This window comes from Amycolatopsis sp. NBC_00438, assembly GCF_036026695.1.
Lineage (GTDB): Bacteria > Actinomycetota > Actinomycetes > Mycobacteriales > Pseudonocardiaceae > Amycolatopsis.
The window spans coordinates 5,864,580-6,317,595 of the sequence record NZ_CP107923.1; the positions used below are offsets into that span (position 1 = coordinate 5,864,580).

At 71.5% G+C, this 453,016-nt stretch carries 434 protein-coding genes, 4 tRNA genes, 7 pseudogenes and 1 riboswitch (2 of these 446 only partly in view); of the genes and pseudogenes, 187 read left to right on the forward strand and 258 right to left on the reverse strand.

Annotation, left to right across the window (positions count from 1 at the left end; translation table 11 throughout):
* From OG494_RS25955 to OG494_RS25970, 4 genes are all read right to left on the reverse strand, one after another.
* Positions 1–501, reverse strand: partial view of a hypothetical protein gene (locus OG494_RS25955; protein ID WP_328443116.1) — the 5' portion only. Its footprint begins 246 nt before the window's first position; only the first 501 of its 747 coding nucleotides appear in the window; its start codon is at positions 499–501; its stop codon lies off the left edge, out of view.
* A 55-nt stretch (positions 502–556) separates the two neighbouring features.
* A tRNA-Val gene (locus tag OG494_RS25960) sits at positions 557–628 on the reverse strand.
* A 42-nt stretch (positions 629–670) separates the two neighbouring features.
* Positions 671–1,132, reverse strand: a complete 462-nt coding sequence (locus OG494_RS25965; RefSeq protein WP_247062586.1) for a peroxiredoxin — start codon at positions 1,130–1,132, stop codon at positions 671–673.
* A gap of 72 nt (positions 1,133–1,204) precedes the next feature.
* Positions 1,205–1,636: a DUF3052 domain-containing protein gene (locus OG494_RS25970; protein WP_328443117.1), complete on the reverse strand. Its 432-nt coding sequence runs from the start codon at positions 1,634–1,636 to the stop codon at positions 1,205–1,207.
* A gap of 418 nt (positions 1,637–2,054) precedes the next feature.
* Between OG494_RS25970 and aceE the strand changes: the two genes are divergently transcribed.
* Together aceE and OG494_RS25980 are read left to right on the forward strand one after the other, a co-directional pair.
* Positions 2,055–4,850: a pyruvate dehydrogenase (acetyl-transferring), homodimeric type gene (gene aceE / locus OG494_RS25975; RefSeq protein ID WP_328443118.1), complete on the forward strand. Its 2,796-nt coding sequence runs from the start codon at positions 2,055–2,057 to the stop codon at positions 4,848–4,850.
* 85 nt (positions 4,851–4,935) lie between these two features.
* Positions 4,936–6,147 (forward strand): alpha-hydroxy acid oxidase, encoded by a 1,212-nt coding sequence (locus OG494_RS25980; RefSeq protein ID WP_328443119.1) that lies wholly within the window; start codon positions 4,936–4,938, stop codon positions 6,145–6,147.
* 4 nt (positions 6,148–6,151) lie between these two features.
* Here OG494_RS25980 and OG494_RS25985 read toward each other — a convergent pair whose 3' ends face one another.
* Positions 6,152–6,901, reverse strand: a complete 750-nt coding sequence (locus OG494_RS25985) for an SDR family NAD(P)-dependent oxidoreductase (RefSeq protein ID WP_328443120.1) — start codon at positions 6,899–6,901, stop codon at positions 6,152–6,154.
* Between the two features lie 87 nt (positions 6,902–6,988).
* Between OG494_RS25985 and OG494_RS25990 the strand changes: the two genes are divergently transcribed.
* Together OG494_RS25990 and OG494_RS25995 are read left to right on the forward strand one after the other, a co-directional pair.
* The gene (locus tag OG494_RS25990; RefSeq protein WP_328443121.1) at positions 6,989–7,579 is read left to right on the forward strand and encodes a TetR/AcrR family transcriptional regulator; all 591 of its coding nucleotides are present in this window, start codon (positions 6,989–6,991) and stop codon (positions 7,577–7,579) included.
* A 182-nt stretch (positions 7,580–7,761) separates the two neighbouring features.
* Positions 7,762–9,378: an L-lactate permease gene (locus OG494_RS25995; protein WP_328459026.1), complete on the forward strand. Its 1,617-nt coding sequence runs from the start codon at positions 7,762–7,764 to the stop codon at positions 9,376–9,378.
* On the opposite strand, the gene OG494_RS26000 is transcribed toward OG494_RS25995, so the two are convergent.
* The 5 genes from OG494_RS26000 to OG494_RS26020 all read right to left on the reverse strand — a co-directional run bounded on the left by OG494_RS26000 (position 9,359) and on the right by OG494_RS26020 (position 14,063).
* On the reverse strand, positions 9,359–10,003 hold the full coding sequence (locus OG494_RS26000; protein WP_328443122.1) for a nicotinamide mononucleotide transporter family protein: 645 nt from the start codon (positions 10,001–10,003) through the stop codon (positions 9,359–9,361). The two genes, OG494_RS25995 and OG494_RS26000, sit on opposite strands and share 20 nt — an antisense overlap.
* Before the next feature lie 55 nt (positions 10,004–10,058).
* Entirely contained in the window at positions 10,059–10,772 is a 714-nt protein-coding gene (locus tag OG494_RS26005; RefSeq protein ID WP_328443123.1) for an MOSC domain-containing protein, read from the reverse strand.
* Positions 10,773–10,838: 66 nt separating this feature from the next.
* Positions 10,839–11,615, reverse strand: coding sequence for a mechanosensitive ion channel family protein (locus tag OG494_RS26010; protein WP_328443124.1), 777 nt, complete (start codon positions 11,613–11,615; stop codon positions 10,839–10,841).
* Between the two features lie 322 nt (positions 11,616–11,937).
* Complete coding sequence (locus OG494_RS26015; RefSeq protein ID WP_328443125.1) at positions 11,938–13,158, reverse strand: ABC transporter permease; 1,221 nt, start codon at positions 13,156–13,158, stop codon at positions 11,938–11,940.
* Positions 13,155–14,063, reverse strand: coding sequence for an ABC transporter ATP-binding protein (locus OG494_RS26020; protein WP_328443126.1), 909 nt, complete (start codon positions 14,061–14,063; stop codon positions 13,155–13,157). Before OG494_RS26020 ends, OG494_RS26015 begins: the two co-directional genes overlap by 4 nt.
* A gap of 120 nt (positions 14,064–14,183) precedes the next feature.
* Here OG494_RS26020 and OG494_RS26025 point away from each other — a divergent pair, with 120 nt between their 5' ends.
* From OG494_RS26025 to OG494_RS26045, 5 genes are all read left to right on the forward strand, one after another.
* Positions 14,184–15,395 (forward strand): PucR family transcriptional regulator, encoded by a 1,212-nt coding sequence (locus OG494_RS26025; RefSeq protein ID WP_328443127.1) that lies wholly within the window; start codon positions 14,184–14,186, stop codon positions 15,393–15,395.
* A 376-nt stretch (positions 15,396–15,771) separates the two neighbouring features.
* Entirely contained in the window at positions 15,772–16,695 is a 924-nt protein-coding gene (locus OG494_RS26030) for an ACP S-malonyltransferase (protein WP_328443128.1), read from the forward strand.
* Positions 16,692–17,675 carry a beta-ketoacyl-ACP synthase III gene (locus OG494_RS26035; protein ID WP_328443129.1) on the forward strand — a complete coding sequence of 328 codons (984 nt, stop codon included), beginning with the start codon at positions 16,692–16,694 and terminating at the stop codon, positions 17,673–17,675. The genes OG494_RS26030 and OG494_RS26035 overlap by 4 nt, the downstream gene beginning before the upstream one ends.
* A 79-nt stretch (positions 17,676–17,754) precedes the next feature.
* The gene (locus tag OG494_RS26040) at positions 17,755–18,000 is read left to right on the forward strand and encodes an acyl carrier protein (protein WP_004559006.1); all 246 of its coding nucleotides are present in this window, start codon (positions 17,755–17,757) and stop codon (positions 17,998–18,000) included.
* A gap of 28 nt (positions 18,001–18,028) precedes the next feature.
* The gene (locus tag OG494_RS26045) at positions 18,029–19,279 is read left to right on the forward strand and encodes a beta-ketoacyl-[acyl-carrier-protein] synthase family protein (protein WP_328443130.1); all 1,251 of its coding nucleotides are present in this window, start codon (positions 18,029–18,031) and stop codon (positions 19,277–19,279) included.
* 51 nt (positions 19,280–19,330) lie between these two features.
* Here the strand turns inward: OG494_RS26045 and OG494_RS26050 are convergent, their stop codons facing one another.
* Together OG494_RS26050 and OG494_RS26055 are read right to left on the reverse strand one after the other, a co-directional pair.
* Positions 19,331–19,924, reverse strand: a complete 594-nt coding sequence (locus tag OG494_RS26050; protein WP_328443131.1) for a hypothetical protein — start codon at positions 19,922–19,924, stop codon at positions 19,331–19,333.
* A 52-nt stretch (positions 19,925–19,976) separates the two neighbouring features.
* On the reverse strand, positions 19,977–20,480 hold the full coding sequence (locus tag OG494_RS26055) for a DUF3145 domain-containing protein (protein WP_247062565.1): 504 nt from the start codon (positions 20,478–20,480) through the stop codon (positions 19,977–19,979).
* A 265-nt stretch (positions 20,481–20,745) separates the two neighbouring features.
* Between OG494_RS26055 and OG494_RS26060 the strand changes: the two genes are divergently transcribed.
* Positions 20,746–23,526 carry a hypothetical protein gene (locus OG494_RS26060; RefSeq protein WP_328443132.1) on the forward strand — a complete coding sequence of 927 codons (2,781 nt, stop codon included), beginning with the start codon at positions 20,746–20,748 and terminating at the stop codon, positions 23,524–23,526.
* Position 23,527: 1 nt separating this feature from the next.
* On the opposite strand, the gene OG494_RS26065 is transcribed toward OG494_RS26060, so the two are convergent.
* Positions 23,528–24,922, reverse strand: coding sequence for a dihydrolipoyl dehydrogenase family protein (locus OG494_RS26065; protein ID WP_328443133.1), 1,395 nt, complete (start codon positions 24,920–24,922; stop codon positions 23,528–23,530).
* Positions 24,923–25,061: 139 nt separating this feature from the next.
* On the opposite strand from OG494_RS26065, the gene OG494_RS26070 reads away from it, so the two are divergent.
* Positions 25,062–25,613, forward strand: a complete 552-nt coding sequence (locus OG494_RS26070) for an Lsr2 dimerization domain-containing protein (protein WP_328443134.1) — start codon at positions 25,062–25,064, stop codon at positions 25,611–25,613.
* 81 nt (positions 25,614–25,694) lie between these two features.
* On the opposite strand, the gene OG494_RS26075 is transcribed toward OG494_RS26070, so the two are convergent.
* The 5 genes from OG494_RS26075 to OG494_RS26095 all read right to left on the reverse strand — a co-directional run bounded on the left by OG494_RS26075 (position 25,695) and on the right by OG494_RS26095 (position 30,018).
* Positions 25,695–26,474 (reverse strand): lipoate--protein ligase family protein, encoded by a 780-nt coding sequence (locus tag OG494_RS26075; RefSeq protein WP_328443135.1) that lies wholly within the window; start codon positions 26,472–26,474, stop codon positions 25,695–25,697.
* Complete coding sequence (locus OG494_RS26080; RefSeq protein ID WP_328443136.1) at positions 26,471–27,859, reverse strand: NAD(P)(+) transhydrogenase (Re/Si-specific) subunit beta; 1,389 nt, start codon at positions 27,857–27,859, stop codon at positions 26,471–26,473. The genes OG494_RS26075 and OG494_RS26080 overlap by 4 nt, the downstream gene beginning before the upstream one ends.
* Positions 27,856–28,170 carry an NAD(P) transhydrogenase subunit alpha gene (locus OG494_RS26085; RefSeq protein WP_328443137.1) on the reverse strand — a complete coding sequence of 105 codons (315 nt, stop codon included), beginning with the start codon at positions 28,168–28,170 and terminating at the stop codon, positions 27,856–27,858. Before OG494_RS26085 ends, OG494_RS26080 begins: the two co-directional genes overlap by 4 nt.
* Entirely contained in the window at positions 28,167–29,279 is a 1,113-nt protein-coding gene (locus OG494_RS26090; protein WP_328443138.1) for a Re/Si-specific NAD(P)(+) transhydrogenase subunit alpha, read from the reverse strand. Before OG494_RS26090 ends, OG494_RS26085 begins: the two co-directional genes overlap by 4 nt.
* A gap of 121 nt (positions 29,280–29,400) precedes the next feature.
* Positions 29,401–30,018, reverse strand: coding sequence for a TetR family transcriptional regulator (locus OG494_RS26095; protein WP_328443139.1), 618 nt, complete (start codon positions 30,016–30,018; stop codon positions 29,401–29,403).
* A 193-nt stretch (positions 30,019–30,211) separates the two neighbouring features.
* On the opposite strand from OG494_RS26095, the gene OG494_RS26100 reads away from it, so the two are divergent.
* The 5 genes from OG494_RS26100 to OG494_RS26120 all read left to right on the forward strand — a co-directional run bounded on the left by OG494_RS26100 (position 30,212) and on the right by OG494_RS26120 (position 35,056).
* Complete coding sequence (locus OG494_RS26100) at positions 30,212–31,282, forward strand: ferredoxin reductase (RefSeq protein WP_328443140.1); 1,071 nt, start codon at positions 30,212–30,214, stop codon at positions 31,280–31,282.
* Positions 31,283–31,293: 11 nt separating this feature from the next.
* Positions 31,294–32,409: a fatty acid desaturase family protein gene (locus OG494_RS26105; RefSeq protein ID WP_328443141.1), complete on the forward strand. Its 1,116-nt coding sequence runs from the start codon at positions 31,294–31,296 to the stop codon at positions 32,407–32,409.
* 13 nt (positions 32,410–32,422) lie between these two features.
* The gene (locus OG494_RS26110) at positions 32,423–32,632 is read left to right on the forward strand and encodes a hypothetical protein (RefSeq protein ID WP_328443142.1); all 210 of its coding nucleotides are present in this window, start codon (positions 32,423–32,425) and stop codon (positions 32,630–32,632) included.
* 201 nt (positions 32,633–32,833) lie between these two features.
* Complete coding sequence (locus tag OG494_RS26115) at positions 32,834–34,144, forward strand: sensor histidine kinase (RefSeq protein WP_328443143.1); 1,311 nt, start codon at positions 32,834–32,836, stop codon at positions 34,142–34,144.
* 267 nt (positions 34,145–34,411) lie between these two features.
* The gene (locus tag OG494_RS26120; RefSeq protein ID WP_328443144.1) at positions 34,412–35,056 is read left to right on the forward strand and encodes a response regulator transcription factor; all 645 of its coding nucleotides are present in this window, start codon (positions 34,412–34,414) and stop codon (positions 35,054–35,056) included.
* Here OG494_RS26120 and OG494_RS26125 read toward each other — a convergent pair.
* Positions 35,041–35,691 carry a TetR/AcrR family transcriptional regulator gene (locus OG494_RS26125; protein ID WP_328443145.1) on the reverse strand — a complete coding sequence of 217 codons (651 nt, stop codon included), beginning with the start codon at positions 35,689–35,691 and terminating at the stop codon, positions 35,041–35,043. The two genes, OG494_RS26120 and OG494_RS26125, sit on opposite strands and share 16 nt — an antisense overlap.
* A gap of 53 nt (positions 35,692–35,744) precedes the next feature.
* Between OG494_RS26125 and OG494_RS26130 the strand changes: the two genes are divergently transcribed.
* Genes OG494_RS26130 through OG494_RS26140 form a run of 3 tightly spaced genes read left to right on the forward strand, consistent with a single transcriptional unit; the run spans position 35,745 to position 37,775 of the window.
* Positions 35,745–36,137 carry a cupin domain-containing protein gene (locus OG494_RS26130; RefSeq protein WP_328443146.1) on the forward strand — a complete coding sequence of 131 codons (393 nt, stop codon included), beginning with the start codon at positions 35,745–35,747 and terminating at the stop codon, positions 36,135–36,137.
* Positions 36,134–37,354, forward strand: a complete 1,221-nt coding sequence (locus OG494_RS26135; protein WP_328443147.1) for an MFS transporter — start codon at positions 36,134–36,136, stop codon at positions 37,352–37,354. The genes OG494_RS26130 and OG494_RS26135 overlap by 4 nt, the downstream gene beginning before the upstream one ends.
* A 10-nt stretch (positions 37,355–37,364) precedes the next feature.
* Complete coding sequence (locus tag OG494_RS26140; protein WP_328443148.1) at positions 37,365–37,775, forward strand: secondary thiamine-phosphate synthase enzyme YjbQ; 411 nt, start codon at positions 37,365–37,367, stop codon at positions 37,773–37,775.
* Here the strand turns inward: OG494_RS26140 and OG494_RS26145 are convergent.
* Entirely contained in the window at positions 37,713–38,717 is a 1,005-nt protein-coding gene (locus tag OG494_RS26145) for an ABC transporter permease (RefSeq protein WP_328443149.1), read from the reverse strand. The genes OG494_RS26140 and OG494_RS26145 overlap by 63 nt on opposite strands.
* A gap of 104 nt (positions 38,718–38,821) precedes the next feature.
* On the opposite strand from OG494_RS26145, the gene OG494_RS26150 reads away from it, so the two are divergent.
* Both OG494_RS26150 and OG494_RS26155 read left to right on the forward strand, forming a co-directional pair.
* On the forward strand, positions 38,822–39,517 hold the full coding sequence (locus OG494_RS26150; RefSeq protein WP_328443150.1) for a haloacid dehalogenase-like hydrolase: 696 nt from the start codon (positions 38,822–38,824) through the stop codon (positions 39,515–39,517).
* Positions 39,518–39,640: 123 nt separating this feature from the next.
* Positions 39,641–41,767: a bifunctional lysylphosphatidylglycerol flippase/synthetase MprF gene (locus tag OG494_RS26155; RefSeq protein ID WP_328443151.1), complete on the forward strand. Its 2,127-nt coding sequence runs from the start codon at positions 39,641–39,643 to the stop codon at positions 41,765–41,767.
* Here the strand turns inward: OG494_RS26155 and OG494_RS26160 are convergent.
* From OG494_RS26160 to OG494_RS26170, 3 genes are read right to left on the reverse strand one after another with little or no spacing between them, the layout of a single operon-like run.
* A complete protein-coding gene (locus OG494_RS26160; protein ID WP_328443152.1) occupies positions 41,745–42,407 on the reverse strand; it encodes a hypothetical protein in 663 nt (220 codons plus the stop codon). The two genes, OG494_RS26155 and OG494_RS26160, sit on opposite strands and share 23 nt — an antisense overlap.
* A 26-nt stretch (positions 42,408–42,433) precedes the next feature.
* Positions 42,434–43,396 carry a hypothetical protein gene (locus OG494_RS26165; protein ID WP_328443153.1) on the reverse strand — a complete coding sequence of 321 codons (963 nt, stop codon included), beginning with the start codon at positions 43,394–43,396 and terminating at the stop codon, positions 42,434–42,436.
* Complete coding sequence (locus OG494_RS26170; protein WP_328443154.1) at positions 43,396–45,144, reverse strand: proline--tRNA ligase; 1,749 nt, start codon at positions 45,142–45,144, stop codon at positions 43,396–43,398. Before OG494_RS26170 ends, OG494_RS26165 begins: the two co-directional genes overlap by 1 nt.
* 124 nt (positions 45,145–45,268) lie before the next feature.
* On the opposite strand from OG494_RS26170, the gene OG494_RS26175 reads away from it, so the two are divergent.
* The gene (locus OG494_RS26175; RefSeq protein WP_328443155.1) at positions 45,269–45,625 is read left to right on the forward strand and encodes a VOC family protein; all 357 of its coding nucleotides are present in this window, start codon (positions 45,269–45,271) and stop codon (positions 45,623–45,625) included.
* Positions 45,626–45,680: 55 nt separating this feature from the next.
* Positions 45,681–46,586: a 2-hydroxyacid dehydrogenase gene (locus OG494_RS26180; protein ID WP_328443156.1), complete on the forward strand. Its 906-nt coding sequence runs from the start codon at positions 45,681–45,683 to the stop codon at positions 46,584–46,586.
* A gap of 3 nt (positions 46,587–46,589) precedes the next feature.
* Here OG494_RS26180 and OG494_RS26185 read toward each other — a convergent pair whose 3' ends face one another.
* Positions 46,590–47,540 (reverse strand): GNAT family N-acetyltransferase, encoded by a 951-nt coding sequence (locus OG494_RS26185; RefSeq protein ID WP_328443157.1) that lies wholly within the window; start codon positions 47,538–47,540, stop codon positions 46,590–46,592.
* Between the two features lie 55 nt (positions 47,541–47,595).
* Here OG494_RS26185 and yaaA point away from each other — a divergent pair, with 55 nt between their 5' ends.
* Positions 47,596–48,342, forward strand: coding sequence for a peroxide stress protein YaaA (yaaA, locus tag OG494_RS26190; protein ID WP_328443158.1), 747 nt, complete (start codon positions 47,596–47,598; stop codon positions 48,340–48,342).
* A 39-nt stretch (positions 48,343–48,381) separates the two neighbouring features.
* On the opposite strand, the gene OG494_RS26195 is transcribed toward yaaA, so the two are convergent.
* Both OG494_RS26195 and OG494_RS26200 read right to left on the reverse strand, forming a co-directional pair.
* On the reverse strand, positions 48,382–49,128 hold the full coding sequence (locus tag OG494_RS26195) for a GNAT family N-acetyltransferase (RefSeq protein WP_328443159.1): 747 nt from the start codon (positions 49,126–49,128) through the stop codon (positions 48,382–48,384).
* 631 nt (positions 49,129–49,759) lie between these two features.
* Positions 49,760–50,842 carry an NAD(P)/FAD-dependent oxidoreductase gene (locus tag OG494_RS26200; protein ID WP_328443160.1) on the reverse strand — a complete coding sequence of 361 codons (1,083 nt, stop codon included), beginning with the start codon at positions 50,840–50,842 and terminating at the stop codon, positions 49,760–49,762.
* 84 nt (positions 50,843–50,926) lie between these two features.
* On the opposite strand from OG494_RS26200, the gene OG494_RS26205 reads away from it, so the two are divergent.
* Positions 50,927–51,481: a suppressor of fused domain protein gene (locus OG494_RS26205; RefSeq protein WP_328443161.1), complete on the forward strand. Its 555-nt coding sequence runs from the start codon at positions 50,927–50,929 to the stop codon at positions 51,479–51,481.
* Between the two features lie 24 nt (positions 51,482–51,505).
* Here the strand turns inward: OG494_RS26205 and OG494_RS26210 are convergent, their stop codons facing one another.
* Positions 51,506–53,041: a phytoene desaturase family protein gene (locus OG494_RS26210; protein ID WP_328443162.1), complete on the reverse strand. Its 1,536-nt coding sequence runs from the start codon at positions 53,039–53,041 to the stop codon at positions 51,506–51,508.
* Positions 53,042–53,735: 694 nt separating this feature from the next.
* On the opposite strand from OG494_RS26210, the pseudogene OG494_RS26215 reads away from it, so the two are divergent.
* The 3 genes and pseudogenes from OG494_RS26215 to OG494_RS26225 all read left to right on the forward strand — a co-directional run.
* Positions 53,736–54,638: pseudogene (locus tag OG494_RS26215) on the forward strand (serine protein kinase RIO); the annotation flags it as partial.
* 328 nt (positions 54,639–54,966) lie between these two features.
* Complete coding sequence (locus tag OG494_RS26220; RefSeq protein WP_328443163.1) at positions 54,967–56,577, forward strand: DEAD/DEAH box helicase; 1,611 nt, start codon at positions 54,967–54,969, stop codon at positions 56,575–56,577.
* Positions 56,578–56,680: 103 nt separating this feature from the next.
* A complete protein-coding gene (locus OG494_RS26225; protein WP_328443164.1) occupies positions 56,681–57,856 on the forward strand; it encodes an 8-amino-7-oxononanoate synthase in 1,176 nt (391 codons plus the stop codon).
* Between the two features lie 90 nt (positions 57,857–57,946).
* Here OG494_RS26225 and OG494_RS26230 read toward each other — a convergent pair whose 3' ends face one another.
* Positions 57,947–58,378, reverse strand: coding sequence for a GNAT family N-acetyltransferase (locus OG494_RS26230; protein ID WP_328443165.1), 432 nt, complete (start codon positions 58,376–58,378; stop codon positions 57,947–57,949).
* Between the two features lie 17 nt (positions 58,379–58,395).
* Positions 58,396–59,211, reverse strand: coding sequence for a S1 family peptidase (locus tag OG494_RS26235; RefSeq protein WP_328443166.1), 816 nt, complete (start codon positions 59,209–59,211; stop codon positions 58,396–58,398).
* A 167-nt stretch (positions 59,212–59,378) separates the two neighbouring features.
* On the opposite strand from OG494_RS26235, the gene OG494_RS26240 reads away from it, so the two are divergent.
* The gene (locus OG494_RS26240; protein ID WP_328443167.1) at positions 59,379–60,251 is read left to right on the forward strand and encodes a M15 family metallopeptidase; all 873 of its coding nucleotides are present in this window, start codon (positions 59,379–59,381) and stop codon (positions 60,249–60,251) included.
* Between the two features lie 105 nt (positions 60,252–60,356).
* Positions 60,357–61,751, forward strand: coding sequence for a mycothione reductase (locus tag OG494_RS26245; RefSeq protein ID WP_328443168.1), 1,395 nt, complete (start codon positions 60,357–60,359; stop codon positions 61,749–61,751).
* Between the two features lie 45 nt (positions 61,752–61,796).
* On the opposite strand, the gene OG494_RS26250 is transcribed toward OG494_RS26245, so the two are convergent.
* The 3 genes from OG494_RS26250 to OG494_RS26260 form a co-directional block, all read right to left on the reverse strand.
* Positions 61,797–63,620, reverse strand: coding sequence for a proprotein convertase P-domain-containing protein (locus tag OG494_RS26250; protein WP_328443169.1), 1,824 nt, complete (start codon positions 63,618–63,620; stop codon positions 61,797–61,799).
* An 83-nt stretch (positions 63,621–63,703) separates the two neighbouring features.
* The gene (locus OG494_RS26255; RefSeq protein ID WP_328443170.1) at positions 63,704–64,612 is read right to left on the reverse strand and encodes an XRE family transcriptional regulator; all 909 of its coding nucleotides are present in this window, start codon (positions 64,610–64,612) and stop codon (positions 63,704–63,706) included.
* Between the two features lie 51 nt (positions 64,613–64,663).
* On the reverse strand, positions 64,664–65,893 hold the full coding sequence (locus tag OG494_RS26260) for a CynX/NimT family MFS transporter (RefSeq protein WP_328443171.1): 1,230 nt from the start codon (positions 65,891–65,893) through the stop codon (positions 64,664–64,666).
* A 49-nt stretch (positions 65,894–65,942) separates the two neighbouring features.
* Between OG494_RS26260 and OG494_RS26265 the strand changes: the two genes are divergently transcribed.
* From OG494_RS26265 to OG494_RS26285, 5 genes are all read left to right on the forward strand, one after another.
* The gene (locus OG494_RS26265; RefSeq protein WP_328443172.1) at positions 65,943–66,626 is read left to right on the forward strand and encodes a FadR/GntR family transcriptional regulator; all 684 of its coding nucleotides are present in this window, start codon (positions 65,943–65,945) and stop codon (positions 66,624–66,626) included.
* Between the two features lie 92 nt (positions 66,627–66,718).
* Entirely contained in the window at positions 66,719–67,213 is a 495-nt protein-coding gene (locus OG494_RS26270) for a hypothetical protein (protein WP_328443173.1), read from the forward strand.
* A gap of 69 nt (positions 67,214–67,282) precedes the next feature.
* Positions 67,283–68,125: a DUF4097 family beta strand repeat-containing protein gene (locus tag OG494_RS26275; RefSeq protein ID WP_328443174.1), complete on the forward strand. Its 843-nt coding sequence runs from the start codon at positions 67,283–67,285 to the stop codon at positions 68,123–68,125.
* Between the two features lie 26 nt (positions 68,126–68,151).
* Positions 68,152–69,108, forward strand: a complete 957-nt coding sequence (locus OG494_RS26280) for an ATP-binding cassette domain-containing protein (RefSeq protein ID WP_328443175.1) — start codon at positions 68,152–68,154, stop codon at positions 69,106–69,108.
* Positions 69,108–69,911, forward strand: coding sequence for an ABC transporter permease (locus OG494_RS26285; RefSeq protein ID WP_328443176.1), 804 nt, complete (start codon positions 69,108–69,110; stop codon positions 69,909–69,911). Before OG494_RS26280 ends, OG494_RS26285 begins: the two co-directional genes overlap by 1 nt.
* A gap of 55 nt (positions 69,912–69,966) precedes the next feature.
* On the opposite strand, the gene map is transcribed toward OG494_RS26285, so the two are convergent.
* From map to OG494_RS26300, 3 genes are all read right to left on the reverse strand, one after another.
* Positions 69,967–70,824, reverse strand: a complete 858-nt coding sequence (gene map, locus OG494_RS26290) for a type I methionyl aminopeptidase (RefSeq protein WP_328443177.1) — start codon at positions 70,822–70,824, stop codon at positions 69,967–69,969.
* 23 nt (positions 70,825–70,847) lie between these two features.
* Complete coding sequence (locus tag OG494_RS26295) at positions 70,848–72,644, reverse strand: penicillin-binding transpeptidase domain-containing protein (RefSeq protein WP_328443178.1); 1,797 nt, start codon at positions 72,642–72,644, stop codon at positions 70,848–70,850.
* A gap of 61 nt (positions 72,645–72,705) precedes the next feature.
* The gene (locus OG494_RS26300; RefSeq protein WP_328443179.1) at positions 72,706–73,560 is read right to left on the reverse strand and encodes a GNAT family N-acetyltransferase; all 855 of its coding nucleotides are present in this window, start codon (positions 73,558–73,560) and stop codon (positions 72,706–72,708) included.
* A 100-nt stretch (positions 73,561–73,660) separates the two neighbouring features.
* On the opposite strand from OG494_RS26300, the gene OG494_RS26305 reads away from it, so the two are divergent.
* On the forward strand, positions 73,661–73,867 hold the full coding sequence (locus OG494_RS26305) for a DUF4177 domain-containing protein (protein WP_247062471.1): 207 nt from the start codon (positions 73,661–73,663) through the stop codon (positions 73,865–73,867).
* Positions 73,868–74,681: 814 nt separating this feature from the next.
* Here the strand turns inward: OG494_RS26305 and OG494_RS26310 are convergent.
* Positions 74,682–75,074, reverse strand: a complete 393-nt coding sequence (locus tag OG494_RS26310) for a VOC family protein (protein ID WP_328443180.1) — start codon at positions 75,072–75,074, stop codon at positions 74,682–74,684.
* Positions 75,071–75,877, reverse strand: coding sequence for a helix-turn-helix domain-containing protein (locus OG494_RS26315; RefSeq protein WP_328443181.1), 807 nt, complete (start codon positions 75,875–75,877; stop codon positions 75,071–75,073). Before OG494_RS26315 ends, OG494_RS26310 begins: the two co-directional genes overlap by 4 nt.
* A gap of 83 nt (positions 75,878–75,960) precedes the next feature.
* Here OG494_RS26315 and OG494_RS26320 point away from each other — a divergent pair, with 83 nt between their 5' ends.
* Positions 75,961–76,215 (forward strand): hypothetical protein, encoded by a 255-nt coding sequence (locus tag OG494_RS26320; RefSeq protein WP_328443182.1) that lies wholly within the window; start codon positions 75,961–75,963, stop codon positions 76,213–76,215.
* Between the two features lie 6 nt (positions 76,216–76,221).
* Here the strand turns inward: OG494_RS26320 and ispG are convergent, their stop codons facing one another.
* The 3 genes from ispG to dxr all read right to left on the reverse strand — a co-directional run bounded on the left by ispG (position 76,222) and on the right by dxr (position 79,912).
* Positions 76,222–77,373 (reverse strand): flavodoxin-dependent (E)-4-hydroxy-3-methylbut-2-enyl-diphosphate synthase, encoded by a 1,152-nt coding sequence (ispG, locus tag OG494_RS26325; protein ID WP_328443183.1) that lies wholly within the window; start codon positions 77,371–77,373, stop codon positions 76,222–76,224.
* A 118-nt stretch (positions 77,374–77,491) separates the two neighbouring features.
* Positions 77,492–78,706 (reverse strand): M50 family metallopeptidase, encoded by a 1,215-nt coding sequence (locus OG494_RS26330; RefSeq protein WP_328443184.1) that lies wholly within the window; start codon positions 78,704–78,706, stop codon positions 77,492–77,494.
* Between the two features lie 3 nt (positions 78,707–78,709).
* Positions 78,710–79,912, reverse strand: coding sequence for a 1-deoxy-D-xylulose-5-phosphate reductoisomerase (dxr, locus tag OG494_RS26335; protein WP_328443185.1), 1,203 nt, complete (start codon positions 79,910–79,912; stop codon positions 78,710–78,712).
* A 196-nt stretch (positions 79,913–80,108) separates the two neighbouring features.
* Here dxr and OG494_RS26340 point away from each other — a divergent pair, with 196 nt between their 5' ends.
* On the forward strand, positions 80,109–80,363 hold the full coding sequence (locus OG494_RS26340; protein WP_247062457.1) for a DUF2631 domain-containing protein: 255 nt from the start codon (positions 80,109–80,111) through the stop codon (positions 80,361–80,363).
* Positions 80,364–80,389: 26 nt separating this feature from the next.
* On the forward strand, positions 80,390–81,052 hold the full coding sequence (locus tag OG494_RS26345; protein ID WP_328443186.1) for a peptidylprolyl isomerase: 663 nt from the start codon (positions 80,390–80,392) through the stop codon (positions 81,050–81,052).
* A 1-nt stretch (position 81,053) separates the two neighbouring features.
* Here the strand turns inward: OG494_RS26345 and OG494_RS26350 are convergent, their stop codons facing one another.
* Genes OG494_RS26350 through OG494_RS26360 form a run of 3 tightly spaced genes read right to left on the reverse strand, consistent with a single transcriptional unit; the run spans position 81,054 to position 82,906 of the window.
* The gene (locus tag OG494_RS26350) at positions 81,054–81,500 is read right to left on the reverse strand and encodes an SUKH-3 domain-containing protein (RefSeq protein WP_328459027.1); all 447 of its coding nucleotides are present in this window, start codon (positions 81,498–81,500) and stop codon (positions 81,054–81,056) included.
* Position 81,501: 1 nt separating this feature from the next.
* The gene (locus OG494_RS26355; protein ID WP_328443187.1) at positions 81,502–81,897 is read right to left on the reverse strand and encodes a YwqJ-related putative deaminase; all 396 of its coding nucleotides are present in this window, start codon (positions 81,895–81,897) and stop codon (positions 81,502–81,504) included.
* A gap of 16 nt (positions 81,898–81,913) precedes the next feature.
* Complete coding sequence (locus OG494_RS26360) at positions 81,914–82,906, reverse strand: hypothetical protein (protein ID WP_328443188.1); 993 nt, start codon at positions 82,904–82,906, stop codon at positions 81,914–81,916.
* 445 nt (positions 82,907–83,351) lie between these two features.
* Between OG494_RS26360 and OG494_RS26365 the strand changes: the two genes are divergently transcribed.
* Positions 83,352–84,452, forward strand: a complete 1,101-nt coding sequence (locus OG494_RS26365) for an acyltransferase family protein (RefSeq protein ID WP_328443189.1) — start codon at positions 83,352–83,354, stop codon at positions 84,450–84,452.
* Between the two features lies 1 nt (position 84,453).
* On the opposite strand, the gene OG494_RS26370 is transcribed toward OG494_RS26365, so the two are convergent.
* From OG494_RS26370 to pdxR (OG494_RS26380), 3 genes are all read right to left on the reverse strand, one after another.
* Positions 84,454–84,861, reverse strand: coding sequence for an SUKH-3 domain-containing protein (locus OG494_RS26370; protein ID WP_328443190.1), 408 nt, complete (start codon positions 84,859–84,861; stop codon positions 84,454–84,456).
* A gap of 2 nt (positions 84,862–84,863) precedes the next feature.
* Positions 84,864–86,633 (reverse strand): MFS transporter, encoded by a 1,770-nt coding sequence (locus OG494_RS26375; protein WP_328443191.1) that lies wholly within the window; start codon positions 86,631–86,633, stop codon positions 84,864–84,866.
* Positions 86,634–86,800: 167 nt separating this feature from the next.
* Positions 86,801–88,261, reverse strand: a complete 1,461-nt coding sequence (pdxR, locus tag OG494_RS26380; RefSeq protein ID WP_328443192.1) for a MocR-like pyridoxine biosynthesis transcription factor PdxR — start codon at positions 88,259–88,261, stop codon at positions 86,801–86,803.
* A 28-nt stretch (positions 88,262–88,289) separates the two neighbouring features.
* Between pdxR (OG494_RS26380) and OG494_RS26385 the strand changes: the two genes are divergently transcribed.
* Both OG494_RS26385 and OG494_RS26390 read left to right on the forward strand, forming a co-directional pair.
* Positions 88,290–89,090, forward strand: a complete 801-nt coding sequence (locus OG494_RS26385) for a methyltransferase (protein ID WP_328443193.1) — start codon at positions 88,290–88,292, stop codon at positions 89,088–89,090.
* Positions 89,087–89,314 (forward strand): hypothetical protein, encoded by a 228-nt coding sequence (locus tag OG494_RS26390; RefSeq protein ID WP_328443194.1) that lies wholly within the window; start codon positions 89,087–89,089, stop codon positions 89,312–89,314. Before OG494_RS26385 ends, OG494_RS26390 begins: the two co-directional genes overlap by 4 nt.
* Here the strand turns inward: OG494_RS26390 and OG494_RS26395 are convergent.
* Together OG494_RS26395 and OG494_RS26400 are read right to left on the reverse strand one after the other, a co-directional pair.
* Positions 89,248–92,517: a tetratricopeptide repeat protein gene (locus OG494_RS26395; RefSeq protein ID WP_328443195.1), complete on the reverse strand. Its 3,270-nt coding sequence runs from the start codon at positions 92,515–92,517 to the stop codon at positions 89,248–89,250. The genes OG494_RS26390 and OG494_RS26395 overlap by 67 nt on opposite strands.
* A gap of 253 nt (positions 92,518–92,770) precedes the next feature.
* A complete protein-coding gene (locus OG494_RS26400) occupies positions 92,771–93,499 on the reverse strand; it encodes an alpha/beta fold hydrolase (RefSeq protein WP_328443196.1) in 729 nt (242 codons plus the stop codon).
* 46 nt (positions 93,500–93,545) lie between these two features.
* On the opposite strand from OG494_RS26400, the gene OG494_RS26405 reads away from it, so the two are divergent.
* Positions 93,546–94,805: a cytochrome P450 gene (locus OG494_RS26405; RefSeq protein WP_328443197.1), complete on the forward strand. Its 1,260-nt coding sequence runs from the start codon at positions 93,546–93,548 to the stop codon at positions 94,803–94,805.
* Here OG494_RS26405 and OG494_RS26410 read toward each other — a convergent pair.
* Positions 94,798–95,583: a DUF1295 domain-containing protein gene (locus OG494_RS26410; RefSeq protein WP_328443198.1), complete on the reverse strand. Its 786-nt coding sequence runs from the start codon at positions 95,581–95,583 to the stop codon at positions 94,798–94,800. The genes OG494_RS26405 and OG494_RS26410 overlap by 8 nt on opposite strands.
* Before the next feature lie 30 nt (positions 95,584–95,613).
* Between OG494_RS26410 and OG494_RS26415 the strand changes: the two genes are divergently transcribed.
* Positions 95,614–96,105 carry an EXPERA domain-containing protein gene (locus tag OG494_RS26415; RefSeq protein WP_328443199.1) on the forward strand — a complete coding sequence of 164 codons (492 nt, stop codon included), beginning with the start codon at positions 95,614–95,616 and terminating at the stop codon, positions 96,103–96,105.
* Positions 96,106–96,121: 16 nt separating this feature from the next.
* Positions 96,122–97,333, forward strand: coding sequence for a threonine synthase (locus OG494_RS26420; RefSeq protein ID WP_328443200.1), 1,212 nt, complete (start codon positions 96,122–96,124; stop codon positions 97,331–97,333).
* Here OG494_RS26420 and OG494_RS26425 read toward each other — a convergent pair.
* Entirely contained in the window at positions 97,330–97,683 is a 354-nt protein-coding gene (locus tag OG494_RS26425; protein WP_328443201.1) for an arsenate reductase family protein, read from the reverse strand. The genes OG494_RS26420 and OG494_RS26425 overlap by 4 nt on opposite strands.
* A 53-nt stretch (positions 97,684–97,736) precedes the next feature.
* On the opposite strand from OG494_RS26425, the gene OG494_RS26430 reads away from it, so the two are divergent.
* Both OG494_RS26430 and OG494_RS26435 read left to right on the forward strand, forming a co-directional pair.
* Positions 97,737–98,330 carry a TetR/AcrR family transcriptional regulator gene (locus OG494_RS26430; protein WP_328443202.1) on the forward strand — a complete coding sequence of 198 codons (594 nt, stop codon included), beginning with the start codon at positions 97,737–97,739 and terminating at the stop codon, positions 98,328–98,330.
* Complete coding sequence (locus tag OG494_RS26435; protein ID WP_328443203.1) at positions 98,327–98,944, forward strand: enoyl-CoA hydratase/isomerase family protein; 618 nt, start codon at positions 98,327–98,329, stop codon at positions 98,942–98,944. Before OG494_RS26430 ends, OG494_RS26435 begins: the two co-directional genes overlap by 4 nt.
* 115 nt (positions 98,945–99,059) lie before the next feature.
* Here OG494_RS26435 and OG494_RS26440 read toward each other — a convergent pair whose 3' ends face one another.
* Positions 99,060–100,268 (reverse strand): RNA polymerase sigma factor, encoded by a 1,209-nt coding sequence (locus tag OG494_RS26440; protein ID WP_328443204.1) that lies wholly within the window; start codon positions 100,266–100,268, stop codon positions 99,060–99,062.
* 101 nt (positions 100,269–100,369) lie between these two features.
* Entirely contained in the window at positions 100,370–100,720 is a 351-nt protein-coding gene (locus tag OG494_RS26445; protein WP_328443205.1) for a YciI family protein, read from the reverse strand.
* 85 nt (positions 100,721–100,805) lie between these two features.
* Here OG494_RS26445 and OG494_RS26450 point away from each other — a divergent pair, with 85 nt between their 5' ends.
* The 3 genes from OG494_RS26450 to OG494_RS26460 are packed head-to-tail and all read left to right on the forward strand — an operon-like array spanning position 100,806 to position 102,444.
* Entirely contained in the window at positions 100,806–101,276 is a 471-nt protein-coding gene (locus tag OG494_RS26450; RefSeq protein ID WP_442874279.1) for a hypothetical protein, read from the forward strand.
* A complete protein-coding gene (locus tag OG494_RS26455; RefSeq protein ID WP_328443207.1) occupies positions 101,270–101,494 on the forward strand; it encodes a helix-turn-helix transcriptional regulator in 225 nt (74 codons plus the stop codon). The genes OG494_RS26450 and OG494_RS26455 overlap by 7 nt, the downstream gene beginning before the upstream one ends.
* Positions 101,491–102,444 carry an NAD(P)-dependent alcohol dehydrogenase gene (locus tag OG494_RS26460; RefSeq protein ID WP_328443208.1) on the forward strand — a complete coding sequence of 318 codons (954 nt, stop codon included), beginning with the start codon at positions 101,491–101,493 and terminating at the stop codon, positions 102,442–102,444. The genes OG494_RS26455 and OG494_RS26460 overlap by 4 nt, the downstream gene beginning before the upstream one ends.
* Here the strand turns inward: OG494_RS26460 and OG494_RS26465 are convergent.
* The 3 genes from OG494_RS26465 to OG494_RS26475 all read right to left on the reverse strand — a co-directional run bounded on the left by OG494_RS26465 (position 102,434) and on the right by OG494_RS26475 (position 105,276).
* Positions 102,434–103,315, reverse strand: a complete 882-nt coding sequence (locus tag OG494_RS26465; protein WP_328443209.1) for a M48 family metalloprotease — start codon at positions 103,313–103,315, stop codon at positions 102,434–102,436. The genes OG494_RS26460 and OG494_RS26465 overlap by 11 nt on opposite strands.
* A gap of 131 nt (positions 103,316–103,446) precedes the next feature.
* Positions 103,447–103,812 (reverse strand): YciI family protein, encoded by a 366-nt coding sequence (locus tag OG494_RS26470; RefSeq protein ID WP_328443210.1) that lies wholly within the window; start codon positions 103,810–103,812, stop codon positions 103,447–103,449.
* A 60-nt stretch (positions 103,813–103,872) separates the two neighbouring features.
* Positions 103,873–105,276: an MFS transporter gene (locus tag OG494_RS26475; protein ID WP_328443211.1), complete on the reverse strand. Its 1,404-nt coding sequence runs from the start codon at positions 105,274–105,276 to the stop codon at positions 103,873–103,875.
* A gap of 25 nt (positions 105,277–105,301) precedes the next feature.
* Between OG494_RS26475 and OG494_RS26480 the strand changes: the two genes are divergently transcribed.
* Complete coding sequence (locus OG494_RS26480) at positions 105,302–105,733, forward strand: MerR family transcriptional regulator (protein WP_328443212.1); 432 nt, start codon at positions 105,302–105,304, stop codon at positions 105,731–105,733.
* A gap of 54 nt (positions 105,734–105,787) precedes the next feature.
* On the opposite strand, the gene OG494_RS26485 is transcribed toward OG494_RS26480, so the two are convergent.
* Positions 105,788–106,561 carry a hypothetical protein gene (locus tag OG494_RS26485; RefSeq protein ID WP_328443213.1) on the reverse strand — a complete coding sequence of 258 codons (774 nt, stop codon included), beginning with the start codon at positions 106,559–106,561 and terminating at the stop codon, positions 105,788–105,790.
* Here OG494_RS26485 and OG494_RS26490 point away from each other — a divergent pair.
* A complete protein-coding gene (locus tag OG494_RS26490) occupies positions 106,551–107,462 on the forward strand; it encodes a hypothetical protein (protein ID WP_328443214.1) in 912 nt (303 codons plus the stop codon). The genes OG494_RS26485 and OG494_RS26490 overlap by 11 nt on opposite strands.
* Positions 107,463–107,561: 99 nt before the next feature.
* Positions 107,562–108,779: a GNAT family N-acetyltransferase gene (locus OG494_RS26495; RefSeq protein ID WP_442874280.1), complete on the forward strand. Its 1,218-nt coding sequence runs from the start codon at positions 107,562–107,564 to the stop codon at positions 108,777–108,779.
* Positions 108,780–108,852: 73 nt separating this feature from the next.
* Here OG494_RS26495 and OG494_RS26500 read toward each other — a convergent pair.
* The 3 genes and pseudogenes from OG494_RS26500 to OG494_RS26510 all read right to left on the reverse strand — a co-directional run.
* A pseudogene (locus OG494_RS26500) lies at positions 108,853–109,186 on the reverse strand (hypothetical protein); the annotation flags it as partial.
* Between the two features lie 170 nt (positions 109,187–109,356).
* Positions 109,357–109,539: pseudogene (locus OG494_RS26505) on the reverse strand (23S rRNA (adenine(2503)-C(2))-methyltransferase RlmN); the annotation flags it as partial.
* The gene (locus OG494_RS26510; RefSeq protein ID WP_328443215.1) at positions 109,478–109,729 is read right to left on the reverse strand and encodes a hypothetical protein; all 252 of its coding nucleotides are present in this window, start codon (positions 109,727–109,729) and stop codon (positions 109,478–109,480) included. The pseudogene OG494_RS26505 and the gene OG494_RS26510, both read right to left, overlap by 62 nt.
* A gap of 206 nt (positions 109,730–109,935) precedes the next feature.
* Between OG494_RS26510 and OG494_RS26515 the strand changes: the two genes are divergently transcribed.
* Positions 109,936–110,727, forward strand: coding sequence for a hypothetical protein (locus tag OG494_RS26515; protein ID WP_328443216.1), 792 nt, complete (start codon positions 109,936–109,938; stop codon positions 110,725–110,727).
* A 133-nt stretch (positions 110,728–110,860) separates the two neighbouring features.
* Here the strand turns inward: OG494_RS26515 and OG494_RS26520 are convergent, their stop codons facing one another.
* Both OG494_RS26520 and rlmN read right to left on the reverse strand, forming a co-directional pair.
* Complete coding sequence (locus OG494_RS26520; protein ID WP_328459029.1) at positions 110,861–111,133, reverse strand: hypothetical protein; 273 nt, start codon at positions 111,131–111,133, stop codon at positions 110,861–110,863.
* A gap of 31 nt (positions 111,134–111,164) precedes the next feature.
* Positions 111,165–112,271, reverse strand: coding sequence for a 23S rRNA (adenine(2503)-C(2))-methyltransferase RlmN (gene rlmN / locus OG494_RS26525; RefSeq protein ID WP_328459030.1), 1,107 nt, complete (start codon positions 112,269–112,271; stop codon positions 111,165–111,167).
* A 122-nt stretch (positions 112,272–112,393) separates the two neighbouring features.
* Between rlmN and OG494_RS26530 the strand changes: the two genes are divergently transcribed.
* Together OG494_RS26530 and OG494_RS26535 are read left to right on the forward strand one after the other, a co-directional pair.
* On the forward strand, positions 112,394–113,587 hold the full coding sequence (locus OG494_RS26530; RefSeq protein WP_328443217.1) for a nucleotide disphospho-sugar-binding domain-containing protein: 1,194 nt from the start codon (positions 112,394–112,396) through the stop codon (positions 113,585–113,587).
* A 107-nt stretch (positions 113,588–113,694) separates the two neighbouring features.
* Positions 113,695–114,306: a hypothetical protein gene (locus OG494_RS26535; protein ID WP_328443218.1), complete on the forward strand. Its 612-nt coding sequence runs from the start codon at positions 113,695–113,697 to the stop codon at positions 114,304–114,306.
* Here the strand turns inward: OG494_RS26535 and OG494_RS26540 are convergent.
* Positions 114,303–116,612 (reverse strand): transketolase-like TK C-terminal-containing protein, encoded by a 2,310-nt coding sequence (locus OG494_RS26540; RefSeq protein WP_328443219.1) that lies wholly within the window; start codon positions 116,610–116,612, stop codon positions 114,303–114,305. The genes OG494_RS26535 and OG494_RS26540 overlap by 4 nt on opposite strands.
* Before the next feature lie 106 nt (positions 116,613–116,718).
* Positions 116,719–117,204: an Lrp/AsnC family transcriptional regulator gene (locus OG494_RS26545; RefSeq protein WP_328443220.1), complete on the reverse strand. Its 486-nt coding sequence runs from the start codon at positions 117,202–117,204 to the stop codon at positions 116,719–116,721.
* 111 nt (positions 117,205–117,315) lie between these two features.
* Between OG494_RS26545 and OG494_RS26550 the strand changes: the two genes are divergently transcribed.
* Positions 117,316–117,951: a PadR family transcriptional regulator gene (locus OG494_RS26550; RefSeq protein WP_328443221.1), complete on the forward strand. Its 636-nt coding sequence runs from the start codon at positions 117,316–117,318 to the stop codon at positions 117,949–117,951.
* Here the strand turns inward: OG494_RS26550 and OG494_RS26555 are convergent.
* A complete protein-coding gene (locus OG494_RS26555; RefSeq protein ID WP_328443222.1) occupies positions 117,888–118,700 on the reverse strand; it encodes a class I SAM-dependent methyltransferase in 813 nt (270 codons plus the stop codon). The two genes, OG494_RS26550 and OG494_RS26555, sit on opposite strands and share 64 nt — an antisense overlap.
* Positions 118,701–118,812: 112 nt before the next feature.
* Here OG494_RS26555 and OG494_RS26560 point away from each other — a divergent pair, with 112 nt between their 5' ends.
* A complete protein-coding gene (locus tag OG494_RS26560) occupies positions 118,813–119,658 on the forward strand; it encodes a VOC family protein (protein ID WP_328443223.1) in 846 nt (281 codons plus the stop codon).
* Here the strand turns inward: OG494_RS26560 and OG494_RS26565 are convergent.
* Positions 119,646–120,971 (reverse strand): MFS transporter, encoded by a 1,326-nt coding sequence (locus OG494_RS26565; RefSeq protein WP_328443224.1) that lies wholly within the window; start codon positions 120,969–120,971, stop codon positions 119,646–119,648. The two genes, OG494_RS26560 and OG494_RS26565, sit on opposite strands and share 13 nt — an antisense overlap.
* Before the next feature lie 94 nt (positions 120,972–121,065).
* Here OG494_RS26565 and OG494_RS26570 point away from each other — a divergent pair, with 94 nt between their 5' ends.
* Positions 121,066–122,031 carry a LysR family transcriptional regulator gene (locus OG494_RS26570; RefSeq protein WP_328443225.1) on the forward strand — a complete coding sequence of 322 codons (966 nt, stop codon included), beginning with the start codon at positions 121,066–121,068 and terminating at the stop codon, positions 122,029–122,031.
* Here the strand turns inward: OG494_RS26570 and OG494_RS26575 are convergent.
* From OG494_RS26575 to rpsB, 5 genes are all read right to left on the reverse strand, one after another.
* Positions 121,981–122,967, reverse strand: coding sequence for a phosphatidate cytidylyltransferase (locus OG494_RS26575; protein WP_442874281.1), 987 nt, complete (start codon positions 122,965–122,967; stop codon positions 121,981–121,983). The genes OG494_RS26570 and OG494_RS26575 overlap by 51 nt on opposite strands.
* A gap of 458 nt (positions 122,968–123,425) precedes the next feature.
* A complete protein-coding gene (gene frr, locus OG494_RS26580) occupies positions 123,426–123,983 on the reverse strand; it encodes a ribosome recycling factor (RefSeq protein WP_247062391.1) in 558 nt (185 codons plus the stop codon).
* Positions 123,984–124,033: 50 nt separating this feature from the next.
* A complete protein-coding gene (pyrH, locus tag OG494_RS26585) occupies positions 124,034–124,777 on the reverse strand; it encodes a UMP kinase (protein ID WP_247062389.1) in 744 nt (247 codons plus the stop codon).
* 118 nt (positions 124,778–124,895) lie between these two features.
* Positions 124,896–125,711, reverse strand: coding sequence for a translation elongation factor Ts (gene tsf / locus OG494_RS26590; RefSeq protein ID WP_328443226.1), 816 nt, complete (start codon positions 125,709–125,711; stop codon positions 124,896–124,898).
* Between the two features lie 100 nt (positions 125,712–125,811).
* Positions 125,812–126,702 (reverse strand): 30S ribosomal protein S2, encoded by an 891-nt coding sequence (gene rpsB, locus OG494_RS26595; protein ID WP_326947179.1) that lies wholly within the window; start codon positions 126,700–126,702, stop codon positions 125,812–125,814.
* Between the two features lie 1,329 nt (positions 126,703–128,031).
* On the opposite strand from rpsB, the gene OG494_RS26600 reads away from it, so the two are divergent.
* On the forward strand, positions 128,032–128,505 hold the full coding sequence (locus tag OG494_RS26600; RefSeq protein ID WP_328443227.1) for a M23 family metallopeptidase: 474 nt from the start codon (positions 128,032–128,034) through the stop codon (positions 128,503–128,505).
* Here OG494_RS26600 and OG494_RS26605 read toward each other — a convergent pair whose 3' ends face one another.
* The 17 genes from OG494_RS26605 to ffh form a co-directional block, all read right to left on the reverse strand.
* A complete protein-coding gene (locus OG494_RS26605) occupies positions 128,506–129,354 on the reverse strand; it encodes a FliA/WhiG family RNA polymerase sigma factor (protein WP_328443228.1) in 849 nt (282 codons plus the stop codon).
* A gap of 109 nt (positions 129,355–129,463) precedes the next feature.
* Complete coding sequence (locus OG494_RS26610; RefSeq protein WP_328459031.1) at positions 129,464–130,438, reverse strand: tyrosine recombinase XerC; 975 nt, start codon at positions 130,436–130,438, stop codon at positions 129,464–129,466.
* A 103-nt stretch (positions 130,439–130,541) separates the two neighbouring features.
* Positions 130,542–131,669, reverse strand: coding sequence for a DNA-processing protein DprA (dprA, locus tag OG494_RS26615; RefSeq protein ID WP_328459032.1), 1,128 nt, complete (start codon positions 131,667–131,669; stop codon positions 130,542–130,544).
* 101 nt (positions 131,670–131,770) lie between these two features.
* Positions 131,771–133,282 carry a YifB family Mg chelatase-like AAA ATPase gene (locus OG494_RS26620; RefSeq protein WP_328443229.1) on the reverse strand — a complete coding sequence of 504 codons (1,512 nt, stop codon included), beginning with the start codon at positions 133,280–133,282 and terminating at the stop codon, positions 131,771–131,773.
* Complete coding sequence (locus OG494_RS26625; RefSeq protein WP_328443230.1) at positions 133,282–133,659, reverse strand: YraN family protein; 378 nt, start codon at positions 133,657–133,659, stop codon at positions 133,282–133,284. Before OG494_RS26625 ends, OG494_RS26620 begins: the two co-directional genes overlap by 1 nt.
* Positions 133,660–133,943: 284 nt before the next feature.
* The gene (locus tag OG494_RS26630; RefSeq protein WP_003096226.1) at positions 133,944–134,267 is read right to left on the reverse strand and encodes a DUF2469 domain-containing protein; all 324 of its coding nucleotides are present in this window, start codon (positions 134,265–134,267) and stop codon (positions 133,944–133,946) included.
* Positions 134,264–135,106 (reverse strand): ribonuclease HII, encoded by an 843-nt coding sequence (locus tag OG494_RS26635; protein WP_328459033.1) that lies wholly within the window; start codon positions 135,104–135,106, stop codon positions 134,264–134,266. The genes OG494_RS26630 and OG494_RS26635 overlap by 4 nt, the downstream gene beginning before the upstream one ends.
* A gap of 90 nt (positions 135,107–135,196) precedes the next feature.
* Positions 135,197–136,135 (reverse strand): signal peptidase I, encoded by a 939-nt coding sequence (lepB, locus tag OG494_RS26640; RefSeq protein ID WP_328443231.1) that lies wholly within the window; start codon positions 136,133–136,135, stop codon positions 135,197–135,199.
* Between the two features lie 31 nt (positions 136,136–136,166).
* The gene (rplS, locus tag OG494_RS26645; protein WP_328443232.1) at positions 136,167–136,535 is read right to left on the reverse strand and encodes a 50S ribosomal protein L19; all 369 of its coding nucleotides are present in this window, start codon (positions 136,533–136,535) and stop codon (positions 136,167–136,169) included.
* A gap of 164 nt (positions 136,536–136,699) precedes the next feature.
* Entirely contained in the window at positions 136,700–137,446 is a 747-nt protein-coding gene (gene trmD, locus OG494_RS26650) for a tRNA (guanosine(37)-N1)-methyltransferase TrmD (protein ID WP_328443233.1), read from the reverse strand.
* 1 nt (position 137,447) lies between these two features.
* The gene (gene rimM / locus OG494_RS26655) at positions 137,448–137,960 is read right to left on the reverse strand and encodes a ribosome maturation factor RimM (protein ID WP_328443234.1); all 513 of its coding nucleotides are present in this window, start codon (positions 137,958–137,960) and stop codon (positions 137,448–137,450) included.
* A 22-nt stretch (positions 137,961–137,982) separates the two neighbouring features.
* Entirely contained in the window at positions 137,983–138,222 is a 240-nt protein-coding gene (locus OG494_RS26660) for an RNA-binding protein (RefSeq protein ID WP_003103110.1), read from the reverse strand.
* Positions 138,219–138,662, reverse strand: a complete 444-nt coding sequence (gene rpsP, locus OG494_RS26665) for a 30S ribosomal protein S16 (RefSeq protein WP_247062372.1) — start codon at positions 138,660–138,662, stop codon at positions 138,219–138,221. The genes OG494_RS26660 and rpsP overlap by 4 nt, the downstream gene beginning before the upstream one ends.
* Positions 138,663–138,858: 196 nt before the next feature.
* Complete coding sequence (locus tag OG494_RS26670) at positions 138,859–139,665, reverse strand: CPBP family intramembrane glutamic endopeptidase (RefSeq protein ID WP_328443235.1); 807 nt, start codon at positions 139,663–139,665, stop codon at positions 138,859–138,861.
* 100 nt (positions 139,666–139,765) lie between these two features.
* The gene (locus OG494_RS26675; RefSeq protein WP_328443236.1) at positions 139,766–140,491 is read right to left on the reverse strand and encodes a CPBP family intramembrane glutamic endopeptidase; all 726 of its coding nucleotides are present in this window, start codon (positions 140,489–140,491) and stop codon (positions 139,766–139,768) included.
* 46 nt (positions 140,492–140,537) lie between these two features.
* The gene (locus OG494_RS26680) at positions 140,538–141,614 is read right to left on the reverse strand and encodes an amidohydrolase family protein (RefSeq protein ID WP_328443237.1); all 1,077 of its coding nucleotides are present in this window, start codon (positions 141,612–141,614) and stop codon (positions 140,538–140,540) included.
* Entirely contained in the window at positions 141,611–143,149 is a 1,539-nt protein-coding gene (gene ffh / locus OG494_RS26685) for a signal recognition particle protein (RefSeq protein WP_328443238.1), read from the reverse strand. Before ffh ends, OG494_RS26680 begins: the two co-directional genes overlap by 4 nt.
* A gap of 217 nt (positions 143,150–143,366) precedes the next feature.
* Here ffh and OG494_RS26690 point away from each other — a divergent pair, with 217 nt between their 5' ends.
* Both OG494_RS26690 and OG494_RS26695 read left to right on the forward strand, forming a co-directional pair.
* Positions 143,367–145,157, forward strand: coding sequence for an ABC transporter ATP-binding protein (locus OG494_RS26690; protein ID WP_328443239.1), 1,791 nt, complete (start codon positions 143,367–143,369; stop codon positions 145,155–145,157).
* A gap of 10 nt (positions 145,158–145,167) precedes the next feature.
* The gene (locus OG494_RS26695) at positions 145,168–145,632 is read left to right on the forward strand and encodes a MarR family winged helix-turn-helix transcriptional regulator (RefSeq protein WP_328443240.1); all 465 of its coding nucleotides are present in this window, start codon (positions 145,168–145,170) and stop codon (positions 145,630–145,632) included.
* A 270-nt stretch (positions 145,633–145,902) separates the two neighbouring features.
* On the opposite strand, the gene ku is transcribed toward OG494_RS26695, so the two are convergent.
* A complete protein-coding gene (gene ku / locus OG494_RS26700; protein WP_328443241.1) occupies positions 145,903–146,775 on the reverse strand; it encodes a non-homologous end joining protein Ku in 873 nt (290 codons plus the stop codon).
* Positions 146,776–146,827: 52 nt separating this feature from the next.
* A complete protein-coding gene (locus OG494_RS26705; protein WP_328459034.1) occupies positions 146,828–147,196 on the reverse strand; it encodes a hypothetical protein in 369 nt (122 codons plus the stop codon).
* A 121-nt stretch (positions 147,197–147,317) separates the two neighbouring features.
* On the opposite strand from OG494_RS26705, the gene OG494_RS26710 reads away from it, so the two are divergent.
* The 6 genes from OG494_RS26710 to OG494_RS26735 all read left to right on the forward strand — a co-directional run bounded on the left by OG494_RS26710 (position 147,318) and on the right by OG494_RS26735 (position 153,197).
* Complete coding sequence (locus tag OG494_RS26710) at positions 147,318–147,905, forward strand: TetR/AcrR family transcriptional regulator (protein ID WP_328443242.1); 588 nt, start codon at positions 147,318–147,320, stop codon at positions 147,903–147,905.
* Positions 147,906–147,927: 22 nt separating this feature from the next.
* Complete coding sequence (locus OG494_RS26715) at positions 147,928–148,680, forward strand: SDR family NAD(P)-dependent oxidoreductase (RefSeq protein ID WP_328443243.1); 753 nt, start codon at positions 147,928–147,930, stop codon at positions 148,678–148,680.
* A 544-nt stretch (positions 148,681–149,224) separates the two neighbouring features.
* Complete coding sequence (locus OG494_RS26720; RefSeq protein WP_328443244.1) at positions 149,225–150,529, forward strand: GGDEF domain-containing protein; 1,305 nt, start codon at positions 149,225–149,227, stop codon at positions 150,527–150,529.
* A gap of 70 nt (positions 150,530–150,599) precedes the next feature.
* Positions 150,600–151,202 (forward strand): TetR/AcrR family transcriptional regulator, encoded by a 603-nt coding sequence (locus tag OG494_RS26725; protein ID WP_328443245.1) that lies wholly within the window; start codon positions 150,600–150,602, stop codon positions 151,200–151,202.
* Complete coding sequence (locus tag OG494_RS26730) at positions 151,199–151,861, forward strand: VC0807 family protein (RefSeq protein WP_328443246.1); 663 nt, start codon at positions 151,199–151,201, stop codon at positions 151,859–151,861. The genes OG494_RS26725 and OG494_RS26730 overlap by 4 nt, the downstream gene beginning before the upstream one ends.
* On the forward strand, positions 151,854–153,197 hold the full coding sequence (locus OG494_RS26735) for an FAD-dependent oxidoreductase (RefSeq protein ID WP_328443247.1): 1,344 nt from the start codon (positions 151,854–151,856) through the stop codon (positions 153,195–153,197). Before OG494_RS26730 ends, OG494_RS26735 begins: the two co-directional genes overlap by 8 nt.
* 41 nt (positions 153,198–153,238) lie before the next feature.
* Here the strand turns inward: OG494_RS26735 and OG494_RS26740 are convergent, their stop codons facing one another.
* Genes OG494_RS26740 through OG494_RS26750 form a run of 3 tightly spaced genes read right to left on the reverse strand, consistent with a single transcriptional unit; the run spans position 153,239 to position 157,281 of the window.
* Positions 153,239–155,554 (reverse strand): [protein-PII] uridylyltransferase, encoded by a 2,316-nt coding sequence (locus OG494_RS26740; RefSeq protein WP_328443248.1) that lies wholly within the window; start codon positions 155,552–155,554, stop codon positions 153,239–153,241.
* Between the two features lie 9 nt (positions 155,555–155,563).
* On the reverse strand, positions 155,564–155,902 hold the full coding sequence (locus OG494_RS26745) for a P-II family nitrogen regulator (protein ID WP_003103060.1): 339 nt from the start codon (positions 155,900–155,902) through the stop codon (positions 155,564–155,566).
* Positions 155,899–157,281: an ammonium transporter gene (locus OG494_RS26750; RefSeq protein WP_328443249.1), complete on the reverse strand. Its 1,383-nt coding sequence runs from the start codon at positions 157,279–157,281 to the stop codon at positions 155,899–155,901. The genes OG494_RS26745 and OG494_RS26750 overlap by 4 nt, the downstream gene beginning before the upstream one ends.
* Positions 157,282–157,453: 172 nt before the next feature.
* Here OG494_RS26750 and OG494_RS26755 point away from each other — a divergent pair, with 172 nt between their 5' ends.
* Both OG494_RS26755 and OG494_RS26760 read left to right on the forward strand, forming a co-directional pair.
* Positions 157,454–158,305, forward strand: coding sequence for a putative RNA methyltransferase (locus OG494_RS26755; protein WP_328443250.1), 852 nt, complete (start codon positions 157,454–157,456; stop codon positions 158,303–158,305).
* A gap of 644 nt (positions 158,306–158,949) precedes the next feature.
* On the forward strand, positions 158,950–159,576 hold the full coding sequence (locus OG494_RS26760) for a (2Fe-2S)-binding protein (RefSeq protein WP_328443251.1): 627 nt from the start codon (positions 158,950–158,952) through the stop codon (positions 159,574–159,576).
* A gap of 5 nt (positions 159,577–159,581) precedes the next feature.
* Here OG494_RS26760 and OG494_RS26765 read toward each other — a convergent pair whose 3' ends face one another.
* Together OG494_RS26765 and OG494_RS26770 are read right to left on the reverse strand one after the other, a co-directional pair.
* Positions 159,582–160,439: a sigma-70 family RNA polymerase sigma factor gene (locus OG494_RS26765; protein ID WP_328443252.1), complete on the reverse strand. Its 858-nt coding sequence runs from the start codon at positions 160,437–160,439 to the stop codon at positions 159,582–159,584.
* Between the two features lie 90 nt (positions 160,440–160,529).
* Complete coding sequence (locus OG494_RS26770; RefSeq protein ID WP_328459035.1) at positions 160,530–161,489, reverse strand: LysR family transcriptional regulator; 960 nt, start codon at positions 161,487–161,489, stop codon at positions 160,530–160,532.
* A gap of 70 nt (positions 161,490–161,559) precedes the next feature.
* On the opposite strand from OG494_RS26770, the gene OG494_RS26775 reads away from it, so the two are divergent.
* The gene (locus OG494_RS26775) at positions 161,560–162,420 is read left to right on the forward strand and encodes an SDR family NAD(P)-dependent oxidoreductase (RefSeq protein WP_328443253.1); all 861 of its coding nucleotides are present in this window, start codon (positions 161,560–161,562) and stop codon (positions 162,418–162,420) included.
* A gap of 76 nt (positions 162,421–162,496) precedes the next feature.
* On the opposite strand, the gene OG494_RS26780 is transcribed toward OG494_RS26775, so the two are convergent.
* The 3 genes from OG494_RS26780 to OG494_RS26790 are packed head-to-tail and all read right to left on the reverse strand — an operon-like array spanning position 162,497 to position 164,782.
* Complete coding sequence (locus OG494_RS26780; RefSeq protein ID WP_328443254.1) at positions 162,497–162,934, reverse strand: VOC family protein; 438 nt, start codon at positions 162,932–162,934, stop codon at positions 162,497–162,499.
* Complete coding sequence (locus OG494_RS26785) at positions 162,931–164,229, reverse strand: serine hydrolase (RefSeq protein WP_328443255.1); 1,299 nt, start codon at positions 164,227–164,229, stop codon at positions 162,931–162,933. The genes OG494_RS26780 and OG494_RS26785 overlap by 4 nt, the downstream gene beginning before the upstream one ends.
* Before the next feature lie 22 nt (positions 164,230–164,251).
* A complete protein-coding gene (locus OG494_RS26790; protein ID WP_328443256.1) occupies positions 164,252–164,782 on the reverse strand; it encodes a DUF3887 domain-containing protein in 531 nt (176 codons plus the stop codon).
* A 278-nt stretch (positions 164,783–165,060) separates the two neighbouring features.
* On the opposite strand from OG494_RS26790, the gene OG494_RS26795 reads away from it, so the two are divergent.
* The 4 genes from OG494_RS26795 to OG494_RS26810 all read left to right on the forward strand — a co-directional run bounded on the left by OG494_RS26795 (position 165,061) and on the right by OG494_RS26810 (position 167,808).
* Positions 165,061–166,347 (forward strand): O-acetylhomoserine aminocarboxypropyltransferase/cysteine synthase family protein, encoded by a 1,287-nt coding sequence (locus OG494_RS26795; RefSeq protein WP_328443257.1) that lies wholly within the window; start codon positions 165,061–165,063, stop codon positions 166,345–166,347.
* Positions 166,344–166,820, forward strand: coding sequence for a CoA-binding protein (locus OG494_RS26800; protein WP_328443258.1), 477 nt, complete (start codon positions 166,344–166,346; stop codon positions 166,818–166,820). The genes OG494_RS26795 and OG494_RS26800 overlap by 4 nt, the downstream gene beginning before the upstream one ends.
* A gap of 35 nt (positions 166,821–166,855) precedes the next feature.
* Positions 166,856–167,425 (forward strand): MBL fold metallo-hydrolase, encoded by a 570-nt coding sequence (locus OG494_RS26805; protein ID WP_328443259.1) that lies wholly within the window; start codon positions 166,856–166,858, stop codon positions 167,423–167,425.
* Between the two features lie 209 nt (positions 167,426–167,634).
* A complete protein-coding gene (locus OG494_RS26810; protein ID WP_328443260.1) occupies positions 167,635–167,808 on the forward strand; it encodes a hypothetical protein in 174 nt (57 codons plus the stop codon).
* Positions 167,809–168,134: 326 nt separating this feature from the next.
* Here the strand turns inward: OG494_RS26810 and alc are convergent, their stop codons facing one another.
* Complete coding sequence (gene alc, locus OG494_RS26815) at positions 168,135–169,148, reverse strand: allantoicase (protein WP_328443261.1); 1,014 nt, start codon at positions 169,146–169,148, stop codon at positions 168,135–168,137.
* A gap of 1 nt (position 169,149) precedes the next feature.
* On the reverse strand, positions 169,150–170,478 hold the full coding sequence (gene allB, locus OG494_RS26820) for an allantoinase AllB (RefSeq protein ID WP_328443262.1): 1,329 nt from the start codon (positions 170,476–170,478) through the stop codon (positions 169,150–169,152).
* A 130-nt stretch (positions 170,479–170,608) separates the two neighbouring features.
* Between allB and OG494_RS26825 the strand changes: the two are divergent.
* The 7 genes and pseudogenes from OG494_RS26825 to OG494_RS26855 form a co-directional block, all read left to right on the forward strand.
* Positions 170,609–170,863 (forward strand): annotated as a pseudogene (locus tag OG494_RS26825) (helix-turn-helix domain-containing protein); the annotation flags it as partial.
* Positions 170,864–171,244: 381 nt separating this feature from the next.
* Positions 171,245–171,484 (forward strand): annotated as a pseudogene (locus OG494_RS26830) (helix-turn-helix domain-containing protein); the annotation flags it as partial.
* A gap of 79 nt (positions 171,485–171,563) precedes the next feature.
* Positions 171,564–172,043, forward strand: a complete 480-nt coding sequence (gene uraD, locus OG494_RS26835; protein WP_328443263.1) for a 2-oxo-4-hydroxy-4-carboxy-5-ureidoimidazoline decarboxylase — start codon at positions 171,564–171,566, stop codon at positions 172,041–172,043.
* Complete coding sequence (uraH, locus tag OG494_RS26840; RefSeq protein ID WP_328443264.1) at positions 172,040–172,357, forward strand: hydroxyisourate hydrolase; 318 nt, start codon at positions 172,040–172,042, stop codon at positions 172,355–172,357. The genes uraD and uraH overlap by 4 nt, the downstream gene beginning before the upstream one ends.
* Before the next feature lie 3 nt (positions 172,358–172,360).
* The gene (pucL, locus tag OG494_RS26845) at positions 172,361–173,242 is read left to right on the forward strand and encodes a factor-independent urate hydroxylase (protein WP_328443265.1); all 882 of its coding nucleotides are present in this window, start codon (positions 172,361–172,363) and stop codon (positions 173,240–173,242) included.
* Between the two features lie 690 nt (positions 173,243–173,932).
* On the forward strand, positions 173,933–174,511 hold the full coding sequence (locus OG494_RS26850; protein ID WP_442874282.1) for a TetR/AcrR family transcriptional regulator: 579 nt from the start codon (positions 173,933–173,935) through the stop codon (positions 174,509–174,511).
* 127 nt (positions 174,512–174,638) lie between these two features.
* Positions 174,639–176,219 (forward strand): glycoside hydrolase family 27 protein, encoded by a 1,581-nt coding sequence (locus OG494_RS26855; RefSeq protein ID WP_328443266.1) that lies wholly within the window; start codon positions 174,639–174,641, stop codon positions 176,217–176,219.
* Between the two features lies 1 nt (position 176,220).
* Here OG494_RS26855 and pucD read toward each other — a convergent pair whose 3' ends face one another.
* From pucD to OG494_RS26875, 4 genes are read right to left on the reverse strand one after another with little or no spacing between them, the layout of a single operon-like run.
* The gene (gene pucD, locus OG494_RS26860) at positions 176,221–178,476 is read right to left on the reverse strand and encodes a xanthine dehydrogenase subunit D (protein ID WP_328443267.1); all 2,256 of its coding nucleotides are present in this window, start codon (positions 178,474–178,476) and stop codon (positions 176,221–176,223) included.
* A complete protein-coding gene (locus OG494_RS26865; protein WP_328443268.1) occupies positions 178,473–179,813 on the reverse strand; it encodes an 8-oxoguanine deaminase in 1,341 nt (446 codons plus the stop codon). Before OG494_RS26865 ends, pucD begins: the two co-directional genes overlap by 4 nt.
* On the reverse strand, positions 179,810–180,277 hold the full coding sequence (locus tag OG494_RS26870) for a (2Fe-2S)-binding protein (RefSeq protein WP_328443269.1): 468 nt from the start codon (positions 180,275–180,277) through the stop codon (positions 179,810–179,812). The genes OG494_RS26865 and OG494_RS26870 overlap by 4 nt, the downstream gene beginning before the upstream one ends.
* A complete protein-coding gene (locus OG494_RS26875) occupies positions 180,268–181,131 on the reverse strand; it encodes an FAD binding domain-containing protein (protein ID WP_328443270.1) in 864 nt (287 codons plus the stop codon). Before OG494_RS26875 ends, OG494_RS26870 begins: the two co-directional genes overlap by 10 nt.
* Positions 181,132–181,256: 125 nt before the next feature.
* Here OG494_RS26875 and OG494_RS26880 point away from each other — a divergent pair, with 125 nt between their 5' ends.
* From OG494_RS26880 to OG494_RS26890, 3 genes are read left to right on the forward strand one after another with little or no spacing between them, the layout of a single operon-like run.
* Positions 181,257–182,600: a PucR family transcriptional regulator gene (locus OG494_RS26880; protein ID WP_328443271.1), complete on the forward strand. Its 1,344-nt coding sequence runs from the start codon at positions 181,257–181,259 to the stop codon at positions 182,598–182,600.
* Positions 182,597–183,085 carry a MarR family winged helix-turn-helix transcriptional regulator gene (locus tag OG494_RS26885; RefSeq protein ID WP_328443272.1) on the forward strand — a complete coding sequence of 163 codons (489 nt, stop codon included), beginning with the start codon at positions 182,597–182,599 and terminating at the stop codon, positions 183,083–183,085. Before OG494_RS26880 ends, OG494_RS26885 begins: the two co-directional genes overlap by 4 nt.
* 24 nt (positions 183,086–183,109) lie before the next feature.
* Positions 183,110–184,318: a DUF2786 domain-containing protein gene (locus tag OG494_RS26890; RefSeq protein ID WP_328443273.1), complete on the forward strand. Its 1,209-nt coding sequence runs from the start codon at positions 183,110–183,112 to the stop codon at positions 184,316–184,318.
* Between the two features lie 41 nt (positions 184,319–184,359).
* On the opposite strand, the gene OG494_RS26895 is transcribed toward OG494_RS26890, so the two are convergent.
* The gene (locus OG494_RS26895) at positions 184,360–185,547 is read right to left on the reverse strand and encodes a DUF6986 family protein (RefSeq protein WP_328443274.1); all 1,188 of its coding nucleotides are present in this window, start codon (positions 185,545–185,547) and stop codon (positions 184,360–184,362) included.
* Complete coding sequence (gene aceB, locus OG494_RS26900) at positions 185,547–187,136, reverse strand: malate synthase A (RefSeq protein ID WP_328443275.1); 1,590 nt, start codon at positions 187,134–187,136, stop codon at positions 185,547–185,549. The genes OG494_RS26895 and aceB overlap by 1 nt, the downstream gene beginning before the upstream one ends.
* Before the next feature lie 112 nt (positions 187,137–187,248).
* Here aceB and OG494_RS26905 point away from each other — a divergent pair, with 112 nt between their 5' ends.
* Complete coding sequence (locus OG494_RS26905; RefSeq protein WP_328443276.1) at positions 187,249–188,025, forward strand: IclR family transcriptional regulator; 777 nt, start codon at positions 187,249–187,251, stop codon at positions 188,023–188,025.
* Here the strand turns inward: OG494_RS26905 and OG494_RS26910 are convergent.
* On the reverse strand, positions 188,015–188,518 hold the full coding sequence (locus tag OG494_RS26910; protein ID WP_328443277.1) for a GNAT family N-acetyltransferase: 504 nt from the start codon (positions 188,516–188,518) through the stop codon (positions 188,015–188,017). The genes OG494_RS26905 and OG494_RS26910 overlap by 11 nt on opposite strands.
* A gap of 144 nt (positions 188,519–188,662) precedes the next feature.
* Here OG494_RS26910 and OG494_RS26915 point away from each other — a divergent pair, with 144 nt between their 5' ends.
* Positions 188,663–189,169, forward strand: coding sequence for a hypothetical protein (locus OG494_RS26915; protein WP_328443278.1), 507 nt, complete (start codon positions 188,663–188,665; stop codon positions 189,167–189,169).
* A 169-nt stretch (positions 189,170–189,338) separates the two neighbouring features.
* Here the strand turns inward: OG494_RS26915 and ftsY are convergent, their stop codons facing one another.
* Positions 189,339–190,664, reverse strand: a complete 1,326-nt coding sequence (ftsY, locus tag OG494_RS26920; protein WP_328443279.1) for a signal recognition particle-docking protein FtsY — start codon at positions 190,662–190,664, stop codon at positions 189,339–189,341.
* Positions 190,665–190,803: 139 nt separating this feature from the next.
* Here ftsY and OG494_RS26925 point away from each other — a divergent pair, with 139 nt between their 5' ends.
* From OG494_RS26925 to OG494_RS26940, 4 genes are all read left to right on the forward strand, one after another.
* Positions 190,804–192,012, forward strand: coding sequence for an anhydro-N-acetylmuramic acid kinase (locus OG494_RS26925; RefSeq protein ID WP_328443280.1), 1,209 nt, complete (start codon positions 190,804–190,806; stop codon positions 192,010–192,012).
* 16 nt (positions 192,013–192,028) lie between these two features.
* On the forward strand, positions 192,029–193,597 hold the full coding sequence (locus OG494_RS26930) for a sodium:solute symporter (RefSeq protein WP_328443281.1): 1,569 nt from the start codon (positions 192,029–192,031) through the stop codon (positions 193,595–193,597).
* 84 nt (positions 193,598–193,681) lie between these two features.
* Positions 193,682–194,182: a DUF3455 domain-containing protein gene (locus OG494_RS26935; RefSeq protein WP_328443282.1), complete on the forward strand. Its 501-nt coding sequence runs from the start codon at positions 193,682–193,684 to the stop codon at positions 194,180–194,182.
* Positions 194,183–194,243: 61 nt separating this feature from the next.
* Positions 194,244–194,471: a hypothetical protein gene (locus OG494_RS26940; protein WP_328443283.1), complete on the forward strand. Its 228-nt coding sequence runs from the start codon at positions 194,244–194,246 to the stop codon at positions 194,469–194,471.
* 3 nt (positions 194,472–194,474) lie between these two features.
* Here OG494_RS26940 and smc read toward each other — a convergent pair whose 3' ends face one another.
* The gene (gene smc, locus OG494_RS26945) at positions 194,475–198,077 is read right to left on the reverse strand and encodes a chromosome segregation protein SMC (RefSeq protein ID WP_328443284.1); all 3,603 of its coding nucleotides are present in this window, start codon (positions 198,075–198,077) and stop codon (positions 194,475–194,477) included.
* Between the two features lie 169 nt (positions 198,078–198,246).
* Complete coding sequence (locus OG494_RS26950; RefSeq protein WP_328443285.1) at positions 198,247–198,507, reverse strand: acylphosphatase; 261 nt, start codon at positions 198,505–198,507, stop codon at positions 198,247–198,249.
* Between the two features lie 221 nt (positions 198,508–198,728).
* Between OG494_RS26950 and OG494_RS26955 the strand changes: the two genes are divergently transcribed.
* Positions 198,729–199,343 carry a hypothetical protein gene (locus OG494_RS26955; protein WP_328443286.1) on the forward strand — a complete coding sequence of 205 codons (615 nt, stop codon included), beginning with the start codon at positions 198,729–198,731 and terminating at the stop codon, positions 199,341–199,343.
* A gap of 123 nt (positions 199,344–199,466) precedes the next feature.
* Here OG494_RS26955 and OG494_RS26960 read toward each other — a convergent pair whose 3' ends face one another.
* The 6 genes from OG494_RS26960 to kdpF are packed head-to-tail and all read right to left on the reverse strand — an operon-like array spanning position 199,467 to position 207,112.
* Positions 199,467–200,165, reverse strand: a complete 699-nt coding sequence (locus tag OG494_RS26960; RefSeq protein ID WP_328443287.1) for a response regulator — start codon at positions 200,163–200,165, stop codon at positions 199,467–199,469.
* Positions 200,162–202,744 (reverse strand): DUF4118 domain-containing protein, encoded by a 2,583-nt coding sequence (locus tag OG494_RS26965; RefSeq protein ID WP_442874283.1) that lies wholly within the window; start codon positions 202,742–202,744, stop codon positions 200,162–200,164. Before OG494_RS26965 ends, OG494_RS26960 begins: the two co-directional genes overlap by 4 nt.
* On the reverse strand, positions 202,692–203,303 hold the full coding sequence (locus OG494_RS26970) for a potassium-transporting ATPase subunit C (protein ID WP_328443289.1): 612 nt from the start codon (positions 203,301–203,303) through the stop codon (positions 202,692–202,694). The genes OG494_RS26965 and OG494_RS26970 overlap by 53 nt, the downstream gene beginning before the upstream one ends.
* A 4-nt stretch (positions 203,304–203,307) precedes the next feature.
* Positions 203,308–205,353 carry a potassium-transporting ATPase subunit KdpB gene (gene kdpB / locus OG494_RS26975; protein WP_328443290.1) on the reverse strand — a complete coding sequence of 682 codons (2,046 nt, stop codon included), beginning with the start codon at positions 205,351–205,353 and terminating at the stop codon, positions 203,308–203,310.
* Positions 205,350–207,011 carry a potassium-transporting ATPase subunit KdpA gene (kdpA, locus tag OG494_RS26980; RefSeq protein ID WP_328443291.1) on the reverse strand — a complete coding sequence of 554 codons (1,662 nt, stop codon included), beginning with the start codon at positions 207,009–207,011 and terminating at the stop codon, positions 205,350–205,352. Before kdpA ends, kdpB begins: the two co-directional genes overlap by 4 nt.
* Positions 207,011–207,112: a K(+)-transporting ATPase subunit F gene (gene kdpF / locus OG494_RS26985; protein ID WP_328443292.1), complete on the reverse strand. Its 102-nt coding sequence runs from the start codon at positions 207,110–207,112 to the stop codon at positions 207,011–207,013. The genes kdpA and kdpF overlap by 1 nt, the downstream gene beginning before the upstream one ends.
* A gap of 403 nt (positions 207,113–207,515) precedes the next feature.
* On the opposite strand from kdpF, the gene asnB reads away from it, so the two are divergent.
* Entirely contained in the window at positions 207,516–209,357 is a 1,842-nt protein-coding gene (gene asnB / locus OG494_RS26990; protein ID WP_328443293.1) for an asparagine synthase (glutamine-hydrolyzing), read from the forward strand.
* A gap of 42 nt (positions 209,358–209,399) precedes the next feature.
* Positions 209,400–209,702 (forward strand): hypothetical protein, encoded by a 303-nt coding sequence (locus OG494_RS26995; RefSeq protein WP_328443294.1) that lies wholly within the window; start codon positions 209,400–209,402, stop codon positions 209,700–209,702.
* Between the two features lie 432 nt (positions 209,703–210,134).
* Here OG494_RS26995 and OG494_RS27000 read toward each other — a convergent pair whose 3' ends face one another.
* Positions 210,135–210,605, reverse strand: coding sequence for a GNAT family N-acetyltransferase (locus tag OG494_RS27000; protein ID WP_328443295.1), 471 nt, complete (start codon positions 210,603–210,605; stop codon positions 210,135–210,137).
* A gap of 106 nt (positions 210,606–210,711) precedes the next feature.
* On the opposite strand from OG494_RS27000, the gene OG494_RS27005 reads away from it, so the two are divergent.
* Positions 210,712–212,166 (forward strand): alpha/beta hydrolase, encoded by a 1,455-nt coding sequence (locus OG494_RS27005; protein WP_328459037.1) that lies wholly within the window; start codon positions 210,712–210,714, stop codon positions 212,164–212,166.
* A gap of 120 nt (positions 212,167–212,286) precedes the next feature.
* Here OG494_RS27005 and OG494_RS27010 read toward each other — a convergent pair whose 3' ends face one another.
* A complete protein-coding gene (locus OG494_RS27010; protein ID WP_328443296.1) occupies positions 212,287–212,673 on the reverse strand; it encodes a hypothetical protein in 387 nt (128 codons plus the stop codon).
* Positions 212,674–212,735: 62 nt separating this feature from the next.
* Here OG494_RS27010 and OG494_RS27015 point away from each other — a divergent pair, with 62 nt between their 5' ends.
* The gene (locus OG494_RS27015) at positions 212,736–213,317 is read left to right on the forward strand and encodes a TetR/AcrR family transcriptional regulator (RefSeq protein WP_328443297.1); all 582 of its coding nucleotides are present in this window, start codon (positions 212,736–212,738) and stop codon (positions 213,315–213,317) included.
* Positions 213,318–213,432: 115 nt separating this feature from the next.
* Here OG494_RS27015 and OG494_RS27020 read toward each other — a convergent pair whose 3' ends face one another.
* Genes OG494_RS27020 through OG494_RS27030 form a run of 3 tightly spaced genes read right to left on the reverse strand, consistent with a single transcriptional unit; the run spans position 213,433 to position 216,957 of the window.
* Positions 213,433–214,434 (reverse strand): Gfo/Idh/MocA family protein, encoded by a 1,002-nt coding sequence (locus OG494_RS27020; RefSeq protein WP_328443298.1) that lies wholly within the window; start codon positions 214,432–214,434, stop codon positions 213,433–213,435.
* Positions 214,435–214,462: 28 nt separating this feature from the next.
* Positions 214,463–215,950, reverse strand: coding sequence for a CoA-acylating methylmalonate-semialdehyde dehydrogenase (locus OG494_RS27025; RefSeq protein WP_328443299.1), 1,488 nt, complete (start codon positions 215,948–215,950; stop codon positions 214,463–214,465).
* 8 nt (positions 215,951–215,958) lie between these two features.
* Entirely contained in the window at positions 215,959–216,957 is a 999-nt protein-coding gene (locus tag OG494_RS27030; protein ID WP_328443300.1) for a LacI family DNA-binding transcriptional regulator, read from the reverse strand.
* 125 nt (positions 216,958–217,082) lie between these two features.
* Between OG494_RS27030 and OG494_RS27035 the strand changes: the two genes are divergently transcribed.
* From OG494_RS27035 to iolD, 8 genes are read left to right on the forward strand one after another with little or no spacing between them, the layout of a single operon-like run.
* A complete protein-coding gene (locus OG494_RS27035) occupies positions 217,083–217,961 on the forward strand; it encodes a TIM barrel protein (protein ID WP_328443301.1) in 879 nt (292 codons plus the stop codon).
* Positions 217,962–217,981: 20 nt separating this feature from the next.
* Complete coding sequence (locus OG494_RS27040) at positions 217,982–218,986, forward strand: sugar ABC transporter substrate-binding protein (RefSeq protein ID WP_328443302.1); 1,005 nt, start codon at positions 217,982–217,984, stop codon at positions 218,984–218,986.
* A 10-nt stretch (positions 218,987–218,996) separates the two neighbouring features.
* On the forward strand, positions 218,997–220,040 hold the full coding sequence (locus tag OG494_RS27045) for an ABC transporter permease (protein WP_328443303.1): 1,044 nt from the start codon (positions 218,997–218,999) through the stop codon (positions 220,038–220,040).
* On the forward strand, positions 220,037–220,822 hold the full coding sequence (locus tag OG494_RS27050; RefSeq protein WP_328443304.1) for an ATP-binding cassette domain-containing protein: 786 nt from the start codon (positions 220,037–220,039) through the stop codon (positions 220,820–220,822). The genes OG494_RS27045 and OG494_RS27050 overlap by 4 nt, the downstream gene beginning before the upstream one ends.
* Positions 220,819–221,748: a 5-dehydro-2-deoxygluconokinase gene (gene iolC / locus OG494_RS27055; protein WP_328443305.1), complete on the forward strand. Its 930-nt coding sequence runs from the start codon at positions 220,819–220,821 to the stop codon at positions 221,746–221,748. The genes OG494_RS27050 and iolC overlap by 4 nt, the downstream gene beginning before the upstream one ends.
* The gene (locus tag OG494_RS27060) at positions 221,745–222,641 is read left to right on the forward strand and encodes a Cgl0159 family (beta/alpha)8-fold protein (RefSeq protein ID WP_328443306.1); all 897 of its coding nucleotides are present in this window, start codon (positions 221,745–221,747) and stop codon (positions 222,639–222,641) included. Before iolC ends, OG494_RS27060 begins: the two co-directional genes overlap by 4 nt.
* Positions 222,638–223,528, forward strand: a complete 891-nt coding sequence (gene iolB / locus OG494_RS27065; RefSeq protein ID WP_328443307.1) for a 5-deoxy-glucuronate isomerase — start codon at positions 222,638–222,640, stop codon at positions 223,526–223,528. Before OG494_RS27060 ends, iolB begins: the two co-directional genes overlap by 4 nt.
* On the forward strand, positions 223,525–225,360 hold the full coding sequence (gene iolD, locus OG494_RS27070) for a 3D-(3,5/4)-trihydroxycyclohexane-1,2-dione acylhydrolase (decyclizing) (protein ID WP_328443308.1): 1,836 nt from the start codon (positions 223,525–223,527) through the stop codon (positions 225,358–225,360). The genes iolB and iolD overlap by 4 nt, the downstream gene beginning before the upstream one ends.
* Here iolD and OG494_RS27075 read toward each other — a convergent pair.
* The gene (locus OG494_RS27075; RefSeq protein ID WP_328443309.1) at positions 225,357–226,739 is read right to left on the reverse strand and encodes a cytochrome P450; all 1,383 of its coding nucleotides are present in this window, start codon (positions 226,737–226,739) and stop codon (positions 225,357–225,359) included. The genes iolD and OG494_RS27075 overlap by 4 nt on opposite strands.
* Before the next feature lie 76 nt (positions 226,740–226,815).
* On the opposite strand from OG494_RS27075, the gene OG494_RS27080 reads away from it, so the two are divergent.
* Positions 226,816–227,388, forward strand: coding sequence for a TetR/AcrR family transcriptional regulator (locus OG494_RS27080; protein ID WP_328443310.1), 573 nt, complete (start codon positions 226,816–226,818; stop codon positions 227,386–227,388).
* Here OG494_RS27080 and OG494_RS27085 read toward each other — a convergent pair.
* The 12 genes from OG494_RS27085 to OG494_RS27140 form a co-directional block, all read right to left on the reverse strand.
* Positions 227,378–228,319, reverse strand: a complete 942-nt coding sequence (locus OG494_RS27085; protein ID WP_328443311.1) for a hypothetical protein — start codon at positions 228,317–228,319, stop codon at positions 227,378–227,380. The genes OG494_RS27080 and OG494_RS27085 overlap by 11 nt on opposite strands.
* Positions 228,316–229,545: an MFS transporter gene (locus OG494_RS27090; protein ID WP_328443312.1), complete on the reverse strand. Its 1,230-nt coding sequence runs from the start codon at positions 229,543–229,545 to the stop codon at positions 228,316–228,318. Before OG494_RS27090 ends, OG494_RS27085 begins: the two co-directional genes overlap by 4 nt.
* 13 nt (positions 229,546–229,558) lie before the next feature.
* Entirely contained in the window at positions 229,559–231,157 is a 1,599-nt protein-coding gene (locus OG494_RS27095) for a discoidin domain-containing protein (protein ID WP_328443313.1), read from the reverse strand.
* A 483-nt stretch (positions 231,158–231,640) separates the two neighbouring features.
* Positions 231,641–232,708 carry an NAD(P)-binding domain-containing protein gene (locus OG494_RS27100; RefSeq protein WP_328443314.1) on the reverse strand — a complete coding sequence of 356 codons (1,068 nt, stop codon included), beginning with the start codon at positions 232,706–232,708 and terminating at the stop codon, positions 231,641–231,643.
* A gap of 44 nt (positions 232,709–232,752) precedes the next feature.
* Complete coding sequence (locus OG494_RS27105; RefSeq protein ID WP_442874501.1) at positions 232,753–233,976, reverse strand: diguanylate cyclase; 1,224 nt, start codon at positions 233,974–233,976, stop codon at positions 232,753–232,755.
* 754 nt (positions 233,977–234,730) lie between these two features.
* Positions 234,731–235,690 (reverse strand): SRPBCC family protein, encoded by a 960-nt coding sequence (locus OG494_RS27110; protein WP_328443316.1) that lies wholly within the window; start codon positions 235,688–235,690, stop codon positions 234,731–234,733.
* 115 nt (positions 235,691–235,805) lie between these two features.
* Positions 235,806–236,660: an FAD binding domain-containing protein gene (locus OG494_RS27115; RefSeq protein WP_328443317.1), complete on the reverse strand. Its 855-nt coding sequence runs from the start codon at positions 236,658–236,660 to the stop codon at positions 235,806–235,808.
* Positions 236,657–239,095, reverse strand: a complete 2,439-nt coding sequence (locus OG494_RS27120) for a xanthine dehydrogenase family protein molybdopterin-binding subunit (RefSeq protein ID WP_328443318.1) — start codon at positions 239,093–239,095, stop codon at positions 236,657–236,659. The genes OG494_RS27115 and OG494_RS27120 overlap by 4 nt, the downstream gene beginning before the upstream one ends.
* Positions 239,095–239,619: a (2Fe-2S)-binding protein gene (locus OG494_RS27125; RefSeq protein ID WP_328443319.1), complete on the reverse strand. Its 525-nt coding sequence runs from the start codon at positions 239,617–239,619 to the stop codon at positions 239,095–239,097. The genes OG494_RS27120 and OG494_RS27125 overlap by 1 nt, the downstream gene beginning before the upstream one ends.
* A gap of 204 nt (positions 239,620–239,823) precedes the next feature.
* Positions 239,824–240,936 carry an XdhC/CoxI family protein gene (locus OG494_RS27130; RefSeq protein WP_328443320.1) on the reverse strand — a complete coding sequence of 371 codons (1,113 nt, stop codon included), beginning with the start codon at positions 240,934–240,936 and terminating at the stop codon, positions 239,824–239,826.
* Positions 240,929–242,041, reverse strand: coding sequence for a vWA domain-containing protein (locus OG494_RS27135; protein WP_328443321.1), 1,113 nt, complete (start codon positions 242,039–242,041; stop codon positions 240,929–240,931). Before OG494_RS27135 ends, OG494_RS27130 begins: the two co-directional genes overlap by 8 nt.
* A 22-nt stretch (positions 242,042–242,063) precedes the next feature.
* Positions 242,064–242,137 (reverse strand) — tRNA-Arg (locus OG494_RS27140).
* A 278-nt stretch (positions 242,138–242,415) separates the two neighbouring features.
* Here OG494_RS27140 and OG494_RS27145 point away from each other — a divergent pair.
* The gene (locus OG494_RS27145; RefSeq protein WP_328443322.1) at positions 242,416–242,775 is read left to right on the forward strand and encodes a hypothetical protein; all 360 of its coding nucleotides are present in this window, start codon (positions 242,416–242,418) and stop codon (positions 242,773–242,775) included.
* Positions 242,776–242,881: 106 nt separating this feature from the next.
* Here the strand turns inward: OG494_RS27145 and OG494_RS27150 are convergent, their stop codons facing one another.
* The 11 genes from OG494_RS27150 to OG494_RS27200 all read right to left on the reverse strand — a co-directional run bounded on the left by OG494_RS27150 (position 242,882) and on the right by OG494_RS27200 (position 253,228).
* On the reverse strand, positions 242,882–244,648 hold the full coding sequence (locus OG494_RS27150) for a hypothetical protein (protein WP_328443323.1): 1,767 nt from the start codon (positions 244,646–244,648) through the stop codon (positions 242,882–242,884).
* 46 nt (positions 244,649–244,694) lie between these two features.
* Positions 244,695–245,567 (reverse strand): AAA family ATPase, encoded by an 873-nt coding sequence (locus OG494_RS27155; RefSeq protein WP_328443324.1) that lies wholly within the window; start codon positions 245,565–245,567, stop codon positions 244,695–244,697.
* Positions 245,568–246,144: 577 nt separating this feature from the next.
* The gene (locus OG494_RS27160; RefSeq protein ID WP_328443325.1) at positions 246,145–246,720 is read right to left on the reverse strand and encodes a nucleotidyltransferase family protein; all 576 of its coding nucleotides are present in this window, start codon (positions 246,718–246,720) and stop codon (positions 246,145–246,147) included.
* On the reverse strand, positions 246,713–247,546 hold the full coding sequence (locus tag OG494_RS27165) for an IclR family transcriptional regulator domain-containing protein (RefSeq protein WP_328443326.1): 834 nt from the start codon (positions 247,544–247,546) through the stop codon (positions 246,713–246,715). Before OG494_RS27165 ends, OG494_RS27160 begins: the two co-directional genes overlap by 8 nt.
* 9 nt (positions 247,547–247,555) lie before the next feature.
* The gene (gene pcaC / locus OG494_RS27170) at positions 247,556–247,957 is read right to left on the reverse strand and encodes a 4-carboxymuconolactone decarboxylase (protein ID WP_328443327.1); all 402 of its coding nucleotides are present in this window, start codon (positions 247,955–247,957) and stop codon (positions 247,556–247,558) included.
* On the reverse strand, positions 247,954–248,730 hold the full coding sequence (gene pcaD / locus OG494_RS27175; RefSeq protein WP_328443328.1) for a 3-oxoadipate enol-lactonase: 777 nt from the start codon (positions 248,728–248,730) through the stop codon (positions 247,954–247,956). Before pcaD ends, pcaC begins: the two co-directional genes overlap by 4 nt.
* 14 nt (positions 248,731–248,744) lie before the next feature.
* Positions 248,745–249,299 carry a protocatechuate 3,4-dioxygenase subunit alpha gene (gene pcaG, locus OG494_RS27180; RefSeq protein ID WP_328443329.1) on the reverse strand — a complete coding sequence of 185 codons (555 nt, stop codon included), beginning with the start codon at positions 249,297–249,299 and terminating at the stop codon, positions 248,745–248,747.
* Positions 249,299–250,036: a protocatechuate 3,4-dioxygenase subunit beta gene (gene pcaH, locus OG494_RS27185; RefSeq protein WP_328443330.1), complete on the reverse strand. Its 738-nt coding sequence runs from the start codon at positions 250,034–250,036 to the stop codon at positions 249,299–249,301. The genes pcaG and pcaH overlap by 1 nt, the downstream gene beginning before the upstream one ends.
* A 10-nt stretch (positions 250,037–250,046) precedes the next feature.
* Complete coding sequence (locus OG494_RS27190; protein WP_328443332.1) at positions 250,047–251,228, reverse strand: thiolase family protein; 1,182 nt, start codon at positions 251,226–251,228, stop codon at positions 250,047–250,049.
* Between the two features lie 16 nt (positions 251,229–251,244).
* Positions 251,245–252,003: a CoA-transferase subunit beta gene (locus OG494_RS27195; protein ID WP_328443334.1), complete on the reverse strand. Its 759-nt coding sequence runs from the start codon at positions 252,001–252,003 to the stop codon at positions 251,245–251,247.
* A gap of 415 nt (positions 252,004–252,418) precedes the next feature.
* Positions 252,419–253,228: a CoA transferase subunit A gene (locus tag OG494_RS27200; protein ID WP_328443336.1), complete on the reverse strand. Its 810-nt coding sequence runs from the start codon at positions 253,226–253,228 to the stop codon at positions 252,419–252,421.
* A gap of 151 nt (positions 253,229–253,379) precedes the next feature.
* Between OG494_RS27200 and OG494_RS27205 the strand changes: the two are divergent.
* The 4 genes and pseudogenes from OG494_RS27205 to OG494_RS27220 all read left to right on the forward strand — a co-directional run.
* Positions 253,380–254,654, forward strand: a pseudogene (locus OG494_RS27205) (alpha-galactosidase); the annotation flags it as partial.
* Between the two features lie 109 nt (positions 254,655–254,763).
* Entirely contained in the window at positions 254,764–255,651 is an 888-nt protein-coding gene (locus OG494_RS27210) for an SGNH/GDSL hydrolase family protein (protein ID WP_328443338.1), read from the forward strand.
* Between the two features lie 9 nt (positions 255,652–255,660).
* Positions 255,661–256,599, forward strand: a complete 939-nt coding sequence (locus OG494_RS27215; RefSeq protein WP_328443340.1) for a 2-hydroxyacid dehydrogenase — start codon at positions 255,661–255,663, stop codon at positions 256,597–256,599.
* Positions 256,596–257,720 (forward strand): glycerate kinase, encoded by a 1,125-nt coding sequence (locus OG494_RS27220; RefSeq protein ID WP_328443342.1) that lies wholly within the window; start codon positions 256,596–256,598, stop codon positions 257,718–257,720. The genes OG494_RS27215 and OG494_RS27220 overlap by 4 nt, the downstream gene beginning before the upstream one ends.
* A 51-nt stretch (positions 257,721–257,771) precedes the next feature.
* Here the strand turns inward: OG494_RS27220 and OG494_RS27225 are convergent, their stop codons facing one another.
* Positions 257,772–258,065: an iron-sulfur cluster biosynthesis family protein gene (locus OG494_RS27225; protein ID WP_328443344.1), complete on the reverse strand. Its 294-nt coding sequence runs from the start codon at positions 258,063–258,065 to the stop codon at positions 257,772–257,774.
* Between the two features lie 81 nt (positions 258,066–258,146).
* Entirely contained in the window at positions 258,147–258,557 is a 411-nt protein-coding gene (locus tag OG494_RS27230; RefSeq protein WP_328443346.1) for a hypothetical protein, read from the reverse strand.
* Between the two features lie 148 nt (positions 258,558–258,705).
* Between OG494_RS27230 and OG494_RS27235 the strand changes: the two genes are divergently transcribed.
* From OG494_RS27235 to shbA, 4 genes are all read left to right on the forward strand, one after another.
* Positions 258,706–259,185, forward strand: coding sequence for a GtrA family protein (locus tag OG494_RS27235; RefSeq protein WP_328443348.1), 480 nt, complete (start codon positions 258,706–258,708; stop codon positions 259,183–259,185).
* A gap of 11 nt (positions 259,186–259,196) precedes the next feature.
* The gene (locus tag OG494_RS27240) at positions 259,197–259,553 is read left to right on the forward strand and encodes a YidH family protein (protein WP_328443350.1); all 357 of its coding nucleotides are present in this window, start codon (positions 259,197–259,199) and stop codon (positions 259,551–259,553) included.
* Between the two features lie 154 nt (positions 259,554–259,707).
* The gene (locus OG494_RS27245; protein WP_328443352.1) at positions 259,708–260,004 is read left to right on the forward strand and encodes a hypothetical protein; all 297 of its coding nucleotides are present in this window, start codon (positions 259,708–259,710) and stop codon (positions 260,002–260,004) included.
* A 253-nt stretch (positions 260,005–260,257) separates the two neighbouring features.
* Positions 260,258–260,911, forward strand: a complete 654-nt coding sequence (gene shbA / locus OG494_RS27250; protein ID WP_328443354.1) for an RNA polymerase sigma factor ShbA — start codon at positions 260,258–260,260, stop codon at positions 260,909–260,911.
* Positions 260,912–260,981: 70 nt separating this feature from the next.
* Here shbA and OG494_RS27255 read toward each other — a convergent pair whose 3' ends face one another.
* The 3 genes from OG494_RS27255 to OG494_RS27265 are packed head-to-tail and all read right to left on the reverse strand — an operon-like array spanning position 260,982 to position 263,120.
* Positions 260,982–261,812 carry an amidohydrolase family protein gene (locus OG494_RS27255; RefSeq protein WP_328443356.1) on the reverse strand — a complete coding sequence of 277 codons (831 nt, stop codon included), beginning with the start codon at positions 261,810–261,812 and terminating at the stop codon, positions 260,982–260,984.
* A complete protein-coding gene (locus OG494_RS27260; RefSeq protein ID WP_328443358.1) occupies positions 261,809–262,777 on the reverse strand; it encodes an aldo/keto reductase in 969 nt (322 codons plus the stop codon). Before OG494_RS27260 ends, OG494_RS27255 begins: the two co-directional genes overlap by 4 nt.
* Positions 262,778–262,781: 4 nt before the next feature.
* A complete protein-coding gene (locus tag OG494_RS27265; protein ID WP_328443360.1) occupies positions 262,782–263,120 on the reverse strand; it encodes an L-rhamnose mutarotase in 339 nt (112 codons plus the stop codon).
* Positions 263,121–263,201: 81 nt separating this feature from the next.
* Between OG494_RS27265 and OG494_RS27270 the strand changes: the two genes are divergently transcribed.
* The gene (locus OG494_RS27270) at positions 263,202–263,942 is read left to right on the forward strand and encodes a FadR/GntR family transcriptional regulator (RefSeq protein WP_328443362.1); all 741 of its coding nucleotides are present in this window, start codon (positions 263,202–263,204) and stop codon (positions 263,940–263,942) included.
* Positions 263,943–264,062: 120 nt separating this feature from the next.
* Here the strand turns inward: OG494_RS27270 and OG494_RS27275 are convergent, their stop codons facing one another.
* Genes OG494_RS27275 through OG494_RS27300 form a run of 6 tightly spaced genes read right to left on the reverse strand, consistent with a single transcriptional unit; the run spans position 264,063 to position 270,558 of the window.
* Positions 264,063–265,076, reverse strand: coding sequence for an ABC transporter permease (locus OG494_RS27275; protein ID WP_328443364.1), 1,014 nt, complete (start codon positions 265,074–265,076; stop codon positions 264,063–264,065).
* Positions 265,073–266,584: a sugar ABC transporter ATP-binding protein gene (locus OG494_RS27280; RefSeq protein ID WP_328443366.1), complete on the reverse strand. Its 1,512-nt coding sequence runs from the start codon at positions 266,582–266,584 to the stop codon at positions 265,073–265,075. The genes OG494_RS27275 and OG494_RS27280 overlap by 4 nt, the downstream gene beginning before the upstream one ends.
* The gene (locus OG494_RS27285; protein WP_328459038.1) at positions 266,581–267,615 is read right to left on the reverse strand and encodes a sugar ABC transporter substrate-binding protein; all 1,035 of its coding nucleotides are present in this window, start codon (positions 267,613–267,615) and stop codon (positions 266,581–266,583) included. The genes OG494_RS27280 and OG494_RS27285 overlap by 4 nt, the downstream gene beginning before the upstream one ends.
* 45 nt (positions 267,616–267,660) lie before the next feature.
* Positions 267,661–268,407, reverse strand: a complete 747-nt coding sequence (locus OG494_RS27290) for an SDR family NAD(P)-dependent oxidoreductase (protein WP_328443368.1) — start codon at positions 268,405–268,407, stop codon at positions 267,661–267,663.
* Positions 268,400–269,704 carry an enolase C-terminal domain-like protein gene (locus OG494_RS27295; RefSeq protein ID WP_328443370.1) on the reverse strand — a complete coding sequence of 435 codons (1,305 nt, stop codon included), beginning with the start codon at positions 269,702–269,704 and terminating at the stop codon, positions 268,400–268,402. The genes OG494_RS27290 and OG494_RS27295 overlap by 8 nt, the downstream gene beginning before the upstream one ends.
* A gap of 2 nt (positions 269,705–269,706) precedes the next feature.
* Positions 269,707–270,558, reverse strand: a complete 852-nt coding sequence (locus OG494_RS27300; RefSeq protein WP_328443372.1) for a fumarylacetoacetate hydrolase family protein — start codon at positions 270,556–270,558, stop codon at positions 269,707–269,709.
* A 200-nt stretch (positions 270,559–270,758) separates the two neighbouring features.
* Here OG494_RS27300 and OG494_RS27305 point away from each other — a divergent pair, with 200 nt between their 5' ends.
* Entirely contained in the window at positions 270,759–271,982 is a 1,224-nt protein-coding gene (locus OG494_RS27305; RefSeq protein ID WP_328443374.1) for a multidrug effflux MFS transporter, read from the forward strand.
* 24 nt (positions 271,983–272,006) lie between these two features.
* Here OG494_RS27305 and OG494_RS27310 read toward each other — a convergent pair whose 3' ends face one another.
* Positions 272,007–272,270: a hypothetical protein gene (locus OG494_RS27310; protein WP_328443376.1), complete on the reverse strand. Its 264-nt coding sequence runs from the start codon at positions 272,268–272,270 to the stop codon at positions 272,007–272,009.
* Positions 272,271–272,324: 54 nt separating this feature from the next.
* Here OG494_RS27310 and OG494_RS27315 point away from each other — a divergent pair, with 54 nt between their 5' ends.
* The gene (locus tag OG494_RS27315) at positions 272,325–273,053 is read left to right on the forward strand and encodes a MerR family transcriptional regulator (RefSeq protein ID WP_328443378.1); all 729 of its coding nucleotides are present in this window, start codon (positions 272,325–272,327) and stop codon (positions 273,051–273,053) included.
* Here OG494_RS27315 and OG494_RS27320 read toward each other — a convergent pair.
* Positions 273,046–274,269, reverse strand: a complete 1,224-nt coding sequence (locus tag OG494_RS27320) for an NAD(P)/FAD-dependent oxidoreductase (RefSeq protein ID WP_328443380.1) — start codon at positions 274,267–274,269, stop codon at positions 273,046–273,048. The two genes, OG494_RS27315 and OG494_RS27320, sit on opposite strands and share 8 nt — an antisense overlap.
* A gap of 204 nt (positions 274,270–274,473) precedes the next feature.
* Between OG494_RS27320 and OG494_RS27325 the strand changes: the two genes are divergently transcribed.
* From OG494_RS27325 to OG494_RS27335, 3 genes are all read left to right on the forward strand, one after another.
* Positions 274,474–274,677, forward strand: coding sequence for a hypothetical protein (locus OG494_RS27325; RefSeq protein WP_247062208.1), 204 nt, complete (start codon positions 274,474–274,476; stop codon positions 274,675–274,677).
* A gap of 66 nt (positions 274,678–274,743) precedes the next feature.
* Complete coding sequence (locus tag OG494_RS27330; protein ID WP_328443386.1) at positions 274,744–276,723, forward strand: SDR family oxidoreductase; 1,980 nt, start codon at positions 274,744–274,746, stop codon at positions 276,721–276,723.
* Between the two features lie 370 nt (positions 276,724–277,093).
* Positions 277,094–278,890, forward strand: coding sequence for a hypothetical protein (locus OG494_RS27335; protein ID WP_328443388.1), 1,797 nt, complete (start codon positions 277,094–277,096; stop codon positions 278,888–278,890).
* Here OG494_RS27335 and OG494_RS27340 read toward each other — a convergent pair whose 3' ends face one another.
* Positions 278,891–279,577, reverse strand: a complete 687-nt coding sequence (locus OG494_RS27340) for a S1 family peptidase (RefSeq protein ID WP_328443390.1) — start codon at positions 279,575–279,577, stop codon at positions 278,891–278,893.
* Between the two features lie 226 nt (positions 279,578–279,803).
* On the reverse strand, positions 279,804–281,132 hold the full coding sequence (locus tag OG494_RS27345; RefSeq protein ID WP_328459039.1) for an aminotransferase-like domain-containing protein: 1,329 nt from the start codon (positions 281,130–281,132) through the stop codon (positions 279,804–279,806).
* 67 nt (positions 281,133–281,199) lie between these two features.
* Here OG494_RS27345 and OG494_RS27350 point away from each other — a divergent pair, with 67 nt between their 5' ends.
* Positions 281,200–281,856 (forward strand): O-methyltransferase, encoded by a 657-nt coding sequence (locus OG494_RS27350; protein ID WP_328443392.1) that lies wholly within the window; start codon positions 281,200–281,202, stop codon positions 281,854–281,856.
* Between the two features lie 4 nt (positions 281,857–281,860).
* Here OG494_RS27350 and OG494_RS27355 read toward each other — a convergent pair whose 3' ends face one another.
* A complete protein-coding gene (locus OG494_RS27355) occupies positions 281,861–283,816 on the reverse strand; it encodes a transglycosylase domain-containing protein (protein WP_328443394.1) in 1,956 nt (651 codons plus the stop codon).
* A gap of 80 nt (positions 283,817–283,896) precedes the next feature.
* Positions 283,897–284,625, reverse strand: a complete 729-nt coding sequence (locus OG494_RS27360) for a FadR/GntR family transcriptional regulator (protein WP_328443396.1) — start codon at positions 284,623–284,625, stop codon at positions 283,897–283,899.
* A gap of 200 nt (positions 284,626–284,825) precedes the next feature.
* On the opposite strand from OG494_RS27360, the gene OG494_RS27365 reads away from it, so the two are divergent.
* Positions 284,826–285,032 (forward strand): hypothetical protein, encoded by a 207-nt coding sequence (locus OG494_RS27365; protein ID WP_328443398.1) that lies wholly within the window; start codon positions 284,826–284,828, stop codon positions 285,030–285,032.
* An 83-nt stretch (positions 285,033–285,115) separates the two neighbouring features.
* Here OG494_RS27365 and OG494_RS27370 read toward each other — a convergent pair whose 3' ends face one another.
* The 7 genes from OG494_RS27370 to OG494_RS27400 all read right to left on the reverse strand — a co-directional run bounded on the left by OG494_RS27370 (position 285,116) and on the right by OG494_RS27400 (position 294,733).
* Positions 285,116–286,483: an L-serine ammonia-lyase gene (locus OG494_RS27370; RefSeq protein WP_328443400.1), complete on the reverse strand. Its 1,368-nt coding sequence runs from the start codon at positions 286,481–286,483 to the stop codon at positions 285,116–285,118.
* Positions 286,484–286,496: 13 nt separating this feature from the next.
* Complete coding sequence (gene lipA / locus OG494_RS27375; protein WP_328443404.1) at positions 286,497–287,498, reverse strand: lipoyl synthase; 1,002 nt, start codon at positions 287,496–287,498, stop codon at positions 286,497–286,499.
* On the reverse strand, positions 287,495–288,769 hold the full coding sequence (glyA, locus tag OG494_RS27380) for a serine hydroxymethyltransferase (protein ID WP_328443406.1): 1,275 nt from the start codon (positions 288,767–288,769) through the stop codon (positions 287,495–287,497). The genes lipA and glyA overlap by 4 nt, the downstream gene beginning before the upstream one ends.
* Complete coding sequence (gene gcvH / locus OG494_RS27385) at positions 288,769–289,146, reverse strand: glycine cleavage system protein GcvH (RefSeq protein WP_328443408.1); 378 nt, start codon at positions 289,144–289,146, stop codon at positions 288,769–288,771. Before gcvH ends, glyA begins: the two co-directional genes overlap by 1 nt.
* Positions 289,147–289,160: 14 nt before the next feature.
* Positions 289,161–290,264 (reverse strand): glycine cleavage system aminomethyltransferase GcvT, encoded by a 1,104-nt coding sequence (gene gcvT, locus OG494_RS27390; RefSeq protein ID WP_328443410.1) that lies wholly within the window; start codon positions 290,262–290,264, stop codon positions 289,161–289,163.
* 8 nt (positions 290,265–290,272) lie between these two features.
* Positions 290,273–293,104 carry an aminomethyl-transferring glycine dehydrogenase gene (gene gcvP / locus OG494_RS27395; protein WP_328459040.1) on the reverse strand — a complete coding sequence of 944 codons (2,832 nt, stop codon included), beginning with the start codon at positions 293,102–293,104 and terminating at the stop codon, positions 290,273–290,275.
* A 140-nt stretch (positions 293,105–293,244) separates the two neighbouring features.
* Positions 293,245–293,338: riboswitch (glycine riboswitch) on the reverse strand.
* A gap of 54 nt (positions 293,339–293,392) precedes the next feature.
* Entirely contained in the window at positions 293,393–294,733 is a 1,341-nt protein-coding gene (locus OG494_RS27400; RefSeq protein ID WP_328443412.1) for a helix-turn-helix domain-containing protein, read from the reverse strand.
* Between the two features lie 72 nt (positions 294,734–294,805).
* Here OG494_RS27400 and OG494_RS27405 point away from each other — a divergent pair, with 72 nt between their 5' ends.
* A complete protein-coding gene (locus OG494_RS27405) occupies positions 294,806–295,003 on the forward strand; it encodes a hypothetical protein (protein WP_328443414.1) in 198 nt (65 codons plus the stop codon).
* On the opposite strand, the gene OG494_RS27410 is transcribed toward OG494_RS27405, so the two are convergent.
* Genes OG494_RS27410 through OG494_RS27425 form a run of 4 tightly spaced genes read right to left on the reverse strand, consistent with a single transcriptional unit; the run spans position 295,000 to position 299,186 of the window.
* Entirely contained in the window at positions 295,000–295,767 is a 768-nt protein-coding gene (locus tag OG494_RS27410) for a 3-oxoacyl-ACP reductase (protein ID WP_328443417.1), read from the reverse strand. The two genes, OG494_RS27405 and OG494_RS27410, sit on opposite strands and share 4 nt — an antisense overlap.
* Positions 295,767–297,131: an aldehyde dehydrogenase family protein gene (locus OG494_RS27415; RefSeq protein ID WP_328443419.1), complete on the reverse strand. Its 1,365-nt coding sequence runs from the start codon at positions 297,129–297,131 to the stop codon at positions 295,767–295,769. Before OG494_RS27415 ends, OG494_RS27410 begins: the two co-directional genes overlap by 1 nt.
* Positions 297,128–297,841 carry a gamma-glutamyl-gamma-aminobutyrate hydrolase family protein gene (locus tag OG494_RS27420; RefSeq protein ID WP_328443421.1) on the reverse strand — a complete coding sequence of 238 codons (714 nt, stop codon included), beginning with the start codon at positions 297,839–297,841 and terminating at the stop codon, positions 297,128–297,130. The genes OG494_RS27415 and OG494_RS27420 overlap by 4 nt, the downstream gene beginning before the upstream one ends.
* Positions 297,822–299,186 (reverse strand): glutamine synthetase family protein, encoded by a 1,365-nt coding sequence (locus OG494_RS27425; RefSeq protein ID WP_442874284.1) that lies wholly within the window; start codon positions 299,184–299,186, stop codon positions 297,822–297,824. The genes OG494_RS27420 and OG494_RS27425 overlap by 20 nt, the downstream gene beginning before the upstream one ends.
* A 225-nt stretch (positions 299,187–299,411) precedes the next feature.
* On the opposite strand from OG494_RS27425, the gene OG494_RS27430 reads away from it, so the two are divergent.
* The gene (locus OG494_RS27430; RefSeq protein WP_328443423.1) at positions 299,412–299,936 is read left to right on the forward strand and encodes a general stress protein; all 525 of its coding nucleotides are present in this window, start codon (positions 299,412–299,414) and stop codon (positions 299,934–299,936) included.
* 495 nt (positions 299,937–300,431) lie between these two features.
* Here OG494_RS27430 and OG494_RS27435 read toward each other — a convergent pair whose 3' ends face one another.
* The 4 genes from OG494_RS27435 to OG494_RS27450 all read right to left on the reverse strand — a co-directional run bounded on the left by OG494_RS27435 (position 300,432) and on the right by OG494_RS27450 (position 303,602).
* The gene (locus OG494_RS27435) at positions 300,432–301,367 is read right to left on the reverse strand and encodes an alpha/beta fold hydrolase (RefSeq protein WP_328443425.1); all 936 of its coding nucleotides are present in this window, start codon (positions 301,365–301,367) and stop codon (positions 300,432–300,434) included.
* A 155-nt stretch (positions 301,368–301,522) separates the two neighbouring features.
* Positions 301,523–302,749: an HAAS signaling domain-containing protein gene (locus OG494_RS27440; protein WP_328443427.1), complete on the reverse strand. Its 1,227-nt coding sequence runs from the start codon at positions 302,747–302,749 to the stop codon at positions 301,523–301,525.
* Entirely contained in the window at positions 302,746–303,069 is a 324-nt protein-coding gene (locus OG494_RS27445; protein ID WP_328443429.1) for a PadR family transcriptional regulator, read from the reverse strand. The genes OG494_RS27440 and OG494_RS27445 overlap by 4 nt, the downstream gene beginning before the upstream one ends.
* Positions 303,070–303,158: 89 nt before the next feature.
* Positions 303,159–303,602 carry an Lrp/AsnC family transcriptional regulator gene (locus OG494_RS27450; RefSeq protein WP_328443432.1) on the reverse strand — a complete coding sequence of 148 codons (444 nt, stop codon included), beginning with the start codon at positions 303,600–303,602 and terminating at the stop codon, positions 303,159–303,161.
* Positions 303,603–303,671: 69 nt separating this feature from the next.
* On the opposite strand from OG494_RS27450, the gene OG494_RS27455 reads away from it, so the two are divergent.
* Positions 303,672–304,595: an SMP-30/gluconolactonase/LRE family protein gene (locus OG494_RS27455; protein WP_328443437.1), complete on the forward strand. Its 924-nt coding sequence runs from the start codon at positions 303,672–303,674 to the stop codon at positions 304,593–304,595.
* Between the two features lie 1,007 nt (positions 304,596–305,602).
* Here the strand turns inward: OG494_RS27455 and OG494_RS27460 are convergent.
* From OG494_RS27460 to rsmD, 13 genes are all read right to left on the reverse strand, one after another.
* Positions 305,603–306,781, reverse strand: a complete 1,179-nt coding sequence (locus OG494_RS27460; RefSeq protein ID WP_328443439.1) for an MAB_1171c family putative transporter — start codon at positions 306,779–306,781, stop codon at positions 305,603–305,605.
* Positions 306,778–307,275 (reverse strand): hypothetical protein, encoded by a 498-nt coding sequence (locus OG494_RS27465; protein WP_328459042.1) that lies wholly within the window; start codon positions 307,273–307,275, stop codon positions 306,778–306,780. Before OG494_RS27465 ends, OG494_RS27460 begins: the two co-directional genes overlap by 4 nt.
* Positions 307,276–307,875: 600 nt before the next feature.
* On the reverse strand, positions 307,876–308,307 hold the full coding sequence (locus OG494_RS27470; RefSeq protein WP_328443441.1) for a helix-turn-helix domain-containing protein: 432 nt from the start codon (positions 308,305–308,307) through the stop codon (positions 307,876–307,878).
* A 58-nt stretch (positions 308,308–308,365) separates the two neighbouring features.
* Complete coding sequence (gene mutM / locus OG494_RS27475) at positions 308,366–309,235, reverse strand: bifunctional DNA-formamidopyrimidine glycosylase/DNA-(apurinic or apyrimidinic site) lyase (protein ID WP_328443443.1); 870 nt, start codon at positions 309,233–309,235, stop codon at positions 308,366–308,368.
* Positions 309,236–309,441: 206 nt separating this feature from the next.
* Positions 309,442–310,203, reverse strand: a complete 762-nt coding sequence (gene rnc / locus OG494_RS27480) for a ribonuclease III (RefSeq protein WP_328443445.1) — start codon at positions 310,201–310,203, stop codon at positions 309,442–309,444.
* A 13-nt stretch (positions 310,204–310,216) separates the two neighbouring features.
* Positions 310,217–310,399, reverse strand: a complete 183-nt coding sequence (rpmF, locus tag OG494_RS27485) for a 50S ribosomal protein L32 (RefSeq protein ID WP_247062158.1) — start codon at positions 310,397–310,399, stop codon at positions 310,217–310,219.
* A gap of 70 nt (positions 310,400–310,469) precedes the next feature.
* Positions 310,470–311,078, reverse strand: coding sequence for a YceD family protein (locus tag OG494_RS27490; RefSeq protein WP_328443448.1), 609 nt, complete (start codon positions 311,076–311,078; stop codon positions 310,470–310,472).
* Between the two features lie 77 nt (positions 311,079–311,155).
* Positions 311,156–311,884 carry a DivIVA domain-containing protein gene (locus OG494_RS27495; protein ID WP_328443450.1) on the reverse strand — a complete coding sequence of 243 codons (729 nt, stop codon included), beginning with the start codon at positions 311,882–311,884 and terminating at the stop codon, positions 311,156–311,158.
* Between the two features lie 89 nt (positions 311,885–311,973).
* Complete coding sequence (locus tag OG494_RS27500) at positions 311,974–312,651, reverse strand: hypothetical protein (RefSeq protein WP_328443452.1); 678 nt, start codon at positions 312,649–312,651, stop codon at positions 311,974–311,976.
* Positions 312,651–313,151, reverse strand: a complete 501-nt coding sequence (locus OG494_RS27505) for a SigE family RNA polymerase sigma factor (protein ID WP_328443454.1) — start codon at positions 313,149–313,151, stop codon at positions 312,651–312,653. The genes OG494_RS27500 and OG494_RS27505 overlap by 1 nt, the downstream gene beginning before the upstream one ends.
* Positions 313,152–313,218: 67 nt before the next feature.
* Positions 313,219–313,923, reverse strand: a complete 705-nt coding sequence (locus OG494_RS27510; protein ID WP_328443456.1) for a ribonuclease domain-containing protein — start codon at positions 313,921–313,923, stop codon at positions 313,219–313,221.
* Positions 313,924–314,059: 136 nt separating this feature from the next.
* Entirely contained in the window at positions 314,060–314,545 is a 486-nt protein-coding gene (gene coaD, locus OG494_RS27515) for a pantetheine-phosphate adenylyltransferase (protein WP_328443458.1), read from the reverse strand.
* Positions 314,546–314,598: 53 nt separating this feature from the next.
* Entirely contained in the window at positions 314,599–315,159 is a 561-nt protein-coding gene (gene rsmD / locus OG494_RS27520) for a 16S rRNA (guanine(966)-N(2))-methyltransferase RsmD (RefSeq protein WP_328443460.1), read from the reverse strand.
* 123 nt (positions 315,160–315,282) lie between these two features.
* Here rsmD and OG494_RS27525 point away from each other — a divergent pair, with 123 nt between their 5' ends.
* Positions 315,283–317,400 carry a HelD family protein gene (locus OG494_RS27525; protein ID WP_328443462.1) on the forward strand — a complete coding sequence of 706 codons (2,118 nt, stop codon included), beginning with the start codon at positions 315,283–315,285 and terminating at the stop codon, positions 317,398–317,400.
* A gap of 194 nt (positions 317,401–317,594) precedes the next feature.
* Here OG494_RS27525 and OG494_RS27530 read toward each other — a convergent pair whose 3' ends face one another.
* From OG494_RS27530 to OG494_RS27540, 3 genes are all read right to left on the reverse strand, one after another.
* Positions 317,595–321,350: an nSTAND1 domain-containing NTPase gene (locus OG494_RS27530; RefSeq protein WP_442874285.1), complete on the reverse strand. Its 3,756-nt coding sequence runs from the start codon at positions 321,348–321,350 to the stop codon at positions 317,595–317,597.
* Positions 321,351–321,422: 72 nt separating this feature from the next.
* Positions 321,423–321,863 (reverse strand): Clp protease N-terminal domain-containing protein, encoded by a 441-nt coding sequence (locus OG494_RS27535; RefSeq protein WP_328443464.1) that lies wholly within the window; start codon positions 321,861–321,863, stop codon positions 321,423–321,425.
* Positions 321,864–321,870: 7 nt separating this feature from the next.
* Positions 321,871–322,074: a hypothetical protein gene (locus OG494_RS27540; RefSeq protein WP_328443466.1), complete on the reverse strand. Its 204-nt coding sequence runs from the start codon at positions 322,072–322,074 to the stop codon at positions 321,871–321,873.
* 183 nt (positions 322,075–322,257) lie between these two features.
* Between OG494_RS27540 and OG494_RS27545 the strand changes: the two genes are divergently transcribed.
* The 13 genes from OG494_RS27545 (at position 322,258) to OG494_RS27605 (ending at position 335,347) form a co-directional block, all read left to right on the forward strand.
* The gene (locus OG494_RS27545; RefSeq protein ID WP_328443468.1) at positions 322,258–323,646 is read left to right on the forward strand and encodes an FAD-dependent monooxygenase; all 1,389 of its coding nucleotides are present in this window, start codon (positions 322,258–322,260) and stop codon (positions 323,644–323,646) included.
* A gap of 8 nt (positions 323,647–323,654) precedes the next feature.
* On the forward strand, positions 323,655–324,647 hold the full coding sequence (locus OG494_RS27550) for an LLM class flavin-dependent oxidoreductase (RefSeq protein WP_328443470.1): 993 nt from the start codon (positions 323,655–323,657) through the stop codon (positions 324,645–324,647).
* 528 nt (positions 324,648–325,175) lie between these two features.
* The gene (locus OG494_RS27555; RefSeq protein WP_328443472.1) at positions 325,176–325,970 is read left to right on the forward strand and encodes an MlaE family ABC transporter permease; all 795 of its coding nucleotides are present in this window, start codon (positions 325,176–325,178) and stop codon (positions 325,968–325,970) included.
* A 2-nt stretch (positions 325,971–325,972) separates the two neighbouring features.
* Positions 325,973–326,824 carry an MlaE family ABC transporter permease gene (locus OG494_RS27560; RefSeq protein ID WP_328443474.1) on the forward strand — a complete coding sequence of 284 codons (852 nt, stop codon included), beginning with the start codon at positions 325,973–325,975 and terminating at the stop codon, positions 326,822–326,824.
* On the forward strand, positions 326,821–328,095 hold the full coding sequence (locus OG494_RS27565; protein WP_328443476.1) for an MCE family protein: 1,275 nt from the start codon (positions 326,821–326,823) through the stop codon (positions 328,093–328,095). The genes OG494_RS27560 and OG494_RS27565 overlap by 4 nt, the downstream gene beginning before the upstream one ends.
* Complete coding sequence (locus tag OG494_RS27570; protein ID WP_328443478.1) at positions 328,092–329,096, forward strand: MCE family protein; 1,005 nt, start codon at positions 328,092–328,094, stop codon at positions 329,094–329,096. The genes OG494_RS27565 and OG494_RS27570 overlap by 4 nt, the downstream gene beginning before the upstream one ends.
* Positions 329,093–330,085, forward strand: a complete 993-nt coding sequence (locus tag OG494_RS27575) for an MCE family protein (protein ID WP_328443480.1) — start codon at positions 329,093–329,095, stop codon at positions 330,083–330,085. The genes OG494_RS27570 and OG494_RS27575 overlap by 4 nt, the downstream gene beginning before the upstream one ends.
* Positions 330,082–331,116: an MCE family protein gene (locus OG494_RS27580; protein WP_328443481.1), complete on the forward strand. Its 1,035-nt coding sequence runs from the start codon at positions 330,082–330,084 to the stop codon at positions 331,114–331,116. Before OG494_RS27575 ends, OG494_RS27580 begins: the two co-directional genes overlap by 4 nt.
* A complete protein-coding gene (locus OG494_RS27585; RefSeq protein ID WP_328443483.1) occupies positions 331,113–332,192 on the forward strand; it encodes an MCE family protein in 1,080 nt (359 codons plus the stop codon). Before OG494_RS27580 ends, OG494_RS27585 begins: the two co-directional genes overlap by 4 nt.
* Positions 332,192–333,400, forward strand: coding sequence for an MlaD family protein (locus OG494_RS27590; RefSeq protein WP_328443485.1), 1,209 nt, complete (start codon positions 332,192–332,194; stop codon positions 333,398–333,400). The genes OG494_RS27585 and OG494_RS27590 overlap by 1 nt, the downstream gene beginning before the upstream one ends.
* Positions 333,388–333,888 carry a hypothetical protein gene (locus OG494_RS27595; RefSeq protein WP_328443487.1) on the forward strand — a complete coding sequence of 167 codons (501 nt, stop codon included), beginning with the start codon at positions 333,388–333,390 and terminating at the stop codon, positions 333,886–333,888. Before OG494_RS27590 ends, OG494_RS27595 begins: the two co-directional genes overlap by 13 nt.
* Complete coding sequence (locus tag OG494_RS27600; RefSeq protein WP_328443489.1) at positions 333,888–334,622, forward strand: hypothetical protein; 735 nt, start codon at positions 333,888–333,890, stop codon at positions 334,620–334,622. Before OG494_RS27595 ends, OG494_RS27600 begins: the two co-directional genes overlap by 1 nt.
* 80 nt (positions 334,623–334,702) lie before the next feature.
* Positions 334,703–335,347, forward strand: a complete 645-nt coding sequence (locus OG494_RS27605) for a hypothetical protein (RefSeq protein ID WP_328443491.1) — start codon at positions 334,703–334,705, stop codon at positions 335,345–335,347.
* A gap of 43 nt (positions 335,348–335,390) precedes the next feature.
* On the opposite strand, the gene OG494_RS27610 is transcribed toward OG494_RS27605, so the two are convergent.
* Positions 335,391–336,275, reverse strand: a complete 885-nt coding sequence (locus OG494_RS27610; RefSeq protein WP_328443493.1) for an RCC1 domain-containing protein — start codon at positions 336,273–336,275, stop codon at positions 335,391–335,393.
* 426 nt (positions 336,276–336,701) lie between these two features.
* Between OG494_RS27610 and OG494_RS27615 the strand changes: the two genes are divergently transcribed.
* From OG494_RS27615 to OG494_RS27630, 4 genes are all read left to right on the forward strand, one after another.
* Positions 336,702–337,340: a DUF6801 domain-containing protein gene (locus OG494_RS27615; protein ID WP_328443495.1), complete on the forward strand. Its 639-nt coding sequence runs from the start codon at positions 336,702–336,704 to the stop codon at positions 337,338–337,340.
* Between the two features lie 81 nt (positions 337,341–337,421).
* A complete protein-coding gene (locus OG494_RS27620) occupies positions 337,422–338,873 on the forward strand; it encodes a DUF6801 domain-containing protein (RefSeq protein WP_328443497.1) in 1,452 nt (483 codons plus the stop codon).
* 10 nt (positions 338,874–338,883) lie between these two features.
* Positions 338,884–339,447: a hypothetical protein gene (locus tag OG494_RS27625; RefSeq protein ID WP_328443499.1), complete on the forward strand. Its 564-nt coding sequence runs from the start codon at positions 338,884–338,886 to the stop codon at positions 339,445–339,447.
* Between the two features lie 9 nt (positions 339,448–339,456).
* On the forward strand, positions 339,457–339,924 hold the full coding sequence (locus OG494_RS27630; protein ID WP_328443501.1) for a DUF6801 domain-containing protein: 468 nt from the start codon (positions 339,457–339,459) through the stop codon (positions 339,922–339,924).
* Here the strand turns inward: OG494_RS27630 and OG494_RS27635 are convergent.
* The gene (locus OG494_RS27635) at positions 339,921–341,198 is read right to left on the reverse strand and encodes a PucR family transcriptional regulator (protein ID WP_328443503.1); all 1,278 of its coding nucleotides are present in this window, start codon (positions 341,196–341,198) and stop codon (positions 339,921–339,923) included. The two genes, OG494_RS27630 and OG494_RS27635, sit on opposite strands and share 4 nt — an antisense overlap.
* Positions 341,199–341,493: 295 nt before the next feature.
* Between OG494_RS27635 and OG494_RS27640 the strand changes: the two genes are divergently transcribed.
* A complete protein-coding gene (locus OG494_RS27640; protein WP_328443505.1) occupies positions 341,494–342,192 on the forward strand; it encodes a hypothetical protein in 699 nt (232 codons plus the stop codon).
* Complete coding sequence (locus OG494_RS27645; protein WP_328443507.1) at positions 342,189–342,569, forward strand: GntR family transcriptional regulator; 381 nt, start codon at positions 342,189–342,191, stop codon at positions 342,567–342,569. Before OG494_RS27640 ends, OG494_RS27645 begins: the two co-directional genes overlap by 4 nt.
* A gap of 48 nt (positions 342,570–342,617) precedes the next feature.
* Here the strand turns inward: OG494_RS27645 and OG494_RS27650 are convergent, their stop codons facing one another.
* The 3 genes from OG494_RS27650 to OG494_RS27660 form a co-directional block, all read right to left on the reverse strand.
* Positions 342,618–343,409, reverse strand: coding sequence for an arginase family protein (locus tag OG494_RS27650; RefSeq protein WP_328443509.1), 792 nt, complete (start codon positions 343,407–343,409; stop codon positions 342,618–342,620).
* Positions 343,406–346,783 (reverse strand): pyruvate carboxylase, encoded by a 3,378-nt coding sequence (locus OG494_RS27655; RefSeq protein ID WP_328443511.1) that lies wholly within the window; start codon positions 346,781–346,783, stop codon positions 343,406–343,408. The genes OG494_RS27650 and OG494_RS27655 overlap by 4 nt, the downstream gene beginning before the upstream one ends.
* Before the next feature lie 142 nt (positions 346,784–346,925).
* The gene (locus OG494_RS27660; RefSeq protein ID WP_328443513.1) at positions 346,926–347,837 is read right to left on the reverse strand and encodes a S8 family peptidase; all 912 of its coding nucleotides are present in this window, start codon (positions 347,835–347,837) and stop codon (positions 346,926–346,928) included.
* 98 nt (positions 347,838–347,935) lie between these two features.
* Here OG494_RS27660 and OG494_RS27665 point away from each other — a divergent pair, with 98 nt between their 5' ends.
* The gene (locus OG494_RS27665) at positions 347,936–348,547 is read left to right on the forward strand and encodes a TetR/AcrR family transcriptional regulator (protein ID WP_328443515.1); all 612 of its coding nucleotides are present in this window, start codon (positions 347,936–347,938) and stop codon (positions 348,545–348,547) included.
* Here OG494_RS27665 and OG494_RS27670 read toward each other — a convergent pair.
* Genes OG494_RS27670 through OG494_RS27680 form a run of 3 tightly spaced genes read right to left on the reverse strand, consistent with a single transcriptional unit; the run spans position 348,528 to position 352,755 of the window.
* A complete protein-coding gene (locus OG494_RS27670) occupies positions 348,528–349,028 on the reverse strand; it encodes a GNAT family N-acetyltransferase (RefSeq protein WP_328443517.1) in 501 nt (166 codons plus the stop codon). The genes OG494_RS27665 and OG494_RS27670 overlap by 20 nt on opposite strands.
* Positions 349,025–351,178 carry an ATP-dependent DNA helicase RecG gene (recG, locus tag OG494_RS27675; protein ID WP_328443519.1) on the reverse strand — a complete coding sequence of 718 codons (2,154 nt, stop codon included), beginning with the start codon at positions 351,176–351,178 and terminating at the stop codon, positions 349,025–349,027. Before recG ends, OG494_RS27670 begins: the two co-directional genes overlap by 4 nt.
* 2 nt (positions 351,179–351,180) lie before the next feature.
* A complete protein-coding gene (locus OG494_RS27680) occupies positions 351,181–352,755 on the reverse strand; it encodes a DAK2 domain-containing protein (RefSeq protein ID WP_328443521.1) in 1,575 nt (524 codons plus the stop codon).
* 134 nt (positions 352,756–352,889) lie between these two features.
* Here OG494_RS27680 and rpmB point away from each other — a divergent pair, with 134 nt between their 5' ends.
* Complete coding sequence (rpmB, locus tag OG494_RS27685; RefSeq protein ID WP_247062089.1) at positions 352,890–353,081, forward strand: 50S ribosomal protein L28; 192 nt, start codon at positions 352,890–352,892, stop codon at positions 353,079–353,081.
* A gap of 141 nt (positions 353,082–353,222) precedes the next feature.
* Here the strand turns inward: rpmB and OG494_RS27690 are convergent, their stop codons facing one another.
* Genes OG494_RS27690 through OG494_RS27700 form a run of 3 tightly spaced genes read right to left on the reverse strand, consistent with a single transcriptional unit; the run spans position 353,223 to position 355,289 of the window.
* Entirely contained in the window at positions 353,223–353,993 is a 771-nt protein-coding gene (locus OG494_RS27690; RefSeq protein WP_328443523.1) for an alpha/beta fold hydrolase, read from the reverse strand.
* A gap of 57 nt (positions 353,994–354,050) precedes the next feature.
* On the reverse strand, positions 354,051–354,728 hold the full coding sequence (locus OG494_RS27695; RefSeq protein ID WP_328443525.1) for a uracil-DNA glycosylase: 678 nt from the start codon (positions 354,726–354,728) through the stop codon (positions 354,051–354,053).
* Positions 354,729–354,758: 30 nt separating this feature from the next.
* Positions 354,759–355,289 (reverse strand): gamma carbonic anhydrase family protein, encoded by a 531-nt coding sequence (locus OG494_RS27700; RefSeq protein WP_328443527.1) that lies wholly within the window; start codon positions 355,287–355,289, stop codon positions 354,759–354,761.
* A gap of 92 nt (positions 355,290–355,381) precedes the next feature.
* On the opposite strand from OG494_RS27700, the gene OG494_RS27705 reads away from it, so the two are divergent.
* Entirely contained in the window at positions 355,382–356,539 is a 1,158-nt protein-coding gene (locus tag OG494_RS27705) for a glycoside hydrolase family 27 protein (RefSeq protein ID WP_328443529.1), read from the forward strand.
* Here the strand turns inward: OG494_RS27705 and OG494_RS27710 are convergent.
* Positions 356,526–357,005 (reverse strand): GNAT family N-acetyltransferase, encoded by a 480-nt coding sequence (locus OG494_RS27710; RefSeq protein ID WP_328443531.1) that lies wholly within the window; start codon positions 357,003–357,005, stop codon positions 356,526–356,528. The two genes, OG494_RS27705 and OG494_RS27710, sit on opposite strands and share 14 nt — an antisense overlap.
* 16 nt (positions 357,006–357,021) lie before the next feature.
* Positions 357,022–357,978, reverse strand: a complete 957-nt coding sequence (locus OG494_RS27715; protein WP_328443533.1) for a thiamine-phosphate kinase — start codon at positions 357,976–357,978, stop codon at positions 357,022–357,024.
* Between the two features lie 152 nt (positions 357,979–358,130).
* On the opposite strand from OG494_RS27715, the gene OG494_RS27720 reads away from it, so the two are divergent.
* Together OG494_RS27720 and OG494_RS27725 are read left to right on the forward strand one after the other, a co-directional pair.
* Positions 358,131–358,364 (forward strand): Lrp/AsnC family transcriptional regulator, encoded by a 234-nt coding sequence (locus OG494_RS27720; RefSeq protein WP_125306405.1) that lies wholly within the window; start codon positions 358,131–358,133, stop codon positions 358,362–358,364.
* 68 nt (positions 358,365–358,432) lie between these two features.
* Entirely contained in the window at positions 358,433–358,969 is a 537-nt protein-coding gene (locus OG494_RS27725; RefSeq protein ID WP_328443542.1) for a DUF3515 domain-containing protein, read from the forward strand.
* 63 nt (positions 358,970–359,032) lie between these two features.
* Here OG494_RS27725 and OG494_RS27730 read toward each other — a convergent pair whose 3' ends face one another.
* Both OG494_RS27730 and pdxR (OG494_RS27735) read right to left on the reverse strand, forming a co-directional pair.
* The gene (locus tag OG494_RS27730; RefSeq protein WP_328443544.1) at positions 359,033–360,127 is read right to left on the reverse strand and encodes a D-alanine--D-alanine ligase family protein; all 1,095 of its coding nucleotides are present in this window, start codon (positions 360,125–360,127) and stop codon (positions 359,033–359,035) included.
* A 121-nt stretch (positions 360,128–360,248) separates the two neighbouring features.
* Positions 360,249–361,619, reverse strand: coding sequence for a MocR-like pyridoxine biosynthesis transcription factor PdxR (gene pdxR, locus OG494_RS27735; protein ID WP_328443546.1), 1,371 nt, complete (start codon positions 361,617–361,619; stop codon positions 360,249–360,251).
* 80 nt (positions 361,620–361,699) lie between these two features.
* On the opposite strand from pdxR (OG494_RS27735), the gene OG494_RS27740 reads away from it, so the two are divergent.
* On the forward strand, positions 361,700–362,344 hold the full coding sequence (locus OG494_RS27740) for a pyridoxamine 5'-phosphate oxidase family protein (RefSeq protein WP_328443548.1): 645 nt from the start codon (positions 361,700–361,702) through the stop codon (positions 362,342–362,344).
* Between the two features lie 69 nt (positions 362,345–362,413).
* Positions 362,414–363,007, forward strand: a complete 594-nt coding sequence (locus OG494_RS27745) for a dihydrofolate reductase family protein (RefSeq protein WP_328443550.1) — start codon at positions 362,414–362,416, stop codon at positions 363,005–363,007.
* A 32-nt stretch (positions 363,008–363,039) separates the two neighbouring features.
* Here the strand turns inward: OG494_RS27745 and OG494_RS27750 are convergent, their stop codons facing one another.
* Together OG494_RS27750 and OG494_RS27755 are read right to left on the reverse strand one after the other, a co-directional pair.
* A complete protein-coding gene (locus tag OG494_RS27750) occupies positions 363,040–364,467 on the reverse strand; it encodes a sensor histidine kinase (RefSeq protein WP_328443552.1) in 1,428 nt (475 codons plus the stop codon).
* A complete protein-coding gene (locus OG494_RS27755; protein WP_328443554.1) occupies positions 364,464–365,180 on the reverse strand; it encodes a response regulator transcription factor in 717 nt (238 codons plus the stop codon). Before OG494_RS27755 ends, OG494_RS27750 begins: the two co-directional genes overlap by 4 nt.
* Before the next feature lie 147 nt (positions 365,181–365,327).
* Here OG494_RS27755 and OG494_RS27760 point away from each other — a divergent pair, with 147 nt between their 5' ends.
* The 6 genes from OG494_RS27760 to OG494_RS27785 are packed head-to-tail and all read left to right on the forward strand — an operon-like array spanning position 365,328 to position 370,151.
* Entirely contained in the window at positions 365,328–366,674 is a 1,347-nt protein-coding gene (locus OG494_RS27760; protein WP_328459044.1) for a ferredoxin reductase family protein, read from the forward strand.
* Between the two features lie 12 nt (positions 366,675–366,686).
* Complete coding sequence (locus OG494_RS27765; protein WP_328443556.1) at positions 366,687–367,190, forward strand: FMN-binding protein; 504 nt, start codon at positions 366,687–366,689, stop codon at positions 367,188–367,190.
* The gene (locus OG494_RS27770; protein ID WP_328443558.1) at positions 367,187–367,927 is read left to right on the forward strand and encodes an FAD:protein FMN transferase; all 741 of its coding nucleotides are present in this window, start codon (positions 367,187–367,189) and stop codon (positions 367,925–367,927) included. The genes OG494_RS27765 and OG494_RS27770 overlap by 4 nt, the downstream gene beginning before the upstream one ends.
* Before the next feature lie 54 nt (positions 367,928–367,981).
* Positions 367,982–368,362 carry a VOC family protein gene (locus OG494_RS27775; RefSeq protein ID WP_328443560.1) on the forward strand — a complete coding sequence of 127 codons (381 nt, stop codon included), beginning with the start codon at positions 367,982–367,984 and terminating at the stop codon, positions 368,360–368,362.
* Entirely contained in the window at positions 368,359–369,177 is an 819-nt protein-coding gene (locus tag OG494_RS27780) for a class I SAM-dependent methyltransferase (protein WP_328443562.1), read from the forward strand. The genes OG494_RS27775 and OG494_RS27780 overlap by 4 nt, the downstream gene beginning before the upstream one ends.
* The gene (locus tag OG494_RS27785; RefSeq protein WP_328443564.1) at positions 369,174–370,151 is read left to right on the forward strand and encodes an asparaginase; all 978 of its coding nucleotides are present in this window, start codon (positions 369,174–369,176) and stop codon (positions 370,149–370,151) included. Before OG494_RS27780 ends, OG494_RS27785 begins: the two co-directional genes overlap by 4 nt.
* A 68-nt stretch (positions 370,152–370,219) precedes the next feature.
* On the opposite strand, the gene OG494_RS27790 is transcribed toward OG494_RS27785, so the two are convergent.
* The 3 genes from OG494_RS27790 to OG494_RS27800 all read right to left on the reverse strand — a co-directional run bounded on the left by OG494_RS27790 (position 370,220) and on the right by OG494_RS27800 (position 372,626).
* Positions 370,220–370,699, reverse strand: coding sequence for a cysteine dioxygenase (locus OG494_RS27790; RefSeq protein WP_328443566.1), 480 nt, complete (start codon positions 370,697–370,699; stop codon positions 370,220–370,222).
* 206 nt (positions 370,700–370,905) lie between these two features.
* Entirely contained in the window at positions 370,906–371,922 is a 1,017-nt protein-coding gene (locus OG494_RS27795; RefSeq protein WP_328443568.1) for an NAD(P)H-dependent glycerol-3-phosphate dehydrogenase, read from the reverse strand.
* Positions 371,922–372,626 (reverse strand): lysophospholipid acyltransferase family protein, encoded by a 705-nt coding sequence (locus OG494_RS27800; RefSeq protein ID WP_328443570.1) that lies wholly within the window; start codon positions 372,624–372,626, stop codon positions 371,922–371,924. Before OG494_RS27800 ends, OG494_RS27795 begins: the two co-directional genes overlap by 1 nt.
* 915 nt (positions 372,627–373,541) lie before the next feature.
* Between OG494_RS27800 and cofC the strand changes: the two genes are divergently transcribed.
* Genes cofC through OG494_RS27815 form a run of 3 tightly spaced genes read left to right on the forward strand, consistent with a single transcriptional unit; the run spans position 373,542 to position 377,594 of the window.
* On the forward strand, positions 373,542–374,192 hold the full coding sequence (gene cofC / locus OG494_RS27805; protein WP_328443572.1) for a 2-phospho-L-lactate guanylyltransferase: 651 nt from the start codon (positions 373,542–373,544) through the stop codon (positions 374,190–374,192).
* A 55-nt stretch (positions 374,193–374,247) separates the two neighbouring features.
* A complete protein-coding gene (locus OG494_RS27810; protein ID WP_328443573.1) occupies positions 374,248–376,644 on the forward strand; it encodes an RNA degradosome polyphosphate kinase in 2,397 nt (798 codons plus the stop codon).
* On the forward strand, positions 376,641–377,594 hold the full coding sequence (locus OG494_RS27815) for an NUDIX hydrolase (RefSeq protein ID WP_328443575.1): 954 nt from the start codon (positions 376,641–376,643) through the stop codon (positions 377,592–377,594). Before OG494_RS27810 ends, OG494_RS27815 begins: the two co-directional genes overlap by 4 nt.
* A gap of 127 nt (positions 377,595–377,721) precedes the next feature.
* On the opposite strand, the gene OG494_RS27820 is transcribed toward OG494_RS27815, so the two are convergent.
* The 4 genes from OG494_RS27820 to leuC all read right to left on the reverse strand — a co-directional run bounded on the left by OG494_RS27820 (position 377,722) and on the right by leuC (position 384,316).
* Complete coding sequence (locus OG494_RS27820; protein ID WP_328443577.1) at positions 377,722–380,460, reverse strand: AfsR/SARP family transcriptional regulator; 2,739 nt, start codon at positions 380,458–380,460, stop codon at positions 377,722–377,724.
* Positions 380,461–381,262: 802 nt separating this feature from the next.
* On the reverse strand, positions 381,263–382,030 hold the full coding sequence (locus OG494_RS27825) for an HU family DNA-binding protein (protein WP_328443579.1): 768 nt from the start codon (positions 382,028–382,030) through the stop codon (positions 381,263–381,265).
* Between the two features lie 217 nt (positions 382,031–382,247).
* On the reverse strand, positions 382,248–382,850 hold the full coding sequence (gene leuD, locus OG494_RS27830; RefSeq protein WP_328443581.1) for a 3-isopropylmalate dehydratase small subunit: 603 nt from the start codon (positions 382,848–382,850) through the stop codon (positions 382,248–382,250).
* 32 nt (positions 382,851–382,882) lie between these two features.
* The gene (gene leuC / locus OG494_RS27835) at positions 382,883–384,316 is read right to left on the reverse strand and encodes a 3-isopropylmalate dehydratase large subunit (protein ID WP_328443583.1); all 1,434 of its coding nucleotides are present in this window, start codon (positions 384,314–384,316) and stop codon (positions 382,883–382,885) included.
* A gap of 146 nt (positions 384,317–384,462) precedes the next feature.
* Here leuC and OG494_RS27840 point away from each other — a divergent pair, with 146 nt between their 5' ends.
* Positions 384,463–385,164 (forward strand): IclR family transcriptional regulator, encoded by a 702-nt coding sequence (locus OG494_RS27840; protein ID WP_163046815.1) that lies wholly within the window; start codon positions 384,463–384,465, stop codon positions 385,162–385,164.
* A 119-nt stretch (positions 385,165–385,283) separates the two neighbouring features.
* On the opposite strand, the gene OG494_RS27845 is transcribed toward OG494_RS27840, so the two are convergent.
* Positions 385,284–385,598: a nuclear transport factor 2 family protein gene (locus OG494_RS27845; protein WP_328443591.1), complete on the reverse strand. Its 315-nt coding sequence runs from the start codon at positions 385,596–385,598 to the stop codon at positions 385,284–385,286.
* 120 nt (positions 385,599–385,718) lie between these two features.
* Here OG494_RS27845 and OG494_RS27850 point away from each other — a divergent pair, with 120 nt between their 5' ends.
* Together OG494_RS27850 and OG494_RS27855 are read left to right on the forward strand one after the other, a co-directional pair.
* Entirely contained in the window at positions 385,719–385,976 is a 258-nt protein-coding gene (locus OG494_RS27850; RefSeq protein WP_328443593.1) for a hypothetical protein, read from the forward strand.
* A 61-nt stretch (positions 385,977–386,037) separates the two neighbouring features.
* Positions 386,038–386,613 (forward strand): hypothetical protein, encoded by a 576-nt coding sequence (locus OG494_RS27855; RefSeq protein WP_328443595.1) that lies wholly within the window; start codon positions 386,038–386,040, stop codon positions 386,611–386,613.
* Positions 386,614–386,644: 31 nt separating this feature from the next.
* Here the strand turns inward: OG494_RS27855 and OG494_RS27860 are convergent, their stop codons facing one another.
* The gene (locus OG494_RS27860; protein WP_328443597.1) at positions 386,645–388,696 is read right to left on the reverse strand and encodes a glycoside hydrolase family 3 C-terminal domain-containing protein; all 2,052 of its coding nucleotides are present in this window, start codon (positions 388,694–388,696) and stop codon (positions 386,645–386,647) included.
* 166 nt (positions 388,697–388,862) lie between these two features.
* On the opposite strand from OG494_RS27860, the gene OG494_RS27865 reads away from it, so the two are divergent.
* A complete protein-coding gene (locus OG494_RS27865) occupies positions 388,863–389,354 on the forward strand; it encodes a hypothetical protein (protein WP_328443599.1) in 492 nt (163 codons plus the stop codon).
* Positions 389,355–389,410: 56 nt separating this feature from the next.
* On the opposite strand, the gene OG494_RS27870 is transcribed toward OG494_RS27865, so the two are convergent.
* From OG494_RS27870 to OG494_RS27885, 4 genes are read right to left on the reverse strand one after another with little or no spacing between them, the layout of a single operon-like run.
* A complete protein-coding gene (locus OG494_RS27870) occupies positions 389,411–390,391 on the reverse strand; it encodes a hypothetical protein (RefSeq protein ID WP_328443602.1) in 981 nt (326 codons plus the stop codon).
* Positions 390,388–393,789 (reverse strand): SMC family ATPase, encoded by a 3,402-nt coding sequence (locus OG494_RS27875; protein ID WP_328443604.1) that lies wholly within the window; start codon positions 393,787–393,789, stop codon positions 390,388–390,390. The genes OG494_RS27870 and OG494_RS27875 overlap by 4 nt, the downstream gene beginning before the upstream one ends.
* Position 393,790: 1 nt before the next feature.
* Complete coding sequence (locus tag OG494_RS27880; RefSeq protein WP_328443606.1) at positions 393,791–394,951, reverse strand: exonuclease SbcCD subunit D; 1,161 nt, start codon at positions 394,949–394,951, stop codon at positions 393,791–393,793.
* 37 nt (positions 394,952–394,988) lie between these two features.
* A complete protein-coding gene (locus OG494_RS27885) occupies positions 394,989–396,740 on the reverse strand; it encodes an ATP-binding protein (protein WP_328443608.1) in 1,752 nt (583 codons plus the stop codon).
* A 717-nt stretch (positions 396,741–397,457) separates the two neighbouring features.
* On the opposite strand from OG494_RS27885, the gene OG494_RS27890 reads away from it, so the two are divergent.
* Positions 397,458–398,141 (forward strand): HU family DNA-binding protein, encoded by a 684-nt coding sequence (locus tag OG494_RS27890; RefSeq protein WP_328443610.1) that lies wholly within the window; start codon positions 397,458–397,460, stop codon positions 398,139–398,141.
* 431 nt (positions 398,142–398,572) lie between these two features.
* On the opposite strand, the gene OG494_RS27895 is transcribed toward OG494_RS27890, so the two are convergent.
* On the reverse strand, positions 398,573–398,869 hold the full coding sequence (locus OG494_RS27895; protein ID WP_328443612.1) for a putative quinol monooxygenase: 297 nt from the start codon (positions 398,867–398,869) through the stop codon (positions 398,573–398,575).
* A gap of 63 nt (positions 398,870–398,932) precedes the next feature.
* Positions 398,933–399,112: a hypothetical protein gene (locus OG494_RS27900; protein WP_328443614.1), complete on the reverse strand. Its 180-nt coding sequence runs from the start codon at positions 399,110–399,112 to the stop codon at positions 398,933–398,935.
* A gap of 136 nt (positions 399,113–399,248) precedes the next feature.
* Between OG494_RS27900 and OG494_RS27905 the strand changes: the two genes are divergently transcribed.
* Positions 399,249–399,896, forward strand: coding sequence for an iron chelate uptake ABC transporter family permease subunit (locus OG494_RS27905; RefSeq protein ID WP_328443616.1), 648 nt, complete (start codon positions 399,249–399,251; stop codon positions 399,894–399,896).
* Positions 399,842–400,024 (forward strand): iron chelate uptake ABC transporter family permease subunit, encoded by a 183-nt coding sequence (locus tag OG494_RS27910; protein WP_328459045.1) that lies wholly within the window; start codon positions 399,842–399,844, stop codon positions 400,022–400,024. Before OG494_RS27905 ends, OG494_RS27910 begins: the two co-directional genes overlap by 55 nt.
* 143 nt (positions 400,025–400,167) lie before the next feature.
* On the opposite strand, the gene OG494_RS27915 is transcribed toward OG494_RS27910, so the two are convergent.
* Entirely contained in the window at positions 400,168–400,449 is a 282-nt protein-coding gene (locus OG494_RS27915) for a hypothetical protein (RefSeq protein ID WP_328443618.1), read from the reverse strand.
* Positions 400,446–400,604 carry a hypothetical protein gene (locus tag OG494_RS27920; RefSeq protein WP_328443620.1) on the reverse strand — a complete coding sequence of 53 codons (159 nt, stop codon included), beginning with the start codon at positions 400,602–400,604 and terminating at the stop codon, positions 400,446–400,448. The genes OG494_RS27915 and OG494_RS27920 overlap by 4 nt, the downstream gene beginning before the upstream one ends.
* A gap of 142 nt (positions 400,605–400,746) precedes the next feature.
* Between OG494_RS27920 and OG494_RS27925 the strand changes: the two genes are divergently transcribed.
* Both OG494_RS27925 and pdxR (OG494_RS27930) read left to right on the forward strand, forming a co-directional pair.
* Positions 400,747–401,787 (forward strand): glycoside hydrolase family 43 protein, encoded by a 1,041-nt coding sequence (locus OG494_RS27925; protein ID WP_328443622.1) that lies wholly within the window; start codon positions 400,747–400,749, stop codon positions 401,785–401,787.
* A 256-nt stretch (positions 401,788–402,043) separates the two neighbouring features.
* Complete coding sequence (gene pdxR, locus OG494_RS27930) at positions 402,044–403,393, forward strand: MocR-like pyridoxine biosynthesis transcription factor PdxR (RefSeq protein WP_328443624.1); 1,350 nt, start codon at positions 402,044–402,046, stop codon at positions 403,391–403,393.
* On the opposite strand, the gene OG494_RS27935 is transcribed toward pdxR (OG494_RS27930), so the two are convergent.
* The 3 genes from OG494_RS27935 to OG494_RS27945 all read right to left on the reverse strand — a co-directional run bounded on the left by OG494_RS27935 (position 403,380) and on the right by OG494_RS27945 (position 406,120).
* Positions 403,380–404,222 carry an NAD-dependent epimerase/dehydratase family protein gene (locus OG494_RS27935; RefSeq protein ID WP_328443626.1) on the reverse strand — a complete coding sequence of 281 codons (843 nt, stop codon included), beginning with the start codon at positions 404,220–404,222 and terminating at the stop codon, positions 403,380–403,382. The two genes, pdxR (OG494_RS27930) and OG494_RS27935, sit on opposite strands and share 14 nt — an antisense overlap.
* Entirely contained in the window at positions 404,219–404,602 is a 384-nt protein-coding gene (locus tag OG494_RS27940) for a cupin domain-containing protein (RefSeq protein WP_328443628.1), read from the reverse strand. Before OG494_RS27940 ends, OG494_RS27935 begins: the two co-directional genes overlap by 4 nt.
* A gap of 564 nt (positions 404,603–405,166) precedes the next feature.
* Positions 405,167–406,120, reverse strand: coding sequence for a GlxA family transcriptional regulator (locus tag OG494_RS27945; protein ID WP_328443630.1), 954 nt, complete (start codon positions 406,118–406,120; stop codon positions 405,167–405,169).
* Between the two features lie 71 nt (positions 406,121–406,191).
* On the opposite strand from OG494_RS27945, the gene OG494_RS27950 reads away from it, so the two are divergent.
* The gene (locus OG494_RS27950) at positions 406,192–406,911 is read left to right on the forward strand and encodes an alpha/beta fold hydrolase (RefSeq protein WP_328443632.1); all 720 of its coding nucleotides are present in this window, start codon (positions 406,192–406,194) and stop codon (positions 406,909–406,911) included.
* Here OG494_RS27950 and OG494_RS27955 read toward each other — a convergent pair.
* Positions 406,889–407,728: an oxidoreductase gene (locus OG494_RS27955; RefSeq protein WP_328443634.1), complete on the reverse strand. Its 840-nt coding sequence runs from the start codon at positions 407,726–407,728 to the stop codon at positions 406,889–406,891. The genes OG494_RS27950 and OG494_RS27955 overlap by 23 nt on opposite strands.
* 103 nt (positions 407,729–407,831) lie before the next feature.
* Between OG494_RS27955 and OG494_RS27960 the strand changes: the two genes are divergently transcribed.
* Positions 407,832–408,671: a helix-turn-helix transcriptional regulator gene (locus OG494_RS27960; RefSeq protein WP_328443636.1), complete on the forward strand. Its 840-nt coding sequence runs from the start codon at positions 407,832–407,834 to the stop codon at positions 408,669–408,671.
* A gap of 68 nt (positions 408,672–408,739) precedes the next feature.
* Here OG494_RS27960 and OG494_RS27965 read toward each other — a convergent pair whose 3' ends face one another.
* Genes OG494_RS27965 through OG494_RS27975 form a run of 3 tightly spaced genes read right to left on the reverse strand, consistent with a single transcriptional unit; the run spans position 408,740 to position 411,026 of the window.
* Positions 408,740–409,585: a polysaccharide deacetylase family protein gene (locus tag OG494_RS27965; RefSeq protein ID WP_328443638.1), complete on the reverse strand. Its 846-nt coding sequence runs from the start codon at positions 409,583–409,585 to the stop codon at positions 408,740–408,742.
* Positions 409,586–409,590: 5 nt separating this feature from the next.
* Complete coding sequence (locus tag OG494_RS27970) at positions 409,591–410,205, reverse strand: NAD(P)-dependent oxidoreductase (protein WP_328443640.1); 615 nt, start codon at positions 410,203–410,205, stop codon at positions 409,591–409,593.
* An 11-nt stretch (positions 410,206–410,216) separates the two neighbouring features.
* Positions 410,217–411,026 (reverse strand): inositol monophosphatase family protein, encoded by an 810-nt coding sequence (locus tag OG494_RS27975; RefSeq protein ID WP_328443642.1) that lies wholly within the window; start codon positions 411,024–411,026, stop codon positions 410,217–410,219.
* Between the two features lie 164 nt (positions 411,027–411,190).
* Between OG494_RS27975 and OG494_RS27980 the strand changes: the two genes are divergently transcribed.
* Together OG494_RS27980 and OG494_RS27985 are read left to right on the forward strand one after the other, a co-directional pair.
* Entirely contained in the window at positions 411,191–411,604 is a 414-nt protein-coding gene (locus OG494_RS27980; RefSeq protein WP_328443644.1) for a GtrA family protein, read from the forward strand.
* A gap of 20 nt (positions 411,605–411,624) precedes the next feature.
* Positions 411,625–412,521 carry a LysR family transcriptional regulator gene (locus OG494_RS27985; RefSeq protein ID WP_328443646.1) on the forward strand — a complete coding sequence of 299 codons (897 nt, stop codon included), beginning with the start codon at positions 411,625–411,627 and terminating at the stop codon, positions 412,519–412,521.
* An 83-nt stretch (positions 412,522–412,604) separates the two neighbouring features.
* On the opposite strand, the gene OG494_RS27990 is transcribed toward OG494_RS27985, so the two are convergent.
* Complete coding sequence (locus OG494_RS27990; RefSeq protein ID WP_328443648.1) at positions 412,605–412,955, reverse strand: HIT family protein; 351 nt, start codon at positions 412,953–412,955, stop codon at positions 412,605–412,607.
* Between the two features lie 113 nt (positions 412,956–413,068).
* Here OG494_RS27990 and OG494_RS27995 point away from each other — a divergent pair, with 113 nt between their 5' ends.
* The gene (locus tag OG494_RS27995) at positions 413,069–414,724 is read left to right on the forward strand and encodes an alpha/beta fold hydrolase (protein ID WP_328443650.1); all 1,656 of its coding nucleotides are present in this window, start codon (positions 413,069–413,071) and stop codon (positions 414,722–414,724) included.
* A gap of 43 nt (positions 414,725–414,767) precedes the next feature.
* On the opposite strand, the gene OG494_RS28000 is transcribed toward OG494_RS27995, so the two are convergent.
* The 4 genes from OG494_RS28000 to OG494_RS28015 form a co-directional block, all read right to left on the reverse strand.
* The gene (locus OG494_RS28000; protein WP_328443652.1) at positions 414,768–415,508 is read right to left on the reverse strand and encodes an SDR family oxidoreductase; all 741 of its coding nucleotides are present in this window, start codon (positions 415,506–415,508) and stop codon (positions 414,768–414,770) included.
* A gap of 218 nt (positions 415,509–415,726) precedes the next feature.
* Complete coding sequence (locus OG494_RS28005; RefSeq protein ID WP_328443654.1) at positions 415,727–416,521, reverse strand: helix-turn-helix domain-containing protein; 795 nt, start codon at positions 416,519–416,521, stop codon at positions 415,727–415,729.
* Entirely contained in the window at positions 416,514–417,083 is a 570-nt protein-coding gene (locus OG494_RS28010) for a carboxymuconolactone decarboxylase family protein (protein ID WP_328443656.1), read from the reverse strand. The genes OG494_RS28005 and OG494_RS28010 overlap by 8 nt, the downstream gene beginning before the upstream one ends.
* 71 nt (positions 417,084–417,154) lie before the next feature.
* Entirely contained in the window at positions 417,155–417,772 is a 618-nt protein-coding gene (locus tag OG494_RS28015) for a TetR/AcrR family transcriptional regulator (protein WP_328443658.1), read from the reverse strand.
* A 126-nt stretch (positions 417,773–417,898) separates the two neighbouring features.
* On the opposite strand from OG494_RS28015, the gene OG494_RS28020 reads away from it, so the two are divergent.
* Genes OG494_RS28020 through OG494_RS28030 form a run of 3 tightly spaced genes read left to right on the forward strand, consistent with a single transcriptional unit; the run spans position 417,899 to position 421,224 of the window.
* On the forward strand, positions 417,899–419,428 hold the full coding sequence (locus OG494_RS28020) for an acyl-CoA synthetase (RefSeq protein ID WP_328443660.1): 1,530 nt from the start codon (positions 417,899–417,901) through the stop codon (positions 419,426–419,428).
* Positions 419,429–419,463: 35 nt separating this feature from the next.
* A complete protein-coding gene (locus tag OG494_RS28025) occupies positions 419,464–420,456 on the forward strand; it encodes an LLM class flavin-dependent oxidoreductase (RefSeq protein ID WP_328443663.1) in 993 nt (330 codons plus the stop codon).
* Between the two features lie 12 nt (positions 420,457–420,468).
* On the forward strand, positions 420,469–421,224 hold the full coding sequence (locus OG494_RS28030) for an SDR family NAD(P)-dependent oxidoreductase (protein ID WP_328443665.1): 756 nt from the start codon (positions 420,469–420,471) through the stop codon (positions 421,222–421,224).
* A 112-nt stretch (positions 421,225–421,336) separates the two neighbouring features.
* On the opposite strand, the gene OG494_RS28035 is transcribed toward OG494_RS28030, so the two are convergent.
* The 5 genes from OG494_RS28035 to OG494_RS28055 all read right to left on the reverse strand — a co-directional run bounded on the left by OG494_RS28035 (position 421,337) and on the right by OG494_RS28055 (position 425,707).
* Positions 421,337–422,509: an Ig-like domain-containing protein gene (locus OG494_RS28035; RefSeq protein WP_442874503.1), complete on the reverse strand. Its 1,173-nt coding sequence runs from the start codon at positions 422,507–422,509 to the stop codon at positions 421,337–421,339.
* A 493-nt stretch (positions 422,510–423,002) separates the two neighbouring features.
* On the reverse strand, positions 423,003–423,758 hold the full coding sequence (locus OG494_RS28040; RefSeq protein ID WP_328443667.1) for an HU family DNA-binding protein: 756 nt from the start codon (positions 423,756–423,758) through the stop codon (positions 423,003–423,005).
* A 392-nt stretch (positions 423,759–424,150) separates the two neighbouring features.
* A complete protein-coding gene (locus OG494_RS28045; RefSeq protein WP_247054254.1) occupies positions 424,151–424,630 on the reverse strand; it encodes a pyridoxamine 5'-phosphate oxidase family protein in 480 nt (159 codons plus the stop codon).
* A gap of 36 nt (positions 424,631–424,666) precedes the next feature.
* Entirely contained in the window at positions 424,667–424,876 is a 210-nt protein-coding gene (locus tag OG494_RS28050) for a DUF2945 domain-containing protein (RefSeq protein WP_328443671.1), read from the reverse strand.
* A 483-nt stretch (positions 424,877–425,359) separates the two neighbouring features.
* Positions 425,360–425,707 (reverse strand): helix-turn-helix domain-containing protein, encoded by a 348-nt coding sequence (locus OG494_RS28055; RefSeq protein ID WP_328443673.1) that lies wholly within the window; start codon positions 425,705–425,707, stop codon positions 425,360–425,362.
* An 809-nt stretch (positions 425,708–426,516) separates the two neighbouring features.
* Here OG494_RS28055 and OG494_RS28060 point away from each other — a divergent pair.
* Both OG494_RS28060 and OG494_RS28065 read left to right on the forward strand, forming a co-directional pair.
* Complete coding sequence (locus OG494_RS28060; RefSeq protein WP_328443675.1) at positions 426,517–426,945, forward strand: hypothetical protein; 429 nt, start codon at positions 426,517–426,519, stop codon at positions 426,943–426,945.
* A gap of 230 nt (positions 426,946–427,175) precedes the next feature.
* A complete protein-coding gene (locus OG494_RS28065) occupies positions 427,176–428,306 on the forward strand; it encodes a PP2C family protein-serine/threonine phosphatase (protein WP_442874504.1) in 1,131 nt (376 codons plus the stop codon).
* A gap of 491 nt (positions 428,307–428,797) precedes the next feature.
* Here the strand turns inward: OG494_RS28065 and OG494_RS28070 are convergent.
* The 4 genes from OG494_RS28070 to gltX form a co-directional block, all read right to left on the reverse strand.
* Positions 428,798–428,873, reverse strand: a tRNA-Glu gene (locus OG494_RS28070).
* Between the two features lie 101 nt (positions 428,874–428,974).
* Positions 428,975–429,046, reverse strand: a tRNA-Gln gene (locus OG494_RS28075).
* Between the two features lie 50 nt (positions 429,047–429,096).
* Positions 429,097–429,831: an HAD family hydrolase gene (locus OG494_RS28080; protein ID WP_328459047.1), complete on the reverse strand. Its 735-nt coding sequence runs from the start codon at positions 429,829–429,831 to the stop codon at positions 429,097–429,099.
* A gap of 202 nt (positions 429,832–430,033) precedes the next feature.
* Positions 430,034–431,512: a glutamate--tRNA ligase gene (gltX, locus tag OG494_RS28085; RefSeq protein WP_328443679.1), complete on the reverse strand. Its 1,479-nt coding sequence runs from the start codon at positions 431,510–431,512 to the stop codon at positions 430,034–430,036.
* A gap of 95 nt (positions 431,513–431,607) precedes the next feature.
* On the opposite strand from gltX, the gene OG494_RS28090 reads away from it, so the two are divergent.
* Positions 431,608–432,855, forward strand: coding sequence for an FAD-dependent oxidoreductase (locus tag OG494_RS28090; RefSeq protein ID WP_328443681.1), 1,248 nt, complete (start codon positions 431,608–431,610; stop codon positions 432,853–432,855).
* 66 nt (positions 432,856–432,921) lie between these two features.
* Here OG494_RS28090 and OG494_RS28095 read toward each other — a convergent pair whose 3' ends face one another.
* From OG494_RS28095 to OG494_RS28125, 7 genes and pseudogenes are all read right to left on the reverse strand, one after another.
* Complete coding sequence (locus tag OG494_RS28095) at positions 432,922–433,692, reverse strand: fumarylacetoacetate hydrolase family protein (protein ID WP_328443683.1); 771 nt, start codon at positions 433,690–433,692, stop codon at positions 432,922–432,924.
* 5 nt (positions 433,693–433,697) lie between these two features.
* A complete protein-coding gene (gene cimA / locus OG494_RS28100) occupies positions 433,698–435,329 on the reverse strand; it encodes a citramalate synthase (RefSeq protein WP_328443685.1) in 1,632 nt (543 codons plus the stop codon).
* A gap of 734 nt (positions 435,330–436,063) precedes the next feature.
* Positions 436,064–436,189 (reverse strand): annotated as a pseudogene (locus tag OG494_RS48455) (Lrp/AsnC family transcriptional regulator); the annotation flags it as partial.
* Between the two features lie 236 nt (positions 436,190–436,425).
* Positions 436,426–437,463 (reverse strand): 3-isopropylmalate dehydrogenase, encoded by a 1,038-nt coding sequence (locus OG494_RS28110; RefSeq protein WP_328443687.1) that lies wholly within the window; start codon positions 437,461–437,463, stop codon positions 436,426–436,428.
* A gap of 228 nt (positions 437,464–437,691) precedes the next feature.
* On the reverse strand, positions 437,692–441,054 hold the full coding sequence (locus tag OG494_RS28115; protein WP_328443689.1) for a S8 family peptidase: 3,363 nt from the start codon (positions 441,052–441,054) through the stop codon (positions 437,692–437,694).
* Positions 441,055–441,302: 248 nt separating this feature from the next.
* Complete coding sequence (gene serA, locus OG494_RS28120) at positions 441,303–442,907, reverse strand: phosphoglycerate dehydrogenase (RefSeq protein ID WP_328443691.1); 1,605 nt, start codon at positions 442,905–442,907, stop codon at positions 441,303–441,305.
* A 128-nt stretch (positions 442,908–443,035) separates the two neighbouring features.
* Positions 443,036–443,599: a TetR/AcrR family transcriptional regulator gene (locus OG494_RS28125; RefSeq protein WP_328443693.1), complete on the reverse strand. Its 564-nt coding sequence runs from the start codon at positions 443,597–443,599 to the stop codon at positions 443,036–443,038.
* Between the two features lie 86 nt (positions 443,600–443,685).
* Between OG494_RS28125 and OG494_RS28130 the strand changes: the two genes are divergently transcribed.
* The 4 genes from OG494_RS28130 to OG494_RS28145 all read left to right on the forward strand — a co-directional run bounded on the left by OG494_RS28130 (position 443,686) and on the right by OG494_RS28145 (position 447,937).
* Positions 443,686–444,585: a TIGR03620 family F420-dependent LLM class oxidoreductase gene (locus OG494_RS28130; RefSeq protein WP_328443695.1), complete on the forward strand. Its 900-nt coding sequence runs from the start codon at positions 443,686–443,688 to the stop codon at positions 444,583–444,585.
* Positions 444,582–445,394, forward strand: a complete 813-nt coding sequence (locus tag OG494_RS28135) for a TIGR03620 family F420-dependent LLM class oxidoreductase (RefSeq protein ID WP_328443698.1) — start codon at positions 444,582–444,584, stop codon at positions 445,392–445,394. Before OG494_RS28130 ends, OG494_RS28135 begins: the two co-directional genes overlap by 4 nt.
* A gap of 267 nt (positions 445,395–445,661) precedes the next feature.
* On the forward strand, positions 445,662–446,999 hold the full coding sequence (locus tag OG494_RS28140; RefSeq protein ID WP_328443700.1) for an ankyrin repeat domain-containing protein: 1,338 nt from the start codon (positions 445,662–445,664) through the stop codon (positions 446,997–446,999).
* Between the two features lie 68 nt (positions 447,000–447,067).
* Positions 447,068–447,937 (forward strand): nuclear transport factor 2 family protein, encoded by an 870-nt coding sequence (locus OG494_RS28145; RefSeq protein ID WP_328443702.1) that lies wholly within the window; start codon positions 447,068–447,070, stop codon positions 447,935–447,937.
* On the opposite strand, the gene OG494_RS28150 is transcribed toward OG494_RS28145, so the two are convergent.
* The 4 genes from OG494_RS28150 to OG494_RS28165 form a co-directional block, all read right to left on the reverse strand.
* Positions 447,934–448,200: a DUF397 domain-containing protein gene (locus OG494_RS28150; RefSeq protein WP_328443704.1), complete on the reverse strand. Its 267-nt coding sequence runs from the start codon at positions 448,198–448,200 to the stop codon at positions 447,934–447,936. The genes OG494_RS28145 and OG494_RS28150 overlap by 4 nt on opposite strands.
* A gap of 131 nt (positions 448,201–448,331) precedes the next feature.
* Positions 448,332–449,345 carry a ketol-acid reductoisomerase gene (gene ilvC, locus OG494_RS28155; RefSeq protein WP_328443706.1) on the reverse strand — a complete coding sequence of 338 codons (1,014 nt, stop codon included), beginning with the start codon at positions 449,343–449,345 and terminating at the stop codon, positions 448,332–448,334.
* Positions 449,346–449,378: 33 nt separating this feature from the next.
* Positions 449,379–449,885, reverse strand: coding sequence for an acetolactate synthase small subunit (gene ilvN / locus OG494_RS28160; RefSeq protein WP_003080760.1), 507 nt, complete (start codon positions 449,883–449,885; stop codon positions 449,379–449,381).
* A gap of 1 nt (position 449,886) precedes the next feature.
* On the reverse strand, positions 449,887–451,683 hold the full coding sequence (locus tag OG494_RS28165; RefSeq protein ID WP_247064031.1) for an acetolactate synthase large subunit: 1,797 nt from the start codon (positions 451,681–451,683) through the stop codon (positions 449,887–449,889).
* Positions 451,684–452,108: 425 nt separating this feature from the next.
* Here OG494_RS28165 and OG494_RS28170 point away from each other — a divergent pair, with 425 nt between their 5' ends.
* Positions 452,109–452,558 (forward strand): PH domain-containing protein, encoded by a 450-nt coding sequence (locus OG494_RS28170; RefSeq protein WP_328443718.1) that lies wholly within the window; start codon positions 452,109–452,111, stop codon positions 452,556–452,558.
* Between the two features lie 103 nt (positions 452,559–452,661).
* On the forward strand, positions 452,662–453,016 hold the 5' portion of the coding sequence (ilvD, locus tag OG494_RS28175; RefSeq protein WP_328443720.1) for a dihydroxy-acid dehydratase. 1,490 nt of this gene lie beyond the right edge of the window; only the first 355 of its 1,845 coding nucleotides appear in the window; its start codon is at positions 452,662–452,664; its stop codon lies beyond the right edge, outside the window.

The following is a 453,016-nucleotide window of genomic DNA, read 5'->3' on the forward strand; positions in this document are numbered from 1 at the left end:
CCGCTCGTCGACGACGTCGCCTTCGATCTCGCGGGCTCGCCGTCCGAAGCGCAGGCGTCCCGCCGCGATCCCCGCGGACAACGCCCCGAACAGGGTGAACACCCAGGCCACGAGCAGGTAGGACGCGGTGACGTCGCCGGCCAGGCCCAGCTGCCCGGCGGCCAGGCCGAAGGCCACCAGCAGCACCCCGCGCACGACGAAGGCCGCGGGCAGCGCGGTCCGGGGCGTCGGCAGCAACCGCACCCGGCCGCTGCCGGCCGGTCCGCACCGCACGACGTCGTCCACCAGCACGGGCACGGGGGTGCGCAGCAGTTCGCGTTCCCCGCCGATCAGCTCGTCGACGACGGTGCCGGCCACGAGGGAAACCCGCAGGCCCGACGGCCGCGGGCGCACCGCCGTCACGCGGTACGGGCGCAGCCCACGCGCGAACCACCACCGGAACGACGACCAGGCCACGCCCGCGATCGCCTCGATCGAGCCGGCCACCAGGAAGACCCACACCGCCGCACCGTGCACGCGTTCAGCCGGGTCCCTTCACGGAGATGGGCGATTCAGGTGGGCGCAGCAGGGTTCGAACCTGCGACCGCTCGGGTGTAAACCGAGTGCTCTTCCGCTGAGCTATGCGCCCGGACGGCGGCGGCCCCCGAAAGGGGACCGCCGCCGGGAAGCCTCACGCCAGTTCGGCGACGGCCTTCTTCCAGCCCTGCTGGTCGCGCGCCTCGCCCGGGGCGTTCACCTCGGCGAAGCGGACCACGCCTTCCTTGTCGACCAGGAAGGTGCCGCGGACCGCGAGACCCGCCTGCTCGTTGAAGACGCCGTACGCGCGAGCCACGTCACCGTGCGGCCAGAAGTCGGACAGCAGCGGGAACTGGTAGCCCTCCTTCTCGGCCCACGCCTTCAGCGAGAACGGCGTGTCGACCGAGACGCCCAGGACCTGGACACCCTTGTTGTCGTAGTCGGCGAACTCGTCGCGGAGCTGGCAGAGCTCGCCCGTGCAGATGCCGCTGAACGCGAACGGGTAGAAGACCACCAGCACCGGCTTGTCGCCCCGGAAGGACGACAGCTGCACCGGCTGCTTGTTGTAGTCGTTGAGCGTGAAGTCAGGGGCCTCAGAACCGACCTCGACGGTCATACCGCGTTTCCTCTCCCGTACGGACACGTGCCTGCGACGACAACCCTATCGTGTCAGCCGGGCGGGGCCGGTTCAGCGCTGTTTCGACTTCGACTTGGGGGACACCAGCCTCGTGCCGAGCCAGTTCGCGCCGACGCTGATGTTGGCGGTCTGGGCCAGGCCCACCACCGGCACCGCTTCGGCGATTTCACTCGGCTCGACGTGCCCGGGCTGTCCCGTCTTCGGGGTCAGGACCCAGATCACGCCGGTTTCTTCCAGGGGGCCCCTGGCGTCGATGAGCGCGTCGCCGAGGTCGCCGTCGTCCTGGCGCCACCACAGCAGCACCACGTCGATGACCTCGTCGGCTTCCTCGTCGAGGATGTCCCCGCCGATCTGCTCCTCGATCGCCGCACGGAGGGCGTCGTCGACGTCCTCGTCCCAGCCGATCTCCTGGACCACCATCTCGGGCTTGATGCCGAGCCTCTCGGCGACGCCGGTCTGATCAGCGTCTCCCGCGGCGACCACTGCTTTCACTCCTCCAACTACGACGGAGCGTGGCGCTCTAGCACCCTCGTGGAGGGTACGGCTGCGCCACACTCGGCTACCCGGTTGCCGATAGCGAACACTGGTGCGGCTCTGCGCGCAACCGTCCACACCGGATCTGTGACAACTCGTGTCGCAGGATACGGGCCGCCGGGCCCCCGCCGCGACGGCGTTTCGGGTGCCTCGGGGACCGGTCTGCCACCCCGCCGGAGGACGTCCCCTAGGGTGATGAGGAAGAAAACGCGCGCGCGGTTACACCGCGCGCGGGGAGCGACTCGATCGGGTCGGCTGATGTTACCGCCTAGTAGCAGTGCGGAAGCCGGGAGGGAAGACGACGATGGAGAGTCGTACACCCCCGAGTACGAGCACCACCGGCTACAACTTTTCGCAAGGAGACCCCTTGGCCCCGCAGAACGACGGCGCCTCCGGCAAGGAGACCCCGGCACGCGTACGCGTAATCCGAGACGGATTGGCTGCGCACCTGCCCGACATCGACCCGGAGGAGACCGCCGAGTGGCTGGACTCCTTCGACGAGGCGCTGGCCAGGGGAGGCCAGCAGCGGGCCCGGTACCTGATGCTGCGCATCCTGGAGCGCGCCCGGGAACGCAACGTCGGTGTGCCCGCGCTGACCTCGACGGACTACGTCAACACCATCCCCACCGAGAACGAACCGTGGTTCCCCGGTGACGAGGAGATCGAGCGGCGCTACCGGGCCTACATCCGGTGGAACGCCGCGATCATGGTGCACCGGGCGCAGCGCCCCGGCGTGGGCGTCGGCGGCCACATCTCGACCTACGCCTCCTCCGCCGCGCTCTACGAAGTCGGGTTCAACCACTTCTTCCGCGGCAAGGACCACTCCGGCGGCGGCGACCAGATCTACATCCAGGGGCACGCCTCCCCCGGCATCTACGCCCGCGCGTTCCTCGAGGGCCGGCTGTCCGAGCAGCAGCTCGACGGCTTCCGCCAGGAGTACTCGCACGCCGGTGAGGGCGGCGGCCTGCCGTCGTACCCGCACCCGCGGCTGATGCCCGAGTTCTGGGAGAACCCGACGGTGTCGATGGGCCTCGGCCCGATGAACGCCATCTACCAGGCGCGGTTCAACCGCTACCTGCGCGATCGCGGCATCAAGGACACCAACGACCAGCACGTCTGGGCGTTCCTCGGCGACGGCGAGATGGACGAGGCGGAGTCGCGCGGCCTGATCCACATCGCGGCCGGCGAAGGCCTCGACAATCTGACCTTCGTGATCAACTGCAACCTGCAGCGGCTCGACGGCCCGGTGCGCGGCAACGGCAAGATCATCCAGGAGCTGGAGTCGTACTTCCGCGGCGCCGGCTGGAACGTCATCAAGGTCATCTGGGGCCGCGAGTGGGACTCGCTGCTGCACGCCGACCGCGACGGCGCCCTGGTCAACCTGATGAACGTGACGCCGGACGGCGACTACCAGACGTACAAGGCCAACGACGGCGCCTTCGTCCGGGAGCACTTCTTCGGCCGCGACCCGCGGACGAAGGACCTGGTCAAGGACCTCTCCGACGCCGACATCTGGAACCTCAAGCGCGGCGGCCACGACTACCGCAAGGTGTACGCGGCGTACAAGTCGGCGCTGGAGCACCACGGCCAGCCGACGGTGATCCTGGCCCACACGATCAAGGGCTACGGCCTGGGCCCGGCGTTCGAGGGCCGCAACGCCACGCACCAGATGAAGAAGCTCACCCTCGACGACCTCAAGCTGTTCCGCGACTCGCAGCGGATCCCGATCAGCGACGAGGAGCTCGAGCGCGACCCGAAGCTGCCGCCGTACTACCACCCGGGCAAGGACTCGACGGAGATCGAGTACCTGATCGGCCGGCGCAAGGCGCTCGGCGGCTTCCTGCCGGAACGCCGCCCGAAGTCGGCGAAGGCGCTCGTGCTGCCCGGCGACAAGGTCTACGAAGGCGTCCGGAAGGGCTCCGGCAAGCAGGAAGTCGCCACGACGATGGCGTTCGTCCGGCTGGTCCGCGAGCTGGCGAAGGACTCCGAGATCGGCAAGCGCGTCGTCCCGATCATCCCGGACGAGGCCCGCACCTTCGGCCTCGACTCGATGTTCCCGACGGCCAAGATCTACAACCCGCACGGCCAGACGTACACGTCGGTCGACGCGAGCCTGATGCTGGCCTACAAGGAGTCCGAGAAGGGCCAGCTGCTGCACGAGGGCATCAACGAGGCGGGCTCGACCGCGTCGTTCACCGCCGTCGGCACGTCGTACGCGACGCACGGCGAGCCGATGATCCCGATCTACATCTTCTATTCGATGTTCGGGTTCCAGCGGACCGGTGACGGCCTGTACGCCGCCGCCGACCAGATGGCCCGCGGGTTCGTCATCGGCGCCACCGCCGGGCGCACCACGCTGACCGGTGAGGGCCTGCAGCACGCCGACGGGCACTCGCTGCTGCTGGCGTCGACCAACCCGGCGGCCGTGGCGTACGACCCGTCGTGGTCGTTCGAGATCGCGCACATCGTCAAGGACGGCCTCCGCCGGATGTACGGCGAGACCGGCCCGGACGGCAACGGCGAGAACGTCTTCTACTACATGACGATCTACAACGAGCCGTACCAGCAGCCCGCCGAGCCGGAGAACCTCGACGTCAACGGCCTGCTGAAGGGTCTGTACAAGTACGCCGACGCCCCCGAGGGCGACGGCGCCGAGGTGCAGATCCTCGTCTCGGGCGTCACGATGCCGGACGCGCTGAAGGCGCAGAAGCTCCTCGCCGAGGAGTGGGGCGTGCGGGCGGCCGTGTGGTCGGCGACGTCGTGGACCGAGCTGCGGCGCGAGGCCGTGGAGATCGACCACGACAACCTGCTCTACCCGGGCAGCGAGCCGCGCGTGCCGTACGTGACCGAGGCGCTTTCGGGCACGAACGGCCCGGTCGTGGCGGTGTCGGACTGGATGCGCGCGGTGCCGGACCTGATCCGCCCGTACGTGCCGACCGACATGCTGACGCTCGGCACCGACGGGTTCGGGTTCTCCGACACCCGGCCGGCGGCGCGGCGGAAGTTCCTGGTCGACGCCGAGTCGATCACCGTCGGCGCGCTGTCGATCCTGGCCAAGCGCGGCGAGGTCGACCAGGCGAAGGTCCTCGAAGCGGCCACGAAGTACCGGCTCGACGACATCGCGGCCGCCGGGCCGCAGACGTCGGATTCCGGCAGCGCGTGACCTGGTGCTAGAGACGCAGTGCTAGAAAGGGACCCGGCAGACATCAGATGTCTGCCGGGTCCCGCTTGCTAGGGAGTTGATGAAGGTGACGAAGCGCCGACTGCCCAAGCCGGACGAGCTGAAGCAGCTCCTGCGGCCCAAGCCGATCGTGCTGAACCCGACCGACCGGCGCCTCGGCAACGCCCACACCATCGCCGACCTGCGGATGATCGCGCGCAAGCGGACCCCGCGGGCGGCCTTCGACTACACCGACGGCGCGGCCGAGCTGGAAGACAGCCTGCTGCGCGCCCGCCAGGCCTACCGGCGGGTCGAGTTCCACCCGAACGTACTGCGCGGAGTGTCCGATGTGGACACCACGCGCGAGATCCTCGGCAAGACGTCGGCCCTGCCGTTCGCCTTCGCCCCCACCGGTTTCACCCGGATGATGCAGCACGAGGGCGAGCGCGCGGTGGCCCGCGTCGCCGAACGCAACGGCATCCCGGTGGGCCTCTCGACGATGGCGACGACGTCGATCGAGGATCTCGCCGCCGCCGCGCCCGAGGCCCGCAAGTGGTTCCAGCTCTATGTCTGGCGCGACCACGGCGCCGGCGAAGATCTGATGAATCGCGCGTGGGCGGCGGGCTACGACACGCTCATGCTGACCGTCGACACCCCGGTCGGCGGGGCCCGGCTGCGCGACGTCCGCAACGGCCTGACCATCCCGCCGGCGCTCACGCTCAAGACGTTCCTCGACGGCGCGACGCACCCCGCGTGGTGGTTCAACCTGCTCACCACCGAGCCGCTGCAGTTCGCGTCGCTCAACCACTTCGGCGGCACGGTCGCCGAGCTGCTCAACAAGCTCTTCGACCCGACGCTGAACTACGACGACCTCGACTGGGTGCGCCGCACCTGGCCCGGGAAGCTCGTGGTCAAGGGCGTGCAGAACGTCCAGGACGCGCGCGACGTCGTCAAGCACGGCGCCGACGCGGTGCTGATCTCCAACCACGGCGGCCGCCAGCTGGACCGCGCGCCGACGCCGCTGGAGCTGCTCCCGGCGGTGCTCGACGAGATCCAGGGCGGCGCCGAGGTCTGGATCGACACCGGCATCCTCTCCGGCGGCGACATCGTCGCGGCGATCGCCCGCGGCGCCGACGCCGTGCTGGTCGGCCGCGCGTTCCTCTACGGCCTGATGGCCGGCGGCGAGCGCGGGGTCCAGCGCTGCGTGGACATCCTCCGCACGGAGATGGTCCGCACGATGCAGCTGCTGGGCGTCCGCACCCTCGCCGACCTCACGCCGTCGCACGCCACCCTGCGGTAGCCGCTCAGACCTGTGCCTGGCCGCCGTCGACGAAGAACTCGACGCCGTTGACGAAGCTCGCGTCGGCCGACGCGAGGAACAGCGCCGCGCCGGCGATCTCGGAGGGGGCGCCGACGCGGCCGAGCGGCACGGCGGCCGCCATCCCGTCCAGCAGGTCCTGCTCCGAGCCGGGGTCGGCCAGGCCCAGCAGGCCCGGCGTGTGCGTCGGTCCCGGGCTCAGCACGTTCACCCGGACGCTCTTGCCGGCCAGGTCGAGGGCCCAGGTGCGGGCGAAGTTGCGGACGGCGGCCTTGGTCGCGGCGTAGACGCTCATGCCCGGCGCCACGCGAGTGGACGTCGTCGAGCCGGTGATGATGATCGACGCGTTGTCGTTGAGCAGCGGCAGGGCCTTCTGCACGGTGAAGACGACCCCCTTGACGTTCGTGGCGAACGTGGCGTCGAGCTGCTCCTCGGTGATCTCGCCCAGCAGCTGGTTCACGCCGCCGCCGGAGTTGGCGACGACGACGTCGAGCCCCTTCCCGCGCTCTTCGACGGCCCGGTAGAGCGCGTCGAGGTCGGCGGGCTTCGAGGAGTCGGCGCGGATCGCCTGCACGCTGCCACCGATCTCGGCGACGGCGTCGTCGAGGACCTCCTTGCGGCGTCCGGTGATGAACACGTGCGCGCCTTCGGCGGCGAACCGCTTCGCGATGGCGAGCCCGATGCCGGTGCCGGCGCCGGTCACGACGGCCGTCTTGTCCTTCAGTGTGCTGGTCACGATGCTCCCCTGATTGAGTTCTTGACTGTCTCGTCCAGAACTTACGCCGTTATGGACGAGACAGTCAAGAATGGGTACGCTTGAGCCATGGCACGACCTCGGAGCTTCGACCAGGACGCGGTGCTGCGCGCCGCCAGGGACCAGTTCTGGGCGACCGGCTACGCGGGCACGAAGATCGACGACATCGCCGCCGCGACCGGCCTCGGCAAGGGCAGCCTGTACGGCGCCTTCGGCGACAAACACGCGCTGTTCCTGCGCGTCTTCGACGACTACTGCACCGAGTCCGCCGAGTCGACGCGCCGCGCGCTGGAAGGCCCCGACAGCGGCGCCCTCCGGCGGATCCGCGAGTACGTCGCCGGGATCGCCGAATCCACGGCGGCGGACCGGGACCGCCGGGGCTGCCTGCTCGCGAAGGGCGCGGCGGAGTGCGCGGAGCACGACGAAGCCGTCGCGGCCCGCGCCCAGCGCGTCTTCCACGACCTGCGGGAACAGCTCACGGCGAGCGTCGCGGCAGCCCAGCGCGCGGGCGACATCGCCGGCGACCAGGACCCGGCCCACCTCGCGAGCCTGCTGCTGGCCGTCACCCGCGGCATCGAGGCGCTCGGCAAGGGCGGCTCAAGCCCCGCCGAACTCCGCACGGTCGCCGAAACCGCTCTGGCCGTCCTCCCCAAGCCGTAACCCACGTGATCAGAACGCCGACTCGCGTGATGACCTTTGGATCACGTGAGGGCCTGACTCGTTGGGCCGTGTGGCGTCAAGTTCTTGACGGACCGCCCGGTTTGTGAGGAGGATCACGGGCACTCGCCGAAAGGCCGTTTTCGCATCGTGGAAAACGGAGGTCGCCCGTGTTCGTACAGGCCGTGTTCGTGCAAGACGTGACTCCCCTCGGCTCGCTGGGCCTGTCGGCGCTCGTCGCCGTGCTGCCGCTGGCCACCGTCCTCGTCCTCCTCGGCGTCGTCCGGATGCGGGCGCACCACGCCGCCCTCATCGGGCTGCTCGTCGCGCTCGTCGTCGGGATCGCCGCGTTCGGCATGCCGATCGTGCAGGCCGTCTCCGGCGCGCTGTCGGGCGCCGCGTTCGGGCTGTGGCCGATCATGTGGATCGTCGTCAACGCCCTGTGGATCTACCGGCTCACCGTGCGGACCGGGCACTTCGACGTCCTGCGCCGCTCGTTCGGCCGGATCTCCGACGACCCCCGCATCCAGGCCCTGATCATCGCCTTCTGCTTCGGGGCGCTGATGGAGGCGCTGGCCGGGTTCGGCGCGCCGGTCGCGATCAGTGCCGTGATGCTGGTGGCCGTCGGCTTCCACCCGGTGAAGGCCGCCGTCGTCGCGCTGGTCGCGAACACCGCGCCGGTCGCGTTCGGCGCCATGGGCACGCCGGTCGTGACGCTCGCCCAGGTCACCGGCCTGCCGCTGGAGCAGGTCTCCTCGATCGTCGGGCGCCAGACACCGTTGCTCGCCCTGGTCGTGCCGCTGCTGCTGGTGATCATCGTCGACGGCAAGCGCGGCCTGAAGGACACCTGGCTGCCCGCGCTGGTCTGCGGGGTCGCGTTCGGGGTGGTGCAGTTTCTCGCGTCCAACTACGTCTCACCGCAATTGGCGGACATCGGTGCCGCGCTCGCCGGCGCGGCCGCCCTGGTGGCGCTGCCGCAGACCCGCCGCGCGGTGCCCGAAGCCGTCCGCGTCGGGATGGGCGGCACCGCGACCGCCGAAGCCGAAGCCCCGCCCGAGGACTCACGCCGCGACGTCGTCAAGGCCTACCTGCCGTACGCGCTGATCATCGTGATCTTCTCCCTCGCCGTGCTGCCGCCGATCAAGAAGCTGCTCGACAAGGCGACCTGGAAGTTCCACTGGCCCGGGCTGAACGTCGCCGGGCCGAACGGGAAACCGGTGTCCGGCAACACGTTCTCGCTGCCGTTCCTCAACACCGGCGGCACGCTCGTGCTGATCGCCGGGATCATCACGGCGGTGGTGCTGGCGGTACGCGCGAGCGGCGCGGCGAGCGAATGGCTCGCCACGGTCAAGGAACTGCGGTTCGCGATCCTCACCGTCACCAGCGTGCTCGCGCTGGCCTACGTGATGAACCTGTCCGGCCAGACCAGCACCATCGGCACGTTCATCGCGGCCGCCGGCGCCGCGCTCGCGTTCCTGTCGCCGGTGCTCGGCTGGTTCGGTGTCGCCGTCTCGGGGTCCGACACGTCGGCGAACGCGCTGTTCGGCGCCCTGCAGGTGACGGCGGCCCACCAGACCGGCCTGCCCGCGGACCTGCTCGCGGCGGCCAACAGTTCCGGCGGGGTGCTCGGCAAGATGGTCTCGCCGCAGAACCTCACCATCGCCTGCGTGGCCGCGAACCTGCCCGGTGAAGAAGGCAAGCTGCTGCGCAAGGTCCTGCCGTGGAGTGTGGGGCTGCTGCTGGTGATGTGCCTGATCGTGTGGGGTCAGAGCACGCCGGTGCTCAGCTGGATGCTGCCATGACGCCGTGGTCGCGGGCCGCGACGCGCTGCTTGGCCGAGCGGTTCCACGTCCACCAGCCGTGCACGACCAGCCCGGCGAACACGATGTAGATCGCGGCCGAGAAGTACAGCCCCGAGGAGATCTGCAGCGGCACACCGATCGCGTCGACGACCAGCCAGACCAGCCAGAACTCGACTAACCCCGCGCCCTGCGCGCCGAAGGCGACGAGAGTGCCGACGAAGATCGCGGCGTCCGGCCACGGCGCCCACGACGCTTGCAGCGCGTCCAGGACCAGCGCCATCACGGTCGTGCCGGCGACGAACGTGCCGAGCATGACGAGCCGTTCGGTGAGCCGGCCTTGGCGCACGACAACGCCGAACACCGGGTCCTTGCGACGCGTCCAGGCCCACCAGCCGTAGACGGAGATGGCGAGGATGGCGACCTGCCGGGCGGCGAGCCCGCCGAGGTGCGCGGAAGCGTAGACGGCGAACAGCAGCACGGTGGCGCCGACCTGCACCGGCCACGTCCACAAGGTGCGACGTTGCGCGAGGAACACCACGGCCAGCGCGAACACCTGCCCGGCGAACTCGGCGATGGAGATCCACTGTCCGAGCACCCGGAAGCCGTGTTCCAGCAGGTAGTTCACGTGACGCCCCTTTCGTCCTACCGCTGACCAACATGCTCCGGGAGGGGCGCATTCCCTAGGGACTGTGAGGCGCGGAACATCCCACCTCGTGGACGTCGCCGACGCGGATCGTGCCGCCGCGGACGACGCGGGCGTGCACGCCGAGCGTCAGGTCGTTGGTGTCGGCGATCGTCTTCAGCAGACCGGGCGCGGCCGCGAGGCCGTCCCACGGCAGGCCGACCATCACGCAGCGCACGGCCCGGCGCAGGATCTCCAGCTCGACCCCGCCGATCCGGACCCGCTCCCCCAGCCAGGCCTCCTCGGCCAGCTCCGGCGCCGGACCGGTGTCGAGCAGCAGGTTCGGCCGCAGCCGCCGCGCGTCGACCTCGACGCCGGGAGCACGCTCGGCCAGCCAGGCCAGCGACGACGTCGTCACCAGGTGGACGGCGGCCTCGTCGTGGTGCGGGATCCCGGCCTCCCGGACCAGCCGGACACCCCCGCGGCCCAGCGCGGTGGCGATCTCCTCGTGGGCCGCGTCGCCGCGGACCGTGCGCCCGTCCGGGAGCGTCACCACCGGGACGTCACCGTCGTAGCGTGCGGCGAACTCGTGCAGGCCCGCCATCCGGCGGAACCGGCGGGTGCTCTTGCCGCTGCCGAACTTGCCGTCCGGGTCGCGGACCGCGTACAGCCGGTCGCCGTCGAGGCCGCGCTCGCCGAACTCCCCCTCGGCCAGCCGCTCCCCGCGCATCGACTTCACCGGATAGCGCCACAGCGCCGTCACGACCCCCATGCCCCCAGCGTAGAGACGGGCCCGGCAGCTTCCTCGTCTGCCGGGCCCGTCTCGTCACTCCCCTGCTCAGATCTGGGGGCGCGGGGTCCCGACCGGCGGGGTCGGGGTGTTGTCGGCGCCCACGGTGGCGCGCGGCGCCTCGCTGCGGCCCATCTCGCCGGTCCGCTGCTGCGGCGTCTCGGCCATCTGCTGCTGCATGTTCGCCATCCAGCCGCGCCAGCGGTCCTGCGCCGGCTTGATCAGGCCGCCGCCGAAGCCGACGACGATGACGCCGCCGATGGTGGCCAGCACGGCGATCAGGACCGGGCCGGTGATCGCGGTCGCGATGTTGACCTGGCCGAGCGCGGCGATGATGCCGAACGCCATGATCAGCCAGTAGGCGCCGGTGGCCAGGTACCGGCCGGCCGGGCGGCCCGACATCGCCGACGAGACGACGTCACGCACGACCTTCGCGATGGCCGCGGCGACCACGATCAGCACCAGCGCGACCACGATCCGCGGCAGGAACGCGATGATGTCGTTGAGCAGCTGGCTGACCGGGTTGGTCGGCCCGAACACGCCGAACGCCAGCTGCAGCGCGATCAGCAGGACGAAGTAGTAGACCAGTTTCACGAGGATCCCGGCCGCGTCGATCTTCTGCTGGCCGATGCTGGCGGAAAGGCCCGTCTTCTCGATCAGCTTGCCGAAGCCGACCTTTCCGAGGACGAGGCTCAGGCCTTTCGCGATGGCCTTCGCGATCAGCCAGCCGATCAGCAGGATGATCAGGAAACCGACGAGTTTCGGGACGAACGTGGCCACGAGGTTCCACGCCTGTCCCAGTCCGTCCTTGAGTTGCTGGCCCATGCCGACTCCCTCTTGATGTTTCGCACCGAATCGCGCCGCGATTCGGGTGGTGCCGCTGTTGTGCACCGGATCGTTGATCAGGTACCCACCGGCGGCAACTCGTGCGCCCCACGATCGAGTGAGACGACTGGCGCGCAAAGATCGTTGGTGGCCATACTGGTTCTACCGGTGGGGACCGGGGAGACGAGGCCGTCCGGCGCAGCGTAAACCGCAAGCGCCGGGCGGCCTCGAGCATTCGGGGGAACCGGGTGTCGCGGGCCGTGAACAAACCGGCCCCCGGACGCCGAAGCGGTCCGAGGGCCGGATGAACAACCGGGAAACGTCAGGCGGCGCGCAGGGCGTCCCGCAGTTTCACCTTCGCGCCACTGCGCATGACGGCATTGCGGTAGATCCGCGCGGCGAGCCAGATCAGCACCGGGATCATCAGCACCACCAGCCCCACCGACACCACGGCTTCCCACACCGGCACCCCGCCCATCGCCAGCCGCATCGGCATCAGCGTCGGCGCGAAAACCGGAATCACGGAAAGCACTTCGGCGAACGTGTTGCCCGGATCCGACGGCAGCACGGAAATACCCACCACGTATCCGGCGATCACGAACATCAGCGCCGGCATCACCGCGCCGCCGACGTCCTCCTGCCGGGAAACGAGCGCGCCCAGCGCGGCGAACACGATCGAGTACATGAAGAACCCGAGCAGGTACCAGACGATCAGCCAGACGACCGTGCCGATGGCCGCGGAAACGGAAATGGTGAGCACCCCCGTGGCCAGTCCGGCGATCACCCCGCCGGCGCCGATCACGACCATCTGGATCAGCCCGACCACCCCGATGCCGAGCACCTTCCCGGCCATCAGCTGCCACGGCTTGATCGTCGACAGCAGCAGTTCGACGACCCGTGACGTCTTCTCCTCGACGACGCCCTGGGCGACGCTCTGGCCGTTGATCATCAGCGAGAGGTAGATCAGGATGCCGGCGATGATGCCGAGCACCAGCTGCTGGCCGTTGTAGTCGTAGGGCTGCTCCAGCGGCGGGTCCTCGGCGAACGTCGCGGTGGCGACCGCGGCTTCGAACTGTGCCGGGTTGCCGCCCAGCGCGGTGATCTGCTGATCGAGCGCGACCTGGCGCGACAGCAGCTGCAGCACGTTCGCGAGCTTGCTGTCGAGGTCCTTCTTCACCTGGACGTGCACGCTCTTGCCGTCGCCGGTGAGCAGCGCGTCGATCGAGCCGTCGGCCAGCTTCGCGCGCCCGGCGGCTTCGTCGGTCACCTGGGTGACGTCGATGCTTTCGTCGACCGACTTGCCGGCGGACTGCAGCGGCGCGGTGAGCCCGGCCGTGGCCGGGGTGAAGCCGACCGTCGCGTCGGCGCCCCCGCCGCCCGAGATCAGCTTGATCACGACGATGCCGACGACGATCAGCAGCAACATGACGACCGTGGTGACGCGGTACGCCTTGGACCGCACGCGGGTGCCGATCTCGCGCGAGGCGACCAGGCCGACCGCGCTCAGCGGGGTCATCCGGACGTCCGGGACCGGAGTGCTCATGCGGGGACCTCCTCGGTCGTCACGACGGTGCGGAACAGGTCGGCCAGGGTCGGCTGCTCGCGGGCGAACTCGCGTACCGGCCCGGTGGCCAGCGCGGCCTTGAGGACGTCCTGGTCGTCGGCGTCGTCGGCCAGCTCGAGCTCGGTCACGGTGCCCTTCCGGCCGAGGACCTTCACCCCGGCGAGGCCCTCGGCCCAGCCGTCACCGGCCCCGGGGACGTCGACGCGCAGCCGCACCGCGCCGCCGGAGCGCAGCTCTTCGACCGTGCCGACCTCCACCATCTGTCCACTCCGGACGATGCCGACCCGGTCGCACAGCCGCTCCACCAGGTCGAGCTGGTGGCTGGAGAACACGACCGGCACGCCTTCGCCGGCCTTCTCCTTGAGCACCTGGCTCATCACGTCGACCGCGACCGGGTCGAGGCCGGAGAACGGCTCGTCGAGCACCAGGATCCGCGGCTCGTGCACCAGCGCCGCGGCCAGCTGGACGCGCTGCTGGTTGCCGAGGCTGAGCTTCTGCACCTCGTCGTCGCGGCGCGCGGCGACCCCGAGCCGCTCGGTCCACTTCACCGCGGACGCCTTGGCGTCGGACGCGGACATCCCGTGCAGCCGGGCCAGGTAGGTCAGCTGCTCCCCCACCTTCATCTTCGGGTACAGCCCGCGTTCTTCGGGCATGTAACCGATGTGACGCCGCGTTTCGTGCGTCACGGGTTCGCCCGCGTAGCGCACCTGGCCGGCGTCGGCGGAAAGAACGCCCAGCGCGATGCGCATGGTCGTCGTCTTCCCGGCGCCGTTGCTGCCGACGAAGCCGAACAATTCGCCCGGCCGGACGTCGAACGTCATTTCGCGCAGAGCGACCACGTCGCCGTAGCGTTTGGAGATCGCGTCGATCTCTAGACCGGTCATCCCGGTGCCCCCATTTCCTCCGCTTGGCTGCGATCGTAGGCAGGGGGTACACGCGCCGCATAGCGACCCGCGTTGCCATCGCGGGCTACGAAAGTTGCGGCCACGTAGGATCGCGTCGAAATGGCCGAACCCACCACACGGCGTGTGCCGAAGCACCACGGACTGTCCGCGAAGACGCTCCGGCGGCTGGAGCACGCGTCCGGCAGCCTGGCGAGCGCCAGCATCGCCGTCATGGAACAGCGGCTGTCGTGGTTCGCCCGGCTGCCCGCCGACCAGCGCGCGAGCGTCCTGCTGATCACCCAGGCCGGCGCCGCCGGTTTTGTCGGCTGGCTGCGGGACTCCAAGGAAGCCCTGAAGCTCACGACCGAGGCGTTCCGCGACGCGCCGGCCGAGCTGTCGCGGTGGGTCAGCCTGCGCCAGGCCGTCGGCATGGTCCGGCTCGCCATCGAGGTTTTCGAAGAACAGCTGCCGGAGTTCGCGGCGAACGAGGCCGAGCGGGCCGCGCTGATCGAGGGAATCCTCCGCTACGGCAGGGAAATCGCCTTCGCCGCGGCCAACTCCTACGCCGCCGCGGCCGAGGCGCGCGGCGCCTGGGACGCCCGGCTGGAGGCGCTCGTCGTCGACGGCATCGTCCGCGGCGACGCGGAAGAGTCCGTGCTGTCGCGCGCGACAGCACTGGGCTGGGACCCGACCGCCGCGGCGACGGTGCTGGTGGGCAACCCGCCGTCGGAGGACCCGCCGACGGTGGTGTTCGAGGTCCGCAGCCGCGCCGCCCGGGTAGGACGTCCGGTGCTGCTGTCGGTGCAGGGCTCGCGACTGGTGGTCGTCGTCGGCGGCGCGACCGAAGGCGGCGTGAAGGAACGCGAAATCCTCGGCCGGATGTCGGTGGCCTTCGCCGACGGCCCGGTGGTGGCCGGCCCCACGGTCCCGACCCTGGCGGAAGCGCACCACAGCGCGACCGAGGCGTTGTCGGGCCTGCGGGCGGTGGTCGGCTGGCCGGGCGCGCCCCGCCCGGTGCGCTCGGCGGACCTCCTCCCGGAGCGCGCCCTTTCCGGCGACGCCGAAGCCGAGCGGCTGCTGGTCGACACGATCGCCCGCCCGCTGGAGGAAGCCGGCCCCACGCTGCAGCGCACGGTGGAGGCCTACCTCGAGAGCGGCGGCGTGCTGGAGACGTGCGCGAAGACGCTGTTCGTCCACCCGAACACGGTCCGCTACCGCCTGCGCAAGGCGGCGGACCTCACCGGCTGCCAGCCGACGGACCCCCGGGACGCGCTGGTGCTGCGGATCGCGCTGGCGGTGGGCCGGCTGGCCCGCGCCCGCGGCCTCTGGTGACCCTGGGCCAGAGCGCAGCTCCAGCACGGCTTGCCGGTAGGGCTCAATGCCCGCCGGCCGCGACGGGTACCGCGGTTCTGGCCTCGGATCGGAGAGGCGTGCGACGAACACAGCGCCCGGCGAGCCGAGCGAAGCCAGGAGGCCGCAGTGGCCGGGCGGGTGCGCCCGGGCATGCCCGCCTTGCTCCGGTGAGCCCCTTCACGAGAGCCCCGTCACGTGATGGACTTAACAGCGAAAGGTGGTTGAACCCGACAAGGCATCCGGGTTACGTGCGAGGTTGCTCGGCGCTTCTTTGGAGGTTTCCGACAAAGACTCCGGGCAGACACTGTGAGCGTCGGCATCCCGCGGAAGTGCCGTCGCCGTGTTGTCTTAGAGGGTGACAGCAGCAGTGCTCGCTCCCGGTCAGGGATCCCAGGCCCCCGGCATGTTCACGCCCTGGCTCGACCTCGACGGCGCCCGCGAGCGCGTCGCCCAGTGGTCCGAGCGCGCGGGGCTCGATCTGCTTCGCCTCGGCACGGAAGCCGGCGCCGAAGAGATCCAGGACACCGCGATCGCGCAGCCGCTGATCGTCGCGTTGTCGCTGCTCACCTTCGAGCACCTCCAGGCCACTGCGCCGGTCCCCGCCGACGCGCCCGTCGCCGGGCACTCGGTCGGCGAACTGGCCGCCGCCGCGATCGCCGGGGTGCTCGAGCCGGCCGACGCCATCGCGCTCGCCGCCGTCCGCGGCGCCGAGATGGCCAAGGCCTGCGCGATGGAACCGACGTCGATGGCCGCGGTGATGCTCGGCGACCCCGAGCAGGTCGTCGCGTGGCTGGGCGAGCAGGGACTGACCGCGGCGAACCGCAACGGAGCGGGGCAGATCGTCGCCTCCGGCGCCGCCGACGCGATCGCGAAGATCGTCGCCGAACCCCTGGAAGGCACGAAGATCCGCGCCCTCAAGGTCGCCGGCGCCTTCCACACGCACTACATGGCGCCCGCCGAAGAGGCGTTGCGCGCCCACGCCGCCGAACTGACGCCGGCCGACCCGACCCGCCCGCTGCTGTCCAACGCGGACGGCGCCGTCGTCACCAGCGGGGCCGAGTACCTGGAGCGGCTCGTCGCGCAGGTCACCCGGTCGGTCCGCTGGGACCTGACGATGGACGGCCTGGTCTCGCTCGGCGTCACCCGCACCGTCGAACTCGCGCCCGCGGGCACGCTGACCGGCCTGGTCAAGCGGCAGCTCAAGGGCGTCGTCACCACTACCACCGCGCTGAAGACGCCGGCCGAACTGGCCGCGCTGCGCCAGGAGGACGCCTCGTGACCGACCGACCGGCCCTGAGCCTCAACCCGGGCTCCCGCGGCAGCCGCGTGCTGGGTATCGGCAGCGCGCAGCCGGAGAGGATCGTCACCAACGACGATCTCTCGAAGATCATGGAGACCAACGACGAGTGGATCCAGACGCGCGTCGGCATCATCGAGCGCCGCTTCGCCGAGAAGGGTGAGCTGCTCACCGACTTCGCCGTCGCCGCCGGCACCGCCGCGCTGGCCGACGCCGGGGTCGAGCCGTCCGAAGTGGACACGGTCATCCTGCCGAACTGCACGATGCCGACGCAGATCCCGAACGCCGCCGCGCAGGTCGCCGCCCGGATCGGCATCCCGAACCCGGGCGCGTTCGACCTCAACGCCGCGTGCGCCGGGTTCTGCTACGGCCTGGGTGTCGCGTCGGACCTGATCCGCGGCGGCTCGGCCAAGAAGGTCCTCGTGATCGGTGCCGAGAAGCTCACCGACTGGGTGAACCCGACCGACCGCGCGAACGCGATCATCTTCGCCGACGGCGCGGGCGCCGCGGTCGTCGGCGCGTCCGACGAGCCGCAGATCGGCCCGGTCTCCTGGGGCAGTGCCGGCGACCTCGTCGACCTGATCGGGATGACCGAGGAGAAGTTCATCTTCCAGGAGGGCCAGTCGGTCTTCCGGTGGGCGACCACCCGGATCGCGCCGATCGCGCTGCGCGCGCTGGACGTCGCCGGGCTGAAGCCGTCCGATGTGGACGTGCTGATCCCGCACCAGGCGAACCTGCGCATCGTCGAGGCGATCGCGAAGAAGCTGCGGGCCAACGGGGCCCGTGACGACATGGTCGTCGCCGACGACATCAAGTACTCCGGCAACACCTCGTCGGCGTCCATCCCCCTCGCGCTGGACCACATGCGCAAGGCCGGGACGGCGAAGTCCGGTGACGTGGTGCTGGCGGTCGGGTTCGGCGCGGGCCTGTCCTACGCCGGGCAGGCGTTCGTCTGCCCCTGATCATCCCGTTACGCTCCCCGCGGGCACTCGCCCACGGGTACCAAGAACCCCCCAGTAAGACCGAGAAGGGAACTACCCCATGGCTGACAACGCTGAGATCCTCGCCGGCCTCGCCGAGATCGTCGAAGAGGTGGCCGGTGTGGCTCAGGACGACGTCACCGCCGAGAAGTCGTTCGTGGACGACCTGGACATCGACTCGCTGTCGATGGTCGAGATCGCCGTGCAGGCCGAGGACAAGTTCGGCGTCAAGATCCCGGACGACGAGCTCGCCAACCTGAAGACCGTGGGCGACGCCGTCAACTACGTGTCGGCCAACTCGAAGTAAGTCCTCTTCCCTCCTTGAGGAGACACCCATGAGCAACATCGACGTCGTGATCACCGGTCTCGGCGCCACCACACCGCTCGGCGGGGACGTGACGTCCACCTGGGACGGTCTGCTGGCCGGACGGAGCGGGGTCCGGACGATCGAGGCCGACTGGGTCGAGGAGCTGCAGCTGCCGGTCAAGATCGGCGGCATGCTGGCCGTCGATCCCTCGGAAGTCCTGCCGCGGGTCCAGGCCCGCCGGATGGACCGCTGCGAGCAGGTCGCGATGATCGCCGCCCGTCAGGCGTGGGCCGACGCCGGCTTCACCGAACCGACGGACGAGCACACCGACGTCGACCCCGACCGCCTCGGCGTGTCGATCGGTACCGGCGTCGGCGGCCCGGTCACCCTGCTCACCCAGAACGATCTGTTGCACCAGCAGGGTCTCCGCAAGGTGTCGCCGCTGACCGTGCCGATGCTGATGCCGAACGGCCCGGCCGCGCACGTGGGCATCGACCTGAAGGCGCGGGCCGGGGTGCACTCCCCGGCCTCGGCCTGCGCCTCGGGCGCCGAGGGCATCGCGAGCGGGGTCGAGATGATCCGCTCCGGGCGCGCCGACGTCGTGGTCGCCGGGGGTGCCGAAGCGTGCATCCACCCGATCACGCTCGCCGGGTTCGCCCAGGCCCGCACGGTGTCCACGCGCAACGACGACCCGGGTGCCGCGTCGCGGCCGTTCGACGCGAACCGGGACGGCTTCGTCCTCGGCGAGGGTTCGGGCGTGGTCATCCTGGAGCGCGCGGACCTGGCGAAGGCCCGCGGGGCGCGGATCTACGCGACGATCGCCGGGCACGGCATCACCTCGGACGCCTACCACATCACCGGCAACCACCCCGAGGGCATCGGCCAGATCGCCGCGATGCGCGCGGCGATGAAGATGGCCGGCGTCACCGCGGCGGACGTCGGGCACGTGAACGCGCACGCGACGTCCACTGTGGTCGGTGACATCGGCGAGGCGGCCGCGATCCGCAAGGCGGTCGGCGACCACGCGATCGTCACGGCGCCGAAGGGTTCGATGGGTCACCTGGTCGGCGGGGCCGGCGCGGTCGAGGGGATCATCACGATCCTCTCGCTGTACCACGGCATCGTCCCGGCCACGATGAACCTGACCGACCTCGACCCGCGGGTGCAGCTGGACGTCGTGTCGGGCGAGCCGCGCAAGGTCGAGCTGACCGCGGCGATCAGCAACTCGTTCGGGTTCGGCGGGCACAACACCGCTCTGCTGTTCACCCCGGCGGCCTGAGCACGCTGACCGACGAGAACGGGCCCGGCTTCGGCCGGGCCCGTTCTCGTTTCAGCACTTCTGGTGTTCGGGGGGCGGGCCGCTGTCCACGGCGGCGATCCTCAGCGCGGACTTCTCGACGACCATCGGCAGCACGAGCCGCCACTGGATGCACGGCTCGGGGAACCACGTCGGAGCGTCTTCGACCGCCTGCTCGCTCCGGAAGCCGACCAGGACCCGCAGCGACGTGCCGGAGCCGCGCTCGATCCGGTAGACGACGGCTTCGCTGTCCTTTGTGGTCTTGATGCCGGCCTTCCACGCGCCGGGCGGCTGCTGCGCCGCCCGCTCCGAGGTGACCACGGACGTCCACTGCGAGTACTGCTGGGCGTTGATGGCCGAGAAGTACGTCTCCAGCACCTTGCGCACCTCGTCGGCACGCGGGTGCGACTGCGCGTCCGGTGTCATCCCGACGACGTCCGGCTCGGTCGGCTGGCGACCGGTCGCCGACTGGGGCACCGTCACCGGCGCCGAGGCGTCGCCGGCGGGCTGGTCGGGACGGCGGTAGAGCTCGCGCGCGAGCAGGCCGCCGCCCACGGTCACGGACAGCACCACGACCACGACGGGCACCAGCCAGCGCTGGCGGGGGCTGGAGGCGGGGGTCGTCACGCGGAAGAGCGTACCGGCCCCGCCACCGGTCCCGTGCCGCCGGAGTCCCGTGCTAGCCGACCTGGTGCAGCCAGGTCACCGGAGCACCGTCACCGGCGTGACGGTACGGCTCGAGCGCTTCGTCCCAGCTCGCGGCCAGGAGTTCGTCGAGCTTGTGCGCCAGCGACTCGCCGCCGCGGGTCATGCTCACGAGTGCGCGCAGCTGGTCCTCGCCCACCACGATGTCGCCGTTGGCGCTGGTCCGTCCGTGCCACAGGCCGAGCCCGGGCGCGAAGCAGAACCGTTCGCCGTCGACGCCCGCGCTGGGCTCTTCGGTGACTTCGAACCGAATCATCGGCCACGCCTTGAGGGCCGCCGCCAATCTGGCGCCGGTGCCCGCGGGCGCGCGCCATCCGCATTCGGCGCGAAGCTGACCCGGACTGGCCGGCTGCGCCGTCCACTTCAGGTCGACTCGGGCGTTGAGGGTGCCCGAAATAGCCCACTCGACGTGCGGACACACCGCAGACGGCGACGAGTGGACGTACACCACACCTCGGGTGCTGCCACGGGTGCTCACTGCTACCTCCGCTTGCTCGACGAGGGACGTCTTCCCCTACGCCCTGAAATCGAGCTGCGCGGCGTCAGTGCGGCTCCCGAATACCGCCTCCGATGCGTTGTAGCACATTCTGCACCCCAACCGTGCTGTTTGGCCACATGAACACCACAAGTCACCCGCAGCACCACTTTCGGTGGGACGCGGCCGCGTCGTCCCCGTGTCGCGCCTCGGATACGACCGGGCGCGCTAGCGTGATGCTCCGGAACGACGAGCAGGGAGGGTTTCGGTGCGACTGGTGCGCCTCGAGCGGCAGCAGTCCCGGGTGGCGGACGACATCCGGGCGGCGCTGGCGTCCCTGGGCCGCGGCAGCACCGTCGTCGGCGGGATCGCCCTGATCGGCGTCGGCACGGTGACGGATCGCCCGATCGAGGCGGTGGTTCTGCTGCCCCACGGCGTGATCGTCGTCATCGGCGTCGACCTGCCGGACCCGGCGCTGCGGCTGGAAGCCCCGCTGGGAGCGGAATGGCGAGCCGACGGCTGGCCCCTGGTGGCCGACGACGACGCGATCAACCCGGCGACGGAGGCCCTGGACCTGTCCCAGGTCTGCGAAAGCCGCATCGTGGAACTGGTCCCGGGCACGGCGCCGGTGGGCACGATCGTGGCGGTCGGCCCGTACGTCGAAACGGTCGACCAGCCCGCGAGCGACCTGGCGGGCCCGGTGAGGGTCCTGCACCCGACCCCCACGACCATGCTGGCGGCGGCGGTCTCCTTGGCGACGGCCCACCGCCCCCGGTCGGTCGACCAGGTCCGCGCCCTGATCCGCGGCCTGGCCCCCGACGCGCCCGAGTTTTCCGACGAAATCCTTCTGCGTGAGGGATTCAGCCGGTTCAGTGACGACACGCCGCCGGAGTCCCTTTGGGACACCACGCCCCGCTCGGCCGGAACGACCACAGTGGCCGCCCGCCCGGCCGCGGGCTGGCGAACCGAGACACCGGTGGCGGCGAGCGCTTCGAGCACGCCGAGCGCCGTGAGTGCTCTGAGTGCGCCGAGTGCGCCGAGTGCGCCGAGTGCGCCGAGTGCCGTGAGTGCGCTGAATGCGCTGAGTGCAAGCGGCCAAACGCAACTCGCCGATCCGCCTGCCGCGCTGGTCGGGGCGGGTTCCGCCCTCGATCACGCGAGTTCCGGGGTGGATCACGCAAATTCCGCGCTTGATCACGCAAGTTCCGATGCGGGGCAAGCGAGTGTGGAACTGGAGCCCGCGAGTTCCGCCCCGGATCACGCGGGTGACGAGTCAGAGCAGCCAGGTTCCGGCCAGGACCACGCGAGCGTGGGTCTCGAGCCCGCGAGTTCCGGCCAAGACCACGCGAGCGTGGGTCTCGAGCCCACGAGTTCCGCCTCAGATCACGCGAGTGTCGAGTCGGAGCCCGCGAGTTCTGCTCCGGATCATGCGGATGTCGGGTCAGAGCACGCGAGTTCCGGCCAAGATCACGCGCCGAGCCCCGGTCGTGCACCGACCGACGAGCCCGGCACGGTCGCCGGCCCTTCCGCGGCCGAAGGCCTTGCCGCGGTTGGCATCCCAAAGCCCGCCGAGCTCAGCGTGTCCACGGATTCCGCTCCGGCGAAGGCTTCCACGACGGTGCCGGACTCGGCCGCCGCACCCGGCACCACGAAATCCGTCGCCGAGACCGGCGCTGCGGCGGGCTCCCTCCCCGTGCAGGCCCTTGCCGTGGCTCCGAACACAGCCACGGCGACCAGCACCTCGGCGGCTCCCGCGCCGGCCCCCGCGATGGTCGCGAACCCCGGTGTCACGAAATCCGTCGCGCCCGGTGATTCCAGCCTGACGCGAACCCCCGCGATCACTCCGGACACGGCCGATACCTCAGGTACTTCCGCCCCCGCGCGGACGGTGCCCCCGAGCGCGACCGCCAAACCCGGCAACTCCGCCGAGCCCGCCGAGTCCGGCAACTCCGCCGAATCCGCCGAACCCAGCAACTCCGCCGAATCCGCCGAACCCAGCAACTCCGCCGAGCCCGCTGAACCCGGCAACTCCGCCGATTCCGCCGAGTCCGCCGAGTCCGCCGAGGACAGTGCCTCCACGGTTTCCCTGCCTGCACCAACCCCGGCGACGATTTCGACCACCGCACCCCGGTCCGGCGCCACGAATTCCGCCGAACCCGAGACCTCTTCGGATTTTGCGGACACCGAACGCACCGAAACCCTCGCCAAACCCGCCACGGCCCGGCCCGTCTTCCCCGGGGCCGAGCAGATTCCGCCCTACCGGCCGGCCGCGGACCCCGGACGGACCGAATCCCTCGCTCCGCCCGCCGGCACCGAATCCGCCGCCCCGCCCGAACGCACCGAGACCCTCGCGCACCCGACGGCCGCTCCGCCTCCCCCGCCGGAGTCCTACCCCCACTCCCGGCCGGGTCCCGTTCCCCGGCGGAAGTCCGCGGCGCCCACTTCGCGGACCGTGCGGTGGCTGCCGCTCGGGGCGATCGGGTTGCTGGTCGCCTTGGTCGTCGCCGCGGTGGTCGTCGCCACCGGTGGGGATGACACTCCCGCCGCGCCTGTCGCGCAGTCGCCGGCGCCCTCCAGCCGGCCGCCCGCCTCGGCGCCCGCCAGTGTCGCGCCCGCCGAGAGCCTGCAGTTCTCGCTGCGCGCCGCCGACGAGGATCAGCGGTGCGCGTCGCACGCTTTCGGGGACGCGCAGGCCAGCCTGCAGCAGACCAGCTGCTCGGGCGTGCGGCGGGCGAGTTACGCCACGACCGTCGACGGCCGGGCCGGCGCGGTGACCGTCGGCATCGTCGCCTTCCCCGACGCCGCGCAGGCGGCCGCCTTCAAGGCCGTCGTCGACACTCCGGGCGGCGGCGGGATCCTCGACCTCGCCGCCGAGACCGGCAAGTGGGGCACGCCGGCGCCGCGGTTCGAGAACGCCGCCTACACCAGCCGGGTGGAGGGCACCTCCGTCCGGGTGGTGCAGGCGGTGTGGGTGCCGGGACCGTCCACTGCGGACGATCCCGGCCTGGCCCGGGCGGCGAAGGCCGCCCTGGACCTGCCCGCGCGGTAACTCAGAGCCCGTAGGCCTCGAGCAGCCGCAGCCACACCTCGCTGATCGTCGGGAACGACGGCACCGCGTGCCACAACCGGTCGAGCGGCACCTCACCGACGATCGCGATCGTCGCCGAGTGCAGCAGCTCCGAGACGTCCTGGCCGACGAACGTCACGCCGAGCAGTACGTTCCGCTCGGTGTCGACGACCATCCGCGCCTTGCCCTGGTACCCGTCCGCGTGCAACGACGAGCCCGCCACCGCGATGTCGATGTCGACGACGCGGTCGTTCGAGCCCTCACGCGCGTCCGACAGACCGACGGAGGCGACCTCCGGGTCGGTGAACACCACCTGCGGCACGGCGTGGTGGTCGGCGGTCGCGGTGAACGGGCTCCACGGCGAGGTGTCGACCTTCTCGCCCTTCGCCAGCGCGGCCACCGTGTCGCCCGCCGCGCGAGCGCCGTACTTGCCCTGGTGGGTCAGCGGCGCGCGGCCGGTGACGTCGCCGGCGGCGAACAGCCACGCACCGTCCACTGCGGACACCTGGCCGGTGTCGTCGACGGTGAGCGGGCCGCCGGCCTCGACGCCGAACTCCTCCAGGCCGAGCCCGGCCGTGCCGGGACGCCGTCCGGTCGCCACCAGGAACTCGTCGACGACGAGCACCTCGCCGTCCTTCAGCGTCAGCTCGGTGCCGTTCTCGCCCGCGGCGACCCGCTCGACACCCGACATCGTGTGGACGAACACGCCCACCTCCCGCAGGCCCGCCAGCACGAGGTCGCCGACGAAGTCCGCGTTGCGCGGCAGCGGGCGCTCGCCGGTGATCACCAGGTGCACCTCCGCGCCGAGAGTCGCCCAGGCCTGCGCCATCTCGACACCGACCACGCCGCCGCCGAGGACGCCGAGCCGGGCAGGCACGGCCGAGGCCGACGTCGCCTCGCGCGAACCCCACGGCCGGATCGTGTCGATCCCCGGGATCTTCGGGGTGTTCGGGACGCTGCCGGTGCACACGATCACCGCGTGCCGCGCGGTCAGGACGCGGTCGCCGTCCACGGTGACCTCGCGCTCACCGGTGAGGACGCCGTGCCCGCGGACCGGCTCGATGCCCGCGCCGCGGGCCCACTCGACCTGGCCCGAGTCGTCGCCCTTGCCGGTGAACCAGTCCCGGCGGGCGAACACCTGGCCCGGGTCGAGCGCGTCGCCGACGGGCACCCCCGGGATCCGTTTCGCCGCGGCGAGGAGATTTCCCGGCCGCAGCAAGGCCTTGCTCGGGATGCAGGCCCAGTAGGAGCACTCGCCCCCGAAGCGTTCGTGCTCGACGAGCGCGACCTTCAGGCCGCCGCGAGCCGCTCGCTCGGCGGCCACTTCGCCCACCGGGCCCGCGCCGATCACCACTACGTCAAAAGTCTGTCCGGACATGGCATCAGCGCACACCACCACGCGGGATCACGCAAGCCAACGGCTATCCTCGTCAGGAAGCTGCAAGCTGTCGGCGGCCCCGGGGTGTCGCCGAACCCGGGTGCCCGCGCATCACACGTTCGAGCACGGGAGGTTTGTCGTGGCCAGGAACACGGCTGTGCGGGTGCTGGATGATCTGACCGGCGACGCCGCCGGGGAGACCGTCGGGTTCGCGCTGGACGGCATCGACTACGACATCGACCTCTCCTTCGCCAACGCCGAGACGCTGCGAGCCCTGCTTCGGCGCTACGCCGACGCCGGCCGCCGCACCGGTGGCCGCAAGCGGCAGCCGCGGATCGTCCCGGGCGCGAAGAAGCCCCGTGCGAAGGCCGCCCCGAAGGCGAAGGCCGCGAAGCCGGTAGCCGGCCGTCGTACCGCGGTCGCCGCCAAGGCCGCGCCCGCCCCGGCCAAGGCCCGGGCCACCAAAGCGGCGCCGAAAGCCGCCGCGCCGGCCAAGACGAGGACCGCCAAGGCCGCGGCCACGAAGGCCACCCCGGTGAAGCCGACAACCCGCGCGAAGACCACCACCACGGCGAAGGCCGAACCCGTGAAGCCGGCTCGCACCCGGAAGGCGGCGGAGCCGCCGAAGACGACCCGCGCGTCGGCCCGCAAGGTGCCCACGGTCACCTTCTCGGCGGCCGAGAACCGCTAGGTCCACAGTAGACAGACGTGCCGTGAGGGGCACCCTTATGGCTCTTACGGCCATGAGGGTGCCCCTCACGACATCGGCGGGTCATTGCGCGCGCTGGGCGCCGTCCGCGTGCCAGGACGGGTACCGGTAGCGGGTGTGCAGCAGCGCCCGCTGCCGGGTCAGCTCGGCCGCGGACGGCGGGCGCGGCACGAGCGTTCCGAGGATCTGCGACGCCGCCGCGCGCACCGCGGCTTCGACCGCCGGGAAGCCGGGCCGCAGGCCGTGTTCGGCCAGCGACGCGACGGGGCTGCGGTGGGAGTCGAGCGGACGCGGGTCCGGCGGCGCGCTCGTCAGATAGCGGCCGACGAGGGCGGCGGACGTCTCGACCAGCAGCGTCGAGTGGGCCAGCAGGCCGTCCTTGGTGCGGAAGACGGCGAAGCCGCACAGCTTCGCGTCTTCGACGAACAGCCCGCGGTCGCCGATCCGCGGCACCAGCCCGAGCTGGTCCACGGCGGCGCTCATCACCTTGCCGAGCGCTTCGAGCGGCCGGTCGGCCGGGCCGGGCTGGGACATTCGGGCCGGGGGCTCCGCCACCCGGCCCCCCGAAAGCGGCAGCACCAGCGTGACGTTGAGGTTGCCCGGGTCGTGGAACACGGTGCCGCCGCCGCTCGCGCGCCGCAGCACCGGGACGCCGTCACGCTCGCACGCCTCGACGTGCACTTCGCGTGCGATCCGCTGGCCGCGCCCGACCACGACGCACACCGGGTTGCGCCAGAGCCACACGACCGGTGACCCGGGCGCAACCCGGAGGAGTGCTTCGTCGAACGCGAGGTTCTCGGCGGGGTCGGTGAACGCCGCACGCACATCCGACCCGCTCGTCATAACGCCTTGAGTTCCTCCACGATCTCGCCCACCGACGTCTTGGCGTCGCCGAAGAGCATGCTGGTCTTCGGATCGTAGAACAGGTCGTTGTCGATCCCGGCGAAGCCCGAGCTCATGCCGCGTTTCAAGACGATCACGGACCGGCTCTCGTTGACCTTGAGGATCGGCATCCCGTAGATCGGCGAGGTCGGATCGGTCTGCGCGGCCGGGTTGGTGACGTCGTTCGCGCCGATCACCAGCGCGACGTCGGTCTGGGCGAACTCGGAGTTGATCTCGTCCATCTCCTTGAGCTGCTCGTACGGCACGTCGGCCTCGGCCAGCAGCACGTTCATGTGCCCGGGCATCCGGCCGGCGACCGGGTGGATCGCGTACTCGACCGTGATGCCCTTCTTCTCCAGCAGCTTCGCCATCTCCCGGACGGTGTGCTGCGCCTGCGCCACGGCCATGCCGTAACCCGGCACCACGACGACCTTGCTGGCGTACGCCATCTGGATCGCCGTGTCGGCCGCACTCGTCGAGCGCACCGGGCGCTCTTCCTTCGCTCCTCCGCCGGACGCGACCGCCGGGCCGCCGCCGAAGCCGCCCGCGATGATCGCCGGGATGGACCGGTTCATCGCCTTGGCCATCAGGTTGGTCAGGATCGAGCCGGACGCGCCGACGATCATCCCGGCCACGATCAGCGCGGTGTTGTCCAGCGCCAGGCCCATCGCCGCGGCCGACAGCCCGGTGAACGCGTTGAGCAGCGAGATCACCACCGGCATGTCCGCGCCGCCGATCGGCAGCACCACGGTGAGGCCGAGGATGCCCGCCGCGACGAGCAGCCCGACGATCAGCAGCCAGGAGTCGCCGCCGGCGACGATGACCACCGCGCAGCCCAGCGCGATCAGCAGCAGCAGCGCGTTGATCGGCTGCTGCAGCTTGCCCATGCTGATCGGGCGGCCGCTGATCAGCTCCTGCAGCTTGCCGAACGCGATGTTCGAGCCCCAGAAGGAGATCGACCCGATGATCGCGGCGAACAGCGACGCGATCGCGATGTACATGGGTTCGTGCGCGTAACCATCCGTGGAGTTGAACTCGACCCACGCGATGAGCGCGACCGCGCCGCCGCCGACGCCGTTGAACAGCGCCACCATCTGCGGCATCGCGGTCATCTTGACCTTGCGCGCGGACGGCACGCCGACCAGCGCGCCGATCGCGACGCCGAGGACGATCAGCAGCCAGTTGCCCATGCCCGGGGTGAGCAGGGTGGCGAGCACCGCGACGCCCATGCCGACCGCGGCGATCCAGTTGCCGCGGACCGCGGTGCGCGGGCCGGTGAGGCCCATCAGGCCGTAGATGAAGAGGGCGAACGCGATGATGTAGAGGATCGCGACGAAGTCGATCACTTCTCGTCCTCCTCATCGGCGGCCGGTGCTTTTTTGGCCTTGAACATCGACAGCATCCGGTCGGTGACCAGGAACCCGCCGACGACGTTGATCGTGCCGAAGGCGATCGCGATCACCAGCAGGATCTTGTTGAAGACGCCGTCGACGCCGAGGCCGAGCACGACCAGCCCGCCCAGCAGCACGATCCCGTGGATCGCGTTGGTGCCGGACATCAGCGGCGTGTGCAGGGTGTTGGGCACCTTCGAGATGACGGCGAAGCCGACGAACCCGGCGAGCACGAGCACCGCCAGGTTCTGCACGAGTGGGCTCACGCGACGCTCCCTTCGCGCCCGGCCACGCAGGCCCCGGCGACGATCTCGTCCTCGAAGTCCAGCTTCAGCTCGCCTTCCTTCGTCACGAGCAGCTCCAGCAGCTCGGTGACGTTGCGGGCGTAGAGCTCACTGGCGTGCGAAGGCATTTCGGCCGGCAGGTTCAGCGGGGACGAGATGGTGACGTCGTGCTCCACGACGTCCTCCCCCGGTTTGGTCAGCTCGCAGTTGCCGCCGCTTTCGCCGGCCAGGTCGACCACGACCGAACCGGCCGGCATGCCCTTGACGGCGTCCGCGGTGACCAGGGTCGGCGCCTTGCGCCCGGGCACCAGCGCCGTGGTGATCACGACGTCGAACCGCGTGATCGCCTCGGTGAGCCGGCGCTGCTGCTCTTCGCGCTCCTCCGCCGTCAGCTCGCGGGCGTAGCCGCCTTCGCCGACCGCTTCGATGCCGAGGTCGAGGAACTGCGCGCCGAGCGACTTGACCTGCTCGCCGACCTCGGGCCGGACGTCGTAGCCGGTGGTCTGCGCGCCGAGGCGCTTCGCCGTGGCCAGCGCCTGCAGCCCGGCGACGCCGGCGCCGAGCACCAGCACCTTCGCCGGGGGCACGGTGCCGGCCGCGGTGGTGAGCATCGGGAAGAACCGCGGGAGTTTCTGGGCCGCGAGCAGCACCGCGCGGTAGCCGCCGATGCTGGCCTGGGACGACAGCGCGTCCATCGCCTGGGCGCGGGAGATCCGCGGGACGGCCTCCATCGCGAACGCCCGGAGGCCGGCCTCTTCGAGCTTCGCGAGCCCTTCCGGGTTGCCGCGCGGGTCGAGGAAGCCGATGAGCACGGTGCCCCGGCCCAGCTTCGCGACCTCGTCGGCCGTGGGTGGGTTCACCTTGACGACGACGGGCGCTTTCCAGGCGTCGCCGAGTTCGGCGCCCGCCTGGGTGTACGCGTCGTCGCTGAGGTGCGCACCGGCCCCGGCACCCGGCTCGACGAGCACCCGCAGACCGCGTTGCGCGAGCCTCCCGACGAGTTTCGGCACCATGGCCACCCGGCGCTCTCCGGGGCGTGACTCGGTCACCACACCCACGGTGAGCTGCTGATGCTGTTCGCTGTCCGCCACACGACCTCCTCATCGGCGAGGAACGATCCGTGGGTTGTACCACGCCGGACCGACAGTCCCCACTGACCTGAGTCGGAAGTCTCGCAGTTGTCCGGTAATCCGGGCGTTGTGCGGAAAATGTTCAGCGAGTCTTCCAGTGTGGAACGCCGAGCAAGATCAACCGCAGCCGTTTTTCCGCCATTCCGGTGATTTTCGGATCTTCACCGGGCCGTGCTTCCAGCAGTTCGACAATCGTCGCCAGCATCACGGAAACGATCAAGTCGGCCAGCATGTGCAGGTCGTCGGTCGTCCACGAGCGCAGCGTCGCGAACCGGGCGAGGTCGATCGCCAGATCACCGGAGAACATCCGCAGCTCGACGCCGATGGCCCGGGCCAGCGGGCCGCCGCCGTACCGCTCGCGCGTCAGGAACCGGAAATGGTCCTCGTGCGCGCGCACGAATTGGTGCAGCGTGGCCACCGAGGCGCTGATCATCCCGTGGTAGGTGTCCGGGTCGGTGCGCGCGGACCGGATCATGCCGCGCAGCGTGCGCGTCGCCTCTTCGACGAGCGCGACGCCGAGTTCTTCCATCGACGCGAAGTGGCGGTAGAAGGCCGTCGGCACCAGGCCCGCGCCTTTCGCGACCTCGCGCAGCGAGAGGCTGGCGAACGGCCGGTCGGCGAGCAGCTCCAGCGCCGCGTCCAGCAACGCCTGGCGCGTGCGCTGCTTGCGCTCCTGACGGCTTACCGGCTCTTCGGACACAGGGTCCAGCGTACGGACTTCTTTTGGGGGTGCAGGGGGCCTGCCCCCTGCCGGGGCTCGGGGCGGAGCCCCGCTAGACACAGCGTCCACCGCGTTGCTCACGTCACATCCTCCGCCTCTCGCGTTGACAGGTCGTCCACTCATGCCGTGCACTGTTGAGTGTACAGTCGTTCACTGTAATCGAGGAGGTCCGATGACGGCGCTCTTGCCCAAGCGGGTCCGCCGGCTCGCCTCGCTCGCCGAGGCGCTGCTCACGCCCCACGGAATGGACCGGTATCTCGAGCTCGTCGACCCGATGCTGGTCCGCCGGGAGGTCCGCGGGCTGGTCACGGCCGTGCGGAAGCAGACACCCGACAGCGTCACGCTCACCGTGCGGCCCAGCCGCGCGTGGCCCGGCTTCACCGCCGGGCAGTACGTCCGGCTGCAGGTGTCGATCGACGGCGTCCGGCGCACCCGCTGCTATTCGCCGTGCGGTTCGCAGTACGCCGGCGAACTCGAGTTCACGGTCAAGGAGCAGGGCCTGGTCTCCGGGCACCTGAACCGCGAGCTCGGCGTCGGTTCGGTGGTCGGACTGTCCACACCGGACGGCACGTTCACGCTGCCCGCCACCCGGCCGGAGCGGGTGCTGCTGATCAGCGGCGGCAGCGGGGTCACCCCGGTGCTCGCCATGGCGCGCACCCTCGTCGACGAGGGTCACCGCGGCGAGATCGTGTTCCTGCACTACTCGAACGGCCCGTCCGACGTGCTCTACCGCACCGAGCTGGCCGAGCTCGCCGCCCGGCACCCCGGGCTGCGGGTCGTGCACGCGTACACCCACGCGAAGACCGGCGGCGACCTGCGCGGGTTCTTCGCGCCGGAGCACCTCGAAGAGGCCGCTCCCTGGTACCGCGACGCCGAAACGTTCGTCTGCGGCCCGAAGCCGCTCATGGACGCCGTGCGCGAGCAGCTCGGTGAACGGGTGCACACCGAAGAGTTCACGCCGCCCGCGTTGACCTTCGACACCGCGAACGCGGAGGGCCAGGTGCGCTTCAAGCGCAGCGGCCGCGAGTGCGCGAACTCCGGGAAGCCGTTGCTGGAGCAGGCCGAAGAAGCCGGGCTCTCGCCGGAGCACGGCTGCCGGATGGGCATCTGCTTCTCCTGCACCCAGCTCAAGACGGCCGGCCGCGTCCGCAACGCCAAGACGGGCGAGATCTCCGGCGAAGAAGACGAAGAAATCCAGCTCTGCATCTCCGTCCCCGTCGGGGACGTCGAGATCGACGCTTAAGGAGTACCGCCATGACCGGTCTGCAGGACCGACTCACCCCGGCCCAGGTCGAGGAGTTCGGCCGCGAGCTCGACGCGCTGCGGCAGCGGATCGTCGACGACCTCGGCCAGGAGGACGTCGACTACATCCACAACGTCATCAAGACCCAGCGCGGTCTCGAGGTCGCCGGCCGGGCGCTGCTGTTCGCCGGGTTCTTCCCGCCCGCGTGGCTCGCCGGCGTCGGCGCGCTGTCGCTGGCGAAGGTGCTCGACAACATGGAGATCGGCCACAACGTCATGCACGGCCAGTACGACTGGACGCGCGACCCGGCGCTGAGCTCGCAGCGCTTCGAGTGGGACAACGTGGCGCCGGCCGAGAACTGGCGGCACTCGCACAACTACATCCACCACACCTACACCAACATCCTCGACAAGGACCGCGACATCGGTTACGGCGTCCTGCGGATGGACCCGGCCCAGCGGTGGCACCCGTACTACCTGGGCAACCCGGCGTACGCGGCGCTGCTGGCGGTGTTCTTCCAGTGGGGCGTGATGCTGCACGACCTGGAGTTCGACCGGATCGTCAAGGGCGAGCGCAAGTGGTCGGACACCACCGAGGTCGTCCGGAAGATGGTCAAGAAGGCGTCCCGGCAGGTCGGCAAGGACTACGTGCTGTTCCCCCTGCTGACCGGCCCGCTGGCGCCGCTGACCTTCGCCGGCAACGCGACCGCGAACCTGGTCCGCAACCTCTGGTCGTTCTCGATCATCTTCTGCGGGCACTTCCCCGCCGACGTCGAGAGCTTCACCGAGGAGGAGACCGAGAACGAGTCGCGCGGGCAGTGGTACCTGCGCCAGATCCTCGGCTCGGCCAACATCACCGGCGGTCCGCTGTTCCACATCATGAGCGGGAACCTGTCGCACCAGATCGAGCACCACCTGTTCCCGGACATCCCGGCCCGCAGGTACCCGGAGATCGCCGGCGAGGTGCGCGCGCTCTGCGAGAAGTACGGCCTGCCCTACCACACGGGCCCGCTGCACAAGCAGCTCTGGTCGGTGGCGAAGAAGCTCACGAAGCTCGCGTTGCCGTGGAACGGCGCTCCGCGCGCACGCGCTACGGTAGAGCGCGACCAGGAACTCCGCGCGGCATAGAAGGACGATGCTCATGGTCGGGCAGTTCGAGAGCGGCAAGGACACGGTCCAGGTGATCACCGAGTCGGCCGCGACCCACATCGGCAACATCGCGACCATCATCACCGGCGCGGTGCGCGACATCGCCCGCGAAACCGGTGACTGGCTCACCGACGTCATCGAGATGCGCGAAGCGGCGCAGAAGGCACGCGAAGACCGCGACGAGCCGGAACTCGACGACTGAGAGTTTCCGCGAAAGCCGCTTTGAGGACTGCAGGATCCTCGAAGCGGCTTTCGCGCGCTTCCGGCAAAGCCGTGAAGGGCACCTTCAGGGACATAGCGTCCCTGAAGGTGCCCTTCACGGCTTTCCGGCAACCGGAACCGTCGGTGCCGGCCGGTAGCGTGGAATTCGGGGGCGCCCCCGCCGGGCATGGGGGAAATCCGGATGGGCAGCGCGGCGCGGACCGGTGAGACTGGAGCCGTGACCAGCCTTGATCTGCCCCGTCCCCACCTGCTGCGGCGGGTGTTCGGGCCGCTGGCCGCGCGGGACTTCTGGGCCGAGTACGCGTGGCTGTGGCTCTCCGGCCCGCTGACGCTGTTCTCCCTGCTCAGCCTGCTCGTCGTGCTCGCGCTCGGCCTGTGGCTGACGCCCGTGCTCATCGGGTTCCTCGTGCTCGCCGGCGCCCTGCTCTACGCCCGCGGCCTCGGCGCCGCCCACCGCGGGCTGGCGCGGGCGCTGCTCGGCGTGAGCGTGCCCGCCCCGCGCCGTCCCGAGCTGAAACCCGGCCTGTGGAGCTGGGTGAAGGCGCGCGTCGGCGACCCGGCGGGCTGGCGGACGGCGGGCTACCTGCTGCTGCGGCTCCCGCTGACCTTCGCCGGCCTGCTCACGGCGTTCTCCGCGACGTTCTTCGGCCTGGCCGCGACCAGCTACGCCTTCCTCTGGTTCCCGCTCGGCGAGCAGCACCTGCCCGTCTTCGGCATCCGCGCCGAGGGCTGGGCGGGCGCGCTCGCCTGGTCGGCGTCCGGGCTGCTGGTGCTGGTGGCGCTGCCGTGGGTGGTGCACGCCTTCGTCGCGCTCGACCGGCTGCTCGTGGTCGGGCTGCTCGGCGAGCGCGTGCTGTCCGAGCGGGTCCGCGACCTGGAGGCGAGCCGGGCGACGGCGGTCGAGGACTCGGCGTTGCGGCTGCGGCGGATCGAGCGCGACCTGCACGACGGCGCCCAGGCCCAGCTGGTGGCGCTGGCCATGAAACTGGGGCTGGCCAAGGACGAGCTGAAAGCCGACGACCTCGACGTCGCCCAGGTCCGGCAGCTGGTCACCGCCGCGCACGCCAACGCGAAGCAGGCGCTGACCGAGCTGCGGGACCTCGCCCGCGGCATCCACCCGGCGGCCTTGGACGCCGGCCTCGACGTGGCACTGGCCACGCTCGTCGCGACGTCCGGCATGGACGCGCGGGTCACCGTCGAACTCCCCCGGCGGCCACCGCCGTCACTGGAGACGATCGTCTACTTCAGCGCCGCCGAGCTGCTGACGAACGCCGCGAAACACGGCGGCGCGACGCTGGTCGAGATCCGCGAGGACCGGGATGTGCTGTGGCTGCTCGTGCGCGACAGCGGCCGGGGCGGGGCCCGGATCGTGCCCGGCGGCGGGCTCGCCGGGGTCGCCGAACGGCTGCGGACGGTCGACGGCGGACTGGCCGTGACCAGCCCGCCGGGCGGTCCGACCGAAGTGACCGCGCGGGTGCCGCTGCCCCGATGAGGCTGCGCGGAGTGCACCACGGTGGAACCGCGTGTGTACGGCGAGTCGATCGCTTCGCAAGCCGTCGACGCGGAGACTCCGCCGGCGCGAGCGACTTGGCGTCAGCACTCCTTGCCGGCCAACGCACTACGTCGCCGGGCGAGGCGAAGCGACGTCACCCGCGCCGGGCGGCGCCGGCGGTCGAACCGGCTCGAAGAGCCGGATCCGGCCGGCTGACTCCGACGAACACACGACCGGCCGGCTTCCCGAACCGCTAGGGTCGGCGGCATGCGGATCGTCATCGCGGAGGACTCCACCATCCTGCGCCAGGGCCTGGTGGAGCTGCTGAACTTCCGCGGCCACGAGGTCGTCGCCGCGGTGAAGGACGCCGACGCCCTGCGCGCCGCGGTGACCGAGCACGCGCCCGACGTGTCCATTGTGGACATCCGGATGCCGCCGTCGCACACCGACGAGGGCCTGCGGGCGGCGATCGCGTTGCGCGGCGAGCTGCCCGGCTGCGCGATCCTGCTGTTCTCCCAGTACGTCGAGACGGAGTACGCGGCGCAGCTGCTGGCCGACCGCGCGGGCGGCGTCGGTTACCTGCTGAAGGACCGCGTCGCCGAGGTGTCGGACTTCCTGGACGCGCTGCGCCGGGTCGCGGACGGCGAAACGGTCCTCGACCCCGAAGTCGTCCGCCAGCTGTTCTCGGCGACCCGCCGGACGGACGCGCTGAGCGGGCTCACCCCGCGCGAACGCGAGGTGCTGGGCCTGATGGCCGAAGGCCGGTCGAACTCCGCGATCGCGGCGGAGCTGTTCCTCTCGGCCGGCTCGGTCGAGAAGTACGTGACGTCGATCTTCGGCAAGCTGGGGCTGCCACCGTCCGAAGGGGACAATCGCCGGGTGCTGGCCGTGTTGCGCTACTTGGATTCCTGAGCGAGCATCCCGTCGACGAACGCCCGCAGGCCGCGGGCGAAGGTGTCGCGTTCGGCCAGCTCCGGCCAGCGCTCCCCGATCGCCGCGAGACTGGGGAACCGGGTTTCGTCCAGCTTCTCGAAGACGGCGTCGCGGTAGCGCGGCCGGCCCATCGCGGCGCGCCGCGCGGCGCGCACGCGGACCAGGATCTCCCCGGCCGTGTAGTACCAGATGTTCCGGTAGAGCTCGACGGCCTCGTCCTGGGTCCGGCCGCAGCCGATCGCCCCGCCGACGATGGCGTCGACCATCCAGAGGGCCGACTCGCCGAGCAGGTCGTCGGCCGTCAGGACCTCCACCGCCTCCGGCCAGGCGGCCAGCGCGTCGTGCATCACAGTCGCCGCGACGACGATCCGCTCGCGCGGGTCCTCCGGCAGCTCGGGCCGCTTCAGCCGGGAGGCGTAGTAGTCGAGCAGCTGGATCATCAGGTCGTCCTTGTCGCGGACGTGGTGGTAGAGCGTCGTCGTGCCGACGCCCAGCTCCGTGGCCAGCCGCCGGACCGTCAGCTTGTGCCAGCCCTCGCCGTCGAGGATCACCCGCGCCGCTTCGAGGATCTGCGGGCGTGAAGTCGTCGGCGGCCGGCCGATGGGTCGTGGCATGCCTTCCATCATGCCGGTCGACGCCCGTCCGGCGCGCGTGCTACTTTCGGAACATGTTCGAAAACTACGACCTGTTCAAGACCATGATCCACTTACGGCCGGGGGGCGTCGCCGAGGCATCCGGCCCAGGCGACCGCCGCGAGGCACTGACCGGGGACGCCGCGAGCCTGTGGAGCCTCGGCGCGTTCCACGCCGAGAGCGACACCGCCGTGCACGCCGACCACTGGGAGCGGCACCCGAACGGGCACGAGGTGCTCTTCGTGTTCTCCGGCGCGCTGCGCGTCTACTTGAGAGACGAAGGGCCGGAGCCGGTGACCACACTGAAGGCCGGGCAGTCGTTCATCGTCCCGCCCGGCCGGTGGCACCGGCTGGCCGTCGAAGAGCCCGCCGACCTGCTGTCCATCACGCCGCGGTCGGGCACCGAGCACGAAAGAGCCGCGGCGTGAGCGCGGATCGGCGAGGCATCCTGGTGGTGTGCCTGGCCGTGTTCGGGCTGATGGCGGGGCAGCAGATGCTGAACCCGATCCTCCCGCCGCTGGCCCGGGAGTTCGGGTTCAGCGAACTGGCGCTGGGCGCCGTGTGGGCGGTCGGCGGCGCGGGTGTGGTGCTGGCGAGCCCGTTCTGGGGGCGCCGCGGCGCGTCGTGGGGCCACCGGCCGGTCCTGCTGATCTCCCTGGCCGGCGCGATGATCGCGCTCCTGGCGTTCGCGCTCGCCGCCCGGCTCGGGCTCGGCGGCACCCTGGCGGTACCGGTGCTGTTCACGCTGGTGCTGCTCACCCGCGGAGTCGTGTTCGGGCTCGCGTGGGCCGCGACGCCGGTGACAGCGCAGTCGTACATCGCCGACCTGACGTCGGGGCCCGCCGAGCGGGTGCGGGGGATGTCGATGTTCGGTGCCGCACAAGGGCTCGCGCTCGCGGTCGGGCCGGCGCTCGGCGGCGTGCTGAGCCTCGCCGGGCTGATCGTGCCGATCTACGTCGCGCCGGTCATCCTGGCCGTGATCGCCGTGCTGGTCGCGATCGGCCTGCCGAAGCCGCCGCCGCGGGAAGTGCGGGCTCCCCTGGTGAAGGTCAGCCCGGCCGACCGGCGGATGTGGCCGTTCCTGCTCATCGGGTTCGGCCTGTACCTCGCGCTCGCGATCGTGCTCATGACCGTCGGCTTCCTGGTGCAGGACCGGCTGGGCCTGGCCACGCGGGACACGAGCCGGGTGACCGGCCTGATCATGCTGGCCGGCGCCGGGCTGATCATCCTCGTCCAGGTGCTGGCCGTGCCGCGGCTGAAGTGGACACCGGTGCGGCTCATCCGGGTGGGCGCGGTCGTCATGACCGGCGGCATGCTGCTCGTGGCTTTCACGTCGAGCGCGCTCCTGCTCGGCGTCGGTGTCGCCGTCCTCGGGGCGGGGATGGGGTTCGCCACGCCGGGCTTCATGTCCGCGCCGACGCTGCTCGCCACGCGGGAGGAGCAGGGCGCCGTCGCCGGGCTGGTCGGTTCGGCCAGCGCGCTGGCGTTCATGGGCGGCCCGTTGCTGGGCACCGGCCTGTACGAGATCTCCCCCACCGTCCCGTACGCCACCGGCGCGGTGCTGCTGGCGGGGCTGGCCGTCTTCGCCTTCACCCGGCTCGGCACCTCGACCCGGCAACCCGCGGAACCGGTGGCCGCTCCTTAGGCTGGAGTCCATGTACTCCACCGAGATCGAGGTCCGCACCGGTTCCGACGCCGTCGTCCACGACCTCACGCACGAGGCCGAGTCGTTCCTGCGCGACGCGGACGCACACGACGGGCTGCTGCACGTCTGGGTCCCGCACGCCACCGCGGGCCTGGCGATCCTCGAGACGGGCGCGGGCAGCGACGAAGACCTGCTGACCGCGCTCGACGAGATCCTCCCCCGCGACGGCCGCTGGCGGCACCGGCACGGGAGCCCCGGTCACGGCCGTGACCACGTGCTTCCCGCGCTGGTGCCGCCCTACGCGTCGGTCCCGGTGCTCGGCGGCGTGCTCGCGCTGGGCACCTGGCAGTCGATCTGCCTAGTGGACACCAACCTCGACAACCCGGTCCGCCGCGTGCGGTTCAGCTTCCTCGCGGGCTGACCGGCCCGGCCAAAGCGCGACCGCCAGCCCGGCGGCCAGCAGCGCGCCGAGCACCCAGCCGCCGGTCGTGACGTCGGGCGCGTCCGGTACACCCTGCAGCAGGCTGCGCAGGCCTTCGGCGGAGAAACGGAACGGCGTCCACGACCAGAGCAGCGTGCGGTAGGCCGGGTTCAGCAGCTCCGGCACCTGCCCGGCGACGGCGGGCGCGACCAGGTAGAGCGGGCCGAGCACGGCCATCGCGCGCAGCCCGAGCAGGCGCAGCAGGCCGGCCTGCACGGCGGCGAACGCCGTCGCGGCGAGGAACACGAAGCCGAGGACGTCCGCGGTCAGCGGCAACGCGGCGTCCCACAGCGCGAAGAACCCGGCCACCACGGCCGTGACCAGCACCCCGACCCCGATCACCTGCAGGAACCGGGCGCCCGCGCCGAGTGCGCGTCCGGTGCGCTTCGCCGGCTGCGTCAACGCGAGCCCGGCGACGAGAGCGCCGATCCAGGCCAGGGCGCTGGCGGCCAGCGGCGCGGTCCGCCCGGCGAGGCTCACCGGGTGCAGCACCTCCTGCTTCGGCGCAGCGGCCAGCGCGCTCGCGGCGCCGGTCAGCGCCTGCTGCGCGACTTGGGTGCCCGCCGGGTTGACCGCGCCCGAGGTGACGACCGTCGCGGACGGTCCCGGCCCGAGTTCGAGCACGCCGTAGACCTTCTTGTCCTCCAACAGCTTCCGCGCGTCGGCCGGGGTCGCGATGGTCCACGCGAGCTGGCCGCCGCCGTGCGCGGCGATGCGTTGCGCGACTTCCGGCGGTGCGGCGACCGCGACCGGGACGCCGTCCGGCGCGACGGTGGCCTGCGCGCCGAAGGTGAGGAACCCGAGCGCCACCGCCACCAGCGCGCCGGCCAGGGCGGCGACCAGGGCGAGAGCCCCGGCGGGGCGCCGGACAGGACCGGTCATGACAGCCTCCATTTATTCTTCGTGCGTTGAATTAATCTCACGGTAAGAGCCGTCGCCGAAGAAGTCAACACGTGTTGAATAGTGCCGCCGGTAACCTCGGACCCGTGACGAAGACGCGGCTGGTGCTCTGGGACATCGACCACACGCTGGTGGACTACACCGGCCTCGGCGCCGCTTGGTACACCGCGGCGCTGGCCGCGACGACCGGCGCCGAACTGAAGACCTACCCCGACTTCGGGGGCCGCACCGAGCGGGCGATCAGCACCGACCTGCTCATCGCGCACGGCATCGAGCCGACTGAGGAGCTGCTCCAGGCGCTCTGGAAGGCGCTGATCGCGGAGTCCGAGCGGGCCGTCGAGCACCTGCCGACCAGCGGCCGGGCCCTGCCGGGCGCCGCGGCGGCGTTGACCGCGTTCGCCGGGCACGACGAAGTCGTCCAGTCCCTGGTCACCGGCAACCTGCCGGAGATCTCGCGGCACAAGCTCGCCGCGTTCGGTCTGGACGAGCACCTCGACCTGGCGATCGGCGGTTACGGCACGCTCTCGGCGCACCGCCCGGACCTGGTCCCGCACGCCGTCGCGCAGGCCGTGGCCAAGCATGGGACGCCGTTCGCCGCCGACGCCGTGGTCGTCATCGGCGACACCCCGAGCGACGTCGAAGCCGCGCTGGCCCACGGCGCGATCGCGGTCGCCGTCGCGACCGGGCACTACCCCGCGGCGGAACTGCGGGCGGCGGGCGCGCACACGGTGCTGCCGGATCTGGCCGACACGGACGCCGTCCGGAGCGCCGTTCTCGGCTGACAACCCCGAGGGTCGTCGTCCTTCGGACCGGGATGACCCTCACTCCGAGGGAGGACTCCCCTAAGGGAAATCTCGCTCTGCCGTCGGATGTCCGGAACGGCCGCACTCGCCAGACTTCCCTTCATGACTGAAACAGCGTCGGCGGGCCTGCCCGCCGGAGGGGGACGCATCCGCGGCACGGTCGCGGTACTGAGGCAGCGGCTGCCGTTCACCAGCAGTGTCGTCCTCGCCATGCTCCTGCTGGCCGTCGCGACCGGGGCGCTCTGGAGCGCCGCCGAAGACCGCGCGGCCTACCCGTTCGTCGCCTACGGACTGCCGTCGCTGGAGGCGGGCCGGTGGTGGACGATGCTCACCGGGCCCTTCTTCGCCGTCATCCCCTGGTATTACCTCCCGATGGTCGGCAGCTTCGCGCTCTTCGCGGGCTTCGCCGAGTGGCAGCTGGGGACGCGCCGCGCGCTGGCCGTGACGATCGGCGGTCAGTTCGTCTCGGTGCTCGTCGCCACCCAGTTCCTCGCGCTGTCCCGCAACTCCGGCTGGCTGTGGGCCGAGCGGATGGCGGGCAGCCTCGACGTCGGGTTCTCCGGCGGCGCGCTCGCCGCCGTCGCGGTCGCCAGCGCGACGCTGCGGCCGCCGTGGCGCCTGCGGCTGCGGGCCGGGCTCTGCGTGTACGCCGGCGTCGCGATCATCTACGTCGGCACGCTCGCCGACCTCGTGCACTTCTTCGCGCTGGTGCTGGCCATCCCGCTCGGGAAGCGGCTCGTCGGCCCGCGCGGCACGACCGACACCGCGGGGCCGAACGTGCGGGAGTGGCGGCTGCTGATCGTCGCCGGCCTGCTCCTGCTCACCGTCGCCGAAGTCGTGATGTTCCTGGTGCCCGGCGACGGCCCGTTCGGCTCCGCGGAAGGCGTTTCGCTGACGGCGCCGGAGCTGGCGATCCTCGTCCTGCTGGTGGTGCCGATGCTCAACGGCCTGCGCAAGGGCGGCCGCGTCGCGTGGCGCTGGGCCGTCGCGCTCTCGGTGTTCGTGACGCTGCAGGGCCTCGCGGCCGCCACCCTGATCGGGCTGGCCGACGTCTTCGGCGGCGACTACGACACCGCGGGCCTGCCGCTGTTCTTCGTGGACAATCTCTTGTGGACGGTCGAGCTGATCGTCCTGATCGCCGGACGTCACGCCTTCCGGGTGCCGTCGCGACGCCGGCTGCGGCGCCACGCCCAGGGGCCGGGGGTGGCGCTGGCCCGCACGCTGCTCGGGCGGCACGGCGGCAGCACGCTGTCGTGGATGACGACGTGGCCGCGCAACACGTACTTCGTCCGCGAAGACGGCCGTTCCTACCTCGCCTACCGCCGTCACGCGGGCGTCGCGGTCGCGCTCGGCGACCCGATCGCGCCGGACGGCACCGCGGCGGCGACGGTCACCGAGTTCGCGACCATGTGCGAGAACTCCGGCCTGGTGCCGTGCGTGTTCTCGGCGACCGAAGCCACCGTCGCGGCGACGCGTGAGCTGGGCTGGCAGCACGTCCAGGTGGCCGAGGACAACGTGCTCGACCTCGACGGCCTCGAGTTCCGCGGCAAGGCGTGGCAGGACGTCCGCTCCGCGCTGAACAAGGCCGCCAAGCAGCACATCGACTTCCGGCTGGTCCGCTTGGCCGACCAGCCGGAACCCATCCTCGCCCAGGTCCGGGCGTTGTCGGAGGAGTGGATGTCGGACAAGGCCATGCCGGAGATGGGCTTCACCCTCGGCGGCCTCGACGAGGCGATGGACCCGGCGACCCGCGTCGGCCTCGCGGTGGACGCGGAGGGCGTCGTCCACGGCGTGACGTCCTGGCTCCCGGTCTACACGGGCGCGGGCAAGGTCGGCGGCTGGACGCTGGACGTCATGCGCCGCAGCGCCCACGGTTTCCGGCCGGTGATGGAGTTCCTGATCGCGTCGGCCTGCCTGGCCTTCCGCGAAGAGGGTGCCCGGTTCGTTTCCCTGTCCGGCGCTCCGCTGGCCCGCAGCGCCGACGGGGCGCCGACGCGCACGATCGACCGGACGCTGGAGTCGCTGGGCCGAGTGATGGAGCCGTACTACGGGTTCCGTTCGCTGCACGCGTTCAAGGCGAAGTTCCAGCCGCGCCACGTCCCGCTGTACCTGGCGTTCCGCGACGAGGCCGACCTGCCGCGGATCGGCCTGGCGCTGAGCCGCGCGTACCTGCCGGACGTCCGGCTGCGCGAACTGGCGAAGCTGGTCAGTAGCTCTCGGGGACGCTGATCCGCTGCGGGAATGGGATTTTCCGGCGGCTGACGACGTTCTGGTCCTTCGCGATCAGGGCGCCGTCGGTCAGCCGGAGCCAGTGCCCGTTGTGCGAGTCACTGAACGCGACCATCACCCCGGGCGTCAGATCCGTGTCGAGCCGGGCTTCGGGCACCGCCATGCGCCACTTTCCCGGCGGCAGCACGGCGTAGAGGTACTCGTCGTCTTCGATCTCCGGCCCGCGGTGCAGGGTGGAGCCGGTCATCGGCAGGCTCCGCACGAGGTCGAACGAGACGACGACGTGGTTGATCGCCTCGGCATTGGCGTTGGCCACGACCATGCACGTGCGGGGCCCGGCCCGCTCGATCCACGCGGTGACCTTCGCGGCCTGCTCCTGCCGCTCACGCACGTCCCGCTGCCGCCGGTCGGCGCGCGCCTGCCGCCCGTCCCGGATGGCGATCCACAGCGCGACGGCCACGGCGGCGACGGTCCCGACGGCCCCCGCCCACTGCCCGGCCGCGCCCCACCACTCCGGACTGCGGCTGCGCGTCGTCCAGCCCCAGGCCTTGGCCAGCAGCGGTCCGAAGAGGAGCAGGAACCCGGCGACGCCCAGGACACCGAACGCGCCGGCGCGGAGCCGTGCGAGCCGCTTGTCCATGGGCCCAGCCTGCCGGACCCCGGCGCTCAGCGGTAGGTCGTCGGCGGCGGCGTGATCGTGCCGCGGTCCGCCGCCGGGACGAACCGGTAGCTCTTGAGGATCCCCATCAGGTCCTCGCGGATCGTGGGTCCGGAACGGTCGGCATCCGCGTACGCCACCACGACGCCGGACGTCACGGCGTCGACGCCGGTGAAGCCCATGGCCGCGACCACCGCGTGCTTCGCCGCGCACTCCCCCGGGTCCGTCGGGATCACGTCCGCGACGACGATCCGGGCGGGTGCCTTGGTGCCGTCGGCCTTCGTGACCTGGGCGTCCGTGCCCGCGTCCGGCGTCACCGTGGCCAGGGGCCCGTTGTCCGGGCTGTACGCGCTGACGCCGAGGTCGGTCACGGCCTTGCGCGCCGCGGCGCCGGGGTCACCCAGGGGTTCGGTCCTGACGCCCGCGCCGCCGAGGTCGTTCTTCCGGCAGAAGTTCCGGCCCAGGAACGCACTCGTGACGAGCGTGATGCCCGGGACCGCGCCGGTCTTCTCCCAGCCGTGCACGGTGGTGGGTTCGGGTTCCCAATTCGGCGGCACGTCGTAGGCGTACGAGCCGTCCTTGCCCGCGACGGACCGCCAGCCGCTCACCGCGGCGGGCACGGTCACCCGCGGCGACGGTGTCACGACCAGCGGCGGCAGCGGCGCCGGCGTCGACGACGGCCGGTGCGACTTGCCGACGCCGAAAGCGTTCAGCACCCCGGCGATCAGCGCGATGAGCACCAGCCCGACCCACGGCGCCCGCGACGAGCGTCGCCACTTCGGCGGCTTCGCCGCAGGGCGGATCCGCTTCGGCTCCGCACGCGGTGGCTCGACGGTCTCGGGGGTTTCGAAGCCACCGCCCGACGGGAAGCGCGGCGCGTCCGCGGGCTCGTAACCACCGAACCCGCGAAGCGCCGCGTTGTCCTCGTACCCCGGCTTCGCGTCGTCGCGACGCCGGGAAAACCTGCTCATTACGACCGGACGAGCTTGACCAGGTGCTCGACGACGGCTTCGACCGCGATCTCCTCGCGCTCACCCGAGCGCCGGTCCTTGACCTCGACGACACCGTTGGCCAGGCCGCGCCCGACCACCAGGATGGTCGGCACGCCGACCAGCTCGGCGTCGGCGAACTTGACGCCGGGGGTGGCCTTGCGGTCGTCGAGGATGATCTCGAGGCCGGCCGTGTCGAGCTCGGCGGCGAGCTTCTCGGCGCCGGCGCGCACGGCGTCGTCCTTGCCCGCGATGACGATGTGCACGTCGAACGGCGACACCTCGCGCGGCCAGATGATGCCGAGGTCGTCGTGGTTCTGCTCGGCGAGCACGCCGACCAGCCGCGAGACGCCCACGCCGTAGGAGCCCATCGTGATCCGGATCGGCTTCGAGTCGGGGCCCAGGGCGTCCAGCTCGAAGGCGTCGGCGTACTTGCGGCCGAGCTGGAAGATGTGCCCGATTTCGATGCCGCGCGCGGCGACCAGGGTGCCGTGGCCGTCCGGCGACGCGTCGCCCTCGCGGACCTCGGCGGCCTCGATGGTGCCGTCCGGGGTGAAGTCACGGCCGGCCAGCAGGTCGACGACGTGGTGGTCGGCCTTGTCGGCCCCGGTGACCCAGGCGGTGCCGGGCGCGATCCGCGGGTCGGCGAGGTAGCGCACGCCGTTGTCCTGCAGCGCCTTCGGGCCGATGTACCCCTTGACCAGGAACGGGTTCGCCTTGAAGTCGGCCTCGTCGAGCAGCTCGACCTCGGCGGGCTCGAGCGACGCTTCGAGGCGCTTCATGTCCACTTCGCGGTCACCGGGGAGCGCGACGCAGACCAGCTCCCACTCCTTCGCACCCGGCTGACGCGTCTTGAGCATGACGTTCTTGAGGGTGTCGGCGGCGGTGAACTCGCGGCCGAGCCCGGCCGCGTTGAGGAAGTTCACCAGCGACTCGATGGTCGGCGTGTTCGGCGTGTGGTGCACCTGCGCCTCGGGGCGGCCTTCGATCGGCTGCGCGGCCGGCGCGGGCGTCACGACGGCTTCGACGTTCGCCGCGTAACCCGACTCGGTGCTGCGGACGTAGGTGTCCTCGCCGGTCTCGGCGACCGCGAGGAACTCCTCCGACGCCGAGCCGCCCATCGCGCCCGACGTCGCCTTGACCACGACGTACTCGAGGCCGAGGCGGTCGAACAGCTTCGTGTAGGCGGCGCGGTGCGCCTGGTAGGAGCGCTCGAGGCCCTCGTCGTCGAGGTCGAAGGAGTACGAGTCCTTCATGACGAACTCGCGGCCGCGCAGGATGCCGGCGCGGGGACGCGCTTCGTCGCGGTACTTCGTCTGGATCTGGTACAGCGTGACCGGGTAGTCGCGGTAGGAGCTGTACTCGCCCTTGACCGTCAGCGTGAAGAGCTCTTCGTGCGTCGGGCCGAGCAGGTAGTCGGCGCCCTTGCGGTCCTTGAGGCGGAAGAGGCCGTCGCCGTACTCGGTCCAGCGGCCGGTCGCCTCGTAGGGCTCCTTCGGCAGCAGCGCGGGGAACTGGATCTCCTGCGCGCCGATGGCGTTCATCTCGTCGCGCACGACGGCCTCGACGCGGCGCAGCACGCGCAGGCCCAGGGGCAGCCACGAGTACCCGCCCGGGGCGACCCGGCGGACGTAGCCGGCGCGTACCAGGAGCCGGTGGCTCGGTACCTCGGCGTCCGCCGGATCCTCGCGCAACGTGCGAAGGAACAACGACGAAGTCCTGGTGATCACTGCGGGGCTCCCTGCGCCAAGCGGGTGTGAAAGTCCCGCTCAGGGTAGTCACTCCCCCCGTCATGACTCCAACGGGTTACTCGACGGGCCGTTTTTGTCGGTGGTGGTCGCTAGCGTGCGGGTCATGAAACTTCGCATGGCCATGATCACGATCGACTGCGCGGATCCGCGCGGGCTGGCGGAGTTCTGGACAGCGGCGCTCGGCACGACCGTCGCCCAGGACTTCGAGGGCGAGTTCCTGTTCCTCGCCCCACCGGAGGGCGGGCTGACGCTGGGGCTCCAGCGGGTGCCCGAACCACGCGCGGGCAAGAACAGGGTCCACATCGACTTCGGTGCCGAAGACCGGGAAGCGGAGGTGAAACGGCTGGTGGCGCTGGGCGCGACCGAGCAGGCGCAGCACGAGGTACCGGGCTTCGCGTGGACGGTGCTCTCGGATCCCGAGGGCAACGAGTTCTGCGTGTCCGGCTCGCACGCCGGGTAGTTCCCGGCTGCCGGTCCACTCCGCGTCGCCGCGGCGGCGCGGGTAGAACTGGCGCATGAGCGCTCGCGTACTGCTGCCGTGGACCGACATCGAAGTGCCGGAGGGGATCGAGGCCGCGTATTACGACGGCCTTGGCGCGCCTCCGCCGGCCCTCGACGATGTCGAGTTCTACGTGCTGCCGTACGACCGCGGGCCGGAGCCACCGCGGCTGATCAAGGACCTGCCCTCGTTGCGCGTGGTGCAGGCCCTGTCGGCCGGGGTGGAGGCCCTGGTGCCACTGCTGCCCGCCGGCGTCCGCCTGGCCAACGGACGCGGCCTGCACGACCTGAGCGTCGCCGAGCACACCCTGGCGCTGATCCACGCGAGCCAGCGGGACCTGCCCCGCTGGCTCGCCCAGCAGGAGCGCCGGGAGTGGGTGCGCGAGCACACGCGGTCGCTCGCGGACAGCCGGGTGCTCCTGGTCGGCTACGGCTCGATCGGGCAGGCGATCGAGCGGCAGCTCCTGGCGGCCGAAGCGGTGGTGACGCGGGTGGCGAGCCGGGCGCGTCCGGACGCGGACGTGCACGGCGTCGCCGAGCTGCCTTCGCTGCTGCCCGAGGCCGACATCGTGGTGCTCGTCCTGCCGGACACCCCGGCGACGCGCGGCCTGCTCGGAGCCCCCGAGCTGGCCGCGCTCCCCGGCGACGCCCTGGTGGTCAACGTCGGCCGCGGCACGGCGATCGACACGGAGGCCCTGCTCGCCGAGACACGAGCCGGGCGGCTCCGTGCCGCCCTCGACGTGGTGGCCCCCGAACCACTGCCCGCGGACCATCCACTGTGGACGGTGCCGGGCGTCGTCCTGACACCCCACATCGCGGGCGGCTCGGCGTCGTTCTACCCGCGCGCCAAGAAGCTGGCCGGAGACCAGCTGCGGCGGTACGTGCGGGGCGAGGAGCCGCTCAACCTCGTGCCGCTGGACTGACAGCTACCCGACGTACACGTGCCATTCGTCGTCGACGCGGTATCCGCACCGCTCGTAGACCCCGAGCGCGCGGTGCGCGTTGTCGACGTCGACGTTCAGCGCCGACCGGTCGAACCCGGCCGCCTTCGCGGCCTGGAGCGTGTGGCCGAGCAGCCCGGACGCGACGCCGCGGCCGCGCAGCGCGTCCCGGGTGCCCACCCAGGTCGCGTAGTGCTCGCGGATGCCGGTCACCTCGGCTTCGGACGCGTAGAAGTGGCTGAGCACGAAGGCCAGGACCTTGTCGTCGTCGAGGACGAGGAACGACAGGTCCGGCCGGAAGTCCTTGGAGCCGGTGACCAGGTGGCGCCAGGCGCCGGGCTCGTAGGCGGTGCTGCCCCAGTGGTCGCCGAAGGTGTCGTTGCGGGCGTCGAGCGTCGCGAGGTCGTACCCGAAATCGAACGGCACCGGCTCGACGCCGTCCGGCAGCGGTGGCTGCGGCGGCAGCTCGGCGAGGCCGACGCGCATGTTCACCATCGTCCGCCGGTGCTCGTAGCCGGCCGCGGCGAGCACCCCGGCGATCCAGCGCTCGTTCTGGTGGTTGCCGTGGTGCAGTTCGAGCGGCGCGCCCGGGAAGGCACGCTCGTGGACCTCGCGACTCGTCCGGGTGAACCAGTCGACCAGGTGCGCGCCGACGGCGTCGTCGCGGTGCTCCGGGTGCACGACCGACTGGAGCCGGATCATGTGCACCGGGTTCGCGGCGTCGCGGCGGCGGACGAGGCCGTAGCCGACGAGCCGGTCGCCCGCCCAGGCGCCGGTGGTGGCCCTGGCCAGGTCGATGTTGGGCCCTTCGAGCTCCTCGCGGAGGTCTTCGGTGCTGAGGTGCTCACCCGTGCGGTCGACCGCTTCGGCGGCGGCGTAGAGCCGGGCGAGGGCCGCGTCGTCGTCGAGCGTGAGAGGCCGCCAGGTCAGGTCCATGCGCCGAGGCTAGGCCGGGCGGCACCGGCCACGCATCCCGATTTACGCTCAGTACGTGCTGGTGCTCCTCCCCCCTTCCGAGACCAAGGCCGACGGCGGCCGCGGCGCCCCGCTGGACCACGCCGCCCTGTCGTTCCCCGAGCTGAACCCGACCCGCGCGAAGCTGGCCGACGCGCTCGTCGAGCTGGCGGGCGACGTCCCGGCCAGCATCGCGGTCCTGGGCATCACCGAGCGCCAGGTCGGCGAGGTCACGCGCAACGCGCGGCTGTGGACGTCCCCGACGATGCCGGCCCTGCGCCGCTACACAGGGGTGCTGTACGACGCGCTCGACGTGAAGAGCTTCACGAGGGCCGGGCTGGCGAAGGCCCAGCGCCGGCTGGCGGTGACGTCCTCGCTGTTCGGCGTGGTCTCGGCCACCGACCCGATCCCGGCGTACCGTCTTTCCGGCGGCAACTCCCTGCCCGCGCTCGGCACGATCCGCGCCATGTGGAAGCCGGTGCTGGAGCCGGTCCTGCAGAGCATCGACGACCTGGTGGTCGACCTCCGCTCCGGCACGTACTCGGCGTTCGCCAACCTCCGCCCGGACGCCGTGACGGTCCGCGTGGTCACCGAGAACGCCGCCGGCGAGCGCGTGACGGTCAGCCACTTCAACAAGGCGTACAAGGGCCGCCTCGCCCACGTGCTGGCCGTCACCCGCGCCGAACCGTCCACTGTGGACCAGCTGGCCAAGGTCATCCGGAAGGCGGGCCTGACGGTGGAACGCACCGGCGACCACGCCCTGGACCTGGTCACCGAAGGCTGACGTCGGCGCCCGCCCTCTGCAACGGGCCGCCCCCGCGCGTTACCGGGAACAACCGGCGACGGGACGCTGGAACAACGCACCCGAGCCGCGCCCGGGAACATCGGCGATCCGCACCGGGCGGAAGCCGTGCCGGAGGTAGTAGGCGTGCAGCCGGGTGTTGGTCTTCCAGGCGTCCAGGCGCAGCCAGACCTTGCCCCGCCGCACGGCCTCGCGCTCCGCTTCGTCGAGCAGCCAGGTCCCGACACCCCGTCCGGCGAAGCGCCGGTCCACGGCGAGGTGACTGAGGTACAACGCGGCCGACGGATCATCTTCAGCAAGCCAGAAACCCTCCGGCGGCTCGTCGTGCAGGGTCATGGTCGCGACCGCCTGCGCAGCCCCAGGCGTTTCCGCCACACCGAGCCGCGCCGACTCACGTTCTTCCGCCACAACCGGCCGCGCCCACTCGAGCGCTTCCGCCACGACGGCCCGCGCCGACCCGGGCCCTTCCGCCACGACCCGCCGCGCCGTCTCGGGCTCTTCCGCCACAACGGGCTGCGCCCGCCCGGCCGTATCCGCCGCGACCGGCTCCGCCGACTCAAGCCCTTCCGCCACAACCGGCTGCACCCGCCCGACCCTTTCCATCGCAACAGGCTGCGCCTGCCCGACCCCCTCCGCCGCGCCCGGTTGCGCCGACTCGAGCACCTCCGTCGCAACCGGCCGCACCCGCCCGGCCGTGTCCACCGCGACCGGCTCCGCCGACTCAAGCGCTTCCGCCACAACCGGCTGCACCCGCCCGACCCTTTCCATCGCAACAGGCTGCGCCTGCCCGACCCCCGCCGCCGCGCCCGGGCTGCGCCGACTCGAGCACCTCCGTCGCAACCGGCCGCACCCGCCCGGCCGTATCCGCCGCAACAGCCCGCGCCGTCTCGAGCGCTTCCGCCACAACCGGCTGCACCCGCCCGACCCTTTCCATCGCAACAGGCTGCGCCTGCCCGACCCCCGCCGCCGCGCCCGGGCTGCGCCGACTCGAGCACCTCCGTCGCAACCGGCCGCACCCGCCCGGCCGTATCCGCCGCAACAGCCCGCGCCGTCTCGAGCGCTTCCGCCACAACCGGCTGCACCCGCCCGACCCTTTCCATCGCAACAGGCTGCGCCTGCCCGACCCCCGCCGCCGCGCCGGGCTGCGCCGACTCGAGCACCTCCGTCGCAACCGGCTGCGCCCGCCCGGCCGTGTCCGCCGCAACAGCCCGCGCCGTCTCGAGCGCTTCCGCCACGAAGAGCGCACCCGCCTGCATGGCCGGCCGCAGCTCGGCTGGGCGCCACGGTGAGCCCTCCCACTGGTCAAGTCCCTTGCCGGCTAGCCAGGTCCTGGCCGCGTCGAGAATCGTGACCAAGGCGTCCAGGTCCGTCTCGGTCGCTCGGCGGAGGTTCAGGGCGCTCAGAAGCGGTCCAACGAGAAGGGGGGCAGGTCGAAGCCCGGGTCCTCGTCCAACGCGACCGCGGCCACCAGCTTCCCGGCGAACGGGGCGTTCGTCAGGCCGCCCGCGCCGAAGCCCGTCGAGATCGTCAGGCCCGGGCGGATGCGGCCCAGCACCGGGAGGCCGTCGGGCGTGCCCGGCCGGAAGCCCACCCGGGTTTCGGCGAGTGTCGCGTCTGCCAGGCCGGGCGCGATCGTCAGGGCGTTGTCCAGCACCTCACGTTGACCGGCGGCGGTCACCCGGTAGTCGAACCCGGACTCCGTCTCACGTGTCGCGCCGGCGACCACCCGGCCGCCGCCGAAGGCCAGCAGGTAGTGGCTCGTGCGCAGGAGGACCACCGGCCAGGCCGCTGTGTCGGTGCCCGGCAGGTCGAAGTGGCTGATCTGGCCTCGGTGGGGCGTCACCGGCACGTCGACGCCCAGCGGCGCCAGCAGCTCGCGGCTCCACGCGCCGGCCGCCACCACCACGCTGTCCGCTTCGAGCGGGCCCGCCTCGCTCGCCACCGTGCCGTCGGCGCGGAAGGCGACCTCACCCTCGACGAACGTCACGCCCTTCCGCTCGGCGGCGGCCAGCAGGGCCCGGCGCAGCCGGTGCCCGTCGACACGGCCGGCGCCGGACAGGTGCACCGCGCCCAGCTCCGGCGCCAGTGCCGGGAACAGCTCCCGCGCCTGCGCCGGGTCGAGCCGGCGGACCTCGCCGATCTCCGGCGCGTCCGCCGCCCGCGCGGCCAGCCGCTCCTGGGCCGCGACCAGCTCGGACTCCTCGGCCGACACGATCATCCCGCCGACGACCTCGAACGACGACTCCTCGCCCAGCTCGGCCAGCTCCGCCGTGAACTCCCGGTAGTACCGGCCCGCGGCCGCCGCGAACGGGTACAGCGCGTCCTCCCAGCGGGACGTCCACGGGCTGACGATCCCCGCGCCGGCCTCCGTGGCCGTCCCGGGACGCGCCGCGTCCGCCACGATCACTTCCGCGCCCCGGCCCGCCAGGTGGTAGGCCGTGGCGGCGCCGCCGATTCCGCTTCCGATCACGAGCACTCGCATACGTCCCACCCTGCCCGACCGTGCCGCGCCCGGGCGACCCGGATTCCCCCGCGCGGGCACCCGGTCCGCCGTATGCTGCGCGCCATGCCGAGCCGTGCCGAGCGGTATGTCGCCCATCTCGACACCCTGGCCGGGAGCACCGCGCCCCGGCTGCAGCCGATCCCGTCCACCCACGCCGGGCTCGACGACGTCATCTCGTTCGTCTACGCCGACGAACCGGAGCCCCGCTATCTGACGGGCGCGACCTACGGCCTCTCCCTCGCCGACCACACCGAGTGGCACGGCGCGAAGCCGGAGCTGTGGATCAGCGTCCGCTCCGACGACCCGGTCTGGGCCCTGGCCATCGGTTACCTGGCCGAGCACCTGCGCGGCACCTGCCCGTTCGTCTACGGCGACACCATCGACTTCGGCGAGCCGATCGCACCGGACTCCGCCATGACCGCGTTCGCCGTCTCGGCGCCCGCCGGCCTGGACGCGGACCAGTACACCCTGCTCGACTGCGGCGGCGCGCCCATCAGCATCGCCGGCTGCTTCCCGGTGCACGACATTGAGCGCGAGTACATCCGCGAGCACGGCATCGATGCGTTCTGGCAGCTGGACTGGGACCTCTACGACGTCCGCCGCCCGCCGGTGGTCTAGCGCGCCGACCGGTGCGGGTCGCGGTCAGGAACCCTTGCCCAGCACGGCCATCGCCGCGTTGTGGCCGGGGATGCCGCTGACACCACCTCCTCGCACCGCTCCCGCGCCGCACAGCAGCACGCGCTCGTGCGCTGTCTCGACGCCCCAGCGGCCGGCCTGCGCCGGGTCCGCCGCGAACGGCCACGCCAGGTCCCGGTGGAAGATGTGCCCGGCCGGGAGCCCGAGCTCGGCCTCCAGGTCCAACGGGGTCTTCGCCTCCACACAGGGTTTTCCGTCGGGCCCGGTCAGGAGGCAGTCCTCGATGGGCTCGGCCAGCACGCTGTTCAGCGAAGCCAGCGTCGCGCGCAACGCCTCTTCGCGCGCTTCGTCGTTGCGTCCTTCGAACAGCCGCGCGGGCATGTGCAGGCCGAACAACGTCAACGTCTGGACGCCGGCCGCCCGCTCCGCCGGCCCCAGGATCGACGGGTCGGTCAGCGAGTGGCAGTAGATCTCGCACGGCGGCAGTGCGGGGATCTTCCCCGCTGCCGCCTCGCGGTACGCCGTCTCCAGCTGGGTGAAGGTCTCGTTGACGTGGAACGTGCCGCCGAACGCCTCGGCCGGGTCGACGCCCGGGTCCCGCAGCTCCGGCAGCCGGGACAGCACCATGTTCACCTTCAGCTGCGCGCCTTCCGGCCGGTCCGCCGCCTTCTCGCCCAGCAGCCGCGCCAGCGTGGGTGGCGCGACGTTCGCCAGGACGTGCCCGCCGCGCACGACGTGCTCGGCGTCGCCGTGCCGGTAGCGCAACGCGCCGCCCGGGTCGATCGCCAGCACCTCGGCGCCGGTGACGAGCTTCGCCCCGGCCGCGGAAGCCACCGCGGCCAGTGAGCCGGTGACCGCGCCCATGCCGCCGACCGGTACGTCCCAGTCACCCGTCCCGTTGCCGATCACGTGGTACAGCAGGCAGCGGTTCTGCCGGAGGTCCTCGGCGCCCGCGGCGGCGAACGTGCCGATCAGCGCGTCGGTCAGGACCACTCCGCGCACGGTGTCGTCACCGAACCACGAGGTGAGCGCCTCGCCGATCGGCCGCTCGAACAGCATCGACCACGCTTCGGCGTCGCCGACCCGGGCCCGGAAGTCCACTTCGGACAGCAGCGGCTCGGTGAGCGTGCCGAAGGTGCGTTCGGCGACCTGCCCGGTCAGTTCGTAGAACCGGCGCCACGCCGCGAAGTCCGCGCCGGCCCCGGTCAGCGCGCGGAACGACGCGGCGGTCCGGGCGTCGTCGCCCGTGTCGACAAGGAGACCCGAGCCGCCCGACGGGGTGTACGACGACATCCGGCGCCGCCGCAGCGCCACGTCGAGGCCGAGGTCCGCGATGATCTTCTTGGGCAGCAGGCTGACCAGGTACGAGTAGCGCGACAGCCGGACGTCGACGCCCTCGAACGCGCGGAACGACACCGCGGCACCGCCGGTCTCGCCGCGCCGCTCCAGCACGAGGACCGACCGGCCGGCCCGCGCCAGGTACGCCGCCGCGACCAGCCCGTTGTGCCCGCCACCGGCGACCACGACGTCGTACGAATCCATCCGCTCCTCCTCGATCGGCCTGCCCGTCAATCGTGACCACGGCGGCGGGCGGAATTCAAGGAAAGGGCACGAACGGGCCGTTCGCGCAATTCGCTTGCGCGGCGGCGGACCGGCCCGGCAAGCTTGGGGGACGTCCGGCAAGGAGCCGGTGTGCGAGAGAGCGGGGAGGTGCCTGTGGTGATGACTGTGCGGGCCCGTCTGCGCCCGAGCCCACCCGCCCCCCGAGGCTGATCACGCGCCCGGTGGGGCATCCCTGACCTAGGAGAACCCACCAGTGCGCCTGCACGACTTCGAAGATCACGACCGGTTCGACGAACGACCCTCACGCCGAGGGGCATTGCCCCACGAGGCGGAGGAGCAACCCTCGCACCGCCGCAAGCGGTCCGAGGGCGAAGACGACCAGCGAGCCCCGCGCCTCACGCGGCTCGACGCCAACACCGATCCGCAAGCCTCGCGGCTCGACGATGGAGCCGAGCCGCCGTACCGGTACCGCGACGGACTGTTCGACGACGAAGACGACCGGCCCTCACGCCTCGGCGGCGAGTTCGGCGACGAAGACGGCCCACGATCGCCACGCCGCGGGCCGTCCCGCGACGAAGACGGCCCGCGATCGCCACGCCGCGGGCAGTTCGAGGATGACGACGGCCCGCAACCCGCACGCCGCCGGGCGCGGCTCGGCGACGAAACCGACCAGCGGTTCTCCCGTCGTGCTCGGTTCGACGACGAACCCGAGCCCACCCGCAGCGGGCGGCTCACCGAAGGCGAACGCGTCCGGCTCGCGAAACTGCGGGACGACGCCTACACCGAAAATCTGCTGCCCGACGGCGCCGACCGCTGGTCCACCTGGGACGACGCCGAGCACGGGCCGCTCCCGCGGCCGGACTGGGTCGTCACCGAGCTCGCCGCGGTCGACACCGATCTCGGCGTCCTCAAAACCGGCAAGGAGGCCGATGTCCACCTGCTGCGGCGCGGTCTGCCCGGCACTCCCGGCGGGCTGCTCGCGGCGAAGCGCTACCGCAGTGACGAGCACAAGCTGTTCCACCGTGACGCGGGTTACCTCGAAGGGCGGCGGATGCGCCGCTCCCGCGAGACCCGGGCGATGACGCAGCGCAGCGCGTTCGGCCGCAACCTGATCGCCGAACAGTGGGCCGTCGCGGAGTTCGCCGCGCTGGGTCGCTTGTGGACGATCGGGGCACCGGTGCCCTACCCCGTGCAGCGCAACGGGACCGAGCTGCTGCTCGAATTCCTCGGCGAGGACGACGGGACCGCGGCGCCCCGGCTGGCCCAGGTGCGCCCGGAGCCGGACGAACTGGCCGATCTGTGGTTCCAGGCCACGGCGGCGCTCGAGCTGCTCGCGGCCGAGGGGCTCGCGCACGGCGACCTCTCGGCGTACAACCTGCTCGTGCACCGGGGCCGGCTGGTGGTGATCGACTTGCCTCAGGTCGTCGACGTCGTGGCCAACCCGGGCGGGGTCGACTTCCTGGCGCGGGACGTGCGCAACCTGGCCGGCTGGTTCCACGCCCGCGGCCTCGGCGAGCACGTCACCAGGCCCGATGAGCTGCTGGCCGAACTCGTGAGCGCCACCGGGATCGGGTGATCACGCGGCGGCGTCGCGGATGTGGTGTGGAACACGTCTGCGACGCCGCCCACAACAGGTGACCTCGATGAGTAGTCCCGGCCCCACCTCGGGTACAGTAAGTACAGACCGCAACCGGCGGCGTGGATGAGTTGGTGTCCGTCGCCTCCAGAGCCACCGAATGGCTCGCGGTGATCCGTAATCCCAAAAGCGGCTCGCAGTGTCGTAAAGCGACAAGACACAGTGCGCCGGGGTCCGTCCCTGTGAACGCCCAACGCACACCATCTTGCCCTGCCTGCGCGCGGGGAGCCCGGGCCTCCTTGTGACGAACCATGTCCGAGAGGCATTTGTGACAGTCACGTTCAACTCTGGTACCACCTCGACGTCCGCGCACGCGGACCGTCCCGACCGCCGGCCGCGCCAGCGCCCCGCCGGTGGGGACACGCTGCGTGATGACGCTGTCGAGACCGTGGAGACCAGGACTTTCGCCGAGCTGGGCCTGCCGGAGCCGCTGCTCCGCGCGCTGGCCGAGGCCGGCATCAACAGCCCGTTCCCGATCCAGTCCGCGACCATCCCGGACGCCCTGGCCGGCCGCGACGTGCTGGGCCGCGCCCAGACCGGTTCCGGCAAGACCCTCGCCTTCGGCCTGGCCATGCTGGCCCGGCTCGCCGACGGCAAGGCCCGCCCGAAGCGCCCCCGCGCGCTGATCCTGGTGCCGACCCGCGAGCTGGCCATGCAGGTGGCCGACTCGCTGACCCCGCTGGCCAAGTCCCTCGGCCTGTGGTGCCGCACCGCCGTCGGCGGCATGGCCTTCGCCCGTCAGGCCGACGCGCTTTCCCGTGGCGTCGACCTGCTGATCGCCACCCCGGGGCGGCTGTCGGACCACGTCCGGCAGGGCACCGCGCACCTGGGCGACTGCAACTTCATCGCCCTCGACGAAGCCGACCAGATGGCCGACATGGGCTTCATGCCGCAGGTCCGCGAGATCATGGACCTCACCCCTCCGGGTGGGCAGCGGCTGCTGTTCTCGGCGACGCTCGACGGTGACGTCAACCGCCTCGTGCGGCAGTACCTGAGCGACCCGGTCACGCACTCGGTCGCGCCGTCGACCGCCAGCGTCACCACCATGGACCACCACGTGCTGCAGGTCTCGCACCAGGACAAGCAGGACGTCATCACCCACATCGGTGCCCGTGAGGGCCGCACGATCATGTTCGTGCGCACCAAGCACCACGTGGACCGCCTCGCCGAGCGCCTGCGTGAGCAGGGTGTCAACGCGGCGGCGCTGCACGGTGGCAAGACCCAGGGTCAGCGCAACCGGGTGCTCGCGGACTTCAAGGAAGGCCACACCCCGGTGCTGGTCGCCACGGACGTCGCCGCGCGCGGCATCCACGTCGACGACATCTCGCTGGTGCTGCACGTCGACCCGGCGGCCGACCACAAGGACTACCTCCACCGCGCGGGCCGCACGGCGCGCGCCGGGGCGTCCGGGGTCGTCGTCACGGTGGTCACCAACGACCAGCGCCGCATGGTCAAGCGGATGACCGACCGGGCCGGCGTCCGCGCCGAGTCCACGATGGTCCGTCCGGGTGACGACGCGCTGACCCGCATCACCGGTGCCCGCGAGCCCAGCGGCGAGCCGGTCATCGAGCGTCGGCGTGAGAGCCCGCGTCGCGGTGGCGGCGGCGGTGGCTTCCGCGGCGACCGCGGCAGCTTCGGCGGTTCGAGCCGTGGCGGTTACCGCGGCGGCAGTGGCGGCGGCAGCAGCAGCAGCCACGCCGGCAGCGGTGGCGGCTACGCCGGCGACCGTGACCGCGGTGGCGACCGTGGCGGCTACAGCCAGGGCTCGCACGAAGGCCGTTCCGGCGGCTTCAGCGGCCGCGGCCGTCAGCCCCGTTCGGGCGGCGGTGGCGGCTACGGCCGGCCGAGCCGTGGCCCGCGTCGCGGCTACGACAGCTGATTTCTCCCCGGAAGCCCCGGGCCGGCACTCGCCGGTCCGGGGCTTCCGGCGTTTCCAGGCCCGCTTCACGGCCGCGCGAGGCCCGGATGGGAGACTGCGGGACGTGACTACGCCGCCGGTACTTCCGCCCGACCAGGTTTTCGACTGGCTCGACGCCGAGGCGGAAAAGCGGGCGAGCGCGGGTCTGGTGCGGCAGTTGCGGCCACGTCCGGCCAAGGCCGATGAGCTGGACCTCGCCGGTAACGACTACCTCGGGCTGGCCCGCGACAAGCGCGTCGCCGGAGCCGCCGCGGCCGCCGCGCTCCGGTGGGGCGCGGGGGCGACCGGGTCACGGCTGGTGACCGGGTCGACCGAGCTGCACACCGAGCTCGAGATGGAGCTCGCCCGGTTCTGCGGCGTGCAGGCGGCGCTCGTGTTCTCGTCGGGTTTCACGGCCAACCTCGGCGCGGTGACGGCGTTGTCCGGCAGCGAAGCCGCGATCGTCACCGACAAGTACATCCACGCGTCGCTCATCGAAGGCTGCCGGCTGTCGCGCGCGGACATCGCCGCCGTCGCGCACGCGACGCCGTCCGCGATCAAGAACGCCCTGGCGACCCGGCGCAAGCCGCGGGCGCTGGTGGTGACCGACTCCGTGTTCTCGGTCGACGGCGACCTCGCCCCGCTGGGCGAGCTGGCCGGGATCTGCCGCGAACACAGCGCCGGCCTGCTGGTCGACGACGCGCACGGCTTCGGCGTCCTGGGTGAAGGCGGCCGCGGTGCGGTGCACGCGGCCGGGCTCGCGGGCGCCCCCGACGTCGTCACGACGTTGACGCTCTCGAAGGCCCTCGGCGCGCAGGGCGGCGCGGTGCTCGGGCCGCGCCGGGTGATCAAGCACCTCATCGACACCGCGCGCAGTTTCATCTTCGACACCGCGCTCGCGCCGGCCAGCGCCGCCGCCGCGCTCGCCGCGTTGCACGCGCTGAAGGACGAGCCGGGCCTGGCGGAGAAGGTCCAGGAGAACGCCGGGAACCTGGCGATGCAGCTGAAGGCCGCGGGGTTGAAGGCGAGTGTGCCGGACGCCGCCGTGATCTCGGTGCAGGCGCCGTCCGCGGAGACGGCCGTCGCGTGGGCCGCGGCGTGCGCCGAGCAGGGCATCCGCGTCGGGTGCTTCCGGCCGCCGTCGGTGCCGGACGGCATCTCGCGGCTGCGGCTGACGGTGCGGGCCGACCTCACGGAGTCCGATGTGGACCGGGCCGTGAAGGTGATCACGGCGACCGCGCCGCACGGGGCGACCGACTGAGCCGTACCGGAACGGTCGGTTCGCGTACCCAGAGGGTCGGCTCGCGTACCTGGAGGGTCGGTTCGCGTGCCCAGACGGTCGGTTCGCGGGTCAGGCGGGGCGGCGCATGCGGATGTGGGGGATTCCGTCGTCGTCCTCGTACTCTTCGCCTTCCGCGACGAAGCCGTAGCGCGCGTAGAAGCCTTGGACGTACGTCTGGGCGTCGAGGACGTACTCGCCGGGGACCGTCAGGGCCGCGTCCATCAGCCGGGCTGCCAGGCCGGCGCCGCGGGACTGGGCGGCCGTGACGACTCGGCCGATGCGGCGGATGCCGCCGGGGTCCAGCAGGACCCGCAGGTAGGACGTGACCCCGTGGTCGTCGGAGAACCAGAGGTGGCGGGTATCCGCGAGCAGGTCACGGCCGTCGAGTTCCGGGTACGCGGCCTTCTGCTCCACCACGAAGACGTCCACCCGCAGGCGCAGGATGTCGTGCAGCTGGGCGGCGGTCAGCTCCGGGCCGGTCGCGTCGTGCAGGGTCGGCATACCCCTGCTTACCACGCTCAGCCGAAGATTCGCGGGTTGGCCTGTTGCTGGATGTCGTTGACGTACGCCGAAACCCGCGTGTAGACGCCCGGTTTGCCGGCCTTGCCGCAGCCGTCGCCGAAGGACACGAGACCGATCAGGGTGTCGCCGACGACCAGCGGGCCGCCGGAGTCGCCCTGGCAGGCGTCGACGCCGCCGTCGGCGTATCCCGCGCACACCATGGTCTTCGGGTCGTAGACGTCGTAGTCGGAGTTGCAGTCCTTGTCCCCGATCACCGGGACCTGGGCGCTGCGCAGGTAATCGGACCGGTCGCCGCCGTCGGCGACGCGGCCCCAGCCGAGCACCGTCGCCTGCGTGCCTTCGCGGTAGGACGCCGAGTCGCCGCTGTCGGGCAGCTTCGCGGGCCGGTAGCCGAGCTGGCCGCGCACGGTCAGCACCGCGACGTCGTTGCCCGCCGTCGGGTCGCTGTACCCCTTGCTGATCCAGATCTTCGACACGCTCAGCACCTGGCCGTCACCGGTGCGCTTGTCCTCGCGGCCGGCCACCACGCGGACGTCCTGCTTCGCCACGGCTTTGGCGCAGTGCGCCGCCGTCGCGACCGCCGTGGAGCTGACGATCACCGCGCCGCAGTACTGGTTCCCACCCGGGTCGGCCAGGTACACCGCATACGGGTGATCGTCGAGCGAAGCCTTGTTGCCGCCGACGATCCGGGGCTGGTTGGCGGACGCCGGGTCCGCCGAAGCCGTGTTCACCACGACCGGGACGGCGACCGCCGCGACCGCGAGGAGCGCGCCGCTCACGAGCAGCAGGGATCGGCGAGACTTCACGGACATGGGTCGTTCCCCTCTTCGAAGCAAAACAAAGGCACTGCGCACGGCACTCACGCGACTCCACAGCGTGAACAGGTGGCCCTGAATACCCTAATCGGAGTGAGCCCGAAGCGGTGTCACTGAAACGGGTGGACTCCGCGATCACCGAACGTTTATGTCAGGATTGCGGAATGCGACGGACAGCGACGGCGACGCTCGGGGCGGTCATCGCCCTCACGCTGGCCGCCTGCACGTCGGAAGTCCCCTCGACGCCCCGGCCGGTCGCCCCGGCGCCGGTCACGACGACCGTGTCCAAACCCCCCTCCCCGGTGAAAACGGCGCCGCCGAAGACGTCGAGCGCGCCCGCCGTCACCTGGCAGGTGGGTGCCCGGCCACTCCCCCGTCGTCCGGACGGCTTCGGCGAGATCGAGCCGACGCCACCCGAACTGGTGAACCGGGCACTTCCGACAAAAGACGTCCTGCCCCCGCCGGCCGGGAACGCCTACGCCTCGACGATCAGCGCGGTACCCGCCGGTGTCCTCGCGCGCAGCACCTGGCAGGCCGCCTGCCCGGTCAAGGCCACCGACCTGCGCTACCTCACGATGGCGTTCTGGGGCTTCGACGGCCGCGCGCACACCGGCGAGATGCTGGTGAACGCCCAAGGTGCCGCCGGGATCACGAAGGTCTTCGGGAAGCTCTTCGCCGCGCACTTCCCGCTGGAGGAAATGCGCGTCACCAGCCCGGGCGAGCTGACCCTGCCGCCGACCGGCGACGGCAACTCGACCAGCGCGTTCGTCTGCCGCCCGGCGCGCGGCCAGACGACCTGGTCGGCGCACGCGTACGGGCTGGCCGTCGACGTCAACCCGTTCTGCAACCCCTACACCCAGGGCGACCTGGTGCTGCCCGAGCTGGCCTCGGCCTACGTCGACCGCTCGCGGAAACGCCCCGGCATGGTCCTGGCCGGCGACGCCACCACCCGCGCGTTCGCGGCGATCGGGTGGAGCTGGGGCGGGGCGTGGACCAGCCCGAAAGACCGGATGCACTTCACGGCGACCGGGCACTGAGCGGGACCGACCACGTAATACGACGTTAAGCACACGCGGGAACACCTGCTCCGCGCGGCAGGTTGGCTAGGGTGAACCGACCGGAACGAGCCCGCGGAGGATGAAGTGCCCCACTACGACCTGGTGATCGTCGGGACGGGATCGGGGAACTCGATCCTCGGCCCCGATTTCGCCGGCAAGAAGACGGCCATCGTCGAGAAGGGCACCTTCGGCGGGACCTGCCTGAACGTCGGCTGCATCCCGACGAAGATGTTCGTCTACGCCGCCGACGTCGCGTACACACCCGCGGAGAGCGCGAAGTACGGCGTCGACGAAGAACTCAAGGGCGTGCGCTGGCGCGACATCCGCGACCGCGTCTTCGGGCGGATCGACCCGATCGCCGCGGGCGGCGCGGAGTACCGCCGCAGCCACGAGGACAACAAGAACGTCGACGTCTACGAGGGCACCGGGCGCTTCACCGGGACCAAGGAACTGCGCGTCAGCTTCCCCGACGGGCGCCCGGACGAGGTGCTGACCGCCGACAAGTTCGTGCTCGCCGCGGGTGGTCGTCCGGTGATCCCGGACATCCCCGGCATCGAGGACACCGGCTACTACACCTCCGACACCGTGATGCGGCTCGACGAGCTGCCCGAGCGCATCGTCATCCTCGGCGGCGGGTACATCGCGGCCGAGTTCGCGCACGTCTTCGCGTCGTTCGGGGTGCGGGTCACGCTGGTCAACCGGTCCGCGCGGCTGCTGCGCTCGGAGGACGAGGATGTCAGCGCCCGCTTCACCGAGCTGGCTTCGGAACGCTTCGACGTCCGCCTGGAGCGCAAGACCGTCCGGGCGCGCAAGACAGCCGACGGCGTCGCGCTCGACCTCGAAGGCCCGCAGGGCGCCGAGACCGTCGAAGCGGACCTGCTGCTCGTCGCGACCGGCCGCAAGCCGAACTCCGACCTGCTCGACGTCGCCGCCACCGGCGTGACCACAATGGACAGTGGACACGTCGTGGTCGACGACTACCAGGAGACCGTGGTCGAGGGCGTCTACGCGCTCGGCGACCTCTCCTCGCCGCACGAGCTGAAGCACGTCGCGAACCACGAATCCCGCGTGGTGCAGCACAACCTGCTGCACCCGGACGAGCGGGTCAAGGCCGACCACCGGTTCGTGCCGCACGCCGTGTTCACCCACCCGCAGGTCGCGTCGGTCGGGCTCACCGAGCAGAAGGCGCGCGAGCAAGGTGTGTCCTATGTTGTCTCGAAGCAGGACTACGCCGGGATCGCCTACGGCTGGGCGATGGAGGACACGACGGGCTTCGCGAAGCTGCTCGCCGACCCCGCGACCGGGCAGCTGCTCGGAGCGCACATCATCGGGCCGCAGGCGTCGAGCGTCATCCAGCCGCTGATCCAGGCGATGAGCTTCGGCCTGGACGCGCGGAGCATGGCGCGCGGGCAGTACTGGATCCACCCGGCCATGCCGGAGCTGATCGAGAACGCGCTGCTCAACCTGCCCCTGGACTGAGTCACCGCGGGCCGGGCGGGGTGACCGCCCGGCCCGCGGGAGCCCTCAGAGCGTGATCGACCAGGTGTCGAGGGTCCCGGTGTCGCCGGGGCCGTAGTCGGTCACGCGCAGCTGCCACTTGCCGGCCGCCGGGGACGAAGCCGTCGCCGGGACGGTGAACGTCCGGGCGCCGCTCCACGGCGTGCAGGTGCTGCCGCCGCTGTACTTCAGCGCGTACGCCTTGCCCTTCGGGTCGAGCAGTGTGATGCCGAGGTCTTCGGCGCACGTGTGGCGGATGGTCAGCGAGACGCCGATCGAGGCGGCCGCGCTACCGGTCAGCGTCGAGCTGATCGGGCTGAGCACCTGCTGGTAGTCGCGGATCGCGTAGTCGGTGTCGTTGGTCAGGGTGCGACCGCCACCACCGCCCGCTTGGGTCCGCGCGCTGACGGCCGCGCTGGCCGCCGAGGCGTTCCCGGCGGCATCCTTCGCTTTGACCGTGAACGAGTACGCCGTGTCCGGGGTGAGCCCGGAGACCGTGGCGCTGGTTCCCGCGACGCTCGTGGCGAGCGTGGAACCGTTGTAGACGTCGTAACCGGTGACGCCGGTGTTGTCCGTCGACGCGTCCCAGGCGAGCGAGACGCTGTTCGACGTCGTGCCCGTGGAACGCGGGTTGCCGGGCGCGCTCGGCGCCGTCGTGTCCCCGGTGCCGCCGCTGGTGACCAGCGTGAGCTGCCACTTGTTCAGCGCCTCGATCACCGGCTGGAACAGGGACATGTCGCCGTCACCCGGGTTCTGGACGCACTGCGACGGGCCGCCGTCGTGCAGGCCGGTGGCCTTGGTGCCGAGCAGCCAGCCGCCGCCGGAGTCACCGCCGAGCGAACAGGCCGTCGTCCAGGTCAGGTCGCCGATGATGAGGCCGTTGCCGTAGTCGGCGGACTTGTGCGTGTACTTCACTTCGCCGCACTGCCAGTGCGAAGTGTTGCCGGAGTGGCAGACGCTGTCGCCGACCATCGCCTCGGCCGAGCCGGAGAGCGTGACCGCCGGCTGGCCCCAGGTGTTGACCGACGCCGAGAGGTTCCAGCCCGCCTCCGTCACGGCGACGACGCCCATGTCGCCTTCCTGGCCGTTGACGCTGTGGGTGCCGCCGACGTTCGACGTGCCGACCTTGTTCTGCTGGCCCGAAGCGCCGTAGGCGGCCTGGTTGCTGTCGTTCGTGCAATGGCCCGCGGTGAGGAAGTGCTTGGCCCCGGCGGAATCGGTGACCGGGAAGCCGACCGAGCAGTTCGATTCGCTGCCCGGCCACCACGGGTTGCCGGTCTGGATCGTGCCCGACTGCTGCTTCGGCGACGTCGTCGTCTCGGTGATCCGGACGCCGAGTTCCTTGGCACCGGACAGGAAACTCTCCGTCGCGGCGGTCTTCTTCGTCCGGTCGACCGAGACGCCGACCTCGTTGTTCCGGACGTCGACACCCCAGCCGTAGACGCCGGGCACGCCCTGGCCGACCAGCGCGCGGACGGCCGCGTCGGTGCGGTCCAGTTCGGCCTGGCTGCGGGTGACGACCTGGGCGGCGGCCCCGGCCGCGCGGGCCTGGTCCGCGGCGGTCCGGGTCGTGACGGCGACGGTCAGCTTCCCGGCGGCCGCGTCGAACCACTCCCCGGCCGACTGCTGCCGGACGGCGGCCGGCAGGGCCGAGGCGAGGCGGTGGGCGTCGTCCTGGGCGGCGAGCCGGCCCCGGGCCTGGTCCGCCGACAGGCCGAACGCGGCCGCCACACCGTCGACCTCGGCCTGCGGGTGGACCGGGGGTGCCGGCGGCGCGGCCTGGGCGGGCTGGAAGCCCAGTCCCAGAGCGGCGAGCGCGGCGACACCCGCGACGGAAACCAGTCTGCGCATGAGGTTCTCCTCGGATCGGGATTCGGTTCGCCGACGGTAGATCCCGGGGAACACCGAATTGAAGATCCGCAGGGCCTTAACAGTTAACTGGCGTCCCATTCCCAATCGAAACCGTAACGGCCGGGGCCGAAATTGAGCGCGACGCCGTGCACCGCACCGGATTCCGGGACGACGTCGGCGTATTCGGCCGGCTGGCCGTCGTGTTCCACGAACCGGCGGCACACCGCGGGTACCGCCGCCGGGTCGAAGCGGATTTCGAGCACGTATTCGCGGACCGGCAGCCGGAACTTCCGTTCGTAGTTCGTGGCCAGCGGGTGCGGTGCGCGATTCACGAGCGTGTGCTCGGTGATCACCGTTTCACCGCGGACGAGCGGGCGACCGAAGAGCAGTTCGACGACGAGCAGGCCGTCCTCCGGCTTGTGCACGCTGCGCCCGGCCTGGCAGCCGCGCAGGGACCGCACCTCCGGCAGCGGCCGGTCGTGCTCGTCGAGGTGCAGGATGACCACCCAGCGGTCCGGGCCGTCCGCCTCGGCGCGCAGCACCTGCCGCGAATGGAACGCCAGCTCTTCGCGCTCCGGCCCGACCGTGACGACGTCGTGCTGGCTGATCCGGGTCAGCCGCTCGTCCCATCGGGTGTCCACATCGGACACCGCGGCGTCGATGCGCCCGCCGTCCGGCCAGAACCGGCCCATCTCGGCGGCCGTGGACCGGCGTGCGCGCGGCGAGCCGAGCAGCGCGACGAGCGAGCCCGGCGGCACGTCGAGGACGACTTCGAGCTGCCGCACGCCGCGCACCGAGTCCCGCCGCTGCGGTCGGCTGCGGCCGGACTGCCAGTAGCTCAACGTCGCCGTCGTGACCGAGACGCCGCGGGCGTGCAGGTGTTCGCGCAGGCGATCGAGGCTCAGGCCGCGGGCACGGATCGCCGCGCGCAGGGCCGCGTCGAACGGGCCGGTGCGCAGTAACGTCCCGAGGGCCGGCGACGGAACCGCCATCGGCCGATCTTAAGCCGCCGAACGGCCGCGAACGGTATTAACTGTTAAGAATCAGACGAACCGGTGGCGCCCGGCGAGCGCCCCGAAGCCCATCTGGACCACGAGCAGGCCGAGCAGCATCGCCAGCGGGACCGTCCAGCCGCCCGCGGCGTCGTGCAGCAGGCCGAACAGGAACGGGCCGAGCGCGGCGAACAGGTACCCGAAGCCTTGCGCCATCCCGGACAGCCGCGCGGTGTCGGCGCCGGTCTTCGCGCGCAGGGCGATGACGGTCAACGCGAGCGAGAAGACGCTCATCCCGAGGCCGATCAGCAGGCTCCACAGCAGCGGCGACCACGCCGGGGCGAGCATCAGCCCGGCCGTCCCGGCCACGCCGAACACGCCCAACGTCACGATCCACGCGCCCTGGCCACGCTGCCGGGCGGCCACCGGCGCCACGACCAGGCTGATCGGCACCGCGATCAGCGAGACCAGCCCGAACAGCAGCCCCGCCTGGTCGCGCGACACGCCCGCGTCCATCAGCACCTGCGGGAACCAGCCCATCGCCGCGTAGGCGTAGAAGGCCTGCAGGCCGAAGAAGATCGTGACGATCCAGGCCAGCCGGTTGCGCAGCAGCGAGCGGCCGCTCCCGGCGGCCTCGGTGTGCCGCGGTGCCCGGCCGGTGCCGCGGGCTGCGAGAATCCACGCGGCGAGCGCGACGACGGCCACCACCGCCCAGCTGCCCAGCGCCGGGCGCCAGCCGCCGAAGGCGTCGCCCAGCTGCGGGGTCACGGCCGATCCGAGCGCGCCGCCGCCCTGCAGAGCGGCGGTGTAGACGCCGGTCATCAGGCCGATGCGAGCCGGGAAGGAGCCCTTGATGACGACCGGGATGAGCACGTTGATCAGGGCGATCCCGGCGGTCGCGACGAGCGTCCCGCCGAGCACGACGTACGGGCCGTCGAGCACGCGCAGCACGAGCCCGGCGGCGATCGCGGTCAGCGCGACCGCGATGGCGGTGCCGATCCCGGCGCGGCGGGCGAGCAGCGGCGCGGCGAGCCCGGCGCCGGCGAAGCAGAGGGTCGGCAACGTCGTCAGCACGCCCGCCCAGAGCACGGACGCGCCCAGGCCGGCGCGCATTTCGGCGAGCATCGGGCCGACCCCGGTGATGGCCGGGCGCAGGTTGAGCGCCGTCAGCACCACGGCGACCGCGAGCAGCGCGCCGCCGGCGACCACACCGGGCGTGCGCGTCTCGATCGCACCGTCCAGTTCGGGTTCGAGTGCTGATTCACGGGATTCGACGGACATACGAGCTACTATCGCATACGTAGGATGATTGGATGAAGGGATAATTCCTGTGCCTCTGGCCACCACCCGGCGGACAGGCTTGGTCGATCAGGTCATCGAGCAGCTGCGGACCGCGGTCACGCAGGGCGAATGGCCGATCGGCGAGCGCATTCCCACCGAGCCCGAGCTGGGCGAGCAGCTCGGCGTCGGCCGCAACACCATCCGCGAGGCCGTGCGCGCGCTCGCGCACACCGGCATCTTCGAGGTCCGCCAGGGCGACGGCACCTACGTGCGCGCGACCAGCGAGGTCTCCGGCGCGATCCGCCGGCTCTGCGGTGACGAGCTGCGCGAGGTGCTGCAGGTCCGGCGCACCCTCGAGGTCGAGGGTGCCCGGCTCGCCGCGGCCGAGCGGACCGACGAGGACGTCGCGGAGCTGCGCGCCCTGCTGGCGCGCCGCGCGGTCGAGCTGAACGAAGGGCGCTGGCAGGACTTCGCGCGCACCGACGCCGAGTTCCACTGCACCGTCGTCCGCAGCGGCCACAACCGGCTGCTCACCGAGCTGTACCGCGGGCTGACCGAGGTCATCACGGCGAGCGTCGCGGCGACCTCCAGCATCACGCCGGGTGCCGGCCACCTACCCGAGATCGGCCACGAAGGCCTCGCCGACGCCATCGCCGACCGGGACGCGGACCGTGCTGCCGCCGAAGCCTGCGGCTTCCTGGACGAGCTGCTGTCCCGCATCGAAACGGCCTGAGCTGGGCTTTCAGCAATTCTGGCACCACGCTTGACCCCTAAGGGTGCCAATTCAGGGTTGTCGTGGTGCCACGATGGCGCCATAGTTGTGCCATGGACCTGACGCCCTTCGTGGACGAACTCCGCCGGGAGCTCGCGGTCGCCGCCGAAGCGGCGGGCGAAGAAGCCGTCGCCCTCGCCGAGCGGCTCACCTCGCCGCTCGAGTCGGCGATCCGGCTCACCCTGCTCGACGCCCTGTCGGCGGCGGCCGACGAGATCACCCGCGACCTCGCGCCCGGTTCGGTCGAAGTACGCCTTCGCCGCCGTGACGCCGAGTTCGCCGTCTCGCTGCCCACGGCTCCCGAGCCGGAGCCGGAGCCTCAGCAGGCACCGCCGCCCCCGCCGGAGACCGACGACGGCACCGTCTCCCGGATCAACCTGCGGCTGCCCGAGCAGCTCAAGCAGCGGGTCGAGGAGGCGGCGAGCCGGGACCGGCTCTCCACCAACGCCTGGCTGGTCCGGGCCGCGAACGCGGCACTCGGCCCCGCCAAGGCCGGCAAGCGCCGCGGGTCGTCCGTCGGCGACAACTACACCGGCTGGGTCCGGTAACCACCGCTCTTTCCCGACACGTCTCCGACCTGCGGAGACGCCCCGAACGCACCCCTGGAGGGCACAGCCATGCCGATTTTCGCCACCCCCGAGCCGATCACGGCCACGATCGACGCCAGCATCGCCGACGTCCGGATCGTCGCGAGCGACCGCGCCGACACCGTCGTCGAGGTCACCCCGGCCGACCCGCACGACCGCGACGACGTGTCCGCCGCCGAGAAGACCCAGATCGAATTCACCGGCAACGCCCTGCTGGTCAAGGGCCCGAAGTACCACACGAAGCTCTTCGGGAAGGGTGGCTCGCTGATCGTCGTCGTGGAGCTGCCCGCCGGGTCCGGCATCCGCGGCACCACCGCGATGGGCGACTTCCGGGCCACCGGGGCGCTCGGCGAGTGCCGGTTCAAGACGTCGATGGGCACCATCGACCTCGACGAGACGACCCGGCTCGAAGCCACCACCGCGGTCGGCGACGTCACGGTCGGCCACGCCAGCGGGCACGCCGAGGTGAGCACCGGCTCCGGGGACATCCGGCTCCGCGAGATCGACGGCTCGGCCGCGCTGAAGAACTCCAGCGGCGAGACCCGGGTCGGCACGGTGACCGGCGACCTGCGGGTCAGCTCGGCCAACGGCGACATCTTCGTCGACGTCGCGCACACCGCCGTCAACGCCAAGACCGCGGCCGGGGACGTCCGGATCGGCGAGGTCGTCCGCGACACCGTCGTGCTCGAAACCGCCGTCGGCGAGATCGAGGTCGGCGTCCGCGAGGGCAGTGCCGCATGGCTGGTCCTCAACTCGCTCATCGGCAGCGTGCACAACTCGCTCGCCGCGGCCGACGGCCCCGGGCAGACCGACGAGACCGTCGAGGTCCGCGCCCGCTCCTACACCGGCGACATCGTCGTCCGCCGGTCCTGAACTCGTTGACACAGAAGGGGAATCCGATGCCAGACGCCATCGTGGCCGAAGGACTCGTCAAGAAGTACGGCGGCGTGACCGCGCTCGACGGCATGTCGCTGCGGGTGCCGGAAGGCACCGTGCTCGGCGTGCTCGGGCCGAACGGCGCGGGGAAGACCACCACCGTCCAGATCCTCACGACGTTGCAGAAGCCGGACGCCGGATACGCCACCGTCGCCGGGTTCGACGTCGTGCGGGACGCGCACGAGCTGCGGTCGCACATCGGCGCGTCCGGGCAGTACGCCGCCGTCGACCTGGAGCTGACCGGGGCGGAGAACCTCGAAATGGTCGGGCGGCTCTACCACCTCGGCACCAAGCGCGCGAAGGCCCGCGGCCGGGAACTGCTGGCCCGGTTCGACCTCGAAGACGCCGCCGACCGGCCGGTGAAGGGCTACTCGGGCGGCATGCGGCGCCGGCTCGACCTGGCCGGCGCGCTGGTGGCCAACCCGCCGGTGCTGTTCCTCGACGAGCCCACGACCGGGCTCGACCCGCGCGCCCGCACGGACCTGTGGGACGTCATCACGGAGCTGGTTTCGGGCGGTACGACACTGCTGCTCACCACGCAGTACCTCGAAGAGGCGGACCGGCTCGCCGACAGCATCGCCGTCGTCGACCACGGCCGGGTGATCGCCCGCGGCACCGCCGACGAGCTCAAGGACCTCGTCGGCGGCGAGCGGATCGAGCTCACCGTCGGCACCCACGACGACGTCACCCTCGCGCGGGCGACGCTGGCCGGGCTGGGCAGCGGCGAACCGCAGTCCGACGGGTTCCGGCTCACCGTGCCCGTGACCCACGGCGCGAAAGCGCTTACCGAAGCGCTGGCCCTGCTGGCCGCCGACGGCGTCGACGTCCGCGACGTCGGCCTCCGGCGTCCCACCCTCGACGACGTTTTCCTCACCCTCACCGGTCACGACGTGACCGAACCCGCGAAGGAGGCCGTGTGATGAACGCGGTGCAGCTGGCCGTGACCGACGGCGTCACCGTCGCCAAGCGGAACTCGATCAAGATCTTCCGGTCGCTGGACCTGCTCGGGTCCATCGTGTTCCTGCCGGTGATGTTCGTGCTGCTCTTCGGCTACGTGTTCGGCAGCGTGATCGACATCCCCGGCCTGTCCTACCGCGAGTTCATGCTGCCGGGGATCTTCACGCTCGCGGTGGCGATGGGCAGCATCGTCACCGGCTACGGCCTGACCGACGACCTGCAGAAGGGGATCATCGACCGGTTCCGCTCGCTGCCGATGTCCCCCGCCGCGGTGCTGATCGGGCGGACCACCGCCGACCTGATCCTCAACGTGACGAGCCTGCTGATCATGGGCCTGGTCGGGCTGCTGGTCGGCTGGCGGATCCACACCGGCGTCCTCGAGGCGCTGGGTGGCGTGCTCCTGCTGCTCGCCTTCGCCTACGCGCTCTCGTGGGTGATGGGGACGATCGGGCTGGCCGTGCGCAAACCCGAGGTGTTCAACAACGTCTCGAGCATCGCGATCTTCCCGCTGACGTTCCTGGCCAACACGTTCGTCGACAGCGGCCGGCTGCCGACCCCGCTGCGGGTGATCGCCGACTGGAACCCGATCTCGGCGATCACGCAGGCGTCCCGGAACCTGTTCGGCAACACGAGCGCGGCCCTGCCCCCGCACGACGTCTGGCCGATGCAGCACGCGGTGCTGGCGTCGGTGCTGTGGATCGTGGTGCTGCTGGCGGTGTTCGTGCCGCTTTCGGTGCGCTGCTACCAGAAGGCAACCAGCCACTGAGCCACGGCTCGTGAGTGTTCAGGGCGGCTCTAACCGCCCTGAACACTCACGAGGGCTACGGCAGGGTCAGGATCTCGGCGCCGTCGGCGGTCACCACGAGGGTGTGCTCGAACTGGGCCGTCCACTTCTTGTCCTTCGTGGTGACCGTCCAGTCGTCGGACCAGATGTCGTAGTCGATGGTGCCGAGGGTGATCATCGGCTCGATCGTGAAGGTCATGCCCTCCTCGATCACCGTCTCCACCGAGGGCTCCTCGTAGTGCAGCACCGTCGGCGCGGTGTGGAACGACGGGCCGACGCCGTGGCCGGTGAAGTCGCGGACCACGCCGTAGCCGAAGCGCTTGGCGTAGGCCTCGATGACCCGGCCGATCACGTTGAGCCGGCGGCCCGGGCGGACCGCCTTGATCGAGCGCAGCGTCGCCTCGCGGGTGCGCTCCACCAGCAGGCGGACCTCCTCGGAGACGTCACCCGCCAGGAACGTCGCGTTCGTGTCGCCGTGCACGCCGCCGATGAAGGCGGTGACGTCGATGTTGCAGATGTCGCCGTCCTCGAGCACCGTCGAGTCCGGGATGCCGTGGCAGATGACCTCGTTGAGCGAGGTGCAGCACGACTTCGGGAAGCCGCGGTAGCCCAGCGTCGACGGGTAGGCGTGGTGGTCGAGCAGGTACTCGTGGACGACCTTGTCGATGTCGTCGGTGGTCGCGCCCGGCTTGACGGCCTTGCCGCCCTCCTCCAGGGCCTGCGCCGCGATCCGGCTCGCGACGCGCATCGCCTCGATCACCTCGGGCGTGCGCACGCCGTTGCCGGTGTCCCGCTTCGGCGCCGGCTTGTCCACGTACTCGGGACGGGCGATGGAACTGGGGACGTCACGGCGCGGCGTCTGGACGCCGGGCACCAGCGGGGCACGAACGGACATGCCTCCACCTTACGACGCACCGCTCAGCCGATCGCCGCCAGGAACCGGTGTGCGGCCTGAACCGCCGGTTTGGAGGATCCCGCCTCGGTCAGCAGCACCGCGAACGCCAGGTCGCCGCGGTAGCCGACGAACCAGCCGTGGGAGCGGGAGCCGTCGCCGAACTGGGCCGTGCCGGTCTTGCCGGCGACGTCGGGGATGTCCCGCAGCCCGGTCGCGGTCCCCGACGTGACGACCTCGCGCATCATCCCGCGCAGCGCCCCGAGCACGTCGTCCGACGGCGCGTCGCCGGTGCCCTGCACGGTCGCCGGGCGCCCCTTCACCAGCGACGGCGTCGGCACCTTCCCGGCCTGCACGGTCGCCGCGACCAGGGCCATCCCGAACGGGCTGATCACCACCGTCCCCTGGCCGAAGCCGTTTTCCGCGCGCTGGACGGCGGAGTCGGTGGCCGGGACCGCGCCGGTGACCGTGGTCAGGCCCGGGACGACGAAGTCCGCGCCGATGCCGAACGACTTGGCCGTGTCGGTCAGCGCCGCCCCCGGGAGGCCAGCCGCGAGCCGGGCGAAGGTGGTGTTGCACGACTTCGCGAACGCCGTCTTCAACGAGACCCGGCCCAGGTCGAAGCGGCCTTCGTTCGGCACGACGCGGTTCTCGATCGTCGTGGTGCCGGGGCAGTCGACCGGGCTTTCGGCCTCGACGTCGCCGTCCGCCAGGGCGGCCGCCGCGGTGACGATCTTGAACGTCGAGCCCGGCGGGAACCGCCCGGCCAGCGCCAGCGAACCTTCGGCGTCGGCCGCCTCGTTCTGCGCCACGGCCAGGATGTCGCCGCTCGACGGCTGGATGGCCACGAGCGCGGCCGGGTACTCGGCCGGCGCGAGGGCCTTCTCGGCCGCGTCCTGGATCCGCGCGCTGAGCGTGCTGGTGATCGCGGGCCCGGGCTTCGGCGGCTCGGCCTGCAGCTCGGACACCTCGCCGCCGGTGACGTCCTGGGTGACGATCCGCCAGCCCGCCGCCCCGGCCAGGTCCTGCTCGACCAGTGCGCGGATGGCCGGCAGCACCTGCGTCCCGGACCCGCGCGTCACCGGCAGCAGCCGTTCCTGGGCGGCGAAGCGGACGCCGGGCAGGTCGTAGATCACCGGCTTGACCCGCTGGTAGTCGCCGGCGCGCAGGGTGATCACCGGGAACGTGGCGCCGGGTTTGGTCTTGCCCATGCCGTCCAGCAGCGAGCGGCCCGTCACCGACGGCTCGTACCGGTGCAGCGCGGCGGCGAGCGACTTGGCCACCGCGCCCGCGTCGCCGGTCTTCGCCGGGTCGACGACCACGCCGATCACGGTCTGCGGGCGCATCAGCGGCACGCCGTCGCGGTCGAGGACCGGCGCCGTCTCCGGCAGCTGCGGCAGCACGCCGAGGGTCTGGCCGACCGCGAGCTGCGGGTGCACGACCGTCGGCTGCCAGTGCACCTGCCAGCCGCTCTCGGCCGCGCGCAGCTGGGCGTCGGCGCGGTAGGACCAGGTGCGCCCGTGCGGGAGGTGCCAGGTGAGCTGGTAGCCGGCCGTGACGGTGTCGCCGTCCGCCGGCTCCTTCACCTCTTCGTCCTCGACGTCCAGGGACTCCGGGTCGAGAGCGCCGCGGACCTGCGTCAGCACGGTCTTCGCCGCGTCCGGCGAGTCGGTGTTCGCCGCGGCGGCGGCGATGTCCCCGGACGCGACGGCGTCCAGGAACGCGGAGAGGGCGTCCTCGGGGCCGCCGCCCGAACAGCCGGCCGCGGTCGAGGCGGCGAGCAGCAGCACCGCGAGGGCGGCACCGCTTCGACGTGCACTCATGGCGGGATGATGCCCTGGTCAGGGGCGCGCGGCGGGGGTGAAACGCCGCCACGGAAGAGTGCTAGAACAGCACCGTCGCGTACTGGCCGACCTGCTGGAAGCCGATCTTGCGGTAGGCCGCGAGCGCGGGTTTGTTGTAGCCGTTGACGTAGAGGCTCGCGGTGCGGCCGAGGCCGCGGACGAGCCGGTTCACCACGGCGGCCGTGCCCGCGGTGCCGAGGCCGCCGCCGCGGCGGTCGGGGTGCACCCAGACGCCCTGGATCTGGCCGACGGACGCCGACATCGCGCCGATCTCCGCCTTGAACACGACCTCGCCGTGCTCGAACCGGGCGAACGCGCGGCCGGCGGCGATCAGTTCGGTGACGCGGGCGCGGTAGCTGGCGCCGCCGTCACCGCTGCGCGGGTCGACGCCGACCTCTTCGATGAACATGGCGACGGCCGCGGGCAGGTAGCGCTCGAGCTCGTCCGGACGGACCGGCCGGACCGCCGGGTCCGCCTTGATGATCGGCAGCGTGTCGAGCGCCATCAACGGCTGATCGTCGCGCACTTCGCGGGCCGGACCCCACTCGTCGGAGAGTTCGTCCCACAACCCGAGCACCTGCTCGGCCGGGCCGACCAGCGACGAGCACGTCCGCTGCCGGCGCAGCGCGCGATCGGCGAAGGAGCGCAACGCGGGCGCGTTGCCGCGCAGGGGGATCAGGTTGGGGCCGGAGAAGCACAGCCCTTGGAGCCGCCCGGCGCGGACCGGGCGGGCGTCGGCCGCCCAGAGCTCGCCACCGAGCCGCCAGGGATCGAGGCCCGCGGCCTCCACCCTGGCACTGACCATGCAGCTGCCCACCGGGTCGGCGGCGAGCGCGGCACGGACCGCCGGATAGTCCCGATCATCGAGCAGCCGTGCACCTGCAAGCCGCAACACGGGGTCCAGGGTGCCAGATGAACAGCCGAAACGGAACGCGAGCCTCTCGACACGCTCAGATGAACAGCCGGTGTCCGGCGAACCGGGCAGAATCGAAGACATGCAGCGCTACGCGTACAAGGTCGTCGAGGTCCGCGAGAAGCTCCTGGGCGGCAAGATGTCCGGGGACAAACTCGAGAAGCTGCTCAACGACCACGCCGGGGACGGGTGGCAGCTCAAGGCCATCACGTCGGCCGAGGTCAAGGGCCGGGTCGGCCCCGGCGGGGTCGAAGGCCTGCTGGTCACCTTCGAGCGGCCCGTCCAGTAGGCGGTGGGATGCGGGCGCGGCCGGCGCGGCCGCGCCCGATCGGCGCGCTGCGGGTTAGGCCCGGTGGGCCGGGTTCGATCGGCCGCCGCGGGGGCGGCCGAAGCAGCCGCGCCCGACCGGCCCGCCGCAGATCCGGGCCCGGTAGGCCGGGTCAACCGACCACCACAGGCGCGGCCAAAGCGACCCGATCGCCCCGCCGCGGATCGGGCCCGGTGGGCCGGGTTCGATCGGCCGCCGCGGGGGCGGCCGAAGCAGCCGCGCCCGACCGGCCCGCCGCAGATCCAGGCCCGGCAGGCCGGGTCAACCGACCACCACAGGCGCGGCCAAAGCGACCCAATCGCCCCGCCGTGGATCGGGCCCGGTGGGCCGGGTTCGACCGGCCGCCGTGGGCGCGGCCGGGTTCGGCCAGGCCGCCATGGCGGGGCCAGGGGATTCAGCCGACCGTCACGAGCGCGGCCGGGTTCAGCCGACCGCCGCGGGCGCACGGGTGGATTGCCGGCGCCGACACTCGGCGGCGAAGGTGGCGAGCCACCCGGGCAGGCCGTCGCTTCCGGCAGCGGCCACTTTTGCCGGTGCGAACCGAGGATTCGACCCGGCCATGGCCTGCCGCGAGCGCGGAACCGGCCGAAGCGAGGCACCCGGGCAGCCGTCCGACGTCGACCCGGGCGGTCGCGCCGCCACCGGGTCGGTCACGGCGCGCCCGATCCCCTCGCCACCGGGGTCGGTCAGGGTGCGCCGCGGTAGGTGCCGAACGTCCAGGCGTTGCCCTCCGGGTCGGTCACGGCGCGCCCGATCCCCTCGCCACCGGGGTCAGTCACGGGGCGCCGCGGTAGGTGCCGAACGTCCAGGCGTTGCCCTCCGGGTCGCGCAGGCTGAACGTGTGCGAGCCGTAGTCCGTGTCGGTCAGCTCGGCCGTGATCTCGGCGCCGGCGGCCTCTGCCTTCGCGTGGACGTCGTCCACGTGGTCCGACACGACGTACACCGCGCCGGTGCCGGGCTTCATCGCGTCGTGGACGCCGTCGGGCGGCCGGACGCTGCCCAGCATCACGGCGCCGCCTTCGGGCCAGCGCAGCTCGGCGTGGGCGACGAGGTCGCCGTCGGGGACCACCAGCGTCTCGGTGAAGCCCAGGACGTCGACGAGGAAACGGACCGCGGCCGGGGCGTCGTCGTAACGCAGGGCCGGCCAGACGTTCGGTGCAGGAGTCATACCGGTGAGTTTTGCCCGGCGGCGACCTCCCCGTCTTGGAGGAACGGGAGCTCCTCGGCGATCCACGTGCCCGGGGTGCACCCGGCCAGCGCCCGCCACTCGTTGCTCAGGTGCGCCTGGTCGTAGAAGCCGCACTCGACGGCGAGCGCGGCCAGGTCGCAGTGGCCATCACGCAACAGCCGGCCGGCTCGCTCGAACCGCAGCACGCGCGCCGCCTGCTTCGGCGCCAGGCCCAGCTCCGCCCGGAAGCGCTCGCCCAGGTGCCGCCGGCTCCAGCCGACCTCGCCGGCGAGGTCCGCGACACGCACCTGGCCGTCGGCGCCGCGCATCCGGCGCCACGCCTCCCCCAGCTCGGGAGGTGGCCGCCGCGGGTCCACCGCCCGCGCCGCCAGGACGTCGTCGAGCAGGGCGAACCGCTCGGGCCACGTCGGCCGCGCCCGCAGCCGATCCGGCAGGTCGCCGAGGCCGAACTCGGCCAGGTCCACGACGTCACCGCTCAGCTCGGCCGCGGTCACGCCGAGCAGCGTGCGCACGCCCAGCGGGTCGAGCTCGAGCTGGAGGCCTTCCTGAATGCGGTCCTGCTCGATCAGCACCGCGCTCGTGTGCAGCCCGCCGACCAGGGCCTGCAGGGAGTGCCCGGCCATCCGGACGGGCCCGGCCAGGCTGATGACGAGCGTCACGTACCGGGACGGCAGCCCGCGGTGCACGGCCAGCGTCACATCGTCCTGCGCGTACCCGATGTAGCGCGTGACCAGGGGCCGCACCACCGGGTGCGGCTCGCCGACGGCCCAGCCCACGCTCACGAATGCCAGCGTAAACGTCACCACCGACAGTTCCGGTTTCTGCTAACACGGAAGGTGCGTCCCCACCGCGGAAGGAACCACCGATGACGATCCAGGAGCAAGCGCAGCAGCTGGAGCTGCTCGCCGACCAAGTGCCCACCGGCATCGCGCTCGCGACGAAGAGCGACCTCGAAGACCTGCAGGCCCAGGTCATGGGCCTACTCGGGGAGACGTCGAGCGCGACCGCGATCCAGGGCTCGATCCAGCTCGCGTCACAGCAGATCGACGAAGTCGCGGCCGCGCTGGAGAACGTCCGGCTGCAGATCCGCGACGCCGCCCAGCACCACCTGCAAGGGTGAGCGCCCTCAGCCGGCGGTGACGACCGGCGCGCCCTCGCCGAGGCCTTCGCCCGCCTCTTCGGCGATGCGCATGGCCTCCTCGATCAGGGTCTCGACGATCGCGTGCTCCGGCACCGTCTTGATGACCTCGCCCTTGACGAAGATCTGGCCCTTGCCGTTGCCCGACGCGACGCCGAGGTCGGCCTCGCGGGCCTCGCCCGGGCCGTTGACGACGCAGCCCATGACGGCCACCCGCAGCGGGATCTCCATGCCCTCGAGCCCGGCGGTGACCTGCTCGGCGAGCGTGTAGACGTCGACCTGCGCGCGCCCGCACGACGGGCACGACACGATCTCCAGCTTGCGCTGCTTGAGGTTCAGCGACTGCAGGATCTGGATGCCGACCTTGACCTCTTCGACCGGCGGCGCGGACAGCGACACCCGGATCGTGTCGCCGATCCCCTGCCGCAGCAGCGCGCCGAACGCGACGGCCGACTTGATGGTGCCCTGGAACGCCGGACCGGCCTCGGTGACGCCGAGGTGCAGCGGGTAGTCGCACTGCTCGGCGAGCAGCTCGTAGGCGCGGACCATGACCACCGGGTCGTTGTGCTTGACCGAGATCTTGATGTCGTGGAAGTCGTGCTCGGCGAACAGCGACGCCTCCCACAGCGCCGACTCGGCCAGCGCTTCCGGGGTCGCCTTGCCGTACTTGTCCATGATCCGCTTGTCGAGCGAGCCGGCGTTGACGCCGATCCGGATCGGCGTGCCGTGGTCCTTCGCGGCGTGCGCGATCTCCTTGACCTGGTCGTCGAACTTCCGGATGTTGCCCGGGTTCACGCGGACCGCGGCGCAGCCGGCCTCGATCGCGGCGAAGACGTACTTCGGCTGGAAGTGGATGTCGGCGATCACCGGGATCTGCGACTTCTTCGCGATCGCGGGCAGCGCCTCGGCGTCGTCGGCCGAGGGGCAGGCGACGCGGACGATGTCGCACCCCGCCGCCGTGAGCTCGGCGATCTGCTGCAGGGTCGCGTTGACGTCGGAGGTGAGCGTCGTCGTCATCGACTGGACGGAGATCGGGAAGTCGCTCCCGACACCGACCGAGCCCACCTGGAGCTGGCGGGTCTTGCGGCGCTCGGAGAGGACGGGCGGGGGCAGGGCGGGCATACCGAGTGCGACGGTCACGACTTCCAGCGTACCTACCCCGAGTGGGCGCCCTACACCAAGTCAGCCGTCACGGTGAGCAGTATTACGGCGTGTGCCGAACGCCACGGAGGAGCCGGAACCCCTCCGTGGCGTGGCGTTACTGCAAGCGAATCGGATTGACGATGTCGGCCGTCACCGTGAGTAGGGTCACCGCACCGCCGATGAGCACCAGGACCATCGTGAGCCCGGACAGCTTCGTGTAGTCCACCGGACCACCGGCCGCCTTGCCCCGCAGGCCGCGGATCCAGTCGCGGACCCGCTCGTACCAGACCACCGCGATGTGCCCGCCGTCGAGCGGGAGCAGCGGCAGCAGGTTGAACACGCCGATGAAGAAGTTCAGGCTGGCCAGCAGGAAGAAGAACAGCACCCAGATGCCCTGCTCGACCGCCTCGCCGCCGATCCGGCTCGCGCCGACGACGCTGACCGGGGTGTTCGGGTCCCGTTCGCCGCCGAAGATCGCGGAGACCACGGCGGGGATGCGCTCGGGGAACTGCACGAGCCGCTGCGCCGTCTCGGCGAACATCGTGCCGGTGAAGCTGAAGGTGGCGCCGACCGCGGCGACCGGGCCGTACTGCGTGGTGATGGCGGGTGTCACCGGCGACGCGCCGATCATGCCGACCTCGCGGACGCCCGCGCTGCTCCACCGCTGCACCTTCGGCACGTCGACGACGAGCGACAGGTTCTGCCCGTTGCGGACCACGTCGAACTCGGTCGGGCCGCTGGTGGCCTGCACGGCCGCGAGCATCTCCGTCCAGCTCGCCACCGGCTTGCCGCCGACCGAGAGGACCTTGTCCCCGGCCTGAAGGCCCGCGGTCTTCGCCGGCGTCAGGGCGCCCGGCGGGCAGCTGGTGTCCTTGGCCTGCTCCTCGGTCGTCGCCGACCGCGCGCAGGACGTCGTCGCCAGCACCGGCGAGGGGTCGGCGGGGGTCAGGTTCGGCAGGCCCATCGTGACGGCCATCAGGTAGAGCACCACGAAGCCGAGGATGAAGTGCGTGATCGACCCGGCGCTCATCACGACGGTGCGCTTCCAGGTCTTGAACCGCCACATCGCGCGCGGCGCCTCGTCCGGCGTGACCTCGTCGAGCGCCGTCATGCCCGCGATGTCGCAGAACCCGCCGAGCGGGATCCACTTCAGGCCGTATTCGGTCTCCCCGCGGCGCCAGGAGAACACCGTGGGCCCGAAGCCCACGAAGTACCGCCGGACCTTCATGCCGAAGGCCTTCGCGGTGACCATGTGACCGGCTTCGTGCAACGCGACGGAGACGCAGATCCCCAGCGCGAAGAGCACCACACCGATGATGTAGGCGAGCACCCGCTACTTCCCCTCGATGATCGAACCGGCCCGGGCGCGAGCCCAGCGCTCGGCCGCGAGAACGTCCTCGACGTCGCGAGGTTCGCGACGCCATTCGTCGGCGGCTCCCACCACCTCGGAAACAGTGTCCACTATCGACGTGAAGCGGGTGTTCTGCGCCAGGAAGGCGGCGACGAGCTCCTCGTTCGCGGCGTTGTAGACCGCGGGCAGGCAGCCGCCCACCGTGCCGCAGTGCCGGGCCAGCTCGACGGCCGGGAAGGCCTCGTCGTCCAGCGGCTCGAAAGTCCAGGTCGCGGCCTTGTCCCAGGTGCACGCGGCGGCGGCGCCGGGCACCCGGTCGGGCCAGTGCAGCGCGAGCGCGATCGGCAGCCGCATGTCGGGCGGGCTGGCCTGGGCGATCGTCGAGCCGTCGGTGAAAGTCACCATCGAGTGCACGATCGACTGCGGGTGCACGGTGACGTCGATCTTGTCCGGCGCGATGTCGAACAGCAGCGCGGCTTCGATCAGCTCGAGGCCCTTGTTGACCAGGGTGGCCGAGTTGATGGTGATCAGCGGGCCCATCGACCAGGTCGGGTGCGCCATGGCCTGTTCGACGGTGACGTCGGCCAGCTCGGCCCGCTTGCGGCCGCGGAACGGCCCCCCGGACGCGGTGAGCACGAGCCGGGCGACCTCGCTCTGCCGACCGGCGCGCAGGGCCTGCGCGATCGCGGAGTGCTCGGAGTCGACGGGCACGAGCTGCCCGGGCTTGGCCGCGGCGAGCACGAGCGGCCCGCCGGCGATCAGCGACTCCTTGTTGGCCAAGGCGAGGGTGGCGCCGGTGGCCAGCGCCCGCAGCGTCGGCTCGAGGCCGCGCGAGCCGGGCAGCGCGTTGAGGACGGTGTCGACCTTCACGGCGTCGATCAGCTCGGTGACCGCGTCCGAGCCCGCGAAGAGCCGCGGGAGCTTGAAGTCGCCCTGGGAGTAGCCGCGCTTCTGCGCTTCGGCGTACAGCGCGAGCTGCAGGTCTTCGGCGGCCGTGGCCCTAGTCACGGCGACGGCCTCGACGCCGTGCGCGAGCGCCTGCGCGGCTAGGGCCGCCGGATCGGCGCCGCCCGCGGCGATCCCGGCCACCCGGAACAGGTGCGGGTTGCGCGCCGCGACGTCGAGGGCCTGCACTCCGATGGACCCGGTCGAGCCGAGCACGAGGACGCTTCGCGAGGTAGTCATCGCGGGCCATTGTCGCGCGGGCCGTGTCCGCGGCGCACGCGGAGGTTCCCTCGCCGGACGGGCCGCGGCCGCCCGGAAGCCCGCCACGATCGCCCGCGAGCGGGAGACGCAAGCCACGCGGGCCGTGTCCGCGGCGCACGCGCAGGTGTGGGATCATCGCCGGGTACGTGGTTCATGGGTCTTGAGGGAGTTCATCGTGGCAGGCAAGGCGGTCGAGAAGCGGCCCGAGGTCGACCCCCGCGACGAGCCGTCCGCGGCCTGGGGCTGGCACGGCTCCTTCCCGAAGGGCACCCGGATCGCCGGCTGGGTCAGCGCGGTCATCCTGCTCGTGATGATCAAGGGCAACCACGAGAACAACACCGAGAACGTCTGGCTGGTCGGACTGGCCGCGTTCCTGGTCCTGCTGCTGGTCCTCGACATCCGCAAGCGCCGCACGGCCTGGCGCAAGTAGTTGGTGACCCGCTAACCTCCCGGCCCATGAAGCTGCGCTGGGGTTTGGCTCTCGTCGGTGTCCTGGGTGCCCTGCTGGTGGCGCCGGCCGTCCCGGCTTCGGCGTCTTCGATCGTGGTACCGTGCCAGTTCACGCCGACGCCCGCGAACCCGGCCGCCCGTCCGGTGATCCGGCCGTTGCCGTTCGCGCTGACGCGCGGGACCGTGGATGTCACCTTCCGCTTCAACTACGGCCCGGTGACGGTGCGCTTGGACCGCGCGGGTGCGGCCCCGTGCGCGGTGCACAACATGGTTTCCCTGGTCTTGCAGCGGTTCTACGACCACTCCCAGTGCTGGCGGCTGTCGAACTCAGCCCGGCTGGGCGTTCTACAGTGCGGCGACATCTACGAAGTCGAAAAGGGCGGCCCGGGGTACAAGTTCCCGGACGAGGTGTCGGGCGCGGAGACGTACCCGCGCGGGACGATCGCCATGGGGAACCAGGGGCCGGGGACGAACGGGTCGGAGTTCTTCATCGTGCATTCGTTCGCGAACATCCCGGCGAACTACTCGGTCATGGGGCGCGTGGTGAGCGGGATGTCGGCGATCGACCACATGGTCGCGGACGGCATCATCCCGACCGATCCGAACGGGCCGCTGGACGGCGCGCCGGCCAAGCCGGTGAAGATCCAGCGCGCTTCACTGGGCCGGTAGGTCACTCGGCGTCCACCTTGACGGGAGCGACACCGCGGATCAGGTTCTCCAGCGCCGCATCACCCACGCCGAATGACGCCAACCATGCTTCCACCAGGAATATTTCGCCGGTCTCCGACATTCCCAGGCAGAATCGTTCGGACTCCAGGCTGCCGATCGGGAAGAGGGACAATCCCACTTCCTGCCCCCAGTCGGCGAATCGCTCCTCCTCCCCGTCCCCCCTCATGGGATCGAAACTGACCGGAGTACGGGCCATCGTGATCCCCTGACCGTCGATGTCGAGGCTAAGGCCGCCGAATTCGGCCAAGAATTCCGCCGCCGCGGAGTGCATTTCGAGTAGTCCGTCGGCCGTCAGCCGCCGACGCCAATGCTCGACATCGACGGACCTGCCGGGCAGCCACCCCGCGGCTCGCAAGTCCCCTTCAACACGCTCGGAAAATCTGGACATCTCAGTCACCTACGCCATTTTCGCCGGTCAAGAACCGTAGATCGTAGTACTCGACCAGATGCTCGCAGCTTTTGCACGGTCCGATGGGAAACCCGTGCTTGGGCTTGCCGACGCGCTGCACGATCATGGCGGCGACCTCCGCGCCGAAAACGTCGAGCCCGTCCCCGAGCGCCGCAGTGATGCAGATCGGCAAGCCGCAATGCCCGTGTCCCGGCCCGCGGTCGGCTTTTTCAATGGCATCCAGGATCGCCTGAACATCTGGATGGAGCACCGGGGTCTCCCCTCCCATGCTGTTCCCGGTGATGATCACACCGCTTGTCAGCCGGATGCCTTCGGCCGCACCCGGAGTCCGCCGGCTAGGTCGAATCTCGCTGCCGCGATCGGCTTGTGCCGACACGGCGTCAATGAGGTCATCACAGGAGAATCCTCGTTCTGGTCGATCCGTGCCTGGATGCCCGGCGGCGGGGCGGAGGCGGCGAAGGGCACCAGCAGCCCCCGGGAGGTGGCGGCGCACATACCCCGCAAGCGCCGGGCCCGGGGTGGGTTTCCGGGTTGCGTTGCGCGCCGTGTAGCCGTTCTCGTACTTGTTGCCGCCGGCGTCGACCATCCACGTCCGGTTGCCGAAGCCGTCGTAGCCGGACGAGGTCACCCCCGCCCTCGGCGTCGACGACCCGGTTCGGCCTGCCGAAGTCGTCGTATTCGGTCGTCGTGACCCGCGCGGCGTCGCCGCCCGTCAGGTCGCGGTTTTCGGTTCGCACGACGTTGCCGTCGGCGTCGTAGCCAGTGAGCGTCTGCACGGTGTGCGTGACACCGGTGACGGAGTTGACCGCACCGGGGCTCGTGGCCGCGGCCTGGTGCGACCGGGCGTCATAGGCGTACGTCGTCGTCGCGCCGGCCGGATCGGAGGCGCTGCTGCGCGTCTCCGTCTTCTTGCGGCCGAAGACGTCGTACGTATATGAAGTCGTCAAGCCCGCCGGGTCGACGACCTTCGCCAAGTCGCCGTTGCGGAAGTAGGAGTAACTCGTGACGCCGTCGCGCGGGTCGGCCGTCTGCAGGAGCAGGCCGGCCGGGACGTTGCCGCCGCCCACCGCCGCTTCGGTTCCGTCCGCGTGCTGGTGGCGGGTGACCGCGCCGTCGGGGGTGGTCTCCGTCAGCGGTAGAGCGCGGACGCCTACGTCCGTGCAGGTGTACGTCGCGCCAGGCGCGACGCGGCACGTCTTGCGCGCGACGACGTTGCCGCGCGGTGCCGGCGGATCACAGGTGGGGTTGTCCCGGAGGCAGCGGGTTGCCGCCGCCGTCGCGCCGGTCTTCCGGGCGGATGCCCCGCCCCGCCGGCGCGACGTACCGCAGGATCCGGCCTCGTACCGGGTCGTAGTCGTAGAAGTGCGGCCGGTTCCCGGGGTCACTGCCCTGAGTCGTGCGGATGAGGTTGGTTTCGGTGCCCGTGACGACCGGACGTCCGAGTCGCCAGTGCCCGCCGTTGCGGTCGACGACCTCGGTGAGCCGGTCGGCCGCGGTGTCGTAGCTCAGCTGAGCGGCGATCCGGCAGCTGGGCAGCGTGATCTTCGCGAGCGAACCGGCCGCCGCCCGCGCCTGGAAGTGAGCCGCGGCGGTCGTCGGTCCGACGGCGTACTCGTAGAACGCCGCCTCGGCGATCTGGCCGGAGAAGCGGCGCGCGTCCGTGCCCCAACCGAAATAGTGAACACCACAGCCTCCCCAGTCACGATTCCTGCGCGCCCCCGCCTGGCTCGACCGTTTACCGTCAAAATGTCACCCCAACGAGTGAATGCCAGCTTCGCCCGATTACATTGGGCGAGTTCAGTCGGCTGTGCAGCGTGGGGGGATCACGTGATGATGACGCACGACGAGTACCTGGCCACCCGAAGATTCGGCGCCCTCGACGGCGTTCGTGCCATCGCCGCCGTGCTCGTGGTCGTCTTCCACTACGGCGGCCCCGGCTGGGTGCGGGCCAACGGCTGGATCGGGGTGCACCTGTTCTTCGTGCTCTCCGGCTTCCTGATCACCACCCTGGCGCTGCGCGAGGAGGCCCGCAACGGCCGGGTTTCCCTGGCCGAGTTCTACATCCGCCGGGCGTTCCGCATCCTCCCCGTCTACTACGTCGTCATCGGCGTGGTCGTCGTCTTCGCCTACTTCCGCGGCCTGGGCCTGCGGCACAGCGGGATCGTGACGGCGCTGCCGTGGAACGTCGCCTTCGTCGGCGAGTACCACCAGATGACCCTGTTCGGCCAGGCCTGGACCCTCGGCGTCGAGCAGAAGTTCTACCTCGTGTGGCCGCTGCTCGCCTTCGGCGTCGGCGCGCTCGGTTTCGTCAAGCGGCTGAGCCTCTCGCTGGTTCTCGTGGCCGTCATGCTCGCGCTGATCCCCTTCATGCCCTACGCGGGCGCGTACTCGCCGATCCTGATCGGCTGCACGCTGGCGATCGTGCTGCACCACCGCAAGGGCTTCGCCGCGCTGCGGTTCTTCACCCACCCGGCCGTCGGGCTGGTGGTCGCCGCCGCGCTGATCGCGGTCCAGACCATGTTCGGCGAGATCACCGCGTTCCTGCACGACGAGGGCGGTTCGATCACCGGGACGTGCTACATCCTGCTCGCGGCGCTGCTCGTGCCGTCGCTGGTCGCCGGGGGCCCGCTCGCGTGGGTGCTGTCGCTGGCACCGCTGCGGTTCATCGGCGAGCGCTCCTACTCGCTCTACCTCATGCAGGGCGTGGTCGCGATGGCCCTCGCCGGCGCGATCCCGCAGTTCGCGCCGCACCGCACGCTCACCGCGGTCGCCGTGACGATCGTCGGGCTGCTGGCCGCCGACCTGCTCTACCGCTGGGTGGAGGTGCCGATGATCGACGTCGGACGCCGGATCATCGCCCGCCGCCGGGCGAAGAAGGCCGAAGCCGCTCCGGTGGCCGAAGTCGGCGAGCCCGCCATGGCCGTGGCCTGAGTCACTCGGCCACCGTCTTCGGCAGCACGCCCAGTATCAGGTTCTCCAGTCCCGCGTCGCCGATGCCGAAGGTGTCCACCCAGGCTTCCACGAGGAAGATCTCGCTCTTCTCGGAGATGCCCAGCAGGAACCGGCCGTGATCCAGCAGCCCGACCGGGAACAGCGATGTCTCGAGTTCCACGCTCCACTCCGCGAAGCGCTCGAGTTCACTGACCAGCCGGAGCGGATTCAGCTCGAAAGGTTCCCTGGCGCTTGAAATGCCCGGGCCGTAGATGTCCAGGGCCAGCCCGCGGCACGCAGGTCGGCTTCGGTCCGCGGGGAGAACCTGGTGGCTTCGTAGCGCGGCATCCGTTCCCTTCAACGACGGAAGCCGGGTACCGCAGGTGCGGTACCCGGCTTCCGGAACCACCGTCAGCGCTCGACGGCCGGCGCCACCAGTTCGCTGGGGCCGGTGCCCGACTCGCCGGCCACTGCGGCCAGTTCCTCGCCCACCGACTGGCCCTTCGGCTTCTTTGCGTCCTTGGTCAGCAGCGATGCCACCGCGCCGATCAGGCAGACCACGATCGCGAAACCGAACGCCACCGCCAAGCCCGACTGGAACGGGCCCGAGATCAGGTTCGGGAAGAAGCTGCGGCCCGTCAGGAACTGGGCCTGGTCCGGCGGCAGCGACGAGAGCTGGCCACCCAGCAGCTGCTGGATCGGGTTGTACCCCAGGAACGCCGCGAACAGGACCGCCACCGCCGGCAGGCTGGCCACCTGGGACGCCGCCGCCTCGGGGACGCCGTGGGCCAGGAGGCCGTCGTGCATCGTCGACGGGAGGGTGCTCGAGAGGCCCGAGATGATCAGGCTGAAGAAGAAGCCGATCGACAGGACCATCGCCGCGTTCTGGAAGGTCGTCATCATGCCCGCGCCCGAGCCGCGCGCGTCGGCCGGGAGGCTGTTCATCACCTCGGCGCGGTTGGGCGAGGAGAACATGCCCATGCCGATGCCGTTGATCAGCAGGATCGCCGCGAACGCCCAGTAGTCGAAGTTCACCGGCAGGATGATCAGCAGCAGGAACGTCAGCGCCGTGATCGCCAGGCCGGTGGAGGCCAGCATCCGGCTGCCGATCCGGTCGGCGAGGATGCCCGACGTCGGCGCGGCCAGCAGGAACCCGACCGTCATCGGCAGCATGTAGATGCCCGCCCACAACGGCGTCTGCTCGAACGTGTAGCCGTGCTGCGGGAGCCAGATGCCCTGCAGCCAGATGATCAGGATGAACTGGAGCCCGCCGCGGCCGAGGGACGCCGTCAGGTTGGCGATGTTGCCCCAGGTGAACGACCGGATCTTGAACAGCGAGAGCCGGAACAGCGGGTTGTCGACCTTGGTTTCGATGACCACGAAGCCGATCAGCACCGCGACGCCACCGATCAGGCACGAGAGCACCATCGGGCTGCCCCAGCCGGTCGCCGAGGATCCGTAGGGCTGGATGCCGTAGGTGATGCCGACCAGCACCGAGATCAGGCCGACGGCGAAGGTGATGTTGCCCCACCAGTCCATCCGCGCGTGCTTGCGGACGCCGGTGTCGTGCAGCTTGAGGTACGCCCAGATCGTGCCGATCACGCCGAAGGGCACCGAGACCAGGAAGATCAGGTTCCAGTCGATCGGGGCCAGCACACCGCCGACGACCAGGCCGAGGAACGAGCCCGCGATGGCCGCGACGCCGTTCATGCCGAGCGCGAGCCCGCGCTGGTTGGCCGGGAAGGCGTCGGTGAGGATCGCCGAGGAGTTCGCCATCAGGAAGGCGCCGCCGACGCCCTGCACGATCCGCCAGCCGATCAGCCACAGCGCGGCCGCGTCACCGTCGAACCAGGTGATGGCCAGCATGATGGAAGAAACGGTGAAGACGGCGAAGCCCAGGTTGTACATCCGGGCGCGGCCGTACATGTCGCCGAGCCGCCCGAAGCTCACCACCAGCACGGCGGTGACCACGAGGAAGCCCATGATCATCCACAGCAGGTAGCTGGTGTTGGCCGGTTCCAGGGGGTTGATCCCGATGCCCTTGAAGATGTCGGGCAGGGCGATGAGCACGATCGACGAGTTGATCGTGGCGATCAGCATGCCCAGCGTCGTGTTGGACAGCGCGATCCACTTGTACCGAGGCCCCAGTTCCTCGATCGAATACGTCCGGCTTTTCGCCACTGTGTGTAAACCTTCCGCTCGCAAGTCCCTTAGCTAGGCTAAGCAACTTGGTTGCGTATGGCAACCATCCCCCGGATCTGCCTGCGAGAGCATGATCACACCAGCGTGAATATCCTTTGTGGACTCTTTAAGGTGTCGCCGCGAAGGGACGTCGCGGTAACCCGGCGCTAACGGAGAAGACGGCCCAGCACGGCCACGCCGTCGGTGATCTCCCCCGCCGTCCGGGCCGCGTAGCCCAGCACCAGGCCCGGCCGCCCCGGCCGCTGGCGGTGCCACGACAACGGCTGGACCTTCACCCCCTCGGCCAGCGCCGCCGAAGCCAGCGCGACGTCGTCGAAGCCCGGCCCGAACGTGATCGTCAGGTGCAGGCCCGCCGCCGCGCCGTGCACCCGCGCGGCCGGGAGCGCTGCCGCCACGGCGCGGATCATCGCGTCGCGACGGCGGCGGTGGCGGGCCCGGACCGAGCGCAGCTGGCGCTCCAGCTCACCCGTCTCCATCAGCCGGGCCAGCACCAGCTGGGCCAGCACCGGGTTGCCCAGGTCGGCGAACCGCTTGGCCGCGACGAGGTCCTCGCGCAGCTCCGGCGGCGGGAGCAGCCACCCGACGCGCAGGGCCGGGGCCAGCAGCTTCGAGACGCTGCCCGTGTAACAGACCTCCGGCAGCATCGACCGGACCGCGGGCACCGGCGCGCGGTCGTAGCGGTGCTCGGCGTCGTAGTCGTCCTCGACGACCAGGCCGCCCTCGCCCGCCCAGCGCATCAGCTCGCGGCGGCGCTCGCCGCCCAGGACCACGCCCGTCGGGAACTGGTGGGCCGGCGTCACCAGCACCGCCCGCGCGCCGCTCGCCCGCAGCTCGTCGACGCGCAGGCCGTCGTCGTCGACCGGGATCGGCGGGGTCGCCAGGCCGTTGTGGTGCAGGTGCTGCCGCGCGCCGAGCGAACCCGGGTCCTCGACGGCGATCTCGTCGACACCCCGCTGCCGCAGCACCTCGCCGAGCAGCGTCAGGCCCTGCGCCACCCCCGACACCACGATGATCTCGCCCGGGTCCGCGCGGATGCCGCGGCCGCGCGCCAGCCAGCGCGACACCGCCAGCCGCATCGCCGGCGCCCCGCGCGGGTCGCCGTAGCCGAAGTGGGCCGGCTCCAGCTCGTCCAGCACCGCGCGCTCCGCCCGCAGCCACGCCGCGCGCGGGAACGCCGTCAGGTCCGGCACGCCCGGCGTGAGGTCGATCCGGGCCGGGGTCGCGCGGACCTCGTCGAAGACGTCGGCACCCGGCAGCGCCGTGATGACCTTCGCGGGCACCGGCCGCCGCACCGGCGCGGGCGCGAGCACCGGCGCCGCCACGACGACGGTGCCGGCCCGGCCGCGACCCGCCGCGTGGCCGTCGTCGATCAGCCGCTGGTAGGCCTCGGTCACCACGCCCCGCGACACGCGCAGTTCGGCCGCCAGCACCCGGGACGCGGGCAGCCGGCCGCCCACCGGGAGCCGGCCGTCGGCGACCGCGGCCCGCAGCTGCCCGGCGAGCCAGTCCGCGAGGCCGCCCGGCGGCGCGGCCCGGACGTCGAGCTGCAGGAAGTCCGAGCCCGCGGTTATGGTCCCCTCCGCCGGCTCCGGTTTGGCCCTGTCCATCGAGCCATTGTGGCAGCACGCTGGGGATATGGACACCAGTTACGTGCACGGATACGCCGAACCCGAGGCCCGCCGCCTCGGCGACCAGGCCGACACCCTGGCCGAACTGCTGCACGCCGGGACGGCCTACCCCGCGGGCAGCCGCGTGCTCGAGGTCGGCTGCGGCGTCGGCGCCCAGACCGGCCACCTCGCCGCCCGCAGCCCCGGCGCGCACCTGACCGCGATCGACGTCTCGGAAGCGTCGCTGACGCAGGCAAGAGCGAAGGTCGGCGAGGACGTCGACTGGCGGCGGGCCGACCTGTTCGACGTCGACGAGACCTTCGACCACATCTTCGTGTGCTTCGTGCTCGAACACCTTCCCGAACCCGGGAAAGCGTTGGCGCACCTGAAAACCCTGCTCCGCCCGGGCGGCACCATCACGGTGATCGAAGGCGACCACGGGTCGGCGTTCTTCCACCCGCGCAGCGACTACGCCCAAGCCGCCGTCGACTGCCTCGTCCAGCTGCAGGCCGACGCCGGCGGTGACGCGCTCATCGGCCGCCGGCTCTACCCGCTGCTCGCCGGCGCCGGGTTTGACGGCGTCAGCGTCGCGCCCCGCACCGTCTACGTCGACGCGTCCCGGCCCGATCTGGTCGCCGGGTTCACCCGCGACACCTTCATCGCGATGGTCGAAGGCGTCGAAGAAGACGCCGTCGCGCGCGGCTTCGTGAAGAAAGCCGGCTGGGACCGTGGCGTAGCCGATCTTTACGACACCACAAGGGAATACGGGACGTTCCATTACGCGTTCTACAAAGCGACAGCAACCCGCACTCCGGGAGGAGCGTCATGATCATCGCCGTTCTCGTCGCCGCCGGACTCCTCGTCTGGGCCCTCGACCACGCGTACCGCAGCCGCCCGTACCCGCACAACCGGCTGGCCGGCAGTGTGGACGTGTACGACCGCGACGCCCAGCGCCTCGAAGGCGACCTCGTCGCCGAAGAGCGCCACTACTCCGCGACGCGGGCCAGCCGTTCCCGGACCAGGATCGCGCCGGGGACGCGTTCCGCAGCGTAACAAGCCGACGCGCGTTCCCAGTGTTCGCGCGCGGCGTCCGGGTCACTCAGTCCACAGTGGACGTCGCCGAGCCCGCGGTGGGCCCGGCCCTGCTCCGGCAGGCAGCCCGTTTCCTTCGCCGCCGCAAGGGCTTCGCGGTGGTAGGTCAACGCCTGGTCGTCGCGACCGCGCGCGGTCGCGACGAAGCCGAGACTGTTCAGCACACGGGATTCCACGCCGCGGTCCCCGCATTCACGAGCGATGCCCAGTGCCTCTTCGAGGTGCTGGGCCGCTTCGTCGGACCGGCCTTGCGCCAGCCGGACGTCACCCAGGTGCTTCAGCGCGACACAGCGGTTGGTCGGGCTGCCGGTCTCCTGCGCGAGTTCCAGCGCCCGCTCCAGGTGCGTCTCGGCTTCGGCGTACCGGCCGCGCGCGTGCTCGATGTCGCCGAGGATGCCCAGCGCGTACCCTTCGCTGACGCGCACGCCCATCGCGCGAAAGTGCTCCAGCCCCGCCGAAATCGACGCGACGGCCTCGTCGTAGCGGCCCAGCGCCGCCAGCGAGTCGCCGATGTTCACCAGCGCGTAGCCCTCGCTCGTGCGGTCGGCGATCTCCCGCGCGAGTTCCAGGGCTTCGGTCAGGTAGCCGACCGCTTCGCCGTACCGGCCGATGCCGTGGCAGGTGCAGCCGAGCACCACCAGCACCAGGCCCTCGCTGGTGCGGTCGCCCGATTTCCGGGCCAGCGCCAGGGCGTCCGTCGAATAGCCGATGCCCTCGGCGAACCGGCCCAGCGCGCGGCAGGCCAGGCCGAGCGTGTTGAGCACGTGGATCTCGGTGACCCGGTTGCCGGACTCGCGGACGATGACGAGCGCTTCTTCCAGGTACCGCACGGCTTCCCGCGACCGGCCGACCCGCCAGTGGCCCAGCGCGATGAGCGTCAGCGGGTCGGCTTCGGCCGCCCGGTCGCCGGAGTCCTGGGCCAGCACCGACGCGTGCGTGTGCAGCACCAGTGATTCCTCGTGGTAGCCGCCGACGTCGAGGTAGTGCCACAGGATCCCGGACAGCAGCCGCAGGTGCTCCGGCCGGCTGTGCCGGGTCGCGTGCGCGGCGACGGCCAGCAGGTTGCGGCGCTCGGCCTCCAGCCACGCCGGCGCGTCGAGCACCTTGACGTCCGGGTCCGGCACCTGCGGGCGCAGGTGGCGTTCCAGCGGCAGGACGACGTCCATGGCCTGCGCGGCCGACCGGACGTAGAAGTCGAACAGTCGCTCCTCGGCGTCGTGGCTCTCCCCCGGCTCCTCGGCCGCCAGCTCGGCGGCGTAGACGCGCAGCAGGTCGTGCAGCTGGACGCGGTCGTGGCCGGTCTCCTCGGCGAGGTGGGCCCGCACGAGCGTGCCGGTGAGCCGCTCGGCCTCCGGCAGCGGCAGCTCCGCGAGCGCGGCGATCGCGGCGGGAGTCAGGTCGCGGCCCGGGTGCAGGCCGCAGAGCCGGAACACGCGCGCGGCGTCGGCCGCCAGGTGCCGGTAGGACCACGAGAACACCGCGCGGACCGCCGTCAGCGGGTCGCCACCGCCGTCGAGCAGGTCCAGGCGCCGCCGTTCGTCGGCCAGCTCGGCTTCCAGCGCCGCCAGCCGCTCCCCCGGGCGGCTCAGCGCCAGTTCCGCGACCAGCCGCAGCGCCAGCGGCAGCCGGGCCGAGTAGCCGATCAGCGCGGAGGTGGCGGCCGGCTCGTCGTCGACGCGCCGCCCGACCAGGGTGCGCAGCAGGTCCCGGGCCTCGGCCGTGGTCAGCAGGTCGACGAGCACGCGGCGGGCACCGTCGCGGGCGACGAGGCCGGGCAGCGCGTCCCGGCTGGTGACGAGCACCAGGCAGGACGGCGAGCCGGGCAGCAGCGGGCGGACCTGGCCGGCCGAGCCGGCGTTGTCCAGCAGCAGCACCATCCGGCGGCCGTTGAGGACCGTGCGGAACTTCGCGGCCCGTTCGTCGGGCTCGGCGGGGATGTCCGCACCGTCGACGCCGAGCGCGCGCAGGAACCCGGACAGCGCGTCGCCCGGCTCCACCGGCCGGACCGTGCCGTACCCCCGCAGGTCGACGTAGAGCTGGCCGTCGGGGAACTCTGCCCGCGCCCGCTGCGCCCACCGCACGGCCAGCGCCGTCTTGCCGACGCCCGCCGTCCCGGACAGGACGGCGATGCGCGCGCCGGTGTCGGCCTCGCCGCGCTGCAGCAGCTCGTCCAGCTCGCCGAGCTGGGCCGTGCGGCCGCGGAACCCGTGGACGTCCGCGGGCAGCTGCGCCGGCACCGCGGCGAGCGGCTCGGGGACGCCGAAGTCCTGCGCCAGCACCTGGCGCTGGGCCTCGCGCAGCTCCGGGCCGGGTTCGATGCCCAGCTCGTCGGCCAGGCGCCGCCGGACCTCGTCGAAGACGCCCAGCGCGGCGGCCTGCCGCCCGGACGCGGCGAGCGCCAGCATCAGCCGCGCGTGCGCCGACTCGTTCAGCGGCTCCTCGGCGGTCAGCGCCCGCAGCTGCACGACCGCGTCCTCGGGGTGGGCCGCGGCGGCTCCGGCGTAGGCCAGCACGGTCTGGGCCCGCCGCATCGCGAGCGCCAGCCGGACCGGGTGCTGCCGGAGCCGTTCGACGTCGGCGAGCGCCGGGCCGCGCCACAACGCCAGCGCGTCGCGATAGGCCTCTTCGGCGGCTCCGGGTTCCCGCTCGGCCCGCTCCAGCAGCGCTTCGAACCGCAGGAGGTCGAGCTCGTCGGCGCCGACGGACAGCCGGTAGCCGCCCTTGTCGGTGGTGATCAGGTCGGCCGGCCGCAACGCCCGCCGCAGCCGCGCGACGTAGGTGTGGACCAGCTCCAGGCAGGACGGCGGCGGCTCGTCCCAGATGACGTCGACGAGGTCTTCGCGCCGCACGGTGCGGTTCGGCTGCAGGGCCAGCAGCGCGAGCAGCAGGCGCTGCTTCTCCGCACCGATCTCGACCGGACGGTCGCCGAACCGGACGGTCAGCGGCCCGAGGACGTCGATCCGCACCGGCTCCGGCGGCGCCTCGGCAAGCGCTTCCCGCAGCCGCCGCTCGGTCTCCGGCCGGGGCCGCCGGACGCGGCCGCGCTCGGCGTTGCGGATCGCGCGCGTGCTCAGCCCGGCGCGTTCGGCGAGCTCCGCCTGGGTCAGCCCGGCGCGCACCCGCTCGTCGCGCAGCCATCCGGCGAACGGCAGGCCATCGTCCACAAGCGTCCTTCCCCGCGTGCCCCTCACGCCGAACGTACCGCCCCAGCATCGTCAACGTGCCGCCCCGGCTGTACCACCGAACGGCGAAGATCTCTGTTTCCGCAGGTGACAGGCGGTTACGACGGGGTGATCGCGAGTCCGGGACGAGTACAGCCGATCGTCCACCGGGGCTTTCTAGGCTGTGCGGGTCCGGTGGTGGCGAGGGGTTCGCGGTTCAGCCGTCGCGTGGGGTACGACGGCTGCACCCGGGCCTTCAGACGCCGAGGCGCGCCAGCAGGGCGCGCACGGCGGCTGGGTCCTCGACATGGGCGTTGTGCCCGAGGCCGGCGAGCGTGACCGCGTCCGGGTCCAGTGCGCACAGCTGCTCCGGACGGCTCATCGGGTCGTGCTCGCCCGCCGCCAGCACGACCGGGCACCGCGCCGCGGCGAGCAGGGCAGCCATGTCCGGAGCGCCCACGCCGAACGCGGCCGGGTCCATCGCGAGACGCCAACCTCCCTCCGTCTCGCGGAGCCCGGCCGGGTCGGCGGGCGCGATCCCGAGCAGCCCGGAGACCTTCAGGTACGCCTGGTCGGCGTCGGCCTGGGTCTCGAACACCCGCGGCGGCCGCACCGCGAACGACGCCGCGCGCCCCAGGTCGTCCTGGCTCCACTCGACCTTCACACCCAGCGCCAGCACCCCGGCGACCTCGACGTCGTACTTGCCGGACGCGAGTTCGAGCGCGAGCACCCCGCCGAGCGAGTGCCCGGCGACGACCAGCGGACCCTGGTCCGGCAGCGCCCGCGCGACGGCGGCCGTGAGCGTCTCGAAGCTGTAGTGCGGCAGCGGTGCCGACAAGCCGTGGCCGGGCAGGTCGGGCACCAGCACGCGGCGCGGGACCGCCTCGGTCAGGTGGGCCCACACGGCGCCGGTCGCGCCGAGCCCGTGCAGGAAGAGGATGGCCGGGTCGCCCTCGCCGCCGGTGCGCATGTTCAGCGTGTCCATCGCAGCAGCCTCCCCCACGGCGCGGTGCGCGGCTAGGGTCGGGCGCGTGGGGATCACCGATCCGGACGGCTACGTGCGGGGCGTCCCGTACGACGAGCTGGCGCGGCTGCGGCGCGAGACGCCGGTGGTGCGCGTCGACGACTTCTGGGCCGTGCTGGCGCACGCCGACGTCCGCACGGTGCTGCGCGACCCGGCGCGGTTCTCCTCGCAGCTCGGCGGCACGCAGATCCGGGACCCGGCGGGCGCCGACCTCGCGTACGTGCGCCGGATGATGCTCAACATGGACCCGCCGGAGCACGGCCGGCTGCGCGGGCTGCTGACCAGGGCGTTCACCCCGCGCGCGATCGCGAAGCTGACCGAGCGGATCGAGACGTCGGCGCGGGAGCTCGTCGCGGACGTCGCCGGCCAGGGCGAATGCGACTTCGCGAAGGTCGCCGCCGACCTGCCGCTGCGCACGCTGGCCGCGGTGTTCGGCGTGCCGGAGCGGGACCGGCGGCTGATGTACGACTGGAGCAACCGCGTGATCGGCTACCAGGACGCCGAGTACGCGGTCAGCGCGACCGTGTCGCCGTCGGAGGTGACGGACCTGGCCCGGGCGGCGCTGGCCGTCCGGCCGGCACCCGGCCCGGACGGCGTGATGCCGGACCCGCGCACGCGCGCCGGGATGCCGGACCTCTACGCGTACGCGAACGCCCTCGGCGAGTACAAGCGCGAGCACCCGGGCGAGGACGTGATGAGCACCCTGATGCAGCACGTCGGCGACGACGGCGGGCGCGTCTCGCTGGCCGAGTTCGAGAACCTGTTCTGGCTGTTTTCCGTGGCGGGGAACGAAACCCTGCGGAACGGTCTGCCGGGCGGGATGCTGGCGCTGCTCTCGCACCCTTCGGAGTACCGGCGGTTGCTGGCCGACCGGTCGCTGCTGCCGTCCGCGGTGGAGGAAATGCTCCGGTGGTGGACGCCGGTGATGAACTTCAGGCGCACGGCCACTTCCGACGTCTCGTTGTCCGGTGTGGACATCCGGGCCGGGGACAAGGTCGTGGTGTGGTTCTCGTCGGCCAACCGTGATCCGGCGGTGTTCGACGATCCGGACGCGTTCGACGTCTCGCGGACCCCCAACGACCACCTGACCTTCGGGCACGGGCCGCACTTCTGCCTGGGGGCGCACCTGGCCCGGGTGCAGCTGCGGGCGATGTTCGCGGCGGTGCTGGACCTGCTGGGCGAGGTGTCCCTGGCGGGTGCGCCGGTGCGGCTGCGGTCGAACTTCCAGAACGGGCTGAAGTCCCTGCCGATCCGCTGGGTCAGCTGACGCGCTTGGGCCACCACGGCACTACCGCCGACGTGCGCCGCTGGTAGTCCGCGTACTCCGGGTAGCGCCCGAGGGTGATGCTCTCGGTGAACCGCGTCGAGCCGACGAACAGCAGCGTCAGCAGGATCGCGCCCAGGACCGTCCACGTGAGACCCGTCGCGACCACGCCGAACGCCGCGATCACCCACCACTGGGCCTGCTCGAAGAAGAAGTTCGGGTGGCGCGAATACCGGAACAGGCCGTCCTGGCGGAATCGCGTCGCCGCGCGGCCCGCGTGCTTCTCCCGGTGGAACGTCCACTGCTGCTGGTCGGCGACCGTCTCGCCGACCAGGAACGCGGCGAAGATCACCGCGACGACGACGTCCCACACCCCGAACGAGCCCTGGTGGTCCAGAGCCGTCATCGCCGGCAGCGTGATCAGCAGCAGGATCGCGTTCTGGTAGAGCGAGATGAAGAAGAAGTTGAACACCTGGAACTGCCAGGGCGCGAGCTTCTCCCGCAGCACCGCCCACCGGTAGTCCTCGCCGCCGCGGGCGTAACCACCCTTCCGGGCGAAGTTGAACGTCAGCCGGACGCCCCACGCCAGGACCAGCGCGAACATCACGTCCAGGCGGGCGTCGGCGAACCCGGCGGCGCCCGCGAAGATGCCCAGGTAGGCCACCGGCACGATCGACCAGATCCGGTCGACCCAGGAGTACTCCCTGGTCAGCACCGACAGCAACCACGTGCCGAGCGTCACCCCGGCGAAGACGTACAGGCAGACCCGCAGCGCGTCCATGAGATCACCTTAGGACCTAGGATCGGCGGGATGAACCTGCCGTTGCGGGACCGCAAGATCGACGTCTTCTTCGCGGTGCTGTTCTCGGTCTTCACCGTGACGTCGCTGATCAGCGATCTCCTGCCGACCGTCGGCGTCGACTTCTCGCAGCCTTCGAGCAACTTCTTCGTGAACTCGAACTGGTGGTACGCCCACGACGCCGACCCGCTGTTCATGCACCCGCCGGACTGGATGCGGATCGTCACCGGGCTCTCGGCGTTCGTCTACATGCCGTTCTACGTCGTGCTCGTGTTCGCGCTGCTCGGCGGCAAGAACTGGATCCAGCTGCCGGCCGTGGTCTACGCGACGATGATCGTCACGCTCACCGGGGTCGTCGTGTTCGGCGTCGAGTTCTTCGGCGACCCGGCCATGCGCACCGGCAACCCGGCGAAGTTCCTCGCGTTCAACCTGCCCTACGTCCTGGTGCCGCTCCTGCTGCTGATCCGGATGCGCGCGCCGAAGCCGTTCACCCGCCGCTTCTGACGCTTCCGGAGACACCGTGCCGTACTCGTTCCTCAGCCACCTCGACTGCTCCCGGACCGGCGAGCGCCTCGACGCCGACGTCGTCCAGGGCGTGTCCCCGGCCGGCGCGCCGCTGCTCGCGCGCTACGACCTCGACGGCGTCCGCGAAGCCGTGACGCCGAAGGAGATCTCCGGGCGCGAACCGACGCTGTGGCGCTACCACGAGGTGCTGCCGGTGCGCTCGGCCGAGCACGTCGTCAGCCTCGGCGAAGGCATGACGCCGTTGCTGCGCCTGCCGCGCTACGGCCGTGAGCTGGGCCTGTCCCGGCTGTGGATGAAGGACGAAGGCCTGGTGCCGACCGGCTCGTTCAAGGCCCGGGGTGCCGCGGTCGGCGTCTCGCGGGCGGCCGAACTGGGGGTGCGCGGGATCGCGATGCCGACCAACGGCAACGCGGGCGCGGCGTGGGCGTTATACGCGGCCCGCGCCGGGCTGACGAGCCTGATCGCGATGCCGGACGACGCGCCGTCGATCACCATGCGCGAGTGCGTCGCGGCCGGCGCCGAGCTGTACCGGGTGGACGGCCTGATCGGGGACGCGGGGAAGCTCGTCGCCGCGGCGGTCCGGCGGCGCCCGGATGTGCAGGAAGTCTCGACGCTGAAGGAGCCGTACCGCATCGAGGGCAAGAAGACGATGGGCTACGAGATCGCCGAGCAGTTCGGCTGGCGGCTGCCCGAGGTGATCCTGTATCCCACCGGCGGTGGGGTCGGCATCATCGGGATCTACAAGGCCCTGCTGGAGATGCGGGAGCTGGGCTGGGTTTCCGGCGCGCTGCCCAAGCTGGTCGCGGTGCAGGCCACCGGGTGCGCCCCGATCGTCGAAGCGTTCTCGCGCGGTGACCGGGAGAGCGTGCCGTTCCCGGACGCGCGGACCGTCGCCTTCGGCATCACCGTGCCCAAGGCGCTGGGCGACTTCCTCGTGCTCGACGCCGTCTACGCGACCGGCGGCACCGCGGTCGCCGTCACCGACGAGGAACTGCTTGCGGCGCAACGGGAACTCGCCGAGCGCGAAGGCACCTTCGTCTGCCCCGAAGGCGGAGCGTGCTTCGCGGCGTTGCGGCACCTTCGCGAGTCCGGCTGGCTTCAGGGCGACGAAGACGTCGTCGTGCTCAACACCGGCGCCGGGATCAAGTACCCGGAGACGGTGCCGCTCGACGTGCCGCTGCTGGCGAAGACCGGCTCGATCCCTTAAAGGACCGACTGCACCGCTTCGGGGGTGCGGGCGACGACGGTCGTGCCGTCGTCGGCCGTGATGATCGGCCGCTGGATCAGCTTCGGGTGCTGTGCCAGGGCCTCGATCCAGCGTGTGCGGTCGGCCGGGGTGCGGCCCCACGTCTTGAGGCCGAGTTCCTTCGCGACCGGCTCGGCGGTGCGCGTGATGTCCCACGGCTCCAGGCCTAGCCGCTTCAAGACGGCCTTCAGCTCCTTCGCGGTCGGCGGGTCGTCGAGGTAGCGGCGCACGGTGTACTCCGCGCCGGCTTCGTCGAGCATCGACACCGCTGACCGGCACTTCGCGCACGCCGGGTTGACCCAGATCTCCACCGGTGCAGCCTACCGTGATGGTTTTGGAGCACGTGTTCTGTTACCGTCGAGACGTGCCCCGGCCCCGCGTCCACGACCTCGACGAACTGCTCGACGTCGCCGAACGGCTCGTCGCTTCGTCGGGCGAGGTCACCGTGCGCGGCCTGGCCGCCGAGGCAGGTGTGCCGAACGGGACGATCTACCACGCTTTCGGCTCGCTCAGCGCGTTGCTGGCCCGGGTCTGGCTGCGCGCGGCGACCGCGTTCCTCGACCTGCAGACCGCACGGGTGGACGCCGCTTCCTCTTCGGTGGAAGCGGTCGTCGCGGCGGCCGACACGCCCGCGGTGTTCGTTTCGATACGCCCCGACGGGGCCCGGATGCTGCTGCGAGTCAAGGCGGACCGGCTGTTCGGGCCCGAACTGCCCGACGAACTGGCGGACGCCCTGCACGCGCTGGACAAACGCCTGGTCGCGCTGCTCGTGCGGCTCGCGCGCCTGGTGTGGGACCGCGGTGACGGCCTGGCCGTCGAGGTGATCACCACCTGCGTCGTCGACCTGCCGACCGCGTTCTTCCGGCGGGACATCACCGATCCCCTGGTGCGGGAGAGGCTCGCCGCCGCGGTGCGGGCCGTGCTGACCGTGCCCCCTCGAGAGAAGGACCGACCGTGACCGTTCTGCACCTGGGTGACGACGAAAACCGCTTCTCGCCGGACTGGCTGCAGCGCGTCCATTCCACTTTGGACGAAGTGGGTGAGGTACTGGTGACCACCGGCAGCGGCAAGTTCTATTCGAACGGCCTCGACCTCGACTGGCTGCTGGCCAACGGCGACCAGGCGGGCAAGTACGTCGCCGACGTGCAGGAACTGTTCGCCCGGATCCTGACGCTGCCGGTGCCGACGGTCGCCGCGATCAACGGCCACGCGTTCGGCGCGGGCGCGATGCTCGCCATGGCGCACGACTTCCGCGTGATGCGCGCCGACCGGGGCTACTTCTGCTTCCCGGAGGCGGACATCAACATCCCGTTCACGCCCGGGATGGCGGCCCTGATCCAGGGCAAGCTGACGCCGTCGGCGGCGATCGCGTCGATGACCACCGGACGCCGCTTCGGCGGCGCGGACGCCCTCGTGCTCGGCCTGGTGGACGAAACCGCTCCCGAAGGCGACGTGGTGAAGGTGGCTTCGGAGCGTGTCACCGCCTTGGCGGGCAAGGACTCCGGCACGTTGGGCGCGATCAAGGCGACGATGTTCGCCCCGGCGATCACGGCCCTGCGCACCCCGGCTTAGGCCGCCGCCCCCCGATATCCAGCTTACCGGCGGCCACCGACAGTCCGGCGCGCTCGCTGCGGCTTGAAAGCCGTGAATGGCACATTGAGGGACTCTGAGTCCCTCAATGTGCCATTCACGGCTTTGGGCAGTCGGCGAGGCGGCGGCGCAGGTGGGCGCGCTCGGGTTCGGTGCCCGCCAGGGCGAGGGCGTCCTCGTAGGCCGACGCCGCTTCGGCAAGCCGGCCCAGGCGGCTGAGCAGCTCGCCTCGCGCCGCCGGAAACGGGGCGTAGGACCGCAGGCGGGGGTCGTCGGCCAGGGCGTCGAGCAGGGCCAGGCCGGCGGCCGGGCCGTCGCGCATCGCCACGGCCACCGCGCGGTTCAGCTCGACCACCGGGGACGGCGCCAGCCCGCGCAGGACGTCGTACAGCCCGACGATCTGCGGCCAGTCCGTGCCCGCCACGTCAGGCGCCTCGTCGTGCAGCGCCGCGATCGCCGCCTGGACGCCGTAGAGCCCGGGCGGGCCGCCGGTCAACGCCACCTCCACCAGCGAGGTGCCTTCCGAGATCAGCGCGTGGTCCCAGAGCGTGCGGTCCTGGTCGTCGAGCAGCACGAGGGCGCCGTCTCCCGCGGTCCGGGCGTCGCGCCGCGCGTGGATCAGCAGCATCAGCGCGAGCAGGCCCGCGACCTCGCGTTCCCCCGGCAGCAGCCGGCGCAGGATCCGGGCCAGCCGGATCGCCTCCTCAGCCAGGTCCAGGCGCTGCAGGTCCGGGCCCGAACTCGCCGCATAGCCCTCGGTGAAGATCGAGTAGACGACCTGGAGGACCCCTGGCAGCCGGCCGGGCAGCTCGGCGGCGTCCGGCACCCGGAACGGGATCCGGGCCGTGCGGATCTTGTTCTTCGCCCGCACGATCCGCTTGCCCATCGTCGCGCTGGGCACCAGGAACGCGCGCGCCACCTCCGGCGTCGTCAGCCCGGCGAGGCAGCGCAGGGTCAGCGCCGCGCGGTCCTCCGCGGGCAGCGCCGGGTGGGCGCAGGTGAAGAACAGCTGGAGCCGCTCGTCCGGCAGCTCGCCGTCGGGTGACGGGGCGGGCGCCGCGCGGTCGGCCTCGACCTGCAGCACCGCGAGCCGGGCCGCGTAGGCCTGGTCGCGGCGCAGCCGGTCGACGGCCTTGCGCCGCGCCGTCGTCATCAGCCAGGCGCCCGGCTTCGGGGGCACGCCGTCGACGGGCCAGTGCACCAGCGCGGCCTCGATCGCCTCCGACGTCACCTCTTCGGCCAGGTCAAGATCGCCGAACCGGCGGACGAGCGCGGCCAGCAGCAGCCCGCGCTCCTCCCGGAACACCGCCTCGATTGTCAGCCGGGGCTCCGCCCCGGGCCGGGGGCTCCGCCACCCGGAACCCCCGAAAGCCTCAGACGACGCGCCCGCTCCCTCCGGCACCACCATCAGTCCCCGTACGAGGCGAGCGGCCGGACGACGATGTTCCCGCCGCCGAGGGCGCCCGGGCAGCGCGCCGCCCAGTCGAGTGCGACGTCGAGGTCCGGCACGTCGACGACGAAGTAGCCGCCCAGTACCTCGCGGGACTCGGCGAACGGCCCGTCGGTGACGATCCGCTCCCCGCCGTCGTCGACGCGAACCTCGGTGGCCGTGGTGAAGTCGGCGAGCGAATTCCCGTGGACGTAGACGCCCGCGTCCTTCAGGGACTTGTCGTAGAGCATCCAGTCCTCGGGCGTGCAGTCGCCCTTGGCCTGGCCCTCGGCGTCGAGCGAGGCGTTGATCAGCATCAGGTACTTCACGGTGTTCCTCCAGTGACTCGGTTGCCGTACGACACCACTACGAACGGCCAGCGGCACCTTGGACACCCTCGCCGAAGATTTTCGCATGTCAAAAATCTTTGACTTGATGTTCGGTTTGTTTTACTTTGAGGAGGTGACGCACGAAGAGAAGCGAGCTTGGATCCTGGGGATCGCCGCGATAGCGAGCTACGCGGTCTACCTCGTGGTGATCCTCGGAAGGGCCGGCGGACGCCCGCTGGCCGAAGTCCCCTACGTCGCCGTCCTGCTGTGGGCGGTCGGCGCGTCGATCGTCGTGTCGATCGTGGCGGGCATCCTCGCCGCGGTGATCTCGAAGGACGGCGGGAAGGACCAGCGCGACCGCGAGATCGGCCGGTTCGGCGAGTACGTCGGCCACGCGTTCGTCGTCGTCGGCGCCGTCGCGGCGCTGCTGCTGGCGATGGCCGAAGCACCCCACTTCTGGATCGCCAACGCCGTCTACCTGTGCTTCACGCTCTCGGCGATCCTCGGGTCGGTCGCCCGGATCTTCGCCTACCGCCGGGGTTTCCAGTCGTGGTGAAACCGACCCGTGTCATCAACTCCCTGCGCGCCCTCCGCTTCGCGCACGGCCAGATGACCCAGGCCGAGCTCGCCGCCCGGCTCGGCGTCACCCGCCAGACGGTCATCGCGATCGAACAGGGCCGCTATTCGCCCTCGCTCGAGGTGGCGTTCCAGATCGCGCACGTGTTCGGCGTCCCGCTCGAAGAAGTGTTCCAGTACCCGGAGGAGTCCCCGTGAAAGCCATCATCCAAGACCGCTACGGCAGCCCCGGCGTCCTCGGGTTCCGGGACGTCGCCAGACCGGTGCCCGGCGCCGGCGACGTCCTCGTGCGGGTGCACGCGGCCGGCGTCGACCCGGGCGTCTGGCACCTGACCACCGGCCGGCCATACCTGTTGCGACTGCTGGGTTTCGGGCTGCGCGCGCCGAAACTTCCGGTGCGGGGCCTCGACTTCGCCGGCACCGTCGAGGAGATCGGTGACGGCGTCACGCGCTTCCGGCCGGGTGACGAGGTGTTCGGCACGTGTGACGGCGCCTTCGCCGAGTACGCCGTCGCCCGGGAACACCTCGTCGCGGCGAAACCGGATCGGCTGTCGTTCGGGCAGGCGGCAGCCGTCGCGGTCTCGGGCTGCACCGCGCTCCAAGCCCTGCGCGACGTCCGCCCGGCGCAGCGCGTCCTCGTGATCGGCGTGGGCGGCGGTGTCGGCTCGTTCGCGGTGCAGCTGGCCAAGCACTTCGGCGCCGAGGTGACGGCGGTGTGCAGCACGGCGAAGGCCGACCTGGTCCGCACGCTCGGCGCGGACCACGTCGTCGACTACACGCGCGAGGACTTCACTTCCCGGCAGTACGACCTGATCCTGGACACCGCGGGCCTGCGCTCGTTGACGCACCTGCGCCGGGCGCTGACCCCGCGCGGCACGCTGGTGATCGTCGGCGGTGAAGGCGGCCGCTGGCTGGGCGGCGTCGAGCGGGTGTTGCGGGCAGCGCTGCTGAACCCGTTCGTGAAGCACCGCCTGCGCGGGCTCGTCTCCGCGGTCCGCGGCGCGGACCTCGAAGTGCTGCGCGAGACGATCGAAGCCGGTCACCTCACCCCGGTGCTGGACCGCACTTATCCGCTCGCCGACGCCGTCGCCGCGATCGGCCACGTCCGCGAGGGGCACGCGGCGGGCAAGGTCGTGCTCACGCTCTGACGCCGTGTTCCTTGAGCCGCTTGATCCGGTCGATGTGGGCCGGGTGCCCGGCCAGCAGCCGGGCCCACAGCCGCCGCTCGTCGCCGCGGTGCAGAGTGATCCACTCTTTGAGCAAGGCGATCAGCTCCGGGCCGTAGCCCAGCCGCGCCGCCATCAGGTCGGCCCGGTACTCGCCGAGCCGTCTCGACCAGGCGAGCACCGGGCCGAGCAGGGGCGCGAGCAGCAGCCACGGGTCGAGGAACGCCAGCGCGGTGAGGATCCCCAGGCTCAGCAGCACGGTGACGAGCACGGCCACCGACCGCCCGAAGGCCGCGAACGCGCGTCCGATGTACGGCACGGCCAGGGCGAGCAGCCGGACGAGGCGGGTCAGGATCCGGGCCGGGAGCTCCAGCCACCAGATGAGCAGCGAGATCCGCGTGTGCCCGGCGAGGTGGTGGCCGAGTTCGTGCGCCAGGATCGCTTCGAGGCTGGGCGGGGGCAGGTCGAGCGCGGTCCGCGTCACCGCGACGGTCCGGCCGCCGGCGGCGAAGGCGTTCAGCTCGCGGGAGCGTTCGACCCACAACCGGTACCTGCCGCCGTCGACGCCCGCGGCCGCGCAGACCGCCTGCCAGCACGGCGTCAGCCGGGCCAGCTCGCGCGCGGTGGGCGAGCGCATCCCGAACAGCAGCGGCAGCAGGAAGTGCTCGAAGGCGGGCACGAAGGTGATCCCGCCGGCGACCACCCACCCGGCGGGTACGACCCAGAAGTACGCGGGCCAGGCGAGTTTCCCGATCAGGGCCAGGACGAGGAGGCTGCTGGCGACGACGGGCACGGACAACACGATGCTCAGGACGGCGGACAGGTCCGGCCGCCCCCTGGTCCGCTCGCCCATGTCCGCTCCCCCGTCCCCCGGCTGACCGCGAGACCACCTTGGCGTGACACCGGGCTAAGCACAACGGCCGAGCGGAACTGTCCGGAAGCTGTCCGGCGGCGGGCGGAACGCGCCCGCCGCCGGAGCCGGTGTCAGCCCGGGATCTCGTCGAACTCGACGACCTGGCGCACCTCGACCTCGATCTCGGCGTCGAACAGCTCGGCGTACGACTTCGCGAACGCGACGGCGTCCGCCAGGTCCTCGGCGTTGATCAGCGCGAACCCGCCGATGACCTCCTTGGCCTCGGCGAACGGGCCGTCGGTGACGCGGATCGCCGCGCCGCGCGGCTTGCGCACGAGCGCGCCCTTCTCCGACGGGTGGACGCCCTCCGCCGTGATCAGGCGGCCGTTCCCCGCCGACTCCTGGATGAACGCGCCCATCTTCTCGATGAACTCCGGGCTGGGGTTCCAGGCCTCGGGGGCGCTCTCGTCGAGGCGGTGCATCATGAGGAAACGCATGGCTGACTCCCTGGTGTTCTCGGCCGGGGTCCGGTTCTCCTCGGACACGATGACCGGCCTTCACCCCCGCGTCGATCGGCCGCTCGCGGCGTTCGACATTTCTCCGGAAAGATTTTGCGGAGAGATTATCCCGGCGCTCACCACGGCCCGCCGCGAGGTGCTGACCAGGGCCAAGACGATCAGACCGCCGCCGAGCCCGGCCACCACCCAGCCCACGCCGTGTGCCGCGCCGGCGATCGCGACGCCCAGGGTGGTGCCGGTCTGGCGGCCGGTGGAGGCCAGCGAGGCGGCCACGCCGGCCATCGATCCCGGCATCCCGGCCATCGCCGTGTTCGTGATCGGCGGGTTGACCGTGCCGAGGAAGACGCCGAACAGCAGCGAGACGGCGAGCACGGCCGGCAGCGGCGTGGCCGGCCCGAGCCAGGCCGACGCGGCGCCGCCCAGCGCGAGCGCGATCCCGGCCACGACCAGCGGCCACCGCGGTCCGCGCGTGCCGACCAGCCGGCCGGTGACCGGGGACAGCACCAGGACCAGCGCCCCGACCGGGAGCAGGCACAGCCCGGCGTCCAGCGCCGAGAACCCGCGGACGTCCTGGAGGTACCGCGTCGTCACGAAGAGGAACGCGCCGAACCCGCAGAGCGCGAAGACCGCCATCACGATCGCCCCGCTGAACGAGACGCTGCGGAACAGCCGCAGTTCGAGCAGCGGATCGGCGCGTCGCGGCTCGTGCGCGAGAATCCCGGCGACGCCGAGCGCGGCCGCCGCGAGCAGGCCGAGGACGACCGGCGACGACCAGCCGAGGCCGCGTGAGGCGATGATCGCCGCGACGACGCCGCCGAGCACCAGCACCACCAGGACCTGGCCGAGCGGGTCGAACCGGCGCGCGCGAGGCGCCCGGGACTCGGGCACGAACACCGCGGTGGCCACGATCGCGACGGCCACGATCGGGACGTTGACCCAGAAGACCGCGCGCCAGCCGAAGCCGTCGACGAGGAGCCCACCGAGGATCGGCCCGAGGACCAGCGCGAGCCCGGACATGGCCCCGAACACGCCGATCGCGCGGGCCCGCTCGGCCGGGGCGGGGAAGGTCGTGGCGACGATGGCCATCGCCACCGGGTTGAGCATCGTGCCGCCGACGGCCTGCAGCGCTCGCGCGGCGATCAGCCACCCGATGTCCGGCGCCAGGCCGCACAGCAGCGACCCGGCGCCGAAGACGGCGAGCCCGATCGTGAAGACGCGCTTGCGGCCGAAGCGGTCGGCCATGGAGCCGGCGAGCACGAGGAAGCCGGCCAGCACGAGCGTGTAGGCGTCGATCGTCCACTGCTGCCCGGCCAGGGAGGCGTGCAGGTCGCGGCGGATCGACGGGAGGGCGACGGTGACGATGGAAATGTCCATCACCACGACGACGATGCTGACGCAGCAGGTCGCCAGCACGAGTGCCCGGTTGACGGTCGGAGTGGTCATGGGTGCCGACGCTAGGATTTAGAGCGTGCTCGAAGTCAAATCACCGCCCATCCCGGCGGCGGGGCTGACGATCGCCGACGCCGCCCGCCGCACCGGGGTCAGCGCGCACACGCTGCGCTACTACGAACGCGCCGGCCTGGTGGTCACCCGCGTCGACCGCACCTCCGGCGGCCGGCGCCGCTACCGGAAGCTGGACCTGGACTGGATCACGGTCTGCACCCGCCTGCGCGCCACCGGCATGCCGATCAAGACGATCCGCGAGTACGCCGAACTGGTGGCCGCCGGCCGCGGCAACGAGCAGGAACGGCTGGAGCTGATGGAGGCCCACCGCGCCGAGGTGCTGGCGAAGCTGGCCGAACTGCAGGAGAACCTGCAGCTGATCGACCACAAGATCGACGTCTACCGGGGCCGCCTCGAAGCCGGTGACGCGGATCAGTTGTGGGCGCCTAGGGGCTGAGCGTGCGGTCCACCAGCTCGAGCCCGAGGTCCGGTGTGACGCCGTCCGGGTTCGTCAGGCGCAGGTCGCGGCACCACGACTCCGGCGCCTCCGGGTGCGGCGACGGACCTGGCCGTCGAGTTCTGGGTGAGCTGCCTGCGCGCGGCCTTCGTCACCATGAACAGCCGCCGGAAGTCCGACAAGGAACTGCTCACGCTCCTCGACGACGGCCTGGCCGGGCTGCTCGACTTGCCGCGGTACGGCCGCTACCAGCACACCTACGCCGAACTGCTGGCCGCTCACGACGAGCTGATCGCGTCCGTCAAGGACCGCGTCACCCTCCTGCGGCTGGGCAGGCCCCTCGATGAGGAGACCCACGCCCTGTACCGGACGCTCGCCGAGTCGGCCACGCCGCTGGGCGAGGCCGACCTGCGGCTGCTCGCCGAGCCGGCCGACGGCCGCGGTGACGTCGAGCTCGCGGCCGTGCCGGTGCGGGAAAACCGGGCCGTGCTCAACGCCTCCCGGCTGGCCGCGGGGCGGCCGCTGGTCGCCGTCGACCCCGTGCTGGACGTGCTGCGCACCGCGTGCGCGGCGAGCGGCGGTGACGTCACGCCGGCCGAACCGACCCGGTTCCGCAGCTTCGCCCGGCGGTTCAAGCGCCTCGGCGAGTACCTGCACCCGCACGAGTACCCGCAGTTCCCGAACGCGCGTGACGTCTTCGCGGTCGCGCGCGGCGGGAAGACGGCCCGGTCGACGGCGGGCCGGGCGGAAGCGGCGTTCGCCGCCGGCGACGTCGCCGGGGCCGCGACGGTCCTCACCGCCGCGCCGGGCCGCCCGCGTGTTCGCCACCCGCGGCCGTCGCGCGTGGGTCACCGAGGACACGCGGCCGCCGCTGCCCCGCGAGGTCAGCACGCGCGCCTGCGCGCTGATCGACGCCGAGCTGACCGCCCGGCTCCCCCGCTACGAGCGCCTGGTGCTCGACCCGGCCGTGCTGGACGTCGCGCTGCCGCTGTCGGGGAAGGCGAGCGAAGACGGGTTCGCCGTGCTGGCCGCGCGGTTCCCGCAGCCACGTCGACGGCGAGGTGCTGCGGTTCTTCACGCACTGGCGGCAGACCCGGCAGAGCACCGACTTCCACTACGCCGGGCACGTGTCGTGGACGAGCCACGACGGCGGCGCGGTGTACTCGGGCGACGTCACCGACGCGGCGGACGGGGCGAGCGAGTTCATCGACGTCCCGCGGACCCGATCACCGCCGCGTACGTCGTGCCGCAGGTCAACATCTACTCCGGCGAAGGCTTCGGCGAGGTCGCCGAGTCGATGTTCGGCTGGATGACGCGCGACCGGGCGCAAGCCGGGGCGCCGTTCGAGGCCCGCACCGTGCGGACCCGCTCGGACATGCGCGGCGGCGGCCGCGTCGCGCTGCCCGTCGTCTTCGCCCGCTGCCACGACGGATCGTGGACCGCGACGTGGCTGCACCTGTACCTGACCGGCTCGCCGAACTCCAACCGCGTGGAGGCCAACCAGGCCGGCACCGCCCTGCTGGTGCGCGGCATGCTGCGGCGCCGGTACCTGACCGTCGCGCACCTGGTCGGCCTGATGCGCGCCGCGGGTACCGAGGTCGCCGAATGGGAGCCCGGCACCGAGCTCGGCGGACCGGTGACGTTCCTCGGCGTCCACCAGCCCGACGGCCTGCCGGCCGGGTCCGAAGTGATCACGCTGGACCGGCTAAAGCGGTTGGTGCCGAACTGAGCCGCCCGCTAGCCTGAACCGCGCGAGGCCATGAGAGGACTTCCTTCTACTCCTTGTAATGGTTCCTAGTCCCCTCCCTCTCCTCGTAAAGGCCGCTCGATGCTGAAGATCCGTTCCACGACCGACGAGGACTTCGACGTCTTCCTCGAGACGCTCCACGCCGCGTTCGCGCGTTTCCGGGAAACCCCCGTCGAAGGCAGCGGGTTCTGGTGGTCGGCGCTCGAAATGGACCGCGGCCTGCTCGCCGAGACGGCGGACGGGCGGCCCGTCGGCACCGCCACCGCCCACTCCTTCGAGCTGACCCTGCCCGGCGGGACCGTCACGCCGGCGAGCGGGGTGACCGCGGTCGGCGTCGTGCCCACGCACCGGCGTCAAGGCGTGCTCACCGCGATGATGCGGCACCAGCTCGCCCAGGTGCGGGCCCGCGGGGAGTTCCTCTCCGTGCTGCTGTCCTCCGAAGCCGTGATCTACCGCCGGTTCGGCTACGGCCCGGCGACCTACACGGGCCGGCTGACGGTGCCGCGGCACCGGGCCACCTTCGCCGTCCCCCGGGCCCAAGCCCCGGCCGGCACGCCCGGCTCGATCGAGCTGCTGCGGCGCGCCGAATGCGGCGAGCTCCTGGAAGAGGTCTACGACCGCTACCGCCGCGCCCAGCCGGGCGCGCTGTCCCGGCCGCACCACTGGTGGGTCGCCGGCGCGGGCCAGCCCCCGATCTCCCTGGACCAGCGCTACATCGCCGTCCACCGCGACGCGGACGGCGGCGCGGACGGGTACGCCGCCTACTCGCTCAGCGAGCCCACGACGTTGACGGTGGACGAGATCATCACCTCCGACGACGCAGTGTTCACCGCCCTGGTCCGGTTCCTGCTCGACCACGACCTGGTCACCCGGGTGGTGGTCAAGCACGTCCCGCCCGGGCACCCGCTGCGCTGGCAGTTCGCGGACTTCCGCGCCGGCGAGGAGACCGACGACGGCGACTGGCTCTGGGTCCGGCTGCTGGACATCCCACGCGCGCTGACCTCCCGCGGCTGGTCCACCGACGGCGAACTGGTCCTCGACGTCACCGACCCGTTCCTCGCCGAGCACGGCCGCTACCTGCTGACCGCCCGCGACGGCGAGGCCACCTGCGTCCCGACGGACCGGGAGCCGGACCTGTCCCTGGACGTGAGCGACCTGGGCTCGATCTACCTGGGCGGCACCACGCCGAGCATGCTGATCCGCGCCGGCCACATCCGAGCGCACACCCCATCAGCGGCGACCCTGGCCGACAACCTTTTCCGAGGCGAGCACCCACCGCACTGCCTGCACTGGTTCTGACCGTCCACTATGGACCAGTCCGGCTTCACAACCGCGCTTCGGCGCGAACCGCACGCACTTCTTCCATGGGCCACTCCGAAATCTTCGGGGTCTTGCGTGCCCACGCCGGCAGGATTGCCGAGGCGAACCGCTTGCGCTCACCTGTGTCCGGGTCGACGCACTTGTCGTTGACTCGCGGCGCCGGCGAGCACCTCCCGTGATGGGTGGTAGCCGTTGCGTACGACCAAGCGGTGGCCGTGCTCGTCACGTTCGTCAGCGGACGCGGTGAGGTAGGCGCCGACCTCACCCGCAGCGCTCCGGCTAGCATCTTCCCGGCCGATCCGACCGATCAACGACACCTCGCCCACGGCCGGGCGGCCGTTGTCACCGGGTAAGCTTGGGCGTACCTTCCCAAGACACCGCGCCAATGCTGACCCTGAGCATTCCTAATTCAGAAAAGCTTGGTACGGGCGCGAGTGACGGAAACTCCCGGTATCCGACACCCGATCGCCCGTCTGTGCAGCACCGGGATTGCAGCCACCGGTAAGAGTACTCACTCAGCCGAAGCCACGCGTAGCCCAGGTTCGCTGCGCAACAGAAGCGAAACAGCGAGCCGAACCTGCATCTTTTTGTCGGCCAGCTTCCGGATCGCCGGCGCCAGACCGACGGTCGACGCCATCACTGAACGCTGGGAAATGCCAAATCCAGCAGGAGCCGGGTCAACGATCCGGTATATCGCCGATATAACGCGACGCGCTCGAGCGAGTCGCCCAGAACAACCCCGACCAGCGGCAGACCATCGTCAATGTCCTGTGTGCCTGCCCCACACGCTGCTCGGAGCCGCCCCCGCGGACGACGCCGAAACGGCGCTCATCGAGACCCATCGCGAGCGAACCCAGGAATGCGAGGTGCGGCTCACCGCCCAGCGACTCCTGTACCAACACCTGCAGCCAGGCAACGATTCCGAGCATCCGGCGCCGGCCCTCTGGCCGGGCATCGACGTTGTTCCTGGTAGCGCCGACGCTGGTTGATCTTCACAGACGGTGGGAACCGGCGGATCGCGTCCAGCGGGGAGGGCTCGCGGGCCCCGTTGCTCCGGAGCGGGCAGGATGTGGTGTGGGGAGTCGTGCTTGTCGGACGCGCGATCCCCTTCCCGGCCCGAGGATTGGACGCGCAATTGGGACGCTTGTCGGTGTTCACCTTCCAGTACATCGCCATCGACACGGAGGCTGGTGTCACGCCGGAAGAGTTCGAGACCTTCGTGCGCGGCGAAGGCGTTCACCTGCCCTTGTACCCGGGGTGGCGGTGGACTCTGCTGCGCGGGTTGCGCGGAGAACGGACCGGGCAGTACCTGATGTTGTACGAGATCGAGAGCGCCGAGCAGCGCGACCGCTACGTCACGGCCCGGGGTGAGCAGACCGAGCCGGCCCGGCTGTTCTGGGCGCGGCACCCCGAGGCGGAGGCGGTGCTGGCGCGGTGGCGGCGGCTGGGCACGTTCGGTGAGCTGCCGACGTTGTTCACCGACTACCGGCTGCTGGCCGACAACCCGCGGAGCACGGTCACGCCCGGCCCCCGCTACCGCGACCGCCCGGGGGAGGAGCCCGTCGCCCGGGTCGTCGGGATCCACAACCTGGCGTTGCGCGCCGGTGTGACCGAGGAGGTGTTCGACCGCTTCATCGCCGAGAACCACCACCGGATCGACGACTACCCGGACTGGCGGTTCCACGTGCTCAAGGGCGAGCGGGGCAACCTCCTCGACCAGTACGTGATGATGATGGAGATCGCGAGCCTGGACGCGCTGGACGTCTTCTACCCCGAGCCCGACATCGCCACGGGCGAGGCCGCGGAGTTCGCGTCCGCCCACCGCGACACCAAGCAGATGTACGAGGAGTGGAAGCAGCTGGCCTCGTTCTCCGGCTCACCGCAGATCTACACGGACTACCTCGCCGTCGCGGAGAACCCGGCGTAGTCCCGCACGACCGGGACGGGCCCGGAATCAGGTGGTGTGAGGTGGTTGGTGCGGAGCCAGTCGAGGGACCGCCGGCAGCCAGACGTGCTCGGCTGCTCGGTTAGTTCGAGCCGACGAGGACGCGGACGCCTGATCAGCGATCAAGCCACGGAGCCAGCAGCTTCTCCAGGTCAGCGTCCGACAACGCCCGCGGCCCGCCGTGGAACTCGTGCCACCGCGACGCGTCACACGCCGCCGTGTACTCCACCTCGAACGCACGCATCAGAACGTACATAAACGTCACCGAACTGAACCGCTCACCCAGCAACGTCCGCGCCTCGCGCGCCACCTCGGTGGCACCGCGACCGCACACATCCCCGAGCCGAAGCTCGTCCGCAGCCGGATCCAACAGGCTGGGGGCATACATCACGACAAACACTCCATCACAGAAACGAAACTCAACCTTCGGCAGCGAGCTGACCGCAAGCAGCCGCGATCTCCTGGCCGCGCGTGTCACGCACCGTGCAGGCTACGCCGCCGGCATTCACCAGCCGCACGAACTCCCGCTCCACCGGCTTCGGCGACGCGTCCCACTTCGAACCCGGCGTCGGGTTCAACGGGATCACGTTGACGTGGACCAGCTGGCCCAGGTGCTTACGCAGCCGCTTGGCCAGCAACTCCGCCCGCCACGGCTGGTCATTGATGTCCCGGATCAACGCGTACTCAATGGACACCCGACGACCGGATGTGTCCGCGTAGTACCGGGCGGCAGAGAGCACCTCGTCGACCGACCAGCGCTCGTTCACCGGCACCAGCGTGTCCCGCAGCTCATCGTCCGGCGTGTGCAGCGAAACAGCGAGACGCACCTGCATCTTCTCGTCCGCCAGCTTCCGGATCGCCGGCGCCAGACCCACGGTCGACACCGTCACCGAACGCTGCCCGATCCCCAGACCACCCGGCGCCGGATCCGTGATCCGCCGCACCGCGGCCACCACACGCTTGTAGTTCGCCAGCGGCTCACCCATGCCCATGAAAACGATGTTCGACAGCCGGCCGGGACCACCGGGCATCGCCCCGTCGCGCATGACCGCCGCCGCCGAACGGACCTGGTCCACGATCTCCGCCGTCGACAGGTTCCGGTCCAAGCCGCCCTGGCCGGTCGCGCAGAAGGGGCACGCCATGCCGCAGCCGGCCTGGCTCGAGATGCACAGCGTGGCGCGGTCCGGGTAGCGCATCAGGACGCTCTCCAGCAGCGTGCCGTCGTGCGCGCGCCACAGCGTCTTGCGCGTCGCGCCCTTGTCGGCCTCCAGCGCGCGGACCTCGGTCAGCAGCGTCGGCATCAGCTCCTCGACCAGGCGAGAGCGCGACGCCGCCGGGATGTCGGTCATCTCCGCCGGGTCGACCGTCAGGCGCGAGAAGTAGTGGTTCGACAGCTGCTTCGCGCGGAACGGCTTCTCCCCCAGCTCGGCCACCGCGGCCGCGCGGTCGGCCACCGAAAGGTCGGCGAGGTGGCGCGGCGGCAGGCCGCGCTTGGGGGCGTCGAAGACAAGCGGAAGGGCAGTCATAACCCACCCAGTGTCCCACGCGGCATCCGGCACCCCCCAGGCCACCCGGACGGCTGTTCCCCAGGTCACGGCCGAGCGGAAACCCGGCTGCGGGCCACGACGGGTTCTGGGAGGCTCGCCGGGTGAAGATCCTGTTCGCGACCGCGCCCGGCTACGGGCTGACGCTCCCGCTCATCCCCCTGGTCTGGGCCGCGCGGGCCGCCGGGCACGAGGTCCTGCTCGCGACGTCGGCCGAGATGGTCGACGCCGGCGCGCGGGCCGGGCTGCCGACCTTCGACGTCTTCCCGGAGCGGGACGTCTGGACCGACCTGATGGACACCGTCGCCGGTAAACCCGAGGACGAGTTCCCCGAGGAGTACCGGCTGGCCAGGCGGGCGGGCAACCCGTTCGCGTTGTTCACCGTGACCATGACCGAGGGCACGATCGAGGCCGGCCGGCTGTTCGGCGCCGATCTGGTCGTCCACACCTCCGACCACCCCGCCGGGATGCTCGCGGCCGAGGCCCTCGCCGTGCCGGCGCTGGAGGTCGGCAACCGGATCTCGTGGTCGGTGCGCGACGCCAGCTGGCGGGCGGAACACCACGTCTTCGGCGAGGACGAGGTCAGCGCCCTGATGCGGAAGAAGCTCGGGATCGGCGACGCGAAACCGCACCTGCTCGCCCGGGTCGACCCGCGCGCGCCCAGCATGGGCGGGCTGGCCGCCGGCGAGGAGCACCCCGACGAGCGCGACGGCGTCCCGTGGTGGCCGATGCGGTTCGTGCCCTACAACGGCGGCGCCGTCGTCCCGGACTGGGCGCTGCGCCGCCCGGAGCGTCCGCGGATCGCCGTCACGCTGGGCACGGTGGTGCCGGTGATGTCCGGGGTCAGCAGCCTGGCCGTCGTGCTGGAGGCGCTCGGCGCGCTGGACGTCGAGGTCGTGCTCGCCGCCGGGACCGCGGACCTGACCGAGCTCGGCGAGCTGCCGGCGAACGTGCGCTCGGTCGGTTACCTCGCGCTGTCGGCGTTCCTGCCGTCCTGCTCGGCGATCGTGCACCACGGCGGGTCGGGCACCACGGCCGCGCCGCTGTTCTACGGGGTCCCGCAGCTCGTGCTGCCGTCCTTCGCGGACAACCCGCTCTCCGCGCAGCGCGTCGCCGACCGGGGCGTCGGCCTCACCCACGATCCGGCCACGGTGGACGCCGCCACGGTGCGGGCGCTCGTGGAACGGCTGCTCACCGAGGACGGCTTCCCGACGGCGGCCCGTGAGGTCGCCGCGGAGATGGCCGGCCAGCCCGGCCCCGCCGACGTCCTGGCGCGCGCGGTCGCCGCACTGGGCTGACCCGGGTGGGTGAACACACCTGAACGGACCGCCCTAATCTGACCGGGATTCACAGCGAACCGGACGGGCCGTTCGTGAGTCCAAGGACGGACGAAAGAGGTGAGCCCGTGCGGAGCCGTTCCTTCCGGCGCAGTGTCCTGGCCGTTTCGGTGGTGCTGAGCGCCGCCGCCTGCACGACGTCGACGGCCGGTCAGCCCCAGGCGGTGCCGACCGTGACGGCGGCCGCCCCCGCGGGGGACCGGATCGACGTCGGGACCATGCACGTCACGCTCCCGCAGGGCGCGAAGTACACCGCGCACAGCCAGGACGGCCTGCTCGACGGCTGCCTCACCGAAGGCACCGTGGTCTGCGAAGCGCGGCTGCTGGACCTGCGCGAAGCCACTTCGGACCCCAATGCGCCCATCAACCTGCCGAGCGCGAAGCGGCCCTTCGGCTGGTACACCGGCACCGACGTGCCGACGTGCATCACCGCCGCGTCGCCGCCCGGGGAGGCCTCGGTGGCGACGGGCAGCAACCTCGTCGAGTCCGGGTTCAAGCCGGTCGGGACCAAGAACGCGGAGTACGGCGCGTGGCAGGTCAGCTGCGAGGACACGACGCAGAACAACAAGGTCCGCATGTGGTGGCTGCCGACGAGCAAGATCCTCGTCGTCGAGTACGGGTCCTTCGAAGGCTGGGACGCCAAGATGGACACGCTGCTCTCCGGCGCCACGTTCTCCTAGCCGGCCACGTCCAGCGCCGCGCGGATGATCGCGTCGGTGTCGATGCCGTGGTGGCGGTAGACCTCCTCCAGGGACCCGGACTGGCCGAAGCCGGTGACCCCCAGGGTCGCCGACGGGACGCGGTTGATCCCGGCGAGGAAGGCCAGCGTGTGCGGGTGCCCGTCGAGGACCGTGACCAGCGGGCAGGCCCGCGAAGCCGGGAAGACCTGGTCGAGGATCCAGCTGTCGCCGCTCCCCTGCCCGGCCCGCGCGCGTGTCGCCTCGAACAGCAGGCCCGGGCTCGTCACGCAGACGACGTCCGCCTCGACGCCGACCTGCGCGAGCCGCTCGGCCGCCGCGAGGGTGTCCGGCAGCAGCGCGCCCATCGCCGCGAGCGTGACGACCGGCGCGGAAGCCCGGCGCAGCAGGTACGCGCCCGCCACGACCTGGCGGCGACGGCGTTCGCGCGCGGCCGGGTCGGCCGGGACGTCGGCGAGCGTCTGGTCGACCGGACGGGTGGAGAGCCGGAAGTACGACGACGTGCCGCCCGGCTTGCCCAGCCGGCCCAGCGCGGCCAGCAGCGTCCACTCGGTGTCGATCGCGAACGCCGGTTCGTAGCTGACGCAGCCGGGCTGCTCGATGCCGATCGACGGCGTGGTGATCGACTGGTGCGCGCCGCCTTCCGGGGCCAGCGTGACGCCGGACGGCGTGCCGATGAGGATCGACTGGCCGCCCGCGTAGATGCCGAACGACCACGGCTCGAGCGCGCGCTCGACGAACGGGTCGTACATCACGCCGATCGGCAGCAGCGGCTCGCCCCAGCGGCTCCAGGTGGCGCCCAGCTCACCCAGCAATCCGACCAGGTTCGTCTCGGCGATGCCCAGCTCGACGTGCTGGCCGGTGGGCTTCTCCCGCCAGTGCATGATCGTCTCGGGGTCGTCCTCGAACCAGTCGTGGCGCTCGATCGCCGACCAGACGCCGACCTTGTTGACCCAGCCGCCGAGGTTGGTCGTCGAGCTGACGTCGGGGCTGACCGTCACGACGCGCTTCGCCGCTTCGGGTGCTTCGCGCGTCAGGTCGAGCAGGACGCGGCCCAGCGCCGCCTGCGTCGTCGCGGTCCCGGACGGCGTTCGGCCGATGTCGGCCGGCAGTTCCACCGAAGGCACGGCAGGGACGTCCGGCCGGCGAAGGCGTGAAGCGACTTCGGTGCACAACGCGGCTTCGGACGACTCGTCCGCGAAGCCCTGCCACGGCTCTGAAAGATCCGTACCCAGCGAAGCCGCGAGTTCTTCCATCTGCGCCACGGTCAGCAGGGACGAGTGGTTCTGCGGGTGTCCCTGCGTCGGCAGGCCACGGCCCTTGACGGTGTAGGCGAAGATCACCGTCGGGCGGCTGTCCGAAATGGACGCGAAGACCTCGTCGAGCGAGCCGAGGTCGTGCCCGCCGAGGTTGCGGATCGCGGCCAGCAGCGTCTCGTCGTCCAGCGACGAAAGCAGTTCGGCCACCTTGGCGTCGCCCGCCGGCAGCCGGTCACGCAGCTGCGCGGCGTCACAGCGCAGCAGCCGCTGGTACTCGGGGTTCGGCATCCCGTCGATCCGCGCACGCAGCTCCGCGCCGCCGGGCCGGGTGAACAGGTCTTCCAGCAGCCGCCCGTACTTCAGCGTCAGCACCTGCCAGCCGGCCGCGTCGAACATGCCCTGCAGCCGCCCGGCCGCGATGTTCGGCACGACGCGATCCAGGGACTGGCGGTTGAGGTCGACGATCCAGACGATCTCGCCCAGCTCGGCCACGGCCGGGTCGAGGATGGCCTCCCAGATCGCGCCCTCGTCCAGCTCGGCGTCGCCGACCAGGGAGTACTGCCGGCCGGTGCCCGCGTCACGCCCCCGCGTCGTCAGGTAGCGGCGGGCCAGCGCGCCCCAGATCGGGGCGGTGGCGCCGATGCCGACCGACCCGGTCGAGTAGTCCACCGGGTCGGGGTCCTTGGCGCGGCTCGGGTAGCTCTGCAGCCCGCCGAACTCGCGCAGTGTCGGCAGCCAGGCCTCGTCCAGCTCGCCGAGCAGGTAGTTGATCGCGTGGAGCACCGGCGACGCGTGCGGCTTCACCGAGACGCGGTCCTCGGGGCGCAGGTGCCGGAACCACAGCGACGTCATGATCGAGACCAGCGACGCGCACGACGCCTGGTGCCCGCCGACCTTGAGCCCGGACGGGTTGGGCCGCACCCGGTTGGCCTGGTGCACGATCGCGGTGGCGAGCCACAGCACCCGCCGTTCGATCGCGGCGAGCTCGGCCGAGCCGGTCGCCGGAGCGGTCGGGGAGGTCTGGGTCATCGTCGACACCTTTCGTGCAGGAAGCGTCACCAGGACAGCACTGGCAGACGCATCGCACAACCGATGCCGCGCGGACTGCGCAGAATGCACGCCGCCGGGGGACGGCTCAGGTCTCCGGCTGGGCAGAATGCACGCGCTCCAGCAGCGGCTTCAGCCGGTACGGGACAAGCTCCCGCATGACGAGCGAGATGTTCGTCCGCTCGACACCCGGCGAGGCGAGGATGTGCCCGGCGATCCGGTAGAGGTCGTCCGCGTCGACGGCGACGACCTGCACCATCAGGTCGCTCGCCCCGGTCAGCCCGCAGACCTCGGTCACCTCGGGGATCACGGCGAGGGCGTCGGCGATCTCGGCCAGGCGCCGCTGGTCGACCTGCGCGTTGACGAACGCGCGCAGCGGGTAGCCCAGCCGCGCCGGGTCGATGCGGCGCTCGAACGACTCCAGCACGCCGCGCTGTTCCAGCCGCGCGAGCCGGGCCTGCACCGTGTTGCGGGACAGGCCCAGCCGCTCGGCCAGCGCGACCGCCGTCGACCGCGGGTCCGCGCCCAGGGCCAGCAGGAGCCGCGCGTCGATCTCGTCGATGGTGTCGGGCACGCCGCCGATCTTCGCAGACCGTCGTGAGCGGTGTCACGGGCAGGCGGTTGCCATCCGACTGTTTCCGATATATCGTGAACGTGTCGCAACAGTTCGAGAAAGGAACACGACATGCGTAGGCAACGGCACCCCTTCACCCAGGAACACCCCTTCGCCCGTGAACGCGGGCGCACTCCCTTCGGTGGCTTCGGCGACTTCCCCCCGGGCTTCGGCCCCGGTGGCGGACGCGGCCGAGGCCACGGTCCGGGCCGGCGAGGCCACGGCGGCCGTCGCAGCCGGCGCGGTGACGTCCGCGCCGCGATCCTCGCGCTGCTCGCCGAGCAGCCTCGGCACGGCTACGAGATCATCCGCGAGATCGGCGAGCGCTCCGGCGGCTTCTGGCGGCCGAGCCCCGGCTCGGTCTACCCGACGCTGCAGCTGCTGGCCGACGAAGGCCTGGTCATCGGCAAGGACGAGCACGGCAAGAAGCTCTTCGAGCTGACCGACGCCGGCCGCACCGCCGCCGAGCAGCAGGACAGCACCCCGCCGTGGGAGCAGATCGCGCAGGACGTCGACCCGTCCGAGGTCGGACTGGCCAAGGCGGGCAAGAACCTCGCCGCCGCCGTCGTGCAGATCATGCGCGCGGGCTCCGAGAGCCAGCAGGCCCGTGCGGCCGAGGTGCTCAACGACGCCCGGCGCTCGCTCTACGGCATCCTCGGCGAGGACGAGGACGAATCCTCGGCTCCGTCCGAAGAGACCGCGGAGTGACCAGGCAGGACGAGGCCGGTGGGCTTGACCCGCGTGTGCACGCGGTAGCCCACCGGCAGCGTCAGGTCGGTCTCGCGATTCCCGTTACGCTGCAAGGACTTCGCGATCGCCTGTTCGGCGATCGGTTTGCTGAACTCGATCTTCAGCACGGCTTCGAGGTCCGCGGCAGTCGCGAAACGCCACTCGGTGGCGACCCGGCGGCACGCGAACCCGGCGCGGGCGAAGAACCGTTCGACCGCGACCGGGTCGTAGTGCGGTAGGTCGGCGCGCATCCAGCCGCCGTAGGGCTCGCTGGTCGCGTCGAGGTCGACGATGAGCACCACCCCGCCCGGCCGCAGCACCCGCTCGGCCTCCGCCAGCCCGGGCTCGCACCCGGGCCCGAAGAAGTACGCGGTGCGCGCGTGCACGACGTCGACGCTCGCGCTGCGGACCGGCAGCCGCTGGGCCCGGCCCAGCCGGACATCCACGTTCTCCAGGTCCTTCACCCGCTTCAGCGCGTCCCGCACCAGCGGCTCGTGCGGCTCGATCCCGAGCACCGACCGGGCGTCCCGCGCGAACCACGGCAGGTGGTAGCCGTCACCGCAGCCGACGTCCAGCACGTCCCGGCCGGCCCAGTCGTACTCCCCGCGCAGCGCGCGCCAGATCTCGCCGCCGCTGTCCTGCGCCCGGTTCTCCAGCTCGTAATCGGCCTGGTAGTACCAGATGTTCGGGCTCGGCACGACCTCCGCGCGCCGGGACGAGAACCGCACCGCTGCTCCTTCCGGGGCCTACTTCGCCGGCAGTGATCCTCCGGCGACGAATTCTTGGCGGAAACCTTACGGATCACGCCTAGAATTCGGTGGGTCTCGGGAGGAGCACTACATGGCATTCGGCCCGCCCAGTACGCCGTCCCCGGTCCCGGCCGGAATTCCGTGCTGGATCGAACTCGCCTGCCGCGAGCAGGCCGTCGTGGAGAGATTCTACGGCGATCTCTTCGGCTGGATGTACGCCACTCAACGGGATCCCGCGACGTCCGACGGACGTTACGCGATCGCGACGCTCAACGAGCTCCCGGTCGGCGGGCTGTACCGCGCCGCCCAGGGCGCGCCGTTGGGCTGGATGCCGCACATCTCCGTGCCGCACACCGCGAGCGCGGCCGAATGGGTGGAACACCTCGGCGGCCGCCTGACGCTCGGCCCGATGCCGATCCCGCAGCGCGGAACGATCTTGCACGCCTACGACGCGTGCGGCGCGCCGGTGGTGTTCTGGGAGGTCCCGCCGGACTGGGAGTTCGTCACCGGGATCCCCAACACCTTCAGCGGCGCGGACCTCAACACCCACGACGGCGTCGCGGCGGATCACTTCTACACCAAGCTGTTCAACTACTCGAGTCACCAGATCGGCGACGGTGAATCGCTCGACTACGCCGAATGGCTCATCGAGCACCAGCCCGTCCTGTACCGCTACGTGATGGGCTCGGAGTACACCCTCGACACCCCGCCGCACTGGCTCGTGTACTTCGACATCGACCCGGCGCGCGGTGTGGACGCCGTCGCGGGCGAAGCGCTCATGCACGGTGGCACCGTCGTGATCCAGCCCTACGACACCCCGTTCGGCCGGATGGCGATCCTCGCCGACCCGGAGGGCGCGGTGTTCGCCGTGATCGACCACTCGCGCATCGCCGAAGGCTGGGGCCGCGCCGAAGTCGACGACCCCTACGACGACTGACGCCCGAGCAAAGCCAGCACCACCACGAGCGCGTAGCCGCCCGCCACCAGCCACATCCCGGTGGCGGGCAGCAGCGCGCCGACGAGCGCGACCCCGATCGCGCCGCCGGTCTGGCGGGACGCGTTGAGCACGCCGGCGGCGAGACCGGCCTTGTCCGGCAAGGAGTTCACGGCCAGCGACGTCATCGCGGGCATCGCCAGCGAGCAGCAGCCGAAGACCAGCGAGACCAGGACGAACGCCACGAGCGACCGGTCCGCGGGCAGCAGCGCGAAGCCCGCCGACCCGGCCAGCCCGGCCAGCGCGCCCGCGATCATCGGCACGCGCGGGCCGAGCCGCCCGGTGAGGCGTCCGCTGAAGAACGCGTTGAGCCCCACCGCCATCGTCAGCGGCACCATCGCGAGACCGGCCGCGAGCGCACCCAGTGACCAGGCCCGTTGCAGGTACAGCGCGAGCGCGAAGAGCGTGCCGTAGAGGCAGAAGTTGAACAGGCCGCCGATGCCGGTCGCCACCGCGAAGTTCCGGATCTTCAGCACACCCAGCGGCAGCACGGGATCGGGCACCCGCCGCTCGACGCTCACGAACACCACCCCGGCCACCACTCCCCCGGCGATCAGCGCCAGCGTCGCCGGCGCCGTCCACCCCGCGTGCCCCGACTCGATGAACCCCGCGACGAGACACGCCAGCGCCGCCGTCCCGGTCAGCTGCCCGGCCAGATCCAGCCGGGTCGACGCGTGCCGCGGAGGCTCGGCGACCGCCCGGCGCGTCAGGACGATCGCGACGATGCCCACCGGGACGTTGACCGCGAACACCAGCCGCCAGTCGGCGAGGCCGACGGCCAGCCCGCCGAGCACCGGCCCGGCGGCGAGACCGACGCCGCTCATCCCGCCCCACACGCCGAGCGCGCGGACCCGCTCCCGCGGGTCCGGGAACTGGTGGACGATCAACGCCAGCGACGACGGCAGCAGCGCGGCCGCGCCCGCGCCCTGCACGGCCCGCGCGGCGATCAGCCAGGCGGCCGAGCCCGCGAGCGCGCAGGCGATGCTCGCGAACACGAAGACCGCGACCCCGACCTCGAAGACACGTCGCGACCCCCACCGGTCGCCGGCGGCGCCCCAGGTGAGCAGGAACGCGGCGAGCGTCACGGTGTAGGCGTCGACCACCCACTGCAGCGCGGCGGTCGACGGCTCGCCGAAGTCGGCGCCGATCGCCGGGAGCGCGAGGTTCACGATGGTCGCGTCGAGGGTGATCATCAGGAAGCCCAGGCAGACGGCGGTGAGCGCGAGCTTGGCCGGGGCGCGGGTTTCGGTGGGCATGCCCCGAGTCAAACCCCCGGACACTTCGGTGGTCCACGAACCATCGCCTACGTCTGGTAGGCGGAACCTCCCACCGCAGGTCTACCGTGCCGTCATGGAACTACGGCAGCTCCGGTACTTCCTGGCGGTCGCGGAGGAGCTCCACTTCGGCAGGGCGGCCGAGCGGCTGCACATCGCGAGCCCGTCGCTGTCGCAGCAGATCAAGAAGCTCGAACGGGACCTGGGCGCGGCTCTGTTCGTCCGCGACCGGCGGCACGTCGAGCTGACCCGGGCGGGAGCGGCGCTGGTCGGCGACGCGCGGCAGATCCTGGAGCTGGCCGACGCGGCCGCGCGCCGGGTCCGCGGCACCGCGCGGACGAAGCTGCGCCTCGGGCACGTGAGCTGGCTGCCGGCCGAGCTGACGCAGCTGCTCGGCGACGTCGTCCGGCTCGACGAGTGGGTGCTGCCGTCGCACACCCAGGTCGTCCGGGTCGCCGAAGGAACCCTGGATCTGGCGCTGGCCTGGGTGGACACCGGGCGTCTTTCGTCCCTCGACCTGGTCGCGCACCTGGTGCGGATCGAGACACTGCCCGCGATCCTGCCGGGTGACCACCGTTCGGCGCGGGCCGAGGTGGTGCCCGCGCCGGCGGTGTCCGTGCTGGTGGATTCGGACCAGTCGTCGTGGCTGGCGTGGAACGAATTCGCGCTGGAATACGCGGCGGCGAGCGGCGCCCGCGTCGTGCACATCGACGACGGCGGCGTCACCGGGCAGGCGTTCTTCGACCACGTGACGCGGCTGCGGGTACCGGTGCTGCAGTCGCCGAAACGGCACACGGCGCCGTTCCCGCCGAGCCTGGTGCGGCGCCCGATCGGCGCCCCGGGCCCGGGCTGGACGTGGTCACTGGTGCACCGGCGCGACGACGACCGGCCGGAGGTCGCCCAGGTCGTCGAGCGGGTGCTGGGCCTGCGGGCGACGATGCGCTGGGACGAGCCGGGCGCCTGGTTGCCGGCGACCGACCCGCACCGCGCGTCAGCCCAGCGGCACGAACGCCGAGAGCAGCAGCCAGGACACCACGGCTGAAGGCAGCAGCGAGTCGAGGCGGTCCATGATCCCGCCGTGCCCGGGCAGCAGCGTGCCCATGTCCTTGACGCCGAGGTCGCGCTTGATCAGCGACTCGACGAGGTCACCCAGGGTCGCGGTCAGCACGATCGCGACGCCGAAGATCACGCCCTGCCAGACGTGGCCGTCGAGCAGCAGGCTGAGCGTCAGCACGCCGGCCACGACACCGCCGACCACCGAACCCGCGAAGCCTTCCCAGGTCTTCTTCGGGCTGATGCTGGGCGCCATCGGGTGCTTCCCGCCGAGCACGCCGGCGATGTAGCCACCGGTGTCCGAGGCGACCACGCCGATCAGGAAGGTCAGGACGCGCCCGACGCCGTCCGAAGGCGGCACGAGCATCGCCGCGAACGCGCCGAACAGCGGCAGGTAGGCGGCGGCGAACGCCGACGCGCTGATGTCGCGCAGGTAGCCCTTCGCGCCGCCGGGCAGCCGCCAGAGCAGGCAGGCGAGCACGGTGAGGACGAACGCCGTCAGCGCGCCTTCCCGGCCGAACGGCCAGGCCAGCCAGATCATCGCCTGCCCGCCGACCAGCACCGGGATCACGGCGATCCGGGTGTCGGCGACTCGGCGCAGCACGCCGGCGAACTCGAAGGTCCCGACCGCGATGGCGACCGCGATGATCCCGATGAAGATGAAGCGCACGGTGAGCAGGGAAACGATGATCGCGGCCCCGAGCAGCAACCCGACCCCGATGGCCGCGGGCAGGTTCCGGCCGGCCTTGGAGCCCTTCTTGGCGTCGGGCGCCGCAGCGGCTTCAGCCGACGCGGCGGTCCCAGCCTCGGCAGCACCGTTCGGCCGCGCCGATCCCCGGGAGGCTGCAGCGGCCGACCCGGCTCCGGCCGAATCCGCGGATCCCGGTGCGGCAGCACCGTTCGGCCGGGCCGATCCCGGCGCCACGACCTCAGCCGGTCGAACCGGTTCCGGCGAAGCCGCCCCGGCTGCCGCCCCAAGCTCGTTCGGCTCGCCCGATACTGCTCCGGCAGTCCCGGCCGACTGAGCCGATCCCGGCGCCGCCAAGCCGTTCGGCTGAGCCGATGCCGCCCCGGCAGTCCCGGCCGGCTGAGCCGATCCCGGCGCCGCCGAGCCATTCGGCTGAGCCGATGCCGCCCCGGCAGTCCCGGCCGGCTGAGCCGATCCCGGCGCCGCCGAGCCATTCGGCTGAGCCGATGCCGCCCCGGCGGTCCCGGCCGGTCGAGCCGATTCCGGCGAAGCCGCCCCGGCCGGCACACCATTGCCGGCCGGTCGAGCCGATCCCGGCTCGCCGGACGTGGCCGATTCCGGCGTCCCGGGACCGGCGACCGGTTCTTCGCCGGTGCCGTCCACCCGGTCCTCGCGTTCCTCGCTCACCTGTGCCATCAGACCTCGAGCAGCTCGGCTTCCTTGTGCTTGACCAGCTCGTCGACCTTGTGCGAGTACGTGTCGGTGAGGTTCTGCAGTTCCTTCTCGGCGCGCACGACCTCGTCCTCGCCCGCTTCGCCGTCCTTGCCGATGCGGTCGAGCTCTTCCTTGGCCTTGCGGCGGATGCTGCGGATGGTCACCCGCGCGTCCTCGCCCTTGCCCTTGGCGACCTTGACCATCTCCTTGCGCCGCTCCTCGGTGAGCTGCGGGATGACGATCCGGATGACCTGGCCGTCGTTGCTCGGGTTGACCCCGAGGTCGGACTCGCGGATGGCCTTCTCGATGGCGTTGAGCTGGGTCTGGTCGTAGGGCTTGATCAGCGCCATCCGGGCTTCCGGCACGTTCACGCTGGCCAGCTGGTTCAGCGGCGTCGGCGCGCCGTAGTACTCGACCACGATCCGCGAGAACATCGACGAAGTGGCCCGGCCGGTGCGCACCGACGTCAAGTCGTCCTTGGCGACGGACACCGCTTTTTCCATCTTCTCCTCGGCATCGAGGAGGGTCTCGTCGATCACGGCTACTCCCGTTGTTGTGATGGTGTGGCGCCTGGCTGATCCCAGCAGGTCTAGGCAGGTACCCCGTCGGCGGGGGTACAGACCAGGGTCCCGATTCTTTCACCACTCACCGCGCGAGCGATGTTCCCCTCGGTGAGCAGGTTGAACACGATGATCGGCATGTTGTTGTCCATGCAGAGGCTGAACGCCGTCGCGTCGGCGACCTTGAGGTCCCGCTCCAGCACCTCGCGGTGGGTGATCTCGCGGAACATCTCGGCGGTCGGGTCGCTCTTCGGGTCCGCGGTGTAGACGCCGTCGACGGCCTTCGCCATCAGCACGGCTTCGCAGCCCAGCTCGAGCGCCCGCTGCGCGGCCGCCGTGTCGGTGGAGAAGTACGGCATGCCGACCCCGGCGCCGAAGATCACGACGCGGCCCTTCTCCAGGTGCCGCTCGGCGCGGCGCGGGATGTAGGGCTCGGCGACCTGGCCCATCGTGATCGCCGTCTGGACGCGGGTGGGCAGGCCTTCCTTCTCCAGGAAGTCCTGCAGCGCCAGGCAGTTCATCACGGTGCCCAGCATCGCCATGTAGTCGGCGCGGTCGCGGTCCATGCCGCGCTGCGACAGCTCGGCGCCGCGGAAGTAGTTGCCGCCGCCGATCACGACGGCGACCTGGACGCCGGTGCGGGCGACGTCGGCGATCTGCTGCGCGACCGAGTGGACGACATCCGGATCGACGCCGATCGAACCGCCACCGAACATCTCGCCGCCCAGTTTCAGCAGCACCCGCCGGTAGCCACCTTCGACCCGGTCACCCATCTATGTCGCCTCCTAGGCCGTTCGGCCCTCGAAAAATCTTCTTCTGGACCCGACAGTGCCCCGTCCCCGATGGACGGAGACGGGGCACTGGGGATGAAACCTACGCCCGGACCTGGCCTCAGGCCTGGCCGACCTCGAAGCGGGCGAACTTCGTGATCGTCACGCCGGCCGCGTCGAGCAGGGCCTTGACGGTCTTCTTGTTGTCCTTGACCGACGGCTGCTCGAGCAGGACGTTGTCCTTGTAGTACGCGTTGACCTTGCCTTCGACGATCTTCGCCATCGCCTGCTCCGGCTTGCCCTCTTCACGGGCGGTCTTCTCCGCGATGGAGCGCTCGTTCTCGACGATCTCGGCGGGCACCTCGTCGCGGGTCAGGTACTTCGCGCGCAGCGCGGCGACCTGCATGGCGGCGCCGCGGGCGGCCTCGGTGTCGTCACCGGTGAACTCGATGAGCACACCGACGGCCGGCGGCAGGTCCGAGCCGCGGCGGTGCAGGTAGTTCGTGGTCTGGCCCTCGAAGGACACGACGCGGCGCAGCTCGAGCTTCTCGCCGATGCGGGCGGACAGCTCCTGCACGACCTCGTTGACCGTCTTGCCGTCCAGCTCGGCGCCCTTGAGGGCGTCCACGTCGCTGGTCTTGAGGGTCTTCGCGACCTCGACGATCTTCGCGGCGAGCGCCTGGAACTCGGCGTTCTTCGCGACGAAGTCGGTCTCGGAGTCGAGCTCGATCAGGACGCCGCCTTCGCCGGCGACGAGGCCTTCGGCGGTGGCGCGCTCGGCGCGCTTGCCGACGTCCTTGGCGCCCTTGATCCGGAGGAACTCGACGGCCTTGTCGAAGTCGCCGTCGTTCTCCTCCATCGCCTTCTTGCAGTCCATGAAGCCGGCGCCGGTCATCTCGCGCAGGCGCTTCACGTCAGCGGCGGTGTAGTTCGCCATTCTGCTAAATCCGTCCTTTTCAGGTACGTGAAATCCTTGGGGGGAGCGACGTCCGTGCGGCCGGGCCGGGATCCGGCCCGGCCGCACGGACAGCGGTGGTTCAGGAGGAGGCGGTCGCCTGCTCGGCCTCGGCGGGGGCCTCGGCCGGCGTCTCGACCGGAGCGTCGACGGCCGCGGCCGCCTCGGTCGCGTCGGCGGCGGCGGTCTCGGAGCCGGCGAGCAGCTCCTTCTCCCACTCGGCCAGCGGCTCGTCGGTGGCGACACCCGGCTCCGGCTTGGAGTCGGCCGAAGCACCGTTGCGGCTGGACCGCTGCATGAGACCGGCGGCCGCGGCCTCGGCGACGACCTTGGTCAGCAGCGCGGCCGACCGGATGGCGTCGTCGTTGCCCGGGATCGGGTAGTCGACCTCGTCCGGGTCGCAGTTGGTGTCCAGGATCGCGACGACCGGGATGTTCAGCTTGCGAGCCTCGCCGACGGCGATGTGCTCCTTCTTGGTGTCGACGATCCACACGATGCTCGGCACCTTGGCCATGTCGCGGATACCGCCGAGGGTCTTCTCGAGCTTGTCCTTCTCGCGGGTCAGCGTCAGGATCTCGCGCTTGGTGAGACCCTCGAAGCCGCCGGTCTGCTCGCGCGACTCGAGCTCCTTCAGGCGGAGAAGACGCTTGTGCACGGTCTGGAAGTTGGTCAGCATGCCGCCGAGCCAGCGCTGGTTCACGTAAGGCATGCCCACGCGCGAGGCTTCGGCCGCGATGGCTTCCTGAGCCTGCTTCTTGGTGCCGACGAACATGATCGTGCCGCCGTGCGCGACGGTTTCCTTGATGAACTCGTACGCACGGTCGATGTACGTCAGCGTCTGCTGCAGGTCGATGATGTAGATGCCGTTGCGCTCGGTGAAGATGTAGCGCTTCATCTTCGGGTTCCACCGACGGGTCTGGTGCCCGAAGTGGACGCCGCTGTCGAGCAGCTGCTTCATGGTGACGACGGCCATTGCCGGAATCAACCTCTTCTGTGTCGTGCGCGCCGGAGCCCTGGGACCCTGCCGCGCTACTCGGTTTTGTCGCTCACGGCCGGGAGGCCGCTCGCCCTGGTGCTCGTGCCGGTGTCCGGACCCTGAAGCGAAGGACTTCAGGGACCGCCGAACACCGTGCGACTCGCCCCGGCAGGAATGCCAAAACCGGGGGAACGCGCACGTGCACGCGAAGTCAGCCCGCTCACGCGGACCGCGGAAAAGATTCTACCCCCTGCCACCAGCCCCTCCCCCACCGGCGGCCACCGCCGGGCCGGGTTGTCCACAGCGGGGTGAGTTGTCCACAGATTCGGGCATCGCGCCCCAAGAGGCCCGAGGGTGCCGCAGGCTGGACAGGTGGAGTTGATCAGTCGGTTCAGACGGGTGGTTCCGGGTCGTGGCGCAGGGCTGTTCACCCTGGTCACGGCGGCTTTCGCGGGCGCTTTCGCGAGTGCCGCGGTACTGGCGGCCGGGCCGCTCGGCCCGGCCCCCGCCAGGCCGAGCATGGCCGGCGCGACCTCCGCGAGCGCCAGGGAGTTCGCGGCGGCGACCGGCGTCGGCTCAGTGGACGTCGCAGGGCGTGCGAGGCCGACTGCCCCTGACTCAGCCGAGGCCGCGGAACCCGCGGAGGCGGCCGGCCCCGGCCTCGCAGACGCGGCGGCGGGGACGACGAGCCTGCCCCTCGCGAATCCTGCGGCCAACGCGCCGAAGGTGACCCGATTGGCTCTCGCAGGTGTTGCAGCCAACGCGCCGGAGGCGAGCCCCTCAGCTCTCGCGAATCCTGCGGCCAACGCGCCGGAGGTGACTCGCTCGGCCCTCACGGATGCTGCGGCCAACGCCCCGAAGACGACCCGCTCGGCCCTCGCAGGTGTTGCAGCCAACGCCCCGGAGTCGAGCCCCTCAGCTCTCGCAGATGCTGCAGCCAACGCCCCGGAGCCGAGCCCCTCAGCTTTCGCGGATACTGCGGCCAACGCGCCGGAGGCTAGCCGCTCGGCTCTCGCGGATGCTGCGGCGACCGTCCCGGCGGCCCGCCCAGTCTTCGCGGATGCCGCGACGCTCGTAGTGAGCGCGCCGGACACCCGCCTCCCGGCCGCGTGGGCATCCGCACCTGGGGCGACCAACCGGCCCTCGGCCGAGCCATGGCGTGCCGAGCAGGACACACCCACGCCGAAAGCCGTCGGCTCGGCCGACCCAGCGCGCGCCGCCGCGGCCGTCGCGGATCGGGGCGCTGTTCAGACATGGTCGCCAGCGCCGGCGCAACCTTGGGCAGCCGAGTGGGAATCACCCGGCCCGGTGAGCTCGCCGTGGCCCATGTCCGGGCAGGCTCTCCCCGCGGCGGCCGATCCGTGGGCCGTGCCTCAGCCGCGGCTGTCTTGGCCACTGTCACCCGATCCGGTGATTACCCAGTACTTCGACGCGCCGGAAACGCCTTACGGTCCCGGCCACCGCGGGGTCGATCTGGCGGCTGTGCCCGGGCAGGAGGTCTTGGCGGCCGACGCCGGTGTGGTCGTGTTCGCCGGGCTCGTGGCCGGCAGGCCGGTGATTTCTGTGGATCACGATGGTGGGCTGCGTACCACCTACGAGCCCGTCGCAGCGAAGGTGGCCGCCGGTGACCAGGTGTTTCGCGGGCAGGTGCTCGGCACCGTCCTCGCCGGGCACCCCGGCTGCGCGATCGCCGCCTGTCTCCACTGGGGCGTGCGCCGGGGTGACGAGTACGTCGATCCCCTGTCGCTGACCGGCGAGGTGGGCGAGTACCGGCTCAAGCCGTGGGGAGGGGATCCGTGATCAGCTGCCGGTCTGCTCGACCAGCTTGGCGCGCAGCCGCATGACGGCGCGGGTGTGCAGCTGGCTGACCCGCGACTCGGTGACGCCGAGGACCTTCCCGATCTCGGCGAGGGTCAGGCTCTCGAAGTAGTAGAGGCTGACCACGATCTTGTCGCGCTCGGACAGCTGACCGATCGCCTGCGCCAGCTGACGCCGGTTGTCCTGGTCGACGAGGACCGCGACCGGGTCGACCGCGTCGTCGTCGGGGATGGTGTCGACCAGGGATCCGCTGTCCTTGCCCGCGGCCACCAGGTCCTCCAGCGCGACGACGCTGGTGAGCTGCAGCTGGCCGTAGAAGTCGCGCAGGTCGTCGAGGCCGATGCCGAGTTCGGTGGCCAGCTCCGCGTCGGTCGGGGTGCGGTGCAGGCGGGCTCCCAGGCGCTCCATCGCGCGCTCGGCTTCCTTCGCCTTGCTCCGGACCGCGCGCGGGACCCAGTCCTGCGAGCGGAGGTCGTCGAGGATCGCGCCGCGGATGCGCTGCATCGCGTAGGTCTCGAACCGCAGGCCGCGTTCGGGGTCGAACTTCTCGATCGCGTCGACGAGCCCGAAGATGCCGGACTGCACGAGGTCACCGACGTCGACGTGGGTGGGCAGACCGGTGCCGACCCGGCCCGCGACGTACTTGACCAGCGGCGCGTAGTGCAGCACGAGCCGATCGCGCGACGCCTGGTCCGGGCTGTCGGCGAACTGCTGCCACAGCGCCGCGATGCCGGCGTCGACGTCGTAGGCGGCCCGGGATTCCGCGGGCACGACGGCGTCACCGCGAGTGTTCACTCCGGTGGCGTCGGTGACGTGCGGTCCTGCGGTCATTGCACCGCCGTTCTCGGCATGCGGCTCAGTGTCGTCTCCGTGCTCGTGCGGATGCGCGTGCGCCGCCGGGCCCGCTGGTGACGACCCCGGCGAGGCTCCCCGGGGCGCTTCAAGCCCTGGGATGCGCTCGGTCATGGATCGCTTTCAACCGGTCGACGGTCACATGAGTGTAGAGCTGCGTCGTGGCAAGCGTAGCGTGACCAAGCAGTTCCTGAACGCTCCTGAGATCGGCACCCCCTTCCAGCAGATGCGTCGCCGCCGAATGACGCAGTCCGTGCGGGCCCATGTCCTGCGCTCCGGGCACCGCCGCGACGGCGTCGTGGACCACGCGGCGGACCGCCCGCGGGTCGACGCGTTTCCCCCGGACACCGAGGAAAAGTGCGGGCTCGACGCCCCCACCGGCGCTTTCGCCGACGATCTTCGGGCGCCCCTCCTCGATCCAGTCGCCCAGCGCCTCGGCCGCGGGGACGCCGAACGGGACCACCCGCTCCTTGCTGCCCTTGCCGAGCACGGTCACGACACGCCGTGGGAAATCGGCGCCGCCGAGGTCCAGGCCGCACAACTCGGACACCCGGATGCCCGTGGCGTAGAGCAGCTCGACGATCGCGCGATCACGCAGGGCGATCGGATCACGTTCCGCCGCGCCGGCCGCCGACGCCCGCATGACCTCTCCCGCCTGACCGGCCCGCAGCACCCCCGGCAGGGTGCGGTGCGCCCGCGGCGCGGCGAGCCGGCCTCCGGGGTCGATGGCCAGGACCTCCGTCCGGTGGGCCCAGGCCGTGAACGTCCGGGCCGAGGCCGCCCGCCGGGCGAGCGTGGTGCGGCCGGCGCCGCCGGTCTGCTGCGCCGCGAGCCACGCCCGCAGCCGGGCGAGGTCAAGATCCGCCAGCCCGCCGCCGGCCTCGACGACGAACCCCAGGAGCGACACCGCGTCACCGACGTACGCGCGGACGGTGTGCGCGGAGAGGCCCCGTTCGAGCCCGAGATGCCGTTCGTAACCGGTGACCACGGCCTGGACCGGCTCGGGCAAGGTGGCCCGGAGCCCGCGCAGGTCCGGCCGGCGGGATCGGGATGGCGGCGGCATGGATGTCACGCTGCGCGAACATCCGCCGCCGGTCAAGGATCGCCACGCGGACCCACCGGTCCGGCCGAACATATTCGACGATTTCGCCGGGAATCCGTGGTGCTCACGCGCTTTCCCTCCGCCGTCGCCAGCCCGCCTCGCCGCGGACGGCGAATCCGTCGATCTCCAATTCCGGCAGCAAGGCCCGCACGGTCCGCAGCGGAACACCGGACTCGGCCGCGATCTCGGTGTCTGACCGGTCCGCGCGCACGGCGAGCGCCTCGTACGCGCGCAGGGCGTCCGGGCCCAGCCGGTCGGTGCGGCGCTTCGGCCGGGCCGCGACACCGGCTTCCACGACACCGAAGCGGCCCACGGTCTCGAGGATTTCGTCGACCGTCGTGACCAGCGTGGCCCGGGCGTCCCGGATCAGCTCGTGGCAGCCGACCGACATGGCCGACGAGATCGGCCCCGGCAAGGCCATCACCACCTTGCCCAGTGCCCCGGCGGTGCTCGCGGTGTTGCGGGCGCCGCTGCGCCGTCCGGCTTCGACCACCAGGGTTCCTTCGGTGAGGGCGGCGATGAGCCGGTTGCGGACCAGGAACCGGTGCCGCGCCGGCGGGGTGCCGGGCGGGTACTCGCTGATCACCGCGCCGCCACTGCGGGCGATGCGGTCGAGCAGCGCGACGTGCCCCGCGGGATAGCCGGCGTCGAGAGAGCAGCCCAGCACCGCGACGGTGACCCCGGCCGCGGCGAGCGTGGCGTGGTGGGCCACGCCGTCGATGCCGTAGGCCGCCCCGGAAAAGACCGGCACCCCGCGCGTGGCGAGCCCGTGGCACAGCTCAGCGGCGTAGTGCTTGCCGTAATTGGTCGCGGCCCGCGCGCCGACCACGGCCACGGCACGATCGGCCGCGGTGCCGAGCGGGATGTCCCCGGTGACCCAGAGAGCCAGTGGTGGCACGGCATCCGTGACACCGCGCTGGGCGGCGAGATCGAGGGAGAGCAGTGGCCAGGCCGGCCATTCGTCGTCCTCGGGCACGACCAGCCGGGCCCCGGCGGCCGCGGCCCGCTCGAAGTCCTGGTCGACGAGGTCGTACGACCGCCGTGCTTCGGTGGCCTTCAGCACCTGGGCCGGACAGTCACCCCGCCGCACGCGAGCGGCGGCCTCCACCGGCCCGTGGTGGGCGACGAAGGCCACCACCGCTGGGGCCGGTGGCTCGGCGACCCGCAGCAGGTAGGCGCGGGCTCGGCGCAGTTCGTCAGGGCCTTCACCGGGCGTGGCCGCGGAGCCGGCCGGTTCGGCGCCGGGCTGGGACTCACCGGGCAGACGTCCGGCGGGCGCGCATTCATGAGTGCTCACGCCGCGACCCGCTCTCGGAAGGCCAAGGCCGCACCGACTTGTTCGGGGCCGGGGCGGGACTCGGCGTCCAGGTCGGCCAGGGTCCAGGCGATGCGGAGACAGCGGTCCGCGCCCCGGCCGCTCAGGATTCCCCGGTCCATGGCCCGGTCCAGGAGGACCGTCGACTCCGGCGGCAGGGCGAACTCGCGCCGCAAAGCCGGCCCGGGGACCTCCGAGTTCGACCGCCAGCCGTGGTCGTGCCAGCGGTGGGCCGCGCGGGCGCGGGCTTCCAGTACTCGGGCGCGGACCGTTTCCGAGGACTCCGCCGTGCCCGTGTCGTGCGCGCTGATCGCGCTCAGCGGACGCAAGGCGACCCGGAGGTCCACCCGATCCAGCAACGGGCCCGACAGGCGGCCGAGGTAGCGGCGGCGGGCCGTCGGGGAACAGACGCAGTCCGCGTCCTTCGGCGGCGCGCACGCGCACGGATTCGACGCCAGCACCAGCTGGAACCGCGCGGGGTAGGTGATCGAGCCCTTGACGCGGGCGATGCGGACTTCGCCCTCCTCCAGGACCGTCCGCAGGGATTCCAGGCGCTGGCCGCCGAACTCGCAGACCTCGTCGAGGAACAGCACGCCGCGGTGGGCGCGGCTGATCGCGCCGGGCGACGCGAGCCCGCTGCCGCCGCCGATCATGGCCGCCACCGTGATCGAGTGGTGGGGCGCGACGAACGGCGGCACCGTGACCAGCGGCGAGGACTTCGACAGCGAACCGTCGACCGAATGGACCGCGGTGACTTCCAGCGACTCGTCTGGCGACAACGGCGGAAGCAGGCCGGGCAGCCGCTTCGCCAGCATCGTCTTGCCCACACCCGGCGGCCCGGTGAGCAGGAGGTGGTGCCCGCCCGCCGCGGCGACCTCCAGGGCCCAGCGCGCCTCCGGCTGGCCGACGACGTCGGCGAGGTCCGGGACCTGCGGTGGCGCCGCCGGGGCGGGTGGTTCCGGGGAGACCAGGACGGTTTCGCCCTTCAGCCAGCCCACCAGATCACGCAGGTGGGTCGCGCCCGCGACCTCGATGCCGTCGACCAGGGCCGCTTCGACGAGGGAATCCGCCGGGACGACGGCTCGCTCGTAGCCGGCCGCACGGGCCGCCAGCAGGCCCGGGAGAACGCCGCGGATCGCGCGGACCCGGCCGTCCAGGGCGAGTTCGCCCAGCAGGACGGTGCCGAGCAAGCGCGTCGCCGGGACGGCGCCCGTGGCCGCGAGCACGGCCACCGCGATCCCGAGGTCGTAGGCCGAGCCGACCTTGGGCAGGTTCGCCGGGGACAGGCCGAGCGTCACCTTGCCGTCGGGCCAGGGCTGCCCGGAGTTGCGCACGGCGGAGCGGACGCGGTCCTTCGCCTCGCGCAGACCGGCGTCCGGCAGCCCGACGAGGGTGACGCGGCTCAGGCCGCCGCCGAGGTCGGCCTCGATCTCGATGACACGGCCGTCGATGCCCAGCAGGGCGACCGACCAGGACTTGGCGATCGGCATCAGAACGCCGCCTCGAGATGCCGCAGGCGCGGACGGGTACCGGCTTCGGCGAGGATCGTGACGACGTCGTAGCGGACGGGACACCAGCCGATGCGGAACTCGCGCAGCCAGCGTTGCGCCGCGCGGCGGACCCTGCCGGCCTTCTCCTCGGTGACGGTCTCCGAGGGCAGACCGAACTCGGTGCCGGAGCGGGTCTTGACTTCGCAGAAGACGACCCGGGTGCGGTCGGTGAGGACGAGGTCGAGCTCGCCCTCCCGGCAGCGCCAGTTGCGGGCGAGCAGGACCAGGCCGCGGTCCTGCAGGTGCCGGGCGGCCAGGTCCTCGCCCCAGGTGCCGAACTCGCGGCGGTGTCTCGCGAGCTGATCGTTGCCCGTCATCGTGTTTCGCCCCCCTCGCCGCGCCGCGACGGTCACCGAGGAGGTCCCGGTGATCACGGTGCGTGCGTGATCGACGTTGCCAGGGTGCGTGGCGGGGAGACCAGCCCCGGATCGCCGGGTTGTGGACAACCGGGGGGATGTGGACAACCGCGCCGCCCGGAGACGGCTCGGGCCGGAAATGTCGGTGCGGCGTGCTAAGGGCCCCGACTACGACCAGACCCGGAGACGACAAAACCGGCGAAACCGCGCCTGGTAGCGCGGTTTCGCCGGTTACGACGGGACGTTCAGCCCGAGAACGGGCCGTCCTCGGGAAGCCGGAGGTCCGGCTTGTCGAGCTCCTCGACGTTGACGTCCTTGAAGGTGATCACTCGCACGTGCTTGACGAACCTGGCGGGGCGGTACATGTCCCAGACCCACGCGTCGGACATGCGGACCTCGAAGTACACCTCGCCGCCGCCGTCGCGGACCTGGACGTCCACCGCGTTGGCCAGGTAGAACCGCCGCTCGGTCTCCACCACGTACGAAAACTGGCCGACGATGTCGCGGTACTCGCGGTACAGCGAGAGCTCCATCTCGGTCTCGTACTTCTCGAGATCCTCTGCGCTCATGAAATCCGCGCCCCTCCTCGGGATCGTGCTCCTGCTCCGCCGGCGGAGCGTTCATTGTGACCTACGCCGGCGCTCGGGGCATGCAACGGCAGGCTGAGTTGCGGGTCCAAAGCTTCGTCGAGGACGGCGGCCAGGCGCGCGCCGGCGTCCTTTTCCATGGCTTTCTCCAAGGCCGCGTAGGTCAGGACGACCGGGCGCTCGGGACGCATCCCGTGCGCGATCGCCGCCGTGGCGACGTTCGTGTACGACCACCGGTGGACGTCGCTGGGCCCGTGTTCGCGCAGCGCCGCCAGGTGGTCGGACGTGCTGTAACCCTTGTGCACATCGAAACCGTAGTGCGGCAGGTCGTCGTGGTGCCCGGCCATGATGCGGTCCCGGGTCACCTTCGCCAGCACCGACGCGGCCGCGATGCAGGCCACCGTCCGGTCGCCTTTGATCACCGCGGCGTTCGGCGCGGTGAGGCCCGGGACGCGGAACCCGTCGGTGAGGATGTAGCCCGGCGACACGCGCAACGCCGCCGCGGCGCGGCGCATGCCTTCGAGGTTCATCACCCGGATGCCGTAGAGGTCGACCTCGGCGGTCGGGATGACGATCACCGAGTAGTCGACGGCCCGGGCGAGGACCAGGTCGTAGACCCGGTCCCGCGCCTTGGCCGTCATCAGTTTGGAGTCCGTCAGCTCGGTGAGCTTCGCCGCGTCGCCCTGTTTGAGCACGCAGGCCGCGACCACCAGGGGCCCCGCGCACGCGCCGGCTCCGGCTTCGTCCACACCGGCGACCGGGCCGAGGCCACGGCGGTCGAGTGCGCCCTGCAGACCCCAGAAGAGGTCGCCGCGCACCACGGCCCGCGGCGGCCGGATCGGCTCGGCCGCGGTGAGGGGAACGGGAAGTGTCAAGGCTGCATCACCCGTCTGCCGGCACGGTCCGGGTGGCTAGCTTTTCCGCCCGGCCGTCCGGCGCAGTCCGGACTTGAGCTTGCGCCCGAGGAACAACGCCGGCCAGGCCGCCGCGACCCCGGCGCCGAGCGGGAGACCGCTCTGCCACGCCGGCGCGCCGAGCGCCACCGGCTGGGCCGATTCCTGCGGGTTGTGGTCGGTGATACCGCCCCACCGGCCCGGCGGCAGGACGATGATCCGCGCCTTGCCGATGATGTTGTCCACCGGGACCGCGCCGTTCACGCCGCCGCCGCCCTGGAACCGCGAGTCGTCGGAGTTGTTGCGGTTGTCGCCCATGACCCAGACCATGCCCGCCGGAACCTTGACGGGCTCGAAGGTCTTCTCGTTCTGGTTGGACGGGTCTTCCCAGTGGACGTACGGCTCGTCGAGCGCCTTGCCGTCCACGATCACGCGGCCCTGCGGGTCGCAGCACTGGACGGTCTGGCCGCCGACCGCGATCACCCGCTTGACGAAGTCGCGCTCGTCCGGCGGGGCGAACCCGACCAGCGAGCCGAGGCCGCGGAGACCGCGGACCACGATGTTGCTCGACTCCTGCGGCGGGATCTCGTTATTGATCCACGCCTGCGGGCCCTTGAACACGACCACGTCGCCCGGACCGGGCTCGGTGAAGTCGTAGGTGACCCGGTCGACGAGGATCCGGTCACCGGTGCATCCGGGGCACCCGTGGAGAGTGGCCTCCATCGATCCCGAGGGGATCATGAAGACCTTCGCCAGGAATGTCTGGATCAGGATCGTGAGCACCAGGGCGATCACGAGCAGGATCGGCAGTTCCTTCCAGAACGACCGTTTCTTGGCGGGCTTGGCTCGCCTGCGGCGGGCGCCCCCGCGCTCCTCGGAACGGGACAGCCGGGGCTGTTCCTCCTCGGAGCGATCGGGGTCATCCTGAGAAGCGTTCTGGGACACGGGTTCGACCACGTCGTCAGGCTACCGGTAACCGGGTTGTGACTCAGTTAGCCGAGGCCGTCTCGCGGTTCTCGCGGCGCTCCTTGATCTTGGCCTTCTTGCCGCGCAGGTCGCGCAGGTAGTACAGCTTCGCGCGCCGCACGTCGCCGCGCTTGTGGACCTCGACCTCGGCCACGTTCGGCGAGTGCACCGGGAAGGTGCGCTCGACGCCGACACCGAAGGAGACCTTGCGAACGGTGAAGGTCTCCCGGATGCCCGCGCCCTGACGGCGGATCACGACGCCCTGGAAGACCTGGTTGCGCTCACGGTTGCCCTCGATGACGCGGACGTGCACCTTGAGCGTGTCGCCCGGGCGGAAGGCCGGGATGTCGGAACGCAGCGACTGCTTGTCCAGCGCGTCCAGGGTGTTCATCGGTGGTCCGTCCTCGTCTTCGTATGGCTTGCGTACACATCCCCGGGCGCGCAACTGTCAAGCTGCGGGCGACCCAGGGGGCTGAGGCGAGCTGGTGGACGAGCAGGTCCACTCACGCCAACCTGTCAAGTATTACAGACGCGGCCACGAGTCGGACAACCGGCCTACGCCTGCTCGGGATCCAAGCCCTCCAGGACCCCGCGATCGTGCTTGCCGAGGCTGCCTTCCGGCAGCGCGGCGAGAAGATCGGGGCGGCGGCGAGCGGTGCGCTCCAGGGCCTGGTCACGCCGCCAGCGGTCGATCAGGGCGTGGTTCCCGGACCGCAGCACGTCGGGCACGGCCAGCTCCCGCCACACCTCGGGCCGGGTGTAGCTGGGCCCTTCGAGCAGGCCGTCGGAGAACGAGTCCTCGGCGGCCGAGCGGACGTTGCCGAGCACCCCGGGCAGCAGCCGGACGACGGCCTCGACCATGACGAGCACCGCCGCTTCGCCGCCGACCAGGACGTAGTCGCCGATCGACACCTCGTCGACCGGCATCCGGCGGGCGGCGTCGTCGACGACGCGCTGATCGATGCCCTCGTAGCGGCCGCACGCGAAGACCAGGTGCTTCTCCTCGGCGTACGCGTGCGCGAGCTCCTGGGTGAACGGCCGGCCTGCCGGCGTCGGCACGACCAGCCGGGTCTCCGGACGGCAGACGTCGTCCAGCGCCGGACCCCAGATCTGCGGCTTCATGACCATGCCGGGGCCGCCGCCGTACGGCGCGTCGTCGACCGCGCGGTGGACGTCGTGGGTCCATTCGCGCAGGTCGTGCACGCCGACCTCGATGAGGCCGCGGTCGATGGCCCGGCCCAGCAGCGCCGCGCGCAGCGGGTCGAGGTATTCGGGGAAGATCGTGACGACGTCGATCCGCATCTCAGGCGTCCAGCAGCCCTTCCGGCGGGTCGAGCACGACCCGGCCGCCGGCGATGTCCACGGTCGGGACGATCGCCAGGACGAACGGCACCAGCACCTCGCGGCCGTCGACGTCCAGTTCCAGCAGCTCGCCCGCGGGCGAGTGGACGACCTCGACGACCGTGCCGACGGGCGTGCCGTCGAGCAGCTCGGCCCGCAGGCCGGCCAGCTCGTGGTCGTAGAACTCGTCGGGGTCGCCGGTCGGCGGCAGCGCGTCGGTGTCGACGAGCAGGAGCGCGCCCCGCAGCGTTTCGGCGACGTCGCGGGTCAGGACCTCCTCGAAACGCACCAGCAGCCGCCCGCTGTGTTCGCGGGCGGCTGCGATGGTGAGTTCCCTTTTGCTGCCGTCGCGCAGCTTCGTCGTGACGGCCGCACCGACCTTGAACCGCTCTTCCGGCGAATCCGTGCGCACGTCCACCGCGAGTTCCCCGCGGATTCCGTGTGCCTTGGCGATGCGGCCTGCTACGACGTCCATCCGACCGTTCTCCGTGCCCGGATCAGCGGTCGGTGTCGACGACGTCCACGCGGACGCCGCGGCCACCGATGCCGCCCATGACGGTGCGCAAGGCGGTCGCGGTGCGTCCGCCCCGGCCGATCACCTTGCCGAGGTCGTCGGGGTGCACGTGCACCTCGAGCGTGCGGCCACGACGTGTGGTCAGCAGCTCGACCCGGACCTCGTCCGGGTTGTCGACGATCCCGCGCACCAGGTGCTCGAGGGAATCAGCCAGAAAGCTCACTCGGCCTTCTCACCCTCGGTGGCTTCGGCCTTCTCGGCCTCGGCCTTCTTGGGGGCCGACTTCTTCTTCGGCGTGGTGGCCTCGGTGGTGGGCTCCTCGCCCGCCGCGGCCAGGGCCGCGTTGAACAGGTCCTGCTTGGACGGCTTCGGCTCGGCCACCTTCAGGGTGCCCTCGGCGCCCGGCAGGCCCTTGAACTTCTGCCAGTCACCGGTGATCTCGAGGAGACGCTGGACCGGCTCGGTCGGCAGCGCGCCGACACCCAGCCAGTACTGGGCGCGCTCGGAGACGACCTCGATGAGGCTCGGCTCCTCCTTCGGGTGGTACTTGCCGATCGTCTCGATGGCCTTGCCATCCCGGCGGGTGCGCGCGTCGGCGACGATGATGCGGTAGTACGGCGCACGGATCTTGCCGAGGCGCTGCAGCTTGATCTTGACGGCCACGGGTGTGGGTACTCCTCAAATCTCTCTGGTGCTGGGGTGGGCGCACGCGGTCCGAGTGGGGACACGGACGCGGGCACCCGAAGGTCACAGCTTTCGCGCGGTGAGAGGGTCCGGCGGAAGCAGGCAGTGCACCATTCTGCCAGATGGGGTCCGAGGCCCGTGAAAGCGGCCCTGGAAGAAGCCCCTCGAAGCGGCTTCAGAAAGAGGCGACCCCGAGTGCGCCGAGCAGGATGGTGAGCGCCGGCAGGAAGTTGTTCACCTGGTGCGCGACGATGCTCGCCGGCAGCCGACCGGTGACGAGCCGCGCCAGCCCGATCGGCACCGCGATGACCAGCAGCAACGTGGTCCGCAACGGCTCGAGGTGACTGGCCGCGAACACCGCCGTGCACAGCAGGAACGCGGCGAAGCGGCCCCAGCGCTCGCTGCGCCACTGCAGCCGCTCGGCGGCGCCCCAGAGCAGGCCGCGGTAGATGATCTCTTCGCAGATCGGGCCGAGCAGCCAGAGGTAGACGAACATCACGACCGCCGCCGACACCGACATCCGGCGATCCTCGACGAGCGCGCTGATCGCGGACGTCGCGTTGGCGTCGCCGACCAGCTGCGTCCAGAGGTACGCGGCGACGGTCGTGAAGACGAGGCCGATGCAGCCGTACTTGAACCCGACCCGCACGTCCGACCAGCGCCACTGCAGCCGCAGGTCGGCGAAGGGCCCGTTGCCGCGCACGTAGGTGACCAGCACCGCGACGCCGGCGGCGATCATCGTCGGCAGCATGGTGCCCAGCAGCACGACGCGGATCGGCAGCGGACCGGGGCCGGTGTCACCGACCAGCACGGACACGAACGCGGCCGACGCGAGCAGCACGACCTCGACGAGCAGGAACGCCCCGAAGCCCCAGCGGTGAGTGGGCGCAGGCTCCAGGAACGCCGCGGCGGCGGGCTCCGGCGGGTCTTCGGGGGGCGGCAGCGCGTCCGGAAGGGGTTCCCGAGGCTGGGAAGTGGTCACGCCTGCCCTCCGCGGTCGCTCGGCTCCTGCCCCGAGCCTAGCGGCCGGAATGTGATCGCACAGTATCCGTCCAACTACTGTCCACGATCTTCGCAAGCCCTCAGTGCGCGACGAACAGGAGCACGGCGGGCGGCAGGTTGTTGGCCGCGTGCGCGATCACACCGGCGCTCACCCGGCCGGACAGGTGCCGGGCCAGCCCGATCGCGATGCCCTGGCCGAACAGCGCGATCGTGCGGGTCGGCTCGCCGTGCAGCTGGGCGAACACGAGCGCGGTGAGCACGAGCACCGCCCAGGACGGGATCCGGTGGAACGACAGCGCCTTCCAGAGCGTGCCGCGGACCAGCAGCTCCTCGGTGAGCGGCGCGCCGGCGATGACGATCACCGCGGCCAGCACGAGCCAGACCGTGTCGCCGTCGAAGGTGTCGGCGAGGTCGGTGAGCGGGCTGTCGGAGACGTCGTCGGCGCCGTAGACCGCGATCAGGACCAGGTTGAGCAGGTAGCCGACGACCAGCGCGAGCGCGCCGCAGGCGAGGCCGATCCGGACGTCGCGCCAGGTCGGCGTGAGCCCGAAGTCGGTGCGCAGCCCGTGCCCCCAGAGCCAGGAGCCGACGGCCGGGCCGAGACCGAGCAGCAGGTTGGGCACGAAGGCCAGCAGCAGGAGCGGGCCGATGTCACGCAGCTCGAGCGGGTCGAATCCGCCGACGTTGCGGTTGACCCCCGCGGCGATGGCGAGGTTGATCAGGTAGTAGCCGGCGATCCCGGCGAAGAACGCCACGAAACACCAGTGCGCCCCCAGTACGCGCCGTGCGCCGTCGTCGTCCGTCACGCGCCCAACGCTAAAGTGCCGGTCCCGCAAGGAAAACAGCGGGGGTCTACCCGTAGACGACGCCGCCGAGCACGATGTGCGCCGGATGCCGCAGGACGCCGAGGTCGTCACGCGGGTCGCTCGGGTAGACGAGCAGGTCGGCGGGCGCGCCGTCGGTGATGCCGGGATGACCGAGCCAGTCGCGGGCGGCCCAGGACCCGCTCGCGAGGGCCTGTTCCCGGGTCATGCCCGCGCGGTGGAGGGCTTCGATCTCGTCGACGAGCCGGCCGTGCTCGACGAGGCCGCCGGCGTCGCTCCCGGCGAAGACGCGCACCCCCGCTTCGATCGCCGTGGCGACCATCTCGCCGACACCGGCGTGCAGGGCGCGCATGTGGGCCGCGTAGGCCGGGTACTTGCCCGCCTTGTCCGCGATGCCCGGGAAGTTCTCGATGTTGATCAGGGTGGGCACCAGCGCGACGTCGCCAGCCGCCAGCTCCGCGAGCTGGCCGGCGCTCAGGCCGGTGCCGTGCTCCAGGCAGTCGATGCCGGCCGCGATCAGTCCGGGCAGCGCGGCTTCGCCGAACACGTGCGCGGTGACGCGGGCGCCGTGGTCGTGCGCGACCTTCACGGCTTCGGCCAGGACGTCGTCCGGCCACAGCGGCGCGAGGTCACCCTCGCCGCGGTCGATCCAGTCCCCCACCAGCTTGACCCAGCCGTCGCCGTCCTTCGCCTGCTCGGCGACGGCGGCGGGCAGCTGCGACGGGTCGTCCAGCTCGATGCCGAGACCCGGGATGTAGCGCTTCGTCAGGGCGAGGTGCTGCCCGGCGCGGATGATCGTCGGCAGGTCGGCGCGCCGCTGCAGCGGCCGGACGTCGATCGGCAGGCCGCAGTCGCGGATCAGCAGCGTGCCCGCGTCGCGGTCGGTGAGCGCCTGCTCGGCCGCCTCGTCGAGCGAGACGGGCCCGTGGACGCCGATGCCGGGGTGGCAGTGCGCGTCGACCAGCCCGGGCAGCAGGAAGACGTCACGGCCCAGCGTCTCGGCGCCGGGCACCGGCTCGAACGAGATCCGGCCGCCGGTGATCCAGAGTTCCCCGGACTCGCCGCCGGGCAGGATCACCCCGGCGGCGTGGAGCGCGGTGCTCAATTGTCCTTGGGGTTCTTCGGCAGCTTGAACTTCGACGGGTCGAAGCCGGGGGCGTCGTTCAGGCCGCCGAGCTTGGACAGGTCGGGCATCCCGCCGGGCATCTGACCGCCCGGGGGCAGCATCGGCATACCGCCGGGGAAGCCGCCGCGGACCTTGGGCTGCGTCGGGCCGCGACCCTTCTTGCCCTTCTTGCCCTTGCGCGACTTGGAGCCGCCGCCCCCGCCGCCGAAGCCGAACCGGCCGGCCATCTGGGCCATCATCTTGCGGGCCTCGAAGAACCGGTTCACCAGGTCGTTGACCTCGCGGACGGAGACGCCGGAGCCGTTGGCGATGCGCAGCCGGCGCGAGCCGTTGATCATCTTCGGGTCGTCGCGCTCGGCCGGGGTCATGCCGCGGATGATCGCCTGCAGCTTGTCCAGGTGCTTGTCGTCGACCTGGGCGAGCTGGTCCTTCATCTGGCCGGCGCCGGGCAGCATGCCCAGCAGGTTGCCGATCGGGCCCATCTTGCGGACCGCGAGCATCTGCTCGAGGAAGTCCTCCAGCGTCAGCTGGCCGCTGGAGAGCTTCGCGGCGGCCTTCTCGGCCTGGTCCTGGTCGAAGGCCTGCTCGGCCTGCTCGATCAGGGTCAGCATGTCGCCCATGCCGAGGATCCGCGACGCCATCCGGTCCGGGTGGAAGGTGTCGAAGTCCTCGAGCTTCTCGCCGTTGGAGGCGAAGAGGATCGGCTGGCCGGTGACCTCGCGGACGGACAGTGCGGCACCACCGCGGGCGTCACCGTCGAGCTTGGTGAGCACGACGCCGGAGAAGCCGACGCCGTCGCGGAAGGCCTCGGCCGTGGTGACGGCGTCCTGGCCGATCATCGCGTCGACGACGAACAGGGTCTCGTCCGGCTGCACGGCGTCGCGGATGTCCGCGGCCTGCTTCATCAGCTCCTCGTCGACACCGAGGCGGCCCGCGGTGTCGACGACGACGACGTCGTACTGCGCGTGCTTCGCCTCGGCGATGGCGCGGCGGGCGACGTCGACCGGGTCGCCGACGCCGTTGCCGGGCTCGGGCGCGAAGGTCGTGACACCGGCGCGCTCGCCGACCACCTGCAGCTGGGTGACGGCGTTGGGGCGCTGGAGGTCACAGGCGACGAGCAGCGGCGCGTGGCCCTGCTTCTTCAGCCACAGCGCGAGCTTGCCGGCCAGCGTCGTCTTGCCGGCGCCCTGGAGGCCGGCGAGCATGATCACCGTGGGCGGGGTCTTCGCCAGGTTGAGCCGCCGGGTCTCGCCGCCGAGGATCCCGACGAGCTCCTCGTTGACGATCTTGACGACCTGCTGCGCGGGGTTGAGCGCCTGGGAGACCTCGGCGCCCTTCGCCCGTTCCTTGATCTTCGCGATGAAGGTCTTGACCACGCCGAGGGCGACGTCGGCCTCCAGCAGCGCGATGCGGATCTCGCGCGCGGTGGCGTCGATGTCGGCGTCGGACAGCCGGCCCTTGCGCGTGAGCGTCTGAAGGGCGGCGGTGAGCCGATCGGACAGGGTGTCGAACACGGGTGTGCACGCTCCAGCTGGGTCGAGAGTGGCGCGCCGGACCGGGCCGGCCTCTCCAGGGTAGTCGCTGCGGCTTCCCGGCCTCGCGGGTACGCGAAAGTCGCGCGCACAGTTAGTACACATAGGTGTACCAACTTGCGCGCGAGAACTTCTTAAATTCGGCTTTAAATTCCGAAATTTACTGGTGAGCCCGACCAGATTCAGTAAACATATGCGTATGACTTCCGCGACCAGAGCCCGTCCGTCGCTCGCCGAACCGACGTCCGACACCGACGAACCGGTCCCGCTGCGGCGGATCGCCGGCCTGTTCCGCCCGCACCGCGGCCCCCTCGCCGCGCTGTTCGCGCTGATCGTCCTGCAGGCCGGGCTCGGCGTCGTCTCGCCGTTCCTCTTGCGCGAGATCCTCGACGACGCCCTCCCGCACCGGGACACGCTGCTGATCAGCGCCCTGGCGGCGGGGATGATCGTCTGCGCGGTCGGCAGCGGCTCGCTCGGCGTCGCGACCACCGGGCTGTCCAACACCATCGGCCAGCGCGTGATGAACGAGCTGCGCGTGTCGGTCTACGGCCACCTGCAGCGGATGTCGCTCGGCTTCTTCACCCGGACGAAGAGCGGCGAAGTGCTCTCGCGGGTCTTCAACGACATCGGCGGCGTCGACAACGTCATCACCACGACCGCCGGGTCCGTGGTGCAGAACGCCACGACGACGATCGCCATCACGGTGGCGCTGATCGTGCTCGACTGGCAGCTCGCCCTGCTGTCGCTGATCGTCGTCCCGCTGTTCCTGCTGTTCACGCTACGGCTGGGCAAGCGGCGGCGGACGCTGGCCCGCGGCCGGACCCGGCGGATGGCGCGGCTGACCACGATGGTCGAGGAGTCCCTCTCGGTCACCGGCGTGCTGCTCGCGAAGACGATGGGCAACGAGCGGGAGATGCGTGAGCGCTTCGGCGCCGAGTCGCGGGAGATCGCGTCGCTGGAGCGGGCCGCCGCGCTGGCCGGACGCTGGCAGATCGCGTCCCGGGCGATGAGCCTGACGGTGATCCCGGCCCTGGTCTACTGGATCGCCGGGCTGGCGCTCGCGAACGGCGCGTCACCGATCTCGCTGGGCACGGTCGTGGCGTTCACCAGCATGCTCAACCGGCTGGTCACCCCGGCCAGCGCGATGCAGACGATCGGGCAGAACGTGGCGACGTCGAAGGCCCTCTTCGGCCGGATCTTCGAGGTGCTCGACCTGCGGGTGGAGATCAGCGACAAGCCGGACGCGGGCCCGCTTTCCGTGCGCCGCGGCGACGTCTCGATGCGCGGTGTCTCCTTCCGCTACGACGAGAGCGGATCGCTCACGCTCGAGGACATCGACCTCGACGTCCCGGCGGGGACGACCACGGCGCTCGTCGGCTCGACCGGCTCGGGCAAGACGACGCTCGCGTACCTCGTGGCGCGGCTCTACGAGGTGACGTCCGGTTCGGTGGAGATCGACGGCACCGATGTCCGCGACGTCACCCTGGCGTCGCTGGCCGCGGGCGTCGGGATGGTGTCGCAGGAGACCTACCTGTTCCACGACACCGTGCGGGAGAACCTGCGCTTCGCGAAGCCGGACGCGACCGACGACGAGATCGAGGCGGCCGCGAAGGCCGCGCACATCCACGACACGCTCGCCGGGCTGCCCGAGGGCTACGACACGGTCGTCGGCCAGCGCGGCTACCGCTTCTCCGGCGGCGAGAAGCAGCGGATGGCGATCGCGCGGATCCTGCTGCGCAACCCGCCGGTGCTGATCCTCGACGAGGCGACCAGCGCGCTCGACAACCGCACGGAGCGGTCGGTGCAGGCCGAGCTGGACCGCCTCGCCGCGGGGCGCACGACGCTGACGATCGCGCACCGGCTGTCCACAGTGGAGCACGCGGACCAGATCGTCGTGCTGCACGAAGGCCGGATCGTCGAACGCGGGACGCACGAAGAGCTGCTGGCGCTCGACGGGCGTTATGCCCGGCTGGTGCGCGGAACCGCCTAATGTGAGGCCCATGCAGCCCGATTCCGACGTCGCTTCGCCGGTCAGCGCGGACCCCGAGCTGGCCGAACTCGCGCGGCAGGTGCGCGAAGGCGTCGGGCGGCTGAACTGGCGGATGCGCGCCGAATCCGACCCGAGCGGCCCGGGCCCGGCGGTTTTGGCGGTGCTGAGCCGGCTCTACCGGGCGGGCACGCACACGCCGTCGGAACTGGCCGCGGCGGAACGGCTGCAGCCGCAGTCGCTGACCCGCATCCTCGCCTGGGTGACCGGACGCGAACTGGTGACGCGCACCCCCGACCCCGACGACGGCCGGCGGTCGCTGATCCGCATCACCCCGGCCGGGCTGGCGGTGCTGCGGGAGTACAGCGTCCAGCGGGAACGCTGGCTGGCGACGGCTTTGGATTCGACGCTGTCGCCGACCGAGCGGCAATTGCTGAAGCTCGCGTCGGAGCTGCTGACGCGGGTGGCGGACGCCTGAAGGCTGCCGCGGAGACCCTCGCTCCTCCGCGGCAGCCATCAAGACTCCCCTCGATCACCCCGCCTCCCCGCGGCGTGACGCGGGTTCCGGGAACGGACCGCTCCTCCGTCGGCCCGCCCCGGAACCCCGGTGTCTGGACGGCACACCTCCCCAGGGGCCGTCCTGACCCCCTCACCAGCGGTTCCGGCATCCGCTGGCACGACGAAGTCTGCCGCGCACCGGCGGCCACCAGCAGTGGGAGAACCCTCAATTACCCGTGGGTAGTACTACTCAGGACGTCTTCGAGCGGCTGCGCGACGCAGCGCGCTTCGCCGTCGTACGCGCCTTCGCCGCGCGAGCCGCGGCAGCCTTGGCCTTCGTGACGGCCGCGTTGCGCGCGTCCTCGGCTTCGGCCGCGCTCTCCTGCAGCGCCGCCAGCAGCCGCGTGACGCCCTCGGACTGCTCGGCCGCCGTCGGCTGGACGACCTCGGCGCCGTCGATCTTCGACCGGATCAACGCGTCGAGGGCCTCGCGGTAACGGTCGGGGTAGCGGCCCGGGTCGAACTCGCCGGTCAGCTCCTCGACGAGGGTCACCGCGCGGCGCAGCTCGCCGGGCCGGATGTCGACGTCGGCGTGGCGGAACGGGAAGTCCGGGGCCCTGAGCTCATTGGGCCACAGCATCGTCTCCAGGAGGAGCACCTGGTCGCGCACCCGCAGCGCGCCGAGCACCTCACGCCGGCGCAGCGCGACGGTGACCAGCGCGATCCGGCCGGACTGCTGCAGGGCCTCGCTGAACAGCACGTACGGCTTCGTCCCGGCCGGCTCGGGCTCGAGGAAGTAGGTCTTCGCGAACCAGATCGGGTCGACGTCGGCCTGCTGCGCGAAGCCGCGGATGTCGATCGTGCGGCCGGGCATCGGCAGCGACGCGAGTTCGTGGTCCGACAGCAGGACGACGTCACCGCCGGGGACCGGGTAGCCGCGGACCATCTCCTCGGGCGGCACCTCTTCGCCGTCGACCTCGCAGACCCGCTTCACCCGGACGCGGCCGCCGTCGGCGCCGTGCACCTGGTGCAGCGGGATCTCGTGCTCCTCGGTCGCGCTGTACGCCTTCACCGGAATGGCGTAACTGCCGAACCCGATCGTGCCCGTCCACACCGCGCGCATGCGAGTCACCTCCGCAGCTCCAGGCTAGGCGGGCGGGCTTGCGGGAAGACAGCTACAAACGGGTGTCGGGCGCGACGGATTCGCTCACGCATTCGAACGACGGTGTGACCTCGTCGAGCGCCTCGGCCGCGCAGCGGGCCGCGATGGCGGCCTCGCGCAGCACCTCGGTGACCACCTCGACGTCCAGCGGCGGAGCCGCGGCGAGCGCGTCCGAACCGGTCTCGACGCGGCGGGCGAGCCCGGCGAGCGCGTGGGAGATGGCCTCCTGGCCGGCGACCAGCTGGGCGACGACGTCGATGAGCTCGGTCGTGGTGGCGCCCGGGCCGCCGCAGCGCAGGCCCGCGGCGAGGTCCTCGGCACACGACCGGAGGTGGGAGGCGACGACCGTCGGCGGCAGCGTCAGCCGCGGCGAGTCCTGCATCACGCACCCCCTCAGGCCGGTCCGAGCAGCCATAGTGCCACCGCACTCGGCGTCACCGGACACGACACACCGCCGCTCGCATATTTGACCGCTCGTTCTCGAAAGAGCTAGGGTTTTGATCATGTCCCGGGTCAAGGAGTTCGACGTCGACGAAGCCTGCGACGCCGCGCTCGCGCTCTTCCGGCGTCAGGGCTACGAAGCGACGTCGGTCAGTGATCTCGTCACGCACCTCGGCGTCGCGAAGGCGAGCCTGTACGCGACTTTCGGCACGAAGCACGACTTGTACGTCGCCGCCTTGAAGCGCTATGCGGAACGGACGGACGCGCAGGTCGTGGCCAGCCTGTCGCAGCCCGGTTCCGGAGTGGACGCGGTGCGCGGACTGCTGAAGAGCTACGTCGCCGACATCGCGGGCGAAGCCGGGCCCATCGGCTGTTTCGTCGTCAACGCGGCCATCGAGCTCCTCCCCCGCGACCCGGCGGTCGCGCGGCTGGTGGAACGCAGCTGGGACACCCTCGAGGTCGCGCTCACCATGGCGCTGGAACGTGCGAAGGCGCAGGGCGAGCTGCCCGAGGGCAGCGACCCGACGACCCTCGCCCGGTTCCTGCTCACCGTCCTCCAGGGCCTGCGGGTCCTGGGCAAGGGCACGGACGCGGCGGGCCGGCTGAACGCGGCCGTCTCGCAGGCGATGCGCATCCTCATTCGAGAATGATCAGACCAGAAAGAAGGCAGGCATGGGGGCACGGTTCGCGGGCAAGATCGTCTTGGTGACGGGCGGCAGTTCGGGCATCGGGCGGGCGACGGCCAAGGCGTTCGCCGAAGAAGGCGCGACGGTGGTCGTCGCGGGGCGCGACGAGCAGCGGCTCGCCTCGGCGGTCGAGGAAATCGGCGGCCCGGCGAGCGCGGTCGTCGCGGACGTCACCGACTCCGCGGACGTCGCGCGCATGGTCGAGACGGTCGTCGCGCGCCACGGCGGCCTGGATGTCGCGTTCAACAACGCCGGCGTCCTCGGCACCCCGGCGCCGGCCGGGGACCTGCGCGAAGACGTCTTCGACGCCGTCGTCGGCACCAACCTCACCGGCACCTGGCTCTGCATGAAGCACGAGATCGCGCACATGCGGGCGCACGGCGGCGGCGCGATCGTCAACATGGCGTCGAACATCGGCTCGCACGGCCGGATCCCGGGCATGGCTGCCTACGCCGCGTCGAAGGCCGCGGTGAGCGTGCTGACCCGCACCGCGGCGCGCGACCACATCGCCGACGGCGTCCGCATCAACGCCGTCAGCCCGGGGCCGACCGACACCGGGATGTCGCTGCGGCCTGGCGAGACGGACGCCGGCCGCGCCGTGCGGCTCAAGGCCGCGATTCCGCTGGGCCGGGTGGGTGCCACCGCCGAAGTGGCCGCAGCGGTGCTGTGGCTGGCTTCGGCCGAGGCCGGGTTCACGGTCGGCCACGACCTGGTGGTCGACGGCGGCGCCACCGCCTGAGCGGCCCCACCCGGGCCCGCGTCGTTTCAGGATTCACGGTTGCGCATGGTGACGTTCCCCTTTCGTGCCGGGATGGACGGTGTGCGGACGGGATTCAGGACTCGCGGTTGCGCACGACGGCTCTCCTCTCGGGCGGGACGGACGGCGGGCTCGGCGTCAGGACTCGCGGTTGCGCACAGCGGCTCTCCCTTCGATCGCCGTGACGGACGACAGCGGGGTTCAGGACTCGCGGTTGCGCACGACAGCTCTCCCTTCCGGCGCGGTGACGAACAGACACGGGACTCAGGACTCGCGGTTACGCACAGCGGCTCTCCTTTCCTGCGCGGTGACGGACAGGCACGGGTTTCAGGACTCGCGGTTGCGCACGACGGCTCTCCTCTCGCGCGGCACGGACTACGGGCGGAGGGTCAGGATTCGCGGTTGCGCATGAGGGCGGCCTCCCTTCACTGGTCCGATCGTGTGGCACCCATCGATCGCGGCCGCCCGGTGTGATGGGGTGGACGCTGATCGTCGGATCACCCACGGGAGTTGCACCGCCTTGAGTATGGACGGCGCCCATCCGGCCCAGCCCCGCGCGGGCCGTGATCGAGGTGTGCTCCATCCGGGCCAATGGACCCTCTGGCGGCAACGCGGGTCACTGATCCTCTACGTCTTCCTGGTCGAGTCGGTGGCCGTCGTCGCCACCGTCTGGACCGCCGTGAGCGTGCCCGTACGGCTCTGGGATCTGGTCGTCTTCGCGATCCTCGGCGTCCTCGGCGTGCTGCAGGCCGAGATGGGCCGGCAGATCGAGCGCGTCCGGCGGCTGGTGTCCGACACCCCGCACATCAACCTGACGTCGGTCTGGACGTTCGCCGGCGTCCTGCTCCTGCCGCCCGCGCTCGGCGCCGCCCTGGTCGTCGTCCTGTACGTGCACCTGGCGACGCGCAGCCTCACGCGGATGAAGCGCGTCCCGCCGTTCCGGACGGCGCTGAACGCGACACTGGTCGTCATCACCTGCTACTCGGCCGAGTTCGCGCTGAACCGGCTCGGCGTCCCGGACATGTACGCGGCGCTGACGTCGGGCTGGCGCGGCGTCACGGCGATCACGCTGGCCGCGGTGACGTACTTCGTGTTCGCCGCGATCACGATCGTCCCGGCGCTGACGATCACCAAGCGCTCGGTGAAGGCGTTCTTCGGCGGCCTCGGCGACAACCTCCTCGAGGTCGCGACGCTCTGCCTCGGCCTGCTCACGGCGTTGACACTGGCGACGCTGCCCGCGCTGGCGATCGCGATCGTGCCGCCGCTGCTCGTGCTGCACCGGGCGGTGCTGATCAAGCAGCTCGAGATCGCCGCGACCACCGACGAGAAAACGGGCCTGTTCAACACGACCGGCTGGCACCTGCTCGCGTCGCGCGAGCTGGCCCGGGCGCAGCGCAGCAAGCAGAGCAGCTTCGGCGTGCTGATGATCGACCTGGACCACTTCAAGCTGATCAACGACGAGCACGGGCACCTGGCGGGCGACGCGGTGCTGCGGTCGGTCGCGACGACGATCAAGAACGCCGTCCGCGACTACGACTCGGTCGGCCGCTTCGGCGGCGAGGAGTTCGTCGTCCTGCTCCCGGACATCGGCCCGGCGGCGGTGCTCGCGGTGGCCGAGCGCATCCGCGCGGCGATCGCGGCCCTCGAAGTCGAGTACGAGGACGGCAGCCACGTCCGCCTCATCGGCACGCTGTCGGCGTCGATCGGCGTAGCGACCTACCCCGACGGCGGCACGGCCGTCGAGCGCCTGCTGCAGGCCGCGGACAAGGCCCTCTACCGGGCCAAGGACGCGGGCCGCAACAAGGTCGTCGACGGCACCGCCATCGCCTGATCCACCTTCCCCGTCTCTGCCCCTGACCAGGCGACTTGTCAGATTTGCTCGGCTGAGCTAAACTTTGCTCATGCGAGCAAGAACGTTCACCGAGTCCGGCCGGCGGGCCCAGATCGTGCAGGCGGCGATCGAAGTGATCGCCGAGGAAGGCTTCGCCAAGGCGTCGTTCAGCCGGATCGCGAAGCACGCGGGCCTGTCGAGCACCGGCATGATCAGCTACCACTTCGCGGGCAAGGACGACCTGCTCGCGGTGTGTATCACCGAGATCGAACGAGTCACCGGGGCGTTCATGCAGCCGCGCATCGACGCCGCCGTCGGGCACGTCGCGCAGCTGCGCGCTTTCGTCGAAGCCAACGTCGCGCTCGTCGGGGAGCACCCCGACGCGATCCGGGCGCTGATCGATCTGGTGAAGAACGCCGGCTCGCAGAGTGACGCCGTCAACGGGCGGCTCGCGTTGTTCGAAGAGCACTTCCGCACCGGGCAGGCGGCCGGCGCCTTCGGCCGCTTCGACCCGCGGACCGCGGCACTGGCCTTGACCAGCGGCCTCGACGCCGTCGTCGCCACGGCGGCCGCGGCCGCACCCGAACCAGCCGAGCTCGCGCGCATCGGCCGTGAGCTCGCCGACCTCTACGTGCGGGCGACCGCACCCGAAACCACTGGGGAATCCGCATGATGATCGAACAGAAGTCCGAGCCCGACGCCGGCCTGCGCCGGGTGATCCGCGCCAACGTGCTGAACGTCGTTTTCGAAGTCCTCGTGCCGATGGCGCTGTTCTACGGCCTGCGCGCCGCCGGCGTGAGCCAGTGGTGGGCGCTGATGGCCGGGGTCGTGGTGGCCGCGCCGTACGTGCTGTGGACGATCGTGCGCAACCGGAAGGTCGACCTCGTCGCCCTGGTGACGCTGAGCGTCATGGTGCTGTCGGTCGTGCTGGGCCTGCTCTCCGACGACCCGCGCACCCTGGTGATCCGCGAAGGGTGGACAGCCGCGCTGGGTGGCGTGTTCGGCGCGTGGATGCTCGTCACGGTGTTCATCGGCCGGCCGGCGCAGCTGACGCTGGGCCGCACGATCGCCGAGATCAAGCGTGGTGCCGAGGGCGCGGAGGCGTGGGCGGCCCGCTGGGACACCGACGCCCGCTTCCGGCGCGGCCTGCGGATCAACACGGCCGCCTGGGGCGGCGTGCTGGTGCTCAGCGCGATCACGCACATCGTGCTCGTCTACACCCTGCCGATCGACCTGATCTCGCTGGTCACCACCGTGCAGTGGTTCGCGATGCTGGCCGCCCTGATCATCTGGCACGTCTGGTACCTCAAGAAGGAGAACCTCGATGCCTGACGTCCTGATCGCCGGCGCCGGCCCGACCGGCCTGCTGGCCGCGTTCGAACTGGAGCGTGCCGGGCTCGACGTGCTGGTCCTGGAACGCGACGCCCGCCCGACGACGCAGTCGAAGGCACTCGGCCTGCAGCCCCGGTCGGTCGAGGTGCTGGCCGACCGCGGCCTGCTCGCCGCGATCGAGCCGCACATCGAGGCCCGGCTGCCCGGCGGGCACTTCTCGGGCATCCCGATCGACTACACCGACCTGCCGACGCGCTTCCCGTACCAGCTCGGTGTCGAGCAGGTGCACGTCGCGGCGGCGATCGAGGCCCGGCTGCGCACGCCGGTGCTGCGCGACGCGGCCGTCACCGCCGTGGCGCAGGACGACGAAGGCGTCACGGTCACTGCGGGCGGCCGCGAACACCGGGCCGGCTGGCTCGTGGCGGCCGACGGCGGCCACAGCACGGTCCGGACGCTGCTGGGAGCGGCGTTCCCCGGCCGCTCGGCGCGGATCTCGCTGGTCGTCGCCGACCTCGTACTCACCCGCAAGCCCGACGATTTCGCCGACGAGTGGAGGCTGCCGTCGAAAGCCGCGGGCTTCCTGCTCCCGCTCTCCGGCGGACGCCACCGGGTGGTCGTCGTCGGCGAGGAGCAGCAGCGGCTCGGCCGCGACGAGCCCGTCACGGCCGGCGAGCTGCAGCGGGCCCTGACCTCCTTGCACGGGCCGGGGTTCGAGGTGGGCGAAGTGCTCTGGGCGTCCCGGTTCGGCGACGCGTCCCGGCAGCTGGAGCGCTACCGCCACGGCCGCGTGCTGTTCGCGGGCGACGCCGCCCACATCCACCTGCCGGTCGGCGGCCAGGGGCTCAACCTGGGCCTGCAGGACGCGGTGAACCTCGGCTGGAAGCTGGCCGCGCAGGTCCGCGGCCACGCACCCGAGGACCTGCTCGACAGCTACCACGACGAGCGGCACCCGCTGGCCGCCCGCGTGCTGCTCAGCACCCGGGCGCAGGCGGTGCTCGGGGTGCCCGACCCGGACGCGGTGGCGGTCCGGGAGGTCGTCACGGGCTTGCTCGCCGTCCCGGAGGCCCGCCGCGCGGTCGCGGCGGAGCTCTCGGGCCTCGACGTGACGTACCCGGGGGTTTCCGGCCGCGCGGTCGACGTCCCGTCCACATCGGACGGTCGCGCGGTCCTGATCGGCGCGGAACTGCCGCCGGGGTGGGCGGACCGCGTCGAGACGCGATCCGGTGCCGGGCCGCAGCTCGTCCGGCCCGACGGTTACGTGGTCTGGAACGGCGGGCCCGGCTTGGAAAAAGCGCTGAGCACGTGGTTCGGCGAGCCCGCGGTCGCGCTGGTGTGACTTGCCTGAGCCGAGTGACGGCTCGGCTCAGGCAAGACCGCTCAGGACGCCGCGGCCAGCACGGCCTGCTCGACTTCGCGGCGCCAGCCCGGCTCGATGCGGCCGCTGCGGGGCGTCACCGCGAACGAGTCGACCACCGCGCCGCCCAGCGTCGCCACCTTGGCCCAGCGGACCTCCGCGTCGCAGCGGCGCAACGCCCCCGCCACGCGGAACAGCAGCCCGATCCGGTCGGCCGCGCGGAGTTCGAGGACCACCGTGTCCGGGCCGCTCGTCTCGTCGTCGAACCACAGCACCTTCGGCGCGACCGACGCCGCGTCGGGTGAGCCGTAGTCGCGTTCCTTCGCCGCCAGCCGCTGTGTCAGCGGCAAGGTGCCGGCGACCGCGCGAGCGAACTGCTCGCGCAGCAGCGTCACCTCCGGCAGCGAGCCGAACTTCGGTGACGCCGTGAAGACGCCTGCGCGTCCGCCGTCGTGACCGCGCAGGATCGCCGAGTGCACCTCCATCGAGTTCAGCGCCAGCACCCCCGCCGCCGGAGCCAGCAGCTCCGCGCGGGCCGGCACGGCCAGCAGCACCGTGACGACCTTGCCGTGCGTGCTAATCCGGACCTCGCCGTTGCCCGAGGCGACGGCCTGGGCGACGAGCTCGCGCTGTTCGGAGTCCATCGGCTCGGGCGCGGTGAACCCCTTGCCGCGCAACACTTCCTCGCACCCGGTGACCAGCTCGGCGTGCAGCCGGGCCTTCCAGTCCGTCCAGACGCCGGGGCCGGTGGCCAGCGAGTCGGCCTGGGTGAGCGCGTGCAGCAGTTCGACCAGGACGATGTCGCTGTCCAGGGTTTTCACCACCCGCGCCACCGTCGCCGGCTCACTGATGTCGCGCCGCGTCGCGGTGTGCGGCAGCAGCAGGTGGTGGCGGACCATCGCCGACACCGTCGCCGCGTCGCCCGCGTCCAGCCCGAGCCGGGCCGCGACCTGGGCGGAGATCTTGGCGCCCAGCTCCGAATGGTCGGCGTCGCGACCCTTGCCGATGTCGTGCAGCAGCGCGCCGATCAGCAGCAGGTCCGGTCGCGGCACCGTGGTGGTCAGCTTGGCCGCCTCGACGCAGGTGCGCACGAGGTGCCGGTCGACCGTCCACTGGTGCACCGGGGAACGCGGCGGCAGGTCGCGGACCGCGCCCCACTCGGGGAACAGCCGTGACCAGAGCCCGGTCCGGTCGAGCGACTCGACCGCGTCGACCAGGCCCTCCCCCGCGCCCAGCAGCTCCACCAGGGCGTTCAACGCCTCGGCGGGCCACGGCGCGCGCAGCTCGGGGGCCGACTCGGCCAGTGCTTTCAGGGTGCCGAGCGCGATCGGCTTGCCGGTGCGCGCCGAGGCCGCGGCGACCCGCAGCAGCAGCGCGGGGTCCTTCGCCGGGACGGCGTCGCGGGCCAGCGCGACCTCGTTCCCGTGCAGCACCACGCCTTCGGCGAGCGGCGTGCGCGACGGCCGCCGCCCGAACCGCGCCTTCGGCGGGTCCACAGTGGACCGCAACGCGACGTCCAGCGCGTACGCGATCGTGCGTCCCGCGCCGGACAGCTTGCGCGCCAAGGTGAACCGGTCGCCGAAGCCGAGCTCGGAGGCGACCAGGTCGGCCTCCGGCGCGGACAGGACGTCCCGCTCGCGCCGGATCTCGCGCCGCAGCTCGGTCCGGACGTCGAGCAGAAGTCCCTTGGCTTCCAGCAGCTCCTCGCCCGGACGGGCGGTGAGCTGCGCCGCGGCCAGCGCTTCCAGGACGGCGAAGTCCCGCAGCCCGCCCCGCCCGTGCTTGAGATCGGGTTCGGCGGACTGCGCGATCTCACCGCTGCGAGCCCAGCGCTGCCGCACCGACGCCGTCAGATCGGGGATCTGCTTGCGCGCGGTGCGACGCCACTGGTCCCGCGCCGCCGCGACCAGGCGGCCGGACAGCTCGGCGTCCCCGGCGAGGTGCCGGGCGTCGAGCAGGCCCATCGCCGTCCGAAGGTCCTCCGAAGCGACCTTCAGTGCTTCGCCGGGCGTGCGGACCGAGTGGTCGAGCCCGACTTTCGCGTCCCACAAGGGATACCAGAGCGCGTCCGCGACCTCGCCGACCTTGCTGTTGCCGTTGTGCACCAGCAGCAGGTCGAGATCGGAGAACGGCACCAGCTCCCGGCGGCCGAGCCCGCCCACGGCGACCAGCGCGACCCGCGGTTCCGCGGTGTCGACGCCGGCCGCCGAGGCACCCCTGCTCAGCCAGAACTCATAGAGGTCGACCAGGGCCGCCCGCAAAGCGGACGCCCCCAGCCTCCCGTGCCTGCCCTCGAGCAACCGCTCGGTGGCCTGGACCAGTTCGCCCCCGTCGGCCATCCCGGACGCCTATAGCGCGTCCGTGCCGCGCTCGCCGGTCCGTACCCGGATGACGGTCTCGACCGGCGTCACCCACACCTTGCCGTCACCGATCTTGCCGGTGTGCGCGGCCGTGGTGATGGCGTCGAGCACCTTCTCCACGTTGGTGTCGTCGGTGACGACCTCGATCTTCAGCTTCGCCACGAAGTCCACCGAGTACTCCGCGCCGCGGTAGACCTCGGTGTGGCCCTTCTGCCGGCCGTACCCCTGGACCTCGCTGACCGTCATGCCCAGCACGCCCAGCTGTTCCAGCGCGGAGCGGACATCGTCCAGCGTGAACGGCTTCACAATCGCCGTGATGAGCTTCATGCCTTGCTCTCCTCGAGTTTCGCGGCCGACGTGGTCTTGACCGGAATGGTGGACGGAGAGCCACCGCCCGACAACCCGGTGAAGTCGTACGCGCTCTCCGCGTGCTGGGCCTCGTCGATGCCGCCGACCTCGTCCTCCACGCTGACGCGGAAGCCGCCGGCCTTCTTGATCGCGAAGCCGATGATGAAGGTCAGCACGAAGGAGTACACCAGCACCGCACCCGCGGCCGCCGCCTGGCGCCCGAGCTGCGTGAAGCCACCACCGTAGAACAGGCCGTCGGCGCCCAGCGAGTTCACGCTGGTGGTGCCGAAGAAGCCGATCAGCAGGGTGCCGACGATGCCGCCGACCAGGTGGACGCCCACGACGTCGAGCGAGTCGTCGAAGCCGAACCGGAACTTGAGCGAGACGGCCAGCGCGCAGACCGCACCGGCGATGACGCCGATCGCGATGGCCCCGATCGGGCTCACGAAACCACACGCCGGGGTGACGGCGACCAGACCGGCGACCGCGCCGGACGCGGCGCCGAGGGTGGTCGGCTTGCCGAACTTGAGCTGCTCGACCAGCAGCCAGCCGAGGACGGCGGCGGCGGTGGCGACGGTGGTGTTGGTGAAGGCGACCGCGGCGAGGTCGTTGGCGGCCAGCGCCGAACCCGCGTTGAAGCCGTACCAGCCGAACCACAGCAAGCTCGCGCCCAGCAGGACGAACGGCACGTTGTGCGGCCGGCCGGTGTCCTTCGGCCAGCCCTTGCGCTTGCCGAGCACGATCGCCAGGGCCAGACCCGCGGCACCGGCGTTGATGTGGACCGCGGTACCACCGGCGAAGTCGAGTGCCTTGAGGTTGTTGGCGATCCAGCCGCCGACGGCGTCCGCGCCGATGAAGCCGTTGAACGAGAACACCCAGTGCGCGACCGGGAAGTACACGACCGTCACCCAGATGACGACGAACAGCGTCCAGCCCCAGAACTTCGCGCGATCGGCGATGGCGCCGGAGATCAGCGCGGGCGTGATGATCGCGAACATCAGCTGGAACATCACGAAAGCCAGCACCGGCAGCGCGTCGGAGCCCGGCCACGCGACCTCGGGCGAAGTGCTCGTGGCGGCCGTCACGAAGCCGGCGAGCTTGCCGACGGTGTCGCCGAGCCCCGCGAGGTCGAAGTTACCGACGAAGCCGCCGAAGGCGTCGTTGGAGAACGACATCGAGAAGCCGTACAGGACCCACAGCACCCCCACCACGGCGAGCGCGATGAAGTTCATCATCAGCATGTTCAAGACGCTCTTCGCGCGGACCATGCCGCCGTAGAAAAAGGCCAATCCCGGTGTCATGAGCATGACCAGCGCGGCGCTGGCCAATACCCATGCGGTGTCTCCTGCGTTCAGCACATCGTCCTCCCGTGCCCTGGGTTATGCGAAGGGAGTTTTGGCGCGCGGTGTTTCACGGGACGGCTCGTCAGGTTTCACCCGCGTGAACTGTCCACGCCACGTTGTTACGTCCAGGTTTCCCGGGACCTGTGCTGAAGTGTCCGGTTGCGAAACCTCGTGGTCGAATATCCCCATGACCTCAGCCCACGGCGGGAATGACCCACTGCCACCCCAGGTCGTGGAAGCGTTGCGATGTTCGATGTGCGGCAACCCGATCGGGCTAGCCGAACGCACGCTGCGTTGCGAAAACGGCCACTCGTTCGATCTAGCCCGACAGGGTTACGTGAACCTGTTGCACGCGCGAATCCCGGCCGGCACAGCGGACACCGCACCGATGGTCGCGGCCCGCGCGGACTTCCTCGCGTCGGGCGCTTATCTCGCCCTGGCCGACGAGCTGGCCCGGGTGTGCGCGGAGGCCGACGGCCTCGTGATCGACGCGGGCGCGGGCACGGGCTACTACTCGGCGCACGTCCTGTCGTCGGCCCCGTCGGCGACCGGCCTGGCACTGGACGTCTCGGCGGTAGCCCTCCGCCGCGCGGCGCGCGCCCACCCCCGCCTGGGCGCGGCGGTGTGGAACCTGTGGGAGCCGTGGCCGGTCGGCGACGAGGTGGCGTCGGTCCTGCTGAACGTCTTCGCCCCGCGCAACGGCCCGGAGTTCCACCGGGTCCTGCGCCCGGGTGGTCTGCTGGCGGTCGCGTCCCCGGCCCCGGACCACCTCCGCGAGCTGGGCGACCTGGTCCTGACGGTCGACGACCGCAAAGAGGAGCGCCTCGACGCAACGCTCGGCGAGTACTTCGCCCGCACAGGCCGCACGGCGGTGCGCAGCACGGTGGAGCTGACCCCGGACCGGATCCGCCAGGCGGTGGAAATGGGCCCGGCAGGCCACCACCTCGACCGCGACGGCCGCCGGGAACGTCTCGAGGCGCTGAGCGAGACGCAGAAGGTCACGGTGTCGTTCTCGGTCTCCACGTACCGGCGCTTGTGACGTGCTGGCGGTAGGCACGTTCGGGTGCGCGCACCATCGCCGCCGCCCGCCGGCGCTGGCCCGTCGGAGTCCGACCTCCTCACGCCGCAGCGTCCTCAGAGTGCCCGAGCTCTCGCACCCGCACCGCTCGCCGGCGAGCCCGGTCGGCGACCTGCCCACATGCCGCGACACCGGCGGTGCCCCGCCCATCGGTGCCTGCTCGCTCCCCGAGGTCACCCCGATCTTCACCGCGCTACCCCGCCCACCCGGTGCCTTACTCGCCCTCCGAGATCGCCCAACGACATCGGTTCTACCCCGCTCGTCGGGTACCTGCTCGCCCCTAGCGATCGCCCCAAACGGCACCCGTTCTACCTCACTCGTCGAGTGCCTGCTCACCACTCGAGATCGCCCCAAACGGCACCCGTTCTACCTCACTCGTCGAGTGCCTGCTCACCACTCGAGATCGCCCCAAACGACACCGGCTCTGCCCCCGCTCGTCGGGCACCTGCTCGCCTCCGAGGTCGCCCGATCGACACCGTCGCCGCACCGCCCATCGGGTGCCTGCCCGCTCCCCATCGACGTGAACTACCCGTCCCGCCCACCTGCGCCGTGCTTTATCCGGCGCGATCTCCGCGCGCGCCCGGCGCGTCTGGAAGGGTGGAGGCGTGAAGCCCGACTGGACCGCTCCCGCGACCCTGCTCGCGGACCCCGAGTGGGTGCGGGCCCGCATCGGCGGCGCGGCGAAGCTCTACGGCTGCGCGCGGCCGGAGGTCCTCGGCACGATCTGGTGGTACTCCCTCTCCTCGGTCCTCGTGGCACCCGCGCTCGAAGGCCTGGTCGCGGGAGCTCTCGTCGATCCGGCGCTGGCGGCCACGGAGCTGGACCTGGTCGCCGACGGCCGTTTCCTCGGCGCCCGGGCCACCCGTCCGCTGTCCGGCGGGCTACCCGAACTCGGTGCGGCGTTCGCCAAGACCCTCGGCACCGCGATCACGACGATCGCCACCGTCACCGGGGCCCGCGAACGCGCGCTCGGCGCTATCGCTACCGACTCGATCGGCAACCGGCTGCTGTGGACGCCGGAACCAGAACGCGCGATGGCCCTGGCCGAGCCGCTGGTCGCGGCGATCGACCTCGACCTGCCGAAGCCGCGCTTCGTCCGTGTCGGCCGGACGCCCGCCGTCCGCCGCGCGTCGTGCTGCTTGATCTACGAAGTCGGCAACCCGAAGTGCGTGAGCTGCCCGCGCCAGACGCCATCGGAGCGCGACGCACGCCTTCGCGCCGCCCTGGGCTGACCGGATCAATCGAGGACGGCGACCTCCAGTTCACGTAGCCGCTCCGGGTCCGCTATGACGTCGATGCCGGTGATCCGGTCGTCGTCGATCGTGAAGGACAGGACGACCGACAGCCGCCCGTCGCGCACCATGAGCAGGCCGGGAACGCCGTCGACGAGGGCCGGTTCGCTGGCGCGGGCCCGCGCCGAAGCCAGCAGCGCGCCGTCGCGGACGCTGGCGACCCCGCGCAGCACGACGGGCGCCGGACTCGGCCCGACGAAGCGGTCGGCGTGCAGGACGACGTCCGGGTCGAGGAGCGACAGCAACGCCTCGAAGTCGCCGCCACGCGCCGCGGCCAAGAACGCTTCGACGACCTTGCGTCGCCGAGGCACGTCGGCGTCCGCGGCGGCCCCGCCCTTGACCCGGCGACGGGCGCGGCTCGCGAGCTGCCGCGTCGCGGCCGGGGTCTTGTCGATCATCGGGGCGATGTCGTCGAACGGCACGGCGAACATGTCGTGCAGCACGAACGCGACCCGCTCGGCCGGCCCGAGCGAGTCGAGCACCACCAGCAGCGCCAGCCCGACCGAGTCGGCCAGTTCGGCCTCCTGCTCCGGGTCGCGGACGTCCGCATCCGGCTCGGGCTGCAGTTCCAGGGGCTCCTCGCGGTGGTTGCGCCGGGTGCGGAGCATGGAGAGGCACACCCGCGCGACGACGGTGGTCAGCCACGCGCCGACGTTCTCGACGTCACCGGTGTCGGTGCGATCGAACCGCAGCCAGGTCTCCTGGACGGCGTCGTCGGCCTCGCTCGCCGAGCCGAGCATCCGGTAGGCGACCGCTCGCAGCCGTGGCCGCTCGTGCTCGAACCGCTCGGTCAGTGCATCCACCGTGTCCCGTTCCTTCCACACCAGCGTCGTAGCAGTAGACCCCGCGGCGACGACCGATGTGACACGAATACCGCGACACCCGCCGTGATCTCAGTCATCGGCATCTCGGTCATCGGCATCTCGGTCATCGGTGCGGTCCGGCACCCCGGTGGCCACCCGGCGCAGCGCTTCCGCCAGCAGCGCGGCCGGTTCGGAGAGCGGCCCCGGCAGCCGGGCCAGCACCACGCGACGCCGTTCCGACGGCCCGCCCCGCACCGTCACCACCCGCACCCCCGGCGGCACGGCCTCGACGAGCGAAGCCGGCAACGTCGTCAGGCCGCAGCCGGCGGCGACCAGGTTGAGTTTGGCAAGCCAGTCACGAGCGGTGTGCGCGATCTCCGGACGCTCGTCGAGCCCGGGCCACACGCCCATCAGCGTGTCCTCCCCCGCCGACGGACCCGCGATCCACCGCTGCCCACGCAGATCGGCGACGTCGACCACGTCCGCGCCGGCCAACGGGTGCCCCGCGGGCACGGCGAGGCACAGGATGCGCTCGGCGAGGGTCTTGAGCCGCAGTGCCGGGGTTTCGGAGTCCGGCGGCCGGAACGGCGGCACCGAGCCCAGCACGGCCAAGTCCACCGTGCCCGCGCGTAGCGCCCGCACCAAGACCGGCGTCGTGCCTTCCCGAGTCGTGACACGCACCGCGGGATGGGTACGGCGCAGCTCCGCGACGGCGCGCGGGACCAGGACGGCACCCGCGCTGGGGAACCACCCGAGCCGCACGCTCCCGCCGTCGGCGGGCAGCCCGGCCAGCTCGCGCCCGGCGGCGTCGATCTGGTCCAGCACCGCGATCGCCCGGCGCAGCACGACGTTCCCGGCCGCGGTCAGGCGGACGCCGCCGGGACGCCGTTCCAGCACCGGCGTCCCCGCAACGCGCTCGAGCGAAGCGATCTGCCGTGACACCGCGGACTGCGTGTAGCCCAGCGCCGCCCCGGCCGCCGTGAGCGTGCCGCGTTCGGCCACCTCGCGGAACACGCGGAGGGCCACCAGGGAGACGTCACCGAAGTCCATGACGTTCACGCATACCAGGGTTGCCGATCTCTCGCTGGGCGCATGGTCCGGACGGACCTAGCGTGAAGTCATGACACGTACCGCCGTGGTGACCGGAGCCAACCAAGGCCTCGGCTTCGCCCTGACCCAAGGACTCGCCACCCGCCTCGGCCCGGACGACCTCGTCCTGCTCACCGGCCGCGACGCCGAGCGCGTGGCGGCCGCCGCCGAGCGCGTCGCCGCGAATCCCGCGACACGCAGCCGCGTGGCCGGCCGCGTCCTCGACGTCTCCGACACCGACGCCGTCGCCCGCTTCGCCAGGGACCTCGGCGCGGTGGACATCGTGCTGTCCAACGCCATCGGCCCCCTCTACCCCGAACGGCCACAAGCCGAGCAGGCGGACGTCTTCCTCGACGTCGCAAACGTCGGCACCCACGCAGTGCTGCGCTCGTTCGGCCCGATCCTGCGCCCGGGCGGCAGGTTGCTCGTCGTCGCCAGCTCCCTGGGCACGCTCGGCCATCTGCCCGAGGCCCTGAGGCCCCGGTTCGACGGAGTGCCCCTCGACGACGTCGAGCGGGCCGTCGAGGACTGGCGGACCGCGATCCACGAAGGCCGGGCGCACGAGCTGGGCTGGCCGGAGTGGATCAACGTGCCGTCGAAGGTCGCCCAAGTCGCCGCCGTGCGCGCGGTGGCCGCGCAACGCCGAGAGCGGGACGTCGCCGAGAGCACTCTGGTCGCGGCGGTCTGCCCCGGCCTCGTCGACACGCGCGCGTCGCGCCCGTGGTTCGCCGACTTCAGCCAGGCGCAGACGCCCGACCAGGCCGCGCGAGCGGTGCTCGATCTGGTGCTCGACGACCTCGATCCGTCGACCTACGGCGAACTGGTCCGCTTCGGCACCGTCGTGCCCTGGCACAGCGGCAATCCGACCCGACACGAGGAGCTGATCGGCTAGCCTTGGCCCGCCGGCCCGGATCGCGTGCGACGACCGGTGGCAACGACCACCGCACGCCCGGTCCGGCGGCCTCAGGTCAGAGCACGCAGAACTCGTTGCCCTCCGGATCCGCCATCACGACGTGGTCCGGCTGCCCGCCCGCCTCGTGCTCCTGCAGCACCGTCGCGCCCGCCGCGATGAGGCGGGCGATCGCTTCCACGACCCGCTCCCACCGCGTCTCCCAAGGCACCTCGCGACCGCCTCCCGCCTGGATGTCCAGGTGCAGCCGGTTCTTCACGACCTTGCCTTCGGGAACCTTGAGGAAGCTCAGGCTCGGCAGGACGCCCTCCGGGTCGGCCAGGTACGCGCCGTCGTCCCACTCGTCCTCGGGAACCCCGAATTCGGTGAGCCAGGCTTCCCAGCTCGCGAACCCGGCCGGCGGTGGCCGCTCGATGTAGCCGAGGGCCACTGCCCAGAACCTCGCCAGCGCGCGGGGCGCCGCGCAATCGATCGTCAGACTCCAGCGCACCGTCACGGGCGCAGCGTAGCTGCCAACAGCGCCACCGCCCCCCTCGCAACCGCGATTCCTCGCGCCGTGACGTGGTTTTCGTCCAACGGCGCTGCAGGGTCCGACACCATGACGCTGGTGACCAGCGAACGACCATCGGCGGTCCGGGCCAGGTAGTTCAGGGTCAGCACACCGGGTTCGCTGCCGCCCTTGAACCAGACCGCAGGGAACTTGGCCTTATCGAGGCCCAGCCCGCCGTCGTTGAGTGACAGCGCGTGCCCGATCTCCGGCTGATTCTCCTTCTGCAGCCCGGAAAACGCCCGGCAGATGTCGTCCGGGGAGCCGAACCACTCGAGCTGGTCGATCTTCTCCGGCTCGGGCCAGGAGGTGAGGCCGGTGAGCGGGAGCCGTTCGAGTCCGGCGACCGCCGCAGGACGTGCCCAGCGTGGCAACGCCAGGTAGGCGTCGGCGCGGACCGGATATTGCGTCGCCTTGAGCTCGAACAACGCCTTGGTCGTCAGGAACGGGATGTTCGCCGACGGCCGCTGGTTGCCGAACGCGGTGACCTGCCGTTGCACGGCGTCGCGGCCGAGCCGGTGGATCAGGTGGTCGGCGGCGGTGTTGTCGCTGATCGAGATCATCTTGTCGGCGTACTCCGACAAGGGGAGCCGGGTACCGGCCGGCTGGTTCTGCAGTACTCCCGACGGCAGGCTCTTCCAGTCGTCGCGGATCGCGAGCTGTTCGCTCCACGACGCTTTGTGCTCCGCGACCGCGGTGCCGAGCGCGCCGAGGACGTAGAGCTTGAACGCCGAGCCCAAAGGTCGTTGCACGGTGTCCTGCACGCCGTGCACGTCACGGCAGCGCCCGTCCGGCAGGATCTCCGACGCGCCGAACGAAACGCGGCCGCCGAGCGCCGCGAGCTGTGCGTCCACCTCCGGCCACGACGACGGCACCGGGTCGTCCGGGGTCGCCCGCAGTCCGTCGATCAGCCCGGCCTGGTCGACGTGGAGGTCCAGCAGGTAGTCGTCCGCCGGGCCGTGGACCACCGCCTCGACGTGATCAGGGGCCTCGGTGACGACCCGTTCCACCTCGAGCCGGCCGAGCCCGGTCAGCGCGGCGTTGATGCCCGCCGTGCCACCCGCGGCGGTCACCAGGACCTGCGCTATGTGCTGCTGCAGCTCGGTATCGGACACCGGGACGCGCCCGGTGGCGTCGACGACCCATGCGAGCTGGTTCCCCGCCGTGGGTACTTCGGTGGCGTGGGCGGCCGGGGCCACCAGCGGTGCGAGGACCGCGATCACGCCCGCGATTGCTGTTTTCATCGTTCCCCCTGTTCACAACTGCTCACAACTGTTCGGCCGGCTGGATCCACAGCCCGGCCACCTGACCGTCCTCCCGGTAGGTCACCTGCACGGTCCGCTCGCCGGCCTCGAAAGCCAGCGGCAGGTGGACGATCGTGTAGTCCCCCGCCGACCGCGCGTACGGCTCTCCCATCCGCTCGTAGCGTCCGACCGACCCGGCCAGCTGCGTCCAGGCGAGCCGCAGCTCGTCCTCGCCGACCGAGGCGAGCATGCGGTCGTCGAAGTCCCGGCGCACCTCGTGCCACCGGCACCCGACGAGCTCGACCACGAGCTCCTCGGCGCGGTAGACCACGTCGGGCCGCTTCAGTTCCGTCATCGACGCGCCCGTCACCGGATCGACCGGCCGGCCGAACCGCTGGAACGCGGCCTGCCGGCTGGTACCCAGCAGGTCACCGATCTCCTGCCAGGTGTGCCCGGCCGCCCTGGCCGCATCCACGGTGTCCCGCAGTGCCGCCTCCGCGTCGCGGACTTTCCGCAACGCCGCACCGACCGCGGCCAAGGGTTCGTCCGGCACGGTGTCAAGAGTGGATTGACGACCGGAACTTGTCAAGTCATTCTTTACGTGCGTCCGCTGCCTGCGGGCAGCGCTCCGGCACGTGGCGTCGCAGTACTGGCGATTTCGTCCAGCTCCGCGACGAGGTGGCAGCGACTTGCCACACGCGGCGCATTTCATACGTTCGAGTGTAGCGCACGGAATATCAAAACGTGCTAACCTCGGCAGCACGAAATGGCCGCGCTCACCACCTGGGAGGGCGTGGCCGACCGAGGGGAGGACGGTTACGGTGAGAACCGATGAGTGAACGCACCTGGGGCTTCCGGACCCGCGCACTGCACGCGGGCGGCACACCCGACCCGGCGACCGGCGCACGTGCCGTGCCGATCTACCAGACCACGAGCTTTGTCTTCGAGAACGCGGCCGACGCGGCGAACCTGTTCGCCCTGCAGAAGTACGGCAACATCTACAGCCGGATCGGGAACCCGACCGTGGCGGCGTTCGAGGAGCGGATCGCCAGCCTCGAGGGCGCGATCGGTGGTGTCGCCACCGGCAGCGGACAGGCCGCGGAATTCCTCACCTTCACCGCGCTCGCCGAGGCGGGCGACCACATCGTTTCGGCGAGCGGTCTCTACGGCGGCACAGTCACCCAGCTCACCGGCACGCTCCGGCGGTTCGGCGTGGAGACGACGTTCGTCAGCGGCGGCATCGACGACTACGCGGCGGCGATCACCGACCGGACCCGGCTGCTCTACACCGAGGTGATCGGCAATCCGGGTGGCGGCATCGCGGACCTGGCCGCGCTGGCGGACCTGGCGCACTCCCACGACATCCCGCTGGTGGTCGACGCGACGCTGGCGACGCCGTACCTCTGCCGCCCGATGGAGCACGGCGCGGACATCGTGCTGCACTCGGCGACGAAGTTCCTCGGCGGTCACGGGACAACACTTGGCGGGATCGTCGTCGAGTCGGGCAAGTTCGACTGGGGCAACGGGAAGTTCCCCCGGATGACCGAGACCGTCGAGAGCTACGGCGGGCTCAAGTACTGGGAGAACTTCGGCGAGTACGCCTTCTGCACGCGGCTTCGCGCGGAGCAGTTGCGGGACATCGGCGCGGTCCTCTCGCCACACTCGGCTTTCCTTCTGCTGCAGGGCGTCGAGACGCTGCCGCAGCGGATGGACGCGCACGTCGCGAATGCGCGCGTCGTCGCCGAATACCTCGATGCGGACCCACGCGTGGCGTGGGTGTCCTACGCGGGACTGCCAGCGCACCCGCATCACGACCTCGCGAAGAGGTACCTGCCCGCCGGGCCCGGGGCGGTCTTCGCGTTCGGCATCGACGGCGGCCGCGCAGCGGGCGAGAAGTTCGTCGAGTCGGTGGAGCTGCTGTCGCACTTGGCGAACGTCGGGGACGCCCGGACCCTCGTGATCCACCCGGCGTCGACGACCCACGCGCAACTGTCCGAAGACCAACTCGCGGCCGCTGGGGTAGGTCCCGACCTGATCCGGCTCTCGGTCGGCCTGGAGGACGTCGAGGACATCCTCTGGGACCTCGACCAGGCCCTGGGCAAGGCGGTGGCCGGATGACGTACACCGTCGGTGCCGTCGAGCGGCGCGCGATCCTGAACCGGACGAAGTCGGTGACGCTGGTGGGCGCGTCCGCGAACCCGTCGCGGCCGAGCTACTTCGTCGCGACCTATCTGCTCTCGTCGACGCGGTACGAGGTCAACTTCGTCAACCCGCGCCTGGACACTCTGTTCGGGAAGCCGGTGTACGCCTCGATCAAGGACGTGCCGGGCGGACCGGACCTCGTCAGCGTGTTCCGGAAACACGACGACCTTCCCCAGGTGGCCGAGGAAGTGATCGACGCCGGCGCGCGGACGCTATGGCTGCAACTCGGGTTGTGGCACGAGCCGGTCGCCGACCGGGCTCGGGAGGCGGGGCTGGACGTCGTGATGAACCGGTGCGTGAAGATCGAGCACGCGCGGTTCGCCGGTGGCCTGCACCTGGCCGGGTTCAACACCGGCGTGATCAGCTCGCGGAGGCAGTCGGCACCCTAGGGAAGAGCACGCCCGTTTCCGTCGTTGGCCACGGTATGACCGAGAAACTGGGGATCACCCTGTCCGGTGGTCCGACCGCGCTCCTGGAGCTGGGTGGCGTCCGGCTGCTCACCGATCCGACGTTCGACCCGCCGGGTGATCACTCGATCGGCCAGCGCGTGCTGGTCAAGACCGAGGAGTCGGTGCTGACCGAGGAGGCCGTCGGCGTGGTGGACGCCGTGCTGCTGTCCCACGACCAGCACCCGGACAACCTGGACGATCGTGGTCGCGACTACCTCGAGACGGTGCCGCTGACCTTGATCACGCCCAGCGGTGCCGAGCGGCTGGGCGGGACCGCGCGGGGCTTGGAGCCGTGGGAGGAGACGCAGGTCGGGCGGCTCACGGTCACCGCTGTCCCGGCCTTGCACGGGCCTGAAGGAGCGGAGCAGGTCGCCGGTGACGTCACCGGGTTCGTGCTTGGCGGAGAGGGCCTGCCGACGGTGTACGTCAGCGGGGACAACGCTTCGGTGGACCTGGTGCGGGAGATCGGGTCGCGGTTCAGCGTCGACATCGCGGTGCTGTTCGCCGGGGCCGCGAGAACGAAGTTGTTCGACGGGGCCCCCTGACGTTGACCAGCGAAAACGCCGTCGAGGCAGCGAAGGCGCTCGGCTCGCGAAGGTCGTCCCACTGCACTTCCGGGGTTGGCGGCACTTCAGTGAGGGCCCGGACGTGCTGAGGAAGGAGTTCGAGGCGGCCGGCCTGACCGACCGGCTGGTGCTGCTCGAACCCGGGGAGCGCGCAGAGGTCTGAGACGGGCCCGTGAGAGGCTGGCGACATGGCCAAACCGACGCCGCTGCAGTTCCGGAACATCCTCGTTGCCCTCCTGGCGGCGGCGGGCTTCGTGTGGAGCATCGTGGCCGGCCTGCCGTGGTGGGTCAGCGCGATCATCGGCTGCGCGTGCGCCCTGTCCCTGGCCTCGGCCTACCTGAACCGCCCCGACGCGGGCTGACCGCGAGCCGCCGACGAGGTGCTCCGTACTCCGTCGACGACCTGCGAATTCAGGCTGGCGCACACGCCGAGAACTGCTAAAGCACCCGCGGGGCCAGTTGGCCGGGTGATGTGCGCACCGGCCCAGCTCGCCAAGTGGCTTGGTCAGCGCCATCGGCCAGGCCTGGCCGGCGCCATCCGCCGGTCCGCGAGCCGCGAGCCGCGAGCCGCGAGCCGCGAGCCGCGAGCCGCGAGCCGCGAGCCGCGAGCCGCGAGCCGGGGCGAGTCTCCGTCATCCACCTGGGCGCGCGCACTCCCCCGGCCCGCCGCCGCGACTTTCCTTCAACTTCAGCGAGTTTTGGCGAATCGGGCCTTCACGTTCGCGCGGCCCGCCTCCGTCAGGCGGCCGAACAGGCGCAGTCTGGCCAGGCCGCCGTCCGGGTAGATGTCCAGGCGGGCCTCCGTCACCTCCGGGCCGTCCGGTACGGCGAAGCGGTGGCGGGTGTCCGGCTGCAGGCGGGTCTTCGGCAGCAACTCCACCCACTCGCCGTACGTGTCGCGGCCGCTGATCGAGGCCCAGCCCGGGGCGTTGCCCTTGAGGTTGCTCGTGTCCAGCTCCACAAACCGGACGGTGCCGGCGCCGGCCAGCCGGAAGGTCGCCCAGTCGTTGCCGTCGTCGCGGCGGCGGGCCGTCTCCCAGCCCTCCGCCTGGTGGGCCGCGAGGCCCGGCGAGAGCATGTTGTTCGGCGATGAATAGAACATGTTGCTGCACCCTGTCACCAGGGCGCCGTTCTCCAGAGACGCCAAGTCCAGCGCGTCCAGGTCGAGCAGGTCCGGGTCCGGGATCGGGGCACCGTGGACGCGCAAGCGGGCGACGCCGCCGTCGGGGTGCTGGGTCAGGCGTACGTGCGTGTACCTGCGGGAACCGTTGACCGTGTAGAAGTTTTCCGTGTGCCCCTCCGCGGGCGCACGGTCGACCAGGGTGTCCCAGTCCGCCGTCGCGAGCTCGGCCGCACTCGGGTAGCCCGGCACCGACGCCGCTTCGACCGAGACGAACGGCGGGTAGTTGCCCTTGAAGAACGCCGTGTCGACGACTACTCCCGTGACGGTGCCCGCCAAGCCGAGCCGCAGGATCGCCTGGTCGTCGCCCGGCTCGCGGTGGCGTCGGGTCTCCCAGCCGTCGTAGACCTGGCCCTTCGGGCCGAACGTCTCGGCGCGGTGCGCCGGCGTCCACGGGTTGACCAGGTTCTCCTTCTCGGCGAACAGCTCGTCGGTCGCCCACATCACGGTCCCGCCGAAGCGGCGTGAGGCGAGGTCGGGCAGCTCTGTCCACTCAGGACGGTCAGACAACACAGCCTCCATTTCAGCAGTTCCCCCGGGTCAGCAACGCGCCGAAGGGCTCGTCGCCGGTGATTTCGGTGCCTCGCAGCCAGGTCGAGCGGACGACGCCGGCGAGCGGGCGGCGGTCGTAGGCGCTGACCGGGTTGCGGTGCTTCAGTTTCGCGACGTCGACGACAAACGCCTCGTCCGGCGCGAACACGCAGAAGTCGGCGTCATAACCCACCGCCAGGTGACCCTTGCGACGCATTCCCGCCTGCGCGGCGGGGTGCTCGGCCATCCAGCGGACGACGTCGGTGAGCCTGAACCCACGCTGCCGCGCCTGCGTCCAGATCGCCGGAAGCCCCAGCTGCAGGCTCGAAATCCCGCCCCAGGCCTGGCCGAAGTCGCCACTGTCGAAGCGTTTCAGCTCCGGTGTGCACGGCGAATGGTCGCTGACGACGCAGTCGATCACGCCGTCCGCGAGCCCCTGCCACAGCAGTTCACGGTTGGCCGCCTCGCGGATCGGCGGGCAGCACTTGAACTGCGTCGCACCGTCGCGAATCTCCTCGGCTACGAAACTCAAGTAGTGCGGGCAGGTCTCGGCGGTCAGCGCGACGCCGTCGCGGCGAGCTTCCGCGACCAGCGGCAACGCTTCCGCGGACGACAGGTGCAGGATGTGCGCCCGCGCCGAGTTCCGGCGGGCCGCCTCGATCACGTGCGTAACGGCCAGGTTCTCCGCCGCCCGCGGTCGCGAGTGCAGAAAGTCGACATAGCGACCGCCGTGCGGTTCGGGTGCCCCGTCAATCTCGTGCGCGTCTTCGGCGTGGACGATCATCAGCGCGTCGAGGGAACTCAGCTCCCGCAACGCTTCGTCGAGGCCGGCGGGGTCGAGCGGCGGGAACTCGTCGACGCCGGAGTGCAGCAGGAAGCACTTGAACCCGAAGACGCCGGCCTCGTGCAGGCCACGCAGATCCGAGACGTTCCCGGGGATCGCGCCGCCCCAGAAGCCGACGTCGACGTGCACCCGGCCCGCCGCAGCCTTGCGCTTGACCTCCAGCGCCGCGACGTCGACCGTCGGCGGCAGGCTGTTGAGCGGCATGTCCACGATCGTGGTCACCCCGCCCGCCGCGGCCGCGCGGGTGGCCGTTTCGAAGCCTTCCCACTCGGCGCGCCCGGGATCGTTGACGTGGACGTGCGTGTCGACCAATCCGGGCAGCAGCACGACGTCATCGCCGAGCTCGACGACGCGGTCGCCGGCCAACGACGCGCCGCCGGGTTCGACCGCGACGATCCGCCCGCCCTCGACGCCGACGGTCACCGGAACCTCGCCCTCGGCCGTGACGGCCCGTGCCGCGCGCACCACAAGATCCATCCGAGAACCCTTCGCCGGGAGAGATGATCGCCGCCGATTTCGCAGTACGGAACGACGGTTTCGCACAACGACACTAACCACGGCCCGCGTCGCTCGTCAACGACGGACGCGGCGCGTTACGGTCATCCTCGTGCGGCTTGAAGCGGAGTTCACCAGCGAACCGTTCCACGGCGAGGGTTCGCCACCCGAGCACGCGCTCGCCGCGCGCGACGCGGCCGTGGAAGCGGGGCTGGACACCGACTTCGGGCCGCTCGGCACCCTCGTCCGAGGCGACGCGAAGGCACTTCTCGAAGCGCTACCGGCCATCACACAGGCGGCGCTCGACGGCGGCGCCACCCAGGTCACGCTGCAGGTGCGCCAGGTCGCCACGGTGGACGACGGCGCTGCGGCCGAGGAGGAAGGTCGGCTCGGCGGGCCGACCGAGACGAAGGCCGCTTCCGCCGCCGGACAGGGCGGCAGGACAGGTGCCCAAGCAGGTGAGTCGCACGCGGCGGGCGGTCCGGATACGGCAGGCAGGCAAACAGGCAAACCGCACACAGCCGACGGTCCGGCAGGCGAATCGCACGCGGCGAGCGGCCAAGCAGGTAGGCGAAACCCGACGAGCGGCCAAGCAGGTACGCCGCACACGGCCGATAGTCGAGCAGGTGGAGCAAACACGGCGAGCGGCCGAGCAGGTGGACCAAACCCGGCGAGCGGCCGAGCAGGTGGACCAAACCCGGCGAGCGGCCGAGCAGGCGGATCGAACGCGGCGGCCGGACAGGCAGGCGAACCGCACAGCGCCCCAGCCGTCGAGCTGAACGATGCCCTTGCCCGGTTGATCGCCGACGTCGAGCGCGAACTCGGCGCCGAACTGGGCGATCTGGACCGTCCCGGGAAGCAGCGCGCGGTGCGGCTGCTGCGCGAACGTGGCGCCTTCGGCCTGCGGAAATCCGTCTCTTCGGTGGCCGACGCGCTGGGTGTCACGCGGTTCACCGTCTACAACTACCTCAACCGAGAAGTCGACTGACCAGCGCATTCAACAAAATGTTGACGGAACTCCGGCGCCGACGTACGGTCAGCGGGACGCCACTCACGAGGAGTTCCCCGTGCCGCTCACCCTCACCGACTTCAACACCGCCGACACCGGCGACGTACGTCCGGCGCTGACGGCCTGCCTCGCCGTCCCCCGCTGGGCGGACGCGATTCTCGGCCACCGGCCGTACGAAAATCTCGACGCTCTGCACGCCGCCGCGGACCTGCCGTTGAGCAGTGACGAGATCCGCCAGGCCATGGCCGCCCACCCCCGGATCGGCGAAAAGCCGAAGCAGCAAGGGACCGAGGCCGACTGGTCCCGCAGCGAACAGTCCGGTGTGGACAATGCCGACGAGTTCGCCGCCGCAAATGCCGAGTACGAAGCCAAGTTCGGGCACGTCTACCTCGTCTGCGCCAGCGGGCGCAGCGGCGACGAACTGCTGAAGATCCTGCGAAGCAGGCTCGACAACGACCCGGCCACCGAACTCGGCGTCGCCGGGCAGGAATTGCTCAAGATCGCCGCGCTGCGGCTGGCCAAGGCGGTGACCGCGTGAGTCTCGTGACCACCCACGTCCTCGACACGGCGGCCGGCCGCCCGGCAACGGGAATCGCCGTCCGGTTCGAAACCGCCGAGGGCAAGCCGATCGCCGATGGGCGCACCGACGATGACGGCCGCGTCCGCGACCTCGGCCCCGACACGCTGGAGCCCGGCGCCTACCGGCTGATCTTCGGCACCGGCGCCTACCTCGGCCCGGACGCGTTCTTCCCGGAGGTGGCCCTCACGTTCCGGATCTCCGACGGCACTGCGCACCACCACGTGCCGCTCCTGCTCAGCCCGTTCGCCTATTCGACTTACCGAGGGAGCTGAACCGTGGCCATCACCCTGGGCCCCAACCAGTACGGCAAGGCGGAGGTCCGCCTGGTGACGGTGCGCCGCGACGGCCACGTCCACCACCTGAAGGACCTCACTGTGTCGACGTCGCTGCGTGGCGAGCTGGCCGCGACGCACCTGACCGGTGACAACGCCGCGGTGCTCGCGACCGACACGCAGAAGAACACGGTGTACGCCTTCGCGAAGGAGGCGCCGGTCGGCGAGATCGAGGACTTCGGCCTCCGCTTGGCCCGCCACTTCACCGGCACCCAGGAGAGCATCTCCGGCACCCGGATCAAGATCGACGAGCACAGCTGGGACCGGATCAGCGTCGACGGCGCGCCGCACGGCCACGCGTTCAGCGGCGCCGGCAACGAGCGGCGCACCACCGCCGTCACGGTCGAGGGTGACCGCGCGTGGGTCGTGTCCGGCATCGACGGCCTGGTCGTGCTCAAGTCGACCGGCTCGGAGTTCCACGGCTTCCCGCGCGACGAGTACACGACCCTCGCCGAGACCGACGACCGCATCCTCGCGACCGCGGTCACCGCGCGCTGGCGCTACCAGGGCGAGGGCATCGACTGGGCGGAGAGCCACCGCGAGATCCGGCGCGCGATGCTGGAGACGTTCGCGACGAAGCACAGCCTTTCGCTGCAGCAGACGCTGTACGCGATGGGCCAGTCGGTGCTCGAACGGCGGCCCGAGGTCGCGGAGGTGCGGCTGTCGCTGCCGAACAAGCACCACTTCCTGGTGGACCTGAGCCCGTTCGGGCTGAAGAACGACAACGAGGTGTTCTACGCCGCCGACCGGCCGTACGGGCTGATCGAGGGCACGATCCTGCGCGACGACGCCGAGGACCCCGGCCCCGCTTGGGACATCCACTAGCGAGCACCTGAGGCTGCCGCCGCCCCGCAAAAAGCAGCCCCCGCCCTCTCCGGGGGACCGGCCCCGCTTCCAGCGTATCGGGACCCTCCGTCGGAAAGCCCGGAACGGCCGTTTTCGCGCCGGGTTGTCCACATCACGGGCTGGGTGTGGACAACCCGGCCAAGGATGGCAAAACCCAGGTCGGGCGCGGATCGGCTTGGCCGAGGATGCGGGCGGGATCGGCAAGGTCGGCAGGACCGGCAAGACCGGCAGGATCGGCAAGACCGGCGGGACCGGCGAGGTCGGCGAGACCGGCAGGACCAGCAGGACCGGCAAGACCAGCAGGGATCGGCGGGACCGGCGGCACCGGCGAGCGCGAGGCGGAGTGCCTCGAACGGCCGGGCGGTGCGGGCGAGCCCGTCGGGTTCCGGACGGCTGTCGGGGCAGGCAAGGGGTTTGGACCGCACCTCGCCGGGGCGTGGGCAGGCCCCCGGCGAGGGCGTGGCAAGCTGGTCGGGACGTAAATCCGTCGCCGAAACGTCGGCAAACAGACCGCGTGTGGACGCGCCGACCGAGCGTGAACCAGACCGCCGGGGCGTGAACCAGACTGCCAGGGCGTGGGCGAGCCGACCGAGCGTGGATCCCCGTCTGCCGCCGACGTGAGCGGCCGGAGTGGATAGAACGTTCTAACAAACGCGTATCCTCGGAACCGTGGCAGGGACCAAGGAACGCATCATGGCCGCCGGGGCCGAATTGTTTCGGCGCAACGGGTACAGCGGTACCGGGCTCAAGCAGATCGTCAGTGAGGCGAATGCTCCCTTCGGCTCGCTCTACCACTTCTTCCCCGGTGGGAAGGAGCAGCTCGGCACCGAGGTCGTCCGCAGCTCCGGCCTTGCCTACATCCAGCTGTTCGACCTCTTCATCGACCCCGCTCCGGACCTGATCAGCGGGATCGAGGCGTTCTTCGCCGCCGGGATCGCGACGCTTGAAGCCACCGACTTCGTCGAAGGCTGCCCGATCGCGACCGTCGCTCTCGAGGTCGCCAGCACCAACGAGCCCCTGCGGCAAGCCACCGCTGACGTCTTCACCGCCTGGATCGACGCCGGGACCGAGAAGTTCGCCAAGTTCGGGCTCGGCCGGGAGGCCGCCCGGACGCTCACCATCTCCGTCGTCAACAGCCTCGAAGGCGCCTTTGTGCTCTGCCGGGCCCTGCGGGACACCGAAGCCATGGCCGTGGCCGGCGCGACCAGCGTGGACATCGCTCGGCGGCTCCAGAGCGAGCAACTTTAGTCGGGAATCCAACAAGAATACTCAACATGGCGCTTGACCGCGCAGCATCGGACATCGAAGCTACGCAGTGCTGGTCAAGAGTGGTCTAGTCCTCCTGCCTCAACACCGTCGTTCGGTTGGAGCCGCCATGCGCCGAGTCCTTGCCGTCCTCGCCACCGCCGTCGCCGTCATCGGGATCACCGGTCACCCTGCCGATGCCCTGGAAAACGGGCTCGCGAGAACCCCGCCGATGGGGTGGAACACCTGGAACACCTTCGAGTGCAACATCAACGAGACGCTCGTCAAGCAGACCACCGACCTGATGGTCAGCTCCGGGATGCGCGACCGCGGCTACACCTACGTCAACCTCGACGACTGCTGGATGACCAAGACCCGGGACTCCGCGGGCAAGCTCGTCGCCGATCCGGCGAAGTTCCCCAGCGGTCTCAAGGCCCTCGGTGACTACATCCACGCACGCGGGATGAAGTTCGGGATCTACGAGAGCGCCGGCACCGAGACCTGCCAGCACTACCCCGGCAGCCTCGGCCACGAGCAGACCGACGCCAACAGCTACGCGAGCTGGGGCGTCGACTACCTCAAGTACGACAACTGCGGCAGCCCCGGCGGCGAAACCCAGCAGGACTACATCCGCCGCTACTCCGCGATGCGCGACGCGCTCAAGGCCACCGGCCGCCCGATCGCCTACAGCATCTGCGAGTGGGGCAACTTCAGCCCGTCCACCTGGGCGCCGGACGTCGGCAACCTGTGGCGCACCACCGGCGACATCACCAACAACTGGGGCAGCGTCGACTCGCTCTACCGCCAGAACGTCGGCCTCGCGTCCGCCGCGAAGCCCGGCGCCTGGAACGACCCCGACATGCTCGAGGTCGGCGACGGCATGGACTTCCAGGAGGACCGTGCGCACTTCACGCTCTGGGCCGCGATGGCCGCGCCGCTGATCGCCGGCGCCGACCTGCGCAGCGCCAGCGTCGCCACCTTCTCGACCTACCTCAACTCGGACGTCATCGCCGTCGACCAGGACGCGCTCGGCAAGCAGGCCACGCGGATCTCGTCGAGCGGCGGGCTGGACGTCCTGAGGAAGCCCCTCCAGGACGGGGACGTGGCCGTCGTGCTGTTCAACGAGAACACCACGACCAAAACCGTCTCGACGACGGCCGCCGCGGCCGGGCTGCCCGCCGCGTCGAACTACCGGCTGACCAACCTGTGGTCGAAGGAGCTGACCACCAGCACCGGCACGATCAGCGCCGCCGTCCCGTCGCACAGCACCGTGATCTACCGCGTGAAGGCCAACGCGAGCGGCTCCAGCGTCGGCACGGCCAAGGCGCTGCAGGGCGCGTCGTCGTCGCGGTGCGCCGACATCAACGGCAACCTCACGACGCCCGGCACCAAGGTCGACATCTGGGACTGCGACGGCGGGTCCAACCAGTCCTGGACGTTCACCAGCGCCGGCGAGCTCAAGGCCAACGGCCTCTGCCTCGACGCCAGCGACGGCGCGACCGCGGCCGGGACCAAGCTGATCGTCTGGACCTGCCACGGCGGCGCGAACCAGCAGTTCAAGCTCAACGCCGACGGTTCGGTCACCGGCACGCAGTCCGGCCTGTGCGTCGACGTCACCGGCGGCGACAAGCCCGCCGGCAACGTCAACGGCTCTCAGCTCGAACTGTGGGGCTGCAACGACGACGCCAACCAGAACTGGGCCCTCAAGTAACTCAGGTCCCCGTGAGGTGTTCGGGCCGCACCGGGACGCGCGTGAGCGCGAGCCCGGTCGCGGCCCGGATCGCCGCCACGATCGCCGGGGTCGACGAGATCGTCGGCGGCTCGCCCACGCCGCGCAGGCCGTACGGCGCGTGCGGGTCCGGGCGTTCCAGGACGTCGATGCTCATCGGCGGCATGTCCAGGACCGTCGGGATCAGGTAGTCGGTGAAGGAGGGGTTCCGGATCTTCCCGCCGGAGGTCTGGATCTCCTCCATCACCGCGAGCCCGAGCCCCTGCGCCGAACCGCCCTGGATCTGGCCGAGGACGGCCTGCGGGTTGAGCGCCTTGCCGACGTCCTGGGCGCAGTCCAGCGCGACCACCTTGACCAGACCCAGCTCGACGTCGACGTCGACGACGGCCCGGTGCGCGGCGAACGCGTACTGCACGTGGGCCGTGCCCTGCCCGGTTTCCGGATCCAGCGCGGTGGTCGGCCGGTGCCGCCACTCCACCGTCTCGTCGTAGACGTCGTCGCCGAGGACGTCCACCAGGTCGGCGAGCACCTGACCGTCCGCCGCGACGAGTTTGCCGCCGACGACGCGTGCCTTCCGGCCGAAGCGGGCAAGCAGCCGCGACTGGACCGCCACGCACGCGGCCTGCACCGCGCCGCCGGTCACGTACGTCTGGCGGGACGCCGACGTCGAGCCGCCGTTGCCGATCGAGGTGTCCATCGGCAGCACCGTCACCTGCTCGACGCCCAGCTCGGTCCGGACGATCTGCTGCATGATCGTCACCAGGCCCTGCCCGACCTCGCAGGCCGCGGTGTGCACGGTCGCCGCGGGCTCGCCGCCGACGAGCTGCAGCCGCACGCGGGCCGTCGAGTAGTCGTCGAAGCCTTCGGAGAAGCAGACGTTCTTGATGCCGACCGCGTACCCGACGCCGCGGACGACACCTTCGCCGTGGGTCGTGTTGGAGACGCCGCCCGGCATGTGCCGCAGGTCGAACGGCCGTTCCGGGGGCATCGGCTTGGCGCGCACCAGGTCCAGCAGCTCGGCGACCGGCGCGGCCGAGTCGACGGCCTGGCCGGTCGGCATCAGCGCGCCTTCGCTCATCGCGTTGCGGACGCGGATCTCGACCGGGTCGAGGCCGCACGCCGCCGCGAGCTTGTCCATCTGCGATTCGTAGCCGAACGCTGCCTGCACCGCGCCGAAACCGCGCATCGCGCCGCACGGCGGGTTGTTCGTGTAGGTGCCCCAGCAGTCGATCGTCACACTGTCCACTGTGTACGGTCCGACGCCGAGGGTGGCGGCGTTCGCGACCACGGCTCCGGTCGAGGACGCGTAGGCGCCGCCGTCCAGGAACAACCGCGTCCGGACGTACACGAGACGTCCGTCGTGGGTGGCGCCGTGCTCGTAGTACATCTTCGCCGGGTGGCGGTGGACGTGACCGTAGAAGGACTCTTCGCGGTTGTAGACCATCTTCACCGGCTTGCCGGTGTGCAAGGCGAGGAGGCACGCGTGGACCTGGATCGACAGGTCCTCACGCCCGCCGAACGCTCCCCCGACGCCGCCGAGGGTCAGCCGCACCTTCTCCGCCGGCAGGCCCAGGGCGGCGACGATCTGCTGCTGGTCGACGTGCAGCCACTGCGTCGCGACGTACAGGTCGACGCCGCCTTCGGTGTCCGGCACGGCCAGCCCGGACTCCGGGCCGAGGAACGCCTGGTCCTGCATGCCGACCTCGTAGACGCCGGACACGACGACGTCCGCGGCCACGTCCTGCGGCCCGCGCCGGATCCTGACGTGCCGCACGACGTTGCCGCCCTCGTGCAGCGAAGGGCCTTCGCCCGCGACGGCGGCTTCGGAGTCCGTCACCGGAGAAAGCTCTTCGTAGGAAACGACGATCCGCTTCATCGCGCGACGCGCGGTCTCCGGATGGTCGGCGGCGACGAGCGCGACCGGCTCCCCCTGGTACCGCACGACGTCGACCGCGAGCACCGGCTGGTCGCTGTGCTCCAAGCCGTAGCGGTTGACGCCGGGGACGTCCTCGTGGGTCAGCACCGCGTAGACCCCGGGCACCTTCAGGGCGTCGGTGATGTCGATCCCGGTGATCCGCGCGTACGGGTGCGGGCTGCGCAAGGTCACGCCCCACACCATGTCCTCGTGCCACAGGTCGGACGAGTAGGCGAACTCACCGCGCACCTTCACCGTGCCGTCGGGGCGACGCGGTGACGTCCCGACGCCGTTGACCGTCTGCGTGGTGACGGAAACAGTCATCGGTCCTCCCGCAGCCTGGCGCTCGCGGCGGTCAGCTCCGACGCGATCTCGGACTCGTCCGCCTCGCGCAGCGCAGCGTCCTCGACGACGGCCTTGCCGCCGACGAACAGCCGCCGCACCGGCGGTGTCGTGCCCAGGACCAGCGCCGCGACCGGGTCGGTGATGCCCGCGTAGTTGAGACCGGTCAGGTCCCAGACGGCCAGATCGGCGAGCTTGCCGGGCTCGATCGAGCCGAGGTCGTCCGCCCGGCCGAGGCAGCGGGCGCCGCCCATCGTGCCCATCCACAACGCTTCCCGCGTGGTCAACCCGCGCGGGCCGCCGCGCTGCCGCGCCTGCAGCAACGCCTGGTGCAGCTCTTCGCCGAGCCCGCCGGACTCGCTGGACGCGGCCCCGTCGACGCCGAGGCCGACCGCCACGCCCGCGTCGAGCAGGTCGCGGACCGGGGCGATGCCGGTGCCGAGCCGGCCGTTGGACGTCGCGCAGTGCGCCGAACCGGTGCCGGTCGCGCCGAACCGCCGGATCGCGTCGGGCGCGAGGTGGACGGTGTGCGCGAGCCAGACGTCCTCGGCGAGCCAGCCGAGCTTGTCGGCGTACTCCGCGGGTGTGCAGCCGACCTCGGCGAGGCACTGCTGCTCCTCGTCGAGGGTCTCCGCGAGGTGGGTGTGCAGCCGGACGCCCTTGCCGCGAGCCAGTTCGGCCGCGCCGGACATCAGCCGTTCGGTGACCGAGAACGGCGAGCACGGCCCGACGGCGATCTGCAGGTGCGCCTCCGCCGAGTCGTCGTGGAAGCGGCCGATCGCCGCTTCGGTGCCGCTCAGGGCGTCCTCGGTCGTCTCGACCAGGTTGTCCGGCGGGAGCCCGCCGTCGGACTCGCCGCGGTCCATCGAGCCGCGCACCACGTGCAGCCGGACGCCGATCCGCTGCCGGGCCGACGCCAGCGCCGCCACCTGGTCGCCGCCGTCGCGCGGGAAGACGTAGTGGTGGTCGGCGACGGTGGTGCAGCCGGTCAGCGCCAGCCGCGCCAGCCCCGCCGTCGCGGCGGCGTGCGTGATCTCCGCGTCGAGCCGGCCCCAGACCGGGTAGAGCGCGACCAGCCACTGGAAGAGCGTGTGGTCGGCGGCCATCCCGCGGGTCGCCCACTGGTAGAGGTGGTGGTGGGTGTTGATCAGTCCGGGCGTGACCAGGCAGCCCGACGCGTCGACGCGCTCGTCGAACTCGCCCGTGTAGACGCCTTCGCCCACCTCGGCGATCCGGTCGTTGTCGACGACGACGTACCCGTTCGCATACTCCTCGCCGCTGACCGTGGCGACCGCCCCGCCCGTGATGAGTGTCCTCACGCGACGCCACCCTTCGCCACGGCGCGCACGGCGTCGAGGATCTTTTCGTAGCCGGTGCAACGGCAGAGGTTGCCGGCCAGCGCTTCGCGGATCTCCTCGTCGCTCGGATCCGGGACGCGGTTCAGCAGGTCGTGCGCCGCGACGACCAGGCCGGGCGTGCAGAAGCCGCACTGGACCGCACCCTGGTCCACAAAGGACTGCTGGATCGGGTCGAGGACGTCCCCCTCGGCCAGGCCCTCGACCGTGCGCACCACGCGGCCCTCGGCCTGCCCGGCCGCGACCAGGCAGGCGCACACCGGGACGCTGTCGAGGTAGACCGTGCAGGACCCGCATTCGCCCTGCTCACAGGCGTTCTTCGAGCCCGGCAGGCCGAGCCGCTCCCGCAGCACGTAGAGCAGGCTTTCGCCCTCCCAGACGTCGTCGGCCTGCCGTTTCTCGCCGTTGATCGTGACATTCAGGCGCAAACCCGCTCCCCCGTCCGATGGTCGTCCCAGGCCCACGTCAACGTACGCCGCGCGAGCACCGACAGCGCGTGCTTGCGGTACGCGGCGCTGCCGCGGACGTCGTCGATCGGCGACGTCGCCTCGGCCACCAGGTCGCCGAAACGGCGCTTCAAGGAGTCCGGCAACGCGTCCGACGAGCCCCACGGAAGCTCGGCGGCCAGGAACTCCTCGGCGGTTTTCGCGCGGCGTGGCGTGGGCGCGGCGGACCCGATGGCCGCGCCGACCTCGCCGTTTCGCAAGACGAGTGCAAAGGAGCAGACCGCGATGACCATGGCGTTGCGTGTGCCGACCTTGGCGAACTGCTGCGGCCCGGCGTGCGCGGGCAGGTGGACGGCCGTGATCAGCTCGTCCGGCTCCAGGCTGTGGCGCTTCACGCCGACGTAGAACTCTTCCGCCGGGAGAACCCGGGTGCCCCGCACCGAGGCGACCTCGACCCGCGCGTCCAGGGCCAGCAGGACCGGGTGGGTGTCGCCGGCGGGTGAGGCCGCGCCGAGGTTGCCGCCGACCGTGCCGCGGTTGCGGATCTGCGGCGAGCCGACCGTGCGCGACGCCATGGCCAGCGCGGGGACGAGTTCACCCACTTCAGCGATGACGCGGGAGTACGGGACACCGGCGCCGAGCCGGACCGTGCCGTCCGATGTGGACCACGTCGTCAGCTCGCCGATCCGGGTCAGGTCGAGCAGGGCGTCCGGGCGCCGGTGGTCGAAGTTCAGCTCGACCATGACGTCCGTGCCCCCGGCGATCGGCACGGCGTCGGGACGCTCGGCCTTGAACGCCAGGGCCTCGGCCAGCGTCGCGGGACGCAGGAACTCCACACTTGCTCCTTCGTCGGTGAGGGCGGTAGACCAGTAGACGCCCAACCGGGCGGGGGCGGCAACGGCACGGACCATGAAACGCACACGAGCGGAACCCCGCGCGTTTGTGCTTTCCTACAAGCCTGATGACGACCGTGAAGACTCTGCTGGACCTGCCGGGGTTGCGCCTGCGCCCGCGGGCCGCCGCCGACCTGCTCGACCGGCCGGTGACGCGCATCTACGTCACGGAGCTGCCCGACCCCGGACGGTACTTGTCGGCGGGCGAGCTGGTGCTTTCGGGCTTGCTCTGGTGGCGTGGACCGGGTGACGCCGAGCCGTTCGTGGCCGCGCTGGCCCGCTCCGGCGCGGCGGCGCTGGCCGCGTCCGGCGCCGACTCCGACGGCATCCCGGACGACGTCGTCGACGCCTGCGAACGGCACCGGATCCCGCTCCTCGAAGTCCCGGTCGACCTGTCGTTCTCGGTGGTCACCGAGCAGGTGGTGCTGGCGCTGGCCGCCGCGTCCGACAGCTCCCGCAAACGTTTGCTGGCCGCCGCGGACGCGCCGGTCGAGACCCTGCTGGACCGCGCGTCGGCCGAACTCGGGCTGCCCTGCTGGGTGCTCTCGACGCTGGGCCGGGTGATCGCCGGGACGGCGCCGCTGCCGATGCCGGTCGAAGACGTCGTCCAGCGGTTCGCGGCGAAACAGGACACGGCGGGGCCGCTGACGCTGACGCCGGTGGAGGGCCGGAACGCCGTGCCGTGGCTGATCGCCGTCGGCGGGCCGCTGAGCACCGCGCAGACCGAGCTGACCGAGGAGCTGGCGGGGCTCGTCGGCGTCACCCGGGCGCGGGCGAAGCCGCCTGAAGCCGAGTTGACCGGCGACGTGCGCGTCGTCGCGCTTCGGACCGAAGGCAGCGACGAGAGCCAGGACGTCCTGCGGGAACTGCTGCCGGCCGCGACGCTCATCGAGCCCGGCGATGAGACGACGTACGCCGTGACCACGCAGTGGCCGGCCGACGCCGCCACGGCTCTGTCCACAGTGGAACCGTTGCTGGCGGCGCGCCGGATCGTCTGCGGGGTGAGCGACGCCGGGCCGCTGGGCGAAGCGCGCGAGGTCGCGGCCTACGCACTGGCCGCGGCTTCTCGGCGCCCGGGGCGAGTCGTCGTGGTGCCGGGTGCGGAAATCGGCGTCCACCAGCTGCTGCTCGCCGGAACACCCGACGGGCTGCGGGCCGCGCTGCGGCGGCGGGTCCTCGGGCCGCTGCTGGACTACGACGCCGAGCAGCACACGGACCTGGTGCACACGGTGCGGGTGTTCCTCGAGTGCTCGGGATCGCCGACCCGGGCGGCGAAGGCGCTGCACGTGCACGTCAACACCCTGCGCTACCGCATCGGCCGCGCGGGCGAGCTGCTCGGCGCGGACCTGACCGAGTTCACCGACCAGCTCGACGTCTACCTGGCGTTGCGCACGGGAGACCCCACGGGATGAGCGACGAAATCACGTCGGCGCGGCAGGCGGGGCACGACCCCCGCGTGCTGGCCTTCGGGCGGCTCCAAGGCGCGGCCAACCGGCTCGAATACCTGCTCGGACGTGCGCTGGAGAAGGAATGCGGGATCACCCACCTGATGTACGAAGTGCTGCTGATCGTCGGACGCGCGGGTGACGACGGCCGGACGATGCGCTCGATCGCCCAGGAGCAGGTGCTCACCACCGGCGGCGCGACCCGGCTGGTCGACCGGATGGAGGCCCTCGGACTGGTGACCCGCACGGCCGCCCCGCACGACCGGCGGGGCCGGCTGGTCCGCCTGACCGAGCTGGGTGAGCGGACGACGGTGCGCGCGAGCCGGGTGCACGTGGCGAACATCGAGCGGCACTTCTTTTCGCCGTTGCCGGAAGAACATCGGGAGCGCTTCGCCGACGATCTGCGCCGGTTGAGCCACGCGGCCCGGGACGCCCTGCCGAAGCTGCGCTGAGCGGCTACCGGGAGACTCGGGACCATGGGCAAGCAGAAGCGCCGGGCGGCGGCCTCCGCCGAGGACACCCCGGCGCCCCGGACGGCCGAGGAGTTCGGCGACGTCCTGCTCGCCGCGGCCTACGACGTCGCGCGGGGCATCCCCGGCGCGGCCAAGGCGTGCGCGAAGAGGCTCGCGAACGGCTTCGAACCGCCACCGGAACTCGCGCGGGGCGCGGATCTCGCCGGCCGGCGGGCGATCACCCGGGTCTGCCGGAACGGCTGGCTGCCCGAGGACCTCGACCAGGCGGCCCGGCGGCGGGTCGACGAGTTCGCCGTCCCGTACGTGCTCGACACGCTCGCCGGTTACGCCGGGCAGTTCGCGACCCTGCACCCCGGTTGGCGGGAGCAGCTCGACGACGTCGGCGCCGCCGGCTGGTGGTCGACGTCCGAGCCGCACTTCACGCAGTGGGCGGCGAAGCACATCCTGACCCCCGCCGAGGCGGTGACGACTGTCGTCGAAGCCCTCGGGCTGCTGGTCTCGATGCCGGCGCTGAATCCCGTTCTGCCCGCGCCGGGGACGCCCTACCGGCCGACGGCTCACCACACCGTCGACGAGAAGCAGCTGGGCCGGGTCCGCGCGTTGCTGGCCAAGGCCGAGTCGAGCTCCTTCCCGGAGGAGGCCGAGGCGCTGTCCGCGAAGGCGCAGGAGCTGATGACCCGGTACGCGCTCGACCGCGTGCTGGTCGAGACTGCGGTGCCCGACATCCCGGCCTCGCGCAGGCTTTGGCTCGACACGCCGTACCTCGACGCCAAGTCGCTGCTGGTCCACGTGGTCGCGACGGCGAACCGCTGCCAGGCCGTCTTCGACCCGCGCTGGGGGTTCGTCACCGTCGTCGGCGACGAGAACGATCTGGACGCCGTCGCGCTGCTGACGACGTCGCTGCTGGTCCAGGCGACGCGCGCGATGATCGCCGATCCGGCGGGGCGGTCACGGGCGTTCCGGCAGTCGTTCCTGGTCTCCTACGCGACGCGGATCGGCGAGCGGCTCGGGAAGGCGGCTGAGGCGACGCTCGCGGACTCGCCCGACGCGGACCGGCTGCTGCCGGTGCTGGCGTCCCACGAGGTGAAGGTGAAGGCGGCGTTCACGCAGCTCTTCCCGGAGGTGGTGGGCAAGTCGGTGACGGTCCGCGACCTCGACGGCTGGGACGCGGGACGATCTGCCGCCGACCGCGCCCGGCTTCACGGCTCGTGAGTGTTCAGGGCGGTTAGAACCGCCCTGAACACTCACGACCCTCAGGCGAGCCGGAGCGCGTACTTCTCCAGCTCCGGCCGGCCGAACGGCAGCTCGCCTTCGTCCAGCGCGCCACAGTCCAGGCCGCGCAGCAGGTACACCGCCAGGGCCTGGGCCGTCGCCGGTTCGTCCAGGACTCCCCCGGACGTCTTTTCCGCGTACGCGCGCAGGCGCTCGACCGCCGCCGGGAAACCCTCGCGGTAGAACGTGTACGTCGCCGCGAAGCGCGTCGGCAGCTGGTGGGCGTGCAGGTCCCAGCCCTGGTAGAAGCCGCGTTCCAAGGATCTGCGGACCAGGCGCAGGTGCTCGGCCCAGGCCGAAGGGAGCGCGTCGCCGATCGGGAGGCGGTTGGTCGAGCCGTCCGAAAGCCGGACGCCGGTGCCGGCCGCCGAGACCTGCATCAGCTGCTTGGCCAGGTCTGCCGCCGGGTGCTCCATGCTCTGGTACGCCGCCGCGATGCCGAGCCCGGCGCTGTAGTCGTACGTGCCGTAGTGCAGGCCCGAACACCGGCCGGCCGCGGCGTGCACGATGCGGGCCACCGCCAGCGTGCCGTCGGCGTCCACAATGGACTGGGCCGTCTCGATCTGGACCTCGAAGCGCAAGGACCGCTCCGGCAGGTCGTACGCGGATTCCAGGCGGGACAACACCTCCGCGGCCACCGAGACCTGATCGACCGCGGTCACCTTCGGCAGCGTGACGACGAATCCGGGCGGCAGCGGACCGTTCTCCAGCAAGCTGCCCAGGAACAGGTCCAGGGTGCGGATCCCACGGTGGCGCGTCAAAGCTTCGAAGCTCTTGAACCGGATGCCCACGAACGGCGTGCCGCCCGTGGTCGCGAGGGTCTGCCCGGCCGCCCGCGCGGCCGCGTCCTCGACGTCGTCCGGGACGCGGCCGAAGCCGTCCTCGAAGTCGATCCGCAGGTCCTCGATCGGCTCGGTGAGCAGCTTGGCGCGGACGCGCTCGTAGACGTCGGCGTCCAGGCCCAGCAGGTCTTCGTGCTCGACGAAGACCCGCATGGCCTGCTTGCCCCAGTCCGCGACCAGCCGCGTCCGGTACGACGACGCCGGGACGTACACCGTGTGCACCGGCTGGCGCCCCGGCAGCTCCCCCGGGTACAACGCCGCGACGCGCGCGTCGGCCTCGGCCAGGCGCGCGTCGGCGGCGTCGTAGACGTCCTGGGAAAGCCGCACTACTTGATCCGCTCGTACGCGGGCAGCGTCAGGAAGTCCGGGAAGCCGTCGGCCAGCGCGACCTGCTCGAACAGCTCGACGGCCGGCTCCAGCTGCTCCGGCTTGATCTCCGCGGCCAGCTCGCCGCGGACCTCGGCCAGGACGCCGCGCACCAGCTCGGACGTCACGACGTCGCCGGTGTCCAACGTGGTCCCGTTCTTGACCCACTGCCAGACCTGCGACCGCGAGATCTCCGCCGTCGCCGCGTCTTCCATCAGGTTGTGGATCGCCGCCGCGCCATTGCCGGACAGCCAGGACGAGATGTAGCGGATGCCGACGTCCACCGCCGCGCGCAGGCCGGCCGCCGTCGCGCCACCCGGCGTCGAGGCGACGTCGAGCAGCTGGTCGGCGGTGGCAGAGAGATCCCAGTCCTCGTCGCGCCTGCGCTCCAGCTGGTTCGGCCGGTCGCCGAGGACCTTGTCGAACTCCTCGCGGCAGATGTCGACCATGCCGGGGTGCGCCACCCAGGAGCCGTCGAAGCCGTCGCCGGCCTCGCGGCTCTTGTCGGCGCGGACCTTGTCGAGCGCGGCCTTGGTGACGTCCGGGTCGTTGCGGTTCGGGATGAACGCGGCCATGCCGCCGATCGCGAACGCGCCGCGCTTGTGGCAGGTGCGCACGAGAAGCTCGGTGTAGGCGCGCATGAACGGCGCGGTCATGGTGACGGAGTTGCGGTCCGGCAGCACGAACTTCTCCCCCGCGTCGCGGAAGTACTTGATCATGCTGAACAGGTAGTCCCAGCGGCCCGCGTTGAGACCCGAGGCGTGCTCGCGCAGCTCGTAGAGGATCTCCTCCATCTCGAACGCGGCCGGGATGGTCTCGATCAGCACGGTCGCGCGGACGGTGCCGTGCTCGATGCCCAGCGACTTCTCGGCGTGGGTGAAGACGTCGTTCCAGAGCCGCGCTTCGAGGTGGCTCTCCATCTTCGGGAGGTAGTAGTACGGGCCCTTGCCGCGGCTGAGCGACTCCTTCGCGTTGTGGAAGAAGTGCAGGCCGAAGTCGACCAGCGCGCCGACGGCCTGGCGCCCGCCGAAGGACAGGCCGCGCTCGTCGAGGTGCCAGCCGCGCGGGCGGACCACGATCGTCGCGTGCTCGACGTCGTCCTTCAGCGCGTAGCTCTTGCCGCCGCTTTCCAGCGTGATGTCCTCGCGGACGGCGTCGTACAGGTTGACCTGGCCGGACACGACGTTCGCCCAGTGCGGGGTGTTCGCGTCTTCGAGGTCGGCCAGCCACACCTTCGCGCCGGAGTTGAGCGCGTTGATGGTCATCTTGCGGTCGGTCGGCCCGGTGATCTCGACGCGGCGGTCGCGCAGCGCGGCCGGCGCCTCGGCGACCTTCCAGTCGCCCTCGCGGATCTCCTTGGTCTCCGGCAGGAAATCCAGCTTGCCGGTGGTGCGGGCCTCCTCGCGACGCTTGCCACGCGCCTGCAGCAGCTCGTCGCGGCGGCCGGCGAAGGCGTCGTGCAGGCCGGCGAGGAAGGCGAGCGCCTCCGGCGTCAGGATCTCGTCGCCACGCTCGACCGGGTCGCCCAGCACCTGGACTTCAGAAGACATGCGGAACACCTCGAGGGTTCGGATCTTTGGATAACGGCCCTACGGTTTTCTACCAGCCGGACTATAGTTTCTGCATAGCGGAAGCTCAACGCAGACGTAAGGAGGACCACCGGTGGCAGCGGAGAAGAACGGGCGCGATGGCGGCGTCCAGTCCCTGCAGCGTGCCTTCGAGCTGCTGGAACACCTCGCGGACACCGGCGGTGAGGCCAGCCTGTCCGAGCTCGCGACGCTGTCCGGGCTGCCGATGCCGACGATCCACCGGCTCATCCGCACCCTGGTCGACCTGGGGTACGTCCGGCAGAACACCAACCGCCGGTACGCGCTGGGCGCGCGGCTGATCCGGCTCGGCGAGAACGCGAGCATGCAGTTCGGCGCCTGGGCGCGGCCGCTGCTGGCGGAACTGGTCGAGGAGGTCGGCGAGACGGCGAACCTGGCGGTCCTGGAGCGCGACGAGGTCGTCTACGTGGCCCAGGTGCCCTCGAAGCACTCGATGCGGATGTTCACCGAGGTCGGCCGGCGGCTGCTGCCGCACGGCACCGGCGTCGGCAAGGCGATGCTGGCGCACCTGCCGGCCGCCGACGTGCGCTCACTCCTGGAGCGGACCGGGATGCCCGCGTACACCGAGCACACCTTCACCGACGCGGACGCGCTGGCCGTCGAGCTTTCGCGCATCGCTTCGCAGGGGTACGCGCTGGACGAGGCGGAGCAGGAGCTGGGGGTTCGCTGCGTGGCGGTGGCGGTCCCGGGCGCGCCGGTGCCCGCGGCGGTGTCGGTGTCCGGGCCGTCGGGCCGGCTGACCGCCGAGGCGGTGGCGCACATCGCCCCGGCGGTGCAGCGGGTGGCGGACGCGCTGGGCGCGAGCCTGTCCCAGGCCACGGTCACCGTGTGAGCTCTCCCGCCAGCAGGTCCATCAACAGACCGTCGTGCCAGGTGCCGTCCGGGGCGCGCTCGTACTGGCGCAGCAAGCCCACCGGGCGGAAACCCAGCTTCGTGTAGACCCGGATCGCCGTCGCGTTCGACGCCGCGGGGTCGATGGTCAGGCGATGGTGGCCGCTGTCCAGCAGGTGGCGGCCCAGCGCGCGGATCGCGTCCGTGCCGACGCCGCGGCCGTGGAAGTCCGGGTGCACGGAGATGTCGATCCCGGCGTGGTGGTACTGCGGGTCCAGTTCCTCGCAGCTCTGGATGATCCCGACGACCAGGCCGTCCAGTTCGATCACGTAGCAGGTGTAGCCGGCTTCGACCTCGTACAGGCCGTCGACCTCGTGGGCCGCGTCGCCCCACCAGCGGGCGACCTCCGGTGTGGCGAGGATTTCGCGGACGCGGGCGCGGTCTTTTGCCGAAATGGTACGCAAAAGTACCCGCGCACCGTGGATGATGGGCATGCTTCGGTCCTCTCTCGTGGTGAATGACGGCTTTGGGACGTCTGTCACGAGGAGGGGCACGAGCGGAAGCGCGTCAACCGGGCATACCCGGATTCTGCGTCGGCGCGCACCCGCCCGTCATCCGATTTTCCGCGGAAGGACGGCATGGACTCCCATACCGGCGGCGCGCTTGCCTGGCTCGCTCAGGGCGCCGCTTCGAATCTGCTCGACCGGCTCGTCGATCGCGCGCTCGCCGGGCCGCCGCTGCCGCCCGCCTGGCCGCCACGCCCGGGCGGCTCGGTGCCGGGGACGGTCGAGATCTCCGTGCGGCACCAGCTGACGATCCGGACCCGCACGCCGGTGATCCTCACCCTGCAGGAAGACGGCAGCCGCACGGGCACGGTCTTCTCGGTCATGCTCGGCCACACGACGCGCGTGAACCTGCCGGGCGGCGACTACTTCGGCGCGGCGATGATCGTCGACCCGTCGGCGCGCAAGCGATCCGGTCAGACGCTGCAGGGCATCGGCTGGTCCCGGCTGACGGTCACCGCCCGCAAGACGTCGCCCCTCGTGATCCCGGCCCACCACCCGACGGCGCCGATGCTGCTGCAGCTGGGGCTGCGCAAGGCGGACGGCACGCCGCTGTTCCGGCTGCCGCCGTCACGGCTTTAGCCGTAGCAAGCGGCGGTCTCGTGGCTTGTCACTCGCCCGGCTGCTGGAGAAGTGGGGCTGCGCAAGCCGGACGGCACCGGCGCGTTTCTGCCGCCGCCGCCTGACGCCGCGGGCCCCGAGTTCGGCGAGGCCGGACCCTTTACCACCGGTCGACCGGACTGCCCATCGTCTAGCCGAGCAGGGCGTCCACGAAGGCGCCCGGCTCGAAGGGCGCCAGGTCGTCCGGCCCCTCGCCCAGCCCGACCAGCTTGACCGGGACGCCCAGCTCGCGCTGGACCTGGAACACGATGCCGCCCTTGGCCGTGCCGTCCAGCTTGGTCAGCACGATGCCCGTGACGTCGATGACCTCGGCGAACACCCGCGCCTGCATCAGGCCGTTCTGGCCCGTGGTCGCGTCCAGGACCAGCAGGACCTCGTCGACCTTCGCCTGCTTCTCGACGACGCGCTTGACCTTGCCCAGCTCGTCCATCAGACCGGTCTTGGTGTGCAGGCGGCCCGCCGTGTCGATCAGGACCGCGTCCACGCCCGTGTCCACGCCGCGCTTCACCGCGTCGAACGCGACCGCCGCCGGGTCCGCGCCCTCCTTGCCGCGCACGACCTCCGCGCCGACCCGTTCGGCCCACGTCTGCAGCTGGTCGGCCGCCGCCGCGCGGAACGTGTCCGCCGCGCCCAGCACCACTGTGGCGCCCTGGGCGACGAGCACCCGCGCGAGCTTGCCCGTGGTCGTCGTCTTGCCCGTGCCGTTGACGCCCGCGACCAGCACCACCGCGGGCTGCTTCCGCCCGTCGACGGTGTGCGGCAGCGCGCGCACCGCGCGGTGGCCGTCGGTGGACAGCTCCGCCGTCAGCACCTCGTGCAGCACCTCGCGGGCCTCGGCCGAGTTCCGCACCGCGCGCCGGGACAGCTCGTCGCGCAGCCGCTCGACGATGTGGTTCGTGGTCGCCGCGCCCAGGTCGGCCATCAGCAGCGTGTCCTCGACGTCCTGCCAGGAGTCCTCGTCGAGGTCGCCGGCGCCGAGCAGGCCCAGCAGGCTCTGCCCGAACATCGACCGGGACTTCGTGAGCCGCCCGCGCAGCCGCTCCAGCCGGCCGGCCGCGGGGTCGATCTCCTCGGTGACGGCCGCCGGCTCGACGACTTCGGTGTCCGGCAGCGTGGCGTCCGGCAGCGTGACGTCCGGCAGTGTGACGTCGCGGACCGTGCGCTGGGCCGAGTCGCGCGGGACCGCGGCGTCGTCGCCGACGGCGGGCTGGCCGTCGGTCTCCGGGCGGTCCTCGACGGGGTGCTCGGCCGGCTCCCCGACCTCGGGAGCCTCGCCGCCGGGCGCGAGCGCGATGCCCCCGCTGGCCGCGTAGCTGCCCCCCTTCGGTTTCGCCTCGACCTCACGCTGGGCGTCCAGGCTGATGCGGCGCTTGCGCGCGATCAGCAGGCCGGTCACCAGCAAGGCGACCAGCACGACGACGGCGAGGACTACGAACAGGAACCAGGAGCTCGACACCGCACCATCCTTTCATTCGCCGCCGATCACCGCGGACCCGCCGTCCACGCAGGCAATTCGTAACGACGTACATCCCGATTGGGCCAAGACTTCACGAGGTGGGTTGCGTCACAGGCAACGCTGCACTAAACCCCTCCGGATGGGGAAACGCGTCAGTCACGGCTTCCGGGTGATCGGGTTGATTTCCGGCACGTCGGTCGACGGCATCGACGTCGCCGCGGCCGACCTGCACGCCGAAGAGGACACCGTGGTGCTGACGCCGCTCGGCGAGCTCGACGTCCCCTACCCCGAGCCGCTGCGCGAGGGTCTGCTCGCCGCGCTGCCGCCGAACCCGTGCACCGCCGGCGAGCTGACGCGGCTCGACACCGGCGTCGGCCAGGCGTTCGCCGACGCCGCTCTGCGCGGGGCCGTCGAGCTGGCCGGCGGCACCGCCGACATCGTCGCCTCGCTGGGCCAGACGGTGTTCCACTGGGTGGAGGACGGCAGCGTCCGCGGCACCCTGCAGCTCGGCCAGCCCGCGTGGATCGCCGAACGCACCGGGCTGCCGGTGCTCGCCGACCTGCGCGCCCGGGACGTCGCCGCGGGCGGCCACGGCGCGCCCCTGGCCAGCACCTTCGACCAGCTCTGGCTGCGCGGCCTGGCCGAGGACGCCGGCCGCCCGGTCGCCGCGCTCAACCTGGGCGGGATCGCGAACATCACCGTCGTCACCGCGGGCGCACCGGCGGTCGCCTACGACACCGGGCCCGCCAACGCGCTGCTCGACCTCGCCGCCCACCGCGTCACCGGCAGCCGCAGCGACCTCGACGGGCGGCTCGCGCTGAGCGGTTCGGTGCGCCCCGATCTGCTCGTACGGCTGCTCGCCGACCCGTACTTCGCCGCCCCGGCGCCGAAGTCCACCGGCAAGGAGTACTTCAACGCGGCCTACCTCGACGCCGCCCTCGACGGCCTGCCGCCGGTCACCGCGGCCGACCTGCTCGCGACACTCACCGAACTCACCGCCGTCTCCGTCGCCGAACAGTGCCACCTCCACGGCGTGACGACGGTGATCGCGTCCGGCGGCGGCATCGCCAACCCGGCGCTGATGACGGCGCTGGCCCGGAACCTGCCGTCCGCCGTGCTCAAGACCAGCGACGACCTCGGCCTGCCGGGCGCCGGCAAAGAGGCGTACCTGACGGCGCTGCTGGGCTGGCTCACCTGGTGCGGCGTGCCCGGTACGGTGCCGTCGGCGACCGGTGCGCGGGGACCGCGTCTGCTCGGCGCGCTCGTCCCGGGTGCCGGGCCCTTGACCCGTCCTGCCCCGCTGGGGGGCGCCGTGACGCGGTTGCGCGTCGCGGAGAAGGCCGGATGAGGAGTAGGAGAAGTCCATGCGGGGTGTCGATCTGGCCATCATCGTGGTCTATCTGGCGGCGATGCCGCTGATAGGCGTACTGGTCGGGCGGAAGCAACGGTCGGCCGCCGACTACTTCGTCGGCGAGCGCAGCCTGCCGTGGGGCGCGGTGATGCTGTCCGTGGTGGCCACCGAGACGTCGACGCTGACCGTGATCAGCACGCCGGGCCTGGTGTTCGGCAACGCGTTCCTGTTCCTGCAGCTGGCCTTCGGGTACATCATCGGCCGGGTCATCGCCGCGTTCGTGCTGCTGCCGCGGTACTTCCGCGGCAACCTCGTGAGCGCGTACGCCTTCCTGGGCAAGCGGTTCGGTTCGGGGCTGCAGGGCACAGCGTCGGTGACGTTCGTGGTCACGAGGCTGCTCGCCGAGGGCGTCCGGCTGTTCGCCGGCGCGATCCCGATCAAGGTGATCCTGGGGCACTACAACATCCACCTGGACTACTGGGTGATCGTGGTGATCCTGACCGCGCTGACCCTGATCTACGCCTACATCGGCGGGATCAAGGCGGTCGTCTGGGTCGACGTCATCCAGCTGACCCTGTACCTGGGCGGCGCCGCGGTGGCGGCGATCGTGCTGCTGAACAAGCTGCCGGGTGATTGGACGGCCCAGGCGTCGGCGGACGGCAAGTTCATGCTCGTCGACTTCACGAAGAACCTGCTGACCAGCCCGTACGCCTTCGTGACGGCGGTGCTCGGCGGCGCGGCGCTGTCGATGGCCTCGCACGGCGCGGACCAGCTGATCGCGCAGCGGCTGATGGCCACGCGCAGCCTGCGCGACGGCCAGAAGGCGCTGATCGGCAGCGGCATCATCGTGACGATCCAGTTCGCGCTGTTCCTGCTGGTCGGGGCGATGCTGTGGGTGTTCAACGGCCGCAAGTCGGTCGCGCAGCTCGGCCTGCAGAGCCCGGACGACGTGTTCTCGAAGTTCATCATCGACGACCTGCCGGTCGGCGTGTCGGGCCTGCTCATCGCCGGTGTGCTCGCGTCGACCATGGGCGCGCTCGCGTCGGCGCTCAACGCGCTCTCGACGTCGACGGTGGCCGACCTCTACCAGCGCTTCACCAAGAAGGCGCCCGAGGATTCGAAGCTGCTCAAGCACGGTCGCATGTGGACCCTGATCTGGGCCGTCGTGTTCGCCGTGTTCGCGTCGCTGTTCTCCACCACGAAGAACTCGGTGATCGAGCTCGGCCTGGCGATCACCGGCTACACCTACGGCGCGCTGCTCGGGGCGTTCCTGCTCGGCCTGCTGATCAAGAAGGCCCGGCAGGTGGACGCGATCATCGCGTTCGTCGCGACGGTCCTGGTGATGGCGTTCGTGATCCTCGGCCTGAAGTTCAGCGCGAAGACCGGCGGCCTGATCGGCGTCGACTTCAGCAAGGCGGCCGGGGACCGCGTCGCGCTCGCTTATCCCTGGTACACGCTGCTGGGCGTGGTGATCACGCTGGTCGTCGGCGGGTTGCTCTCACTGCGGCACCGCACGCCCGACCCGAAGGCGGCCGAGGCGAACGCCGTGGGCGAAGACAAGCGAGAAGTCACTTCCCCCTGATTCTTCTGAACCGGTTCCGGCGGGCGTCCGTGTTGGTCAACGGGAGCCCGCCGGGAAGCGGCGGGAGGATACGAAGGTGGGAACATGAAACGGATTTTGGTTGCGCTCGCGGTCGGCTCGCTGGCACTCGGCGGCGCGGCGACGGCTTCGGCCGCCACGGCGACCCCGAAGGTCCCGGTGGCGATCCAGGTCCCGGACGGCAACCGGCCGCTCGCCACGTACTCCGGTGACGGCGTCCAGATCTACGGCTGCACGAACGGCGCCTGGGCGCTGATCCAGCCCGCGGCCGTGCTGTCGAAACACGGTCAGCCGGTGGCCATCCACAGCAAGGGTCCGGTATGGACATCCACTGTGGACGGAAGCACGGTCGGCGCGGCCGCGGTGGCGAACTCGCCGCGTGACGGCGCGATCCCGGAGCTGCTCCTCAAGGCGAACCTCAACAGTGGCACCGGGGTGTTCGGCAAGGTCACCTACATCCAGCGCCTGAACACCCGCGGCGGCGTCGCGCCGGCCGGGGCGTGCACGGACGGCGCGCAGACCGCGGTCCACTACACGGCCGACTACGCCTTCTGGGTGGCCCAGTAAGACAACGCGGCCCCCTGTTCCCGCTCCACCGTGAACTCGGTGCGGGGACAGGGGGTTTCGCATGGGGTTCTTCATCGGTATCGGCGTGGTCCTGGCCGTGCTGCTCGTCATCGGCCTGGTCGTGGACCGGCTCGACCGCAAGCGCGGCGGCAAGGGCGGCATGCTCCGGCCCAGCGGGCGCCGGCCGCGGCTGGACGACGCCGGCCGCGTCGGCAACGACCTGAGCACCTACGAGCCGCGTGTCCGCGGCGAAGACCGGCCCGCGCCGCGCGAAGACGACCTGCGCTGAGCGCTAGCCGACCGCGACCGGTTCGTCGTCGGCCGTGCGCAGGCGCTGCGAGATCACCTTCGTGATGCCGTCGCCCTGCATGCTCACGCCGTAGAGGGCGTCGGCGATTTCCATCGTCGGCTTCTGGTGGGTGATGATGATCAGCTGGGACGAGTCGCGCAGCTGCTCCAGCAGCCCGATGAGCCGGCGCATGTTGGTGTCGTCCAGCGCCGCCTCGACCTCGTCCATGACGTAGAAGGGTGAGGGCCGCGCGCGGAAGATCGCGACCAGCATGCCGACCGCGACCAGCGACTTCTCGCCGCCCGAGAGCAGCGACAGCCGCTTGACCTTCTTGCCCGGCGGGCGCGCTTCGACGTCGACGCCGGTGGCGAGCAGGTCGTCCGGCTGGGTGAGGACCATCCGGCCCTCGCCGCCCGGGAACAGCACGCTGAACACCGTCTCGAACTCGCGGGCGACGTCCGCGTACGCGCCGGCGAAGACCTCGAGGATCTTCTCGTCGACCTGCTTGATCACCGCTTCGAGGTCCTTGCGGGTGTCCTTGAGGTCCTCGAGCTGCGTGGAGAGAAACTTGTACCGCTCCTCCAGCGCCGCGAACTCCTCCAGGGCGAGCGGGTTCACCTTGCCCAGCAGGGAAAGGTCCTTCTCGGCGCGCTTGGCGCGACGGGCCTGGGTGTCGCGGTCGAACGGCATCGGCGGCGGTGCGGTGACGTCCTCGCCGCGGTCCTTGGCCGCCTCGTACTCGGCCATCTCGCCCGCGCTCGGCGGCACCGGGACGTCCGGGCCGTACTCCTGGACCAGGTCGGTGAGGCCGATGCCGAAGTCCTCGGCGATCTTGGCTTCCAGGGTCTCCAGCCGCAGCCGCTGCTCGGCGCGCTGGACCTCGTCGCGGTGGACGGCGTCGGTCAGCTTCTCCAGCTCGCCGGTGAGCTCGCGGACCTTGGCGCGGACGCCGGTCAGCGCGGATTCGCGGCTCTGACGCCGGGACTGGACCTGGTCGCGTTCGGTGGCCGCGCGCTGGACCGAGCGCTCGATGCGCTCGAGCGCGATCTCACCGCCGTTGACGACGGCGTCGGCGATCCGCGCGCCGTGCTTGCGGGCCGCGGCCGCGCGCTCGGCTCGTTCCCGGGCCTGCTGCTCGGCGTGCGCGGCGCGGCGGAGGCCTTCGGCCCGGCCCGCGATGCTGCGCGCCCGCTCCTCGGCGGTGCGCTGCGCGAGCCGCGCCTCCATCTCCTCCTGCCGGACGACGGCCAGCTCTTCGACGGCCTGGTCGCGCTCGGCGGTGTCCGGGTCGTCCTCGACGGGCTGCTCGGCGACGGCGGCGAGCCGTTCCTCCAGCTCGGCGAGCTGCGCGAGAGCCTGGATGCGGCTGTGTTCGACCTTCGCGCGCTGCCCGGTGAGGCGTTCGACCTCGGCCTGGGCGGCGCGGGCGGCCTGCTGCAGCCGGTTGAGCCGCTCCGAGGAGCGGGCCTTGCGCACCTTGGCGTCGCCGAGGGCGTCCTTGGCCTGGGAGACCTCTTCACGGCGGGCCTGCTGCTCGGCGCGGGCGCCTTCCAGCTCGGCCGCGTACTGCTCCAGCTGGCGTTCGGCCGTGCGCAACCGCACCCCGGCCTCGTCGACGGCGGCCTGGACCTCGATCACGCTCTCGCGGGCGCCGGAGCCGCCGATCGCCCAGCGGGCGCCGAAGACGTCACCCTCGGCGGTGACCGCGCGGACGTCCGGGTGCGCGGCGACCAGGTGCCGAGCCGACTCGAGGTCGCGGACCAGGGCGAGCTTGTCGAGCGCCTGCTCGACGGCGGGCCGCAGCTGGGCCGGCGCGGAGACGACCTCGCGGGCCCAGCGCGCGCCGTCCGGCAGCGCGGGCCACGCGTAGGTGTCCACAGTGGACTCGGGCGCGCCGAGCACGATGCCGGCGCGGCCGTTGTCCGTGTCCTTCAAGTACTTCAGCGCGCGCAGGGCGTCTTCGCCGCCGTTGACGGCGACCGCGTCGGCCACCGGGCCGAGCGCCGCGGCCAGCGCGACCTCGTGGCCGGGCTCGACGGTCAGCAGCGCGGCGACCGAGCCGAGCAGGCCCGGCAGCTCGTGGGACGCGCCGAGCAGCGCGCCCGCGCCGTCCTTGCGCTTGAGCCCCATGGACAGCGCCTCGACGCGGGCCTTCTCCGACGCGATCTCGCGCTCGGCGGTGCGTTCGGCCTTGACCAGCTCTTCGACGCGCGCCTTGGCCGCGTTGTTGGCCTCGACCGCGCGGTCGTGGTGGGCCATCAGCCCGGAGTCGTCGGACTCCTCGACACCGCCCTCGGCCTTGGCCTCTTCGAGTTCCTCGACGGCGAGTTCGGCACGCTCGGCGGACTCTTCGATGGAGACGCTGAGCCGGTCGATCTCGTCGGTGGTGGCGCCGTTCTTGCTGCGCAGCGCCTCGACCTGGCCGGTCAGCTTGGCCATGCCCTCGCGGCGGTCGGCGATGGCGCGGACGGCGGCCCAGTGCGCGCGCTCGGCGGCCTGGACGCGCTGTTCGAGGTCTTCGCGCCGCAGCACGGTCTGGGCGAGCAGCTCCCGGGCCTCCATGACGGCCTCGTTGAGCTCTTCCTCCTGCTCGGCGACGCGCTCGGCTTCTTCGAGCAGCTCTTCGGGGTCGCGGCCGCCGGTGTGCGCGGCGACGTCGGCCGAGAGGTGCCGCTGCCGTTCGATGGCCAGGCGGACGGTGCCGCGCAGCCGCTCGGCCAGCGCGGACAGCTTGTACCAGGTCTCCTGGGCGGTCTGCAGCAGCGGCGCGTCCTCGGCGAGCGACGACTCCAGCTCGGTCTCCTCGGCGGAGACGATCTCGAGGGTCTGCTCGACCTCGGCGCGACGCTGGCGCGCGACCTTTTCGTCGGCCTCTTCACGCTCGATCGAACCGCGCTGGGTGACCAGGTCGTCGGCGAGCAGGCGCAGGCGGGAGTCGCGCAGCTCGGACTGCACGAACTGGGCCTTGCGGGCGATCTCGGCCTGCTTGCCCAGCGGCTTGAGCTGGCGGCGCAGCTCGGTGGTGAGGTCGCCGAGGCGGTCGAGGTTGCCCTGCATGTTGGCCAGCTTGCGCAGGGTCTGTTCCTTGCGCTTGCGGTGCTTGAGGACGCCGGCGGCCTCTTCGATGAAGGCGCGGCGCTCTTCGGGCTTGGACTCGAGGATCGCCGAGAGCTGGCCCTGCCCGACGATGACGTGCATCTCGCGGCCGATACCGGAGTCCGACAGCAGCTCCTGGACGTCCATCAGGCGGCAGCGGTCGCCGTTGATCTCGTACTCGCTGGCGCCGTCGCGGAACATCCGGCGGGTGATCGACACCTCGCCGTACTCGATCGGGAGGGCGCCGTCGGCGTTGTCGATGGTCAGCGTGACCTCGGCGCGGCCGAGCGGGGCGCGGCCCGCGGTGCCGGCGAAGATGACGTCCTCCATCTTGCCGCCGCGCAGGTCCTTGGCGCCCTGGGTGCCCATGACCCAGCGCAGCGCGTCCAGCACGTTCGACTTGCCGGAGCCGTTCGGGCCGACCACGCAGGTGATGCCCGGCTCGAAGCGCAGCGTGGTGGCCGAGGCGAAGGACTTGAAGCCCTTGAGCGTCAGGCTTTTCAGGTGCACTGGGTGCTGACCCCTCTGGCTGCCGGTACGGGCGTTTCAATCGTCCCAGGCTACCTGGGGGTGTCCTCGGACCGCCGGACGCGCCCCCTCTCCGGCGCGCCTTAGCACAGCGTGATCGGCATCGGCAACCTCGTGCGCCACACCCGCCCCGGAAGTACCAAGGCTCGAGTTACCGCTCGAAGAACCCGCTGAGCCCCCCTTTCGGGTCGGACCAGCGCTCGACGACGGTCTCCACACTTCCGGGTGATTCGCCGGACCGAAGGGCCGCCAACAGCCGCTCACAGTGGTCGCGATCACCCTCCGCTATGACCTCGACACGACCGTCGGGCATGTTGCGGGCACTGCCGACGAGACCGAGCTCGAGCGCACGGCTGCGCGTCCACCAGCGGAAACCGACACCCTGGACTCGACCGCGGACCCACGCCGTCATCCTGGTGTTCGTTTGTCCCTCACTCACGCGTTCATCCTTTCCGGACAGTTTGACTGCGCACAGTGATCACGCAGGCTCCCTACCTGGGCGAATGCGGCACTGACGGTGATAATCTCCCCGCCGAGGTCGCCCTCCCGGGTTCCCCCGCTCGGGCAAGCAGTGATCGTTTGACGACCTCGAGCCGCAGGTTTCGAAGCTTCCCCGATCTTCTAGGAGCCTCTATGCCCCGCCCCGACGGGTCGGATTCGAGCTCACGCATCACCAGGATCGACACCACCGCGCCGCCGAAGAGCAGCAAACCGAACCGCGCCGGGTACGTCGTGCTCGGGGTCGCGGGCCTGGTGGTCGCGACGGCGTTCGCCGCCGTCGCCGAGCTCGCCGGACCGGTCCCCGCGACCACCGCGGGCGGCACCGGCGCCCCGGGTGGCCAGGGCACCTCGCCCGCGGGTGTCCAGACGATCCCGGGCACCCCGACCCCGGGCGGCCCGTCCACCCTCGGCGGCCCGCCGTCGCCGACGGACACGCCCTCGTCGAGCGCGCCGACCACGGTGGTGTCGGTCAGCCCGGACGGCAAGACGACCACCACGGTCGTCACCCAGGCCCCGCCGCCCCCGTACACGCCCCCGCCGGGCGGTGGTCCGCACAGCTCGGCGCCTCCGGCGACGACGCCGAAGACGACCCCGCCGCCGCCCACCACGACCACGCCGCCGCCGACCACGACGACGTCACCGCGGACGGACCCGCCGACCGACACGACCACGCCGGCCGGTGGCGGCGGCAGCTCGTCGGGCGCGCCGTCGATCAGCACGACCGGGACGTCGCCGACGACCAAGTAAGCGCGAAGTCCCCGAGGGCCACCGCCGCGGCGGTGGCCTTCGGGGTTTCCCGCCGCCGCACGCACGGCTCGCCTCGCTGCGCCGGCCGGAGGTCACCTTTCCCGAGCCCTCACGACCTCGGCGTCAGGCCTCGAAGCGGTAGCCCATGCCCGGCTCGGTCAGCAGGTGGCGGGGCCGCGAGGGTTCCGGCTCCAGCTTGCGCCGCAGCTGGGCCAGGTAGACCCGCAGGTAGTGGGACTCCGTCTCGTACGACGGCCCCCACACCTCGTGCAGCAGCTGCTTCTGCGCCACCAGCCGGCCGCGGTTGCGGACCAGCAGCTCCAGCACGCCCCACTCGGTCTTGGTCAGGTGGACCTCGACCCCGTCGTGGCGGCGGACCTTCTTGGCCGCCAGGTCGATGCTGAACGACGACGTCTCCACCACCGCGTCCACGTCGTCGGCGCCGGCGACCGCCGAGCGGCGCACCGCGGCGCGCAGGCGCGCGAGCAGCTCGTCCATGCCGAACGGCTTGGTGACGTAGTCGTCCGCGCCCGCGTCGAGGGCCTGGACCTTGTCGGCCGAGTCGCCGCGGGCGGACAGGACGATGATCGGGACCGTCGTCCAGCCGCGCAGGCCGGCGATCACCTCGGTGCCGTCGAGGTCGGGCAGGCCGAGGTCGAGCACGACGACGTCGGGCTTCGTCTCGGCGACGGCCTTGAGCGCGGCGGTGCCGTCGTGCGCGGTGATCACCTTGTAGCCGCGCGCGGTGAGGTTGATCCGCAACGCGCGCACGATCTGCGGCTCGTCGTCCACCACCAGCACGGTGGCAGCGATGTCGCTCATCGGACCCCTTCCCGGTACATGACACTTTCCGCGGGCAGCGAGACGACGATCGTGAGCCCGCCGCCCGGGGTGTCCTCGGCGCGGATCGTGCCGCCCATCGCCTCGGTGAACCCCTTCGCCACCGACAGCCCGAGCCCGACGCCGGGCGTCGCGTCCCGGTCGCCGCCGAGCCGCTGGAACGGCGCGAACGCCGAATCCGCCGTCCCCTTGCGCAGTCCCTTGCCGTGGTCGACGATCCGCAGCTCGACGTGGCCGGAGTGCGCGCTCGCGCGGGCCGACACCCGGCCCCCGCCGTGCCGCAGCGCGTTGTCGAGGACGTTCGCCACCACCCGTTCCAGCAACCCGGGATCCGCGAGCACCGACGGCAGCTGGTCGTCGACCGCGACGACCACTGCGTCCGAGGAGTCCACATTGGACAGCGCGTGCGCGACGACCTCGTCGTAGCCCACCGGACGCAGGTGCGGCACCACCGCGCCGGTGGCCAGCCGCGATGAATCCAGCAGGTTGTCGATCAGGCCGGCCAGCCGGTCGGCGGACAGCTCGATGGCCTCCATCAGTTCCGCGGTGTCCTCATCGGACAGGTGCAGGTCGGGCGCGCGCAGGCTGCCGATGGACGCCTTGATCGACGTCAGCGGCGTCCGCAGGTCGTGCCCGACCGCCGAAAGCAGCGTCGTGCGCAGCTCGGTGGCCTCGGCCTTGCGCTCGGCTTTCGCCGCGGCGTCGGCACTGCGCTGCTGCCGCAGCGAAAGCAGCGCCTGTCCCGCGACGGCTTCCAGCACCCGGCGGTCGGCCGCCGGCAGCGCGCGCCCCCGCAACGTGAGGTGGACGTCGGCGGTGACCGCGATGTCGACGTCGGCCTCGTCCGGGTCGGCGCACGGGTGCTCCCCCGCCGTCGCGACGCCGTGCCACTCGCCTTCGCGCTTTTCCAGCAACGTCACGGAAGTCAGCGCGAAGTTCTCGCGGACCTTCTCCAGCAGCCGCTCGATCGGGTTCGCGTGGGTCAGCACCGTCCGCGCGTAGGACGCGAGCAGCGCCGCCTCGGTCCGCGCCCGCGCCGCCTGCGTCGCCCGGCGCGCGGCCGCGTCGACGACCAGCGCGACCAGCACCGCGACCACGACCATCGCGATCAGCGTCACGAGGTTCTGCGGCGTGTGCACGTTCAGCGTGTACAGCGGCGGCGTGAAGAAGAAGTTGAGCAGCCCGGCGCCGAGCACGGCCGCGACCAGCGCCGGGCCCAGGCCGCCGACCAGCGCGACGACGACCGTGGCCAGCACGTACGAAATCACGTCCGTGGCGAAGTCGAGCCCGGCGGGCACGAACAGGCCGATGACCGTCACCAGCACCGGCAGCACGACGCTCAGCACCCAGCCCGCGACCAGCCGCGAGAGCCCCAGCGGGCTCGCGCCGAGCCGGGCCCGCAGCCGCCCGCCGGCCTCGGCGTGGGTGACCATGTGGACGTCGATCGGCCCGGACCGGCTGACCACGGTGGCGCCGATGCCCTCGTCGAACAGCCGCGCCACGCGGGACCGCCGCGAGGTGCCGATCACCAGCTGCGTCGCGTTGACGCCGCGGGCGAAGTCGAGCAGCGCGGTCGGGACGTCGTCGCCGACGACGGTGTGGAACGTCGCGCCGACCTCCTCGGCCAAGGTGCGGCAGCGGGCGATCGCGGTCGGGCCGAGCCCGGACAGGCCGTCACCACGCAGGATGTGCAGCACCTGCAGCTCGGCGCCGGCGCGGGTGGCGATCCGGCTGGCGCGGCGGATCAGCGTCTCGCTCTCCGGGCCGCCGGTGATGGAGACGACGACGCGTTCGCGCGTCTCCCACGTGTCGGTGATCTGCTGCTCGGCGCGGTAGCGCTGCAGCGCGACGTCGACCTGGTCGGCCACCCAGAGCAGCGCCAGCTCGCGCAGCGCGGTGAGGTTGCCGGGGCGGAAGTAGTTGCCGAGCGCGGCGTCGATCCGCTCGGCCGGGTAGACGTTGCCGTGCGCGAGGCGCCGCCGCAACGCCTCGGGCGTGATGTCGACCAGCTCCAGCTGCTCCGCGCGGCGGACGACCTCGTCGGGCACGGTCTCCTGCTGGGTGACGCCGGTGATGCGCTCGACGACGTCGTTGAGGCTCTGCAGGTGCTGCACGTTGACCGTGGACAGGACGTCGATGCCGGCATCCAACAGTTCCTCGACGTCCTGCCAGCGCTTGGCGTTGCGCGAGCCCGGCACGTTGGTGTGCGCCAGTTCGTCGACGACGGCGACCTCGGGCGCGCGGGCGAGGATGGCGTCGACGTCCATCTCCTCGAAGGCGCGGCCGCGGTGCACGGCGTGCCGGCGCGGCACGATCTCGAGGTCTTCGAGCAGGACCGCGGTCTTCTCACGGCCGTGCGTCTCCACGAGCCCGGCGACGACGTCGGTGCCGCGGTCGAGCCGGCGCCGCGCCTCGCCGAGCATGGCGAAGGTCTTGCCGACGCCCGGAGCCGCGCCGAGGTAGATCCTCAGCTCCCCCCGGCGCGGCTTCTTCGTACTGGTCACGCTGTCAGTGTGCCCCTCCGGCCGCACCTTGCACGGCCAAGTTGAGCTGGAGCACATCCACCCCGGGGACACCGATCCCGGCGCCCGACGTGTTCGCCTCGACGAGTTGCTTCACCCGGTCCGCCGGCAACCCCGTCACCCGGGCGACCCGGGCGATCTGGAGGTCGGCGTAGGCGACGCTGATCGCCGGGTCGAGCCCGGAACCGGACGCCGTCACCGCGTCCGGCGGTACCTGATCGGGTGACACGCCTTCCCGCTTCGCGATGGCGTCCTTGCGCTCGCCGATGGTTTTCACGAGGTCCTCGTTGTACGGGCCCTTGTTGGACGCGCCGGACGTCGACGGGTCGCCGGGGCCGAGCGCGTCCTTCGCAAGGGCCGAGGGCCGGTTGTGGAACCACGGGTCCTTCGCCGGGTCGGCGGGCACCGGGTCGACGCCGATCAGCGACGACCCGACGGCCTGGCCGTTCTGCGTGACGATCGAGCCTTCGGCGTTGCCCTCCAGCCCGGGGATGCGGGCGATCGCCCACACGGCCAGGGGGTAGATCACCCCGAGCAGGACGGTCAGCACGATGAGGACGCGCAGGCCGGCCCAGGTCTGCTTGACGAGAGTGTTCACGAGTTCACCCGATTCCAGGGATGAGGCGCACGAGCAGGTCGATCAGCCAGATCCCGAGGAAGGGGCTGACGATACCGCCGAGGCCGTAGACGAGCAGGTTGCGGCGCAGCAGGGCCGAGGCCGACGACGGCTTGTACCGCACGCCGCGCAGGGCCAGCGGGATCAGCACGACGATGATCAGCGCGTTGAAGATGACCGCGGAGAGGATCGCCGACTTCGGGGTGGCCAGGTGCATGATGTTCAGCGCGCCGAGCTGGGCGAAGATGCCGGTGAACATGGCCGGCAGGATCGCGAAGTACTTCGCGAGGTCGTTCGCCACGCTGAACGTCGTCAGCGCGCCGCGCGTGATCAGCAGCTGCTTGCCGATCTCCACGATCTCGATCAGCTTCGTCGGGTCGCTGTCGAGGTCGACCATGTTGCCGGCCTCCTTCGCGGCCGACGTGCCGGTGTTCATCGCGACGCCGACGTCGGACTGCGCGAGCGCGGGCGCGTCGTTGGTGCCGTCGCCGGTCATCGCGACCAGGCGGCCGCCCTCCTGCTCCTTCTTGATGAGCGCCATCTTGTCTTCGGGCTTGGCCTCGGCGAGGTAGTCGTCGACGCCGGCGTCCGCCGCGATGGCCTTGGCGGTGAGCGGGTTGTCGCCGGTGATCATCACCGTCTTGATGCCCATCGCCCGCAGTTCCTTGAAGCGCTCCTTCATACCGGGCTTGACGACGTCGGACAGCCGGATCACGCCGCGCACCACGGTGTCCTCGGCGACCACCAGCGGGGTGCCGCCCTGGGCGCTGATCTCGTCGACCACCCGCTCGGTCTCGTCGGGGAACTGCCCGCCGTTGTCGCGCACCCACGCGCGCACGGCGCTCGCCGCGCCCTTGCGGATCCGCCGGTCACCGACGTCGAGCCCGCTCATCCGGGTCTGCGCGGTGAAGGGGACGAACTCGCCGTGCACGTCGTCACCCGCGTGGGCTTCGGTGAGCTCGACGACGCTGCGTCCTTCGGGGGTTTCGTCGGCGAGGCTGGCCAGCCGGGCGGCCCGCGCGAGTTCGTCCGGAGTGGAGGATCCCACCGGGATCAGCTCGGTGGCCCGGCGGTTGCCGAAGGTGATCGTGCCGGTCTTGTCGAGCAGCAGCGTCGAGACGTCGCCCGCGGCCTCGACCGCGCGGCCGGACGTCGCGAGGACGTTGCGCTGCACCAGCCGGTCCATCCCGGCGATGCCGATGGCGCTCAGCAGGGCGCCGATCGTCGTCGGGATCAGGCAGACCAGCAACGCCGTCAGCACGATCACCGACTGCTCGGACCCGGAGTAGCCGGCCATCGGCTGCAGCGCCACGACGGCGAGCAGGAAGATGATGGTCAGCGTGGCCAGCAGGATGGTCAGCGCGATCTCGTTCGGCGTCTTCTGCCGGGAAGCGCCTTCCACCAACGCGATCATGCGGTCCACGAAGGACTCGCCCGGCTTGGTCGTGATCTTCACGACGACCCGGTCGCTCAGCACCGTCGTGCCACCGGTGACGGCGCTGCGGTCGCCGCCGGACTCGCGGATGACCGGCGCGGACTCGCCGGTGATGGCCGACTCGTCGACGGTCGCGATGCCTTCGACGACGTCGCCGTCACCCGGGATCACCTGGCCGGCCTCGACGACCACGAGGTCGCCGACCTTCAGCTCGGCGCCTGGAACCTGCTCCTCCCCGGTCTCGGTGAGCCGCCGCGCGACGGTCTCCTTCTTCGACCGCCGCAGGCTTTCCGCCTGCGCCTTGCCGCGCCCTTCGGCGACGGCTTCGGCGAGGTTCGCGAAGATGACCGTGAACCACAGCCAGATCGCGATCAGGATGGTGAAGACGCTCGGGTCGGTGATCGCGAAGACGGTGGTCAGCGCCGAGCCCACCCACACCACGAACATCACCGGGTTGGCGAGCTGGTGCTTCGGGTTGAGCTTCTTGAAGGCGTCGGGCAGCGACGTCCAGAGCTGGCGGGGGCTGAACACGCCCGCGCCGACGCGACCGGTGTGCTCTTCGTGGGTCACCTGAGGTCGTTCTTCGGTGACGGTCATGCGAGTGCCTCCGCGATGGGCCCGAGCGCGAGCGCCGGGATGAACGTGAGGGCCGCGACGAGCACCACCGTGCCGGTGAGCATGGTGGCGAACAGCGGCCCGGTGGTGGGCAGCGTCCCCGCGGTTTCGGGGACCTTCCTCTGCGCGGCCAGGGAACCGGCCAGGCAGAGCACGGCGACGATCGGGATGAACCGGCCGAGCGCCATGGCGACGCCGAACGACGACTGGAACCAGTCGCTCGTCGCGGTCAGGCCGCCGAACGCGCTGCCGTTGTTGTTGCCGGTCGAGGCGTAGCCGTAGAGGATTTCGGACAGCCCGTGCGCGCCGCTGTTGCCGAGCGCGCCCGCCGTGTCCGGCAGCATCAGGGCGATGCCCGCGCCGAGGAGCACCACGGTCGGCATGGCCAGCATCGAGATCGCCGCGCAGGTGACCTCGCGCTTGCCGAGCTTCTTGCCCAGATATTCCGGCGTCCGCCCGACCATCAGGCCGGCCAGGAACATCGCGATGATCGCCATCACGAGGATGCCGTAGAGCCCGGTGCCGACGCCGCCCGGCGAGATCTCGCCGTAGAGCATGTTCAGCAACGGACCGCCGCCGCCGAGCCCGGAGAGGCTGTCGTGGGCGCCGTTGACCGCGCCCGTGGACGTGCCGGTGGTGGTGTCGGCGAAGATCGACGTGCTCGAGATGCCGAACCGCTGTTCCTTGCCCTCCATGCTCGCTCCCGCGGCCAGCGCGGCCGGGTTGCTCGCCCTGGCCTCGGAGAACCAGATGACGGCCAGCGACGCGGCCCAGAGCAGGCCCATCACGCCGAGCAGGACGTAGCCCTGCTTGTTCTTGCCGACGAGCCTGCCGAACGTGCGGGTCAAGCTGACCGGGATCACCAGGATCAGGAACAGCTCGATCAGGTTCGTCCAGGCGTTGGGGTTCTCGAACGGGTGGGCCGAGTTGGCGTTGAGGATGCCGCCGCCGTTGGTGCCGAGCTCCTTGATCGCCTCCTGGCTCGCCGCCGGGGCCAGCGCGATGGTGCTCTGGCTGCCGTCGGGGTTGGTGACGGCGACGCCCGCCTTGAGGCTCTGCACGACGCCAAGGGCGATCAGCACGAGCGCGAACACGAAGGCCATCGGCAGCAGGACGCGGACGGTGCCGCGGGTGAGGTCCACCCAGAAATTGCCGAGCCGGTCGGTGCGCGAGCGGATGAACCCGCGGGTCAGCGCGATGGCGACGGCCAGGCCGACGCCCGCGGACAGGAAGTTCTGCACGGTGAGCCCGGCCATCTGCACGAAGTGGCCCATCGTCGTCTCGGGGACGTAGGACTGCCAGTTCGTGTTGGTGACGAACGAGATCGCCGTGTTGAACGCGACGGCGGGACTCACCGAACCGCGGCCGAGGCTCCACGGCAGGATCGGCTGGAGCCGTTGCAGCAGGTAGAGCAGGACGACCGAGACGAACGAGAAGCCGAGCACGCCGGCGGCGTAGGTCGGCCACCGCTGCTCGGAGTCCGGGTTGACGCGGAAGAGCCGGTAGAGGCCCTTCTCGAGCTTCAGGTGCTTCTCGGTGGAGAAGACGCGCGCCATGTAGTCGCCGAGAGGTTTGTAGACCACGGCGAGGGCGACGAGGAGGAGACCGAGCTGGATGAGCCCGGCCGCGGTGTCGGACATCAGAATTTCTCCGGCCTGATCAAGGCGACGAACAGGTAGACGAGAAGGCCCAGCGCCAGCAGCCCGCCGACGATGTTGGCCACGGTGCCCGCGCCGCTCACAGCTTCTCCAAGCCACGCAGGGCCAGCGCGATAACCACGAAGATGCCGATCATCAGAACGGCGTAGAGCAAGTCGGCCACTAGGCACCTCTCAGGACAGGTCACCGATTTGGTGACCAGGGACGAGGCCAACTGTGCGGCCGTTCCGTCCCTCCGCGGAGGCTGGCTGACGGCGCGTTAACGCCGTCCTGATGCGCATTTACGCCGTCTTTATGGCGGGTGGCGCCGGTCACGCAAGCGTTTGCCTCCGCCACGGCACCGTCGCGGTTCGTGAGTGACTCACGGCACACTGTGTGACCGAATGAGCGCGGAACGTGCAATTCGGGCAGACAAGATGTTCCTGCCGTGTTACACCTGTGTTACCGATAGTTGTACTAGCTAAGTAAAAGCTTGGAGGGGTCCGTATGTGCGGTATCGCCGGCTGGGTTTCCTACGACGCCGACCTCACGCGCCGGCAGGACGTCGTGGACGCCATGACGGAGACCATGGCCTGCCGTGGCCCGGACGGCGTCGGCACCTGGGTGCGCGAGCACGTCGCGCTCGGCCACCGACGGCTCGCGATCATCGACCTGCCGGGCGGGCGGCAGCCGATGTCGGTGCACACGCCGAACGGCGACGTCGCGATGGTCTACAGCGGCGAGGCCTACAACTTCACCGAACTGAAGGAAGAGCTCACGAAGCTCGGCCACAAGTGGGAGACCGACAGCGACACCGAAGTGGTGCTGCACGGCTACCTGCAGTGGGGCGACGCGGTCGTCGACCACCTCAACGGCATGTACGCCTTCGCGATCTGGGACGAGCGCGACGACCGCCTGGTCATGATCCGCGACCGGATGGGCATCAAGCCGTTCTACTACTACCCCACTCGAGACGGGGTGCTGTTCGGGTCGGAGCCGAAGGCGATCCTCGAGAACCCGCTCGCCCGCAAGGTCGTCGACACCGAAGGCCTGCGCGAGCTGATGGCGTTCACCAAGCGCCCCGGCTGGTCGCTGTGGAAGGGCATGGAGGAGGTCCAGCCCGGCACGATCGTCACCGTGACGCGCGAGGGCATCCGCACCCGCACGTACTGGAAGCTCGACGCCAAGCAGCACACGGACGACCAGGAGACCACGGTCGAGCGCGTCCGCGAGCTGATGACCGACATCGTGCACCGCCAGCTCGTCGCGGACGTCCCGCGCTGCGTGCTGCTGTCCGGCGGCCTGGACTCCAGCGCCGTCACCGGCCTCGCCGCGCCCCACCTCGCCGAGCAGGGCGAGCAGCTGCGGACGTTCTCCGTCGACTTCTTCGGCCAGGAAGAGAACTTCAAGCCGGACGAGATGCGCGACACCGCGGACTCGCCCTACATCCGCGACGTCGCGAACCTGGTCGGGTCCGCGCACCAGGACGTCATGCTGAACCCGGCGGAGCTCAGCGACCCGGCGGTGCGGCGCGCGGTGCTGAAGGCCCGCGACATCCCGGCCGGCCTCGGTGACATGGACACGTCGCTGTACCTGCTGTTCAAGGCGATCCGCGGCGAGTCGACGGTGGCCCTGTCCGGCGAGTCGGCCGACGAGGTGTTCGGCGGTTACCGCTGGTTCCACGACGAGAAGGCCGTCAACGCCGACACGTTCCCGTGGCTGGCGTTCCGGAACTCGATGATGGACGAGCGCGCGTCGCTCTACACCGCGGAGCTGCGGCAGAAGCTGAACCTGGAGACCTACGTCGCGGACCAGTACGCGACGGCGGTCGCCGGTGTCGACCACCTCGACGGCGAGTCCGCGAAGGAAGCGCGGATGCGGACGATCTGCAACCTGCACCTGACCCGTTTCGTGCGGATGCTGCTCGACCGCAAGGACCGCGCGTCGATGGCGGTGGGCCTGGAGGTCCGCGTGCCGTTCTGCGATCACCGGCTGGTCGAGTACGTCTACAACACGCCGTGGTCGCTGAAGACGTTCGACGGCCGCGAGAAGAGCCTCCTGCGGCACGCGACCAAGCACGTGCTGCCGGAGTCGGTGGCGCAGCGGGTGAAGAGCCCGTACCCGTCGACGCAGGACCCGGGCTACGCGGCGGCGCTGCAGCAGCAGGTCAAGGAGGTCCTCGCGGAGCCGAACCACGCGGTGTTCGGCCTGGTCGACAAGGCCTGGGCGCACCGGGTGTCCGAAGTGGACTCGGCCACCATGGACCCGGGCGCCCGCATCGGCCTGGACCGGCTGCTCGACCTGTACCACTGGATCGAGATGTACTCCCCGGAGCTGCAGCTCGACTGAGGTCTTGACCTCGAGCGCACTTGAGGTCGCACGCTGGGTGGCATGAAGGTGCTGCTGTTCGGCCGCAACCCGGCCACGGTCTCGAGGGTGACGGCGGCGCTGTCCGCGGCGGGTCTCGCCGCGGACGGCGTCGCTTCGGAGGAAGCGGCGTTGTCCCGCCTGGGCGTGGTGGACGCGCTGGTGCTGGGCGCGGGAGTGGTGGGCCCGCTGCGAGAACGCCTGACGGCCGCGGCGGCGCGGCACGGGGTGGCGTGGGTGCAGGGACCGCACATCCTGCCGGAGCGGGACGCCCTGGAGTACGTCCGCACGGAGATCCTGCCGCGGCTGAAGTCAGGCCGACGGTAGCTCACCACAAGGACACCGAGCTCAGACCGGCCGCCACCACACCGGAAGTCGCGTCAAGACCGTCGGCGACCCGACCCGCCGGCGTGCGCGAGCCGGCGGGCAACCCTCGCCGTTCTCGAACACCAGCTTCGAGATGAGCTGGGCACCTGCTTTCGCGGCCGCCGGCTCAAGCCCCTTGCACAGCGAGTTCGCAACGAACTGCGCACCTACGCCAGCGGCTGCCAGCCTGCCGGTGCACCGATGGCTTCCGCCGAAAGTCCACGGCGGTAGCACCTCGGCCGGCAGCCACCGCAGCAGCAGCAGCCGACGGTACGCACCCCAGCGCGGTCACACTCGCAGGCGATGCCCGACCGCAACGGCACCAGGCGGCGCTCGGTGACCGGAGAATGGCCACCTCACCGCGACATGAGCCAAGTCCCGCCGAAGCCGGTGTCAGCTCAGCGGTAGTTCCGCTGCCACTTCGTCGCCGCGCTGCGCCAGCTTCGCGCCGATTCCGCTCAGCAGGGCTCGAGCGCCGCGATTACCCGCCGTCGTCGAGGCGATGAACCGCGATGTGCCCGACCCGCGGGCCTCCGCCAGCAGGGCGGCCGTCACCTGCTTGCCGATCCCCCTGCCCCGGGCGGCCCGGCTCAGCCAGATTCCCGCCTCCACCGCGTCCCCGCGCGGTTCCAGACGGGCCGCTCCGACCGCCTTTCCGTCGACGTCGATCACCCACGTGCGTTCCACGGCCGTCTCCGCGCGGAGGGAACGGCCTCGGTGGAACTCGAGGAACGCCGCCCGGCGGGCCGGCGTCCAGCCCGGCTCGTCTTCGACCGGCGGCATCACCTCCAGGGGGTCCGCGCCGGAGACGGCGGCCTCCAGCAGTCGCGCCAGTGCGGGCTCGTCCAGGGGTGTCAGGTTCACCCCCGAAGTGAAGCGCCAGTGACACCACGTCACAAGGGCTGGTGACGTCAGCACACTGCTTCCCCGCCGCCCGGCGCGCTGGAATCGGGGCATGTCCTCGACACCGATGAAGAAGATCCTCCTGGCCGCCGCCGTCGTGGCGGTCGCCGCGACCGCTGTGGTGCCCGCCGCCTCGGCCGCGCCTGCGGCGAGCGGGCTGAAGTGGGGGCCCTGTCCGGCCGGCGCCTTCCCCACACCCGACCTGGAGTGCACGACGCTGCCGGTTCCGCTGGACTACCGCGACCCCGGCGGCCGCAAGATCGACATCGCCGTCTCGCGCCTGCCGGGCAAGCACCCCGAAAAGCGGCGTGGCGTGCTGTTCACGAACCCCGGCGGCCCCGGCGTCGAAGGGCTGGACTACCCGCAGCTGCTGGCCATCCCGAGCCTGCCGGCGCCGCTGCCGCAGAGCGTGCGGGACCAGTACGACGTCATCGGCTTCGACCCGCGCGGCATCGGGCACAGCTCCCCCGTGACCTGCGATCTGACGCCGGAGCAGCAGGCGACCGGCAACCTGCCCTACGCCGAGGGCCCCGCCGACGTCATCAAGCAGGCGCAGGTCTCGAAGGCCGTAGCCCGGCAGTGCGCGACGTCCGGCACCGGCTGGATGCTGCCGCACGTGACCACGGCGAACACCGCGCGGGACATGGACCGCATCCGGGAGGCGCTGGGCGAGCCCACGCTCTCCTACCTGGGCGCGTCCTACGGCACGTACCTGGGCGCGGTCTACACGACGATGTTCCCGCGGCGCGGCGACAAGATCGTGCTCGACAGCAATCTCGGGCCCGGCGGCTACGACATCGACGCGATGCGCGCCTTTTCCCAGGGCCTGAAGGACCGGTTCCCGGACTTCGCGAAGTTCGCCGCGGCGAACCCGAAGTACGGGCTGGGCACCACCCCCGCCCAGGTGACCGCCAAGTTCTTCGAGCTGGCCACCCGCCTGGAGAAGGCGCCGGTCGCGGGGATCGACGGCTCGGCCTTCCGCGGTCTGGCGTTCAGCTACTCCTACGGCGACGCGCAGTTCCCGGACCTCGCCGCGGCGTGGCAGGCGCTGGACAAGGGTGAGACGCCGAAGCTCACGGGCGAGATCACCGAGAACATGCTGGCCGCCCGGCTCGCCGTGGTCTGCACCGACTCGCGCTGGCCGCGGTCGGTAGCGACCTACCAGGCCAACGTCGCGATCGACCGGATCCGCTACCCGATGCTCGGCGCCGCCACGGCGAACATCTCGCCGTGCGCGTACTGGACGACCCCGGCGACCGAGCCGAAGGTGCGGATCACCGCGAACGGCCCGTCGAACGTGCTCCTGGTGCAGAACCAGCGTGACCCGGGCACCCCGCTGGTGAACGCCCGCAAGCTGCGCGCGGCCTTCGGGGACCGGGCCCGGATGGTGACCGCCGACGAGGGCGGCCACGGCGTCTACGTGGTCGCGGGGAACCAGTGCGCCAACACCGCGGTGACCGACTTCCTGGTGACGGGTGAGCGCCCGGCGCGCGACACCTTCTGCGCGGCGGAAACGCACTGACCGAGGGCCCGGCCGGTCAGCGGTGATCGGCCGGGCTCAGCCGGTTGGCGCGCATCCCGGCGAGCGCGCGAAGGAACCGGACGTACGGCGACCAGCGAACCGGCTGGGCGACCCGGCCGGTCACCGCCAGTTCGGCGCGGTCCAGGAGCTGTTCCAGCAGCGCGTCGTGCAGGGGCGGAACACCAGCGGCCAGCTCAGCCGGGCCCAGCCGTGCAGCGTCCCGGCCAGGACGTGCGTCAGCGTGTCACCCGAAATCGTGAACTCGTGGTAGCCGTGCAGGCCTTTCGGCGCCGTGAAGCGGAACCGCAGGCGATCGGGCGAGACCTCTTCGAGGACGTACCGGACGGGACCGTGGCCCGCGGTCGTGCCCGGGGCGGGCGGGCCGTCGAGCCGGGTGGGCGGCCAGTCGGCGACCGGCCAGAGCCGGTCGTCCCCGGTGCCGAGCGTGGCCAGCAGCTCGAGCGGCACCGGCCGCGGGAACCTCCGGGTGTGGACGTTGCGAACCATGGCACAACCCTCCGTTCTGGAGACTGTCCTCCAGAACGTAACAGAGGATAGTCTCCAGAACCATGGGCCGGCCGGCAACACACACCACAGCGCAGTTCCTCGACGCCGCGACGACGTTGTTCGCCGAGGGCGGCGCCCGCGCGGTCACGATGGCCGCGACGGCCAAAGCCGCGGGCGCGCCGAACGGCTCGATCTACCACCGGTTCCCGGACCGCCCGGCCCTGCTGGCCACCCTCTGGCTCCGCACCCTGCGCGACTTCCAGGCCCTGTTCGTCGAGACCCTCGGCGACGCGGCTTCGGTGGACGCGGCGGTCGAGGCCGCCACGAGCGTCGTCCGCTGGTGCCGCAAGCACCCCGACGGCGCCCGCGTCCTCGACGCCGGCAAGCAGGCTTTCGGCCCCGCAGACTGGTCCCCCGAAGCCGTCACGGCCCTGACCGCCGCGGAGGAAGAACTCCGCGCGGCTCTGAAGCGGGCGACGCTCTCCCTGCCCTCGCTCACCGGCTGCACGGACGAGGACGTCGTGCTGGCCCTGGTCGAGATCCCGCGCGCGGTCGTCCACCGCTACCTCTCGACCGGCCGCACTCCCCCGCCGAAGGCCGCCGACCTGGTGGAACGCACAGTCCGCAAGCTCCTCCGCCCGTGATCAGAACGTCAACACCCGTGGTTGGCGAGTCAACACGACCGGCTTGCGGCGTGTCGTCCTCCTGATCACGCGTGTCGGCTTCGCAATCACGCGTGTCGACCCCTCTCTCACGGAGTCAGCGGCGGACCTCCGTGAGCTTCACCGGGCGGCGCTCCCGACGCGAGACTTCGCAGGCTTCGGCGATGTAGAACGCTTCGAGCGCGTCCGCCGCGACGCACGGCGATGGCGCGCGACCGGCCACGACGTCGAGGAAAGCCTTCAGCTCCGTTGTGTACGCCGGGCGGAAGCGCTCCATGAAGCCCGGGTACGCCGGACCCGGCAGCGCGGGGACTCCCGGCTCGACCGAGCGCAGCGGCGCCCGGTCGTCCAGGCCGACGACCACGCCGGAGACCGAACCGAGGGCCTCCAGGCGGACGTCGTAACCGGCGCCGTTGTAGCGGGTCAGGGACACCGTCGCCAAGGAGCCGTCGTCCAGGGTCAGGGTGGCCGCCGCCGTGTCGACGTCGCCCGCGTCGGCGAAGAACCGCTCGCCGCGGTTGGCGCCGATCGCGTAGACCTCTTCGATCTCGCGGCCGCTCACCCAGCGGATGATGTCGAAGTCGTGGACGCCGCAGTCGCGGAACAGCCCGCCCGAGTGGGCGACGTACTCCGCCGGCGGGGGTGCCGGGTCGAACGTCGTCGCGCGCAGTGTGTGCAGCCAGCCCAGCTCACCGGACGCGACCGCCGCGCGCGCCGCCGCGTAGCCCGCGTCGAACCGGCGCTGGAAGCCGATCTGGACCGGGACGTCGGACGCGCCGATCCGGTCGATGACGGCCAGGGTGCCCGGGATGTCGGCCGCGACCGGCTTCTCGCAGAACACCGGCAGGCCCGCGTCGACCGCCGCGATGATCAACCCCGGGTGGGCGTCGGTGGCCGCCGTGACGACCAGGCCGTCGAGGCCCGCGGCGAACAGCCCCTCGATGCTCGCCGCGACCTCCACTCCCAGCTTCGCCCCCGCGGCCTGGGCGCGCGCGGTGTCGACGTCGGCCACCACGACCGACTCGACCTCGTCGAACCCCTTGAGCGTCTCCGCGTGCGCGGTGCCGATCCGCCCGGTGCCCGCCAGTCCCAACCTCATCGTCGTAAACCCTCCTGTGTCCGAAAAATCAGCGGTGCGTGGGGAAACCCAGGTCGACGCCGTTGGCCTGACGCGGCCAGCGTGACGTGACGGCTTTCGCCCGCGTGTAGAACCGGACGCCCTCGGCGCCGTGGACGTGCGTGTCGCCGAACAGCGAGTCCTTCCAGCCGCCGAAGGAGTAGTAGGCCATCGGGACCGGGATCGGGACGTTGATGCCGACCATGCCCACCTGCACGCGGCGCTCGAACTCGCGCGCGGCCAGGCCGTCGGTGGTGAAGATCGCCGTGCCGTTGCCGTACGGGTTGGCGTTGACCAGCGCGAGCGCCTCCTCGAAGGTGTCCGCGCGGACGACGACCAGCACCGGGCCGAAGATCTCGTCGGTGTAGACCGACATCCCGGTGGTCACGTGGTCGAACAGGGTCGGCCCGACCCAGAACCCGGCACCGGGCCCGTCGAAGGTCCGGCCGTCGACCACGAGGGACGCGCCCGCCTTCTCCCCTGCGTCCACATAGGACACGATCCGGTCGCGTGCGGCACCGGTGACCACCGGTCCCATCTGCGAGGTCTCGTCCGTACCAGGGCCCGTCTTCAGCTCGCGGGTCCGGGACGCGATCGCGTCGACCAGCTCGTCACCGCGGTCGCCGACCGCCACGACGACCGAGATCGCCATGCACCGCTCCCCCGCGCTGCCGTAACCCGCGGACACCGCCGCGTCGGCCGCGCCGTCGAGGTCGGCGTCCGGGAGCACGATCATGTGGTTCTTCGCGCCGCCGAGGGCCTGGACGCGCTTGCCCGCGGCCGTCCCGGTCTCGTAGACGTGCCGGGCGATCGGCGTCGACCCGACGAACGACACGCCGGTGATGTCGGGGTGCACGAGCAGCGCGTTGACGGCTTCGGCGCCGCCCTGGACGACGTTGAGCACGCCCGGCGGCAGCCCGGCCTCGGCGAACAGCTCGGCGAGGCGGATCGACGCCGACGGGTCGCGGTCGGACGGCTTGAGCACGAACGTGTTGCCGCAGGCGATGGCGATCGGGAACATCCACATCGGCACCATCACCGGGAAGTTGAACGGCGTGATGCCGGCGACGACGCCGAGCGGCTGGCGCAGCGAATACGCGTCGATGCCGCGGGAGACCTGGTCGGAGCGCTCACCCTTGAGCACCTGGGCGATGCCGCAGGCGAACTCGACGACCTCCAGCCCGCGCTGGACCTCGCCCGCGGCGTCCGAGAGCACCTTGCCGTGCTCGGCGGTGATCAGCGCGGCCAGCTCGTCGCGGTGCGTGTCGACCAGTTCGCGGAACTTGAACAGGATCCGGGTGCGGGCGGACAGCGAACTGTCGGCCCAGTCGTGCGACGCCTTGACCGCCGACGCCACCGCGGTGTCCACATCGGCCGGCCCGGCCAGGACGACCTGCCGGGCCACCTCCCCGGTCGCGGGCTGGAAGACGTCGCCGCGGCGGGACGACACCCCGGCCGTGCGGGCGCCGTCGATCCAGTGCTGGACGAGTTCGGACACGGAGTCTCCTAAGCGTGCGCGGTGGTCGACCGGACCACCAGGGACGGGTGCAGCAGGTGCCGGACGGGTTCGGTGCGCTCCCCGCGCACGCGTTCGAGCAGGGCCTCGAAGGCCAGCCGCGCCATGTCCTTGCGCGGCTGGTCCACGGTGGTCAGCGAAAGGTGCCGCAACGCGGCGAGCGAGGTGTTGTCGTAGCCGACGACCGACACGTCCTCCGGCACGCGCAGCCCCGCTTCCTCGAGGGCCGAAATCGCCCCCACGGCGTTGAAGTCGTTGCCGGCGACCAGCCCCGTCGGCAGGTCCGGGCGCGCGTACGCGGCGAGCAGCTCCCGCACGGCGTTCTCGCCGCCGATGTCGGTGTGTTCACTGCGCACGACGATCGGCTCGAGACCGTGCCCCCGCATGGCGGCCTCGAAGCCGCGCCGCCGCTGCGCCGCCCCGGCCGCACCGCCGCCGTCGAGGTGGGCGATGCGCCGGTGCCCGAGGCCGACCAGGTGGTCGACGGCCAGCGCGGAACCCGCCTCGCCGTCGTCGTTCACCGTGTCCACTGTGGACGCACGCGCGGTGCGCGAGACCAGCACGACCGGGCACTGCCGGGCCGCGACCTGGATCGCCGAGGCCGGCACGACCGGCGACAGCAGGACGATGCCCGCCGGCCGGAAGGAAAGGAGGTTGTGCAGGGCGTTCCACTCGCGCGTGGGGCTCCGGCCGCCCGTGTTGAGGATCAGGTCGAAGCCCGCCGCCTGCGCGGCGCTGTCCAGTTCTTCGACGATGTCGGCGAAGAACGCGTTGCGCAGGTCGTTCACCATCACGCCGAGCACCGTGGACGTCCGGCTGGCCAGCGACCGCGCCATGACGTGCGGCTGGTAGCCGAGTTCCTCGGCCGCGCGCCGGACGGCCGCCCGCCGCGCCTCGGAGACCTTCGGTGAATTCCTCATCACCAGGGAGACCAGCGCGCGGGAAACCCCCGCCCGCGCGGCCACGTCCTCCATGGTCGGACGCACCATCGCCGCACCTCCCAGCGTGTGGGTTACGGGCCGGAAACAAGCCCTTGACTTTGCTGTGACGGACGCTACAAGATTAGAGCGCTCTAATCAATAGAGCGCTCCAACGGACCAACGGAGGGCCCGCTGTGCCAGCGACGATCCGAGTAGCCGCCGCCCCGATCTCTTGGGGCGTCTGCGAAGTCCCCGGCTGGGGCCGCGTGCTGGACGCGCCGACCGTGCTGCGCGAGATGGCGGAACTCGGCGTCCGGGCCACCGAACTGGGCCCGCCGGGTTATCTCCCCCGCGACCCGGCCGAGCTGCGCGCGTTGCTCGGGGAGCACGACCTGACGCTCGTGGGCGGCTTCCTCGCCGTCGTGCTGCACACCGACCAGGAAACGGCGCTCGCCGAAGCCGAGGAGTCCGCCGCGCTGTTCGCCGCGTGCGGGGGTGACGTCCTCGTGCTCGCCGCCGCGACCGGTCTCGACGGTTACGACGAACGCCCGCGGCTCACCGACGCCGAATGGGCGACGCTCGTCGAGACCGCCGGCAAGATCCGGGACATCGCCCGGGGCCACGGCCTGCGCACGGTGCTGCACCCGCACGTCGGGACGCACGTGGAGCAGCAGGCCGAGGTCGAGCGCTTCCTCGGCGATTCCGATCTGGGGTTGTGCCTCGACACCGGACACCTGATGATCGGCGGGACCGATCCGGTCGAGCTGGCGAAGCGGTTTCCCGAGCGGGTGGCGCACGTGCATCTGAAGGACGTCAAGGGGGACCTGGCCGCCGAGGTCCGCGCGGGGCGGCTCGGGTACACCGAAGCGGTCGGGCGGGGCCTCTACGTGCCGCTCGGCGAGGGGGACGTGGACGTGGCGTCGATGGTGCGCTCCGTCCAAGCGGCGGGCTACGACGGCTGGTACGTCCTCGAACAGGACACCGCCCTGGATGAGGCGAGCCCCGACGACGTGCCTCGCCGCGACACCGAGCGCAGCCTCGCGGAACTCGCGAAGATCGTGCACGCCCTCTAACTGGTCCCAAAGGAGTGACTGTGTTTTCGTTCAAGAGAAGCTTCGCCGTGGTGGCGGCCGTCGCCGCCACCGGACTGGTGCTCGCCGCCTGCAGCGGGCCGAGCGCCGACAACTCGAACAGCAGCTCCAGCGCCCCTTCCTCGGCCGCCGCGCCGCCGGGTTCGAGCGGCCCGCTCAAGATCGCCGTGGTCACCCACGGCAGCGCCGGTGACGCGTTCTGGAACGTCGTCAAGAACGGCGCCGAGCAGGCCGGCAAGGACCTCGACGTCGGCGTCGACTACTACGCCGACGGCGACCCCGGCAACCAGGCCAAGCTGATCGACAACGCCGTCGCGCAGAAGGTCGGCGGCCTGGTCGTGTCGATGGCGAACCCGCAGGCGCTGCAGACGTCGATCCAGAACGCGGTCAAGGCCGGCATCCCGGTCGTCACGATCAACTCGGGCGAGGACCAGAGCGCGGCGTTCGGCGCGATCGCGCACGTCGGGCAGAGCGAGGGCCTCGCCGGCCAGGGCGCCGGGCAGCGGCTCAAGGCGGCGGGCAAGACGAAGCTGCTGTGCGTCATCCACGAGGCCGGCAACATCGGCCAGAACCAGCGTTGTGACGGCGCGAAGCAGACCTTCGGCACCGTCTCGACGCTGCAGGTCGACATCTCCAACCCGACCGACGCGCAGGCGCGGATCCGCGGCGCGCTGCAGGCCGACCCGTCGATCGACGCGGTCCTGGCGCTGAACTCGCAGGTCGCGGCCCGCGCGGTGGACGCGGCGAAGGAAGCGAGCTCGAAGGCGCAGGTGGCGACCTTCGACCTGAACGCCGATGTCGTGGCCGCCATCAAGGCGGGCACCATCCTCTTCGCCGTCGACCAGCAGCAGTACGAGCAGGGCTACCTGCCGGTCGTGTTCCTCAAGCTGTACAAGGAAAACGGCAACACCATCGGGGGTGGCCACCCGGTGCAGACCGGTCCGGGCTTCGTCGACAAGACCAACATCGACACCGTGGCCCCGTACGCGCAGCGCGGCACCCGCTAAGGGGAGTGACATGACCGCAGCGATCCAAGCAGAGCCGGACGAGCGAATAGCGAAGAAGAGCCTGACCGACCGGCTGGTCGTCCGGCCGGAGATCGGGGCCCTGCTCGGCGCGGTCCTGGTGTTCGTCTTCTTCTCGGTCGTCACCGGCCAGTTCCTCAGCCCGCTCGGCGTGGCGACCTGGCTCGACGACTCGTCGACGCTGGGCATCATGGCCGTGGTGGTCGCGCTGCTCATGGTCGGCGGCGAGTTCGACCTCTCGGCGGGCGTGATGACGGCGTCGACGTCGCTGGTCACCGCGATCCTGGCGACGCAGGCGGGCTGGAACGTCTGGCTCGCGCTGCTGGTCTCCCTGGTGTTCGCCCTCGGCGTCGGCGCGTTCAACGGCTGGCTGGTCATGAAGACCGGCCTGCCCAGCTTCATCGTCACGCTGGGGTCGTTCCTGGCCCTGCAGGGATTGAACCTCGGCGTGACGCGGCTGGTCACCGACACCGTCCAGGTGTCGGGGATGCGCTCGACCAGCGGCTACGAGTCGGCCGGCGGCCTGTTCGCCTCGACGTTCGACATCGGCGGCACGGAATTCCAGTCGTCGATCATCTGGTGGATCGTCGTGACGGCGATCGCCGCGTGGCTGCTGCTGCGGACCCGGTTCGGCAACTGGATCTTCGCCGTCGGCGGGTCGCAGGTGTCGGCCCGCTCGGTCGGCGTGCCGGTGGTGCGCACGAAGATCCTGCTGTTCATGGGCACCGCGCTGGGCGCGTGGCTGGTCGGTTCGATCAACATCCTGCGCTTCGCGAGCGTGCAGGCCAACCAGGGCATCGGGCTGGAGTTCCAGTTCATCATCGCCGCGGTGATCGGCGGCTGCCTGCTCACCGGCGGCTTCGGCTCGGCGGTGGGCGCGGCGATCGGCGCGCTGATCTTCGGCATGGCGCGCCAGGGCATCGTGTTCGCCCAGTGGAACAGCGACTGGTTCATGCTGTTCCTCGGCATCATGCTGCTGGCCGCGGTCCTGGTCAACAACGCCTTCCGGCGGCGCGCGGAAAGGGTGCGGCGATGAGTCCCCTGCTGGAAGTCAAGGACATCGGGAAGACCTACGGCAGCGTCATCGCGCTGCGCGACGTGTCCACTGTGGTCAACGCGGGCGAGGTGACCTGCGTGCTCGGCGACAACGGCGCCGGGAAGTCCACGCTGATCAAGATCCTGGCCGGGGTGCACCAACACGACCGCGGCGAGTTCCTCGTCGAAGGTTCGCCGGTGCGCTTCGCATCACCGCGCGAGGCGCTGGACCACGGCATCGCGACCGTGTACCAGGACCTCGCGGTGGTGCCGCTGATGAGCGTCTGGCGGAACTTCTTCCTCGGTTCGGAGCCGACGGTGGGGTTCGGCCCGTTCAAGGCCTTGGACCGCAAGAAGGGCCGCGAGACGACCAAGCAGGCGCTGTCCGACATGGGCATCGACCTGCGGGACGTCGAGCAGCCGGTCGGCACGCTTTCCGGTGGTGAGCGCCAGTGCGTCGCGATCGCGCGGGCGGTCTACTTCGGCGCGAAGGTGCTGATCCTCGACGAGCCGACGGCGGCCCTGGGCGTCAAGCAGGCCGGCGTCGTGCTCAAGTACGTCGCCCAGGCCCGCGACCGCGGGCTCGGCGTCGTGCTGATCACGCACAACCCGCACCACGCGTTCCCGGTCGCCGACCGGTTCCTGCTGCTCAAGCGGGGCGCGCCGCTCGGCTCGTACGAGAAGAAGGACATCGACATCAACGAGCTGACCCGGCAGATGGCGGGCGGTGCGGAACTGGAAGCGCTCGAACACGAACTGCGGCAGGTGGAAAAGACGCCATGACCCTCGAAGCGCTGACGATCGGCCGGGTGGGCGTCGACCTCTACCCCGAGCAGAGCGGCGTCCCCCTGGCCGAGGTCAGCACCTTCGCCAAGTCGCTCGGCGGGACCGCGACCAACGTCGCGGTCGCCGCCGCGCGGCTCGGGCGGTCGGCGGCGGTGCTGACCAAGGTCGGCCCGGACGGCTTCGGCGACTACGTCCGGCAGGCTCTCGACGGCTTCGGCGTCTCACCGTCCTATGTGGGCACTTCACCGGACCTGCAGACGCCGGTGGTGTTCTGCGAGCTGAACCCGCCCGCGGACCCGCCGCTGCTCTTCTACCGCTCCCCCGTCGCGCCCGACCTCACGCTGACCGAGGCGGACGTGCCGTGGGAGGTCGTCGAGTCGGTGCCGCTGCTGTGGGTCACCGGCACGGGCGTCTCGGTCGAGCCGGCCCGGGCGACGCAGCGGAAGATCCTGGAGACCCGGGGCCGCCGCGAGCACACCGTGCTGGACCTGGACTACCGGCCGATGTTCTGGTCGTCGGTGGAGCAGGCCCGCGAGGAAATCGGCTCGATGCTGGACCACGTCACGGTCGCGGTCGGCAACCGGACCGAGGTGGAGGTCGCTGTCGGCACCGCGGACCCGGACGAGGCGGCGGACCGGATGCTGGAGCGCGGGCTGCGGCTCGCGGTGATCAAGAAGGGCGCGGACGGCGTGCTCGTCGCCACGCCGGACGGCCGGTGGACGGTGCCGCCGCTGCGCATCGACGTCGTCTGCGGCCTCGGCGCGGGTGACGGCTTCGGCGGCGCGCTGATCCACGGGCTGCTGTCCGGCTGGGACCCGGTGCGGATCGCGGAGTACGCGAATGCGGCGGGCGCGCTGGTCGCGTCCCGGCTGGCCTGTGCCGACGCGATGCCGACCGCCGCGGAGATCGAGGAGCTGCTGTGACGACCTTGCTGACGGACGACCGCTGGCGCGAGCTGCTGCACACCCGGGCCACGAACCCCGGCGCGGTCCGCCAGGCGTACGCGACGCGCAAACGGCGTTCCCAGCTGCTGTCCGACTCCGGGACGCTGTTCCTGGTCGCGGCCGACCACCCGGCCCGCGGGGCCCTCGGTGTCGGCGGGGACCCCCTCGCCATGGCCGACCGGCGGACCCTGCTCGACCGGCTGCTCGTCGCGCTGGCCAACCCCGCGGTCGACGGCCTGCTCGGTACTCCGGACGTCGTCGAGGAGCTGCTGCTGCTCGGCGCGCTGCACGACAAGGTCGTGATCGGCTCGATGAACCGCGGCGGCCTGGCCGGCGCGGACTGGGAGATCGACGACCGGTTCACCGGCTACGACGCCGCCAGCCTGATCGACTGCGGCCTCGACGGCGGCAAGATGCTGCTACGGCTGGTCGACTCCGACCCGGGCACGATCCCGACGCTGCAGGCCTGCGCGACCGCCGTCACCGAGCTGGCCGCGTACGGGCTGATGGCGATGGTCGAGCCACTGCCCTACACCCGCGAAGGCGGGAAGCTGGTGCTGCAGAAGGATCCCGCGTCCCTGGCCCGGGCCGTCACGGTGGCGTCCGGCATCGGCACGACGTCGGCGCACACCTGGCTGAAGCTGCCGTCCACCGACTCGCCCGAGGTCCTCGGCGCGACGACACTCCCGGTCGTCATCCTCGGCGGGGTGCCCTCGGGTGATCCCGCCGGCGACCTGGCGTCGTGGGGCCGGACGCTGCGCCACGACGTCGTCCGTGGCCTGGTCGTCGGCCGCACCCTGCTCTACCCGCCCGATGGTGACGTCGGCTCGGCCGTCGATGCCGCCGCGAAGGTTCTGGAGGCCGCGAAGTGAGCGCGTTGCACCGTCCACACGGGACACTGTCCGAAGACTCCGACCCGATCGTGCTGACGCCGGAAGCGGCGGGCTGGGCGTACACCGGGTTGCAGGTGCTCAAGATCGGCAGGCGGCTGCCACGCACGATCGAGACCGGCGAGTTCGAGGCGTTCGTGCTGCCGCTGTCCGGCTCGCTCACGGTCCGCGTCGACGACGAGGAGTTCGAGCTGGAGGGCCGTGACTCGGTGTTCAGCCGGGTCACGGACTTCGCCTACGTCCCGCGCGACGCCGAGGTCGAGCTGACGTCGTCCACGGGCGCGGTGGTGGCGCTGCCGATGGCCCGCTGCACCCGCCGCCTAGAACCGAAGTACGGCCCCGCCGACGGCGTCCCGGTCGAGGTCCGCGGCAGCGGCCAGGCGACGCGGCAGGTGACCAACTTCGGCGTGCCCGGGGTGTGGGACCACGCCGACAAGCTCAACGCGTGCGAGCTGATCACGCCGGGCGGCAACTGGTCGTCGTACCCGCCGCACAAGCACGATGAGGCGTCCGAGTGCGAGGTCGTCAACGAGGAGATCTACTACTTCCGGATCGCGGGCCGGGACGGTGTGACGCCGTCGCGCGAGGGCTTCGGCCTGCACCGGACGTACACCGCGGACGGCGAGCTGGACGAGGACGCCGCGGTCCGCGACGGCGACGTCTTCCTGATCCCGCGCGGCTACCACGGCCCGTGCGTCGCGGCGCCCGGCTACCCGATGTACTACCTGAACGTCCTGGCCGGGCCGGCGGACGAACGCTCCATGGCGTTCTGCGACGACCCGGCGCACAGCTGGATCCGCGACACGTGGAAGTCCGAGGACCTCGACCCGCGCTGTCCGGTGACCGACCACGAAGGGCGGGTCCGGTGAAGCTGACGACGGCTCAAGCGCTGGTCAAGTGGATCCTCGCGCAGCGTTCGGAAACCCTCGACGGCCGTGAGGTGCCGCTGTTCCCGGGGGTGTTCGCGATCTTCGGGCACGGCAACGTCCTCGGGCTCGGCACGGCGCTGGAGGAGCACCGCGGCGAGATCCCGGTCTGGCGCGGGCACACCGAGCAGGGCATGGCCCTGGCCGCGGTCGGCTACGCGAAGGCGACACACCGGCGGCAGGTCGGCGTCGTGACGTCGTCGATCGGGCCGGGCGCGCTGAACATGGTCACCGCCGCCGGGGTCGCGCACGCGAACCGGCTGCCGGTGCTGCTGCTGCCGGGTGACACGTTCACCAGCCGCGCGCCGGACCCGGTGCTGCAGCAGATCGAGCCCTTCGGCGACGGCACCGCGACGGTCAACGACGCCTTCCGCGCGGTCAGCCGCTACTTCGACCGGATCACCCGGCCCGAGCAGCTGCTCTCGGCGTTGCCGCAGGTCGCGCGGGTGCTGACGGACCCGGCCGACGCCGGCCCGGTGGTCCTGGCGCTGCCGCAGGACGTCCAGGCCGAGACATACGACTTCCCGGAGGCCCTGTTCGAGCCGGTGACGCACCGGCCGCTGCGCCCGCGTCCCGACCGCCGGGCGGTCACCGAGGCGGCAGGGGTGCTGCGCGCGTCCAAGCGGCCGCTGCTCGTGCTCGGCGGCGGCGTCCGCTATTCCGGCGCCGGACGCCGCGCGCTGGACTTCGCCGAGCGGCACGGCATTCCCGTCACCGAGACCACCGCGGGCCGCACGCTGGTGCCGCACACGCACGACCTCAACGCCGGCCCGCTCGGGATCACCGGCTCGACGTCGGCGAATGTCGTCGCGGCCGAGGCGGACGTCGTCCTGGCCGTCGGCACCCGGTTGCAGGACTTCACGACGGCGTCCTGGACGGTGTTCTCCGCCGACGTCCGGCTGGTCACGCTGAACGCGGCGAGGTTCGACGCGGTCAAGCACGGCGCCCTGTCGGTGGTCGGCGACGCGGACGCGGGCCTGGCCGACCTCGGCGCGCAGCTGGAGAGCTGGCGGGTGGATCCGTCGTGGACGTCGCGAGCGGCGACCGAGCGCGCGAAGTGGGACGCGCACATCGACTCGCTGCGGTCGGCGGCCGCGGAAATCCCGTCGTACGCCCAGGTCGTCGGAGTGGTGAACGACCTCTCGGATGCGGACGACTACGTCATGACGGCGTCCGGCGGGATGCCGGGCGAGCTGATCGGCGGCTGGCGCGGGTCCGGCTCCGTATCGATGGACGTCGAATACGGCTTCTCGTGCATGGGCTACGAGCTGTCCGGCGCGTGGGGCGCGGCGATCGCCCACCCCGGCCTGGTCACGACGTTGCTGGGCGACGGCTCGTACCTGATGCTGAACTCGGAGCTGTTCTCGGCCGCGTTCGCCGGGCACCCGTTCGTCGCGGTGGTGTGCGACAACGACGGTTACGCGGTGATCGCGCGGCTCCAGCAGGGTCAAGGTGGGAAGCCGTTCAACAACTTCTACGCCGACTGCACGACGTCACACGCATCACCACCGCGGGTCGACTTCGCCCGCCACGCGGAGTCGTTGGGCTGCCTGGTTTTCACAGCGTCCACAGTGGACGACATCCGCTCGGCGTACGCCCAGGCGCGCGAGGCCGCGGTGGCCGAGAAGCGCCCGGCGGTCGTGGTCGTCAAGACCCAGCCGTCGGCGTGGACCGAAGCCGGGGCCTGGTGGGAGGTCGGCGTCCCCGAGCACCTCGCCGGGCGGGACGAGTTCGAGCGGGAGAAGGGCACACAGGTGCGCTACCTGCGTACCTAAGCCCTCGCAGTAGCCCGATTCCGCACCCGCGGCCGCACCGTGAACCCGCTCGGCTTGAGCGTCAGGGACTCCACGATCTTGAGCTCGTACGCCGGGTCGACGTCGAAGTCGTAGCGCTGCAACACCATCCCGAGCGCGAGCACGGCTTCGTGCAGCGCGAACTGGCGGCCGATGCAGGCGCGCTCGCCCGTCCCGAACGGCTTGTACGCCTGCGCCGGCCGCTTCTTCACCGCCGCGGGTTCGAAGCGGTCCGGGTCGAACGCCTCGGGGTCCGGGCCCCAGACCGCCGGGTCGCGGTGGACCAGGGGCAGCGGCACGATCACCCAGTCGCCCTTGCGCATCCGGTACTTCCCGCCGAGGACGACGTCTTCGCGGGCTTCGCGCGAGTAGCCCGGCGCCGTCGGCCAGAGCCGCATCGCCTCGTCGAGCACGCGTCGCACGTAACGCAGCTTCGCGACGTCGCCGAAGGCGGGCTCGCGGTCGCCCCAGACGGCGTCGACCTCGGCGCGGGCCTTGTCCAGGAGTTCCGGGTGCCGCGTCAGGTAGTACAACGCGAACGACAGCGCGCCCGAGGTCGTCTCGTGGCCGGCGACGACGAAGGTGATCGCCTGGTTGCGGATGTTGATCGGGTCAAGCCGCTCGCCGGTCATCGGGTGGCCCTCGGTGAGCATCAACCCGAGCAGGTCGCGGCTCTCCTCGCCGCTGATCCGCCGTCCTTGGATGACTTCGTCGACGAGGTCGGTCATGACGGCGATGTCGGCCTGGTTCTGCTCGGCCGTTCCGGCGAACGCGCGCCGGACGAACGGCAGTTTGACGTTCTGCAGCTGCGCGAACCGCAGCGAACGCTGCATCGCCGTGACGAACGGGTGCGGCTCGGCGCGTTCGAACGACCCGAACCGGTAGCCGAACCCGGCGAGGCCGATCGTCTCCAGCGTCAGCCGGGTCATGTCGGCGGCGACGTCGACCGGCCCGGTCGCGGTGTCCCAGCGCGCGACGAGCTCGCGGGCGACGTCCAGCATGACCGGGTGGTAGCGGCGCATCGCCTCGGCGGAGAAGGCCGGCTGCAGGATGTCGTGCGCCAGCCGCCAGTTCGGCTCGTGCGTGTGGGCGGTGAACAGGCCGTCACCGGCGACCGCGCGCAGGTTCTCGATGCCCATGCCGACGTGCTTGCCGAATTTCGTCTCGTCGTTCAGCTCGGTGACGAGGTCGACGCCGCCGACGAAGACGATCTCGAAGCCGAAGATCTTGCGGGTGAAGACCGGCCCGATCTTCCGGCCGATGCGCAGGGTGTCCTGCAGCGGCGTGCGCGGGTTCGCGCCGATCAGGTCGCCGACCACGGGCAGGCGGCCCGGCCGGTGCGGCATGCCGGTGGTGTCCACGACGCCCCCTATTGAATCCGAATCCAATAACGCCACGATCCCCCGCTACTGAACCCGTGTCAAGTAAGATCGGGGGATGCGGACGAGGCTGAGCACCGAACAGCGGCGCGAACAGCTCCTGACGATCGGCGCCGGGTTGTTCGCGAAACGGCCGTACGACGAGGTCTGGATCGAAGAGGTCGCCGAGATCGCCCAGGTCTCCCGCGGCCTGCTCTACCACTACTTCCCGACCAAGAAGGACTTCTTCGCCGAGATCGTCCGCGGCCAGCGCGACCAGCTGCTGGCGATGAGCGAGCCCGACCCGGCGCTACCGGTGACCGAGCAGCTGCGCGCCGGGCTCGACGTCTACCTCGAGTTCGCGCGCACGCACCCGGACGGCTACCGGATCGTGCACCGCGCGATGGGCGGCGAAGACGGCGAGATCCGGCAGATCCGCGAAGCCGGGATGGCCGCGAACGCGTCACGCATCCTGGACGCCGTGAGCCTGCTGACCACGGTCACGGACACGACCCGGCTGGCCGTCCGCGGCTGGCTGGCGTTCGTCGCGGCGATGATCCTCGATTGGCTCGACCAGCCGAAGGTCACCCAGGAGGAGCTGCGCGACCTGTGCGTGCGGACGCTGTTCGCGGCGGTGGGCGTCACCCCGTGACAGCCGGCGACCCGGCGTCCGCGACCAGCCGTTCCGGACGGCCGAAGCCGTCCGCCGGAACCGCCCAGACGGCGTTGCCCAGTCCGTAGAGGACCCGGTCGCCCTGCCAGAGAGCCTGGTCGTCGACACTGCGCGGCTCGGCGAGTTCGGACTCCTCCAGCGTCTTGAGGTCGAGCACGGACAGCCGCCAGACGCCGTCGCCGACCTTCTTCTTGAACGCGACCCGGGTGCCGTCCGGTGACAGCGACGGGCACTCGACGTTCTCTCGCAGGGCTTTGCCGCGGTAGCGCGCGTAGTCGGCTTCGACGAGGTAGGTCTTGCCCTTGCTGCCGAGCGTCGCGTAGAAGCGGTTGCTGTCCCCGGCGAAGGTGATGCCCCAGTAGTTGACGTCGGCGGCGAAGTAGCGCTGGCCGTCGAGGAACACCGGGAGCTCCTCGATCGTCTTGACCAGCCGTCCGGTGTCGACCTCGTAGACGCCGGCGCGGGTCGAGAAGCCGGTGGCCGCGTAGGAGTCGCCGGTGACGAAGACCGTCCAGTCCACGCGTTTACCGTCCGGGGAGACCCGCGCGCGGCTCGGCGTGCCCGGCACGGCCTCGGAGTGCCGGACGGCGAGGTGGTCGTCGAGGACCAGGACGTCGGTCACCGGCGGAAGCGTGCCGGGCCGGACGGCCAGGCATACAGCGGTCTGCCGCGCCACCGCGAACCGGTCGCACTTCAGGCCGCTGACCTGTGGTTTTGCCCCCGGCTCGACGAGCGGGACGGCGGCGACACGGCCGGTCGACACCTGCCGGAACAGCAGCTGACCGGGCGCGAGGGTGAGCTGCGCGGCCGGCCCCGCCTCGGCGGCGTCGGGACGCGCGTTGACGATGTAGGTGACGGCCGCGGCGATCAGGAGCGCGGTGCCGGCCAGGGCGAAGACGAGTTTCCTCACGGCCGCACCGGCTTCGCGAACGCGGCGGCGAGGACGACGGCCACCAGGCAGCCCGCGGCGACGAGCACCGCCGGGCGCAGGTCCCACAGCGTCCAAGCGAGTCCGAAGAGGACGGACGAGACCATCCGCGCCCCGGCCTGCCCGGTCTGCACGACGGCCATCCCGGTCGCCCGGAGATGACGCGGGATGAGCGGGCCGGCCGCGGCCATGAGGACGCCGTCGGTGGCCGCGTAGAACAGGCCGTGGAGGCCGAGCGCGACCACGGCGAGCACCGGCGCGGCAGGCCCGCAGAGCAGGCCGAGGGCCAGGCACAGCGCGGCGTGCCCGCCGAGGAACACCGGCCACCGCCCGATCCGGTCGGCCAGCCGCCCGAGCGGGACGGCCAGCAGGAGGTACACCCCGGCGGTGCCCAGCGGCAGGAGCGGGAAGTACGTCGCCGCGATCTCCCAGCGCCGCTGCAGCACGAGGTAGACGAACGAGTCGCCGACGGTCACCAGGCCCAGCACCGCGGCCCAGAGCGTGACGCGCCGGAAGTCCGCGTCGCGCAGAAGACCCGCCGCGGCCCGCAGCGACACGGCGGCGCGATCCACCGTGCCGGGCCGGTCACGGACGAACAGGGCCAGCAGCAGCACGGCGATCACGGCAACGCAGAAACTGGTGAAGAACACGCTCGTGTAGCTGCCGAGGCTCAGCGCGAGCACGACCATCGCGACGAGCGGGCCGAGGAACGCGCCGACGGTGTCGAGCGCGCGGTGCACCCCGAACGACCGGCCGAGCGTGCCGGGCTCGCTGCTCAGGGAGATCAGCGCGTCGCGCGGCGCGGTGCGCACCCCCTTGCCGGTGCGGTCGGCGGCGAGCACGACACCGATCGCGGCGACCGAAGAACCGGCCGCCACCAGGCCGAGCTTGCACACCGCGGACAGGCCGTACCCGAACCCGGCGACCGCCTTGAGCCGCCGCCACCGGTCGGCGAGGTGCCCGCCGAGCACCCGTACGAGAGCGGTGGCACCGGCGTAGAGGCCGTCGAGCAACCCGAACTGCAACGGGTTCAGGCCGAGGCCGAGCACCAGGTAGAGCGGGAGGACAGCGGTCACCATCTCCGAGGAGACGTCGGTGACCAGGCTGACCATTCCCAGCGCCACGACGTTGGCGGACACCCGTTTGAGCGCGGGCTTCCGGTCGGTCCCGGCCGCCAGGTCCGAGGTACGGCTTGCCGCGATGTACATGCCCGGTCCCCTTCTAGTGGCAGGTGTAGGTCGGGCTGCTGTCGAGGACCTTGCCGTCGACGCCGATCAGCTGCGTCTGGAACGACGTGTCCGTCATGGACAGCTTCAGGACGCCGAAGGTCTTCAGCAGCTTGGCGGTCGTCGCGTGCGCCGGGCTCAGGTCGTAGAGGTTCGCGCCACCCGAACCGCCGACGATCTCGACCGGACCGTTGGCGTCGGCCTTGCCGTCGGCGTTCTGCGGGACGAACCGCTCGTAGTCGTGGTCATGACCGTTGAGAACGAGGTCGACCTTGTTCGCCGTCATGATGTTCCACAGCTCGACGCTGTCCTTGTTGTCGCCGTGGTCACCGGAGCTCCACCGCGGGTGGTGGTAGTACGCCGCGACACAGCCCTTCTTGTTGGCGGCCAGGTCCTGCTTCAGCCAGGTGAGCTGCGGCGGCTCGGCGAACTCGTCGTGGGTGACGAAGTCGTTGGAGTCGAGGGCGATGAAGTGCCAGTTGCCCATTTCCCAGCTGTAGTAACGCTTTCCCTGTGGCTTCGCGATGGCGCCGAAGTAGTCCTCGTAGCCCTTGAACTTGGTGTCGTCGTACGACTCGTGGTTGCCCGGGATGGGGTGGGTGATGTTCTTGAACTTGCCCCAGGTCTTGTCGTAGTAGGCTTTGAAGTCGGAGAGGTGGGCGTCGTCGTACTGGTTGTCCCCCATGGTGATCACCGCGGCGGGGTTCATCTGCTCGACGAGTTTCGCGGTCTTGACGTGCACGCAACTCGAGTCGCTCGCGGTGCAGCGCTCGGCGATGTCCCCGGCGGCGGCGAGGATGAAACCGGTGCCACTGCCCGCTTTGGTCTTGACGGTGACGGGTGCGCTCGCGGCCGAGACGTTGCCCGCGGCGTCCCGGGCCCGGACGCCGTAGGTGTAGCCGGTGTCCGGCGCGAGCCCGGTGTCGGTGTAGGACGGCGTGGCACTGGTGGCGACGACCTGTCCGTCGCGCAGGACGTCGTACCCGGTGACACCGACGTTGTCGGTCGCGGCGTTCCAGCTCAGCCCGGCGCTGGTGGCCGTCGTGGTCGTGGCCGCGAGCCCGGCCGGAGTGCTCGGCGCCTGGGTGTCGCCGGCGGAGTCGGGCGTGCCGTAGGCCTGCAGTTCCCAGAGCGAGTAGCCGTACTTCGTGGCGCGCGTGACACCGACGAAGCGCAGGAAACGGCCGTGTGCTTGGAGTCCGGTGAGGTCGTCGGTCTTGCCGTCGCCGTTGTCGACGGTCGTGACGGTGGTGAACTGCGTGCCGTCGTCGGAGACCTCGATCCGGTACTTCTTGGCGTAGGCGGCTTCCCAGGTGAGCTTGACCTGGTGGATGCTGGACGGTTGCCCGAGGTCGACCCGCAGCCACTGCGGATCGGCGCTGACGGCGCTGGCCCACCGGGTCTGCGTGCTGCCGTCGACCGCTTTGTCGCCGTTGAGCGACGCACTTTCGACGGTGGACGTCGCCACCGGTTTCCCTTGGGAGAGCAGGACATCGGCTTGGGTGGTGGCGGCGGCGATCGCGGACGGCAGCAGGACGACGACGGCGATCGGCGGCGCCAGCCGGGCGAAGGGACGAAGGCGGAAGGGTGACACGTCGCGCTCCTTGGGGCCGGACGGTGGCTGGGCTGCGGCGTAGGTGAACTTTCCTAAAACAGTTAAGAAACTTTCTTAACTAAGAAGACTGTATCGAGGGCGGGATTCGACTGACAAGGGTTGTCCGGCTCTTGAATCGGTCAAGAGGGTGAGTTCGGAGTCGTTCTCGCAGGTCAGCCGACGTGTCGCTGACCGGGACACTGCCCCGGCGCCTGGGACTGACACGGTTTCCGCCCCCGCCCGCCCTCCCGGCCGGCCAGGCGTCGCGCCGATTTTGTCGGTCCCTGCGGGTAGCCTGGAATTCGGGGGCTTCTCGCGCCGCCTTTCGAGCAATTCCCTTACCGCACAACAAAAATCTACCGTCGAGCTTGACCCCGAGGTTCACCCGATTCAGCGATGATCTTCGCACGCGTGTTCGGTAGCGTAAGGGGCATGACGTCGACCGACGAGTTTCCCGTTACCCCGCACCGAAGACCCATGGCCTCACGAACGCGGGCGCAGCTGTTTCCGGATCTCCGCCACGGCGGCCCGCCCCGCGCGGTTCGCCCCGACCGTGCTGGACGAAGGCCCGTACCCCACCAAGTGCAATCGCGGTTCGAGCACGACCCGTGTCCCGTCCACGCGGATCCCGCCGCCCGGCTCGCGCACGTGCAGCGGCTTGAGGTGGTCGATCGCGGCGCGGAAGCCCGTCGCCCAGAGGATGACGTCCGCGTCGAAGCGCGAGCCGTCCGCCCACTCCACTCCCGAAGGCACGATCCGGGAGAACATCGGCCTGCGCTCGAGGATGCCCGCGGCCCGAGCGGCCCGGACCTCCGGCGTCACGGCCAGATCGGTCACGCTCACCACGCTCTCCGGCGGCAGCCCAGCACGCACACGCTCTTCGACCTTCGCGACGGCGTTGCGACCCCAGTTCTCACTGAAGGGCTCGTCGCGCCAGACGGGCGGACGTCGCGTCACCCAGGCCGTCGCGCGGGCGAGCGGGGCGAACTCCATCAGCAGCTGCACCGCCGACGCCCCACCGCCGACGACCACGACCCGCTTGCCGCGGAACGCTTCCGGCCCGGTGTAGTCCGCCGTGTGTACCTGCTGGCCCTCGAATGTTTCCTGGCCTGGGTAGTGCGGCCAGAACGGCCGGTCCCAGGTGCCGGTGGCGCTGATCACCGCGCGCGCCGCCCACGACTCGGCCGGGCCGGCCACCACGAGCCGGTCCCCGGCGCGCGTCACCGACTGGACATCGACCGGGCGCACGACCGGCAGGTCGTACACGCGCTCGAAGCGCGCGAAGTACTCCGAGACGACTTCGGAGGCGGGGCGGGTGACATCCGGGGTGCCGAAGGCCATGCCGGGCAGGTCGTAGATGCCATGCACCTTGCCAAGCACCAGCGACGGCCACCGGTACTGCCAGGCACCGCCGGCGCGCTTGCCGTGGTCGAGCACGACGAACCCGGAGCCGTTCGCGAAACCGGCGCGGCGCAGGTGGTAGGCCGCCGACAGCCCCGCTTGGCCGGCCCCGACCACCACCACGTCCGTCTCGTGGTCCGCGCTGCTCATGTCGTTTTCAACGGCTGGCCGGCGCGCGTATTTCGCGCGCTACGTCACACGGCGACCCGGTTGCGGCCCGCGTCCTTCGCCCGGTACAGCGCGGCGTCCGCCGACCGCAACACGTCGTCGAGCGCCGGTCCCGCGTCCGGGAACCGCGCGACCCCGATCGACACCGAAAGGCCACCGACCCGGACGGTCCCGCCACCCGTCGAGATCACGACGTTCAGCTCCCCCACCGCGACCCGCACCCGCTCGGCGATGCCCAGCACGTCGGCGCGGCCGATACCCGGCAGCAGCACGACGAACTCCTCACCGCCGAACCGGCCGACCGTGTCGCCCTGACGCACCGCACCGGAGATCGCCACCGCGACCGCGGCGAGCACGTCGTCGCCGGTGAGGTGGCCGTAGGTGTCGTTGATCCGCTTGAAGTGGTCGAGGTCGATCATCAGCACGGCGAACCCGCCGACGGCCCCACGCCGCAGCGCGCGAGCGTGCTCCCGGACGGCGGACTCGTGCCAGCCCGCGGTGTTGAGCAGACCGGTCTTCTCGTCGGTGACGGCGGCGACCTGCAATTGCTGCTTGAGCAACAGGTAACGGTGCAGCAGGAGCAACGGCGCGATCACGAACACCACGAGCACCGGCTGCTCGACCAAGGCCAGGGCGGCGAGCCCGCCGAGGCAGAGCGTCGCCACCTCGAACGCGTTGTCCTCCCAGGTGCCGACGAGGTCCGTGGCCGACCGCTGGCTCGTGTAGAGGTAGATCCCGGCGGCGACGAGGCCGGCGTTCACGAGCTCGAACACCACAGCGGCCAGGCAGAGCGCGACCAACCCACGCGGCGTCTGCACGGGCGTCCCGTGCAGCCCCGTGAGCGTGAGAACGGACGAAGCGGCGAAGCAGGAGAGCATCGCCCAGGCGGTGCTCGCGACGAAGCGGTGCGCGGGGCGCGTCCGCACCTGGCGCCAGACCCGCACCCACAGGTGCGTGTAGAGCACCAAGGCCAGCAAAGCCACCCAGGCAGGAGGGAGCAGCACAACACCGGCGAGGTACCAGACGGAGGTGACGTTGATGTGTGTCTGCCCGCTCATCCACCGGCGCAGCCGCTCGATCCGGCGGGACATCTCGGCCTGAGCGACACCGAGCGCGACCAGCACGCCGAACCAGATCGGCCGCACCGGTCCCCCGAAGCCGGTGGCCAGCGCGACCCCGGTGGCCGCGACGGCGGCCAGTTCACAGCAGAGCGCGTAGGTGATCCAGCGGCCCTTCGCCCCGGTCCACATGACCCAGCGCGCAGGCCAGCCCGACCAGGAGGAGAGGACTTCCCGTCGCACGGCGGCCTGGGCTCTCAAGCGCCGCGACCACGGAGGTGACGGACCGGCATCGTGACGTACCCCTTGCGCGAAGTTCGGCCGACCAGGTAGCCCAGCGTAGCCGGTCGAGCGACCGGCGTCGCCGGTCCAGGCGAATTGCGGTGAAGGTACTGCCCCCGAAGACCCGCTGAGGGTAGATCTACCCAGCTCCGACGATCACGAACGTGGGAGTCCCGCGGCGGCGACAGCGGAACGGGTAACCCACCGGCCCCCTGCCGACGGCTTCCGGACCGCAAGGCAACGACCACCGGCGCGGCAACTCGAACGCCAACCCACCCGAGCCTTCCCCCACCGCAAGGCAACGACCACCGGAGGAGCAACTTAAACTGCGAACCCACCCAGCCTTCCCACGCCCCAAGGCTGCGACCACCGGAGGGCAACTCCAACCGCGAAACCGCTCCAGCCTTCCCCGCCCCAAGGCAACGACCACCGGCGCGGCAACTCCAACCGCGAACCCACCCGAGCCTTCCGATGGCGCAGGACACAGCCATCGGAAGGGAACAGCGGCCGACAACCTCACCCGCACCTTGTGGGCCACCACTGAGATGGAGCCGCGAGTCGCACCTGCCGAACAGCACAGCGCTGCCGAGGGTGCGATCCCCACCGAACACGGGCCAGGAGCGCAGGCTGGCCGGTCGACCTCAGCGGGAACGGCTGCTTGAGGTCACTTGCGCAGTGCGCGGACGATCGCCACCAGGCCGACGATCGCGGCGATCCCGAGTACCACCGGGGCCAGCCGCTTCAGCACCGAGGCACCCGCGTAGTCGAGGAGGTCGATCGCCTCGGTTTCCGGGGCCGCGGGGACGCTGCGCAGCGCGGGCCGCTCGGTCGCGGGCTTCGGCTCGGTGTTGATCTCCGCCGTGGTCGGGGCCGGCTTGACCGCCGGTTCCGCCTTCGCGGCCGGTGCGGGCTCGGCCGCGGCAGACGACGCTGCGGGCTTGGCCGCGGCTGGGGACGGAGCCGATCCGGCAGCCGAGGCGGGCTTCGCAGGCGACGCCGAGTCCTTCTCCGCGGCCGGGGCCGCCGCGGCCTTCCCGGCAGACTGGGCAGAGGTCGGGGCCGAATTGGGCTTCGCTGCCGACGCCGCGGTCTTCTCGGCGGCCGGAGCCGGAGCCTTCTCCGCAACAGGGGCTGCAGCCGCGGCCGGCGCGGCAGCGGCTGCGGGCTTCGAAGCCTCCCCCGACGGGGCCAGCTTTCCGGACAAACAACCCGCGAACGTGTCGAGGATCTTGCCGCCCACCTCGCTGATCAGGCCGCGGCCGAACTGGGCGGGCTTGCCCGTGATGGACAGGTCGGTCGCGACCGTGCCGTGGGTTCCGCCGTCCGCCTCGGTCAGCGTCAGGGTGACCGTCGCGGCGGCGGTGCCCGCGCCGCGGGAGTCCTTGCCCGAGGCCTTGATGGTGACCTTGTGCGCGGCGTCGTCCTTCTCCAGGAACTCACCGTTTCCCTTGTACAACAACGAGATCGGGCCCAGCTTGACCTTCACCGTTCCGCTGAACCTGTCGCCTTCGACCTTGGTCAGCGCGGCACCGGGCATGCACGGGGCGACACGCTCGGGGTCGACGACCGCCTGCCAGACCTCGCCGATCGGAGCCGGGACGGTGAATTCGTGGTCGAGCCGCACGGGCCGACCTCCTTTCTGCCAGACCTGGGTGCCTGGTGCCCCACCCTAGTCGCACCCGGGACCCGTGACCCGGCGCCGGAACGCCGGGGCACGGGGAGCCCGGAGAGCTACGGAATCAGGCGCCGGCCGCCGCCGTGATCGCGCGGCCCGTCAGTACCGTGGCCAGGTGGCGGCGGTATTCGACGTCGGCGTTGCCGTCGACCGGCGGATTCGTTCCCTCCGCCGCGTGCGAAGCCGCCTCGCGGATCGCGTCGGCCGAGGCCTGGACCCCGACCAGCGCCGCTTCGACGCCGGAGGCGCGGACCGGGGTCGAGCCCATGTTCGTCAGCGCGACCCGGGCCTCCTCGATGACGCCGGCCTCGGTGCGGACGGTGACCGCGACGGCGACCATCGACCACGCCTGGGCGACCCGGTTGAACTTCTCGTAGTGCCCCCGCCAGCCCGTGTGCTTGGGCACGCGGACCTCGACCAGCAGCTCGTCCGGGGCCAGGGCGGTGGTGAACAGGTCGCGGAAGAAGTCCGCGGCCGGCACCGTCCGACGCCCGGATGGGCCGGCCAGCACCATCGACGCGTCCAGCGCCAGCACCGGTGCGAGCAGGTCGCCCGCCGGGTCGGCGTGCGCGATCGCGCCGCCCAGTGTGCCGCGGTGGCGGATCTGCGGGTCGGCGACCGTGTCGGTGGCCGCTTTCAGCAACGCCGCGTGCGACGCGATCAGCGAGTCACGCTGGACGTCGTAGTGCGTCGTCATCGCACCGATCGCCAGGTCGTCGCCGTCTTCGCGCACGCCTCGCAGCTCCGGGACGCGCCCGAGGTCGATCAGCGTGGTCGGCGTGGCCAGGCGCATCCGCAGCACCGGCAGCAGGCTCTGCCCGCCGGCCAGCACCTTGGCGTCCTCACCCGCCGACGCCAGGGCCTGCACCGCCTCGTCCACTGTGGACGGGCGGACGTAGTCGAACGAAGACGGGATCACAGGGCACCTCCGGTGGCGTCGATCGAGCCGAGCCCGCCGCCGGCCTCGTTGCCGGGCCCGCCGGCGTCGGTGGTGCCGTACCGGATCGCGTGCCACACCCGCATCGGCGTCAACGGCATCTCGATGTCGTTCACCCCGAACTGGCGCACCGCGTCGATCACCGCGTTGACCACCGCCGGGGTCGACGCGATCGTGCCCGCTTCGCCGACGCCCTTGGCGCCCAGCGGGTTCGTCGTCGACGGCGTCTCGGTGCGGTCCGTGGTGAACGACGGCAGGTCCACCGCCGACGGCAGCAGGTAGTCGGCGAACGTGCCCGTGGTGAGCGTGCCGCTCTCGTCGTGCACGGTGCCTTCGAACAGCGCCTGCGCGATGCCCTGCGCGAGCCCGCCGTGCACCTGGCCCTCGACGATCAGCGGGTTCACCGCGACGCCGACGTCGTCGACGCAGACGTAGGAGCGCAGCTTGACCCGGCCCGTCTCGGTGTCCACTTCGGCCGCGCACAGGTGCGTGCCGTGCGGGTAGGAGAAGTTCTCCGGGTCGAACGTCGCGTCCGAGTCGAGTGACGGCTCGACACCGTCGGGCAGGTTGTGCGCCGCGAACACCGCGAGCGCGACGTCACCCATCGTGGTGGACGCGTCGGTGCCCTTAACGGTGAACTTGCCGCCGGCGAACTCCAGGTCCTCCTCGGCGCATTCCAGCAGGTGCGCCGCGATCGGCTTCGCCTTGGCGACCACCTTCTCCGCCGCCTTGACGACGGCGATCCCGCCGACCACCAGCGAGCGCGAGCCGTAGGTGTCCATGCCCTTGTGCGACGACTGCGTATCGCCGTGGATGACCTCGATGTCCTCGAACGCGACACCCAGCTGGTCGGCGACGATCTGGCTCCACGCCGTCTCGTGGCCCTGACCGTGCGCGGACGCGCCCGTGATGACCTCGACCTTGCCGGTGGGCAGCATCCGGATCGCCGCGTGCTCCCAGCCGCCGGCGCCGTAGTCCAGCGAGCCCAGCACCCGCGACGGCGCGAGCCCGCACATCTCGGTGAACGTCGAGATGCCCAGGCCGAGCTGCACCTTGTCCTTCGACGCCCGGCGCCGCTCCTGCTCGGCGCGCAGGCCGTCGTAGTCGAAGAGCTGCTTGGCCTTCTCCGTCGCGGCCTCGTAGTTGCCGGAGTCGTAGGTCAGCCCGCACACCGTGGTGAACGGGAACTCCTCGTGCTTGATCCAGTTCTTTTCGCGCAGTTCCAAGGGATCCATGCCGAGCTCGTCGGCGAGCTCGTCCATGATCCGCTCGATGGCGAACGTCGCTTCCGGACGGCCGGCGCCGCGGTAGGCGTCGGTCAGCGTCGTCGTGGTGTACACGTTGGTGCACGCGAAGTGGTAGGCCGGGAACTTGTAGATCGCGTTGAACATGAACGCGCCGAGGATCGGGACGCCGGTGCCGACCAGGCCGTTGTACGCGCCGAGGTTGGCGAGCAGCTCGACCTTGAGCCCGGTGACCGTCCCGTCGGCGTTCGCCGAGATGGTGATGTCCTGGATCTGGTCGCGGCCGTGGTGCGCGGCGAGCATGGTCTCGGACCGGGATTCGTTCCACTTCACCGGTTTGCCGAGTTTCTGCGCCACGAGCAGCGACATCATCTCTTCCGGCAGCACGCCGATCTTGCCGCCGAAACCGCCGCCGACGTCCGGGGCGATCACGCGCAGCTTGTGCTCCGGGATGCCGAGCGTCAACGCCGCCATCACGCGCAGGATGTGCGGGACCTGGGTGGCCGACCACATCGTGGTCTGGGCACCGGTCGGGTCGACGACGCAGGCACGCGGTTCCATGAAGGCCGGGATCAGGCGCTGCTGGCGGAAGCGGCGCTTGACGACGATCTCGGACGAGCTGATCGCGTCCTCGACGTTGCTGCCGGTACCGGCCTCGGCGGAGTCGAACTTCCAGACCGCGCTCGTGTTGCTGCCCTGGTCCTCGTGGACCAGCGGCGCGCCGTCGGCGATCGCGGCTTCCATGTCGAGGATGACCGGGAGCTCGTCGTACTCGACGTCGATCTCCTCGAGCGCGTCGTGCGCTTCGGCCGAGGATCGCGCGACGACGACCGCCACGCCTTCACCGGCGAAGTTGACCTGGTCGGCGGCGAGCACCGGCCGGCGCGGCGCCTTCATGTCCGGCGTGATCGGCCACGCGCAGGGCATGCCGATGGAGCTGTCCGGGTCGAGGTCCGTCGCGGTGAAGACGGCGACGACGCCGGGCGCGCTCTTGGCCGCCGACGTGTCGATCGAGACGATCTTGGCGTGCGCGAACGGGCTGCGCAGGACCGCCATGTGCAGCATCCCGGGCAGCGTGATGTTGTCGGTCCAGCGGGTGCGGCCGGTGATCAGCCGCTCGTCTTCCTTGCGCCGCCGTGACTTTCCGACTTCCGGTTCGATTGTCGCGGTCATCAGTCACCACCCACGCCGACGTGCTTGGTCTCGGTGATCCGCTCGGCGTCGGGTCCGGCGCCGGGGCTCATGTGCTGCGCGGCGTCGCGGACCGCGCGGACGATGTTCTGGTAGCCGGTGCAGCGGCAGAGGTTGCCTTCGAGTCCTTCGCGCACAGCCTGCTCGTCGGGGTCCGGGTTGTCGGCCAGCAGGTCGATCGACTGCATGATCATCCCGGGCGTGCAGAACCCGCACTGCAGCGCGTGGTTCTCGTGAAAGGCTTTCTGCACCGGGTGCAGCTGCCCGTCGCGGCTGAGGCCCTCGACGGTGGTGACTTCGCTGCCGTCGGCCTGCACGGCCAGGACGGAACAGGATTTCACGCTGTGCCCGTCCAGGTGGACGGTGCAGGCACCGCAGTTGCTGGTGTCGCAGCCGACGACCGTGCCGACCTTGCCGATCCGTTCTCGCAGGTAGTGCACGAGCAGGGTGCGCGGCTCGACTTCGTCGGTGTAGTTCGTCCCGTCGACGGTGACGGTGATCCGCATCAGGCCTCCAAGAAAAGCGGCGAGCCGGTTCGGGAACGGCCGAGCCCGACCGTGATCGGACTCACAAACCCGAGCGTGCTACGCGACCTTCGCGCGGACAAGTCCTGATGTCACACGTTCGGCGGCCCGTTCCGCAGATGCGCGCAAATCCACTGTGGATCACCGAATTTGCGGAGACACCAGCTGGGTGAACTTTTCGCGGGGTCAGCTGTGGATGCGACCGGAAAGCTCCGCGAGCCGCCGGCCGCCGCCGCCCCACCGCAACGCGATGATCTCCGCGGCGATGGACACCGCCGTCTCTTCCGGGGTGCGGGCGCCGAGATCGAGGCCGATCGGCGAGGACAACCGCTCCAGTTCGGGCTCGGTGATGCCCGCTTCGCGCAGCCGGGAAAACCGGTCGTCGTGGGTCTTCCGGGAGCCCATCGCACCGACGTACCCGACCTCGAGGCGCAGTGCGACCTCCAGCAGCGGGACGTCGAACTTCGGGTCGTGGGTCAGCACCGCGATCGCGGTGCGCCGGTCGATGCGCCCCGCGTCGGCCTCGGCCCGCAGGTACCGGTGCGGCCAGTCGACGACGACCTCGTGCGCGTCCGGGAACCGGCTGCTGGTGGCGAACACCGGCCGCGCGTCGCACACCGTGACCTGGTAGCCGAGGTAGGCGCCCATGCGCGCCATCGCGGCGGCGAAGTCGATCGCGCCGAAGACCAGCAGCCGGGGCGGCGGCTCGAAGGAGTTGACGAACACCGTCATCCCCTCGCCGCGGCGCTGCCCGTCCGGGCCGTAGTGCAGGGTGCCGGTGCGGCCGCTGGCCAGCAGGCCGCGCGCGTCGTCGGCCACGGCGTCGTCCATCCGCGACGACCCCAGCGAGCCTTCGGTGCGATCGGGCCACACGACCATGTGCTCGCCGACCAGGCCTTCGCGCTCGTGCTCGATGACCGTCACGACCGCGACGGGTTCGCCGCCGCGGACCGACGCGACGACGTCGCCCAGCTCCGGCATCGAGTCGCGGTCGACGTGCTCGACGTAGATGTCGATGATCCCGCCACAGGTCAGACCCACCGCGAAGGCGTCGTCGTCGGTGACGCCGTAGCGCTGCAGCACCGGCTTGCGCTCGGTGACGACCTCCTGCGCCAGCTCGTAGACCGCGCCTTCGACGCAGCCGCCGGACACGCTTCCCGCGACGGTGCCGTCCGGGGCGACGACCATCGCCGCGCCCGGGGCGCGCGGGGCCGAGGAGAACGTGGCCACCACGGTGCCCAGCCCGACCGTCTCCCCCGCCGACCAGCGGCGGAACACATCATCCAGTACGTCACGCATCGGAAATCTCCCCGAGCAGTCGTTCCAAAGTGGCCAGGGTGTGCCCGGCCAGCAGCCGGTCGATGTGGGGCAATGCGGCCACGATGCCCGACTGGACCGGAGCGTACCCCGCACGGCCGACGTGCGGATTCACCCAGAATACGGCGTGCGCGAGCCGGCGCAGCCTCGCGAGCTGCTCGCCGAGCAGGCTGGTGTCGCCGCGCTCCCAGCCGTCGGAGAAGATCGTGACGACCGCGCGCCGGGCCACGCCGCGCTGTCCCCAGCGGTCGAGGAAGGCCTGCAGCGTCTCGCCGAGGCGGGTGCCGCCGGCGAAGTCCGGCACCGCGGCCCCCGCCGAGAGCATCGCCCGCTCCGGGTCGCGCTGGCGCAGCTGGCGGGAGACCCGGGTCAGCCGCGTGCCGAGCGTGAACACCTCGACGGACTGGGGCGCGGACCGCGTGAGGACGTGCGCGAACCGCAGCAGCGCGTCGGCGTACGGGCTCATCGAGCCGGAGACGTCGATCAGCAGCACGACCCGCCGCGGCCGCGAGCCGCGGCGGGTGTGCGCGAGCCGGACGGGTTCACCGCCGCTGGCGAGCATCGCGCGCAGCGTGCGGGCCGGATCGAGCCGTCCCCGCCGTGCCGGCGTCCGCCGGGAGGCGCGGCGCCGGGGCGGCACGGGACGCAGGGTGGCCAGCAGTTCGCGCAGGTGCTCGCGTTCGGCGGTGGTCAGCGCGGCGAGGTCGCGGTGGCGCAGCACCTCCTGACCGCTCGCGGCGACTTTCAGCTGGTCAGGACCGTCGCCGCCCTCGGCGTCCCCGCCGGCGGTGTCGACGAGCGGCGCGATCCGCGCTTGCTTCGGCACAGTCGTCTTCGCGCGGCGCGGGCCGGACGGTTCGATCGAAAACCACTGGCTGAAGGCCTCTTCGTAACAGGCGAGGTCGTCGGGGCTCGAGCACAGCGTGAGCCGCCCCGCCCAGTACAGCTGGGTGGGCTCGGCGACGTCGACCTCGGCGACGGCGGCCAGGTAGGCCTGCACGCGGTGTGCGTCGCAGGCGACACCCGCCTCCCGCAGCGCGGCGGCGAACCCGGCGTACCCGGCGACCGGATCGGAGACCGTGGTCATGTCTCCATTGTGCGCTTGTCGGCGTCCCGGCGAGGAGTCGAACCTCGGACCTCGGCGTTCGTAGCGCCGCGCTCTGTCCTGCTGAGCTACCGGGACGGGGCGGCCTGCGCACACCCCTCCCCGGGTAGGCGCAGACCGCGCTCTTCGCCGCGGCCGACCCCGGTAGCGACGGGGCGGGCGCGAAGAGCCTTCAGAAAGAATTCAGCGGACGGCACGGGAGATCGTGCCGCATCGGAGCTTCCGGGTTTCGGTCACGATCTCCTCCTCTCGGGCTTTCTCGGTCGGGCTTCTCGGTCGGGCTTCGGTGCTGGAGGAAGAATGCCGGACTCTTGGTGGCGCGGCAACGCATTTACGCGGCGTGCGACCATGCACCCGTGAGCTACGACCTGGTTGTGTGGGACGGACCGGCACCGGTGGACGACGCCGGAGCCGCGGCGGAGTACGGCCGCCTCTACATGAAGTACATCGAAATGTCGGCCGCGCGGCCACCGTGGCCGACGATCACCGAGTACGTCCAGGCCTTGCTCCGCCGGTGGCCCGATCTCGGCGCGCACGATCTCGACGAGACTTCTCCGTGGGCCACGAGCGGGTTGATGTCGAACGCGAGCGGCCCGCTGCTCTACTTCGGCATGGGCCGGGACATGGCCGGCACGGTCGTCTCCGGCGCCGTCGCCGAAGCCCGGCTCCGGAACCTCGTGGTCTACGACCCGCAAGAACGACGCGTCCGGTCTTAGGAGCCGCCCTGGCCGCGACGTCCGTCGGCTCGCTGTCCCTCCGGAACCACGACGCGCCCGCCCCGATCATCCTTTGTGGACTTTCGAGACGGGCGCGTCGTCCGGGTCAGGAGACCTTGATGCCGGGCTTGACGGGCGCGCAGCCGCGGAGGCCGGCGGTCTTGTTGAGCTCCAGGACCGGCGGGAGCGTCTTCTGCGCGTACGCCTGGAGTTCCGCGAGCTTCGCGGGGTCGACCAGGTCGCGGCGGACGTGGTAGCTGACCCAGTTGCGCGAGTCGACGGTGTCGTCGCCGATCGGGCGGTTCACGAAGATCGTCGCGTAGTCGCGGTCGAACCGCGGGTCCTTGTCGAACTGCAGCGTCGTGATCCACGAGCCGATGAAGGTGATCAGCTTCGGCTTCGCGACGGTGAACGTGTAGTCGCGCAGGCCGGCCATGTCGGCCTTGTGCAGGTAGTCGGCGATCGGCTTGTCGCCGAGGCCGGCCAGGTCGAGCACGCGAAGACGGCTGCCGAGCGACGTCCCGCCGAGGTCGATCAGGCCGACCTGGGCCGAGTCGGGGAGTTTCAGGATGTCCGCGAAACCGTTGACGGCCTGGGCGTCGCGCTCGGCGACGATGCAGAACGCGGTCTTGACGTGGGCGCGGTAGGTCTTGCCCTCCGTGTAGAGCCCGCTGACCGAGCTGACCAGGGCGATCACGAGCAGGCAGGCGAGCGTGATCCGGCCGCGCAGCCGCGCCGCGGAGAGCGCTTCGACCACCGCTATCGCGCCGCCGAACGCGCCGAGCGTCCACACCGGCGTGGCGAACCGCAGCTGCCCCATCCAGTCGACCTCGAGCACGATGAACGCGATCACGGTCAGCCCGAACGGCACCAGCAGCGCGATCAGGCCGGTGCGCAGCCGCGACGGCCGGACCAGCAGCATCACCAGGCACGCGACCGCGACGGCGACGACCAGCCAGCCGATGTAGTCGACGATCTGCCCGGGCCGGGCGAGGTCGTCGACGCTGGGCGGTTCCTGCCCCTTCGCGACGGCGGTGTTCGGCACCAGCCGGCCGAACTCGAACCAGCGGAAGACGACGTAAGCGCCGTAGGGCACGACGAACGCGGCCACCGAGACGACGACGGCGCGGATGCTGCGGGCGAGCAATTCCCGCTTGAGGAACACCGCGACGACGATCGGGTAGGCGCCGGCGTAGATGATCCCGTCGGGCCGGGTCAGCGCGGCGGCCGTGGCGATCAGGCCGGTGCCGAGGGCGACCTGGTAGGTCAGCAGCTTGCCGCTCTGGACGGCGCGCAGGCAGAGCACCGCGAGCGCGGCGACGGTCAGCGCGTAGAACGAGTTCTCCAGGCCGGAGAAGCACCAGATCACGAACGACGGGATCGCGGCGAGCGCCGCGCCGGCGACGAAGGTGATCAGGGCCGGGCGGCGGCTGAGTGTCTTCGCGCCGAAGTAGAACAGGACCAGGATGCCGAGGCAGCAGGCCAGGGCGAGGGCCTTCGGGAACAGGATCTGGTCGTTGACGCCGAAGATCGTGCCGTGGTCGAACAGCCCGACGAGCTTGCCGAGGGCGAGCAGGATCATCCAGGTCGGGTTCGAGTACCCCTCGACCGGCAGGGCGCCGGGCTGCAGCACCGGGCCGAAGCCGTCGGCGACGTCACGGGAGTAGGCGAACGTGATCGCCGCGTCGTCGATCATCCAGTGGCCGTAGAGCGAGGCGTGCGCGGCGATCAGCGCGGTGCCCCCGACGATCGCCAGGACGGCGGCGAGCTTGCCCCGCCGGCCCCGCCCGGTGTCGGACGGGCCGGCCGGCTGAGGCCGATCCGGCTCCGGCTCGGCCAGTGGTCTCGCCTCGGTCGTCTCCGCCACGCTCATGCCTCAGGTCCTCCCGCGCCTTCGGTCATCCCCCGGAACCGGCCCGTCAGGCGAACAGGGCGTCGAGTTTCGCCCTGACCCGGTCGAGGTCTTCGCTGTATTTCAGGACCGCACCGAGCGTTCGTGCCGCCGATGCCGCGTCCAGCTCGTCCCGTTCGAGAGTCATCAGAGCTTTAGCCCAATCGAGTGACTCCGCTACTCCGGGTGGTTTCAGCAAGTCCATTTGCCGAAGTCGTTGCACCGCTTCAGCTACCTGCCGAGCCAGAACTTCACCTATTCGAGGGATTCTACGGCGCAGGATCGTGACCTCTCGCATCAGGTCCGGGTGTTCCAGCCAGTGGTAGAGACAGCGTCGCTTGAGCGCGTCGTGGACTTCACGGGTCCGGTTGGACGTCAGCACCACCAGCGGCGGCTGCTCCGCGCGGACCTCGCCGTACTCGGGGATGGTCACGGCGTATTCGTCGAGCAACTGCAGCAGGAAGGCTTCGAACTCGTCGTCGGCGCGGTCGATCTCGTCGATCAGCAGCACGCACGGGGCGCTGATGAGTGCCTGCAGCAGCGGCCGGGCCAGCAGGAACCGCTCGGTGTAGAGCGACCGTTCGGCCGTCTCGACGTCGATCCCGCCGCTCGCTTCGAGGGCGCGCAGGTGCAGGAGCTGCCGCGGGAAGTCCCATTCGTAGAGGGCCTGGGCGGCGTCGATGCCCTCGTGGCACTGGAGCCGCACGAGCGGCCGGTCGAGCGCGGTGGCCAGCGCGAGGGCGAGCGCGGTCTTGCCGGTGCCGGGTTCGCCTTCGCAGAAGAGCGGCCGCCCCATCCGCAGGGCGAGGAACCCGGCGGTGGCAAGGCCGTCATCGGCGAGATAACCGGTCCGATCCAGCGCGGCGGCGAGTTCTTCGGGTGAGGCGAGCGAGTCGGTCACAGAGTCGATCGTAAGGGGCAACGCAGCGGGCCGCGGCTTACGGTGGCGGCGCCCTGCCAGGTCGGCGGGGTGGTGCGCGGGTGTCCGGACGGTGTGGTCGCCGCTGCGTGCCCAGCGGACGAACTTGGTCCGGGCTCGCAGGACGGCCCAGCTGGGAGTGGCGCCGTCCCGAAGCAGGCTGTCCCGCCACACCGCAACCAGCGGCGTGACGTGCGGACGGCCGTGCGGCCGCACGTGGCGTGCGAGCGACCGTGCGGCCGCAGGTGACATGCAGGCGGCACGGTCGCTCACGACGTGCGGGCGGCCGTCCGCCCATCGGCGACACGAGAATGGGGCAGTGCGCTCGACAAGCCCGGGTAGGTCGTGCCGGGCCGGGCCGGGCCGGGCCGGGCCGCGCCGGGCCGGGCATCGGCGCGGCCCGCCCCGCCTACTTGTCCACATCCCCCGAAATCCCTCCACAACCTCGCATCTTTCCTAGGGAAAGTGCCGCTTCAGCCCCCGGAGACGCATCTTTCGGTATGAAAGTGGCGGGGTTGGGGTGGCATCGCTGTGCGGGTGGTGGGGCGCGAAGGGGGGGTTAGGTCGGTAGGTCTGCTCGGTGGTCTACGTCGCGGCCGCTGCCCAGGTCTGCGCACTCGATCAGCTTCAGGTCTTCGCGGGTGGCCAGCCAGTCTCGGGCGCCGTGGTCTCCCCGGGCCGTCCGAGCTATTTCCGGCCACCAGTCGCGGCCCAGCAGGACCGGGTGGCCGGGGACTCCCTCGTACGCCGCTCGGGCGACCGCGTTCACGCTTGCGTGGGCCGCTACCCGGGTGAGGATTTCGGGGCCTACCCAGGGGAGGTCGACCAGGTGGACCAGGGCCGCGGTCGGGCCGGGAGTGGTCGTCAGTGCCGCCAGGCCGGCGCGTAGGGAGGCGCCCATGCCGGTTGCCCAGTCTTCGGCCACCACCGCCAGGCCGGGGTCCGGGAGCAGCGCGCGGACCTCGTCGGCCGCCGCACCCAGGACTACCCGGATCGGGGTGCAGCCCGCTTCCTCCATGACCCGCAGTGCCCGCCGGACGAGGGGTTCACCGTTCAGGTCGGCCAGAGCTTTCGGGCCGCCGAAACGGCGGCCCGCGCCCGCGGCCAGCAGGAGGCCGGCGGCCGGCTCAACCATGGGCCCGGCCCGGCGCACCTGCCGACAGGTCCGACTCGATCGCCCGGGCCGTGGCCAGCAGCGGCGGGACCAGCTCGCGCTCCACCGACTCGGCCGTCGTGCGGCTCGCGTGCGTCGACAGGTTCACCGCCGCGACCACCTTGCCCCGGCGGTCGTGGATCGGGGCCGCCACCGAGCGGAGACCCTCCTCCAGCTCCTGGTCGACCATGGCCCAGCCCTGCTCCCCGACCCTCGTCAGCTCGGTGCGCAGGCTGTCGGGCGCGGTGACCGTGCGGTCGGTGAGACGGTCCAGCCTCGCGACGACGAAGTACGCCTCCAGCTCCGCGGCGCTGAGGCCGGTCAGGAGGACGTGCCCCATCGACGTCGCGTACGCCGGGAACCGGGTTCCCACGTTGATGCTCACCGTCATGATCCGGGAGACCGCCACCCGCGCCACGTAGACGATGTCGGTGCCTTCCAGCACCGAGACCGAGCTCGACTCGTGGACGTCGGCCGAGAGGTGCTCGAGGTGGGGCTGGGCGACCTCGGGCAGCGTCATGCTCGACAGGTACGAGTACCCCAGCTCCAGGACGCGGGCGGTGAGCGAGAAGTACTTGCCGTCCGTGCGGACGTAACCGAGGTCGGTCAGCGTCAGCAGGAAACGGCGCGCCGCGGCGCGGGTCAGGCCCGTCGCGCGGGCGACGTCGCTCAGGGTCAGCTCGGCCGCGCCCGCGTGGAACGCCTTGATGACGGCCAGCCCGCGCTCCAGCGACTGCACGTGGTGGGCACCACGGTGAGCCGGCTCGCCGTCCAGTTCGACTTCGAAGGGGGGCCGACTCGCGTCCATTCCGAGACCCTATCCGGCGTCGGCGGGCAGGGCGCTCGGCTCGCCGAGCTCGGCCAGGGTGCGCTGGGCGATGGCGAACGCCGCGTTCGCCGCCGGGGCGCCGGCGTAGACGGCGGTGTGGAGCAGGACCTCGCCGATCTCGGCCGCGGTGAGGCCGTTGCGGATCGCGGCGCGGACGTGCATCGGCAGCTCGTTGTGCGCGTGCAACGCCGTGAGGGCCGCCAGCGTGACGCAGCTGCGGGTCCGCCGGTCCAGGCCGTCGCGGGACCAGACCGTGCCCCACGCGCCCTCGGTGATGTAGTCCTGGAACGGGCGGCTGAACTCGGTCGTGCCCGCGACCGCGCGATCGACGTGCTCATCGCCCAGCACCTCGCGGCGCACCTTCATGCCCTGCTCGTGGCGGTTGGTCACAGTGCCTCCAGGTGCCCGAGGATCAGTCTGGTGAACTCCTCGGGCTGCTCGTAGTTGCCCAGGTGCGCGGCGTTCGCGACGACCTCGAGCCGCGCGCCGGGGATGCCGTCGGCGATCGGGCGGGAGTGCTCCTCCGGCGGGGTGGCCGGGTCGTCGGCGCCGGCGATGACCAGGGTGGGGGCGGTGATCTTCGGCAGCACGTCGAGCAGGTCCATCCGCTCGATCGCGCCACAGCAGGCCGCGTAGCCCTCGGCCGGGACCTCGGAGATCATCGAGCGCAGGAACGCGGCGCGGTCCGGGTGCCGTTCGAGGTACGCGGGCGTCAGCCACCGGCCGACACCCGCGCCGGCCACGGCCGCGGTGCCCTCCGCGCGGACCCTCCGGGCGCGGTCCGCCCACATCCGGGGCGGGCCGAGCTTGGCGGACGTGCAGCAGAGCACCAGGCTCGCGATCCGGTCGGGCGCGTGGACACCGAGCCACATGCCGGCCATCCCGCCGAGCGAGAGCCCCACGAGGTGCGCCTTCGCGACGTCGAGGTCGTCCAGCAGCGCGAGGAAGTCGGCGCCGAGATCGTCGAGGTCGTACGGGCCGGGCGGCACCGGCGACGCGCCGTGGCCGCGCGTGTCGTACCGCACCACGCGGAAGCCGCGCTCCAGCAACGGCACCACCTGGGGCTCCCACATCCGGAGGTCGCTGCCCAGCGAACCGGCGAACACCACCACCGGCCCGTCTTCAGGGCCTTCGACGACCCGGTGCACCGGTACCGCGCTCACGTTCCCATCTCCGTTCATATCGCGAAGAACACCGTCTCACCGTCGCCTTGGAGACGCACGTCGAAGCGGTAGCCGTCCGCGGTCTTCGCGGCGATCAGGGTGCCCTGCCGATCCTCCGGCACCGTCGCCAGTGTCGGGTCTTCCGCGTTGTCCTGGTCCTCGAAGTAGATCCGCGTGACGACCCGGTTGAGCAGGCCGCGCGCGAACACCGAAACGTCGATGTGCCGCGCCTGCGTGGTGCCGCCTCCGCCGGGCAGCACACCCGGCAGCAGGGTCAGGATCCCGTACGTGCCGTCGGTTTCCGTCGGGCACCGGCCGAAGGCGCGGAACTCGCCGGACGCCTCGCCGCGCGGGTCGTCGGGGTGGTGGAAGCCGCCTTCGGGGTCGGCCTGCCAGGTCTCGATCATGGCGTCCGGGACCGGGTCGCCGGCGCCGTCGCGCACCGTGCCGCGGATCCAGATCGCGCCGGGGGTGCCCTCCGGGACGACGTAGGGGCCGTCGGGCCAGGGCAGGCCGATCGACAGATACGGGCCGACGGTCTGCGAGGGGGTCGGCAGCAGCTCGGGCATCAGTCCTCGTCCTCTTCTTCCTCTTCGAACACCGATGCTTCGCGCCCGCGCAGCACGATGTCGAACTGGTAGCCGAGCGCCCACTCCGACTGCGTGATCCCGTGGTCGTACCGGGAAACCATGCGCTGCCGGGCCTTCTCGTCCGGGATCGAGTTGAAGATCGGGTCCTGGGAGAACAGCGGGTCGTCCGGGAAGTACATCTGGGTGACGAGCCGCTGCGTGAACGCGGAGCCGAACACCGAGAAGTGGATGTGCGCGGGGCGCCAGGCGTTGTCGTGGTTCTTCCACGGGTACGCGCCGGGCTTGACGGTGGTGAAGGTGTAGCGCCCGTCGCTGTCGGTCAGGGCGCGCCCGACGCCGTCGAAGTTCGGGTCGAGTGGGGACGGCCAGCGGTCGCCGGTGTGCCGGTAGCGGCCGCCCGCGTTCGCCTGCCAGATCTCGATCAACGAGTCGCGCACCGGCCGGCCGTCACCGTCGAGGAGCCGGCCGGTGACGATGATCCGCTGACCTTGCGGCTCCTCAGCATGCTGGCGGGTGAGGTCGCTGTCGTGCTCGCCGAGGCGGCCGGGCCCGAGCAGCGGGCCGGTGACCTCGGTCAGCATCTGCGGGAGCAGCACCAGAGGTTGTTGCGGGTAGCGCAAAGCCGTGGACCGGTAGCCGGTGAAGCCCAGCGGCGGATGCGTGCCTTCGGGGTCCGGCCCGTAGCGCGGCAGCTTGAGTTCGGTCGGTGCAGCCATGGTGCCTCCCTTACCGGCCTTCGAGGACGACGGCCAGGCCTTGGCCGACGCCGATGCAGATGGCGGCGAGTCCCCAGCCACCGCCGCGGCGGTGCAGGTCGTGCGCCAGGGTGCCGAGGATGCGGCCACCGGACGCGCCGAGCGGGTGGCCGATGGCGATCGCGCCGCCGTGGGTGTTGACGATCTCGGGGTCGAGCTTCGGCCAGTCGCGCAGGCAGGCGAGGGACTGCGCGGCGAAGGCCTCGTTCAGCTCCACCGCGGCCAGGTCGTCCCAGCCGATGCCGGCGCGCTCCAACGCGATCTCGGCCGCGCGCACCGGGCCGATGCCGAAGACGTCCGGGTCGACCCCCGCCGCGCCGCGGCCGGCGATGCGGGCGAGCGGCGCCCGGCCGAGCCGGCTCGCCGCCGCTTCGTCACCCAGCAGCAGAGCCGAGGCGCCGTCGTTCAGGGGCGACGCGTTGCCCGCCGTGACGGTGCCGTTCTCCTTGCGGAACGCGGGCTTGAGCTTCGCCAGCTTCTCCGGGCTGGAGTCCGGGCGGATGCTCTCGTCGCGGGCCAGGTCCACGCCGTCGACCGGGACGACCAGGTCGTCGTAGAAGCCCTCGTCCCACGCCTTGGCGGCGTTGACGTGACTGCGCGCCGCGAAGGCGTCCTGCTCGTCTCGGCCGATGCCGTACCGCTCGGCGAGCTTCTCGGTGGACTCGCCGAGGGAGATCGTCCAGTGCCCCGGCATCGCCGGGTTGACCATGCGCCAGCCCAGCGCGGTGTTGTAGAGGGTCTGGTTGCCCGCCGGGAAGGCCTTCTCCGGCTTGGGCATCACCAGCGGTGAGCGGGTCATCGACTCGACGCCGCCGGCGACCACCAGGGACGCGTCGCCGACCTGGATGGACCGGCTGGCCTGCATCACCGCGTCGAGGCCGGAACCGCAGAGCCGGTTGACCGTGTTGCCGGGGATGCTCGTCGGCCAGCCCGCGAGCAGAGTGGCCATCCGGGCGACGTTGCGGTTGTCCTCCCCCGCCCCGTTCGCGTCGCCGAGCGTGACTTCGTCCACAGTGGACGGATCGAGGTCGTTGCGGGACTGGATGGCCCGGAGCGCGGTCGCGGCGAGGTCGTCCGGCCGGACGCCGGCCAGCGCGCCGCCGTAGCGGCCGAACGGGGTGCGGAGCGCGTCGAGGACGTAGACGTCGGTCATGCGGTGGCCTTCCGGGTCACTTGCTTGCCTTTTCGAGGTCTCGCAGCACGGCCAGCTCCTCTTCGGTGGGCGCGGGGGTGACCTTGAGGTCGTCCGCGACCCTCAGTGTCCACCCGGTCGCCGCCACCGCGCGCTCCAGTTCGACGCCCGGGTGGAGTTCGGTGAGGGTGAGCTCAGCCGTCTCCGGGTCGGGGCGCATCAGGCCGAGGTCGGTGACCACCAGGGTCGGGCCCCGGCCGGGCAGGCCGAGGCGTTCGCGGTCGCCCTTGCCGGTGCCGTGGCCGAAGGACGTCACGAAGTCGACCTTCTCGACGAACGCGCGGGGGCTCTGGCGGAGCACGACGAACACCTCGCGGCAGGACGCGGCGATCTCCGGGGCGCCGCCCGCGCCGGGCAGGCGGACCTTCGGGTCGTGGTAGTCCGAGCCGATCACCGTGGTGTTGATGTTGCCGAACTTGTCCAGCTGGGCGGCGCCGAGGAAGCCGACGTCGATGCGGCCGGGCTGGAGCCAGTAGTTGAACACCTCGGGGACGCTGACCACGGCGTCGGAGGTGTCGGCCAGCTCGCCGTCGCCGATGGACAGCGGGAGGCGGGACGGCTTCGCGCCGAGGCAGCCGGACTCGTAGATCAAGGTCAGGTCCGGGGCGTGGGTGCGGCGGGCCAGGTTGGCCGCCTTGCTCGGCAGGCCGATGCCGACGAAGCAGGACATGCCGTCGCCGAGGGCGCGGGCGGCCGCGACGCTCATCATCTCGTCAGCGGTGTAGTCGGTGGTCATGCCTTCGCCTCCGCGGTTGTGCGGGTGTCGCCGGGGTCCGGGGCGGTGGGGACCGGGGTGGGCGCCGCCTCGGGGAAGGAGGCAGCGACCTCCTGGCCGCGGACCCGGCTTGGGGTCGTGCGGGCGGGGGTTGCCGGCTGCGCGGGGAAGGCCGGGGCGCGCCCGCCGGGTGGAGTGGGGGTTGCGCGGGCGCGGGTGGTGGTCGCGGATCGCGCGAGGGAGGCGGGTGCGTACCAGCCGGCCCGGATTGGAGCTGTGCGGGCGGGGGCGGTGGTTGCCGAGTGCATCAGGGCGGCCGGGGTGCGCCAGGCGAGACCGCTCAGCGGGGTGAGGGTCAGGTCAACGGGGCCGTGGGCTGCCGGGCTCGTCAGGAAGGGCTGTGGGCGGCGGCTTCCGCGAACGGCCGGGGTGGGGGTCATGCCTTGACCCCGGTGAGGTCGTTCAGCCACTTCGTGAACGCCTCGCGGTCACGGCCCACTTCGTCCCAGGCCTGGTATGCCGCGTTGTCGCGCTCGTAGTAGCCCGCCGCGTAGGACGGCTTGGCGCCGCCGGGGACCTCCGACACCGCGGTGACCACCCAGCCCGGGAGGATGACCGCGCCGGGGCGGGGTTCCAGGGTGTCGACGATCTCCTCCACCGTCACCAGTGAGCGCTTGGCCGCCAGGACCGCTTCCTTCTGGACGCCGGTGATGCCCCACATCTGGACGTTGCCCGCGCGGTCCGCTCGCTGGGCGTGGACGATCGTGACGTCCGGGTTCAGGGCCGGCACCGCCGTCAGCCGCTCGCCGGTGAACGGGCACGTGATCGGCTTGATCGTGTCCGTCTGCGCGGGGAGATCCGTGCCGGTGTAGCCGCGCAGGACCGCGAACGGGAGGCCCGACGCGCCCGCGACGTAGCGGTTCGCCATGCCCGCGTGGCTGTGTTCCTCGATCGCCAGGGGCACCGGCCAGTCGTGCTGGACGGCGTCACGGAAGCGGTGCAGTGAGCCCACTCCGGGGTTGCCGCCCCACGAGAAGATCAGCTTGCTCGCGCAGCCGGCGCCGATGAGCTGGTCGTACACGATGTCCGGGGTCATCCGCACCAGCGTGAGGCCACGCCGCCGCTGGCGGATGATCTCCTGCCCGGCCGCGACCGGGATGAGGTGCGTGAAGCCCTCGAGCGCGACGGTGTCCCCGTCGTGCACCAGGCGGCCCACGGCCTCCTCCAGCGACAGCAGCTCCGCCATCACACTCCCCAAACTGTTCGCATCACGCACACTCGTTCTGAAACCGAACATAGCACGACGGCCGCGGCCCCGACCAGACGTCTTCCACCCAATGGATGACGCACGCACGACGAAGGGGACTTTCCTCGCGCGGCCACGCGAGGAAAGTCCCCTCTACACGGCCGACGGCTTCGGCGGCACGAGCCGGCGCCGGCACTCCTACGTCCGCGAGTTCGTCCAGTCACACCCGGGCGAGCTGCGGCCGATCGTCTACAACTCCTGGGAAGCGACCGGCTGGGATGTCGACGAGCAGACGGAAACGCACCTCGCCGTGGCCGCGGCGAAACTCGGTGCCGAGCTGTTCGTGATGGACGACGGCTGGTTCGGCGCGCGCACCGGCGACACCGCCGGGCTCGGCGACTGGACCGCCGACGAGCAGCGCTTCCCCGCCGGACTGCGGCCACTGGTCGACGCCGTGCACGCGCACGGGATGAAGTTCGGGCTGTGGGTCGAGCCGGAGATGGTCGCCCTGGACAGCGACCTCTACCGCGAGCACCCGGACTGGGTGCTGCACATGGCGCACCGCACGCGCACGACGTTGCGCAACCAGCGCGTGCTCAACTTCGCCCGCCCGGACGTCGCGGACTGGGCGTACCAGTGGCTCGACCGGCTGGTCGGCGAGCACGGGATCGACTACCTCAAGTGGGACATGAACCGCGCCTTCACCGAGGCCGGCTGGCCGTCGAGCGACGATCCGGGGCGGCTGTGGGTCGACCACGTCCGAGCCGTTCACACGATCTTCGACCGGCTGCGGGCCGATCACCCGGACCTGCGGATCCAGGGCTGTGCGGGCGGTGGCGGCCGCACCGACCTGGGGATCCTGGCGCGCACCGACGAGATCTGGGCGTCGGACAACACCGACGCGGCCGACCGGATCACCATCCAGCACGGGTACGGCCAGCTCTACCCGCCCGGCACGATGGCGGCCTGGGTCACCGACAGCCCTAACCCGACCACCGGCCGGGAGGCGCCGCTGCGCTTCCGGTTCCACGTCGCGATGACGGGTGTGCTCGGCCCGGGCGGGGACCTGCCTCGCCGGAGTGCCGCCGAACTCGAAGAGGCGACGTCACTCGTGGCGCTGTACAAGGAGATCCGGCCGGTGGTGCAGCACGGTGAACTGCACCGGCTGGGAGATCCGGCGCGTTCGGCGCTGACCGCCGTGCAGTACGTGCTGGGCGGCGACGTCGTGGTGATCTTCCGGCGGCGGCCGACGGAGTTCGCGCGCCCGTTCACCCCGCCGCGCCTGCCCGGGCTGGACCCGGCGGCGCGGTACCGGGATCAGGACGGCATCGTGCACCACGGCGCGGTGCTGCTGAGTCACGGGCTCGACGTCGAACTGCCGGGGAGCGGCTACGCGAGCGCGGTGGTGCGGCTGACCAGGGTTTGACTACCCACGCCGACCGGCCTCACCAGAACGGGTGAGCGGGATTGACTTTTCACCAGTCGCACGCTGAATGTGAAAGTCCTTCACTTCGCCGCTCGCCAACGGAGGCAGCATGCGCAGGCGTTTGTCCACCCTTCTCGCCGTGCCCGCGATCGCCGCGCTCGCGCTCGCCGCCCCGGCGTCGGCGAGCACCACCTACCACGAATACGTGGCGCTGGGTGACTCCTGGACCGCCGACGTCTTCGTCACCCTCCCGCCCGCCACCCAGTTCACGCCGCTCGACTGCGCACAGTCCACTTCGGACTATCCGCACGAGGTCGCCGGCGCGCTCGGGGTCGAGACCTTCCGCGACGCCAGCTGCGGCGGTGCGACGACGACCGACTTCACGCAGCCGCAGAAGCTGCCGCTGGGCGGGACGAACCCGCCGCAGTTCGACCGGCTCACCCCGACCACCGACCTGGTCACGGTGGGCATCGGCGGCAACGACATCGGACTCGCCTCGGCCGTGACGAAGTGCCTCAACCTCCTGCCGGTGAGCACGTGCAAGGCGAAGTTCACCGCGGGCGGCGTCGACCAGCTGGAAAACGCGGTCAACGCGAGCGAGCCCAAGGTCGCGAGCGCGTTGCAGGGGATCCACGAGCGCTCGCCGCACGCGCGGGTCCTGCTGGTGAACTACCTCGCCGGGCTGCCCGCGAGCGGCAAGGGCTGCTGGCCGGTGATCCCGATCGCCGACGGCGACATCGCCTACCTGCAGGCGAAGTTCCTCCAGATGAACGCGATGCTCGCGCGGGTCGCCGCGGCCAACGGCGCCGAACTCGCCGACGCCTACTCCCCGACCGTCGGGCACGACGCGTGCCAGGCGCCCACCGTGCGCTACGCCGAGGGCCTGATCCCGATCTCGACGAGCAACCCGCTGCTGCTCGCGTTCCCCTTCCACCCCAACGGCGCGGGCGCGGCGGCGCAGTCGGAGATCGTCCTCGGGGCGGTCCAGCGCGGCTAAGCTGTCCGGGTGCCCAAGATCGTGGTGACCCGGTGGATTCCCGACGACGCGGTGAAGGTCCTGGCCGAGGCGGGCGACGTGACGGTGTCGCCCGCCGAACGGCCGCTGACAACGGCCGAGCTGCACGAGTTCGCGGCGGGCGCGGCGGCGGTGGTCGGGATGCTGCACGACCGGCTCGACGGCGCGCTCGCCGACGCCGCGGGGCCCGATCTCAAGGTGGTCGCGAACGTCGCGGTCGGCTACGACAACGTCGACGTCCCGGCTCTGGCCGAACGCGGCGTCGTCGTCACCAACACCCCGGGGGTGCTCACCGACGCCACCGCCGACCTCGCGTTCGGCCTGCTGCTCGCGATCACGCGGCGCCTCGGCGAAGGCGAGCGGCTGCTGCGCTCGCGCACGCCGTGGTCGTTCCACCTCGGGTTCCTGCTCGGCTCGGGCCTGCAGGGCAAGACCCTCGGCATCGTCGGGCTCGGCGAGATCGGCCGGGCGGTAGCGAAACGCGCCGAGGCGTTCGGCATGTCGATCGTCTACACGGGACGGTCGAACCGCGGGGACGGATTCGTTTCCTTCGAAGAGCTTCTGGACCGCTCGGACGTCGTCTCGCTGCACTGCCCGCTGACGCCGGAGACGCGGCACCTGATCGACGCCGCCGCGTTGCGCGCCATGAAACCCGGCGCCTACCTGGTGAACACGACCCGCGGCCCGGTCGTCGACGAAGCGGCCCTCGCGGACGCCCTCGAGGCCGGGGAGATCGCCGGCGCCGCGCTCGACGTGTTCGAGCACGAACCCGATGTCGAACCGCGGCTGCTCGGCCGGGACGACGTCGTGCTCAGCCCGCACCTCGGGTCGGCCACGCTCGAGACCCGCACCGCGATGGCCGTGCTGGCGGCCCGCAACGTCGCGGCGGTGCTCGCCGGGCGTCCCCCGCTGACGGAGGTGAAGCCGTGACCCGTGTCGTCATCGCGCCGGACAAGTTCAAGGGCAGTCTCACCGCGGTCGAGGCCGCGGAGGCCATCGCGCTCGGCGTGCGGGACGCGCTGCCGGACGCCGACATCGTCACCTGCCCCGTCGCCGACGGCGGGGAGGGCACCCTCGACGTGCTCGAAGCCGCGGGCGCCCGGATCGTCCGGCTGACGGTCCGCGGTCCGCTCGAAGAAGCGGTCCACGCGCGGTACGCCGTGCTGGACGGCACCGCGTACGTCGAATCGGCGCGCGCGTGCGGCATCGAGTTCGTCGAGCCCAGCCCGGAAACCGCGCTGGCCGCACACACCTGGGGCGTCGGCGAGCTGCTCGTGGACGCGCTGGTGCACGGCGCCCGCCGGCTCGTCCTCACCGTCGGCGGCACGGCCAGCACCGACGGCGGCGCCGGCATGCTGAGCGCGCTCGGCGCCGGCGTGCTCGACGCGTTCGGTGCCCCGGTCGGCCTCGGCGGCGGCACACTGTCACGGGTCGCGTCGACCGAGCTGACGCCGGTGCGCGAGCGGCTGGCGGGGGTGAGCGTCGCGGTCGCGACCGACGTGACGAACCCGCTGCTCGGCCCGGACGGCGCGGCCGCGGTGTTCGGGCCGCAGAAGGGCGCGGGGCCCGAGGAAGTGGCGGCGCTCGACGCGGCGCTGGGCCGGTGGGCGCACGCCCTGCAGGTCGGCGGTGCCCCGGACGTGTCACGGGTACCAGGCGCGGGAGCGGGCGGCGGGGTCGCGGCGGGCGCGATCGCGGGCCTCGGCGCGACGGTGGAGTCCGGGTTCGACCTGATCGCCGGGCTGACCGGGGTGGACGCGGCGCTCGACGGCGCGGACCTCGTCATCACGGGTGAAGGATCGCTCGACGAGCAGAGTCTCCACGGCAAGGCCCCGGCCGGGATCGCGGCACGCGCCCGGCCGCGCGGAGTGCCGCTGATGGCGCTGGCGGGGCGGATCCAGCTGGACGAGGCCGGGCTGGCGGGCTTGGGCGTCATCGCGAGCAGTGCGCTCATCGACCACGCGGAGTCCCTGGACCATGCGCGGGCGAACGCGGCCGAGCTGCTGCGGGTGCGGGCGGCGGTGCTCGTCAGTGCCTGGCGAAAGCGGTAGAGCGGGCGGACGGGCCTTCCACACCCAAAGAGAAAGGCCCGTCCGCCGCGGTCAGCTCGTGTGCTGCGGCAGCACGGCGAACGCCACGCCGCCGGCATCGTCCTCTTGGACGTCGAGCACCTTGTCGTCCAGCAGCGCCGCTGCTTGGGGCTCGAGGAACACCTTCGGTCCCTCGTCGGCGCCGAGCACGCTGTCACCCTCCGCGGGCTCCGGCGCCACGGACAAGGCCAGCTGGGCGCTTTCGCCCTCGGCGTTCTGGACCGCCAGGCGGAGCCCGGCTTCCCCTTCGCCTTGGCTGGTCAGAGCGGTGATCGCCTCGGCAGCGGCTTCGGTCACGGTCAGCATCTTCGGCCTTCCCTTCGTCGCGGTCCGATGCACTGGGGTCCCACGCTAAATGCGCCCGAACGGACGCGCAGCGTGAGCGGTTCAGCCCTGTCTCGCCTCGCGGATGGCGTCCGCCACGGAACCACCCGCGTAGTCCGCCCGCTCACCCGGATCGGGGTCCGCGTGGCGGTGGGGCAGCTCGTCGTCGGGGATCACCTGCTCGTAGTCCGGCGGCGCGTCCTCGACGGTCTCGTCGAGCTCGGCGGCCGGGGTCGCCGCGAGCGGGCGGTCCGGGATCGGGTCCGGCTCGGTGTCCGGTTCCTCTTCCGCGAGCCGCTGGTCGATCGGCTCGCCTTCGCGGACCTCTTGGGGCGTGGTGCCGAACCGGTCGGCGGCGCTCCAGTGCTCGGGCGGTTCGATGCCTTCTTCGAGCGGGTCGACGCGCAGCTCGTCTTCGTCCAGCGCCTCGCTGGGGCTCAGGCTGTCCGATTCGGCCGAGTCGCGGTCACTCACTGGATTCTCCCGGTGCAGAGGAAATAGTCATCGCCGGGGACCTACCCGAGGCGCCTGGGCCCGAAACGCCCGCGGTGTCACCGGGATCACATTTCTTCAACGGGTTTAACATATTCACAAGTTTGTGAAGGCGGAGTAGCTTCGGATCATGGCCACCACCAGGTGCGCACCGGAACACCGGCCCTTCGCCACCGACCCGGACCGCCACCACGAGCTCGGCACGCACGCGGCGTGGTACGTCGTGGCCGGCATCGTGACAACCGGCGTCCAGGCCGTTCTGTTCCTCCTGCTGCGCGACCGGCTCGGCTCGCAGGTCGCGAACCTGGTCGCGATCGCGCTGACGACGGTCGGGAACACCGAGTTCCACCGCCGCGTCACCTTCGCCGGCCGGCAGAGCAACGCCGGGAAGCGGCACCTGCAGGACTTCCTCACGTTCGCCTTCTACGCCGGGTACGGCTCGGCCGTGCTGGCGATCCTCGACGCCGTCGTCGAGCGGCCGACGTCCTGGGAGGAGACGGGCACGCTGCTGCTGGCCAGCTTCGTCGGCGGGTTCGTGCGGTTCGCGGTGCTGCGCTGGTGGGTCTTCGCGCACCGCAGCGAACCGGCCCGGGCCGCGCACACGGGCTAGCGTCTGCGGACGTGGCCCCGCGAGAAGACATCAAGCCCCACGAGGGCGGCAGTGAACCGGACTACCGCTTCACCCTGGCCAACGAACGCACGTTCCTCGCCTGGCTGCGCACCGCGCTCGGCCTGCTCGCGGGCGGCGTGGCCGTGCACCAGCTCGTCCCCTCGCCCGCCGGGGCCAGCGGCGTGCTCGCCGGGCTGTGCGTGGCGCTCGCGGCGGTCCTGGCGCTGACGGCGTACCCGCGCTGGCGGCGCGTCCAGATCGCGATGCGCGCCGGTGAGCCGCTGCCGCGCAGCCTGATGATCGTGGTGCTGACGGCCGGCCTGTTCCTGCTCATCCTCGCCGCGGCCGTACTCCTGGCCCTTTCGTGACGGCCACCACACCATTCGGTGACCGTCCGTGGTGCCCCGAAACCGGGGTTCCGGCGCCGGTACGCGCCCGCCGAGCCCCCTCGGGCGCAGGCTTATTGGCAGTCGGATTATCGGGACTTCGCGACTACTCCGGCCTCGGCGCGCCGGTGGCGCCATGACCGCCCCCGCCGGCGCGCAGGCCGAGCGGACCGGACTGGCCTGGCGGCGAACCGCCCTGGCCTCCGCCGCCTGCACCCTCTTGCTGCTCCACTCGGCCGCACTCCGCCACTGGGGGCTCGCTGTCCTGCCCGTTTTGCTGTCCGCGGCGACGTCCGCCCTGCTCGCAGGGGTCGGCGCGTCCCGCGAACGGGCCCTGCGTGCCGCCGAACCGGTGGCCATGCCCCGCCTGCTGCCCGCCGTGACGTCGCTCGCCGTCACGTTGACTGCCACGTCCGTGATCGCCCTCCACTGACGGGTGAACTCGGCACATCCTGAAAGCGATTAATCGCAATGTGAGGCGTCTGGTCGCGGTTGCATCACGGTCGCTCCTGCGAACGGGGTATTGGTGGTTGAAATCTGGACTGATGGCCCGAGAGGTGCTTACGATTACCCAGCGTCGCACGGAGCGCAGGTAGCGCCGGTCTCCCGGAGTACCTGCGATGACACCGTTACGGAGAGTTGAACCCCCGGCATGCGACGGTCGAGGGTCGGCCGGGGAGACGACCATGACAGCACCGCCGAGGACCACCGAGGTTTCCGCCACGGAGGTTCGCGATTATCGCACTCCCGAATCATTGCCCCGACCTGGTGGGCGACTGACGAAGGAGGACCTCGACCCGCTCGTCAAGGACGCGGGCGAGGGCAATCCCGCTGCCATCCACACCTTGCTCAAGATGATCGAGCCGGTCGTGGTGCGGTACTGCCGCGCGCGGATGGGAGGTCGTGACCTCTCGTACCTGTCGGCGGACGACGTCGCCCAGGAAGTGTGCCTCGCCGTGCTGAAAGCCCTTCCCGACTACCAGGACCGCGGCGGCTCGTTCCTCTACCTCGTGCACGCCATCGCCGCCAACAAGGTCGCGGACGCCTACCGCGCCGTGGCCCGCGACCGCTCCGAGCCCGTTCCCGAGCTCCCCGAGCGCCCGCTGGTCGGCAACGAGCCCGAGACGCGCGCCCTCTCGCTCGACCTCGGCGCCCGCCTCGGCCGGCTGCTCGCCACGCTGCCCCGGGTGCAGCAGGAGATCCTCACCCTGCGCATCGCCGTCGGGCTGTCCGCGACCGAGACGTCGGAGGCACTCGGCATCTCGCCGGGCAACGTGCGCGTCACGCAGCACCGCGCCCTCACGCGCCTGCGCGGCATGATCCGCGACGACGAGTTCTGACAGACCTTCACACCGGCGGGCGGGGAACCTCCTTTACCCCCTGGGGGACGTTCCCCGCCCGCATCCACGTTCAGGCCAGGTCGTAGACCGTCCGCGCGTTGTGCTCGAAGACGTCCAGGCGTTCCGCGTCCGACAGGGACCCGGTGAGCGAAACCGCCGCGTCCAGGACGACTTCATAGGCCGCGGCCAGCTCGCAGACCGGCCAGTCCGAACCGAACAGCAGCCGCCCGGGGCCGAACACGTCCAGCACGTGGTCGACGTAGCGGCGCAGGTGCGCCACCTCCCACCCCGACCAGTCCGCCGCCGTGACCAGGCCGGAGAGCTTGCACACGACGTTCTCGCGCTCCGCGAGCGCGGCGACCGCGGACGCCCACGGCTCCCACTCCCCCGCCGCGATCGGCGGCTTCGCCGCGTGGTCCAGGACCAGCCGCAGCCCCGGCAGCCGCAGCGCCACCTCACTGGCCGCCGCGAGCTGCGCGGGCCGCACCAGCAGGTCGTAGACCAGGCCGGCGTCCGCGACCGCGCTCAGGCCCGCCACGATCTCCGGGCGCAGCAGCCAGTCGTCGTCCGGCTCGTCTTCGACCTGGTGCCGGACCCCCACCAGCGGACCTAGCGACCGCAGCGCGGCCAGCCGGTCCGGGACGTCCGGAGCCCGCAGGTCGACCCAGCCGACGACGCCCGCGACCACCGGTTCCGCCGCGGCCGTCGCGAGGAACTCCTCGGTCTCCTCCTGCGCCGACACCGTCTGGACCAGCACGGTCGCGTGCACCCCGGCCGCCTTCGTCACCGCGCGCAGGTCGTCGACGGTGTAGGGACGGCGGATCGGGTCCATCGCGTCGCCCGCCATCCACGGGTACTCGCGTCGCGACGGGTCCCAGAGGTGGTGGTGCGCGTCGATCATGAGACTCCTTCGGCGATGACGGCGTCGGCGCGCAGCAGTCCCGCGTCGACCAGTTCGGCCCACAGCTCCGGCGGCACGACCACCCGGGCGCGCCGCGCGTTCACGCTCACCTGCTCCGGATCATGCGCGCCGACGACGACCGACGCCACCGCGGGATGGGCCATCGGCAGGGCCAGCGCGGCTTCGGGGAGTTCGACGCCGTGGCGCGCGCAGATCTTCGCGATCCGCTGCGCCTGCTCGACGAGCTCGGCCGGGGCCTCGGCGTAGTCGTAGACACGGCCGGGTTCCGCGGTGGCCAGGATGCCCGCGTTGAACGCGCCGCCGACCACCACCGTGACGTCGCGTTCGGCGCACAACGGCAGCAGCTCGTCCAGCGCGAGCTGGTCGAGCAGCGTGTAGCGGCCGGCCACCAGCACGACGTCGAGGTCGGTGCGGCGGACGAACTCGCCGAGCATCGGCGCCTGGTTCATCCCGGCGCCGAACGCGCCGATGACACCCTGCTCACGCAGCTCGCGCAACGCCGGGAAGGCGCCTCGCAGGGCCTGTTCGAAGTGGTCGTCCGGGTCGTGGACGTAGACGACGTCGACCCGGTCGAGGCCGAGCCTGGTGAGGCTGTCCTCGAACGAGCGCAGGACGCCGTCGCGGCTGAAGTCCCAGCGGCGCTTGTAGGCGGCCGGGACGGCGAAGCCCTCGCCGTCCTTCTCACCGGCGCCGCCCGGGTTCGGCTCCAGCACGCGGCCGACCTTCGTGGACAGCACGTACTCGTCGCGAGAATACGAACTCAGCGCGGCGCCGAGGCGGGTTTCGGACAGGCCCAGGCCGTAGTGGGGCGCGGTGTCGAAGTAGCGGACGCCCTCGTCCCACGCGCGCCGCACGGTCGCGGCCGCCGTCTCGTCGGTGATCGCGTGGTACAGGTTGCCCAGCTGCGCGCAGCCGAGCCCGAGCGGGGACAGGGAGAGGTTCACGCGGTCACTCCTTCACCGGCAGTTCCCAGACCAGCCCGATGCCGGTGTCGTCGCCGGAGTAGTCGTCCTCGACGGCCAGCAGCTCGGCCATCCGGGCCTGCCACGGGACGTTCGCGGGGTGCTCCCGCAACGCCGCGCGCATCGCCGCGTAGTCGTCGACTTCGAGGACGTGGAACAGGTCGAGACCGTTACGCCAGATCCGCCAGGTGCGGACGCCGGCCTCGCGCAGCGCGACGTCCAGCTCGGGTGGGATCACCGCGTGGACGGACTCGTAGTCGGCCTCCTTGCCGGGTTTCAGCTTCGTGTGGAGAGCCACTCTTTGCGGTGCGGGCTGGTGGGTCATGACCACTCCTTGGCCGGGACATGGCACGCTGGGGAGTAACACCCAAACATCCGAGGTCTGTTGCAGGGAAGGGCGGACACGATGCCCGTCACCGATGTCGCGATCGACAAGATCAAGGACATGATCATCACCGGCGAGCTGGCGCCCGGCGACCGGCTGCCGAAGGAGGCCGAGCTGGCCCAGCGGCTCGGGCTTTCGCGCAGCTCCCTGCGGGAGGCCGTGAAGGCGTTGTGCCTGATCCGGGTGCTCGACGTGCGCCAGGGTGACGGCACGTACGTCACCAGCCTCGAGCCGAACCTGCTGCTCGACGCCATGACGTTCGTGGTCGACTTCCACCGCGACGACACCGTGCTCGACTTCCTCGCCGTGCGGCGGATCCTCGAGCCGGCCGCGACCGCGCTGGCCGCCCTGCACATGAGTGACGACGACATCGCGGAGCTGGGCACCCTGCTCGGGGAGCTGGCCGACTCGCCGACCGTCGAGGCCCTCGTCGCCAACGACCTCCAGTTCCACCGCAAGATCGCCGACGGCTCCGGCAACCCGGTGCTCTGTTCGCTGCTCGACAGCCTCTCCGGGCCGACCGCGCGGGCCCGGATCTGGCGCGGCCTCACCCAGGAGGGGGCGGTCGCGAAGACCCGGGAACAGCACTCGGCGATCTACGAGGCCATCGCGGCCCGCGAGCCGGAACTGGCGCGCTCGTGGGCGACCGTGCACGTCGCGGGCGTGGAGCAGTGGCTGCGCAACGCACTGGGCACGGCCGACGACCCGACGGTGCCCGACTCGGACGCCGCCGCCGACCTGCCCGCCGCGGAAGCCTCCTGACCGCACGGCACGTCCTCCTCGTCCCCCAGCCTCGTGAGTGTTTAGGGCGGTTAGAACCGCCCTAAACACTCACGAGAGCCGCGGCAGACCATGGAACGTCGGATGATCACGTGACCGGGCTCAGGTCTGGGGCTTTCCACCCGCATACCGGGCGATGATCAGCGCGACCAGGATGATGGCGCCGTAGATGGCCCCCTGCCACTCCGCCGACACGTGCGCGTAGTTGAGCAGGCTGGAGACCGACGACAGCAGCAGGACGCCGGTCAGCGCGCCGACGAGCGTGCCCTTGCCGCCGTCGAGGGAGACGCCGCCGATCACCGCGGCCGCGAAGACCTGCAGGATCAGCCCGGAGCCCTGGTTCGCGCCCAGCGCGCCGACGTAACCGGTGTACGCGAGCCCGCCGATCGCCGCGAGGATGCCGGCGACGACGAACACCGCCCACGCGATCCGGTCGACGCGCACACCGGCCGCCCGCGCGGCTTCGCGGTTGCCGCCGATCGCGTACAGCGCGCGGCCGACGCGGTGGTAGCGCAGCACCCAGCCGGCGATCGCGAACAGCACCGCCGCCAGCCACACGGACATCGGCAGCCCGGCGAACGTCGTGGTCGCCAGGTTCGTGAACGAGTCCGGCAGGTTGAACAGCGTCTTGCCCTTGGTCGAGCCGACCTGTACGCCGCGCAGCACGGTGAGCATCGCCAACGTCACGATGAAGGCGTTCAGCTTCAGCTTCACGATCAGGAAGCCGTTGACGAACCCGACTAGCGCGCCGCACAGCGGGATCACCAGCAGGCCGATCGCGGTGGGCAGTTCGACGCCGAAGCCGGCCGAAGCCGCCGGGATGACCACCATCGCGCCGAGCGCGGGCGCCAGGCCCATGGTGGATTCCAGCGACAGGTCGAACTTCCCGGTGATCAGCACCAATGACTCGCCGAGCACGACCAGCGACAGCGCCGCCGACGCGGTCAGGATGCTGACGATGTTGCTCCAGCCGACGAACGTGTCGTCGACCAGGCCGCCGATGACGAACACCACGATGAGCGCGGGCAGCAGCGCGAGTTCTCGCAGCCAGCCGGCTTTGCGACGCCGGGGTGGGGCGGGCAGCTCCGTCTGCGGATCGGTCATCACGTCGGTCACGAAAGCTCGACTCCTTCGATGTCGGCCACGAGGTCGCCGTCGGACCACCCGGCCTGGTGCTCGGCGACCACGGCCCCGGCGCGCAGCACCAGGACCCGGTCGCTCAGGCGCAGGTCGTCGAGCTCGTCGCTGACGATCAGCACCGCCTTGCCCTCGGCGCGCACCCGGTCGACGACCGCGAGCAGCGCCTCCTTCGACTTCACGTCCACGCCGGCGGTCGGGTTGATCAGCACCACGACCCGCGGGTCGCCGGCCAGCGCCCGCGCGAGAACGACTTTCTGCTGGTTGCCGCCGGACAGGTCGGACACCGGCTGCTCGGCGCTCGCGGCGACGATGCCGTAGTCCTTCAGCGCCTGCGACGCCTTGGTGAACCGCGTCTTCGGCGAGGCGATCCCGCCGCGGCCCATCTTGTCCAAAATGGACAGGGTGGCGTTGTCCATGATCGGGTGCTCCAGCACCAGGCCTTCGTGGTGCCGGTCGCGCGGCACGCAGCCGATCCCGGCCTTGAGCGCCGCCGGGATGTCGCCCGGCCGCAACGGTTTGCCGTCGACGCGGACGGTGCCCGCGGCCGGTGTCCGCAGGCCGTAGACCGTCTCGGCGACCTGGTGCTTCCCGCTGGCGTTGCTGCCCGCGAGCCCGACGACCTCGCCCCGGTGGAGCCGGAACGAGACGTCCGAGAAGCCGTCACCGGACAGGCGCTCGACCGCGAGGATCTCCGGCGCGTCCGCCTCTAGGGCTTCGCGCGTCGCGGCGTCGCGGACGGACAGGCCGCCCGGTTCGCCGGTCATCGCGTCGACCAGCTCGGCCCGGCCGACGTCGGCGACCGGGGCGGTCAGGACGTGCATCGCGTCGCGCAGCACGGTGACGGCCTGGCAGACCTCGTACACCTCGTGCAGGTGGTGCGAGATGAACAGGAACGTCACGCCGCCCGCCTGCATCTGGCGCATCCGCTCGAAGAGCCGCTCGATGGCCTGCTTGTCCAGCTGCGCGGTCGGTTCGTCGAGCACGATGAACCGGGCGCCGTAGGACAAGGCGCGGGCGATCTCGACGAACTGCCGGTCCTCGACCGACAGTTCGCCGGCCGGGGTGTCGACGTCGACGTGCACGTCCCACGAGCCGAGCAGCTCTTCGGCCTGCCGCCGCAGCTTCTTCCAGCCGATCGAGAACCCGCCGCCCGCCTGCCGGTTCAGGAACAGGTTCTCGGCCACCGTGAGCTGCGGGACGACCATCGCGTGCTGGTAGACGCAGGCGACCCGCGCCTTCCAGTCGTCCTGCTTGGTCAGGGGCGGGGCCGGCTCGCCGCTGAACTCGACGTGCCCGGTGTCCGTGGCGGACAGGCCGGTGAGGATCGAGACGAGGGTCGACTTGCCGGCCCCGTTGCGCCCGACGAGCGCGTGGGACTCGCCGGGACGCACCTCGAGGCTGACGTCCTGGAGCGCCACGGTGGGGCCGTAGCGCTTGCCGACGCCGTGGGCGCCGACCACCGGGGTGGCAGGCGGGGCGATCACAGGTTGTTCCCCCACAGGGCCTTGTCGTCCACGTTGGCCTTGGTGATGACCGGCGCGGGCAGCTGGTCCTCGAGGATGCCGGGGCTGATCTCGACGATGGTGCTGCCGTGGTCGGTCGGGCCCGGCTTGAACGTCTCGCCGGCCATGGCCTTCTTCAGCCAGTACAGGCCGTACTTCGCGTACGCGTCGGCGGGCTGGGAGACCGTGGCGTCCAGTTCGCCGGCCCGGATCGCGGCCAGCTCCTGCGGGATGCCGTCGTTCGAGACGAGCACGATGTGCTTCGGGTCGCCGACCGGGAAGGAGAGGTTCTTGCGCTTGAGCGCCTGCTGGGTCGGGGCGAGGTAGACGCCGCCGGCCTGCATGTAGACGCCCTTGATGTCCGGGTTGGCCGTCAGCATGCTGTCCAGGCCGGAGGACGCCTTGTCGGCCTTCCACTCGGCCGGGATGTCCAGCACCTGGATGCCCGGGTACTTCTGCGCCATGCAGGCCTTGAAGGCCTCCGAGCGGTCGCGGCCGTTGACCGAGGCGAGGTCACCCTGGATCTGCACGACCTTGCCGGACTTGACCTTCTCGCCGATCGCGTCGCACGCCTTGGTGCCGTAGGCCTTGTTGTCGGCCCGCACCACCATCGCGACCTTGCCGCTCTCGGGAGCGACGTCGACCGCGACCACCGGCACGCCCTTGTTCTCCGCCTGCTTGAGCCCGGCGACGATCGCCGCGGAGTCCAGCGGCGTCACGACCAGGCCCTTGACGCCCTGGTTGAGGAAGGTGCCGATGTCGGTGATCAGCTTCGCCGGGTCGCTGTCGGCGTTGACCGTCGGGAGGACGTCGACGCCCTCGGTCTTGGCCATCTGCGGGACGTAGTTGTTGTAGGCCTGCCAGAACGGCGAGGTCAGCAGCGGCAGGGTCGCGCCGACCTTGCCGCCGGCGCCGCCCCCGCCCGCGCTCGGCGCGGCCGCATCGTCCTTGGTGGACCCGCAGGCGGCCAGCACCAGGCCGCAGACGGCGGCCGTGGCGGCCACCTGGATCACCCTGTTGTGCACTGCATCCTCCTTGATGGCAGCGAAAAAGTCTGTTCAGTCGTGCTGCACGGGCCCGCGCGGGCGCAGGCCGTGCATGCCGCCGTCGACCGCGAGCGCGGTGCCGGTGGTCGACGCGGAAAGCGGGCTGGCGAGGTAGACGATCGCGTTCGCCACCTCGTCGGCGGTGACCAGCCGGCCCATCGGCTGGCGGGCGGCGAGCGCCGCGCGTTCGGCCGCCGGGTCGGTGGCGGAGTCGAGCAGCCGGCCCACCCAGGGGGTGTCCGCCGTGCCCGGGCACACGCAGTTGACGCGGATCCGGTCCGGCAGGTGGTCGGTCGCCATGGCCAGGGTCAGCGAGAGCACCGCGCCCTTGGTGGCCGAGTAGAGCGCGCGGCTGGGCAGGCCGGCCCAGGCCGCGATGGAGCAGGTGTTGACGATCGCCGCGGACGGCGAGTTCTTCAGGTGCGGCAGGGCGGCCCGGGCGAGCCGGACCATGCCGACGACGTTGACGTCGAACACGCGGTGCCACTCGTCGTCGCCGTTGGCGGTGACGTCGCCCTGCGCGCCGATGCCGGCGTTGTTGACGAGGATGTCGAGGCGCCCGAAGCGTTCCACGACGGCGTCGACGGCCGAGCGCACGTCGTCGTCCGAGGAGACGTCACACCGGAAGCCGTCGTCACCAGGTTTCAGATCCAGGACTGCCACCTGGGCGCCGCGTTCGGCCAGCAGGGTCGCCGTCGCCAGGCCGATCCCCGAGGCGCCTCCGGTGACAGCGGCCACCAGACCCTCGAATTCACTCACTTGCGGTCTCCGTCCACTCGGGACCGTCCGGGAAGCGGAACCGGCGCAGCGTGGCGTCGTGAATGCGCGCGGAGAACCCGGGGGCGGTCGGGGCGAGGTACCGGCCGCGCTGCACGACGGCCGGGTCGGTGAAGTGCTCGTGCAGGTGATCGACCCACTCGATACTGCGGTCCGCATCAGTGGCGGACACGGCCACGAAGTCGAACAGCGACAGGTGCCGGACCAGTTCGCAGAGCCCGACGCCGCCGGCGTGCGGGCACACCGGGACGCCGAACTTGGCGGCCAGCAACAGGATCGCGAGGTTCTCGTTGAACCCGCCGACGCGGGCGGCGTCCAGCTGCAGCACCGAAATCGCGTTCGCCTGCAGGAGCTGCTTGAACATCACCCGGTTCTGGACGTGCTCGCCGGTGGCCACGCGGATCGGCGCAAGCGCTTTCGCGATGGCGGCGTGCCCGAGGATGTCGTCCGGCGACGTCGGTTCCTCGATCCAGTACGGGTCGTACGGCGCGAGCGCGGTCATCCAGGTGATCGCGGCGGAGACATCCCAGCGCTGGTTGGCGTCGACGGCGATGCGGATGTCGTCGCCGACGGTTTCGCGGGCGAGCTTCATCCGCCGGACGTCGTCGTCGAGGTTGCCGCCGACCTTGAGCTTGATCATGTCGAAGCCGTCCACGACGGCCTGTTCGGCCAGCCGGACCAGCTTCGTGTCGGCGTACCCGAGCCAGCCGGGCGACGTGCTGTAGGCGCGGTAGCCGTGCGCTTCAAGCTGCGCGATCCGCTCGGCCCGGCCGGGCTCGGCGGCGCGCAGGATGTCCAGGGCTTCGGCCTCGGTGAGCGCGTCACTCAGGTAGCGGAAGTCGACGAGGCCGACGAGTTCCTCGGGCGTCATGCGGGCCGCGAACTTCCAGACGGGCAGCGCGGCGCGGCGCGCGGCGAGGTCCCACGCGGCGTTGACGACCGCGCCGACCGCCATGTGCGCGACGCCCTTTTCCGGGCCCAGCCAGCGGAACTGCGAGTCGCCGACGAGCGTGCGCGACAGGTCGCCGAGCGCGGCCGCGTCGGCCGGCACGTCCCGGCCGACGACGTGCGGCGCGAGCGCGCGGATCGCGGCGGCCTGGACGTCGTTGCCGCGGCCGATGGTGAACGCGAGGCCGTAGCCGTCCGGGCCGCCGTCGGTGTGCAGCACGACGTAGGCGGCGGAGTAGTCCGGGTCGGGGTTCATCGCGTCCGAGCCGTCGAGCTCCCGCGACGTCGGGAACCGGACGTCCAGGACCTCCATGCCGATGATCTTCGCCATGGTCAGGCCTGCCTCGCGCTCTGGCGCTGCCGGCCGAGGCCGTCGATCTCCAGCTCGATCACGTCGCCGTCGCGCAGGTAGGGCTTCGGGTCGGGCTGGCCGAGCGCGACACCTTCGGGGGTGCCGGTGTTGATCAGGTCGCCCGGGCGCAGCACCATCACCTGGCTCAGGTGGTGGATGATCTCGGCCACGCTGAAGATCATGTCCTTGGTCGAGGAGTCCTGTTTCTTCTCGCCGTTGACCCACAGCCGCAGGCCGAGGTCCTGCGGGTCGGGCACTTCGGCCGCGGGCACGAGCGCCGGGCCGAGCGGGTTGAAGTTCTCGCAGGACTTGCCCTTGTCCCACTGGGCGGTGCTGAACTGGAGCGCGCGCTCGGAGACGTCGTTCGAGACGACGTATCCGGCGACGTAGTCCAAGGCCTCGTCGACGCTGTCGAGGTAGCGGGCGGTCTTGCCGATGACGACGCCCAGCTCGACCTCCCAGTCGGTGCTGACCGACTTGCGCGGGATGAGGACGTCGTCGCCGGGGCCGACCACGACGTCCGGCGCCTTCATGAACACGACGGGCTCGGTGGGCGGCGTCGCGCCGGTCTCCTCGGCGTGGCGGCGGTAGTTCATCCCGATGCAGACGACCTTGCCCGGCTGGGCGATCGGCGAACCGATCCGCAGGCCCGTGACGTCTTCCTCCGGCAGCTCTCCGGCGGCGAGCGCGGCGGCCACGCGGGCGACGCCGCCGGTGGCGAGGAACCCGCCGTCGATGTCGGCGGTCAGCCCGCTCAGCCCGTAGGTCGTGCCGTCGTCGGCGCGGACGAACGGACGCTCACTTCCCGGCTCACCGAGGCGTACAAGCTGCACGGATGTTCCCTTCACCGACACGACCAGACATCCGATGTATATCGCAGACGAGGTCTCCAATCCAGAGCCGTCGCACAATCGGCTCGAAATTGGTCGGATCAGTGTCGGGCACGAGTCATTCGAGCACGGGGTGTCACCAGTCACAGCCGGAATAGGCTCGAGGACCGCGTCGCTGCTCCGTGAGTGACCTGAGGAGGCCGATGACCGACACGGCGGAACCTACCGCGCCCACCCGGCGCGCGCAGCTGAAGTTCGTGCTGATCCTGGGCGGCCTCTCGGCGTTCGGCCCCCTGTCCATCGACATGTACCTGCCCGCGCTGCCGCAGATGGCGGGCGACCTCCACGCCGCGGACACGACGGTGCAGCTGACGCTCAGCGCGTTCATCGTCGGCCTCGCGCTGGGCCAGCTGGTGCTCGGGCCGCTGTCGGACGCGCTCGGCCGCCGCGGCCCGCTGCTCGTCGGGCTGGTCCTGTACGTCGTGGGCTCGGTGCTGTGCGCGGTCAGCCCGGACGCGTGGCTGCTGGTCGCCGCGCGGGGCGTGCAGTCCCTCGGCGCCGCCGCGGGCATCGTGATCGCCCGCGCCGCCGTGCGCGACCTGTACTCCGGCACCGCGATGACGAAGTTCTTCTCGACGCTGATGCTGGTCAGCGGCCTGGCCCCGATCCTCGCGCCGCTGATCGGCGGGCAGCTGCTGAACTGGACGTCCTGGCGCGGGGTGTTCGTGGTGCTGACGGTGTTCGGGGCGGTGCTGCTGGCCGTGGTGGCTTTCGCGCTCCCGGAGCCGCTGCCGGCTTCCCGGCGCTCGCCCGCGCGGCTGGGCCGGGTGATGAAGACGTACGGACGGCTGGTGGTGGACCGGACGTTCGCGGGTTACGCGCTGGCGTCCGGCCTGCTGTTCGCGTCGATGTTCGCCTACATCTCGGGGTCGTCGTTCGCGCTGCAGGGTGTGTACGGGTTGAGCCCGCAGGCGTACAGCGTGGTGTTCGGGGCCAACGGCGTCGGCATCGTGCTGGCGGGTCAGCTGAACGGCCGGCTGGTCGGGCGGATTTCCGAGCGCGCCCTGCTGCGGGCCGGCCTTCTCCTCGGCGCGGTGGCCGGCCTGCTGGTGCTGCTGTCGGCGTGGGCGCACCTGCCGCTGGCGGCGTTGCTCGTGTCGCTGTTCCTGCTGGTGTCGAGCATCGGCCTGGTGATGCCGAACGCGAGTTCGCTGGCCCTGGCCGAACACGCGCGCTCGGCGGGCGCGGCGTCGGCGTTGCTGGGGGTGCTGCAGTTCGTGGTGGGCGGCGTAGCGACGCCGTTGGTGGGCCTGGGCGGGCCGGGGACGGCGGTCCCGATGGCGGCGACCATCGCGGGGTTCGCGGTGCTGGCGCTGCTGGCGTTCTCGGTCCTGACGCGGCCGGTGCGGGTTGTCGTGAGTGTTTAGGGCGGTTCTAACCCCCCTGAACACTCACGACCGTTCGTCGCGCAGCAGCCGTTCCAGCTCCGCGCCCGCGCCGTCGTAACCGGCGTCGGAGATGCGCTGCAGTTCCAGGAGGTCGCCCGCCGCGACCGCGTGCCGGGTGAGCAGGCGCCCGGCGTGCTCGCAGCCTTCGTCGAGCAGCTCGCTCAGCTCGGCCAGGTCGCCGCGGGCGTCGGCAAGCTCGGCCAGCCGGTCCAGCGCGGTTTCGTTGCCCTCGTCGGCCAGCGCGCGCAGAGTCTCGTAGTCCGCCATGCCGACATCGTCCGACGTTGCCCCTGGGGCAAGGTCAAGGGGGATCATGGCGGGATGCTCACCATCGGACAGCTCGCCGGGTACGTCGGGGTGACGACCAAGACGATCCGCGTCTACCACGCCAAAGGCCTGCTGCCCGAGCCGGAACGCGACGCGTCCGGCTACCGGCGCTACAGCGCCGAGCACGCCGTCGACCTGATCAAGATCCGCACGCTGGCCGAGGCCGGCGTGCCGCTGGCCCGCATCCGCGAGCTCCGGTCCGCCACCGGCGACGAGTTCCGGCGGGCGCTGGACCGGATCGACACCGACCTCGCCGCCCGCATCGAAAGCCTGCGCGCCACCCGAGGACGTCTCCGCCAGCTCGCCGACGACCGCCTGCCCGCGCTGCCGGCCGAAGTCACCGGCGTCCTCGAGCAGTTCACCCGCTTCGGCTTCAGCGAGCGCTGGGTGGCGCTGCTGCGCGACTTGTGGCTCCTGGTGTTCGCCACCCACCCCGCCGCGGCGCGCGCCGCGTTCGACGACCAGGCCGCGATGCTCACCGACCCGGTCCAGCGCGAGCTGTTCCTCGCCTACGACCGGGCGTACGACCTCGACCCCGCCGACCCGCGGCTCGCCGAGCTCGCGGACGGGATCGTCGCCGCCACGCACGCGCGCTACGGCGACGACCTCCCGGCGTACGGCGACCCGGCGATCCCGGCCCTGGTCCAGGGCGCGGTCAACGCGTCGTCACCCGCGTGGCGACAGCTCGACACCCTGATCCGGCGCCGTCTCGGTGTCAGGTGAGCGACGCCAGGTCCGCCGTCTTGAGCTGCTCCGCCGTCACCTTCGTGCGGCCGTCGACCAAGGCCGAGAGGGCGTCGCCGTCGTCCCACATGTTCACGTTCATCGCCGCCGCCACTTCGCCGTCGCGGAGCCAGAACGCCGTGAACTCCCGCGACGCGAGGTCTCCGCGCACCACCAGCTCGTCCGCCGCCGGGTCGGCCAGGCCGCGGTACTCGCAGCCCAGGTCATACTGGTCGGTGAAGAAGTACGGCGACGCCAGGTAAGGCTCGTTCTCCCCCAGCAGGTTCTGCGCCACGTGCGTGCCCTGGTCCTTCGCGTTCGACCAGTGCTCCACGCGGATCCGGCGGCCGTAGCGCGGGTGGAAGTGGGCCGCGATGTCGCCGACCGCGTAGACGTCCGGGGCCGCCGTGCGCAGGCCCGCGTCGACGCAGACGCCGCCGTCGTCGGACAGCTCCAGGCCCGCCGCGTGGGCCAGCTCGACCCGCGGGGCCGCGCCGACCGCCACCAGGACCACGTCGGCCAGCAGCTCGTCGCCGTTGCCCAGCTTGACGCCGCGGACGCCGTCCGGGCCGCCGGTGATCTCCGCGACCTGCTCGCCCAGGCGCCAGTGGACGCCGTTTTCGGTGTGCAGGTCCCGGAACACGCCGCCGATCTTCTCGCCGATGACGTTCGCCAGCGGGACCGCGACCGGGTCCACCACCGTGACGTCCGCGTCGTGCGAGCGGGCGGCCGCCGCGGCTTCCGAGCCGATCCAGCCGGCGCCGATCACGACCACGCGTTCCGCCTCGGCGAACGCGGACCGCAGCTTGAGCGCGTCGTCGAGGCTGCGCAGGGTGTAGAGGCCGGGCAGGTCGCCGCCGGGCACCGGCAGGGAACGCGGCCGCGAGCCGGTGGCCAGCACGAGCCGGTCGTAGCGGTGCTCGCCGCCCGCGTCGTCCAGCACCAGCCGCGCGCCCAGCTCGACGCGCGTCGCGGTGACGCCGGGGGTGAACCGGATGTCCTTCTCCGCGTAGAACTTCTCTTCGTGCACCCAGTCGGGTTCGTCCGTGGTGCCGAGCAGCACGCCCTTCGACAGCGGCGGCAGCTCGTACGGCCGGTGCGGATCGGACCCCATGAGCAGGATTTCGCCGGGATAACCGCGTTCGCGCAACGCGGCCGCGGCGGACGCACCGCCCAGGCCCGCTCCGACGACGACGATCTTCCGCGGCTCCGACATCCTTGACCTCCACCGGCGACAGCAAATCCTGGCGCGAACCTACTCCCGAACCCGCCGCACCACATCCCGGTACGCCGGAACCTCTCGTTCCGCAAGGGAAAACTCGCGGGTAGGCAAATCGGGTGAACCGGCGTCATGGCCCCGTGGCGAGGTCCTCCCACCCCCGCACGAAGCAGAACGTCGAGGGAATCGGAGGCGGCGACCATGAGTCGGGGCGAATGGTCGGTCACCTGCCGGGATCTGGCCGGCAGGCGCAGGGACGTGACGGTGTTCGTCAGCAACGACAAGGTGGTGCTCGTCGCGCCACCGGGCGAGGCGGCGGTGCTCGGGCCGCTGGACGTCGGACGGCTGCGGGCCGCCTTGCGTGACGCCATCGTGGCGACCGCCGACGACAAGGTGGAAACCTGACAACTACCGTTCCTACTTTTCAGTAGGTTAGAGTCGGCCCACCACGACGAGTGCAAGGGGCCGGCCATGACCACCTACTTCGTGACGGGCGCGACGGGTTTCCTCGGGAAGCGCCTGGTCGCCCGGCTGTTGCGGCGGCCGGAGACGTCCGCCGTGTACGCACTGGTGCGTGAGACTTCCCGGGAGCGGCTGTCCGTGCTCGCGCGGGGCTGGGAGAACGCAGGCAAGCTGCACCCGGTCGTCGGCGACCTGACCGAGGCGCGGCTCGGCGTCGACGACGCCGGGCTGCCGCACCTCGATCACGTCGTCCACCTAGGCGCGGTCTACGACTTCACCGCGGACGAGGAGGCCAACCGGCGCGCCAACGTCGAGGGCACCCGGCACCTGCTCGCCTTCGCCGCGGCGGCCGCGGCGGGGCTCGTGCACCACGTCTCGTCGATCGCCGTGGCGGGGGATCACGCCGGGCGCTTCACCGAGGCCGACTTCGACCTCGGCCAGCACTTCGGGTCGCCGTACCACGCGACGAAGTTCCAGGCCGAGAAGCTCGTCCGCGAGCAGCCGCTGCCCCACCGCGTCTACCGGCCCTCAGCGGTCGTCGGCGACTCGCGCACCGGCGAGATGGACAAGATCGACGGCCCGTACTACTTCCTGCCCGCGATCTCGCGGCTGGCGGCCCTGCCCCGGCGGCTCCCGCTGGCCGCGCCCGACCTCGGCGCGACCAACCTGGTGCCGGTCGACTACGTCGTCGAGGCGATGGAGTTCCTGATGCACCGGGACGCGCCGTCCGGGGCGACCTACCACCTCGCCGCCGCGCGCCCGCAGTCGCTGAACTCCGTCTACAACGCCTTCGCGCGCGTCGCGGGCGGGCCCACGATCCGCGCCGTGCTGCCCGCGAAACCGTCGAACGTGCTTCGCCGTGCGGGCACCCGGCTCGCGCACGCGGCCGCCGCCGGGGTCGACCGGGTACCTGGCGGGCGGGCCACGCGGGCCGCCGTCCTCGAAGAGCTGGGCGTGCCGCTCGAAGTCCTGCCGCACCTGAGCACCGAAGTCGTCTTCGACACCGCGCGCACGACGACGGCGTTGTTCGGCAGCGGCATCCAGCTCCCGGAGCTGCGCGACTACGCCGCCCCGCTCTACCGCTTCTGGCGGGCGCACCTCGACCCCGACCGCGCCCGCCGCACCCACGGCCTGGCCGGGCGGACGGTGCTGGTCACCGGCTCGTCGTCCGGCATCGGCCGGGCCACCGCCCTCGCCGTGGCCCGAAAGGGCGCGAAGGTGATCCTCGTGGCCCGGCGCGCCGACGAGCTCGACGACGTCCGTGGCGAGATCACGGCCGCCGGCGGCGTCGCGGCGGCGTACCCGTGCGACCTCACCGACGGCGACGCGGTCGACGCGCTGGTCAAGGACGTGCTCAGCGACCACGGCGCGGTCGACATGCTGGTCAACAACGCCGGCCGGTCGATCCGGCGCTCGGTTTCGCTGTCCACGGAACGGTTCCACGACTACGAGCGCACGATGGCGATCAACTACTTCGGCCCGGTGCGGCTCATCCTCGGGCTGCTGCCGTCGATGGCGCAGCGGCGCTTCGGGCACGTCGTCAACGTCACCACCATGGGCCTGCAGACCGACACCCCGCGCTTCTCCGCCTACCTGGCTTCGAAGGCCGCGCTGGAGGAGTTCGGGCTGGCCGCCGGGCGCGAGACGCTCTCGGACGGCGTCACCTTCACCTCGGTCCGGATGCCGCTGGTGCGGACGCCGATGATCGCGCCGACCGGCTACCGCGGGATCCCGTCGAGCAGCCCGGAACGCGCGGCCGCGCTCGTCGTCAAGGCCCTCGAAGAACGTCCCGCGATCCTCAGCCTCCCCGAAGGACGGGCCGCGGAGATCGCGACGTTCGTCGCGCCGCGGCTCTCCCGGTTCGCCGCGCACCTCGCCCACCGGGCGACGCGGGAGTCGGCGCCGGAGGCCCGCGGGCTGCCGGGCCGGCCCGCGCCCGCGGCCGTCGCGGCGGCGATCACCCGCACAATCTGGCGCCGTCGTGCGTGATCGGTGCGAATTCCGGCAAAACCCTGGCACCGCGGCGACGGTACTTCTACCCTCGCGCGAGTCTCGTTCATCAGGACGAGCGTGAACTGGGGAGTTCGAAATGCCGGAACGCAGTACTGGGGAACGCACCGCCGCCGCGGATCAGACCGCCGCGATCGGCACCGCCCGCACCACTACCGGGTGACACTCACCAAGTCCGTGAAGGCCTCCTTGAGGGACTCTGAGTCCCTCAAGGAGGCCTTCACGGACTTGAGGCCCACGTCGTCCCAGGCCGGGCGGACCGGGCGGGCCCGGTGGTGCTGTTCATCCCGGTGGTGACCCCGGCCGCTACCATCGCTTCCCGGGTGTGATCGGTGGAAGGCGGGCAGGGGTGGACGTGGCGAGTCCGGTGCGCGCCACCGCCTCCCCGGACGACGCGCCCGCGGCGCTCTCCCGGCCGCTGCTGCGCTGGAGCGCGCACGCCACCTGGGTCGTGCTGCTGGCGCTGGCCACCGAACTCCGCGTCGGCCGCTTCGGTTTCCACCCCTCCGACCAGGGCTTCATCCTCGCCCAGGCGTGGCGGGTGCTGCAGGGGGAAATCCCGCACGCCGAGATCATCTCCGCGCGCCCGCTCGGTTCCGCGGTCCTGCACGTCGTCGACTTCGCCTTGCCGATGCCGCTCTTCTTCGGGTCGAGCTTCCTGTCGATGATCGAGATCATCGTGGCGACCATCGCCTTCGCGGCGCTGGTCACCCGCCGCCGGGTGCTGGCCTGGGGGCCGGGCATGACCGCGATGGTCGCGGCGGCGTCGCTGATCAACCTCAACGCGTTCCCGCTGATGGCCTGGCACACGGTGGACGGCATCGCGCTCACCGCGTGCGGCGCCTGGGCCCTGGACGCCGGGCTGCGCGGCGGCCACGCGCTCGCCCGGCGCGGCGGCCTGGCGCTGCTCGGCTGCGCGGTGTTCGTCAAGCAGAGCTTCGCGCTGGCGGCCGTGATCGGCGTCTTCTGGCTGCTGTTGCACCCGGCGACGCGGTCCGGCGCGCTGCGGACGGCCCGCTGGTGGCGCCGCCTGGTCCTCGACCTCCTCGCGCTCGGCGCGCCCGGGCTGGCGTACGTGGCCTGGGTGAGCCTGGGCGGCGGCTTCGCGGAGATGGTCGAGCAGCTGACCGGCGGCGTCCCCGCCTACGGCGAGCGGCTGCTCGGGCTGTGGCTGGACGACCCGGAGGTGCTGACCCGGGCGCCGGTGCGGGAGCTGAGCTTCTTCGCCGCGATCTCGGTGGTGCTGCTCGCGGTCCGGCTGCCGGGCGACCGGCTCGGCGCGGCCGGGCGGGCGGCGTCCTGGGTGCTCGTGCTGGGCGGCGCGACGGCCGTGGTCCTGACCGTGGTCGACGGCCGGTTCACCGGCTCGTCGCGCTGGGCGGACGTGCTGTGGTGGATCGTCGCGGTGAGCGTGCTGGTCAACGCGGCCGTGACGCGCAAGGTGCCGTGGGCCGGGCTGCTGGTGCTCGCGACCGGGTTCATGACCAGCCTGTCCTGGGGCAACGACACGCCGACGCTGCTCACCGGGACGCTCGCGCTGACGGCGTTGCTGCTGCTGAGCGCGGTGGTCCCGCCGCGGCCGCGGCTGGCGCGGCGCTGGGTGACCGCGACAGCGGGGCTGACGGCGGTGGCGGTGTGCGGCTGGGTCGTCGTCGCGCGCCACGACGAGGCGGCCTACCTCGACCTGAGCCACGACAAGCTGACCGAGGACCTCGGCGCGGTGACCCCGGCGATGAGCGGGATCCGCACCAACCCCTCGACGTTCACCTACGTCCGGCAGATCCGCGACTGCCTGGCGGAGTTCCCGGCGGGCCGGACGGCGATCCTGCCGGACAGCTCGTTCGCCTACCCGGCGTTCGGGCTGCGCAACCCGTTCCCGCTGGAGTGGCCGCTGCCGCTGGAGATCGTCGGCGACGCGCCGCAGCGCATGCTGGCCGAGGCCGGCGACCTCAACCGCGAAGGCGACTACCTGGTGCTGTTCCAGACGGACTCGATCCGGCAGCTCGCCACCGGCGGCCCGGTGCCGGCGCGGATCCCGCTCGACACGCCGGTCTTCGACTACCTCGGGCTGGAGAAGGCGATCCAGGCGAAGCTCACCGGGCAAGCGGTGACCTGCGGCAGCTTCGTCGGGAAGTACGCGCGCTGATCAGCCCTCGTTGATCTGCTGGTGGATCCAGTTGGCCACGACGTCGACCCGGGCGATGACCTCGAGACCGGGCTGGGGGCACGCCGGCCCGTCGTTGACGATCGCCACCAGGGTGCCGGTGCGGTCGTCGGCGGAAGTGAAGAACGGGCCGCCCGAATCGTCCTTGCACGGGCTGTTCTCGACGGTCCGCGTCACGACCGGCGCGGCTTCGAGGGTGGTCTGCCGGATCTTCGCGACGGTGAACGCCCCGCGCTTGAGGTGGTCGGACGGCGCGACGACGGTGGCCGACACCGACCCCCAGCCGGCGAACTTGAGCGGCTGCCCCTTCGCCGGCGGCTCGTCGGCCAGTTCCAGCGGGGTGATGCCGGTGATCGGCTTGCTGAGCTTGATCACGGCGAGGTCGTTGAGCGCGGACTGCCGGACGTCGACCACCTGCGCCGACTCGCCGCCGGTGTCGCTGTCCTTGAGCTTCCCGAGCGTCACGGTCATGTCGTAGCGCGGCCGGCCGCCGACCCGGACGTCGTTGACGTCGTGGAAGCAGTGCCCGGCCGTCACGACCCACTGAGGCGCGACGAGCGAGCCGCTGCACGCGCCGCTGCGGACGCCCCCGCCGGGGACCGGGATGTTCGTGGACGTCAGCTTCGCGTTGAACGGCAACACCGGCTCGGGCACCGGACGGCTGAGCACGGGAGTCGTCGGGCTACTGCCCGTGGTACCGCTTTGGGTCACCGCGGTGTGACGCGGCGCATCGGCGCTCGCGATCAGCGACGCGCCGAATGTGGTGTATGCGCAGGCCAGCCCGGCTCCCACGACAGCCGCGACAGCGGCGGCCCCCAGCCTCGGCCCGCGGCGGCCGCGCGTTTTCGTCCTCACTCCTATGAGTACGTATGCCGGACCGAGATGGTTGCGTGATCTAGTCGACGATCAGGTCGTCGGGGCCGCCCGAAGCCAGCGTGGCGAGCACTTCCAAGGCCGTTTCGAGCAGTTCGACCGGGGGCGCCGACACCGCGATCCGGACCGCGTTCGGCGCGTGACCAGGCAGCACCGCGAACGCGGACGCCGGCGGCAGCGCGATCCCGCGCCGGGCCGCCGCCGCGACGAAAGTTTCCGCGCGCCACCGGTCCGGCAGCGTCCACCAGCGGTGGTAGGACGCCGGGTCGCCGTGGACTTCGAAGCCGGCCAGCTTGTCGTCCACCACCGACGCGCGCGAAGCCGCGTCACGACGCTTCGCCGCTTCGACCTCCGCGAGGGTGCCCGTCGTGATCCACCGCGTCGCGGCTTCGACGGCGAAGCGGGACGCCGCCCAGCCGCCCGAACGGACCGCCGACGCCAGCCGGGCCGTCCACGCGGGCGGCGTCACCAGGAAGCCCGCCGTGAGCCCCGGGGCGACGCGCTTGGACAGGCTGTCCACGAAGACCGTCCGCTCCGGCGCGAACGCGGCGAACGGGCGGACGTCGCCGCGCAGGAACGTGTAGATGCCGTCCTCGATCACGGGCAGATCCAGCCGGGTGACGACCTCCGCCAGGGCCGCGCGGCGCTCGGGAGGCATCGTCGTGCCGAGCGGGTTGTGCAGCGTCGGCTGGACGTACAACGCGCGCACCGGGCCGGCCGCCAGCAGCGCCGAGGGCACCAGCCCGGCGTCGTCCGTCTCGACCGGCACCAGCTCCACGCCGAGCCGCGCGGCGACGCCCTTCACCACCGGATAGGTCAGCGACTCGACGGCGAGCCGCTCCCCCACCGGCACGAACGCGGCGATCGCCGCCGCGATGGCCTGGCGGCCGTTGCCGGTGAACAGCAGCGTCGCCGGGTCCGGCCGCCACCCGGCGCGGGTGAGCAGCGCGGCCGCGGCGGCCCGCGCGGCCGGGGTGCCCGCGGCGCCGATCGGGTGCAGCGCCGCGGTCAGGACGTCCTGGCGCAGCAACGGTTCCAGCACGCGGGCGAGGCTCGCGGACTGGTCCGGCAGCACGGCGAAGTTGAGCTCGAGGTCGACGCGGGCGTCACCGGGCTCGGCGAGCGCGGGCTCCGGCGGCGGCTTCGCGGCCCGGACGAACGTGCCGCGGCCGACTTCGCCGACGGCCAGGCCGCGCCGGACCAGTTCGCCGTAGACGCGGGCGGCGGTGGAGTTCGCGATGCCGCGCTCCCGCGCGAAGCGGCGTTGCGGCGGGAGCCGGTCGCCGGGGCGCAGGCGGCCGGCTTCGATGTCGGCGGCGAGGGTGTCCGCGACGACGCGGTAGTCGTCCATGTCCACCTTCCTCATCGGCCGTCCCGGCCATGATCCCACCGGCGCGGTTGTCGCTAGGTTGGGTCCCATGAGCGACAACACCTGGGCCGAGGTCGACGACTACTTCGCCGCCGCCGTGCTGAGTCCCGATCCGGTGCTCGACGCCGCGCTGGCCGACTCCGCGGCCGCCGGCCTGCCGTCGATCGCCGTCGCCCCGAACCAGGGCAAGCTGCTGAACCTGCTGGCGCGCCTCGCCGGCGCGCGGTCGATCCTGGAGATCGGCACGCTCGGCGGGTACAGCACGATCTGGCTGGCCCGCGCCCTCCCGGCCGGCGGCAAGCTGGTGACCTGCGAGTACGAGCGGAAGCACGCCGACGTCGCACGCGCGAACCTCGAGCGCGCGGGCTTCGGCGACGAGGTCGTGGACATCCGGGTCGGCGCCGCGCTCGACACGCTGCCGACGCTCACCGGACCGTTCGACTTCGTGTTCATCGACGCCGACAAGGCCAACCTCGACAACTACGTCCGCGAGGCTCTCGCGCTGTCCCGGCCGGGCACGACGATCGTCGTCGACAACGTCGTGCGCGGCGGCGCGGTGGTCGACGCCGAAAGCACCGACCCGAACGTCCAGGGCGTGCGGCGGATGGCCGAGCTGATCGCCGCCGAGCCCCGGCTGGACGCGACCGCCGTCCAGACGGTCGGCGGCAAGAGCTACGACGGGTTCCTGCTGGCCTTGGTCCGCTGACCCGTCACCGCCGCGGGCGGATCTCCGGCGGCGGCGCGAGCGCCACGCCCCGCTTCGCGTCGCCGAGCGGCCGGATCGGCTGTCCTTCGTGGGCCGCGGCCATGAACGTCCGCCAGATGTCGGCCGGAACGACGTCGCCGGTGAGCTTGGCGCCGGTCGCGTCCTTGAGCAGCCGGTCGTCGTCCGAGCCGATCCAGACCGCGGTCGCCAGCTGAGGCGTGTAGCCGACGGCCCAGGCGTCCTGGTTCTCCGGCGAGTTGCCGTGCTCGGCCGCGCCGAACCTCAGCGCCGCCGGGCGCCCGTCCGGTAGCGACGTGCCCAGCGCCGCCGTGACGTCCTGGGCGACCCGGCGGCTCGCGTCGCCGTCGTCGTCGAACGCGGGCCGCGCGGTGTCGGTGTGCTCCCAGACGACCGCGCCGCTCTCGTCGCGCACCTTCGCCACGAAGTGCGGGGTCGCGCGCTGCCCGTCGGCGGCGAAAGTCGCGTACGCACCCGCCATGTCCAGTGGCCGCAACGGGTACCGGCCGATCGCGATGCCCGCGCCGATCAGGAAGCCGTCCTTCTCCCGCATGGTCGGCACACCGTCGACGGCCTCCGGGATGCCCGCCTGCCGCGCGGCCTCGCTCAGCGCGTCCGGGCCGAGTTTCCTGGCCATGGCGATGAACGGGCCGTCGGCCTGGGACTGCATCGCGATGCCCGGCGTGCACTTCGGGCCGCAGACGACCGGGTACTGGAAGTTCTCGCCGAGGAACTCCTGCTTCTCCGGCGACGGGATCGGCTGGTCCAGGCCGAACCCGCGGCGCAGGGCCGCGGCGAGCGTGAACGGGTAGAACGCCGAGCCGGCCGCGTGCGGGGTGCTCGCGTAGTCGCGGACGCTCTGGTCACCGCCCTGGTAGGCGCGGACGGCGCCGGTCTTCGGGTCGACGGCGACGACCGCGCCGCGGAACTCCTTCGGCTCGCCCTTCAGCCTGTCCTGCAACGCTTTTGTCGCGGCGTCCTGCGCGGTCCGGTCCAGTGTCGTCTCGACCGTCATGTTGCCCTGCTGGAGCCGGCCGAGCGGGAAGCCGTCCTGCTCGAGCTCGGCCAGCACCTGCTGCTTGACGTGGAATCCGTCGTAGGTGACGCGGCCGGCGCGGGTTTCCGACGGCGGCTGGACCTCCGTGCCGGGGTAGGCCATGCTTTCGTCGCTCTTCACGTAGCCGCGCTCGACGAGCTTGTCGTGCACGTACTGCCAGCGCCGGGCCGCGTGCGCGTCGCCGGAGGCGGCCGGGTCGTGCACCGACGGCGACTGGATCATCCCGGCCAGGAACGCGGCTTCGCTCCAGGTCATCGAGTCGTCGAGCTTCTTGCCGAAGTAGGCGTTCATCGCCGCGGCGGGCCCGAACGTGCCGCGGCCGAAGGAGATGATGTTGACGTAGCTCTCGAAGATCTGTTCCTTGCTCTGCTGCTGGGTGATCTTCGTGGCCAGCACGAGCTCGGCGAACTTGCGCCCGACCGTCGCGTCGTCGTCGCCGGTGGACTTCTTGATGTACTGCTGGGTGATCCCGGACCCGCCGCCGACGCCGGTGAGGAACGCGCGGCCGATGCCGGTCGGGTCGAACCCCTGGTTGTCCCAGAAGGTCGGGTCCTCGGTGGCGATGATCGCGTCCCGCAGCTTCGACGGCACCTGCGCGTAGGGCACGAACATCCGGTCGCCGTCGGCCGGGATCACCTTGAGCAGCGGCGATCCGTCGGCGTAGTTCAGCACGACGGTCTTGTCGAGCCCGGCGAGCACCTCCTGCGGGCTGCGGACGTCGAGCACGAGGTAGGCGATCCAGAACGCGATCAGCGGCACGCCGACGAGGAGCCCGAAGCTCCGGTAACCGATCCGCCGGATCCGCCGCCAACGCCGGCGTCGCGGGGTGTCGGGCGTCGCTTCGGCGTCATCGGCACCGTCGGGTTCCGTCGTCGTCGAGGTCACGAATGGATGACGCCCGGTTGGGTGGAAAGGTTCTGTGGAGAATTAACGAGGTTGTTCGAATCCTGTCAAGACGCCTTGGGTCAGGACAGGAAGGCGCGCAGCAGGGAAGCCGTTCCCTCGATGTGCTCGGCCATCGCCTGGCGGGCCGCGACCGCGTCACCGGCCAGGATCGCGTCCACGATCGCTTCGTGCTGGGCGTTCGAGTGCTCCAGGTTCGGCTGCAGCAGCGGGATCCGGTCGAGCAGCTGGTTGACCCGGGTGCGTGCGTCGGCCATCGCCGTGGTCAGCGAGCCGGACGCGGTGACCTCGGCGATCGCCAGGTGCAGGCGGGAATCCTTGCGGCGGTAGTCGTCGAGGTCGGCGCCCGCCGCTTCGGCCAGCGTGCCGGTGAGGTGCTGGCGGTCGGCCGGGCTCAGCGAGCGGGCGGCGGCCATCTCCGCCGCGCCCGTCTCGAGGACGTAGCGCAAGCTCAGCGCGTCTTCCAGCACCACGGAGTCGACGGCGGCCGCGTCGGGCGAGTGCTCCGGCGGGCCGGGCAGGGTCTCGTTCACGAACGTGCCGCCGTAGCGGCCTCGACGTGACTCGACGTAACCGGCGTCGGAAAGCGCTCGGATGGCCTCGCGCAGCGTGACGCGGCTGACGCCGAGCCGTTCGGCGAGCTCGCGCTCCGACGGGAGCCGCTCCCCCGCGCCGACCACGCCCAGCCGGATCGCCTGCAGCAGCCGCTCGACGGTCTCCTCGAAAGCGTTGCCCGCGCGGACCGGCCGGAACAGCGCTTCGCCGGCATTCACCACCGAGGTCGACTCCATCCCGAGAGTTTAGGCCGCGGGCCGCGGTGCCCGGGTGGTTCACCCGCCTCGCACGACCCGGACACGCTCGGTGTCCGTCACGGTACGCCTCGCACCTTCGGAGTGGACCGAGGCACGCGCGCCGATCACACTGTGTTCGCGTGTGAAAAACCTGTGGAACCGGACGGGCACGGTCGGCGACGATGGGTCGCACGACACCGATGAGCGACGCAGGGGGCGAGCCGGTGCATTTTCTGATGGCCGAGGATCTGGTTCACGAGCGCGAGAACGAGTTGCGCCAAGGCGTGCGCAACCGTCCGCCGGGCCGGGCGACTCCACGGCGCCACACCGGCACCCGCCGCCAGCAGTTCGGCTGGACCCTCGTGGAGGTCGGCCTCCGGCTGGCCACCGACCCCGAGGAGAACTAGCACCGCTAGAAAACGCATCTTTCCTAGCGAAAGCTCGCACCTAGCACCGCTAGGTCGCATCTTTCCCTACGAAAGTGACGTCTTCAGCACTCGATGACGTTCACCGCCAGGCCGCCGCGGGCCGTCTCCTTGTACTTGACGCTCATGTCCGCGCCCGTCTCGCGCATCGTCTTGATCGCCTTGTCCAGCGTCACCACGTGACTGCCGTCGCCGCGCATGGCCATGCGGGCCGCGTGGATGGCCTTCGACGCGCCCACCGCGTTGCGCTCGATGCACGGGATCTGCACCAGGCCGCCGACCGGGTCGCACGTCAGGCCGAGGTGGTGTTCGACGCCGATCTCCGCCGCGTTTTCCACCTGCGCCGGGGAACCGCCGAGGACTTCGGTGAGGCCGGCCGCCGCCATCGCGGACGCCGAGCCGACCTCGCCCTGGCAGCCGACTTCGGCACCGGAGATCGAGCCCGTCTGCTTGAGGATCGAGCCGATCGCGGCCGCCGTGAGCATGAACGTCACGATGCCGTCGTCGCTCGAGTGCCGGATGAACCGCTGGTAGTAATGCAGGACCGCGGGGATGATGCCGGCGGCGCCGTTGGTCGGCGCGGTGACGACCCGCCCGCCCGCGGCGTTCTCCTCGTTGACCGCCAGCGCGTAGAGGCTGACCCAGTCCATCGCGTACAGCGGGTCGTCCAGGCCGTCCTCGGCCAGGAGCTTCTCGTGCAGCGCGCGAGCCCGGCGCGGCACCTTCAGCCCGCCCGGCAGCACACCTTCGTGGATGCAGCCGTTGCGGACGCACTCCGCCATGACCGCCCAGATCCGCAGCAACCCGTCGCGCACCTCTTCGCGCGAACGCCACGACAGCTCGTTCGCCATCATGATCTCGCTGATCGGCAGGCCGGTCGACGCGCAGTGCCCGAGCAGGTCGGCGCCGGTGCGGAACGGGTACGGCACCGGCGTCGCGTCCTCGACGAACACCGCGTCGGTCTCGTACGACTCGTCGCGGACGAAGCCGCCGCCGACCGAGTAGTACGTCCGCTCGCGCAGCACTGCACCGGCCGCGTCGAACGCGCGGAAGATCATGCCGTTCGGGTGCGCCGGCAGGGACTTGCGGCGGTGCATCGTGAGGTCGGTGTCCTCGTCGAACCCGATGTCGTGCGTGCCGGCCAACAGCAGCCGCCCGGTCTCGCGGATTTCCGCGACGCGCACCGGCACCGTGTCGGTGTCGATGTTCTCGGGACGCTCACCCGAAAGCCCGAGCAGGACGGCTTTGTCGCTGCCGTGGCCGAAGCCGGTCGCGCCGAGCGAGCCGAACAGCTCGGCCTGCACGCGCGCGGTCTTGCCGAGGTCGTCGCCGAGTCCGTCCACAAAGGTCAGTGCCGCCCGCATCGGGCCGACGGTGTGGGAGCTCGACGGCCCGATGCCGATGGAAAACAGGTCGAAGACGCTGATCGCCATTGATCCGCCTCTCCTATCTCGCCAGCAGGGAGCTGGCCTCTTGCGCGGCCGGTCCCTGCTCGGTGAGGTGCCGCAGGTTTTCCGGGAGATCTTCACCGCGGTGGGCCTTGGTCTGGGCGTAAAGCCGCCCCGCCCGGTACGACGACCGCACCAGCGGACCCGCCATCACGCCGGCGAAGCCCATCGCCTCGGCGGCCTGGGAGTGCTCGACGAACTCCTCCGGCTTCACCCAGCGGTCCACCGGGTGATGCCGCGGCGACGGACGCAAGTACTGGGTGATCGTCAGGATCTCGCAGCCCGCCTCGACCAGGTCCCGCATGGCGGGCGCGACCTCGTCGGGCGTTTCGCCCATGCCGAGGATCAGGTTCGACTTCGTGACGAGCCCGAACTCACGCGCCTTGGTGATGACCTCGAGCGAACGCGCGTAGCGGAAGCCGGGACGGATCCGCTTGAAGATCCGCGGCACCGTTTCGACGTTGTGGGCCAGGACTTCCGGCTGCGAACCGAAGACCTCGGCCAGCTGCGCCGGTTCCGCGTTGAAGTCCGGGATCAGCAGTTCGACACCGGTACCCGGATTGAGCGAGTGGATCTGACGCACAGTCTCCGCGTACAGCCACGCCCCACCGTCAGCGAGGTCATCACGAGCCACACCGGTGATCGTCGAGTACCGCAGACCCATGGCCTGCACGCTTTCGGCGACCTTCCGCGGCTCCGTCCGGTCCAGCTCGGCCGGCTTGCCCGTGTCGATCTGGCAGAAGTCGCACCGGCGGGTGCACTGGTCACCGCCGATGAGGAACGTGGCTTCGCGGTCTTCCCAGCACTCGTAGATGTTGGGGCACCCGGCCTCTTCACACACCGTGTGCAGGCCTTCGCGGCGCACCAAGCCCTTCAGCTCGGTGAACTCCGGCCCCATCCGCACCCGTGTCTTGATCCACGGCGGCTTCTTCTCGATCGGCGTCTCGCTGTTGCGCACTTCCAGGCGCAGCAGCTTCCGGCCCTCGGGCGCAGCGCTCACCGGGACAGGTCCGCGTACAGCGGGTGCTTCTTCGCGAGGGTCTCGACGCGGTCGCGCAGCTTCGCGCGGACGGCGTCGTCGAAGTCCGGCTTGAGCGCCTCGGCGATGACGTCGGCGACCTCGGTGAAGTCGTCGGCCTGGAAGCCGCGGGTGGCCAGCGCCGGGGTGCCGATGCGCAGGCCGGAGGTGATCATCGGCGGGCGCGGGTCGAACGGGACGGCGTTGCGGTTGACCGTGATGCCGACCTCGTGCAGCCGGTCCTCGGCCTGCTGACCGTCCAGAGTGGACTGGACGAGGTCGACCAGCACCAGGTGGACGTCGGTGCCGCCGGTCAGCACGCGGACGCCGGCCTCGGCGAGGTCCGGCTGCGACAGCCGCGACGCCAGGATGCGGGAGCCGTCCAGGGTGCGCTGCTGGCGCTCCTTGAACTCCTCGCTCGCGGCGATCTTCAGCGCGACGGCCTTGGCCGCGATGACGTGCTCGAGCGGCCCGCCCTGCTGGCCGGGGAACACCGCCGAGTTGATCTTCTTCGCCAGCTCCTGGCGGCAGAGGATGAGCCCGCCGCGCGGGCCGCCGAGGGTCTTGTGCGTGGTCGTGGTGACGATGTCGGCGTGCGGCACAGGCGACGGGTGCAGCCCGGTCGCGACCAGCCCGGCGAAGTGCGCCATGTCCACCATCAGCTTGGCTTCCACCAGGTCCGCGATGCGGCGGAACTCGGCGAAGTCGAGCTGACGCGGGTACGCGGACCAGCCGGCGATGATCAGCTTCGGCTTGTGCTCGACCGCGAGGCGCTCGATCTCGGCCAGGTCGACGATGCCGGTCTCTTTGTCGACGTGGTAGGCGACGACGTTGTAGAGCTTGCCCGAGAAATTGATCTTCATCCCGTGCGTCAGGTGGCCGCCGTGCGCCAGGTCGAGGCCGAGGATCGTGTCGCCCGGCTTGAGCACGGCGAACATCGCGGCGGCGTTGGCCTGCGCGCCCGAGTGCGGCTGCACGTTGGCGTGCTCGGCGCCGAACAGCGCCTTCGCGCGGTCGATGGCGAGCTGCTCGACGACGTCGACGTGCTCGCAGCCGCCGTAGTAGCGGCGGCCGGGGTAGCCCTCGGCGTACTTGTTGGTCAGCACCGAACCCTGCGCCTCGAGCACGCCCACCGGGGCGAAGTTCTCGGAGGCGATCATCTCCAGGGTCGACTGCTGGCGGGTGAGCTCGTCGGCGACGGCCGCGGCGACCTCGGGGTCGACGTCGGCGAGGTGGGCGTCGAAGGTCGTCATCAGTTCTCCTGGGTGAGCGAGGCGTAGGCGGCGGCGTCGAGCAGCTCGGGGACGTCCCCGGAGAGGCGCACCTTGAGCAGCCAGCCTTCGGCGTAGGGGTCCGAGTTGATCACCTCGGGGGTGTCCGACGTGGTGCCGTTCACCTCGACGACCTCGCCGGAGACCGGCGCGTACAGCTCGCTGACGGACTTGGTCGACTCGACCTCGCCGAACACCTCGCCGGAGGTGATGGTGGCGCCGACCTCGGGCAGCTGGACGAACACGATGTCGCCGAGCGACTCGGCGGCGAACGCGGTGATGCCGACGGTGGCGACGTCACCTTCGACGTTCAGCCACTCGTGTTCCTTGGTGTACTTCAGGTTCTCGGGGATGCTCACGGTGCTGGAGTCCTTTACGCGCGGGAGTAGAAGGGCAGGGCGACGACCTCGACGGGCTCGATCCTGCCCCGGATGTCGACGGAAAGTTCGGTGCCGGGCTCGGTGTACGCCCGATCGACGTACGCCATCGCGATGGGGTGACCCAGCGTGGGCGACAGTGCCCCGCTGGTGATCTCGCCGACTTCCTGACCACCGTCTAGGAGCTTGTAGCCTTGCCGCGGCGCGCGGCGGCCGGTTCCGCGAAGGCCGACCCGCACGCGCGGGACGTCCGCCTTGGACCGCTCTTCGAGGGCCGCGCGGCCGACGAAGTCACCCGGCTTCTCGAACTTGACGACCCGCCCGAGCCCCGCTTCGAACGGGCTCTGGTCGAGGGTGAGCTCGTTGCCGTACAACGGCATCCCGGCTTCGAGGCGCAGGGTGTCGCGGCAGGCCAGGCCCGCCGGGACGAGCCCGTGGCCCTCGCCGGCCTCGGTCAGGATCCGCCAGACCGCCGGGGCCTCGTCGGCCGGGACGAACAGCTCGAAACCGTCCTCGCCGGTGTAGCCGGTGCGGGCGAGCAGGACCTCGTGGCCCTTCACGACCGCCGGCACGCTGGCGTAGTACTTGAGCGCGTCGAGGTCGGCGTCGGTGACCGAACCGAGGATCTTGACGGCGTTCGGGCCCTGGACGGCGATCAGCGCGGTCGTCTCGGACCGGTCGTCGACCACCGCGTCGAAGCCCGCGACCCGCTCGGCGAGCGCGTCGGCGACGACCTTCGCATTGCCCGCGTTCGCGACGACCAGGTAGTGCTCGTCAGCCAGGCGGTAGACGACCAGGTCGTCCAGCACGCCGCCGCCGGCGTCGCAGATCATCGTGTACCGCGCCCGGCCCGGCTTGACCCCGGTGAGGTTGCCGACCAGCGCGTAGTCGAGGACGTCGGCGGCCTGCTTGCCCGTGACGTGGATTTCGGCCATGTGCGAGAGGTCGAACAGCCCGGCCGCCTCGCGGACGGCCTTGTGCTCGGCCAGCTCGCTGGCGTAGCGGACCGGCATGGACCAGCCCGCGAAGTCGGTGAACAGCGCGCCAAGTCCTTTGTGGACTCCGTGCAGGCTGGTCTCTTTCGACGCTGTGGAATTCAAGGGAGAACTCAGCCTTCGTAAGCGTTGAGGGGCGGGCAGGAGCAGACCAGGTTGCGGTCACCGCGGGCGCCGTCGATGCGGCGGACCGGCGGCCAGTACTTGTTCTTGCGCGAGACACCCGCCGGGAAGACGGCCAGCTCGCGGTCGTAGGCCTTGTCCCACTCGCCGACCAGCGTCTCGGCGGTGTGCGGGGCACCGCGCAGCGGCGACGCCTCCGCGGTCCAGGTGCCCTTGGCGACCTCGTCGATCTCGCCGCGGATGGCGATCATCGCGGCGATGAACCGGTCGATCTCGCCCAGGTCCTCGGACTCGGTCGGCTCGACCATCAGCGTGCCGGCGACCGGGAACGACATGGTCGGCGCGTGGAAGCCGTAGTCGATGAGCCGCTTCGCGACGTCGTCGACCGTCACGCCGGTCTCCTTGGTGATCTGGCGCAGGTCGAGGATGCACTCGTGCGCGACCAGGCCGTCCTGGCCCGTGTAGAGCACCGGGTAGTGCGGGGCCAGGCGCGAGGCGACGTAGTTCGCGGCCAGCACGGCGACCTTCGTCGCGGCGGTCAGGCCGGGCGCGCCCATCATCCGGACGTAAGCCCAGGAGATCGGCAGGATCGACGCCGAGCCGTACGGCGCGCCGCTGATCGGGCCGACGCCGGTGGCCGGACCGGCCTGCTCCAGCAGCGGGTGGTTGGGCAGGAACGGCGCGAGGTGCGCGCGCACCGCGACCGGGCCGACGCCGGGGCCGCCACCGCCGTGCGGGATGCAGAAGGTCTTGTGCAGGTTCAGGTGCGAGACGTCGCCGCCGAACTCGCCCGGCTTGGCCAGGCCCAGCAGGGCGTTGAGGTTCGCGCCGTCGACGTACACCTGGCCGCCGCCGTCGTGCACGATCTTGGCCAGCTCGTCGATCGAGTGCTCGTACACGCCGTGCGTGGACGGGTAGGTGACCATGATCGCGGCGAGCGTGTCCCGGTGCGCGTCCACTTTGGACCGCAGGTCGGCCAGGTCGACGTTGCCCTCGTCGGTGCACTTGACGACGACCACGCGCATCCCGGCGAGCACCGCGGACGCGGCGTTGGTGCCGTGCGCGGACGACGGGATCAGGCAGACGTCGCGAGCTTCGTCGCCGTTGGAGCGGTGGTAGGCGCGGATCGCGAGAAGCCCGGCCAGCTCGCCCTGGCTGCCCGCGTTCGGCTGCAGCGACACCTTGTCGTAGCCGGTGACCTCGGCCAGCCACTCGGCCAGCTGCGCGACGAGGACGTGGTAGCCCTCGGCGTCCTCGGCCGGCGCGAACGGGTGGATGCCGGCGAACTCGCGCCAGCTGATCGGCTCCATCTCGGTGGTGGCGTTCAGCTTCATCGTGCAGGAGCCGAGCGGGATCATGCCGCGATCGAGCGCGTAGTCCTGGTCGGACAGCCGGCGCAGGTAGCGCAGCATCGCCGTCTCGGAGCGGTGGCTGCCGAAGACCTCGTGGCCCATGAAGCCGCTCTCGCGGGCCAGGCCGTTGGGCAGCGCGACGCCGTCCCGCGCGTCCTCGTCGACGCCGAACGCGCGCAGGACCTTCTCGGTGATCGCGGGGGTGCTGACCTCGTCGAAGGCGACGCGCACGTGGTCGGCGTCGACGTGGCCGAGGTTGACGCCGGCCGCGCGGGCGGCGGCGTGGACGTCGGCCGCCTGGCCCGGGACGTGCGCGACGACGGTGTCGAAGAAGGACTCGTGCACGACCTCGACGCCGGTCTTGCGCAGCGCGTCGGCGAAGCCCGCGGCCAGGCCGTGGACGCGCTGGGCGATCCGCTTGAGACCGTCCGGGCCGTGGTAGACCGCGTACATCGCGGCCAGCACGGCCGGCAGGACCTGCGCGGTGCAGATGTTGGACGTCGCCTTCTCGCGGCGGATGTGCTGCTCACGGGTCTGCAGCGCCAGCCGATAGGCCGGGTTGCCGTCGGCGTCGACCGAGACGCCGACCAGGCGCCCGGGCAGCGAGCGCTCGAGCCCGGCGCGGACCGACATGAACCCGGCGTGCGGGCCGCCGTAGCCGAGCGGGACGCCGAAGCGCTGCGTCGACCCGGCGGCGACGTCGGCGCCGAACTCGCCGGGCGAGGTGATCAGCGTCAGCGAGAGCAGGTCGGCGGCGACGGTGAACAGGGCGCCCGCCGTCTTCGCCGACTCGGAAATCGCGTGGTAGAAACCGCGGCCGCGCAGCACGCCGGACGCGCCGGGGTACTGGACGACAACGCCGAAGAAGTCCTCGGGGAGCCCGGTCAGCAGGTCGCGGACCTCGACCTCGATGCCCAGCGCCTCGACGCGGGTCCGCACGACGGCGATGGTCTGCGGCAGGCACTCGGCGTCGAGCACGACCTTGTTCGACTTCGACTTGGACGCGCGGCGCATCAGCGTGACGGCCTCGGCGACGGCGGTCGACTCGTCCAGCAGGGACGCGTTCGCGGTGGCCAGCCCGGTCAGGTCGGCGACCATCGTCTGGAAGTTGAGCAGCGCTTCGAGGCGGCCCTGGGAGATTTCCGGCTGGTACGGCGTGTAGGCGGTGTACCAGGCGGGGTTCTCGAGGACGTTGCGCCGGATCACGCCGGGGGTGACGGTGTCGGAGTAGCCGAGCCCGATCATCTGCGTCATCGGCCGGTTACGCGCGGCGAGCGCCCGCAGCTCCGCGGTGGCGTCCTCTTCGGACGCGGCGGGCGGGAGGACCAGGTCGCGAGTGACGCGGATCGCACTCGGCACGGCCGCTTCGAGCAGCGCGTCGAGGGATCCGTAGCCGCACTCGGCGAGCATCTTGGCGCGTTCGGCCTCGGACGGGCCGATGTGGCGGGCGTCGAACTGCGTAGAGGTGATCGGGAGCTCCTCGGGCCGGGCACCGGGCACAACGGTGCGCTGGGAACTCCCCCTCTGTCATGGCACCTGAGAGTTTCACCGTGTCAGACACGGCTTTCACCTTGGGTGAGGCGCGGGTGCGCCTGCTTTCCAGAGTGGCCTCGCACGAAGCGGTAGCAGGTACCTGAGAGATTCCGGGGAGTTTGCTCCTTCGGTGCCCCACTGACTTCGTGAGGGCTCTCCCGCCTCGGCTCGACGGCCCGATCTGCAGTTATGGCGGCTACCGTACCTGCCGGGTTCGACCCCCGTCTACTTCACCCGGCCAACACCACACCGGTTCTCGAGCCCGCCTCGACCGGCGGCCCGCTTCGTGACCGCGCTCACCAGTGGTGGCGGGCGGCGGACCCGGCCCGACGGCAGCACCAGCCGCTTCAACGGCCCGCCCAGCGGGACCGGCGGCAGGCCCGCGCCGAGCAGGATGTGCTCGACCACCTGCTCCGCGAGCCACGCCACCGCGTCGTTCAGCCGGTCGAGGTCGGGCCGGTCGCCGTCGAAGACGTCGGCGTCGTCCAAGATCACCTCGAAGTACTCCCCCGGCAGCCGGGCGACCACCGCGTCGACGGCGGCCTCGATCGCGCGGGCGCCTTCCGCGGGGTCGGCGAAGCCCGCCTCGAGCAGTGGCTCGCGGTAGATCCGGGCGGCGCGGGCGCGCATCCGCGGGCCGTAGCGGACCACGACCGGGAGCCGGCCGCTCAGGTCCGGGACGGCGAGGCCGTGCAGCAGCATGATCGGCGGCACGCTGTGCACCAGGCGCGGCGCCGGCTCGGCCAGTTCGCGCGCGGTGATCCGGAGCCGGTCGGCCCTCGCGTCCGGCAGGCCGAAGTAGCGGAAGTCGACGTTGCCGAACCCGAGGCCGTCGGCGACCAGCGACGCCAGCAGCTCGCCGTAGCCCCAGATCGGCGACAGCACCACGACCGGCGGCGCCGTCACCAGCGGCGGTGACGGCGAGGGCGGGCGTGACGCCTCCTGCTCGGGCACCTGGATCATCAGCCGCGGCGGGTCGTCCCAGTCGTGCGGCTCGGCGACCCGCCAGTACAGCCCGAGCGGCTGCCACAGGCCGCCGAGGATCTCGCGCTCGACGATCCGCCGTGCTTCGGCGTCGGAATGCGGGAAGTCCCGGGGCGGCACGATCCCGACGTAGTGGTGGTAGGTGACGCGGATCTCGTCGCCGCGGGTCGCCGAGCGGATCCGCATCTCCCAGTCGATCGGCGACGCGGCGATCGCGTTCGCCACCTGCGTGCCGGGCGACGAGTAGACGAGCGCGGTCGCCTGCCGCAGGAAGTCCCCGGCCCGGTCGATGCCTTCCCGCAGCGACTTCGCGGCCTGCGCGACGTGCACCGGGCTGACCAGCGATTCCGGCAACACCCCGGCGACGCGCAGCAGCTCGGCCTCGCCGAGCCCGGTGACCTCGGCGAGCTGCGCCCAGTGGTCGAAGACGGTCACCTTCGGCGCGTGCCGGTGTTCGATCCAGCTGCGCAGGGTCGACGTCGGCACGCCGATCCGCCGTGCGGCCTCGTCGAAGGAGAGGCCGCGGGCCCGGATCCCGGCCCGGACCGCTTCCGCCCACTCGTCGGCGCGCCACTGCGTCACCTCACAAAGCTAACGAAACCCGCTAGCTTTGCGCAGGGACAAAACGCCCACGCCGCGACAACGCTGGTGAGCATGACCACCACCGTTCTCGCCCTGACCCTCATCGTCGGCGTGCTCACCTTCGCCGCCGGCGCCTTCCTCGCCGCCGAGGTCGCCACCCGCATCCTGCGGCGCCGCGAACGCGAGATCTCCGAGGAGCGCAAGAAGATCAACGCCGCCTGGAAGTACCTGCGGGAGGCCTACGACGTGAAGAAATCGGCGCGCCGTTAGATCGGGGTGACGTACGCGCCGGAGATGCCGCCGTCCACGAGGAACTGCGACGCCGTGATGAAGCTGGCGTCGTCGCTGGCCAGGAACGCGACCGCGGCCGCGATCTCCTCCGGCTCGGCGAACCGGCCGACCGGGACGTGGACCAGGCGCCGCGCCGCGCGTTCCGGGTCCTTCGCGAAGAGCTCCTTGAGCAGCGGGGTGTTCACCGGACCCGGGCACAGCGCGTTGACGCGGATGTTCTCCCGCGCGAACTGGATGCCGAGCTCGCGGCTCATCGCGAGCACGCCACCCTTCGACGCGGTGTAGGAGATCTGCGACGTCGCCGCGCCCATCACCGCCACGAACGACGCCGTGTTGACGATCGAGCCCTTGCCCTGGCGCTGCATGTAGGGCAGGACTTCCTTGCAGCACAGGTAGACCGACGTCAGGTTGACGCGCTGGACCCGCTCCCAGGCCTCGATCCCGGTGGTCAGGATCGAGTCGTCCTCCGGTGGCGAGATGCCGGCGTTGTTGAACGCGACGTCGATCGAGCCGAACTGCTCGGCCGTGGTCCGGTAGAGGGCGGCCACCTGCTCGGCGTCGGTGACGTCGGCCTGCACGAACACGCCGTCGACCTCGTCGGCGGCGGCTTTGCCGGACTCCGGCGTCAGGTCGGCGATGACGACCTTCGCGCCTTCGCTCGCCAGCCGGCGGGCCGAGGCGAGGCCGATGCCGCTCGCCCCGCCCGTGATCACCGCGACGCGGCCTTCGAAACGCTGGACCATTACTCCTCCGTGCTGATGAAAACGTTCTTGGTCTCGGTGAACGCCGTCGGGGCGTCGGGGCCCAGCTCGCGGCCGAGGCCGGACTGCTTGAAGCCGCCGAAGGGCGTCCAGTAGCGCACCGACGAGTGCGAGTTGACCGACAGGTTGCCGGCCTCGACGGCGCGCGCCACGCGGAACGCGCGGCCGGTGTCGCGGGTCCAGATCGACCCGGACAGGCCGTATTCCGTGGTGTTGGCCTGGCGTACCGCGTCCGCCTCGTCGGTGAACGGCACGACGGCCACGACCGGGCCGAAGACCTCTTCGGCCGCGGCCGGGTGCCGCAGGTCCGGCGGGGTCAGGACGGTCGGCGGGAACCAGAAGCCGGGCCCGGCGGGCGCGGTGCCGCGGAACGCGACCGGCGCGCCGTCCGGCACGTAGGAGGCGACCTTTTCCCGGTGCGCCGCGGAGATCAGCGGCCCCATCTCGGTCTTCTCCTCGGCGGGGTCGCCGACGACGACGCCGTGCACGGCGGGTTCGAGCAGCTCCATGAACCGGTCGTAGACGCTCGCCTGCACCAGGACGAGCGACCGCGCGCAGCAGTCCTGGCCGGCGTTGTCGAAGACGCCGTAGGGCGCGGTCGCCGCGGCCTTCTCCAGGTCGGAGTCGGCGAAGACGACATTCGCGTTCTTGCCGCCCAGCTCCAGCGTCACGCGCTTCACCCGCGCCGCGCAGCCGGCCATGATCTGCTTGCCGACCTCGGTGGAGCCGGTGAAGACGACCTTGCGCACGGCCGGGTGGTCGACGAACCGTTGCCCGACCACGGATCCCTTGCCGGGCAGCACCTGGAAGACGTCTTCGGGGATGCCGGCCGCGCGCGCCAGCTCGCCGAGCCGGATCGCGGTGAGCGGGGTCAGTTCGGCGGGCTTGAGCACGACGGTGTTGCCGGCGGCGAGCGCGGGCGCGAAGCCCCAGCCGGCGATCGGCATCGGGAAGTTCCACGGCACGATCACGCCCACCACACCGAGTGGTTCGTGGAAGGTGACGTTCACCCCGCCCGGCACCGGGATCTGCTGGCCGATCAGGCGCTCCGGCGCGGCGGAGTAGTAGTTGAGCACGTCGCGGACGTTGCCCGCCTCCCAGCGCGCGTTGCCGATGGTGTGCCCGGAGTTCTCGACCTCCAGCCGCGCCAGGTTCTCGATGTCGGCCTCGACGGCGTCGGCGAAGCGGCGCAGCAGCCGCGCGCGGTCACCGGGGGCGACGTCGCGCCAGGCCGGGAACGCCGCCTGCGCGCGGGCGATCGCCGCGTCGGTCTCGTCGGCGCCGGTCTGCGCGACCGACCGCACCACCTGCTCGGTGGCGGGGTTGATCACGTCGAACGTCGTCATTGCCTCTCCTTGCTGGCTTCGACAAGTGCCTGGAACAAGCGGACGTCGTCGGTGTCCTGCTCGGGGTGCCACTGGACGCCGAGCAGGAACTCGTCGCCCGGCGCCTCGGCGGCTTCGATGGTGCCGTCGGCGGACCAGCCGACCGGGTCGAGGCCGTCGCCGAGCCGGTCGATGGCCTGGTGGTGGTAACACAGGGTCTTGGTCTCCGGGCCCAGGATCTTCGCGGCCCGGCTGCCGTCGGCCAGCGTGACGACGCCCTGGCCGAACGTCGCCGGCGCGGGCTGGTGCTCGGTGGATTCCCGCGCCTCGGGCAGGTGCTGGACCAGGGTGCCACCGAGGGCGACGCTGATCACCTGCAGGCCGCGGCACACGCCGAGCACCGGCTTGTGGTGGCGGCGCGCGGCGGCGAACAGACCGAACTCGAACGCGTCGCGCTGCGGGCGGACGTAGGTCGTGGGGTGCTGCTCCCGGCCGTAGCGCGCCGGCTCGACGTCGGCGCCGCCGGTCAGCACCAGGCCGTCCACTGTGGACATCAGCCGATCGTACGCGTCACTCATCGGTGGCAGCAGCACCGGGATGCCGCCCGCCGCGGCGACGCACTCGACGTAGACGCGGTGCAGCAGCGCGACTTCCGTCTCCCACACGAGGAACTTCGCGGGCTCGAGGTAGGTGGTCAGCCCGATGACCGGTTTAGAGGCGCTCGAAGCCACGAACCCGCTCCCAGTCGGTGACGGCGGCGTTGTACGCGTCCACCTCGATCTTCGCCGCGTTCAGGTAGTGCTCGACGACGTCCTCGCCGAAGGCCGCGCGGGCCACCTCGCTGCCGGCCAGGGCCGCGGCGGCCTCGGGCAGGGTGGTCGGCACGGTGTCGCGGCCGGAGTTGTAGGCGTTGCCTGTGAACGGTTCTTCCAGCTCCAGCTCGTTTTCGATGCCGTGCAGGCCGGCCGCGATCAGCGCGGCGACGGCGAGGTACGGGTTGACGTCCCCGCCCGGCACGCGGTTCTCGACGCGCAGCGACTCGCCGTGCCCGACGACGCGCAGCGCGCACGTGCGGTTGTCGGTACCCCAGGCGATGGCCGTCGGCGCGAAGCTGCCGGGCACGAACCGCTTGTAGGAGTTGATGTTGGGCGCGAGGAAGTAGGTCAGCTCGTGCAGCGCGGCCAGCTGCCCGGCGAGGAAGTGCTCCATCAGCTTCGAGAAGCCGTGTTCGCTGTCGCCGGCCAGCACCGCGCCGCCGTCGGTGGAGCGCAGGCTGATGTGGATGTGGCAGGAGTTGCCTTCGCGCTCGTTGTACTTCGCCATGAAGGTGAGGCTCTTGCCCTCCTGCGCGGCGATCTCCTTGGCGCCGTTCTTGTAGACGCTGTGGTTGTCGCAGGTGGAGAGCGCGTCGGTGAAGCGGAAGGCGATCTCCTGCTGGCCGGGGTTGCACTCGCCCTTGGCGGACTCGGGGTAGAGGCCGGCGCCGGCCATGTCGTTGCGGATGCGGCGCAGCAGCGGCTCCAGCCGCGCGGTGCCGAGCATCGAGTAATCGACGTTGTACTGGTTGGCCGGCTTGAGACCGTGGTAGCGCTTGTCCCAGGCGGCTTCGTAGGTGTCGTCGAAGACGATGAACTCGAGCTCGGTCCCGACGAAGGCGCCGAGCCCGCGCTCGGCGAGCCGCTCGAGCTGGCCACGCAGGATCTGGCGCGGCGACACCGATACCGGCCCGCCCTGCACGCGTTCGACGTCGGCCAGCACCAGCGCGGTGCCTTCCTGCCACGGCACCAGCCGCAGGGTGTCGAAGTCGGGGCGCAGCACGAAGTCGCCGTACCCGCTGTCCCAGGACGAGAGCTCATAGCCGTCGACGGTGTTCATGTCGACGTCCACGGCGAGCAGGTAGTTGCACGCCTCGGTCGCGTGCCCGACGACCTCGTCGAGGAAGTACTCGGCTGCGCAGCGCTTGCCCTGGAGCCGGCCCTGCATGTCCGTGATCGCGACGAGGACGGTGTCGATCGTGCCCGCCTCGACGCGCTCCCGGAGTTCGTCGAGGGTGAGCATGCCTCGCCTGCGTGCCATCAGCTACCCCAAAGGTTTGATGCGAATCCTTTGCCGGTCCTTCCTACCCTGGTGGCGCGCGGCGGGTCAACCCTCGAAAAGGTATTTTCTTGACCCATTGCAGTGACAGCTGCGCGGCGTGGTGGAATGTCCGGGATGCCCGGCTGAGAAGAGTCTGTGAATCCCGTCCGACCGGGAGGAATCCGGGGTACTCCCACGTTGTACGGGGCAAGAGAGGTGAGATCGATGACCACAGCATTCACGCAGAGCACGATCGGGCAACAGCAGCAGGCCCGGCCTCAACTGCCGACCCTGCCCACGGGCTGGCCCATCGGTTCGTACGAGTCCTACGAGCAGGCACAGCGCGCGGTCGACCACCTCGCGGGCACGGACTTCCCGGTCACCGACGTCACGATCGTGGGTGTCGAGCCGCTGCTCGTCGAGCGCATCGCGGGCAAGATGTCGTGGAGCAAGGTCCTGGGCAGCGCGGCGATGTCCGGCGCGATGTTCGGCCTGTTCCTCGGCCTCGTGCTGAGCCTGCTCAACCCGGGCGCCGGAATGGTCCCGATCGCGATCGGCCTGATCGCCGGGCTCGGGTTCAACCTGCTGTTCGGCGCCCTCGGCTACGCGGCGAACCGCAACAAGCGCGGGTTCATCTCGCAGAGCCAGCTGGTCGCCCGCCGCTACGACGTCCTGTCCCAGCCGCGCAACGCGGAGAAGGGACGTGCGCTGCTGGCGGACCTGGCCGCGCGAAGCGCGTTCGGCCACTGACGGCTCCAGTCCCCGAAGGCCACCTCCCACGATCGGGAGGTGGCCTTCGGCGTGCCTGGGCACCCAAGTCTCCGAAGGCCACTTCCGCTCGGGAGGTGGCCTTCGGCGTCCCCTCGCAGGTGCCCCGGGGTCGTTCCCGCGCAAAACCGTCGGTGCCCGCCGGTAACGTGGGAATTCAGGGGGTGCTCGATCGGCTCTCCCGGCCCCCACCTGCGCGCCGGCGCCGACCGGTGCCGCGTTCGACCGTTCGCACCCCGTCGAACGGCCGCCGAGCGCGGCGGCGGGCTCGCGCGAGCGGTGGATTCCGGCGTCCAGGGGCGGGCTCATCAGCTCCGCGGTCGCAGGTCGTGCGCGCTCGCCCAGCGACGTCCGGCCTCAGGCCGTGACACGCGCCAACGGTGACTTCCGGACGCAAGCGGCTCCGGACCGCCGGGACTCGACCGCGACCACCCCTGACTGTCGGTGCCCGCCGGTAGCGTGGAAACCGGGGGCTGCTCAGGTGCCGGACGAAACCGTCGGGGTGTCCGGCGCGTCCTCCGGGTCCGGCAGCTCCGCCGGGCGGCCCGAGCGCAGCAGCTCACCCCACCGGGACCGGTCGTGGCGCGCCGGCGGGGTCGACGTCAGGAACTCGCGCAGGATCTCCAGGAACCGCTTCGGGTCGGAGCGGTGCGGGAAGTGCCCGGCGCCCTCGAACAGCACCAGCCGGCTGCCCGGCATCGCCTGGTGGGCCCGCAGCGCGTGGCCGCTCGGCACGACGACGTCGTCCGTGCCCCACACCAGCAGCGTCGGGATGCCCTCGGTCAGGTAACACCGGTCGAGCATGTTGACGACCTGGCCGCGCCAGTCGACGACCGAGCGGAGCGTCCGCAGGAACGCCGTCCGGCTGCTCGGCTGCAGGAGCCGGACGTAGCGCGTCAGCACGTAGTCGAGGTCCGGACCGAGCCCGAGGCCTTCGGAAATCCGCAGCAGCTCGGCGAAACCGCGCATCGCGGCCAGCGCCGGCTTAGTCCCCAGCAGCGGCATCACCAGCCCCGCGCCGGGCGCGGCCGCCAGGCGCAGCAGCGGGTGGACGCTCGCGCCGACCCCGCCGGAACCCACCAGCACCAGCCGCTCGCAGCGCTCCGGGAACTGGTACGCGAACTGCATCGCGACGCCGCCGCCGAGCGAATGCCCGACCACCGTCACGCGGTCGACGTCCAGCGTGGTCAGCAGGTCCCGCATGCCGCACGCGTAGGCGGCGACCGAATAGTCCGCGCGCGGCTTGGCCGACGCGCCGTGGCCGAGCAGGTCCGGCGCGATCACCGTGTAGTCGCCGGACAGCGACGCCAGCAGGTCCAGCCAGGTCGACGAGTCGTCGCCGATGCCGTGCAGGAACAGCAGGGCCGGTCCGCGCCCGGCCATCCGGTACGCGCGTTCGTACCCGTGGACCACCCGTATCCGTGGGGCGAAGGTGTCCGCCCCGATCCCCGTGAGTGCCGGCACCTGTCCAGATCACCACGCCCGCGTTCGCGGCACGTTTCGGGCAGGTTCGGATCGGGTGAACGCCAGGAGCGGCCCCGACCTCCGCTCCTGGCGTCCGTTCCCCCCTACTTCGTCGGCGTCGTCGTGGGTGCCGGCGTCGACGAAGGAGCACTGGATGACGGTGAGGGCGGCGCCGTCACCTTCGGGATCGCCGCGCTGAACGGCACGTTCGGGTCTTCGCGGCAGGCGGAGCGGTACCCGTTGTAGCCGTCGAAGTTGCCCTGGTCGTCGGTGACGCCCTGCTGGATCCGCGGCCGCGGGAACCGGTTGTCCGACCCGATCTTCTCCTTGGTGCCGGACGAGCGCTCGCAGCCGTAGCGGGTCAGCGTGATCGGCCGGCCCTCCTCGTCGTAGAGGTAGACCTCGGTCAGCGGCTTGCCTTCGGCGTCGAAGGCGTAGACGTTGCCGATCGACTGGCCGCCGTAGTTCAGCTGGTCGTTGCCGTACCGGTCGGACGACGACGGGTAGTACGACGACGCGCTCTGGTAGGCGTTGCGGTTCGAGATGAGGTCGACCGCCGCCCCGAACCCGCCCAGCGACCCGCCGATGACGAACGCCGAAACCGGCACCGCCACCCACAGCAGCCGCCGGTCGGCGCGCAGCCGCGGCCCGGCCCACACGGCCGCGACCCCGGCGACGAGCAGGAACGGCAGCAGCAGCACGGCTTCCCGGTGCCGCAGCATGAGCAGCACCCCGAAGACGAGCAGCGCGAGGGCGCACAGCACCCACCACGCCGGCTTCAGCGAACCGAGGTAGCGCAACGCTTTCCCGCCGTCCTCCTGCTCGCGCAGCCTGCCCATCGACGCGCGCAGCCGCGCCAGCTCCGGCAGCGCCAGCACCGGCTCGACGCCCCCGCGCAGCAGGAGCGCCAGGCTGATCAGGAAGACCGGCGCGGGCAGCACGATGAAGATCAGCGCGTCGGGCTCCACGTTCATGGCGGCGGCGAAGGCGATCAGCGTGAGCGCCGCCGCGCTGATCACCAGGCCCCACAACGCGATCCGCGGCTTGAACAGGCTCGGCGACGCCGGCGCCGTGGTCAGCACCGTGGTCGCGCCCTCCGCCGGCTGCGGGTACCCACCGGACGCCCGCAGCTCGGCGGCGTAGCTCTCGGGTGTGCCGAGCCGTTCGATGAGGGCTTCGACGCGCGCGCCCTCCCCCAGCTCGGCCTCCAGTTCCGCCAGGTGCGGGCGGACGTCCTCGAGGATTTCTTCGATCTCGCTCGCGGGCAGGTCGGCGAGCGCGGTCCGGACCCGCGCCAGATACACCCGCACGGCGGTCGGCTTGTCGCTCATGCTGCCTCTCCCAAAAGCGCGTTCATCGTCGAAGCGAAGCTGTGCCAGGTCTTGCCCGACTCCGCCAAGCGGAGCCGGCCCGGCTCGTTCAGGCTGTAGTACTTGCGGTGCGGCCCCTCTTCACTGGGCACCACGTACGAGGTGAGCAGGCCGGCCTTGTAGAGCCTGCGCAACGTCCCGTACACCGACGCGTCCCCCACCTCGTCCAGGCCTGACGCCCTGAGTCTTCGCAGGACGTCGTACCCGTAGCCGTCGTCCTCGCGGAGCACCGCGAGGACGGCGAGATCGAGCACACCCTTGAGCAGCTGACTGATCTCCACTGCACCCCTCCAGTCGTACGCTTGGGAAGGTACCACGCATTGCGCAGTAGTGCGCACGGCGGAGGCCCATCCGGCAGGGCGTCACGGGATCAGCCGGGGTCGATCGGCCGCTCGAAGAAGGACTCCAGCACGACGATCGTCTGCGTCCCGGTGACGCCGTCGATCGTGAACAGCCGCCGCAGCGCCGCCTGCAGCTCCTCGGTCGACGACGTCCGCACCTTCACCAGCAGCGACGCCGGACCCGCGACGACGTGCGCCTCGACGACTTCGGGCAGCGCTTCGAGGGCGGCCTTCACCGAGCTGTCCCCCATCCAGGCGTTGGCCTCGACGAGGACGAACGCCGCGACACCGCGACCGACCGCGGCCGGGTCGACCTCCACCGTCGTCCGCCGGATCACGCCCTGTTCGCGCAGCTTGCGCACGCGCTCGTGAGCCGCGCCGGCCGAGAGCCCGACCGCCCGGCCGAGCGCGGTATACACCTGCGCCGCGTCCCGCTGGAGTTCTGCCAGCAACATCCGATCCACGTCATCCACCTCTTGACCATATCAGGTTCGGTGTACCATGATTGTGACGGGATGAGGTTCGGACACAGGAGGTGAGCGATGGATCTGGTCAAGGCGGAGTTCGAGGTGCTCGACGAGCGTTTCGCGCGCATCAACGGCGACGAGTGGATGCAGCGCTTGCACACGGGCTGCCGCTGGACCGAGGGGCCGGCGTACTTCCCCGCCGGGCGCTACCTGGTGTTCAGCGACATCCCGAACGACCGCACGCTGCGCTGGGACGAGACGACCGGGCAGGTCGGCGTGTTCCGGCAGCCGTCCGGCTATGCGAACGGGCACACGGTCGACCGGCAAGGCCGGCTGGTCAGCTGCGAGCAAGGTCCCCGGCGGGTGACGCGCACCGAGCACGACGGCTCGGTCACCGTGCTCGCGTCACACTTTCAGGGGAAAAAACTGAACAGCCCCAACGACGTCGTCGAGCATTCCGACGGCTCGATCTGGTTCACCGACCCGAGTTACGGCATCGACAGCGACTACGAGGGGTACCGCGCGGAGAGCGAGATCGGCGCCTGCCACGTGTACCGCGTCGACCCGGCGGACGGCGAGGTGCGCATCGTCGCCGACGACTTCTCCCGGCCGAACGGGCTCGCCTTCTCGGCCGACGAGTCGCTGCTGTACATCGCCGACACGCGCCAGGAACCCAGTCACCTCAGGGTGTTCGAGGTCCGCGACGGCGGCACGCTCACCGGCGGCGAGATCTTCGCGACGTCCGACGGCGGCGGTTTCGACGGCGTACGCGTCGACAGCGAGGGCAACATCTGGGCGGCGGCACACGACGGCCTGCACTGCTTCGCCCCGGACGGCACCCGCATCGGCAAGCTCCGCATGCCGGAGGTCTGCTCGAACTTCACCTTCGGCGGCGCGAGGCGGAACGAACTGTTCATCACGGCGTCGAGCTCGCTGTACACACTGCGGGTCACGGTGAACGGGGCCCGCTACCCGGGAGGGGGAATGTCAGGGACATAAAGGCTCCGCGGCTTTCGCTCGGCCGGCTGAGCGCCTGGTTCAGCTGCGGCCCGCGGTGCCGAACTCCGGTTCCCCGAGGCTTGTGCGGCCGGTTCGGCGGGTCCGCGCCGCGGCGCGGACTTGGTGCGAGCAGCGTGGCGTTACCGAGGTTGACGCCGGGCGGTGGGACGACCCAGTGCTGCGGTCCGAACCTCATCCAGCAGCGCAACGCAGCCAGAACCGAAGCCGACGGGCCGTGGGTCCGCTCAGCGCTGCGGTCCGAACCCCGTTCGGCAGCACTGCGCAGCTAGAACCGAAGCCGGCGGGCCGTGGGGCCGCTCAGCGCTGCGGTCCGAACCCCGTTCAGCAGCACTGCGCAGCCAGGACCGAAGCCGACGAGCGATAGAGCAGCCGCGCCGCGGCCTGAACCTCCTGCAACAGTGCAGCGCAGCCAGGACCGAAGCCGACGGACGGTGGAGCAGCCGAGCGCCGCGGCCTGAACCTCGACCAGCAGCCCGGCGCGGCCAGGACCGAAGCTGACGGGCGGTGGGTCCGCTCAGCGCGGTGCGAACCTCCTGCAGCAGCACGGCGCAGCCAGGACCGAAGCCGGCGAGCGATGGAGCAGACGAACGCCGCGGCCTGAACCTCGTCCAGTTCAGCAGCGCGGCGCCGCTGGGACTGGAGTCGGCGCGGGCGGGCGGTGGGCCGGTTGAAGGCAGTCGGCTGAACCTCGTTCGGCAGCGCGCTGCTAGCACCGAAACCAGCGCCGCGCGAGGTGGGGCAGCTGAATACCCTGGGCCGAACCTCGTTCAGCGGAGACCCGCAGCCGACAGCAAACCTGCGACAGCGGCGGTGGCGGTGGCGGTGGCGGTGGCGGCGAGCCGATCACCGCGGGCGTGGGCTCGTTCAGCGGCGCGCAGCGGGTACCGAAGCCAGCACCGGCGCGCCACGGATCAGCTGCGCGACACGGTCCGAATCTCGTTCAGTAGAGCCCGCAGTTGTGACCGGAGTCGGCGACGGCGGGCGGGTCAGCTGAGCGCCGCGGTCCGGACTTGGTTCAGGAGCGCGCCGCGGCGCCAGGCGCGGCTCACCCGGACCAGCCAGGCCGCCTCGGCCACGACGTCGGCGTCCGCGTCGGCGCTGTGTTCCGGATCCTCGTCGGCCGGGGCGAATCTGCGGCCTGCGCGCTCGGCCTCGATCGCGGCGGCCAGGGTGACCGCCTCGACCGTTGCCGCGAGGTCGGCTTCGGGGACTCCCGCGCGCCGGGCTTCCTCCTCCGCGCGGGCCGGGAGCTCCGGGTCGAAGTGGGCGCGCAACGCCAGGTGGCCGTCGCGGATTTCGATCACTCGCCGGTACAGCGCGAATTCGGGGCCGCCCGTCAGCTCGTGGCCTGGGTTGAGCGCGATGCCCGGGACCGCCGCGTGCAACGCCGTCCACAGTGGCTCGATGCGGCGGTACGCCCGGTACGCGCGCACCCGGCCGAGGACCGATGACACCGACGGTGACCAAGCGCTCAGCGTCGCCCCCGCCGTGAGGAAACAGACGGTCGCCGCTCCGAGCACCGAGGACGGTACGTCTTCGCGGGCGCCGATCCGGGACGTCTGCGCGAGCAGGCGGACGTCGTCGATGTCCCAGAGCGTCCACGCAAATGCGGCGCCGACCCCGATCACCAGCAGCCAGAGGCCGGCGCGCAGCGGGCCCGGCTCGGCGTGCCGCGCGCTGCGGACGAACACCGTGATCAGCAGGGCGAGGCTGGTCAGGCCGTAGACCAGGAACACGGCCTGGTTGCCCAGCGCGAACGGCAATCCCCTCTCCGACACGACCGTGTCGTCGCCGATGCGTTTCGGCCCGGACAGGGCATAACACGCGGCGAGCAGCGCCATCGCCGTGCCCGTGAACAACGCGTGCGGGGCGAGCCGGGCACCTTCGCCGCGCCACACCGACTGGCTGAACGCGACCGCGAAGCCGAACGCGCCGAGCTTCAGCTCGTCACCCGCCAGGGGCGCGATCCAGTCGAACACCGGACCTTGGCCGACCAGGGCCTCCATCGCCGGGGTCAGCACGACGATGCCGGTGGCGATGCAGATGCCGAACCCGGCGAGGAACCACATGGTGCGCACCGGCTGGCTGCGGCGCGCCTCGATGAGCTTGTACCCGAACCCGGCGAACGCCACCACGCACAGGTGATAGGCCAGGGTCTCGATCACGGTGCGCGACGCCGGGGCCGGCCGCCGAACAGCGTGTCGAAGCGCCGGACGCCGTCCGGGACGTCGGCCGCCGGTTCGCGCGGCTCTTCCGGCCGCACGACGCGCTGGGCGAGCAGGCTCGCGACCAGTTCGGCCTCGCGCTCCTCGACCTCGGTGTAGGTGGTGCGGCCGAGGACCCGCCGGACCAGCTCGGGCGAGAGGTTCGGCATCAGCTGCCGCCCCGCGGCGGCGTCGATGGCCGCGCCGTCGGCGCCGGCGCCGGACCCCGTGTGCCCGCACAGCAGGTGCCCGACCTCGTGCAGCAGGATGTGCCGCCGGTGCAGGGCGGTCGTGTTGGTCGGGTAGAGGATGTAGTCGGCGCGTTCGGTGCTCATCAGCAGCCCGCACGGCGCGCCTTCGGGTGCGCTGACGGGCATCAGCTCGATCGGCCGCCCGCGCCCGGCGGCCAGCCCGTCGACGAACGCCTCGGCGTCGAACGGCTCCGGCAGGCTCACGGCATCGGCGACCTCACGTGCCCGCCGCCACAACGCGCGGCCCGGCCGCCGCCCGGAGAGCCGCAGGGACGGTCGTTTCGCCACGTCAGCTCTCCTCGCATCATGCCGCCACGGCCGGATCGGTCCGGCAGGCGATGACGCGGGCCCGCTTCGGGAAATCCGGTTTTCGTCCGCACCGCCATGCCGACCCCGCGAACCTACCGCGACAACGGGCGCGCCGGGGCCACCACGTCAGTTCTGACCTCACCGCAAAGCCCGAAGTGTGCACGCGCGACCCGGTACCGACGGCTCATCACGGCGCCTGCGTGGTCGTTCACCTCTGCTGATGTGTCGGTGTCCGCTCCTTGCGGCTCGAAATGGCCCGGTGCGGCCCGAGTTCCGCCGCGTCAGCTCTGGCCATCTCGAAGCGAGAGGTGTCCCCGATGCGCGGACAATCAACGCATGTCTGTCGCGGGCCTGGAATCTGCCCACGACAGCCCGAGTGCCGCTGCGTCGACTCTCGCCCACCGCGACCTGGAGCGGCCCCGCGGTCCGATCAGCGGCCGGCAGCTCCAGCCTTCTCACGATCCCCGAAGCTCGTGCGGCGAGCTTGCCGCCGCGTCAGTTCTCCTTCTTCGGGCCGCGGCTCGCTTCTCTGCGGGCGATCGCGTCGATCATGTCGCTGATCGTGTCGAGGCCGTCGGCGGACAGGGTCACCGCTCGCAGGGCCAGGTCGCGGACGCCCGCGTCGCGCAGGGCTCCCAGCAGGGCCAGCTCGTCGGCGATCTTGCGGCTCTGCTCGTCGTCGAAGAAGTATGCCGGGGGGACGCCGAAGAACTGGGCGAGGGCTTCCAGGTGGCGCTTGGTCGGGTTGGTGCGCCGGCCCGTGCGCAGTTGCCACAGGTAGGTCGTCGAGAAGCTCTCGCCGGTCGCCTCGCGGCAGGCCGTGGCGACCTCCTCGTTGCTGTACGGCTCCCGATCGGGCCTGCGGACCACGTGGAACAGCTGGTCGACCTTGTCGGCCAGCGTCGACTTGCCGGGCTCCTTGACCACGTTGCACTCCCTCAGCTACCAGGCGTATTCATCCTAGCTGAAAGGTGAACAGCTTTTATCAACGCGAGTTCACCCTCGGCCGGGGCTGGCACCGCGGGCACGTGAACGACGAGCGGTTCATGAACGGTTCCCGCCGGATCGGCGAGCCGCACCGGTGGCACGGCAGGCCCTCCTGGCCGTACGCGTCGAGCGAACGGTCGAAGTAGCCCGACTGCCCGTTGACGTTCACGTACAGCGCGTCGAACGACGTGCCGCCCTGGCCCAGGGCCGCGTTCATCACGTCCGACGCCGCCGCCAGCAGCTCGCGGCACTTCGCCAGGGTGAGCTTCTCCGTCGGCCGCGCCCAGTGCAGCTTCGCGCGCCACAACGCTTCGTCGGCGTAGATGTTGCCGATGCCCGAGACCAGGGTCTGGTCGAGCAGGGCGCGCTTGATCTCGGTGCGGCGGGAACGCAGGGCCTTGACGGCCGTGTCGAGGTCGAACGCCGGGTCCATCGGGTCGCGCGCGATGTGGGCGATCGAGCCCGGCAGCAGCACGCGCTCGCCGATGTCGGTCAGGTCGTCCAGCACCAGGCCGCCGAACGTGCGCTGGTCGACGAAACGGAGCTCCGGCCCGTCGTCGTCGAAGCGCAGCCGGACGCGCAGGTGTTTCTCGTCCGGCGCGCTTTCGGGCTGGACGAGCATCTGCCCGCTCATCCCGAGGTGCGCGACGACGGCTTCCTTGTCGGACAGCTCGAGCCACAGGTACTTGCCCCGCCGCCGCGCGGCTTCGACGCGGGCACCGATGAGCCGGTTGGTGAAATCGTCCGCACCCAGCACGTGCCGCCGGATCGCCCGCGGGTGCAGGACCTCGGCCTCGCGGATGGTCCGGCCGGCGACGTGCGCCTGCAGACCCACGCGGACGACTTCGACCTCGGGAAGTTCGGGCATGAGCACATTGTGCCCCGCAGGTACGACACTTCTTCGAGGGTGCCCTGGGGGAAGCCGGCGCACGAGCGATGCGGGCCGGAAGCCGGTGCCGGCCGGGAAGGAACCCCGGAAACGACGAATCCGCCTGTCTCCCAGCGGTTCGTGGCGGATGGCCACGACGCCGCTGGGATACAAGCGGATCAGTCCCGAAGCTCAGGACACGAGGTTCAGGCGTCCTCGACCGGCTTTTCGGCCGGCTGCTTCTCCGCCTCGAGTTCGGCGGACAGCGAACGCCAAGCCGTCTCGGCGGCCTTCTGTTCGGCTTCCTTCTTCGTCGAACCCGAACCCGTGCCGAGAGGACGGCCGCCGATGAGGACGGTGGCCGCGAACTCCTTGCGGTGGTCCGGGCCCGTGTCCTCGACGCGGTACTCGGGCACGCCGAGACCGGCCGACGCCGTCAGCTCCTGCAGGCTGGTCTTCCAGTCGAGACCGGCACCGCGCAGCGGGGCTTCGGCGAGCAGCCCGTCGAAGAGGTGGTGCACGAGCTTGCGGGCGATCTCGATGCCGTGGGCAAGGTAGACGGCACCGATGACCGCTTCCAAGCCGTCGGCGAGAATGCTCGCCTTGTCCCGGCCGCCGGTGAGCTCTTCGCCCTTGCCCAGCAACAGGTGTGCCCCGAGACCGCCCTCGCCGAGCCCACGGGCGACCCGGGCCAGCGCGTGCATGTTGACGACGCTGGCTCGGAGCTTCGCGAGCTGACCTTCGGGCAGGTCGGGGTGAGTGGTGTACAGGTGATCGGTGACGACCAGGCCGAGCACGGCGTCACCGAGGAACTCCAGCCGCTCGTTCGGCGGCAGGCCCCCGTTTTCGTACGCGTACGAACGGTGGGTCAGCGACAAGCCGAGCAGCTCGGGGCCGAGTGTGACCCCGAGCGCCTCGAGCAACGGCGCCGTGTCGGCTGGTGGTCCCCCGGGCGTCTTGCCCCCCATATCGGCTACCCGATCAGGCGGGCTCGACGACCTGGCGGCCGTTGTGCTGGCCGCACGACGGGCACGCGATGTGCTGGAGCTTCGGCTGCTTGCAGGCGCGGTTGGAGCAGGGCACCAGCTGAACCGGAGCCGCCTTCCACTGGCTGCGGCGGGCGCGCGTGTTGGATCGCGACATCTTCCGCTTCGGGACGGCCACGAGTAGATCTCCTTAAGACGGTCTGCTCGCGGTGCGAGCGAACTTTCCTCACCGACGAGCTGGACACTCGTCAGGCTTGCTCTTGCTCAGCGGGGTCCTGCGCAGGCTTTTCGCCCGCATTCTCGTCGAAGCGCTCGACCAGTGCGGCCCACCGAGGGTCTATCTTCTCATGCCCGTGTCCGGGCTCGAGATCGGCCCACTTGACGCCGCAGTCGATGCAGAGCCCGGCGCAGTCCTCGGTGCACAACGGCGCCAGGGGCAGGGCCAGGACGACGGCGTCGCGGACGGTCGGCTCGAGGTCGATCCGGTCGTCGATCAGCCGCGGGATCTCGTCCTCGTCCGTGGTCTCCTCGGTGGCCGACCCCGGGTAGGCGAACAGCTCCTGGACCTCGACCTCGACCTCCTCGATCAGCGGGTCGAGGCAGCGCGCGCAGTTGCCCTTCGCGGTCGCCGTGACCGTGCCGCTCACCCACACGCCCTCGACGACGGATTCGAGGAGCAGGTCGAGCTTGAGTTCGGAACCGGCGTCGATGGTGATGACGTCGGGGACGCCAAGCGGCGTCTCCGCCGGCACAGTGCGCTGAAGAGCGCGGCTGAGGCCGGCGTGACGGCCGAGCTCACGGGTGTCGATCACCCACGGGCTGCGGTCGTCGAGCTGGGGGGTCTTGTTCTCGGACATCCCGTCCAGAGTACGCACGGGGTGCCACCCCTTTCGAGCTGGCACCCACGCACGTCACGCAGCCGCTGAGAGGCTGGTCACACCTGATAGTCGTAGAGCGTCGGGCGGCCGCCGCTGTTCGGCAGGTTCGCCGGGGAGCGCAGGTGGTTGCGGCCCGAGTCGACGGTGCGCAGCGTCGTCGCCAGCAGCTCCGAGAACTCCGCCAGCTTGCCGTCGACGTACGCGTCGCAGTCGCCGCGCTGGCGGTCCGCTTCCGCGTGGGCTTCGTCGACGATGCGGGCCGATTCGGCGTGGGCCGCCTGGACGACCTCCGTCTGCGCGACCAGCCGGGACTGCTCGGCGCGGCCGTCTTCGATGGCGCGGTCGTAGGCGTCGCGGCCGGCCTGGATCATCCGCTCCGACTCGCCGCGGGAGCGGTCGGTGAGGTTCTGGTACTCGGCCTGGCCCGCCGCGACCGTGCGGTCGGCCTGGTCGTGGGCGTCGGCGAGCATCTGCTCGGCGCGGGCCCGGGCGTCGGCCAGGATGCGCTCGGCCTCGTCGGTGGCCTCGGCGATCGCGCGCTCGGCTTCGGAGTTCGCGCCCGCGACCGTTTCACCGGCCTCCTTGCGGGCGGCGTGGATCAGGTCGTCGCGCTTGTCCAGTACGTCCTGGGCGTCGTCGACCTCCGCCGGCAGTGCGTCGCGGACGTCGTCGAGGAGTTCGAGGACGTCGCCGCGGGGCACCACGCAGCTGGACGTCATCGGGACGCCGCGCGCCTCCTCGACGATGGTGACGAGCTCGTCGAGCGCCTCGAAAACCCGGTACACGGCAACTCCAATCCCCTGTCGCTGAGACCAGTCTGCCCTCATCCGGCGCCGAAGCGGTGAAGGCGCACGGCGCCGGGCGTGTCCGCGCTTCACGACAGGGTGAACGCCGGATCGGTGATCACCTCCGTGAGCTGCTCGCGGGTCAGCTGGACCGAGTCGGTGACGCCGGGGGCGCTGTCGCCGGCGTCGGTGACCGTCACCACCGAGCCGTCCGGGCGGGCCAGGACTCCGTTGAAGCCAGGCAGCTCACCTGCGCCGTCGAACCCGGAGATCGCCAGGAGCGCGCCGTCCGGCATCTTGTCGCACGGCCTCCTCGCGCAGGCCTGGCCGAGCGGAGTGACGTCCGGCGCCGCCCGGTCGCCGCGGACGGTGAGCTGGAAGGTGCCCGGGCGCCCGGCGGCGTCGACGAAGGTGGCCGTCGCGCTCATCCGGTCCGGGCCGACGGAGTCGGCGGTCGACGCGCCCACGCTCAGGCTCCGCAGGCCGGGGAACAGCCGCGTGACGGCGTCGGTCAGCCCCTGGCGGACCCGCGCCTGCTCGGCGAGCGAAGGCGGCGTAGGTGGCCCGGCCGGGGGCACCGGGGCCGGCGCCGCCGGGACGAACACCGCCACGGCCGCGACGACCGCGCCTGCGGCCAGCGTCCCGGCGATGCCCGCGGTCCGCCGCCGGGTCTGCTTCGCCGCGCGGTCGGCCACCTCGTCCGGGTCGAACCCGAGCGGCGGCTCCACGAGGGCCACCTCGCGCAGGCGGGTCTCGATGTCGGTCATCACGCGCTCCTCTCCGCGGTGTGCTCGAGCACACCGCGCAGGGTTTCGAGCCCGCGCGAGGCCTGGCTCCGGACGGTTCCTTCCGAGCAGCGCAGCACCGCCGCGACCTCCGCGACCGGCAGGTCGGCGCAGTAGCGGAGCACGACGGCGGCGCGCTGCTTAGGCGGAACTTCGGCGAGGGCGCGCAGGAGGGGATCCGAGATGCCGGTCTCGAGGGTGAAGGAAGGCAGGTCCGGCACGACGCCGTCGCGGCGTTCCCGGCGGCGCCACGGCCGCCGCTGCTCGTCGAGCCAGCAGCGCAGCAGGACCCGCCGGGCGTAGTTGTCGACGGGCCCGCGGCGGGTGATCCTCGGCCAGACCCGGTGGAGCTTCAGGAGTGCGTTCTGGACCAGGTCCTCGGCCAGGTGCCAGTCACCGCAGAGCAGGTAGGCCGTGCGCCGCAGCGCCAGTGCCCGCGCCCGGGCGAACTCCCGGAAGTCCGCGTCGTCCCCAGCACGCATCCGTGCCTCCCTCGTCCGTGTTCCGGTGTACCTCACGGACGAGGGGGCACGGCGCGTTGCACGGGGGTCAGGAATTCAGGTCGATCGCCTTGAAGGTGACGTAGTGGTCGGGGGTGTAGGCCAGCTCGCCGGCCTTGCCCGAGATCACGCGGTCGTTCGTGCCGACGCTGAAGAGCTGGTAGTAGCCGGACGCGCAGGCCGGGAGCACGCCTTCGCGGTTCTCGTAGGTCGTGCCGGTGGACGCGCCGCCGCGGACGTTGTCCACCACGGTCTTCGCGGCCGCCGAGAGCCGGGAGTAGCCGATCTTCGCCAGGCCGGACAGGTCGCCGCACTGCTGCGTCGGCGTGCCGCCACCGCCGATGTCGATGACCTGGAAGGTGGCGTAGTGGTCGCCGGTGTAGAAGTACTCGCCGTCGCCGCCGGTCACGATGCGGCGCGTGCCGCGGTTGCTCGCGCCCGGGGTCGGCACGGTGTACTCGTGGTAGTAGCTCGTCGCGCAGGACGGCAGGATGCCCTCCCGGTTGTCGAAGACGACGCCGTCGTTCTGCGGGTAGGGGAACGGCCCGCCCTTCTGGATGAGGTTGTACGTCGTCGTGGCCTCGGCGGGCAGTGACGAGAGCGCCTTGTGCGTGAACCCGGCGAGGTCGCCGCACTGGTTCTGCGCCGCGACGGCCGGTGCGCCGGTGACCGCCTCGGCGGCGGTGACCCCCATGGACAGTGTGGCCAGGAGCGCGAAGACAACCGCGACCAGGCGAGATCGGTAGTTGGTCATTTTCGGACCGTAACTCGATCGAGTGATCGTCAGAAGACGGGAACGTGAACTCCGCCGCTCCCGGCGCGAAGTCCCGACGTTCGTAGGGGGCCGATCGACGGGAACCGGGCGCGCGGGGGTCGCTTGTGGAGGGTGCTCAGCGGCCGAGCTTGGGGAACTTCGCCGCGAGGCGCTCGTAGACGATCGCCGGGACCAGGTTCTCGACGTCGCCGCCCAGGGCCGCGACCTCCTTGACCAGCGAGCTCGACACGAACCCGTACGCCGGGTTGTTCGCCATCAGCAGCGTCTCGACGCCGGTGAGCTCGCGGTTCATCTGGGCCATCTGCAGCTCGTAGTCGAAGTCGCTGACCGAGCGCAGACCCTTGGCGATCGCCGCGATGTCGTTGTCGCGGCAGTAGTCGACCAGCAGGCCTTCCCACGAGTCGATCCGCACGTTCGGCAGCTTCGCGGTGATCTCGCGCAGCATCTCCAGGCGTTCTTCGAGCTCGAAGAGGCCCTTCTTGCTCTTGTTGACCCCCACCGCGACGACGACCTCGTCGAACAGCCGGCTCGCCCGCTCGATGATGTCGAGGTGCCCGTTGGTGGCCGGATCGTAGGAACCGGGACAGACCGCACGCCGCATGGCGCGGACGCTACCGTGCCCGGCCCTCCCCCGCGCGCTCCTTGCCGGATGCGTCACACACCGGCGGTGTACTCGGCCCAGTGGACCGCCGTGTCGCCGTACTTCTTCGCGCGGGTCGGCTCGAAGCCGGGAGGCCACCCGGGCGCGCCGTCACGCGCGGCGCGTTCGACCACCACCAGCGCGGACGAACCCAGCCAGCCGCTCGAGGCCAGCGCCGCCAGCACCTTCCGCAGCGCGCCCGCGTCCACGATGTAGGGCGGGTCGGCGAGCACCAGGTCGTACGACCGCGGCGCGGGCGCGGCGACCACCGCCTCGACCGGGGCGGCCCGGACGGTGCCGCCGAGGCCCAGCGCCGAGACGTTGTCGCGCAGCACCTCCACGGCACGCCGGTCGGATTCGACGAACAGCGCGTCGGCGGCGCCGCGGGAGAGGGCTTCGAGGCCGAGCGCGCCGGAGCCCGCGTAGAGGTCGAGCACGTGCGCGCCGTCCAGCTCGCCGGCCGTCCCGAGGGCGTTGAACAGGGCTTCCCGCACGCGTTCCGACGTCGGCCGGGTGCCCTTCGGGGGCACCTTCAGCCGCCGCCCGCCCGCCGTCCCGGCCACGATCCTGGTCACCCCCCGATTGTGCGGGGAGGACCCGGAGCACTGATGGCCGGGACACGGGTGAACCCGCCGGGCGCAACGCGTAGAGTCGTTCTTCGCCCTCGGAGGCGATCCAGAGCTGTCAAGGAGCCATGCGTGTCGGAACCTCGGGTCAGACGGGCCGAGATCGCCATCGAACAAGCCCACGTCGATCGCGTGTACACCCGTCTGGACGAACTGCGCACCCAGGCCGAGGCGATGCGCACCAAGGGCTACGAGATCGGCCAGGGCGCGCAGCGCGAGGCGATCTTCGAGCAGGCGTCGATGCTGTTCGAACGCGACATGATGGTGTACCACGCCAACCAGACGCTGCAGTCGCTCGACGCCGAGTACGAGGGCCTGGTCTTCGGCCGGCTCGACCTGCGCGAAGACGACGAACGCGTCTACGTCGGCCGGCTCGGCATCCGCGACGCGGAGTTCGACAACCTCGTCACGGACTGGCGCGCCCCGGCCGCGGCGGCGTTCTACCAGGCCACCGCCGAAGAGCCGATGGACGTCGTGCGGCGGCGGGTGATCCGCTGCTCCGGGCAGAACGTGCTCGACGTCGACGACGACGTGCTGATGGCCGACGCCGTGCCCGAGGACATGCAGATCGTCGGCGAAGGCGCGCTGATGGCCGCGCTGGGGCGTTCGCGCGGCGAGAAGATGCGCGACATCGTCGCGACCATCCAGAAGGAGCAGGACGAGGTCATCCGGGCGCCGTGGCGCGGTGTCACGGAGATCACCGGCGGGCCGGGCACCGGCAAGACCGCCGTCGCCCTGCACCGCGCCGCCTACCTGCTCTACCGCCACCGGCGTCAGCTCGGCGGCGCCGGCGTGCTCGTGATCGGGCCGTCGGGGGTGTTCACCAGCTACATCTCGCGCGTCCTGCCCTCGATGGGTGAGACGAACGTGGAGCTGCGCGCGCTCGGCGAGGTCCTCGACGGCCTCGACGCGACGCGGCAGGACGCGGCGCCGCTGGCCGCGATCAAGGGTTCGCTGCGGATCCGGAAGGTGCTGCTGCGCGCGCTGCGCGACACCCCGCCGGACGCGCCGGAGGAGATGCGGATCGTCTACCGCGGCGAGGTCCTCAAGCTGGACGCGCGCGAGCTGGAGAAGGTGCGCCGCAAGGCCCACACGCAGGGCGCGCCGCCGAACCGGTCGCGGCTGCGGGCGGCGGAGCTGCTGCTGGACGCGCTGGCGACGAAGGCCGAGGGGTACGCGAAGGCCGACGGCAAGCCGTTCGAGCGGGCCGACCTGATCACCGACCTGGGTGAGCGGATCGAGTTCCACCGGTTCCTGGTCGTGTGGTGGCCGGTGCTGTACCCGGCGCAGATCCTGAAGTGGCTGGGCGAGGAGAAGCGGCTCGCGGCGGCGTCCAAGGGCGTGCTGAACCGCCAGGAGATCTCGCGGCTGGCGGCGGACCTCGCGGACCGCTCGCGGGGCTGGTCGATCGCGGACGTCGCGCTGCTCGACGAGCTGCGCGTGCTGATCGGGCCGCCGCCGAAGCGCAAGCGCCGTCAGGTGATCGAGGGCGAGGTCGAGCGCGGCGGAGGCGGCACGACCCGGCCCGAGCACTACGACGAGTACTCGCACGTGGTCGTCGACGAATCGCAGGACCTCTCGCCGATGCAGTGGCGGATGGTCGGCCGGCGCGGCAAGTACGCGAGCTGGACGGTCGTCGGCGACCCGGTGCAGAGCTCCTGGCCGGACCCGGCGGAGGCGGCACAGGCGCGCGACCAGGCGTTCGGGATCAAGACGACCCGGCGGCGGTTCACCCTGCGCACCAACTACCGGAACTCGGCCGAGATCTTCGACCTGGCGGCCAAGGTGGTGGCCGGCCACGCGGAGGCGGGCGACCTGCCGGTGGCGGTCCGCAAGACGGGCGTCGAGCCGGACGTCCGCCCGGTCGAGGCGGCCGGCCTGGCGTCCGCGACCCAGGCGGCCGTGAAGGAACTGCTGGGCGCGGTCGAGGGCACGGTCGGCGTGATCACGGCGATGGACCGCGTCCCGGAGGTCGCGGGCTGGCTGGCGGACCAGGGGGACGAGCGGCTGAAGGTCGTGGGCAGCCTGGATTCCAAGGGCCTGGAGTACGACGCGGTCGTCCTGGTCGAGCCGATCGACCTGGTGACGGAGTCGACGACCGGACGCCGGGTGCTGTACGTGGCACTGACCCGCGCGACGCAGCAGCTGACGGTGCTGGCCTCGAACCCCGACTGGATCCCGGCGGGCTGATCCCGAGCGGGCCCGGACACGCTGAAGGGCTCCTTCGAGGGGCGGGAGGCAACTTCCCGTGCCCTTGAAGGAGCCCTTCAGACCCCCGGTCAATCGAACGTTCGTGGGACGCGTCCGTCCGAGGGCATGTCTAGTCGATCCGGGTTGTTCGGTGTCCGCGAGCGGCTACCGAACAACAACGCCGAACAACCCGCTCAGGGGCACGGCGGCCGGTAGTCCAGGCCCGGCAGGCTCGCCGTCCATTCGTCCGGGGTGACGCGCGGGGCCGCGATCGCGCAGATCCGTTCGGCCGCCCGGTCGGGATCCGTTTCCTGCACCCGGATCGTGCCGTCCGCGATGGCCGCGGCGAGCGTGTGGCCGTCCGGGGCGAACCGCACCGCGTAGACGCGGTCGCGTTCCTCGGGCAGGACGGCGCGCGGCGACGCCGTGCCGACGTCCCACAGGCGGATCGTGCGGTCGTAGCCGCCGGAGGCGAGGGTGCGGCCGTCGCCGCTGAACGACACCGCCATCACGATGTCCGTGTGCCCGGTCAGCACCGCCGGCCGGCGCGCGGGAGCGACGTCCCACAGCCGGACCGTGCGGTCGGCGCTCGCCGTGGCGAGCCGCCGGCCGTCCGGGCTGAAGGCGATCGAAAAGACCGTGTCCGTGTGCCCTTCGAGCTTGGCCAGCGGCTTCGGCGCGCGGGGTGCCGAGACGTCCCACAGCCGCGCCGTGTGGTCCCAGCCGGCGGTGGCCAGCGTCCGGCCGTCGGGGCTGAACGCGAGGGTGTGGACGTCGTCGGTGTGGCCCTCGAGCCGGGCGAGCTCCACCGGGTGCGCGCGGTCGGCGAGGTCCCAGATCCGGGCCGTGTGCCCCTCGCCCGCGGTGGCCAGGAGCCGGCCGTCCGGGCTGAACGCGACGGCGTCGATGTCGTCACCCGGCCGGGAGAACACCACCGGCGGCCCGGGTTTCGCCGGATCGGTGATGTCCCGCAGCGTCATCGTGTGGTCCCAGCTGCCGGTGGCCAGCGTCCGGCCGTCGGGACTGATCGCGACGCCGCAGACCGCGTCGCCGAAGCCGCCGATCGTGGCCGGCGGCCGTGAGGTGCCCAGGTCGCGCAGCCGCACCGTCTTGTCGTAACCGCCGCTGACGAGCAGGTTGCCGGGGCCGAAGCTCACGTCGCACGCCTTGTCCGTGTGCGCGGGAACGGCGGGCCCGGGCAGGTCCCAGAGCCGGGCGGTCTGGTCGTCGCTGGCCGTGGCGAGGGTGCGCCCGTCCCGGCTGAACACGGCCGAGCCGACGGCGCCGGTGTGCCCCGGCAGCGGCGCCAGCTCGCGCGGCCGCCGCGGGTCGGCGACGTCCCACAGCCGGGCGGTGCGGTCGAAGCCGGTGGTCGCGAGGGTGCGTCCGTCGGCGGTGAACGCGACCGACCGCACGATCGCCTTGTGCGACGAGAGCGTCGAAAGCTGTGCCGGCCGAGCCGGGTCGGTGACGTCCCACAGCCGCGCGCTCTGGTCGGCGCTCGCCGTCGCGAGGGTGTGGCCGTCGGGGCTGAAGGCGACCGAGTGGACGACGTCGGTGTGCCCGGTCGCGACGCCGAGCGGGCGGCGGCCGGCGACGTCCCACAGCCGCGCGGTCTTGTCCGCCGACGCCGATGCGAGCAGCTTGCCGTCGGCGCTGAAGGTCAGGTTGTTGACGTACGACGTGTGCCCGGTCAGCTCGCCCACCTGCTTCAGGCTCGCGGTGTCGTACAACCGCAGCGTGCCGTCGACGTCGCCGGTGGCCAGCAGCGGACCGGCAGGGCTGAACGCGACGGCGTACGCCTTGCCCTCGTGGCGTTCGACGATGACGCCGGGCCCGGGACGGCTCGGGTCGGTGACGTCCCAGACGCGCACGGTGCCGTCGAAGCCGGCGGTGGCGACGGTCCGGCCGTCGGCGGCGAAGGCGACGTTGTTGACGTTGCCGGTGTGCCCGGCCAGCGTGGCGAGCGGCACCGGGTGGTGCGGGTCGTGGATGTCCCACAGCCGGGCCGTGCCGTCCCAGCTCGCGGTGGCCAGCACCTGGCCGTCCGGGCGGAGGGCGACGGTGTTGATCCGGCCGGTGTGCCCGGTGAGGCGCGTCGAATACGGGGTCGCGAACATCCCGAGGACGGCGCCGCGCGCGTCGGCCGCCGGGTCGAGACGGTACGCGGCGAGCGCGAGCTGCGCGGCGAGCGCGGGGTTGGTGGCGCGCATGGCCAGGGCCTGGCCGGCGACCTTCTGGGCGAGCGCGCTGTTGCGCTGGCCGGTCGCGGTGGACTCGGCGCGCACCGCGTAGGCCGTCGCGCCGACGGCGAAGACCAGCAGCACGGCCAGGAGCGCGACCAGCTGACGCAACCGCCGCGTGCGACGGCGTTCCCGCTGCTGCTCGGCGTGCTCGACGGCGAGGCTGGCGTCGAGGAACCGCCGTTCCCGCTGGGACAGCACGGAGTCCTGGCGCGCGGCCCATTCCCGCGCGATGGCGAGCCGGGTGCCGCGGTAGAGCCAGCCGGGATCGCGCTCGACGGACTCCCAGGCGTCGGTCGCCTCGGTGAGCTGCCGGTGCACGCGCAGGCCTTCGCGGTCCTCGGTGAGCCACTCGCGCAGCCGCGGCCAGCCGCGGATGAGGGCCTCGTGCGCGATGTCGATGCCGGTGTCGTCGAGGGTGACCAGCCGGGCCGCCGCCAGCTCGCCGAGCACGACGGCGGTGTCGTCGTCCTCGGTGTCGAGCTCGGCGCGGCTGATCCGGCGCTTGGTGTCCTCGGTGCCCTCGCCGAGCGCGGTCATCCGGAGGAAGATCTGCCGTGCCAAGCGTTGCTGACGCGCGGAGAGCGTCGCGAACGTGCCTTCGGACGTCTGCGCGACGGCCCGTTCGATGCCGCCGGTGGACTCGTAGCCGGCGAGGGTGAGCGTGGTGCCGCGGCGGCGTCGCCACGTCTCGAGCAGTGCGTGCGAGAGCAGCGGGAGCACACCGGGCTGGCCGGTGGCGTCCGCGACCAGCCGGGAGACGAGCGCGTTTTCGACGCGGTAACCGGCGTTGACGGCGGGGCGCGAAATGGCTTGCCGGAGCTCTTCGGTCGTCATCGGGCCGACCAGGACCTGCGCGTCCTGCATGGCTTCGGCGAGGTCCGCGTGGCGCGCGCAGTGGGTGTAGAAGTCGGTGCGGATGCCGAGCACCACCCGGGTCCGGCTGCCGGGTTCGGTGGTCGCGGTGACCAGCGCGGCGAGGAACGCGGCGCGCTCGGCGGTGTCCTGGCAGAGCGTGAAGACCTCCTCGAACTGGTCGACGACCAGGACGACGTCTTCGTCGCCGCGATCGGCGAGCTGCCGCGCGGCGAGGCCGAGGTTGCGCGGGTGGGCGGTGAAGTCGTCGAGCAGCGCGCCGGGCGTGACGCCGAGCGCGGCGGCGAACTTGACGGCGCACTCCTGCAGCGGCCGGGCCCCCGGGGTGAGCAGCACGACGTGGCCGGGGACGGCGGGCAGCAGGCCGGCGCGCAGCAGGGAGGACTTGCCCGAGCCGGACGCGCCGAGCACCGCGAGAAAACGCTGTCTCGCAAGGCGCGTGGTGAGCTTTTCGACCAGTCGTTCGCGGCCGAAGAACCGGCTCGCGTCGGCGGCTCCGAATGCGGCCAGCCCGACGTACGGCGGCGATTCCCCGGCTTCCGGCTCGGGTGGTGAATCGGCACCGGTCTGTTCGTCGGCGACGGCGTGCCAGCGTTCTTCCCATTCGCCGGACTCGCCGCCGCAAGCGCGGACGTAGGCCAAAGTGACGGCCAGGCTGGGAAGTTTCCGCCCGCCGGCGGCTTCGGAGAGCGTGCCGGCGGAGTAGTGCGCCCGCCGGCCGAGCTCGCGGTAAGTGGGATTCCCGGCACTCGCCCGCAATCGCCGGAGCTCTGCGGCGAAGTCGACGAGCAGGTCGTCCCCGGGATCCAGCGGTCGCTCCGGACGCGGCACCCGTCCTCCTTGGTGATTCCGGCGTGCCACACGCTATCCGGTCTCGCGCGACTCAGAGGGAAAAGCCGATTTTCACAATCGGCGCCGGATTTCTTCGCGATCGACGCCGAGCGCGGCGAACAGGTCCGCCGCCGGGTCCGGCGGGGTCACCGACAGCAGGACCCGCAGCAGCTCCAGCGGATCCCGGCGGCGCGGCACCCCGCGGATCGCCTCGTTGACCACCGCCCGGGCGTTCGACGTCAGCGCTCCCGGCGTCAGCTTCGCGCGTCTCCGCGGGACAGCCGCCGGGCGGAGGCCTTCGACGTCGATACCCAGCGCCGTCAGGGCTTCGCGGTCCAGGCGGTCGAGGGCGGCGTGGGCCGCGGCCAGGTCGACGCCGAGGGCCCGCGCGCAATCGGCGTTGTGGAGCAGGCCGAGCAGCAGGTGTTCGGTCCCCAGACGACGGTCGCCGCGGCGGCGGGACTCCTCCAGGGCCTCCGCGACGACCGAGGCGAACGGGCTCTTGGCGATCATCCGGGCCTCACTTCCCGTGCTTCGTGTGCACCGACTGCCGCGCGACGCCGAGGGCGTCACCGATCTGCTCCCACGACCAGCCGCGGTCCCGGGCGTGCGCGACCGCCGCCGTCTCGACCTGCTCGGCGAGCCGGTGCAGCGCACCGACAGCCCGCAGCGCGACCGCCGGATCGGTTTCCGAAATCCGCCCGGAAAGCTCTTCCGCCTCCATGGTTTGTCAGTCTAGCCTGACACACGACGTCAGTTCAAACTGACAGAGACATCCGGGGCTTCGCCCCGGGCCGGGGGCTTCGCCACCCGGAACCCCCCAAGGACAAGAGAGACATCCGGGGCTTCGCCCCGGGCCGGGGGCTTCGCCACCCGGAACCCCCCAAGGACAAGAGAAGGAGGCGTCATGGACGTAGCGGTGATCGGAGCGGGCCCGGTGGGCCTGATGCTGGCGGCGGAGCTGCGGCTCGGCGGGATCACGCCGGTGGTGCTCGACCGGCGGGCGACCCCGGACGAGCGGCCGCGCGCGAACGGGCTCGGCGGCCGGATCGCCGAGCAGCTCGACCACCGGGGGCTGCTGGAGAAGTTCGCGGCCGAAGCGGCGTTCGCCGGGCCGTTCCCCGGGTTCCCGTTCGGGCCCGTGCCGCTGGACTTCACGAAGCTCGGCAGCCCGCCGCTGCGCGGGCTCATGCTGCAACAGCCCCGGCTGGAGGCGCTGCTCGGCGAACGGGCCGTCGAACTCGGCGTCGAGATCCGGCGCGGACACGAACTCGTGGACGTCGGCACGGTTCTCGGCCCGGACGGCGAGTACCGGCTGGACGCGGAGTACGTCGTCGGCTGCGACGGCGCGCACAGCCGCGTCCGCGACCTGGCCGGCATCGGCTTCCCCGGCACGACCGACGACGAACTGCTGCGGTTCGGCCACTTCCGGACGGACCGGCCGTTCGACCTCTTCACCACGGCGTACGGCCTGAACCGGGGCTGGAACCGGCGTCCGGCCGGGCGCGTGCTGGTGACGTCCTTGACGCCGGGCGTGGTGATCGCCGGTGTCCGTGAGGTGACGCCGGAGCCGTCCGGCGAACCGACGCTCGACGAGTTCCGCGAGAGCGTCCGGCGGGTGCTCGGCGCCGACCTGCCGCTGGGCGAGCCGCTGTGGCTGTCGCGGACGGTCAGCTCGGCCCGGCTCGCCGAGCGCTACCGGGCCGGGCGGTTCCTGCTGGCCGGCGACGCCGCGCACGTCTTCCCGGCCGGGGGCTCAGCGCTGAACGTCGGGCTGCTGGACGCCGTCAACCTCGGCTGGAAGCTCGCCGCCGTCGTCCGCGGCGAAGCCGGCGAGGCACTGCTCGACAGCTACGACGCCGAACGCCGCCCGGTCGCGGCGCGGACGTTGACGCAGACCCGCGTCCAAGCCCTGCTCGAACGCCTGACCGGCGAGGACGGCGACGCGCTGCGGACGCTCTTCGGCGAGCTGGCCGCGTTCGAGGAGCCGACCCGGCACCTCGCCGGGCTGCTGCGAGACGCCGACGAGCTGCCCTACGTCGCCGACCTGCCGCTGACCGTCGACGGCGAGAAGACCCGCGTGGCCGAGATCATGCGGGACGCCCGCACCGTGCTGTTCGACCTCGCGGACCGCGCCGACCTGCGGGAAGCCGCCGGATCGCGCGTGAAGATCGTCACAGCCACGTGCCCGGAGGTGGTGGAGGACGCGCTGCTCGTGCGGCCGGACGGCGTCGTCGCCTGGCGTGGCGGCGATCCGGCGGCGTTGCGGGAAGTTATCGGGGCACCGGGGCGTTGACCCCGGTTGTGAGCTCACTGCCTGATGTGCCGCTGTCCGTGCTCGACCTGTCCCCCGTGTCCGAGGGGATCAGCATCGGGGAGACGTTGCGCAACACCCTCGACCTCGCCCGCGCCACCGAGCGGCTGGGCTTCAACCGCTACTGGCTGGCCGAGCACCACAACATGCCCGGCATCGCCAGCTCGGCAACGGCGGTGCTGATCGGCCACGTCGCCGACGCGACCGAGCGCATCCGCGTCGGCTCCGGCGGGGTCATGCTGCCCAACCACGCGCCGCTGGTCGTCGCCGAGCAGTTCGGCACCCTTGAGGCGTTCCACCCGGGCCGCATCGACCTGGGCATCGGCCGCGCGCCGGGCACCGACCAGCGGACGGCGCTCGCGCTGCGCGGGCCGGGCGGGCTGTCGGCGGAGAACTTCCCGGAGCACCTGCAGGAGCTGATCGGCTACTTCACCCACTCGGAGGCCCGCGGGGTCAACGCCGCCGTCGCCGAGGGCAACCAGCCGCCGATCTGGCTGCTGGGTTCGAGCGGCTTCAGCGCGCAGCTCGCCGGCCGGCTCGGGCTGCCGTTCTCCTTCGCGCACCACTTCGCCGCGGAGAACACCATCCCGGCGGTGCAGCTCTACCGCGACAACTTCCGGCCCGGGGTGCTGGAAGAGCCGTACGTCATGCTCGGCACGTCCGTGGTCGCCGCCGAGACCGACGAGCGCGCCCAGTTCCTGGCCGGGCCGTCCGGCCTGACGTTCCTCAGCCTGCGCCGCGGCCGCCCGATCGCCATGCCGACGCCCGAAGAGGCGGCGGAGTACCCGTACACCGAGATGGACCGCGCGTTCCTCGCCGACCGCTTCGGCTCGAGCATCATCGGCTCGCCCGAGACGGTCCACAAGGGACTCCAGCAGCTCCTCGACGACACGGACGCCGACGAGCTGATGATCACGACGATGGTCCACGGCCACGCGGACCGCATCCGGTCCTACGAGCTGATCGCCGGCCTCAAGTCCTGACGGGCTTCCGGAACGCCGGCACTCGGTCGGCGTTCCGGACAACTCCGGCGAACACGCGTACCGGAAGGGTCGGTTCGCGTACCCGGACGGTCGGGTCGCGTGCCTGGAGAGTCGGGTCGCGTGTCTGGACGGACGTCGCTCTTGCGCTTACCCTGCCGGGCAACCTCTCCGGCAGGGTTGATGTGTCGTCCATCCGGGTACTGCTCAGGACCGGGAATGGGCCGGACTGTGCAGCCGTGAACAGTGCGCGCGTCCGGGGCGGGATTTTCCTTTCCTCAGTTGACAACAAGATCCGGGCCGTTTGTCAGTAATCGACAAGAAATGCGCGGTTACCAGGCCGTGACCGCGTGATCATGCTCAAGTTCTTGTCTCCCAGCAGGGCCGTGGTTAGCGTACCGACCAGTAGGAAACGGCACGGTGACCCCCGAGACCGTGAATGGCCGACATTAGGTACCCCGTTCGGACCAGTCTCATTTACTCACCTCGGGTGTATTCGTCGTGCCCGCGAAACACTGGGGAGGCACTCGAATGGCCGAACGGACGACGACGACGTCGTTCCCCGGGGCCGCCGCGCTGCGGCAGACCGGGCGGCTTTACGCGCTCGGCCTCGACGTCGTCAAGCTGACGTTCCGGCGCCCCTTCCAGACGCGGGAGCTGATCCAGCAGTTCTGGTTCATCGCGAGCGTCTCGATCCTGCCGACGGCCCTGGTGTCGATCCCGTTCGGCGCGGTCATCGCGCTGCACATCGGGTCGCTCACCACGCAGATCGGCGCACAGTCGTTCACCGGCGCGGCGAGCGTGCTGGCCATCATCCAGCAGGCCGCCCCGATCGTGACGGCGCTGCTCATCGCCGGCGCCGGCGGCAGCGCGATGTGCGCGGACCTCGGCTCCCGCACCATCCGCGAGGAGATCGACGCGATGGAGGTGCTCGGTGTCTCGCCGGTCCAGCGCCTGATCGTGCCGCGGGTACTCGCCGCGATGGGTGTCGCGGTCTTCCTCAACGGCATGGTGAGCGTGGTCGGCGTGCTCGGCGGCTACTTCTTCAACGTCGTCATGCAGCACGGCACCCCGGGCGCGTACCTGGCGAGCTTCTCCGCCCTCGCCCAGCTGCCCGACCTGTGGATCAGTGAGATCAAGGCGCTCATCTTCGGCTTCGTCGCCGGGGTCGTCGCCTCCTACCGCGGGCTCAACCCCAAGGGCGGGCCGAAGGGCGTCGGCGACGCGGTGAACCAGTCCGTGGTCATCACGTTCCTGCTGCTGTTCGTGCTGAACCTGGTGCTCACCACCGTCTACCTGCAACTCGTGCCGCCCAAGGGGAGCTGAGCGTGACCACCACGGAAGTCCCCAAGACCGCGCGGGTGCGCGAAGCCGTCGACCGCCGCTTCGGGTTCCTCGACACCCTCGGCGACCAGATCCTGTTCTTCCTGCGCGCGATCGCCTGGATCCCGCGCGCGCTGCGCCGCTACCTGCGCGAAGTCGTCCGGCTGCTGGCCGAGGTCAGCTTCGGCAGCGGCGCGCTCGCCGTCATCGGCGGCACGATCGGCGTGATGATCGGGATGACCGTCGCCACCGGCACGGTCGTCGGGCTGCAGGGCTACTCCGCCCTCAACCAGGTCGGCACGTCGGCGTTCGCCGGGTTCGTCTCGGCCTACTTCAACACCCGCGAGATCGCGCCGCTCGTCTCCGGCCTCGCACTGAGCGCCACCGTCGGCTGCGGGTTCACCGCGCAGCTCGGCGCGATGCGCATCTCCGAGGAGATCGACGCGCTCGAGGTCATGGGCATCCCGAGCGTCCCGTACCTGGTGACGACGCGGGTGATCGCCGGTTTCCTCGCCGTCATCCCGCTCTACGCGATCGGCCTGCTCTCGAGCTACCTCGCGTCGCGGCAGATCACCGTGTGGTTCTTCGGCCAGTCCGCGGGCACCTACGACCACTACTTCCTGCTGTTCCTGCCGCCCGGCGACGTGCTCTGGTCGTTCGGGAAGGTCCTGGTGTTCAGCATCGTCGTGGTCCTGGCGCACTGCTACTACGGCTTCCGCGCGAGCGGCGGCCCGGCCGGGGTCGGCGTCGCCGTGGGCCGCGCCGTGCGCACCGCGATCGTCGCGATCAGCGTGCTCGACTTCTTCCTGTCCCTGGCCATCTGGGGCGCGACGACCACCGTGCAGGTGGCCGGATGAGACGGGAAACCCGCCGCAAGGCCGGGGTCCGCACCGCCGGGGTGCTGTTCCTGGTCGTGATGGGCGTGCTGGTCACGCTGTCCATCAAGGTCTACGACAAGGACTTCGTCGCCACGGTGCCGGTGACGCTCAAGGCGAGCCGCATCGGCAACCAGCTCTCCCCCGGCGGCCAGGTCAAGGCCCGCGGCGTGCTGGTCGGCGAGATCCGCGACGTCAAGGCGACGCCGGAAGGCGCGGAGATAGCGCTTGCTCTGGAGCCGGGCAAGGTCGGCATGCTGCCGAAGGACGTCTCCGCGTTGCTGGTGCCGAAGACGCTGTTCGGCGAGCGGTACGTCCAGCTGTCCATCCCGGACGGCGACCGGGGCCCGCACCTGAGCGCGGGTGACGTCATCGCGCAGGACCGCTCGGCCAACGCGATCGAGCTGGAACGCGTCTTCGACAACCTGTTGCCGCTGCTCAAGGCCGTCCAGCCGCAGAAGCTCGCGACGACGCTGACCGCGGTGTCGACGGCGCTGCAGGGCCGCGGCGAGCAGCTCGGGCAGACGATCGACACGGCCGCGAGCTACCTCAAGGAGTTCAACCCCAACCTGCCGCAGCTCACCTCGGACATCCGGGACCTGGCGACGGTTTCCCAGGTGTACGGCGACATCGCGCCCGACCTGCTCGACGCGCTCACCGCCTCCGCCGTCACGCTCGACACGGTCAAGGAGAAGCAGGCCGATCTCGCCGGGGTCTACCAGCAGGTGACGTCGTCGTCGCAGGAGATCACGACGTTCCTGCAGAACAACCACGACAACCTCATCTCCCTGGCCGCCGACAGCCGCGCGCCGCTGGAGATCGCCGCGAAGTACTCCCCCAGCTTCGCCTGCACCCTCGCTTCGCTGAACGCCCTGAGGGGATCCATGGACAAGGTGCTCGGCGCGGGCACGAACGAACCGGGCCTGCACGCCGAGGTCGCGGTGACCGCCGACAGCGGCAAGTACCTGCCCGGCAAGGACGACCCGCGTTTCACCGACGGCGGCGAACCCCGCTGTTACCCCTCCGGCGTCGCCCCGACCGCCGGCACCGCCGCGGCCGCCCCCGGTGCCACCGGTCACCCGCTGCTGCCCGGCGGCGAGGGTGACCTCGGCGTCGCGAACTCGCCGCAGGAACAGCAGCTGCTCGCCACGCTCGTCGCGCCGTCGATCGGCGTGCCGGACGCGCAGGTGCCCGGGTGGAGCAGCGTGCTCGTCGGGCCGCTCTACCGCGGCACGGAGGTGAAGCTCAAGTGAGGAACATCGCCTCCCCGCTGATCAAGAGCCTCATCTTCATCGTCGTCACCGCGCTCGCCACGACCCTGCTGGCCATCTCCATCACGAACTCCGGCCTCGGCGACGCGAAGCCGTACTCGGCGAAGTTCCTCGACGCGACTTCGCTCAACGTCGGTGACGACGTGCGCATCTCCGGCGTCCGGGTCGGCCAGGTCGAGTCCCTCGACATCAGCGACCACAACCGGGCGCGGATCGGGTTCTCCCTCGACAGCGGCCGCCGGCTGCCCGCCGACGTCCACGCGGTCATCAAGTACCGCAACATGGTCGGGCAGCGCTACATCGCGCTCGAACGCGGCACCACCGGGACGCGGGACCTGCTGCCCGAGGGCGGCGAGATCCCGCTGGGCCGCACGACACCCGCGCTCGACCTGACCGACCTGTTCAACGGCTTCAAGCCGCTGTTTCAGGCACTCTCGCCCAACGACGTCAACGAGCTCTCCGGCGAGATCGTCCAGGTGCTGCAGGGCGAAGGCGGCACCGTCGAGAGCCTGCTCGCCCACACCGGTTCGCTGACGACCACGCTCGCCGGGCGCGACAAGGTGATCGGCGAGGTGATCGGGAACCTCAACTCGGTCCTGAAGACGGTCAACGGCAAGGGTGACGCGCTCGCGAACCTGGTCTCCACGCTGCGGCAGCTGGTGTCCGGCCTGGCCGGCGACCGCGCCGCGATCGGCGACGCCATCAGCGGCATCGGCGACCTCACGCAGTCCACCGCCGGGTTGTTCGAGCAGGCCCGCCCGCCGCTCAAGGCCAGCATCGCCGGCCTGCAGGGTGTCGCCGGGAACCTGGCCCAGAACCAGTCCGATGTGGACAGTTTCCTGACGAACCTGCCGGTCAAGTTCACCGAGATCGGCCGGGTCGCCTCCTACGGCTCGTGGATGAACTTCTTCCTCTGCCGAGCCACCCTGGAAACCACGCCCGAGCGCGGTGTGTACGTCCCGACGCCGAGGTGTGAGTCGTGAAGTCCTTCAAGGAGCGCAACCCGCTCGTGCTCGGGGTGATCGGCAGCGTCGCGCTGGCCGCGCTGCTCACCATCACGTTCAACTACGACAACCTGCCGATCGTCGGCGGCGGCACGACCTACGAGGCCGAGTTCTCCGAAGCGGCCGGCCTGCAGGCGGACGACGAGGTCCGGATCGCCGGCATCAAGGTCGGCGAGGTGCGCGACGTCGAGCTGGCCGACGACCACGTGCTCGTGTCGTTCCGGGTCAAGGACGCCTGGGTCGGCGACCGCACGTCGGTCCAGATCAAGATCAAGACGTTGCTGGGCCGCAAGTTCCTCGCGCTGGACCCGAGCGGCGACGCCGTGCAGAACCCGGACCAGGCGATCCCGCGGACCCGGACCGTCACGCCCTACGACGTCACCGATGCCTTCAACGGGCTCGCGAACACCGTCGGCTCGATCGACACCAAGCAGCTCGCCGACAGCTTCACCACGTTGTCGGACACCTTCCGCAACTCCCCCGAGCACGTCCGCAGCGCGCTCGACGGCCTGTCGCAGCTGTCGAAGACGGTGTCGAGCCGCGACAGCCAGATCTCCGAGCTGCTGGCCAACGCCCGGACGCTGACCACGACCCTGGCGAACTCGAACGACGACTTCGAGAAGCTGATCGACGACGGCAACCTGCTGCTCACCGAGCTGAACCGGCGCCGCGACGCGATCCACGACCTGCTCACCGGCTCGGCCCGGCTGGCCGACCAGCTCAGCGGGCTGGTGCAGGACAACACCGCGCAGCTCAAGCCGGCGCTGGAGGCCCTCAAGCAGGTGACCGACCTGCTCAAGCGGCAGAACGACAACCTGACCAAGGGCTTGCAGCTGGCCGGGCCGTACTTCCGCGTCGTCACCAACACGACCGGCAACGGCCGCTGGATCGACGCCTACCTCTGCGGCCTGCTGCCCGAGAACCACGACCCGTGCGTCCCGCCGAAGAACCCGGGAGGGACCAAGTGAGCGCGCTGACCACCACCAGGGCCGGGGTCCTGACCAGCCGGTTCATCGCCGCCGCCCTGCTGCTCGCGCTGGTCGTGACGGCCGCGCTGTGGTGGGTGTTCGCCGGCAGCGGCCAGCACCACGTCACGGCGTTCTTCTCCCGCGCGGTCGGCGTCTACCCCGGCTCCGACGTCCGCGTGCTCGGCGTCCGGATCGGCCAGGTCGACGCCGTCACCCCGCGCGGCGAGCAGGTGCAGGTCGACATGACCGTCGACGGCTCGGTCGGCGTCGCCCAGGACACGACCGTCCTGGTCATCGCACCCAGCGTCGTCGCCGACCGCTACGTCCAGTTCGCCAAGCCGGCCCGCGGCGGGCCGCGGCTGCCGGACGGCGCGTCGATCCCGGTGCAGCGCACGGCGACGCCGGTGGAGCTCGACCAGCTCTACGCCAGCCTCGACTCGCTGACCAAGGCCCTCGGCCCGAACGGCGCGAACTCCCAGGGCGCGCTGTCGGACCTGCTGAAGACCGGCGCGGACAACCTGCAGGGCAACGGCCAGGCGTTCAACGACAGCGTCAAGAACTTCGCCCAGCTCGCCCGCACGCTGGCCGGCAACTCGGGCGACCTGTTCGGCACCGTCGACGAGCTCCAGCAGTTCACGACCATGCTCTCCACCAACGACCAGCAGGTCAGCAGCGTCAACCAGCAGCTCTCGCAGGTGTCGAGCACGCTGGCCGCCAACAGCGGCGAGCTGGCCCACGCCCTCGACGGCCTGGGCCGCGCGCTCGGTGACATCCAGGGGTTCATCCGCGACAACCGCGGCGCGCTCAAGGCCAATGTGGACAACCTGGTGACGACCACGCAGACGCTCGTCGAGCAGCGCGCGTCACTGGCCGGCACGCTCGACGCCATCCCGCTCGCCGTGACGAACGTGCTCAACGCGGTCGACCCGAACACCGGACGGCTGATGGGGCGCGCGAACCTCGACTACTACCAGGAGTCGCTGCCATTGCCGCTCACCGGGGACGTCTACACCAACGGGGGTGGGCGATGAAGCGGGCCCTCGCCGCCGCGGCCGTCGGCTGTCTCCTGCTCACCGGCTGTTCCGCGGGTGAGTTCAAGGGCGTCTACGACCTGCCGCTGCCCGGTGGCGCCGACGTCGGCGACCACCCCTACGACGTCACCGTGCAGTTCGCCGACGTCCTCGACCTGGTGCCGCAGGCCGCGGTGAAGGTCGGCGACGTCCCGGTCGGGCGCGTCCGGGAGATCCGGCTCGGCGACGACGGCTGGACGGCCGAGACCGTGCTGGAGGTCAACGGCAACGTCGCGCTGCCCGCCGACGCCGTCGCGCGGCTGCGCCAGTCCAGCCTGCTGGGCGAGAAGTTCGTCGAGCTGGCGCCACCGGACGACACCACGGCCGCGCAGAGCGGCCCGCGGCTCGCGAACGGCGCCACGATCACCCTGGACCGCACCAACCGCAACCCCGAGTTCGAAGAGATCTTCGGCGCGTTGTCCCTGCTGCTCAACGGCGGCGGGATCGGGCAGCTGCAGACGATCAACCGCGAGCTGTCGAAGGTGCTGGACGGCAACGAAGAGCAGATCCGCTCGTTCCTGGGCGGGGTGAACACCTTGATGACCGACCTGGACGCGCACCGCTCCGACATCACCGAGGCGCTCGACGGCCTGAACCGGCTGTCGGCGACCCTGGCCAACCGCCACGAGCAGGTGTCCGGCGCGCTCACCGACCTGACGCCGGGCCTGCAGTCGCTGAGCGAGCAGCGCACGCAGCTCGTCTCGATGCTGCAGTCGCTGGACCGGCTTTCGACGGTGGCCACCGACGTCGTCGACCGCAGCCGCGACGACATGGTCGCCGACCTGCGGGCGCTCGCGCCGATCCTGGGGCAGCTGGCGAAGGCCGGCGACAACCTGCCGCAGTCGCTGCAGATGCTGCCGACGTTCCCCTTCCCGGACTCCGTGCTCCCGGCGGTGAAGGGCGACTACATCAACGTCTACACGTCGATGATCCCGGCGGCCGGGGTGCCGCTGCCCGACCCGGGCCAAGGTGTTCCGCCCGGTCTGCCGACGCTCCCGCTGCCCAGCGGCGAAGCCCGCGTCTCCGGAGGCCGCTGATGCTGACGCGCAGAGTGCGGATCCAGGTGATCCTGTTCGTGATCATCGCCTTGGCGACCACGGCTTTCGTGGGCGCCAACTACGCGGGTCTCGGCCGGTTGTTCGGCTCCGGCAGCTACACGGTCAAGCTGGAGCTCGCCGAAGGCGGCGGCCTCTTCACCAACGGCGAGGTGACCTACCGCGGCGTCGCCGTCGGGCGGGTCGGCGAGCTCCGGCTCACCACCACCGGCACCGAAGCCGACCTGCTGATCGACGACGGCGCCCCGCCGATCCCGGAGAACTCCCAGGCCGTGGTGGCGAACCGGTCCGCGGTCGGCGAGCAGTACGTCGACCTGCAGCCGCGCACCTCCGACCGGCCCTACCTCGCGCAGGGTTCGGTGATCCGGCGCGAATCGACGACCTTGCCGCTGCCGGTGAACAACCTGCTGACGGACCTGGACTCGTTCACCGCGTCGGTGCCGACGCAGGACCTGCGCACGGTGGTGAACGAGCTCGACGACGCCCTGCGCGGCGCCGGCCCGGACCTGCAGACGCTGATGGACTCGGCGACGACGTTCACCCAGGAAGCGAGCACGCACCTGCCGCAGACGTCGAAGCTGATCGGCGACGGCGCGACCGTGCTGCGCACCCAGGTCGACTCCGCCGCCGAATGGCGCTCGTTCAGCAGCAACGCCAAGGTGTTCGCCCAGCAGCTGGCCAGTTCCGACGGCGACCTGCGGCGGCTGATCGCGACCGCGCCGCCCGCGGCGACCGAACTTTCGTCGTTGCTGAAGGAGAACGACCCGGGCCTGCCGATCCTGCTGGCCAACCTGCTGACGACGTCGCGGGTGTTCGCCACCCGCACCGACGCCGAGCAGCAGCTGCTGGTCAACACGCCCAAGGCCGTCGCGGCCGTGGGCTCGGCGCTGAACGACCAGGGCGACGCGCTGCGGATGGGGCTGGTGCTCAACTTCGACAACCCGCCGCCGTGCCGGCAGGGCTACGAGGGCACGCCGCACCGGCCGAGCACCGACGTCTCGCCGCTGCCGTTCCGGACCGACGCGGCGTGCACGCTGCCGTACGGGAACGAGAGCTCGGTGCGCGGCACGCAGAACGCGCCGCACCCGGCCGTGCCGGCCCCCGCCCTGCCGGGCGGGCTGACCGGCCCGCTCGGGCTCGGCACCCAGGCGACGTCGACGAGCCTCGAGGAGATGCTGTGGCTGCGGTGAAGTATCTGCCCTGGGTGCTGGTGGCGACCGCGGCGGTGTTCGCGGGCGGCTCGGGCTACGCGTGGTATTCGGCGTCGAACGACCCGGCCCTGACCTACGGCGCCGCCCGTGACGACGCGCTGTCGAGCGGCCGGACCTTGGTGGCGGAGCTGAGCAGCCTGGACTACCACGACGTCGACGGCGGCCTGGGCCGCTGGCTGGCGGCGTCGACGGGCCCGCTGCACGACCAGCTGGCCCACACCGACGACACGACGAAGAAGACCCTCGCGGCGAACGCCACGGTGGCGACGGGCCGCGTCCTGGACGCGGCGTTGAGCGAGCTGGACGAGCACGCGGGCACCGCGAAGCTCCTGGCTTCGGTGGAGATCACGATGGCGAAGCAGGGAACGGCCCCGGCGGTCAAGCGCAACCGCTTCGCGGCCGCGCTGACACGCACTCCGGACGGCTGGAAGCTGAGCGCGCTCGACCAGCTGCCGGTGGGTGCGTGATGAGCCGCACGGAAGAGATCACGGCGATCGACGAAGCCGACGAGCGCGACCTCGTCACCCAGCCCGAAGCCGACGCCGAGACCGACGCCGACGCTGTCGCCACCGAGACGGAGACCGAGACCGACGACTCCGGCGACTCCGACGTGGTCCCCGAGGCAGCTGATGCGGACGAAGCGGACTCCGCCGAAGCGGCACTTTCACGTGAAAGTGCCGCTCCGACCCCGCGGCCGGCCTGGCTGCGGCTGCCCGCGCTCCTGCTCGCCGCCGCCGTCCTGCTGACCGGCGCCGGCGTCTGGTTCACCTTCGAAGCGCGGTCCGCCTCGGGGAACCCGGCCGCCGACAACCTCGCCCTCACCGACGTCGGCGCGACCGCCGACGTCACCTCGGCCGTCACCCTGGCCATGAACCGGATCTTCTCTTATTCCTACGACAAGACCGACGTCACCGAAAAGGCCGCCGCGGCGGTCCTGCGCGGGTCGGCCAAGGATTCCTACGACAAGCTCTTCGCCCAGGTCCGCGAGAAAGCGCCGGCACAGAAACTGGTGCTCACCTCTCGCGTTTCGGCGATCGCCGTGCAGGATCTCCGGAATGGTCACGCGCGGTTACTCGTCTTTCTCGATCAATCAGCCGTTCGCGCCGACAACAATGCGACCGACAGCGCCGCGGCTCAGCTTTCCGTGACCGCGGAACACACCGGCGACGGCTGGGTCGTCACCGAACTCGAACCGCGCTGACGCCGTTCCACCGAATAGCGCACTTCACCGGTTCCGGAAGCATCCGGAACCGGCCGGGAAAATCGCAAGGGAGAACAACTATGTCCGTGGCAACGCAGCTGAAGAGACTGGCTGTGCTCACGTCGGCGGCGGCCGTCGTCCTGACCGGGGTCGCCGTGACACCCGCGTCGGCCGACATCATTCCCATCGCGGTGTCCTACAAGGTCACCGGCTCCACCACGGTCAAGAAGACCGGCAGCGCCTTGAAGCTCGGCCCGGGCAGCCTCAAGGGCAACCTGCTGATCGACGACCAGACCGGGTCGGTCGGCCTCAGCGCCGACCTGGCGCTGCCGCCGGCGCAGGCCGACATCTCCCTGCTGTCGGGGATCTTCCGGATCAAGGCGAAGGTGAAGGTCACGCCGCTCGGCCCGGCCACCGGCACGATCGCCGACGGCAACCTGGTCACCAAGGCCAAGGCCAACATGGAGATCTACGACATCTGGGCCGGCCCGATCGTGCCGATCATCCCGCTGCCGACCGTGCCGGGCAGCTGCAAGACGAAGACCCCGCTCGACCTGACGCTCAGCGCCCAGGACATCGACATCACGGCGCCCGCGATCACCGTCAAGGGCACCTACACGATCCCGGAGTTCAGCAACTGCTTCATCGCCGACATCGCGCTCGGCGCCCTGATTTCCGGGCCGGGCAACACGATTTCGCTCGACCTCGCCAACGACGCCACCTGATCCGGCCGCGGGTGGCGGGCTTCCGGGCCCGCCACCCGCAGGTTCAGCAAGCCGCGTTCGGATCCGTCTTCAGCACAAAACTGTCGTTGTCCCCGGCGGCCACCGCGAACACCGGGCCGCAGGTCAGCGGCGACGACTCCCCGACGATGTTCGAGCCCCAGACGACGATGTCCCCGTTCGTCTTGTACGCCAGGTTGTGGTTGAACCCGGCGTCGATGCCCGCGACGTCGGACAGGGCTTCCGGCGGCACGTCGACCTGCAGGTAGTTGTCCCGGCCCCACGCGTAGACCCGGCCGCCCTTCAGCGCCAGGCTGTGCTGGTACCCGGCGGAGACCGCCGTGACCCCGGACGACAGGCCGGCCGGCACCGTCGCCTGGCCGTAGATGTTGCTCCCCCAGGCCAGCACGCCGCCGTTCTTGAGCGCCAGGTTGTGGTCACCACCGGCGGAAATCGCGCTCACGCCGGACTGCGCGACCGCGGGCACGTCGGTCCGCGTCCCCCAGCTGATCACCTGCCCGCCCTGCTTCAGCGCGAGACTGTGCATGTTGGACGCCGAGATCGCGATGACGCCGCTGCCCACCGCCGCGGGCAGGGTGGTCTGGCCGTACCAGTTGTTGCCCCAGGCCAGGACCTTGCCGTTCTTCAGGGCCAGTTCGTGCCCCCAGCCGGAGGCGATCTGGCTGACCCCGGAGGTCGCCGCCGCGGGGATCTGGTTGGCGCCCCAGTTGTTCGCGCCCCACGCGAGGACCGCGCCGCCCTTCAGCGCCAGCGCGGTCGTGCTGCCCGCCGACACGGCGGTGACCCCGTCCAGCGTCGCCGGCGGCGGGATCGTGACGTCGAAGTCCGGCTTGCCCCAGCCGATGACGCCGCCGACACCGGCCGCGTACGCGGGCGACGCGCACAACGAAGCGGTCGTCGCCACGGCCACCGCGAATGCGGCTCCCTTCAGTGATACCCGTCCACAACGGGAAGTACCCGGCACGGTAGCCTCATTTCTCCGGTTTCGTTATCCGGCATTGCCCGGCAAGATCACAAATGGTAGACCGTTCGGCACAGCGGTTCGCCGTCGCGACCGCTCTTTGTCACAATCCGCCAAATCCTTCGGCGATGCTGCGCCGACGCGCACAAGAAATCGATACTCCCGCGCGGGGCCTCACCCACGCAAGGACGAAGTCTTGTTCCGTACTGAACTGGCGAGTAGCCTCGATTTCGGCAGATGGACCTCCACCTCGCACGCCGGTGAATCGCGTCCCGCCACCCGGGGCAATGGGGTCGGTGAACGCGATGGGGGCGCGGCGGCGAGAAAATCGATCAGCCAAAGCCGAGACTGAACTGAATCAAAGGAGATGAAGCCATGTCCCGACTCAGCAGGCTGTCCGCCGGTATCGCCACCACCGCGACCGCCATCGGCGCCATCGCGGTGCTGACCGCCGGTGTCGCTTCCGCCGCGACGATCACCTACACCGCCGGCGGCACGACTCCCGTCACGTACAACTGCACCTTCCCGGGCATCTCGCCGCAGCCGGTCGCGGTCGTCGCGCACCTGGACGCGCCGAACTCGGTCGTGCACAGCACCACCGTCACCCCGAGCAACGTGAACGGCACCGCGACGATCTCCTCGACCGTCCACTCGCTGCTCACCGCGGTCGGCTACGACGGCATCCGGGGCACGGCCAGTGTGCCGGTCAGCGCGTCCTCGGGCACGCTGTCGCAGCCGGCGGCGACCGGGCTGAACATCCCGCAGGTGATCTACCCGACCGGCGGGGCGATCACGGTGAACATCGCGCAGGTCGCGACGTCCAGCATCCCGAACTGGACGGCGCCGTCCGCCGCGGGCACCGCCACGCTGTCGCTGACGAGCTCGCTGTCGGCGGCACTGGAATTCCACAAGAAGTCCACGAACACCTGGACGCCGTGGGCGATGAGCTGCACCCTGAAGGCGACGAGCCCGGTGCAGAACACCTCGTTCAGCCCGAGCATCACCGTCTCCTGATCCGGTGTCCCGGTGCGGGCCCCCTCGACGGGCCCGCACCGGGACTTCCCGGTCCCGCTCCCGAACCACCCGAGGAACCCGATGCCACGTCGAGTCCGGCCCCGCACCGTCACGGTGTCCGCGCTGGCGGCCGCCGGCCTGCTGTCCGCGGCGAACGGCGCGCTGACCGGGGTCGGTTCGGCCGCCCCCGCCCCGGCGGTCCCGCCGGACACGAAGGCGACGGCGTCGGTCTCGGTGACCTGCCCCTTCGCCGACCCGATCGGCTCGCGCGCGCTCACGGTCGAGACGTCGGCGACACTGCCCGCCCAGGCGAAGACCAGCTCCGCCGCGACGATCAGCGACTTCTCCGCGAAGTTCACGCTCCCCCGCGACGTCGCGCTCACCCTCCTGCCCGCCGGTGCCACGGCGGGATCGCTGCAGGGCACCGTCGCCACGAACATCTCCGTGCACCAGAGCGACCGCGCCGAGAAGGTCCCGGTCCCGCTGACCGTGGCGGCCACCCCACTGCCGGAGACCGGCGACGTCACCCTGACGGCGACCGGGACCGTGCCGCGGATCGCGATCAACACCATCGGCCCGGTCACCCTCGACGTCACCGCGCCGACGCTGGCGCTGGCCGCCGTCCCGCCGCCGGACGCGACCGCGAGCACCCAGCCCGCGCCCGGGATCGCCTGCACCCTGGACCCCGGCCAGCCGGCGACCCTGGGCAAGATCCTGGTCCTGCCGAAGGCCGCCACCACTCCGGGCACCAAGCAGAAGCAGCAGACCGGCCCCGGCGGAGTGTCCACATTGGACGACCCGGTTCCGCCGCTGGAGATCCCCACGCCGCTGGCGCTGGTCAGCGTCCTGACGACGTCGACCGTCGCCAAGCTCGGCGCCACCGTCGTCAGCGATCCCGCCTTCCTGATCAACGGGCTGTTCATCCTGGCGCTCGACCCCGACACCGGCGAGATCGTCGACCGCAAGGTCACCGGGTCGACCGTCTTCAAGCCGGCCACGGCCACCTTCCTCGGTTTCGGGTTCGTGCCGGTGACGGCGACCATCGAGTTCCTGCCGCTCGACTACCGGGACAGCAAGCTGATCGACATCTCCGGCGGCCTGCACGACGACCCGGTCACCGGCGAGCCCGTGCTGGACACGCAGCTGTCGGTGATCGCGCGGCTGAGCGAGGCGAAGGTCAACGGCGTCCCGCTCGACCTCGGCCCCGACTGCGTGACGGCCGAGCCGGTGTCGCTCGACCTGAGCGGCCCGTACGACCCGTTCAGCGTCGGGCACATCCGGACCGACCCGGAGAAGGGCTTCGTGCTGCCGGCGTTCCGCGGCTGCGGCGCCGGCGGCCAGGACCTGAACCCGCTGCTCACCGGGATGAGCTCCGGCCCGGGCAACCAGGCGTTCGTCGACACCTACAACCTGGTGCCCTGCGTGGAACCCGACCAGACCCAGTGCCCGGACGGCTCCAACCCGCCCTCGCCCGGCGGCGCCACGGCCCAGAAGACCCAGAACACGCAGAAGGCGGTCAGGAAACCGAACTGAGGGGCGACCCATGAGGGGAATCGGCACGGCCGTCGCGGCGGCTCTGCTCGTCACGGGCGTGACGGCGGCGACCGCGAACGCGACGACGATCACCGCCACGAGCGGGTTGACCTACACCTGCACGTACCCGGGGATCCCGCCGCGGCCGGCGACGCTGACGGCCCACCTCTCGGTGACCGATCCCCACACCGGGCAGGCTTTCACCGTCACGCCGTCGCTCACGCAGGTCTTCCCGGCCGCGGTGCACTCGCTGCTGACCGCGGCCGGCTACGACCAGGTGCGCGGCTCGATCGCCGCGACGTTCGCCGTTTCGGGCGCGACCCCGGCGTCCGGGACGATCGCGGGCGGCTTCCCGGCCCAGCCGATCACCACCTTCTCCGTGACCGGTTCGCCCCAGGTGTTCACGGCCGGTGCGGCGTTCGCCGTCGGGTTCACGCTGGGTCCGGCCGTCACCGAGGCCCTGGAGTTCCACCGTGCCAACGGAACGTGGGTCCCCTGGACGTCGAACTGCACGCTCGAGGTCACCAGCCCGGCCCAGAACACGGCGTTCTCCCCGAGCGTCCCGATCACCTAGGAGGACACCGTGTCCACCCGCTTCGCACCGGCCGCGGTCCTGGCGCTGGCGACCACGGCGATTCTCACCGGCCCGGACACGGTCGCCCCCGGCGCCACTTTCCGGATTTCCGACGTCTCCGGCAGCGTCACGCTGTCCCCGGCCGCCCACGCGAACCTCGCCGCCGGCGGCAGCGACGGCCTCGACAGCGGCTTCACCGCGGCGTTCGTCGAGGCGGCCAACGCGCCGCGCTCGTCGACCGTCTCCGCGACGGACGTACCGGCGATGTGGGGTCCCGACCCGGTGGTGATCGACTTCGACGGCGGCCGGCAGGTGCACAAGGCGGCCGCGTCGGGAACCGTCACGTTCCACGCCGACCGGCTGGCGCTGATCCTTTCGCTGCACCGGCCGGACGGCGCTCCCTCGGGCCCGACCGTGGTCTGCACGCCGGTCTCGGGCCAGAACACCGGCTTCGCGCCCACGATGCCGATCGGCTAGCTCGACGTCCACTGTGGACGGATCGCGCCCGTCCGCGGGATCGGCAGCAGGCCGGGGGCCGCGTAGTGCAGGGGTAGCGGCGCCGCGCCCGCGCGCAGCGCCAGCTCCATCTCGAACCGGGCGCCCGGGTCGCGGAGGCTCTCGCCGAAGGTCGCCTGCAGCTGGCGCATGCGGTAGCGGACCGTCTGGGGGTGGACGCCGAGGCGTTCCGCGATCTCCACGACGTTGCCCTGGCTGTCCAGCCAGGCGCGCAGCGTCTCCAGCAGCCGCTCCTGCTGTTTGCCCGTCATGTCCGCCAGCGGGGCGAACAACCGGTGGCGCAGGGTGCCGACCAGGCCGGTGTCGGAGTTGACGAGCAGCGTCGCCAGGTGTTCTTCGGCCCGCAGCACCGGGCGGGGCACCAGGACGCCGCGTTCGGCGAGCTGCAGCGCGTTCCGGGCCCAGCGCAGGGAATCCGCGACCGACGCCAGCGGCACGCACGGGCCGATCGAGAGGCGGCAGTCCGGCAGCGCCACCTGCAGCGTCGCCAGGCGCGCGCTGCCCAGCTGGCCGGGAACGACCAGTTTCGGGTCGGGGGTGTCGAGCTCGGCGAGGACGTCGGCGTCCAGGCCCGCGTGCCGGCGAGCGGGGGCGACGCCGTCGGCCGGGCAGACGGCCACCGGGGTGGCGTCGGTCGGGACCGTCCAGCCGATCAGCTGGGCCAGCTCGGCGATCGCCTTCGGCGAGGCCGGCGGCGTCTCGAGGATCAGGTGCAGCAGCTTGCGGCGCCAGGTGTCGAGCGCTCCCGCCGTGCGCGCCTTCGCTTCCAGGTAACCGTCGAGCGCGACGGAGGCGAGCTCGTCCATGAACGCCAGCATCGCGTCGGCCAGCTGGGACATCACGGCCGAGGAGAGGCCGCTCCGGCGTCCGACGCGCATGATCCGCCGCCACGACACCCGCGCGCCGACCCGGTAGGCCGACTGCAGCGTGTCGAGGCTGCGGCCTTCGCGCATCTCGTTCTGCCCGAGGCGGTGGTGGACGTCGTGGGACTGTTCCTTCGAGACCGTCGGGTCGGCGATCTGCGCGACGAACAGCGTGATCGCGTACTCGACGCCGGCCCGGATCGACTTGCCGTAGGGCCCGTCGAGCGGGCGGGCGTAGGCCGGGATGGTCGCGCGGATCTCGTCGACGATCTCGGCGGCGAGGCTGGCGAGCTCCGGGCGGAGGATGTCGGCGAGCTTGCGGGGTAGTGCGGCGGGTTGCGCAGGGTGTTCGAATCCGCGCTCCACCGACATCGCAGCTCCTTTGCTCCGCCCCAGAGGCCCCGCCCACGCGCGGCCGAGCACCCCGCGCCTGGTGCGGGGTGACACCGGACACATCGAAAAACTAGCCCGGAACGTGTCACACCTTCGAAGGGAAACCGATTTCTTGTCATCTTCGTGACAAGTTCACGAGGCACGTATGCGCAACGCTGACAAGTACCCCTCCGGCTGCGCGCGAATGTACGTACGAACGGACGTATCCGCTGCCCGGCGCGCACCCGGTCGCGCCCGCTTGTATCGTGTGGTTGATACAAGCGGGAGGTACGACATGGCGTGGGACAACATGCTCGCGATCGCGCTCTTCACGGGCCTGATCGGCCTGGCGATCCTGATCGTGCTCTGGCCGAACGACAAGCGCGGGGCCCGCCTGCTCGTGCGCTGGGGCGTGCCGGACCCGGACGCCGCCGAGGTGGCGCTCGCCGTCACCTACCTCAAGCGGCGCCGGTTCTGGTACCCGTGGCTCTACCTGGCGCTCCCGCCGCTGTTCGGCGGCGGCAACGACGGCGCCTCGATCGCCGGCACCCTGCTGCTCGGCGGCCTGATCGCCGAACTGCTGGCCCAGCGGCCCGCACGCGGCCCGCGGCGGGAGGCGGTCCTCGTCCGGCGGCGGCTGCTGGACGTCGTCCCGGCCTGGGCCCTGGTGCTCAGCGGGCTGGCGTCGGTGTCCGCGATCGCGCACCTGGCCCTGATCACGCAGTGGAAACTGCTGGCGGTGGCCGCGGGCACGACGGCCGTCTGCTGGGCGATCACCCTGCTGGCCGTGCGGCGCCCGGCGACCGGCGAGCCGCGCGCGGACCTGGCCCTGCGCTGCCGCAGCGCGCGCGTCGCCATCGGGCTGGGCATCGCCACCTGCACCGCGGTCGGCTGGACGGCGGGCAACCTCGGGTCGTTCCTGGTCGCCGTGGCCGGCATCGTCGCGTTCCTGGCTGTCACCGCGCCGCTGAAGAGGCTCCCGGCTCTCGCGTGAAGATCGTCGTCGACACCGAAACCGGCCTGGCGCCCTGGCGGCAGGTGCACGACCAGATCATCACGGCGGCCACGGCGGGCGCGCTCCCCGAGGGGACGCGCCTGCCGCCGATCCGCCAGCTGGCCCGTGACCTGGGCCTGGCGTCGGGCACGGTCGCCCGCGCGTACCGCGAGCTGGAGACGGCGGGCTGGGTGGAAACGGCCCGCGCCCGCGGCACGGTCGTCACGATCCCCACGGACCGCCCGGATCCGGCGGCGCTGCTCCTGGCCGCGGCCACCGACTACGCGACCCGGGCCCGCGACCTCGGCGCGAACCTCGACATCGCCCTCGACGCCGTCCGCAAGGCCTACCCCACCGGCGATCCGGAAAGTCCGTGAAGGCCACCTTGAGGGACTCTATGTCCCTCAAGGTGGCCTTCACGGACTTCAGGGTGTGAGCAGCCGGCCGAGCGCGGCCAGCACCGGTTCCAGGACTTCGACCTCGCGCGGGTTGCCCACACACTCGGTGATCCCCGCGCCGATGACGTCGTAGGCCGCCAGCGCGTCCAGCGACGACACCAGCTGCGCGATCGTCCACCCGTCCGGCTCGGGGTAGTTGAGCCCGCCGAACTCCGTCGGTTCCAGCACATCCAGGTCCACGTGCACGTACAGCTTCTCCGCGCCCGCCAACGCATCGACCGACGTGACTGCCAGCCCCCGCGCGACCGCCGCACGCTCTTCCGGGTCGAACACCCGGGTCCCCAGCAGCACCGCGCGTCCCGGCTCCAGAGCCGGAGCAGCCGCGAACTCCGGGTCGCCCTCGCCGAGCAGCGACCGCAGCACCATCCCGTGGAACGCGCCCGACGGCGACGTCGCAGCCGTGTTCAGGTCCGCGTGGGCGTCGAACCACGCGACCCCCAGGCCCGGCCCGTACCGGAACCGGGCGACGCCGATCGGGACCAGCTCGACGCCGCAGTCGCCGCCGATCGTCAGGACCGGGCCGCCCGGTGCCTCCAGGGCGGCCAGCTGCGCCGCCCGGTTCGGGCCGGTCAGCACGGCGCGGTTGGCGATCCCGCCGTCCACTTCGGACAGTTCCCGGCTCTGCGGGACGTGGTGCACGGGCCGGCCGAGCACGTGCCCGGCCAGCTCCGCGAGCGCCGCACAGCCCCCGGGCAGCTCGCCCGCCCGGGGGCCCACCGCGCCTTGCCGCTGCGGTACGGCGTTGATCAGCGGGCTCACTCCAGGACGAGCAGGAGGTCGCCGCCCTCGACCTGCTGGACGGCGTTGATCGCGCGGCGCGCCACCTTGCCGCCCGCGGACGCCGTGATCGACGCCTCCATCTTCATCGCCTCGATCGTCGCGACCGTGGCACCGGCCTCGACCGTGTCACCCTCGTTGACCTGCAGCGTGACGACGCCGGCGAACGGCGCCGCGACCTGCTTCGGGTTGCCCTTCTCCGCCTTCTCGGTCGCCGGGATGTCCGAGGCGATCGAGTGGTCGCGGATCTGGATCGGCCGCAGCTGGCCGTTGAGCGTCGACATCACCGTGCGCAGGCCGCGTTCGTCGGCCTCGCCGATCGCCTCCAGCTCGATGATCAGCCGCACGCCCTGCTCGAGGTCGACCTGGTACTCCTCCCCCGGGCGCAGCCCGTAGAAGAAGTCCTTGCTGGGCAGCACGGAGGTGTCGCCGTAGGCCTCGCGGTGCGCCTCGAACTCCTTGGTGGGCCCGGGGAACAGCAGCCGGTTGAGCGTCCGGCGGCGGTTCTCGGCCAGCGCGGTACGGTCCTCTTCGGACAGTTCCTGCACCGGCTTCGCCGCCGCGCGGCCTTCGAGGGCCTTGGTGCGGAAGGGCTCCGGCCAGCCGCCCGGCGGGTCGCCGAGCTCGCCGCGCAGGAAGCCGATCACCGAGTCGGGGATGTCGAACTTGTTCGGCTCCGCCTCGAAGTCCGCCGGGGAGACGCCCGCGCCGACCAGGTGCAGCGCGAGGTCGCCGACGACCTTGGACGACGGCGTCACCTTCACCAGGTGGCCGAGGATCTTGTCGGCCGCGGCGTACATCGCCTCGATGTCCTCGAACCGGTCGCCCAAGCCCAGCGCGATGGCCTGCGTCCGCAGGTTCGACAACTGCCCGCCCGGGATCTCGTGGTGGTAGACGCGCCCGGTCGGCGAAGCCAGCCCGGCCTCGAACGGCGCGTAGATCTTGCGCACGCTCTCCCAGTACGGCTCCAGCTCGCCGATCGCGTCCAGGCTCAGCCCGGTGGTGCGGTCGGAGTGGTCGGTGGCCGCCACGATCGACGACAGCGACGGCTGCGACGTCGTGCCCGCCATCGACGACACCGCGCCGTCGACGGCGTCCGCGCCCGCGTTGATCGCCGCGAGGTAGGTGGCCAGCTGGCCACCCGCGGTGTCGTGGGTGTGGATGTGCACCGGCAGGTCGAACTCCTTGCGCAGCGCGGTGACCAGCCGGGTCGCCGCGGGCGCGCGCAGCAGCCCGGCCATGTCCTTGATCGCCAGGACGTGCGCCCCGGCGCCGACGATCTGCTCGGCCAGCTTGAGGTAGTAGTCGAGCGTGTAGAGCTTCTCGCCCGGGTCCGACAGGTCCGAGGTGTAGCAGAGCGCCACCTCGGCGACCGCGGATCCGGTCTCGCGCACGGCTTCGATGGCCGGGCGCATCTGCTCGACGTCGTTGAGCGCGTCGAAGATCCGGAAGATGTCGATGCCGGTCTTCGTGGCTTCTTCGACGAAGGCGGTGGTCACCTCGGTCGGGTACGGCGTGTAGCCGACGGTGTTGCGCCCGCGCAGCAGCATCTGCAGGCAGATGTTGGGCACGGCCTCGCGCAGCGCGGCGAGCCGCTCCCACGGGTCCTCGGCGAGGAACCGCAGCGCGACGTCGTAGGTCGCGCCGCCCCAGCACTCCAGCGACAGCAGCTGCGGCACGGTGTTCGCGACGACCGGCGCCACCGCGAGCAGGTCCTTGGTGCGGACGCGGGTCGCGAGCAGCGACTGGTGCGCGTCGCGGAAGGTCGTGTCGGTGACACCCACGTGCGGCGACTTCCGCAGCCACTCCGCGAACCCGCCCGGGCCCAGTTCGACGAGCTTCTGCTTCGAACCGGCGGGCGGCTGGGCGTCCTTCGGCAGCTTCGGCAGCTTGAGCGTCGCGTCCGGGGTCTTCGGGCGCTCACCGTGCGGCTTGTTGACCGTCTGGTCGGCGAGGTAGGTCAGCAGCCGCGTGCCGCGGTCGGCGGAGTGCCGCGCGGTCAGCAGGTGCGGGCGCTCCTCGATGAACGACGTCGTGACGCGCCCGGCGCGGAAGTCCGGGTCGTCGAGCACGGCCTGCAGGAACGGGATGTTCGTGGCCACCCCGCGGATCCGGAACTCGGCGACGGCACGGCGCGCGCGGCCGACGGCGGTCTCGAAGTCGCGGCCGCGGCAGGTGAGCTTCACCAGCAGCGAGTCGAAGTGGGCGCTGATCTCGGTGCCGGAGAAGGCGGTGCCGCCGTCGAGCCGGATGCCCGAGCCGCCCGGCGAGCGGTAGGCGGAGATCATCCCGGTGTCCGGGCGGAAGCCGTTGGCCGGGTCTTCGGTGGTGATGCGGCACTGCAGCGCGGCGCCGCGCAGGTAGATCTTGTCCTGGCTCAGGCCCAGGTCGTCCAGGGTCTGGCCGGAGGCGATCCGCAGCTGCGACTGCACGAGGTCGACGTCGGTGACCTCTTCGGTGACCGTGTGCTCGACCTGGATGCGCGGGTTCATCTCGATGAAGACGTGGTTGCCCTGCTTGTCGAGCAGGAACTCGACGGTGCCGGCGTTGCGGTAGCCGATCTGGCGCGCGAACTTCACGGCGTCGGCGCAGATCCGGTCGCGCAGCTCGGGGTCGAGGTTCGGCGCCGGGGCCAGCTCGACGACCTTCTGGTGGCGCCGCTGCACCGAGCAGTCGCGCTCGTAGAGGTGGATGACGTTGCCCGCGGCGTCGGCGAGGATCTGCACCTCGATGTGCCGCGGCTCGACGACGGCCTTCTCGAGGAACACCGTCGGGTCACCGAAGGCGGACTCCGCCTCGCGCGCCGCGGCTTCGATGGACTCGCGCAGCTGCGCCGGCTCCAGGACTCGGCGCATGCCGCGCCCGCCACCACCGGCGACGGCCTTGACGAACACCGGGAAGCCCAGCTCGTCGGCCGCCGCGACCAGCGCGTCGATGTCGCTGGAGGGCTCCGAAGAGCCGAGCACCGGGACACCGGCCTCGCGCGCGGCCTTGACCGCGCGGGCCTTGTTACCGGTGAGTTCGAGGATGTCGGCGCTCGGGCCGACGAAGGTGATCCCCGCTTCCTCGCACGCGCGCGCGAGGTCCGGGTTCTCCGACAGGAAGCCGTAACCCGGGTAGACGGCGTCGGCCCCGGCCTTCTTCGCCGCGGCCACGATTTCGTCGACCGAAAGATAAGCGCGCACGGGGTGACCGGGTTCGCCGATCTCGTACGCCTCGTCGGCCTTCAGCCGGTGCAGCGAGTTGCGGTCTTCGTGGGGGAACACGGCGACCGTGCCCGCGCCCAGTTCGAAGCCGGCGCGGAACGCGCGGATCGCGATCTCACCGCGGTTGGCCACCAGCACCTTGCGGAACATGCCCGGTCCTTCCCGTTTGGATCGGTAGTCAGCGCACGTTACCCGGTTTTTCCCGGTGGGCGGGAGCTGCATACCAGGTGATGGACATCATGCGCGTGGAAAGATTGGCCGATCCGCCCCGGTGGCACCACCCGGTGAGGTCTCAGGACGCCGGCGGCACGTAGAGCAGCCGGTTGGCCGTGCCCTCCGGGACGCCCTTCAGCGCGTCCGGCGTCGCGGCCTGCACCAGCGCCTGGTCCACCTGGGCGGGCGTCGAGCCGGGGTGCTGGGCCAGGTAGATCGCCGCCGCTCCGGCCGCGAACGCCGCGGCCACGGACGTGCCCGACTCCGGGCCCGCGGTCGTGCCGCCCGCGATCGGGCTCGGGACGTCGACACCCGGCGCGTACAGGTCGACGTCCTGGCCGAAGTTGGACGCCTTGTCCGGGTGGTCCTGGTCGTCGATCGCCCCGACGGTCAGCGCCTCGGTGACGCGCCCCGGCGAGAAGCCGCTCGCGTCCGCCGTCTCGCTGCCGGCCGGGACGGCGATCGGCAGCACCGTGGCCAGGCGTTTCACGGCCGCGTCGAGCTGGTCGTTCGGGACGCCGCCGATGCCGAGGACGGCGACCGCGGGCTGCCGGGCGTTCTGCGCGACCCAGTCGAGCCCGGCGATGATCGCCTCGGTCGCGCCGCCGCCGTCCTTGTCGAGCACCCGCACCGGGACGATCTGCGCGCCCTTCGCGACGCCGTAGGCCTGGCCCGCGGCGATCCCGGCGAGCCGGGTGCCGTGACCGTTGGTGTCGGCCGTGTCGGTACCGCCGCCGAGGAAGTCCCGCCCCGGCGCGACGCGGCCCTGGAAGTCGGGGTGCCGCGGGTCGACGCCGCTGTCGATCACGTAGATCGTGACGCCGGCCGCGTCGTCGCCGTAGCGGTAGGCGTGGTCGAGCCCGGTCCGCTGGTCGATCCGGTCCAGCCCCCAGCTGGGCGGATCCTGCTGCACTCCACCGGCGGCGGCCGCCGGCGCCTGTCCGGCGAGCACGATGGCCACGGCCGCGAGAACACCCCGTCGTTTCCTCATGATCAGCGTGGTACCCGCGCGCCGGGGCCGCGACAACTCGGGGCTGTCGCCCGATCGGCTGATCTACACTGAGGGCACTAACGCAACGGGAGTGGCACTTGGAGACCATCGGCACGCAGCGCCCGGGCGGCCGCACCGAGCGGACCCGCCGCGCCGCCCTCGACGCGACGCTCGAGCTGCTCGGCGAACGCGGCTACGCCGAGCTGACCGTCGAAGCGGTGGCCGAACGCTCCGGTGTGCACAAGACGACGCTGTACCGCCGCTGGGAGTCCGCCGAGGGCCTGGTCGCGGCGGCGCTGCTGATGGGCACCGAGCAGGAGTGGGCCGCGCCGGACACCGGGTCCCTCGAAGGCGACCTGCGCGAGGTCAACCTGGAGCTGGTGCACTTCTTCACCGAGCCGGGCCTGCGCGAACTCCCGATCGCCTCGATCTCGGCGGCGTTCCTCTCGACCCGCGCGGCCGAGGCCCTGGAGGAGTTCTACGTCGATCGGCACGCGCGTTCGGCGCCGATCGTCGAGCGCGCTGTGGCCCGGGGCGAGGTCCCGCCCGGGACGGACGCGGTCGAGGTCGTGCGCGTCGCTTGCGGACCGGTCTTCTACCGCCTGTTCGTCTCGCGCGAAGGCGTCACGCCGAACGACGCGGGAGTTGCCGCGGCCGCGGCGGCGGCCGCCGCCAAAGCCGGCGTGTTCGTCACGGCAACGGACGCCTGAACCGCAGCTCCTCCAGCGAAACCGTGCCGCCGGCGATCGTTTCGGTGCGCGAGCCGCCGTCGAGGGACCAGCCCGCGCGCTCGTAGAACGCCTTCGCGCGCTCGTTCGTCGCCAGCACCCACAGCACCGCGGCCGGCCAGCTCGCGGCCAGCGACTCCAGCACCGAAACGTGCAGCAGCCGGCCCAGGCCGCGGCTCCACACCCGCGGGTGCAGGTAGATCGCGTACAGCTCACCCTCGTCCGGCCCGTCCCGGCGCGGCCCGAACGCCGCGAAGCCGACCACCTCCGGGTCGGCCACCACCAGCACACGGCCGCCGTCGCGCAGGGCGCGGGCCCAGCCCGCCGTCCGGTCCTCGACCGGGATGCCGGCGAGGAAGTCCGCCGGCATCAAGCCGTCGTACGCCGCTTGCCAGGAGCGCACGTGGATCTCGCCGATCGCCCCCGCGTCGTCGACGGTGGCGGGCCGGACGACGGCGGTCACGACTTCTCCAGGTACTCCGCGCGCTCGACGTCGACGACGTCGGCGACCATCTGGGCCAGGCCGGGAAACTTCGAGATCGCCGGGTCCTTCTCGACGATCTCCTGCGCCCGCGCACGTGATTCCGCGATGACGTCTTCGTCCCGCAGCAGGGAAAGCAGCTTCAGCGTGGACCGCTTCCCGGACTGCGCGGCGCCGAGGATGTCCCCCTCGCGGCGCAGCTCCAGGTCGAGGCGGGACAGCTCGAAACCGTCCGTGGTCGACTCGACCGCCGCCAGCCGTTCGCGGGTCGTCGTACCGTCGAGGGCTTCGGTGACCAGCAGGCACAGCCCCGGCACGCTGCCCCGGCCGACGCGGCCACGCAGCTGGTGCAGCTGGCTGATGCCGAACCGGTCGGCGTCCATGATCACCATCGCCGTCGAGTTCGGCACGTTGACGCCGACCTCGATCACGGTGGTGGCCACGAGCACGTCCAGCTCCCCCGCGGCGAAGGCCCGCATCACAGCGTCCTTGTCGTCCGCGGGCATCCGGCCGTGCAGCACCGCGATGCGCAACCCCTTGAGCGGCCCCTCCACCAGTTGCGGCGCGATGTCGAGCACGGCGACCGGCGGCCGCTTGTCGCTCTTGTCCGACGGCGGCTCGTCACCGATCCGCGGGCACACGATGTAAGCCTGGTGCCCCTTCGACACCTCTTCGGTGACGCGCTGCCAGACGCGCTCCATCCACGCCGGCTTCTCCGCCACCGGGACGACGGTCGTGCTGATCGGCGAGCGGCCGACCGGCATCTCGCGCAGCGCGGAGATCTCCAGGTCGCCGTAGACGGTCATGGCGACCGTGCGCGGGATCGGCGTCGCGGTCATCACCAGCACGTGCGGGCTGGTGCCCTCACTGCCGCGGGTGCGCAGGGCGTCGCGCTGTTCGACGCCGAAGCGGTGCTGCTCGTCGACGACGGCCAGGCCGAGGTCGGCGAACTGCACGGTCTCCTGGATCAGCGCGTGCGTACCGACGATGATGCCCGCTTCGCCGCTCATGGCTTCCAGCAACGCTTTCTTGCGTTCCTTCGCGCCCATCGACCCGGTGAGCAGCGTGACGCGGGTGGCCTTCTCGGCCGCGCCCAGCTCGCCGGCCTGCGCCAGGTCGCCGAGCATCTCGCGCAACGACCGCGCGTGCTGGGCGGCGAGCACCTCGGTCGGCGCCAGCAGCGCGGACTGCCGTCCGTTGTCGACGACCTGCAGCATCGCCCGCAGCGCGACGATCGTCTTGCCCGAGCCGACCTCGCCCTGCAGCAGCCGGTTCATCGGGTGCTCGGTCGCCAGGTCGGCGGCGATCTCGTCGCCGATGCCGCGCTGGCCCGCCGTGAGGTCGAACGGGAGCCGCTTGTCGAAGGCGTCCATGATCCCGCCGTCGACGTGCGGGTTCGCCTTCGCCGGCCGGGAGATCGCGGAATGCCGGCGCTGCGCGAAGATCAGCTGCACGGCCATCGCTTCGTCCCACTTGAGCCGCTTGCGCGAGGCCTCCAGGTGCGCCCAGTTCTCCGGGCGGTGGATGCCGCGCAGCGCGTTTTCGAGGTCCCCCAGGTGCTGGAGCCGCCGCAGCTCCGGCGGCATCGGGTCCTCGTCGACCTCGAGGACGTCGAGCACCTGGCGCACGCACTTGGCGATCGACCACGTCGGCATGCCCTGTGCCGCCGGGTAGACCGGGATGATGGCGGCCAGGAAGTCGTCCATGGCCTCGGCTTCGCGGTCGGCCTCGAACAGCTCGTACTCGGGGTTGGTCAGCTGCAGGGTGTCGCGGAACGCCGAGACCTTGCCGGCGAACAGGCCGGACTTGCCCGGCACCAGGTCCTTCTCCCGCCAGGCCTGGTTGAAGAAGGCGCACGTGAGCCGGCGTTTCCCGTCGGTGATCACCATGTCGATGATGGTCCCGTTGCGGGCCTTCATCCGGCGCTTGCTCACCTTTTCGATGCGCGCCAGCACGGTCGCGTGCTCGCCGAGCTCGAGACCGGCGATGTCGGTGAGCTCACCGCGCTCGGCGTAGCGGCGCGGGTAGTGGCGCAGCAGGTCGCTGACCGTCTCGATGTCGAGGGCCGTGGCGAGCGCCTTCGCCGTCTTGGCGCCCAGCAGCAACGGCAGCTTGTCGCGCAGTCCGGCCATCGCTATTCGACTCCCATCAGCAGCACGGCGGCCGCCTGCCCGCCGGCGTACCCGGCCAGCTCCACCTCGGGGTGCTCCAGCCGGAGCTGCTCCGCGAGCTCCTCGGCGACCCCCGGCGGCGCGGCGGCCCCGCTCAGCACCGTCACCAGTTCCCCGCCCAGCGCCAGCATCCGGTTCAGCACCTTCATCGCCGCCGCGACGAGGTTGGTCTCCGACGCCGGGGCGGGCTCGATCAGCACCACCTCGTCGTCGACCAGGCCGACCACGTCGCCGGACTGGGCCCGGCCCACCCAGGTTAGCGACTCTTCGCGGGCGATCCGCAGTTCGCCACGCCTGGTCGCGGCGGCCGCCTCGGCCATCGCGACGACGTCGTCGTTGGTGCGGCGCCCGGCGTCGTGCACGGCCAGCGCCGCGAGCACCTGCACCGGCGACGTGCACGGGATGACCACGACGTCCCGGTCGGCGGCCATCGCGTGGCCCGCCGCGGTGTCGGCCGCCGCGGTCAGCGCGACCCCGCCCGGCAGCACCGTGACGTGCCGGCCGGCGGCCTCGTTGAGCAGGCCGATCATGTCCTCGACGCTCGGCACGGTGCCTTCGGGCACTTCGAGGACCGGGATGCTCTCGGCGCGCAGCACCTCCGCCAGCCCGCCGCCGTGCACGACGGCGACGACCGTGCGGTCGATCCCGCCGCCCGGCTCGATCGGCGTCGGCGTGAGCAGCGGTTCGACGCGGATCCGGCGCGGCCGCCCCAGCGCCAGCCCGGCTTCGATGGCGGCGCCGATGTCGGCGCAGTGGACGTGCACGGCGTGACTGCCCGAGCCGTCGCCGGCCACGGTGACGCTGTCGCCGAGGCCGCCCAGCTCCTTGCGCAGGGTCGGCAGGCTCTCCTCGTCGACGCCGTCGAGCAGGTACATGACCTCCCAGGCGTACGCCTGGTCTTCCACGACCGGCGCTTCCAGCGCGTGGTCCTGCTCGACCGCGGTGCCGGTGAGCACCCCGACCAGGGCGTCGAGCACGGCGACGAGCCCGCGGGCCCCGGCGTCGACGACCCCGGCCTTGGCCAGCGCGGGCAGCTGCAGAGGCGTCTTCTCGAGCGCGTGCGCGGCTTCCTTCGCGGCGGTCTGCGCCACGTCGGCGAGCGGGCGCGTATCGCCGCGCACGGCGAGGGCGACGGCGTGCAGGACGGTCAGGATGGTCCCGGCGACCGGCCGGCTCACGGCCCCGGTGGCGACCTCGTCGGCGTGGCCCAGCGCGACGGCCAGCCACGGACCGTCCAGCTCGCCCTCGGCCCGGTCGGCCAGCCCGCGCACGACCTGGGAGAGGATCACGCCGGAGTTGCCCTTGGCCGAGGCGACGGCCCCGCGCGCGAGGACCTTCAGCGCGTCGGCGGCGGTTTCCGGCTCGGCGTGGTCGAGTCCGGCGGCCGCGCCGGTCATCGTGAAGAGCATGTTGGAGCCGGTGTCGGAGTCCGCCACGGGGTAGACGTTGATCCCGTCGATGGCCGGCCGCAGGCTCGCCAGGCTGCGCACACAACCCGCGGCCCAGGCCGACACCGCCGCCGCGTCCAGCACCCGCACTCCGTGACCTCCTCGTCGTTCCGGAGCGAGCGTATCGACCCCGTGCGGGACACGGCTGAGCCACTGGTTACTATGGTCGAGTTGCCCAGTGCATCTGGGCTCATCTCTATGACCCAGATCCAAAGGAGTTCGACGTGGCTGCCGTGTGCGACGTCTGTGGCAAGGGACCCGGCTTCGGCAAGTCGGTCTCGCACTCCCACCGGCGTACCAACCGCCGGTGGAACCCGAACATCCAGACCGTTCACGCCAAGGTGGGTATTTCCCAGCGCAAGCGCCTGAACGTGTGCACCTCGTGCATCAAGGCGGGCAAGGTCGTTCGCGGCTGAGGCGAGAAGAGTTCGAAAATGGCGGGTGCTCTCCGGAGCACCCGCCATTTTTTATGTTCGGCCTGGGTGCGCCCGCCAAGTCCGTGAAGGCCTCCTTGAGGGACTCTGAGTCCCTCAAGGAGGCCTTCACGGACCTTCGGGTTACTTGAGGAAGTCAACCAGCATGTCGCGCAGGGCCTCCGGGTGCTGCAGGACGCCGTGGTCCTGGCCCGGGAGGGTCTCGTGGCGGGCACCGGGGACCGCGGCCGCCGCGACGCGGGCTCCTGACTGCAGCTTCTCCGGGCTCGCGCCGCCGCCGATGACCAGCGTCGGGGCCGTGATCCGGGCCAGGTGGTCCTTGCGCGGGCGGGCGCCCGGGCCGCAGATCGTCAGGTCGTACGGGAGCGTGTGGGCCAGCGAGGTGAACCAGCCCCAGACCGGGGCCCGCTTCATCCCCTCGATCACCTCGGGCGGGGTGCCCGCGACCTCCAGGAAGGTCGCCGCCGCGCCGTCGCGGTCGCCCGCCGCGATCTGCGCGGTCACCTTCTCCGTGACGTCGGCGCGCGACTCCGCGTCGGTCGCGTACGGCGGTTCGTACGCCACCACCTTCTCGATCGCGAGACCCGCTCCGGCCGCCTCCAGGGCCAGCACCGCGCCCGACGAATGGCCGAAGACCGACGCCGAGCCTCCGACGTGCTCGATCAGCGCCGCGATGTCCTCGATCTCCCGCTCGACGGCATAAGGACCGGTGTCGCCGCTGTCGCCCCGGCCACGCCGGTCGTACGCGATCGTCGTGAAGTCCGCGGCCAGCACTTCGGCCAGGCCGGCGACCGTCGTCCGGTCGTTGAACGCGCCGCCGACCAGGATCACCGGCGCCCCCGTGCCGCGCTGCTCGTAGGCGATGGACGTGCCGTCGGCCGATGTGACGTTCATTTCTCCTCCAAAGGTTTCCCCCTGGTCGGAGCCGTCACCCCGATCCGGACACCGAACCTACGGGAGTTTCCAGTCGACCGGCGCGGCGCCCTGCTGCTCCAGCAGCTGGTTGGCGCGGCTGAACGGGCGTGACCCGAAGAAGCCGTTGTGCGCCGAGAGCGGGCTCGGGTGCGCGGACTCGATGCACGGCACCTCACCGAGCATCGGGCGCAGGTTGCGGGCGTTGCGGCCCCAGAGGATCGCCACCATCGGCTCCGACCGGGCCGCGAGGGCCTTGATCGCCTGCTCGGTGACGTCTTCCCAGCCCTTGCCCTGGTGCGAGTTCGACTTGCCCGGCTGCACCGTCAGGGCCCTGTTGAGCAGCAGGACGCCCTGGTCGGCCCACGGCGTCAGGTCGCCGTTGGCCGGCAGCGGGTGGCCGAGGTCCTCGGCGTACTCCTTGTAGATGTTGATCAGGCTCTTCGGGATCGGCCGGACGTCCGGCGCCACCGAAAAGCTCAGGCCGACCGCGTGCCCGGGCGTCGGGTACGGGTCCTGGCCGACGATCAGCACCCGGACGTCGTGGAACGGCTGCTGGAACGCCCGCAGCACGTGCTCACCCGCCGGGAGGTAGGTCCGGCCGGCGGCGATCTCCGCGCGGAGGAACTCCCCCATCACGGCGACCTGCGGCGCCACCGGTTCGAGGGCCTCGGCCCAGCCTGCCTCGACGATGTCCTGCAACGGTCGTGCGGTCACGGGCGGCGAGCTTACCGGCCGTGGCCGCCGTCACTCGCGCGGGTCGAGCCGCCGGAGTTCGACGCGGAACCGCTTCGCCCGCTCGACGTAGGAATCCACGACGAGAGCGATGCTCTCCGGTCCGAACGACTTGTTCTCCCGCGTCTTCGCGGGCACACCGAGCGCGATCTCACCGGACTTCACGTACGAGCCGTACGAGAGCACCGCGCCGGCGCCGACCATGCCCCCGTCCTCGATGACCGTGCCGTTGAGCACCACCGAACCGGAGGCGATCAGGCAGCCGGTGCCGATCGTCGCGCCCTCGACGTGCACCGCGTGCCCGATCGCCGACGACGGCCCGAGGATCGTCGGGTGCCGCTCGGTGCAGTGCAGGACGCAGCCGTCCTGGACGTTGGAGCGCTCGCCGATCTCGATGTGGCCGTGGTCGCCGCGCAGCACGGTCTGCGGCCACACCGACGCGTGGGCGGCGATCCGGACGTCGCCGATGACGGTCGCGTCCGGGTGGACGTAGGCGTCGGGGTGGATCGTCGGTTCGAGCGAACCGAGCGCGTAAATGGGCATGCCGCCTCCGGGTGACTGCGGTTTCACGTGCTCTGCGATTGGATCACGTCATCGCCGCGAACCCGCACACCCGTCCGAGAAGCACCGCCCTCGTGCTCCTCCTCGTCGTGCTGACCTGGCTGCTGAGCGTGCCGGTCGCGGCGGCGCCCGCGCTGGCGAACGGCCTGGCCACGACCCCGCCGATGGGCTGGAACAGCTGGAACCAGGTCCGCTGCTACGACCTGACCGAAGACGTCGTCAAGAAGGCCGCCGACGCGCTCGCGGACGACGGCCTGCGGGACGCGGGCTACCGCTACGTCGTCGTCGACGACTGCTGGCAGGCGCCGGCTCGCGACGCCGACGGCTCCCTGAAGGCCGACCCCACGCGGTTCCCGCACGGCATCGCCGACCTCGCCGACTACGTGCACTCCCGCGGCCTGCTGTTCGGCATCTACGCCGTGCCGGGCAGCCGGACCTGCGCGATGGCCAACGACGCCTACCCCGCGTCCGGCATCGGCTCGCTCGGGCACGAACAGCAGGATGCCGAGACGTTCGGCCGCTGGGGCGTCGACTACCTCAAGTACGACTGGTGCAACGCCGACACCGTCGACGGCCTCGACCCCAAGGCGGCGTTCGAAAAGATGCGCGACGAGCTCGCCGCGCTCCCCCGCCCGATCGTCTACGCGATCTCCGAATACGGCGTCTCGAGCCCGTGGACCTGGGCGCGGCCGGTGGCGAACCTGTGGCGGACCACCTACGACCTGACCCCGACCTGGGATTCCGTGCTCGCGACGATCGACCAGCAGGCCGCCGTCGCCGTCCACAGTGGCTCGCCGGGCGGCTGGAACGACCCGGACATGCTGCAGGTCGGCAACGGCACGCTGACCGCGGACGAGGCCCGCGCGCACTTCAGCGTCTGGGCGGTGCTGAACGCGCCGCTGTTCGCCGGGACCGACCCGGCGATGCTGAGTGACGACGACCTCGCGACGCTGGGCAACCCGGAGGCGATCGCCGTCGACCAGGACTTCGCGGGCGGTCAGGGCCGGCGGCTGGCGGCCGGTCCCGGCTACCAGGTGTGGGGCAAACCCTTGTCCGGCGGCGGGTTCGCGGTGGTGCTGCTCAACACCGGCACCACCACCGCGACCGTGTCCGCGACGGTCCCGGGCGCCTGGAACGTCCGGGACCTGTGGTCTCACCGCGACGTGGGCACCGCGGTTTCCGCGTCGCTGCGCCCGCACGCGGCCGCGTTGCTGAAGCTCACGCCCCGCTGAGGTCCTTGCCGTAACACCGGCTCGACTCCTCGTTCTTGTACACGCCGAACTTCGGGATCTCGACGTAGCCCGAGGACGCGTAGAGCGCGATCGCCTCCGGCTGCTTGGTGCCGGTCTCCAGCACCGCGCGCTTGCGGCCGGACAACGCCGCCGTGCGCTCCAGCTCGAACAGGATCATCCGCGCGAACCCGCGGCCCCGCGCGGAATCGGCGACGTACATCCGCTTGAACTCGGCGTCGCCGTCCTGGAAGTCGGGGGCGGGGCCGTCGTGCGCGCGCCACGCCCCGCAGGCGACGGCTTCCTCGCCCTGGTAGCCGACGAGGAACAGGCCCTGCGGCGGGTCGAACTGCTCGGGGTTCATCGGGGTGGCGTCTTCGTCGCCGTAGCGCTCGACGTACACCTGTTGCACCGCGGCCATGAGCTTGGCCGCGTCGGGGTGGTCGTAGGGGACCGGAACGATTCTCACGTCCGTGGAGCCTACTTCAGCGCCAGTGTGTCCAGCCGCCTTCGCGCGTAGAAGGCTTGCCGTCCACGGTGATCCCCGAGTCCGGCATGGTCGCGACGCCGATGGCGCGCCAGCCGTCCGGCAGCTCGGCGAACGACGGGAACGTGGCCACCAGGGCGTGGTCCTCACCGCCGGTGAGGACCCAGTCGAGGGGGTCGGCGCCCAGAGCCGCGCCGACTTCGGTGAGCCGGGCGGGGACGTCGAGGTCGGCGGTGCGGACGTCGATGCCGACGCCGGAGGCCTCGGCGATGTGCCCGAGGTCGGCCAGGAGGCCGTCGGAGACGTCGATCATCGCCGTGGCCCCGGCGAGCGCGGCGCGGGGACCGGCCTCGTAGGGCGGTTCCGGGGCGCGCTGCGCGTTGACGACGCCGACCGGGGACCGGAAGCCGCGCCCGAGCACCGCGAGACCGGCGGCGGCCCAGCCGAGCTTCCCGCAGACCGCGACGACGTCGCCGGGGCGGGCGCCCGAGCGCGTCACCGGCTCGCGGTCGCCGAGGTCGCCGAGCGCGGTGACGCTGATCACGAGCTGGTCGGCGCGGACCATGTCGCCGCCGGAGACGCCGATGCCGGCGCGTTCGGCCTCGGCCCACATGCCGTCGACCAGGGCGGTGATGACGTCCCGCGGGGTGTCGGGCGGGCAGGCGAGGCCGACCAGGACGGACGTCGGGGTGGCGCCCATGGCGGCGATGTCGGCCAGGTTGACCGCGACGGCCTTGCGCCCGACGTGCTCCGGGGCGGACCAGTCGAGCCGGAAGTGCACCCCCTGCACCAGGACGTCGGTGCTGGCGACCACCCGCCCGTCGGGGGCGGCGATCACGGCGGCGTCGTCGCCGGGGCCGAGCAGTGTGCCCGGCGGCTGGCGGCGTCCTTGCGTGACGGCTCGGATGAGCGCGAACTCCCCGGTCTCGGCGACCGTTGCGTCGTTCGGTGACACCGGTCACCTCTGCTTTCTCTACCGGGACAAAGAGTCGATCACCGATAGTCGGATGCCCTATGTTTTTCCGTGAGCTGCCGTTACGTTGCTGTGAACGTTCCTGCTCTCAAGTTCCTACCCTGAGCCGATCGATCCCGACGAAAGGGCGCGCCGTGGTCCACGCATACATCCTCATCCAGACCGAGGTCGGCAAGGCGGCCGCGGTGGCGGCCGAGATCTCGAGCATCCCTGGTGTGACCAGCTCGGAGGATGTCACCGGCCCGTACGACGTCATCGTGCGCGCGGCCGCCGACAGCGTGGACCAGCTGGGCCAGCTCGTGGTCGCGAAGGTGCAGAACGTGGAAGGCATCACGCGGACCCTGACCTGCCCGGTCGTGCATCTCTGAGCAGGGACGTTCCTGGGGGGGACGACCCCCCAGACCCCCCGAACCGACTCCAGTGGTGTAGTGGTCCGGTGCCCGAATCCGACACCGGCGCGCCACCCAGGGTGGTGCTCGTCACGGCGGCCGCGCTCGCCGTGGCCCTGGCGGTCGCCGTCGCCGTCTTCGCCCTGACTCACCGTTCCCCCGATCCCGCGGCCGGCCCGCTGCCGCTGGTCCCCGTGCCCGCGCCGCAGGCCGCGTCCCCGGCGTGCAAGACGCTGCTGGGTGCCGTGCCGTCCGAGCTGACGTCGAACGGCGCCCAGCTGTCGCTGCGCACCCTGGCCGAGCCGGCCCCGCCGGCGACGGTGGCGTGGGGCACGGACGACCCGCTGGTCCTGCGCTGCGGCCTGGACCGTCCGCCGGAGCTGACGCCGACGGCGCAGCTGCGGCTGGTGAACGGCGTCCAGTGGCTGCAGGTCCCGGGCGAGGGCGCGTCGACGTGGTACGTGGTGGACCGCGAGGTCTATTCGGCGCTCACGGTGCCGGACAGCGCCGGCACGGGCCCGCTGCAGCAGATCTCGGACGCGGTGGCCGCGAAGCTCCCCGCGCGTCCGCTGCGGTTCAGCTGACAAGTCCGTGAAGGCCACCTTGAGGGACTCTGAGTCCCTCAAGGTGGCCTTCACGGACTTTGGCTAGCGCAGGCCGGTGCCCCGGGCGATCGCCGTTTCGATGAGCGTGGTCAGCAGGGTCGGGTAGTCGATGCCCGTGACCTCCCACATCTTCGGGTAGGCGGACTTCGTCGTGAAGCCGGGCATGGTGTTGACCTCGTTGATGCTCGGCTCGCCGTCGGCGCCCACGAAGAAGTCGACGCGGGCGAGGCCCTGGCAGTCCAGCGCGCGGAAGGCCTCGACCGCCATGGTGCGGAGCTTTTCCGTGACGGCGTCGTCGAGCTTGGCCGGGATGTCCAGCTCGGCGTCGTCGCCGAGGTACTTGGTTTCGAAGTCGTACCAGGCGTTTTCGTCCTCGGACAGGACACGGATCTCGGCCGGGAGCGACGCTTCGACGCGGCCGTCCGGGAACTCGAGGACCCCGCACTCGACCTCACGCCCGACGACGGCGGCCTCCACGAGGACCTTCGGGTCGGTGGCGCGGGCCAGCTCGATGGCGGCGTCGAGGTCGTCCCAGGACGTCACACGGCTGATGCCGACCGACGATCCGGCGCGCGACGGCTTCACGAACACCGGCAGGCCGAGCTTCGCACGGCCGGCTTCGTCCAAAGTGGACTGTCCACGGCGGAGCGCGGCGAAGGTGCCGACCGGAAGCCCTTCGGCGGCCAGGAGCTTCTTCGCGGTCTCCTTGTCCATGGCGGCCGCGCTGGCGAGCACACCCGGCCCGACGTACGGGATGCCGGCGAGCTCGAGGAGGCCCTGGATGGTGCCGTCCTCGCCGAAGGCGCCGTGCAGCACCGGGAAGACGACGTCCACCTGGGACAGCAGCTCACTTTCCCGGCCCGGCTCGACGGCGACGAGCCCCTGACTGGACGGATCGCCCGCGAGGACGAGACCCTTGCCGTCGTCGACCGACGGCAGTTCACGACCGCGGATGGCGAGCTGCGCGGAGTCACCGGTGCCGAGCACCCAGCGGCCTTCCCGGGTGATGCCGACCGGCACGGCTTCGAACCGCTCCGGGTCGAGGTTCCCCAGGACGCTGCCCGCGGACAGGCACGAGATGGTGTGCTCGCTGCTGCGCCCGCCGAACACGACCGCCACCCGGATCTTCTCGCTCATGGTGAGCCACCGTACCCGGTGACCTCGGCGAACAGCCCAGCCCCGTGCGACGAGCGCGACCCCGCGCGCGACGAACGCAACCCCGGCGGACCCGGCACGTCGTTAGCTACGAGGGGCTTTGTCAGCGCAGCACCGACACCAAGGTCGGCAGCGCCGCGACCAGCGCTTCCCGGCTACAGCCCGCGTAGCCGATCGCCACCCCGTGCGCCGTCGGCACCCCCGCGAAGTGCCGCGCCAGACCGTCAAGCCGGATCCCGCGCCGCTCCGCCGTCGCGATCACCGAGGCCTCCACCGCGGCCGACGGGAACGGCACCACCAGGTGCGCCCCCGCGTCGTCGCCGCGGACCGGGATGCCCGCCCCCGCCAAAGCCCCCGCCAGCAGCGTCCGGCGCTCCGCCATCTCACGGCGGATCTTGCGCAGGTGCCGGCCCAGATCGCCGTTGCGCGCGAACTCGTACAGCACCCGCTGCCCCGCCGGGGACGGCCGCGTGCCCGTCAGGTCGCGGTACGCCAGCACCGCCGACGTGATCGCCTCCGGGGCCACCATCCAGCCCGCGCCCAGCGTCGGCGTGAGGATCTTCGACGTCGTCCCGAGGTGGGCCACGACGTCCGGGGCGAGGGAAGCCAGCATCGGCAGCGGCGCGACGTCGAAGCGGAGCTCGCCGTCGTAGTCGTCCTCGATCACCAGCATCGACGACGCCCGCGCCAGCTCGACCAGCGAAACCCGCCGGGCCGCGCTCAGCCTGCTGCCCATCGGGTACTGGTGCGCCGGCGAGCAGTACACCGCCCGCGCGCCCGCCGGGATCGCCTCCGGCCGCAGCCCCTCCTCGTCCACCGGGACGCCGACCACCCGCATGCCCGCCCGGAGAAACGCCTGCACCGCGCGCTGGTAGCCGGGCTCTTCGACGGCGACGATGTCGCCTCGCTCGAGCACCGCCGAGGCCAGCTCGACGACTGCGGCGGTCGTGCCGCCGGTGGCCAGCACCGAACCCGCCGCCAGGCCGCGGTGGCGCAGCAGGTGCTCCGACACCGCCGCGCGGTACTCCGGCAGCCCGGCTCGGTGGGCGCGGATCAGCGGGTCCGGGTCGGCCGCGGCGCGCCAGGCCCGCCGCCAGGCCGCGCGGTCCAGCCCGGCCGCCCACGGCGTGCCCGGGCCGAGGTCCAGCAGCGACGGCGGCTCGGCGTCGGGAGCCGGGACAGCGGGCGCCGGCACTTCCGAAGCCGAGAACGACGGCGGCGTCGTCACGTACGTACCGGAGCCGTGCCGCCCGGCGATCCACCCTTCCGCGTGGAGCTGCTCGTAGGCGGCCGACGTCACGGTGCGGCTGACGCCGAGCCGCCCGGCCAGCGCGCGCGTCGACGGCAGCCGGTCGCCGCCGCGCAGGTGCCCGGACGCCGCCGCCTCACGCAGCGCGTCCGCGAGCTGGACGGCGAGCGGCGTGACGGACGCGCGGTCGAGGCTGACCGGGAGCGCGGTGTCGGCGTGGGTCACGGGACCTCCTCAAGTGGACTTCCCAAGTGTACGAGAAGTGGACATTTTCCGATGCCACTGCCGGGCGAGACGCTGATCGCATGCTGTCCACCACGCCCCGCACCACGCTCGGCCGCAAGAAGAACCGGGCCGTCACCGACCGCGCCGTGCTGCACGCCGTCCTGGACGACGGCCTGATCTGCCACCTCGGCGTCGTCCGCGACGGCGTCCCGCTGGTCCTGCCCACCGGCTACGGCCGCGACGGCGACACGCTCTACCTGCACGGCTCCACCGGCGCGTCGAGCCTCCGCACGGCGTCGGAGGACCTCGACGTCTGCGTCACGGTCACGCTGCTCGACGGCATCGTCTACGCGCGCTCGGTGAACAACCACTCGATGAACTACCGCAGCGCGGTGATCCTCGGGAAGGCGAAGCTCGTCACCGGCACCGAAGCCAAGATGCACGGCCTCAAGGTGCTCACCGACCACCTCGCGCCGGGCTCGTGGGACCACGCGCGGGAGGTGAACGCGAAGGAGTTCGCCGCGGTCAGCGTGCTCTCCCTCGACCTCGCCGAAGCGTCGGTGAAGATGCGCGCGGAAGGCCCGGACGACGAGCCGGACGACGTCGGCGCGGACACCGCGTGGGCCGGGGTGCTGCCGGTGCGGACGGTCTTCGGCGAGCCAGAGCCGTCGGCCGACCTCTCCCCCGGCTGGGTGATTCCGCCGCACATCACCGATCGGGGGTAGCACGGTGTCGATCCGCGCGGTCGCCGTTCGTATAGGCGGCGACAGAGGAAGCAAGCGGAAGGAAACCCCGTGCGCGCGATCAGCGTCACCATGAACGTCACCCTCGACGGCGTCGTGCAGAGCCTCGGCCGCCCCGACGAGGACACCCGCGGCGGTTTCACCCACGGCGGCTGGGGCGGCCGCTACCAGGACGAGGTCCTGGGCGAGGAGATGAGCCGGGGCATGGGCAAGCCCGGCGACATGCTGTTCGGCCGCCGCACCTGGGAGGACTTCATCGGCGCGTGGGCCGGGCAGACGGACGGCAACCCGTTCACCACGCACCTGAACGCCGCCACCAAGTACGTCGCTTCGACCACCCTCGACGACGCCGGCAAGTGGCAGAACTCCGTGCTCCTGCGGGGAGACGCGGCGAAGACGGTCGCCGAGCTGAAAGCCACGCCCGGCAACGACCTCTCGGTCATCGGGAGCGCCTCGCTCGTGCACGCGCTGCACGCGGCCGGGCTGATCGACCACTACGCCCTGCTGATCCACCCGCTGGCCCTCGGTGGCGGCCTGCGCCTGTTCGCCGACCCCGCTCCCTACACCGAGTTCACGCTCACCCGCAGCGTCGCGACCACCAAGGGCGTGATCATCGCCTACTACGACCAGGTCACCTCGTCGTGAGTGGTCAGGGCGGTTAGAACCGCCCTAACCACTCACGAGCGGGCCAGCGGGAGCCGGACGGTGAAGGTCGTGCGGCCCGGGGCGGACTCCACCGAGACCGTGCCGCCGTGCGCCGTCACCAGGGACTGCACCACCGACAGCCCGAGCCCGGTGCCGCCGCCCGAGCGGGTGCGCGAGTCGTCGATGCGGAAGAACCGGTCGAAGATCCGCTCCTGGTCGGCCGGGGCAATGGCGCCGGGCCCGGCATCGGTGACCCGCGCGACGGCCTCGGCGCCCTCGACCGTCACCGCGACGTGCACCGCGGTCCCCGGCGGGGTGTGCACGGCCGCGTTGGCCAGCAGGTTGTCGAGCACCTGCCGCAGCCGCAGCGGGTCGGCGTCCACCGCCGCCGCGTCCAGTGACGACGTCAGCGGGTGGTCGGGCCGGCCGGCGGCGAACGCGTCCGCCGCGTCGCCGGCCAGCTCGGCCAGGTCCGTCCGTTCCGGGCGCAACGGCGTCTCGGCCGCCCGCGCGTCGAGGCGGGCCAGCAGCAGGAGGTCGTCGACGAGCACGGTCATCCGCGCCGTCTCCTCGCGGATCTTGCTCAGGTGCGCCTCGCGTTCCGCCGGCTCGTTCGCCGCCGCGTAGCGGAAGAGGTCGGCGTAACCCCGGATCGACGTCAGCGGTGTGCGCAGTTCGTGGGACGCGTCGGCGACGAACCGGCGCAGCCGCTCGTTCGCCTCGGTCTTGGCCGCCAGGGACGTGTCGATGTGGGCCAGCATCACGTTGAACGCCGTCCGCAGCTCCTCCACCTCGACGCCGCCGCCGCTGCCCGACGCGCGCACCGGCAGGGCGGGGTTCGCGGTGAGGTCGTGGGAGGCGATGTCGTGCGCGGTACCGGCCATGTCGGCCAGCGGGCGCAGGCCGCGGCGCAGCACCAGCCGTCCGACGACGACCAGCACGGCCAGCGCGAACGCGAACGCGCCGACCTCGACCCAGACCAGCTGCCGGACCGTCCCGTTGAGATCCCCCTGCGGCGCGGCGCTCAGCAACACCGAATCGGTGTCGACCGGGCAGGCGCGGACCCGGTAGGGCCCGTCGTCGTGCAGGTAGATGTTGCGGGTGACGTCGCCCGAGGCCGCGTCGGCCGCGATCTTCGCGAGCTGCTGGGCGTCGCCGGGCAGCATCCCGCCCGGTTCGGGCGTCGCGACGCCGTCACGCACCGAGTACAGGGCCGAGTACCAGGAGTAGACCGACTGCGGCGAGCCGTGCGTCTCACGCAGCTTCGGCAGCTGGGTGTTCTGGCTCTTGGACAGCTGCTCGTCGAGGCGCCGGTCGAGGTAGCCGTGCATGATGCCGACCGTCGTGACGCCGACGGCGGCGAACACCACCAGGGCGAGCGCGCCGAGGCCGAGCGTGATGCGGGTGCCGAGCCGGGTGCGCTGCCAGGCGCCGTACCACCGGCGGAAGAAGCCCGTCACCGGTTGACCTGACGCACGACGTACCCGACGCCGCGCACGGTGTGGATCAGCGGTTCGCCCGCGCCCGCGTCGATCTTGCGCCGCAGGTGCGAGATGACCAGTTCGACCACATTGGACCGGCCGCCGAAGTCGTACTCCCAGACGTGGTCGAGGATCTGCGCCTTCGTCAGCACCGACGGCGAGCGGCGCATCAGATAGCGCAGAAGCTCGTACTCGGTCGGAGTCAGCTCGGCCGGCGCCCCGTCACCGCGGCGGACCTCGCGGGTGTCCTCGTCCAGCGTCAGATCCCCGACGCGCAGCACGGACCCGCGCGCCGCGGCCGGGAGCGCGGCGCCGGTGCTGCGGCGCAGGACGGCCCGCAGCCGCGCCATCAGCTCCTCCACGGAAAACGGTTTCACCAGGTAGTCGTCACCTCCGCGGGTGAGCCCGGCGATCCGGTCCGCCGTCGCGTCCTTGGCCGTGAGGAACACCACGGGCACCGCGCTGCCGTTCGCGCGCAGCCGGTCGAGGACGGTGAAGCCGTCGAGGTCGGGCAGCATCAGGTCCAGCACCACGATGTCCGGCGCGAACGCCGCCGCCTCGCTCAGCGCGGCCTTGCCGGAGCCGGCCGTGACCGCCTGCCAGCCCTCGTACCGGGCGACGGTGGCGACGAGGTCGGCGATGTGCGGCTCGTCGTCGACGACGAGCAGGCGCACGGGTTCGGAGGGCTGCACCACTCCATCTTCTCCCGGCGCGCGAGCCGGCGGCGACCGGTGGCCCGGGCCGACAGGAACCCGACAGCCGGCACCCAGACTCGCCACAGGCTCGGTGGCGAGGCTGGCCTTCGTGAACCGAACCCGAGGGGGATCCGTGTGACCAGCATGACGCAGACCGCCGAGGCCACGCGCCCGGCGATCCGCCCCCGGATCGCCGCGAAATCCGGCCTTTTCCTCATCCTGGGCGCCAACGTGGCCGCCGCGACCACCCTGTTCGCGCAGGCCGGGCTCTCGCCCAACGTGCTGATCAGCATCGGCAGGCTGGCCGGGCTGTACGGCGCGCTCGCGATGGCGTTCCAGCTGCTGCTGGTGGCCCGGCTGCCCTGGCTGGACCGGCGGATCGGGATGGACCGGCTCACGACGTGGCACCGCTGGACCGGCTTCACGATCCTGTGGACCCTGCTCGCGCACCTGGTCTTCATCGTCTTCGGGTACGCCGAGGTCGAGAACCACGGCGTCGTCGACGAGCTGGTGGACATGGCGAACCAGCTGGAGGGCATCCTGCGCGCGCTGGTCGCGTTCGCGGTGATCCTCATCGTCGGGGCGGCGTCCGCGAAGTTCGCGCGCAAGCGGCTCGCGTACGAGACGTGGCACTTCATCCACCTCTACACCTACGCCGCGGTGTTCCTCGCGTTCACGCACCAGATCGCGCTCGGGACGTCGTTCGCCGGCTCGCCGATGGCGAAGGGCTACTGGTGGACGCTCTGGCTCAGCGCCGGCGCCGCCGTCCTCGCCGGGCGCGTACTGCTCCCGCTGTGGCGGAACCTGCGCCACCGGCTGCGCGTCACCGCGGTGGTTTCCGAGGCCCCGGACGTGGTTTCGGTCTACATGAGCGGCAAGCACCTCGACCGGATGCCGGCCCGCGCCGGCCAGTTCTTCCTGTGGCGGTTCCTCACCAAGGACCGCTGGTACCAGGCCAACCCCTTCTCGCTGTCCGCCGCACCCGACGGCCGCACGCTGCGCCTGACCGCGAAGGCGCTCGGCGACGCCAGCGCGTCGCTGCGCAACCTCCGCATCGGGACGCGGGTGTTCGCCGAAGGCCCGTACGGCGCGTTCACCACGATCCACCAGCGGCGCCCCGACGCCCTGCTCGTGGCGGGCGGCGTCGGCATCACGCCGATCCGCGCGCTGCTGGAGGACATCCAAGGCCACGTCGTCGTGCTGTACCGGGTGCGCACCCAGGCCGACGCGGTACTGCTGCCCGAGCTGAACGAGCTGGCCAAGACCCGCGGCGCGATGGTGAGTGTCCTCACCGGACCCGACCAGGCGGTCGGCCCGCGCGGCACGATGCTCGGCCCGGCGAACCTGCACATGATGGTGCCCGACGTGCACGAGCGCGACGTCTTCGTCTGCGGCCCGCCGGGGATGACGTCGGCCGTGCTGCGCAGCCTGCGGGAGCTGCGCGTGCCCAAGGCCCAGGTCCACGCCGAACGCTTCAGCCTCGCGGCCTAGGGAGACGTCGTCATGAAGAGAACCATCTTCGTCGTCGCGCTGTCGATCGCGGGGTTCATCGCGGTCTGGCGGTTCGAACCCGGGCCGCCGGTGCAGAACGCCGCCGTCGCCCAGGCGCCGCCGGCCGTGGTCGCACCGTCCACATCAGCCGCGCCACCGTCCACTTCGGCCGGCGGGCCGACCGGGGGCACGTCCACCTCCCCCACGACGTCCGCGCCGCCGCCATCGTCCACTCCGGACAGTGCTAACGCGACGGTGACCACGCAGGGCACCGCCGAGTGGAGCACCTACGGGACCGTGCAGGTCCAGGTGACCTTCACCGGTTCCCGGATGGCCGCGATCACCCTGCTGCAGGCGCCGGACGGCGGCCGCGCCCTCACTGCCCTGCCGAAGCTGCAGGAGGAGGCGATCAAGGCGCAGAGCGCGAAGATCGACACGGTGACCGGCGCGACCGAGACGAGCGAGTCGTACAAGACGTCGCTGCAGGCCGCCATCGACGCCCGGGGCAACCGATGACGAACCGCGTGGAACAGGTGATGGGCCTGCCGATCTCCCTCGACCTGCGGGACGACGGCGATTTCGCCGAGGTCGTCGACGACGTCTTCGCGTGGTTCCGCGACGTCGACGCCAGGTTCAGCCCGTTCAAGCAGGACAGCGAGGTCAGCCGTTACGACCGCGGCGAGCTGCCGGCCGAGGACCTGAGCGACGACCTGATCGAGGTGCTGGAGCTCTGCGCGTACTACGAGCAGCTCTCCGGCGGCGCGTTCCGGGCGCGGCTGCCCGGCCGCGGCCTCGACCCGTGCGCGGTGGTGAAGGGCTGGGCGGTGCAGCGCGCCGCCGACATGCTCAAGGCCGAAGGCGCGACGACGTTCTGCCTCAACGCGGGCGGCGACGTCGTCACCGCCGGCGAACCCGAACCCGGGCGGCCGTGGCGGGTCGGCGTGCGCCACCCCGAGCAGCCCCTGGCCGTGTGCGCGGTGCTGGAGTCGCGCAACGGCGCCATCGCGACGTCGGCGGCCTACGAGCGCGGCTCGCACATCCTCGACGGCCGCGACGGCACGCCGGCGACCGGCCTGATGAGCGTCACGGTGGTGGCCGGGGACCTGGTCACCGCGGACGCGCTGGCCACGGCGGCGTTCGCGATGGGCGCCGAGGGCATCACGTGGGCGGCGGACCGGCCGGGCTGCGAGATCCTCATCGTCGACGACAGCCGCCGGATGCACCGGACCGCGGGGCTCCTCCTGGCTTCCTGACCGCATCCGCCAAAACCGGTCGCACCGGCACGGCCGCTCGGCCAGACTCTGCGCATGCCTTCCGCCGTGCTGAACGTGTCCGTCGACTGCGCCGACCCGTACACCCTTTGCCAGTTCTGGAGCCAGGTCACCGGGAAACCGATCCCGGACGGCGACCACCCGGGTGACGACGAGGTCGGCATCGAGCTGTCCGACGGCACCGCCCTGCTGTTCCTGAAAGTGCCCGAACCGAAGACGGTCAAGAACCGCCTGCACCTGTGCCTGCAACCGGACGTCCCGCGTGACGAAGAGGTCACGCGCCTGATCGGGCTGGGCGCCACGCTCGTCCACGACCGGCGCAACGACGACGGCACCGGCTGGGCCGTGCTCGCCGACCCCGAGGGCAACGAGTTCTGCGTGCTGCGCAGCAAGGCCGAGCGCGCGACGACGCCGTGACGGACTCGTTCACGATCAATAAGGCCAACTGGGACGAGCGCGCGCCGCTGCACGCGGCGTCGCCGGACTACAACTTCGCCGGCTTCGCCGCGGATCCGGCGTACCTGAGCGCCGTCGTGCGGTTCGACCGGCCGCGGCTGGGTGACATCGCGGGGTTGCGCGGCGTGCACCTGCAGTGCCACCTCGGCACGGACACGGTGTCGCTGTCGCGGCTGGGCGCGCGGATGTCCGGGGTGGACTTCTCGGGCGCGGCGCTGGCCGAGGCCCGGCGGCTGGCCGAGGCCGCGGGTGCGGACGTCGACTACCACGAAGCCAACGTCTACGACGCCGTCTCCGTGCTGGGCGCGGAGACCTTCGACCTGGTCTACACCGGGATCGGCGCGCTGTGCTGGCTGCCTTCGGTGACGCGCTGGGCCGAGGTCGTCGCGGGCCTGCTGCGGCCGGGCGGGCGGCTGTTCATCCGCGAAGGGCACCCGATGCTGGGCACGCTGGACGAGACGGTGGACCCGGCGGTGCCGCGGTACCCATACTTCGAGCACGCCGAGCCGCTCGTGTTCGACGAGCCGGGCACCTACGTCCGGGTCGACGGCGAACTGACCTCGACGGTGACCCACGAGTGGGCCCATTCGCTGGGCGAGGTCGTCACGGCGCTGCTGGCCAACGGGCTCACGCTGACCGGGCTCACCGAGCACGACAGCGTGCCGTGGAACGCCGTCCCGGGCCAGATGGCGCACGACGAGGCCGTCGACGAGTGGCGGATGAAGGACACGCCCCAGCGGATCGCGGCGAGCTACACGCTCCAGGCCGTCAAATGACCCTGATCGCGGTCGCCACCCTGGGCGGCACCATCTCGATGGCCCCTTCGAGCGGTTCCGGCGGCGCGGTGCCGCGGTTCGGCGCCGCGGAGCTGCTCGCCGGGCTCGGCGACCTGCCGTTCGAGGTGCGGGCGGAGACGCTGGCCGGCATCGGCAGCGCGTCGATGGACTTCGCGACGCTGCTGCGCTGCCGCGACTGGGGGCTGGTGCAGGAAGCCGACGGGTTCGTGGTCGTCCAGGGCACCGACACCCTCGAGGAGACGGCGTACTTCCTGGACCTGTGCTGGCCGTCGGAGATCCCGGTGGTCGTCACTGGCGCGATGCGCAACGCGGGCCTGCTCAGCCCGGACGGCCCGGCGAACCTGCGCAACGCCTTGACAATCGCGGCCGATCCCCGCGGCCGGGGGCGTGGCGCGATGGTGACGCTGAACGACGACGTCCACGCGGCGCGGTGGGTCCGGAAAGGGCATTCGAGCCACCTGGAAGCGTTTTCGTCGGCGCCCGCGGGCCCGCTCGGCATGGTCGTCGAGCAGGCGGTGCACTGGTTCCACCCGTCGCCGCCCCGGCCGCCGGTGCTCTCCGGCGACGACTTCACCGGGCTGGTACCGGTGGTCGAGTCCGGCCTGGACGATTCGGGCGCGGTGCTGGACCTGGTCGCGGCGGATCCGCGCGTGCGCGGGGTGGTGCTGGCCGCGACGGGCGCCGGACACGTCTCGGGCGGCACGGCCGACGTCGTCGAGCGGCTGGTTTCGCGGCTGCCGGTGGTGGTCGCGTCCCGGACGGGTGCCGGGCCGACGCTGCGCTCGACGTACGGCTTCCGCGGTTCGGAGTCGAGCCTGATCGCGATGGGCGCGACGATGGCGGGCTGGCTGGACGCCCGCAAGTCCCGCATCCTGCTGCACACGCTCCTGGCGACCGGCGCCGACCGCCCCCGCATCGAGCAGGAGTTCCGCCTGCGCGGCGACCTCGACTGACGCCGGCCAAGTGCCGTGAAGGCCTCCTTGAGGGACTCTGAGTCCCTCAAGGAGGCCTTCACGGCAGGTCAGTCGCGGACGGGGCCGTTCAGCGGGTCCAGGTGGTACGAGCGCATCGCGCGGCCCGCGTCGCGGTAGACGTGGAGCGAGACCGCCGGGTCCGGGCCTTCGTTGCGGACCTCGTGCACGTAGCCGGGGCCGAACACCCGTGACTGCCCGGCCGCGAGCGCGTGCAGCTCGGTGATCGCGCGGCCGTCCGGCGCGCGGCGGGCGACCGCCTCGGTCAGGTGGCCGCTGACGACGGTGAACGCGCCGCCGGCGACCGCGTGGTCGTGCAGGTCGGTGCGCTGGCCCGGCAGCCAGCTCATCAGCCACACCTCTTGCTGCTCGTCCTTCGAGACGAGCGCCGCGAAGCGCTCCTCCGGGTCGTAGCGCAGCAGGTGCTTCCAACGGTCGCGATCGGCGGCGACCTCCAGCGCGACGCGCACGGGGTGGCGCAGCGCGGGGTTCTCGGGACGCAGCAGGGTGTTGTCCGGGACGGCGAACATGAGGGTCCTCACAGAAGAAAAGGGGTGTCGAGCTGGGCCGGGGCGGGGTTCACCGACAACAGCGACACGCGCACACGACGGCGCGGAGGTCGTGACGACCCCGCGGCTCGATCATGGTGTGCGCGAACATGGCGCTCAGAGTTCCAGCCGCCCGGAGGCCGGTCAAGCGGCTCTCAGCATCCGGGCGGTACGTCACGCCCGGCCGGTCAGGACCACTCGTGTTTCTGGGAGCGGCCCAGGAGTTCGGCGCCGGCCTGGCGCGGGTCGACGCCCTCGTGGCAGACGCGGTGCATCGCGTCCGTGATCGGCATGTCGACACCGACGCTGTGGGCCAGCGCCCGGATCGACGAGCACGACATGACGCCCTCGGCGACCTGTCCGCCGGCGGCGGCCTGGGCCTGCTCCAGCGTGTCGCCGCGGCCGAGGCGCTCCCCGAACGTCCGGTTGCGGGAAAGCGGCGACGAGCACGTCGCGACCAGGTCGCCGACCCCGGCGAGCCCGGCGAACGTCAGCGGGTCGGCGCCGAGCTTCGCGCCGAGCCGGGCCATCTCGGCCAGGCCGCGGGTGATCAGTGTCGCCATGGTGTTCGTGCCGAGGCCGAGGCCCGCGGCCATCCCGGTGCTCAGCGCGATGACGTTCTTGCACGCCCCGCCCAGCTCGCAGCCGACGACGTCGGTGTTGGTGTAGGGCCGGAAGTAGGAGTTGGCGCTGGCGCGCTGGATCGCCACCGCGCGCTCGTGGTCGGCGCAGGCGAGCACCGACGCGGCCGGCTGCCCGGCGGCGATCTCCTTGGACAGGTTCGGCCCGGTGACGACCACGACCTCGCCGGCCGGGACCCCGACGATCTCGGCGATCACCTCGCTCATCCGCTTGAGCGTGCCGAGTTCGACGCCCTTGGCGAGGCTGACGAGGATCGTGTCGGCCGGCAGCAGGGTGCGCCACTCCGAGAGGTTCGCCCGCAGGCTCTGGCTGGGCACGCCCAGCACCACGGCCTCGGCGCCGTCGAGGGCCTCGGCCGGGTCGGTGGTCGCCGTGATGGTGTCCGGCAGGTCGATCCCGGGCAGGTACGCGGAGTTGGCGTGGCGCTCGCGGATGTCCGCGGCGACCTGCTCGCGGCGCGCCCACATCGTGACGTCGCGCCCGGCGTCGCCGAGCACCTTCGCGAAGGCGGTGCCCCACGAACCGGCGCCGAGCACAGTGACCCGCTGGACGTCGGCGCGCATCAGGCGGGATCCCCCGGCTTCGCCACCGGCGGCTCCTCGTGCCGGACCTCGCCGAGCAGGCGGGTCACGTCGTCCATCATCACCTTCGTGACTTCGCGCAGCTTCGACGCGCTGCGCGTGTTGCCGCCGCGGTAGGCGGACAGGTCGAGCGGGTCGCCGACGAAGTGCGTGACGGTCTTGCGCGGGAACGGCGTGAACTTCTTCGTGTAGCCGTTGAAGATCTGGCTGGTGCCCCAGCGCGCGATCGGGATCACCGGGACGTCGTTCTGCAGCGCGAGCCGGGCGGCGCCGGTGAAGGACTCCTTCGGCCAGCCGGCCGGGTCCTTGGTGATGGTGCCCTCGGGGTAGATCACGACGAGCTTCCCCTGCTGGAGGGCGTCGTGCGCGGCCTTGAGACTGTCCCCGGCGGCGGCCGAGCCGCGCGAGACGGGGATCTGCCCGGCGCCGACGAAGATCTTCCCGAAGATCGGCGTCCGGGTCAGCGACTCCTTGCCGAGGAAGCGCGGCACCCGCTTCTGGCGGTGCACGAACACGGCGTCGACGACGGGATCGAGGTGCGAGATGTGGTTCATCACGAGCAGCGCGGGCCCTTGGCGCGGGATCTTCTCGTTCCCGACGTACACCCGCCGCCCGATCCCGGTCACCGGATAGAACAGTACGGCGGCGAGTCCCACCCAGAAGCCGCCCTTTTCACGCCGGGCCACAGTCTTCCTCCTCCACAGCTCACGTCCGCCCTTGATCCTGCCGCGCCGGGGTCGGAGCGGTCCAGGGAGGGTGGCTGACGGCGCGCACCCCCAGGTGGAACGCCCCTGCTCCGGCCCGAACGCCCTCGGCCCGGCCCGCCCCAGCCGGGTCGGCCGGGGTGGGCCGGGTCGGCCAGGGTGGGCCGGGGTGGGGCGGGTCGGCCGGGGTGGGGCGGGTCGGCCGGGGTGGGGCGGGTCGGCCGGGGTGGGGCGGGTCGGCCGGGGTGGGGCGAGGCGGGGCGTACTGGCCGGGATGGGTGGCGGCAGCAGGGCAAGTCGGCTCGGTTGAACGGCCTCCCGAGGCGGCCGAGCCGGGGCAGGGCCGAGTCCGGTCGGGTCGGGACCGAGTCGGGCCGGGCCCGAGCCGGGTCGGGTCGAGTCGGGTCGGGTCGGGTCGAGTCGGGGCCGGGTTGGGGTTGGGCTGGCCCAATCCCGGCGGGCTGGGCCGAGTCGAGCCGGCCTGGGCTGGACTGGGTCGGGCCGGCCTGGGCTGGACTGGGCCGAGTCGGGCCGCCTGGGCTGGACTGGGTCGGGCCGGCCTGGGCCGGGCTGGGCCGAGTCGGGCCGGCCTGGGCTGGGCTGGGTCGGTCGGCGCGGGCGCGAGCAGTACGCGGAGCACGGTGGTCCACACCTGGCGCGGCCGGACGGGCTCGGGGGTCGTGAGTGTTCAGGGCGGTTCTAACCGCCCTGAACACTCACGACCAGCCGCGGCAGACCCGGGACAGCGGCTCTGGGCCGCCCGGCCATCCCAGGGCGGGGCGGTCCACCCCGACAAGCCCGCCCGCCGGCCTCCGGAGTTGTCCACAACGTGGCCCACCTGTGGACAACCTCCCCGTCGGCGCCCGAGGCGGCCGGCTTTGGGGTAAAGATGGACGGGTGGACGTGGACCTGGTCGTGCCGATGAAACACCCCCGCGACGGGAAGTCGCGGCTGCGTGGCGCCGTGGAACGGGAGCGGCATCCCAGGCTGGTGCTGGCGCTCGCCGCCGACACGCTCGCCGCCGTGGTCGCCACCGCTCGGGTGCGGCGGGTGCTGCTCGTCGCCGCCGATCCCGAGGCCGTCGCGGAACTCCGGGACCTCGGGATCGAGATCGTCGGGGAAGGCGACCTGGGAGCGGGCAGAACAGAACGCACCCTCAACGCCGCCTTCCGGCTCGGGGCCGAGCTGCTCCGGAAAGACGACCCGACGGCCGTCGTCGGGGCGCTGCAGGCCGACCTTCCCGCCCTGCGTGCGGGCGATCTTTCGGCCGCGCTCGGCGAGGCCGCGGGGCGGCGGGCCTTCGTCGCCGATCGGCAGGGCACCGGCACCACGCTGCTGCTGTCCGCCCCCGGCGCGCCGCTGGACCCGCGGTTCGGGCCCGGCTCGGCGCGGGCGCACGGGGCTTCCGGGGCCGTCCGGCTCGGGGGTGAGCTGCCGTCGCTGCGCAGTGACGTCGACACGCCCGAAGACCTCGCCCATGTCCGGCGCCTCGGTGTCGGGAAACACACCGCCGCCCGGCTCGGGGAACCCTGCGCCGCACCCGGTTGAGCTGTTCATCTGACCTTCACCGCGACCGGAGCAAATCCGCGTGGCTTAGTGAAGAATGGGTTCCGTGAGCACAGACGACGGCAGCACACCCGCACCGCGGAGGCGACGGAACACGACGACCGGGTCCTCGGAAACACCGAAGGAAGCACCCAAGAAGGCCGCCGAGAAGACCACCGCGGCCAAACCCGCGGCGGTCAAGAAGGTCCCGTCGAAGTCCACCGCGCGCGACACCGCGGCCCGTGCCACCGCCGGCAAGGCCCGAGTCCGCAAGAGCACACCCGCCGCGTCGACGCCCCGCCGCCGCAGCTCCGCGCAGGGCAACCCGCGCGGGGCCGAGGAGTTCCGTGCTGTCCCGTCGGCGCCGCCGGCCGTCACCTCCGCGCCGACCGCGGCCGAGACGCTGCCGGACGACCGGTACTTCAACCGCGAGCTGTCGTGGCAGGACTTCAACGCCCGCGTGCTCGCCCTGGCCGAGGACGAGTCGCAGCCGCTGCTCGAACGGACGAAGTTCCTCGCGATCTTCGCGTCCAATCTGGACGAGTTCTACATGGTCCGCGTCGCCGGCCTGAAGCGCCGCGACGAGACCGGCCTGCTGGTGCGCAGCGCGGACGGGCTCACCCCGCGCGAGCAGCTCGACTACATCTCCAAGCGCAACCAGGACCTGGTCGAGCGGCAGACCGGCGCGTTCGAGAAGCACCTGCGTCCGCAGCTGGCCGAGCACGACATCCGGATCGTCGGCTGGGCCGACCTCACCGGCGCCGACCAGCTGCGCCTGTCGAGCTACTTCTCCGAGCAGATCTTCCCGGTGCTGACGCCGCTGGCCGTCGACCCGGCGCACCCGTTCCCGTACATCTCCGGCCTGTCGCTCAACCTCGCGGTCACGGTCCGGGACCCGGAGGGCGGCACCGAGCGGTTCGCCCGGGTGAAGGTGCCGAGCAACGTGCCGCGGCTGATGCGCGTCGAAAACGAGCGGACCAGCCGGACCGCGACCTTCCTGCCCCTGGAAGAGCTGATCGCGGCGCACCTCGGCGAGCTGTTCACCGGCATGGACGTCACCGAGCACCACGTCTTCCGCGTCACCCGCAACGCCGACTTCGAGGTCGACGAAGACCGGGACGAGGACCTGCTGCAGGCCCTCGAGCGCGAGCTGGCGCAGCGCCGGTTCGGCCCGCCGGTGCGCCTCGAGGTCGCGCTGGACATGAGCGAGCACATGCTCGAGCTGCTGCTGCGCGAGCTGGACGTCGACCCGGCGGACGTCGTCGAGGTCCCCGGCCTGCTGGACCTGACCTGCCTGCACCAGCTGTCCGGGGTGGACCGCAAGGAGCTCAAGGACCGGCCGTTCGTGCCGGCGACGCACCCGGCGTTCGGCGAGCGCGAGACGCCGAAGAGCGTCTTCGCCACGCTGCGCGAGGGTGACGTGCTGGTGCACCACCCGTACGACTCCTTCTCCACGAGCGTGCAGCGGTTCATCGAGCAGGCCGCGGCCGACTCGAAGGTCCTCGCGATCAAGCAGACGCTGTACCGGACCTCGGGCGACTCGCCGATCGTCGACGCGCTGATCGACGCCGCGGAGGCGGGCAAGCAGGTCGTCGCGCTGGTCGAGATCAAGGCCCGGTTCGACGAGCAGGCCAACATCACCTGGGCGCGGACGCTGGAGCGCGCGGGCGTGCACGTCGTGTACGGCCTGGTCGGGCTGAAGACGCACTGCAAGGTGTCGATGATCGTGCGCCAGGAGGGCTCGACCATCCGCCGCTACTGCCACATCGGCACCGGCAACTACAACCCGAAGACCGCGCGGCTCTACGAGGACATCGGCCTGTTCACCGCCGACCCGAGCATCGGCGCCGACGTCACCGACCTGTTCAACGTGCTGACCGGCTACTCCCGGCAGGACACCTACCGGACGATACTGACGTCGCCGCACGGCATCCGCCGCGGCATCGTGCGCGCGATCGGCGAGGAGATCGAGCTGGCCCGGGCCGGGCAGCAGGCCGGGATCCGGATCAAGTGCAACTCGCTCGTCGACGAGCAGGTCATCGACGCGCTCTACCACGCGTCGCAGGCCGGTGTGCCGGTCGAGATCGTGGTGCGCGGGATCTGCACGCTCAAGCCCGGCGTCGAAGGCCTGTCCGAGAACATCCACGTCCGGTCGATCCTCGGCCGGTTCCTGGAGCACTCGCGGATCTTCAACTTCCGCGCCGGCGGCACGCACTGGATCGGCAGCGCGGACATGATGCACCGCAACCTGGACCGGCGGATCGAGGCGCTGGTGCGGGTCAAGGACCCGAAGCTGACGCGCCAGCTCGACGACATCTTCGACTCGGCGCTCGACCCGGCGACCCGCTGCTGGGTGCTCACCGCGAGCGGCGAGTGGTCGCCGTTCCCGGCGGACGGTTCGCGCGTGCGGGACCACCAGCTCGAGCTCGCCAAGCTGCACGGGGCCGCCGGATGACCGAAGAGGTACGGGCGGCCGGCGCGGTGTTGTGGCGCCTCGCCGGAGGGGCGACCGAGGTCGCCCTGGTCCACCGCCCGCGGTACGACGACTGGTCGCTGCCGAAGGGAAAGCTCGACGCCGGCGAGACGACGGCCGAGGCCGCTGTGCGGGAGGTCCGGGAAGAGACCGGTTTCCGCGCGGTGCTGGGCCGGTACCTGACCCGGACGTCCTACCGGGTGCCCGCGAAGCGCGGGTCCGGGACGGTGCCGAAGACCGTCGACTACTTCAGTGCGGAAGCCGTCTCCGGTGCGTTCGAGGAGAACGACGAAGTCGACGAGCTGCGCTGGCTCGAACCGACCGTCGCGGAGAAACTGCTGACGCGGCACGAGGACGTCCGCGTGCTGCGCGCGTTCTGCGAGCTGCCGGTCGGGCTGACGACGCTGCTGCTGGTGCGGCACGCGAAAGCCGGCAAGCGTGACGGCTGGAACGGCGACGACGACCTCCGGCCGCTGTCGGAAGCCGGCCTGCGGCAGGCCGCGGGGCTGCGGCGGGTGCTGGCGTTGTCCGCCCCGGACCGGGTGCTGTCGGCGCCGCGGCTGCGGTGCGTCCAGACCGTGCACGGGATCGCCGAGGACATCGGCGCCGAGGTGCGGCACGAGCCGCTGCTGTCCGAAGAGGGCTACTGGCCGGATCCGGTGCTGGGCGTCGCGCGGCTGCTGGCGATCGCCGGTGACGGCGGCACGCCGGTGGTGGCGAGCCAGGGCGGCGTGATCCCGGACCTGGTGAGCGCGCTGGCCGACCGCGACGGCGTCGAGCTGAGCGCGGCGCGCGGCGGTGTGGTGCCGAGCAAGAAGGGCTCGTTCTGGGCCTTGTCGTTCCGCCCGCCGACGGCCGGAACCGGCCCGGTCCTGGTGGCGGCGGACTACCACCCGAGCGCGTTGCCCGCCCCGGCTCCCAGCCGGCACTAGCCCGAGCGCCCCACTGTGGCGTTCGGTGCGTCCGACGCACCCATGGGAGCGGGCGAACTCGTCGAAGACAGCGCCGTGACAGTGGATGCCGGTGTACTGGTCCCGGTCCCCGCTGGGCCGCGCCGGGCTAGGGGTACGGCGCGTCCTTCGCCGGGGGCTCTTCTGGTGGCACCGTGGCCAGCAGTGCCTGGATCTCCGGGATGCGGGGATCTCCGAGGCGCTGGCTGGCGGCCAGCGCCTCGGCCCAGTGGCCGCCGGCCTCGCGCGTCCGGCCCGCGTGGTGTTTGAGCCGGCCCAGGGTGATCTGGACGTCGATGGTGCCGTAGTCGGCGTTGAGCTCCTTCAGTTCGGCGAGCGCGTCGAGCCCGGCCTTCTCCGCTTCGTCGTGCCGGCCGGCGCCTTCGAGCGCTTCGGCGACGTTCCCGAGGGCCAGCGCCGCGTGGTAGCGGTCGCCGAGGTCGGCGAAGGCGACGCGGGCGGCGAGGGCGGCTTCGGCGGCGTGGTCGTAGTCGTGCAGGCCGATGCGGCTCGCGCTGACGTTGAGCAGCGCGTGCGGGACGAACGTGCGCTGGCCGCGGTCGCGCGCGAGGTCGACGGCCTTGAGGGCGTAGCGCTCGGCTTCCGCGTACTCCGCGCGGACGTAGTAGGCGCCGGACAGGTTGGACAGGATCGCGACGGTCAGCGCCGTGCCGTTCCCGGTTTCGGACGCGGTCCGCGCTTCCTCCAGCGCTTCGAGGGCCTTGTCGGGCTGGAGGGTGCGCAGGTAGGCCGAGCCGAGGTTGTTGGCGCTGTACTGGAGACCGGTGTTGTCGCCGGCGTCGCGGGTGGCGGCGACGGCGATGCCGGCCGTCGCGATCCAGTCCTCGCGGTCGTGGCGTTCGGCGAAGAACCCGCGCAGCAGCCACGCGAGCTTCCACGCGTGGGCGACCCAGCCGTGGTGGGCGGCGACGCCGACGAGCGCGGTCAGCGCCGGGCGTTCGGCGGTGTACCAGGCGATCGTGTCCTCGTGCTGGGCGAACCGGACGGGCGGCAGCGGCACCGGGTCGAGGGTGATGTCGTCGGTGAGCAGGTCGGGCCGGACCAGCTTGTTGGCCTCGGCGACGCCGGCGAGGTACCAGTCGACGAGCCGCCGCAGCGCCGCCTCCCGTTCCGGCGCCGTCGTTTCCGTCTCGACGAGCTCACCGGCGTAGACGCGCAGGAGGTCGTGGAACTGGTAGCGGTCGGTGCTGGGCTGGTTGAGCAGGTGCGCGGCGGCGAGCTGGTCGGCGAGCTCACGCGCTTCGCGCAGGCCGGCGCCGGCGAGCGCGGCGGCCGAGGACAGGCTGAAGGCCAGGCCGGGGTGCAGGCCCAGCAGCCGGAAGAACCGCGCGGCGGCCGGACGCAACGCCTTGTAGGACCAGGAGAACGCGACGCGCAGGTCGGTGCCGGCGTCCTGCGGGTCGCGCAGGGTGTCGAGCCGCAGCTTCTGGTCGCGCAGCTCCTCGACGATCCCGGCCAGCGAAACGCCGGAGAAGCGGGACGCGCGTTCGCCCGCCAGCGCCAGCGCCAGCGGAAGGCGGCCGCAGAGCTGGACGAGCTCCGCGACGGCCCCGGGTTCGGCGGCGATGCGCTGCGGCCCGACGCTCCCCGCGAGCAGCGCTTCGGCGTCACGGTCGTCGAAGGAGCGCAGGGCGATGCGGCGCGCGCCGTCGCGGGCGACCAGGCCGCGCAGCTGGTTGCGGCTGGTCACGACGACGAGGTTGCCGGCGCCGGGCAGCAGCGGGCGGACCTGGTCGGCGTCGCGGGCGTTGTCGAGCAGCATCAACGTGCGGCTGCCGGCCAGCCGGCTGCGCAGCAGGCCGGAGCGTTCCTCCACTGTGGAAGGCCACGTCTCGGGCGGGACGCCGAGCGCGCGCAGGAAGCCGGCCAGCGCCGTCTCCGGTGTGACGGGGGTGCCCGCGGAGTGCCCCCGCAGGTCGAGGAACAGCTGGCCGCCGGGGAAGCGGTCGCGGACGCGGTGGGACCAGTGCACGGCCAGCGACGTCTTGCCGACACCGGCGGTGCCTTCGATGACGACGATGCCCGACGCGCCGCCCGGCGGGAGCCGGTCCAGCTCGGCGAGTTCGGTACCGCGGCCGGTGAAGCCGGCGACGTCGAAGGGCAGCTGACGCGGGACTTCGGTGCGGGCGGCGGGTTCGGCGTCGGCGGCGAGCAGCTCGGCGTGCAGGCGGCGCAGGTCCTCACCGGGCTCGACGCCGAGCTCGTCGGCCAGCAACGCGCGGAGCCCGGCGTAGCGGGACAGTGCTTCGGCGCGGCGCCCGGACCGGGCGAGGACCCGGACCAGCCGTTCCCACAAGGATTCCCGCAGCGGGTGCTGCGAGACGAGGTCGGTGAGCTCGGCGATGAGCCGCGCGTCCGGGACGAGCCCGCCGTCGAGGTCGATCCGCTGCTCGACGGCGAACAGGTACCGCTCGGTCAGCAGCGGCCCCCATTCGGCCGTCAGGGTGGGCGATCCGACGCCTTCGAGCGGGGCGCCGCCCCAGCCGTCGAGGGCGGTGGTGAGCAGGGTGCGGCGGTGCGCGGGTTCGGTGGTGGCCGCGGCCTGGTCCAGGGTGCGCAGGAAGCGCAGGGCGTCCACCCGGGACGGGTCCACGACCAGCCGGTACCCCTCCGGCTCGGTGACGACGGTGTCCTCGCCGCACAGGCGGCGCAGGCGCATCACGTACGTCTGCAGGCTCCCCCGGATGTGCGCGGGCGGCGCTTCGCCCCAGACGCCGCGCGCGAGGGTGTCGATCGAGACCAGGCGGCCCGCGGCCAGCGCGAGCGTCGCGAGCAGCGCGCGCTGGCGGGAACTGGTGAGCAGGACCGGCGAACCGTCGACGAGCACCTGGAAGGACCCGAGAAGCCGGATGTCGATGGTGGTCGCCCCCAGGTTCGCCTAGCGCGGCTGCCGGGCCCGCCCGACGCGGGTTCCGAGAAAGGCAGCGTGGCATCACTCGGCCGGGCGCTCAAGCGACTTGACGAAATTGGGCGGAACCGGTCCCGGCGCTGCGGGAGTCGCCCGAGTGGCGGTGTGCGGGTTCCTTTCGGGAAAGGAGAGCTCGCCGTGAGTAACTCTTACGGTACACGCGAATACGGCTCACGTTTCCGAGGCGCCGGCTCGCGTACCGGAGGGGTCGGTTCGCGCGCCCGGACTGTCGGCTCGCGTACCGGAGGGGTCGGTTCGCGTACCGGAGGGGTCGGCTCACGCACCCGGACAGTCGGTTCGCGTACAGGAAGGGTCGGCTCGCGCGCCTGGACAGTCGGCTCGCGTACCGGAAGGGTCGGCTCGCGCACCCGGACAGTCGGCTCGCGTACCGGAAGGGTCGGCTCGCGCACCTGGACAGTCGGCTCGCGTACCGGAGGGGTCGGCTCGCGTACCTGGACGGTCGACTCACGCTTCCGGACGGTCGGTTCGCATACCGGAGGGTCGTTCGCGTACTCGGGCAGTGGCTCGCATGCCGAAAGAGTCGTTCGGTTGCCCGGAGGGTCGGTTCGTGAGCCGCCCTCCGGGTACGTGAGTCGACTCCTGGGTACGTGAGCCGACCGTCCGGGGCGGGATTGCTTCTGGCGCACCGGGGTGTGAAACAGGCAGGGCCCCGCGCTCGGCTGCGCGGGGCCCTGCCTGGGAAAACTCCACCGGGTGGGGGTCAGCTCTTCTTGGCCGCGGTCGACGTCCGCCTGGCCGGAGCCTTCGCCGCGGTCGTCTTCGCCGCGGTCGTCTTCGCCGCGGTCGTCTTGGCCGCGGTCGTCTTCGCGGCCGTGGTCGTCTTGGCCGGCGTGGTCTTGGCCGCCGTGGTGCGGGTGGCGGCGGGCTTGCGGGCCGTGGTCGTCTTCGCCGCTGTCGTCTTCGGGGCCGCCTTTGCCCGCGTGGTGGTCGCCTTGGCGGGTGCGGCCTTGGCGGCCGTCGCCTTGGCCGCGGCGGGCTTCGCCGCGGTGCGGGTCGTGGCCGGCTTCGCCGTGGTGGCGCGCGTGCGGGTGGCCGTCGCGCGGGCGGTGGCGGGTTTCGCCGCGGCCGCGCGGGGCGTGGTGGCCCGGGTACTGGTGGTCTTGGCCGGCGCGGACGCCTTGGCCACGGCCGCACGCGTGGTCGTGGCGGCCGCCGTGGCGCGCTTGACCGGCGTGGCCTTGGCCAGCTTCTTCGCGCCGGAAATGACGTCCTTGAAGGTCGTCCCCGCACGGAAAGCGGGCACATTGGTCTTCTTCACGCGGACGGCTTCGCCGGTGCGCGGGTTGCGCGCGGTGCGAGCGGCGCGGGCGCGCTTCTCGAACACGCCGAAGCCGGTGATGTTCACCTTCTCGCCCTTGTTGACCGTCCGGATGATGATGTCGACCAGACCGTCAACGGCTTGCGAAGCCACCTTCTTGTCGCCCAGACGCTCCGTCAGGGCCTCGATCAGCTGGGCTTTGTTGGCCATCCAGTCCTCCAGGAAGGAAGTACCCCGTCCACGGCCGCGCCGGCCGACTAGCGACACGGTATTACCAACGCAGCGCAAATTCCAGACGTCCCGCGGGCCCTTTCCCTTGCCCCGGGGTGGGTTCCGCCGCGCGGAAGTGACCTTCGGGCATCCGTTCGCCGGATCATGAAAAAGGCGGGATCCCTTGCTGGGCAAGGGATCCCGCCTTCGGTCCGGGCTAGCCGGCGGCGATCGGCGTGGTCGTCGGCTTCCACGACGGACGGGTCGTCTCGAAGCCGTCGATCTCACCGGCATGGCGCAACGTGAGAGCGATGTCGTCGAGTCCTTCGAGCAGCCGCCAGCGGACGTAGTCGTCGATCTGGAACGGCGCGGTGAAGTCCTTGGCCCGCACGGTCTTGGTCTCGAGGTCCACCGTGACCTCGGTGCCGGGCTCGTTTTCGAGCAGCTTCCAGAGCAGTTCGACGTCGTGCTGCTCGCACTGGGCGGCCACCAGGCCGCCCTTGCCGGAGTTGCCGCGGAAGATGTCGGCGAAGCGGGCGGAGATGACGGCCCGGAAGCCGTAGTCCATCAGCGCCCAGACGGCGTGTTCGCGGGAGGAACCGGTGCCGAAGTCCGGTCCGGCGACGAGCACGCTGCCGGCGTTGAACGGCTCCTGGTTGAGGATGAACTCCTCGTCGCCGCGCCAGGCGGCGAACAGGCCGTCCTCGAAGCCGGTCCGGGTGACCCGCTTGAGGTAGACCGCCGGGATGATCTGGTCGGTGTCCACGTTGGACCGGCGCAGCGGGACGCCGACGCCGGTGTGCTGGGTGAACGGTTCCATGGTGGGAGCTCCTCTCGGGAGATCGGCAGTGGTCAGCGGGTGGCGGTGACGAGGTCTTCCGGCGACGACAGCGTGCCGCGCACGGCCGTCGCGGCGGCGACCAGCGGCGAGACCAGGTGCGTCCGGCCGCCCTTGCCCTGCCGGCCCTCGAAGTTGCGGTTCGACGTCGACGCGCTGCGCTCGCCCGGCTTCAGCTGGTCCGGGTTCATGCCCAGGCACATCGAGCAGCCGGCCTGGCGCCACTCGGCGCCCGCCTCCGTGAAGACCGTGTCCAGGCCCTCCTCCTCGGCGGCCTTGCGCACCCGCATCGAGCCGGGCACGACCAGCATCCGGACCGACTCCGCCACCTTGCGCCCGCGCAGCACCTCGGCCGCGGCCCGCAGGTCCTCGATCCGGCCGTTGGTGCAGGAGCCGAGGAAGACGGTGTCGACCGAGATCTCGCGCAGCGGCGTCCCGGGCTTCAAGTCCATGTAGGACAAGGCCTTCTCGGCGGCGACGCGGTCGTTCTCGTCCGGGATCTGCTCCGGGTCGGGCACCTCGGCGCTCAGCGGGAGGCCCTGGCCGGGGTTGGTGCCCCAGGTCACGAACGGCGTCAGCGCGCTCGCGTCGAGGTGCACCTCCTCGTCGAACTCCGCGCCGTCGTCGGTGCGCAGCTGCCGCCAGTTTTCGACCGCGGCGTCCCAATCGGCGCCCTTCGGCGAGTGCGGGCGGCCCTTCAGGTACTCGAACGTCGTCTCGTCCGGGGCGATCATCCCGGCGCGGGCGCCGGCCTCGATCGACATGTTGCAGACGGTCATCCGGGCTTCCATCGACAGCGCTTCGATGGCCTTGCCGCGGTATTCGAGGATGTACCCCTGGCCGCCGCCGGTGCCGATCTTGGCGATCACCGCGAGGATGACGTCCTTCGCCGTGACGCCCGGGCGCAGCTCGCCGTCGACCGTGATCGCCATCGTCTTGAACGGCCGCAGCGGCAGCGTCTGGGTGGCCATCACGTGCTCGACCTCGGACGTCCCGATGCCGAAGGCGATGGAGCCGAACGCGCCGTGCGTGGACGTGTGGCTGTCTCCGCAGACGACGGTCATCCCGGGCTGGGTCAGGCCGAGCTGCGGGCCGATGACGTGCACGATGCCCTGCTCGGCGTCACCCATCGGGTGCAGCCGGACACCGAACTCCTTGCAGTTGCGGCGAAGGGTGTCGACCTGCGTGCGCGAGACCGGATCGGCGATGGGGAGCTCGATGTCCACGGTGGGGACGTTGTGGTCCTCGGTCGCGATGGTGAGGTCGGGGCGGCGCAGCGGCCGCCCGGCCAGCCGGAGGCCGTCGAAGGCCTGCGGGCTGGTCACTTCGTGCAGCAGGTGGAGGTCGATGTAGAGCAGGTCCGGTTCGGCGCCTTCGCCCCGGCGCACGAGGTGGCTTTCCCACACCTTCTCCGCGAGTGTGCGGGCCTTGCCGGTCGAGCTGGTCATCTCCGGCTCCTTCCACGGTTCATTGTGGTGGTGGAACTCGGGCGCACACCTGCGGAACTGGTGCGAGCCGCGAAGGAGGGGCGCAGCTCGAGTTCGGGTTTCCCAGATGCTGGACTTCCCAAAGTGCGGGACGCTAGTATCGGGTCGTGGGACAGCATAGCGGTATCGGAGTACTGGACAAAGCAGTGGCCGTTCTGCAGGCGGTCGCCGACGACCCCTGCGGCCTGGCGGAACTGTGCACGCGGACCGGTCTGCCGCGGGCGACCGCGCACCGGCTCGCGGTCGGTCTCGAGGTGCACCGCCTGCTGCGCCGCGGGCCGGACGGGCGCTGGCGCCCGGGCACGGCACTGGCCGAACTCGCGGGCGGCTCGACCGACCCGCTGCTCGACGCGGCGGGCGTGGTCCTGCCGAAACTGCGGGACGTCACCGGCGAAAGCGTGCAGCTGTACCGGCGTGACGGCGTCCAGCGCGTGTGCGTCGCGACGGCCGAACCGCCGTCCGGTCTGCGCGACACGGTCCCGATCGGTTCCCGGCTGCCGATGACGGCAGGTTCGGGTGCGAAGGTGCTGGCGGCGTGGGCGGATCCGCACACGCAGCGCACGATCCTGGCGGACGCCGTCTTCGGCGAGCGCACGCTCCTGGAAGTCCGCCGCCGCGGCTGGGCGCAGAGCGTCGCCGAGCGCGAGCCCGGCGTGGCGAGCATCTCGGCGCCGGTCCGCGATTCGGCCGGCACGGTGGTCGCTGCGGTTTCGGTGTCCGGCCCGATCGAGCGCATCGGCCGCAAGCCGGGCGCCCGCTGGGCCGCGGACCTCCTCGCGGCGGCCGACGCGCTCCAAGAGCGTCTCTGACGTCACTCCTGCCTCAGGAGTCACACAAAGCCGTGAAGGGCACCTTCAGGGACTCTGAGTCCCTGAAGGTGCCCTTCACGGCTTTTCGGGGGGTGCGCGGGGGGTGCGCGGGGGCGGGGTTACGCCTGGCCGGTTTCGAAGCGGGCGACCTTGCCGTCCTGGACGGTGAACTTCCAGCGGGTGCGCATCGCGCCCCACGTCGAGTTCGAGTAGCTCGCGACGAACGACCGGCCGTCGTCCTGCACCGTCTCGACCGTCAGGTGCCCGTCGCCGGAGAAGATCTCCCGCTCGGTCCACTCGCCGAGGTCGCGCTCGGTGCCGTCGTCGGCCATCTTCGCGCCGGGGGTCAGCGCGGCCCGGAAGGCCGTGCGGTCGCCCGCGTTCAGCGCGTCCACGAACGCGCGCACCGCCGGGTCGCCGATCTGGTCCGTCATGCCCCCATCCCAGCAGCCGGCGGCGGCCGGTGCACCTTTTCGGGGGAACCTGGCCGCGGTGGCGTATTCGGTGACCACCGTCACGTCTCCTTCCTGTCGGAACCTTGGAGGGGGCACACCATGTCCACCACGCTGAACCGCCGGGCGCTCGCGATGCTCCGGGCCGTCGGGGCCGGCCGGGCCGAGCTGAGCTGCAGCTGCGAACCCGACCTGCGCGTCGACGGCCTGCCGTGCTGCGACCAGGCGACCGCGCACGACCTGGCCCGCGCCGGGCTGATCCGGCCGGCGCTCGGCCCGGCCGTCGCCGTCGGGCAGTGGGCGCCCGCGGAGCTGACCGCCGACGGCCGGCTCGCGCTGGGCACGCCGCTCGCCGCCTGAGAGGCAACCTTTCGCCCCCCTCGCGCGTGTACGCGTCAAGGAGCGCCGCGAGAGGGGAACCATGAGGATCGCCGTGGGCCTGCTGGGCCTGGGTCTGACCCTGACCGCCTGTTCCGGTTCCGGGACGCCCCCGGCCGCCCCGACCGTGACGGTGACCTCGCCGTTCCCGGTGGCCCCGACCGCGGATCCGGCCACGCTGAGCTGGGTGGACGGCTTCTGTTCCGCCGTCAACGGCTACCGCCTGCGCACCAACGCCGAGACCGAGCCACCCGGAACCGGTCCGACGACGGTCGCCGAGGCGCAGAAGGCGCTGTCCGCCCAGCTGGGCGGAATCGCGACCCGGACCGGCGAGGTGGTGGACAAGCTGGCGGCGCTGCCGCCCGCCCCGGAGCCGCTGGCGGAGACGGTCCGGACGGCGTTCGCCGCGAAGTTCACGACGTCCCGGGATCGCGCGTCCTCCGCCAAGACCCAGCTCGACCAGGCGAAGCCGGGTGATCCGGAGTCCCAGAACCCGGCGTCCGACGCGCTCAAGTGGGCGCAGACGAACCTCGACGGCACGTACGACCCGCTGACACCGCTGGCGCAGTCGACGGAGCTGATGTCCGCCGCCGCGTCCGCACCGAACTGCAAGACCTGAGCCACTGCCGGTGCGGCCGGGGTTGCCCGGGTCAGCGGCGCAGGGACGCCTGCAGCGGGAGCGACCTCGACGAGTCGCCCACCTGGATCGTGAAGCCGCCGTGGACCGGGCGCCACGCCTTGTCCCAGATCGAGAAGTCGCGCGCGTCCAGGTGGATCGTGACCCGCTGGGACTCCCCCGGCGCCAGCCGCACCCGCTCGAAGCCCTTGAGCTGGCGGGGCGGTTCACCCGCCGCGGCCGGGAAGCCCAGGTACAGCTGGGCGACCTCGGCGCCCGCGCGGTGGCCGGTGTTGCGGACCGTGAACGTCGCCGCCGCGCCGTCGCCCGTGTTCCGCACCGACAGCCCCGAGAAGGCGAACGTCGTGTACGACAGGCCGTAGCCGAACGGGAACAGCGGCGCCTTACCCTGCGCGTCGAACCAGCGGTAGCCGACCTGCAGGCCCTCCGAGTACGACGCCACGCCGTCGACGCCCGGGAACCGCTCGGGCGTGTTCGCCGGGGTGTCGGCGTCCGCCACCGGGAACGTGATCGGCAGCTTCGCCGACGGGTTGCTGTCACCGAAGAGCACACCCGCCACCGCCGCGCCGTCCTGCTGGCCCGGGTACCAGGCCTGCAGGATCGCGGGCACCGACGACGCCCACGGCATCAGCACCGGGCCGCCGCTCTTCACCACGACCACCGTGTGCGGGTTGGCCGCGGCGACCGCCGCGACGAGCGCGTCCTGGTTGCCCTCCAGCGCCAGGCTCGCCCGGTCCTTACCCTCCGCTTCGTTGTCGCCGACCATCACGATCGCGACGTCGGACGCACCGGCCAGCGACGCCGCCCGCGCGGGGTCGCTGCCGTCGTCGAGGGTCACCGCGGTGCCGGGAACCCGCTGCCGGAGGCCGGCCAACGGGTCCACTGTGGACGTCGGGATGACGGCGGAGCTGCCCCCGCCCCCGGTCTTCGCCCGGGTCGCGAACGGCCCGATGAGCGCGATCGAGCGCACCGAAGAGGAGTCGAGCGGCAACTGCGCGTGTTCGTTGCGCAGCAGCACCATGCCGCGCTCGGCGAACTGCTTCGCGGCCGCGTCGTGCTCCGCGGTCGGCAGCGGCGTGAGCACCGGCGGGTGGTCGAACTGGCCGAAGGCGAACATCGTCCGGAACCGCGGCAGCAGCAGCTCATCGACGCGCTGCTCGGTGACTTGCCCGGCGAGCACCGCCTGCTTCAGCTTGTCGCCGTACCAGGTGCCGTCGATCATCTCGAGGTTCATGCCCGCGGCCGCCGAGCCGACGGTGCTGTGCGCGGCGCCCCAGTCGGACTGCACGAACCCCTCGAAGCCCCAGTCGTCCCGCAGCTTTCCCTGCAGCAGCGCGGGGTTCTCGCACGTGAAGACGCCGTTGATCTTCGGGTAGGCGCACATCACCGACCCGGCCCCGCCTTCGGTCACCGCCTGCTCGAAGTGCGGCAGGTAGATCTCGTTGAGCGTGCGCTCGTCGATGTGCTCGTCGATGCTCTGGCGCTGTGTCTCCTGGTTGTTCGCCGCGTAGTGCTTGACCTCGGCGATGGTGCCGTTCTCCTGGATGCCGCGGATGTCGGCGGCGGCCAGCGCCCCGGCGAGCACCGGGTCCTCCCCCATGCCCTCGAAGGTCCGGCCGTTGCGTGGGACCCGGGCGATGTTGATGTCGGGCGCCTCGGACACGTTGTGCGCGAGCGCGCGGGTCTCGCTGCCGATCAGCCGGCCGTACCGGCGGGCGACGTCGGTGTCGAACGTCGACGCCAGCGCCATCGTGGCGGGCAGCGCGGTCGCCGGTTTCTGCGGTTTGTCGTCGGCCGGGCCCATGCCGGCCGGGCCGTTGGCGATCCGGAACCCGGGCACGCCGAGCCGCGGGACGGGCGGCACGAACCGCTGGTGCTCGGCGTCGGGCTGCAGGTGCAGCTGGGAGATCTTCTCGTCCAGCGTCATCGCCGCGACCAGTTCCGCGGCGCGGCGGTCGGGCGACTGGCGGGCGTCACGCCACGGCTGCGCGGCCGCCATCCCGGTCATCGGGACGGTCAGCGAAATCCCCAGTAGCGAGGCAAGAACCAGCCGGCCGTAACGCATCGAGTCTCCCTCGCCACCGAACGGGACCAAAGCCGGGTGAGAAAGTAACCCATACGTGGCACCAAAACATAGACTCGATGTCGTTCACGTACATGAACATCCTAAGAGCCTCAACCGTTTCCCCGGCTCAAGCGTGGAGGGGGCGAGGCACGAGGGAGGACGAGGGATGCTCAAGAAAACACTGATCGGCGTAATGGTGGCGGGCGCGGCGACGCTGACCCTGGCAGCTCCGGCGAGCGCGGCCGACGTCGGCTGGGGACTGACCCAGGAGGTCGAGCCCGGCGGGCAGATCGACGCGGAGACCCACGCCGCGGCCGGCGGTTGCACCCCGGGCTCGGCGGTCACGTCGAAGGGGTTCGCCGCGCCGCTGGAGTTCACCGAAGGCGGCAACTTCGGCCGGTACGGCGGCCACACCAAGGCGATCAAGACGCCGGGCAAGTACACGGCGAGTTTCACGTGCTCCGACGGCCGGGTCGCCACCGCGTCGTTCACCATCCTGGGCACCCCGCCGCCCACCACCACGACCAAGCCGAAGCCGGCCACCACGAAGCCGAAGCCGCCGGCATCGTCGTCGTCGAAGCCCGCCAAGCCGGTGAAACCGCAGGTCGCGGTCAAGCCGGCCGGCGCACCGCAGACCGGGGACGGGTCGCTGAGCTGACCCTCCACAAAGGACCCCCCGGGACCGGCCGCACCCCAGGCGGCCGTCCCGGGGCCTCAGCGTGACGCGGCCAGCCGCAGCGCCCGGTAGACGAACTGCTGGTCGCCGAGCCGGTGCCGCAGATCGCGCTCCAGCCCGGCGATCGGGTACAGGTTCTGCGGCGCCCGCGAGTCCTTGTACGGCACGGACGCGAACCGCCCCAGCACCGACTGCGTGACGTTCGCCAGGTCCGTCACCTCTTCGCGCGCGAGGTGCGGCGCCGCCTCGACCCGCACCACCCCCGACCACGGCGGGCCGCCGTCCGAGGGCAGGCGCAGGTACCAGGAGTGCCGGACCCACGTCGTGCCCATCAGGAACACCGGCGTGCGCTGGTGCGGGGTGAGCTCGCCGACCATCGCGTTGAGCTCGCCCGGCAGGTAGGTCGTCTGGTGGCTCTTGATGAACCCGACGGCCCGGGGCAGGTGCGTGCGGCCGCTCAGCGGGCCGTCCACGACGAGCAGGTCGTGGCCGACGTGCCCGGCGATCGTCCGGCGCGCCTCCGTCGCCGTCTCCAGCTCGACGTCGGCGAGCTGCTCCTGCAGCGCCGAAGACAGCACCACGGCGAGGGGCTTGTCGTCCTTCGCCGTCGCGCCGAACGCCTCGTACCGCCCGGCCGACGTCTCGATCCCGGCGGCCTCCGGGGCGACGGTGAACAGCCCGCGCCGGACGTTGGCGCCGATGACGTGCGCCCGGCCCGCGCAGCAGCACACGACGCCGGCCGCGTAGGACGCGCAGATCCCGATCGACGCGGAGTTCGCGCCGGCCGGGTCGTCGATCCAGACGCGGGCGTCGATGCGGCGGACGCCGTCCACGAACAGCACCGCGTCCGGCGGCGACGGCACCGGCGACGGGTCGATCGGCGCCCATTCGGCCGCCGGGACCTCGACGTCGACCTCGACCTCGGCCTGCGACCGGGCGAGTTCCTCGGCCTCCATGGAACTGCCGTAACCCGGGTCCCAGGCGTCGACGTTGAAGCTCATTCCCGCCACCGCGGTCATGCGCCCTCCTTGGTGATGTGCGAGCCGCTGCCGTCCCGGGTGACCAGGAACCGCGTCGGCACGCGCTCGGCCAGCGCCGGGACGTGCGTGATCACGCCGACCATCCGGGTGCCGGTGGCCGACAGGTTCTCCAATGTGGACGCTACGACGTCGAGGGTCGCCTCGTCGAGCGTCCCGAAACCCTCGTCGAGGAAGATCGACTCCAGTTTGGTCGCGCCGGCCGCGGCCATCGCGCCGAGCTGCGACGACAACGCCAAGGCCAAGGCCAGCGACGCCTGGAACGTCTCGCCGCCGGACAGCGTCTTGACCGGGCGGCGGGCGTCGGCCTCGTTGTGGTCCACCACCAGGAAGTCGCCCTTGTCGTGGGTCAGCTCGAACTGCCCGCCGGACAGCTCCAGCAGCGACGCGGACGCCTCGGTCACCAGCGTGTCGAGCGCCCCGGCGATCAGCCAGCGCGGGAACTTGTCCGAGCGCAGCAGATCCGCGAGCAGCTTCGCGACCTGCGACTCCGACTCGGCGCCCGCGATGTCGCCGCGCAGGCCCTCGACGTGGGCCACGCGCCGCCGCATCTCCGTGTGGTCGGCTTCCGCGCGGGCGCGCGCGGTGGCCAGCGCCACCGGCACCCGGTCGCGCACCGGCCCCGCCGGCAGCGTGATCCCGAGCGCGGTGACGTCGTCGGCGACCTGCTGTTCGGCTCCGCGCAAGGCTTCGGCGGACGCGCTCTCGGCGGTCGTCGCGGCGGCCAGCCGGTCACGGCGGCCGGTCACCTGCCCGGCTGCCCAGTCCGTCAACGACGTCCACGCGCCCAGGAGGCTTTCGCCGTCGATCGGCGGGGCTCCGAAACCGACGAGGGGATCGCGGGCGCGGGACAGTTTCTGCCGCTCGGCCTCGACTTCTTTGCCGACGCCCGCCTGGCTGCCGGCGGCCTGTTTCGCCGCGGCACGCGCTTTGCGCAGCTCCGCGTCGGCGGCACGCGCGGCCTGTTCGAGGGACGCGACCTGCGCCAGCTGCGCGGTGACGACGTCGGCGGACGGCGCGTCGGCGAGCGTCACGACCAGTTCGTCCCGGCGGCGCGTGGTGGTTTCCAGCCGGGTGCGCGCGGACTGCTCGGCCAGGCCCGCGTCGTTCGCCTGCGCACGACGTTGTTCGGCGGTCCGTTCCGCCGACGCGAGGTCGTCCGCCGCGACGACGGCTTCCTTGCCCGCGGCTTCGGCGGCCGCTTCGAGCGCGCCCAGCGCCGTCCGCCGTTCCTCGAGCGCCGAAGCCGCCCACGCGGTCAGGCGCTGCCAGCCCGCCGCGACGTCGTCGGCGTCGATCCCCGGCGCACCCAGCTCCACCAGCGGATCCCGCGCCGCCCGCAACGCTTCCCGGGCCGCGACGGCCGACTTCTCCACCACTTCGGCGTCGCGCTGCGCCTGCGTGCGCTCGGCGCGAGCCGCCGCCAGTTCCGCGTCGGCGGCGCGCGCGGCCTCGATCACGCGAGCGCGGGCGTCGAGCGTGGCGGACAGCCACTCCCCTCGCTCGCGCACGGCGGTGATGAGGTCCGTGAAGTCCTGCTCGGAAAACCCGGCCTCGACCGGACGTCGCAGCAAAGCCGATTCCGGCGGGCCTTCGACGTCCGCGAGGGCCACGCGCAGCTCTTCCGCCTGCGCGGCCGCCGAAACGGACTGGTCGGCGTCGCGGTCCACGGCCCGTTCCAGCTTGCGGACGACGGTTTCGGCTGCCGCGCGCCGCTTCTCCGCCTGGTCCAGGCGGTCACGGGCCTCGGCGAGGTGGGCGTGGCCGTCGTGCTCCGGCACGGCCGTGACTTCCTGCTCGCACACCGGGCACGGGTGCCCGACGGCGAGCCCGGCCCGCAGGACCAGTGCCTGCCCGGCGCGTTCGGCGTCGGTCACCGCGTTCCGGGCCGCGGCGAGTTCGGCGTCGGACTCGGTGAAGGCCGTCCGGGCCGCCTCGAGTCCGGTGCGGCGGGCCGTGTGCTCCGGCAGGGCCTTCCGCTGGGTCTCGCACACCGTGTAGAGGGTGCGGGCGTCGGTCCGGGCCGCGGTGAGCGCGGCGCCGTCCGGCTGGGCGGCGAGTGCGGCACGCGCTTCGGCGTCGGCGGTCTCGGCCGCCGTCAGCCGGGCGGCCGCCTCCGTCGTGCGCTTCGCGACGCGCGCGGACTCCGCCGACAGGTCCCCGAGATCCGCCGGCGGCCGCAGCCCGGCCAGCCGGTCCCGCTCCCCGCGGACGCGCGTGGCTTCCGCGGCCGCGTTCTCGGCCGCACGGGCCGTCGTCTCCCCGGTCTTCCGGGCGCCTTCGACGAGCGACACGGCTTCAGCCACGGCGGCGGCCGAAGCCTCCTTCGCCTGCGACGCCTTCTTCGCGCCTTCGGCCAGGCCGGGGAGCGCGGCCTCGGCCGCGACGAGTTCCGTGCGGGCGGCGCGGATCCGCTCCAGCTCACCCCGGTCGGGCGCGGCGGCCAGCGCGGCGCGGGCCGCTTCGTCCGCCGTCTCGGCCGAGTCGAGGGTGGTCCGCGCGGCCGTGGCCGCGTCCGCCGAGGCCCGGCGCCGGGCCTCGAGATCCTCGACGCCCCCGGGACGTTCCAGCGCGTCGAGGACGGCCAGCTCGCCGGTCAGCGTGGTGACGAGCTGCCGTGCTTCGTCGTGCGCGCGGGTCGCGTCGTTCAGTCCCGGCAACGCCGCTTCGACCCGCGCGTCCAGCTCGGCCAGCGCGGTCATGCGCGCGGCCAGGGCTTCGACGGCTTCGCCGGTCGCGTCGGCGTAACTGCCGAGCTGCTCTTTCAGCACCTCGGCGCGGTGCGCCTGCTGATCTTCCAGGACTTTCGAGCGGCGGCCGATCCGCTCGTAGACCTCCAGGCCCAGCAGCTTGATGAGGATCTTCTGCCGGTCGGCGGCCTTGGCGTGCAGGAACTCCGCGAAATCGCCCTGCGGCAGCGCCACGCAGGTGCAGAAGTGCTTGAACGTCAACCCGAGCAGGCGTTCGACCGCCGGGGTGACCTCGGAGTCCGCGGCGACCGCGTCGGCTTCGTCGTCCGGGCCGCCGAGCGCGGTGTTGTCGGCGAGCCGTTCCAGGCGGACGTTCTTCACGCTGACCGTGGGTTTCTTGCCGCCGCTGCGGCGGACTTCGCGCACCACGTGGTACCGGGTGCCGCCCGCGTCGAAGACCAGCCGCACGGTCGCGCGGTTCGCCGTCGGGGCCAGCGCGGGCGCGACGAGACCTTCGTGGTCCCAGCGCGCGACCGAACCGTAGAGGGCGAAGGTGAGCGCGTCGATGACCGTGCTCTTGCCGGCGCCGGTCGGCCCCACGAGCGCGAAGTAGTCGGTGTCCTCGAAACTGACTTCGGTCTTCTCGCGGAACGACGCGAAGCCGGTCATCTCCAGCAGTACCGGTCGCATGTCACACCCCGCTCGTCTCGTCGTCGTGCAGCCGCGCGAAGAGCGCCTGCACCCTCTTGTCCGCCACCGTGCGTTCCTCGCAGTAGGAGGCGAACAGCTCGCCCGGTGACCGGTCCGCCACCGCGCGTTCGCTGCCCGACGCCGTGATCGGCGCCGCGAACTCCGGGTCGATGCGGATCTCCAGGGCGTTCGGCAGGCCTTCCTGGATCTCCTCGCGCAGCCCGGCCCGGGTTGCTTCCCGGACGTAGACGCGCAGGTAGTCCTCGCCGAACTCCGCGGCGCGGCCGACGAGTTCGGCCACGGTGCCGTGGACGGTGCGCAGCTTCCGCCCCGACGTCAGCGGGATTTCGGTGATCTTCGCGGGCGTGCCCGGCGTCACTTCCACCGACAGCACGACGCTCGTGTTGTCCTGTTCGCCGAAATCGACGGGCATCGGCGCGCCGCTGTAGTGCACCGGGCAGGCCGCGGGCAGCGACTGGCGCCGGTGCAGGTGCCCGAGCGCGACGTAGTGCGGGTCGGCGCCGAACGCCGTCGCCGGCACGTGGTACTCGAAGATGGACTGCGCCGCGCGCTCCCCGCCGCCCATCGCGCCGCCGGTGACCGTCAGGTGCGCCATGACGAGGTTGACGGCGCCGTCGGTGAAGCCGGACTTGAGGTGTTCCAGGATGTCGCGCACGCGCTGGTCGTACTGGCCGACGTTGTCCGCCGGGGTCCCGGTGAGCAGCTCGGCGGCGCGCACCGCGTAGCGCTGGGAAAGGAAGGGCAGGACGGCGACGTTGACGCGCTCGCCCGTCGAACGCGCGTCGAACGAGACGACGCCGCCGTCGGCGACCGGGCGCGGGTCGCCGGAGAGCTGGATGCCCGCCGCCCGCAGCAGCGGCCGGTACGCCTCGAACGTCGCGGCGTGGTCGTGGTTCCCGGCGATCGCGAGGACCTCGGCACCGGTTTCGCGCAGCGCCATCAGGGCCTGCACCACGAGTTCCTGCGCGGCGGCCGACGGCGCCGACGTCTCGTAGAGGTCACCCGCGATCAGGATCGCGTCGAACGCCTCCTTCCGCGCGATCCGGACGATCTCGCCGAGCACAGCGCGCTGCTCGTCCAGGCGGTTGCGGCCCTTGAGCGTCTTGCCGACGTGCCAGTCGGAGGTGTGCAGGAACTTCACGCGGTGTCCTTCCGTTCTTCGCGTGGGGCCGGCGGGCTCAGAAAGGTGGTGGGTCGTCACCGAACGGGTCGCTGCTGCGCGTCGGCAGGCCCGCGAAGGGATCGGCGTTCTTCGACGCAGCCGACACCGCCGTGGTCGTCGGGATCGTGCCCGCCTCGGAAAGCCGCGTGGCCCAGGCCGGGAACGGGAAGCCGACCGCGATCGGCACCGGGATCTCCGGCTGGCTCACGAACATCGTGCCGGGCGTCGCGAGCGTCGCGCGGACCCGCTGGCTGGCCGGGAGGAAGCCGTACTCGGGGCGCGAGGCCTCCGCGGCGTCGAGCCGGCCGACGATCCGGATCGAGCTGTTGCTGACGATCCGGCGTTCGACCTCGGACGCGGTCTGCTGCGCGCCGATCAGGATCACGCCGAGGGACCGGCCGCGTTCGGCGATGTCCAGCAGGACTTCCTTGATCGGGCTGCTGCCTTCGCGCGGCGCGTACTTGTTGAGCTCGTCCAGCATCGTGAACAGCAACCCGCCCGCGCCGGCCGCTTCCTTGCGCGCGGTCTCCGCGGCGAGCGTCACGCCGACGACGAACCGCTGCGCGCGTTCGACGAGATTGTGGATGTCCACCACGGTCACCTGCTGGTTCTCCGTGGAGAGCTTGCGGGCGGCGTGGTCGGTGAGGTCGCCGCGGATGAGGCCGTTGAGCGCGCGCTGGCTGGAGCGCAGACGGCGGATGAACGCGTTGACCGTGCCCGCGCCGGTGACCGCACCCGCCCAGCTCGCGCGGGTTTCCTCGTCGGTGACACGCTCGCAGATGACGTCGATGAGCTCGGCGTAGGTGCGGCACAGGACGCCGTCGACGTTGGCGGCGCCGTCCTTCCCGGCCGGCGTGGTGTCCAGCCGCAACCGGTTCGCGACCTGGTGGATGACCATCGTGTACTGGTTGCGCTCGTCCTCGGCGTCGGCGAAGACGTAGGGCAGCAGGTCGGTCGCGCAGAACTCCGCGATGGTCCACCAGAAGGCGCCGACGCCGGAGGTCCGCCCGGTGACGTAAGGCTTCCCCGTGGTGTCCGACGGCGTCGGCGGCGCGAAGAACCCGACCGAGGCGAAGGGCTCCGCGGGCAGCCCGAGCTTGGCGTACTCCTCCCGCAGCTTGGCGTCGAGGTGGATGTTCGGGGTGTCGAGGAACAGCAGGTCCTCGCCCTTGACCGAGAACACCAGGGCCTTGGCGTTGTGGGCGTTGGAGAGGGCGCCGCCGCGGAAGATCGAGTGCAGCAGGAACAACGCGAACGACGTCTTCGTGGCGACGCCGGAGACACCGCTGATGCTGACGTGCGCGCCCCGCGTGCCGTCGAGGAAGTCCAGGTTGAGGAACACCGGTTCGCCGTCGCGGCCCAGGCCGACGGCCACCTGGCGGCTCATGTTGTCGAAGTACAGCGCCTGCGCGCGATCCTCCCCCACCGCACGGGAGACCACGGCTCCCGGCCGCGGCGGGACGTAGCACTCGGGTTCGACACGGGTGGTGGCGATCTCGGCGATCTCCTGCACCTGCGCGGGCAGGACCCCGTCCGAGATCAGGAAGACGTCGCTGCCGAAGCTGGCGCCTTCGTGCCGCGCGCTCACCTGCGTCACGACACCGTAGGAGACGACTTCGCCGCGCCCCGGCAGCTCTCGCCGTGTCACGACCACGTCGTCGAGCTGCAGATAGGCTTCCGGATCGATGGCCACGCAGAACTGCAGCGGCGTCGAATCCTCGGTACCCGCCACCCGTCCGACCACGGTGGTGAGAGTCTCCTGGTCCACGGTTCTCCCTGTCCGCCCGGCGCTTCCTCCGGCCGCAGACTAGCCCGCCGGAACTCCGTGGCCACGGCCAACACGGCGTTGCGGCTCCCGCGGTACCGGCGACGTCACCGCACGCCACGGCTGGGCCGAACGAGTGAGTTCACCCTTCGGGGAAGATCTTTTAGTCACCGCAGGCATTTCGGGCGGCCCCCGGCCGGGGGCCGCACGCCCGGGAGGTCGTCCCCGCGGGGCGCGGTGTTACCGCCCGGCGCCGGGCTTCTCCCCGGCTGCCGCCCGGACTTCCCCTGGCTCCAGGGGGATGCGGCTCCGGCGATCCCCGCCGCGGGACCGGCGGGAGCCGTGGCGGGGCCTCGCGGGGGCCGCCGGAGGGCCCGCGATCCCCGATCGCAGCGCGGGATCGGGGCCGGAGTGGCCTCAGCCACACGCCGGGACGCGCCCGATCCGGCGTGTCGGCGAAAAAGTCTTCCGGGACCCCACTGGTCCTATATGGACGACCACTGTGGACGGCGCCGGAACCGGGTTTTGCCTGCTCAAGGCCATGGTCGGCGCCACTCGCCCACTTCGGGCCAGGTCGGGAGAACCTCTCCCAGAGGGCGGAACCCGCCCCCGTACAAGGAAATATTTCGACCCCCAGTTGGATTTTGTGCGGTATTGGTAATACCGTGTGCAGTGTCGGCCGAGATGGGCCGTGTACAAGTTCCACTATGGAGGACTGGAATGACGAACAAGGCCCAGCTGATCGAGGCGCTGTCTGAGCGTTTGGGCGACAAGAAGGTGGCTTCGCAGGCCGTTGACGGTCTGGTCGACATCATCATCCGGACGGTCAACAAGGGCGAGAAGGTGAACATCACCGGCTTCGGCGTGTTCGAGAAGCGCGCCCGTGCGGCCCGCACCGCTCGCAACCCGCGTACCGGCGAGGCCGTCCGCGTGAAGAAGACGAACGTCCCCGCCTTCCGCGCCGGCACCACCTTCAAGGACGTCATCTCCGGCACGAAGAAGCTGCCGAAGGCGACCCCGGTCAAGCGCGCCACCGCTGCCAGCACGACCACCCGTGCGGCCGTGGCCAAGGCGTCCGCGCCGGCCAAGACCACCAGCACGCGGGCCACCACGCCCCGCGCGGCCGCGGCCAAGCCGGCCACCGCCCGCGCGACCGCCACTCGCACGCGCGCCACCACGGCGAAGCCGGCCGCCAAGGCCACCGCGACCAAGGCCACCGCGACCAAGGCGGCCCCGAAGACCGCGGCCGCCAAGGCTCCGGCCAAGGCCACCGCGGCCAAGGCGACCACCACCACGCGGGCGAAGGCCGCCGCCAAGCCGGCCGCCGCCAAGACCGCCGCCGCGAAGAAGCCCGCCGCCGCCAAGGCCCCGGCCAAGCGCACGTCGGCTGCCAAGAAGAAGTGACCTGAGGCAACCCCTCTCGGAAGGGCCCCGCACCAGTGGTGCGGGGCCCTTCCGCATGTCCAGGGGGTGCTGCCGGGCCGGAGCCCCGTATCCCGGACATCGGGCATTCGCGAGACATTCGCACCGGCCGAATACCGGACTCGTTCCCCATCGGGCCGGGAACCGGAATCGGATCAAGCCCTTACACCGAACACACCCGGCCGCCGATTAATTGCCGCGACTATCCGCTCCCGAGCCCCTGGTTCACGCCGAGTGCGTCGATCGATCCGGCCCGGACCTCGGGGTACTCGCCGCGCGGATGATCTCCGGCCCTTCCGCCGGGCCGCCCGGACTTCGCCCCGGCTGTCGGCATTTGTCCCGCCACGGCGGGCGGTCCGCCGGAACCGGCGACGCGGCCCGGTCAGCAGTCCTTGGCCCTCACCGGAAAGCGATCACGCGTCCGGGACGTCGAAGGTCTCGACGGTGCGGTGCGCGAGCCGCGGGACGATCTCGCCGAGGACGAGCTCCTTGAAGTGCGGCGTCCCGCGGTGGACGTCGAACGCTTCGCGCGACGCGTAGCGCTCGAGCAGGACGACCTCCCGCTCGTCGCCGACCTGGTGGTACACCTCGAAGCCGAGGCAGCCCGGCTCGGTGAGCGCGGCCTCCACCAGCTTCGCGTAGAAGCCGCGGATCTCTTCTTCGTTGCCCGGCGCGATCGTGTGCCGGGCGATCACCTGCAGTTCGGTCATGGTGCCGACGGTACTGCCGCGCCGCTTCGGGGTTCGCCGAAGCGCGCGGCGGCCACCGGCGGATCAGGAGAACGTGACCGGGATTAACACGTCGGCGGTGCGGTCGTCGGCCGACAGGTGATCGCGGCGGCCGCCGACCGGCGAGTTCGTCACCCACGCGGACGGGACGACGCCGGTGCCACCCTGGCCGTCTCCGCCCGCGCCGGGACCGGGCTTCGTGCCGTAGCCGTAGTCCTCGGGCACAGCGCTACGTAGTAGCCGTTCGGCGCGCTGAAGCCGCGCGGTGGCGACCTCCGTGGCGGTGGCGGTGAACCAGAGCGGCGGATCTCTTCGACATGCGGGGACGGTCCCTTCGATCACGACGACGTAACAGGATCAGGTGAGCCTTGCTGACCGGCTGATCGGCGACATCACCGCCAAGCGCACCGAAATCACCCGGCCGGCCCCGGCCGATCCGGCGCGAAAGCTACGCACAGTCTTCCTTTACTTGCGTGGCCAGGCCGGCGTGTATTACCTGTTCGGCCGCGGGTCCGGCGCCGACTCACCGATCACCGCGCTCGGCGCGGCCGACGTCGCGAGCGAAGCCGGGGTCGAGGGAATGCGCCCGGTGAGCCCGGATGCGCTCATCAAGGCCAGACCGGACGTGATCCTCGTCATGACGAAGGGCCTCGAATCCGTCGGCGGCCCCGAAGGCCTGCTGCAGGTTCCCGGCGTCGCGCAGACGCCGGCCGGGCTGCACCACGGTTCGGCGACATGGCCGGCAGCCGGATCCTCTGGCGTCGGGCCGCAGACGCCGGGCGTGCTCGACGTGTCAGGGGCCCTGATGCAGGGCCGGTTCGGCAACCCGCCGGCCGAGCCCGCGATCGTCGGGGTTTCGACCGGCGCCACGGCCGGCGCGAGTCTGTCCATTGTGGCCGGCTGGGTGTTTCTCGGCGCCTTCACCACGCCCGCGCCGGCGGGCTGGCGACCACGCTGGGCGGCTACGCCCTTTCAGGCTCGCGCGGCCGGTCCGAGGTGGTCACACTGATCCTCACCGGCGTCGCGGCCAACGCCGTGGCGAGCGCGGTGATCGCGTTCCTGACGTTCTCCGGTGATCAGGCCGCCCACGAGCAGATCGTGTTCTGGCGGCTGGGTTCGCCGGCCTCGGCGCGCTGACCGCACGTCGGGTCGGTGTTCCGCTAATGGCCGTCGGCGTCGCCGTGTCCCTGATGCTCACGCGGCGGCTCGACCTGCCGCGCTCGGCGAGCGTCCGGCCCGGCACCTCGGCGTGAACGTCGAAGCGCTGCACGCGAGCGGGATCAGCCGTGGAACGCGCCGCCCCACACGACGAACGTCGGCGGGAGGCCGCTCAGGTCGGTCGCGCGGGCCGCCGCGGCGTGGGGCGAGACGTCGTCGGTGCCGCGCCGGTCGCCCAGGACAGCTGTCCAAGCCGTCAGGTTGCCCGTCCGGTCCCCCACGCCGACGCCGTCGTACGCGCGGGCCGACACCGTGCACGTGGTAGATCCCGGCCCGGGCCGTGCGTGGTCCGCGCGGGCGATCACCGAGACGACGATCTCCGCGCCGCCGTCACCCGGGATCACGTGGTCGGTGCACCGGACCGGCCGGTCGCCGAACTGGTCCTCGATGGACGGGAGCGGCAGCGTTCCGGCTGCTCGATCGTCATCCCGACCGGCACCCGGCCGTCGAGCCGCGAGAGGACGGCGGCGAGCTCGGGATCGAGCGGGAGGTGGGCCACGGCGCCGAGGCCGGCGCGTCGCGGTCACTGGAACAGACCAATTTCGCCCCGGCTGAACCGAGCAAGATCTCCCGGCCCTACCGGCGGGTGCTAGCGGCGCGCGACGCTCGGGCTCCGCCGTGCGGACACCAGGGATGTGGCCATGAAACGGATCGCCGTCCTCTTGCTCGCCGCCGTCGCCTGCCTGCTTCCGACGTCGCTCGCCGAAGCCGGGCAGACGAGCCTGCGGGCCGCCGACCCGAGCGTGCTGCGCGTCGGCTCCACCTACTTCGCCGCGCAGTCCACCGGGGGCGGGATCGCCGTCCGGCAGGGCTCCTCCCCCGACGCCGCGGCGAGCGCGCCCACCCGGCAGGTCTGGTCCGACACCCGCGGCCGCGGCGAGGTGTGGGCGCCGGAGATCGTCGTCGACGGCGGCCGCTACTACATCTACTTCTCGGCCGGAACCGGGGCGGCGCACCGGATGTACGTCATCAGCTCGGCCGTCGCCGACAGCGGTTACACCGCCGAGACGCAGCTCGCGCTGCCCGACGGCAAGTGGGCCATCGACGGCACGATGTTCACCTTCGGCGGGCAGCGCTGGTTCGTCTGGTCGGGCTGGGCCGGCGACACGAACGTCGAGCAGAACCTCTACCTCGCCCGGATGAGCGGCCCGACGACGCCGACCGGCGCGCGGTACGTCATCTCGCAGCCGCGGGAAAGCTGGGAACGCGTGGTGGGCAACCCCTTCATCAACGAGGCGCCCACGGCGATCAAGGACCCGAACGGGCAGCTGCACATCGTCTACTCCACCAACGGCAGCTGGAGCGACCAGTACTGCCTCGGCGAGGTCCGGCTGCGCGCCGGCGGCGACCCCACCTACGTCTGGGACTGGTACAAGTCGAACGGCTGCCTGTTCGGCTCCCACCGCGAGACGATGATGGCCGGCTGGGACCCGACCCTGCACGTCGACGGCCCGGGCAGCCACAGTTTCGTCCTGCTGAACGGCGACATCGCGACGAGCCCGCCCGCCGGGCCGAGGTTCCCGCTGGTGTACCACGCCGTGGCCAAGGGCACGCCGTACTCGTGGGCCAATCGGTACTGGTACTCGGGCACGTTCTGCTGGTGGGGCTCGACGACCTACCGCCGGGCCAACGTCCCGGGCGCGACCACCGACACCGGGTGGAGCCTGAAGTTCTTCGAGTGACCCGTCCGATCTGCGGGAATGACTCAGATCTGGGGCGGGGCGAGCCGCCGGCCGGGCAGGTACACGTCCAGGGCCGCACCGACCACGCGCACCAGACGTGGGCGAAGGCCCTGAACGTGTACCTGGACGTCGAGGCACACACGGCCGCGGCGAGGCTGCGTCACACGTTGGTGACGTGCTGCGCGTCGGCGGCGGCCTCCTGACCGCCGCGTGACGGAGAATGTCCGGCATCGGACAGCGAAAGCGAGGTGAGGGCGTGCTCGGCGTCGACCTGCACCTCGACATCGGGGCCGGCAGCCGGGCCCTCGAAGCGGCGCTGCGGGAAGCCGTCACGTCCGGGCGGCTGCCCGCCGGGACCAAGCTGCCCGGCACCCGCACCCTGGCCGGCGATCTCGGCGTCGCGCGCGGCACCGTCGTCGAGGCGTACGCCCAGCTCGTGGCCGAAGGGCGGCTCGTCAGCGCGACCGGGTCGGGGACCTGGGTCGCCGACACCCGGCACCCGCCCCGGCGGCCCGAACCGCCCGCGCGGCCCGTCTTCGACCTGCGCCCGGGACGGCCGGATCTCGGCCTGTTCCCGCGCGCCCTGTGGGCGGCTAGCGTCAAGCGCACGCTGGCGGCGGCGAGCCGGGAAAGCCTGGACTACAGCGATCCGGCCGGGCTGAAGGTCCTGCGCGAGGCCGTCGCGACGTACCTTTCGCGCGCCCGGGGCGTCCGCGCGGACGCCGGAGCCGTCGTGGTCACCAGCGGCTTCACGCACGGATTGGCGCTGCTGTCCCGCGCCTTGCACGGCGCCGGTGTCCGCACGATCGGCACCGAAGACCCCGGGCTCGCCCACCACCGGGCGGTGATCCGCGCGGCCGGGCCGGCGACCACTCCCCTGGCCGTCGACTCGGAAGGCGCCGCCGTCCCTTCCGGCGCCGGCGCCGTGCTGCTGACGCCCGCCCACCAGCACCCGCGCGGCGTGGTGCTGAGCCCGGGCCGGCGGGCCGCGTTCCTCGGCTGGGCGCGTGAACACGGCGGGATCGTCATCGAGGACGACTACGACGGCGAGTTCCGCTACGACAAGAACCCTGTCGGCGCCCTGCAGGCCGGGGACCCGGACCACGTCGTTTTCGCCGGCAGCACCAGCAAGTCGCTCGCGCCGGGATTACGGCTCGGCTGGCTGGTCGTGCCGGACCGGCTCCGCGTCCCCGTGCTCGACGCCGTCGCCGCCACCGGCGCCACGGTCGGCGCGCCCGCCCAGCTGGCGATCGCCGACCTCCTCGACCGCGGCGACTACGACCGGCACGTCCGCCGGGCCCGCCAGGTCTACCGGAAACGGCGGGCCGAGCTGGCCGCCCGCCTCGCCCCGTTGGACGGCATCCCGGCGGGGCTGCACGCGCTCCTGCCGCTCGCGTCCCGGCAGGAGGAGAAGCGCGTGCTCGACGCCGGTCTCGCGGCGGGCCTGCAGCTGCAGGGAATCACCACCGCCGGCTACTGGCATTCCGCCGACCGCCCCGAAGCCGGGCTGATCATCGGCTACGCGACGCCGCCGCAAAGCGCGTGGCGGCCGGCCTTGGACGCCCTCGCCGAGGTGCTCGCCGGCGCCGCGATCAAGCCCTGGTGAACCCGTCCCGCCACGACGTCGAGGCTTCCCAGCCCAGCTTCCGCGCACGACCGTTGTCGGCACCGCGAGCCCAGCCGGCGCGTTCACCGTCGACCCGCCTCGGTTCCGGCGCCCCGACGGCGGCGCAGAAAACGGGCACCCAGTCGTGGCCCGCCGCGGGCTCGTCATCGCCCACGTTGACCGCGCCCGACGGCCACTCCAGGGCCGCGACGGCGGCCGCGGCGGCGTCGTCGACGTGCACAAAACTGGAGACATCCCCGGTAGCGGGCAGGTTTCCGGCCTGGGCGAGCTGCGCCATCAGCGCGCCGGGTTCGTACCAGGTGCCCGGCCCGTAGAGCGTGCCGTAGCGGAGCACGACCCACTCGGGCAGCTCGGCGACAGCGGCCTCCAGCGATGCGACGCCGTCGACCGTGCCACGCCGGTCAGGCGCGGCGCCGAGGTCGAGCGGCGTGTCCTCGGTGGCGGGTCCGGGCCCCGGCTCGTAGGCCCACGAGATGCTCTGGGCGACCATCCGCGGCACGCCCGCGGCGAGAGCCGCGGCGACGAGGTTGCGCGTGCCGACCGTGCGCACCTTCGCGTTGGCCACGCGATCACCGGCGCCGAGGTCGGTGAGCTGGTGCAGCACGACGTCCGGCCGCGCGTCGCGGACCGCTTCCGCGAGTCCGGCGGCGTCGTACACATCGCCGGCAACCGCGGTCGCGCCCAAGGCCTCGACGCGCGCGGGCGCGTGCCGCGTCAGGCCGACGACCTCGTGCCCCTGAGCGACCAGCGCGGGAACCACCCGACGGCCGACCGCGCCGGACGCACCGGCGAGGAAGATCCGCGTCATCGCCTCCGCCCGGCCAGCTCTTCGGGGCTGACGAACGTCAGCATCTCCTGGCCGGGCGCGCAGATCATCACCACGACGAACCGGCTCCACCGGTCGGCGAGGTGGTTCGCCGCTTGGTAGTGGATCACTTCGCCGCCGGGTTCCCAAAACGCTTCACCCGCCTTGATGACGCGTTCGGGCCCACCTTCCAGCTCGAACACCATCTCCCCTTCGAGCATGTACCCGAAGACGGGCCCGGAGTGCCGGTGCGGCGGCGTCCCGGCGTCGCCCGGCGGCAGCTCGACGGTGGCGGTCATCACGTGCGCACCGTCCGGAATGGACGGAGTCTGCGAGGCGAGCATCGTGAGCACGGAGTTGGTCCGCGGTGGTGCACCAGTCATGGTTCCCACGCTAAGCCGCGCTCGCCGGTGGCCGCTGGTCCACTTTGCGGCGCGCGGGTTGGACCGGTTCAGCCGGCGCGACCGAACGCGAACAACCGCCGGTGCTCCCGCGGCGAGACGTCGGCGGCGCGACGGAACCGCGCCCGCAAGCTCGCCGCCGGAACCCAAACCCCCCTGCCGGGCAGCCTCCTCGATCGACAGATCCGCCGCGCACGCAACCACGACAGCCGCGATGCCTCAGCACCAAGCCGCCCACCCAGGCAGCAACCCGTCCACTTTGCGGCGCGCGGGTTGGACCGGTTCAGCCGGCGTGACCGAACGCGAACAACCGCCGGTGCTCCCGCGGCGAGACGTCGGCGGCGCGGCGGAACCGCGCCCGCAAGCTCGCCGCCGAACCCAAACCCCCTGCCGGGCAGCCTCCCCCACCGACGAATCCGCACTCCCCGGCAACTCCGTCGCCGCGCGATCTGCCGCTCCCGCGACCAAGCTCGCCGCGGCACCTCCCACCGAGCCGCACACCCAGGCAGCCACCCGCCCACATAACGGTGCTCACCCCGGACCGGCTCAACCCGCCTGACCGAACGCGAACAACCGCCGGTGCTCCCGAGGCGAGACGTTGGTGGCGCGACGGAACTGCCCCCGCAGATTCGCCGACGAACCCAAACCCACCGCCCGCGCGATCTCCTCCACCGGCAGATCCGAACTCTCCAGCAACTCCTTCGCCCGCGCGATCCGCTGCTCCCGCAACCACGACAGCGGCGGCAGCCCCGTCCGCTCCCGGAACCGCCGGTGGAACGTGCGTTCCGACATGCGGGCCCGCTCGGCCATGTCCCGTACCGACAGGCTCTCCCCCAGCGCCGTGAGCAGCCACTGCTGGGACCGGGCGATGACGTCGTCGCCGGGCGGTACGACCTTCTTCTCGACGAACTGCCGCTGGCCGTCCGGCGGGCGCGGGGCCATCACGATGCGGCGCGAGACGTGGCGGGCCGCCGCGGCGCCGAGGTCGGTCCGCAGGACGTGCAGGCAGAGGTCGACGCCGGCCGTCACGCCGCCGGACGTGAGCACCGCCGGAGTCTCGGCGACGAGCAGCGACCCGTCCACCGTCACGGCCGGGAAGCGGGCCGCGAGGTCGTCGCACAGCGACCAGTGCGTCGTCACCGTCAGGCCGTCCAGGACGCCCGCGGCCGCCAGCGCGAACGCCCCCGAGCAGATCGAGATCATCCGGGCGCCCCGGCGGTGCGCGGCGGCGACGGCCCGCACCACCGCCCCGGGCAGCTCCCGCCCGGCGGCGCCCGCGTAGCCGGGCACGATCACCGTGGCCGCTTTGCGCAGCAGGTCGAGGCCGCCGTCCGGGACCACCGACGTCCCGCCCGCGACCGGCACCGGGCGGCCGTCCGCCGAGGCGGTCACGACGTCGTAGGCCTCCGGCGCCTCCCGCGCGAAGACGTGCAACGGGATCGCGTAGTCCAGCGGGAGCACTTCGTCGAGCAGGAGGACGACCATCCGGTGACGGGCCACGGCAGGATCGTAGCGTTTGACGGCAGTCCTGCCACTTCTCGACGGGGACGCGAGCGCCCAGACTTTCCGGCATGACCACCAAGACCATCGTTCTCGTCCACGGCGCCCTGACCGGCGCGTCGGTGTGGCGCCACGTCTGCGCGACCCTGCAAGCCGACGGCCACGAGGTGATCGCGCCGGCCCTGCCCCTGCGCACCCTGGACGGCGACATCGCTTACCTGCGCCGGTTCCTCGAGACGCTGCCCGGCCCGCTGGTCGTCGCCGGTCACTCCTACGCGGGCTCGGTCATCTCCGCGCCGGACGCGCTCACCCCGGCGGTGCGGGCGCTCGTGTTCGTCGCCGCGTTCCAGCAGGACGCCGGCGAGACGGCGGGTGAGCTGAACGGCAAGTTCCCCGGCAGCCTGCTCGGCCCCGGCAACCTGCTCTTCCGCGACTACCCCGGCGGCCAGGAGGCCTACCTGCGGCCCGAGGTGTTCGCCCCGGCCTACGCCGCCGACGTCGAGCCGGCCGAGGCGCGGGTCCTGGCGGCCGCCCAACGCCCCTTCGACCCGACGGCGCTGTCCCAGCGCTTCGACCGGCCGGCCACCTGGCGGACGCTGCCGTCCTGGGCCGTGATCGCGACGGCGGACCGGTCGATCCCGACGGAAACCCAGCGGTGGATGGCCGGCCGCGCGGGCTCGGCGGTCACCGAGGTGGACGCGTCCCACGCCGTCCCGCTCTCGCGACCCGACGTGGTCGCCCAGGCGATCGCCGAGTCCACAAAGGACGTCACAGCTCCGTGCTCCGGCTGACGTCTTCCCACCGCTCGAAGTCACGCCGCAGGGAGTCGAGTTTGCCGTACGCCACCTGAAGCGCGGCCGTACCGAGGAGCAGCCGCAACGGCGGCTCCTCGGCCGCCAGCACGGTGACGATCGCCTCGGCGGCGCGAGCCGGATCGCCGGGCTGGCTGCCGTACGTGGCCAGCGTCGCCTCACGGCGCTTGCCCGCCGTCCCGGCGTAGTCGTCGATGCGGATCGGGGACTGCTTCATCGACGGGCCGGACCAGTTCGTCCGGAACGCGCCGGGCTCCACGATGGTCACGCCGATGCCCAGCGGCGCCACTTCGGCGGCCAGGGACTCCGACAAGCCTTCCACGGCGAACTTCGTCGCGTGGTAGTAGCCCGTGGCCCCGAAACCGGCCAGCCCGCCGAGCGAAGAGACGTTGACGACGTGCCCCGCGCGACGGGACCGCATGCCCGGCAGCACCGCCTTGGTCACCTCGGCGAGCCCGAAGACGTTGGTGTCGAACAGCGCGCGCACCTCGGCGTCGTCGCCTTCTTCGACGGCGGCCAGGTAGCCGTGACCGGCGTTGTTGACCAGTACGTCGATCCGGCCGAACGTCTCTTCGGCGCGCTGGACCGCGGCGGTGACCTGCGCGGGGTTCGTGACGTCGAGGGTGAGGGCGACCGCGCGATCGCCGTGGCGGCCGACGAGGTCCGCGACCGTCCGCGGATCGCGGGCGGTGACCGCCGCGCGCCACCCGCGTTCCAGGACGTGGGTGGCGAGCGCGCGGCCGAGGCCGGTGGAGCAGCCGGTGATGAACCAGACCGGGGATTCGGTGAGTGTCATGGGATCCAGGTTCACCGCGACCGGCGCGGGCTACCAGTCGTCCGGTCTTCCTGGGACCGCTGGTACCAGGCACATCCGACGCCGGCGGCGCACACTGGAGCCCATGGCGGACGCGGAATTCGGGCAGGCGGTGCGGCGCTGGCGTGACCGGGTCGCGCCGGGCACCGTCGGGCTGCCCTCCGGCGGCCACCGGCGCGCGGCCGGGCTGCGGCGTGAGGAGCTGGCCCTGCTGGCCGGGATCTCCGCCGACTACATCACCCGCCTCGAACAGGGCCGCGCGTCCAACCCGTCGGCGCAGGTCGTCGAAACCCTGGCGCGGGCCCTGCGCCTGTCGCGGACCGAGCGCGAGCACCTGTTCCACCTGGCCGGGCTCACGCCACCCGGCCCCGACTCCGTGCCCGCGTACCTCACCCCGAGCGTCCAGCGCCTGCTCGACCGGCTCACCGGGACACCCGTCGCCGTCTACGACGCGGCCTGGACGCTCTTGGTCGCGAACCCGCCGTACGCGGCGTTGCTGGGTGACCCGTCCGGGTGGCGCGGGCACGAACGCAACGCCGTGTGGCGCAACCTGATCGGCCCCGGCACCCGGGTCCGGCACACGCCGGAGTCGCAGCGCGCCATGGAAGCCATGCTGGTCGCCGACCTGCGGGCCGCCGCCGGCCGCTACCCCGCCGACCGCGGCCTGCGACGGCTGGTCGCCGAGCTGCGCGCGCACAGCGACCGGTTCGGCGAGCTCTGGGACTCCGGCGCGGTGGGCCACCACGAGTCGGCCCGCAAGATCGTCGATCACCCGCACGCGGGACCGGTGACGCTGGACTGCGACACGCTCACCGTGGCCGGCAGCGACCAGCGCGTCATGCTCTACACGGCCGAACCCGGCACCGAAGACGCCGAACGCCTCGCGCTGATCACCGTCCTCGGCACGCAGGCCCTCACGGGCTGACAGCCCCGGGTGCCGGGTACCCGCGGCCAGCGGCTCCGCCGGCGGGAGTTCTCCCGGTGGTGCGGGCCCTACCGGTGCGCGGCGATCTCGTCGCTGGTCGTCACCCACACGCCGGGGTGGTTGACGATGTACGCCAGCGCCTGTTCGACGTACTTCACCCGGAACGCCTGCCCCGAGACGTACGGGTGCAGCGACAACGCCATCACCCGCCCGCCGGCCGCCGAGTCCGCGTAGAGCTGGTCGAACTGGTCCCGCACGACCTGGACGTAGTCGGGCCCCGTCATGCTCTTGAGGTGGAACAGGTGGGTGTCGGCGAGTTCGAGGGTGTACGGCACGGACCGCAGGCCGGGGACGTTCAGCGCGTACGGCTGGTCGTCGTTGGTCCAGTCGAGCAGGTAGCCGACGCCGAGCTCGGCGAGCAGCCGCGGGGTGGCGAACGTCTCGGTCAGCCCCGGTGAGAGCCATCCGCGCGGCCGCCGGCCGGTCGTCTTCTCGATGCTGTCGAGGATTCCGGTGAGGAACGCGCGTTCCTCGTCCTCGGCCATCCCGGTCTGCGGGATCGAGTTCGACTTGCCGTGGGCGAGCCAGGCCCAGCCGCGTTCCCGGCCCGCTTCGACGATCCGCGGGTACCGCTCGCCCGCGTCGGAGTTCAGCAGCGCGCTGGCCCGGATCCCCTGCCGGTCGAGGACGTCGATGAGCCGCCAGATCCCGACGCGGGCGCCGTAGTCGCGCCAGCCGTAGTTCATCGGGTCCGGCACCAGCTTCGACGTCGCTTCGTTGAAGCTGACCGACGGGCGGTCCACGGAGAAGTGCTCGATGTTGAGGCCGACGTAGAACGCCACGCGGGCGTCGCCGGGCCAGCGCACCGGGGCGCGGTCGACGATGGCCTCGTAGTCGAAGAGTGTGATGTCCACGGCGCTCACCGCTCCAGCGGGACGGCGATGCCGCCGCCGTAACGCTGGTGTTCGGCCTCGTCGAGCATCGCCGCCGCCACCGTCGCGCGGCTGACACGCGCGGGGAAGAACCGCCGCGGCGCGGATTCCAGCGGGACCGTGCGCCGGGTCGGGCTCAGCTCCCCGTCGGACAAGGGCCCGGCGTGGAACACCGTGCCGCCACCCCCGAGCACGATCGCGTCCGCCGCGGTGCGGTCCGGCAGCTCCTTCTTCATGAACGTCTTGAGCAGCCCGCGGGTGAACGCGCCCGCGTACCGCGCCGACTCGCCGGTGCCGAAAGCCGCGAGCCAGACGACGAAGTCCGGTCCGGCCTCGACGGCCGCGCGGGCGCCCGCCGTCAGCACGCCGGGCGTGCCGGTGATCCCCAGTCCGGACAGGACGGTCCGGGCGCCCTTGAGCGCGCGGCCGATGGAGTCCGGGTCGAGGACGTCGCCCGCGACGCGTTTCAGCCGGCCGGACGGCGGCAGCGTGATCCGGTCCGGGTCGCGGGCGACGGCGGTGACGGTGTGCCCGCGCTCCAGGCCCTGCCGCACGAGTTCGGTTCCGGTGGCGCCGGTGGCGCCGAGAATGGTGAGTTCCATGGTGGTTTCCTTCAGTTCACTGTGGACAGAGTGGCCAGCGCCGCGGCGTGGAGCCCGGGCGCGCTCGCGAGGATGTCGGCGCTGCCGGGCCGCCACGGCTGTCCGGCGAGGTCGGTCACGGTCCCGCCCGCTTCGGTGATGAACAACGCGCCGGCGGCGACGCCGGGCAGCGTGGGCCGGTACTGCCAGAAGAGGTCGGCGTGGCCGGCCGCGACGAGCAGCATCGGGAACGTCGAGGGCACGGTCGCGCGGACCAGCAGCGCGGCGCCGAGCATCGCCGTGATCGACTCGCCGATGCGCCGGTAGGTGTCGCTCTGGCCGGCTTCGGCCTGGCCCGTGGTGGCGACGGCGGCCCCGAGGTCGGCCTTGACGGAGACGCGCAGGGGCCGGCCGTTCGCGAACGCGCCGCCGCCGCGGACCGCGCTGTGCACGACGTCGGGGACGGGCTGGTACACGGCGGCGAGCACCGGGACGCCGTCGCGGAGCAGGGTCGCGCTGACGCACCACTCCGGCAGCCCGTGCACGTGGTTGACGTTGCCCTCGACCGCGTCCACGGCCCACCACTCGCCCGGCGGCAGCTCGGTGGTCTCCAGCTCGTCGGTCAGCCACTTCGCTTGCGGCCGGGCCGCGGCGAGCGCGCTCCGCAGCTCGTCGTTCGAGGTCCGTTCGTTCGCCTCGGCCGCGGCGAGCAGACCGGCGCGATCGGCGGGGCGGGCGTCACCGGAGTACCGCGCCAGCAGGCGGCCACCGGCGTCCCGCACGGCGGCGATGGCGGCCTCGAGCACCGCGGCGTCCTCGATCGTGTTCTCCTGAACGGTCATGACGTTTCCTTTTCTGCCAAAGGGAAGAAGCTGTTGTCTCCGACCGTAGGCAGAACTGCCGATGACTTCAAATGAATGCTTTGCACTCGTTGATTTACCCAGACGCACTCCACAGCCGCGTCGAGAAGACGACCGGGCGGCGCGGTCCCGCGCACGATCGGATCATGACCGAACCCACGCGCCGGCTCCTCGGGCAAGGAGCGCGGTTCGTCCTGGTCGGCTCGGCCGTCACGGCCGGGAACTTCGTCGTCTACTGGCTGCTGCGGACCACGCTCGCCCCGGTGCCCGCCAACCTGGTCGCCACCGCCGTGACCACCTTCGCCGGCACCGAACTGCACCGGCGGTTCACCTTCCCCGACACGACGGCGGTGCCCGGCCGCAAGACCGTGCAGAACCTGGCGAGCTGGGTGTGGTCCAGCGGGGCCACCTCGGCCGGGCTGCTCGTGCTCCCGCTGCTCGTGCCCGACCCGGGCCCGCTGCTGGAAGGGCTCGCCGTCGTGCTGATCGGCACCGCCGGCGGGATCGGCCGGTTCGCGGCACTGCGCTGGTGGGTCCTCCCGGTCCGCGACCCGGCCTGAACCGCCGTACGATCCGCGGCATGTACCTGGACCTGAACCTCCTGACGGCGCTGGACGCGCTGCTCGAGGAGGGCAGCGTCGCCGCGGCCGCGGACCGCCTGCACCTGTCGTCGCCGGCGATGAGCCGGACGCTCGGCCGGATCCGCAAGACGACCGGGGACCAGATCCTCGTCCGGACGGGCCGGACGATGACCCCGACGCCGTACGCGCTCGAGATCCGGGCACAGGTCCGCGATCTGGTGCAGCAGGCCGAAAGCGTGCTCGCGCCCGACCGCGAGCTCGACCTCGCCGCGCTCGACCGGGTCTTCACACTGACCTGCCACGACGCGATCACCACCGCGCTGGGCCCCCGGCTCATCGCGGCGGTCCACCGCGACGCGCCGAACGCCCGGCTGCGGCTGCTCGCGGAAGGCCGGGCGGACACCCAGGAACTGCGCCGCGGCCAGGTCGACCTGGAGCTCGGCAGCGCGGCGCCGGAGTCGCCCGAGATCCGGTCGGAGACCTTCTTCGAGGACCGGCTGGTGCTGGCCGTCGCGCCCGATCATCCTTTCGCCACGCGAAAACCGACCTTGCGCCGCTACGCCGAGGCGTTGCACCTGCGGATCACCCGGCGCGGCCGGCTCCACGACCCGATGGACGACGTCCTGGCCGAGCACGGTCTCGAACGCCGGGTCGTCGCGACGACCCCGACCACCACGTCGGCGCTGAGCGTCGTGCGGCTCGGCGAGTGCGTCGTGGCCGTGCCCGAACGCATGTGCGCGGGGATGATCGACGCGCTGGGGCTGGTGACCGTGCCGCTCCCGATGCCGACCGCGCCGGCGCCGCTGGTGGTGTGCTGGCACCAGCGGTACGAGAACGACAAGGCGCACCGGTGGCTCCGCGAGCGCGTCCGCGAAGTACTGCGGGAACTCGGGTAGCCGCTACCCGGACGCGCAGGCGGTGCCGATCTCCGAGGGGGTGCTCGCGCGGATCGACCAGGGCGGCTTCACGACGTCGATGCTCACGGCACGCTCCAGGGAAGCCGCAAGCCGTCGCCGTCCGCCCGCGGCACGACGTGGACGTGCAGGTGGAAGACGGTCTGGGTGGCGGCCGCGCCCTTCGAGGTGATGAGGTTCGCGGCGGGCCGCTCGGCCATCAGCTCGGCGGCGCGGCGCATCACCGCCGCGGTGACCGCGGGATCGGTGCCGGCGTCCGGGACGTGGACCCGAGGCAGGACCAGGACGTGGCCTTCGGTCACCCCGCCCCCGCGCGGCACGATCGCGACGACGTCGTCCCAGGCCCGCACCACGACCGCCGACGTCCGCCCGGCCACCACGTCGCAGAACGCACAACCGTCCACCACACCGATCACCCACCTTCCCGAAAGTACGATTCTCCCCGCCCGCATCTGATACTCCGGGTTGATCCCCACCCCGCGAACCTGTGCCACGGTCGCGTCCTCCACACCTTTCGGGAGGACTCAAGATGCCAGGTTTCCGAGCCGGACTGGTCGTGACGATCGCGGCCCTCGTGGCGGCCGCGACACCCGCCGCGGCCGCCGACGACCCGCTCGCGCCCTACACCGGACAGCAGCTCACCTGGGGCGCGTGCGCGTTCACGCCCGCGGCCGACGCCAGACCGGCCGAGTGCGCGCTGGTCACCGTGCCGCGCGACTGGGCGAACCCCGCCGCGGGCACCGACCTGCAGGTCTCGATCAGCCGTGTCGCGGCCACCGGGCAGCGGCTCGGCGCGATCCTCGTCAACCCCGGCGGGCCGGGTGGTCAGGGCACCTCGCTCGCCGGCGCGCTGGCCGGTCTCGAACCGTCGGTGAACCAGCTGTACGACCTGATCGGCATGGATCCGCGCGGGACCGGCCGGGAAGGCAGCGACGACCACGGCTTCCGGTGCCAGGTCCCCACCGGGCGGCTGCCGACCGGCCTCGACGCGCGGGACCGGTCGGCGCAGAGCGTCGCGCTGCACCAGCAGTCGCCGCGTGCCATCGCCGAAGCGTGCCAGAGCAACGCGCTCACGCCGTACGTCACGACGTGGCAGACCGCGCACGACATGGACCTGATCCGCACGCTCCTGGGCGACGAGAAGCTGAACTACCTCGGCTACTCCTACGGAACCTGGCTCGGCGCGAAGTACGCGTCACTGTTCCCGGAGCACACCGGGAAGACCGTGCTCGACTCCAGCGTGAACTTCGAAGGCCGGCTGCAGGCCGACTTCGAGGCGTTCCCGGTGATCGACCAGCGTCAGTTCGACGACGTCTACCTGCCGTGGGTCGTGCGCCGCTACGGCGACCAGCTCGGCACGAGCGTCGCCGAGGTCAAGGCGAAGATCGAGCGGATCCGCGCCTTCTACAAGACCCAAGGCGTGGACGGCGACTCGTTCGACCGGATCTTCGTCGGCAACGGCAGCCGGTTCCAGTGGTACCTCGGGGTGCTGGTGCTGGTCCTCGGCGCGAACTCGCTGGAGCCCGGCGGCGCGGCTCCCAGCGGCGAGCTGGATGCGGTGTCCCGCAGCGCTTTCGGCGTCCCGGCGGCCCAGCTGACGGCCGCGGAAGTCGCGGCCGCCGTGCCCGACTACACGGCGGTTTCCGGCACCCGGTACGCCGTGGCGTGCGGTGACCAGCCGACGCAGACCGCCGCCTGGTACAAGCGGCTCAGCGACCGGCAGGGCCCGCAGTACCCGTTGTACGGCTGGCTCTACGGCCTCAGCGAGCCGTGCGGTTTCTGGTCGGACGCGCCGCAGCACGTCCTGCCGAACCTGCCGGCGGAAGCCGCGAAGAACGTGCTGGTCGTCCAAGGCGAGTTCGACCCGCAGACCGGTTACGAGCAGGCGAAGGCGGCCTCGCGCGCGGCCGGTGTCCCGCTGGTGTCGGTGGACGACTCGCCGTTCCACGGCCAGTACGCCCTGGCCGGCAACCCGTGCGTGGACGGGATGGTGAACACGTTCCTCACCAAGAACTCCCGCCCGGGCAGCACCACGTGTCCCGGGGTGCCGCTGCCGGACGAAGACGCCGTCCACCCGGTCACCGGCCCGCTGGGCACCACGCACAGCAGCCTCACGACCCGGCTCGGCGACGCGCATTCCTTGCTGCGCAACGAAGTTCAGCGCAAGGTCAGCGCGCTGAACTAGCGGTTCCCGGGACGGCTGCTTCGGGCGGGCAGCCGTCCCGGGCTCAGCCCTGGACGGTCGGGCGGAGGACGATCTCGCCGATTTCGACGTCGTGCGGCTGCTCGATGGCGAAGGCCACGGCGCGGGCGACAGCGGCCGGCGCGATGGCGAACTCGTCGATGCCGCGCTGGATCTCCGCGCGCACCTCGAGGTTGTCGATCGAACCGGCGAGCTCGGTCCGGACGAACCCCGGCGACACCGCCGTCGTCCGCAGCACGCCGTCGGTCGACTCCTGCCGGAGCCCCTCCAGCAGCGTGCGGACAGCGTTCTTGGTGCCGGCGTAGACCGCCATCGTGGGTGTGATCTTCAGGCCGGCCGTCGACACCGTCGTCACGAGGTGCCCGCGGCCCTGGCGCCGGAACACCGGCAGCGCCGCGGCGATCCCGTGCAGCACCCCGCGCAGGTTGACGTCGATCATCGCCGACCAGCCGTCGACGTCGAGGTCCGCCATCGGGCCGATCTTGCTGATGCCGGCGTTGCTCACGAGCACGTCGAGCCGGCCGAACTCCTCGACGGCCCGCGCGACGAGCCGGTCGAGATCCTCCCGGACGGTGACGTCGGTGGGGCAGACGACCGCCCGGCCGCCCTGGCCGCGGATGTCCTCGGCGACCTTTTCGAGCCGTTCCGTCCGGCGCGCCCCCAGCACGACCGCCGCCCCGCGTTCGGCGAGCAGCCGCGCGACGGCCTCGCCGATCCCGCCGCTCGCTCCGGTGATCGCGACGACCTTGCCGTCGATGTCCGACATGGAGAGCCTCCTCGAAGGTGATACGGACAAGTGTCCGCTTGCTTCGAAGCTAGCGGACACTTGTCCACTTGTCCACTGGGCCCAGCGAACGGCGAACCCGCCGTCGACAAACCCGGGCGTGTTGGCCACTGCGCGGCGTGTCGACCGTCCCGCAAGGGCCACGACCAGTACGAGGCGCCGGTCGGCAACCGCAGCTCCGCCAGAACCGCCCCGAACACTCACGACCCGAGCCGGCGCGCCTGTTCCCGGGTCTCGTCGTTCATCGGGAAGAAGCACTCGATGCGCAGCTCCTGCAGCGTCACGTCCTGCGGCGTCCCCAGCGTCGTCACTGTGGAGAAGTAGTCGAACCGCCGGTCCCCGAACGTGTACCGGATCGGGACGATCGGCAGCACCGGCGTCGCCGCGTCGAGCGACCGCAGCGACGCCGGCACCCCGGGGTAGTCCAGCACCTCGTCGAGGATGCGCTGCGCGCGTTCGTCGGTGACGCCGCCGATCGCCTCCCGGCGCGCCCGCCGGACCAGGGCTTCGGCGACTTCCGGCCAGTTCGTCACGTGCCGGCGGACGCCGTCCGGGTGGAACATCCGGCGCAGCACGTTCGCCGGGCCGGGCGCCGCCTTCGCCCGCCCGTCCTGCAGGAAGGCGAAGAACCGGCGAGCGGCCGTGTTGGTGTGCCGGATGTCCCAGCTCCGGTCCATCACCAGGGCCGGGAACGGTTCCTGCTGCGCCAGGATCGTGTCGAGCGCGTCCCGGACGGCGGCGAGCGACGGCGCGTCCAGTCCGGACTCCGGGTACTCGGGCGCGAACCCGGCCTTGAGCAGCAAGGTGTTGCGTTCGCGCAGCGGCACGTCGAGCACCTCGGCGAGCTTCAGGACCATGGCGCGACTGGGGTTCGCGCGGCCCGTCTCGAGGAAGCACAGGTGACGGATCGACACCGCGGCCTCGGACGCCAGCGCCAGCTGGCTCAGCCGCCGGGCGCCGCGCCAGTGTTTCAGCAGGGGACCGACCTCAGACACGGCTCGAGTATCCCGCGGTCCACGCGTGCGGGCGCACCGCCGCCTCCAGCGGGGGCCGGGCGGCGTTCGCGGTGTAGTTGGTCATCGCCGAGATCGCCACCCCGGTGATCACCTCGAACACCTGCTCCTCGGTGAAACCGGCCGCGGTGAACGCCGCCACGTCGGCGTCGTCGAGGTGCCCGCGCTTCCCGATGAACGCGCGGGTGAGCGCGGACAGCGCCGCCATCCGCGGGTCGGCGGGCCGTTCGCCGCGGCGCAGGGCCTCGACGACGGCCGGTTCGACGCCGTCCGCGAGGGACTCCAGGGTGTGGAACGCGACCGCCCATTCACTGCCGTTCGCGACGGCGTTGGACAGCAGCAGGACCTGCCGTTCGTCCGGGCCGAAGGTGCCACCGCCCCGGAAGTGCCCGAAGGCGGCGAAGAAGGTGTTCAGCAACGCCGGCGAGTTCGCCATCAGACCGGCCGCGGCCGGGACGAACCCGAACGCTCCCCGCAGAACGGTCAGCGGTTCCTTCGCGGCTTCGGGCGCGGTGTCGGCGGTGTGGATCGGGTAACTGGTCATGCGACGAAGTCTGGGCTCGCCGCGACGTCGATCCAATTCCCCGGGAGGTAAACGAACCCGGGTGCGCGAGGTCAGGCCATGAGCCGCGGGAACAGCGCGCGGACGCCGGCCCGGAGATCGTCGAGCGCGCCGTCCGCGCCGACGAGGTGGCGCAGCAGGGCTTGCTGGAACAGGCCGTCGAACAGGGCGTAGGCCTCGGACGGCGAGCAGTTCGGCTTCACGCCGGCGAGGTCGGCATACGCGCTGACGTTGCGCCAGATCATCTCCTGCAGGCTGTCGTCGATCTCGGCGACGTCGTCGCGGAAGGCTTCCTCGAACATCGACTGCGAGCGCAGGTCGTACCAGAGCCGGTGCATCAGGGGCGCGTCGCCGAGCGCGACGGCCAGGCCGTCCGCGCAGGCCCCAGCGAGCTCGCCGGGGGTGGCCACCTCGCCGACGCCGCCCTCGTAGCGCTGCACGCAGGCTTCCTTGTAGCGCCGCACGCAGTAGGTGATCAGCTCGACCTTGTCGGCGAAGTAGTAGTGCAGCAGCCCGTGGGAGAACTTCGTGTGCTCCGCGATCGTGCGCAGGCTGGTGCGGGCGTAACCGAGGTCGGCCAGGGCGAGCAGCGCCGCGTCGGCGAGTTCGCGGCGGCGTTCTTCGAACTTGTCGACTCGGGTCCGGCGCCTCACGGCGGCTGCGCTGGTCACCGTCCGAAGATACCATCGAGCGGTTCTCTGACCAATCGTCCAAGAAAATCTTGACATTCGTCCAAATGGCGGTCAAGGTCGTGACCAGCCGCCGGTGCCGCCGGCGGAGGTTTCGGAGGGACGACGATGTCTCTGTTCTTCTACCTGGAAAAAGGCGCTTCCCTGGACCCCGCGGCGCCCTGCTTGACCTTCGACGGGGTATCGCTGTCCTACGGCGAAGTCCGCACGCTCGCCGAGCGGATCGCCCGGGCCCTGCGGCGCTCGGGCGTCGCCCCCGGGGACAAGGTCGGCATCCTCTCGGCCAACGACCCGACCGCGTTCGCCTGCGTCTTCGGCATCGCCCGCGCGGGTGCGGTCTGGTGCCCGATCAACCCGCGCAACGCGGCCGGCGAGAACGCCGAACTGCTGGACCTGTTCGACTGCGCCACCTTGATCTTCCAGCCGGGCTTCGAAGAGCTCGTCAGTCAGATCGCCCCCCAGCTGCCGAAGCTGACGACGCTCGTCCGGCTCGGCGACGGCGACGACTTCGCGCCGGGCTTCGACGCCTGGCTCGACGCCGCCCGCGACGACCCCGCCGCCGAGGCTCCCCAGCCCGACGACGTCGTCGCCCTGGTCGGCACGGGCGGCACCACGGGCCGCCCCAAAGGCGTCATGCTCACCGGCCGCAACCTCGAGGTCATGTCGGCGATCACGCTGATGAGCTACCCCTTCGACGGCCGCCCGGTGTACCTCGCGCTCGCCCCGCTCACGCACGCGGCCGGCGTCCTGTGCTTCCCGATCCTCGCCCGCGGCGGCGAGATCGTGATCATGGCCAAGCCCGACGTCGGCCGGTTCCTGGAGCTGATCGAGCGGCACCGGGTCACCCACACGTTCCTGCCGCCGACGCTGATCTACATGGTGCTCGGCCACGAAGCGCTCGACACCACGGATCTCTCGTCGCTGCAGTGCTTCTGGTACGGCGCGGCGCCGATGTCGACGACCCGGCTGACCGAGGCCCTCGACCGCATCGGGCCGATGGCGCAGCTGTTCGGCCAGTCCGAGGCCCCGATGATGATCTCGACGATGTCCCCCGCCGAGCACCGCGCGCCCGACGGCACCGTCCACACGGGACGGCTGGCCTCCGCCGGCCGGCCGTCGCCACTGGTCACCGTGGCGATCCTCGACGACGAAGGCGAGCCCGTCCCGCGGGGCGAGCGCGGCGAGATCTGCGTGCGCGGCTCGCTGGTGATGGCCGGTTACTACCGCAACCCGCAGGCCACGGCGGAGGCGTCCGCGCACGGCTGGCACCACACCGGCGACATCGGCTTCCTCGACGGCGAGGGTTACCTCCACATCGTCGACCGCGCCAAGGACATGGTCATCACCGGCGGGTTCAACGTCTACTCCGCCGAAGTCGAGCAGGCGGTGATGGCCCACGACGCCGTCCGCGACTGCGCGGTGATCGGCCTGCCGGACGACAAGTGGGGCGAGCGCGTGACCGCCGTCGTCCAGCTCCAGCCCGGCGCCGAACTGGACGCGACCGAGCTGATCGCGTTCGTCAAGGCACGCGTCGGCAGCGTCAAGGCGCCCAAGCAGATCGAAGTCTGGCCGGAGCTGCCCCGCTCCACCGTCGGCAAGGTCCTCAAGGCCGACATCCGTTCCACCCTCGCCGGTTAGCTGGACAAGAACGCAGCAAGGAGGCTGTACCCACCATGAAACTCGCGCTCTACCTGCCGAACTTCCGTGACAAGGTGACCGTGCGGGAACTCGGGGACCTCACCGCCCTCGCCGAGGACCTCGACTTCGACTCCGTCTGGACACTCGACCGCATCATCGTCCCGGAGTCCTCCGACCGCGGGGAAATGCAGTACCCCTTCGGGATGCTGGACGAAATGGGCAAGCAGCTCCCGGTGAGTTCGCGGGGCGAATTCCTCCAGGGCATGCCGCTGCTCCCCTGGCTCGCCGCGAAGACCTCGAAGGTCCGGATCGGCATGAGCATCATCGACACGCCGTACCGGTCCCCCGGGGTGCTCGCCGCGGAGCTGGCCACCATCGATCACCTCTCGGGCGGCAGGCTCAACGTCGCCGTCGGCTCCGGCTGGATGCCCGAAGAGTTCGCCGCCGCCAGCGCCGCGCACATCTTTCCCAAGCGGCACAAGCACGTGCGCGAAACCATCGAGATCATGCAGGGCATCTGGACCAACGAGGTCTTCGAGTACCACGGCGAGTTCGCCGACTTCGAGCCGGCCGGATTCGGGGCGAAGCCGGTGCAGAAGCCGCACCCGCCGATCTTCTTCAGCGGGCTCAAGGACCCGAAGCGCTCGGCGAGCCGCATCGCCAAGTACAACCTGTCGGGCTGGATCGGGATCCAGGACTCGCCCGAGGACATCCGGCGGTGGCGCACCGAGATCCAGCGCGAGCTCGACGAACTCGACACCAAGCGGTCGGTCGACGACCTCGAGATCGCCAGCATGATCTGGTTCGTCATCACCGACGAGGACGTGGACCAGAGCCCGCTGGGCAAGGGCACCAACCTGCTCGTCGGGTCGGCGGCGCAGATCACCGACCGGCTCAAGCGCTACAACGAAGCCGGGCTGACGATGCCGTTCCTGTGGCCGCCGTTCCAGGACGTCCCGGTGGCGAAGACGCTCGACGACATGAAGCGGCTCAAGGAAGAAATCCTGCCCAAGATCGACGCGATGTGAAAGGGAACGAGAATGTCCGAGCTTGAGGGAAAGCGCGTCTTCGTCACCGGGTCCGGCGCCGGGATCGGCAAGGCCATCGCGACGCTGTTCATCGAACGCGGCGCCAAGGTCGTGGTCAGCGACCTCAACGCCGACTCGGCCAAGCAGACGGCCGACGAGATCGGCGCGGCCGGCGTCGCCAACTGCGACGTCACCGACGAAGCCCAGGTCCAGGCGGCGATCCAGCAGGCGGTCGACCTGCTCGGCGGCCTCGACGTCCTGGTCAACAACGCCGGGATCGAGGTCTCGTCGCCGCTGCTGCAGCAGTCCACGGAGAGCTTCGACAAGATCTTCGCGGTCAACGTGCGCGGCACGTTCGTCGCGATGAAGGCGGCGACCCCGCACCTGGTCGAGTCCAAGGGCAACATCGTCAACATCTCGTCGATCGCCGGCATCGGCGGCAGCCCGCTGCTGGGTTCCTACTGCGCGACGAAGGCGGCGGTCATCCAGCTCACCCGCGTCGCCGCGGTCGAGATGCGCCCGGCGGGCATCCGCGTCAACGCGGTCTGCCCGGGTTTCGCCGACACGGCCATGGTGGAGCGCCTGGTCCCCGACTTCGAGGCGGCGACCCAGGTCCCCTTCGGCGACCTCGTAGCCGCGAAGCAGGGCCGCCTCGGCACCCCGCAGGACATCGCGGAGGTGGCGGCGTTCCTGGCGTCGGACCGGGCGACCTGGATCACGGGCAGCCACTACGTCCTGGACGGCGGCCTGTCGGCGTCCTTGGTGTGACCCCCGGCTCGGCGGGCCCGGCCATCCCCCGGGCCCGCCGACCCGGCCCACGCTGCCTGCGGCCGTCGCGGTGCCGAAGGTGTCCTTCAGCTCGTCGGTCCGACGGCGGGACTCAGCCGCGCAGGGCGCTGCCGGCCTGCCAGGCGCTCCAGCCGATCGCCCAGTCGCCGTGGCCGTTGTCGATCGACAGCTGCGGGCCACCCGAGTTGGTGATCTCGACGACGTCGCCGGCGTTGAAGTTGTCGAAGAACCACTTGGCGTTCTCGGTGTTCATGTTGAGGCAGCCGTTGGAGACGTTGTCGCTGCCCTGCACCCCGACCGTCTTCAGGTTCTCGTGCAGGTACTCGCCGTCGTTGGAGATCCGCACGTCCCAGTTCTCCGGCGCCTTGTAGTAGCCGGGGTCGCCCTCGCACACGCCGTAGCTGCAGGAGTCCATGATCGTGTGGTCCACTTTCGACAGCACGGTGTGCGTGCCGTTGAACGTCGGCGTCGGACCCCGCGGCGGGGTGTCGACGGTCTTGCCCATGCTGATCGGCGCGGTCTTCACCAGCTGCCCGTTGTGGAACGCCTTCATCTGGTGCGTCTTGCCGTCCGCCTTGGCGACCCAGGAGTCGTGCACCTTGTAGGTGGCCGAGACGTCCTGGCCGCCGTACACCCCGCCCCCGATCGGCAGGCCGAAGGTCGTCGTCTCGAGCTTCACCGTCGAGCCGGCCTTCCAGTACTCCTGGGGCCGGAAGTGCACCTCGCGCTTGCTCACCCAGTACCAGCCGCCGCCCTGGGCGGGCGAGGACGTCACCTTGAAGGACTTCTCCACCGTGGCCTTGTCGGTGATGTCGTGGTCGAACTTCAGCCCGATGATCAGGCCGACGCCGATGTCACCCGACGCCGGCTGGAAGAGCGAGGCGGTAGCGACTCCGGCCGGCTTGAGCGTGTGCACTTCCCCGCGCTGCTCGCTCGCCGCACCCGCCGGGTTCACCGCGGTGGCGACCGCTTGGTACGTGGCCCCGTACCGCAGGTTGTCCGCGCTGGTCCAGGTCGTCTTGTCCGGCGAGAGGTCACCCTTGACGGCGTTGCCGGTCTGCGGGTTCGTGACCGTGACCGCCTGCAACGTGCCACCCGACGCCTTGACCACGATCGGGTCCTTGGGGCTCAGCTGGTCCCCGCCGCCGAACGCCACCGTCGCGGCCGGCACCCCGGGCGCCGTCGCCGTCCCGGCCACTCCGGCCGCTCCGACCGCTTGTGCGGTCCCCCCGGTCTCGTTCTGTCCACTACACGCGGCCAACAGCAGGGCCGCCAGGCCGAGCCCGGCGATGCGAATCGCTCTCACGGTCCATCAGACGTTCGACCCGACGCAAAGTTGCGTCACGATCCGGTCGTTCGCGGACGAGTTGCCGTCGGCCCTCACCCCGCAATGTGCCTGCCTGGAACGCATCGCCGGAGAATGGCTCGACCGGCCAGACCGGCCACGCCGTGGAAGTCGCCGACCGCTGTGAAACCGCACCGATCCCGGCGACCAGCTCCGCCAGGCCCAGATTGCACTCGACGCCCTGAGGAGTCCGGGCGGGCGCCGGCCTGACGAGACTTCGCCGCGCTCCAGACAGGGGTTGTTGGACCGGGGCTACGCCGAAGTCACCGAACTGGCGCCACACGACGGACTGTCGTGACCATTGCCCGAAGCGCGCACTGCATTCGCCGTGGCCGCTGGTTCGGGCTCAGGCCCCGGGACATGCGAAAGGGCCTCGCACCAGCAGGTGCGAGGCCCTTCGTCAGAAGCTACTTCACTTCTTGGCAGCCGACGTGCGCTTGGCCGGAGCCTTGGCGGCGGGCTTCTTCGCGGCGGCGGTCTTGGCGGCGGCCGGCTTGGCGGCGGCCGGCTTGGCCGCGGCCTTCGCCCGCGTGGTGGTGGTCGCCTTGGCCGCGGTGGCCTTGGCCGGGGCCTTGGCGGCCGCGGTCTTCGGGGCCGCCTTGGTGGCGGTGGCCTTGGTCGCGGTGGCCTTGGTCGCGGTGGCCTTGGTCGCGGTGGCCTTGGTCGCGGTGGCCTTGGCGGCAGTGGCCTTGGCGGCCGGCTTCGCCGCGGTGGCGCGCGTACGAGTGGCGGTCGCGCGGGCGGTGGCCGGCTTGGCCGCGGCCGCGCGGGGCGTGGTGGCCCGCGTGCTGGTGGCCTTCGCCGGGGCCGACGCCTTCGCCACGGCCGCACGAGTCGTCGTGGAAGCCGCGGTGGCGCGCTTCACCGGCGCGGCCTTGGCCAGCTTCTTCGTGCCGGAGATGACGTCCTTGAAGGTGGTGCCGGCACGGAACGCGGGAACGTTGGTCTTCTTGACCTTCACGGCCTCACCGGTGCGCGGGTTGCGCGCGGTGCGAGCGGCGCGGGCGCGCTTCTCGAAGACACCGAAGCCGGTGATGTTGACCTTCTCGCCCTTGTTGACCGTCCGGATGATGATGTCCACCAGACCGTCAACGGCCTGCGCAGCCACCTTCTTGTCGTCACCCAAGCGCTCCGACAGCGCATCGATCAGCTGGGCCTTGTTCGTCATTCCAGTCCTCCAAAGTGGAACTCGTCAGGCCCGTACTGGCCGACGTCACACAGAGTATTACCAGAACGCCCGAATCTCCAAACCCCGTGACGGCGGACTTTGTTGCGTCGCACCGCAGAGAGCCAGCGATACGTCCATATAGGACATCGCAAAGTCGATCATTTGTTCTAGTCCCGGCCACCCGGCGACGAACAGGAGCAAGGTCCTGGACGGTCGGCCAGTCGCAGCCGATGAACTCCGATACTCGGTACCCGCCGCGCCGCGCGTCGACGTTCGGGACGCAGAGCTGCTGTTCCAGCAAGAAAGACGGTCACGCCGAAATCGAGACCGGGCAGGATCCACTGTCCCGGGATGGCATCCCAGGCGGGAGCGGCCTGCCCGGGCGGACTCCCCTACAGATCGACGGTTTCGTTGGTGCCGGGGTCGGGGGCCGACCCGGTGACCCGCGCCTTGGCCATCTCGAACAGCGCCCGCGGTTTGCCGCCGGGGGTCGTCCAGTACTCCGCCGACTGCGCGTCCACCTTGAGCAGCACCACATCCGCGTCTTCCGGTCCACCCGGGAACCAGGCCTCGACGAACTCGTTCCACAGAGCCTTCTTCCGGGCGACGTCGTCCACCACGGACGCGGCGCCGCTGAGCGACAGCCACGAACCGGAACCGGCGTAACCGACGTTGACCCGGCTGTCGCGGGCGACCTCGGCCACCATGTCGGCGCTCCTCGCGACGAAGAACCACGCCGACCCGTCGAACTCCACCCGCTGACCGGTCATCGGCCGGCTCACCAGCTTGCCGTCGGCCTGGTGGGTGGTGATCATCGCCGTACCGACCTTTTTCGCGATATCGGTGACGATCTGGTTGTCTTCGGCACTCATGTCCGCTCGCTCTCTCGACGGTGTCGCGTTTCGGTGTCAGGCCGGGTGAATGGCGTCCGGCCGGTGTACGGCGGTGCGCCCGGTCTTTTCGCTCCGGACCAGGAACTGGGGCGCGTCCGGCGAGGCGTCGACGACTCGGCCGCCCGCATGGGTGCGCGACGTGATCTCCTCCTCGATCGTGCCCGTGGAACTCTCGTTCCCCGCGTCCCAGCGGACCCGATCGCCCTTTTCGAAGTCGTCGGCCATGCTCGGGATTTCCCGTTTTCGGCCGGTTTACTCCTCCACCGTGCCTCGGCACCCGCCGCCGCACCGGGAAGAAAGCGAGCAGGGCTGCGGCACGGCTCGTGTCGCTCTGATTCCGCGGCGGCGCTCAGCCGGTGCGATCCCGGCGGCGTCGCGGCGAAGCCGATCGCCGAGCCGGTCCGGCGAGGTTCTCGTGGTCACGGGCCGGATGCGCGCGCGGGCGGGAGGTTCGTGGCGTCGGCACCGAGGGCCACCCTCAACCGGTCGGCGCTTCGCCGGGCCGACGGGTCGAGGCCGTCCAGCGCGCTGCCCTGACCGGCCGGCCGCCGTGGCACCGCGAAGGTGCGCCGAGCCCGTCGGCGACGGCACGAATCACCCGGGCGTCGATCATCGGCGGTCCGGACCCGCTGTTCCCGTGGTCATCGGATCGGACAGGTAGCGGCGCGTTCCCTCGTGCGGGACACGTGGTACTGCTGCCGCTTCCCCTCAGTCCGCTGAGCTGCTTTCGGCGTCACGCCGGCCCATGTTGTGCTGCTGGGCTTCGTGGAGCTGGTCTTCGAGGGTGACGATGCGGCACGCGGCGTCGATGGCGGTGCCCTGATCGACCATCTCCCGCACCCGGGCGGCCAGGCGCAGCTGGTGCCGGGAGTAACGGCGGTGCCCGCCGGCGGACCGCTGCGGGGTGATCAAGCCGGCCTCGCCCAGACTGCGCAGGAAACCTTGCGTGGTGCCGAGCATCTCGGCGGCCCGGCCCATCGTGTACGCGGGGTAGTGGTCATCTTCGAACTTGTCGGCTCCGCTGGGCGTGCCGGGTCCTGGTTGGTCAGGAATCACTCTGCCTCCACATCACAAAGGACCCCGGGTGCCACTGCGGCACCCGGGGTCCTCAAGGGTTGGGTTTCACCATTGTCAACCGACGCGACCGCCGGCTTCCTGCACCCGCGTCCGGCGTGAAGCCGGATCGTGCGGGGATCGCTTACTCGTGACCGAGCACCACCTCCGAACTCGATGGGACTGCGGCACCCGCGCGGCACTACCTGGCCGCTGCGGGCGATCCAATGATGGTTCCGTTCCCTTCTCTCCTGGGTTTTCCTCTTGCTGGGTACTGCCACTTCACCTGCTGCGGACGTCAACGACGGGAACCCTTCCACTGATCGGTCCCAGCACGCTTGACGCCGCTGGTCACTGCCCGGAGCCCCGTTCACCGATCGGCTCCGGCCACCTGACCGGTACTGCACTTGCACTACTGACTACTACTGACTTGCACAACGACTACTACTGATCTTCAGCGGGCGTACATCCGTCGCCCGCACGGTCACCAGCCGAAACCTTGTTCCGTGATCGGCTCCGTGCTGCCTGACCGCCTTGTCTCACCTCGCGGGTAGTTACGTCATCTCCCGCGCCTGCTTGACGTTGTCTTTCTCGGTATGAGCAGAACACTACACACGCCCGCCGCTGAATGTCTACTCCAGTCGGCATAGATTTTCTGGAGCCAGCCGAACGGGTGACGAGGAGGGCGAGTCCGGGCACGGCACCACCACGGTCCTGCCGGATCAGCCGCGGGAGTCCTCCCTGGTGGGGCGTTCCGCCACGGCGGAAGGACTTCGCGTTTCCGGCGGCGGCTTCCGGGGAAACCCGGGGCGATGGCCGACAACTCCGTACCCGATGACGCCACCCTCGACGCCGTGGGCAAGGTGACCGAGGCGCTCGAGACGATCGAACGCGCGCGGGGGCACCTCTACGCGTTCCACCAGCAGACGGGCTGGGCGGACCTCATCTTCGGCGACGCGGTGGAGCGGCTCGAGAAGGCCGGGCACACAGCGTGGGCGGAGCGGATCCGCGAGGAGCTGATCGGCCTCAACGTGCTCCCCGACCGGTGGACGTTCCAGGTCGTCGAGGACTACGACGACGGCTACTACCGCACGTGCCGCGATCTGGAGCGGTCACTGCTGGCCGAGTTCACCGGAGGGCGCCGTCACCTGCAGGAACAGCAGATGAAGGACGCCCGGCGCACTCGGGGCCGCGCCGGCCACGAAGCCGGCCCGCCGAGTACTCCGCCGCCGGAAGCGTGAAGGGAAACCGGCGGCCGTCGGCGCGGGACGCGCTGTGGCCCGCCGCGCGGACCGGAGTCGGGTGCGACGACGGTGACGTCGGTGTCGTGGACCCCGCCGGCCCGGACCGGGTCGCGTTGACCGTTCTGCCGATCCGGCAGCAGGATGCCACAGTTGAAGTTGTGGATCTGTCTCGCGCGGAACCGGCTCCGGACGGGACACCCGCGGTACCCGACGCCGAGCAGGCCGGAATCATCGCTGCGCTGCGCCGACGTGTCCGCACCGCGTGCGCGGAAGCCGGGATCCCCGTCGAAGACCGGGCCCGGCTCGTGCTGGAGATCACCCTCCTCGCCGAACCCGTTCTCGACATCGGCGGAACGGTCGCCCTCGAAGCCACCGCGGCCGATGGCGTGCTCACCATCACCGTCCGGGTGCCGGAACCCATCGCGTGGCAATTCCCGCTCGGCGACCAGCCGGTCCCGGTGCCCGCCGACGACGACCGGGCGAGCCGGCAGGAGATGCTGGCCCTGACCGACCGCGCGGACACGCTCGCCCGGCAACAGCAGGAGCTGCGGGACGAGCTGGCCGACACCAACAGCGGCGTGCTCGCGATGTACGTCGAACTCGAGCAACGCGACGAACAGCTCCGCCACGCCCACGCCCGGATCTTCCAGGAACTGGAAGACGCCCTGCGGCCCCGGCCGCCGGCCGTTCCGGGGCTGGAGCTGGGCGTCTGCTACTCCCCGACCGAACCGGACTCCCCCACCGGCGGCGACCTCTACGACTGGTTCGTCCTGCCCGACGGCTGTCTGCACGTGACCCTGGTCGACGCCGTCGGCCACGGCGTCGCCTCGACCAGGGACGCTCTCACCGTCACCCACGCCATCCGCACCCTCGCCCTCGAAGGCCACCCGTTCCCGGACCTGATCGCCCACGCGTCCCGCACCCTCGCCCCGATCGCGCCCGACCTCATGGCGACCGTGCTGCTGGCCCGGATCCACCCCGGCACCGGCGCCACCCAGCTCGCCAACGGCGGCCATCCCGAGCCCGTCCTCGTCGACGCCTCGGGCGACACGCGGTTCCTCCGCCCTCCGGTCGTCGGCCGCGGTGTCGGCTTCCCGGACCCCGGCAGTCCCGGCCTGGTCGAACTGGGCTTGGCGCCGGGAGCCACGTTGCTGCTCTACACCGACGGTCTGGTCGAATCCCGCAAAGACATCGACGAGGGCCAGGCCCGCCTGCTGGAGGCCGCTCGCACGCACGCCGACCGGCCGGCGAGGGTCCTGCCGAGCGAGGTCGTCGCCCGGATGCACGACGTCGTCATCTACGCGGACGACACCGTGCTCCTGGCCATCCGCCGATCCGCGGCCGACGCGAATCGCTGACCCACTCGCCCACGCCGGCGACGGGATCGCGACGAAACACCTGCCATCGCCGAGAAACCAGCGGATCCGATCCACGTTCGCGATCGCTTGGGCCGCAAAGTGTGCGAGCGGCCCGGCTGAGCGTGCGGTCCAGCCGGACTTCCCGACGTGAATCCGGACCGTCACAGACCGCCGCCGCGACGATGACACGCTCGAGAGCCATTCCCGGACCACACGCGAGTACGTCCTTCGCGGACGAGTCGTCCCCGCTGCGATAGGCGCGGGACCGGCGACACAAGAGCCACGGGCGCGGCCTGCTACCTCTGCCGGTGGTGCAAGAACAATCGAGCGACACCTGGGTCCGGCGTGCCGGCGTCGATCCGCTTCGACGATCACGGTCGAACCACCGTTGATCAGTTCCCGAAGACGGCGGAAGGAATCTCCGGCGCGACGACATCCACAAACCAAAAAACGCAGCTGACCGTGGTCAACTGCGTTCGGGTGGATACTGCTGGTACCCCCGATGGGATTCGAACCCACGCTACCGGCGTGAGAGGCCGGCGTCCTAGGCCGCTAGACGACGGGGGCTTAGGAACTTCCCTGGTTTCCCAGGGGCTTTTCTGTTTTTCTTGCTGGAGAGAACTTACCAGAGGCGATTTCTCGCTCTGCAGGGGGGTCACTCTCCGCAGCTGGGGTACCAGGACTCGAACCTAGACTAACTGGACCAGAACCAGTCGTGCTGCCAATTACACCATACCCCAGTGAGGTACCTTGCCGACCTGGTCGGTTCAGCACCGCACGAGAAGAAATACTAGAGCACGCCGTTCCGGACGGTGAACGCGGGGGTGTCACTGCGACGCTGGGCGGGTACGCCGATCGTCGCGTACTCCGAAACCAGCAGCTCAGGAAGCTCGGCGAGACCGGCGACCGTGTGGACGCCCTCGGGGGCGCGCTCGCCGATGCCGTCGCGGTCGAGCCAGACCGCACCGAGGCCGGCGTCGCGGGCGCCGATCGCGTCCGTGTCGAGTTTGTCGCCGACGTGCACGGCCTGGGCGGGTGCGCAGCCCAGGCCGAGGCAGACCGTGTGGAACATCACCGGGTCGGGTTTCGCCACGCCCAGCTCCCCCGCGATGGCTACGTGATCGAAGAACGGCGCCAGGCCGAGATCGGCGATTTTCTTGCGCTGGTGGACACCTGACGCGTTCGTCACCGCGGCCAGCACGAGACCGGCGGCGCGCAGCCACTCCAGGCACTCGAGGACGTCGTCGAACAGCTGCCACGACGTGTCGAGCAGTTCCCGGCGCCGCCGCTCGAACGAGAGCACCTGCTCGGTGTCGGCGAGGATGCCGAGCTCCGCCAGGAAACAGTCGGTGCGGCGCTCGTGCATCGTCGCGTAGTCGAGCTCGCCGGCGACGACGAGCGCGACGTGCTCTTCGGTGATCAGGTCCCACAACGGCCAGAGATCACCCCGGCCGGTGAGGATGTGGAGGCTGCGGCGGATCGCGGCGGTGCAGTCGATCAGGGTGTCGTCGATGTCCAGGCACACCAGCCGCAGCTCCGGCGGTACCCAGGGCTCGGGCGCCGCCTCGGCGGGGGCGGTTCGCGACGGGGTCCGGGGTGCCAAAGCGAAATCCACCCAGTGAGGCTAGGGCAACGGCAGCGTTCGCGACGCTGCCAAAGAGGTGATTGCCACTCGCCTGTTCCGGCGCAGTCGCTCTACTCCCAGTTGGCGAACCGTCTTCTTTCGGTTATCCGACCATTGCGCGGCGCAGGCGTCCCAATGAGACGTCGCGGCCGAGCAGCTCCATCGATTCGTACAGCGGCGGGGAAACGGTCCGCCCCGTGATGGCGACCCGGACGGGCGCGAAAGCCTTGCGGGGCTTGAGACCCAGACCGTCCACAAGCGCGTCTTTCAGCGCCTGCTCGATGGCCGCGGTCTCCCAGGACGGCAACGCCTCGAGCGCCGAGAGCGCGGCTTCGAGCACCGGCTGCGCGGCTTCGCCGAGGTTCTTCGCCGCCGCGTCCTCCTCCGGCGCGAACGTCTCTTCGCCGGTGAACAGGAAGCGCACCATGGGAGGCGCGTCCGAAAGGACCGTGACGCGCTCCTGCACCAGCGGCGCGATCGCACTCAACCGCGTGAGCTGCGCCTCGCTGGGCGCGTCCGGCAGGACGCCCGCCGTGACGAGGTAAGGCGTCACCCGGCTCACGAATTCGGCCGCCGGCAACGCCCGGACGTGCTGGCCGTTGATGGCTTCGGCCTTCTTGACGTCGAAGCGCGCCGGGTTGGCGCTGACCTTCGTGACGTCGAAGGCCGCGACCAGCTCCTCGACCGAGAACACGTCACGGTCGTCGGCGATGGACCAGCCGAGCAGGGCCAGGTAGTTCAGCAGGCCCTCGCGGATGAAACCGCGGTCGCGGTAGTTGAAGAGATTCGACGAAGGGTCGCGTTTGGACAGTTTCTTGTTGCCCTCGCCCATGACGTAGGGCAAATGGCCGAACTGCGGCGTGAACTCCGCCACGCCGACGCGCTCCAGCGCCGCGTACAGCGCGATCTGCCGCGGCGTCGAGGGCAGCAGGTCCTCACCGCGCAGCACGTGCGTGATCTTCATCAGCGCGTCGTCGACCGGGTTGGTCAGGGTGTAGAGCGGCTCGCCGTTGGCCCGCACCAGCACCGGGTCCGGGATCGTGTTCGCCGGGAAGGTGATGTCGCCGCGCACGAGGTCGGTCCAGCCGAGGTCGGCGTCCGGCATGCGCAGCCGCAGCACGGGCGCGCGGCCTTCGGCGCGGTAGGCGGCGCGCTGCTCGTCGGTGAGTTCGCGGTCGAAGTTGTCGTAGCCCAGCTTCGGGTCCAGGCCCGCGGCCTTGCGCCGGGCCTCGACCTCGTCGTTGGTCGAGAACGCCTCGTACAGCTCCCCCGCTTCGAGGAGCTTCGCGGCGACGTCGGCGTAGATCGCGCGACGCTCGCTCTGGCGGTACGGCCCGTACTCGCCGCCGGCCTCGGGGCCCTCGTCCCAGTCGATGCCGAGCCAGCGCAGCCCGTCGAGCAGCTGCTCGTACGACTCCTGCGAGTCGCGCGCGGCGTCGGTGTCCTCGATCCGGAACACCAGCTTGCCCTGGTTGTGCCGGGCGAAGGCCCAGTTGAACAACGCCGTGCGGATCAACCCGACGTGCGGGGTGCCGGTCGGCGAAGGACAGAAGCGCGCGCGAACCACCGATGTCTCACTCATAGCCCGATCAGCGTATCCGTCGCCACATCGCTTGACGCACGGACCAGGGCGGGTGCACCCTCATCTTATTCAACACACGATGAATAGATGGGGAGATGGTGGAGATGACCGAGCGCACGGGCTGCGTCGTCATCGGTGGCGGGCCGGCCGGAGTGGTCACGGGGCTGCTGCTGGCCCGGGCCGGCGTCGAGGTGACGGTGCTGGAGAAGCACGCCGACTTCCTGCGGGACTTCCGCGGCGACACCGTCCACCCGTCGACCCTGACCCTGCTGGACGAGCTGGGGCTCGGCGAGAAGTTCGACGCGCTGCCGCACAGTGAGCTGTCGTCGGCGGGCTTCCCGCAGGAGAACGGCGAGGTGATGAAACTGGCCGACTTCACCCGGCTGAAGGTCCCCCACCCGTACATCGCGATGGTGCCGCAGTGGGACTTCCTCGACCTGCTCGCCGAGAGCGCGCGCAAGGAGCCGACGTTCGTCCAGCGGATGGAGACCGAGTGCACCGGGCTGGTCCGCGAGCAGGGCCGGGTCGTCGGCGTCACCTACCGCACGGCGGCCGGGGAGACCGGCGAAATCCGCTCCGACCTGGTGATCGCCGCCGACGGCCGGTGGTCGGTGGCCCGCCGCGAGGCCGGTCTCGTGCCGCGCGAGTACGACTGCCCGTTCGACGTCTGGTGGTTCCGGCTCACCCGCGCGGAGGGCGACGTCGACGGCGTGCTGCTGCCGAAGATGCGCGACCGGCGCTTCGCCGTCCCGCTCCCCCGGCCCGGCTTCTTCCAGGTCGCCTACCTCGGCCCGAAGGGCGACGACCTGCGGCAGCAGGGCATCGAGGCGTTCCGCGAGAACGTCGCGCGGATCTGCCCCGAGTTCGCCGGCCGGGTGCACGAGCTGCAGACCATGGACGACGTGAAGTTCCTCGACGTGCGGCTCAACCTGCTGCGGCGGTGGCACGTCGACGGCCTGCTCTGCATCGGCGACGCGGCGCACGCGATGTCGCCGATCGGCGGCGTCGGCATCAACCTGGCGGTGCAGGACGCGGTCGCGGCGGCGACGCTGCTGGCCGAGCCGCTGCGGCGCGGCCGGGTTTCGCCGGCGGACCTGGCGAAGGTCCGTTCGCGGCGGCTGCTGCCGACGTTGCTGGTGCAGGGGCTGCAACGGCTGCTGCACCGGACCGTGGTCCGGCAGGTCATGGCGGGCAAGCGCAACGGCCCGCCGGCACCGATGATCAAGCTGTTCGCGAGGTTCCCGCGGCTGTCGTACGTCCCGGCCCGGCTGCTGGGCCTGGGCCTGCGCCCCGAGCACGCCCCGGCCTACGCCCGGCGCCCGATGGAGCCGGTACGGCGGTAGTCCCCCGGAAAGCCGTGAATGGCCCATCGAGGGACTCAGAGTCCCTCGATGGGCCATTCACGGACTTCAGCTGCTTTCGACCGGGTTGGTCAGGGTGCCGATGCCCTCGATGGTGATCGAGACGCTCTGGCCGCTCTCGATCGGGCCGACGCCCTCGGGGGTGCCGGTGAGGATGACGTCGCCGGGCAGGAGCGTCATCACGCCGGAGACGAACTCGACCAGCTCGGGGATCTTGTGCACCAGGTCGGAGGTGCGGGCGTCCTGCTTGAGCTCGCCGTCGACCTCGGACCGCAGCGCCAGGTCGGACGCGTCGAGCGACGTCTCGATCCACGGCCCGAGCGGGCAGAACGAGTCGTAGCCCTTGGCGCGGCCCCACTGGCCGTCGGACTTCTGCAGGTCGCGGGCGCTGACGTCGTTGGCCACGGTGTAACCGAGGATGGCGCTCGCGGCGCGCGCGGCCGGCACGTTCTTCACCGGCTGGCCGATCACGATGGCCAGCTCGCCCTCGAAGTCGACGCGGCCGACGCCGGACGGGCGGCGGATGGCGGCGTTCGGGCCGATGACCGACGTCGACGGCTTGATGAACAGCATCGGGGCGCTGGGCACCTCGTTGCCGAACTCGGCCGCGTGCTTGGCGTAGTTGCGGCCGACGGCGATCACCTTGGACGGCAGGATCGGCGCGAGCAGCCGGACGTCGGCCAGCGGCCACCGCTTGCCGGTGAAGTTGGGCTGGCCGAACGGGTGCTCGGCGATCTCCAGGACCTGGGCGTCGTCACCGTCCCCTTCGACCGAAGCGAACGCGACTCCACCGGGATGAGCAATACGGGCTAGGCGCACACCGATCAGTCTACGTGCGCCCCGCCCGTGCCCGGCGTTACGGTGGTGCTCTTGTGGACCAGCGCGTCGCAGAGGGCCAGCCAGCTGGCCTCGACGATGTTCCCGTGCACCCCGACCGTGGTCCATTCGCGTTCGCCGTCGGTGCTTTCGACGAGCACGCGCGTGACGGCGTCGGTGCCGGGGTGGCCCTGCAGGATCCGGACCTTGTAGTCGGCCAGGTCCACACTGTCCAACCAGGACAGGTGCGGGCTCAGGGCCTTGCGCAGCGCGGCGTCGAGGGCGTGGACCGGGCCGATGCCCTCGGCGGTGGCGATGACGCGCTGCCCGCCGACGTGCACCTTGACCGTCGCCTCGGAGACGACCTCGGCGTCGGCGCGGTGGTCGAGCACCACGCGGTAGGACTCGAGCTCGAACGGCGCCTCGGCCGGGACGTCGGCCTCCTGGCGCAGCAGGAGTTCCAGGGAGGCGTCGGCGGCTTCGAAGGACCAGCCCTCGGCTTCGAGGCGCTTGACCTTCGTGATGGCGCTCGTCAGCGCTTCGGGCCGGCCGGCAAGGTCGACCCCGAGCTCACGTCCCTTGAGCTCGAGGCTGGCCCTGCCGGCCATCTCGGTGACCAGTACCCGCATGTCATTGCCGACAGAAGACGGATCGATGTGGTTGTACAACAACGGATCCACCTTGATCGCGCTCGCGTGCAGTCCCGCCTTGTGAGCGAAAGCCGACGCCCCTACGTAAGCCTGGTGGGAGTAGGGGGCGAGGTTGGCGATTTCGGCAAGGGCATGGGAGACCCGGGTGAGTTCGGCGGCGCCTCCGGTCGGGAGGACGTCCATGCCGAGCTTGGTCACCAGGTTTCCCGTCACGGCGAAGAGGTCGGCGTTGCCGGCCCGCTCCCCGTAACCGTTGGCGGTGCACTGGACGTGCGTCACGCCGGCCTGCACCGCGGCGACGGAGTTCGCCACGGCGCAGGAAGTGTCGTCCTGACAATGGATCCCGAGCCGGAACCCGGTCTTGTCCTTGACGGTCCCGACGGTCTCGGCGAGGCCCAGCGGCAGCTGGCCGCCGTTGGTGTCGCAGAGCACGAGGACGTCGGCCCCCGCGTGCCCGGCGGCGTCGAGGACCCTCAGTGAGGTTTCGGGGGAATACGCGTAGCCGTCGAAGAAGTGCTCGGCGTCAAGGAAAACGCGGCGCCCCTCCCTCACGAGGAATCCGACGGTGTCCCGGACCATCGCGCAGGCCTCGTCGACGTCGACGCGCAGGGCACGTTCGATGTGGCGCAGATCGGACTTCGCGACGAGCGTGATGACCGGAGCTTCGCTGTCGAGCAGCGCGCGCACCTGCGGATCGGCGTCGGCGGTGGTGCCGGCCTTGCGGGTCGCGCCGAACGCGACGAGCGCCGCGTGCTTCAGCGTCAGCTCGCCTTTCGCGGCACGGGCGAAGAACTCCGTGTCCTTGGGCAGCGCGCCCGGCCAGCCGCCTTCGATGAACCCGACGCCCAGTTCGTCCAGCAGCCGCGCGACGGCCAGCTTGTCCTGGACGGAGTAGGAGATGCCCTCACGCTGCGCACCGTCGCGCAGGGTCGTGTCGTAGAGGTGGAAGGCATCGCCGAGGGGGGTATCGGCGGGCTCCGTGCGGGTCACGGTCGGTCTCCTCGATGCGGTGGGGCTGTTTCAGGCAACAAAAAAACCTCCCGCAGGGTGCGAGAGGTTGCGCGCCGGGAGCTCTTGTGGAGCTATCGTCCGGCGCGCTCGATGATAATGATCGCGAAGCTGGTCATGGTCGCATCATGCCACAGGCTTTCGACGGAAGTCCACAACCTGGGCCAAGCTCCCACCATCCGGGACACAACCGGGCCGGCCAGTGCCACGCTCGGGTCGTCCGCGACGCCGAGCACCGCACGAACGGACCGTTCGCGACCGAACCCACACCGACGACCCATTCGCGGCACCACCACGACATCGTCACCGGGCACCCCACACACATCGTCCGCCGCGAGGCGGTCTACGAAGCCTGGCGGGACGCGATCGTGCGCACAGACGGCTTCGACGTCGTACAGCGCTCGGCAAAGCGCCACCCGACCCCCGTAACCGACAAGCGCGACGCTCACCCCTCGCCCACCACTCGTCGCAAGTCCGTGAAGGCCTCCTTGAGAGACGTAGAGTCCCTCAAGGAGGCCTTCACGGACTTGCCTGCACCACCACGAAACGCGAGCAGCACGGCGGCGGGGCGGCTGGGGCGGCGCAGTCACGACAAGCCGTGAATGGCACATTGAGGGACTCTGAGTCCCTCAATGTGCCATTCACGCCTTTGCCCGGGTCAGGCTGCGGGCCGTGCGTTCCAGCAGGGGCGGACTCGCGTCCAGAGCGCGATCGTCGACGTCCGCTCGGCGGCCCTGGGCGGTCTCGAACGCCGTGAGGCCGTAACCCGTCGCCGCCAGGTCGAGCTCTGGCTGGGATCCCGCGTCGGCCAGGCGGTCAAGGCACGCCTGACTGGCGCCCCGAGGCGGCCGCACTCCCCAGGCGCGGGGCGGACCAGATCAGCGCCAGCGGTCCGTTCACCATCGTCTGAGCACCACCGGCCCGCTCGCGCCGCCGAGCACACCACGACCGGCCCGTTCGCCATCAAACCCGCACCACCGGCCCGCCCCCGCCACCAGCGCGCGAAAGGGACATCCCCAGGCACGAAAAAGCCCCGCACCACCAGGGTGCGGGGCTCCTCCAAGAGCAGAAAGCGTTCTCAGCCGGTACGCACGTTCGACGACACGAGCGCCGCCAGCCGGTCACCGATCGCCGTCGTGGCACCCGGCGACGCCTGGTCCCGCGTGGCCAGGTCAAAAGCCACCGAAGCCTCGATGCGCCGCGCCGCTTCCTTCTGGCCCAGGTGGTCCAGCAGCAGCGCCACCGACAGCACCGCGGCCGTCGGGTCGGCCAGGCCCTGGCCCGCGATGTCCGGGGCCGAACCGTGGACCGGCTCGAACATGCTCGGGTTGCGGCGGGTCATGTCCAGGTTGCCGCTCGCCGCGAGGCCGATGCCGCCCGTCACCGCGGCCGCGAGGTCGGTGATGATGTCGCCGAACAGGTTGTCCGTCACGATGACGTCGAACCGGGACGGGTCGGTCACCAGGTGGATCGTCGCCGCGTCCACGTGCGAGTAGGCGACCGTCACCTCCGGGTGCTCCAGCGAGACCTCTTCGACGATCCGCGACCACAGCGACCCGGCGAACGAGAGCACGTTGGTCTTGTGCACGAGCGTCAGGTGCTTGCGCGGCCGCGCCTCGGCGCGGTTGAACGCGTCCGCGACCACACGACGCACGCCGAACGCCGTGTTGACGCTGACCTCCGTCGCGATCTCGTGCTCGGTGTCCTTGCGGATCAGGCCGCCGGTACCCGCGTACGGGCCTTCGGTGCCTTCGCGCACGACGACCATGTCGACGTCACCGGCGTCGGCCAGCGGTCCCCGGACACCCGGGTACAGCCGCGCCGGGCGCAGGTTGACGTGGTGGTCCATTTCGAACCGCAGACGCAGCAACAGGCCGCGCTCCAGGATTCCGCTCGGCACCGTCGGATCGCCGACCGCGCCCAGCAGGATGGCGTCGTGCTGGCGAAGCTCGCCCAGCACCGACTCCGGGAGCAGCTCACCGGTCGCGTGCCATCGCGCGGCGCCGAGGTCGTAGTTCGTGATCTCCGCCGTAGGTGCCACTTCACCGAGCACCTTCAACGCCTCGGCGACCACCTCGGGCCCGATCCCGTCTCCTGGGATCACCGCGAGCCGCATCCACACACCTCCGTCGACCAGGCCACCGGACGCACCGATGGCCCACCGCAACAAAACGCCAGCAGCCGGAAGGTTACCGGCCGTAGACAAATGGCCGTAGCCGCACCACCCTTATGCCGCATCCTCCCGCAGGGTGAGACACCCGATTGGGTGAATAACAGTGGGGCGCCCCCGGCGGATACCCGCCGGAGACGCCCCTGAACCTGCACAGATCGATCTTCCGACCCGCTACGAGCGGCCCGCCCCGATCGGCTGACGGTCATTCCCCGGCCGGGCACCCTGGGCCGCATCCACCTTGACCACGTTCGCCCGGTTCCCCGCGGCGTTGTGGTGCTCGATGGCGAGCAGCCCGAGCGCGTTGTCGGCCGCGGCCGACGCCGCGTTCCGGGTGACGACCAGCGCCGTACCCGGCTTCGCGACGTAGCCCAGCGCGGCGTCGCCGCCACCCTGGACCGAGTAGCCCGGCGCGAGCGCGTCGAACGACAGCGGCGTGCCGACGTAGTCGATCAGCCCGTTCGTCGTGCCCGGAGCGACGTAGTAGCCGCTGACGCCCACCGTGTAGGAGATGCGGTGGGTGTCGGCGGTCGCGTCGATGCCCAGCGCGGCCAGCGAAACCGGCAACGTGATCACGTTGGTGTCGAACACGTTGGTGTCGACGTCGCCGAGCTGCCCGTTGACGGCCTGGATGTCGACGGTCGGGAAGCCCGGGGTCAGCGCGACCGTGACCGCGATCAGGACGTCGGTCGCCGTCGCCTTGGTCACGTAGGTCTCGAAGTCCGGCGTGCCGTCCCCGGTCGTGTCGATGTCGACGAACGGCGACGTGTTGCTGCCGATGTTCGCCCAGTCGCTCCAGGTGGACAGGCCGAACGCGAGGATCGCGTTCTCCGGCTCACCCTGCGCCTTCGCCAGCGGCGCGGTGGAAGCCGCGCCGATGTAGCGGAGGTCGCCGCCCTTAGCGGTCCGGTTCACCGTGCAGTCGGTGATCACGTCCGCGTCGCACTCGGCCAGCTGCGGGGACTCCGCCTGCAGCTCGAGCACGCTGATCAGCGAGCGGTAGCGCTGCGCGCCCGTTCCCTGGTCCACACCGCGACCGGTCAGGTTCAGCACGGCCTGGGTGGCGTCCGGGGCGAACTTGACCGACGCCGGCGTCGAAATCGCCGAGACCGGCTTCGGCGCCGCGTAGACCGAAACCCGCAGCGGCACCTTCGCCCCGCTCTTCGGGGTGAAGGCGACGCGGCCGGAGGCGTCCGCGACGAACTGCCGGGCGAGCCCGGCCTGGACGGCCTGCATGGTCGGGTCCATCACCTTGCGCAGGGCCTTCGGGTCGGTGATCTTCAGCGTCACCTTGACCTTGGCGGTGCCGCGCGGCGAGAGCTTCACCGACGGCGTGTCCACTGTGTACTCGACGCCCGGCAGCGCGTTGACCGCCTGGTAGGCCACCGAGTACTCGACCGGCGTGACACCCTTGTTGACCAGCTTGATCGTCTTCGACAGCGTCACCGGGCCACCGGCTTCGACCGTCCCGAAGCTGACGCTGACCGCGCCCGGGTCGTCCTGGACGTAGGCGAGCACCTGGTTGTCCAGCGCCGCCTTGGCGTCGATCCGGCCGCTGCCGACGCGCTGCGGCGCGAAGGTGTGGCCCGAGCCGTCGGTGACGTCGTGGCCGGCGGTGTCGATGACCGAGGCCTTGACCTCCTCGACCGACCAGTCCGGGTGGGACTGGCGGACCAGCGCCGTGATGCCCGTGGTGTGCGGGGCGGCCATCGACGTGCCGGACAGCACGGTCCGGCCGTTGCCGCTGCCGCGGAACGCCGAGGTGATCGTGTCACCGGGGGCGGCCACGTCCGGCTTGAGCGCCGGGCCGCGGGTGCCGCGCGAGGTGAACGAGCTCGGGGTGTCGACGATCTTCTTGTCGTAGGTCTGGATCGACGCGCGACCGGTGCCGTAGAGGCGCACCTGCAGCGTGCCCGCGGTCAGCGACGCGCGCAGCGGCGCGGTCGCGGAGCCGGTGAACTGGAACATCGGGATCGCCGCGTTGCCCGCGATGCCCGCGCTGAAGTGCTCCAAAGTGGACGACAGGAGCACGCCCTTGGCGCCGGCGGCCTGGGCGTTGTTCGCCCGGACGGCCGAACCGCACGCGCGGGTCGAGTCGTTGTCGTCCCACTCCAGCCAGACGAACTTGCCGGCCGCCTTCGCCTTGTCCGCCGCGGAGTACGCCGCGCAGCCCGCGTTGTTCGCGCCCGCCAGTGCGACGACCGGGGCCGTCAGGTTCAGCGTGTCGTAGCCGGTGTAGCTCTGGCTGTACTGACCGGTCTTCGGGCCCTTGACCGCGCTGGGCGCGGTGACGTCGGCGGCGTCGCGCAGGACACCCGCGTCCCGCGTGCTGGCCACGGTGAGCGCCTCGGGCGTGTTGCCCGGGGAGCCGGCGATGTCGTTGATGTCGCCGCCGTTGCCCGCGGAGATCACCGGGAGCACGTTGTTCGCGGCGAGCTTGCGCACGAACAGCGAGTCCGGGTCGTCCGGCGCGCCGAAGTCGGAGCCGAGCGACAGGTTGACGATGTCGAGGTGGTCGGTGAAGTCGCCGTCGCCGTCCGGGTCGAGCGCCCAGTCCAGCGCCTGCGAGGTCACGTTGGTCGAGCCTTCGCAGCCGAACACCTTGATGGCGTAGAGCAGCGATTTCGGCGCCGTGCCCGGGCCGATCTGCATCGCGTCGACCTTCTTGGCGTCGAGCTTCTTGTAGTCGCCCTTGAAGGTCTTGCCGTCGGCGGTGACGCCGAAGCCGCCGATGGTGCCGGCGACGTGCGTGCCGTGCTCACCGCAGGCCAGCGGGTTCGGGTCCGGCGCCGGGGTGGTCTTGCCGGGCGTCGCGGCGTCGTAGTCGTTGCCGACGAGGTCGGTGCCGCCGACCACCTTCGCGCTCGGGAACAGCGGGGTCGGCTTGGTGCTGTCGACGCTCTTGTAGGCCGCCTGCGTGCCGGGGCCGCCGAAGTCGGCGTGGGTGTAGTCGATGCCGTCGTCGATGACGCCGACGCGGACGCCGTCGCCGAACTTGCCGGTCTGCTGCCACGCGGCGAGCGTGTTGGTCAGCTGCTCGGCGCTGGCGTTGGTGCGGGTCTTCGGCACGACCGTCCGCACCGAGACGACGTCCGCGCGCTTCGCGACTTCACGCAGCTTCGCGGCGTCGGCGGTGACGACCACGCCGGGAACGGCGTTGGCGGTCTGGGTGACGACCTGCGGCTTGGCGTCGGCCGAGCGCAGCTGGCCGAGCACGGAGGTCACCGCGGCGGCGGTGTCGTCCTTCGCGGCGCGGGCGGCCCGCTTCGCCTGGTCCTTGCCCTGCGGCCGGGCCGCGGTGAACGCGTCGACGGCGGGCTTCTTGGCCAGCTCGACGAACGCGGTGACGCGGCCCTGCGCGGCGGCCAGGCGCGGCGCGACCTTGCCCTGCAGCTTGGCGTCGTCGATCTTCGCCGGCGTGACGCCGTCGGCGAGCGGTGCCTCGGCCGCGGTCGCGACCGGCGCCCCGAGCGCGGCGACCAGCACGACGGCGAACGCCGCCGTCATGGCTCGCGCGGGTAAGCGGGATCTGCTCATGAGTGGGCCCCTTACTCGAGGTCTGGACCCGAACCTGCCTGCCGCTCCTGGCACCCCCGACGGTGAAGCACGGCAACCGCGCCGTGCCCTCGACGACGCGTGGTTCAACCTCGCGGGGAGAACCTAATGCCCCAAAACACCTACTTAGGTAGGCAAAGAAGTCCGTTATGTGAATGTGATTGCCCACTCCGGACACACGAAGGCCCCCTCGCCGGAACGACGAGGGGGCCTTCGAAAAGCGCGGAACGTCAGTTGAAGTCGACGGCGCGGATCGTGTGCGCACCCACCGCGGCGCCGATCGGCTCCAGCAGGTGCGCGTCGATGTGGCGGTCGACGCGCAGCAGCATCACGGCGTCGGAGCCGTCGGTGGTCTGGCTGATCTGCGCGGCCTCGATGTTGATGCCGGCTTCGCCGAGCAGCGTGCCGACGCGGCCCATCACGCCCGGGCGGTCCGGGTACTCGACCAGCAGCACGGTGCCCTCGGCGCGCAGGTCGAACCCGCGGCCGTTGACCTCGACGAGCTTCTCGGCCTCGTCCTTGCCGGTGACCGAGCCGGACACGGTCAGCGTCGCGCCGTCGGCGTGCACCGCGCGCAGGGTGACCAGGTTGCGGAACTTCGGGCTCTCCGACTCCGTGGTCAGCTGCACCTGGACGCCGAGCTTCTCCGCGAGCTGCGGCGCGTTGACGAACGTGACCTGGTCCTCGACCACGCCGGTGAACACCCCGCGCAGGGCGGCCAGCTGCAGCACCGAGGTGTCCTCGGCCGACAGCTCGCCCTTGACGACGACCTCGACCGACGTCGGCGCCTTCGGGTTGAGCGCGGTGAGCAGCGTGCCGAGCTTCTGCACCAGCGACAGGTACGGGCGCACGTGCTCGCCGACCGCGCCGCCGCCGGAGACGTTCACCGCGTCCGGCACGAAGTCGCCGCGCAGGGCCAGCAGCGTCGACTTCGCGACGTCGGTGCCCGCGCGGTCCTGCGCCTCGGCGGTGGAGGCGCCCAGGTGCGGGGTGACGACGACGTTCTCCAGCTCGAACAGCGGGCTGGACGTGGTCGGCTCGGTGACGAAGACGTCGACGCCGGCGCCGCCGACGTGGCCCGAGCGCAGCGCGTCGGCCAGGTCCTGCTCGACGATCAGCCCGCCGCGGGCGGCGTTCACGATGATGACGCCCGGCTTGGTCTTCTTCAGCGCCTCGGCGTCGATGAGGCCCTTGGTCTCCGGCGTCTTCGGCAGGTGGATGGAGATGGCGTCGGCGCGGGTCAGCAGCTCGTCGAGGGTGACGAGCTCGATGCCCAGCTGCGCGGCGCGCGCGGCCGAGACGTACGGGTCGTACGCGATGAGCTTCGCGTCGAAAGCGGCGAGACGCTGCGCGAACAGCTGGCCGATCTTGCCGAGGCCCACGACACCGACGGTCTTGCCCTGCAGCTCGACACCGGAGAACGAGCTGCGCTTCCACTCGCCGCCGCGCAGGCTCTGGTCGGCGGCCGGGATGCGGCGCGCGACGGCCAGCAGCAGCGCCACGGCGTGCTCGGCGGCGGAGACGATGTTGGACGTCGGGGCGTTCACGACGAGGACGCCGCGCTCGGTGGCGGCGGGCACCTCGACGTTGTCCAGGCCGACCCCGGCCCGGGCGACGACCTTGAGCTGGGTCGTGGCGGCGAAGACCTCGGCGTCGACCTTGGTGGCGGACCGGACCAGGAGCGCGTCGGCGCTCTTCACCGCCTCCAGCAGCGCGGATCGGTCCGTACCGTCGACGTGCCGGACCTCCACCTCGTCACCGAACACACTCAGCACGGAGGGGGCGAGCTTCTCCGCGATGAGGACAACTGGACGTTGGAGACTGGGCTTGCTCACGATGCTGCTCCCACTATCTGGTCACTTCCAGGACGTTCATATGTGTCGACAGACGGTCTCAGCACGTCGTTGTGCGGCAGTCGAGCGGGAGTTTAACGCGCAGGAGCACGTCCTGGCTTCCCACGGTGTTAACTCGCTCGTAATCCCTCGAAAACAAGAGCCAGCAGGCGCTGCATGCCCGCGTCGCCGGGCAGGTGCGGCCCCGCCCAGGATGCCGCGTGCAGCAACAGAAGCAGTTCGTGCGTGGTGACGTCCGCGCGCAGCTCCCCCGCCGCCTTCGCGCGTTCCACCAGCTGGGACGCCGCGTCCCGCATGGCGTGACACGAAGCGTACAAGCAGGACGTCTCGTCGTTGAGCGCGTCGGCCGTCAGCTCGGCCAAGCCTCGGAAGGTGCCGGTGGTGTCGCCGAGCCCGAGCAGCCACGCCTGCAGCGCGTCAAGGGGCGCCGGGTCGGTGAGCAGCTCGCGGGCCCGCTCGGCCTGGCCGTCGAACCGGGCCCGCAGCAGCGTCTCGAGCAGGGCGTCCCGGGTCGGGAAGTGCCGGTAGAGCGTGCCGATGCCGACGCCGGCCCGGCGGGCGATGTCCTCCAGCGACGCCTCGACGCCGTGTTCGGCGAAGGCGCGCTGCGCCTCCTCCAGGAGGCGTTCGTAGTTGCGGCGGGCGTCCGCGCGCATCGGCTTGACTTCGGTCATCGCCCTTCCGAGCTTACCGGGTAGCCAATCGGAGGCTGCCTCCGTATATTAACCGGAGGCAGCCTCATATTACTGGAGGGACGAGGATGACCCTGATCGAAGAAACCCGGGCCCGGCTCGGCGCCATCGGCGCCTGGCTGCCGAGTGCCCCGCTGGCCCCGCCGCCGGACGTCGAGCGCGCGGCCACCCGCCGGCTCGCCGAGCTCGGCTACCGCTCGGTCTGGAGCGGTGAAGGTCCCGGCTCGCGCGAGGTGTTCGCCCACTTCGGCGACCTGCTCGCGTCGGTGCCGGACGTCGTGCTCGGCACCGGCATCGCCAACCTCTGGGCCCGGCCCGGGGTGACCGCCGAGAAGGGCGGCGCCACCCTGGCCCAAGCGCACCCCGGCCGGTTCGTGCTCGGCGTCGGCGTCGGGCACGCGTTTCAGGCGGCGAAGGCCGGCGAGGAGTACCGGCCACTCGACCGGATGCGCGCCTATCTGTCCGAAATGGACGCCATTGCCGCGGAAAACCCTTCACCGGTGGCGTTTCCGCGCGTGCTGGCCGCCGTCGGGCCGAAGATGCTGGAACTGTCGCGCGACCACGCCGACGGCGCGCACCCGTTCGCCCAGCCGGTCGGCCACACGCCGTACGCCCGGGAGATCCTCGGGCCGGACAAGCTGCTGATCCCGCAGCAGACGGTGCTGCTCGGCACCCGTGAGGACGCCCGCGAAAGCGTCCGGAAGCGGGTGGCGCTCTCGCGTGAGCACCACGTCAAGGCGTATCTCTCGGGCTGGAAACGGCTCGGCTACAGCGATGCCGACATCTCCGGCCCGAGCGACCGGTTCGTCGACGACCTCGTTTTGTGGGGTGACGCGGGAACCATCGCGAAACGCCTGGACGAGCTGCTCGACGCGGGCGCGGACCACGTGCTGCTGACGCCGGCCGCGGCCACGTTCGACTCCACTGTGGACATCCTGGCCGAACTGGCCCCGGCGGTGCTCCGATGAGCGTCGGGATCTGGCAGTTCTTCGACGGCGACCCGATCGACGAGCTGCGGCGGACCGCCACCGAGGTCGAAGAGCTGGGCTTCACGCAGCTGTGGTTCGGCGAGTACGCCGGGCGGGAGGCGTTCACCCAGGCGGCGCTGCTGCTCGCGGCGACGTCGGAACTCGTGGTGGCCACCGGGATCGCCCGCTTCGACCAGCGTTCCCCGCTCGCCGCGGAAGGGGCCATCAGGGCGCTGGGCGAGGCTTATCCAGGCCGGTTCATCGCGGGCATCGGCGGGCACCGCCCGGGAGCGCGGCCGCTGGCCGCGATCCGCGACTACCTGGACGGCATGGACGCGGCCGAGCTGCCCGGGCAACCGCAGCCGTCTCCCCGGCCACTCAGGCTGCTCGCGGCGCTCGGCCCTCGTGCTCTCGACCTGTCGGCCGAGCGGGCGGACGGCGCCCACCCGTACTTCGTCCCGCCGGAGCACACGGCGCTGGCCCGGGAGCGGCTCGGCCCGGGCAAGTACCTGGCCGTCGAGCAGGCGGTGGTCCTGGACGGCTCGTGGGAGGTGGCCCGCGAGCACGTCGCCGGGTACGTGAAGCTCGCCGCGCACCACCGGGCGAACCTCCGCCGGCTCGGCTTCACCGACGAGGACCTGGCCGACGGCGGCAGCGACCGCCTGGTCGGCACCCTCGTCGCGGTCGGCGGGCAGCAGGTGGCGGACCGGATCCGGGCCCACCTCGACGCCGGCGCCGATCACGTCTGCGTCCAGGTCCTGGCCCGCACCAAGGACTCCTACCGCAGATTGGCCGACCTCCTCCCGTGATCACAGGGCCGACTCGCGTGACTGGGAGTCGACACGCTTGATCGAAGCGACGACACGGCACGGAGTGTCCCCTTTCGCCGTGTCGACCCTCCCATCACGCGTGTCGACCCTTCCATCACGCCGAGGTACGCTGGCGGGACGCGGTGAGGGCCGCGTCCCGTCCGCGGAAAGGGCCGAGCCCACCCCCGCAGCACCGCACCACCAGCTCCGCACCTTCTTTCCTGCCCGGTGCCGGCGGACCACGGGCGACGAGGGAAGGAAGGCACCATGGGCACCTTGCCCGCCAACCCCAGCCTGGACCAGCTCCGAAAGCGCGCGAAGGACCTCGCGCGCGCCGAAGCCGTGAAGCTGTCCGAGGCGCAGTTCCGGATCGCCCGGGAGCACGGTTTCCCGAGCTGGCCGAAGCTGCAGGCGTACGTCCGGCGCGTCGCCGAGCACGGCGAAACCCTGCAGCACCCGTACCACCAGGACGTCCACTACTACGCCGGGCGCGCGCTCGGCCTGCTCGCGTCCGCCGAAGACGAGACGCCCGGGGCGCGGGAGCCGTTCGACCGCTGGAACCAGCCGTTCACCCGGGACGGCGCCCGCGCGGTCGTCGCCCGCGAGCACGGTTTCGTTTCCTGGAAGGCACTTCGGGAGCACATCAAGTCGCTTGTGGACAGTGGTGAGCCGTTCGCCCGGGCGTACCGCGCGGTCGAGGCGCGGGATCCCGGCGCGCTGGCAACACTGCTCGCCGGGTTCCCCGGGCTCGTCACCGCCCGCGGCACCAACGGCAACGACCTGCTCGGCATGGCCGGCGCGACCGGCGACGAGCGGCTCAGCCGGGTCCTGCTGGACCACGGCGCGGACCCGGCGCGCGGCAACGTCCACGGCTGGACGCCGCTGCACCAAGCCACTTACAGCAACCAAGCGCGGCTCGTCGACCTCCTGCTCGACGCGGGCGCGCCGGTCGCCGTCTCCGCGCGCGGAGACGGCGGCACTCCCCTGGTCGTCGCCTTGTTCTGGGGACACCGCGAGGCGGCGGAGAAGCTGGCGGCGCGGGATCTCGCCCCCGGCAACCTGCGCGTCGCGGCCGGGCTCGGCCACGCCGCGCTCCTCGACGAGCTGCTGAAACCGGACGGGACGCCGGCCGCGGCGGCCGGCGCCCATCGCGGGTTCTACCGCCCGCACAGCGGCTTCCCGGCCTGGCGCCCGGGCGACGACCCGGCGGAGGTCCGCGACGAGGCCCTGGCCTGGGCGGCCCGCAACGACCGCGCCGACGCCCTGCGCACGCTCGTCGCGCGCGGCGCCCGCCTCGACGCCGACGTCTACCGCGGCACGGCCCTGACCTGGGCGGCCGCGTCCGGCAAGCTCGCGGCGGTCCGGACGCTGCTCGACCTCGGCGCCGACGTGAACCACGCGGGCACGTTCGGCGGGCCGAACCACGGTGAAGGCGCCACCGCCCTGCACCTGGCGGCGCAGTCCGGGCACCTCGACGTGATCCGGGTGCTCGTCGAAGGCGGCGCCGACCTCACCGCGCGGGACGCGCTCTTCGACAGCACGCCGGAGTCCTGGGCCGAGCACTGCGACCAGCCGGCCGCGAAGGAGCTGCTGGCCGACCTGTAGACAACCGGAGTCTGTAGTCCGTATCGTCGAGACGGACTACAGACTCCGTTTTATCCCTGGGAGGATTTGTGACCACACCCCGCGACGTGTTCGCCGCGCTGTCCGACGGCATCTCCGAAGGACGGTTCGGCGAGCTTTCCGCGCTCTACGCCGAGGACACCGTCGTCGAACATCCCCAGGCCGTGCCGCGGCCGACCCGCCTCACCGGCCGCGCGGCGGTCCACGAGCGGTTCGCCGGCACGCTCGCCGGGATGGTCCGGCTCAAGCGCAAGAACGTCGTCGTCCACGCGACCACCGACCCCGAGGTGATCGTCGCCGAATACGACTACGACGCCGAGTCGGTCGAGACCGGCAAGACCGACGTCACGGCCAACATCCAGGTCCTGCGGATCCGCGACGGCCTGATCGTCGGATCCCGCGACTACCACGACTACCTGCGGCTCGCCGCGATCCGCGACGGCGTCGAACAGCTGCCGAGGGCCTACGAACAGGCGCCGCCACGCGAACTCTCGCCGGTCACCCCGGAGAGCACGGCCACTGTGTTCGAGCGGCTCGTGTTCGGCGTCGCGGGCGCGCGGTGGGACGAGCTGCCAGAGCTGTACGCCGAGAAAACCCACGTGACGCACCCGTTCCTGCCGGGCTCGGGTGTGGTGCGGACCCGCGACGAGCTGCGCGCGCACTTCGAGGCCGGGAAGGCGCTCAACCCCGGCTTTTCGGTCGCGGACCTGGTCACCTACCAGACCACCGACCCGGAGGTGCTGATCGGCGAGTTCGCCTACCAGGGCGAGCACGGCGGCCGCCCGGTGCGGATCGCGAACATCTTCGTGATGCGGATCCGCGACGGCCTGATCGTCGAGTCCCGCGACTACGGCGACCACCTCGCCGTCGCGGGTGACACCGGGACGATCCCCGCGTTGGCCGCCCGCCTGGGTTCCTAGGCGCCGGGGAAGTCGAACTCGCCGTCGCGGACACCCTTCACGAACGCGTCCCACTCCGCGGGCGTGAAGACGAGGACCGTGCCGTCCGGTTCCGTCGACTTCCGCATCGCGACGTACGTAACGCCGTCGGTGTGCGGGATGAACGCGTACTCGGCGACCTCGTCGAGCGTGACCCCCTCGGGCTCGGCCCGGATCCACTCGGCCTCGGTGAAGTCCAGGTGGTGCCGGATGTGCGCCTTGTCGTCGACCGGCTGCTCACTCATACCACCAGCGTAACCACCCGGGCACCGAACGAAACCGCTCCCCTTACCCCGGAGCGCAGTGAAGGCCTCCTCACCGGCAGCTTGCGCCGGTGAGGAGGCCTTCACGGACCTACGCGAAACTTGCCGGAAACTCAGGCGGTCTCGGTGATCGGCCGGTCCACCCACGACATCAGGTCGCGCAGCTTCTTGCCGGTCGCCTCGATCGGGTGCTGGTTGCCCTGCTCCTCGAGCTTGGTGAAGTTCGGCCGGCCGGCCTCGTCCTCGGCGACCCATTCGCGGGCGAACGTGCCGTCCTGGATCTCGCCGAGGATCTTCTTCATCTCTTCCTTGACCGCCGGCGAGATGACGCGCGGGCCGCGGGTCAGGTCGCCGTACTCGGCGGTGTCGGAGATCGAGTAACGCTGGCGCGCGATGCCGCCCTCGTACATCAGGTCGACGATCAGCTTCAGCTCGTGCAGCACCTCGAAGTAGGCGATCTCCGGGGCGTAACCGGCCTCGGTGAGCACCTCGAAACCGGTCTGCACCAGCGCGGACGCGCCACCGCAGAGCACGGCCTGCTCGCCGAAGAGGTCGGTCTCGGTCTCCTCGGTGAAGGTCGTCTTGATGACACCGGCGCGGGCGCCACCGATGGCGGCCGCGTAGGAGAGGGCGAGCGCCTGGGCGTTGCCGGAGGCGTCCTGCTCGACGGCGATGAGCGCCGGGACGCCCTTGCCGTCGACGAACTGGCGGCGGACGAGGTGGCCCGGGCCCTTCGGGGCGACCATCGCGACGTCGACGTTGGCCGGCGGCTTGATCAGGTCGTAGCGGATGTTGAAGCCGTGCCCGAAGAAGATCGCGTCGCCGTCCTTGAGGTTCGGCGCGATGTCCTGCTCGTAGATGTGGCGCTGCTTGGTGTCCGGCGCCAGGATCATGATCAGGTCGGCTTCGGCCGACGCCTCGGCCGGGGTGAGCACGCGCAGGCCCTGCTCCTCGGCCTTCGCCCGCGACTTGGACCCCTCGGGCAGGCCGATGCGGACGTCGACGCCGGAGTCGCGCAGGCTCAGCGAGTGGGCGTGGCCCTGGCTGCCGTAGCCGATGACAGCGACCTTGCGCCCCTGGATGATCGAGAGGTCGGCGTCGTCGTCGTAGAAAATTTCCACTGCCATGGGGGTTACTGCTTCCTTTCGAGACTTACTTCTTTAACGCGGTGATGTGGCGGTGATGGAACGGGCGCCCCGCCCCACCGCGACCATGCCTGACTGCACCAGCTCGCGGATGCCATACGGCTCCAGCATCCGCAGCAGCGCACCGATCTTGTCGGACGTCCCGGTGGCTTCGACGGTGAGCGCCTCCGGGGAGACGTCGACCACCTTGGCCCGGAAGAGCTGGACGGTTTCGAGGACCTGGCTGCGCACGGTGTTGTCGGCGCGCACCTTGACCAGCAGCAGTTCGCGCTGCACGGCGGTCGACTGCTCCAGCTCGACTATTTTGATCACATTGACCAGTTTGTTGAGCTGCTTGGTCACCTGCTCGAGCGGTAGCTCTTCGACGGCGACCACGATCGTCATGCGGGACACCTCGGGGTTCTCCGTGGGCCCGACGGCGAGGGACTCGATGTTGAACCCGCGGCGGGAGAACAGGCCGGAGACGCGCGCGAGCACACCCGGCTTGTTCTCGACCAGGACACTCAGCGTGTGGACGCTCATCTCAGCGCTCACCCTCCCCAGCGGCTTCCGCGGCGGCCTCGGTCGTCTCCACCGAAACCTCGTCGTCGTCGAACAGCGGCCGGATGCCCCGGACCGCCATGATCTCGTCGTTGCCGGTCCCGGCCGCGACCATCGGCCACACCTGGGCATCCTTCCCCACGACGAAGTCGATCACGACGGGGCGGTCGTTGATCTCCATCGCGCGGCGGATGGTGGCGTCGACGTCTTCCTTCGTCTCGCAGCGCAGCCCGGCGCAGCCCAGCGCCTCGGCGAGCAGCACGAAGTCCGGGATGCGGTGCTTGTGCGTGCCGAGGTCGGTGTTGGAGTACCGCTCCGAGTAGAAGAGGTTCTGCCACTGCCGGACCATGCCCAGGTTGCCGTTGTTGATGACGGCGACCTTGATCGGCGCGCCCTCGATGGCGCAGGTGGCCAGCTCCTGGTTGGTCATCTGGAAGCAGCCGTCGCCGTCGATCGCCCACACCTGGGTGCCGGGGACGCCGAACTGCGCGCCCATCGCCGCCGGCACCGCGTACCCCATGGTGCCGAGGCCGCCGGAGTTGATCCAGGTGCGCGGGTTCTCGTACTTGACGAACTGCGCGGCCCACATCTGGTGCTGGCCGACACCGGCGGCGTACACCGCGTCCGGGCCGACGATCTGGCCGATCCGCTCGATGACGTACTGCGGCGACAGCGAGCCGTCGTCCGGCCACTCGTAACCGGCCGGGTAGTTCTTGCGCCAGCCGTCGGCCTGGGTCCACCAGTCGGTGAGGTCGGGCTTGCCGCCGTGGTCGAATTCGGTCTGCACGGCCGTGATCAGCTCGCCGATGATCTCCTTGCAGTCGCCCACGATCGGGACGTCCGCCTTGCGGTTCTTGGAGATCTCGGCCGGGTCGATGTCGGCGTGCACGATCGCGGCGTCCGGCGCGAACGACGACAACTGGCCGGTGACGCGGTCGTCGAAGCGGGCGCCGAGCGCGATCAGCAGGTCGGCGCGCTGCATCGCGGCGACCGCGGCGACCGTGCCGTGCATCCCCGGCATGCCGAGGTGCTGCGGGTGCGAGTCGGGGAACGCGCCGCGCGCCATCAACGTGGTGACGACGGGGATGCCGGTCAGCTCGGCGAGCTGCTTCAGCTGCTCGTGTGCTTCCGCCTTGATCACGCCGCCACCGACGTACAGCACCGGGCGGCGTGACTTCGCGACGAGCTTCGCGGCTTCGCGGACCTGCTTGCCGTGCGGGCGCAGCGTCGGGCGGTAACCCGGGAGCCGCAGCTCGGTCGGCCAGGAGAACGAGGTCATCTCCTGCAGCACGTCCTTGGGGATGTCCACCAGGACCGGGCCGGGTCGGCCCGTCGACGCCAGGTGGAACGCCTCGGCGATGGTCCGTGGGATGTCCGCGGGGTCCGTGACGAGGAAGTTGTGCTTGGTGATCGGCATGGTGATGCCGCAGATGTCGGCTTCCTGGAACGCGTCGGTGCCGATCAGCGCCCGGCTCTGCTGGCCGGTGATGGCCACGACCGGGACGGAGTCCATGTTCGCGTCGGCCAGCGGGGTGACCAGGTTGGTCGCGCCGGGACCGGAGGTGGCCATGCAGACGCCGACCTTGCCGGTGGCCTGCGCGTAGCCGGTGGCCGCGTGGCCCGCGCCCTGCTCGTGGCGGACCAGGATGTGGCGGACCTTCGTGGAGTCCAGCAGCGGGTCGTAGGCGGGCAGGATGGTGCCGCCCGGAATCCCGAAGACCACCTCGGCGCCGACCGCCTCGAGCGAGCGCACGAGCGACTGCGCGCCGGTGACGCGCACCGGGGTTCCCGCCGGCGGCGCCGGCTTCGGACGTGCTCCTGGCGCGCCGGGCGCCGGGCCCGGCTTCGTCGGGTTTGTGGCACTGGTCATCGGTTCTGCCTCGTGGGTCTCGGTGTCACTCGTTCGGGTCGGTTTTGTGCGGTGGGGCCGGGAATCGCTTCCCTCGGGCAACAAAAAACCCTCGCCGACCGTAAGGTCGCACGAGGGTCGCGCGTCGACGCAGCGGAAAGACTTCCCTAAGCGTCGACGCGCTTGGGAAGTACGAGGCCGGTCAGCGGTGTCACGACGCTGACGCTAGTCCGAAGGTCTCTCAGGTGTCAACTCTGCGGGACGGTGAGTCCGCATGGTGGACACCGGCGCGGCGCGTGTCACGTCCGCGCGGACCCGGTTCCCGGTGCTCGCGCCGGGCGGTGCACCATTTCGGCGTGGCCGAAAAAGAGCAGGACGAAGGCCGGAAGGCCGTCTTCCGCATCCCCCGCACGTCGTTCATGGCGATCGCGCTCCTGACGATCTGCGTGACGCCGATCGCCCTCGGGGAGATCCCGTACCTGCAGTGGCTCTACGTCTTCCCGATCGCGCTGGCGGTGTTCGTGATCCGCACCCGCACCGTCGCGACCCGCAAGGGCCTGGCGACGCGCACGATGTTCGGCCATCGCGACGTGCCGTGGTCGGCGTTGAAGGGCCTGGCGATCACCAAGCGGGCCCGCGTCCAGGCGGTGCTGACCGACGACACGAAGGTGCCGCTGCCGACCGTGCGGACCCGCCACCTGCCGGTGCTGTCGCTGGTCAGCGAAGGTCTCGTCGCCGACCCGAGCGGGCTGCTGGACACCCAGGACGTCGAGCCCGCGAAGCCCGAGACGTCACCCAGCGAGTAACCCCGGCGGCGAAGCGGCCTCGTGAAGGTCTAAATTGGTAGGACCAGTTTCGCCGGAGCGTCCCGAACCTCCGCCTGGCCACCATCCGACCTGGGAGTTCGCCGTGCCGCCTCTCCGTTCCCGGACCACCACCCACGGCCGCAACGCGGCGGGCGCGCGCTCGCTCTGGCGCGCCACCGGCATGACCGACAGCGACTTCGGCAAGCCGATCGTCGCGATCGCCAACTCCTACACGCAGTTCGTGCCCGGCCACGTGCACCTCAAGGACCTCGGCGAGATCGTCGCCGGCGCGGTCAAGGAAGCCGGCGGCGTCGCGCGCGAGTTCCACACGATCGCCGTCGACGACGGCATCGCGATGGGCCACTCCGGGATGCTCTACTCGCTGCCCTCGCGCGAGATCATCGCCGACTCGGTCGAGTACATGGTCAACGCGCACCAGGCCGACGCGCTCGTCTGCA

What these genes read in the sequence shown, in the direction of transcription:
- OG494_RS27825 (WP_328443579.1), bottom strand. Translation starts at nt 382,030, where the DNA reads ATGGCCAACAAAGCCCAGCTGATCGAGGCCCTGACGGAGCGTCTGGGC.
- OG494_RS26470 (WP_328443210.1), bottom strand. Translation starts at nt 103,812, where the DNA reads ATGCGTTTCCTCATGATGCACCGCCTCGACGAGAGCGCCCCCGAGGCC.
- OG494_RS26400 (WP_328443196.1), bottom strand. Translation starts at nt 93,499, where the DNA reads ATGGACACGCTGAACATGCGCACCGGCGGCGAGGGCGACCCGGCCATC.
- OG494_RS26285 (WP_328443176.1), top strand. Translation starts at nt 69,108, where the DNA reads ATGAACGCGGTGCAGCTGGCCGTGACCGACGGCGTCACCGTCGCCAAG.
- OG494_RS27740 (WP_328443548.1), top strand. Translation starts at nt 361,700, where the DNA reads ATGCTGTCCACCACGCCCCGCACCACGCTCGGCCGCAAGAAGAACCGG.
- OG494_RS26350 (WP_328459027.1), bottom strand. Translation starts at nt 81,500, where the DNA reads ATGTCCAGATTTTCCGAGCGTGTTGAAGGGGACTTGCGAGCCGCGGGG.
- pucD (WP_328443267.1), bottom strand. Translation starts at nt 178,476, where the DNA reads ATGACTGTTTCCGTCACCACGCAGACGGTCAACGGCGTCGGGACGTCA.
- OG494_RS26625 (WP_328443230.1), bottom strand. Translation starts at nt 133,659, where the DNA reads ATGACGGGCAACGATCAGCTCGCGAGACACCGCCGCGAGTTCGGCACC.
- OG494_RS26250 (WP_328443169.1), bottom strand. Translation starts at nt 63,620, where the DNA reads ATGCGCAGACTGGTTTCCGTCGCGGGTGTCGCCGCGCTCGCCGCTCTG.
- OG494_RS26710 (WP_328443242.1), top strand. Translation starts at nt 147,318, where the DNA reads ATGTCCCGGGTCAAGGAGTTCGACGTCGACGAAGCCTGCGACGCCGCG.
- OG494_RS27350 (WP_328443392.1), top strand. Translation starts at nt 281,200, where the DNA reads ATGAGCGACAACACCTGGGCCGAGGTCGACGACTACTTCGCCGCCGCC.
- OG494_RS27190 (WP_328443332.1), bottom strand. Translation starts at nt 251,228, where the DNA reads ATGACCGACGTCTACGTCCTCGACGCGCTCCGCACCCCGTTCGGCCGC.
- OG494_RS28130 (WP_328443695.1), top strand. Translation starts at nt 443,686, where the DNA reads ATGACCCTGATCGAAGAAACCCGGGCCCGGCTCGGCGCCATCGGCGCC.
- OG494_RS27565 (WP_328443476.1), top strand. Translation starts at nt 326,821, where the DNA reads ATGAGACGGGAAACCCGCCGCAAGGCCGGGGTCCGCACCGCCGGGGTG.
- OG494_RS27100 (WP_328443314.1), bottom strand. Translation starts at nt 232,708, where the DNA reads ATGAGCAGCGCGGACCACGAGACGGACGTGGTGGTGGTCGGGGCCGGC.
- OG494_RS27440 (WP_328443427.1), bottom strand. Translation starts at nt 302,749, where the DNA reads ATGAGCGACAAGCCGACCGCCGTGCGGGTGTATCTGGCGCGGGTCCGG.
- OG494_RS27235 (WP_328443348.1), top strand. Translation starts at nt 258,706, where the DNA reads ATGGCCACCACCAGGTGCGCACCGGAACACCGGCCCTTCGCCACCGAC.
- OG494_RS27430 (WP_328443423.1), top strand. Translation starts at nt 299,412, where the DNA reads ATGACCACAGCATTCACGCAGAGCACGATCGGGCAACAGCAGCAGGCC.
- OG494_RS26565 (WP_328443224.1), bottom strand. Translation starts at nt 120,971, where the DNA reads ATGCCCACCGAAACCCGCGCCCCGGCCAAGCTCGCGCTCACCGCCGTC.
- OG494_RS27865 (WP_328443599.1), top strand. Translation starts at nt 388,863, where the DNA reads ATGCTCAAGAAAACACTGATCGGCGTAATGGTGGCGGGCGCGGCGACG.
- OG494_RS26795 (WP_328443257.1), top strand. Translation starts at nt 165,061, where the DNA reads ATGAGTGAACGCACCTGGGGCTTCCGGACCCGCGCACTGCACGCGGGC.
- OG494_RS27045 (WP_328443303.1), top strand. Translation starts at nt 218,997, where the DNA reads ATGACCGCAGCGATCCAAGCAGAGCCGGACGAGCGAATAGCGAAGAAG.
- OG494_RS27620 (WP_328443497.1), top strand. Translation starts at nt 337,422, where the DNA reads ATGCCACGTCGAGTCCGGCCCCGCACCGTCACGGTGTCCGCGCTGGCG.
- shbA (WP_328443354.1), top strand. Translation starts at nt 260,258, where the DNA reads ATGACAGCACCGCCGAGGACCACCGAGGTTTCCGCCACGGAGGTTCGC.
- OG494_RS27150 (WP_328443323.1), bottom strand. Translation starts at nt 244,648, where the DNA reads ATGAGCGTGGCGGAGACGACCGAGGCGAGACCACTGGCCGAGCCGGAG.
- OG494_RS28025 (WP_328443663.1), top strand. Translation starts at nt 419,464, where the DNA reads ATGAAACTCGCGCTCTACCTGCCGAACTTCCGTGACAAGGTGACCGTG.
- OG494_RS26465 (WP_328443209.1), bottom strand. Translation starts at nt 103,315, where the DNA reads ATGGGCGAGCGGACCAGGGGGCGGCCGGACCTGTCCGCCGTCCTGAGC.
- OG494_RS27490 (WP_328443448.1), bottom strand. Translation starts at nt 311,078, where the DNA reads ATGTCCGAGAACAAGACCCCCCAGCTCGACGACCGCAGCCCGTGGGTG.
- OG494_RS27615 (WP_328443495.1), top strand. Translation starts at nt 336,702, where the DNA reads ATGTCCCGACTCAGCAGGCTGTCCGCCGGTATCGCCACCACCGCGACC.
- OG494_RS27245 (WP_328443352.1), top strand. Translation starts at nt 259,708, where the DNA reads ATGACCGCCCCCGCCGGCGCGCAGGCCGAGCGGACCGGACTGGCCTGG.
- OG494_RS27200 (WP_328443336.1), bottom strand. Translation starts at nt 253,228, where the DNA reads ATGGCGGAGCTGCTGTCGCTGGAGGAGGCCGTGGGCCGCCTGGTGCAC.
- OG494_RS25990 (WP_328443121.1), top strand. Translation starts at nt 6,989, where the DNA reads ATGGCACGACCTCGGAGCTTCGACCAGGACGCGGTGCTGCGCGCCGCC.
- OG494_RS27405 (WP_328443414.1), top strand. Translation starts at nt 294,806, where the DNA reads ATGACCACCACCGTTCTCGCCCTGACCCTCATCGTCGGCGTGCTCACC.
- OG494_RS26415 (WP_328443199.1), top strand. Translation starts at nt 95,614, where the DNA reads ATGAACCTGCCGTTGCGGGACCGCAAGATCGACGTCTTCTTCGCGGTG.
- OG494_RS28030 (WP_328443665.1), top strand. Translation starts at nt 420,469, where the DNA reads ATGTCCGAGCTTGAGGGAAAGCGCGTCTTCGTCACCGGGTCCGGCGCC.
- OG494_RS26620 (WP_328443229.1), bottom strand. Translation starts at nt 133,282, where the DNA reads ATGCCGATCGCCAAGTCCTGGTCGGTCGCCCTGCTGGGCATCGACGGC.
- OG494_RS26560 (WP_328443223.1), top strand. Translation starts at nt 118,813, where the DNA reads ATGGCATTCGGCCCGCCCAGTACGCCGTCCCCGGTCCCGGCCGGAATT.
- OG494_RS27020 (WP_328443298.1), bottom strand. Translation starts at nt 214,434, where the DNA reads ATGAGGTTGGGACTGGCGGGCACCGGGCGGATCGGCACCGCGCACGCG.
- OG494_RS27875 (WP_328443604.1), bottom strand. Translation starts at nt 393,789, where the DNA reads ATGCGACCGGTACTGCTGGAGATGACCGGCTTCGCGTCGTTCCGCGAG.
- recG (WP_328443519.1), bottom strand. Translation starts at nt 351,178, where the DNA reads ATGGCCGGACTGCGCGACAAGCTGCCGTTGCTGCTGGGCGCCAAGACG.
- OG494_RS27795 (WP_328443568.1), bottom strand. Translation starts at nt 371,922, where the DNA reads ATGCGCGCCGACGTCCAGCGGGTCACTGTGCTCGGCGCCGGTTCGTGG.
- OG494_RS27810 (WP_328443573.1), top strand. Translation starts at nt 374,248, where the DNA reads ATGGGTTCCGTGAGCACAGACGACGGCAGCACACCCGCACCGCGGAGG.
- OG494_RS26270 (WP_328443173.1), top strand. Translation starts at nt 66,719, where the DNA reads ATGGACCTGACGCCCTTCGTGGACGAACTCCGCCGGGAGCTCGCGGTC.
- OG494_RS27845 (WP_328443591.1), bottom strand. Translation starts at nt 385,598, where the DNA reads ATGACGGACCAGATCGGCGACCCGGCGGTGCGCGCGTTCGTGGACGCG.
- OG494_RS26115 (WP_328443143.1), top strand. Translation starts at nt 32,834, where the DNA reads ATGGGCAGCGCGGCGCGGACCGGTGAGACTGGAGCCGTGACCAGCCTT.
- OG494_RS27410 (WP_328443417.1), bottom strand. Translation starts at nt 295,767, where the DNA reads ATGGTCCAGCGTTTCGAAGGCCGCGTCGCGGTGATCACGGGCGGGGCG.
- OG494_RS26045 (WP_328443130.1), top strand. Translation starts at nt 18,029, where the DNA reads ATGAGCAACATCGACGTCGTGATCACCGGTCTCGGCGCCACCACACCG.
- OG494_RS26235 (WP_328443166.1), bottom strand. Translation starts at nt 59,211, where the DNA reads ATGTCCGTGAAGTCTCGCCGATCCCTGCTGCTCGTGAGCGGCGCGCTC.
- allB (WP_328443262.1), bottom strand. Translation starts at nt 170,478, where the DNA reads ATGGATCTTGTGGTGCGCGCGGCACGGGCCGTCACGGCCGAGGGCGAG.
- mutM (WP_328443443.1), bottom strand. Translation starts at nt 309,235, where the DNA reads ATGCCCGAACTTCCCGAGGTCGAAGTCGTCCGCGTGGGTCTGCAGGCG.
- OG494_RS27980 (WP_328443644.1), top strand. Translation starts at nt 411,191, where the DNA reads ATGACCGAACCCACGCGCCGGCTCCTCGGGCAAGGAGCGCGGTTCGTC.
- OG494_RS26610 (WP_328459031.1), bottom strand. Translation starts at nt 130,438, where the DNA reads ATGCCGCCGCCATCCCGATCCCGCCGGCCGGACCTGCGCGGGCTCCGG.
- OG494_RS28050 (WP_328443671.1), bottom strand. Translation starts at nt 424,876, where the DNA reads ATGGCCGACGACTTCGAAAAGGGCGATCGGGTCCGCTGGGACGCGGGG.
- OG494_RS27850 (WP_328443593.1), top strand. Translation starts at nt 385,719, where the DNA reads ATGTCCACCACGCTGAACCGCCGGGCGCTCGCGATGCTCCGGGCCGTC.
- OG494_RS28090 (WP_328443681.1), top strand. Translation starts at nt 431,608, where the DNA reads ATGGTGGAGATGACCGAGCGCACGGGCTGCGTCGTCATCGGTGGCGGG.
- ilvC (WP_328443706.1), bottom strand. Translation starts at nt 449,345, where the DNA reads ATGGCAGTGGAAATTTTCTACGACGACGACGCCGACCTCTCGATCATC.
- OG494_RS27860 (WP_328443597.1), bottom strand. Translation starts at nt 388,696, where the DNA reads ATGCGTTACGGCCGGCTGGTTCTTGCCTCGCTACTGGGGATTTCGCTG.
- leuD (WP_328443581.1), bottom strand. Translation starts at nt 382,850, where the DNA reads ATGGAACCGTTCACCCAGCACACCGGCGTCGGCGTCCCGCTGCGCCGG.
- OG494_RS27940 (WP_328443628.1), bottom strand. Translation starts at nt 404,602, where the DNA reads ATGACTGGTGCACCACCGCGGACCAACTCCGTGCTCACGATGCTCGCC.
- OG494_RS27730 (WP_328443544.1), bottom strand. Translation starts at nt 360,127, where the DNA reads ATGAGCGAGAAGATCCGGGTGGCGGTCGTGTTCGGCGGGCGCAGCAGC.
- OG494_RS27320 (WP_328443380.1), bottom strand. Translation starts at nt 274,269, where the DNA reads ATGTCGGAGCCGCGGAAGATCGTCGTCGTCGGAGCGGGCCTGGGCGGT.
- OG494_RS27325 (WP_247062208.1), top strand. Translation starts at nt 274,474, where the DNA reads ATGAGTCGGGGCGAATGGTCGGTCACCTGCCGGGATCTGGCCGGCAGG.
- OG494_RS28040 (WP_328443667.1), bottom strand. Translation starts at nt 423,758, where the DNA reads ATGACGAACAAGGCCCAGCTGATCGATGCGCTGTCGGAGCGCTTGGGT.
- OG494_RS26160 (WP_328443152.1), bottom strand. Translation starts at nt 42,407, where the DNA reads ATGGACAAGCGGCTCGCACGGCTCCGCGCCGGCGCGTTCGGTGTCCTG.
- OG494_RS26475 (WP_328443211.1), bottom strand. Translation starts at nt 105,276, where the DNA reads ATGACCACTCCGACCGTCAACCGGGCACTCGTGCTGGCGACCTGCTGC.
- OG494_RS26910 (WP_328443277.1), bottom strand. Translation starts at nt 188,518, where the DNA reads ATGCCCATCATCCACGGTGCGCGGGTACTTTTGCGTACCATTTCGGCA.
- OG494_RS28045 (WP_247054254.1), bottom strand. Translation starts at nt 424,630, where the DNA reads ATGAGTGCCGAAGACAACCAGATCGTCACCGATATCGCGAAAAAGGTC.
- OG494_RS26125 (WP_328443145.1), bottom strand. Translation starts at nt 35,691, where the DNA reads ATGCCACGACCCATCGGCCGGCCGCCGACGACTTCACGCCCGCAGATC.
- OG494_RS26735 (WP_328443247.1), top strand. Translation starts at nt 151,854, where the DNA reads ATGCCTGACGTCCTGATCGCCGGCGCCGGCCCGACCGGCCTGCTGGCC.
- OG494_RS27770 (WP_328443558.1), top strand. Translation starts at nt 367,187, where the DNA reads ATGACGAACCGCGTGGAACAGGTGATGGGCCTGCCGATCTCCCTCGAC.
- OG494_RS27255 (WP_328443356.1), bottom strand. Translation starts at nt 261,812, where the DNA reads ATGATCGACGCGCACCACCACCTCTGGGACCCGTCGCGACGCGAGTAC.
- ilvN (WP_003080760.1), bottom strand. Translation starts at nt 449,885, where the DNA reads ATGAGCGTCCACACGCTGAGTGTCCTGGTCGAGAACAAGCCGGGTGTG.
- OG494_RS27005 (WP_328459037.1), top strand. Translation starts at nt 210,712, where the DNA reads ATGAAGAAGATCCTCCTGGCCGCCGCCGTCGTGGCGGTCGCCGCGACC.
- OG494_RS26745 (WP_003103060.1), bottom strand. Translation starts at nt 155,902, where the DNA reads ATGAAGCTCATCACGGCGATTGTGAAGCCGTTCACGCTGGACGATGTC.
- OG494_RS26180 (WP_328443156.1), top strand. Translation starts at nt 45,681, where the DNA reads ATGAGCGCTCGCGTACTGCTGCCGTGGACCGACATCGAAGTGCCGGAG.
- OG494_RS28010 (WP_328443656.1), bottom strand. Translation starts at nt 417,083, where the DNA reads ATGACCAGTTACCCGATCCACACCGCCGACACCGCGCCCGAAGCCGCG.
- OG494_RS27365 (WP_328443398.1), top strand. Translation starts at nt 284,826, where the DNA reads ATGAGCGACGCAGGGGGCGAGCCGGTGCATTTTCTGATGGCCGAGGAT.
- OG494_RS26130 (WP_328443146.1), top strand. Translation starts at nt 35,745, where the DNA reads ATGTTCGAAAACTACGACCTGTTCAAGACCATGATCCACTTACGGCCG.
- OG494_RS26110 (WP_328443142.1), top strand. Translation starts at nt 32,423, where the DNA reads ATGGTCGGGCAGTTCGAGAGCGGCAAGGACACGGTCCAGGTGATCACC.
- OG494_RS26935 (WP_328443282.1), top strand. Translation starts at nt 193,682, where the DNA reads ATGAAACGGATTTTGGTTGCGCTCGCGGTCGGCTCGCTGGCACTCGGC.
- OG494_RS27195 (WP_328443334.1), bottom strand. Translation starts at nt 252,003, where the DNA reads ATGACCACCGACTACACCGCTGACGAGATGATGAGCGTCGCGGCCGCC.
- OG494_RS27165 (WP_328443326.1), bottom strand. Translation starts at nt 247,546, where the DNA reads ATGGACGCGAGTCGGCCCCCCTTCGAAGTCGAACTGGACGGCGAGCCG.
- OG494_RS27535 (WP_328443464.1), bottom strand. Translation starts at nt 321,863, where the DNA reads ATGATCGCCAAGAGCCCGTTCGCCTCGGTCGTCGCGGAGGCCCTGGAG.
- OG494_RS27970 (WP_328443640.1), bottom strand. Translation starts at nt 410,205, where the DNA reads ATGGAACTCACCATTCTCGGCGCCACCGGCGCCACCGGAACCGAACTC.
- dxr (WP_328443185.1), bottom strand. Translation starts at nt 79,912, where the DNA reads ATGACTACCTCGCGAAGCGTCCTCGTGCTCGGCTCGACCGGGTCCATC.
- OG494_RS27815 (WP_328443575.1), top strand. Translation starts at nt 376,641, where the DNA reads ATGACCGAAGAGGTACGGGCGGCCGGCGCGGTGTTGTGGCGCCTCGCC.
- OG494_RS26740 (WP_328443248.1), bottom strand. Translation starts at nt 155,554, where the DNA reads ATGGCCGACGGGGGCGAACTGGTCCAGGCCACCGAGCGGTTGCTCGAG.
- OG494_RS27895 (WP_328443612.1), bottom strand. Translation starts at nt 398,869, where the DNA reads ATGACCGAACTGCAGGTGATCGCCCGGCACACGATCGCGCCGGGCAAC.
- rnc (WP_328443445.1), bottom strand. Translation starts at nt 310,203, where the DNA reads ATGGGGGGCAAGACGCCCGGGGGACCACCAGCCGACACGGCGCCGTTG.
- OG494_RS26450 (WP_442874279.1), top strand. Translation starts at nt 100,806, where the DNA reads ATGTCAAAAATCTTTGACTTGATGTTCGGTTTGTTTTACTTTGAGGAG.
- pcaH (WP_328443330.1), bottom strand. Translation starts at nt 250,036, where the DNA reads ATGGCTGCACCGACCGAACTCAAGCTGCCGCGCTACGGGCCGGACCCC.
- OG494_RS26010 (WP_328443124.1), bottom strand. Translation starts at nt 11,615, where the DNA reads ATGGGCCAGCAACTCAAGGACGGACTGGGACAGGCGTGGAACCTCGTG.
- ku (WP_328443241.1), bottom strand. Translation starts at nt 146,775, where the DNA reads ATGCGCGCGGTGTGGACGGGCACGATCGGGTTCGGCAGTTACGCCATT.
- OG494_RS26880 (WP_328443271.1), top strand. Translation starts at nt 181,257, where the DNA reads ATGACGACCGTGAAGACTCTGCTGGACCTGCCGGGGTTGCGCCTGCGC.
- pdxR (WP_328443192.1), bottom strand. Translation starts at nt 88,261, where the DNA reads ATGGACAGGGCCAAACCGGAGCCGGCGGAGGGGACCATAACCGCGGGC.
- OG494_RS27985 (WP_328443646.1), top strand. Translation starts at nt 411,625, where the DNA reads ATGTACCTGGACCTGAACCTCCTGACGGCGCTGGACGCGCTGCTCGAG.
- OG494_RS26785 (WP_328443255.1), bottom strand. Translation starts at nt 164,229, where the DNA reads ATGAAAACAGCAATCGCGGGCGTGATCGCGGTCCTCGCACCGCTGGTG.
- OG494_RS26800 (WP_328443258.1), top strand. Translation starts at nt 166,344, where the DNA reads ATGACGTACACCGTCGGTGCCGTCGAGCGGCGCGCGATCCTGAACCGG.
- OG494_RS26255 (WP_328443170.1), bottom strand. Translation starts at nt 64,612, where the DNA reads ATGGCGGTTCCGTCGCCGGCCCTCGGGACGTTACTGCGCACCGGCCCG.
- OG494_RS27130 (WP_328443320.1), bottom strand. Translation starts at nt 240,936, where the DNA reads ATGCGTGACGTACTGGATGATGTGTTCCGCCGCTGGTCGGCGGGGGAG.
- OG494_RS26020 (WP_328443126.1), bottom strand. Translation starts at nt 14,063, where the DNA reads ATGACCGGTCTAGAGATCGACGCGATCTCCAAACGCTACGGCGACGTG.
- OG494_RS27635 (WP_328443503.1), bottom strand. Translation starts at nt 341,198, where the DNA reads ATGTCGGTGGAGCGCGGATTCGAACACCCTGCGCAACCCGCCGCACTA.
- OG494_RS26075 (WP_328443135.1), bottom strand. Translation starts at nt 26,474, where the DNA reads ATGACGAGCGGGTCGGATGTGCGTGCGGCGTTCACCGACCCCGCCGAG.
- OG494_RS27015 (WP_328443297.1), top strand. Translation starts at nt 212,736, where the DNA reads ATGGGCCGGCCGGCAACACACACCACAGCGCAGTTCCTCGACGCCGCG.
- OG494_RS26715 (WP_328443243.1), top strand. Translation starts at nt 147,928, where the DNA reads ATGGGGGCACGGTTCGCGGGCAAGATCGTCTTGGTGACGGGCGGCAGT.
- OG494_RS27545 (WP_328443468.1), top strand. Translation starts at nt 322,258, where the DNA reads ATGGACGTAGCGGTGATCGGAGCGGGCCCGGTGGGCCTGATGCTGGCG.
- OG494_RS27555 (WP_328443472.1), top strand. Translation starts at nt 325,176, where the DNA reads ATGGCCGAACGGACGACGACGACGTCGTTCCCCGGGGCCGCCGCGCTG.
- OG494_RS27855 (WP_328443595.1), top strand. Translation starts at nt 386,038, where the DNA reads ATGAGGATCGCCGTGGGCCTGCTGGGCCTGGGTCTGACCCTGACCGCC.
- OG494_RS26305 (WP_247062471.1), top strand. Translation starts at nt 73,661, where the DNA reads ATGCAGCGCTACGCGTACAAGGTCGTCGAGGTCCGCGAGAAGCTCCTG.
- OG494_RS26015 (WP_328443125.1), bottom strand. Translation starts at nt 13,158, where the DNA reads ATGAGCACTCCGGTCCCGGACGTCCGGATGACCCCGCTGAGCGCGGTC.
- OG494_RS26320 (WP_328443182.1), top strand. Translation starts at nt 75,961, where the DNA reads ATGACGATCCAGGAGCAAGCGCAGCAGCTGGAGCTGCTCGCCGACCAA.
- rimM (WP_328443234.1), bottom strand. Translation starts at nt 137,960, where the DNA reads ATGGACGTCGTAGCAGGCCGCATCGCCAAGGCACACGGAATCCGCGGG.
- kdpA (WP_328443291.1), bottom strand. Translation starts at nt 207,011, where the DNA reads ATGTCCGACACCGCGGCCGGGCTCATCCAGCTCGGTCTCCTCCTCGTC.
- pyrH (WP_247062389.1), bottom strand. Translation starts at nt 124,777, where the DNA reads ATGGGTGACCGGGTCGAAGGTGGCTACCGGCGGGTGCTGCTGAAACTG.
- OG494_RS26120 (WP_328443144.1), top strand. Translation starts at nt 34,412, where the DNA reads ATGCGGATCGTCATCGCGGAGGACTCCACCATCCTGCGCCAGGGCCTG.
- OG494_RS26510 (WP_328443215.1), bottom strand. Translation starts at nt 109,729, where the DNA reads ATGCTCGGAATCGTTGCCTGGCTGCAGGTGTTGGTACAGGAGTCGCTG.
- OG494_RS27950 (WP_328443632.1), top strand. Translation starts at nt 406,192, where the DNA reads ATGACCACCAAGACCATCGTTCTCGTCCACGGCGCCCTGACCGGCGCG.
- iolC (WP_328443305.1), top strand. Translation starts at nt 220,819, where the DNA reads ATGACCCTCGAAGCGCTGACGATCGGCCGGGTGGGCGTCGACCTCTAC.
- OG494_RS27345 (WP_328459039.1), bottom strand. Translation starts at nt 281,132, where the DNA reads ATGGACGACTACCGCGTCGTCGCGGACACCCTCGCCGCCGACATCGAA.
- OG494_RS26140 (WP_328443148.1), top strand. Translation starts at nt 37,365, where the DNA reads ATGTACTCCACCGAGATCGAGGTCCGCACCGGTTCCGACGCCGTCGTC.
- OG494_RS27425 (WP_442874284.1), bottom strand. Translation starts at nt 299,186, where the DNA reads ATGGCACGCAGGCGAGGCATGCTCACCCTCGACGAACTCCGGGAGCGC.
- OG494_RS27585 (WP_328443483.1), top strand. Translation starts at nt 331,113, where the DNA reads ATGAAGCGGGCCCTCGCCGCCGCGGCCGTCGGCTGTCTCCTGCTCACC.
- map (WP_328443177.1), bottom strand. Translation starts at nt 70,824, where the DNA reads ATGTCCGTTCGTGCCCCGCTGGTGCCCGGCGTCCAGACGCCGCGCCGT.
- OG494_RS26040 (WP_004559006.1), top strand. Translation starts at nt 17,755, where the DNA reads ATGGCTGACAACGCTGAGATCCTCGCCGGCCTCGCCGAGATCGTCGAA.
- kdpB (WP_328443290.1), bottom strand. Translation starts at nt 205,353, where the DNA reads ATGACCGTCACCGAAGAACGACCTCAGGTGACCCACGAAGAGCACACC.
- leuC (WP_328443583.1), bottom strand. Translation starts at nt 384,316, where the DNA reads ATGACCAGCTCGACCGGCAAGGCCCGCACACTCGCGGAGAAGGTGTGG.
- OG494_RS27955 (WP_328443634.1), bottom strand. Translation starts at nt 407,728, where the DNA reads ATGACACTCACCGAATCCCCGGTCTGGTTCATCACCGGCTGCTCCACC.
- OG494_RS26005 (WP_328443123.1), bottom strand. Translation starts at nt 10,772, where the DNA reads ATGGGGGTCGTGACGGCGCTGTGGCGCTATCCGGTGAAGTCGATGCGC.
- OG494_RS26940 (WP_328443283.1), top strand. Translation starts at nt 194,244, where the DNA reads ATGGGGTTCTTCATCGGTATCGGCGTGGTCCTGGCCGTGCTGCTCGTC.
- OG494_RS27785 (WP_328443564.1), top strand. Translation starts at nt 369,174, where the DNA reads ATGACCCTGATCGCGGTCGCCACCCTGGGCGGCACCATCTCGATGGCC.
- OG494_RS27925 (WP_328443622.1), top strand. Translation starts at nt 400,747, where the DNA reads ATGAAACGGATCGCCGTCCTCTTGCTCGCCGCCGTCGCCTGCCTGCTT.
- OG494_RS26520 (WP_328459029.1), bottom strand. Translation starts at nt 111,133, where the DNA reads ATGTATGCCCCCAGCCTGTTGGATCCGGCTGCGGACGAGCTTCGGCTC.
- OG494_RS26100 (WP_328443140.1), top strand. Translation starts at nt 30,212, where the DNA reads ATGACGGCGCTCTTGCCCAAGCGGGTCCGCCGGCTCGCCTCGCTCGCC.
- OG494_RS26630 (WP_003096226.1), bottom strand. Translation starts at nt 134,267, where the DNA reads ATGAGCGCAGAGGATCTCGAGAAGTACGAGACCGAGATGGAGCTCTCG.
- OG494_RS26275 (WP_328443174.1), top strand. Translation starts at nt 67,283, where the DNA reads ATGCCGATTTTCGCCACCCCCGAGCCGATCACGGCCACGATCGACGCC.
- OG494_RS26410 (WP_328443198.1), bottom strand. Translation starts at nt 95,583, where the DNA reads ATGGACGCGCTGCGGGTCTGCCTGTACGTCTTCGCCGGGGTGACGCTC.
- OG494_RS26145 (WP_328443149.1), bottom strand. Translation starts at nt 38,717, where the DNA reads ATGACCGGTCCTGTCCGGCGCCCCGCCGGGGCTCTCGCCCTGGTCGCC.
- OG494_RS27975 (WP_328443642.1), bottom strand. Translation starts at nt 411,026, where the DNA reads ATGACCGTTCAGGAGAACACGATCGAGGACGCCGCGGTGCTCGAGGCC.
- OG494_RS26695 (WP_328443240.1), top strand. Translation starts at nt 145,168, where the DNA reads ATGCAGCCCGATTCCGACGTCGCTTCGCCGGTCAGCGCGGACCCCGAG.
- OG494_RS26105 (WP_328443141.1), top strand. Translation starts at nt 31,294, where the DNA reads ATGACCGGTCTGCAGGACCGACTCACCCCGGCCCAGGTCGAGGAGTTC.
- OG494_RS27415 (WP_328443419.1), bottom strand. Translation starts at nt 297,131, where the DNA reads ATGACGACGTTCGACGTGATCAACCCCGCCACCGAGCAGGTGGTGCGG.
- OG494_RS26960 (WP_328443287.1), bottom strand. Translation starts at nt 200,165, where the DNA reads ATGAGCGACATCGCTGCCACCGTGCTGGTGGTGGACGACGAGCCGCAG.
- rpsB (WP_326947179.1), bottom strand. Translation starts at nt 126,702, where the DNA reads ATGGCCGTCGTCACCATGAAGCAGCTGCTCGACAGCGGCGTCCACTTC.
- OG494_RS27010 (WP_328443296.1), bottom strand. Translation starts at nt 212,673, where the DNA reads ATGGTTCGCAACGTCCACACCCGGAGGTTCCCGCGGCCGGTGCCGCTC.
- OG494_RS26165 (WP_328443153.1), bottom strand. Translation starts at nt 43,396, where the DNA reads ATGAGCAGGTTTTCCCGGCGTCGCGACGACGCGAAGCCGGGGTACGAG.
- asnB (WP_328443293.1), top strand. Translation starts at nt 207,516, where the DNA reads ATGTGCGGTATCGCCGGCTGGGTTTCCTACGACGCCGACCTCACGCGC.
- OG494_RS26605 (WP_328443228.1), bottom strand. Translation starts at nt 129,354, where the DNA reads ATGACCGCAGGACCGCACGTCACCGACGCCACCGGAGTGAACACTCGC.
- OG494_RS27080 (WP_328443310.1), top strand. Translation starts at nt 226,816, where the DNA reads ATGCGGACGAGGCTGAGCACCGAACAGCGGCGCGAACAGCTCCTGACG.
- OG494_RS26210 (WP_328443162.1), bottom strand. Translation starts at nt 53,041, where the DNA reads ATGGATTCGTACGACGTCGTGGTCGCCGGTGGCGGGCACAACGGGCTG.
- OG494_RS27625 (WP_328443499.1), top strand. Translation starts at nt 338,884, where the DNA reads ATGAGGGGAATCGGCACGGCCGTCGCGGCGGCTCTGCTCGTCACGGGC.
- OG494_RS27935 (WP_328443626.1), bottom strand. Translation starts at nt 404,222, where the DNA reads ATGACGCGGATCTTCCTCGCCGGTGCGTCCGGCGCGGTCGGCCGTCGG.
- tsf (WP_328443226.1), bottom strand. Translation starts at nt 125,711, where the DNA reads ATGGCGAACTACACCGCCGCTGACGTGAAGCGCCTGCGCGAGATGACC.
- OG494_RS27295 (WP_328443370.1), bottom strand. Translation starts at nt 269,704, where the DNA reads ATGGCGAAGATCATCGGCATGGAGGTCCTGGACGTCCGGTTCCCGACG.
- OG494_RS27310 (WP_328443376.1), bottom strand. Translation starts at nt 272,270, where the DNA reads ATGGCGGACTACGAGACTCTGCGCGCGCTGGCCGACGAGGGCAACGAA.
- glyA (WP_328443406.1), bottom strand. Translation starts at nt 288,769, where the DNA reads ATGACGACCTTCGACGCCCACCTCGCCGACGTCGACCCCGAGGTCGCC.
- OG494_RS27870 (WP_328443602.1), bottom strand. Translation starts at nt 390,391, where the DNA reads ATGACCGCGGTGGCGGGAATGAGCTTCAACGTCGACGCCTGGGACCCG.
- OG494_RS27210 (WP_328443338.1), top strand. Translation starts at nt 254,764, where the DNA reads ATGCGCAGGCGTTTGTCCACCCTTCTCGCCGTGCCCGCGATCGCCGCG.
- OG494_RS27700 (WP_328443527.1), bottom strand. Translation starts at nt 355,289, where the DNA reads ATGCCCATTTACGCGCTCGGTTCGCTCGAACCGACGATCCACCCCGAC.
- OG494_RS27455 (WP_328443437.1), top strand. Translation starts at nt 303,672, where the DNA reads ATGGATCTGGTCAAGGCGGAGTTCGAGGTGCTCGACGAGCGTTTCGCG.
- aceB (WP_328443275.1), bottom strand. Translation starts at nt 187,136, where the DNA reads ATGTCTTCTGAAGTCCAGGTGCTGGGCGACCCGGTCGAGCGTGGCGAC.
- OG494_RS27090 (WP_328443312.1), bottom strand. Translation starts at nt 229,545, where the DNA reads ATGTACATCGCGGCAAGCCGTACCTCGGACCTGGCGGCCGGGACCGAC.
- OG494_RS26310 (WP_328443180.1), bottom strand. Translation starts at nt 75,074, where the DNA reads ATGACTCCTGCACCGAACGTCTGGCCGGCCCTGCGTTACGACGACGCC.
- OG494_RS26855 (WP_328443266.1), top strand. Translation starts at nt 174,639, where the DNA reads ATGCGCCGAGTCCTTGCCGTCCTCGCCACCGCCGTCGCCGTCATCGGG.
- OG494_RS26155 (WP_328443151.1), top strand. Translation starts at nt 39,641, where the DNA reads ATGACTGAAACAGCGTCGGCGGGCCTGCCCGCCGGAGGGGGACGCATC.
- OG494_RS26550 (WP_328443221.1), top strand. Translation starts at nt 117,316, where the DNA reads ATGCGTAGGCAACGGCACCCCTTCACCCAGGAACACCCCTTCGCCCGT.
- OG494_RS26890 (WP_328443273.1), top strand. Translation starts at nt 183,110, where the DNA reads ATGGGCAAGCAGAAGCGCCGGGCGGCGGCCTCCGCCGAGGACACCCCG.
- OG494_RS27775 (WP_328443560.1), top strand. Translation starts at nt 367,982, where the DNA reads ATGCCTTCCGCCGTGCTGAACGTGTCCGTCGACTGCGCCGACCCGTAC.
- OG494_RS26810 (WP_328443260.1), top strand. Translation starts at nt 167,635, where the DNA reads ATGGCCAAACCGACGCCGCTGCAGTTCCGGAACATCCTCGTTGCCCTC.
- OG494_RS28060 (WP_328443675.1), top strand. Translation starts at nt 426,517, where the DNA reads ATGGCCGACAACTCCGTACCCGATGACGCCACCCTCGACGCCGTGGGC.
- OG494_RS27120 (WP_328443318.1), bottom strand. Translation starts at nt 239,095, where the DNA reads ATGACCGCGACAATCGAACCGGAAGTCGGAAAGTCACGGCGGCGCAAG.
- OG494_RS26025 (WP_328443127.1), top strand. Translation starts at nt 14,184, where the DNA reads ATGGCCGAACCCACCACACGGCGTGTGCCGAAGCACCACGGACTGTCC.
- OG494_RS27660 (WP_328443513.1), bottom strand. Translation starts at nt 347,837, where the DNA reads ATGAGGAAACGACGGGGTGTTCTCGCGGCCGTGGCCATCGTGCTCGCC.
- OG494_RS26950 (WP_328443285.1), bottom strand. Translation starts at nt 198,507, where the DNA reads ATGACGGCGTGGGTCCGCGGTCGAGTCCAGGGTGTCGGTTTCCGCTGG.
- OG494_RS27760 (WP_328459044.1), top strand. Translation starts at nt 365,328, where the DNA reads ATGACGCAGACCGCCGAGGCCACGCGCCCGGCGATCCGCCCCCGGATC.
- OG494_RS26755 (WP_328443250.1), top strand. Translation starts at nt 157,454, where the DNA reads ATGACCTCAGCCCACGGCGGGAATGACCCACTGCCACCCCAGGTCGTG.
- OG494_RS27125 (WP_328443319.1), bottom strand. Translation starts at nt 239,619, where the DNA reads ATGCGGATCACCGTCACCGTCGACGGGACGAACTACACCGACGAAGTC.
- OG494_RS26065 (WP_328443133.1), bottom strand. Translation starts at nt 24,922, where the DNA reads ATGTCCGGACAGACTTTTGACGTAGTGGTGATCGGCGCGGGCCCGGTG.
- trmD (WP_328443233.1), bottom strand. Translation starts at nt 137,446, where the DNA reads ATGCGGATCGACGTCGTCACGATCTTCCCCGAATACCTCGACCCGCTG.
- OG494_RS26230 (WP_328443165.1), bottom strand. Translation starts at nt 58,378, where the DNA reads ATGCCGACCCTGCACGACGCGACCGGCCCGGAGCTGACCGCCGCCCAG.
- pcaG (WP_328443329.1), bottom strand. Translation starts at nt 249,299, where the DNA reads ATGCCCGAGCTGCTGCCGACCCCCTCGCAGACCGTCGGCCCGTATCTG.
- OG494_RS27605 (WP_328443491.1), top strand. Translation starts at nt 334,703, where the DNA reads ATGTCCGTGGCAACGCAGCTGAAGAGACTGGCTGTGCTCACGTCGGCG.
- OG494_RS27505 (WP_328443454.1), bottom strand. Translation starts at nt 313,151, where the DNA reads ATGCGTGCTGGGGACGACGCGGACTTCCGGGAGTTCGCCCGGGCGCGG.
- OG494_RS26965 (WP_442874283.1), bottom strand. Translation starts at nt 202,744, where the DNA reads ATGTGCTCCAGCTCAACTTGGCCGTGCAAGGTGCGGCCGGAGGGGCAC.
- gltX (WP_328443679.1), bottom strand. Translation starts at nt 431,512, where the DNA reads ATGAGTGAGACATCGGTGGTTCGCGCGCGCTTCTGTCCTTCGCCGACC.
- OG494_RS26930 (WP_328443281.1), top strand. Translation starts at nt 192,029, where the DNA reads ATGCGGGGTGTCGATCTGGCCATCATCGTGGTCTATCTGGCGGCGATG.
- OG494_RS28110 (WP_328443687.1), bottom strand. Translation starts at nt 437,463, where the DNA reads ATGCGGCTCGCGGTGATCCCAGGAGACGGGATCGGGCCCGAGGTGGTC.
- OG494_RS26925 (WP_328443280.1), top strand. Translation starts at nt 190,804, where the DNA reads ATGGGGAAACGCGTCAGTCACGGCTTCCGGGTGATCGGGTTGATTTCC.
- OG494_RS26385 (WP_328443193.1), top strand. Translation starts at nt 88,290, where the DNA reads ATGGACACCAGTTACGTGCACGGATACGCCGAACCCGAGGCCCGCCGC.
- OG494_RS26200 (WP_328443160.1), bottom strand. Translation starts at nt 50,842, where the DNA reads ATGCGAGTGCTCGTGATCGGAAGCGGAATCGGCGGCGCCGCCACGGCC.
- alc (WP_328443261.1), bottom strand. Translation starts at nt 169,148, where the DNA reads ATGGAGGCTGTGTTGTCTGACCGTCCTGAGTGGACAGAGCTGCCCGAC.
- OG494_RS26495 (WP_442874280.1), top strand. Translation starts at nt 107,562, where the DNA reads ATGCTGAAGATCCGTTCCACGACCGACGAGGACTTCGACGTCTTCCTC.
- OG494_RS26295 (WP_328443178.1), bottom strand. Translation starts at nt 72,644, where the DNA reads ATGAGTGCACGTCGAAGCGGTGCCGCCCTCGCGGTGCTGCTGCTCGCC.
- OG494_RS26195 (WP_328443159.1), bottom strand. Translation starts at nt 49,128, where the DNA reads ATGGAAAGGGTCGGGCGGGTGCAGCCGGTTGTGGCGGAAGCGCTTGAG.
- OG494_RS27225 (WP_328443344.1), bottom strand. Translation starts at nt 258,065, where the DNA reads ATGCTGACCGTGACCGAAGCCGCTGCCGAGGCGATCACCGCTCTGACC.
- OG494_RS27995 (WP_328443650.1), top strand. Translation starts at nt 413,069, where the DNA reads ATGCCAGGTTTCCGAGCCGGACTGGTCGTGACGATCGCGGCCCTCGTG.
- OG494_RS26205 (WP_328443161.1), top strand. Translation starts at nt 50,927, where the DNA reads ATGCCGAGCCGTGCCGAGCGGTATGTCGCCCATCTCGACACCCTGGCC.
- OG494_RS26770 (WP_328459035.1), bottom strand. Translation starts at nt 161,489, where the DNA reads ATGGACTTCGGTGACGTCTCCCTGGTGGCCCTCCGCGTGTTCCGCGAG.
- OG494_RS27105 (WP_442874501.1), bottom strand. Translation starts at nt 233,976, where the DNA reads ATGTGGACCGGGGCGAAGGGCCGCTGGATCACCTACGCGCTCTGCTGT.
- OG494_RS28125 (WP_328443693.1), bottom strand. Translation starts at nt 443,599, where the DNA reads ATGACCGAAGTCAAGCCGATGCGCGCGGACGCCCGCCGCAACTACGAA.
- OG494_RS27265 (WP_328443360.1), bottom strand. Translation starts at nt 263,120, where the DNA reads ATGACCCACCAGCCCGCACCGCAAAGAGTGGCTCTCCACACGAAGCTG.
- OG494_RS26600 (WP_328443227.1), top strand. Translation starts at nt 128,032, where the DNA reads ATGTCCGGGCAGGCTCTCCCCGCGGCGGCCGATCCGTGGGCCGTGCCT.
- OG494_RS27315 (WP_328443378.1), top strand. Translation starts at nt 272,325, where the DNA reads ATGCTCACCATCGGACAGCTCGCCGGGTACGTCGGGGTGACGACCAAG.
- OG494_RS28115 (WP_328443689.1), bottom strand. Translation starts at nt 441,054, where the DNA reads ATGAGCAGATCCCGCTTACCCGCGCGAGCCATGACGGCGGCGTTCGCC.
- OG494_RS27640 (WP_328443505.1), top strand. Translation starts at nt 341,494, where the DNA reads ATGGCGTGGGACAACATGCTCGCGATCGCGCTCTTCACGGGCCTGATC.
- OG494_RS27540 (WP_328443466.1), bottom strand. Translation starts at nt 322,074, where the DNA reads ATGGAGGCGGAAGAGCTTTCCGGGCGGATTTCGGAAACCGATCCGGCG.
- OG494_RS27270 (WP_328443362.1), top strand. Translation starts at nt 263,202, where the DNA reads ATGCCCGTCACCGATGTCGCGATCGACAAGATCAAGGACATGATCATC.
- OG494_RS27590 (WP_328443485.1), top strand. Translation starts at nt 332,192, where the DNA reads ATGCTGACGCGCAGAGTGCGGATCCAGGTGATCCTGTTCGTGATCATC.
- OG494_RS27305 (WP_328443374.1), top strand. Translation starts at nt 270,759, where the DNA reads ATGACCGACACGGCGGAACCTACCGCGCCCACCCGGCGCGCGCAGCTG.
- OG494_RS26955 (WP_328443286.1), top strand. Translation starts at nt 198,729, where the DNA reads ATGCCCCGCCCCGACGGGTCGGATTCGAGCTCACGCATCACCAGGATC.
- OG494_RS28140 (WP_328443700.1), top strand. Translation starts at nt 445,662, where the DNA reads ATGGGCACCTTGCCCGCCAACCCCAGCCTGGACCAGCTCCGAAAGCGC.
- OG494_RS26280 (WP_328443175.1), top strand. Translation starts at nt 68,152, where the DNA reads ATGCCAGACGCCATCGTGGCCGAAGGACTCGTCAAGAAGTACGGCGGC.
- OG494_RS27160 (WP_328443325.1), bottom strand. Translation starts at nt 246,720, where the DNA reads ATGGTTGAGCCGGCCGCCGGCCTCCTGCTGGCCGCGGGCGCGGGCCGC.
- OG494_RS26390 (WP_328443194.1), top strand. Translation starts at nt 89,087, where the DNA reads ATGATCATCGCCGTTCTCGTCGCCGCCGGACTCCTCGTCTGGGCCCTC.
- OG494_RS28150 (WP_328443704.1), bottom strand. Translation starts at nt 448,200, where the DNA reads ATGAGTGAGCAGCCGGTCGACGACAAGGCGCACATCCGGCACCACCTG.
- OG494_RS26885 (WP_328443272.1), top strand. Translation starts at nt 182,597, where the DNA reads ATGAGCGACGAAATCACGTCGGCGCGGCAGGCGGGGCACGACCCCCGC.
- OG494_RS26570 (WP_328443225.1), top strand. Translation starts at nt 121,066, where the DNA reads ATGGAACTACGGCAGCTCCGGTACTTCCTGGCGGTCGCGGAGGAGCTC.
- OG494_RS26805 (WP_328443259.1), top strand. Translation starts at nt 166,856, where the DNA reads ATGACCGAGAAACTGGGGATCACCCTGTCCGGTGGTCCGACCGCGCTC.
- OG494_RS27510 (WP_328443456.1), bottom strand. Translation starts at nt 313,923, where the DNA reads ATGACCAACTACCGATCTCGCCTGGTCGCGGTTGTCTTCGCGCTCCTG.
- OG494_RS26540 (WP_328443219.1), bottom strand. Translation starts at nt 116,612, where the DNA reads ATGACCCAGACCTCCCCGACCGCTCCGGCGACCGGCTCGGCCGAGCTC.
- OG494_RS27690 (WP_328443523.1), bottom strand. Translation starts at nt 353,993, where the DNA reads ATGAACGTCACATCGGCCGACGGCACGTCCATCGCCTACGAGCAGCGC.
- OG494_RS27360 (WP_328443396.1), bottom strand. Translation starts at nt 284,625, where the DNA reads ATGGAGTCGACCTCGGTGGTGAATGCCGGCGAAGCGCTGTTCCGGCCG.
- OG494_RS26775 (WP_328443253.1), top strand. Translation starts at nt 161,560, where the DNA reads ATGACACGTACCGCCGTGGTGACCGGAGCCAACCAAGGCCTCGGCTTC.
- rplS (WP_328443232.1), bottom strand. Translation starts at nt 136,535, where the DNA reads ATGAACACCCTGGACGCGCTGGACAAGCAGTCGCTGCGTTCCGACATC.
- OG494_RS27330 (WP_328443386.1), top strand. Translation starts at nt 274,744, where the DNA reads ATGACCACCTACTTCGTGACGGGCGCGACGGGTTTCCTCGGGAAGCGC.
- OG494_RS26365 (WP_328443189.1), top strand. Translation starts at nt 83,352, where the DNA reads ATGATGACGCACGACGAGTACCTGGCCACCCGAAGATTCGGCGCCCTC.
- OG494_RS27765 (WP_328443556.1), top strand. Translation starts at nt 366,687, where the DNA reads ATGAAGAGAACCATCTTCGTCGTCGCGCTGTCGATCGCGGGGTTCATC.
- OG494_RS26730 (WP_328443246.1), top strand. Translation starts at nt 151,199, where the DNA reads ATGATGATCGAACAGAAGTCCGAGCCCGACGCCGGCCTGCGCCGGGTG.
- coaD (WP_328443458.1), bottom strand. Translation starts at nt 314,545, where the DNA reads ATGCGGCGTGCGGTCTGTCCCGGTTCCTACGATCCGGCCACCAACGGG.
- OG494_RS27960 (WP_328443636.1), top strand. Translation starts at nt 407,832, where the DNA reads ATGGCGGACGCGGAATTCGGGCAGGCGGTGCGGCGCTGGCGTGACCGG.
- OG494_RS27370 (WP_328443400.1), bottom strand. Translation starts at nt 286,483, where the DNA reads ATGGCGATCAGCGTCTTCGACCTGTTTTCCATCGGCATCGGGCCGTCG.
- OG494_RS28000 (WP_328443652.1), bottom strand. Translation starts at nt 415,508, where the DNA reads ATGTCGGACATCGACGGCAAGGTCGTCGCGATCACCGGAGCGAGCGGC.
- OG494_RS27500 (WP_328443452.1), bottom strand. Translation starts at nt 312,651, where the DNA reads ATGACCGACATCGAGACCCGCCTGCGCGAGGTGGCCCTCGTGGAGCCG.
- OG494_RS26260 (WP_328443171.1), bottom strand. Translation starts at nt 65,893, where the DNA reads ATGTCCGTCGAATCCCGTGAATCAGCACTCGAACCCGAACTGGACGGT.
- OG494_RS28020 (WP_328443660.1), top strand. Translation starts at nt 417,899, where the DNA reads ATGTCTCTGTTCTTCTACCTGGAAAAAGGCGCTTCCCTGGACCCCGCG.
- OG494_RS27655 (WP_328443511.1), bottom strand. Translation starts at nt 346,783, where the DNA reads ATGTTCCGCAAGGTGCTGGTGGCCAACCGCGGTGAGATCGCGATCCGC.
- OG494_RS27030 (WP_328443300.1), bottom strand. Translation starts at nt 216,957, where the DNA reads ATGGTGCGTCCGACCATGGAGGACGTGGCCGCGCGGGCGGGGGTTTCC.
- OG494_RS26175 (WP_328443155.1), top strand. Translation starts at nt 45,269, where the DNA reads ATGAAACTTCGCATGGCCATGATCACGATCGACTGCGCGGATCCGCGC.
- OG494_RS27890 (WP_328443610.1), top strand. Translation starts at nt 397,458, where the DNA reads ATGACGAACAAGGCCCAGCTGATCGAGGCGCTGTCTGAGCGTTTGGGC.
- OG494_RS27135 (WP_328443321.1), bottom strand. Translation starts at nt 242,041, where the DNA reads ATGACCACGGTCTCCGATCCGGTCGCCGGGTACGCCGGGTTCGCCGCC.
- rlmN (WP_328459030.1), bottom strand. Translation starts at nt 112,271, where the DNA reads ATGACTGCCCTTCCGCTTGTCTTCGACGCCCCCAAGCGCGGCCTGCCG.
- OG494_RS26705 (WP_328459034.1), bottom strand. Translation starts at nt 147,196, where the DNA reads ATGCAGGACTCGCCGCGGCTGACGCTGCCGCCGACGGTCGTCGCCTCC.
- OG494_RS28135 (WP_328443698.1), top strand. Translation starts at nt 444,582, where the DNA reads ATGAGCGTCGGGATCTGGCAGTTCTTCGACGGCGACCCGATCGACGAG.
- OG494_RS27050 (WP_328443304.1), top strand. Translation starts at nt 220,037, where the DNA reads ATGAGTCCCCTGCTGGAAGTCAAGGACATCGGGAAGACCTACGGCAGC.
- OG494_RS26915 (WP_328443278.1), top strand. Translation starts at nt 188,663, where the DNA reads ATGGACTCCCATACCGGCGGCGCGCTTGCCTGGCTCGCTCAGGGCGCC.
- OG494_RS26345 (WP_328443186.1), top strand. Translation starts at nt 80,390, where the DNA reads ATGAAGCTGCGCTGGGGTTTGGCTCTCGTCGGTGTCCTGGGTGCCCTG.
- OG494_RS26720 (WP_328443244.1), top strand. Translation starts at nt 149,225, where the DNA reads ATGGACGGCGCCCATCCGGCCCAGCCCCGCGCGGGCCGTGATCGAGGT.
- OG494_RS26240 (WP_328443167.1), top strand. Translation starts at nt 59,379, where the DNA reads ATGCGACGGACAGCGACGGCGACGCTCGGGGCGGTCATCGCCCTCACG.
- OG494_RS27600 (WP_328443489.1), top strand. Translation starts at nt 333,888, where the DNA reads ATGAGCCGCACGGAAGAGATCACGGCGATCGACGAAGCCGACGAGCGC.
- OG494_RS26725 (WP_328443245.1), top strand. Translation starts at nt 150,600, where the DNA reads ATGCGAGCAAGAACGTTCACCGAGTCCGGCCGGCGGGCCCAGATCGTG.
- OG494_RS26185 (WP_328443157.1), bottom strand. Translation starts at nt 47,540, where the DNA reads ATGGACCTGACCTGGCGGCCTCTCACGCTCGACGACGACGCGGCCCTC.
- OG494_RS25965 (WP_247062586.1), bottom strand. Translation starts at nt 1,132, where the DNA reads ATGACCGTCGAGGTCGGTTCTGAGGCCCCTGACTTCACGCTCAACGAC.
- OG494_RS26690 (WP_328443239.1), top strand. Translation starts at nt 143,367, where the DNA reads ATGACTTCCGCGACCAGAGCCCGTCCGTCGCTCGCCGAACCGACGTCC.
- OG494_RS26995 (WP_328443294.1), top strand. Translation starts at nt 209,400, where the DNA reads ATGAAGGTGCTGCTGTTCGGCCGCAACCCGGCCACGGTCTCGAGGGTG.
- OG494_RS27790 (WP_328443566.1), bottom strand. Translation starts at nt 370,699, where the DNA reads ATGTTCGCCGTCCCGGACAACACCCTGCTGCGTCCCGAGAACCCCGCG.